Raw genomic sequence first — 461373 nt, forward strand, 5'->3', positions numbered from 1 at the left:
ATTGATCAAGTAATAATATCTGTTCAATACGACTTGGTAACTTTTGTAGTGCGTGCACTATCTTTTTTTCTATTATTTGATTCATACCACGGAGACGTGCGATATATGCTGTAAACATTAAAAGTAATGTTAATTGTGTAGTAAAAGTTTTTGTAGAAGCTACGCTAATTTCTGTACCTGCACTTGTTATGAGCACTAAATCAGACTCACGAACTAGTGTGGAGCAAGCTACATTACAAATTGTTAAAGATCCAAGATAACCCATTCTCTTTGTTAATCGCAACGCTGCTAGCGTATCAGCTGTTTCACCAGATTGGGAAAGAGTAATAAGTAAACTACCAGGTCGTACTATTGATTTACGATAACGAAACTCAGAAGCAATTTCTACATCACATGGTAATTTTGCTAAAGCTTCTAACCAATAACGAGATACCATAGCTGAGTGATAAGAAGTTCCACAGGCGATAATCTGAACGTGCTGTACTTGTCTTAAGAGCACATCAATACCTTCACCTAACTCAGTCATATTAATGACTCCAGAGCAAAGGCGGCCTTCTAGGGTATTTTTTATCGCTAGTGGTTGCTCATAAATTTCTTTTTGCATATAGTGACAATATGGACTTTTATCTGCGTCTACAGTATCAGATTTGATCTGATATATTATTTCCGCTCGTTCTACAACTTGTTCCATACTGTTCCATATACGTACAGTGAGGCAAGTGATTTCTGCTATATCTCCTTCTTCCAAAAAAATAAAGCGGCGTGTTACTGGTAACAAAGCACGCTGATCCGAAGCAATAAAATTTTCTCCTACTCCACGTCCAATAATTAAGGGACTACCAGAACGCGCCGCAACTAGTATGCTAGGCTCAAGATTATCCATAATAACTATCCCATAAGTTCCATGGAGTTGTGGAATGACTCTTTGCATAACTTGAGCTAAGAGACCACCTTGTTGGCACTGTTCCCAGTGTACTAAGTGAGCAATAATTTCAGTATCGGTATCACTTAGAAAAGAGTAACCACGTTTACTTAAAACTTTACGTAGTAACTGATGATTTTCAATAATACCATTGTGTACTATAATAATATTATTGGAGACATGAGGATGAGCATTACTTTCTTTTGGATCTCCATGAGTAGCCCAACGAGTATGGGCGATACCAATTCTACCTTTTAGGGAATATTGTTTAGCAGCCTCTGCTAAGGTATTCACTTTTCCGACCTTACGCAGTAGTTGTAAGTGATTTTCATTGTTGACAACTGCTAGTCCAGCAGAATCATATCCACGATATTCAAGTCGACGTAATCCTTCTAATAATATTTTTGCGATATCACGTTGTGCAACTGCACCTACTATTCCACACATCAGTATTATTCCTAAATTAATGGTTAAGTGAGCTGTTATTAAGTGAAAAATATTTTTATAGTTTGATATCAGCTTAACACTACATAGATAGCACTATATTTATTAAATATCTATTACTTCAGTTCCAGATTAGTATTTTATGTCTTAAAATTTTTTGACTGGTCTTTGCCAGTTAACAATAGGAAACTGACGTATTCGGCTAATAATCATTTCATTAGAAGCTACATCATGTGTAACAGTCGTTCCAGCACCAATAGTAGCTCCATTACCAATAGTCACAGGTGCTACTAATTGACTATCTGAGCCAATAAATACATTATCTTCAATGATAGTCTGATGTTTATTCGCACCATCATAGTTACAAGTTATAGTACCAGCTCCAATATTAACTTTTGTACCAATTTGGGCATCACCTAGGTAGCTTAGGTGTGCAACTTTAGATTCTTTACCAAGAGTTGATTTCTTAATTTCTACAAAATTACCAACATAAGCACCTTCTTGAAGTTGACTACCAGGGCGTAGATGTGCGAATGGACCAACAGTACTTTGTGCAGCTAAATATGCATCTTCGATAATAGTATAAGGTTTGATCACTACATTATTTCCAATAACAGTATTGCTAAGAACACAACCAGTACTAATTACTACTTGATTGCCAATCGTAACTTGACCTTGTATTATCACATTAGTATCAATATATACATCATATCCATGCTTAAGTTCTCCTCGTAGCTCAAATCTGTTAGGATCTGCGATCCTAACACCTGCTAACAATAAACGCTCAGCTTGTTCTTGTTGATAAATACGTTCAAGTTTAGCTAGTTGTAAGCAATTATTAATACCTTTAATTTCGCTGATTCTCTCAGGATGCACAACGTTAATTTTATGTCCTTCTTTCCAAGCTAGTGTAATAATATCTGTTAAATAAAACTCTTTCAAAGTATTAGCATTTGTTAATTTAACTATCCAACGCTTTAAGTCGTTGCCACGAGTGACTAAAATACCAGTATTAATTTCATTAATTAGTTGTTGTTGTTCATTTGCTTCTTGATGTTCCACAATACCTGTCACTTGTTCATTATCGTATATAATACGTCCATATCCATCTGGATTCTCTAGCTTTGCTGTTAATAAACTTATACCTTCCTCTGGATAGGCAGCTAAAAGACGTTCTAGTGTATACGGAGAAATTAGTGGAACATCACCATAGAGAATGAGAACCTTTGCATCATCGTGCAAAACTGGGATTACTTGTTTGACGGCATGTCCAGTACCGTATTGTTCTACCTGTTTTATCCAATTAAGAGAACTTTGCTTTTCTGTAAGCTGTTGTTGTAATAGTTCACCATTATGACCATATACTAAATAAATATTTGTTGCATTTAATTGCATAGCAGCATCTATTACATACTGTATGATTGGTTTGCCTGCTAAAAGATGTAATACTTTTGGTAGATGAGAATACATTCTTGTGCCTTTACCGGCTGCTAGAATGACTACACTTAATTTTCGATTTAACATAACTATTATATTTATTAGATAAACTAAAATAGTTTATTAGGGGAGGGAAACTATTATTTTTCTATATTTAAATAATGTTATTAAGTAATACTAATAATAGTTAATATTAAAAAAGTGCATTTATAATAATAAATTACATTACTTTTTTAGTGAGTTTAATCACCCGTAACTTAGCAATTGCTTTAGAAAGTTCGGCAGAGGCATGAGCATAATTAATATTATTAGATAAGTTCTTCATGTGATCTTTTGCTTTACGTTGTGATTCTATTGCTTTTGCTTCATCAAGATCTTGACCTCTAATTGCAGTATCCGCTAATACAGTAACATTATTGAACTGAACTTCAAGTATACCACCTGATAGGTAAATATATTCTTCTTGACCATATTCTTTTATGATGCGTATCATCCCAGGTTTAATTTGAGTTAACAGAGGTGTATGTCCAGGAAAAATACCTAGTTCACCTTCACTACCAGTAACTTGAATTTTTTCAACTAAACCTGAAAATATTTGTTGTTCAGCACTTACCACATCTAAATAATAAGTTTTTACTACCATAGAAATATTTTTCATCCTCAAAGTACTATAGTTGATTATTTTTAGCTATAGCTTCTTCAATCGAACCGACCATATAAAATGCTTGTTCAGGAAGATAATCATACTTACCTGCCATAATATCTTTAAAACCACAGATTGTTTCTTGTAAAGAAACATACTTACCAGGAAAGCCCGTAAATACTTCTGCTACAAAAAACGGCTGTGATAGAAAACGTTGAATTTTGCGGGCACGTGAGACAACCAGTCTATCATCTTCTGATAGTTCATCGATACCAAGTATCGCAATAATATCTTTCAGTTCTTGGTAACGTTGTAGAATAGATTGTACGCCTAAAGTTACATTGTAGTGCTCTTGACCAACTATTAGAGGATCTAACTGACGACTAGTAGATTCTAGTGGATCGATAGCGGGATAAATGCCTAAAGAAGCTATTTCACGGCTTAGTACTACAGTAGCATCAATATGAGCAAATGTCGTCGCTGGAGCAGGATCTGTTAAATCATCTGCAGGTACATAAACAGCCTGTATTGAAGTTATAGAACCTGTTTTAGTCGAAGTAATACGTTCTTGCAAAAGACCCATTTCTTCTGCTAGTGTCGGTTGATAGCCAACTGCGGATGGCATACGACCTAGTAACGCAGATACTTCTGCCCCAGCTAGAATATAACGATAAATATTATCGATGAACAATAGAACATCACGACCTTCATCACGAAACTTTTCTGCTATCGTTAAACCTGTAAGTGCCACTCGGAGACGATTACCAGGTGGTTCATTCATCTGTCCATACACTAGCGAAACTTTATCGATAACGTGAGAATCACTCATTTCATGATAAAAATCATTCCCTTCACGAGTACGTTCACCTACTCCAGTGAATACTGAATAACCTGCATGTTCAATAGCAATATTACGAATGAGTTCCATCATATTTACAGTCTTACCTACTCCGGCACCGCCGAATAGACCAACTTTGCCACCTTTGACAAAAGGACACATCAGATCAATAACTTTAATGCCTGTTTCTAAGATCTCTTGAGATAAAGCTAACTCTTCATAGCTAGGAGATAGTCGATGGATAGACCATCGTTCTTCTTCATTAAGATCTCCTTTCATATCAATAGGTTCACCAAGCACATTCATCATACGACCTAAAGTTGATTTTCCAACAGGTACTTCAATTGGATGTCCTAGGTCAGTAACTTGTAAACCTCTACGTAAACCATCAGAAATTCCCATAGCTATACAGCGTACAACACCGCTACCTAGTTGTTGTTCTACTTCTAGTACTAATTTTGTAGTACCGTTTTTGACTTCAAGTGCATTATATACTTTTGGTACGACATCTTGCGGAAACTCGACGTCAACTACGGCACCAATAACTTGGATAACTTTTCCCGTAGTCATCTGAAATCCTCTTAAATACTTTATACTGAAGTGAATTAGTTAAATAGCTGCTGCTCCTGCAACTATTTCAGTTATTTCTTGAGTGATACTACTTTGTCGAGCATTATTATAAATAATTTTTAGTTCTTTTATAATACTACTCCCATTATCAGTAGCCGTTTTCATAGCAATCATTCGTGCTGCTTGTTCGCTCGCAAGATTTTCAACAACACTCTGATAAATTTGTGATTCTATATAACGAGATAGTAACGTATCTAATAAGATTTTAGGATCTGGTTCATATAGATAATCCCAGTATTTCATTTTTAAATCGATTTGATCATCAAATGGAATCGGTAATATTTGTAATATTTGTGGTATTTGTGACAGTGTGCTAATAAATCTATTACTAACAACATATAGTTTATCTATACGATTTTCAGCATATGCTTGTAGCATTACTTTTACCGGGCCTATTAGTTCTGAAAGAATTGGATTCGCTCCCATACTAGTAATTTGTGAAACAATGTTACTACTAATTGAATTAAAAAAACATACTGCCTTATAACCGATTAGTGCTAGTTCTGTTTGAATACCTTTTTCACTTGACCGTTTCATATGAGTTAATAGTTTTTTAAATAAGTTAATGTTTAGACCACCTGCGAGACCACGATCGGTAGATACGACCAAATAACCTATAGTTTTAATTTCACGTTCATCAAAGTAAAAATGTTTATATTCTAAATTTCCTAAAGCAAGGTGCCCAATTACTTTACGTATTATTTCTGAATAAGGACGACTAGCTTTCATGCGTTCTTGAGTTTTACGCATTTTTGATGCAGCAACCATTTCCATGGCTTTAGTAATTTTTTGTGTATTTTTAATACTAGTGATTTTACTACGTATCTCTTTTGCGCCATTCATTTCTTTTATCCTCAAGTGTCGCTTACTGTGAGTTACGTTAGTAATAAGTACATTACTAATACTAGATTGTTTTGAATTTATTAAGAATCATTTTAAACTGATTTGTAATTGAATCGCAGTCATCACCATTATTGTTAATTTGTTCCATTAATTCACTTTCCTCACGATTAACATAAGAGATCAGTTCAAATTCAAAAGAGCTTATTTTTGTGAGCTCTATATCTTCTAAATATCCCTCTATTGCTGCAAATAGCATTAAAGCTTGTTGTGAAACTGACATGGGTGTATATTGTTTTTGTTTTAATAGTTCTGTTACTTTTTTACCATGATTTATCTGTTTACGAGTAGCCTCATCTAAATCAGAAGCAAATTGAGAGAATGCCGCTAATTCACGATACTGTGCTAATGCAGTACGAATACCACTAGATACTTTTTTCATAATCTTCGTTTGTGCTGCGCTCCCCACACGAGATACTGAAATACCTGGATTTACAGCGGGACGAAAACCTGCGTTAAATAGATTTGATTCTAAAAAAATTTGTCCATCAGTAATAGATATTACGTTAGTAGGAACGAAAGCTGATACGTCTCCAGCTTGAGTTTCAATAATTGGTAACGCAGTTAAAGAACCAGTTTTGCCTTTTACTTTACCTTTAGTATAGTTTTCAACATAATCAGCATTCACACGCGATGCACGTTCTAGCAGACGAGAATGTAGATAGAACACATCACCAGGATATGCTTCACGACCTGGTGGTCGACGTAGTAATAGGGAAATCTGACGATAAGCTATAGCTTGTTTAGATAAATCATCATAAACAATAAGTGCACTATCCCCACAATTTCTAAAATATTCACCCATAGTACAACCAGCATATGGCGCTAAATACTGCAGTGCTGCAGAGTCAGAAGCAGTCGCTACTACTACTATAGTATGAGCTAATGCATGGTGTTCCTCGAGTTTACGTACTACATTACGAATAGTAGAAGCTTTTTGACCAATAGCTACATAAATACATTTAATACCGCTGTAGCGCTGGTTTATAATAGTGTCTATAGCTAATGCTGATTTACCTGTTTGACGATCACCGATAATTAGTTCACGCTGACCACGTCCAATAGGTATCATTGCATCGATAGATTTATAGCCAGTTTGAATTGGTTCATTAATTGATTGACGTTCAATAACTCCTGGCGCAATAGCTTCAACTGCAGCAAAAAAACTATGTTCTAATGGACCCTTACCATCAATAGGTGTACCAAGAACATTTATTATACGACCTAGTAGACCATAACCCACTGGCACTTCTAAAATACGTCCGGTACATTTTACTTTCATACCTTCTGTTAAATCTGTATATGGTCCCATTACCACAGCACCAACACAATCTCTTTCTAAATTTAAAGCTATGGCAAAACGGTTATCAGGTAGTGCTATCATTTCGCCCTGCATTACTTCTGATAATCCATAAATACGAATGATACCATCACTAATAGAAAAAATAGTACCTTCATGATAAATTTCGCTTGCGATATTAAACTGAGCAATACGTTGTTTGATTAGTTGGCTAATTTCTGTGGAATGCAATTGCATGTTCCGTCTCACTTCTATTTATCATATGGATAGAGATCTGGTAAGGCGTTCTAGACGACCCCGTATACTGCCATCTATAACCATATCATTAATTCGAATTATGATTCCTGCCATTACTGATCGATCTATTTTACAATTCAGTGTAATTTTACGTGATATACGTTGTTCTAGAGCTGTAGTGATTTTCGTTATTTGTGCTTGATTTAATCTATGAATAGAAATCAATTCGACTTCTACTGCTAATTCATATTGAGTACGCAAATTAATAAAATTTTGAAATACATATGGTAATACTATTAGGCGTTTATTCTGAGCCATTATTTTAATTAAATTTTGACCATAAATATTCAATTGATCGCCGCAAACAGAGATAAAAATTTTTGCTAATTGTACGTCTAAAATTACTTTATTAGCTAATAGCTTCTTTATATCTTTATTATTGCTTACTTCAGCAGAAAATAATAACATTGATTGCCAAGATTCTATTTTTTTATGCTCAACAGCAAAATCAAACGCTGCTTTTGCGTAAGGATGAGCTATCGTTATAAATTCAGACATTGATTCTACTCAATTGAAATTTCTGTGATAATTTTATCAACAATTTTGCTATGTATTGTCTTATCTATTGAATGTTCAATTATTTTTTCTGCACTTATTAAAGCTAACATACAGATTTGTGTACGTAGCTCTTCATACATTTTTTTTCTTTCAGTATTTATTTGTATTTGTGTTTGTTCGAGTATATTTTGACATTGAATTTCAGCTTCAACTTTAGCTTGACTAATGAGTGCAATTTTATGTTGATTTGCTTCTTCAATAATTTCTTGTGCTTTAACTTTTACTTGTCTTAAATAATCTGTAGCTTGAACTTGAGCAATCTCTAAATCTTTTTTCGCATTTTCTACAAATATTAGACTTTCTGTAATATCATTTTGACGTTTTTCTACTGCAGAAATAAGCGGTGGCCATACATATTTCATACAAAATAAAACAAAGATAGTAAAAGCTATAGCCTGACCCAAAATAGTTGCATTTAAATTCATATCAAACGGTTTCTCATGCAAGTTAATGATTGTAAGTTAAATATTAAGTGATCGCAAATATTATATATAAACCTAAACCTACTGTAATCATCGGAATAGCATCAACTAAACCCATTACAATAAAAAACTGAGAGCGAAGAAGAGGAATTAAATCAGGTTGACGTGCAGCTCCTTCTAAAAATTTACCTCCTAATATACCAATACCAATCGCAGCACCAATAGCTGCTAGACCCATCATAATAGTTGCAGCCATATATAACATATTTGTATTATTCAAAGTATCCATAATAACAACCTTATTTCTTATTTAAGGAATTTTATATAATTTGCGTAATATTAAATATATTACGAAGATAATGTCTAAACTTTATGTGTTTCAGTAGCCATTGCTAGATACACAATTGTTAAAACCATAAAAATAAAAGCTTGTAGTGTTACTATAATAATATGAAAAATAGCCCAAGGAACATTTATTATCCACTGTAACCACCATGGTAATAGACCAGCAATTAAAATAAAAATTAACTCACCTGCATACATATTACCAAATAAACGAAGAGCTAAAGAAATTGGTTTAGATAATAAACTAACACTTTCAAGAATTAAATTAATGGGAATAAAAATTGGATGGTTAAAAGGTTGCATAGTAAGTTCTTTTATAAAACTTTTTATTCCTTTGATCATAATGCTATAATATAAAATCAGCATAAAGACACCCAGTGCCATTGCAAATGTAATGTTGATATCAGCAGAAGGTACAACTCGTAGTACAGGTAGATTCCATATATACTGAGCAAGATAAGGTAGTAAATCAATCGATAGTAAGTCCATAATATTCATTAAAAATATCCAGACAAAAATCGTTAATGCCAGAGGAGCTATTAACTTGCTTTGCATCTGAAAAATATCACGTACATTTTTATTCACAAAATCAATAATTAGTTCAATAGTAGTCTGTATTTTATTTGGAATACCACTAGTAGCTCTTTTAGCAACATAGTAAAAACTTACTAAAAAAATTAAACCCAATAGTAAAGAAAAGAACATGGAATCAATATTTAGTACCCAAAATGATGCTACAGTAGAAGCTTTAACTAGTTTGAAATTATGCAAATCAAGTTGCAAATGATTTAAGTGGTGACAAATATATGCTTTTAAAGTAGTTGTTTCTCCTAATTTTGATACAGACATGGTATTTTACCTAAGATTAGTAGTATATACAAAAACCAATAAATTAAACTAGTACAAAATATATAAATTATACGGATAAATACAATAATCTCAATAGATCAGTAACAAATATAGCTCAATATTATTTAATACTTTAAACAATTAATAAATTGCTAAATTAATATATAATATAATAAATAATTAATTTATGAAAATACATTGATATAGATTTTGATCTATTCCTAATATATTTATTATTTTTAATATTAAAGTTGTTAATTATTATTAACAAATAATAATCCCCGTTTTTTTAACCATATGAGTAAAATAGAAATAGCAGTTGGTGTAATACCAGAAATCCGTGATGCTTGCCCAATAGAACTAGGTTTATAATTATTTAATTTACATATTACTTCTTTAGATAAACTAGAAATTATATTATAATCAATATTATTAGGTAATAATGTTTTCTCATGACGTAACTGACGCAAGATATCTTCTTGTTGCCGAGTAATATAGCCTTCATATTTAATCTGTATTTCAATTTGTTCTGTTACTTGGTCATTATCTAATACTGGACCAAAAGTTGGTAAGTTGGTTAGTAACTTATAATTAATTTCTGGTCGCCGAAGTAATTCTTCACCGTTAATTTTATTTATTAAAGGTTTTTTTAATAATAAATTGAGCTTTTCTATGTCTTTTGTGTTAGGGTATATTGAAATATTACGTAATCTTTGGCGTTCTAATTCAATCTGTTCTCGTTTAACACAAAAATGTTTCCACCGTACGTCATTTACTAAACCAAGTTTACGTCCAATTTCAGTAAGACGGATATCTGCGTTATCTTCACGTAAAGAAAGTCGATATTCTGCACGAGAAGTAAACATACGATATGGTTCATTAGTCCCTAATAAACAAAGATCATCAATTAATACTCCAAGATATGCTTCGCTTCGAGATGGTGACCAACTTTCTTGCTCTTTAGCTTGTAGAGCAGCGTTAATTCCAGCAAGTAAACCTTGAGCAGCCGCTTCTTCATAACCTGTTGTGCCATTTATCTGTCCGGCAAAAAAGAGATTATTAATAATTTTACTTTCTAATGTAAGTTTCAAATCACGTGGATCAAAAAAATCATACTCGATTGCATAACCAGGATGCGTAATTTGGGCGTTTTCTAAGCCTTTGATTGATTGAATCATTTTGATTTGAATATCTAATGGTAAACTAGTAGAAATACCATTGGGATAAATTTCTTGACTTGTTAATCCTTCGGGTTCAAGAAAAATTTGATGTGCATTACGATCAGAAAAATTTATTACTTTATCTTCAATAGAAGGACAATAACGTGGCCCTATACTTCCTATTAGTCCAGTATATATTGGACTATAGTGTAAGTTTTTTCTAATAATTTCATGTGTATAATTATTAGTATATGTTATATAACAAGGTACTTGACGTGGATGTTGATTAATAGATCCTATAAAAGAAAATACTGGTAGAGGATGATCACTATGTTGTGTAGCTAATATATTAAAATTAATACTACATGCATTAATTCTAGGTGGTGTTCCAGTTTTGAGACGCTTTACTCTTAATGGTAATTCTCTTAGCTTATTGGAAAGTTTAATTGATGATGGATCTCCTGCACGACCAGCACTATAACAATTTAAACCAATATGAATTTGACCATTGAGAAAAGTACCAACAGTCAGTACTACTGCTCTTGCATAAAACTTTAATCCTAATTGTGTTATTACACCAATTATATGATTGTTTTTAATTATTAAATTTTCTACTGGTTGTTCAATTATTATTAAATTTTGCTGATTTTTTAAGAGGGTACGTATTGCTTTACGATAAAGTGTTCTATCTGCTTGTGCTCGTGTTGCTCTAACTGCTGGTCCTTTACTAGCATTGAGTCTTCTAAACTGAATACCAGCATGGTCAATAGCTTGAGCCATGATACCACCCATAGCATCAATTTCTTTCGTTAAATGTCCTTTTCCAATACCACCTATAGCAGGATTACAAGACATTTCTCCTAATTTTTTAATATTATGTGTTAATAGTAAGGTTTTACAACCTATTTGTGCTGATGCTACCGCTGCTTCTGTACCTGCATGGCCTCCACCAACAATAATAATATCAAAATTATCTCGATTTAACATGATAAAACCTTTGAATATATTAGCTTAATGTTATTAACATAATATATTTAAATAAAAATTTAAAATAATAGCAAATATTTTTTTATAATGTTTTATAAAATAATGGATAAATATTAAGTAAACTATTATTGTCTTCTCGTACTCTAAGTAAACTATCTATCTCTAAATCATTATTTAGTACTGCTTGTACCCATATTTTTTGATTGGCCATTTGACACGCTGCTAAAATGATACCAGTACAACGCCAATGGTTTCCAATTTTGATTTCTAAGGATTCACCAGTTACGGGAATATTACTAGCATTACCTATTAAAAAATAAAGTTTTTGTTTATTCATACCACGATATTTAGTACGCGCTATAACTTCTTGGCCAACGTAACATCCTTTATTAAAATCAATACCACCTAATAATTCTAAATTTACTGCTTGTGGTATTAATCGTGTACTTGTAACGTCATCAATAATAGGATAACCAGCTTCAATATCTAATGCTAACCACTGTTTACTATTATTTATCTGTGCTTTACCAGTAAGTACATGCAGTAAATAATTACGTACCACATGTGTCGTAATTAGTAAAAAACGATGTTTTGGCTGACTAAAATATATGATAGTAGTATCAGTGTAATGTATTACAGGACATAAAATATTTGGTAACCTAGCAAAAAACTGATTTAATGTTTCTTGAGCTTGAAAACCTGCGATTCCAAGTAGCACTACATTATCATTAGCTGTAATAGTTACTTTTGAAAACACTGCATATTTTTTGAGTATTTCTAACTGACGATCACGTACACTACTTCGGATTATCAGCGATAATTGATCTAAATGATAAAATATACGAATAGTGCTATACATTTTTCCTTGAGCGTTGCAATGAGCAGCAAAAATATATTGATTTGAATTCAGAGATACTATATTACAGGTTAATTGTCCCTGTAAGTACTTAATACTATCTATACCATTTATAGTAATTAACGTCCATTCTTCCAGAAAGATAATTGTTAACGGTAAATCATTAGATGATAATGGTATGGGAATATTAGAATTAGACATAAAATACATAATATTGTTTTTGACTAAAGAATATGATCTAATGATCATAGCAAATACAATTTGTAATAAAAACAATACTTTATTAAAATTGTGTAGAAAATATTCATATATATTAAAATTTAAATGTCATACGATAACATCGTGTTAATATCAACAAAAGCTTAATAATCTTACTAAAATAAGTTATAATAATAAATATATTTAATAAGGTTTAATATTAAATATATAATCATATCTAAAATAATTATACATAATCCAACTAAAGTCAATATTTCCAATAAAAGTAATATGTGTAATCAAATCATGAGATTATACTTAAATGTAATACAATTTTAAGTAATGATTAATCGATTCAAAATTCAATGTAATAATAATTATGACTCAATTACGTCGTAGAACACTGGGAAATCTTTCATTATTAGCTAAAACAAACATACCGCTATTATTAAAACGTCTATATATTCAACGCGGTATTAAACATCCAAGTGAATTAGTGTTAAGTACTTCTAATTTACTTACTTATTCTCAATTAACTGGAGTACATAAAGCGGTAACGCTTTTAGCAAAAGCGATATTTACTAATCTAAAAATTATTATAGTAGGAGATTTTGATACTGATGGTGCTACTAGCATTGCTTTAGTTATGATTGCGTTAAAAACTATGGGCGCAAAAAATATTAGTTTTTTAGTACCTAATCGTTTTGAAGAACATTATGGTCTTACTACTAAAATCGTAGAGCAAGCTTTAGCTTTTGGTGCTCAAATGATTTTAACAGTTGATAATGGTATTTCTGCTTATGATGGAATTAATCTAGCTTATTCTAAAAATATTCCAGTATTAGTTACTGATCATCATTTACCTAGTAATATTTTACCGCCAGCTGCAGCCATTGTGAATCCTCATTTAAAATCTTGTCATTTTCAATCAAAAAATTTAGCAGGTGTTGGAGTAGCTTTTTATCTAATGCTTGCACTACGTGCCAACTTATATCAAAAAGGCTGGTTTAGTAATCAGAAAATAGCTGTACCTAAATTAGCAAAATTATTAGATTTAGTTGCATTAGGAACGATAGCTGATATGGTTCCATTAGATTTTAATAATCGTATTTTAGTATATCAAGGAATTAGCAGAATTAGGTCTGGTTACTGTTGTATTGGTATTCGTGTTTTAGCTGAGATTGCTCATATTAATTTAGCTAACTTATGTGCAAGTGATTTAGGTTTTTATCTTGGGCCATATTTAAATGCGGCTGGACGGTTAAAGGATATGTCGTTAGGAGTAAATTTACTACTTAGCAATAATTTATTACAGGCTCGTATGCTTGCCAAAAAGTTAGATATTCTTAATAAAACTAGGCGTCAAATTGAATATAGAATGAAAATTCAAGCATTAGAATTATGTAAGAAAACCGTACAAAATCAAGGTAAGATGCCATTAGGCTTATCTATTTATCACCATCAATGGCATCAAGGTGTAATAGGTATTTTAGCTTCAAAACTTAAAGAACATTTTCATAGACCTGTAATTATTTTTGCTCCTACTAGTAATGGTTTATTAAAAGGTTCTTGTCGTTCAATTGTTGGTTTACATATATATGATGTACTACACAAATTAAATTCTTTATATCCTGGCATGATTTTAACATTTGGTGGTCATGCTATGGCTGCTGGTTTAACTTTAAAAGAAATTCAGTTCCATACTTTTAGCTATCGTTTTAATAATCTGATTCAACAACTTATCATACCATCAATGCTAGATAAGATCATTTGGTCAGACGGTGAATTATCAAGTAAAGAGTTATCTATTGTTACAGCTGAAATCTTACAAAATGGAGGACCATGGGGAGAAGCATTTCCATATCCATTATTTGATGGCAAGTTTACTATTATTAATCAAAGATTATTAAATAAAAAACATTTAAAATTAAAAATAAAACATATTTCTAACGGACCAATAATAGATGGAATTATGTTTAATACTAATACTTTAATATTTCCTAATAATAAACAAAACATCGTTCAATTAGCTTATAAGCTGAATATTAATAAATATTATGGTACTAGTCGTTTAGAATTATTAATTGAACATATATGGTCATGTAATAAATTTTAATTATTTGAATATATATTGCTATATTTTTAACAAATTAACAGTAACTTATTATTTTTATGGAATAAAACACATATATGATGGAAAAACATTATATTCAAAATCAAATACGAAATATTTTAGAAAGAATAAAAGTTCTTAGGGGGTATCTTTAATTATGATATTAAGAAAAAACGTATCGAAGAAATACAAGCAAAATTAGAAATTACAGAGACATGGAATAAACCTAGAGAAGCACAAATTTTAAAACAAGAACTATCTGCTATTAAATTAATTACTAATACTATTGATAATATATCTGAAGAAACAATAGATCTAGAATTATTACTAGAATTAGCTTTCACAGAAAAAGATGAACAAACTTTTCTTGAAACTAAGTCTGAGTTAGATAATATCGTTAAAAAATTAGAACAACTAGAGTTTTGTCGTATGTTTGCAGGTCAATATGACAGTGCTAATTGTTATATAGATATTCAAGCTGGTTCTGGTGGTACTGAAGCACAGGATTGGGCTAATATGCTATTACGTATGTATCTACGTTGGTCTGAATCTCATGGATTTAAAACAGTAATCATAGCAGAATCTTTAGGTGAAATAGCTGGAATAAAATCAGTGACGATCAATATCATTGGTCATTATGCTTATGGTTGGTTACGAACTGAAACTGGTATACATCGTTTAGTACGTAAAAGTCCGTTTGATTCTGGTGGTAGACGTCATACCTCATTTAGTTCTGCATTTGTTTATCCAGAAATTAATAATAATATTAATATTAATATAAATCAAAAAGATTTACGTATTGATGTTTTTCGTGCATCAGGTGCAGGTGGTCAACATGTTAATCGTACTGAATCTGCAGTTCGTATTACACATTTACCTACTAATATCGTCACACAATGCCAAAATGACCGTTCACAGCATAAAAATAAAGATCAAGCAATGAAACAACTTAAAGCTAAATTATATGAATTTGAGTTACATAAAAAAAATATAGAAAAAATTACACAAGAAAATACTAAATCAGATATTAATTGGGGTAATCAAATTCGTTCTTATGTATTAGATGATTCACGCATTAAAGATTTACGTACTGGTATAGAAATACGTAATATCCAGGCAGTACTAGATGGTAATTTAGATAAATTTATTAAAGCTAGTCTAAAAGCAGGATTATAAATTTATAAGGAATTAAATTCTATGTGTAACAAAAAATTATTACAATTACATAATAAATCTAACACATTAGATTTAAATAATGAGTTATATTTACGCAAAGTTAAATTAGCAGAATTACGTCAAGAAGATAATCCTTTTCCTAATGATTTCCGACGTAATATGATCTCTAATCAATTACATGCTCAATATGGTGATAAAAATCATAAACATTTAGAAAAATTAAAAGTAAACGTAAGTGTAGCTGGTCGCATGATAACTCGTCGTATTATGGGTAAAGCATCATTTATTACCTTACAAGATGGAGGTGGAAAAATACAACTTTATGTTTCTTGTAAAAATTTACCTAAAGAATTATATAATACTTTTTTAAAAAAATGGGATTTAGGAGATATATTAGGAATCTGTGGTAGTTTATTTAAAACACGTACTGGAGAGTTATCTATATACTGTAGTAAAATAAGGTTACTCACAAAATCTTTACGTCCACTACCTGATAAGTTTCATGGTTTAGTCGATAAGGAAACATGTTATCGTAAACGCTATTTAGATTTAATTACTAATGATACATCTCGTTCGATATTTAAAATACGATCGCGTATTATATCAGAAATACGTCAATTTATGACGACACATAATTTTATGGAAGTAGAAACACCAATAATGCAAACCATTCCTGGTGGTGCAGCAGCACGTCCATTTATAACACATCATCATACACTTGATATAGATATGTATCTTCGTATTGCGCCAGAACTATACTTAAAAAGATTAGTAGTTGGTGGTTTAGAACGTATTTTTGAAATAAACTATAATTTTCGTAATGAAGGATTATCTGCGTATCATAACCCAGAATTTACTATGATGGAACTTTATATGGCTTATGCAGATTATCGTGATTTAATATTTTTAATAAAAAAATTATTGTTAACTCTAACAACACGTATTATAGGTAGTAACACCATTACATATAATGGCCAATCTTTAGATTTTAGTAAAGAATTTATAGAAATGACAATGATCGAAGCAATTTGTTATTATAATTCAAAAATTATGCCAGCAGATTTATATAATTTTACAACAATTACCATTATTGCACAATCTTTAGGTATTAAGATAGATAAAGAATGGGGTTTAGGTAGATTACAAACAGAAATTTTTGAAGAGACCACAGAAAAAAATTTAATTCAACCAACATTTATTACTTGCTATCCAGTAGAAGTATCTCCATTAGCACGTCGTAATGATAATAATCCATTTTTTACAGATCGGTTTGAATTTTTTATTGGAGGTATTGAAATAGGTAACGGTTTCTCAGAACTAAACGATGCAGAAGAGCAAACAAAAAGATTTATTGAACAAGAGCAAAGAAAAAATTCTAATAATAATACTACTGCTTATGATAAAGATTATATTACAGCGCTAGAATATGGGTTACCACCTACTGCTGGATTAGGTATTGGTATTGATAGATTAATAATGTTATTTACTAATAGTAAAACTATTCGTGATGTAATATTGTTTCCAACTATGCGTCCACAACCACAACAATAATAAATTTTTATTAAAAATTGAATTTATCTATATTAGAAGTGTATATTACATATACAATAAATGGTTATTAATAAAATAATGTTACTAAAACAAAATAAAAAAATATATCCTAATATTTTAATATTAGACTCTGGTGTTGGTGGTTTATCAATTTTTTCTGAAGTAATAAAAATATTACCTAACGCCAATTATATATATGTATTTGATAATGAAGCTTTTCCATACGGTGAAAAATCACGAATCTTTATTATTGATAGAGTAGTTAATATAGTATATGCTATATATAAAATGTACACATTAAATATTATTATTATTGCTTGTAATACTGCTAGTATTTTAACACTTTCAATATTACGAAGATACTTTCTTTGCCCTATTATTGGAGTTGTGCCAGCTATTAAACTAGCTACTAAATTAACACGTAGTGGTATGATTGGTTTGTTAGCTACCACAGTTACATTACAAAGTAATTATATCCAAAATTTAATCTGTAAATTTGCAACTTGCTATAATATAATACCTATTAGTGCTCCCGAATTAGTAATTTTAGCTGAAGCTAAATTACATGGTGAAAAAATATCATTATTAATGATAGAACAAATATTGTTGTTATGGTTAAAAACAGTTAATATACTAAATATAGATACTATTATTTTAGGATGTACACACTTTCCATTACTTCGTGAAGAATTACAGATGATTTTACCAAATCATATTCAGCTAATAGATTCTCATAAAGCCATTGCTCAACAAGTATTATACTTAGTTAAACAATCTATAAATTATAGTAATTACTCTATCATACCAATACCAAATAAAACATATTATTTAGCAAAAAACGATAAAATATCTTCATTAATACCGCATTTAAATAAATGCGGTTTTTATCATATTCAACATTTATTATTATAATACATTACTTAACTTAACTAAAATTAAATAATTATATTTATATTATAAATAAACTCTTGACTGATCAGTAAGATCAGGTAACATATAAACAATGTCGATTAATAATTATCTTATTCGACAATGCTCTTTAATAATTGATTAGATAATTTGTGTGGACACACGCAAAAAATAGTTAAAAACTTAAAAAACTAATAACATTGTTTTTTATGAATAATTTTTTAAGTAAACAATTTTCAATTGAAGAGTTTGATCATGGCTCAGATTGAACGCTGGCGGTAAGCTTAACACATGCAAGTCGAGCGGCATCGGAAAGTAAATTAATTACTTTGCCGGCAAGCGGCGAACGGGTGAGTAATATCTGGGGATCTACCTTATGGAGAGGGATAACTATTGGAAACGATAGCTAACACCGCATAATGTCGTCAGACCAAAATGGGGGACCTAATTTAGGCCTCATGCCATAAGATGAACCCAGATGAGATTAGCTAGTAGGTGAGATAATAGCTCACCTAGGCAACGATCTCTAGTTGGTCTGAGAGGATGACCAGCCACACTGGAACTGAGACACGGTCCAGACTCCTACGGGAGGCAGCAGTGGGGAATCTTGCACAATGGGGGAAACCCTGATGCAGCTATACCGCGTGTGTGAAGAAGGCCTTCGGGTTGTAAAGCACTTTCAGCGGGGAAGAAAATGAAGTTACTAATAATAATTGTCAATTGACGTTACCCGCAAAAGAAGCACCGGCTAACTCCGTGCCAGCAGCCGCGGTAAGACGGAGGGTGCAAGCGTTAATCGGAATTACTGGGCGTAAAGCGTATGTAGGCGGTTTATTTAGTCAGGTGTGAAAGCCCTAGGCTTAACCTAGGAATTGCATTTGAAACTGGTAAGCTAGAGTCTCGTAGAGGGGGGGAGAATTCCAGGTGTAGCGGTGAAATGCGTAGAGATCTGGAAGAATACCAGTGGCGAAGGCGCCCCCCTGGACGAAAACTGACGCTCAAGTACGAAAGCGTGGGGAGCAAACAGGATTAGATACCCTGGTAGTCCACGCTGTAAACGATGTCGATTTGAAGGTTGTAGCCTTGAGCTATAGCTTTCGAAGCTAACGCATTAAATCGACCGCCTGGGGAGTACGACCGCAAGGTTAAAACTCAAATGAATTGACGGGGGCCCGCACAAGCGGTGGAGCATGTGGTTTAATTCGATACAACGCGAAAAACCTTACCTACTCTTGACATCCAGAGTATAAAGCAGAAAAGCTTTAGTGCCTTCGGGAACTCTGAGACAGGTGCTGCATGGCTGTCGTCAGCTCGTGTTGTGAAATGTTGGGTTAAGTCCCGCAACGAGCGCAACCCTTATCCTTTGTTGCCAACGATTAAGTCGGGAACTCAAAGGAGACTGCCGGTGATAAACCGGAGGAAGGTGAGGATAACGTCAAGTCATCATGGCCCTTACGAGTAGGGCTACACACGTGCTACAATGGTGCATACAAAGAGAAGCAATCTCGTAAGAGTTAGCAAACCTCATAAAGTGCATCGTAGTCCGGATTAGAGTCTGCAACTCGACTCTATGAAGTCGGAATCGCTAGTAATCGTGGATCAGAATGCCACGGTGAATACGTTCCCGGGCCTTGTACACACCGCCCGTCACACCATGGGAGTGTATTGCAAAAGAAGTTAGTAGCTTAACTCATAATACGAGAGGGCGCTTACCACTTTGTGATTCATAACTGGGGTGAAGTCGTAACAAGGTAACCGTAGGGGAACCTGCGGTTGGATCACCTCCTTACACTAAAAAGTTAAATAAAATTGTGATGTGTCCACACAAATTATCTAGTTATTATTAATAACTATTAATAAAGTATGTATATTTATTTAAATATAGTATTTACATATAATTTTTATTTATGTCCCCTTCGTCTAGTGGTCTAGGACGCTGCCCTTTCACGGCAGCAACAGGGGTTCAACTCCCCTAGGGGACGAATGCAACAATTATTAGATACAATTTGTATAAATGTAAATTTAGTATGTTTGTTCTTTAACAATTTAAAATTAAACTCAAAATAACAAAATATTTTAGGGTTGTGAGGTTAAGTAACTAAGCGTATACGGTGAATGCCTAGACAGTCAGAGGCGATGAAGGACGTGCTAATCTGCGAAAAGCATCGGTAAGCTGATAGGAAGCATTATCAACCGATGATATCCGAATGGGAAAACCCGATACAAATTTTTGTATCATTATTAAGTAAATTCATAGCTTAATAAAGCGAACCAGGAGAACTGAAACATCTAAGTATCCTGAGGAAAAGAAATCAACCGAGATTCCCTCAGTAGTGGCGAGCGAACAGGGAACAGCCTAAAGCCATCATCAGTTTATATGTTAGAAAAATGTGTTTGGAAAAAACAGCAATAATAGGTGATAGCCCTGTATTCAAAAATATATAAGCTGTGAGCTTAAAAAGTAAAGCGGGACACGTGGTATCCTGTTTGAAGATGGGGGGACCATCCTCTAAGGCTAAATACTCCTGACTGATCGATAGTGAACTAGTACCGTAAGGGAAAGGTGAAAAGAACCCCGGTAAGGGGAGTGAAATAGAACCTGAAACCGTATACGTACAAGCAGTAGAAGCATTTTTAAAATGTGACTGCGTACCTTTTGTATAATGGGTCAGCGACTTATATTCTGTAGCAAGGTTAACCATATAGGGGAGCCGTAGGGAAACCGAGTCTTAATTGGGCGTTTAGTTGCAGGATATAGACCCGAAACCCGGTGAGCTAGCCATGAGCAGATTGAAGGTTAAGTAACACTAACTGAAGGATCGAACCGACTAATGTTGAAAAATTAGCGGATGACTTGTGGCTAGGGGTGAAAGGCCAATCAAACCGGGAGATAGCTGGTTCTCCTCGAAAGCTATTTAGGTAGCGCCTCGTGAATTCATCTTTGGGGGTAGAGCACTGTTTTGGCTAGGGGTCCATTCTGGGTTACCAACCCAATGCAAACTACGAATACTAAAGAATGTTATCACGGGAGACACACGATGGGTGCTAACGTCCATCGTGAAAAGGGAAACAACCCAGACCGCCAGCTAAGGTCCCAAAGTCATAGTTAAGTGGGAAACGAAGTGGGAAGTCATAAACAACCAGGATGTTGGCTTAGAAGCAGCCATCATTTAAAGAAAGCGTAATAGCTCACTGGTCGAGTCGTCCTGCGCGGAAAATGTAACGGGGCTAAACTATGCACCGAAGCTGCGGCAGCAATATTTGCATATTGCTGGGTAGAGGAGCGTTCTGTAAGCCTGTGAAGGTATATTGTAAAATATACTGGAGGTATCAGAAGTGCGAATGCTGACATAAGTAACGATAAAGCGGGTAAAAAACCCGCTCGCCGAAAGACTAAGGTTTCCTGTTCAACGGTAATCGGAGCAGGGTAAGTCGACCCCTAAGGCGAGGCCGAAAGGCGTAGTCGATGGAAAACAGGTTAATATTCCTGTACTAGATGTAACTGCGAAGGGGGAACGAAGAAAGCTAAGTTCGCCGGGTAACGGTTGTCCCGGTTTAAACGTGTAGGTGGAAAAAGTAGGCAAATCCGCTTTTTCATAACACTAAGGCGTGATGACTAACCATTCCAATGGTAAAGGAATTGATGCTATGCTTCCAAGAAAAGCCTCTAAGCTTCAGGTTACATAAAATCGTACCTCAAACCAACACAGGTAGTCAGGTAGAGAATACTAAGGCGCTTGAGAGAACTCGGGTAAAGGAACTAGGCAAAATGGTGCCGTAACTTCGGAAGAAGGCACGCTGGCATGTAAGTTATAGGACTTGCTCCTAACGCTGAAGCCAGTCGCAGATACCAGCTGGCTGCAACTGTTTATTAAAAACACAGCACTGTGCAAACACGAAAGTGGACGTATACGGTGTGACGCCTGCCCGGTGCCGGAAGGTTAATTAATAGAGTCACTAAGCTCTTGATCGAAGCCCCGGTAAACGGCGGCCGTAACTATAACGGTCCTAAGGTAGCGAAATTCCTTGTCGGGTAAGTTCCGACCTGCACGAATGGCGTAATGATGGCCAGACTGTCTCTACCCGAGACTCAGTGAAATTGAATTCGCCGTGAAGATGCGGTGTACCCGTGGCAAGACGGAAAGACCCCGTGAACCTTTACTATAGCTTGATACTGAATATCAAACTTTGATGTGTAGGATAGGTGGGAGGCTTTGAAGTGTAGACGCCAGTCTACATGAAGCCAACCTTGAAATACCACCCTTTAATGTTTTATGTTCTAACTCTAGTCCGTAATCCGGATTGAAGACAGTGTCTGGTGGGTAGTTTGACTGGGGCGGTCTCCTCCTAAAAAGTAACGGAGGAGCACAAAGGTTAGCTAATCACGGTCGGACATCGTGAGGTTAGTGCAAAGGCATAAGCTAGCTTAACTGCGAGAGTGACAATTCAAGCAGATGCGAAAGCAGGTCTTAGTGATCCGATGGTTCTAAATGGAAGGGCCATCGCTCAACGAATAAAAGGTACTCCGGGGATAACAGGCTAATACCGCCCAAGAGTTCATATCGACGGCGGTGTTTGGCACCTCGATGTCGGCTCATCACATCCTGGGGCTGAAGTAGGTCCCAAGGGTATGGCTGTTCGCCATTTAAAGTGGTACGCGAGCTGGGTTTAGAACGTCGTGAGACAGTTCGGTCCCTATCTGCCATGGGCGTTGGAAGATTGAGAGGGGCTGCTCCTAGTACGAGAGGACCGGAGTGGACGCACCGCTGGTGTGCGGGTTGTCATGCCAATGGCATTGCCCGGTAGCTATGTGCGGAAAAGATAACCGCTGAAAGCATCTAAGCGGGAAACTTGCCTCAAGATGAGTCTTCCCTGAGGCTGAAGTTTAAGCCTCCTAAAGGGACGTTAAAGACTATAACGTTGATAGGTCTGATGTGTAAGCGCTGTGAGGCGTTGAGCTAACAGATACTAATGACCCGTGAGACTTAACCTTACAACACCTAAAATATTTAGTTTAATTTTAAATGTTTACAACAAAGTTAATTTAATTACTGAAAAAATTGCCTGGTGGCAATAGCGCGGTGGTCCCACCTGATACCATACCGAACTCAGAAGTGAAATACCGTAGCGCCAATGGTAGTGTGGGGTTTCCCCATGTGAGAGTAGGAAACTGCCAGGCAATACCTTTTTAAGGTGCGGTAGTTCAGTTGGTCAGAATACCGGCCTGTCACGCCGGGGGTCGCGGGTTCGAGTCCCGTCCGCACCGCCAACCCAACCTAACATATACATCCTAATACTAATAGGGGCGTAGTTCAACTTGGTAGAGCACCGGTCTCCAAAACCGGAAGTTGGGAGTTCAAATCTCTCCGCCCCTGTCTTCTTGTAATAGAGCTAAATCAGCTATCTGTAAGAATAATTGACGTAAATTATCAAGTAAGGTTAAGCGATTCATACGTACTTCTTCCTTTTCAGTCATAATCATGACTTTATCGAATAAAGTATCCACGAGTTTACGTAAACTCACTAATTTTACTAACGCATCATAATATCTATCTGTAGCAAAAAATGGTTGTAGTTCCTTACGCAATATTATTATATAATTCATGAGGTTAATTTCCTCTGGCTCCTGCAAGAGAAACATTTTAACATCACCCTTAATAATAGCGATAGCTTGAGATTTAGTAAGAATATTAAAAACGCGCTTATTTATGGCTGTGAGTGCCTGCGCATCAGGAAGTTTACGGAATTTACTCAAAGCACGTATACGAGCATCAAAGTCTATTAGTTTAGTCGGTCGAGGCGCTAGTACTGCATGAATAGTATCGCTACTGTAACCATGATTCTGATACAAGGCGCGTAAACGATTCAACATAAAGTTAATAACATCATTTACTACAGCTTTATTAGTCAGTTTATCTTGGTATAAAAGTACAGCTTTTTCTATTAATGCTTGTAAATCGAGAGGCAATTGTTTTTCTACGATAATACGTAGGACACCCAGCGCAGCACGGCGTAGGGCGAATGGATCTTTATCATGCTTAGGATGCTGATTAATGCCAAAAATTCCAACTAAGGTATCAATTTTATCTGCGATTGCAACTGCGCAGGAAACAAATGTTGTAGGTAAATTATCACCAGCAAACCTGGGTAGATACTGTTCTTTTTGTGCTAATGCAACATACTCAGGTTCGCCATCTAGTCGGGCATAATGCATACCTATAACGCCCTGAATTTCAGGATACTCAAACACCATATTAGTCATTAAGTCACATTTAGATAATAAACCTGCACGTGACGCCTGCTTAACGTTAGTAGCAATAATTTCGGCAATCCAACTGGCTAAAAGTTCAATACGAGTACTTTTCTCACGAAGAGTACCGAGTTGTATTTGGAACATAACAGTATCTAGAAGTGATAAGTTATCTTCTAGCCGTCGCTTACGGTCGGTATTAAAAAAAAACTCTGCATCTGCTAGACGGGAACGGACTACTTTTTCATTTCCAGCGATAACAGTTAATACATTTTTAGACTCTATATTAGCGACCAAAATAAAGTACGGTAACAATTTTTGTTCTGTATTATAGATAGGAAAATATTTTTGATCATTTATCATAGTATACACTAGTGCTTCAGTAGGTACTGCCAAGAACTTCTCTTCAAAACTGGCAATGAGCACTATCGGCCATTCAACCAACGATGTTACCTCTTCTAATAGGCTATCGTTTATATCTGCGATACCTCCTATTTTTTTAGCTGCAGCTGCTACATCATGACTGATAATTTTTTTGCGTAGCTCATAGTCTGCCATTACCCGTCCACGTTCTAGAAGCACCTGAGGATAGCAATCAGCGTGCAATAGGCTTATTTTTGTTTCACCCATGAAGCGATGGCCGCGAATTATACGATCTGAGTTAATGCCTAAGATGTTGCCTGGAATCACCTGATCGTCTAGCAATAAGGTTACTGTACGTACAGGACGAATAAATTTATAGTGTTGATCTCCCCAGCGCATTACTTTTGGAAATGATAATGATAATTTATCTAGTGCGTTACGAACTATATTGCATAATAGTGATTGCACGGGCTGAGCAATGACTAACATTTTGTAAATTAGCCACTCTCCTTTATCTGTAGAAAGACGTTCAGCTTGATTTACTGTTATGCCGCAGTAACGCGCCCAGCCTATCGCAGCTTTAGTTGGTTTACCTTCAGCATCAAAAGCTTGAGCAACAGCTGGTCCTCTTTTTTCAATATAACAGCTATCAGTATGAGCACTGCTGTTCATACTCATTACTTTAAGTGCTAGACGGCGCGGAGCTGCGAACCAGTTGATTTTTTCATAACTAATACGAGCACTATCAAGTTCAATGCTAACATTAGCTGCAAAAACTTGTGCCAACGAACGTAGCTTTTTAGCTGGCAACTCTTCTGTACCAATTTCTACAAGAAAAGTTTTTGTATGCATTTATATACCTATGTGTTATGGCTTAACTTACACATCGGAAACCCAAGCGCTTTACGCGAAGCATAGTAGATTTTTGCTACTGTCTTAGTCATATTTCGGAGACGAAAGATATAGCATTGTCGTTCTGTAACAGAAATAGCTTTACGGGCATCGAGCATATTAAAGTTATGCGCAGCTTTAAGGACACATTCATAAGCAGGTAACGGAAGTGGTTTTTCTAGAGTTAGAAGGTTAAGCGCTTCTTTTTCATATTGTTCAAAACAATTAAATAAGAAATCAGTATTAGCATATTCAAAATTATAAGTTGATTGCTCAACTTCATTTTGATGAAAAATTTCGCCATAAGTTGTACAGCCAAGCGCACCTTCGTTCCAGATAAGATCATAAACGCTTTCAACACTTTGTAAAAACATAGCGATTCGCTCGAGGCCATAAGTGATCTCACCTGTCACTGGTTGGCACTCAAAACCACCTACTTGTTGAAAATAAGTAAATTGAGTAACTTCCATACCGTTGAGCCATACTTCCCAGCCTAATCCCCAAGCGCCCAGCGTCTGATTTTCCCAATTATCTTCTACGAAGCGGATGTCATTAATGGTCGTATCTAGTCCAATGGTTTTCAGAGAATTGAGATATACTTCCTGAATATTTTTTGGTGAAGGTTTAAGCATTACTTGAAATTGATAATAGTGCTGTAAACGATTCGGGTTTGCACCATACCTACCATCAGTAGGACGACGCGACGGTTGAACATAGGCAACAGCAATTGGCTCTGGGCCCAGAGCTCGCAGGCAGGTCATAGGATGTGAGGTACCAGCACCGACCTCAACATCTAGTGGTTGTACAATAGTACAACCATAGCGCGCCCAGTAATCCTGAAGTGTCATAATCAGACTCTGAAAGGTAAAAGTATTACCATAATCATTTGGCATTTTACTTACAGTATTATGGGCTATTAAAAGACAGATTAACGATGAACTCAAAAACTTTACTTAAAAAGTATCTATATGATAATTTAATTGTGTGTTAAATAACAAGAGATTAGAACATCTTTTTAACACTACGGTAGCTTCCATCATAAATAGAAAAGTAAAATATAATGACGCCAGAAACTCTATTCATAGAAGATTATGAACGGCAACTGAAAGAAAAAGCAAGATACCTACAGCAAATTATGGCTCAGTTTCATGCTCCTTATGTAAAAATCTTTGATTCCCAACCTATCAATTACCGCATGCGCGCCGAATTTCGTGTTTGGCATGATTACGACAATATTTTTCATATTATGTTCGATCCGCAGACCAAAAAACACATTCCTATTGATCATTTTATGGCCGGCAGCCTGCTGATGAACGAACTTATGAGCGCTATGATTGCGGCGGTGCGGTCGTCACGAGTTTTACGCAATAAATTATTTCAGCTAGATTATCTTACTACTTTAAGCGGTGAAGCTGTAATAACGCTGATTTATCACCAATCTCCCGAAGAAAAAGAATGGCGTAAGCATGCAACTCAGCTACGTGAAGATTTACGCGCTAAAGGTTATCAGGTTAATCTCATTAGCCGCGCTGCCAAACAAAAAATTTGTATAGAATGTAATTATGCGGAAGAATTTCTACCTGTATCAGGACGTATACTCAATTACCGACAAATAGAAAATAGCTTCACTCAACCTAATGCCGGAATCAATATTAAGATGCTGGAGTGGGCTTTAGAGGCTACTCAAGAATCACGTGGAGATTTACTAGAACTATACTGTGGTAATGGTAACTTCTCATTAGCGCTAGCTTGTAATTTCGAACGTATATTGGCTACAGAAATAGCAAAACCGTCAGTAGAGGCGGCACAACATAATCTTATTGCTAATAAGATAGAGAATGTGCAGATCATCCGTATGTCGGCAACAGAGTTTACCCAGGCGATACAGGGAAAACGTGAGTTCACGCGTATGAGGAATATAGATCTACACAGTTACCAATGCGAAACTATTTTTGTTAATCCACCGCGAAGTGGCCTCGATGAGGTTACAACGAAGATGGTGCAAGCTTATCCACGTATTATTTATATATCTTGTAATCCTAAATCATTGTGCCACAATCTATCGATGCTTGCTGCATCGCATACAATAGAACTACTGGCGTTGTTCGATCAATTTCCCTATACCAACCATATAGAGTGCGGTCTATTGTTAGTACGTAAAGCTAAATATACAAAATATTAAAGTTTTCAACTCAACTAATAATATTATTGTTAACTAACAACTGGTTTATTTTTGATTTTAGGACGTACCCCTAGGGTATGACAGATCGTATATGTTAACTCATCCCGGTTGAGCGTATAGAAATGAAAATCCTTAACACCCTCGCGGCTTAGAATTTTAACTATATCTATGGCAATAGAAGCACCCACCATCTTGCTTGTTTCTATATCTTGATCAAGTCCATCAAACATGACACTCATCCAGTGTGGTACTTTTACGTTGGTCATAGCTGCAAAACGCTGTAACTGACGAAAATTAAATACCGGCATAATTCCAGGCACGATTTCAGTATCGATACCCGCTGCCAAGCAGCGATCACGGAACCGCAGGTAGCTCTCAACATTAAAAAAAAACTGAGTAATGGCGCGGCTGGCGCCAGCATCTACTTTTCTTTTAAGATTCATTAAGTCAGATTGAGCGCTTCGCGCTTCCGGATGAACTTCTGGATAGGCAGCCACAGAAATCTCGAAATCACCCACGGTTTTCAATAGTACTACCAAATCTAAGCCATACATCGTCATAGCCTGCCGGTTGCAACCAGGAGGTAGGTCACCGCGTAGCGCTACGATATGACGAATCCCGCTGCGCCAATACTCTTGTACTATTTCCTGTAGTGCAGGCTGCGAAGCATCGATACAGGTCAAATGCGGCACTGCCTCTAATCCAGTACGTTCTTTAATCTCTTTGATAATACTGTAGGTACGCTTACGTTCTCCTGAATTAGCGCCGTAAGTAACAGAGACAAAAATTGGTTGAAGTTGACTTAACCGGTCGAGAGAATTCCAGAAAGATAGTTCCATTTGACTAGTACGAGGAGGAAAAAACTCAAAAGAAACGTTTATATTACCCTGGAGTTCAGCTAAATTCTGATTTAGTACTTCTTGCTGATAAACGTGAAATAAACTCATGCCTTTACTTGACCTCATAAGATCAGGTTATAAATATGTGGACAGAAAATGAAGTAAATTAAGAGTAACGTCAATTAAATAATTGACTACTGAGAAAAATATTCAAAGATCTTGAATAAAGTTCAAATTGACTTATAGTTATAGTGATAAATATAAGCTAGCTAATATGCTGTCCAGCTTGTAAAGCTTGTGCGATATCTGCAATTAAATCTTCACTATCCCCGATACCGGCACGGGCCCGCGATTCAGGAGCCTTCCCTTCCCCTGCATGAGTTATAGTCGTTGCGTGGGATATTAGGCTCTCTACTCCACCCAGGGTAAACAGTTCTAGCGCTCCTAAAAAAACTGTATAGTGCGGTTTCATCTCCGTATCACTTTTATAGCTAGGATGCCCGGGTAATTCTGGATCATATAATTTTTTAACCTGGGGGTGTTGCTGTAAATAAGCGACGATTTCCTGAGCATTACTTGGCAATTACAGCGCCGACCATCACATCAGAGTGTCCGTTAAGATACTTGGTGCAGGAGTGCACCATGCCATGAGATCAGCTCCTAACGCTAGCGGTTATTGTAGAGCCGGACTGACTCATAAAGGTATTGTATTGTCTACAACTCGTAGCAAAGGATTGCGTAGCCGCCAGAGTTTATTCATTACCTTGGTCTATAAACTGTACTTTATAGGCGCCCCGCTGACTAGGCTTTCGAACAGAAGATAACGACCACCATAACAGTCATAGGGCGTAACTAGCAAATTACCTAGTTTCAGTAACATCGTGCACACGAGATGGATGGCAGACATACCGCTGCTGGTCATCACTACTCCTGCTCCGCCTTCCAACCTAGTCAGTGTACGCTGCATCCCTAGTTGGATTTCCACATCGTGAGTAATCATGGGTGCGTGGTTGGTTGAATTGAATAAAATTCAATGTGCTAGATCAGGTTATCGGTGGTACGAGACAGCCAAATTACTTATCATTATTTAATCCACTGCAAACGGCTATGGTGGCTTGTTTGCGTGTCATATTCTCGTATCCTGACTTATCAAAGTTAGGATAAAAGAGTAAAGCGCATAATTGTAGACGTCTACACATCTAGAAGTTTTTACTGCTTATTTTGTAAGTTAAGCAAGTAATAATAAAAGCTAAAATTATGCTAAATTAAATAATAAAAATTTAATCTTAGTATTATCGTGCATACTACCTAATAATAAGGATAGAGTAATGAAAAAATTTTTAGATAGCGTAGATTTATCTAGCACGAACATTAACATTAAGTAGTGTGTTTCTAGTGGATACGGCATAATTAGCTAATTGTCTTTGTCTACTAATTAATATTAGTGTAATGAAATCTTAAGGTACACCATGGCAGAATGGAAAGGTGAGTATATCAGCCCTTATGCTGAAAGTGGTAAAAAAAGTGAACAAGTAAAAAAAATTACAGTTTCCATTCCATTGAAAGTACTGAAAATTCTGACTGACGAAAGAACCCGGCGCCAGGTTAATAACCTGCGCCACGCCACGAATAGTGAGCTGCTGTGCGAAGCTTTTCTGCATGCTTTTACTGGCCAGCCTTTACCTAACGATCATGATTTACGCAAAGTACATAACGACGAAATCCCAGAAGTTGCAAAAAAAATGATGCGTGAAATCGGGATAGATCCCGATACTTGGGTTTATTGATACTGATATAGCACTATTCGAACCCTAATTTTTGCTAACTGGAATACGAAAACGCTTATGAAAACGTTCAACACGACCGCGAGTATTAACAATACGTTGCTTACCAGTATAAAACGGATGACAAGCACTACATACGTCTAAGTTCAAGTTATGGTATAAAGTGGAATGAGTTTTGATAATATTACCACAAGAACAGATAGCCGTAATTTCAAAGTATTTTGGATGTATATTTTTTTGCATGGGACACCTATTCGTCAGATTGTGTCGCTATCGACGATTTTAACTATAAGCCACACGAATTAAATGTTAAGTTTCATCACTTTGAAGTCGTCTGATATGTGATATGACATCAAAGGCGACGGATAATACAGAATGCAACCGATTTTGGCAAATTAATCTATATATCATACGCACATCTAGTTAGCTCTTTTTACTCCGGAATAAACTAATGCTCGTTATTAACGTTGCTCTACCTGTGCCACTGGCACGAACTTTCGATTATTTACTATCCGATAACGCAAACCAAGCAGTCGTAGGAGGGAGGGTACGGGTTCCGTTCGGTCATCGCCAGGTCATTGGTATCATTACAGCAATTCATGTACGTAGTAAGCTAGCACCAGATCAGCTAAAACTTGTTACTGAAGTCCTAGATAGCCAGTCGCTATTTTCTGATAGCTTATGGCGCATTTTGATTTGGTCGATTAGCTATTACCACTATCCAGCCGGCAAAGTTTTATTTCACTCCTTGCCAGTACTGATTCGCCGGGGTAAGCCAGCAGAAATAGCACCAATGTGGCAATGGTTCGCTACTCACAAAGGTAGTAGAACTTTACTCAATAGTTTAAAACGAGCTCCTAAGCAACAAAAGGCGCTAACAGCGCTACTGAGCGGGCCGTTTTATCGTCATCAAGTTAGCGATTTACAACTGGACGACGCAGCGTTACAGGCACTGCGTATAAAAGGATTATGCAACTTGCGTGCACTTCCGGTAGTAAAAGACGACTGGCGTACTATATTTAGGGTAAATAGCGAACATCAGCGACTTAGGCTGAATGCGGAGCAAACTACCGCTGTGGGTGCTATCCGCAGCAAGGATGAGCAATATGGTGTCTGGTTACTTGCTGGTGTTACGGGAGCGGGTAAAACAGAAGTCTATCTTACAGTACTAGAAAATATTCTCTCAAAAGGGAAACAAGCTTTGGTTCTCGTGCCAGAAATAGGCTTAACTCCGCAAACTATCGCCCGCTTTCGCGAGCGCTTCCATGCTCCGGTGGAAGTGCTACATTCCGGGCTGAATCACCAAGAAAGATTGACTGTTTGGCGGAAAGTGAGGCTTGGCGAAAGTGCCATCGTAATCGGTACACGCTCCGCGCTATTCACTCCCTTTGCTAGGCTAGGACTGATTGTCATCGACGAGGAACACGACTGCTCGTATAAGCAGCATGATGGTTGGCGCTATAACGCCCGTGACCTAGCGGTATTTCGCGCTCGCGAGGAGAATGTACCAATTATACTTGGTACTGCCACACCGGCTTTGGAGACTCTCTATAATGTACAACAGAACAAATACCATCAATTAACGCTAGGAAAGCGTATTGGTAATGCTCAACTCGCCAGTCAGCAATTGGTAGATTTAAAAGGCCAGCAGCTGACTAACGGGCTATCTACGGCACTAGTACAAAAAATGCGACGGCACTTAGAAGCCGGCAATCAAGTCATGCTTTTTCTCAACCGACGCGGTTTTGCGCCAGCGCTACTGTGTCATGAGTGCGGGTGGATAGCTGAGTGCCAGCGGTGCGATCACTACTATACTTTTCATCAGCAGCAACACCAGTTACGCTGCCATCACTGCTATAGTCAACGTCCGGTGTCGTCTCAGTGTTCACAATGCGGTTCAACTCAGCTTGTACCAGTAGGTTTGGGCACAGAGCAACTTGAGGAAGCGCTAGCGCGGCAATTTCCTACCGTGCCTGTGACGCGTATCGATCGTGACACCACTGCGCGTAAAGGAGCACTAGAGTGTTTTTTAGCCCAGGTTAAAAGTGGTGGTGAGCGTATTTTAATCGGGACACAAATGCTTGCCAAAGGACACCATTTTCCCGACGTAACTTTAGTATCTTTATTAGATGTAGACGGTGCGCTTTTTTCTAGCGATTTTCGCGCCGCTGAGCGTTTCGCCCAGCTTTATACTCAGGTATCCGGCCGTGCGGGCCGCGCTGGCAAGCAAGGAGAAGTGTTATTGCAAACCTATTATCCGGAGCATCCTCTGCTACAGACACTACTTAGCTACGGATATATGGACTTCGCCCTACAAATGCTGGAAGAACGTCGACAAGCTGGTTTGCCGCCTTTTACTAATCATATTCTTTTTCGTGCGGAAGATCATGATAACAACCAGGCAGAATTATTTCTAGACCAATTACGTCAATTATTAGATGATCATCCGGGGCACGATAAAGCACTTTTGTTAATGGGTCCTATACCAGCATTAGCGCCTAAGCGTTGCGGAAGGTTCCGTTGGCAACTATTATTGTCACATCCATCAAGGTTACAGTTACAGCGACTTGTAACAACTATTTTACCATTGGTGGGAACGCTTTCCCAAGCGCGTAAAGTAAAATGGTCATTAGATGTAGATCCTATTGACAGCTGATACTTGTACGATATCAGGTAATAGCAACATCATAACAAAGTATATAAAGTTAGTTAACTCTGGACAAAATTATAGTGGCACAAATAGACTATATAGATCGTGTTTCTAGTACACGGCATAAAAAAAACCATCGTAAAAAAAATTTTTTTACGATGATATTACTATTAGTATTAATAGCCTTTGTGAGCGGTATTAACTTTTTTAGAGTACATAACAAATCGGACAAGTCAGTGATGGTACCAATTATAAAAAAGCATACAGGCAATGGATTACCCCCTAAACCAAAGGAACGCTGGCGCTATATCAGTGAACTAGAGAACCGCTAGAGATAGGTATACGTCTTACTGCTAGTTTATAGGGAGCAAGCAGATTGATCAACATGGGGGTTGAAAACATTAAATCCTACCCCATTTAATGGTTAACTTATCTTATCCACGCATGTCATCGCGTGGTGATTACTATTTTCATTTATAAGGAGTTGCTCGTGACAACAATCGTCAGCGTACGTCGTAACAATCATGTTGTCATTGGTGGTGATGGCCAGGCTACTCTAGGTAATACTGTAATGAAGGGTAACGTACGCAAAGTTCGTAGACTATATTATAATGACAAAGTTATTGCTGGTTTTGCTGGTGGTACCGCCGATGCATTAACATTATTCGAATTATTTGAACGTAAACTAGAAATATATCAAGGACATTTAGTTAAAGCTGCCGTGGAGTTAGCTAAAGACTGGCGTACCGACCGTATGCTGCGCCGTCTAGAAGCGCTTCTAGCTGTAGCAGACGAAAATGCATCCCTAATAATTACCGGAAATGGCGATGTAGTACAGCCGGAAAACGACTTAATTGCTATTGGTTCCGGTGGACCATATGCGCAATCAGCGGCTCGCGCTTTATTGGAAAATACGAATATCAGCGCCCGTGAAATTGTGGAAAAATCATTGAAAATTGCTGGAGATATCTGTATCTACACCAATCAATTCCATACCATTGAAGAATTAACGTCCAAAGCTGAAGGATATTGAAAATATGTCTCAAATGACTCCACGCGAAATCGTCAACGAACTCGATGACTATATTGTAGGCCAGTACAATGCTAAACGAGCAGTAGCCATCGCGTTGCGTAATCGCTGGCGTCGTATGCAACTAGATGAAACACTACGTCATGAAGTTACCCCGAAAAATATTCTCATGATTGGCCCTACCGGCGTAGGTAAGACTGAAATAGCGCGGCGCCTAGCCAAACTAGCTAACTCTCCTTTTATTAAAGTAGAAGCTACTAAATTTACCGAAGTAGGTTACGTAGGCAAAGAAGTTGATTCCATTATTCGTGATTTAACCGATGCTGCAGTCAAAATGGTACGTCTGCAATCAATGGAAAAAAACCGTTTCCGTGCGGAAGAAAGAGCAGAAGAACGAGTACTAGATGTGTTAATCCCGCAACCAGCTCCAAATAATTGGGGTCAGATGGAAGAAAACAATGAGCCTTCAAGTACCCGCCAGCATTTCCGCAAAAAGTTACGGGAAGGTGAACTGAATGACAAAGAAATTGAGATCAATCTCGCCGCTGCACCGATAGGCGTCGAAATCATGGCCCCTCCTGGCATGGAAGAGATGACTAATCAACTCCAGTCTATGTTTAAAAATCTCGCTGGTCAGAAGCAAAAATCGCGCAAAATGAAAATTAAAGAAGCGATGAAGCTATTAATCGAAGAAGAAGCAGCTAAGCTTATTAACCAAGAAGAGATTAAAGAGAAAGCTATAGAGGCAGTTGAGCAACATGGTATCGTATTCATCGATGAAATAGACAAGATTTGTAAACGCGGTGAAGTTTCTGGGCCAGATGTATCCCGTGAAGGTGTACAGCGAGATCTACTACCTCTGGTGGAAGGTTGTACAGTATCTACTAAGCATGGCATGGTCAAAACGGACCATATTTTGTTCATAGCTTCTGGCGCTTTTCAGGTTGCCAGCCCGTCAGATCTAATACCTGAGCTACAAGGACGCCTGCCGATTCGCGTTGAGCTCGAAGCTCTCACTCCTAAAGATTTCCAACTGATTCTTACTGAACCTAGTGCTTCGCTTACCATGCAGTATATTGCACTCATGGCCACTGAAGGAGTGAGTATTTCTTTCACCGAAGACGGCATAAAGCGTATTGCCGAAACAGCTTGGCAGGTCAACGAGCGTACGGAGAACATCGGGGCTCGACGCCTGCACACTGTTCTGGAGCGTTTGATGGAGGAAATTTCCTACGACGCTAGCGAATGGCATGGTAAAACAATTTCTATTGACGCAGATTATGTTCGCAGTCATCTCGATGAGTTAGTATCTGATGAAGATTTGAGTAGATTTATTTTGTAACCTCTCATATAGTCAAAATACTAAATATACTAATAATATATTACTATATTATAGTAACTATACTTCATCCATCTTGCTCAATAAACGGCACAGACGTTCTTGTAAAACATCTTGTTCTTTTTTTCAGCTGCTCATTTTTGCTGACCAGCGACTCACTACTGTGTTGTGCCTGTTGTAATTCATGATTTAAGTGATTATTTTTTTCTTTTGAGCTCTTCTATTTCCATCTGCAGAAGAGTAATAGTGTCAATTGCTTGCTGAACTTTTGCTTCGAGCTTATCAAAAACTTCAAATCCCATTAATTTACCCTTACCATTACCTTGAAAATTTTCTAAACAGCTTTATACATACTTTTTGATACGAAGTTTTATTTTAAGTAGCTATTCTGCTTCTGTCTAGACACATTGTTTGTCTTCATGAATTCTGAACACTTTCAGCTTCAGCAAAAAGGTAAAAAGATTGCTTCATAACCGTAATTTTCTTAAGCTCGTTGTTTCCGTAACCGTAATAGAGAAAATAAAATGCGACATCCGTTAATTATTGGTAACTGGAAACTTAACGGCAACAAACATATGGTAAACCATTTAATCACTGCACTACGTAATAAATTAAGTAATATCATCGGTTGCGACGTTGCTATAGCTCCGCCGATGATATATCTTGATAAAGCTAAATATAATCTGGCTGATAGCCGCATTGCGCTGTGCGCGCAGAACGTTGATCTCCATGTTTCTGGCGCGTTTACAGGTGAAATTTCCGCCAATATGCTGAAAGATATTGGCGTAAAATATATTATCATTGGACATTTTGAACGCCGTTCCTACCATAAAGAAAGTAATCAAGATATCGCTGATAAATTTGCGATCATAAAAAATGAAGGACTAATTCCAGTTTTATGCATAGGAGAAAGCAAAGCTGAGAATGACGCTCACCAGACAGAAGCAGTTTGCGCTAGCCAACTTGACGCAGTACTGAACAGAATAGGAGCGAAAGCTTTTGAAAATTCAGTTATAGCCTATGAGCCTCTTTGGGCTATCTCTACCGGTAAATCCGCTAATCCGTTTCAGGCACAAACAGTACATAAATTTATTCGAGACTATCTTGTTCTTCATGATAACACTGTAGCAGAGCAGGTGATTATTCAGTACGGAGGTTCAGTAAACGCTGGCAATGCCGCGGCATTTTTCACCCAGCCGGATATCGATGGAGCGTTGGTCGGCGGTGCCTCACTGAATGCAGATGTCTTCGCTGCTATCGTAAAAGCAGCCGTGCAAGCAAAACAAAAGCTAGCTCTCGCTAGCTGCTGCTTATAAACTTGTTATGGTTATCTTATCGCTGATGGATCTGATCGAAGCTGCTACCATTGGAAAAATGCTCTTTCTTAGCTTTCTGCCAATTACCGAAGGTATCATCTAAGGTAAAGAGTTTGAGCTTTGGAAATTCATTAATGAATTCTTTCGTAATGCTGGCGTCGCGCGGCCGATAGTAGTTTTTCGCCGCGATGCGCTGGCCTTCAGGAGAGTAAAGATACTTCAAGTAAGCATTTGCAACCTCACGGGTACCTTTTTTATCAACAATTCGATCGACAACAGCTACTGTTGGCTCTGCCAATATTGACTCGCTTGGCGTCACAATTTCCAGCTGATTACTCTGACTATTTAGCTTATTGATTGCTAGTAATGCCTCATTTTCCCAAGCTATTAGTACATCACCCTGTCCGCGCTCCACAAATGTATTGGTAGCACTACGAGCACCTGAATCCAATACGCTCACATTTTTGTACAGAGCTTTAACAAACTGTTGTGCTTTCACAGGATCGTAATTATTGTGAGACAGAGCATAACCCCAGGCAGCTAGATAATTCCAGCGGGCGCCGCCAGAAGTTTTGGGATTAGGCGTTATAACAGAGACTCCGGGTTGGATCAAATCTTCCCAGTCATGAATATTGTGGGGATTTCCTTTACGCACCAGGAATACTATAGTCGACGTATAGGGTGCTGAGTTGTCTGGTAGGCGAGTAATCCAATTTTTATCAATAAGCGTATGCTCAGCAATCGCGTCGACATCTGAGGCTAATGCGAGGGTAACTATATCAGCTTCAATACCATTTATTACCGATGTTGCTTGTTTACTAGAACCTCCGTGAGACTGACGTACTGTTATATGATCACCAGTTTTATGGTGCCAATATTCGGTAAATGCTTTGTTATACTCTTGGAAAAACTCGCGGGTGGGATCGTAGGAAATATTCAGCAAACTTATTTCTTTGGCGAAGATATTTGCTGATAGCAATATCAATAGTAACCCAGACGGTAATTTTAACATTATCTACTCCCTCAAATACATGTAAAAAGGTATTATTCAATACAATCATAGAAAAGGCAGGCTGGTAAAGCAGATAAATTAGAATAGTTTACGCGCCATTTCCAGAACATCACTGCGGAAAGGACGTTTCATATTTTCAATAGCGTCTGTAATATCATGATGTACGAGTAGTTCATTTTGTATGCCAACACAACGGCCGCCATATCCCTGCAGCAGTAGTTCAATAGAGTATGCTCCCATCCTTGATGCAATAATACGATCATAAGCGACTGGGTTACCACCACGCTGAATATGGCCCAAAACCGTGGCGCGAGTTTCGCGCCCTGTCTCTTTTTCAATGTACAGCGCAAGTTCAGAGACATGACAAATATACTCTGTTATTGCAATAATCGCATGCTTTTTACCTTTCGCAATGCTAGCATTAATTTCTGATACTAAATCTTCAGGTTTAAATTCTACTTCAGGTAAAATAATAAATTCGCAACCACCTGCGATAGCTGCTGCCATGGTGAGATCACCACAATAACGCCCCATAACTTCTACGATGGAAATACGCTGATGAGATGTAGACGTATCACGCAAACGGTCAATGGCTTCTATCACGGTCTCCAAAGCAGTAAAGTAACCGATGGTGTAATCAGTTCCAGCTACATCATTATCAATAGTGCCAGGTAAGCCTATGCAGGGAAAACCCATTTCAGTTAGGCGTTTGGCGCCCATATAAGAACCATCCCCGCCGATGACTACTAGGGCATCCAAGCCATATTTATTCATATTATCAAGAGCGATAGCCCGTATTGCTGCTTTATGAAAATCAGGGAAACGCGCTGACCCCAGAAAAGTACCGCCACGGTTAATGATATCGGATACACTATAACGATCTAGTTTCTTGATGCGATCTTGACAAAGGCCCAAGTAGCCATCATAGATACCGTAGACCTCTAAGCCTTCCGAAAGCCCAGCCCTCACTACACCCCGGATAGCAGCATTCATCCCAGGGGAATCACCGCCGCTTGTCAGTACACCTATTTTATTAATCATAACAACCTCTTTCTTAATCATAACAACCTCTTAACTTAAAAAACTATTGTGCATCTGTTATAACAGCTATTATCAAATGTGATTCAAGAAAGAAATATGATTCAAAAAAGAAAAGAGATGACATTCTCAGTAGAGTAGTTTGTCCTATCCTAGTATTAAGTAAGGATCTATAAAATTATGATGCTATAGATGTTTCGTTTATCTATCAAGCTTTACAAGCTTTAGATACCATCACCGAATTGAAAACCAGGACTACTAAAAAACTGATCCATCTCTTCTGATGGGCGATCGCTATCTGGTTTACCCACGATTCTAGCCGGTACTCCGGCTGCTGTGGTATGAGGCGGTACAGAACGCAGAACCACCGAACCAGCGCCAATTTTAGCGCCCTTTCCTACTTCAATATTACCTAGTATGGTAGCACCCGCTCCAATCATAACCCCTTCACGAATTTTCGGATGACGATCACCACTTGTTTTACCAGTACCGCCTAATGTTACTGACTGTAGTATCGAAACATCATTTTCGACCACAGCAGTTTCACCAATAACGATGCTTGTGGCGTGGTCAAGCATGATGCCACAGCCAATACGTGCCGCTGGATGAATATCGACACCGAAGGACACCGAAATCTGATTCTGGAAATAAACTGCTAGTGCCTGACGATTTTGGTACCATAGCCAGTGACCGATACGATAGGCCTGCAGCGCATGAACTCCCTTGAGATATAGTAGGGGAGTTGAATATTTATCTACTGCTGGATCACGTAAGCGTACCGCATGGATATCACGTGCGGCAGCAAATATCATTCCTGGATCAGCCCTATAGGCCTCCTCTACAACTTCTCTGATAGCAATTGCTGGCATAATAGGATTAGACAGCTTATTTGCTAGCATATAGCTCAGCGCGCTACCTAAGTTCTCGTGTTTTAATAAGGTAGCATGAAAAAAACTAGCTAGCATGGGTTCACAATCTGCTAGCAATCGTGCCTCAGCTTTGATGCTATTCCATACTAGTTCTAACTGTTTAATAGACATATAGTTTACCTATTAATCGAAAATTAGTTGATATTATAAACTACCTATTTTCTCATCTGTTTGGTCGCGCCCAAGTAGCGTTAATGCAGCATCATGGGCATTTTTATTCTGATATAATACCTGGTATATCTGTTCGGTAATCGGCATCTCTACTCTGTAGCGGGCAGCGAGCTCCAGCACCTCTTTGGTATTACCATAACCCTCAACTACAAAACCAATACTCTTTTGTGCTGTATTAACCTCAGCGCCCTGCCCCAGTAACAAGCCAAAACGTCGGTTACGCGACTGATTATCGGTACAGGTTAATACTAAGTCTCCTAAACCAGCCATACCCATAAAAGTGCTTAGTGCTGCCCCCATAGCAGCACCAAGACGTGACATTTCCGCTAAACCACGGGTTATGAGCGCTGTGCGTGCATTAGCGCCAAAGCCGATACCATCAGAGATACCAGCTCCGATCGCAATAACATTTTTGACCGCGCCTCCTAACTGAACGCCAATTAAATCTAGATTGCTATAAACACGAAAATTTTTCCCGCAATGTAGTAGCTGTTGCAAATCTGTGCGGAAGGTCACATCGGTAGCAGCTAGTGCGATAGCAGTAGGCAATCCAGCAGCAACTTCACGGGCAAAGGTAGGTCCAGATATGACGGCTAGAGGGATATGTCCACCCAGTATATCCCGTGCCACATCTTGCAGTAGGCGTCCTGTTTTGATTTCTAATCCCTTAGTAGCCCAGACAATACGTGCATCGTGACGTAAATGCGGTTTCATTTGCTTTAGTACGCTACCAAATACATGGCTCGGCACCACAATAAGCACGTTACGGCTAGCGGCTAATGCTACTGGTAAAGATGTTTCTAAGTCTAATGTAGGTGGGAATAGTACATCCGGCAAAAAAATATGATTACACCGCGCTACTTTAAGCGCATGGATATGGTCTGGATCATGCCCCCATAATAATACCTTATGACCGTTGCGAGCCAGGGTAATCGCTAGAGCTGTGCCGTAAGAACCGGCACCAATCACAATTATAGAGGTAGCTGCTGACATAACTAGGAGCTTCGCGTCGATGAACTATTTTAGCATTATTCTTTTACTTTTAATCATTAATCTAATCCACCACATGCCTCAAGTGCGTACAAATCATCACAGCCACCGACGTACTTACCATCTATAAAAATTTGCGGTACGGTAGTATAGCCGCTACGCTGAATCATTTCTTCCCGCATATCAATGTTACCATCGATCGTTATCTCCTGGAAAGGTAAGTTCTTACAGGTTAATAATGCCTTAGCACGATGGCAATAGGGACAGGTTAATTTAGTATACATTTCAATTTTAACCATGTGCTTCCTCTTTTATGAGAATGAGTCATTTGCTCCGTATTAGCGGTAAATTATCGGCACACCAGCCGGTTATACCTTCTTTCAACACATAAACTCGTTCAAAGCCGGCTCGATACAGATTTTTAGCATAATTACGGGAAGTTATGCTGCTGTTACCGATTACGACTACTGGTCTATTCTTAGCTTTTTCAATAGATCCTAAGTTGCCGTTTTGGAGACCTGCTTCTGCTAAATTTAAGCTATTAGTAATATGCCCCTGACGATAATCATCCCTACTACGCAAATCAATAATCACAGCATCTTCTTTATTTATTAAGCTGATTACTTCGCCACTGGTAATTTCTCCAACTTTGGAAAACCAACTCTGAAAATAGGAAAATATGACGGCACTTAGTAATACCAACCATGCTAAACTTAGCATAGGATGATCACCTACAAATGGCATAATTTCTTGCATAGCGTGAAGAAACTCCTATTAAAAATAAACAAATCATTTCATTTTACTAACATTAATCATGTTACAACTAATATACGCCAATAGCTAATAACATAGTTCTTTTTCTAAGTTCACTAAATAATTATCTCCATGCGGGAAAAAATATTATTAATATATCGTATTTGCGCTAGTATATTCTGCGCTGGCGCAATTTTATCCCTTATGATTAGTTATGCTAACGACAATAAACAACAGCTTAAAAAGTTGCAACAAGATCTAGTTAAAAAAGAGAAAAGCGTCCAACAGCAGCAACAACAGCGGACTACACTGCTTAGTAAGTTAAAGCAGCAGGAACAATCTATTTGTTACTCCACCAGGGCCTGGCGTAATACTAGGAAGACCTTAAATCTACTTAACCGCGACATTGATCGTCTGAGTCGTTCTATCAGCAAGTTGCAAAGTGATCAGGCAGCACAGCATAAATTACTGGGGCAGCAGCTGGAGACGGTGTTCCGCCAGGGGCAATACGTTTGGTTGCAGTGGGTATTCAGCAATCATGTGGAACGTCAGCGAAGTGAGCGCATTCGGTCCTATTTTCTCTATCTTAATAAAGAGAGAGAAAAAAAAATACAAGATCTCCGCCAAACTAGCGCTAAGCTTACTATGCAAAAAATAGAGCAACAGCAAAAAAAGTATCAACAAAATGCGCTGTTACAACAAGAGGACAAATTACAACGGAAGTTACAGAGTACCCGCTATCATTACCAGAAAACTCTAATAAGTATCAACTCCTCAATAACTGATAATCAGGAAAGCGTAATTAAATGGCGTCAGAATGAGAAGCGACTACGCGATACCATCGCCCGTACGGAACGCAAGGTTAAGATAGAAAATGAAAAACAAGCGAAAAATATACTAGTAGCGCGTACCGACGGTCTAGGTCTACTAGCTAGGAGGCAGGCTATGTGGCCGGTGCGAGGGCACAAGCTACATAGCTTTGGTGAACCACAGCTGGGTGATTTACGCTATAAAGGATTGGTAATAGCGGCGCCGGAAGGTAGCACAGTGCAGGCTATTGCTCACGGCAGAGTTATGATGGCCGACTGGCTACAAGGCTATGGCCTAATGGTTGTTATAGAACATGGTAAAAATTACATGAGTCTTTATGGTTACAACCAGAGTACACTAGTACATGTAGGCGATCAGGTGAAAGCTGGACAAGCTATCGCTTTGGTCGGATCGAGTAATGGTGGTACACCATCGCTTTACTTTGAAATCCGCCGCCAAGGCCAAGCGGTCAACCCCATACCCTGGTTAGGAAGGTAGTTTGTTTAGGCACAGCACCGTACTTTTGTTATTGATCACCGGATACGTACAAGCCGGTCAATTGTCTATTGTTATAGATGATTTTGGTTACCGTCCTGCTACGGAAAAACAGGTGCTGGCAATGCCAGTTAATATATCCATAGCGGTACTACCAGACGCACCTTACGCCCGTAAAATGGCAACGCAAGCCCATCGACAAGGTCGAGAGGTATTAATTCACCTACCAATGGCGCCGCTGAGCAAGCAACCGCTGGAACGTAATACATTGATGCCCTCTATGAGCCGGGATGAGATCGCGCGTATTATTCGCGATGCTATGCATAAGGTACCCTACGCAGTAGGTTTAAATAATCATATGGGTAGCGCTATGACATCTAGCCTCAGTGGTATGCAAAATGTTATGCATGTGCTGAACTACTACTCCTTTTATTTTCTTGATAGTATGACTATTAACAATAGCCAGTCAGTAACAGCCGCAGGTAACAGAGTAAAAGTCATAAAACGTAATGTTTTCCTCGATAATACTAAGAATGAAACAAATATTCGCCTCCAATTCCAGCGCGCGATGGCGCTTGCTCGTCGTAACGGTTCCGCAATCGCTATTGGTCATCCGCATCCAACTACTGTATTAGTATTACAAAAAATGCTTTCTAATCTACCCAGCGATATTATTTTAGTACGCCCTAGCATGCTACTATACTAAAATAAAATAAGATACTATAGTCCCGGCTAGAGTAAAAGAGTTTATGGCCAGCGCGGGCCCGAGTGTTTATGCATAGATTATGCGCCGCACCGGCGAAATTAATTTGAGTAGCACACAGGTTGTCATAGGTGATATTATAGAAGAATTAATGTTGTTATATGGCATCGTAGATCTCACGTTGATTGATGACAGTCTAGTGTCATAGGGGCTGCACACTCTATTTCTGTCCTGTTCTGTTGTGCTACTAACATCGTTTTCTGGTAGGCAAACGAGGGATGCACTTCAGCGCCTGCTGTACTTGCAAGATATAAATTAGTATATGTGTGTCGGTAGTTATGATTATCATCACCCACAACGAGGGATAAGTATGAGTATGACTAAGAAAGCCATCTATCCCGGGACATTTGATCCATTAACGAATGGTCATTTAGATCTAGTTACGCGTGCAGCGCAGATATTCGATGAAGTAATACTAGCTATAGCCGCTAGTCCTAGCAAACAACCCCTATTTGATCTCCATGAACGGGTAGAGTTAGCTATTCAGGTAACCGTGCATTTGCCAAACGTAACGGTACGGGGATTCATCGGTTTGATGGCGCATTTTGCCCGCCAACAGCAGGCTCATATTCTAATCCGTGGGCTAAGAGCAGTAGCAGATTTTGAATATGAGATGCAAATTATGAAAATGAATCGACATTTGATGCCTGGTCTGGAGAGTGTTTTTATGATGCCAGCGGAAACTTGGGCCTATATTTCTTCTACCTTAGTGAAGGAGGTAGCGCTGCACGGCGGTAGCGTAGATCACTTTCTTCCTGCTTTAATTGCAAAAGAGGTTAAGGCACGGTTGTACCCTAATTGACAATGATGTGCTCAGTGTTGGCAATACGTACAAAAGAAGCTGCTACGATTGCCATGTTTAGCAATTTCTATTTGCCTCCCGCATAGTCTACAAGGTTTGCCGCTGCGACCATAGACGTGCAATTCTTGTATAAAAAAACCCGGCTTACCATTTGACTGCAAGAAGTTTCGCAATGTGGTGCCGCCTTGCTGAATAGAGCGCTGTAGTACAACTTTGATACTCTTAGCTAGTATCATCGCTTCCTGTTCATTCAAAGAAGATGAAGCCCGGCCTGGCAAAATACCGGCAACAAATAATGACTCATTGGCATAAATATTACCAATACCAACTACTAGCTTATTGTTCATCAGCAACCGCTTAATGATAGTACGTTTATTACGAGACTGGGTAAACAACCAGTTACCATTAAATTGATCGCTAAGCGGCTCCAGCCCCAAATTAGCCAGTAAACAACTGGTTTGCAAATTTTCGCTCCAAAGCCAGGCACCGAATCTCCGTGGATCAGTATAGCGAATAATACAGCTATTACTCATAATTAAATCAATATGGTCATGTTTTTCTGGCGGCAGCGGTTGGAATAATATTCGAAGCCTACCTGACATACCAAGATGGATCATGATCCAGCCGTTATTCAGCTTTAACAGTAAATACTTAGCCCTGCGTTGTAGACTTAATACCCTACGCTCTTGTATAGAGATAATTTCTTGATCTACTGGCCAGCGTAATTGCTTATTACGTACTTCTACCCGCTTAATAATATGGCCGACCACCCAAGGTTCAATGCCTCGGCGGCTAATTTCTACTTCTGGTAACTCTGGCATCTAAGAATTATCCCTATCACTAGGTTAATGTCTTCGTTTTATTTAATTTTAGCTTCTTTGTAAAGAACATGCTTACGTACGATGGGATCGAATTTTTTTAATTCTATCTTTTCAAGCTTGATACGCTTGTTCTTCGTAGTGGTATAGAAGTGATGGGTACCAGCAGAAGAAACAAGTTTTATCTTTTCGCGAACACCTCTAGCCATGATACAGTTCCTTACCTTAATAATGAATGATTATTACCGCGGACACGGATCGTGGCCAAAACGGTTTCTATGCCCTTTTTATCGATTATACGCATACCTTTAGCGGATATACGTAGCGTGATAAAGCGTTTGTCTTTCTCAATCCAGAAACGATGAGAGTGTAGGTTCGGTAGAAAACGGCGTTTAGTAGCATTCATTGCGTAGGAGCGGTTATTACCGCTTACTGGTCGCTTTCCAGTAACTTCGCAGACTCGGGACATATTGATTCTCCCTACTTTCTTTCTCTAATTGGTATGGAGTATAGCATAACTTTTTTAAGTGTTACTGCTCAAGTATGACATAGAGCTATAGATATCACTCAATGTTTTGAATCTGCTCACGCATCTGTTCAATCAAAACCTTAAGCTCAATTGCTGATGCTGTTACGCTAACGTTAATTGATTTTGATGCTAGAGTATTCGACTCGCGATAAAATTCTTGCATCATAAAGTCAAGACGACGGCCAACTGCATTTTGATTAGTCAGAATATGATATGTTTCTTGAATATGCGCTTCTAGACGCTCTAGTTCTTCCGCAACATCTACTCTTTGGGCTAAAATAACTAACTCTTGCTCTTGACGATGGTTGTCCAACCTAACCTGTGCTTCTTCCAGCTTACCTAATAATTTATTTTTTTGCCACGCTAAGATATCTGGCATTTGCTGACGAACTTTAGTCACCTCAGCGCTGATACCGGCTAAGCGCTGTTCAATAATCGTCTTTAAAGCTATGCCTTCGGTTTCACGAGTACGAATTAAATCATACAGCGTAGCATCAAGACAAGATAGTAATTCAGCGCTCATGGTATCTGTATCTATATCTTGCTCTGTAGCTGCTATTACACCTGGCCAGCCTAGAATCGCTAACGGATCAATCTCTCCTTCGTTACTTTGCATTTTCACCCACTGAGCAGCTTTAATCAGTTTTTTAGTCAATTTCTCGTTCAAGATAAGTACACTTTGCCGGTTAACATTGACACATAGGTTGCACGAAACTTTACCGCGGGTAAGAAAGGTACGGATACGATCACGAATCGTTGGCTCTAGTCTGCGAAATGGTTCTGGCAAGCTGATGTCAGTTTCTAGATAACGTTGATTCACGGAACGTAACTCCCAAGTGGCAGTACCCCAAGTTTTTTTCATGTCACGCCGTGCGAAGGCTGTCATACTACGGATCATAATAATATAATAGCACCAGTTTTTTAATACGCTGTTGCTATTATATATTATAGCACGGTAACCAGACCAGACAAAGCGCCGAAGAAAAAAGGAAAACATAGTCCGTGAAAGAGTATAAGCGTCAATTTATCAAATATGCGTTAAAGACAAAAGTATTAATCTTCGGCGAATTTATGCTTAAATCCGGCCGAATCAGCCCCTATTTTTTTAATGCAGGCCTCTTTAACACAGGTCGGGATCTAGCTTTTTTAGGTAAGGTTTATGCGGCTGCGCTTATGGATACCAGAGTCGATTTTAATCTATTATTCGGACCTGCTTATAAAGGTATCCCAATTGTGATCACAACGGCAGTTGCTTTAGCAGAGCATCATGATCGTAATGTTCGATATTGTTTTAATCGCAAAGAAAAAAAATCTTACGGTGAAGGTGGTATATTAGTAGGGAGCAAGTTGCAGGGAAAAGTCATGCTCGTGGATGATGTAATAACAGCCGGTACCACAATTCGTGAATCTATAGAAATGATCATTAATCATCAGGCGACCCCTACGGGAGTGTTGATTTCTCTCAATCGACAAGAGAAAGGCTATGGCGATATTTCCGCTATTCAAGGAGTAGAGCGGGATTACTCTTGTAGAGTTATTGCTATTATTACTTTAAAGGATTTGATCGATTATCTGGCTAAAAAACAAGATATGGTCGATTATTTTTCTGCTCTATTAAGCTATCAACAGCAATACGGCATTTAGCCTAATAGGCTAAGCTGCTGCTAAGTAAATAGCTAGAGCTTAGGGCTTGCATACCATAGCATAGTAGCATAAATAACATTACTGCCTTCCGGAGTGACCAAAGCCCCTTTGACCCCGCTCGCTGGTACTAGTATTAAAAACTTGGACCAAGTTGAAGTCTGCTTGTACTATCTGCACAAAAATCATCTGAGCCATACGCTCGCGTGGTTCAATAGTGAACGTTTTCTTTCCGCGGTTCCATACAGAAATCATTAGTGGCCCTTGATAGTCAGAATCAATGAGCCCCACTAAATTACCCAGCACGATACCATGCTGATGTCCTAGTCCTGAACGCGGCAAAATCACTCCAGCCAGACTAGCATCTGCAATATGTACAGCTAACCCGGTGGGAATAAGAGTAGTTTCTCCTGGCGCAAGTACCATAGGATTATCGATACACGCGCGCAAATCTAGACCAGCGGACCCAGAAGTCGCATACGTTGGCAACGGAAAGCTATCGCCAATACGGCGGTCTAAGATTTTAATATCTATTTTTTTCATCATAACGACTGATAATTTGGTCAAGTAGTTGTTGAGCAAGTAATGTTTTTTCGCTGAGTGCTAATAGTATTTCACCATCTTGCCAAAAAAGACGTAATGCATTGTTATCGCTGTTGAAGCCCTGGTTGCTACAGGAAACATCGTTAGCGCAAATTAAATCTAGTTTTTTATCGATACACTTTTGCCGTGCGTATTCTTCTATATCTTCTATATTCTGGGTTTCTGCCGCAAATCCGACAACGTAGGGTCGGTTTTCGGTTAGCGCGCCGACTCCTGCAATAATATCAGGATTTTGAGTTAAGGTGATCATCAGGTCATCGCCTTGTTTTTTTATCTTTTCAGTCGAAAATCTGCCAGCGCGGTAATCAGACACCGCTGCACACCCAATAAAAATATGCTGTTGTTGGACAGTGCGCATTACCGTATCCTGCATTTCTAACGCATTAGTTACATCAATACGTTGTACTCCTGGGGGGGTAGGTGTATTTACCGGACCTGCTACTAGGGTGACTTGCGCTCCTCTGGCAGCAGCCGCACTAGCTATGGCGAAGCCCATTTTCCCCGAACTATGATTGCTGATAAAACGCACAGGATCCAGCTCTTCGTGGGTCGGACCTGCAGTTATCATAATGCTTAGATGGTTCAGGGAACTTGCAGCTATAAAATAGCCGCGCGCCCGCTCAACTAGTACCAGCACATCTAACATCCGACCGAGGCCGATATCACCGCAGGCCTGACTACCACTATCTGGTCCCCAGAGTAGTACGCCCCTATTGTGTAAAGTAATTAGGTTGGCTTGCGTAGCAGCTGCCCGGTACATTTGCTCGTTCATTGCTGGCACGGCGGCGATGGTAGCTTGAGTTGCTAAACAAAGGGTACTAAGTAGATCATTGGCTAAGCCTGCGGCAAGACGTGCAAGTAGGTCGGCAGTTGCGGGAGCTAATAGTACTAAATCTGCCCATTGGGCTAGTTCAATATGACCCATAGCAGCTTGAGCTGACTGATCTAGCATATCATCGGCCACATAATTACCAGAGACCGCTTGCAAACTTAACGGTGTAATAAACTCTTTTGCCGCAGAAGTCATTACTACGCGTACTTCAGCTCCCCATTCACGTAAACGGCGCACTAGTTCAGGGGCCTTGTAAGCGGCGATGCTTCCTCCTACGCCTAGTATAATATGTTTACTGGTTAGTCCAGTCATATATCTTAATGCGAAATAAATTAATAATAGTTATAAACATTTTACTATTTACCATAATAAGAGGTCGTGAAAAGTTTTAGGTGTCGGCTGGAGTATGAGTTCGCTAGCAGGCGAACTAAAGAAAATACTGGTCGGCGAGAGAGGATTTGAACCTCCGACCTACTGGTCCCAAACCAGTTGCGCTACCAAGCTGCGCTACTCGCCGATGAAATACACAAAATAATCAATCAAATGCCAAATAATAGATGCTTATGGTTGGTGCGAAGAGAGGGACTTGAACCCTCACGTCTATGATAAGACACTAGCACCTGAAGCTAGCGCGTCTACCAATTCCGCCATCTTCGCATACCAATTATGGGGTGACTGATGGGACTCGAACCCACGACAACTGGAATCACAATCCAGGGCTCTACCAACTGAGCTACAATCACCAATGATAACTTTTACTATGAAGTGGTACGCCCGACAGGATTTGAACCTGAGACCTCTGCCTCCGGAGGGCAGCGCTCTATCCAAGCTGAGCTACGGGCGCGTAGCGCCTTTGCTGCCGGTGGGGTTGGGATAATACTAATTTATAAGCTCGCTGTCTAGTGCTTTTAAAAAAAGATTAGTTACCACATGCTAAAACTACTCTCTACCCTTAAACCCTTAAACTTAAATACGTCCGCTGATATGATAGCTAAGATAACGCAAAAGTTTAATATGACGTTGTAAACGTGAAGGCTGGATCAACAAACGATAGAGCCACTCTAGACCTAGGTTTTGCCACGCTGTAGGCGCCCGCTTTACATAACCAGTAAATACGTCGTAGGTACCGCCCACACCCATATACAGCGCACGAGGATAAAAATTTTGGCATTCCCGTATCCATATCTCCTGGCGCGGAGATCCCATGGCTACGGTGATAATAGCTGCTTCGCTAGCGCGGATATGTTCGAATAAAGCAGGCTGTGCATCAGTAGTAAAATATCCGTGTTGCCGGCCGACAATCAATACCTGCCAACGTGCACGTAATTGCGCTTCGGTCTTCATCAGAACTTCTGGCCGGGCACCTACCAGAAAAACTGGCATTTTTTCCCTACCTGCACGCGCCATAAGATCTTCCCATAAATCCACTCCTGCGATACGGTTGACTTCTGCGCGCAGATATTTGCTGCGGATGGAGCGAACGATACTTATGCCATCAGCATACTTATATTCCATATTGTCTAGTAAGCACTTCAGTGCCTTATCCCGCTCTATGCTCACTATTTTCTCAGCGTTGATCGCTACTAGCGATCCGGTTTTGAGCCTACCATCTGCAAATAAATAATCTATTAATTCCGCCCTATCACGAAAACCACAGAGAGTAATATCGCGAATTTTATAATATGATACTTGATTATTTTCCATTAAATTAATCCTTAATGTTGTAGCCAGCGGGTGCTAAGTCGGAGCATATTTGCTAGCTGGAACAACAGGAATAACAATTTTGCCATAAACAAACAGATTCCAAATATCAGGCAGAAAAAAACTAACCGCGAGAAAAAAGCGTCGAGCCCCTCGCGCGCCAGTACAATCATGTGAAACACAGTGCCAAAACAAAAGGTCTGTAGTAGTGATGCATGATAGCGATTACCGGCTAACTTCCCGTATTTATACACTATATCAAAACCCTTGACGATGAACCCTACGACAATGGCTCCCAAAGGAATAAAAGATACGCCACCCATTACTACTAGCGAGCCAATCAGCGTAGGAGAAATTGCCAGTCCCGAATAATTATTCAAAATTTGCCAGGTAAAGTAATTAGCTGTATTAAGTACTAAGGATGGTTTTTCCGGCCATAGCCATTTGGGAATAAAAACATAAAAATCACGTACGATGGGTGTAAATCCCTGGAAGTCTATATGCTGATAGTTCTGTAATAACAATGCTAGATTTTCCCACGGTGAAAAGGTATCGCGCGTCAGATAAAGAAAAGTATAGAAAGCCTCGGTGCCATTTATATTTAGGCTATAGCGTTTGAGCGCTAGCAAAAACATTGCGGTAACAGCAATGAGGCCTGCTAAGACCAGTATCCACCGATTAATCCAGCAACGCTGAAGACCAATCAACAGGAATAAGGTAAAGGCAACAATAATGTTAGCGCGAGTGCCTCCCATAACCATATAAGTGAAGATGCCGAAAACTATGGTACTAACGAGGAACCATAGCCAATTACGTCGTGTAGGATTAAGAAAATAAGTCAGTAGCTGTGCTAGGATAAAGAAATAAAAAAATCTCTTGAGTACCACATCAGAAACTTCGCTGGAAAAGATTTGACTATAGGCGTGCAGACGGAATAATAGAAAACCGTTATGGATAAAAAAAACAATTAAAGTCCCAAGAGAGATAAGTAAGAGTAATAAATACAGCAAACGAATTTCGGTGTGGTTAACACTAAGCCAAGATAGTCGTACAAACTTGGGTGATGGCGGCCTGAAAAAACTTATTTTATAACTAATATAATAGATTTCGTAAAATACAGTCGATGCCAGCAAAGCATCCAGCAAGTATTCCACAGGCATAACTTTTACACCGTAACAGAAAACAAGCACCCAAGTAAATGGGAAGCCCAGATAAAATATTATCAGGTATAACGTAGAAAAAACAATATTAAAATTGAAGCGTACCAGGTGGAATTCACGGTAAATAAACAGTAGGATAAACAGCAACGATAGTAGATAGAATCCAAGTAGACCACTAAACTGGTATAGAGTCATACTCTTGCCCCTAAGGCAATGGGCAGGGCCTGTCGCCAGCCTTTTAAAATATTCGGATAAAAAAATTCTAACTGCCCAGGATCTAGTGCCAGCAACAGATGCTGCGCGTTGCGTAGCACCTTCACAGACAGCAAATCACTGTCAAAAAGTACCGGGACCTGCTGTTCGACTAAATCTTGCCAGAAAGGATTTTCTTTACTCAGTACAAAGGGCAAGCCCAGCTGAATAAGTAGACACAGGGTACCAATGCCCTGCTGCCGCTGAAAAATAAAATAACCAGCGTCACAGTCACACAGCAAAGTAAGATAATCGTTAAATGCGAGCGGTTCGGGGAGTAAGTGCAGATTTGCATCTGGAAAATATCGCTTTCCCTCTACCCGTACCTTAGCAATATAATCCTCGTTACTAGACGGATAACCCATTGGTAGTACCACACGTATACTAGATCCGAACTGGCGGTGAATAGCGCGCAGCGCCTCAATATGACGGTTAGATGGATCGCCGGAGTTTCCTACAAGCAACGTAAAAGGACGACTTGTATCACAAGCTTGCCTCATTTGCTCAAGTCCATCACCCAGAAGAGTAGGAAAATATAGTAGTGACGCTGGTACCGACGGATGACGCTGACGATAAAAAGACAAATCGCCGCGTGTTGAAAATAGATGACCAATGCGCCCCTGGGCGCGTCTGCGTAAGATATAGAATAGCTGATGACGCAGCAGTGGTGAATCCTCATATAGATCTGCACCCCAAACATGCCAGCTGACGTGCGAGGGTTTCATTTTTCCCATTAGTAATGCAAGCCATAGCGCATAATTAAATTGACCGTGCAAGAAATAATATTCCTCTGGATTTGCTGCAGCCTGGCTAACCAGCGCCTTACTAAGAGAATATTTACTATGAAATTGCTCGATATCTAGCCTAGGGTAGGTGGCGAACCTAGTGCTATCGCTAGCTACGACCATAAATCGCCGGCTTTGAGCCGGAGGACAGATATCAGCCAGTATATCATTGAAGAATCTTAGCACCGTGAAATTATGATGTGGAATATCAGATCCAAGAATATGTATCAAATAACTCATTTTATCCTGATATAAAGTAGGAAAAGTGCTACACATAATATAAAATAGACCAGATAGGTAGCCAGATAAGCTTGAATCGCACCCAGTGTTCCATAACACGGGATCAACCATTGGGAGAAGCCCGTTAGTAGCGTAAACTGACTTAGTTCCGCCAAAATATAAAGGCGTAGCGATACACGAGCCACCACAAGATAGCCGAATACATAGGCACCGACCTTAAGTACATCACCCATTAATTGCCAGAATAAAAGGCTGTTTATAGCTAAAAATTGCGATGATAATAGCAGGTTAATTAATTCTTCACGTAGTAGCCAAACGGTTAAGCTTAACATGGTAGCTGTAGAGAGAACAAACGTCAGTGAACGGCTAATTTCCTGTGCTACCGCACGTTTATCGTTCAGCTGGGCAAGAGTTGGCAGCAAATAAATAGTAAATGAGGCCGTTATAAACTGCAAATATGCATCGGAGATACTGCTGACACCCTGCCAAATTCCTACGGCTTCCCAACCATAGTGGTAAGCAAGTAATTGACGCATCACTAAATAAGCTACAGGCATCGTAATTGCAGTCATTAGCGCCATAATAGTAAACTTACTTAGCTGTTTTGCATAGCCACTATGCCAGATCGGTTGCAGGAATGTAAGTGGTAGTCGGCGGCTTAGGATAACTAGTACCGGCAGCAGTGTCATCGTAGGCATCAGCGCTAGTCCTAATAGCGATCCTTGATAACCCCCTATTTGATAGCCAAGGAGAAAAGTAGTTACCCCCAAAATATTCCCGCAGCTAATAGCCAGTGCATTACCAGCTAGATCACGATAACCTTGCAGTACTGCTAGCCCCAAATTAGCATAGGCAATACCAAGCTGGATAAAAGCCAAAAAAATAATTAGATTACGAAAGCGATCGTGGCCAAAAAACGCAATGCTTAAGGGTCTTGCAGTTAACACACAAAACAACATCAAAAGTAAAGAGAACCCAAGTACTATTGATGATCCCGTACCCACAACTGCCCGAAGGCGTTGTTGCTGGCTATTTTCAGCAACTAATTTAGTAATACCATTAAATATTCCCGCACCAGAGAGCACACCCAGCATCGTTACTAATTGGCGGAAGCTACTAGCTTGTCCTAAACCAGATGGTCCGAAATTCAACGCTAAAACTTTAACCATCAGCAGGCCGGCCCCAATTTTTATTAGTGTCGATAAGGCAGTCCAGATTGATACTTTTAGTAACAGTAACATATTAGCTAGAATATTCGCTTATCACGTCGATAATACGCTGTTGATCGCTATCGCTTAGATTATAAAATAAAGGGAGACGTACTAGGCGCTGGCTTTCTCTGGTAGTATAGTGGTCTTTTCCGTGGAAACGGGCAAAGCGCTGCCCAGCAGAGCTATTGTGTAGTGGAATATAGTGGCACACTGTCCAAATATTAGCAGTTTTCATATGACGAATAAAACCGTCGCGATCATCGATATCGCGTAGCTTAACGTAAAAAATATGAGCATTATGCTTACACATCACCGGAACATATGGCAAGGTCATCCAGTTTTTTGCTGTAAGCGCCTGGTAATATTGGTTCCATAGAACTATACGTCGTTTATTAATGGCGGACGCAGCCTCCAACTGTGCCCACAAGTAGGCAGCCTGTAAATCGGCCATAAGATAACTGGAACCTATATCCTGCCAGGTATATTTATCTACTTGACCGCGAACAAACTGGTTACGGTTTGTGCCATGTTCACGAACGATCGCCGCACGCTCAATAAACGTAGGATGATTAATAAGTACAGCTCCGCCCTCACCGCCTGCGGTATAGTTTTTTGTTTGGTGAAAACTATAACACCCAATATGACCGATAGTACCAAGTGAACGGTTCTTATAAGTAGCCATCATTCCTTGTGCAGCATCTTCAACAACCCACAAACGATGCCGCGCTGCAATAGCCATAATGACATCCATATCGCAGGCTACGCCTGCATAATGAACCGGAACTATAGCCTTAGTTCGTGGAGTAATAGCGTTTTCTATAATCGTTTCATCTATATTCATAGTATCCGGGCGAATATCGACAAACACGATGGTAGCACCGCGTAGTAAAAATGCATTGGCAGTAGAGGTAAAAGTATAGCTCGGCATTATCACTTCATCACCAGGGTGAATATCCAGCAGAATTGCAGCCATCTCTAACGATGCAGTGCAAGATGGGGTCAACAGTGCTTTTTGGCAACGAAAGTTATGCTCCATCCACTGCTGACAACGCTGGGCAAAGTAGCCATCTCCGCACAGCTGACCGCTACTAATAACAGTCTGAATAAAGTCTAACTCGGTACCGATAATAAGTGGTATGTTAAATGGGATCATTGTTTTCTCTGTATAGCCAAAAGCTGGAGTAAGCAACGATAGCACCGTTTGACAAATAAAACTGCAAAGCTAGCAGATTGGCGCTTTGAGTTGCCATCCAGAGACTTCTGAGATTACGCTGGTAACACCAAGCTACTGCAGCCAAATATAGTTGCCGTCCGGTACCGCGTCCTCGTAGGGCTGGGGCAACTGCCAACAGACCTATACGCGCCTCATACTGTCCTATTTGTCGTAGAGTAACAAGGCCCTCGATGCCTCTATGGCCTTCAAATAACAGGCAAAGATCATCAAAAGTACCGCGCACAGCATTTTCCACCCACTGTGCATAAAATCTACGTCGCTCATTATTACTAAACCACGGAGGTCGGATACGGCTTAATACCAAAGCATCTGCAGCTAAAGCACGTAATACCGGAATATCTAATAAGGTCGCTGGACGTATTTCAGCAGTAGGTAACGCTATTCTATCTTCAGTTGACTTTAATGGCGGCAAGATGTAGCAACAATCGATTTCTCCTTCTACCGATTCGAAGCCAATAGCGCGGAGAGCTTTGATCTGTGCTTCGTCCTGTGTTGCTACTTTAGCCTGTACCAACGCAAAAACATTCAGCACAGACTGTGTTAAAGCATTAGCCGTTGCGTCAAAACGTAAACGTCCTAAGGGTCGGCCGAAAAAATAGCTATCCCAGCTTAGAACATTAATATGTGCTAGAGCGGGCATGCATCTAGTAAATCAAGTAAGTATTGGCCGTAGCCGTTGTTCGCCATTGCTAACGCTGCGCACCGTACTCCATCTTTATCCAGCCAGCCATTTCTCCAGCCAATTTCTTCCAAGCAAGCAATTTTAAAACCTTGGCGCTTCTCCACTGTTTGCACGAAAGTACTTGCTTCGATCAGACTCTCATGAGTACCAATATCTAGCCAGGCAAAGCCGCGGCCTAGTAATTCGACTACTAGTTTTCCTTGCTCCAAATACATCTGATTAATAGTAGTAATTTCTAGTTCGCCGCGCGCCGATGGTGTTACTTTTTTTGCGAACTCTACTACTTGCTTATCATAAAAATAAAGTCCGGTTACCGCCCAGCGAGAGCGAGGATCAGTAGGCTTTTCTTCCAGCGTCATAGCGCGGAAGTAGTTATCGAATTCCACTACGCCGAAACGCTCGGGATCTCTGACCTGATAGCTAAATAGTGTAGCGCCCTGCTCACGCTCAGCAACCATACGCAGTTTAGAACTAAATCCATGGCCGAAATAGATATTATCGCCTAGTATTAGACAACAACGATCGCCCGCAAGAAATTTCTCGCCAATTAGTAAAGCTTGCGCCAGACCTGCTGGTTTGGACTGAGCCGCATAGATAAGCCTAATTCCGAAAGTTTCGCCGCTACCCAGCAGACGCTGAAATAATGGCATATCCTCTGGAGTCGTTATGATCATAATATCTCTGATTAATGCAAGCATTAGAATAGACAAAGGATAATAAATCATCGGCTTATCATAAATAGGTAATAACTGCTTGGAAATACCAAGAGTTATCGGATGCAAGCGACTACCGCGGCCACCTGCTAAAACTATACCTTTCATTTTACGTATTCCGGTTTCTCAGATAGCCTCAGTCTATCTATCCTGGACTCACGCCACCATTCACGATGCGTTAAATACCAGTGCACCGTCTTAGACATACCGCTATTGAAGGTTTCCTGCGGCCGCCATCCAAGCTCTTGTTCAATTTTACTTCCATCGATCGCATAGCGTCTGTCGTGTCCTGGGCGGTCCGTTACATAAGTGATAAGCTGTGAGAATGCCGTGACTCCCGGTGGGTGCGGAGCACCTGCCTGCTCCAGTAGTGAGCACAGGGTTACCACAACATCGATATTACGCTGTTGATTATTGCCCCCTATATTATAGGTTTCGCCAACACACCCACCTCTTAATACTTGGTAGAGGGCTCGTGCGTGATCTTCTACATACAGCCAGTCACGCACTTGGCAACCATCCCCATAAATAGGTAACGGTTTACCTACTAAAGCGTTAAGTATCATCAAAGGAATGAATTTTTCTGGGAAATGGTAGGGACCATAGTTATTAGAACAGTGAGTGACTAGTACAGGTAGGCCGTAAGTACGCATCCAAGCGCGTACCAGATGATCACTTGCTGCTTTAGAAGCAGAGTAAGGACTACTAGGCGCGTAAGGCGTTTTTTCAGTGAATAAGTAACTAGTATCGGGTAGATCACCGTATACTTCATCGGTTGATATATGGTGGAAACGAAAGGCCATACGTTGCGCAGCCGGTAACCCCTGCCAGTAATGTAGGGTTGCTTCCAGCAGAACATAGGTACCAGTAATATTTGTTTTTATAAATATTGCTGGCTCTTTGATTGAGCGATCGACATGACTCTCAGCTGCTAAATGCATAATAGCGTCTGGATGAAAAGATCCTAACAGACGCGTCATCACCTGCTGATCGCCAATATCTGCGCAGACAAAGCGGTAACGGGGATCGCCGACTACCGACGCTAGCGAATTAATATTCCCAGCATAAGTGAGCTTGTCTACGACTAAAACCTGGTCTTCGGTGGTAGCAATAATATTGCGTACTACCGCTGAACCAATAAATCCAGCACCACCGGTGATTAATAGTCGCTTCATCGCCAGACACCCTTAGTATCAATAATCCAGCGCTGGGCAATAGATGAAGGCTTAAGGGCGAGAAACTGACGGTGATCTACCAACATAACCAGTACATCTGCAGTAGCTAGAGCTTGATCACTATCGGTAAGCGTAACTTGTCCTACAAGCGATTCCGGTAATATTCTAATGTTAGGCTCTACTACTAGGATAGGTCCACAGTGCCAAGTAGAAATCATTTGTGTAACCTGGACTGCAGGACTGTCTCGTAGATCATCTATATCCTGCTTGAATGCCAGTCCAAAACAAGCGATTGTGACCGTACTTATTTTCCGACCACTGTAGGTAAGAAAATCAGCCACTGCCGCTTTTACCTTATTTACTACCCAGCTAGGTTGATCGTCATTCACCTGACGGGCAGTCCGGATAAGTCGGGCATGCACAGAATTTTGGGCCACAATAAACCACGGATCAACGGCGATGCAATGGCCTCCTACGCCGGGGCCAGGCTGCAGTATCTTCACCCGTGGATGACGATTTGCTAAGGCAATGAGCTCCCAGATGTTAATCTGTTGTTGATCACAAATCAAGGATAGCTCGTTGGCGAAAGCAATATTAACATCACGAAAACTATTTTCTGTTAATTTACACATTTCTGCAGTGCGGACATCAGTAATAATACACTCGCCTTCCACAAAAATTCGGTATAAATCTGCAGCGCGTGCCGAGCAACGTGGTGTCATGCCACCAATTACCCGATCGTTTTTAATCAACTCAAGCATAGCCTTGCTAGGGAGTACCCGCTCAGGGCAATAGGCCATATTGATATCAGCTGCCTCACCTACCTGCTGTGGAAAAGTTAAGTCTGGTCGCGCCCATGCTAGCAAGCCCGCCATTTGCTCGGTTGTGCCCACCGGTGAAGTTGACTCTAATATCACTAAATCACCTGATTTGAGCACTGGTACCAGCGACAAAACAGCAGTTCGTACATAGCTTATATCAGGTTGATAACCTTCACTTAAAGGTGTCGGCACGGCGATTAGGAACGCATCTGCTGGCTGTGGTCGGCAGACGGCATGCAGGAGACCTTGCTGCACTGCTATTTTCACTACCTTAGACAAATCTGACTCAATTAGATTAATCGTACCACGATTAATGGTATCTACGGCATCCTGATTGATGTCCACACCTATAACCTGCTTCCGGGACAAGGTAAATGCTGCTGCGGTAGGCAAACCGATATAACCTAGTCCAATGACAGAAATAGTATTAAAATTCATGGATGTACCTGACTAATTTGTTTTAATACGGTAATTACTTTCTGACAGGCTTGACCATCTCCATAAGTATTATGAACCCGGCTCATCCTCTGACACGCTTGAGCATCATTTAGTAGTTGTGAAACGGCTTGGTAAATCGCCTGTACATCTGTCCCCACCAATTGCACCGTACCAGCAGCTACGGCTTCCGGTCTTTCAGTAGTATCACGCATTACCAGTACCGGTTTTCCTAGCGACGGCCCCTCCTCCTGAATACCGCCTGAATCTGTTAGAATCATGGTGGCACGGTTCATGAGATAGACAAAAGGTAAATATTCCTGCGGGTTTATTAATGTGATATTTGGGATACCGCTCAGCATACGGTTCACTGGTTGGCTAACGTTAGGATTGAGGTGCACCGAGTAGACTACCTGTACTTCAGGATAGTCTATGGCAATACGTACCAGAGCGTGGCAGATACGCTCGAAACCGCTACCAAAACTTTCTCTACGGTGACCAGTTACCAAAATCAGCTTCTTTGCGCTGTCAAGAAAATCGTAACACTGCTCCATATTAGAGTGCAGTACCGAATTACTTAGTACCCTATCGCGCACCCAAAACAAAGCATCTATCACCGTATTGCCGGTAACTGCAATACGATCTGCTGGCAATCCTTCTACTAGCAAATTTTGCCGTGCATGGTCGGTAGGAGCAAAATGCCAGCTTGCAAGATGGTCGGTAAGTTTGCGATTAGCCTCCTCCGGCCATGGTGATAACAAATCGCCAGTGCGTAATCCAGCTTCAATATGACCCACCGGGCAATGCTGATAAAAAGCGGCTAGACTTGCCGCTAAAGTACTAGTAGTATCGCCATGGACTAGTACTAAATCGGGACGAAAACTTTCAAGCACTGGTTTCATGCCAGTCAGTATACTACTGGTTATTTCGCTTAGCGCCTGAGCATAGCGCATGATATTTAGATCATAATCAGGCACGATTTCAAAAAGTCGCAAAACATGATCTAGCATTTCGCGATGCTGGGCAGTGACGCAGACGCGGGTTTCAAAAGTCGGATCATGGGCCAGAGCAAGAACTAGCGGTGCCATTTTTATTGCTTCCGGTCGTGTGCCAAAGGCAATCAACACTTTCACAACAATTCCTTTCATTAAGATTAATTAAGTAAACTATCGTATACTACCGTAGCAACGTATAGTAGGCAGACTTACTAAATAGGCAGGCACAGGCTTGATAAGCTTGTGGTATTATTAACTTCACTATTAACGTATCTCCACCCTCCAGATTAGGACAAACCTAGCGTAAACACGAGACTAGGGCGTATGACTAAGTCGCTTTTTATTACGCTTGACAAAACGTATTACATACCATGCACATTTTACTATATGGCCATATAGTAAAAATATACCCATCCATAGTAGCAGCATTACCGATTCCGACCAGCATAACCAGCGCTCGCCAATAACCCCGACAAACGCTAAAAATCCTGCTATGAGGGTGATAATAATAAATGCTTGGCTAGAGGTGAAACCAGCACGCATGATTAGATGGTGAATATGTTGTCTGTCTGGAGCAAAGGGACTCATTCCCTTACGTATACGCCGATACATAATGGCTACCATATCCATCAATGGTACGGCTATTACCCATAGTGCGGTTACTGGAGTAATCGGGTGTTCCAATCCTTGGGTACTTTGCAGGAGCAGCCAGGTAATAGTAAATCCGATCATGGTGCTGCCTGCATCTCCCATAAAAACTTTATAGCGCCTGCCACAAACACCAATATTCAGTAGAATATAGGGAAAAATTGCTGTAATCATAGCGAAACAACACAGCGCTAAGCTTTGGTTATTATCGATATATAGTAAAATACCCATCGCCCCAAGTGACACACAGGAGAGACCACCGAGTAGACCATCGATGCCATCCACCATATTAAAGGCATTAATCGCAGCCCAGAAGGAGAATAGGGTGACCAAATAACCAAATGGTCCCAGAACCATCTCCCATGGACCGAATATATAACCAAAACTTTTGATATAGCTACCGCTGAATATCATCATCGCCACAGCAACAAGCGCCTGAATTATGGCGCGCGTTATTACGTTGATCTCAAAACGGTCATCGATAACACCTGTTATGACTAATACAGCTGCACATATTAGGTAAAGCACCATGTGGGGAATACCATGGTTGTTATATATATATAAAAACGTAAAACATATACCAGCATAAATAGAAATACCACCTACTAGAGGTATTTGCCCTTGGTGGCATTTGCGAGAGTTTGGTTTATCAACGAGACCTACTTTTTTTGCTACTTTGCGTACGAAAAATAAAAACAGTAAAGAAAAAATAAAAATTTTTACAAAATCAGTACTTATCTTGAGTATATTCACAATAAAAAGCTCTATTAATCGGGCCGTTCACTGTGGTTTATGCCTCACTCAACTACCAACTACTGTCCCGATGCCTCAAGCGTCACTATACGGTATGGCAATAAAATAGGGATTTTGTTATCTCTTGATTTTCCACTGGAATCTCCGTTAAGCATGTAGATCTTAACATCAGCATTTAATCACAATCAGAAATTAAAAAAAGTTTACCTACTAAAGCGTTAAGTATCATCAAGTGAGTTGACTGACTAGTACAGGAATGAAAAACGCCACGTGATTACGTGGCGCAACCCTTAGTTTTGATTACTTAATAGCGTTTCATCATATCAAAGAATTCATCATTCGTTTTAGTCATCGCTAATTTATTCATCAAGAATTCCATTGCGTCGATTTCACCCATCGGATGGATTATTTTACGTAAAATCCACATCTTCTGTAGTTCTTCCTGAGTAGTAAGCAATTCTTCTTTACGGGTACCAGACCGGTTGTAATCGATAGCCGGGAAAACACGCTTCTCGGCAATTTTACGCGACAAGTGTAATTCCATGTTACCAGTACCTTTAAATTCTTCATAAATTACTTCGTCCATCTTTGAACCAGTATCAATCAGCGCAGTAGCAATAATGGTCAAACTGCCACCCTCTTCTATATTCCGTGCTGCACCAAAGAAACGTTTCGGACGATGCAGGGCATTAGCATCTACACCACCTGTCAAAACTTTGCCTGAAGCAGGGACTACAGTATTGTAGGCGCGCGCAAGACGTGTAATAGAATCTAACAAGATGATGACATCTTTTTTGTGCTCAACGAGGCGCTTTGCTTTCTCGATCACCATTTCGGCTACTTGCACATGGCGCGTAGCTGGCTCGTCAAATGTTGACGCTATCACTTCACCTTTAACTAACCGCTGCATTTCTGTTACTTCTTCTGGACGTTCGTCTATTAACAAGACCATTAGTACGCAGTCAGGATAGTTATAGGTAATACTTTGTGCAATATTTTGCATCAGCATTGTTTTACCTGCTTTCGGCGGTGCTACTATTAAACCACGTTGACCACGTCCAATAGGTGATGCCAAGTCTAGTACACGGGCCGTCAAATCTTCCGTCGAACCATTTCCACGCTCCATGCGTAGACGCGAGTTAGCGTGTAATGGCGTCAGATTTTCAAATAAAATCTTATTACGGGCATTTTCTGGCTTATCGTAGTTTACCTCGTTTACCTTCAACAGCGCAAAATAGCGCTCGCCTTCTTTTGGCGGACGAATCTTTCCAGAAATAGTATCGCCGGTACGCAGGTTAAAACGGCGAATCTGGCTGGGGGAAACATATATATCATCCGGACCGGCTAGGTAAGAACTGTCACCAGAGCGCAAAAAGCCAAATCCGTCTTGCAGTATTTCCAGTACGCCATCGCCGAAGATATCTTCTCCACTTTTTGCATGTTGCTTAAGTGTGGCGAAGATGATGTCTTGTTTACGCATGCGGGCTAGGTTTTCGAGCCCCATCTTCTCGCCGATTGTGACTAACTCCGAAACTGGCGTATTTTTTAATTCGGTAAGGTTCATAATGGTGGGTTCTTAAACTCGGGGTATATCTCGAACTAATATTGTGGATGGGATGGCAGTGTAAAGTAAATTACTTATTGCGATAATAATAGCCATTCATACAAAAATCATAATAATAAAAAGAAGACTGAGATAAAAAGTGCCTCACAATAAAGAATAAATCATGATGAGATTTCATCCAAAAATCATAATAATAAAAAGAAGACTGAGATAAAAAGTGCCTCATAATAAAGAATAAATCATGATGAGATTTTATCTCGTCTGCTTGGCTTGATGCCATCCCTGGTCATTTTGAGAGTAAAGCATAAATTTCACTAGATAGTGAAATTTTCAGATTAGCATGTTTCTCAATAGAAGTCGAGTAGTAAATATAAGTAACGCAAATAAATATGAGTACGCTACCCTGACACCGCTTAAATATTTGCGTTCAGGAACTCTTGAAGTTGTCCTTTAGATAAGGCGCCTACTTTGGTGGCGACTACTTCGCCGTTACGAAAGAGCAAAAGGGTAGGAATGCTGCGAATACCATACTTAGGCGCTATAGTAGGATTTTCATCAATGTTCAATTTTGCTACGAGAAGCTTTCCTTTGAATTCCTCAGCAATTTCTGCTAGAATAGGTGCTATATTCTTACAGGGACCACACCATTCTGCCCAAAAATCAACTAGGAATAATCCCTCGGTTTGTAGTACTTTTTTTTCGAAGCAATCTTGACTAAGATTTATTATCTGTTCTTTCATTTTGACTCCTCAAAATTCATTACTATTTAATCAATGACTGACAATAAATGCAATCAATAATTAGTATTATTCTACGATATTAAAAACTTTTGCTTCTTCAATGGGTTTATTCCATCTCATTGGTCTTACCTGTTCTAGTAACTAACATCTTGCAGAGAATCAAAGTTATTTGACCTAAAAGTATATTACATTACATAATAGTCTTTAGTATTTTTCTTAATCTTCGCTGTCGGTGTAGTCTTCGACGACATCCATCTGTGGCTTACCACCCGATAGGGTATGAAAACGTTTAGGACGACGGGTGTGTGCCATATATTTTAACCATACTTTTTCATGCTCATTAGATGGTACATGTTGACCATGGCATACTGCGACAAATTTACGTTCATCATCAGTAATAGGCTTACGTTTACCACTATCTAAATCATAATAAGCATTACCGCAACGTTCCAGTAATTGCGCTTCCCTAATAGTAAAATGACCATGACGTGAGAAGCCACGAGGATAATTTTGGTTATCGAAATAACGATTAGTCGTAAAAAAACTCTCTACCATATTACACGCTCCTATCTTTTTTTTATTTATGGCCCGGAGTATTAGTTAGGCTTGACGTTCTGTAAAACAAAACATTTTAATCATCACGATAAAATTTTTTGGAGAGCATCGTGAACATAGAATTACTTAAAACTTTTTTAGAAGTAAGCCGCACTAAACATTTCGGCCGGGCCGCTGAAGTACTTTGCTTAACTCCATCTGCGGTGAGCTTCCGCGTACATAAGCTAGAAACACAACTAGGGGTAAGTTTATTTACTCGTCATCGCCATAATATCTGCCTTACAGGTGCAGGAGAAAGGCTGCTACCTTATGCGCAAAACCTAATGTTTACCTGGCAAGTCGCTAAACAAGAAGTAACCCAATCGTTGCAGCAAGACTGGCTCTCCATAGGTGCAAGCGCCTCACTGTGGGAGGCTTGGTTGGGAGAGTGGTTACTAAATATCTATCATAAAAGGCCAGAACTACATCTAGAAGCGCGTGTAGCACTACTAGGACATCAAGGATTGATAAAAGAACAGCATAAGCGGCAATTAGATTTACTAATTACCACTGAAGCGCCAAAGATAGAGGAATTAACTAGCCAGCAGTTGGGTAGTTTTTCCTTAACGCTGTTTGCCGCCAGTACCACATTCGTCAGTAGTCAGCGTCCTTATATTCAGTTAGAATGGGGTAACGATTTTCATTATCATGAAAGCAGGTTACTGGTAAACCAACGAGCGCCGCTGATGATAACGAGTTCAGCGCAACTAACACGTCAATTGCTACCAGCTACCGGTGCTTGTGCTTTTTTACCAAGTCATTGGGCCCATAGCTGGCCAGATTTACAGCCAATTCGTGAAGTGCCATCAGTGGTTAGACCATTGTACGCTGTCTGGCTACAAAACAGCGACCAACGCCCGTTAATACGGCAACTGCTGAAAACCCCTATTATTTAAATTAAACTGCGATGACTACGTATTATTGGTCTATCTCTCTTCTTTTATTCCGCAACGTACTACTCCCTCCTAGATACCAAACTACCAATAGTAGTAATTTATTTCGAGGCATAGATTGAAAACATAACTTTTGCTGTTAAGGTATACGCTTATAATATACGTTCGCAATATATAAACATTAATCTTACAGCGATAAGGAAAGTAGTAGTCTTCAAAACCTTCGCGATAATGTCTCTCTTAGCGATGAAAAAGTGATGATTACACCAGAACAATTAAAAATTTTGTTTCCTTTCAGTAATGCAACAAAACGATCAGTTATCGAGTCACGTCAGATAATCTCTGATATCATTCACCACCGTGATCCTCGCTTGCTAGTGGTATGTGGTCCATGTTCTATCCACGATATCGATGCAGCTCTTGATTATGCCTATCGTTTGCAAATTTTATCCTCTGAATTAAGCCAGAGACTATATCTTGTAATGCGGGTCTATTTTGAAAAGCCTAGGACTACTTTTGGCTGGAAAGGTCTTATTAGCGATCCTTATATGGACGGATCTTGTGATGTAGAAGTTGGGCTTAAGATGGCTCGTGGTTTGTTGCTAGAACTAGTAAAAATAGGGCTCCCGCTAGCCACTGAAGCGCTGGACCCGAATGTTCCCCAGTATCTTGGTGACTTATTCAGTTGGTCGGCTATAGGCGCACGTACCACAGAATCCCAAACTCACCGCGAGATGGCCTCAGGCTTATTGATGCCGGTAGGTTTCAAAAATAGTACCGACGGTAGCCTGACTACTGCGATAAATGCGATTCGTGCAGCCGCGATAGCGCACCGCTTTATGGGAATTAATCAGGCTGGTCGGATCTGCTTATTACAGACTAATGGTAATCCAGACGGTCATATCATCTTACGTGGTGGTAACCAGCCTAATTACCACCCGCGAGATATCGCAGATTGTGAAAAGCAGATGGCTTCGGCTGGTGTGTCATCAGCGCTGATCATCGATTGTAGCCACGGTAATTCTAATAAAGATTATCGCCGTCAAATTGACGTAGTAAAGTCTGTACTCGCGCAGATTAAAGCGGGCAATAGTTCGGTTATAGGCTTAATTATAGAAAGTAATATTTACTCAGGAAATCAGTCTTCAGAATTACCACAGAACCAAATGCGTTACGGTGTGTCAGTAACTGATGCCTGCATAGATTGGCATACGACTGACCATATGCTACGTGAATTGCATCGTGAACTGTAGTTAGTTCTACGACCGTGTAAAACTAGATACATGTCTATGAGTATAAAATATAATGTATGTACTACATATATACTATCATGCAGCTATCGTGAGGATATGCTAAAGAGCATAAAGATTAAAAACTATCGATTCTATTAATCTATAGATTGCTGGAAAAAAAGTTACGAATAATATTCGCAACTTTTTCAGCCTGGCCGTTAAGTTGCAATTGTTGGTAAGCATTTTCCATATACGGTAGTGCTTGGTATGTAGAATTGGTATCAGGAAAATGACGTAACATTTGCTCAACTCTATTTACTACTGCGATATAAGCTCCTCTTTTATGATAGTATTTAACGACCGACAGCTCATACTTAGCTAGCCGATCTTTAAGATAAATAAAATGTTTCTTGGCATCTATAGCATACTGGCTATAGGGATAATAATAAATGAGTTGGTAAAAATCACGAAAAGCTGCATGAGCATATTCTGGATTCTGTTCAGAGTTATTAAAACCAACAAATAATAATTTAGGTAATGCACTTTCATCCAACACCATATTAATAAGACCACGTATGTAGAGCACATAGTCAATATTTGGATGGTTAGGATTCGTATGTAGAAAACGATTAATAATAATTTGCGACATTTTTAGTTCATATAATTTATAGTAAGTATATATTAAATCAAGTTGTATCTGCTGCGTGTAGGTACCTAACGTATAGTAGTTATCAAGTATTTCCAGTTCTTTGATGGCTTCCTTATAGTAGCCATCCTGTAGTTTTTGCCGCGCTGAGGTATAAACTTCTGATGGTATATGATTAAAAACTGCATTTGTGTTACTGGAACAATTAACTAAGATCATGCTTAGTGTTGCTACTGTAACTAAATATTTTATGTGCATCATTCAGTTTATAAGTTTTAACGTGTTCTTCAAAGTGTTATATTGTGTCATAGTAACTCTATGTATAACACAGCATGACTTTAATGAAGAGACTTCAATATGGCGCAAGATCGATATCTTACTGGAAATGTGAATCATGCACCATTCGCGCAACGTTTAGATCACGTTATGGTCAAATTATTCTATGATCATTCGCGATCTAGAATTAAAAATTGGATATTAAATGGTCAAGTTAAGGTAAACGGTAGGGTCACTGTAGTTCCAAAAAAGAAAATACTCGGCGGTGAAAAAATTGAAGTATCTATGGTGATGGAAAATGAGCAGCACTGGAAACCGCAGAATATTACGTTGAATATTGTGTATGAGGATGATGATATTATTGTCATAAACAAACCGCGAGATATGGTAGTACACTCAGGCGCTGGTAATACCGACGGTACTATACTTAATGCTTTGCTGTATTATTATCCACCGATCATAGATGTGCCGCGTGCAGGCATCGTCCACCGATTAGACAAAGATACCACAGGTTTGATGGTAGTAGCCAAAACTGTGCCGGCGCAGACTAGATTAGTGGATTTATTACAGGCACGGAATATTACCCGTGAATACGAAGCAATAACTATTGGCACCATAACTGCCGGCGGCACTGTAGAACAACCTATTGCCCGCCATGCAACCAAACGCACACATATGACAGTGCATCCGTTAGGTAAACCAGCGGTGACGCATTACCGCATCATGGAACATTTTCACGCCCATACTAGGTTGCGGCTAAGGTTAGAAACCGGCCGTACTCATCAGATTAGAGTACATATGGCCTATATCAACCACCCTTTGGTAGGAGATCAAAAATATAACTGCCGTAAGTACATACGTAAAGATACCATGGAAATGGAAGTATTGCGCCGATTCGATCGCCAAGCGCTACATGCGACTATGCTACGATTATACCATCCTATCACTGTTCTTCAGATGGAGTGGCATGCAGCGTTACCGCAAGATATGGTCGAGTTAGTGAATGCACTGAAAGCTGATACTGAAAAATTTAGGTTGACATGAACTAACTGTTATATGAAATCTCCATTGTGACTATTTTTACCAGTAGTAGGAGGCATTATGCGTCTGGATCGTTTAACTAATCAATTTCAACTAGCCCTAGTCGACGCTCAGTCATTAGCTATGAGGCGTGCTAATAAATTCATAGAACCTTTACACGTCATGGTGATTTTGCTCAAGCAGGAAGGTAGTACCTTATGCCAGTTACTGCAGTATGCAGGTGTTAATATCTCACAATTAATTATAGCAGTGGAACAAGCCTGCAAGCGATTACCGCAGGAAAAAAGTACTAGCGCCAACGTACAACCATCGCCAGATTTAGTACGTGTATTTAATTTATGTGAACAATTTGCGCAAAAACGTTTTGATAGTTTTATTTCATCTGAGCTTTTTGTACTAGCATCAATTGAGTCGCATGGTACCTTAGCAGAATTACTCAAATCGGCTGGTGCCACTACAATATCTATTACCCAAGCTATAGATCACATGCGTAATGGGCAGCAAGTAAATGCTCCAGATATAGAAAATCAGCTTCAAGCATTAAACCAATTTACTATTGATCTCACTGAACGCGCGGAACAGGGGAAACTAGATCCTGTTATAGGTCGTGACGAAGAAATCCGCCGTACCATTCAGGTTTTACTACGGCGTACTAAAAACAATCCCGTACTAATCGGCGAACCTGGGGTTGGTAAAACTGCAATCGTAGAAGGGCTTGCCCAACGCATCGTGAACGGTGAGGTTCCCGAAGGACTAAAAAATAATAGGGTACTATCGCTGGACATGGGAGCACTCGTAGCTGGTGCTAAATACCGTGGTGAATTCGAAGAACGGCTAAAAAACGTGCTCAGCGAGATCTCAAAAAAAGAAGGTCATGTTATTTTATTCATTGATGAATTACATACTATGGTAGGCGCCGGTAAGGCCGATGGCACTATGGATGCTGGTAACATGCTTAAGCCAGCTCTTTCCCGTGGCGAATTGCATTGCGTAGGTGCCACCACCATAAACGAATACCGTACATTTATTGAGAAGGATGCGGCGCTAGAAAGGCGTTTTCAGAAAGTATTCGTCGTTGAGCCGACCGTTGAGGATACCATCGCTATCCTACGTGGTCTAAAAGAGCGATATGAGCTACATCACCATGTACAGATTACGGATCCCGCTATAGTAGCTGCAGCGATGTTATCTCACCGCTATATCGCAGATCGGCAATTACCAGATAAGGCTATTGACCTGATCGATGAGGCAGCTTCCAGTATCCGTATACAGATTGACTCTAAGCCAGAAGAGTTGGATCGCTTAGAACGGCGAATGATTCAGTTGAAGCTAGAGCAACAAGCTTTAAAGAAAGAATCAGATGATTCTAGCCTTAAACGTCTTAATATGCTTAATGAAGAACTAGCTGAAAAAGAACGTGTTTACTCTGAGCTAGAAGAGGAATGGAAAGCGGAGAAAGCTTCCTTATCCGGAACCCAAAATATAAAAGCAGAGCTAGAAAAAAACAAAATATACATCGAGCAAGCGCGTCGTATCGGAGATCTAGCACGCATGTCGGAACTACAATATGGTAAAATTCCTGAGCTCGAGAAAAAATTAGCGGTAGTCTCGCAATCTGAAGGTAAAAGTATGCGTTTGTTGCGTAATCGTGTAACAGATATGGAAATTGCTGCAGTACTAGCACGTTGGACAGGTATTCCTGTATCGCGTATGCTAGAAAGCGAGCGAGCTAAACTTCTACGGATAGAGCAAGATCTACATAAAAGGATAGTAGGCCAGAACGAGGCAGTCGAAGCGGTTTCTAACGCCATCCGCCGTAGTAGAGCTGGTCTCGCAGACCCTAACAGGCCAATTGGTTCTTTTATGTTCCTGGGACCTACCGGAGTAGGAAAAACAGAGCTATGTAAAGCTCTAGCTGCTTTTCTTTTTGATAGCGATGCTGCGATAGTGCGTATAGATATGTCTGAGTTTATGGAAAAACATTCGGTATCGCGGATCGTAGGTGCTCCTCCGGGATATATTGGCTATGAAGAAGGTGGTTATCTTACCGAGGCCGTCCGCCATCGACCTTACTCAATTATCTTACTAGACGAAATAGAGAAAGCTCATCCGGACGTGTTTAATTTATTACTGCAAGTATTAGAAGAGGGACGATTAACTGATAGCCATGGTCGTACAGTTAATTTCCGCAATACCGTAGTAATTATGACATCCAATCTAGGATCCGATGTTATTCACGAACATTTTCGTCAACTAAATTACCAGGAAATGAAAGATTTAGTTTTTGATATAGTTCGCGATCATTTCCGGCCTGAGTTTATTAATCGTATCGATGAGATTGTTGTTTTTCATCCGCTCGGTCATGAACACATTATGAAAATTACCCAGATCCAGCTACAGCATCTTTATAAACGTTTAGAAGAACAGGGAAACACTATGACTATCAGCGACGAAGTGCTAGCTTTATTAGGTAAAGCAGGTTTTGATTTGATTTATGGGGCACGGCCGCTGAAACGCGCTATACAGCAGAAAATAGAAAATCCATTATCCCAACAGATACTATCTGGACACTTACAGCCAGGTAAACTAATCAAACTTGATGTGAAAGACAATAATATAGTAGTCAGCCAGTGAAAACTTTCTTAGCTGAGTTAGTTTATACGTTCTTTAATACGCGCAGCCTTACCGGTACGTTCACGCAAATAATATAGTTTAGCTTGACGAACGAAACCACAACGTTTAATAGTAATACTATCTACTATCGGGGAGTGCATTTGGAATACGCGCTCAACACCTTCACCGTTGGAAATTTTACGAACAGTAAATGCAGAATGTAAACCGCGGTTACGAATAGCAATAATTATCCCTTCGAATGCTTGCAGACGTTTTTTACTGCCTTCAACAACCCAGACCTTAACTTCTACTGAGTCACCTGGGCGGAAAGATGGTAGATTTTTCATCTGCTCTTGTTCTATATATTTAATAAGGTTACTCATAATTATACTAATATCTCTTATTGAAGAAGTGAATATTCACGTTTGAATTCTTTTAGCAATATCTCTTGCTCATCAGTAAGAGATAATTTTTCTAGAAGTTCAGGTCTTCTAAGCCAAGTACGGCCTAAAGACTGTTTCCGGCGCCAGCGCTGTATATCTGCATGATTCCCTGATAGCAGAACAGGTGGAACCTCTATACCACCCAAAACCTCAGGACGAGTATAATGCGGACAATCTAGCAATCCTTCAGCGAAGGAGTCTGCAGTAGCGGAAGTTTCGTGACTAAGTACTCCTGGAATCAATCGGGTAATCGAATCGATTAGTATCATTGCTGCTAACTCACCGCCACTGAGTACATAATCACCGATTGACCACTCTTCATCAATCTCCGTGGCAATTAAACGCTCATCAATACCTTTATAGCGACCACAGACTAGAATTAACTTAGGGTTTGCTGCTAGTTCATACACTCCTTGTTGATCAAGCTTACGTCCTTGAGGAGAGAGATATACCACTTTAACTAATTTGCCAGCTTGATTTTTGGCTTCATGGATCGCATCAAGCAATGGTTGCATCATCAATAGCATTCCTGGTCCACCGCCATAAGGACGATCATCTACGGTCTTATGGCGGTCGTGAGAAAATTCACGTGGACTCCAGCAATGTACATGTAGTAAACCATTTTTTACGGCGCGGCCAGTCACTCCATAATCAGTAACAGCACGGAACATTTCCGGAAATAGGCTGATAAAGCCAATCCACATGAGCTTTTTCCCGTCCTATAGGGTTAAAATCTCGGGTCCCAGTCAACTTGAATAACACGAGTCGTCAGATCTATGTTCTTAATCACCTTACCATAGAGAAATGGAATTAATAGCTCTTTTATGAAAAAATTATGTTTTTTATTAGTTTTGACGATGATAACATCATTTGAGCCAGTTTCCATTAAGTTAATTACTTGACCTAGCTGATAACCATTAACAGTTTCTACCTGGCAACCAATTAAGTCTTTCCAGTAGTACTCACCATCAGATAGATCTGGTAATTGCGAAGCATCAACGATAATTTTGCAGTTAGTTAATAGTTTTGCCCCTTCCCTATTTTGAATATTTTTGATCTTAATAATTATATTATTATGAGAAGATTTCCAGTCATCTAGTGCAATCTGCTGCCATGTATCCACCCGTTTAATAAACCAGGGTTGGTAATCAAAAATACTTTCAGCATATTCAGTAGATGAAACTATTTTTAGCCAACCGCGAATGCCATACGCTGAGCTAATGTTACCTAATACTACAGAATTCACAGGTGCTGCAATACTCATGTTATATTTTCTTACTTTTTATTAGTGCATATACGCGTTCCGATATTTTGGCACCATGATTAATCCAATATGAAATTCTATCCATATCTAAACGGAGATCTTGAGCTTGCCCAGTGGCAAGCGGATTAAAAAAACCAACACGTTCAATAAAGCGACCATCGCGTGCATTATGGTTATCAGTTACTACAATTTGATAAAATGGACGTTTTTTAGCTCCGCCACGTGCCAAACGAATTGTAACCATCACAGAACATCCTCATACTTAGTTTCTGAGTCAAAAACCATCAAGATTAATACAATAATTTAGTTAACGCGAGATGAATCCTGGCGGCATCATTTTCTTCAAACCGCGTATCATTCTCACCATTCCCTCTTTTTTCATTTTCTTCATAATACGCTGCATTTCTTCGAACTGTTTTAACAGACGGTTAACGTCCTGCACCTGCATACCAGAGCCTGCTGCAATACGACGCTTACGAGAACCTTTAATAATTTCTGGATTGACGCGTTCTTGAGCCGTCATTGAAGAAATAATCGCTTCCATACGTATTAACATTTGATCATCATGCATTTGTAACTTTACTTCATCTGGTAGTTTACTAATACCTGGCAATTTATTTATTATGGTAGCCATGCCACCCAAATTACGCATTTGCTTAATTTGGCTCATAAAGTCTGTCATATTAAAACTGTCGCCCTTATTTAAGGTTCTAGCAAGCTTCTGAGCTTGGGTGTTATCTACCTTACGTTCTATCTCTTCAATGAGCGATAAAACATCGCCCATACCAAGGATACGGTCGGCTAAACGATGAGGGTCGAACGGTTCTAAAGCATCTATTTTTTCTCCGATGCCAATAAATTTAATTGGAGTTCCGGTAATATAACGTATCGATAGTGCGGCACCACCGCGCGAGGTGCCGTCGACTTTAGTAAGGATCACCCCAGTTAGTGGTATCGCGCTATTGAAAGCTTTAGCTGCCTTAGCGGCATCCTGTCCAGTCATTGCGTCTACCACAAATAAAGTTTCTACTGGTTTAATCACAGTATAGATGTTAAGAATTTCATTCATCATCATGTCATTTATATGTAGACGACCAGCAGTATCTACTAGCAAAACATCATAGAATTTAAGTTGTGCGTATCTCAGCGCTTGATTAACAATATCAATGGGTTTTTGACAGTTTTGAGAAGGAAAAAAATCTACGCCGATGTTCTGAGTGAGGATTTCTAATTGTTTTATAGCTGACGGTCGGTAAATATCTACTGATACTACTAGCACTTTTTTACTATTTGTGTCCCGTAAATATTTTCCTAGTTTTACAACACTGGTTGTTTTTCCAACGCCCTGCTGACCTACGATTAGCACTACAGCCGGTGGCTGCGTCGCTAAGTTAAGAGAGGTATTTTGTTCTCCCATGGCATTTACCAGCTCAATGCGTACAATTTTTACAAACTCTTGCCCTGGGGTCAGACTCTTATTGACTTTCTGACTTAATGCACTCTCTTTAACCCTACTAATGAAGTCTTGTACTACCGGTAACGCTACGTCTGCTTCCAGTAGTGCCATACGAACGTCACGTAAAGTATCTTTAATATTAACTTCAGTCAGGCGTCCCTGGTCGCTGATATTACGTAAGGAACGTAATAATCGATGTGATAAATTTTCAAACATGCTGACTAATTTACTTTACCTGAAAAGATTGCTTGTTCATCTTATTACTAATTTTAGTTTAACACTAATTAGGTATATATAATACTACTCAACCCAAAAATGAATAAAGTGATAGTATCGCAGATATCAAAAGTAATAGTAATCATCTTATTTAGTGATTTTTAGGTCGATAAAAGCATAAATAAAAACTAGTCAGGACGTTTTCGTTAGCAATACACACTACAGGGGTATATCATATGGGTATGATATACTGAAAAGTAATGGTATTTGACTTTGATTGAGGAACAATTAGTAGCTGTGGTTGTTCCTGTTAGTCAAAAAATCATCAAAACTAAGCATATCTGTTGCTTCTAGTTCTAACTGATACTGCCACGAGCGTACCTGCTCTTCGTCGAAAGATAATTGATTTAATACTTCTAATGGTTCTTTACTCAGGATCTGAAAATATTGGTTTGCTAGATTCAACCCTAGACCAAGAATACCATGTTCTTTCATTTCTTTCAAGATGCGAGCAGATAGAGTCAACTCAGGTTGATCAACACTGGCCATCAATTTATCACATACTCGCTGATACTCGATATCCCCATTGTTACTATCGATAGTCTCAGCCACGCGCCGGAGAGCAATAAATAACCATTTGCTTAATGTTACTAAAGGTTGTTTGCTACGGCCGCAGTCAACAACTAGTGTTAGCCCAGGCTTACGTCCTTCTAGAATAACTTTATTCCAATTGATGCGGGTACAAAGTAACTCTTTAGCGCTCATTTTAGGCGCTTCAACTAGAGTGCACCAAATTAAAAATAGATCTAAAAAGCGCACCTGCTCCTCATCAATGCCTATTGGTGAGAAGGGATTAATATCTAGCGACCGCACTTCGATATACTCAATTCCCCCACGTAGTAGGGCATCAGAAGGCGATTCTTCGTTCTGGGCGACTCGCTTAGGCCGTATTGGTGCATATAGTTCATTTTCAAGTTGTAATATATTAGTATTCAGTTGTAGATAACGGCCATTTTTTTGTAACCCTATCCGTTGGTAATCAGTATATGGGGTACATGTTGCCTGCTTTAACCCAAATACATACTTCTTTAGGTTATTCAAGGTGATATCTAGCTGATTTTGTGATTGATTAGTATAACCGAAATCACTCATGCGCAGCGAAGTAGCATAAGGCAAATAAATAAAACCAGATGGTGCTTTTTTAAATTGCAAGTTAGTTTGTCGGCTGTTAATAAACGATTCACACATACCTGGGGATGCACCAAAGACATAAGGAATAATCCATCCGAAACGATAATAATTGCGAATTAGTCCGAGATAGCCGGCAGAGATAACCTCCTTGCCTCGCTCAATATCGCTAACGCCAGCATGTGCCTGCCAAAATGCTAGAGGGAAAGAGAAATTATAATGTACCCCAGATATAATCTGCATCAGAGCACTATAACGATTTTTAAGTCCTTTACGGTATAGAGTCTTCATAAGTCCAATATTAGAACTACCGTATTGTGCGAGCTGAATTGGTTGTGTGCTATCGATGAAGCAAGGCATACTCATTGGCCACATCCATTCATCGCAAAGATTACGGGCTACGTGGCGATGAATATCACGTAACAGCGTTAGCATGTGATGAATATCTTGAGTGACCGGCGTTATAAATTCTAGTAACGCTTCAGCAAAATCAGTGGTAATCCACTGATGGGTTAGTGCTGCGCCGAGCGTTTCAGGGTGAGAGGTCTGTGCTAGATTTCCTTTAGTATTAATACGTAGCGTTTCACGTTCTAAGCCACGACAAATGCCCTGTAAGGCCTGAGGATTAGCTTCCAACCAGAAAAGTGCCTCTGATGATACGTCCGGTATCAAATTGACCTCCTGTAGGTTATAAGATTTTTAATTAACATAAGGAATCAAGCTCATTAGATCACCTAAAGTTGCTAATTCTGTTAATGTTAGATATGTGTTTCTGCTTCGTCATAAGTGATAAGTAGTAGAAGTCGAGCAAGATACATACATCTACATTAAGGTCATAAACTAAGAATACCGCTAAGGTGAAAGAAGCTATAACAAACGAATGGTGCATCCGGAAGGATTCGAACCTCCGACCTCTCGGTTCGTAGCCGAGTACTCTATCCAGCTGAGCTACGGATGCATAATTAGTGGCGGTGAGGGAGGGATTCGAACCCTCGATACAGCTTATTACTATATACTCCCTTAGCAGGGGAGCGCCTTCAGCCTCTCGGCCACCTCACCTACGCACGCTATAATGGGCACTACGTGGCGCACATATTACTTTCTAAGCATGATAAGTCAAACCATTTTTTCTCTCCTGCTTAATCTCTTGCCGGAGAATCATGATCAATCCAAAGTAGTGGTTACGCCTCGCCTGCCTAGAGCAAGGCGCAGGAATCAAGTATCAGTAAATAGTCTGTTGCGATTTCTCAACTTGAATACGCTGGTATATTTCTTCACGGTGTACAGAAACTTCTTTAGGAGCATTCACACCGATACGGACCTGGTTGCCCTTTACGCCTAAAACAGTAACAGTTACCTCATCACCAATCATGAGGGTTTCACCAACTCTACGAGTCAGAATAAGCATTCTTTCTTTGCTCCTTGAAATATTCAAATAGTCTGGTCTCTCAGTTTTTCGCCATTATCTATAATATATCTTGAAAAAGTAAGCTGTGTAGTACACTAAACACAAAACACGTTTATCTATATCGTATCAGTTTAGTCGATATCATTTGCTTCGCGTCTACCTTTATTTATATGTTTATCACCACTATTTCAAAGTGTTTCTACCAACATTTGTTCTATACGGTATAGAGCTGCGGAAAGTCCTGCGGGATCGCTGTCGCTAGCATGTGCAATTTCTAGGCTGCCTCCCCCTTTACCGCCGATTTGCTGGGTTAATGTATTAATAATATCCCTAGCATTGATGCGATGGGTTAAATCACTAGTAACTCCGACTATTAGGCTTACTTGGTCCTTGCCCTCAGACACATTAGCTAAGATTATGACCGCTGAGCCCAGCTTATTCTTCATGTCCTCCACAATGGTACGTAGTATTTTTTTTTCTAAATGTTTCACGTCGCTGACAACTACTCGGGCACCATTGATATCACGGATTTTTCGGTTTAATACTGTTATCTCCTGTACCGCTAGCTTGCTATTTAGCTGCTGGAGCTTTTTTTCTAACTGTTTGGCTAGATCCTGTAAATCACGTACTTTATGCACTAATTTATTGCTATCTGTTTTCAAAATTTGCGATATTTGTTGCACTAAATAGCTTTGCTCATGTAAACGCGTGAGCGCTGCTTCACCCGTGACTGCTTCTAGACGGCGTATTCCTGCAGCAATACCTGATTCGGATGATATTGAAAACAAGCCAATATCACCGGTACGACTCGCATGGGTACCGCAACATAACTCAGTAGAGAAATCACCTATACTTAATACTCGTACTTGGGACTCATATTTATCTCTGAATACAGAGATTACACCTTTATTACGTGCGGCATCCAGCGCCATAATTTCTGTCTTGATTATCAAATTACGACGTATCTGTTGGTTTACTATCTCTTCGATTATGCGTATTTGCTCCAGTGGTATAGCTTGATGATGGGAGAAGTCAAAGCGTAGATACTTGTCATTTACAAGAGATCCTCTTTGCACCACATATTCGCCTAGTACTTGACGTAATGTTGAGTATAGCAAATGGGTCGCAGAGTGATTCAATTGAATACGGTTGCGGCGCGTTTGATCGACATGCGCTGTAACCTGGTCCCCAATCTTCAATTCTCCATAGCGGAGCGTACCTAAATGACCTAAAGACTGACCATATTGCTGAGTATCAACCACTTGAAAAATACCATTGGCTACCTTGAGTTCACCACTATCGCCTACCTGGCCGCCAGATTGTCCATAAAAAGGTGTTTGGTCTAGTATCACTATCGCATTTATACTATTATTGATCACGTTTATAGGCTTACCATCGGAGAATAATGCAGTAACTCGACCTGAGTACGTCATGTGCTGATAACCTAAGAAACAGGTACCCTGGTCGATACGCAGCATACTATTATAATCAGTGCCAAAACTGCTGGCTGCTCGTGCACGTTTACGTTGTGCCTCCATGGCGCGTTTAAAACCTTCTTCATCAACTTTAATCTGACGTTCACGACAAACATCAACGGTTAGATATAACGGGAAACCATAGGTATCGTAAAGACGAAATGCTGTTTCACCGTCCAGTGTATCGCAGGTAAGTTTAGCTAGCGCATTTTCTAACAAGGACAATCCGCGCTCTAAAGTTTGGTAAAATTGTTCCTCTTCAGTTCGCAGCACTCGTTCGACCATATTTTGCTGTAGTTTTAACTGATCTGCAGCGCTACCCATTACTTCAATCAAGGGCGCGACGAGCCGATAAAAAAACGTATCGCGAGCGCCTAAGATGTAACCATGACGAATGGCACGGCGGATAATATGGCGTAAAACATAGCCGCGCCCATCTTTAGATGGTATTACTCCATCACTGACCAAAAAGGCGCACGAACGGATATGATCAGCAATCACACGTAGGGATTTGCTGCATAGATGGGGAGCACCTGTAATTTCTGCGGCTACAGTAATTAGTTGACGAAAGAGATCAATATCGTAGTTAGAGTGAACGTGCTGTAGCACTGCTGCGATACGCTCTAGACCCATACCGGTATCCACCGAAGGTTTAGGTAGTCGTAGCATCGTGCCATCCGCCTGGCGATCAAATTGCACGAATACTAGGTTCCAAATCTCGATATAGCGATCGCCGTATTCTTCCTTACTACCAGGTGGTCCACCACAAAGGTGGTCGCCATGATCGTAGAAAATTTCGGAACAGGGGCCACAGGGGCCAATATCGCCCATTTGCCAGAAATTATCTGAAGCGTAAGTGCTTCCTTTGTTGTCGCTGATGCGGACAATGCGCTCACGTGGTATACCTATTTCATGGTACCATATGTTATAGGATTCGTAATCGGTAGCATATACTGTCACCCATAGTTTATTTTTAGGTAAATTAAACCATTGCACTCCTGTTAATAATTCCCATGCAAATCGGATAGCGTCGTATTTGAAATATTCACCGAAGCTGAAGTTACCCAGCATTTCGAAAAAGGTATGGTGACGTGTGGTATAACCAATGTGCTCAAGATCATTGTGCTTACCACCTGCTCGTACGCAGCGCTGCGCGGTAGTCGCACTCTGGTATGAACGTTTATCTAGCCCTAAGAAAAGATTTTTAAACTGGTTCATACCAGCATTGGTAAACAACAAAGTCTGATCGTTATCAGATACTAGCGAGCTACTTGCTACTATCTGATGTCCTTTGCTGTTAAAAAAATCTAGAAATTTCTGTCTGATTTCAGCGGTACTATTATTACTCATAGTTGTCTCATAATTATGCTAAAAGATTAAATCTTGAATAGAATAGCCCAGTAGTCAAATACTACATGAGTGTTTAAGATCGTTAAATTCCAAAATTGAGATATGTTTTCTTTAGTACGAAGTAAAATATCGGACACATTTTATAAATGTGTATGATTCGATTTGATTGAAAGTTGAATAAACTGTGGGAAATAGCTCATAACTGCTACGCAGAGAGCAGTTGGTGGCCATTTGATGGTCATCTCATAGCCCACTTAGGCAAACTCTTAATATAATTACGTGGTGTTCGCACGCTCACAACCTTAGCTTTGATCAAAAGCTCCTTCATCTGTGACTAGATTGTTACCATCGGTACTGTGTAACAACATATCGCGCAGTTTCTTATCTAGTTCTGCGGCAAGTTGCGGATGATATTTTAAGAAGTTACAGACGTTGGTCTTTCCCTGTCCTATTTTATCGCCATTATAACTATACCAAGAGCCTGCTTTCTCGATTAGATTATTTTTTACGCCGAGATCTAGCAATTCACCATGAATATTAATACCTTCACCGTATGTTATCTGAAATTCAGCCTGTTTAAATGGTGCTGCAACTTTATTTTTTACTACTTTCACGCGGGTTTCGCTACCCACCACTACGTCGCCCTCTTTCACCGAACCTATACGGCGAATATCTAACCTAACTGAAGAATAAAATTTAAGCGCATTACCGCCTGTCGTAGTTTCTGGGTTACCAAACATCACACCGATCTTCATCCTAATTTGGTTAATAAATATTAGTAGCGTATTAGCATTCTTTAGGTTACCCGTTAGTTTACGCATCGCTTGGCTCATCATCCGCGCAGCCAATCCCACGTGTGAGTCACCGATTTCACCTTCAATCTCAGCCTTAGGCGCTAGCGCCGCTACTGAATCAACGATAATTACGTCCACAGCTCCGGAGCGAGTTAAGACGTCACATATTTCCAGCGCCTGCTCGCCGGTATCCGGCTGTGAGCATAGTAAATTATCGATATCTACCCCTAACTTTTTAGCATAAATGGGGTCGAGGGCATGTTCAGCGTCGATAAAAGCACAGATTTTACCTTCTTTCTGTGCCGTAGCTATTACCTGCAGCGTTAGGGTCGTTTTACCTGAAGATTCTGGTCCATATATTTCAACTATACGGCCCATGGGTAAACCACCAGCACCTAGTGCAATGTCAAGGGATAGAGAACCAGTGGAAATCGTTTCGACATCCATTGAGCGATCTTCACCCAGACGCATAATGGAACCTTTACCGAATTGCTTTTCAATTTGGCTTAATGCTGCTGCTAGAGCTTTTTGTTTATTCTCATCAATAGCCATTTCAACTCCATTTTCAATGCGCTTAAAATTTGTACTCACAGGACTGAGTCTTCATTATCATTATACGGTATTTGTCTCAAGCAGAGTACTGAGGTGAAATATACATACCGCTTGGCGGTACACCACACAGATTCAGTACGTACGTAAGTAACTGCAACCTATTGCTCCATGGTCTAGGAAGATTAGTGAGTTGGCATGCTGAGCAGAGCAGATGCAGATAAACTTTATAAAGCAAGCGAGGTTTTAAGGCGCTGCCTACTATCAATTGACGCAAGAATCATTAGATGTAACTAGTATTTTTGAAATCTAGGCACTTTAGTTATAAAGGTATCTAGGTGGTATAACTAAAAGCGATCGCTAATAACATAAAATGCTTTAGTAGCATCGAGTCAAATAGTTTAGCATTACCGCCAACGCAAGCATTATACGCTTATCGTTACCATTTATTGACAGGAATCATCATGAAAAAAAGAACTATAGCATTACTATTCAGTTCTCTTGCTTTTCTCGTTGCAGAGACACAAGCAGTCGAGGAACTAGTTGCGATACAACCAGCTAACATAATTATCTTTGGCACCGAGGGTACTTACGCACCCTATACCTATCACGATAACAGCAATAAACTAGTAGGCTTCGATGTAGATCTGGGCTATGCTGTTGCAGCTAATCTCGGTATGAAAGCTAAATTTATAGAAGGACACTGGGACGGACTGATAGCAGGTCTGGACGGTAAACGTTATGATGCGGTCATTAATCAGGTGGATATTACACCAGAGCGTAAGGCGAAATACGATTTTTCCCAATCCTATATTGACTCTAAAGTGGTACTGGTGACACGTAATGATAATACGACCATAAAAAGTTTTGCGGATTTAAAAAATCAAAAATCAGCGCAGAGTCTTACCAGCCATTATTCCCAATTAGCTCGAAAATATGGCGCCGACATTGTCCCTACTGATAGTTTTAATCAGTCTCTAGAATTAGTTCTGACAGGTAGGGCGACAGCAACGCTGAATGATAACCTTTCATTCTTAGATTTTAAAAAACATAAACCAGACGCTCGAGTGAAGGTTGTAGCCTCCGAAGCAGCAAGCTCGACATCTGGTATTATACTGCGTAAGGGTCAGCCCGAACTAGTTGCAGCTCTCAATAAAGCACTAGACGACATCAAGGCTAACGGCACTTATAAGATCATCTCCATCCGTTATTTCGGCCAGGATGTCTCGGAATGATTTTTTCCTGGAGGAATTTTACTCATGCCACCATGGCTACAATTAATACATGATTCTTTTTGGCGTTTATTTACAGCAGGACTTTTTTTTACCCTACCTTTAGCATTGCTATCTTTTTTCGGCGGCTTGCTATTAGGGTTTCTAGTAACGTTAATCCGTTTATATGGTTCGGGATCTCTAAAATTAATCGCGAATGTTTATGTCTGGGTTATCCGGGGAACTCCATTGCTAGTACAGCTATTTTTAATCTTTTATGGCCTGCCAAGTGCTGGGATAACGTTAAATGCTTTCCCCGCTGCTCTGATAGGTTTTACCCTAAATGTAGGTGCTTATAGTTCAGAGATTATTCGTGGTGCAATTATCTCCGTGCCTAAAATGCAATGGGAAGCAGCTTGGGCTATTGGTATGAATAGTACCCAGGCGATGCGCAGAGTCATTTTACCACAGTCGATATTTGTTGCATTGCCACCATTAGCTAATTCTTTTATATCGCTAATTAAAGACACTTCACTAGCCGCAGTTATTACTGTACCTGAGATGTTTCTTGCTGCTCAACGTATCGTTTCTGTTACTTATGAGCCTCTGATTTTGTATATTGAGGCTGCAGCAATTTACCTACTTTATAGCACTATGCTAGGTAAATTGCAAAACCAGTTAGAGAGCTATTTTCGCCGCTACGAATAGAGGTTATTAGCAGAAAAAAATGGCAATTAAGCTTAGAAGAAGAATATGAGTGACTTTAAGATAAAAAAATCTCTAATCAACCATACTCCTATGATGCAGCAGTATTTAAAGCTGAAAGCTCAGCATCCTAATATTTTGCTTTTTTACCGCATGGGCGATTTTTATGAATTTTTTTATGATGATGCTAAGCGAGCATCAGAGTTAATGGATATATCTTTAACTAAACGCGGCTCCTCAGCTGGTGAACCGATCCCAATGGCTGGGATACCTTATCATGCGATAGAAAACTATTTGGCCAAGCTAGTAGCGCTTGGCGAATCGGTAGCAATCTGTGAACAAATTGGCGATCCTGCAACAACTCAGGGGCCGGTAGAACGCCGTGTTGTACGAATTATTACTCCAGGCACCCTGAGTGATGAAGAATTACTAAATGAACGCCAAGATAACTTACTAGCAGCTATGTGGCAGGAGTCCCAGAGCTTTGGTTATGCAACTTTGGATATTACCTCGGGCCGTTTTATCGTTTCTGAACCAACAGATTTAGAAGCGATGGCTGCCGAATTACAGCGTACGAATCCGGCTGAGCTACTTTATCCGGAGACGTTACATAATTCATCCCTGATCGAACACCGACGCGGTCTCCGACGCAGACCAATCTGGGAATTTGAATTAGAGACAGCTTGTCAGCAGCTTATGATACAGTTCGGCACCCGTAGTTTGAATGGCTTCGGCATTGAACGTGCACATCTAGCGCTACGGGCAGCCGGCTGCTTGCTGCAGTACGCTAAGGATACCCAGCGCACCTCTATGCCACATATCTGTACTGTAACCTTAGAACGGCAACAAGACTATGTAGTCATGGATACTGTTACCAGGCGTAACCTTGAGCTAATACAAAACATTAGTGGCGGCGCAGAAAATACACTAGTGAATATTCTCGATCATACTATAACTCCGATGGGCAGTCGGATGCTGAAACGCTGGCTACAGATGCCAACTAGACATATTCCTACTATCAAACACCGTCAACAAAGTATCGCATTTTTGCAAGATCAGTTTGCCGATTTACAACCAGTGCTACAGCAGATCGGAGATCTAGAGCGAATACTAGCACGTTTGGCGCTGCGCACCGCGCGCCCCCGTGATTTAGCACGTATGCGTCATGCTTTCCAGCAATTGCCCGAGATCCAGGCCAGGTTGGCAGATCAGCCTAGTGAGCATATTTCACAATTACTAAGTAAGGTCGGGTTGTTTGATGATCTGCACCAACTGTTAGAGCGTGCTATTGTTGAATTACCACCAGTGCTGGTACGTGACGGCGGCGTGATAGCTACTGGATACAGCACTGAGTTGGATCAGTTGCGTGCGTTGGCGGATAATGCAACGGACTATCTGAATCAGCTTGAGATCAAAGAACGTGAGCACACAGGTCTAGAGACACTGAAAGTTGGTTTTAATGCTATACACGGCTATTTTATTCAACTTAGCCGCGGACAGAGTCATTTGGCGCCCGTACGCTATGTCCGCCGGCAGACACTCAAAAATGCAGAGCGTTATATTATACCAGAGCTTAAAGAGTATGAAGACAAAGTAATTACCTCAAAAGGTAAAGCCTTATCGCTAGAAAAAGCATTATATAATGAGTTACTTGATCTACTGTTACCACATTTAGCTCAATTACAACAGAGTGCGGCAGCACTCGCGGAGCTAGATGTTTTGAATAATTTAGCAGAACGTGCTGAGACACTAAATTATATCTGTCCCGTGATCAGCGATCAACCTGGTATCCATATTATTGGCGGGCGACATCCAGTGGTAGAGCAGTTCCTAAGCGAGCCGTTTATCGCGAATCCTTTATCCTTGTCAGATCAAAATCATATGCTGATTATCACTGGACCAAACATGGGTGGTAAGAGTACTTATATGCGCCAAAACGCACTCATTGTATTGTTGGGCTATATTGGTAGCTTCGTACCTGCGTCGCAGGCGAGAATAGGACCGATTGATCGTATTTTCACCCGTATAGGCGCAGCAGATGATCTAGCTTCTGGCCGTTCTACCTTTATGGTTGAGATGACAGAAACAGCAAATATTTTACATAATGCTACTTGCCAGAGTTTAGTCTTGATGGATGAGATTGGACGCGGTACGTCCACCTATGATGGCTTATCGCTGGCTTGGGCATCTGCAGAAAGCCTTGCTGGCAGTATTAAAGCAATGACGTTATTCGCAACACATTATTTTGAGCTGACTGCTCTCTCTGAAAATATAAGAGGTGTGGTAAACGTACATTTTGATGCATTAGAGTATGATAATACTATTGCTTTTATGCATAGTATACAGAAAGGTGCTACTAGTAAAAGTTATGGCTTGTCAGTAGCGGGGCTAGCGGGTGTACCACCCGACGTTATAAAGCGCGCTTACAAAAAGCTACGTGAGCTTGAGATAATTTCTAATAGTACAGCAATATGTACTCAGTTTACCGTGTTACCGCAGCTGGAGCTAGATACATCGAAATCCAAAGTAATCCAGGCTTTAGAAGAAATAGAGCCAGACAGTTTATCTCCACGTCAAGCGCTTGATTTGCTATATCATTTAAAGAATATGATTTTAGGAAAATTAAACCTTATTTAATTAAGCCTACCGCTGCTAATTTTATTAGTGTTTTCTTGATTAAATATTCACAAAATAACTATTTAACAACCTGCTGATCATTGTCATACAACTCATTTTCAGACAAATAAAGTAATGGATTAACTGATTTACCATGGTAACGAATTTCAAAATGTAATCTAACTGAGCTAGCACCGGTACTACCCATAGTGGCAATTTTTTGCCCCGCTTTAACTTGTTGTGGTTCATGAACAAGCATGGTATTGTTATGAGCATATGCACTTAAGTAGTCATCGTTATGTTTGATAATAATAAGATTACCGTATCCTCGCAATGCATTACCTGCGTAAACAACTTTACCATTAGCGGTTGCTATAATTGGCTGTCCGCAGAAGCCAGAGATATCTACGCCTTTATTTCCACCTTCAGTAGCGGAGAAATATTCAATAATTTTACCAGTAGTAGGCCAGGACCAGCTGGCTGTTAAGTGATTGCTAGTTAAGACTGTAGTCGATGATGATAATGCAACTACATTACGTAACTTTTCAGAAGAACTATTTCCGTTACCTATACCTATCTGTAATATTGTCCCCACTTTTAAACGGTAAGGTTCCGGAATATGATTGATTTTAGCCAAATATTGAACGTCTTTACCAGTAATCCAGGCAATATAAAACAAAGTATCTCCGTTTTTAATCTGATAAGTTGAGTCAGAATAAGAACCTTTTTGAAGACGATTATAGCGACGATTAGATGTCTTATTAGTTCGTGGAGTACTAATACACATATTGAGATTACCGTAACTGCTAGATATTTTATTGTTGCCGCCTATATGACTAATAGGTGCTTTGAATTCATCACTAGCACATCCTACTAGCCATAAACTAGTCGTCATACTAGTAGAAACAATTATACGGCGCCAAGAGCATTTTTTACTTATCATGCTTACTTTTACTTATCTCTCCGCTATGGTACCTATGCGATCATAGCCTGGTCAGGCGCCTGTTAGTTATAGGAATGTTTGATGGTGAAAACAAAATCAACATGACATGAAATATAACGTAATAGGAACCGATATCGTGTTTTTAGTGAGCGTAATAACTGTATCCGTCCGTTGAATCATGCAAGATGTATTAACATAACAATGCCACTGCGAAGCAGGCTACACCCTCACCACGCCCCGTGAATCCCAACTGTTCGGTCGTGGTAGCTTTCACATTGATATCATCTATGTGACAATAGAGATCTGCTGCAAGATAGATACGCATCTGCTGAATATACGGAGAAAGTTTTGGCGCCTGGGCAATTATGGTGATATCTAGATTACCCAAACGATAGCTTTTTGCTACAATACATTGCCAGACTTCGCGTAGTAGCTTACGGCTATCAGCACCCTTGAAGACTGGATCAGTATCTGGAAAGAGTTGACCAATATCACCTAATGCTGCAGCGCCAAGTAAAGCGTCAGTTGCTGCATGTAACGCAACGTCACCATCAGAATGAGATAGTAAACCTTGCTGATAGGGAATATGCACACCCCCGATAATAAGCTTGCCTTCTCCGCCAAATTGATGAACATCAAAACCATGACCGATACGCATTTATACTCTCTTGTTGTGAGACGATTGAGATAAATAAAAACTAGCCAGTAATAAATCTTCTGGCCAAGTAACTTTGATATTATCCGCTCTACCTGGCACTAATAAAGGTTGGTATCCGCAATACTCTAATGCCGAAGACTCATCAGTTAAGGTTGCTCCTTCTTTTAGCGCTCGACTCAGACAACTTTTAAGTAATTCAAGCATAAATAACTGTGGCGTCAGCGCATGCCATAAATCAGTGCGATCAACAGTATAATCGATCGTTTCCGTGCTGTTGCAGGCACGTTTCATAGTGTCGCGCACAGGGGTTGCCAAAATACCTCCCACTGTCGAACGGGCTGTAACAGTTAGCAGGCACAGTAGATCATCTTGATGTAAGCATGGACGTGCTGCATCGTGAACTAGTACCCAGGATGCACGTTTCACATGGTGCAAGGCTACCATCACAGAATCTGCCCGTTTGTTACCGCCAGTCACTACCATTACTCGCTCTTCTGATGCTACTGGTAACTGATAGAACCAATAGTCGTCGGGACTGATAGCAACAATAACTTGACGGATACAAGGCTGACGTAACAGTGCGTATATTGCAAGTTCTAGCATAGTTTTTTCGCCAATAGTGAGATACTGCTTTGGAAATGGTTTTTGCATACGGCGACCTATTCCAGCAGCAGGTAAAATTGCTACTACATCAGGAAATGTTACTGCTAATAAGGTCATTATTTGTTTTCTCTTTGTACCTGTGCCATTGGTTGTTGTTGTCTAGGCACTAAACGATAGAAGGTCTCACCAGGCTTAATCATGTCTAGCTCATGACGTGAACGTTCTTCTATAGCATCTTGGCCATCATTTAAATCGTCAACTTCAGCAAATAGCTGAGTGTTGCGCATCTTAAGTTTGGCGTTATTGTAGTTTTGCGTAACGATATTATTATCTATGCGAACTAGATCTATGATACCGTTCTTACCTAGCCAAAGAGAATATTGTAGCCAGAAAAAAAGCACTAATAGTAGTAGCGCTAATTTATTCATTTTCCTGCCTCCCATTTAACTTATGGAAACCAGTAAAATTGATCTTGTCATCATTTGCCGCTAGACAGACTACATACGTGCGAGAAATGACAAATAGCGGCATCAAAACAAGATTTTGCCATATACTTTATACTTTTAGTGAGAATCTTTATTATTAAAACAATGAAATAATAGGTCTCATACGGGATTTGAAAAGCTTATAATCACGCGTTCTTTGAGTACTTCTAATAATTGAGTTGTTAACTGTGTGATTAATTGTGTGCCATTGAGATGTATCTCTGGTTGCTGCGGTGGCTGATAAATAGAATCGATACCGGTGAAATTATGTAATTGACCACTACGGACTTTATGATATAACCCCTTAGGATCACGCGCTTGGCAAATAGCTAACGGTGTATCTACGAAAACTTCGATAAATCTGCCTACTGGTAGCATGTCACGGACCATCTGCCGTTCCGCGTAGTGAGGTGAAATTAGAGCACTTAGTACTATTAGCCCGGCATCTAGCATCAGTTTAGCTACCTCGCCAACCCGGCGGATATTCTCGCGCCGTTCGTCATCGCGGAAGCCTAGATCACGACAGAGACCATGACGTACATTATCACCATCAAGCAGGTAAGTACTAACACCCTTACTATACAGCGCCTGTTCTAGCGCACTTGCTAGCGTGGACTTGCCTGCGCCAGACAGACCAGTGAACCACAATACAGCACTACGGTGCTTATGTAATCGTTCTCGGTCCTCACGCTGTACAGGATGTATGTGCCAAACAATATTTTCATCATTTGATCGTTGGTAACGGCCTGTCATGATTTCCCTCCCAGTAGATCACGTGTGCCCCAGTGCGGAAAGTGACGGCGCAGCAGCGCATTAAATTCTAGTTCAAATTTACTGTAGGTATTTGATTGCCGGTAGACATCTTGTAGCGGTTGGTAAACCATACCAGCACCTACCGTTACGTTAGTAAGCCGATCAATAAATATCATACCACCTGTTACTGGGCTATTGATATATTTCTCAAGCATCATTGGCTCACAGAATTCTAATTCTACCATTCCAATGCTATTTAGGGGTAGGTTATCCGCCGCACGTGGTTTTAAGGTATTTATATCGACCTGATATTGGACATGATCTACCCGTGCGCTGGTTTTCTTACCTGCAATCTTGATATCGTAGCTCTGACCAGCTACCAGGGGCTTATCGGTCATCCATACGACATTAACCTGAGCGTATTGTACTGCAGGCAGTACTGTATCATAGTCCACTAAGAAATCTCCGCGGCTGATATCTACGGCGTCTGTTAATACTAGTGTCACTGCTTCTCCCGTCCTGGCTTCTGTTTTATCACCGTCAAAGGTGACGATACGGCTAATAGTGGAGGTAAAATTAGACGGCAGCACTTTTATTGGTTGCCCTACCCGCAGTACTCCCGAAGCAACTGTTCCACTATAACCACGGAAATCTAGATTAGGGCGGTTAACATACTGCACCGGAAAACGTACTGGCTGCTGTTGATGAATATTAATTACTTCCACAGTTTCTAGTATATCTAGCAATGTTGGGCCGCTATACCAAGACATAGAGACTGTCGGGTTAACAACATTATCACCTCCAAGCGCTGATAACGGGACGAACTTTATGTCTAAATTACCTGGTAATTCCCTAGATAATTTTAGGTAATCTTGCTCAATTTGAGAGAAGATAGCCTGATCGTAGTTTACTAAATCCATTTTGTTTACCGCTACTACCAGATGACAGATGCCTAGCAAGGTGCTGATAAAGCTATGGCGCCGTGTTTGATCTAACATGCCTTTGCGTGCATCGATCAGTAAGATTGCGAGATCAGAAGTTGAAGCACCAGTAGCCATGTTACGGGTATATTGCTCATGTCCAGGAGTGTCAGCAATAATAAATTTACGCTTATCCGTAGAAAAATAACGGTAGGCTACATCAATTGTAATCCCTTGTTCACGTTCAGCCTGCAGACCGTCCACCAGTAGCGCAAAATCTAATTCTTCGCCTTGGGTACCGATACGTTTACTGTCTGTGTATAGCGTGGATAGTTGATCTTCGTAAATCTGCTGGGTATCATGTAGCAGGCGACCAATTAAGGTACTTTTGCCGTCGTCTACGCTGCCACACGTGAGAAAACGCAGCAAACTTTTCTTTTGCTGGAAGTGCAGGTATCTTTCTAGACTACCCTGCTCAGTAATATTTCGTGCTATATTTGAGGTTATAGTAGTATTTTTCATTTTGATAACTTCTTAAAAATAACCTTGACGCTTTTTCATTTCCATGGAACCAGATTGATCACTGTCGATCATTCTACCCTGACGTTCGCTGGTGGTCGATACTAGCATCTCTTTGATAATCTCAGGTAGAGATTGTGCCTTGGACTCCACTGCGCCGGTCAACGGCCAGCAACCTAGAGTACGAAACCGCACCATACGCTGGCCTATTATTTCACCAGGCTGCAGTTGTAGATCGATATGATCATCGTCTATCATCATCAGCATGCCATTACGTTTTAGTACCGGCCGCTCCTTAGCGAAGTATAGTGGTACTATTTCGATGTTTTCTAGTAAAATATATTGCCAAATATCCAATTCAGTCCAGTTAGAGAGCGGGAATACGCGGATGCTTTCACCCTTATTAATCTGTCCGTTATAGTTATGCCATAACTCTGGACGTTGATTCTTTGGGTCCCAACGATGAAAACGATCACGAAACGAGTAGATACGTTCTTTAGCACGAGATTTTTCCTCGTCGCGGCGGGCGCCACCGAACGCAGCATCAAAACTATATTTATTCATAGCCTGCTTAAGGCCTTCGGTTTTCATGATATCGGTATATTTAGCACTACCGTGCACAAAAGGATTAATCCCCATAGCTTTTCCTTCCGAGTTCTGATGTACAAGGAGCTCAAAACCATAGGCTTTAGCAGTATGATCGCGGAACTGGTACATTTCACGGAACTTCCAGCCAGTATCCACATGCAGTAATGGGAACGGTAACTTGCCAGGGTAGAAAGCCTTCCGTGCTAGATGTAGCATCACAGAAGAATCTTTACCGATGGAATACATCATCACAGGATTGCTAAATTCTGCGACTACTTCACGGAAAATATGAATGCTCTCCGCCTCTAGTTGCCACAAATATGTAAAACGTTGTTGCTCCATAATTGATATCCTTAAACTAGATTAACTACCACTAGTTTTTTTCTTTTACGCTATTAAATTCTCCTGACCAAACCAATTGATTTCATGAGAAAGGGCCACAACATCACCGATGACTAGTAGCGCAGGAGGCAGCGCCTGTAGAGCTAACATTTCTAACTGTTCTAGTGTGCCAATAAGAACTTTCTGATCTGTATAAGTACCACGGCTTATCACTGCTACCGGAGTCTGCGGCGCGCGGCCATGAGCCACGAGCTTACGATTTATTACCGCTGCTTTCATCACACCCATGTAAACTACTAGAGTTTGATTGCAGCGCGCCAACGACGGCCAGTCTATGAAATCGCCGTCATCGCGCGGATGACCTGTAATAAAAGTTACACTCTGAGCATACTCTCGGTGGGTCAACGGAATTCCGGCATAGGCCGTAGCGCCAGCGGCAGCGGTGATGCCGGGTACTACCTGGAACGAAATACCAGCGGCAGCGACTTCCTGCAGCTCTTCGCCACCGCGACCAAAGATAAATGGGTCGCCACCTTTGAGCCGCACGACATTTTTACCCTGCTGTGCCAGCTTAACTAGTAAACGATTAATCTCTGCCTGTGGCATAGAATGTTCACCTACTCGCTTACCGACGCAGACGCGATCAGCATCGCGGCGTACTAAATCTATAATTTCAGGGTTGACTAGATAGTCATATAGCACCACATCTGCCTGCTGCATGAGTTGCAGTCCGCGTAAAGTTAGCAACCCGCTATCACCAGGACCAGCACCTACCAAAGCTACGTTTCCGCTTTGGGACGGGCAGTTATATAGCTGATACTCTAGTTCCTGCTCCGCTTGTTCTAATTTACCTTGAGCTACCATATTCGCAAAACTACCATTAAATGCTTTTTCCCAGAAGCTCCGGCGCCCCGCCATATTACAGATATACTGTTTGATACGGCTGCGCCAGGTACCAGCTATGGTCGCCATCGTGCCGAGAAACATGGGTAGCATAGACTCAATTTGTTCACGTATAATACGCGCTAGCACTGGTGCTTTCCCGCTCGATGATATAGCTACTATTATCGGCGAGCGATCCACGATCGATGGAAAAATAAACGAGCAGTTTTGCTGTTCATCTACTACATTAACTAATGTATGGCGCTCATCTGCGCACTTATAGACTCGTGCGTTCAGTTCTGCGTCGTCAGTTGCCGCAATAACTAGAAAGACCTCATCGAGCATAGCTGGTTCGAATATTGGACCCAGCCAGTTAATATCGCGATTATTGATAATACCTGTTAGCTGAGGACATAACTCACGCGCTACTACCCTGATTTGCGCGCCCGTACGCATCAGTAACTCTATTTTGCGCGCAGCAACGTGGCCTCCGCCAACTACCAAAACCGTACGTCGCCTAAGATTGGCAAATAGTGGTAAATATTCCACAGCAAAATATTTTTTGTTAAGCAATATTATGATTATATGTCTTAAAATGTTGCTAAATGAAATTCTCAATTGGAATTTCATTTATCTTTATGGAATAAAAAAACAATTGACTTTTATTATAATTACGTTGGATTAATAACTGGGTAGCCGTAAGTCAGTTTTCTTCGTGTAAACCGCATTCACGCTTTAGGCCAAAAAAGCGTGTATATTCTTCATTCATACCAGGAATAAATTTTGTAGTAGTATGAGTATCTCCTACGGATAAATAACCTTCCTCCCACAGTGGGTGATAGCTAAGCTCATACTTTTTAAGATAATTATATACCTTACGGTTGTCCCAATCGATTATTGGTAACAGCTTAAACACTCCTCGCTGAACCGCTAGGACTGGTAATTGACTACGACTACTAGATTGGGCGCGCCGTAGACCAGCAAACCAAGTCAAAGAGCCGAGTGTCATCAACGCCCTATTCATAGGCTCAACCTTATTGATATTATTGTATAGCTTAATCCCTTTCAGACCCTGCTCCCATAGCTTACCATAGCGCGCCTCCTGCCAAGCAGGCGATGTGTTAGCACGAAATACTTGTAAGTTTAATTGTAACTTTTCCGTTAATGCATCGATAAACCGGTAGGTCTCCGGAAACAGATAACCAGTATCAGTAAGAATAACTGGAATATTAGGTTGCTGACTAGTCACTAAATGCAGACTAACCGCAGCCTGAATACCAAAGCTGGAAGAAAGTGCAGCCGGTTGTGGCAGATGCTCCAAGGCCCAGCTTACTCTCTGCTCAGCTGTTAGACTTTCTAGCTGTAGGTTGACTGTCGCTAGACCCTCTGTCTGCTGCGCTTTATCCATAGAATTAAATGTGCTGAGATCAAATCTTTTCATGTTAATTTGGTCTTGATTTCCGGTTAATCGTAAAAATCTCGCGCAGAGTCGACTACAGGGGAGATAATTCCAGCGCGCACTACATAATCACCATAAGATTCCTGGGGCTGACGTTCGCAGGCCCAGCGGCCGGTAGTCTCGTCAATAATGCTCAGTATTTCTTCTTCAGTAATATTTTCTCGGTACATTCTAGGAATACGTGTACCGATACTATCACCTCCTAAGTAGAGGTTGTAGCGACCGATAGTTTTTCCTACTAAACCAATTTCTGCTAACATCGCGCGACCACAGCCATTCGGACAGCCGGTTACCCGTAGTATAATTTGCTTATCGCCTAAACCATGATTGGACATAATCTTTTCTACCTTCGTTACAAACTGCGGTAGGAAACGTTCTGCTTCTGCCATTGCAAGCGGACAGGTAGGAAAAGCTACACATGCCATTGATGCCTTGCGTTGTAATGTAATATTATCGTTAATTAAACCATGCTGCCTGGCCAGCGACTCAATCATTGCTTTATTTTTCTTATCAACGCCCGCAATAATCAGATTTTGGTTAGCTGTTATACGGAAATCTCCTTGATGAATGCGAGCAATCTCCCTCATACCAGTTTTTAGCTTTCGATTCGTATAGTCTAGAATCCGGCCGTTTTCAATAAATAATGTTAGATGCCACTGGTTATCAATTCCTTGCACCCAGCCAAAACGATCGCCGCGTTCTGTAAAATCATACGGCCGGATAGGCGCGAATTTCACCCCTGCGCGAATCTCTACCTCTTTCTGGAACAAGCCAACGCCGACACGTTCCAGGGTATATTTTGTTTTGGCATTTTTACGATTAGAACGATTACCCAAATCACGTTGGGTTGTCACAACTGCTTCTGCTATTTTGAGCGTGTCTACTAGAGCGATATAACCTAACTCACTGGCTTTGCGTGGGTAAGTACTTTTATCGCCATGAGTCATTGCCAGGCCGCCGCCGACCAGGACATTAAAGCCTACTAGTTGACCTTTATTGCTTATGGCAACAAAGTTAAGATCGTTTGCGTGCAAATCGACATCGTTTAGCGGTGGAACTACAACTGTCGTCTTGAATTTACGCGGCAAGTAGGTAGCACCCAAAATATGCTCTTGATCAGTGGTTTCAGTCTTCTCTCCGTCCAACCATATTTCAGCATATGCACGAGTTTTTGGTAGAAAATGTTCTGATATTTTCTTAGCATACTCCCATGCCTGCTGATGTAGCACTGACTCAACCGGGTTTGAGGTACATAATACGTTACGGTTAACATCGCCGGCCGTAGCTATCGAGTCTAATCCCAGACGATGCAGTAGTTGATGCATGCTTTTGAGCTTGGGTTTTAATACACCGTGAAACTGAAAGGTTTGCCGGGTTGTAAGGCGAATACTACCATATAGCGTATGTTCGGTGGCGAAGGCGTCGATACCTAGCCACTGCTGCGTAGTAATGACACCACCAGGTAGCCTGCATCGTAGCATCATATTGATAAGTGGTTCAAGCTTCTGACAGGTGCGTTCTGCGCGTAGATCACGATCATCTTGCTGATACATACCATGGAAACGGATTAATTGAAAATTATCCCCTTTAAATCCTCCGGTAATATTATCTTCTAGATCTTGCGCAATAGTACCACGCAAAAAATTACTTGATTTTTTCAACCGCTCGTTGTCGGATAATATGGTTTTAGGTTTTTGTGTACTCATCAATAGGTATCCCGTTGATAACGGCGCGCCATGCGCAGCTCACTTAAAAATTCATCCGCTTGTTCGCTATCCATACGACCATGTTTAGCCACCAGCTTCACTAAAACTTGTTCTACGTCGCGTGCCATTCGGTTGGCATTACCGCATACATAAATATGCGCACCCTGCTGAATCCAGTGCCAAACTTCGGTTCCATTTTCCCATATTCGATCCTGTACATAGATCTTTTCTGTTTGATCTTGCGACCATGCAACATCTATCTGGTTCAGCAGGCCATTTTTTACATAGCGCTGCCATTCAACCTGATATAAAAAATCTTCAGTAAGATGTTGATTACCAAAGAATAACCAATTTTTGCCCTGGGCACATTCAGCCTCACGCTGTTGCATGAAAGCACGGAATGGTGCGATTCCTGTTCCTGACCCTATCATAATAATAGAAGTATTTAAATCACCTGGTAGCCTAAAATTATCGTTGTGTTCGATAAAAACACGAACTGGATCCGTTTCCTTTAGCCGATATGCTAGATAACCACTAGCGCCCCCAGTACGCATTCTGCCATCTATTTCATACCGTACCACACTGACGGTCAGATGAACTTCATCGCTTACTTCCGCTTGCGACGAAGCAATCGAGTACAAGCGTGGCATCAACGGACGTAGTAATTTTAATAACTCTTCCGGACGCAGCACTGTTGGAGCACCGCGTATCATATCAATGAACGGAGTTGACAACGCAAACTCCTTTAGTTGCTGTTTATCATCGACCAGTGCTAGTAAATCTTTATCCCGCGCAATATCAGCGTAACCTTTAATCATCTCCGGGGTGTTTTGCGTAATTTCGTAATATTTTTGTAAAGTTTCACTTAGACTGAGACGCAAGCTTTTACCTTTAACTTGGACTAACTCGTCGCCTTTCAGCCCTAAGAGTTCTAGGAGCTCGTTGATAAGCGCCGGATCGTTCTCGTACCATACGCCTAATGCGTCACCGGGCTGATAACGTAAACCTGATCCTACAAGGTCTATCTCTAGATGTCTGACATCTTTCTGAGAGCTACGGCTAGTAATCTTCTGGTTAACCACCAGAGACGCTGTAAATGGTGCCTCTTTAGTATAGAGGTGACTCTGAACCTCAATAGGATTGCCGATAATAGGCAAGTGCTGCTCAGGATTAGTTGCTCCCATCTGTGTCTGTAAACATCTAACTATTTCACTACGCCAAGCATCAGCATATTCTTGATACTCTACATCAGCATCGATCCTATCGTACAAACGCTGAGCGCCAAGTTCGGCTAACCGGCTGTCAAAGTCTTTACCTATCTTCGCAAAATGTGTGTACGAACTGTCGCCCAAGCCAAAAACTGCAAACTTAGTATCAGGTAACGCTGGAGCTTTGTTCGAAAAAAGGTACTTATATAACGCTACAGCCTCTTCTGGAGGATCTCCGTCCCCTTGAGTTGAAGTTACGATCAGCAACAATTTTTCCTGTGAAATTTGCTTAAATTTATAATCACCGGCATTAATCAGGACTACGCCTAACTTTGCGGCACGTAAATCTTCGTATAGCTGCTCTGCAAGCCGGCGAGCGTTACCTGTCTGGGAAGCAGATAGCACAGTAATAACTTGTGATACTACAGCATCCACCTGCGGATCATCGGACACCCGGCGCCAGAAATATCCTGAAACCCAGGCTAACTGAAGGGAAGATAAATCACTGCTTGCTGCTTGTAAGCGATCAAGTTGCTCTGCACTCAGCGGCGACAAAGATAGAGTTTTGGATGTGGTCTGTTTCTTCATGGTCGTCAGGAATTCCTTATACTTACACCCTACCTGGTTAGGTTCGGGCGATTAAGATCGTTATATCTTATTAAAGTTAACTACTAACTGAGTATAAATAAAGGACGAGATCGCAATAATAAATAACAAAACCGCCTAAGGGATCTAGGATAAACATCAACTATAGGTAACAGATTTAATAATTATATTAGCGTCGCAGAGCACTATTAGTTACTATTAGTTTAGTGATAATATAGTTAGTGTAATGAGAAACCGTAGTGACCACCACGTTGTTTAAAAATTTTACCTTTGAATCTGCCCACCGTTTACCCCATGTTCCTGTAGGTCATAAGTGTGGCCGCCTACATGGGCATTCCTTTCTAGTCCGTATCGAGATTACTGCCGAGATAGATTTACACACTGGATGGATCATGGATTTCTCAGATCTAAAAGCGGTATGTAAGCCTATTATTGATAAGTTAGATCACTATTATCTTAACGATATTCCCGGATTAGAAAACCCAACCAGCGAAGTACTGGCACAGTGGATTTGGCAACAACTACGGCCAAACCTCCAGCTACTGAGCTCAGTCACCATCAAAGAAACTTGCACCTCCGGCTGCGTCTATCGCGGCTAGGTAACGTCAGGAGATATTAATATATTTATGGAGTTGTATTGATAGACGCCAGTTGCGGGCAATACAGGTATTTATGCACAGCCTAGTAGCTGCCTTTTTTTGACTGATAGGTTGCAGTGCTATTACACGTTGTTTACCATCATTTAACGTTTGCAGTAACTTGTCTAGATTTTCAATATCACGTTGACGTGCCACTGGGTGTTTAATTTCATTACTACGACTTAATGCCTGGGCTAGCACTTGAAAACCACAGCGCATATTTATTTTAGGCGACACTGTCACCCATGTTTGAGGCGTACAGCGAATCTCCTGCGTACCGCTAGTCTCTATCTGGCAACGGAATTTCTGTTGCTCTAAGGTATATGTCAGCGGTAGTAGATCATGCATACAAGGTTCACCACCGGTAATGACTACATGGATAGCAGTCCAACCTCGCTGCGTAATAATTGCTATTATATCTTCGGTAGACAAACTAGCCCAGTCGCAGCTGTGAGCTTTTTTCAGCATCATTTCCTCTGCAGTTACCTGTTTCATAGTATTTTGATGCCAAGTATACTGAGTGTCACACCAGCTACAACCTACTGCACAGCCTTGTAAGCGGATAAAGATAGCAGGGACACCGGTAAAATAGCCTTCGCACTGCAGAGTCTGGCAAATTTCATTTAGGGGATACTGCATTTATGCTGCCTTTAAATCAAATTAGGTTAGACTTAATTAAGCCTGGCCTTTAACTTCTTTTAGACCCCAAAATCGTGCTTTATTACCCAATGCTTCTTCGATGCGAATTAGCTGATTATATTTCGCTAAACGATCGGAACGACTCATAGAACCAGTTTTTATTTGTCCTGCTGAGGTACCAACGGCTAAATCAGCTATGGAAGCATCTTCGGTTTCACCAGAACGATGCGAGATAATCGTAGTATAACCAGCATTCTTGGCCATGTTGATCACTGCGAGGGTTTCTGTCAACGAACCTACTTGGTTCAATTTAATAAGAATTGAGTTAGCAATACCTTTTTCGATACCTTTTTTTAAGATCTTAGTACTAGTAACAAACAAGTCGTCGCCTACTAACTGGATTTTATCGCCTAATACTTTAGTCTGGTATGCAAAACCATCCCAATCTGATTCATTTAGGCCGTCTTCGATAGAAATTATTGGGTATTCTTTTGTTAGCACTGTAAGGTAATCTGTGAATGCCTGGGAGCTGAATATTTTACCTTCGCTTTTTAGATGATAGTTACCGGTCGATTTGTCAAACAATTCCGAAGCAGCACAATCCATAGCTAAAGTAATATCTTGACCTAAAACATAACCAGCTTTTTCTACTGCATCTTTAATTGCGTCCAATGCAGCACCATTAGAGCAAAGATTAGGCGCGTAGCCGCCTTCGTCGCCTACTGCGGTATGCATGCCCTTAGCTTTGAGAACTGTTGCCAAATGATGAAACACTTCAGACCCAATTCTAATTGCTTCTTTTACTGTTTTGGCAGCTACTGGCTGGATCATAAATTCTTGTATATCAATGTTATTATCGGCATGCTTGCCTCCATTGAGGATGTTAATCATCGGCAATGGCATGGAAAATTTTCCTGGTGTACCATTTAGTTCAGCGATATGCTCATAAAGTGGCATACCCTTAGAAGCTGCGGCAGATTTAGCAGCAGCTAGTGACACAGCTAGGATAGCATTGGCACCAAATTTTGATTTATTTTCGGTACCGTCTAGTTCGATCATAACTTGGTCTATACATTCTTGATCTTTAGCGTTTTTACCTATTAAGGCTGCCGCAATAAAGCTATTAATAATGCTGACAGCTTTGGTGACACCTTTTCCCATAAAACGGGTTTTATCTCCGTCACGCAACTCCAGTGCTTCTAGTGATCCGGTAGACGCGCCAGATGGTGCGGCAGCTAGACCAACGAACCCACCCTCGAGATGAACTTCAGCTTCAACAGTAGGATTGCCACGTGAGTCTATGATTTCACGGCCAATGATTTTTACTATTTTGGACATTAGTATTTCCTTATGGTATTAGATTAAAAGTAACACATTTATAAAATTTAGTAACAATCTCAAAAATAAGCTTGCTATCTACTTATTTATTTTGGTGTTCTTTTTTGATACTCACCTGCTGCCTTTACAAAACCGATAAATAGAGGATGACCATCACGCGGAGTTGAAGTGAACTCTGGATGAAACTGGCTGGCCACAAACCATGGGTGATCTGGATATTCTATAATTTCCACCAGCTTGTTATCCTCCGATAACCCTGTTACGCGTAGTCCAGCTGCTTCTATTTGTTTCAATAACATGTTATTTACTTCGTAACGATGACGATGACGCTCCATGATGATGGCATGGCCATACATCTTGCGTGCTAAGCTACCATCCACCAATTGGCAAGGCTGGCTACCTAGACGCATAGTACCTCCCAAATGACTCTGTTTGCTACGCCGGTTCACATGACCATCTTCTTCGCACCATTCAGTTATTAGTGCTACCACAGGATACTTACAGTTTGAAACAAATTCGGTAGAATTAGCTTCTGGCATACCGGCTACATGGCGGGCGAACTCAACAATTGCTACCTGCATGCCCAGACAGATGCCCAGATAAGGAATTTTGTTCTCGCGCGCGTATCGCGCGGTCATGATCTTACCTTCCACGCCTCGGTATCCAAAGCCCCCGGGTATTAAGATCGCATCAAGGTTTTTTAGAATATCTACACTACGAGTTTCGACATCTTGAGAATGGATAAGGCGGATGTTTACTGTGAGGCGATTTTTTAACCCGGCGTGTTTTAGTGCTTCCATAACAGACTTGTAAGCATCTGGCAAGTCGATATATTTACCTACCATACCTATAGTAACTTCCCCTACAGGATTAGCCTGCTGGTAAATAACCTGCTCCCACTCAGAAAGATCAGCTTCGGGACATTTCAAGCTAAAGCGCTCACAAATATAATCATCTAAATCTTGTGACTTTAAGAGTCCTGGAATTTGGTAAATGGAATCCACGTCTTTAATTGAAATGACAGCTTTTTCTAACACATTGCAGAATAAAGCAATTTTAGCACGTTCGTTACTAGGTACAGCACGATAAGAGCGACAAATTAGCACGTCAGGCTGGATGCCAATAGATAGCAATTCTTTTACAGAATGCTGTGTTGGCTTTGTTTTCATCTCACCAGTAGCCTCTATGTAGGGCACTAAAGTAAGGTGCATATACAAAGCATGATCACGGCCTACTTCTACTGCCATTTGGCGGATCGCCTCCAGAAAAGGCAGAGATTCAATATCGCCTACCGTTCCACCTATTTCCACTAAGACTACATCGTGGCCTTCTCCACCCTCAATAATACGCTTTTTGATGGCATTTGTGATATGAGGAATCACCTGAATAGTAGCACCAAGATAATCACCACGACGTTCTTTATGCAATACATCAGAATATATACGACCGGTTGTAAAGTTGTTGCTACGGGACATTTTGGTACGTATGAAACGTTCATAATGTCCTAGATCTAGATCTGTTTCAGCCCCGTCTTCTGTTACGAATACTTCCCCGTGCTGAATTGGACTCATAGTTCCTGGATCAACATTAATATAGGGGTCTAATTTCATGATAGTAACGTTAAGACCCCTAGCTTCGAGAATAGCTGCCAAGGATGCTGCCGCAATGCCTTTACCCAAGGAGGAGACAACCCCTCCTGTTATAAAAATATAATTAGTTATCATGCTGAAGATGAAAAGAGCTGTAAAAAACAGAACAACTAAATTAGGAACACAATATACCTGAAGCTGGGATTACGCCACAAATTACGCCACAAATATTGTGAATAAGCGTTATATAACTTATTTGTATTTCCAGTGCGCCGCCAAGCCTAGTTCAGCATCTTCATGCATCTGGTTAGTGCGGATTTGAATTTCAATAGTTTTGCTACATGGCCCTAGTACTACGGTATGAAGAGATTGGTAACCGTTAGGTTTTGGCTTAGCTACATAATCATCAAACTTATCTGGCAGATGAGGAAAATAAGTGTGGAGAAGACCTAGCACAGCATAACAGTCTTGCAACCGCTCAACCACCAACCGCACGGCGCACAAATCAAATAGTTCTTCAAAAACTAGCACTTTTTTTTGCATCTTACGCCAGATACTGTAAATATGTTTCGGACGTCCGTAGATATCAGCCTTAATTCTAGCTTTTTGCATTGCCTGGCGTAGATAAGTTACCAAGTTTTGAATATACTGTTCTCGGTCGATGCGACGCTCATGCAAAAGTTTAGCAATGCGTTGATATTCATTGGGATATAAGTAGCGAAAACAAAAATCTTCTAGCTCCCATTTAAGCTGACCAATACCGAGGCGGTTAGCTAGCGGCGCGTAGATATGAGTACTCTCTTTGGCTGCTAGCACACGCTTATCTTCCGGCGCGTCCTGTAGTTCACGTAGATAGGCAATGCGCTCTGCAAGCTTTATCACTACACAGCGAAAATCATCAACTAGCAGTATACGGCATACATTATCCAAATGGGCTGCTTTAAGTTGGTGAATCGTATCTATTGCGCGTACACCAGAAATTAAATCTACTATTTTTTTACCAAAATCTGCTTCCAGAACTTCCTCTTCCACAATTCCGATATCAACCATAGGAAACAACAGTGCGGCACATAAGCTATCGTTATCCATGCTAAGCATGGATAAAATTTCCACCATTTCAATACCACGCCAGAGTAACAAGGAAACATCCGGATTATTTTTGCACTGTTGCTTGCAGTAGTGCCAGGTGCAGGCTAACCGTTTACTTGATTGCTGGTTGAAGAGCCTTAAGCTAGCCACCCAATCGTCAACGACAAATTTACCTGCTAGATTAAAATGTGCACTTCTTACCGCAACCATACTAACTCCCTATCTTGCAGAGATTTCGGAACGCTTAATAAATAACGTCATTTATGACGCGGAAAAATGTCTAGTACGGTATGGCTTGAGTCCGCTCCAAGTAGAATGTTACTATTCCGTGCAAGCGGTTGAGGAATTGCAGGCCGGATAACGATGATAAGAGATGTGCGCTGGCGGCGGCTGGCTACTAATAAAACTATCAGCTGCTGTTAGTCTCTGTACCCAATCTTGCTAGATTGAGCGAGTAGTATTTCATAAAATGAGCCAGCCGCTGTTTGTTTCCATGTTTTGATCCGATCCGTAGCGTAGATATGAAATAAATCAATCGTCACTGATAGACTGACCTTACTGAATCTGGCGTAATCTAGTCGATTTAATCTACTGCATCGTAATCATTCTATATCAAAATACTCTGCCTATGCTATTTCAAGATAATTACACATTACTGGTTAGAGGAAAGGATTTGATGATTATTGGTATTATAGGTGCTATGGAACAAGAAGTGGCGTTGCTCCGTAAGCAATTAACTCAACTTACTATTTGGCAACAGGCTGGATGTAACATTTATAACGGCTATCTGCACGGAATCCAAGTAGCTTTAGTTCAATCAGGGATTGGTAAGGTTTCAGCTGCATTATGCACGACACTACTACTAGATCATTTTAATCCTACATTAGTCATAAATACAGGTTCAGCTGGCGGTCTCTCTCCGTCGCTAGAAGTCGGGGATATCGTAGTATCGGACGAAGTCCGATATCACGATGTGGATGTCACAACCTTTGGCTATGATAGAGGGCAGATAGTACAGTGTCCAGCTTCATTTAAGGCGGCACCTTCACTGGTAGCTTTAGCTAAGAACATTACCAAAAGTATCGGCATGCATGCAGTGTGTGGTCTCATCATAAGCGGCGACACATTCATCAATGGTGGTCAAGCACTAGCTTATATCCGCCATACTTTTCCGCAAGCAATAGCGGTAGAGATGGAAGCCACGGCAATCGCTCACGTATGCTATAAATTTACTGTTCCCTTTGTGGTAATACGTGCTATCTCTGATATCGCCGACCAAGTTTCTTATGAAAGCTTTCAAGATGGTCTTATAATAGTTGTACATAATTTATCGCTACTGGTTTCAGAAATGGTGCAGGCGCTAGCTAATAAAATGCTAGTCTAGCTAGACTTTAACGGCTAGATTACTATCCTAGAATAATCTTTGTGCTTTATGGTCGATAAAAAATAGGTAGCAAGAGATTGATTAAAGACTGAATGAAGATCCACAGCCACAAGTAGTTTTTATGTTAGGGTTAATTACAATAAAGCGCGAACCTTTAAGTCCTTCGCGGTAATCAACTGATCCACCCAATAAATATTGTAGACTCATGGGATCTACTACTAGCACGACACCTTGTTTCTCTATGATGACATCTTCGTTATTGACCTTTTCATCAAAAGTGAAGCCGTACTGTAACCCACTACAGCCACCACCGGTAATGTAGACTCGTAACTTAAGATTTGGATTTGCTTCTTCCATAATCAGCTTTTTTACTCTACTTGCCGCTGAATCGGTTAATTGTAAAGGCAATATCGTAGTTTGATTCATAATGTTTCTTCCTCGCTGTAGAGCTTCATTGACTCAATGACGAAAAAGGTATTTTAGCCAACCAAAAACTCCGCTGCTATAACCGTTTTTCTCTAATTCTAATGTTTTTTTATGTCCCGGTTCCGGATTTATTAACGGACCTCGATCTGTTTCTCCTGGTTGAAGGATCGGTATTGTCTGACATAAAGACTCAGGATCATCAGTCCAAATAGGTAGTGTACGCAATGTACTATCGCCATTGCAGACTAAATTTCCTGCATAGTCAATAGACATTTTGCTAATTTCTTCGGGAGGTGTCAGATTTAGCGTCATCGGCGCCTGGTTATCCAAATAGCGGCGATATAAAGTCAGAGCACCGGTAGCGCCAGTAAACTTAGCTGGCCCATTATTATCGCGACCAATCCAAACAATAGAGACTTCTTTGCCATCTATACCGGCAAACCAGCTGTCGCGTAGTTCGTTACTAGTACCTGTTTTTGCAGCGAGATGGTAGGTGGGAAATTTAATAGCTAGCGAGTGTGAGGTTCCCCGCTCTACGACCTGTTGCATGGCATATAGCGTTAGGTAGGCAGCTTGGGCCGGAATCACCCGTTCTGCCTGCGGGAAGCTTTGATACAATACCTTGCCGTCTTCGCTCACAACTGAACGTACCGCCGATAAGCTGGCATAGTTGCCGCAGCTAGCGATGGTTTGGAATTTCTGCGCAACTTCTACTGGCGTCAGGCTAATAGCTCCTAGTAGCATCGAAGGCAAAGGCACCGGATTAAGTACAGTTGCTGGTATTCCCAATTTGATCAAAGTATTAATGATAGGATCTAATCCTACTGCTAGACCAAGATTGACAGTAGGTACATTGAGTGAATAAGTGAGCGCGTCCACTAGCATCACTTTACCGCGGAACTGTCGGTCATAGTTTTTAGGAAACCAGATACGACCGTTCGGCTGCTGAATAGCAAGTGGCTCATCAGCAATCCAAGTATTGAGCCGATATTGATTCGGTTGGCTAAGAGCGGTGAGATAAGTCGCTGGTTTTGCGAGCGATCCAACTGAACGCCGGGCTTGCATGGCGCGGTTAAAACCTGCAAACTGCGGCTCAGCACCACCTACCATAGCACGAATTTCTCCACTTAAACGATCTACAACGACCATAGCGGCTTCTAGATCTTGAATACCATGGTTAGCGCGTAGAGCAGGAATACCTACCTCTACTGCTTTTTCCGCTGCAGCTTGCGAAACGGGATCTAATGTCGTGAAAATTTTTACGCCGGATAGTATGTTTATTTTATCTTTCAACTTGCTCTGTAGCTCTTTGTGCACCATTTGCATAAAAGCAGGCTGCGGTGTAAGTACACCGCCACGTGGCTGCACATCAAGCGGACGTGTACTCAAGATGTTATAGAGATCTATGTCAATCACATGTTGTTCTTCTAGTAATTTTATAACTAGATTACGACGTTCTAGCGCTAGCTCTGGATTGCGCCAAGGGTTATACAACGAAGCACCTTTTACCATTCCTACTAGCATAGCTTGCTGTTCTAAACTCAGTTCATCTATCGGTAGACCAAAGTAGTAAAGACTAGCCAGCGGGAATCCGCGTATCTGCTCGTTACCACTTTGACCAAGGTAGACCTCATTTAGATAAAGTTCTAGAATGCGGTCTTTGCTATAGCGATAATCAAATAGTAAGGCCATATATGCCTCGTTAAGCTTACGCCATAAAGATCGTTTGTTGCTCAGAAATAAGTTTTTTACTAGTTGCTGGGTGAGTGTACTACCACCCTGTATCGCATGTCCTGCAGTAAAGTTAGCCAGGAAAGCCCGTAAAATAGAAGATATGTGAATACCATCATGCTGATAAAAATGCCTATCTTCGATAGCTATAAGCGTTTCTACTAGTAGATTTGGAAAATCTGCGCGGGGGACAAAAAGTCTTTGCTCGCCTTTTGGCGATTGTAGCATGGTAATCAATCGAGGATCTAGGCGAAAAAAACCAAGATTACGTTGGATCTCTTGATTTTTAATTTGCAGTAGTTTGTTTCTAGTAAAAGTTATGGTAGCTCTAATTTGTCCTTCCTTTCCATCAGGAAAATCAAAAGGTCGGCGTAACAGCTCAATACTATTATCATGCACGATAAACTCACCAGGACGGGTAATATGAGACACTGGGCGATATTGCAGATTTTCTAATAGTGTGACGATTTCATCGCGGCTATAGGACATACCGGGCTCTAAGTTTACCATGCGGCCATAAACCGCAGCCGGTAATTGCCACACCTTACCGTCTATGCGGCTACGTACCTGCGCATCGAGATAAAGGCCATATAACACCATTAAGATAACTAGTAATATCAAGATACGGATATACCAGCTGAGACGAAATATTTTTTGATGTGGTCGTCTTCTCGTCCGTCGCCTATATCGTGCATCGCTGCGTGTTTTCGCGAGTCTTCTATGACGTCCGATAGGTTCACGGTTATCCACAGACATCTTTGTAATTCTCCACATTGCTGATAGATAAAATTATGCTACGGCCTATCACTGAATAGTTTATGGCTCACAAGTACCTCACAATATTTTTGCCATGCTACATTATGGCGTCAACTTAAGATATTTCATCATCAAACTAAAAAGTATAAAATTCGCATGTTTTTTATGGTTTAGCTCAATACGCTTGTCAAGTTGGCATAAGGAATGAATCATTGCCAACCTTAAAGTCATCTGGTATTTATAGCGATCGATCTGTTTCTTTCACCACATTAGGGATCTCTAGTACGTGTTAGGTTAGTTAGAAAAGGAGAAGCAACATGCCAGAAGGAAAAAATCGTAAAACATCCTCCTTGAGTCTTCTCGCCATAGCTGGAGTAGAACCGTATCAGCCGAAGCCTGGCGAAGAATATATGAATGATGCCCAACTGCTATATTTTAGACGTATTCTAGAAGCCTGGCGAAATCAGCTAAGAGATGAAGTAGGACGCACCGTTTTACATATGCAAGATGAGGCTGCAAACTTTCCCGATCCAGTAGATCGTGCCGCTCAGGAAGAAGAATTTAGCCTTGAGCTGCGTAATCGTGACCGTGAACGTAAACTAATAAAAAAAATTGAAAAAACCCTCAAAAAAGTTGAAGAAAATGATTTTGGCTTTTGTGAATCTTGTGGAATTGAAATTGGTATTCGTCGCCTTGAGGCGCGTCCTACTGCTGATTTGTGTATAGACTGCAAAACCTTAGCTGAAATTCGTGAAAAGCAGATGGCAGGGTAAGATAATAAAAGAAACAGAATAGGGTGTAATTTCGCTGACCCCCAACTAACCCTTCTAACGATTATTATTTTGTATAAAAATTTAGCAAGATTGGCAATCTATTGTTTTTAATTATTTATTTTTGACTGAGGTGTACTATTTTTACCCAAACAGCCAACTTTTGCCGTCAGGTACTTAACCGTGAAAACGCGGATACGGTATTAGAGGATAGACACCCTTTAACAATGATTCCGCGCAATAAACACTCAATCTCACGTAAAGAGATTAGTGCAAATGCATTAAAGGTCCTTTATCGCCTTAGTAAGGCAGGATTCGAGGCCTATTTGGTCGGAGGTTGTGTTCGTGATATCTTGTTGGGTAAAAAACCAAAGGATTTCGATATCACGACTAATGCCACTCCAGAAGAAATGCGTAAATTATTTCGCAATTGCCGACTAGTAGGCCGCCGCTTTCGTCTTGCCCATGTGATATTCGGTACCGAAATAATTGAAGTGGCTACCTTACGAGGTCATCATAAGGTACTAGATTCTCAAACTGAACTGACCTGTAATAATGGTATGCTATTACGTGATAATATCTTCGGCTCAATTGAGGAAGATGCTCAGCGCCGAGACTTCTCTGTCAATAGTCTTTATTATAGTGTAACAGATTTTACTTTGCGCGACTATACGGGTGGCTTAAAAGATCTACGGGAAGGCACTATTCGTCTAATTGGAGATCCTGAGATTAGGTATCGGGAAGATCCAGTACGAATGTTGCGCGCGGTGCGCTTCGCCGTTAAATTAAATATGACCATCAGCGAAGAAACCGCTAAGCCTATTCTCAAACTAGCAACACTATTGGAGAATATTCCTCCGGCTAGGTTATTTGAAGAAGCACTAAAATTACTACAAGCAGGATACGGTGAGCCAACTTATCGCCTACTGTGTAAATACCAGCTTTTCAAACCACTGTTCCCGCTTATTAGCCGAAACTTTACCGAGCACGGTGATAGCTATATGGAAAATATGATTAGCCGAGTACTAACAAATACCGACCAGCGCCTTCATAAAGCAAGACGGGTTAATCCCGCTTTATTATTTGCCGCTCTGCTATGGTATCCTTTACTTGATTATGCACAAAAACTAACACAGGAAAACCACCTGGCCTACTTCGAAGCTTTTATACTATCTATGAATGAGATATTAGATAAACAGTGCAAAACATTAGCTCTTCCTAAAAAGATGACGACATTAATCCGTGATATGTGGCAATTACAGCTCAGGTTATCCCGCTCTCATGGTAAAAAAGCTAAAAAGCTAATAGAGCATCCTAAATTTCGCGCTGCCTATGATTTACTAGTGCTACGTGCTGAAGTAGAGCAAAATGTAGAATTGCAGCGGATTACCCACTGGTGGGATGAATTACAAACTGGAACACCATCACGTCAGAAGCAGATGCAGCCCCTGAGCATACTGAATCTGAATAACGAAAAATTATGATTATGATGGAGCGAGTATGGTTGGCGCTTGGCAGTAACCTCGCTGAACCACTGCAGCAGGTAGACACAGCGCTATTAGCGCTGGGAAGCTTGCCTAAAACTCATATGGTTATGTGTTCTTCCTACTATCGTAGCCGTCCACTGGGGCCCCAAAATCAGCCGGATTACCTTAATGCCGTAGTGGCGTTAGAAACAGCACTGACACCCGAAGAGCTTCTAGCTCATATACAATTTATTGAGCTCAAGCAGGGACGCGATCGTCAAATACACCGCTTTGGGCCGCGCACGTTAGATTTAGATATTTTACTGTTCGGAACTAAAATCATTGCTACCAGTAGGTTGACTGTACCCCATTATGATATGCATAACCGTGAATTCATGCTTTATCCTCTGGAAGAAATCGCTCCAAACCTACGTTTACCCAATGGCACCATACTAGTGAATCTACGGCGTAAGATTGCACGTAATGGTCTAATATTCTGGGATGATACCCACCGGATTCGATATTGGTAAAATCTTTTGCTAATTGTGGATACTCATACAGTACAGAGGTTGTATGAACATAACGACGATTTCTTATACAGAGGTTGTATGAACATAACGACTATTTCTTATTTACGGCATCAGAAACAACGACAGCAAAAATTTGCTTCTATTACTGCCTATGACGCTACCTTTGCCTCTCTCTTCGAACAGCATGGTATTAGTGTTATGCTTGTGGGAGATTCACTTGGAATGACTATTCAGGGACATGATTCTACCCTGCCAGTAACATTAGACGATATGATTTACCATACACGTTGCGTCCGGCGCGGCGCCACAAAATCCTTGCTACTAGCCGACCTACCATTTATGTGTTACGCTACATTATCTCAGGCTTACGAGAGCGCAGCCGCGCTTATGCGGGCCGGTGCTAACATAGTAAAACTAGAAGGTGGTTTCTGGATTACGAAAACCGTTCGTGGCTTAACAGAACGTGCCGTCCCAGTATGTTGCCATCTCGGTCTCACTCCTCAATCAGTTAATATTTTTGGTGGCTATAAAATTCAAGGTAGGGACAAAGATAGTGCTGATAAACTACTAGCTGATGCTATAGCACTAGAGCTGGCTGGTGCCCAAATGCTGGTACTAGAATGCGTGCCCGTTACGTTAGCCGAGCGTGTCACACGTGCATTATCGATACCAGTGATTGGAATCGGCGCTGGTGTTATGACCGATGGTCAGATTTTAGTGATGCACGATGTACTAGGCATAACGGGTAATCGTGCACCATCCTTTGCTAGAAACTTTCTGGTAGATTGTGAAGACATTCCTGCCGCAATCCGCCTTTATGTGCAAGAGGTGGAAGCGGGCGAATTCCCCGCTACACAACACAGTTTCTATTGATGTTAGAGGAGAGAGTAGCGTGCTGATTATCGACAATACCACTACCTTACGTCAAATCATTCAGCAGTGGCACCAATCACAACGGCGCATAGCCCTTATCCCTACTATGGGAAATCTACATGATGGGCATATGACCCTAATTGATGAAGGGCGGGCACAGGCGGATATTGTAGTGGTAAGCGTATTCGTAAACCCGATGCAGTTCGACCGGAGGGAGGATTTAGCAGTTTATCCACGTACTTTGCCGGAAGATTGTAGCAAACTAATCTTGAGTGGCGTAGATGCTCTTTTTACACCGTCGGTAAATGCTATTTATCCTAATAGAATTGATAACCATACCTTTGTCGATGTGCCACGTTTATCAGGCATCCTAGAAGGTATCAACCGACCAGGTCACTTTCGCGGTGTCGCCACAATTGTCAGTAAACTGTTTAATTTAATACAGCCTCATGTGGCCTGCTTCGGTGAAAAAGATTTTCAACAATTAGCGCTTATTCGGCAGATGGTGCAAGATATGAGCTATGATATTGAAATTATAGCTATACCAACTGTTCGTACAGCCGATGGTTTGGCACTGAGTTCACGTAATAGTTATCTTACGCTAGAACAACGTAAGTTAGCACCTCAACTTTATCAAGTGATGCAAAAGCTGGTCAAATCTTTATGCTCTGGTAATAGGTATACCGATGAGCTACTTGATAAAGCAGCAAAGCGATTACGTGAATTTGGATTCACTCCGGACATGCTAGAAATCCGCGATGCACTCACTTTACAACCATTAACGGTGGAGAGCAAACAGGCAGTAGTGTTATTTAGTGCTTGGCTAGGCAAAGCCAGGCTGATAGATAACGCCAAAGTTAATCTTCCTTGATTACGTACTTACTTGCTTGCGTTACTGATTCCTCAGCGTTTGATTTTTAGATCACCTACCTTTCTGATACTACCAGTATCACAGCTGTATACAAAGGCATAATGATTTGCTCGACTCGCGCCAGCGCAGCTATATTTTACTTAAGGACCACTTACTGCTATGCAAGAGCTTTATGACCCGAAAGAGATAGAAGCCCAAATTCAGAAATACTGGGATAAACATGAAACTTTCAAGGTAACCGAAGATACTAGTAAAGAAAAATATTATTGTCTTTCTATGCTACCCTATCCTTCTGGCAGTTTGCATATGGGACATGTACGTAATTACACCATCGGAGACGTACTTTCTCGTTATCAGCGGATGCAAGGTAAAAACGTACTACAACCAATCGGATGGGATGCCTTTGGGCTACCTGCTGAAAGAGCAGCAGTTCAAAACCAAATAGCGCCGGCATCATGGACCTATGCGAATATTGACGCTATGAAGAATCAATTAAAGCGACTAGGTTTTGGCTACGATTGGAGCCGTGAAATTACAACATGCAGGCCAGAATATTACCGTTGGGAACAGTGGTTCTTCATCCAGTTATATGAAAAAGGCTTAGTCTATAAGAAGACGTCATCTGTGAACTGGTGCTCAAACGATCAAACGGTACTGGCTAACGAACAGGTTATCGACGGTTGCTGTTGGCGATGTGGCACTCGCGTCAAGTGCAAAGATATCCCACAGTGGTTTGTTAAAATTACTGCTTATGCCGATGAGTTACTTGATGATTTAGATCAATTGGATGGCTGGCCAGAACAGATCAAAATCATGCAACGTAATTGGATCGGGCGTTCTGAAGGCATCAATATTACCTTTCAGGTTGCGGAAATAGAAGACCAACTTACCGTCTATACCGCCCGTCCTGACACTTTAATGGGCGTTACCTATTTTGCGATTACAACACACCATTATCTTGCACGGCAAGCTGCTAGCGATAATTCAGCATTAAAAAATTTTATGAATAATTGCGAACATACGAAAGTAACAGAAGCGGAAATGGTCACGAGGGTCAAAACTGGTGTCTTTACTGGTCTGCACGTAATCCACCCGTTGACCGGAGAGAAGCTACCAATATGGGTGACGAACTTTGTGCTGAAAGATTATGGCACTGGAGCAGTCATGGCAGTACCTGGACACAATCAGCTGGATTGGGAGTTCGCTTGCAAATACTCTCTACCCATAAAAACAGTAATCCGCAATGCGGACGGGAGCGAACCTAATATCAGCGCGCAGGCAATGATTCAAAAAGGTATTCTGTATAACTCTGGCAATTTCGATGGTCTGAATTATCAAGAGGCCTGCCAAGCTATTGCAACCGTCTTAGTAGCACGTGGTATAGGCGAGAGAAAAATTAACTATCGCCTACGGGACTGGGTAGTTTCCCGCCAACGTTACTGGGGCACGCCGATACCTATGATTACACTAGAAGACGGCACCATAGTACCAACGCCAGTAGATAAGCTGCCGGTGATATTACCAGAAGATATTTTCATGGACGGGATCTCTAATCCACTTAAAGACGATGACCGATGGTCGAAGACTACCTATGATAGTAATCCTGCGATGCGTGAAACTGATACCTTCGATACTTTTATGGAATCTTCATGGTACTACGCGCGCTATACTTGTCCACATTATGACCAAGGTATGTTAGATATTAACGCCACAAACTATTGGCTACCAGTGGATCAATATATCGGAGGTATTGAACACGCAATCATGCACTTGATGTACTTCCGCTTTTATCATAAATTATTACGCGATGCTGGGATGTTGAGGTCCGATGAGCCTACTAAACGTCTACTGTGTCAAGGTATGGTACTGGCTGATTCCTTTTACTACGTAAGTAGTACCGGTGAGCATATATGGGTCTCACCGATTAATGTCAGCGTCCAGCGTGATGAAAAAGGTTACCTTGTTAAAGCTCTAGATTCACAGGGTAATGAGCTGGTGTACGCAGGCATGAGTAAAATGTCAAAATCTAAAAACAACGGTATTGACCCGCAGATTATGGTCGAAAAATACGGCGCTGATACTGTGCGTCTGTTTATGATGTTCGCATCTCCAGCGGAAATGACATTGGAATGGCGAGAGTCTGGCGTAGAGGGAGCTAATAGATTTTTGAAACGCATCTGGAAGCTAATTTATGAACATACCCAGCGGGGCAAAGTAGTTGCGCTAGATTTCGCAGCTATGAGTGACGAACACAAAGTACTCCGGCGCTTACTACATCAAACAATAGCTAAGGTTACCGATGATATCGGCCGCCGCCAAACTTTTAATACTGCTATTGCCGCAATTATGGAGATCATAAATAAATTGGTACACGCATCGCAGGATAGTACACAAGACCGCGCTCTGTTGCAGGAAGCTCTACTTGCGGTAGTGCGTATGTTGTATCCATTTACTCCTCATGTTTGCTTCACGCTATGGCAGGCACTGAGCGGAGAAGGAAACATTGATAATGCCCCATGGCCCATAGTGGACAAATCAGCGCTGGTGGAGGACGCTCAATTAATAGTAATTCAGATAAATGGTAAACGGCGCAGTAGAATTACCGTGCCCGCTGATGCCGACGAAGTATTTGTACTGGAACGTGCCTCTAGAGAAAAATCGGTTGCTAAATATCTAGAAGATACTAAAGTACATAAAGTAATTTATATTCCTGGAAAACTGATAAACCTAGTAGTAGGTTAGGTTAATAGAAGAAGGCGGTATACGATACCTCACTTTTGCACCGATGCTAGGTTTAGCAGTGATTTTGACTACTAGCTGTTGCTATCATTTACGTAGAATACCAATTCACATAGTTGCATATAAATGATATTACTATCCACGACGATACTAATAGCCCAGCTATGCCATCACTGTACATTCTTAATTCATCGGAAAGTAAAGTGACCATCTCGGTATTCCAAGATGGTAAAACGGCAGGATACCAAATAAAGTTCTTCATGCCCAACAAGGATTATTATCCCATTAATATTAAGGTCTACCGTACTTTATTTGATAATCCGCTAATGGCACTAGCTAAAAACGAGGAAGAAGATATGATTCGCCAGGAGATGCACCAACAGGCTTCGCAGCAGCTGGTGCATCAACTTTTGTTAGTGCTGCAACATGTGTATACTACTGATGATGCTTTGGCCAAGATCTTGTTGCCACAGCTGATGGTGGTCTCGGCAACGCGATGATCCGGATTTATCCGGAACAGCTCAGGACGCAACTACAAAATCATTTGCGTCCTTGCTATTTACTCCTTGGGAATGATCTCTTATTACTACAAGAGAGCGAAGACAGTATTCAAGCTAAGGCGCAGCTTCTTAAGTTTAATGAACATTTCCGCGTCTCATTAGAAGATGTCACTGATTGGGATACCATCTTCAGCCTGAGTCAAGTACTAAGCCTATTTGCCCACCGCCAGACTTTATTGCTGAGACTACCGGAAAACGGTGTAACTGCAACTATCGAGAAAAAACTAGCCATACTGGTGTCGCTGTTACATCCAGATTTCCTATTAATTTTGCGTGGCCAAAAACTAACTCGTGCTCAAGAAAATAGTTTCTGGTTCAAAGCATTGAGTAGCAATAATGCGGTGCTGGTTGACTGCACGACGCCTGACCCAGCACAATTACCATGCTGGGTGAAGAACCGTGCTAAAAACATGCATTTGTCGCTAGATGATGCTGCTTGTAAGTTGTTGTGTTATTGCTATGAAGGTAATTTACCTGCTCTGGTCCAGGCACTTGAGCGCCTAAAGCTAATTCATCCTGATGGCATACTAACTCTACCGTTGGTAGAAGAGGCAGTAACCGATACCTCTTACTTTACTCCGTTTCATTGGATAAATGCGGTACTGTCTGGCAACAGTAAACGTACGAGTCATATCCTACAGCAATTGAGGCTAGAAGCTAGGGAACCAGTGATACTCCTGCGCTATATCCAGCGAGATATTTTTCTACTACTTACCCTCAAACGTCATATGGCCTACACGCCTGCGCGTATATTGTTCGACCAGCATAAAATTTGGCAAAATCGCAGACCGTTGCTCATGCAGGCGCTACAGCGTCTTAGCGTACAACAACTCTATCAGGCAATAGCACTCATGCTAAAGATAGAACTCACGGTTAAGCAGGATTATAGTGATTATGTCTGGGCTGATATCAATGCCTTAGGACAACTATTATGTAGTAATACGCTTTTTCCTACCGCGATGATAGATGTCTGAAAGATTCTTGACAGCCTTCTACGGCGGAACCTTCGACCCTATTCATCATGGCCATTTACAGCCGGTGATAGCGTTAGCACAGTTAGTAAATTTACAACGCGTTATCCTTTTACCGAATCATATTCCACTACACCGTCCACCACCACAAGCAACCCCTCAGCAACGACTAATGATGACACGACTAGCTATTGCCGACACACCTGGTGAGCTTTTTATTATTGATGAACGTGAATTGCGTCGCGCCACGCCATCTTGGACTGTGGAAACATTTCAAGCTATACGTAGGGAGTACGGTCCTATGGCACCACTAGGTTTAATTATTGGTCAAGATTCTCTATTAACACTGCCACAGTGGCACCGAAGTAAAGAATTATTAGAGCTGTGCCATATTCTAGTTTGCGCACGACCTGGTTACCAACATGGTTATAACTGGATGGAAAATCGTTTAACAGATGATCCTACTGCGCTACACCACCAACCTGCGGGGCTTGTATATTGCGCTGCAACACCAGAATTAGCAATTTCAGCTAGTGATATTCGCGGACGCCTACATGCCATTCTACCCTGCTATGATTTATTAACGCCTTCGGTACAAGGTTATATTGACGAGCAAGGTTTATACCGCTAGTGTGCGCACTACGCTATAAAGCATAATTTTTAGCAAGTATGAATAATACAATTAATTATTATTAGATAATGCGATAGTTATCGTCAATTTTACGAAATGAAAATAATACGTAACCCATTTCGCGACTATTCAGCTGAATTAGCGCTGTTTGTGCGCCGTGTACTAGTAGCGTTTACCGGTATTTTGCTGCTCAGCGGTGTGCTTATCTTGAATTTATATTCTCTGCAAGTCACTAACTTTGAAGATTACCGCACCCGCTCTAATGAAAACCGTATTAAGCTGGTACCTCTCACGCCGAGTAGAGGAATAATTTATGATCGCAACGGTACACCACTAGCGTTGAACCGCACTATTTATCAGCTAGAACTGGTAGTAGAAAAAGTAGATAATTTAAAACAAACTCTCGAAGATCTGAGTTCTATTGTAGATCTAACTAATAACGATATAGCCCATTTCGAAAAAGAGCGTAAACGTTCACGAAATTTTACTTCATTACTACTAAAGTCAAATCTCACTGATGTACAGCAGGCACGTTTTGCTGTGAACCAATTCCGTTTTCCTGGCGTTGAGATTAAAGAATACCAGCGTCGTTATTACCCTTACTGCTCAGCTTTAACCCATGTTATAGGATATGTTGCCAAAATTAACGACTACGATATAGCACAGCTAGAAAAAAGGGGCATAATAGCCAATTATGCAGCAACGCACGATATCGGAAAACTAGGTATTGAACGTTACTATGAAAGCACCCTACACGGAAAAACAGGCTATGAAGAGGTAGAAGTAAACAACCGCGGCCGCGTTATTCGCCAACTACATCAGCAGCCACCACAGGCTGGCAAAGACATCTATCTTACGTTAGATTTAAGCCTACAACAGTATATTCAAAAACTATTAGCTGGTAGCCGTGCTGCAGTAGTAGTTGTAGATCCGCGAGACAGTGGTATCCGAGCATTAGTATCGAACCCCAGTTTCGATCCTAATCTTTTTGTAGAAGGTATTTCCAGTCAAGATTATCATAATCTACTAAAGGATGAAAATTATCCACTAATAAACCGCGCGACCCAGGGAGTATATCCCCCTGCGTCCACTGTTAAACCTTATATTGTAGTGTCTGCATTAACCTTAGGAGTTCTCGAGAAACATTTCTCGCTATTTGATCCTGGTTGGTGGAAATTACCAGGCTCAGAAAAACGTTATCGAGATTGGAAACGTTGGGGGCACGGTAGGCTTAACGTAACCAAGGCTCTTGAGGAATCAGCAGATACTTTCTTTTATCAGGTTGCCTATGATATGGGAATTGATCGATTATCAGAGTGGATGATAAAATTTGGCTATGGTCAGAATACTGGAATTGATCTTTCTGAGGAGCGTGCTGGCGTGATGCCTACGCGTCATTGGAAAATGAATCGTTTCAATAAACCTTGGTATCAGGGGGATACTATTTCAGTTGGCATCGGCCAAGGATATTGGACTGCTACACCGGTACAAATGTCAAAAGCACTGATGACGCTCATTAATAACGGTGCCGTCGGTACACCACATTTACTATTTGGTACACGGGAAAATGGTCAGCTCGTACAATATCACCAACATAATAATAGCCAAATTGGAGATCCGAATTCGGAATTTTGGGAAATTGCTAAAGACGGCATGTACGGTGTTGCTAACCGCCCCAACGGCACAGCACGGCAAAGTTTTTCCGATGCACCTTATAAGACTGCTGCGAAATCAGGTACCGCTCAAGTCTATAGCCTAAAAGCGAATGAAACTTATAATGTTCATAAGATAGCCGAACGGCTACGCGATCATAAATTGATGACAGCATTCGCCCCATACGATCAACCAACGGTCTGTGTAGTTGTGTTGTTAGAAAATGGCGGAGTAGGTCCGGCGGTAGGCACCATTACTAGGAAAATTTTAGACTACATGCTGCTAGATGAGAAGACACATGATTAAATGACAATGACTAATCATTCCCCACAAAGTATACTATTAAATAAACTACATATCGATGTGATGTTGTTATTTTTCATCACACTGCTACTACTCTACAGCGCCTTTGTGATATGGAGCGCCAGCGGTCAGGATATAGGCATAATGGAAGGCAAGATGGTTCAGATTATCATAGGCCTGTTGGTGATGCTAGTTTTAGCGCAGGTACCACCGCGAGTTTATGAAGGATGGGCGCCATATTTGTACATGTTATGCCTATTGCTACTAGTACTAGTAGACGTCTTCGGGCAAATTCGTAAAGGTGCCCAACGCTGGTTAGATTTAAGCTTGGTACGTTTTCAGCCGTCGGAAATCGCGAAAGTAACTGTACCATTAATGGTAGCGCGTTTCATTAACCGAGATAGTTATCCACCATCTTTGAAGAATACTGCCATTGCTTTGATGCTGATTTTTATCCCTACTCTGCTAGTAGCGGCGCAACCTGACTTAGGCACCGCGATCTTAATCGGCGCATCAGGTCTATTTGTGCTATTTCTTTCTGGTATTAGTTGTAAATTAATCGCAGTTGCTGGATTGCTCGTCTTTGCTTTTATCCCGGTGCTTTGGTTTTTCCTCATGCACGATTATCAACGAAACAGGATAATAATGCTATTAGATCCTGAAACCGATCCTCTTGGGGCCGGCTATCATATTATTCAGTCGAAAATAGCAATTGGATCTGGTGGTCTAAACGGTAAAGGTTGGCTGCATGGTACACAATCACAGCTAGAGTTCTTACCGGAGCGTCACACCGACTTTATCTTTGCGGTATTAGGCGAAGAGTTGGGATTCCTAGGCGTTCTAGTACTGCTGATGCTCTATCTGAGCGTGATTATCCGCGGTATAGTAATTGCCGCTAGTGCGCAGAATACTTTTGGCCGAGTGATGGCGGGAGGTTTTATGCTTATTTTTTTCGTTTATGTTTTTGTTAATATTGGTATGGTAAGTGGTATCTTACCCGTTGTTGGTGTGCCGCTACCGCTCGTTAGCTATGGTGGATCGTCTCTGATTGTGTTAATGATAGGTTTTGGTATAGTAATGTCGATACATACTCATCGAAAAATGTTGTCAAAAAGTTTATAAAATCAAAATGAGTACAAATCTCAAAGAGAGACAGGATAGCCAATCCTGCGTCATCATAAATCCCGAGCCCGAGATAACGACACAGACTGATTACGTAATTATTCGACAACTTGGCCTACAACCCTATGAACTAGTTTCACTCGCTATGCATAGTTTTACTGAGCAGCGCCGAGCGAAAACTAGGGATGAAATATGGCTGGTGCAGCATCAACCTGTTTTTACTCAGGGGCAGGCTGGTAAATCAGAACACTTACTGATGCCCGGAGATATTCCAGTAGTTCAAAGCGATCGTGGTGGACAGGTAACCTATCATGGTCCAGGTCAACAATTAATGTATGTCATGCTCAATTTGCGCCGGCGTCAGCTCAACGTACGCAATCTAGTCACGCTACTAGAGGAAACGGTGATCGCTACCCTTTCCCGCTTCGCCATTACTGCTGATACTCGTACCAACGCACCCGGGGTATACGTAGGAGACGATAAAATTTGTTCTATCGGTTTGCGCATTATAAAAGGCTGTTCTTTGCACGGCCTAGCGCTAAACATAACTATGGATTTAGCACCGTTTTTATGTATTAATCCCTGTGGTGAAGCAAGCTTGCGTATGACTCAAGTTAGTGAGCTGTCACCAGTTACACCCGTAATAGAAGACATAGTTACGGTATTGTTAGAAGCGTTCCTGTCGCGACTTGGAGCAACAATAGGAGTTCCTAAAACCTGGAGTCCTATTGATTACCTAGCTTAAATTATAATCGATACAAGCTGTTTGGCCCTTTTTATTTTAAAAGGATATTTTTTTGTTCGGGACTTACATGTTGATGAATAACAAGAACAAAATTAAGATAGAATACGGTATAAAATATCTTGATACAGAGCAAATTACGTTAAAAGCTGTGAAAACTAAAACTATAAGAAGTGAAGCAATATTACGTAAACCTTCATGGATGAGGATTAAACTACCAGCAAATTACGACCGTATTCAGATAATCAAGACCGCAATGCACAAAAATAGCTTACACTCTATATGTGAAGCAGGATCTTGCCCCAATATTGCTGAATGTTTCAATAACGGTACTGCTACTTTTATGATTCTAGGTACTATCTGTACCCGCCGTTGCCCTTTTTGTAACGTAGCGCATGGTCGACCATTCACTCCAGACATCAATGAACCAGAAAAACTCGCGGAAACCATTACCCAGATGAGATTGCGCTATGTAGTAGTTACTTCGGTAAACCGCGATGATCTACAAGACGGTGGTGCGAAACATTTTGTAGATTGTATCCGTGCTATTCGCGCAAAGAACTCTACTACTCGCATTGAAATACTGGTACCAGACTTCCGTGGTCGCATGAAACAGGCACTTGAAATAATTAATACCGCGCCACCTGATGTGTTTAACCATAATATAGAAAACGTACCACGTCTTTACCAGCAGGTTCGACCGGGTGCGAACTATCAGCGGTCGTTAAAGTTGCTTGAACAATTCAAAGAAGATAATCCATCTTTACCAACTAAATCTGGTCTGATGGTAGGCTTGGGCGAAACTAAAGAAGAAATAATGGACGTCATCCGTGATTTACGCCTACACGGTGTTACTATGCTAACGCTTGGTCAATATTTGCAGCCTAGCAGTCATCATTTACCGGTCAAACGCTATGTAAGTCCGCAAGAATTTGATGAAATCAAAGCAGAATCACTGGCTATGGGTTTTACCTATGCTGCTTGCGGTCCTTTTGTGCGCTCTTCCTACCATGCTGATTTACAGGACAAAGGCATTGAAGTGAAATAACATATGAGACGAAATCAATATGGCGCTTTTTACTATGTTATAAAATGGCAATGCTGGGGAACTAAGTCTGTTGAAAATAACAATAGACATAACTTATACACTAATGTTATTATATTATTGATTTTACCATCACTCACTATTGTGCTATTCAAAATATCATCAATGACCGCACTATCGCTCAGCTCATATTAAGTTCAAAATATGGTGTCTTATCATCTTTCATTATAACCTATGGTGCAGCATGTCTTCGGTATCACAAGCTCGGAGCTTGGGTAAGTATTTTCTTTTCATGGATAATATGCTGGTAGTAATGGGCTTTTATATCGTCTTTCCGCTTATCTCTATTCGTTTCGTCGATCAACTGGGTTGGGCCGCGCTACTAGTCGGCATTGCTCTTGGACTGCGCCAATTTATTCAACAAGGTTTAGGAATTTTCGGCGGTGCTTTCGCTGATAAACTGGGAGCAAAACCAATGATTATAACCGGAATGCTGATGCGTGCTCTAGGTTTTGTGTTCATGGGTATCGCCGATGAACCGTGGCTGCTCTGGCTGTCCTGCACCCTATCCGCGTTAGGTGGTACGTTATTTGACCCTCCCCGTACGGCACTCGTTATTAAACTTACTCGACCATGGGAGCGTGGTCGTTTTTATTCACTATTAATGATACAGGACAGCACTTGTGCGATGGTTGGTGCACTGCTAGGGAGCTGGCTATTACAATATAATTTTGAACTAGTTTGTTTAGCTGGTGCTGTGCTGTTTGTGTTCGCAGCTATTTTTAACGCCTGGTTACTACCAGCTTACCGCATCTCTATGGTACAGACCTCTATGCTAGAAGGAATGCGACGGGTACTGTATGACCAGCGTTTTGTAACCTATGTTTTAACATTGACCGGTTATTATGTCTTATCAGTGCAGGTGATGTTGATGCTGCCTATACGGGTAAATGAGGTTGCTGGTCAGCCCGCTGCGGTAAGATGGACATATGCTCTCGAAGCTGCCTTATCGTTATCGCTATTGTACCCAATTGCTCGATGGAGCGAAAAACGCTTTCGTTTAGAAACAAGATTTATGGTAGGCCTCACGATAATGTTACTGAGTCTATTTCCTATCGGGATGATTCATAATTTACAAGTGTTATTTTTCCTAATCGGTATATTTTATACTGGTTCGATTATCGCCGAACCAGCACGCGAAACTTTAGGCGCATCACTAGCAGATCATCGCGCACGTGGTAGCTACATGGGCTTCAGCCGTATCGGCCTAGCTTTCGGGGGAGCAATTGGCTATAGCGGGGGCGGCTGGCTTTATGATATAGGCAACCAGCTAGATATACCGCAGTTACCTTGGTTTATGCTAGGACTCATAGGTCTAATTACCCTGCTGGGCTTCTATTGCCAATTTCAGCCCAGCAGCGCTCCATCTGATGTTTAATTTAATAGTAGGGGCAAGGACAGAATATAATGAATGGTCTAACAAAATCATTTTGTTGCAGCCTTGCAAAAATAGCGCTAGTAAGGCACTAGTAACGTCTCTTCTAGCCAGAGAGTTACCAAAGTACTATGCAATTAAATATACCGACTTATCTGACTTTGTTCCGTATTGTCATAATACCGTTCTTTGTCCTAACCTTCTATTTACCCTTTCAGTGGGGGCCGCTTGCAAGTGCGTTAATTTTCGTTCTTGCGGCGGTTACTGACTGGTTAGATGGTTTTTTAGCACGCTACTATAAACAAACTACCCGCTTTGGTGCATGTCTTGATCTAGTTGCAGATAAGGTTATGGTAGCTGTTGCGCTAGTACTAGTAGCAGAACATTTTCATACCTGGTGGATAACGTTACCAGCCGCTACTATAATTGCACGCGAAATTTTTATCTCTGCGTTACGAGAATGGATGGCAAAAGTAGGTAAATGTCGTAACGTTGTCGTTACTTGGATTAGCAAAGTCAAAACAACTACACAAATGCTAGCATTAGTAGCACTACTATGGCGCTCTCAAGAGCTAGTTACGTTGATAGGCATTGTTGCTTTGTATATCGCAACAATGTTGACCTTATGGTCAATGTTTCAGTATTTATACGTTGTATGGCGCGCTATGGTACGAAAAAAACGTCAATTATCTTGACTGCTATTTTAAACTTAGTATAATTAGGTTATTAGGTAGAAAGCCGCAATTTAGCTGCGGGAATAGCTCAGTGGTAGAGCACAACCTTGCCAAGGTTGGGGTCGCGAGTTCAAACCTCGTTTCCCGCTCCAAAGTAAAATTAATAAATTTCCTTATAAAAGTTATTTATGCGGAATATTATATTTTAGTAAAATCATTTATTCTCCCAATCGTTGTGAATTATTTCAGGTAACAGATCTCCTACCAGAAAAAAAATTATTTATATACGGCGCGTTGGCAGAGTGGTTATGCAGCGGATTGCAAATCCGCCAACCTCGGTTCGATTCCGGAACGCGCCTTAAGTTTTCCAATGCCCGGGTGGTGAAATTGGTAGACACAAGGGATTTAAAATTCCTCGGCTTTTAGCTATACGAGTTCGAGTCTCGTCCCGGGTACCAGATAATAATCATCAAAGATATTTGATAATCTCAATCTAGATTACTCCCATCTACTGATACTGATTTCTATTTCATATTATAAAACTGGTGCGAGATGAAGACAATTGTCTATGTTTCCTGTCCTGAAAGTAAACAAATTCATGTGTTACAGATGGATAACAGGGGTATACTAACGCGACTACAGGTGGTCAATACGCCGGGAATAGGGCAGCCAATGACCATCAATCCCGCTAAAACACATCTGTATCTTGGTGTACGTCCTGTTTGTAGCGTAGTTAGCTACCGCATTGATATTAATCATGGTTTACTCAGTGAAGTAGGCCGAGCGTCACTATCTAGCAGCCCAACCCATTTAACCACTGATTTATTAGGCCGTACCTTGTACTGTGCTTCTTATAACGGTAGCTGTTTAAGCGTCAGCCCAATCAATGAACAAGGTATTGTGGGCGCGCCGATGCAAATTATCGATCAGTTAATAAATTGTCATTCATCTAATGTGGATACTAATAATCTAGTCGTATGGGTTCCTTGTCTAAAAGAAGACCGTATCCGTCTATTCCATAGAGCTAAAGCAGGTACCTTAATACCCTATGAACCAAAAGCAGTGCAGTGTATGATCGGTGCTGGTCCGCGCCATATGGCATTTCATTATGCTGGTGGATATGCTTATACTATCAACGAACTGGATAGTACCGTTACGATATGCACAACCCATAATCCGTGTATAATACAAACTATAGATATTATGCCAGCTTATTTAGACGATTCTAGATGGGCAGCAGACATTCATATAACCCCTGATGGCCGATGGTTATATTGTAGTGATCGTAGTGCAAGTATCATCGTCTGTTGTAGTGTATCAGAGAATGGCAGGGTATTACATCTAATGAGACATCAGACCACTGAAATCCAGCCAAGAGGATTCAATATCGATACTACAGGGCGCTATTTAATTGTCAGCGGCCAGAAATCCAATTCTGTTACGGTGTATGGTATAGATAAACAAAACGGCGTCCTAAATCAATTGTCCCGTTACGCTGTCGGTCAAGGTCCCATCTGCGTAGTAATTATTAACTTGTAGTATAGAAGTCATCTTCATTAATGCTTCTGATATAATCTATTCTTTTACTGTTGAATAATTTCTTATGCTAAAAAATGAGTTTTATAATCTAGAGCACTAGCTATGGCGTAAATTAAATGCTGCATCGCTTCTACATTAATAATATATGGCGGCATGAGATAAATATACCTGCCAAATGGTCTAATCCAAACTCCTTGATCAACAAACCAGCTCTGTAGCGTAGACAACGCTATTGGCAATTTAGTTTCTACGACACCAATAGCCCCTAATACTCGCACATCTCGGACTTGCGGGTGACTTAATAAAGGTAGTAAACCAGCACGTAGTTGCGCAGTAATAGCCGCAACACGCGGGCGCCAGCTTTCGTCTTCTAGTAATGAAAGACTGGCATTGGCGGCAGCACAGGCAAGCGGGTTACCCATGAAAGTTGGACCATGCATAAAGCAGCCTGCATCACTATTACTAATAGTTTCTGCGACATGACGGCGCGTTAATGTGGCGGATAGTGTCATTACGCCACCGGTTAGCGCTTTACCTACGCAGAGAATATCCGGTGAGATACCGGCGTGATCACAGGCAAACCATTCACCGGTACGACCGAAGCCGGTAGCTATTTCATCAGCAATCAGTAGTAACCCATATTGATCGCATAACTCGCGTACGAGCCTCAAGTAGTACGGATGGTAAAAGTGCATGCCGCCTACGCCCTGCATAATAGGTTCCAGAATAACAGCAGTCAGAGACGTATGATGAGTAGCAAGAGTGGTACTAAGGTTCAGATCGTCGCCAGCGCGCCAGGTATCTCCAAAACGTCGTTGTGGTGAATCTACAAACAAGTGTGTCGGTAGATAGTTTTGATACAATCTATGCATAGAGTTGTCGGGATCGCATACAGACATCGCGCCAAAAGTATCACCGTGATAACCTTGGCGTAAAGCTAGAAACTTACCACGCGGCTTTCCGCTAGCCTGCCAATATTGTATAGCCATTTTCATAGCAACTTCTACCGCTACAGATCCGGAATCAGCTAAAAAAACACACTCTAGGCCAGAAGGTGCCAACGCTACAAGACGTTGGCATAACTCTACCGCTGGATAGTGGGTAATGCCGCCAAACATAACGTGTGACATACGGCTTATTTGATCGTTCATTGCTTGGTTAATGACCGGATGGTTATAACCATGAATGGCTGCCCACCAGGAAGACATTCCGTCTACCAACCTACGTCCATCGCTCAGGGTGAGTTCACAGCCGGCAGCTGATAGAACGGGATAGCTAGGTAATGGATGGGTCATTGAAGTATAGGGATGCCAGATATGACGGCGATCAAAAGCAAGGTAGTCTTGGTGCATCTGTGAATCCTATCAAATATGTATCTTTAATATTGTGTTGACAGTATAATGGCAAACTATAAACTAATACTATTAATTTCCATCATGATGTTGGAGCATAGATTATGCCAGAAACTCAACGTTGGACGCTAAAACAGGCCACCGCACTGTTTGATAAGCCTTTTTTTGATTTACTCTTCCACGCTCAACAAGTACACAGAAAAAATTTTCTCCCAGGACAAGTACAAATCAGCACACTTTTGTCGATTAAAACCGGATCCTGCGCCGAAGATTGTAAATATTGCCCACAGAGCTCCCATTACGACACCAAATTGGATAGTGAGCGTCTAGTGCAGTTACAGCAAGTTTTAGACGCAGCGGAACAAGCACGTAATGCAGGTTCAACACGTTTCTGCATGGGAGCTGCTTGGAAGAACCCACATGATCGTGATATGGAATTGCTTGAGAGCATGGTGCAAGGAGTTAAATCCATGGGATTGGAAACCTGCATGACCTTAGGCATGCTTAGTAGTAAGCAAGCACAACGTCTAGCAGAAGCAGGTCTAGATTTCTATAATCATAACTTAGATACCTCGCCGGAATTTTACGGTAGTGTCGTTACTACACGTAGTTATCAAGATAGGCTGGAGACACTTGAAAAAGTCCGTAAGGCAGGGATAAAAATATGCTCTGGCGGTATCCTAGGCTTAGGGGAAGCGATCATCGATCGCGCTGGGTTATTGGTACAACTAGCTAATTTACCGGAACCTCCGGAGAGTGTGCCGATCAACATGCTCGTTAAAATAAGTGGTACGCCGCTGGCCGAAAATGAAGATATAGATCCTTTCGATTTCATCCGTACCGTTGCTGTAGCACGCATTATGATGCCTACCTCTTATGTTCGCTTATCTGCAGGACGCGAACAGATGAACGAACAAACCCAGGCGATATGCTTTATGGCCGGCGCTAATTCCATTTTCTACGGTGGCAAGCTACTGACCACCCCTAACCCAGCAGAGGAACGTGATAAAGCACTATTTCGTAAGTTAAATATTAAGATAGAGACGTATACTCCCAATAGTACGAATAGGACGTTGTTAACTAAGCAATATTACAATGCAGCTAGCTAATGGCTGGTTCATGGATACAGCGTATCGAAAAAGCTTTAGTCCTGCGGCAGCATGAACAAGCTTATCGATATCGCAAGCAAGTAAGTTGCGGTAATAACCGTATATTGATCTACCAGGGCAAACGTTATCTAAATTTTTCCAGTAATGACTACCTTGGGCTGGCGCGTCACCCAGAGGTTATTGCTGCCTGGCAGGAGGCGGCAGTAGAGGAAGGAATTGGCTCGGGTGGTTCGGGCCATGTTATCGGTTATAGTCTGAGACATCAGCGGCTAGAAAGCCGGTTAGCTTACTGGCTTGGTTTTCCACGTGCATTATTATTTTGCTCTGGTTATGTCGCTAATCAAGCAGTCGTAAGCGCATTGACAGCAGCTGGCGATCATATTCTAGCGGATCGTTTGAGCCATTCCTCTTTAATTCAAGCGGCTATTCAATCTCCGGCGGAGCTAAGACGTTTTCGCCATAACGACGTTAGTGCGTTACAACGGTTACTGCAACGCTTTTGTGTTGGTAACCGCTTGGTAATCACAGAAGGTGTTTTCAGCATGGATGGCGATCAGGCGCCATTGCCTGCGATGATACAATGTACACATACTGTAGATGGCTGGTTGATGGTGGATGATGCCCATGGTTTCGGTGTATTAGGTGCAGAGGGACGCGGATGTTGCTGGGATAAAGACTCTCGTCCGGATGTGCTAATAGTGACGTTTGGTAAAGCGGTAGGGGTGAGTGGTGCCGCAGTTTTGTGCCAGGTACCCGTTGCAGAATATCTACTACAGTTTGCCACGCATCTGATTTATAGCACAGCCCTACCTCCAGCAACAGTAGCAGCGATAGACGCAGCTCTTACTGTTATCTGTAGCGGTCGGGGAGAAGTCTTACGTCAGCGGTTGCGATACTATATTGATAGCTTTCGCTATGGTGCACAGGCACTTGGTTATGCGTTAGCACCATCAGAAACAGCTATTCAGCCACTATTAATAGGCGATAATTTCAGTGCATTAATTTTGGCAAACAAGCTACGGGAACGTGGCCTATGGTTAACCGCTATTCGTCCACCCACAGTGCCATCTGGTACCGCTCGCCTACGTATAACCCTGACGGCCGCCCATAAGTACGGGGATATTCAACAACTACTGGAAGCATTGGCTAATGTTAAGCACACGTAATCTAGCCATCCGCCATAAAAAAGGTATAGCTCGTAGTTTTAGCCGTGCAGCGCCGCATTATGATCGCTACGCAGCTTTTCAACGTGATTGTGGCGAACGTTTAAGGTCATTGATGGGTCCCCGACACGGTAAGTTATTTCTAGACGCCGGTTGCGGTACCGGATGGTTCAGCCGTTGCTGGCAACGTGATGGTAATTCGGTGATTGCGTTAGATCTTTCTTTTGCCATGCTAGCGAGTGCCCAACAACAAAACTCAGCGGACGCCTATATTATCGGTGATATCGAGCAGCTACCGCTAGCGACGGCAGCTGTTGAATGTGTGTTTAGTAACCTAGCTGTCCAGTGGTGCGAAAATTTACCGCAGGTGCTAGCACAATTTCACCGTATACTACGTCCAGGTGGGGTCCTAGCCGTATCCACTTTAGCCCAGGGATCTCTTGATGAACTAGAACAAGCATGGAGGCAAGTCGACAATGGTATGCATATTAACCGTTTTCTTCCATATCTAGATATTGCAGCAGCTTTCAATCCCTATAACCACCAAATAGTCATAGAACAAAAAACCCTACATTATTCGCAATTGATAGATTTGTTGCGTGAAATTCAAGGGGTAGGCGCTAGCTATTTATACCAAGGTCGTCCATCAGGGCTGACTAGCCGTACTCGCTTCCGCGCACTGGAGGAAGCCTGGCCTAAGCATTCGCTAGGATTACCGCTAAGCTATCAACTAGTTTATGGAGTGCTCTATCGTGACTAAACGTTATTTCATCACTGGAACCGATACTGATATCGGTAAGACCATAGCTGCCTGCGCGTTACTACAGGCTGCAGCTCGCGCTGGCCATCGGGCTGCTGGCTATAAGCCAGTAGCTGCCGGTTGTCATCTCACCCTTGACGGACCTCGCAATAGCGATGCATTAGCACTGCTAGCTAATAGCAATATAACGTTGTGTTATTCGCAGGTGAACCCACTAGCTTTTATTGAGCCTACTTCCCCCCATATCGCTTGCCACGAAGAAGGAAGGAATATAGATTTCTCTGAGCTATCTAATGGGCTCAGAGTGATCGAAATGCAATCTAATTGGATTGTAGTAGAAGGTGCAGGTGGTTGGTTTACTCCTCTAGGAGACGAACTTCTCTATAGTGACTGGGTAAGCGCTGAGCGACTCCCTGTAATATTAGTTATTGGCATCAAGTTAGGCTGTATTAATCACGCTCTGCTGACGGCACTAGCAGTACGGCAGTTAGGTCTACAACTAGTTGGTTGGATTGCCAACTACCCACAACCAACGACACACCGCCCGCAAGACTATTTGGTAGCGTTGCGTAATAGGCTAGATATGCCATTGATAGGTGAAATTCCGTGGCTAAGCGACATTGATAGAGTATCATTAGCTAATTATATAGATTTAGCCAAAATTATTAGGTGAGATGTTTAGTCTAATAATGGTAAGATAACATCTAATGCCTGACGCAATAAAGTACGGTCGTGATAGTGTTCCTCGCCCGTAGCTACCAGTGGTAGCTGAATGACGATACGTTCGCTTATCGAACCTGATGTAACACCAGGCCCAATAATCATTCCATTAATGACTTTTTCGCGGCCTATAGCCTGTTCCATCATGATTACTTTTTGTATTAATGATAGATTAGCAGCAGCTATGCTGAGCTCACGACCTAAATTATCTAAATAAATCATAGGTGCACTAGTATGGCGTAACGCTTGAGTTAAGTCATCGAGTAATAATAATGGCATCAAGCTAGTCAGAAAACTACCTGGACCAATAATAATCAGATCAGCATCCGTAATAGCTTGCAGCGCCTCGCGCGTGGCTGGTACGACTGCCGAAAGTTTCATTTGCGCTGGTAACTCTCTTAACCGGTCTACTGCCACCTCTCCGTAAATAATTTCACCGCTAGCCGTGATTGCCAGCAGATCTATTGGGTGTTCAGACATCGGAATAAGGCTAGCATTTACTTTAAGCAGATGACGAATAAAATTTACGGCTTCTAGCGGTCGCACGCTAAGATTATCTAGCGCCTTAAGCATCAGATTGCCGAGGTGGTGACCGGCTAATTCTCCCTGACCGTCAAAGCGGTATTCAAACATCGCGGATGCAATACTAGGCTCAACAATCAGTTGATTAAGGCAGTTACGAGTATCGCCCCAGGCTATACCTCCTTCCGACTTACGGATACGACCAGACGAGCCGCCATTATCAGTTGTGGTTACAATGCCAGTCAATCGTGAGCCTAGTGAGGAAAGTGCTGACATCACCCTACCTAATCCATGTCCGCCACCTAATGCCACTACTTGATCTAAATCGGCTAAAGTTCGATTGTGCATACATCTCCTGGCAATCCTGGCAATTAAGAAAGACGGTGTCTAATGCCGAATGAGGCATAAAATAGCTAATTTAGCTCAAAAAGCGAAATAACTCAGAGCAAATGAAATTCCGCTTTTAGGATGAGCGTATGAATTAAAGATGTTTGATCAGATGGTATATCTATATGATGGTATATCTATATCTGGAAAATTATGATAATTGATTATTTGCGTATAGAATCACTGTATAACTTGACTTGTGTTATTCTATTAGTATCAGTAAGAGCTGAGGCTCGCTTGGCTTATATTTAATGCTATTACATAACAAAGCGCCCTCTCTCGCTAAGCTGTCAATGTACGAATATTTATCAGAGATATATATCAATAATTTCACTAATTCATGTCAATGTGACCTTTCACTACAACGGTACTTAGTACTAAATTTGGAGAAGTAATGATTGCTATTGCCGTTAAAGGCATTATGAAAAAGTTTAATGATCACACGGTGCTCAAAAATATTGATTTAACGGTACATGTCGGTGAAGTTTTAGCTATTGTAGGTCCCAGCGGCTCCGGTAAAACAACTTTACTACGGAGTATTAATCTCCTAGAAATACCGGACCGTGGTTCTATTAAGGTGGGCAATATCACCATTGATACTAGTATTCCGTTACATCGTCAAAAAAACCAGATTCGTAACCTACGTCAGCAGGTAGGGTTTGTTTTTCAAAATTTTAATCTTTTTCCGCATAGATCAGTACTAGACAATATTATCGAAGGTCTGATTGTGGTAAAAAAGGAACAGCGTGAAGAAGCAGTAGCCCGAGCAATCGAGCTACTCGATAAGGTTGGTCTGCGCGATAAACAGAACGTTTTTCCTAAAATGCTATCTGGTGGTCAGCAGCAAAGGGTTGCTATTGCACGCGCCTTAGCGATGCGCCCAGCTGTTATATTATTCGACGAACCAACTTCTGCGCTTGATCCAGAACTAGTAGGGGAGGTTCTTAGCACTATCCGTAACCTAGCAGATGAGCAGCGTACAATGGTTATTGTAACCCATGAGATAAGTTTTGCACGCGATGTAGCAGACCGTGCCATTTTTATGGCAGATGGTCATATCGTCGAGGAAGGTCTAGCGTTAGATCTGTTCACGCATCCTATGCATAAACGTACGAAATCCTTTCTCAATACCTTTCTTAGTGCACAAAATAGAACGACTAATTTAGTATAATATACTATATTTTGCTTGTAGATATATCTATAGAACTACCAGAACCAGCTAACTCTTGAGCGTCTAGTTAAGCTTATTTTTCTTATGTTTACTGGAATTGAGGATTTATACAATGACGATAAGGAAATTAGTGTTAATACGTCACGGCGAAAGCCTATGGAATTATGAAAACCGTTTTACAGGATGGACTGATATTGATCTCTCAGATGAAGGTAGCAACGAAGCAAAACAGGCTGGGCAGGTACTAAAAGAGGAAGGGTTTATCTTCGACTTTGCGTATACATCAGTACTTAAACGTGCTATTCACACCCTATGGTATGTACTGGATGAATTAGATCAAGCTTGGCTGCCCGTCGAAAAATCGTGGCGTCTTAATGAGCGCCATTATGGTGCCTTACAGGGTCTTAACAAAGCTGAAATGGCTGTAAAATATGGTGACGAACAGGTAAAACAGTGGCGACGCGGCTTTACCGTTACCCCACCTGCATTGACTAGCGATGATAAACGTTTTCCAGGCTATGACATACGCTACGCTCAGCTGAGCGCTAATGAGCTACCTACTACTGAAAGTTTAGTGATGACTATCAATCGTATTCTTCCTTATTGGAATAGTGCTATCCTACCGCGCATAAATAAAGGTGAGCGAGTATTCATCGCAGCACACGGTAATTCTCTCAGGGCAATTATAACATTCTTAGATAATCTCAGTGAAAAAGAAATTATGAAACTAAATATTCCAACTGGAGTACCACTGATATATGAATTTAATAATCATATGATACCTATTAAGCATTATTACTTAGGTAATGCTGATCCAGTTACAGCTCAAGTTGCTTTTATGGCGAAATAATACATTATTATTTATTAGAACTACAGATATGCACTCATACTCTGACTGTTTAATTTCTCTTTAACAGTAGTGAGTTAATATGAATCAAATTTTTAACTTTAGTTCAGGACCGGCGATCTTACCAGCAGAAGTACTACAACATGCTAAGCAAGAACTGTGCAATTGGCATGGATTAGGGACGTCTATTATGGAAATGAGCCATCGTAGTAAAGAATTTCTTCAAGTGGCGCAGGAATTAGAACAAGATCTACGCGAGCTACTAAACGTTCCTGAGAACTATAAGGTATTGTTTTGCCATGGTGGTGCTCGCGCACAGTTTGCAGCAATACCAATGAACCTACTGGGATCAGCTAAGACAGCGGACTATATTTACTGTGGCTACTGGGCGCATAGCGCCGCCAAAGAAGCGCAGAAATATTGCAGCCCTAGGATTATTAATGTGATTACTAATATCAATGATAGACTAGGTATTAAACCGATGAGAGAATGGTCTCTGTCTACCGATAGCGCTTATGTGCACTACTGCCCTAATGAAACTATTGACGGAATTGCTATTGATGAGCTACCGAATTTCGACGATAAAATTGTGGTAGCTGATTTTTCCTCCACTATTTTGTCACGTCCGCTGGACGTGAGCAGGTTCGGTGTTATTTACGCAAGTGGGCAAAAAAATATTGGTCCTGCTGGCCTCACACTAGTCATAGTGCGCGATGATCTACTAAAGCGGACCAGTAAAACATTACCGTCTATTCTAGATTATCAGGTCTTGGCTAACAACAAATCGATGTTTAATACTCCACCAACCTTTGCTTGGTATATCTCCGGTCTAGTGTTGAAATGGCTGAAGGTCCAAGGCGGACCATTTGAAATGGAGAAACGTAATCAAACTAAAGCAGATCTACTATATCGTACCATAGACGACAGCGATTTTTACTACAATAGTGTTCTACCTGCGAATCGTTCTTGCATGAATGTACCATTTAAACTTACAAATGATGCTTTAGAGGAATTGTTTCTTGAAGAATCTAAAGATGCAGGACTCCATGCGCTGCAAGGACACCGTGTGGTAGGTGGTATGCGAGCTTCATTATACAATGCAATGCCGTTAGAAGGCGTGCAGACTCTGGTTCAATTTATGCAAAGCTTCGCCAGCCGCCATGGCTAAACTCAGTAAGCAAATGAGCTAGTTATTAACATGCGAGAATTACTAACCCTACAACCTATCGTACGAGTTAATGGTACCATTAATCTACCTGGATCGAAGAGTATCTCTAATCGCGCATTATTATTAGCTGCTCAGGCTTTTGGTACAACTTGTTTGATTAATTTGCTTGACAGCGATGACGTACGCTACATGCTAGGAGCTTTGAGTAAACTCGGCATTAACTATCGCTTATCTGCAGATCGCAGGTGCTGTGAGATAGATGGCATCGGTAGCCCACTACGCGTAAATACCGCGCTATCGTTATTCCTTGGTAACGCTGGTACTGCCTTGCGGATACTTGCTGGAGCGCTGTGCTTGCAAGATCAGGAAATTATTCTGACCGGTGATCAGCGTATGAAAGAGCGACCGATCGGACATTTGGTAGATGCCTTACGTCAAGGTGGTGCGGAAATATATTATCTAGAGCAGGATAATTATCCACCGGTACTTTTACGAGGAGGTTTTTGTAGTGGCGACATAACAATAGACTGTAGTTTATCCAGCCAATTTCTCACCGCATTGCTAATGATGGTACCGCTGGCATCGCAGGATAGATATATTCGTATCAAGGGAACATTAGTCTCTAAACCCTATATAGATATTACCTTAGCTATGATGAAAAGTTTTGGTATTGTGGTACCACACAATAAATATCAGACTTTTTATATTCAGGGTGGTAACCAATACCGTTCTCCAGGTAACTATCTAGTGGAAGGGGATGCTTCTAGTGCATCCTATTTTCTAGCAGCTGCGGCAATTCGCGGCGGTACAGTAAGAGTGACCGGAATCGGTAGCCACAGCGTACAAGGAGACATCCGTTTCGCAGATGTGCTAGAAAAAATGGGAGCTACCATTAGTTGGGGAGATAATTACATCGAATGTACTCGTGGTACGCTTAATGCTATCGATATGGACATGAACGCGATTCCTGACGCTGCAATGACTATCGCTACCACGGCATTATTCACTCATACAGGTACTACAACAACTTTGCGTAATATCTATAACTGGCGTCTTAAGGAGACCAATAGGCTGGTGGCTATGGCTACCGAATTACGTAAAGTAGGAGCAACGGTGGTAGAGGGTAAGGATTACCTATCTATAAAACCTCCAGCTGTGCTTAAAACAGCAGATATTTCTACCTACAACGATCATAGGATTGCCATGTGTTTCGCGCTAGTAGCACTATCTAATACGCCCATTACTATAATTGATCCTAAATGCACCCATAAAACCTTCCCAGATTTTTTTGAACTCTTTAGAGCTATTAGTATTATAAAATTATAACTGTTACTCTACCCTCTACCGTTTGATAATTATAAATCATCAATATAATTAGCTATTTGAGACAGAAAAAAGAAAGAAGATAATGACAGTGATAGTACCAGTCATCACCGTAGATGGACCAAGCGGTTCCGGAAAAGGAAAAATATGCCAAGTTCTAGCCGAAAGATTACAGTGGAATATATTAGATTCCGGTGCTCTTTATCGTGTATTAGCGCTAGCTGCGCTACACCATCAGATATTGATCGATAACGAAGAAGCACTGGTATCGTTAGCTGTACATCTAAACGTACGTTTGATTATAAAAAATGGGCAATTTAGCGTGGTACTAGAAGGGAAAGAGATAAGCCAAGTCATTCGTAACGAGATCATTAGTAATACTGCCTCACAAATTGCGGCTTTTCCACGGGTCCGCGAGGCATTACTATATCGTCAGCGCGCGTTCCGTGTTGCTCCAGGATTAATAGCTGATGGGCGCGATATGGGTACAGGAATCTTTCCAGATGCGTTAGTGAAAATTTTTCTCGATGCATCTTTAGAAGAAAGAGCGCAACGCCGCATGCGGCAGTTGCAGGAAAAAGGCTTTAATGTTAACTTTGAGCACCTTTTATCTTCGATAAAAGAACGGGACGAACGTGATCGAAATCGTACTGTGGCTCCTCTAGAGCCAGCGTCAGATGCGTTTGTGCTTGACTCCACTAAGCTGACTATCGACGCAGTGATAGCCAGGGTTCTCGGGCATGTCAAGAAAATTTTTTGATTGTCATGACGACTAGACAGTGTCATTTTAATTACCCTGTTGCAGGATAAGTAACAGGGCGTGTATAGCAACCCCATCAAGTAGGATGGACGTTAATAAAAAATTTGAAGATTATCAAATATGACAAAATCTTTTGCTCAACTCTTTGAAGAATCTCTGAAAAACATCGCAACCAGTCCGGGTTCCATCGTTCGCGGTACTGTAGTTTCTATTGCCAAAGACGTGGTTTTAGTTGATGCTGGCCTCAAATCTGAATCCGCTATTCCTATAGCGCAATTTTGTAATGCCCAGGGAGAACTAGAAATAGAAGTTAATGATCAGGTTGATGTAGCGTTAGATGCAGTAGAAGATGGTTTCGGTGAGACTCTACTTTCTCGTGAAAAAGCCAAGCGTCACGAAGCCTGGTTGATACTAGAAAGAGCTTACGAAGAAGCTGCAACCGTTATCGGAATAATAAATAGTAAAGTTAAGGGTGGTTTTACCGTTGAATTGAACGGTATTCGTGCTTTCTTGCCTGGTTCTTTAGTTGACATGCGTCCTGTTCGTGACACACTACATCTCGAAGGCAAAGAACTAGAGTTTAAAGTCATCAAGCTAGATCAAAAACGTAATAATGTCGTTGTTTCGCGTCGTGCAGTGATTGAATCTGAAAATAGTTTTGAACGAGATCAGCTGCTGGAAAATATGCAGGAGGGCATAGAAGCTAAAGGTATTGTAAAGAATCTTACCGACTACGGCGCATTTGTTGATCTAGGTGGTGTAGACGGTCTACTACACATTACTGATATGGCCTGGAAGCGTGTTAAGCATCCAAGCGAGATCGTAAATGTAGGCGATGAAATTATTGTAAAAATTCTAAAATTTGATCGAGAGCGCACCCGTGTATCTCTTGGTTTAAAACAATTAGGGCAAGATCCATGGGTTGCTATTGCTAAACGTTACCCGGAAGGGTCTCGTCTGGCAGGACGAGTAACTAATCTTACCGACTATGGCTGCTTTGTTGAAATAGAAGCAGGTGTTGAAGGACTAGTACACGTATCAGAAATGGACTGGACGAATAAAAACATCCATCCGTCTAAAGTAGTTAACGTAAACGATATAGTAGAAGTTATGGTACTTGATGTCGACGAAGAACGTCGTCGTATTTCCCTAGGTTTGAAACAGTGCCAAGCTAATCCGTGGCAAAAGTTCGCTGCAAACCATGATAAAGGTGACCGCGTTGAAGGAAAAATTAAATCTATTACCGATTTTGGTATTTTTATCGGTCTCGAAGGAGGTATCGACGGTCTAGTTCATTTGTCCGACATTTTCTGGAATGTCTCCGGCGAAGAAGCAGCGCGTGAGTATAAAAAAGGTGATGAAATAGCTGCGGTAGTTTTACAGGTTGACGCTGAACGCGAGCGTATCTCTTTAGGCATTAAGCAGTTAGATGACGATCATTTTCATAACTACTTATCTTTAAATAAGAAAGGTACGCTTGTGACTGGTAAAGTAACCGCAGTGGATACTAAAGGTGCTACAGTTGAATTAGCAAGCGGCGTTGAAGGTTATTTGCGTACTTCTGAAGCTGATCGTAGAGAAGATACAACCCTATTATTGAATGTTGGCGACAACATTGAAGCGAAATTAACCGGGGTTGATCGAACAAATAGGATTGTCAACCTATCAGTTCGCGCTAAAGACGAAGTTGATGATAAAAATACGATAACTAATAAGCAGGAAGAAAATCACTTCTCCAACGCTATGGTTGAAGCTTTCAAAGCAGCTACCAAAAGCTAGTAATAACTAGAGAGTAGAGTGTAGTAGAAAAAAACTCATGTTTAGCAGTGTAACCTTGGATAATTCATGACCAAGTCAGAACTTATTGAGAGGCTTGCTAGCAAGCATCTACAAACCAAATTAGTTGAGGAGGCAGTGAAAGAGATGCTCGAACATATGGCAACAACACTAGCCAGCGGTGAGCGCATCGAAATACGTGGTTTCGGCAGTTTTTCTATTCGATACCGTGCCCCGCGTATCGGACGTAATCCAAAAACAGGAGAGAAAGTAGAATTGGAAGGTAAATACGTTCCCTACTTTAAACCGGGTAAAGAGTTACGCGACCGGGCTAACGTTTAAGTTTTTCAGTTAGGACAGGATGGGCTAACTACCCACTTTACTATACTTAGTTAAAGTGGGTAAAATAGTCCTATGCTTCTAATGCTTACTTCTAAAATGCATACGATACTAAATGATCACCAACTATCTACATTTTCAACGCAGCTATGGAGATGCCAGTATCTTTCTTTGACCTACAGTCTACTGGAATACTTTTTTCCCGTATCACGTATGATTCAGAGCAAGTAGCTTTCTCCTGCTCCGGCGCGCTCATTAACATAATCCCCGTGAAGGTGCTTCTCTAATGTGATAGCACCGCTAGTTTCAGTTGCTATACAGTTGGTATCAAAGCGTTGATGAGTAAGAACATACAAAAGACTATGGGGCAGGTGACTACTCGTGCTAAACAGATGCTACAATGTCACAAAGAGGTGTTAATCTTTGGTAGACAATAGATAGAAAATGAGCGCTTTAAGCACGTAAGCAATCGTATACGTCAACAAGGTATTAAGATGGTCGTTGCCTCATCGTTATCAGATCCACTCATTCAGTTTTTAGCCTCTCTTGCTTTGGCACTGATACTCTATGCTGCTGCTAGTTTTCCTTCTATCATAAATACGCTTACCGTTAGTACTATTACTGTAGTTTTCTCGTCGATGATTGCTATCATGCGTCCGCTTAAATCCTTAACGAATGTAAATGTACAGTTTCAGCGTGGTATTGCTGCCTGCCAGACGCTGTTTTCAATTTTGGATATGGAAACAGAAAAAGACGAAGGAACACGAGAAATTAAACGTGTAAAAGGAGACAGCGCTTTCAACTATGTAACATTTGCCTATCCCGGAAAAAATATACCATCGCTACATGACATTTACTTAACTATCCCTACTGGAAAAACTGTTGCGCTAGTTGGACGTTCTGGTTCTGGTAAATCGACAATGGCTAATTTACTGACCAGTTTTGACAATATTCAGAAAGGTAAAATATGGCTTATACAACAGACTTTATCGATCAAATTTGGTCTAGCGCATCATTAGTTTTACATTGTGTTGCTGCCACTGTCCTGGCTATATGGTCTAGTCAGCAATCTTATCCATTTCAGCTACCGTTATGGTAGGTGTCAAAAACACCGTTTATTTATACCAGTAGTTGTAGTTAGTAACCGGAATGCTGGTGGTAATAGGTTGGGCAATGGTAAAATATCGGTAGTACTGTAGCTAGTATAACAATTACAGTAGCGTGGCTAGCAGGTAGGTATTGTTTGTATCTCGTGGATATGGCGGTAAAGCTAACGAATATCCGTTGTTGATCGATGCTATTGTTGATTTGGTATTACCAACTTATCTTATGCGCGAACGTGCAACCAGGTAACAAACAGTACAAGCAGTTATCAATGTAGCTTCAACATGGTGCGGCGATTAATCTACTTAGTGGTGAGTGCCGTATTTTAACTTAGTTGAAAACCGTAGTCGCGATAGCCGGCATTGGACATCAGCGAAGTAAGTAGCATTCTCAGATAAGCCACGCTCTTAGCATTAACTTCTAGCCTAGCGAAGAAGTGCTGTGAATCGCTGAAAATAACTGAACTGAAAGGATGCAAGTTCTGCCTTCTGTTACTTCTGAAACAAGTAGAGCAGGCTATAGGACGCTACCGCGGCAACATACTTTAGACTTGACAACTTGACATAGTATTTATTATAGCTTACTTATTTTTGGAGGCATTATGGATCATTACTTATTAGAAATAATTGCTTGCCCGGTATGTAATGGAAAACTTTACTTCAACAAAGAACAGCAGGAGCTAATTTGTCAGTTAGATGCGCTGGCTTATCCAGTTCGTGCCAACATCCCAGTACTACTTAAAAGCGAAGCACGTACTATAACCATGAATGAGACTAATTCATCAGTTTTGTAATTCCTGCTCGCTTCATGTCTAGCCGTTTACCTGGTAAACTAACGGGAGGCCTATGGTTGTACTGGTGATACACGTTAGGGTAAGGTCGCAACAAATCATTTCGGAGTGTTCCAGGCTATTAAAAATGCTGGCGGAGAAGTTTGTTTGACATCGATATCAGTCTGGTACCGAACGAAACTAATGGAGGAATTCATCGTTAGTTAGAACTTTAGCAATGATTAAATTATGGTTAATATGTAATGCATGAGCCGCTGATACTACCTATGATCAGCAGCAACGAACTAGCTCAAGTTTACTTGTTACTAGTAGTAACTACTAACTAGACTACTGAGTTTGAGTTAGTAAAAACTTTACTACATCGCTAAACTGTTTCATATAGATGTCTATTGATGACATATCTAATCCATCATTTTTCACCATATATTTTCCGTTGATAAAAATGGCTGGTACTCCACGCAATTGGAAATTAAGAGCGGCATTTTCTTGCTGTCTTCGCAAGGACTTCACTACAAAGCTGTTCCATGCAGAATCGTACTCTTTCGCGTTTACCCCCGCTTTAATAAAAACAGTTCTAATATCGTCCGGTGTTTGTACCGACTGGGTTTTCTGCACTGCATAGAACATTAGCGGGCTGACTTTATCTTCTACGCCTAGCGCCATTGCTACTGCCCAGGCCTGGGTCAGCTGTTTACTAAGTGGTCCTAGGCAGTTGACATGGTATTTAGTAACTTTGGTATTAGCTGGCAGTGATTTTGTGACGCTACTAGAAATATGATATACCTGCTCAAATTGATAGCAGTGTGGGCAGTCAAAAGAAAAGAATTCCAGAACCTGTGGTTCACAGGTAGCAGGTTTATCGAGACAAATATATTCCTTACCTTCCGTAAATTGAACAGCTGAAGCATGACTTGCTAATGCAATACTTATTATTAGTATTAACACAATATTTTTCATCAGTATCAACATACTATACAGGTAAATTACTTAAGATAGTTTATCTCTTTATCTCTTTTAATTATTTGATAAGTATCAAAAAACACTGTTTTAAAACTTAATGTTAGTGTATTTAGGCTGATCGTAACTATTAAGTAAAGTATCATAACATGACATGATTCAGTAATTTTGTGTTAGGCAGAGACATTATTTATCTAACCTTCGGTGTTGACAAAAGGCTACGCTAAAGCGTAGCCTTATACATAAAGAGAATATTAACAAATCAAAATGGTTTTCTATCATGAACAATAAACCAGCAGCTTATAAGCTTGCTTTTGAATATCTCCGTAGAATGCCAGAAAAATTGAGTCCTGCTGATTATATCAAAAAATTTGAGCAGCTCGAATCAGAGTTTCGAACGCTTCTTGACTCTTCTAAGAGTCAAAGTAAATTTACTATTTGTCAATTATTATCCCGGCTTTGTGCAAAAAGATAAAATAGTCATAACAAATACATTACATTAACTTAAAAATAATTAGAACTGTTCACTTTGTCTGATATATACCACAATACGATAAGAACAAATTTTTGCCTATTAATTTATCTTATATGATATTTTTCGCACTTGCTCTTATTATGTATGCTATTTTAGTCTCTCAAGTGTAACTTAAGATAAATATCGTTCAAATGATAATAAAGCAAAGATTAAGTAACATGAACCTAGTTTTTTTTTGAAGCGTAATTACATTAGTCCTTGTGACCATCCTGTCAAATCAAAAACCCCTTAATGTGAGGGGTTTTTTTTTGCTTAGCACGTACGTATTGACTGGCACTGTCAGGTGGAAAAAAGATGATTAATCCCCTTTATAGAAAGCATATTATTTCTATCAATGATCTTAGCCGCAACGAACTGGAGCTGGTATTACACATAGCTACTGGTCTCAAATTGAGGCCACAGCCGGAATTACTGAAACATAAGATTATTGCCAGCTGTTTTTTCGAGGCTTCTACTCGAACTAGATTATCGTTTGAAACCGCTATTCACCGCCTTGGTGCATCAGTAGTTGGTTTCTCCGATGCTAGTAGCACCTCGCTTAGTCAAAAGGGTGAGACCCTAGCAGATACTGTTTCCGTTATTAGTACCTATGTGGATGCTATCATTATGCGCCATCCGCAGGAGGGTGCAGCACAATTGGCTACCGAGTTTTCCGGTCAGGTTCCTATCCTCAACGCAGGCGATGGCGGTAACCAGCATCCCACACAAACCTTACTTGACCTGTTCAATATTCATGAAACTCAGGGTAAGCTAGACCATCTTAGTATCGCGATGGTTGGTGACCTGAAATACGGTCGTACTGTACATTCACTAACTCAAGCGCTAACTAAATTCGACGGTAATCGTTTTTATTTTATCGCGCCTGACGCGCTAGGGATGCCCTCTTATATTTTACATACACTGATAGATAAAAACATTCAGTATAGTATGCATGTTAACCTAGCTGAAGTCATACCGGAGCTAGATATTCTATACATGACACGGGTACAAAAAGAGCGGTTAGATCCTGCAGAATACGTTAATATTAAAGCGCAGTTTGTACTACAGGCCAAGAATTTAACGCATGCTCGCGCTAATCTTAGGGTACTACATCCTTTACCACGGGTAGATGAAATAGCTTATGAGGTTGATAAAACACCCTACGCTTATTATTTTCAGCAAGCAGGTAATGGTGTTTTTACCCGCCAAGCTTTACTAGCGCTAGTTTTGAATCAACAACAGTTAGCATGATAATTGGATGGTATCAATGAATATAAGTCAGTATAATAAATTAAAGTTACAAGTAGAAGCGATTCACCGTGGCACAGTTATTGACCATATCCCAGCGCTGGTTGGTGTAAAACTGCTCAGTTTGTTTAAACTAGCTGCTACAGATGAACGTATAACTATTGGTTTAAATTTGCCGTCAAATAAGCAGGGGAAAAAAGATATAATCAAGATAGAAAATGTATTTTTGACTGAGAAGCAAGCTAACCAGTTAGCTATTTATGCGCCTTACGCTACAGTCAATCGTATTGATCATTATGATGTGGTATGCAAGCAAACTCTGATGTTACCGGAGCACATAGATCATGTATTTATTTGTCCGAATAGTCACTGTATTAGCCGTAGCGAGCTAGTGGCGTCAAGATTTAGTATTAAAACTAGAGGCCAGCAGATTCATTTAAAATGTAAATATTGCGAGAAAGTCTTTGAACACCGAGCGGTAGAATTAAGTCAGGTTGCCTAAATTAGAACTAAATCATGACTATTTTATGTATCAAAATAAATGGTATTATGTTCATAGTGATTAGAAGAGAATTTTTCTCTAGGAGAAGAAATGCATGAAGCGGATCATTCATACGAAAAATGCCCCAGCAGTCATCGGACCCTATGTACAAGGAATAGATATTGGTATTATGACTTTTATCTCTGGGCAAATACCAGTCTGTCCTTTTAGTGGACAAATAGCTAATAATATCATTGATCAGGTACGACAGTCATTAGAAAACATTAAAGCCATAGTAGAGGCAGCTAATTTAAAAGTAGCTAATATCATTAAAACAACAATTTTTCTAACTAATCTAAATGATTTTGCAATAGTTAATACTATTTATGAAAACTTTTTCACTGAGCATAACGCACCATTTCCTGCTCGTTCTTGTGTCGAAGTAACGCGACTACCGAAAGATGTTCAAATAGAGATTGAAGCTATTGCAGCGGTATGCTCTTAACTATTAGTTAACGATTAGTAAGACTCTGTCTGTTTATTTAAAATAATTGACTTAATTAGCATAGGTTGTAGAACTTTACTTGAAAAAGAATCATGGGTTAAAAAACCCGCACTCGGCGGGTTTAAGGATAAAAGCTACTCTATTAGAGAGCAGTAACGTCAGCAGCCGAGGGGCCTTTGGCGCCATTAGTAATTTCAAACTCTACGCGCTGACCTTCCGCTAATGTTTTAAAACCGTTACTCTGAATAGCGGAGAAGTGTACGAAAACATCCTTGCTGCCATCTTCAGGGGTAATAAAACCGAATCCTTTGGATTCATTAAACCATTTAACGTTACCTTTAATCTTAGACATCAAACTAACCCTTAAATAAATGATAGACACAAACTCTGTGTCGAATAGTAGTACAGCAACTGATAAGCTTTTTGTCCAGCGTTCGATGGTTAAACCGTGATAAATATTACTAAAATCACTTTAAATAGTGTTTATCGTTATTGCTGTCCTTAGATATCAGCAATGTGAATTGCTGCTACTGTCTTTTATATATTATACTAATAAGTCTGGCTTGGAAAACAAACAACCTTAACAGATGAAACAAACGGTGGTGGTTTTTAGTGGTGGACAGGATTCAACAACCTGCCTAATTCAAGCTTTGACCCAATATGATAAAGTGCATTGCCTTACCTTTGATTATGGACAGCGCCATCGTGCTGAAATTAATATAGCTCGTCGACTAGCAATTGCTTTAGGTGTTTATGTACATAAAGTAATCAATGCTAGTGTACTAAATATGCTAGCGGTGAGTAGCCTAACGCGGAATCATATGTTAGTACCAGTTTCGCCAGAAGATAAACATTTATCTAGTACTTTTGTACCGGGGCGTAATATTTTTTTCTTGACGTTAGCTGCAATTTACGCATATCAGATTGAAGCAGAAGTGATAATTACCGGAGTGTGCGAAACAGATTTCTCTGGCTATCCAGATTGCCGTAACAATTTCATTAGGGCACTGAATCAAGCCATTAATCTTGGTATGGCGCGCGATATACGTTTTATAACTCCACTCATGTGGCTAAATAAGGCTGAAACTTGGGCGCTAGCAGATTATTATAAAAAATTAGATTTAGTACGTAATGAAACGCTCACGTGTTATAACGGCTTAAAAGGTGAAGGTTGTAGACGTTGCTCTTCCTGTCATCTACGTTCCCGTGGCTTAGAAACTTATCAGCAGCAGCCGCAATTAATAATGTCATCGCTAAAAGCAAAAACGGGATTACGTTGAATAACCGCTGGTAAGTAGGACTAACCAGAATTGAGTGTTTCTTAACTTTCTTAAGTTAATGATTTGTATTCAGTCGCTCCATTCATGCTAAATGGCGCATTTTGCAATGCTAAGGTAAGTACTTCATCAATACGCTGTATAAATTGAATATTCAGATCATGAATAACAATAGTTGGCATATCTTCGAAATCACGTTTATTTTCATAAGGGATCAATACAGTTTTAATACCTCCCCTATGGGCAGCCAGTAGTTTTTCTTTTAACCCACCTATTGGCAAAACTTGACCGCGTAGTGTGATCTCTCCAGTCATTGCTACATTAGCTCTCACCGGATTGCCGGTAAGACATGATACCAGTGCGGTACACATAGCTATTCCAGCACTAGGACCATCTTTTGGCGTAGCCCCTTCTGGGACATGAACATGGATATCACGTTTTTCATAAAAATCGGGATGGATGCCAAGTTTATCTGCACGCGCGCGTACCACAGTCAGTGCAGCCTGAATTGACTCTTGCATCACTTCGCCCAGAGAACCTGTATAAGTTAGTTTTCCTTTACCAGGAACGCAGGCTGTTTCGATAGTGAGCAGCTCTCCGCCTACTTCAGTCCAGGCTAAACCTGTTACCTGTCCAATTCGGTTCTCTCCTTCCGCACGACCATAGTCAAAACGAGGCACGCCTAAAAAGTCTTTTAAGTTATTAGTATTAATAGTAATATATTTAATATTCTTATCTATAAGTAGTATTTTGACAGTTTTACGACATAGTTTCGAAATTTCACGTTCTAGATGACGAACGCCTGCTTCTCGGGTATAATAACGAATAATATCTACTAGCGCGCTGTCTTCTACAGTTAGTTCACCTGTTTTCAATCCATTACGTTCGAGCTGTTTAGCCAACAGATGCTGACGTGCGATATTTAGCTTTTCATCTTCGGTATATCCTGATAATCGAATGACTTCCATTCGATCTAGCAGCGGTGTTGGAATATTCATAGAGTTAGATGTAGCTACAAACATTACATCAGAAAGGTCGTAATCTACTTCTAAATAATGGTCGTTAAAGGTAATATTTTGTTCCGGATCTAAAACTTCTAGTAAAGCTGAAGCGGGATCACCACGCATATCTGATGACATCTTGTCAATTTCATCAAGTAAAAACAAGGGGTTTTTCACCCCGATTCTAGAAATTTTCTGGATAAGTTTACCTGGCATAGAACCAATATAAGTCCTACGATGACCACGTATCTCAGCTTCATCTCGTACTCCGCCCAACGCCATTCTAACGTATTGACGGCCGGTTGATTTTGCAATAGATTGACCAAGAGATGTTTTCCCGACCCCCGGTGGTCCTACTAAGCATAGTATTGGACCTTTAATTTTACTAACACGGCTCTGTACAGCAAGGTATTCTAAAATACGATCTTTTACCCGATTGAGACCATAGTGATCTTTATCAAGTATTTCCTGTGCTTTAACTAGATTTTTTTTGACTTTACTACGGGCATGCCATGGAACTGATAGCATCCAGTCGATATAACCGCGGACTACAGTAGCCTCAGCGGACATAGGCGACATCATCTTTAATTTTTGCAACTCGCTCTCAGTTTTTACACGCGCTTCCTGCGGCATTTTAGCGGCTTCTATCTTACGTCTTAGAGCTTCGTATTCGTCTGGTGCGTCATCCATCTCTCCTAACTCTTTCTGAATAGCTTTCATTTGTTCATTAAGATAATATTCTCGTTGGCTTTTCTCCATCTGTTTTTTGACACGATTGCGGATACGTTTTTCTACCTGTAATAAATCTATTTCTGACTCCATCATTGCCATCAAATATTCGAGACGCTCAGAAACGTCGGTCATTTCTAGCACTGACTGCTTATCAGCCAGTTTAAGCGGCATATGAGCTGCGATAGTATCAGCTAACCGTGCAGCATCTTCAATGCTATTTAGCGAAGTTAGAACTTCCGGCGGAATTTTTTTATTTAATTTGATATAACCTTCGAATTGATTAATAGCCGTACGAACTAGTACTGCCTGCTCACGCTCGTCTAGTTCTGGGATATCAAAATAGTCTGCCTCGGCAGTAAAATGATCGCCGCTATCGGCTAGTTTTATGATCCTAGCGCGCGTCAATCCTTCTACTAGGACTTTGACTGTGCCATCAGGCAATTTGAGCATCTGCAGAATAGATGATATGGTTCCGATTGAAAATAGATCGTTAGTGTTTGGTTCGTCAGTTAAAGCTTCTTTCTGTGCCACTAACATTATTTTTTTATCATTGTCCATAGCTGCCTCAAGACACCTAATAGATTTTTCTCGGCCGACAAACAGTGGGATGACCATATGCGGATAGACCACCACATCGCGCAGAGGCAATACGGGGATTTCCATGCGTTCGGAACGCTCAGTATTCGCATTCATAGAACTTTCTCTTCGTTTAGCTTCCGCCAGGTTTGTAGGACACGCAACACTCGGCTTATGCCAATTGTTATTTAATTATAATTGTATAGGTATTTGAATATATGGGGTCAGAATCGCTTACATTCAACTCATTCGCCAGAAGCCTGCTGAGCTTCGTGTTTACCATAAATTAGTAATGGCTCAGCCTGACCAGCGATGACGGTTTCATCAATCACGACTTTTTCAACACTTTCTTGAGATGGTAATTCATACATAGTTTCTAATAGTGCACCTTCTACGATAGAACGTAAGCCACGGGCACCTGTCTTTCGCGCCATAGCTTTTTTAGCTATGGCGGTTAGTGCTTCTTCACGAAATTCTAGTTCAACTCCTTCCAAGTTGAATAGTGCCTGGTACTGCTTCGTGAGCGCGTTCTTCGGTTCGCGTAATATCTGAATTAATGCTTCTTCGCTTAATTCATTCAACGTAGCAACAACAGGTAGACGACCGATAAACTCCGGTATTAGGCCAAATTTTACTAAATCTTCTGGTTCTACTTGAGCGAGTAGCTGGCCTTCAGTTAATGTTTCCGAGCTGACTTTAAGAGTAGCGCTGAAGCCGATACTTTGGTGAGTTTTAGTACGTCGTTCGATGACCTTATCCAGGCCGGCGAAAGCCCCACCGCAGATAAAAAGAATCTTTGATGTATCTACCTGTAAAAATTCTTGCTGAGGATGTTTTCTACCACCCTGTGGTGGAACCGCAGCAATAGTACCTTCAATTAGTTTTAGTAATGCCTGCTGTACACCCTCACCTGATACATCACGGGTTATAGAAGGATTATCCGATTTACGAGAAATTTTGTCTATTTCATCAATATATACTATGCCACGTTGCGCTTTTTGCACATCGTAATCACATTTTTGTAGCAGTTTTTGGAGAATATTTTCCACATCTTCACCAACATACCCTGCTTCGGTTAAAGTAGTTGCGTCAGCCATGGTGAATGGTACGTGTAGAAAGCGTGCCAGTGTATCGGCCAGTAGTGTTTTACCACTGCCTGTCGGTCCAATTAGTAGAATGTTACTTTTTCCAAGCTCAATGCCGTTATTATTATGAGTCTCGCTATTACGTAAGCGCTTGTAGTGATTATACACAGCAACTGCTAAAACTTTTTTTGCTTTCTCCTGACCAATAACATAATCATTTAGGTGGTTACGGATTTCATGGGGCGTAGGTAGTACGTTTAGTTCACGATGCGGAGCCACTTCCTTGATCTCTTCGCGGATAATATCATTGCATAAATCAACACATTCATCGCAGATATAAACCGATGGCCCGGCAATAAGTTTCCGTACTTCATGTTGGCTTTTACCGCAGAAAGAGCAATAAAGTAACTTTTTTGAACTATCTTTGCGCTTGTCTGTCATCAGTAAACCTCTTTCTTTTGTCTTTGTTTCGCACGTTAACTTTAAGTGAAGCAGAGCGAAACAGTGACGGCTGAATTAAAAATTAGTCGTAGGAGGAGATCTACCTTCCTTAGAACATATTATGTTTACTGTATTATTAGACTAGTGTTTTTACATACGCTTGCTCAAGACCGAATCAACAATTCCATAATCTACCCCTTCATTCGCTGATAGGAAACGATCGCGCTCTGTATCTTGTTCTATGACTTGGAGAGCCTGTCCTACATGTTTTGCCATCAACTCATTCATCCGTGCTTTTACCTTTAGAATCTCTTGAGCGTGGATCTCAATATCAGTAGCCTGACCCTGGAAACCACCCATTGGCTGATGAATCATTATCCGTGCATTAGGTAAGCAAAACCGCTTACCTTTAGCGCCAGCTGCAAGTAAGAAGGCACCCATAGAAGCTGCCTGACCCATACAAAAGGTGCTTACATCTGGTTTGATAAATTGCATTGTGTCGTAAATAGACATACCGGATGTAATAACTCCACCAGGGGAGTTAATGTATAAATAAATATCTTTTTCCGGATTTTCTGCTTCCAGAAAAATCATCTGTGCAACAATCAAATTAGCCATATAGTCTTCAACCCTACCGGTCATGAAGATAATTCGTTCTTTCAAAAGTCGCGAAAAGATGTCATATGAACGCTCTCCGCGTAAGGTCTGCTCAACTACCATAGGCACTAAGGCCATATTGAGTTTGTATGGAGTGTGTTCGTCACTATATGACATTATTTTGTCCTCAAAAAAACGCTCTATATTCTTTATTCTTGTTTTTATATAAGATATTAGATAATAGTGACACTAAAACCTAGTTATATTTTTCTATGTATTGATTGTGTGAAAAACGTACTTGTAAGCAGGAAGTTTGCGTACTATCTATTATCCTCTTTTCTTCTGAATAGGTTGTTCATGCTGCATTCTATACTATATTTAATATCCGTTAGCTGTAAATATATTGATATTAAGCTAGAGAAAAGACTTATATAAAAAAGCCTGTCATCCCGTGGTGACAGGCTATTCTGAATAGGACTATGTACGTCCCAAATCAAAACGACAGCTTTTAAGCAGCACTTAATTGATGCATAAAATCAGTGAAACATGTTTCTTTTTCTGTTACTTTAGCATTAGCAAGCAGTATTTCAAAAGCCTGTTCTTCTAGTGCCATATTATGTATGTTCCTAATCAGTGACTTATTTTTTTTGTATAAATTTATGATTACTTTCGGATTATCGTATGCAGATGCAATTTCTTCAATCAGTGCGTTAACGCGCGTAGTGTCAGCTTTAAGTTTCTTTTGTTTAATCACTTCACTTAGTAGTAGTGCAATAATGACGCGACGTTTAGCTTGTGTTTCAAAGAGATCGCGTGGTAACTCTTGCTCTTGTCCCTTAGTTTGATTTCCGCTAACACGTTGAGCTGTCTGACGCTTAAGTAGATCAATTTCTTCCTCGAGTAGCGCAGTTGGCACATCAATCAAATTGGCACTAAGCATGCAGTCGAACACCTGTGTTTTAACATAATGATGTACTGCATTCTTCAATGCACGCTCCATATCTTGCCGTACTTTAGCGCGTAGTGCTGCGATAGTACCATCTGCTACAGAGAAACATTTAATGAAAGTTTCGTCTAGTTTAGGTAGAGAACGTTGTTCTACTTTCTTGAGAACTATAGAAAATATCGCAGATTTATTTTGTAGATTTTTTGTATGGTAATTGTTTGGAAAATTAACGTTAATGTCGAAGCTTTCTCCAGCTTTATGGCCAATAATATTTTGATCTAAGCCAGGAAAGATCTGTTCTTGACCTATAGTCAGTATCAAGTCGTGGGCTTTACCGCCTTCTAATTCTTTGTTCTCTATTTTTCCGGTAAAGTCAATTGTGACCCTATCTTCAATATTAGCAGCATCAGAAGTTTCTTCCCAAGATGCCTTTTGTTTCATAAGCTTTTCTAGCATTATATCAACATCAGTATCTTTAACTTCTACCAAAGGTTTCTCAACTGTAATATTATCTAGACCTTTGAGTTCTACTTCCGGGTATACTTCGAACTCTACCCTATATATAAAATCTTTGCCAGCTTGGTATGCATCGTATAGATAGTTAGGTGTACCAATATAATTTATTTTTTGCTGAAGCATAGCTGTGATAAATTCATGATGCATTAGGTTGTTCAACACATCTTGACGGACGCAATCTAGGTAGCGTTGAGTCACGATATGCATGGGTGCTTTTCCTTTCCTAAATCCATCGATACAAACTGTTTGAGCAATATTGACTAGTTTAGTATGCACGGATTGTTCAATTTTATCGCAGGTAATAGTCATGGTGACACGGCGTTTTAGGCCTTCAGTGGTCTCAAAATCAATTTGCATTTTGTTACCTTTAAAAGTCACATGGATCGAACGAATATCATTTAGTTATATTCATTAGTTAACGAACAAAAAGACCACCTAGTCGCACACACTTAGTAAGTATGACACAAACTTAATCCGAGTAAATGCGTAGATGGAAGTCTAGTATAAGCTAACAGAAAAATAAAAGAAAAAAAATGCTGTGACTCGCTACCTCAGGTAATTAGCGACCGAATACAACGACATAATGGTGACCATAATACTTTATCTTGCTCCTCCAGCTGTGTCCACTCTTTTACTGTATATGTGTGCAGAGCAAGTGCATATACTGGTCCGGCTAACTCCTCTGCTAATACTCTATAGATAGCGCGGTGTCTGCTAATCATGCTCTCTCCGTTAAAGTATTCGCTTACTAATACTACCTTGAAATGAGTGTCAGATATTATTGGCGTATGGCAATTACTTTCGTCTAAGACATCAAGATATAGCGGATCAAACGTAACTTTAATTTTTGTTTCTATTTGCTTGCATATCATAATATTTTCAGCTAATTGTTAAAGGTAACTGCTATAATAGATAAATGTGCAGTTATTATAGCATTAGCTGCTCATATGAGCACATGAATCATGCCTAATTTATAATTTAGAGTAATCATTTTGACCCCACAAGATTATCTCTGATGAATTAATATCTTGAGAAAAATATATTTGATAGTTTTTATATCGATAATATATATCAATAAATTTTATTATTAGTGATATTAACACTCTTACTGAAAGAAGACGATAAGCTTGTTTACAGTACTGTAACCTTACCGTAAAATACCAACAAATTTCAATATGACATTCCGTATATTTTGTTAAGGTCTTTAGATGAGGCTCAGAAAAAACAATAATAGTCTAGAAATGATGTTTATTATTATAATAATGGGGTTACTCAGCGGTTGTAGTAATGTTGTGTTAATGAATCCTAAAGGACAGATTGGACTAGAGGAACGTTCACTGATCTTGACCGCACTAGGGCTAATGTTGATTATTGTTATACCAGTGATTGCAATGGCTATTATCTTTGCAATTAAATATCGTGCATCAAATATTAAAGCAACGTATAGTCCTAACTGGTATCATTCTACCAAAATAGAATTGGTTGTATGGTCGATACCCATTATGATCATTATATTCCTGGCTATTTTAACCTGGAAGTCTACTCATGTACTTGATCCATGTAAACCTATTCCATCCGCTGCAAAACCGATGATGATTCAGGTAATAGCGCTAGATTGGAAATGGTTGTTTATTTATCCAGAATACTGCATTGCGACAGTAAACGAAATAGCTTTTCCTACTAACGTACCGATTCATTTAAAGATTACCTCTAACTCCGTCATGAACTCTTTTTTCATTCCACAGTTAGGTGGACAAATTTACGCTATGGCTGGTATGAACTCTACTCTTAACCTTATTGCTAATGAGCAAGGTACCTATAAAGGTATCTCATCTAACTTTAGTGGACGTGGCTTCTCTGGAATGAAATTTACTGCGATTGCAACCCAAGATTATGAATCTTTTCATCAATGGGTGCAAAAAGTGAAAAATTCACAACATCAACTGAGTACTATGTCTGATTATGAGTATTTAGCCGCTCCTAGCGAAAACCATCCGGTTCAGTACTTTTCAAACGTCAAACGAGATTTATATCAAAACGTGATAGGAAAGTTTATGAGTATAAGTCAGGATGGAAGCATGCATGCTTCTCTCCAATAATAATCAGATAGATACTAATATGGTTAAAAATTTCTCACATAGGTCTTGAGGAATCAAAGATGTTCGGAAAGTTAACACTCAATTCTATTCCTTACCACGAACCTATCATTATGGTAACTGTGGCCTCTATTATTATGATTAGTATGATACTAATCTCTGCTATTACTTATTTTGGAAAATGGCAGTATCTTTGGAATAATTGGTTCACCTCAGTAGATCATAAAAAAATAGGTATCATGTATATTATAGTAGCGTTTGTTATGCTACTACGTGGCTTTGCTGATGCAATAATGATGCGCTCGCAACAAGTATTAGCATCTGCAGGTGATGTTGGATTCTTACCTCCGCACCATTACGATCAGGTTCTGACCGCCCATGGTGTTATTATGATCATATTTATGGCGACACCTTTCGTAGTAGGTCTCATAAACTTAATTGTACCGTTGCAAATAGGTGCGCGTGATGTTGCTTTCCCGTTTTTGAATTCTCTTAGCTTCTGGTTATTTATTGTAGGTGTGATCCTTATTAATATTTCTCTAGGAGTAGGTGAATTTGCCCAAACAGGTTGGGTCGCCTATCCACCATTAGCATCTAAGGAGTATAGTCCTGGTGTAGGAGTGGATTATTGGATCTGGAGTATCCAGATAGCTGGTATCGGTACCACATTGACCGGAATTAATTTCTTCACGACTATCTTATGTATGCGTGCTCCAGGCATGACAATGATGAAAATGCCAGTCTTTAGCTGGGCTGCACTATGTACTAACGTACTGATAATTACCGCATTTCCTATTTTAACTGTAACAATAGCATTGCTAACCCTAGACCGCTATCTTGGAACTCATTTCTTTACTAATGATATGGGTGGAAATGCAATGATGTATATTAATTTATTCTGGGCTTGGGGCCATCCAGAAGTCTATATTTTGGTACTCCCGGTGTTCGGTGTTTTTTCAGAAGTAGTATCAACTTTTTCGAAAAAACCTCTATTTGGTTATACGTCGCTAGTATGGGCTACCATAGTTATTACTATACTATCATTTTGTGTTTGGTTACATCATTTTTTTACTATGGGTTCTGGTGCCAACGTCAACGCTTTTTTTGGCATTATGACGATGATTATCGCTATACCGACCGGAGTTAAGATTTTTAACTGGCTTTTTACTATGTACCAGGGTCGTATTGTATTTCATTCCTCGATGTTATGGACTATTGGTTTTATTATTACCTTCTCTATTGGTGGTATGGCTGGAGTATTATTAGCAGTACCGGGCGCTGATTTTGTTTTGCATAATAGTCTGTTCCTGATTGCACATTTCCATAATGTCATCATTGGCGGTGTGGTATTTGGTTGCTTCGCAGGTATGAACTATTGGTTTCCCAAATTTTTCGGTTTTACGCTAAATGAAACGTGGGGTAAACGTGCATTCTGGTTCTGGATAATAGGTTTTTACGTAGCTTTCATGCCTCTTTATGCATTGGGCTTGATGGGTATGACTCGTCGTTTAAACCAACATATAGACCCGACATTCCATCCAATGTTAATCTGCGCAGCTAGTGGTACACTACTAATTGCATTAGGTATCTTTTGCCAAGTAATTCAAATTATAGTTAGCGTACGTGATCGCGATCATAATCGCGACCTAACTGGTAATCCATGGGGAGGAAAAACTCTAGAATGGATAACATCTTCTCCTCCACCATTCTATAATTTTGCGATATTACCGCAAGATCATAGTAATGTTGACTATCGAAAGAGAGCATATGAACCAATCCATATGCCTAAAAATACCAGTGCGGGCCTTGTTATCTCGGCTTTTAGTCTCATAATAGGATTCGCTCTTATTTGGTATATTTGGTGGTTAGCTCTAGTAAGTTTAATAGGCATGGTTATAACCTGGATCATTTATAGTTTCAACGAAGACATTGATTATTATGTGACATTAGAAGAAATTCAGCATATCGAAAACCAGCGAAAACCAGTATGTCAACAAAATTAGTGCAGCGTGCTTGAATCATGTCAACTCCGATCATCTCTAATAATAAAACTACTTATACTCAACCTGGACACCAAAATCTAGGAGCCAAAACTATTTTCGGTTTTTGGATATACTTGATGAGCGACTGCATTATTTTCGCAACTATGTTTGCGACTTATGCAGTCTTAAGTAAGAGTGTAGCAGGAGGACCATCTGGCAAAGATATTTTTGACTTACCGGTCGTACTAGTTGAAACTTTTTGCTTATTATTTAGTAGTCTGACTTATGGTATGGGCATTTTAGCTATGCACCGTACTCAAAAAAACCTAGTTAATATCTGGCTATTCTTAACCTTCATTTTGGGTCTATGCTTTATTAGCATGGAACTTATAGAGTTAAATAATCTAGTAGCTAAAGGATTTGGTCCTGATCGTAGCGCGTTTTTATCTAGCTTTTTTGGTATTGTTGCGACACATGGTATTCATGTAATATCAGGTTTAATCTGGATTATTGTTATGATAGTGCAGGTATCAAGTCGTGGTCTGACTTTACTAAACCAGACTCGTTTACAATGCCTGAGCCTGTTCTGGCATTTCTTGGACGTAATATGGATTTGTGTATTTACAGTGGTGTACTTAATGGGAGTACTTTAATGATTTCTACAAGCACAAAACATACGCGCTCCCATAGCAACGGCAGCTATAAAACTTATATCATAGTTTTTTTTCTGTCGATGATCCTGACGATTATTCCATTTACTATGATAATGAGTAATTACGTAGCTAAACATTATAATATTATTATATTAGTTACTTGTGCTATCGTTCAGATTTTGTTACATCTGATTTTCTTCCTTCACTTGAACATATCTACTGAGCAGCAGTGGAATCTAATAGCATTCTTTTTTACAATGTTGATTATGACAATCCTTATTGTAGGCTCTTTATGGATTATGTTGCATTTAAACTCAAACTTAATGAGCTAATTCTCCATAACAAAAAAATCATTCAGCAATACCTAGAAGTAATCAAACCAGGAATTGTTTTGAGTAATTTAATTTCTTTTATTGGTGGATTTTTACTAGCTTCAAAAGGAGAGATCAATTATCTCCTGTTGTGCACTACAATGATAGGTGTTTCATTGGTAGTAGCCTCAGGTTGTGTATTCAATAACGTCATTGATCGTGATATCGATCGTAAAATGAAAAGAACTCAAAATAGAACTCTAGTCACACAATTACTGTCGCTAAAAAATTGTCTTATATACGGAATCATTTTAGGTATGACTGGTGTGATATTACTATATAGGTCAGCTAACCTATTAGCCATGTGGTTAGCAATCATAGGATTTACCGTATATGTTGGCTTTTATAGCCTGTATATGAAACGAAGATCTATTTACGGAACTATGATAGGCAGTTTTGCTGGTGCGGTACCACCGGTAATTGGATATTGTGCTGTAAGTAACCAGTTTGATATCGGAGCACTAATTTTATTACTAATCTTTAGTATTTGGCAAATGCCACACTCTTACGCTATCGCGATTTTTCGTTTAAAAGATTATCAAGCTGCTTCAATTCCAGTCTTTCCTATTGAACTAGGAATTTCGGTAACCAAAAATCATATTACTTGGTATATCATTGGTTTTATGCTTACCACACTAATACTTTACTTTAGCGGTTATGTGACTAGCTATGAATATTTAATTATAATGACATTAGTTAATATCTGGTGGCTTTTTGTGGCTTTACAAGGATATAAATCGGCTAATAATGATCAAGTGTGGGCAAGGAAGCTGTTTATTTTATCGATTATAGCTATTACATCACTAAGTGTGATGATGTCAGTAGACAGAATTTTTCAACACTAATTTCATGAGTGGAAAAACTCAATAATAATAAGATCCCCACCCCGGTTAGGGTTAGATATGAAGAGGTCTTCATGAACGTCAATAAAATGACTAGTATAGAACTACGTGCCATCTGGGGGTTAGGCGCAGTTTTGACATTACGCATGTTAGGAATATTTATGGTTTTGCCAGTGCTAACTACCTATGGTATGAAGCTACAGGGTGCTAGCGAATCCATGATCGGTTTAGCAATAGGTATTTATGGTTTAGTACAATCAATATTTCAGATACCATCTGGTTTAGTATCTGACCGAGTAGGCTGTAAGCCGCTTATCATAAGCGGCTTATTAATCTTCATGCTAGGTAGTATCATTGCCGCATTAACTAACTCAATCTGGGGCGTAATTATAGGTCGTGCTTTGCAAGGCACCGGCACTATCACTGCTGCCGTTATGGCAATGCTGTCAGATTTAACTCGAGAACAAAATCGTACAAAAGCAATGGCTTTTATCGGTATAAGTTTTAGTATAGCTTTCGCGACTTCCATAGTTTTAGGACCTATTATTACTCAGGCCATTGGCCTAAGTGGTCTTTTTTGGGGTATTGCTACTTTAACGCTAGTTAGCGTCGTCATTGCAATCATTGTGGTACCAGTATCACACAATCATACGCTTAACCGAGAGTCAAGTATTATACATACTAGTTTTGGTACAATTTTAGCTCATACGCAGTTACTCAAACTAAATTTTAGTATTTTTTGCCTACATACCATACTGATGTTAAATTTTATTGTTTTACCACAAATTATGATCTGTGCGCACATTTTACCTGTCGATCAATGGAAAGTATATTTAGTAGCACTATTAGTTTCGTTCGTTATCGTAGTGCCTTGTATCATCTATGCTGAAATTAAGCGTCGCATAAAGCATGTTTTTATTAGCAGTGTTATTATACTATTATGTACAGAAATATTATTACTCAATGTAAGTCACCATCAATGGATGTTATTTACCGGAATTGAGTTATTTTTTTTAGTATTTAATGTGATGGAAGTCATTTTGCCTTCACTTATAAGCAAAGAGGCTCCGGCGGGCCTTAAAGGTACTGCTATGGGTTTTTACTCTACTAGCCAGTTTTTAGGTGTTGCCTTCGGAGGTATTATGGGCGGTTGGTTATTTCAGCTGCTAGGAGCTTCGCTAGTTATTCTAACCGGTGTTATAGTTGCATTGGTATGGTGGTTAGTGAGTATTACCTTACATGAACCACCTTATGTTACTAGTCTACGTATTACTTTGCCAAGCTTAAATACTTCGACAAAAGAACAGCTGATACAATTTCTATTGGCTGAGCCAGAAGTAACAGAAGTAGTAGTTATACCGGAAGAGAGGAGTGCTTACATTAAAGTAGATACAAAACAGATAAATAGTATAGTGCTGAATAAACTGAATCAAATCGTGACTAGTCACGGAATGAGAATAAATTAACTGTTAGTTAATTGTTCAGTCATACCTATAAAAAAAATTTAGCGGTAAAAATAAAGTGAAAGTTACTGTGCTTGGTTGTGGCGCGCTAGGGCAGCTATGGTTATCGGCATTTTTTCGCCACAAACATAGCGTCCAAGGATGGTTACGAGTACCAAAACCATTTTGTACTATTACAGTAATAAATCAGCATGGAGTAGAAAACAGTTTTCAATTACCAGCAAATAACAGACAACGACTCGCCGACAGCGAACTATTACTCGTGACACTAAAAGCTTGGCAAGTCTCGAAAGAAGTACAAGAGTTGCTCCCGCAATTACGATCCGATTGTGCTATCTTACTAATGCATAATGGTTTAGGTACTAAAGAAGAATTCCCTGAGTTAGTACAACCACTATTACTAGGAACGACTACTCATGCTGCTTACTCTGAAGAAGGAAAAATTTATCATATATCTGCCGGTATTACTAGTATAGGTCCCGGTAATGTACCAGCAAAATCCGTCGACCAACTTTCGGCAGTGCTACACCAGGTACTACCGAAAGTCACTTGGCATAACAATATCGTAGCGTCTAGCTGGATAAAACTAGCGGTTAACTGCGTTATTAACCCGTTAAGCGCCATCTATGAGTGTCGCAATGGCGAACTAGAGTATTATACGGATGAAATTGAGGCGATTTGTCGCGAGGTAGTAATAGTAATGCACTATGAAGGCTACTACATTAATTATCATCTATTACTTTTCTATATCTGTCAAGTCATAAGAAGTACCTCTGGTAATATATCTTCAATGCTACAAGATATACGAGCTAAGAGGCTCTCAGAAATAGATTATATTAACGGTTATGTACTACGCCGCGCAAACGCCCACGGTTTAAGATTACCGGTAAATCAGCGGTTATTTAATATAATTAAACACAAGGAGCAAAACTATAAGTACTAATCATATTGATGGACGATATACTTTAACATTAGAAAATCCTTTTTCACGTAGGTAAAGGGCTTGCAATCTACTCATAACACCGTAATCGCAATAAAGCAAATAAAATTTACTTTGATCTAACTGAGAAAACTGGCTACCTAGCTTATAGAATGGCAATTGTTGCATCACAACATTCTCGATGAGTAGTGGACTATTTTCCTGTTCATCAGGCGTACGGATATCGAGAACTACATCATTTTGGCTAAACTCTGCGATATTTTTTACTTCAGTAAGGTGATTACGATCCTGGGTCATATAATTCCATCCTGCTTTAAAAATAAAATTTATAGAAATGATTATACGTTTTATGGAAATAAAACTAAGTACTAAAACTAGTTTTCTGGTATAATGAATTTCAAGCTGTAAGTCTTCTTTAGGCTAATGTAGTAACTAAACATGGTAGAATTCATCCATGAGCTGCAAAAAAGCAGCCGGTGTGTAGATGCTGCCCTAGAACGGTATCTATACGCTCTTTCAAGTCAAAAAACTAAGCTAGTTCAGGCTATGCACTATAGCACCCTTCTCGGAGGAAAACGGCTGCGACCGTTTCTAGTTTACCAAACAGGTCAGTTGTTCGGCCTAAAGCAAGAAAGCCTCGATGCACCCGCTGCTGCTATTGAGTGTATTCATGCTTATTCGCTCATCCATGATGATCTTCCAGCAATGGATAACAATACACTACGACGTGGTGAGCCTACCTGTCATGTTCAATTTGGCGAAACAACTGCAATTTTAGCTGGAGATGCATTGCATACCTTGGCATTTACTATTCTAACTCATGCACCAATATCGGCTATTACTACAGAAGAGCGTTTGAAGATGATCGCAGTTCTAGCCGAAGCTAGTGGCGCTGAGGGTATGTGTTTCGGCCAAGCGCTTGATTTAGAGTCAGAAGGTAAACATGTCTCAGCTGAAGTCCTGGAAACTATCCATCGCTATAAAACTGGTGCCCTAATTCGTGCGGCGGTGCACATGGGAGCACTAGCCGCAGGAAAAAAAAGCAGAAAGATACTTAATTATCTTGATAGTTATGCTGTAGCTATAGGCCTAGCATTTCAAGTACAAGATGATATCTTAGATATGATAGGAGATAGCCAAAGTACTGGTAAACAGCGTGGTGCAGATAAGTTATTAGGTAAAAAAACTTATCCATTGCTACTTGGATTAGATATGGCACGAGCTAAAGCTAAAAATCTCTATAAGGAATCTCTAGCATCCTTAAAAAAGATTGATGCAATCGGATATAATACAAACATGTTAGTCAAACTAGCGCGCTATATCATTGAACGTAAAACATAAATGATGCTTTTTTTATACCGTAAGTATGAACATCTAATGAGCTTTCAATGAGCTTTGAGACCAAAAAGTATCCAACACTTGCCCTAGCAGATAATCCTGTTCAGTTACGTTTGTTGCCCAAAGAAAGTCTGTTAGTACTGTGTGACGAACTACGTCAGTTTCTGCTTGCTAGCGTTAGCCGCTCAAGCGGCCATTTTGCATCAGGGCTTGGCACTGTAGAACTGACGGTAGCTTTACATTATGTATATAATACTCCTTTTGACCATATCATTTGGGATGTTGGTCATCAAGCATACCCACATAAAATTATTACTGGGCGTCGAAATCGCATGACTACCATACGTCAGCGTAATGGGTTACATCCATTTCCATGGCGTGGAGAAAGTGAATACGACATACTATCGGTTGGCCACTCCTCGACCTCCATAAGTGCTGGTCTTGGTATGGCTGTAGCAGCTGCGTATGAAGGCCTAGGTAGAAGAACGGTTTGTATTATAGGTGATGGCGCGATTACCGCTGGCATGGCTTTTGAAGCGATGAATCACGCCGGTGACATTAAATATGATCTACTTGTGGTACTAAACGACAACGAAATGTCTATTTCTGAAAATGTAGGTGCGTTAAATAACCACCTTGCACGTCTTTTATCTGGTAAGTGTTATTTAACACTCCGCGAAGGAAGCAAAAAAGTGCTATATGGTATTCCACCTATAAAAGAGCTGGTAAAACGTACCGAAGAGCACATAAAAGGCATAATAGTACCGGGCGGTACGTTATTTGAAGAGCTTGGTTTTAATTACATTGGTCCGGTAGATGGTCATGATGTTCAGGGTATGGTACAAACTCTAAAGAATATGCGTAGTATGAAAGGCCCTCAATTACTACATATTATTACCAAGAAAGGATGTGGTTACGCTCCAGCTGAGAAAGATCCGATTACTTGGCACGCTGTACCTAAGTTTGATCCGGTAAGAGGTACGCTGCCGAAAAGCTATAGCAGGTATCCTACTTACTCGGTAATTTTTGGTGAGTGGTTGTGCACCACCGCGGCTAGTGATGATAAGTTGATAGCGATAACCCCTGCGATGCGTGAAGGCTCGGGTATGGTTGATTTTTCGCGCCAATTTCCGCAACAATATTTTGATGTAGCTATTGCCGAGCAGCATGCGGTAACCTTTGCAGCTGGTTTAGCTATTAGTGGCTACAATCCCATTGTAGCCATTTATTCTACTTTCCTGCAACGTGCCTATGATCAAGTGATCCACGACGTGGCAATCCAAAATCTACCAGTGCTGTTTGCTATTGATAGAGGCGGTGTCGTTGGCCCAGATGGTCAAACTCATCAGGGTGCTTTCGATCTTTCCTACCTACGCTGTATACCAAATATGGTGATCATGACTCCAAGCGATGAGAATGAATGCCGGCTGATGTTGCATACTGGGTATCATTATCACGGTGGTCCTAGCGCAGTACGTTACCCACGTGGTAACGGTACCGGTGTGACATTCAGCGTACTGAGAAAATTGCAGCTAGGTAAGGGTGTTGTGCGCCGCAAAGGCGTTAATATTGCCATTCTAAATTTTGGTACTTTGCTAGCGCAGGCAGAAGAAGTTGCCAATATCCTAGATGCTACTCTAGTAGATATGCGTTTCGTAAAACCCCTAGATACAGAATTAATAACTAAGCTAGCTGTTAGCCATAAAGCATTAGTGACGCTGGAAGAAAACGCAATAATAGGTGGTGCAGGAAGCGGAGTGAATGAATATATCATGCGCCAACGATTACTAGTACCAGTTTTAAATATTGGTTTACCAGATTATTTTATTTCGCAGGGTAGCCAGGAGGAGATACGTGCTGATCTTCAATTAAATAGTTACGGTATCCTTCAGCAAATTGAAAAATGGTTAGAATGATATTCTCTCATCAATATCATTATAACCATTTTACTTGGTACGGTTCATAGGGATAAAATACTAAAACTTTGCGCTCCTACCTACCCTACTATGCAATAAAACGTTAGGTATCTCTGTGAATATTCACGCATTTATTTCTGAAAAAGTTAATCAAGCCATGCTAGCAGTAGGTGCTCCGGCTAGCTACAAAGTACAGGTACGACAATCAGTTAAAACAAAGTTTGGTGATTATCAAGTAAATGGTATCATGACTATCGCTAAGCAACTAGGAGTACCCTCGTATCAGTTGGCAGAAAAAGTAATTAGTATGCTTAATTTAGATGGTATAGCGCGCAAAGTAGAGATTGCTGGTCCAGGTTTTATTAATATCTTTCTTGATTCACAGTGGCTTGCAACACAAATAGCCATTGCCCTAGCTTCACCGCGACTAGGTATCTTACAGTATTCTCCTCAAACAATTGTGGTAGACTACTCTTCTCCTAATGTTGCTAAAGAGATGCACGTTGGCCATCTTCGTTCTACTATTATCGGCGATGCATCAGCGCGTATCTTAGAATTTTTGGGCCATAAAGTTATTCGTGCTAATCATATTGGTGATTGGGGTACTCATTTTGGCATGCTTATAGCCTATCTTGAAAAAGTAGAGTATGATGGTGAATTAGAAATAGAACTATCCAGCCTAAACAACTTTTACCGTCATGCTAAAAAAAATTATGATATAGATCCTAATTTTGCAAAAAAAGCACGTAACTATGTAGTCAAATTACAGTGCGGTGATTCTTATTGCCTCCAGATGTGGCGCAAGCTAGTTAATGTAACTATAGTTCAGAATCAGAAGATTTATGATCGGCTTAATCTTACCCTCAGTCAAGATAATATCATGGGCGAAAGCATGTATAATAATATGTTACCAGATATTGTAACTGATTTGAAAGCTAAAGGTCTAGCAGTAGAAAGCGCAGGAACAACCTTAGTTTTCCTTAATGAATTTAGAAATAAAGACGGAAAACCTATGGGTGTGATTATTCAAAAAAAAGACGGAGCTTATCTCTATACTACTACAGATATTGCATGTGCCAAATACCGTTATGAAACGCTAAAAGCTGACAGAATAATATATTATATTGATTCTCGCCAGCATCAGCATTTACTACAAGTATGGACTATTGTCCGCAAAGCAGGCTATATTCCAGAAACGGTGGTGTTGGAACACCATATGTTTGGCATGATATTGGGTAAGGACGGAAAACCTTTAAAAACCAGGGCTGGAATAACAGTGAAGCTTAATGACCTACTAGATGAAGCTCTGGTACGGGCACGCTGCCTAATTGTTAGCAAACAAGTTAATGTAGATCTCATCGAGTTAGAACGCTTAGCGCAAGTCATCAGCATCGGTGCGATAAAATATGCGGAACTATCAAAAAATCGTATGACCGACTATATATTTAACTGGGACGATATGCTAAGTTTTGAAGGTAATACTGCACCCTACATACAATATGCATACACACGTATAGTGTCTATATTCAAGCGTAGTACTTTAAATCAACAACAGTTGACTGGCAATGTTTATCTCGAAAATGAACAAGAATATTTCCTTGCAGTGCGCCTCCTGCAATATGAGGAAACCATAACTACTGTTGCACGCTATGGTACACCGCATGTTTTATGCGCTTATTTATATAATCTAGCTGTACGATTTTCGTCATTCTATGAACATTGCCCTATACTAAATGCTGACAATGATATACAGTATAAAAGTCGTTTACAGTTAGCGCTTCTTACCTCACGGACGTTGCAACAGGGTCTGAACCTACTTGGTATCGAGACGGTAGAAAAGATGTAACTCAATGCAATTCACGTGCTCTTATTTGAATTTAAAGTGATGGAACGAAATCACGTAGCCGGAAACCAGCAAGCCTAAGTGCCGTCAAGTAAAATATCATCCCTACCACTATTACGGCTATTAAACGAAGTAAACGCCATGGCATACTACCTTGCGTCCAGTCTGGCATGACCATTAGTAATACTACTAATGCCACGGCCATCACGCTGACGGTAAATATTAACCGCAATAAAAATTTGATCCAGCCAGGTTGTGGCTGAAATATTTTTTGTCTACGTAACTGCCAGTACAGTAAGCTAGCGTTCAGACAAGCTCCTAGGCCAATGGAGAGTGATAGCCCAGCATGCTTGAGTGGACCGATAAAAGTTAGGTTCATTAATTGCGTGATAATAAGAGTGATAATTCCTAATTGTACCGGAGTTTTGATGTCTTGACGTGAATAAAAACCAGGTGCAAGAACTTTCACCAGCATTAAACCAATCAGTCCAACTGAATAAGCTAATAACGCACGCTGAGTCATCATCGTGTCAAAGGGGGAAAATTGATTATACTGAAATAAAGCTACTATAAGTGGTTTGGCAAGAATGGCCAGCGCCACAGAACTTGGCAACGCTAGCAGAAAACAGAGACGGAGTCCCCAATCTAGCAGTAAGGAGAATTCTACATGATTCCCTTTGAACACACTGCGCGATAGAGATGGTAGTAAAATCGTCCCTAACGCAACTGCTAATACACCTGCAGGAAACTCCATAAGCCGATCAGCATAATAGATCCATGATACCGAACCAGATACTAAGAAAGAGGCAAAAATTGTATTGATGATTAATGAAATTTGGCTGACTGATACCCCAATGATAGCAGGTCCCATGACCTGTAATACTCGCCACACACCAGCATCTCTAAATTGTAAGCGCGGCATAACTAACAAGCCTATTTTTTTGAGGTACGGCAATTGATAACACAATTGCAGTATTCCTCCGATTACAACCGCCCAGGCTAGCGCCATAATTGGCGGATTAAAACACTGTGCCGCCAGAAGAGCAAAGACTATCATACTCATATTCAGTAACGTTGGAACAAAAGCGGGCACCAAGAACCTATTCCAAGCATTGAGTATCGCTCCCACTAGCGATGTCATGGAAATAAGTAGAATATAAGGAAATATCACACGTGATAGCGATGACGTTAAAACAAACTGTTCTGGTGTATTGCTAAATCCTGGGGCAGTTATTTTTATTAACCATGGTGCACCTAGCATACCAGTTATAGTCACTAGCATTAGTGTGAGTATCAGCATACCAGCGATATAGGAAATAAAAGTACGTGTATCCTCTTCTGCATGATTACTTTTATATTCTGCCAAAATAGGCACGAATGCCTGGGAAAAAGCACCTTCAGCAAAAATACGCCGCAAAAGATTAGGTAATTTGAAAGCAACAAAAAAAGCATCTGTTGCCATCCCAGCACCAAATACTCGGGCAATAATTGCATCTCGTGCAAAACCCAGGACGCGCGAAAACATAGTTATGAAACTAACAGCAGCAAATTTTGTTAATAAACTCATAATATGATATTGTGCGGGACCTAATTATATAGGCATGGTTATTTGAGCTACATAACGTAATTAGTTATGACTAAGTTTAATTAATATATAATAATTTATTTATTTTCAAAAATAACGATTGCACAAGTATAATGACGTTCATCTGACAAGGTTACATGCATATTAGTGACACTACGCTGTACAGCAAGCTGAGCTGCTTGTTCATGTAGCCGTAATTTAGGTTTGCCTAACTGGTCATTGAATACCTCAAATTGTACAAATGCAAGACCATTGCCAAGACCGGTGCCTAAAGCCTTAGCAGCAGCCTCTTTAACAGCAAAGCGTTTAGCTAAAAAACGTATCCGTTGATTATGCTTACGATATTGTTTCCACTCAGCTGGATGTAAAATACGGTATGCAAAAAGTTCGCCACGGCGCACTAAAACTGCCTGAATACGTGCAATCTCCACAATATCAGTACCTATACCTAAAATAGCCATTAGCAGCGCGTATTGTACAATAAAAAATTCATATCAGTTATCGCATTAGCTAAACCGCAGATTACTGCACGACTAATAATAGAGTGACCAATATTAAGTTCGTATATGGATGGTAGCGCTGCAATATACTTAACATTATGATAATCAAGACCATGCCCAGCATTTACCTTTAGGCCGAGTTTAGCAGCATAATCAGCTATTTGTCTAATGCGTTCTAGCTCTGCGGCACGAGCGATAGCATTTGTGGCATCGGCATAAAAACCAGTATGTATTTCAATGTAAGGTGAACCAATCTCTGCGGCTGCCTCGACCTGATGTTTATCTGCATCGATGAAAAGTGACACTTGAATGTTTGCCTCACTCAAACGATAAATCGCTTGGCATAATTTTTCTTGCTGTCCTACAACGTCTAATCCACCTTCGGTGGTTAATTCTTGGCGTTTTTCTGGTACCAAGCAACAGGAATGAGGTTGTAAACGACAGGCTATAGTAACCATCTCGTCCGTAACAGCCATTTCTAGGTTCATACGAGTTTGGATCGTCTGTCGCAATATTTGGATATCACGATCAGTAATATGACGACGATCTTCGCGTAGATGCACTGTGATTCCATCAGCACCAGCCTGTTCAGCGATAAATGCAGCCTGCACGGGATCAGGCCAGGCAGTACCCCGTACATTACGTAATGTAGCGACATGATCGATATTAACGTTTAGTAATAACTTCGACATATCTTTCCCCTGTGCCATTTAGAATCATAAATATTAATTAGTGCGTTATTAACCTTACCATCAAAGTACTTTATAGATATTCCATATATCCCAAACTACGCAAGGTACATTCATCGTTAGTCCATCCGGATTTAACCTTAACCCATAGTTTTAGATGTACATCTGTTTTAAATAGAGTTTTCATCGTCTGCCTTGCTTCAATACCGATAGTTTTTATCTTTCTACCTTGATTACCAATGAGTATTTTTTTATGTCCGGTACTTTCAACAATAATTATCCCTTTGATGTCGTAACAGCCGTTATTTTTAGTGAGAAAGCATTCTGTTTCGACCATTATGGAATACGGCAGCTCATCACCCAAAAATCTAATTAATTTTTCACGAATAATTTCAGAAACAATGAATCGCGGTGAACGATCAGTAATATATTCTTTCGGAAAATAGTGAATAGCTGCTGGCAATACTTGACGTACAATACCTGCTAAAGTATTAATAGCCATGCCATTAATAGCGCAAGTAGGTAGAATAGCGTGAAAATTAATCTGTTTACTTAAGAAATTAATATGTGGTAATAGCTTTGCTTTGTCTATAACTTTATCTACTTTATTAATTACTAGTACCACCTGTTGATCGTATAGCTTATTTACTACCATTTCATCATCATGAGTCCATTTGGTACCCTCGACCACGAAGAGAACGAGTTCTACATTACCGATAGATTTGCTAGCCGTACGGTTCATCAAATGGTTGAGCATCTTTTTCTCATCAAGATGTAGCCCAGGGGTATCTATATAAATAACCTGATATGGTCCTTCTGTATTAATACCCAGAATACGGTGACGTGTAGTCTGTGGCTTACGCGAAGTAATTGATACTTTTTGCCCTAGAAGCTGATTAAAAAGTGTAGACTTACCAACGTTAGGACGCCCTACGATCGCAACAAAACCACAATAGGTTATATTTTCGCTCATTCAAATTCTCTTTTGAGCATTTGCAACGCATTCAGCGCTTGCTTCGCAGCAGCTTGTTCTGCTTGACGGCGGCTAGAACCATTGCCTACAATCGGATATGCGAGACCACTTACCTGGCAATGGATGATAAATTTAGGATCATGAGTCTCACCATGAATTTGCACAACTAGATAGAGAGGTAATGGCATATGGCGTCCCTGTAGATACTCCTGTAAGCGAGTTTTTGGATCTTTTTGTCTTTCTCCCGGACTTATTTCATTTAAGCGACTGCGATACCAGTTAAGGATTAATTTCTCTACAGTAAGGATATCGCTATCTAGAAAGATACTACCAATCAATGCTTCCACTGTATCGGCAAGAATAGATTCACGGCGTAATCCACCGCTCTTGAGCTCTCCAATGCCTAGACGTAAATACGCACTTAACTCTAACTCCCTAGCTATTTCTGCTAAAGTATTACCACGTACCAACGTAGCTCGCATACGGCTCATATCTCCTTCGTCAATACGCTGGAAACGTTGATATAACGCATGGGCTATCACATAACTCAGTATAGAGTCGCCTAAAAATTCCAGCCGTTCATTATGTTTATTGCTGGCACTACGATGTGTAAGTGCCTGTAATAACAGCTCGTGCTGTTTAAAAAGATAGCCAATTTTATTCTGGAGACGATTTAATCGAGGGTTCATGTATGACCAAACAATCTACTATGTGCAAAACAACACAACTATTACATACTCAATAAACATAGATAAAGTTTTTCCTTACTTAACTTATCTCTAATAGATTATATCTAAAGATCACCAAATCAAAATTCCATTAATGAATACTACCAATTAATGAATACTACCAATATGGCTTAAGCGGACACCAGTTGGCCACTTACCTTCTAGTTTGTCGAAACTCATCCAAATTACTATGGCTTTACCCACGATATTTTTTTCTGGCACGAAACCCCAGTAACGGCTATCGGCGCTATTATCGCGGTTATCACCCATCATAAAATATTCACCTTGCGGTACAATCCATTCTGTTAGCGCATAACCAGGTTGCTGATAGTAAAGACTGAGTAGATCTAGTTGGTTGGGTGTAATTAGGATATCATGTACCACTCCGTCTAATGATTCTTGATACTGTGATAAACGCGTACCACTGTATAAGATTTGATTAGTTTGTAGAAATTGCTCGCTTTTGCTGGTGTACTCATTGCTATTAGAATTTAAGTTATGAAGAATATCGCTCGATATTATGTTGCTATAAGTAATAGATAATGTACTAGTTCTAGTATGATCATGATTAGCCCAGCCTGGTTGTATTGTGATACGCTTGACGATAGGATCATAGCAGACTCTGTCACCTGGTAGACCGATAACACGCTTGATATAATCTAGGCTTGGATCTGGTGGATATTTAAATACGACGACATCTCCGCGTTTAGGATGTCCCATTTTAATCATAGTACTCTGGGTAATCGGATTTTTAATACCATAAGCAAATTTATTAACTAAAATAAAATCACCTACCCACAAGGTAGGCATCATTGAACCTGATGGAATTTGGAATGGCTCAAAAACAAAAGAGCGTATTACAAATACTAGCAATAATACCGGAAAAAGTGATGCGCCTATATTAATCCAACCATCCTGATATTTTTTACACTTAACTCCTATACCATTACTATTTTTGCGATACTCCAGCACTCGTTTTAAATGTTTAATAAACCAGGTAATCCCAGTGATAAGCGTTGCGATTGCTAGAATAAGGGCAAAAATATAAGCCATGCCAACTCCTAAAATTATTTATGATCTTTCTTTACTAACGTGTAAAATAGCTAGAAAAGCTTCTTGCGGAAGCTCCACATTCCCTACCTGCTTCATACGTTTTTTCCCTTTTTTCTGCTTTTGTAGCAGTTTTTTTTTGCGGCTTACATCGCCACCATAACATTTAGCGAGAACATTTTTACGTAATTGTTTCACAGTAGAACGGGCAATAATATTGTGCCCAATAGTAGCCTGGATAGCTATATCAAACTGTTGACGTGGGATTATTTCCTGTAGCTTATTAACTAACTCACGCCCACGGTATGGAGCATTTACTCTATGAGTCATTAGTGTTAGCGCATCGATGCACTCACCGTTAATTAGCACATCCACGCATACCATATCTGATGCTTGGAAACGCTTAAATTCATAATCTAGCGATGCATAACCACGTGAGGTACATTTTAAACTGTCGAAAAAGTCTAGTACTACCTCAGCCATAGGGATTTCATAGGTCAATGTAACCTGATGTCCGTGATAAACAATATTTTTTTGCACGCCACGCTTATCGATGCATAAGTTAATTACTTTACCTAGATATTTCTGTGGTAGCAGAATATTACATTCAACAATTGGTTCTCGTAGCTCTTCTATACGATTTAGTGGCGGCAATTTTGCCGGGCTATCTACATAGTAGGTACTTTTATCAGTAGTAATTACTTCATAAATAACTGTAGGTGCAGTAGTAATTAGATCGATATCATACTCACGTTCTAGCCGTTCTTGAATAATTTCCATATGTAATAAACCAAGAAAACCACACCTAAAACCAAAACCAAGCGCGGTAGATCTTTCAAGCTCATAGAATAATGAAGCATCGTTTAAACTGAGTTTTCCTAAGGCATCATGAAGGGATTTATAGTCATCGGAGCTAGCTGGAAAAAAACCAGCATAGACCTGAGGTTTCACTTTCTTAAAACCAGGTAGCGCTTTGTTTGCTTGTTTATGCGTTAAAGTAAAAGTATCTCCAACCGGTGCGCCGAAAATATCTTTTATAGCACAGGCTAGCCAGCCTACTTCACCACATTTGAGTACTTCGCGATCGACACGCTTCGGTGTAAAAAATCCTAAACGATCAGCATTGTAGCTCTGGCCGGTGCTCATCACTGTCACTTTATCGCCTTGGCGTAGAATGCCATTTTTGATACGTACTAAAGAAACTAAGCCCAGATAGTTATCAAACCAAGAGTCGATAATCAGCGCCTGAAGTGGTGCATTATGATCGCCTTTTGGCGGTGGTATATCCCGCACTAGACGTTCGAGAACATTTGATACTCCGAACCCAGTTTTAGCAGAGCAGCGTACCGCATCGGTAGCGTCAATGCCAATTATATCTTCAATTTCTTGCAAGACCCGATCTGGATCTGCGACGAGTAAATCAATTTTGTTTAGTACTGGCACTACTTTTAAATCCATTTCTATAGCGGTATAGCAATTCGCAAGAGTCTGTGCTTCAACTCCCTGACTAGCATCCACTACCAATAGCGCACCTTCGCAAGCTGCTAGTGAACGGGAAACTTCGTAGGAAAAATCTACATGGCCGGGGGTATCAATAAAATTTACTTGATATACTTGGCCATCTAGTGCATTGTAATTAAGTCTCACACTTTGTGCTTTGATAGTAATACCTCGTTCACGTTCAATATCCATAGAGTCAAGCACTTGAGTTACCATTTCACGTTCACTCAAGGCGCCACAGAACTGAATCAGGCGGTCAGAGAGTGTTGACTTACCGTGGTCAATATGGGCTATAATAGAAACATTACGTATGTTATTCATGTATTATTTATTATAATTAGGGATTTCAAGACTAAAATAAAGCTTTTTTAAAAATTTTATTCTATATTTCTCTTATTCTCATTCTTTACTCATTAAAAAAAATGCAATAATGCAATATAAGTATTATCTATAGTATCATCATGCCGATATAGCTCAGTTGGTAGAGCAGCGCATTCGTAATGCGAAGGTCATAGGTTTGACTCCTATTATCGGCACCACTTGAGTTTAAATATGCACGGAACGAACAGCTTATAATTTGATAATGAAATAAATGTAATCTAGTAGGCTATATAATTTATAGTTCTGCTATAAGCACTTTCTGTTCCATCAATTTTATTTTTGACTTCTGATATATTTCAAGCTTCTTATATTCTTTTGCTACGACAGTTTCTGGTGCATGGCCCAAAAAGTCTTTGTTCATTAGTTTACTTTGAATACGATCGATTTCACTTTCGATACGCACAATTTCTTTTGCGAGCCTATCTAGTTCATCAACCTTATTGATAAGGCCCACAAGCGGTATTAGTAATTCAGCACCTGGAACAAGCTTAGTGACAGAAATAGGACCTCTATCTTCTATTGGTAGTAGAGTGATGGTATCTAACTGCGCTAGTGTACGGATTATTATAAAATTATCATTTACCAAACGTTGTGCTTCAGTAGATGTATTGCGTAATAGTAACGCTAGGGGTTTGTTGAGTGCAATCTTCATTTCAGAACGGATAGTACGTACTGCGATAATAACTTGCTGAGTCCACTCTAAGTCAATTAAGGCTTGAGCATCGATTAAAGCTGCATCATAGATAGGAAACTGTTGCAGCATTATTGTGTCGCCGTGCCTACGAGTAATAACCTTAATTCGTTGCCAGATGGTTTCGGTAATAAAGGGAATAACTGGATGAGCTAAACGCAGTAACGCTTCTAGCACGCTAACTAAGGTATAGCGTGTACCACGTAGTTCTGCTATTTTACCTCTACTCATGATAGGTTTTGTTAGTTCTAGATACCAGTCGCAGAATTGGTACCAGGTAAAATCATATAGTCTCTCAACCGCTAGATCGAAACGGTAATTATCTAGCGCTTCACGGAATCGCTTCACTGTCTGGTGAAATTTAGCTAAAATCCAGCGGTCTGCTAGTGAGAACACTTTATCGCTGCTATTAAAACCACAATCTTGGTCCTCAGTATTCATCAATACAAAACGACTAGCGTTCCACAGCTTATTACAGAAGTTACGGTAACCTTCTAAACATTTCATATTCCAGTTAATATCGCGTCCAGTAGAAGCCTGCGCTGCTAGGGTAAAGCGTAATGCATCGGTGCCGTATGGTTTGATCCCATTAGGAAATTGTTTGATAGTAATATAGCTTATGTTTTTTACTAGCTGTGGCTGCAACAGATTTCCGGAACGTTTAGCTAATAATTTCTCTAGCGAGATGCCATCCACTATATCTAATGGATCGATAACGTTACCCTTGGTTTTTGACATCTTTTGTCCTTCTTCATCACGTATAAGACCAGTAATGTAGACGGTTTTAAAAGGAACTTGTGGCTTACCTGTGATATCTTTATTGAAGTGCATTGTTAACATTATCATACGTGCTATCCAAAAGAAGATAATATCAAAACCACTCACTACCACGCTAGTTGGATGGAAAGTACGCAGTGCTTCAGTATTATTAGGCCAGCCTAGGGTCGAGAAAGTCCAAATACCAGATGAGAACCAGGTATCTAATACATCGTCGTCCTGGCATAGGGTCACTCTATCCCCCAGTTGGTGTTTCTGACGTACTTCCGCTTCATTGCGGCCGACGTACACCTTACCTTGATCGTCGTACCAAGCCGGAATACGGTGGCCCCACCATAGCTGACGTGAAATACACCAGTCTTGGATATTACGCATCCAGCTAACATACATATTTTTATATTGCTTCGATACAAATTTAAGCTCACCCATTTCTACCGCTTCCATTGCTACTTTGGCAAGTGGTGTAGTACGTACATACCATTGATTAGTTAACATTGGTTCTATTACGACGCCACTGCGATCGCTATAAGGTAAAATTAGCTTGTGAGATTGTATTAAAGCTAGCAGACCAAGACGGTCAAATTCTGCTACTATAGCTTTACGTGCCGCAAAGCGTTCAAGACCGCGGAATACTTGTGGAATAGTGCTGGAGTATACGTTGCTAACTTTGCCATAGGTATCAAAAATTTCTGCTTCTTGGCGTATTTTACCTTCAAAAGTGAGAATATTAATAACAGGTAATTTGTGACGTTTACCGATTTCATAGTCATGAAAGTCATGTGCTGGAGTAACCTTCATACAACCGGTGCCCTTAGTTATATCAACATTTTCGTCAGCTATGATCTTGATGCGACGGTTAACCAAAGGTAGCAAGACAAATTTATTAATGATATTTTTATAGCGGAGATCATAAGGGTTGACTGCTATTCCAGTATCGCCGAGTACCGTTTCTGGACGTGTTGTGGCAACAACTAAATAGTTCAAGCCTTCTATAGTCTTAATGCCATCTGCGAGTGGATAGCGTAGATGCCACATCGAGCTTCTGGATTCGCGATTTTCTACTTCAAGATCTGATATAGCTGTATGCAATTTGGGGTCCCAGTTTACTAGACGTTTTCCACGATAGATTAAATTTTCTTGATACAGGCGGACAAATACTTCTTTTACAGCATTGGATAATCCTGCGTCCATAGTAAAGCGTTCTCGTCCCCAATCCACCGAACATCCTAAACGACGCATCTGATTGGTAATCGTGTCGCCTGATTGCGCTTTCCATTCCCAAATTTTATCGATAAAAGCTTTGCGCCCATAATCTTGGCGAGTTTTACCCTCTTCCGCAAATATTTGACGCTCTACCATAATTTGTGTGGCAATGCCTGCATGATCGGTTCCTACTTGCCAAAGAGTATTTTTACCTTGCATTCGCTGATAGCGGATGAGGATATCCATAAGAGTCTGCTGGAAAGCGTGTCCCATATGTAGGCTACCGGTAATATTAGGGGGAGGGATCATGATGCAGTAGCTCGGTTTGCCTGGATCACCATTAGGTTTGAAATAACCTTGTTTTTCCCAGTGCTCGTACAACGGTTGCTCGATTGTTGTCGGATTGTATGTTTTGTCCATAGTAGTCAATGCACTAATATACTAAGATAGCGGTTTAGCGGTAATTAATTGGAAGCCAACACTACGATAAGCTTTATACCGTTTACGTGCCAACTGTTTGAGATATTCTTCATCAGGTACGAAGTCAATTACTTCATGGAAAGACAAAGCAAAATCAATATACGCAGGTAGTAGGTTTACCATCAAATCACGTGGTACATGACGATGTTGATGCGGCCAATATATTTCTACCGGAGCGCCATCTTGCGGTCCTTCACCTACTAGATTATGCGGAATAAAAGCTGCTGGAGTTTGTGTCCATAGTGCATTATCTAGTTTTATTGCCTGTTTATAGTTTTCACAAGCTATAAGTACCCGTTTTCCTGCACGCCAATGGAGAACAGCTAGATTACAAGCGAGTTGTTCCATGGTGATTAATCCGTTTATTATGACATGCTGGTCGAGGAGATAGAAGGTTACTTGTTTCATGTAATGAGTCTGTCATTTATCTATTGACTCATCACAACTAAAAGCGGAACGATTGAGTAAGAACTGCGATAACATTGCCACCGGACGCCCGGTAGCGCCCTTAGTTTTTCCAGAATTCCAGGCGGTACCTGCAATATCCAAATGTGCCCAATGATATTTCTGTGCGAAGCGAGACAAAAAACAACCAGCGGTAATAGCTCCGCCAGGACGCCCACCAAGATTAGTCATATCGGCAAAGTGAGACTCAAGTTGTTCCTGAAACTCATCTACCAGCGGTAAAGGCCAGACACGATCTCCAGCCTGCTCAGCAGCGCTACGGAGTTCATTAGATAGTTGATTTTGGTTAGACATGAGCCCGGTTAGATGATGTCCCAATGCAATAATGCAAGCGCCTGTTAAAGTAGCGATATCAATTACAATTTCTGGATTAAAACGTTCCACGTAAGTAAGAGTATCGCATAGTACCAGACGACCCTCAGCATCAGTATTTAATACTTCCACAGTCTGTCCGGAAAGAGTAGTGAGTATATCTCCCGGCCGTAACGAATGACCATCAACCATATTCTCACAGCCTGCCAGGACTCCAATAATATTCAGAGGTAAGTTTAATGCTAGTGCCACGCACATAACGCCATAGACAGTGGCAGCACCACACATATCATATTTCATCTCATTCATATTGTCGGAGGGTTTAATAGAAATACCACCGGAATCAAAAGTAAGCCCCTTACCAACTAGTACTATCGGACGGGCTTCTCGATCTGGATTACCATGATATTCGATAACTGACATTAGTGATTCGTTGGTAGAACCTTGGCCTACAGCTAAATAAGCGTTCATTCCCAACTCTTTCATCTCTTTTTCGCCAAATACCATGATTGTTGTATTATTGCTGTAGCTATTCGCTAATAAGCGAGCATGAGATGCTAGATAGGCTGAGTTGCAGATGTTAGGTGGCATATTTGATAGATCTTTAGCAGCTTTGATGCCAGTAGCAATAGCTAGACCATGTTGTATAGCGCGTTCACCGCTAATTAACTCACTACGTGTCGATAGGTTAAATACTATTTTACGTAGTGGTCGCCGTAGCTCTTTTTTATTACTTTTGAATTGATTGAAAGTATAGAGTGAATCTTGAGCTGTTTCCACAGCCTGGCGTACTTTCCAATACGTATTTCTACCCTTGACATGTAGTTCCGTCAAGAAACAGATTGCTTCCATTGAACCGGTATTGTTTAAACTATTAATAGTTTCATGAATTATCTGTTTATACTTGCGTTCATCTAGCTCGCGTTCCTTGCCACAGCCGATAAGTAAAATTCGTTCAGACAATACATTAGGAACATGATGTAAAAACAAAGTCTGCCCTACTTTACCTTCTAATTCACCACGGCGGAGTAGAGCGCTGATATAGCCTTTACTAATTTTATCAAGCTGTTTAGCGATAGAGGAGAAACGGCGTGGTTCAAAAATTCCTACAACAATACAGGCACTGCGTTGCTTTTCCGGGCTACCGCTTTTGACACTAAAATGCATGTCTTCTCCTGAATGTGAATTCAAATCATATGTGTCCTGGAGAAATAGATTGTTTCTATACTATATATATTAATATAAAAAAAAACGACTATTTTTTTAATTATATCTGTACTTTTTCAGTATAGCACAATTTTACTATTAATGTTGTGATACTTAATTAATATTAAGTTATTAACAATTAGTAATAAACACTAATGACGGATAATAAATACATTTATCTCATTTCCGGCAAAAAAACAAGGTCAGGTTATATAGGTAAAATCAAAGTGATTATAACGAGATATCTGATTTAGGAGATATTAAAAAGCCAGCTTGCTATTTTTTATATTTGTTTGTCAAAAACTGATGCGAATTTTAAGCGTAGTAGTAGAAGGTCACATTTCGATACATCTAGTTTTATCTTTTTTAGGTTGAGGTGTGGCAGAAATAGCACAATTCATTATCCTACTAAGTTTTGTGATAGATTTATTAATAATCCTAAGTCATTTACACGCTAAAAGCGAGATTATCGCGATGCACGCCTGCGATATTGGTAAACATTTAATTATCCAGGCAGCATTTATGCTGAGCATGTTCACTGCATTGTTCCGAGCTATCAATGTCATATGGCTATCTCCATAGTTTTTGTGTTATGAGTATAAGATAATATCTGATCTCAAAGCGAATCCTAGTCTTGCAGCAATGATGGAGGAACAATTATGCTAGGAGGTAAATAGTAATTTCGTGCTTTTCCTTTCGTTGGTAAAATTGAGGGGCCAATCTTGAAAAATGTTTTTTTAGCACAAGTCAAGCAGCACGAAAAAATTTATCCATCGTTAGTTATAGCAGAGCGTGGTCAAATTAAAGAGAGTGAGGACGACTCGCAACTTATAATGTTAGACAATGATACTTGTTATGATGGTATACCATTACTAAATAATTTTAGTGTCACAAATGTTACTAATTTTTAAGCTCATATCGCTGATCGTACGGGAAAATGTCTCCATAACATGCTGAGTTTCATTGACGTTTCATGTTGGTTTTATCCGTGCTGATAAGGGTGGTGTACTTAATATGTTATCGGTGATGCTAATATATTTGATATTCTCTGCGTTTGCAGAGCTTACTGCGTTCTAACGGTACACAAGGTAAATGAGATTCAATACTATGGATGTGGATTACTAATATGATGTACTTAGCTATCGCACTAGTACTAAATTTGTGGGATAGCGTACTAGGGAGAAAATTTCGTAGGAGGTTAAACGATTTTTCATACATCAGGGGTAATAATTGATGTATGCGTGAAGTATTAAACGATTATATTAATAATACTATTTTGAATGCTATTATAAATACACTCTTCATATTAGTTTCTTTATCAGGGATGATAAAATATATTAACCAATTACGTAAAGTTAACCAAGGTAGCTATTCGGTGCTCAGCGCCGGAGAGTATGTACTGCTTAGTATTCCTAAAGATATCGTAATTTTCTTACCTAAAATCTCTTCAAAAGAGTGGGGAAGAGTATCACTCTTATCAATTAAATATGTGATGGCTCTATCTTTATCTTTTATTTTCGGACCTTTGCGTAGCGTGCAGATAGGGGTGCGGGTTGTCACTGGTATTAGCTTTGGCTTTATGTTTTATGTTCTAGATAATGTATTTAGACTTTTAAGTCTATTCTATCATATATCGCCTATGCTTGGGGCATTACTACTTCGTATGCTTTTTTTAACCATTAGTATTGTTCTGCTCTTCAAACTACGTTAAGAGCTGTTGTTTACCATGATAAAATCAATCAGTAACTGTTTAGTTTGGTAAAACTACTTGGAAAACATATTCGTTATATGTAGTCAATATCTAACTTTTAAAGAGATCATAATAATGGAAAAACAACAAGAAATTATAACAACACTGGGTGTCAAATCAAAAATAGAACCTGCTCAAGAAGTGCGAATAAGCGTTAATTTTATCAAAAATTATTTAACTAAACATTCTTTTCTACATACGCTGGTATTAGGCATTAGTGGCGGACAAGATTCTACTCTAACTGGTAAATTATGCCAACTTGCTATCAAAGAATTACGGTATGATACTGGAGAGGAAAGATATCAATTTATCGCTGTGCGGCTTCCCTATGGAGAACAGAAAGACGAGTCAGACTGTCATGATGTCATGACCTTCATCCAACCTGACCATATGATTAATATTAATATTCAAAGCTCCATTAAAGCTAGTGAAGCCACTTTGTACAATGCTGGTTTCACTTTAAGTGACTTTTTCAAGGGTAATGAGAAAGCCCGTGAACGTATGAAAGTACAATATAGCATTGCTGGCATGACCGCTGGGTTGGTTGTTGGTACAAATAATGCAGCAGAAGCAATGACTGGCTTCTTCACTAAATATGGTGATGGCGGTGCTGATATAAACCCTTTATTCCGGCTCAATAAACGCCAAGTCACAGCTTTGTTGCAGTACTTTGGGTGTCCAGAACATCTTTATCTTAAAGCGCCAACTGCTGATTTAGAAGAACAACGTCCAGCTTTACCAGATGAATTAGCGCTAGGGGTAACTTATACGCAAATAGATGATTATCTTGAAGGAAAAATTATTGATGTAAAAGCTGCACGAACAATTGAAGACTGGTATCAACGAACTAAACATAAACGTCATCTGCCGATCACAGTTTTCGATAATTTTTGGCAATAATTTATTGTACAGATATAGTGATCAATACTTGCTTTCATTACTTGTTTTTAGCGCAAGAAATATTCTAACGTACTTAGCGTAATCTAGTTCCAGAAATAGTTTGGCGATCCCTACGGCCATACCGGTACGCGCTAGTTCGCCAACTTGAGTGCGACACCACCTGAAATGTTATTCATCATAGTTAATAAAACCATTGTCCTAGACTAACACGCTCATTATTACCATAATCACGTATAGTAGTTATATGAACAAAACCAGCTTGGGTAAGTAATCTACGTACCTCTGCTCCTTGTTGCCAACCATGTTCTAATATTAACCAACCGCTGTACTGTAAATATCTACCGGCGGCATTACAGATTGCCGCTATATCTGCTATACCATGATTGTCAGCAACTAGCGCGCTTTTAGGTTCGAAATATACATCTCCATGATTTAAATGTGGGTCATTAGCATCAATATAGGGTGGATTACTCACAATCAAACTATAACGTGTTGCTTGCCATTGCAATGGTTGAAACCAGCTGCCACACAGGAAGTACACATTTTTTACGCCGATACGTACAGCATTATCGTAAGCTAAAGCAACTACACCTGGATGAATATCTACTCCGGTTAAACGCCAAATTGGTCGTTCTGATGCTAGCGCGAGCGTAATAGCACCAGTTCCAGTGCCTAGATCAAGCACTTCAGCCTTAGTTGGTAATAGTAGATCTAGCGCAAGTTCCACTAAACATTCGGTATCTGGCCGAGGAATGAGGGTCTCGGTAGAGACCCTCAGAGGTAATGACCAAAACTCCCACTCACCAGTTATATAAGCGATAGGCTCACCGCGTGCTCGACGCTCTAGTAAATCCTCTAGCTGCGTGCGGTGAGCCTCATCTAACAAAGTTTCTCCGAACGCTAACAGATGCGTCCGTCCTATGCCTACTACTTGCTCTAGTAATATTTCTGCATCACGTCTTGGACTTGGTGACGTAGTAAGCCGGGAACTGGCTTGGTCAAGCCATTGCCGCCAAGTGATCATGTAGTCTCAGATAATGCTGCGAGCTGATTAGCTTGATATTCCTGCATAATGGGCTGAAGTAATATCTCTAGCTTACCCTCTATAACCTCATCTAACTGATAAATAGTTAAACCTATCCTGTGATCTGTAATGCGTCCCTGCTGAAAATTATAAGTACGGATCCGATCCGAACGATAACCGCTACCAAGTAAATTACGGCGGATGCAAGACTCTTCTTGTTGTCGACACTGTGCTTCTACTGCGCGCAAGCGGGCGCCTAGTACCGCTAAAGCTTTAGCTTTGTTTTTATGCTGCGAACGTTCATCCTGGCACTCGACAACTAAACCAGTTGGCAAATGGGTAATACGAATAGCAGATTCTGTAGTATTCACGTGCTGTCCCCCAGCACCTGACGAACGAAAAGTGTCGATACGCAAGTCATCAACATTAATTTCCGGTAATTCAGCCTTTAGAATCTCAGGGATTACTGCGACGGTGCAGGAGGAAGTATGGATACGTCCCTGAGATTCTGTTTCCGGTACGCGTTGCACACGGTGACCACCAGATTCAAATTTAAGCTGACCATAGGCGTTCTCATGAGAAATTTTGACGATAATTTCTTTATAGCCCCCGTGCTGACCGTAACTTGCACTTACTATTTCTACTTTCCAACGATGTATTTCTGCGTAACGACTATACATACGAAATAAGTCTCCAGCAAATAATGCAGCTTCATCTCCTCCAGTACCGGCGCGTACTTCAAGAAAACACCCGCGTTCATCATTAGGATCTTTTTGTAATAGTAAAACTTGTAACTGTTGTTCTAGTGGAACGAGCAAGGTACGTAACTGATTGAGTTCTTCTTGTGCAATATCGCGCATTTCATAATCTTCAAGCATCTGCCAGGTTGTATGGATGTTATTTTGCACCTGTTGCCAACGTTGGAAACAGGTGGTCACCTCAGCAAGTTGCGCATACTCTTTGGATAATATGCGTAAACGTTCCCTATCGGTAACTATCTTAGGGTTACCTAGCAGTCTTTCTACTTCGTCATAACGCTCTTGCAACGCTTTCAACTTGGTAATTATAGAAGCTTTCATACCTAATTGTTTATCTTATTAATATTTAGTGCGTTAAGTTCAAAAGAAGGCACATATGGTGCGTTCTTAAGCCCATTACAATCCTATAATAAAGTTTGTTTTATCACCATTAGACTAATTTGTTGCTATAGTTATGATTATTAGCAACTAGAAGTGTGCACTATAAAAATATAGCTATTAATCTAGATCAAAATGTTTCGTATGCCTATACATCAAAAATACTTATTTTTACTCATCCTAATCATGAGCTTATTACTCACATCTTGTAGTATTCATACACCATTATTACCAGCACAAAGTAACCTTAATCTAAAATGGCACAATCACAAGCAGTTAGTTGCGAAAATTAATAGTTATAAACTTAGCGGTGCTTTTGCCTATATTTCAAATACCCAAAAAGTTTATGCTCGCTTTTATTGGGAACAAATTCACACTGATCATTATAGAATTTTGTTACTGAATCTAATTGGTCAAAAACAAATAGACTTATATGTACGACCAGGAGTAGTGCAAATTATTGATAATCATAACCAAATATATGTCAGCGACGATGCCTTGATAAAAAAACTTTTAGGCATCGATATTCCACTGAAGAATTTATGTCAGTGGATGCTGGGTCTTCCCGGTAACACAACTAATTTCACACTAGATCAACGAGGCTACCTACATAAAATTTATTCTAGTCATAATGGCCAGTATTGGACAGTGACTTATAAGTGTTATCATTATGACACAGTACCTGCTTTACCCGCCAACTTAGAAATACAGCAAGGCGAAAATAGCATCAAATTTAAAATAGACAATTGGAGTCTGTCATGATACGTCAGTGGCCAGCGCCGGCTAAACTTAATTTATTTTTATATATTACCGGTCGCCGTCCTGATGGTTACCATCTTTTACAAACACTTTTTCAATTTCTAGATTATGGTGATAGTATCACTATCACACCTACTAATAACTACAAGATTAGACTACTTAACCCTATTCCTGGCGTGGTAGAAGAGAATAATTTAATTCTTCGTGCTGCCCAACTATTACAAAGCCATTGTTTTAAAATGGGAAAAAGCATATTAGGTGCAGATATTAGTCTAAAAAAACGCCTACCGATAGGCAGTGGTCTCGGCGGTGGTTCGTCAGATGCTGCGACGGTATTGATAGCACTTAATGCTCAATGGCAATGCCGACTCGATATTCAGACGTTAGCTCACTTAGGGCTAATGCTAGGTGCCGATGTCCCGGTATTTGTTTACGGTCAAGCGGCCATAGCTGAAGGTATAGGTGATACTTTTACACCGGTGCTCCCAGCTGAAAAATGGTATTTAGTTGCTATTCCGCAAATCCAAATTGCTACTTCGATTATTTTTAATCATCCTAATTTACAAAGAAATACACCTAAACGTTCTATTAGGCAATTATTAGAAGCACCTTTTTATAATACTTGCGAGCCCATAATCAGAAACCACTTTCCAGTGGTTGAACAACATCTATTATGGCTGTTAAAATACGCGCCGTCACGATTAACTGGTACAGGCGCTTGTGTATTTGCAGAATTTGATACCGAATCTGCTGCGCGCCGGATATTTTTACTTGCACCAAAATGGATGCATGGTTTTGTCGCTCGAGGTATGAACATTTCGCCATTACACCACATGTTATTGCAGGAGTATCATGAGTAAATAAGCTTAAAATTAAGCCTAAAATATTGCTGAATTAATTTTACCGAACCCAAAATTGAGGTTATCCTGGTGCCTGATATGAAGCTTTTTGCTGGTAACGCTATCCCAGAACTAGCACAACGTATTGCTAATCGTTTGTATACTAGTCTTGGTGCAGCAGCAGTTAGTCGTTTTAGCGATGGAGAGGTTAGCGTGCAAATTAATGAAAACGTACGCGGTGGTGATTTATTTATCATTCAGTCAACCTGTGCTCCTACCAACGATAACCTAATGGAATTAGTCGTCATGGTTGATGCTCTACGTCGTGCTTCTGCGGGACGTATCACTGCAGTAATACCATACTTTGGTTATGCGAGACAAGATCGTCGTGTTCGCTCCGCACGCGTACCAATTACTGCAAAAGTTGTAGCTGATTTTCTTTCAAGTGTCGGTGTAGATCGAGTTCTAACAGTAGATCTACATGCCGAACAAATTCAAGGCTTCTTCGATGTTCCGGTAGATAATGTTTTTGGTAGTCCGATCCTACTAGAAGATATGCTACAACAAGATCTAAAAAATCCTATTGTGGTATCACCGGATATTGGCGGTGTTGTCCGCGCTCGTGCTATTGCTAAACGACTTAATGATACCGATATGGCAATTATCGATAAACGTCGTCCGCGCGCCAATATTTCACAAGTAATGCATATTATCGGTGAAGTAGCGGATCGTGATTGTGTACTAGTTGATGACATGATTGATACTAGCAGCACACTATGCAAAGCAGCAGAAGCGCTGAAAGAACATGGTGCCAAGCGTGTATTCGCCTATGCTACTCACCCGATTTTATCAGGCAACGCCTATGAAAATATTAAGAACTCGGTAATTGATGAAGTCATTATATGTGATACTATTCCATTAAATACTGCTATTAAAGCGCTGCCCAATGTACGTACTCTTACGTTGTCCGGTATGCTAGCAGAAGCTATTCGTAGAATTAGTAATGAAGAATCAATTTCTGCAATGTTTGAGCATTAATGTTCATACCCAGTAGTTGTAAAAATTACTAATAACTTTAAAACCCAAATAGCTGAATTAAAATAAAAAAGTGACCATCAAACTTATTGTAGGGCTTGCTAATCCAGGGGATAAATATATGACAACTCGCCATAATGTTGGCGCCTGGTATGTCAAGCAGCTAGCTAATGAAAATCGTCAGTATTTAAAAGAAAACCGCAATGTTTTTGGCTATACTGGTCACTTTAATCTTGGTGAAAAATATGTACGATTGCTAGTGCCGACCAAATTTATGAATGATAATGGTAAAGCAGTGGCTGCAATGGCTACATTTTATCACATCGCGCCGGAAGAAATTTTAATTGCACACGACGAGCTCAATATCTCACCTGGTTATGCTCGTCTGAAATATAAAGGTAGTCATGGTGGTCACAATGGATTAAAAGATATTATCCACAGTTTGGGTAATAATCCCAATTTTTACAGACTGCGGATTGGCATTGGTCACCCCGGTGATAAAAACAAAGTAGTAAGCTTTGTTTTAGATACACCATCGGTGACAGAACAGGAGCTAATTCAAAATGCTATCAATGAGTCGGTACGTTGTACTAGCATTCTTATTCAGGAAGATGCTGTCAAAGCGATGCACCAGCTACATACCCACCTATCTATATCGTGAATAAAGAAAATCAATCAAGTCAATTACCAAAATAATCTAAGGAATATTATGGGTTTAAAATGCGGCATTGTTGGATTGCCTAACGTAGGAAAATCAACGCTGTTTAATGCACTAACTAAAGCGCATATTGCAGCAGAAAATTTTTTATTCTGTACTATTGAACCTAATACTGGTGTTTTATCTGTACCAGATTCACGATTAGATCAGCTTGCTGCAATTGTGAAACCACAGCGCGTCATTCCTACAACAATAAAGTTTGTCGATACTGCAGGCTTGGTAAAAGGTGCATCCAAAGGTCAAGGTTTAGGTAATAAGTTTCTAACTAAGATTCGTGAAGTAGAAGTAATTAATCATGTCGTACGTTGTTTTGAACATGAAAACATCATTCATGTGGAGGGGAAAATAGATCCTGCATCAGATATTGATGTCATCAATACCGAATTAGCGTTGTCGGATCTGAACACTTGTGAACGTGCTATTAATAGAGTACAGAAAAACGTTAAAGATCGTGATCAAAATACTAAGCTCGAGTTATCCGCCCTAGAAAAATGCCTAATGCATCTAAGCCATGCAGGCATGTTACGTACATTAAATTTAAGTAATGAAGAGAAAAGTACTATTAGCTATCTAAGTTTACTAACGCTGAAACCAACGATATATATCGCTAATGTGAATGACTATTGTTTTAAGAATAATCATTATTTAGACATAGTCTACACTATTGCTTCTCAAGAAGAATCGATTGTCATTGCCGTATGCGCAACAGCTGAGTCTGATATTGCCGATTTGGAAAAAGAAGAATACGACGCTTTTATAACAGAATTAGATCTAAAAGAACACGGACTAAATCGTGTCATTAGAGCTAGTTATGAGCTACTCAAGTTACAAACGTACTTTACAGCTGGCATAAAAGAAGTACGTGCCTGGACTATCCCAGTAGGCGCTACAGCATTACAGGCTGCGGGTCAGATTCATACTGATTTTCAAAAAGGATTTATCCGTGCTCAAACTATTGCTTTTAATGATTTTGTTAAATTTAACGGTGAAAAAGGTGCCAAAAAAGCAGGTAAAATGCGTTTTGAAGGTAAAGAGTACGTTGTAAAAGATGGCGATGTGATGAATTTCCTGTTTAATATCTAAATTGACGTCTTAATTAAAGATTATATCTAATCGCAAAGTAAACCTCATTAGCCTTATGAGTTAATCACTAAAGTAGTAGCTACTATTACGGTACACATGTAGCGTCTGTAGTCGACATACCAGCAAAAAATCATATTCTACTCTTATGAGTAAATAGACTATAATAAGCAAAACAATCAATATCAGTGAATGGGGAGTGCGATGGGTTTTCTTACTGGTAAGCGTATTCTAGTCACAGGTATCGCTAGCCATCGTTCTATTGCCTACGGTATCACTCAGGCTCTATACCGTGAGGGAGCAGAGCTAGCTTTTACTTATCAACATAATAAGCTCAAATCGCGAGTGGAACATTTTGCAGCAGATTTTAATTCGAGCATCGTGCTACCATGTGATGTCGCGGAAGATGCTAGCATTAAAGCACTTTTTACCGGTTTGGTAAAGTTATGGCCTAACTTTGACGGCTTTATTCATGCCATTGCTTATGCTCCTAGTAATCAACTGAATGGTGACTATGTTAGTACGGTGACTCGCGAAGGCTTTGCTATATCGCATGATATCAGCGCTTATAGTTTTGTTGCTATCACAAAAGCATGCCGATCCATGCTGAATCCTAACTCTGCCCTTGTTACCCTTACCTATCTTGGAGCAGAACGTGCTATTCCTAACTATAATGTGATGGGTTTAGCAAAAGCATCTTTGGAGGCTAACACCCGCTATATGGCCAATGCTATGGGACCTCAGGGTGTACGCGTTAATGCTATTTCTGCTGGTCCCATTCGAACACTAGCGGCTTCCGGCATACGAAACTTTAAAAAAATGCTGAGCTATTATGAATCGGTTACGCCTATTCGTCGCTTAGTAACTATTAAAGATATTGGTAACACCGCGGCATTTTTGTGCTCTGATTTATCAGCTGGTATTACCGGTGAAGTTGTGCATGTAGATGGCGGTTTTCATATCGCTGTTATGAACGAACTAGAATAGTATTAATACACCAGACGAGAAGAGTTGATATATTTTATACGAGAAATCTTTCTAGGCTGCTTGCAGCAGCAAAACTAATAGCGTAAAACTATCAACTAAGCTAATTACAAGTATTAAAAGATTATGTTTCAAAATAACTCTCTACTGATACAGCTGAAACAACAACTGCACTCTAAAACACCACGCACGGAAGGTGTAGTAAAAAGTACTGATAAAGGGTTTGGCTTCCTCGAAGTTGACTCGCAAAATAGCTATTTCATTCCTCCCCCTTTTATGAAAAAAGTAATGCATGGTGATAAAATTAGTGCGGTATTACATACAGAAAAAGATCGTAAAATCGCTGAACCAGAGGCTTTAATTGAGCCTTTCTTATCTCGCTTTGTAGGTCAGATACAAATCAAAGACGATAGAGTAACTATTTTACCAGAGAATCGGCTGATTAAAGAATTGATACCGGCAGGTCCGCGACACAACGTGAGTAATAGACTCTCTACTGGAGATTGGGTAGTAGCGGAAATGTGCCGCCATCCTCTAGAAGGTCATCGCTACTTTTACGCTCAAATAATAGAACTAGTGACGACCAGCGGTAATTATTTTGCTCCATGGTGGGTAACCTTAGCTAAGCATAATTTAGAACGAGAAGCGCCAGCTATGCCTAAAGGTCTAATACCACAAGACGATGGTCTGATACGAGAAGATCTAACAGCGCTAAATTTTATCACAATTGATAATGCTAGTACTGAAGATATAGATGATGCATTACATGTAGCTTACGGACCAAATGAAACATTAGTCATTACGATTGCTATAGCAGATCCGACGGCATGGATTATTGCTGGAAGTAAGTTAGATACTATTGCTCGTCATAGAGCCTTCACCAACTATCTTCCTGGCTTTAACATTCCAATGTTACCGCGGATGTTATCAGATAATCTATGTTCTTTACGCGCTTATGAAAAGCGACCAGCTCTTGTCTGCCAAGTGACAATGCAATATGATGGTACTCTGGAAGAAGATATACGTTTTTTCACAGCCTGGGTCGAATCTAAAGCTAAGTTAAGCTATGATGATGTATCCGACTGGCTAGAAAACAGCGGTGTGTGGCAACCTGATAACAATACTATCGCTGAGCAGATACGCCTTTTACATAGAGTTTGCCAAGCTCGTAGCTCCTGGCGCGAGCAACATGCGTTAGTATTTAAGGATAAACCAGATTATCGTTTTATTCTGGATGAAAAAGGGAAAGTCAATAATATTATTGCCGAACCGCGCCGTATTGCGAAACGAATGATTGAAGAGGCAATGATAGCGGCTAATATCTGCGCGGCACGTGTATTACGTGATGGTCTGGGCTTTGGTCTATATAACACCCATAATGGCTTTGACGTAGCTATGGTAGATCAGGCAGTAGCTATTTTAAGAAACCATAATATTCCAGCCGATGCTAATAAATTGCTGACGATGAAAGGATTCTGCGCTTTACGTCGTCAGTTAAATGCCATGCCAACCTCATATCTGGATAGCCGCATTCGTCGTTTCCAGACGTTTGCAGAGTTAAAAACAGAGCCTGGTCCCCACTTTGGTCTCGGACTAGATGTTTATGCAACTTGGACTTCCCCTATTCGTAAATATAGCGATATGATGAACCATCGTTTACTAAAGGCGCTTATTGGTGCAAGGAAAGCAGAGCGACCTAAAAAAGAGATTACTTTGCGTATATCTGAACGTCGTAGGCAAAACCGTATTGCGGAACGAGACGTAGAGGATTGGCTATATGCTCGCTTTCTTCAAAAAACCGCAGGTACCGAGATTTGTTATAGTGCTGAAATTATCGATATTTGTCGTAGTGGTATGCGGGTACGATTAGTAGATAATGGTGCTATTGCTTTCATCCCTGCCCTCTTTATCCATAGTATACGTGATGAGTTAGTTTGTAACCAGGATACCGGCATAGTACAAGTAAAAGGTAAAGAATGTTACCGCCAGGGAGATACAATAGAGGTAACTATTGTAGAAGTACGTATGGAAAATCGTTCTATTATTGCTAAAATTATTTCAGCATAATCAAAATTATAATTATGTATTATTAGTGAATAACCTACTTCATAAACTAGTTTGACTGTTTAAGTGAACGTAGTATTTCCCATAATACTACATGAGGTTCCGCTGCTTGGGTTATGGGACGACCGATAACCATATAGTCGACGCCAGCTTGTTGTGCTTGTTGCGCAGTCATGACTCGACAGTGGTCATGATCAGCCATTTGATTAAATGCTAGACGAATTCCCGGTGTTACTATAGTAAAATTATGACCACATATTGCCTTAATATGTACTGCTTCCTGTGCTGAACAGACTACTCCATCTAGGCCACAATTTTTTGTTAAGATGGCTAGTCTAATAGCAAATTCTGTAGTTGTACCTTGAATACCAAGTATTTGTAAATCATTATCACTGATGCTAGTTAGTACTGTTACTCCAATAAGACGTGGGGCGCCTGGACCAAAGTTAGCCAGGGCATTACGTGCAGCAACCATCATTTTTTCACCCCCACTAGCATGTATATTAACCATCCATACCCCTAAATCTGCGACAGCAGATACTGTTCTGGCAACAGTATTAGGTATATCATGAAATTTTAGGTCAAGAAAAATATCAAAACCACGTTGCTGTAGCTCAATTATCAACGCTGGCCCAAAACGCGTGAACATCTCTTGTCCTATTTTCAACCTACAATGCTGTGGCGAAATTAAATCTGCAAATGCCAGTGCTTGACTTGCATGGGCATAATCTAACGCCACAATTAGTGGAGAGTATGTCGATAGTGGTAAAGCCTGACATGTCATTAATAATTCCTTTTTTTTCAGAGAATCATGTTGCGCTTCACTGGTAATCTACACTAAGAGGTTTAACCTACCTAAGCTTATAATTCATACGAGCTAGGAGTGCTAAGATTTTTCGGTTAATAGGTTAAAATGCATGGAGCATAGCATTAGGAATTACTAATTAAATACATCTAATATTTTTAATGAGCTTACTTAAATTAGTAATGATACTATTAGTTTTAATAGTGCTAAGATTTATATCTAACATCTCATTTTTTCTGTTGTTATCTCCCATATATAAAAACTTTTCATTCCTTAAATACCACGGGAATTGTTGGAGCGATTGTTAGACGTAACATTTACTGTCTGGGCGATCTGTTGTTGTGTAAGCCGTTTTACCTCCCTTTTGGCGTAAACTAACGCTAAACTAGTACGCAACCAGAATAGACCGCAAGTAATCCAACCTATGATAAAGCCAGCGAGAAAGATGAGTGATAATAGTGTCGATGCCCGAAATTCTCTTTTATTGAGCAAGTAGTTAAAAGATAGAATCTGATTATTGTGTGCTCCAAATAAAAGTAAGGTGATAAATATCACCAGCATAAGCAACATAATAAGAATGTATTTCACATTAGTTCCTGCAAGCAAGCAATGTTATGGTTATGAAAAGGTTAATTACTATGTACTACAGTTTTAATATTAAGAACATTTCCTAATGAGCACAGGCAAGCTTAACAGAAAGTATCAGTCTCATCGGCATAAATATATGCTGATTGACTAATTTGTAACCAGTTGACGATAACAATACCCAGTAATAAGATAAATTTATGGCACACTAACATCAGTGGTACCAGAAAGTATATTTGTTTTTTTGGAGAGTATCATGCAGCTTAAACGTGTGGCAGAAGCTAAACTGCCAACACCATGGGGTGATTTTCTAATGATAGGATTTGAGGAGATCGCCACAAAACATGATCATCTAGCGCTGGTCTATGGTGATGTTACTAGTCCAGTACCGGTTCTGGCACGAGTGCACTCCGAATGTTTGACCGGCGATGCTCTTTTCAGCCTGCGCTGTGATTGCGGTTTTCAGTTAGAGGCTGCGCTGAGTTATATTGCGGAAGAGAGACGTGGTCTTCTACTTTATCATCGTCAAGAAGGACGTAATATCGGGCTGCTGAATAAAATTCGTGCCTATGCGCTTCAAGATAAAGGAGCTGATACGGTTAAAGCAAATCATCAGCTAGGTTTTGCTGCTGATGAACGAGATTTCACTCTTTGCGCCGATATGTTCAAAGTGCTAGGAGTAGGTTCAGTTCGCTTGCTAACTAATAATCCTAAGAAAGTTGAGATACTTTCTGAGGCTGGTATAACGATTACTGAACGAGTTCCCCTAATTGTTGGTCGTAATCCGGAAAATGCACGTTATCTCGATACCAAAGCAGCTAAGATGGGGCATTTACTTAATGAGAAATAAAAATAACTGATATGTAATTATATTATAAGGCTAGCAGCTTAATAATCATAGACTATCACTTTACCGGCAAATTGATCTCCTGAAATATTACTTCAATTTCTTCATTAGATCGCCGTGCTACCGCCATATCTACTACTTCACGGGTTAAATGCGGTGCGAAACGTTGAAGAAAATCGTACATGTAGCTACGCAAAAATGTGCTACGACGGAATCCTATTTTAGTAGTACTCTGTGCAAATAAGACATCTGCGCTGATTTTTACTAAATCCTGGTCCGCTTCCGAGCTTACAGCCATATTAGCAATCACACCAATACCAAGACCCATACGCACGTAAGTTTTAATTACATCTGCATCAGTAGCCGTAAAAACAATACGTGGTTTCAGTCCCGCGTGGTTAAAAGCGATATCCAGCTCAGAGCGACCAGTAAAGCCAAAGGTATAAGTAACCAGTGGATAAGATGCTAGTTCTTCAATAGCTATCTTTTTTTTGCTGGCTAAAGGATGATGTGGTAACACCACAATAGCACGGTTCCAGTGATAACAAGGCAACATCACTAAATCATCATACAAATGCAGTGCTTCAGTAGCAATGGCAAAATCAGCTAACCCTTTAGATACAGCTTCTGCAATTTGTGCCGGAGAGCCTTGGTGCATATGTAGTGATACTAGTGGGTAACGCTTGATAAAGCTTTTGATAACTTCTGGTAAAGCATAACGTGCTTGAGTGTGGGTAGTTGCTACATACAATGATCCTTTATCAGGATAGGTATGTTCCCCAGCTACTGCTTTGATAGCATCAACTTTGGAGAGTACTTCGCGTGCAATACGAATAATTTCCTGACCTGCTGGTGTTACCCTAGTTAGATGTTTACCGCTACGGACGAATATTTGTACCCCTAGCTCATCTTCTAACATTCGCACCCGTTTACTAATACCGGGCTGAGAGGTATAAAGACCTTCAGCAGTAGAAGAAACATTGAGGTTATGGTTCACTACTTCTACGATATAACGAAGTTGCTGTAATTTCATCTTGGTATCCTGGCATGTACCTTGAACATGGAGCGCGAAAATCATCAGCCTAGCTGGTGACATAAGATAGCAAACCAGGTTCAGATTTTAGCAAAGCTAAAGGATTCAAAGAGTTTATTATAATTTATAGTATTAAATCATAAAAAAACAAGTAATATCACTCTATGAAAGATTCAATTAAAATAGCCAACCTGTAGAAAGTCAAGGAGAGCTACTAATTAATATAGGTAAGCTAGTTTATTTATTCCTAATAAACTGGAGATAATGATAGAGCTGATAGCTTGAGCTTGCTTTTAGGCTCCGCTCCTAGATATTGGTTTTATCTGCCAATGTCCGTCAATAAAAAAGGCAGTCCAACCGGTTGCCTTACCATCTTTTTCTGATGAAACATATTGTTGTTTGGTTTTACGGCTGAAGCGTACTAAAGTCTTATTGCCCTCTTCATCTTGTGCAGGCGCATCCGCTAAGTAACGCAGTACATTTGGTAGACGATCTTTAAATTTCACTAATTCTTCAACTAGCGGCGCGCGAGTTTCGCGTACTTTTGGGAAAGTATGAGCTGCTAGGAATACTCCGGTCGCACCATGACGTAATACAAAATAAGCATTAGCATGGTTACATATTAGCTCTGGTAATGCTACTGGATCAATCTTTGGTGGTGCTATATCCCCATTACTTAATATATTCCTAGTATTTTTGCATTGATCATTTATACAAGCTACATATTTACCGAAACGGCCTAATTTTAGGTGCATATTTGTACCGCACTTTTCGCACTTCGGACCGTGATAGCTTTTGATATAAAATTTACCTTGTTCGATGTGATAACTATCGCATAAAGGATTACTACCGCATACATGTAATTTACGATACTGATCGATTAGGTAGCTATCCATTATCTGATTACATTTGATGCAATGGGGCCGTACGCGAGAGACATTAGTATCTGTATTATCGCTTTCTAATATCTTCATTGATTCAGATTCAGATATCAGGTTCATTGTTTTTTTACAACGCTCTTTTAGCGGGAGTGCATAACCAGAACAACTAAGAAAAACTCCAGTACTAGCAGTACGAATGCCCATTTTCCTACTACAAATAGGACAAATTATGTTCGTTATGACCATATTATTAGGCTGCATACCACCTTCTGCTGGATCTTTCTCAGCTTTTTCTAGTTGTTTAATCAATTTAACGAAGAAAGTATCAAGTACATTTTTCCACTCTTGCTTATTATTAGCGATTTTATCAAGTGTATTTTCCATATTAGCTGTAAAGTCATAATTCATTAGTTCACAGAAATTTTCTTCTAAACTTTTAGTCACAATTTCTCCCATTTTTTCGGCGTAGAAACGACGATTTTCTATATTGACATAGCCACGATTTTGAATTGAAGATAGAATAGACATGTATGTAGATGGTCGGCCAATACGAAGTTTTTCTAGCTTTTTGACAAGCGAAGCTTCACTGTAGCGTGCAGGTGGTTTCGAAAAATTCTGGCTTGGAATCAATTGTTGTAGAGTTAATATCTGGCCCACTTCTACTAAAGGTAAGATTTTATCTTCATTCTCCTTCCGCAACACAGACACAGGCATAACTTTAGTCCAACCATCGACACGTAGTGTTCGCCCACGAGCACAGAGCTGAAAATCACCCGCTGTTACGGTCAATATTGTAGAGTCATACTGCGCTGGTATCATCTGGCAGGCAACAAATTGCTTCCAGATTAATTGATAAATATTTCGTGCTTGTTCATCCATATTTTTTAGTTGTTGAGCTTGGGTATAAATATCGGACGGACGAATTGCCTCATGTGCTTCCTGCGTCTGACCTTTGCTGACATACTGATTTGGTTTATTAGGGAGATATTCACTACCGAAAACATCTATGATATAACTACGGACCATATTAAGCGCATCCTCACTAACCTGAGTAGAATCAGTACGAATATAGGTAATATATCCAGCTTCATATAGCCGCTGAGCAAGCATCATTGTTCTTTTTACCCCATAGCCTAAATGAGTACTAGCTGCTTGTTGTAGGGTAGATGTTATAAAAGGCGCACCAGGCTTACTACTTGTTATTTTATTTTCTTGCTTACAGATGAGATATCTCGCAATCTCAAGTAAAGGAATAACAGTTTGGATTTGTGTGTAATTAATTGGTTTAAATAGTTTATGATGTTGGTGTGTAACCCGCATTGTCAGTGGTGCTCCATTATGAGTCTGCAAATTAGCATATAGCTCCCAATATTCTTCTGGTAAAAAAGTTTTAATTTCGCGTTCACGCTCTACTATAAGTCTTACAGCAACAGACTGTACCCGACCTGCGGATAAGCCACGAGCTATTCTTTTCCATAATAAAGGAGAAACCATATAGCCCACCATACGATCCATGAAGCGCCGTGCTTGTTGTGCATTAACACGATATAGATTAAGCTCTGTAGGTTTTTTAAACGCTTGGGTAATAGTATTATAAGTAATTTCGTTAAATACTACCCGACTAAATCTTGTTTGATCACCGCCTATAACTTCCCTAATATGCCAGGCGATGGCTTCACCTTCACGGTCAAGGTCTGTAGCAAGATAAATATGTTCAGCTTGTTCCGCGATAGCTTTTAACTCATTAACTATTTTTTCTTTACCTGGTAAAATTTCATAATGAGCTAACCAGTCATTATAGGGATCGATACCCATACGATTTACTAGTGCGCTCTGCTGGTTTTGTTTACCTTGTTTCGGTTTTATTGCGCTATTTTTACTAGTAGAATTATTGATCGGTAAATCGCGAATGTGACCGATACTAGATTTAACCACATAGTCATTACCTAAATATTTATTAATTGTTTTCGCTTTTGCTGGAGATTCAACAATAACAAGAGCTTTGACCATTTTATTTTACTCGTATTATTTATTATATTTTTGGCAGAATTGATTTCTTTATATTACTAGAGCACTCTATTTTTATCTGATTAATTTTTAGTAGAATTGAATTTACTAACCATATGCTAATAGTACTTTCTATTAAAGCGCTTATGCTTTATCTATTGTGACTTATTCAGTATCCGAACAATTACAAGTTTTCTGATTATAGCTACTAACTTAAAAGAATATATTTTTATAGATGAGATCTGGTAGTAGTTAGGTAATTTAAAAGGTATAATTTTTATTAAGCTTGATAAAAATCATCCCTCTTTTATATTCTAGGTTAAATATATAAAAAGTATGATTATATATTTATATATCGATAGATATTATCTTCTAATTTAAGAACAAAAACAGCAATAACCATAACGTATTAGTGAGATGAATTGTTCGTTTGATCTTTTAGGCATAGATGATTATTTGATTTATGGTGTACATACTCACCTATGATATGAAATAAATTTTCAGGTTAGTTGTGAAATTTACACCGCACATGTATGGAGAGTAGTTCTACGATACTTTACGTTCATAATATAAGTATCTAGTATAGATGGTATAACAAGGTATCATGTTATCTCTTATTTTAACTATTGTTCTGCCAAGGAACCCCCCCATGCCAATTATGGCGACTATCCTATATCGTGACATGTTGAACTTTTTCCGTAATAAGTTCGCAGACATTATTTTACTTGCGCTATTAACTGCACTCATTAGTGTATTGCTGGGCTGCTATGCATTAGCTCCAGCTCCTGTAAGTGAACAGATTCTCTCGCTTGGTAACAAAGCTGATATTGAAATGTTATCAGAGATTAGTTTCAAACAAATAATAGAACATATGTCGATAGACCAGCAGATCATTTTGCTTAAAACCTCTGCTGCTGGTACTTTAGCTGGACTCGTTGGTAATGCATTACTAACAGGAGGGCTACTTACTATGATACGTTTTATCTCAAATAAACGATCAATTAGCGTACTGGGGGCTATCGTGTTATCGGTGCGTTTACTACCCCGCCTGCTGCTATTAATTTTTATTACGACGTTACTTGTTCAATTAGGACTACTGCTAGTTGTAGTCCCAGGATTTTTGCTATCCATAGCTTTTAGCCTCTCGCCTGTCATTGCAACGATTGATAATCTCGGGGTTATTAGATCTATGCGCGCTAGTATTGAAATTGCTTTCGCTAATATTCGCTTGATTAGTCCGGCGGTACTATTATCGATGTTCGCGAAAACTATGGTATTACTGTTAGTCACACCATTTATTATATGTCATCCAATTTTTACAGCGATATTGTTAAATTTATTCAGTAATCTCATCTCATCTTTGTTGTTAATATATTTATATCGTCTGTACATGTTACTACGAGTGGTTTAAATTATTGTAAAGTAGTTGATATATGCCATTTAGCATTGTCTACTATGTCAAATATATAAAGATTTTACTAACCATACTTCTATACGTCTATTTTATTTAAAGAGATATAGATTATGTAGTTATACTGCAATAATCAGTATCTTCTCTACTTGTTCGTAACAGAGATGACCCAAAAAAATTGGTATTCGCATTATTAAGACAGATCTCTTGAGATCGATAGATGAGAGTTAATGAACTAAATACATTTCTTTTAATTGTGGGGTCATTTTTCCCGTGCTCTATGTAATTTATACAGAATGCGTTACCGAGTTGTTAGAACAAGGCCTATCTACCTGTTGTAACAAAATAGATATGGCACGCTTACAACTACTACAAAACCAAGGACGACTATTAACCGCCGGCCTGACGCCGGCGGTTGACAGTTGCGATCCTAGTATCGCAGGATTTCATGGTTATACGATAATCGCGGAATTTGATGATTTGGAAACAGCGCAGGCCTGGGTTGAGCATAATGTCGCTACCGGTTGTATCTACGCTACAGTTATAGTTAAACCATATAAAAAAATATTTTAAGATAATTTTAGATAAATAATAATAGCTAATATTTAATTATTCTGATCATTAGTAAATGAAGCTAGTTATTTGATACCACTAGGGTAGTTTAAGCTATTAGTAGAACTGATATTCTATGGGATAGTAAAAACATTTGCTATTGTCTCCCTTATACATGCGTTAACTCAAGCTTATGTTCTGCGAACAGGTTTTTTTCTCTATGATAACGCTTTATACGATTATAAACTGGTTACTAATTTTTAGTTATTGGTTATTAATTGCATGTGTCACTTTGCGAATATTAATGAAACGTCGTGCGGTGCCTTCTGCCATGGCTTGGCTGCTAGTGATTTATATTCTACCGTTGGTAGGAATCATAATTTATTTGCTACTCGGTGAGCTTAATATTGGCAAGCGCCGCTACGAACGCAATAAGGCTGTGTGCCCTTCCATCAATCAGTGGATTGATAATCTAAAATGTTGCCAGCAAATATTTTCGACTGCAAATAGCGAAGTAGCACGTTCACTGTTTCAATTATGTGCACACCGCCAGGGTATCAGTGGTCTGAGAGGTAATAAAATACAATTACTGACTAATACCTATGAGACTATGAAGTCACTTATCCGCGACATTAGTCTGGCACAGCGTAACATCGAAATTGTTTTTTATATCTGGCAGGCAGGAGGAGTAGTCGATAAAGTGGCAGAAGCACTGATGGCTGCTGCACGTAGAGGTGTTTTTTGTCGATTGATGCTCGATTCAGCCGGCTGTGTGCACTTTTTCTGCAGTCCCTACCCTGCCATGATGCGTAATGCAGGGGTTAAAGTTGTTGAAGTCTTGCATGTTAGTATTTTGTGTGTATTCCTGCGTCGGATGGATTTACGTCAGCATCGTAAGATGGTATTGATAGATAATTACATCTCCTATACTGGCAGTATGAATATGGTTGATCCGCGTTACTTCAAACAAAAAGCCGGCGTTGGTCAATGGATAGATATGATGACACGCATGGAAGGACCAATCACTATGGTAATGGGTATAATCTATTCTCGTGATTGGGAAATAGAAACAGGCCAACGCATCCAGCCACCAGCCGAAAATATCATACCATTCGAATACTCTAATTCAAATAATACTGTCCAGGTTATCGCCTCTGGTCCTGGTTTTCCAGAGGGAGTCATTCACCAGGCATTACTCACCGCAATTTATGCAGCACGTGAAGAATTAATTATCACTACACCTTATTTAGTACCTAGCGATGATTTACTACATGCTATTTGTACTGCCGCCCAACGTGGTGTAAAAGTGCAGATTATTATTCCACTTGATAATGATTCCCTGCTAGTTAGATGGGCGAGTAGGTCGTTTTTATCAGAGCTACTAGAAGCTGGCGTACTTATTCATCAGTTCGAAGGCGGGCTATTGCATACGAAAAGCGTGCTGGTAGACAGTCAATTAAGCTTAGTAGGAACAGTTAATCTAGATATGCGTAGCTTATGGTTAAATTTTGAAATTACCTTAGTTATCGATGCTAAAGATTTTGGCAGCGATCTAGCGCGAGTGCAAGAAGATTATATCGCACATTCGCGGCTTATTGACGTGATAGTCTGGTCAAAACGTCCTTACTGGCAACGCATTATCGAGCGACTTTGCTACTTTTTGAGTCCATTATTATGATTGTATCACTATTAAATATGATAATACTTTGCTCAAGTGTAGCGTAAAGTAAGTAGGACAGATAAAAAACAGCGTTAGAAATCTATTCTCATCAACAAATCATGCATTACTAGAAAATCGTTCTACTAAATAACTTAAATCAAATTAATATCAAGAAATTATATCAAAATAATTAAGAGTTCAATACTAGTAATCATTTCTTAAATTATGTGAGTTGAATTTAGCAATATAGCTATAGATATTTAATAGATAAATCTTAGATCTCAAATATCTTACCAGCCATCTATGTTAGTAACAACTATACTATTTGATGTCTGAAATTTCGCGCTATACAATGATATCAAGCATCTATGTTTCTAAATTCATGTGTTGATATAGTGATAACCACTCTTCACAATTTATATAAAATATCTTAGAGTATATATTAGTTGGAAACAAGCAGTATAATACTGTACTTTATTAGTGCTACACTAATAACCATTCCATTGTCTTATTTAAATATTTTTATGTAAAGAACTAATATTTATTATTATTCGTTTTCTGAGTAGTCTAAATAATATTTTTAATTAATGACAATTCGGGTATTGCAGAAAGGATACTAGCGCTTTATTATTCATAATACTGATACGCACTATTTGTAATATTAGAGATTAAGTTAATGAACGAAGCACTTAAGATTCTTAATAACATTCGTACTTTGCGCGCACAAGCCAGAGAATGCACTCTAGAAACTCTAGAAGAAATGCTGGAGAAACTTGAGGTCGTAGTCAATGAACGACGTGAGGAAGACAACCAAGTTCAGGCTGAAATAGAAGAACGCACTCGAAAACTACAACAATACCGTGAAATGTTGATTGCAGATGGCATTGATCCTAATGAATTATTACATACTATTAATATTTATAAAACCACCGGAAAAATTAGACGAGCTACCCGTCCGGCAAAATATCAATATATCGACGAACATGGTCAAATTAAAACTTGGACTGGACAGGGACGTACTCCCGCAGTGATCAAAAAAGCTATTGATCAAAAAGGAAAAGCGCTAGAAGATTTCTTGCTATAAAGCTTTACTAACTATCCTATCAGTTAAAAACTATCTTCATATTAAATATATTCATTTATTAGCAGTAAGTTTATATTTCAAATAAAGCTAGCATTCGTTATTACATCATAGCTAGCTTAATTATGACTTAATTTCTATAAGTACCACGACGAAGTGCTTCAATACGTTTATCCAGTGGTGGGTGAGACATAAAGAACTCACTAAAAGATTGATTACGTCCGTTAATACAAAAAGCTATTATACTACTTGATTCTTGTGGTTCATAACTAGTTTTTAATCGTTGCAGGGCGGCAATCATTTTATCGCATCCTACTAGTTTAGCTGAACCAGCATCTGCATGAAATTCACGGTAACGCGAAAACCATAAAACAATAATACTTGCTAGAACGCCGAATACTAATTCAAGTACCGTCGATATAGTTACATACACGAAATGATTCCCGTTACTATTTTCTTCTTTACTATCAGATCCCATTAAGCCCGCAACTAATTGCGCTATAAAACGAGAAATAAAAATGACAAAAGTATTAACTATTCCATTTATTAAGGTCATAGTAACCATATCTCCATTTGCGATATGGCTGATTTCATGAGCTATCACTGCTTCAGCTTCAGAGCGGTTCATATGCTGCAAAAGGCCGGTACTGACTGCTATTAGTGATGTATTACGACTAGCACCTGTAGCGAAAGCATTGATATCAGGTGCATGATAAATTGCTACCTGCGGTATTGCTATGCCGATATCCTGCGCCTGACAACGTATAATATTTATCAACCAAGTTTCTACTTCATTACGTGGCTGTTTTATGAGTTCACCGCCTACTGAACGTAGTGCCATAAATTTTGACATTAATAGTGAAATGAAGGCTCCACCAAAACCGAACATACTAGCTATAATAATCAACCCAGCGGTACTAGAAGTTTGGATACCGGTAAAGTTTAATACAATGCCAAAAACGACCATGACCGCTAAGTTCGTGAGTAAAAACAGAGCAATACGTATCATAAGAATATAATTTTTTCCTCAAAAAAGTGATGTTTACGAGATCAAGTTAATTTATGACATCTATTGTAACTTTAGTTATAGTATTAATTTAATGTAATTTTTACATAACATGATTTCCAAAATATTGAATAAGTCATGAAATTACTTAGTTTCATCTTAAGTCTTAAGTCTTAATTTCATTTATCAGATGTTCGGTACGTACTATCAAATAAATTCCAGAAGATAGTTGTATACGAACTCCTTCTTTAGTGATTTCTCTTACTGTTGCAATCATAAGAGATTGACCTACTTTGATTTGAATTTCTTGACCTATTGTAAGGGTAGTAATATTACGAATAGGTATCGGTAAAAATATCGCTACTTGATTTATTTTTTGAGCTGTCTGTGTGTACCGTGAATCTTGTGGCTGTGGCATAGAAACTTTTTCTTGCTCATGATTTTTAGCTTTTTGTACAGTACGATACTGTGAAATACGAGCTTTAGCTTCCTCTAATTGCTTGCGTGCATACTCAATATGTTGTGCTTCTAATTCACCACATGGATTACCATTGAGATCTACGCGTTGTACTCCATGCTTTATTCCATATAAGTAACGCCAACTTGACGTGTATAGTCGTAATGCAGAACGTAACTGGGTTTTACTTAGAGTCTTTTGGCTCTGTACCCATTCGACTAGATCTTTAAAGATACCGATCTTGAGTGGTCGCGCCTGACCTACTGAGGTAAAACACAACGGAAAGCGCTCTGAAAGAAAAGCAATTACTTTTTTATGATTGTTTAACTTATATGGATGTTCCATTAATGTTCCTGATAAACACAAAACTTACATTGTTCTTAAAAGTGTTTTATGAAAAAATAATCATCATATTAGTCAATAGTTAATCAAATAGATCAAAAGTAGTTTTTAGCTCAAAACAAGTAGTGCCGATAAGTTATTTACTATATAATAACTATTATTGATTTTTCATCATTTGGTCTATTAAAAATAGTCCATTATAATCAATAGCTATCATTTCAAACTTGTCTAATATAGATTTAAAAATCTTCTCTTCTTTATGCTGTTCAGCAACGTACCACTGTAGAAAGTAGAATGTTGAGTAATCTTGTAGTGTCATAGTAACGTGCACTAGCCGGTTAATTTGATTGGTAATATTTTTTTCATGTTCGTAGGCAAAATTAATTAATTCAGTTAGTGACGAGAAATGGATTGGAGGAGCTTGAATAGCACCTAACAGAGGCATAGTACCAGTATCATTTAAATAGTCAAAGATACGGTATATATGATTTGTTTCTTCTCGCGACTGCTTTTGAAAAAATTGGCTTATACCTTCAAAGCCTTTATTATGACACCAAGCACTCATTTGCAAATAAAGATTAGTAGAGTAACATTCTAAGTTTAGTTGTTCATTAAGCTTCGTTGTCACTTCTGGTTTTAACATTAGTTCAATCCTTATTGAATAAAGTACATTCTGTAGAAAAATGCGATTTTAGTTTCGTTGTGCCCTAATTAAAGTTGATAGTTTAATAATAAAAATTATAGTTTTAAAGTTTTACTTCAGAGAAATGTTCTTCTAACTCATGCCAAGAGCGACTGTCTCTAGTCATTAGCGCGACCGATGTTACTGGTCCCCAACTACCAGCTGGATATGATTTTAGTGCATCAGTATCTGATTTCCAAGCTTCGATAATTGAATCGACCCATTTCCAGGCTTCTTCTATTTCATCTCGGCGAACAAAAAGCGCTTGAATACCTCGCATAGTTTCTAGTAAGAGACGTTCATAAGCGTCGGAAAGATGTGCCTGGTTAAAAGTTTCAGTAAAACTCAGATCTAACTTCGTAATTTGTAAACGATGTTTATGATCTAGTCTAGGTACCTTATTTAAAATCTGAATGTCCATTCCTTCATCTGGCTGCAGACGGATAGTAAGTTTATTTGGCGGAAGTTTTTGATAGGAATCCCGAAACAAGTTAATAGGTGGATTTTTAAAATATACTACTACTTCTGAACATTTCATCGGTAGACGCTTACCAGTACGTAAATAAAACGGAACGCCAGCCCATCGCCAATTATCAATATCCACACGAAGCGAAACAAAAGTTTCAGTACAGCTACTTTGATTTGCCCCTTCTTCTTCTAGATAGCCGGGCACTTTTATACCATTGATAATACCAGATGTATATTGCCCACGTACTGTGGTATCACGCACATTACTATCATTAATAGGACGTAGTGAACGTAAAACTTTTACTTTCTCATCGCGGATACTATCAGTGGTTAAATCAGAAGGAGGTGACATAGCAATCATAGTTAATATTTGTAGCAAATGGCTTTGAATCATGTCACGCATTTGACCTGCTTTATCAAAATATCCCCAACGTCCTTCGATACCTACTTCTTCAGCTACCGTTATCTGTACATGATCAATGGTACGATTATCCCAGTTTGTGGTGAATAAAGAATTAGCAAAACGTAAAGCAAGTAAATTCAGCACTGTTTCCTTGCCAAGATAATGATCGATACGATAAACTTGAGTTTCGTTAAAATACTTTGATACTTGATCATTAATCATACGTGATGATGCTAGACTTGTACCTAATGGTTTTTCCATCACAACACGATTTGGATATTGATTCATGCCAAATTCGCCTAATCCTTGACAAATAGAGCCAAAAGTATGTGGTGGCATAGCTAAATAATTAACAGTAACTCTAGACTGAAGATCTAATTTGTTAGCTAACTCTCTAAAATTTTGAGTATCATTAACATCTAAATTACAAAAATTAAAACGTGCGCTTAAAGTTTTCCATAATTTTTCGTCAATAGGTTCTTTCATGAAATTTTCTAAAGCTTGACGTACAACATGTGTATAAGTCTTCACATCCCACTCTGCGCGACCAACACCAATGATGCGAGTTTCCGGATGAATATAACCTGATTTTTCTAGCTGATACAACGAGGGTAATAACTTACGACGAGCTAAATCTCCTTTGGCGCCAAAAATAACTAGATCACATGCTTGGGCTATGGATGTCACAGTCATTTTGTTTTCCCCGTATAAAAGAGCTTTATCAATTTATTTAATTATACCTCGACTATACTTTAAAAAAACAACAAATTTTATTATGCAAAGTTTTTTAAGAAAGACTCTTGCTAGAAAACAAGTATGTTACTAAATACTAGGTTATAAAATAAATGCAATTATTTATTATCATTCAATGGAGTTATCTATGTTAAGACGGTTAAGAAGAACAAAAATTGTAATTACTCTTGGTCCTTCTACTGATATTGACAATAATCTTGAAAAAATAATTTTAGCGGGTGCTAATGTTGTACGCTTAAATTTTTCACATAGTACTACCAAAGATCATATACGACGTGCGCAACAGGTACGTGAAATTGCAGCTAGTTTAGGATGTCATGTTGCAATTCTTGGTGATTTACAAGGGCCTAAGATTCGTATTTCAACCTTCTGTCATGATAAAATTTTTCTAAATATTGGAGATGAATTTATACTTGATGCTACCCTTGCATGTGGCGCAGGCAACCGTAAACGAGTTGGTATAGATTATAAAAACTTGCCAGATGACGTGTTTCCAGGCGATATATTGCTCTTAGATGATGGTCGGGTACAATTAAAAGTATTAACAGTTCAAGAATTACAAATTTATACTGAAGTAATTATTGGAGGCTTGCTATCAAATAATAAAGGTATTAATAAATTAGGCGGTGGTCTTTCCGCTGAGACTCTCACAAAAAAAGATCAAGCTGATATTATTACTGCTGCCAAGATCGGTGTTGACTACTTAGCGATATCTTTTCCGCGTACTGGTCAAGATATTATCTATGCACGTCAGCTTGCTCGTGATGCAGGTAGTCATGCAAAAATAATTTCCAAAGTAGAACGTGCCGAAGCTGTTGTTTCTGATGAAGCGATGGATGATATTATTTTAGCATCAGATGTTGTTATGGTAGCACGTGGAGATTTAGGTGTTGAGATTGGGGATACAGAACTAGTTGGTATTCAAAAAAAATTAATTAGACGGGCTCGTCAGTTGAACCGGGCTGTAATCACTGCAACCCAAATGATGGAATCAATGATTATCAATCCTTTACCTACTCGTGCAGAAGTTATGGATGTAGCCAACGCAGTACTAGACGGTACCGATGCTGTAATGCTGTCTGCCGAAACTGCGACTGGTCAGTATCCTATAGAAACTGTAACTACTATGGCAAAGATTTGTCTAGGAGCAGAAAAAATACCAAGTATAAATATTTCGAAACATCGAATTGATGTACAGTTTGATAATATCGAAGAAGCTATCGCTATGTCAGCCATGTATGCAGCCAATCATCTGAAAGGAATTACTGCCATTATATCAATGACGGAGTCCGGTCGTACTGCATTAATAATGTCTCGTATCAGCTCAGGTCTACCTATTTTTGCACTATCCCGCCATGAGCATACATTGAATCTGACAGCATTATATCGCGGTGTAACGCCAGTTTATTTTGATAATAATGGTGATAGGGTAGCAACAGCAATTAATGCAATTAGTTTGCTACGCGATCAAGGTTTTTTAGTAGTAGGAGATTTAGTTATTATTACCCAAGGCGATATTATGAATATGGTAGGTACCACGAATACTAGCAGAATTTTACTAGTTGAGTAAAATAGTTGACATGCTGAAAACTGTGGTATAAATCTTTGCTGTTAAATTCACCATTAACATAAGTATATTTAAAAATAAGACTGTTTCTTTTTTTTACTTTTATGATAGCTATTACTATATAACTATAAATAGTAATTGCTTCCTGTCTGTTTGTTAACGGTTTCTGCTAACTACAAACATCAAGGTCGTAGTCTATATTATATATTGCTATTTGAGTGTCGTGACTTTGTATATGTATACTTAGAGTATTAATTTTTTAGTAGTTCAGTAGAGTGACAACTATCACTTCAGTACTAATATCATATTTAAAAACAGAGTAGATAAATTTATCCGCATACTTCTGATTATCTATCTATGTTCGTTGCAGTACACAGATACAGTTGAAAACTAATATATAAAACACATCATATCTGTGACGTATTAGTCATATATATTTTTTAACAGTTATCATAATTGTTAGGAACAAAAGATGGAAACAGTTAAAAAAAATAGCTTAGAAGAAATTAATAGTACTATTCCAGTACCTACTGGTAAAGCAAGATTTATTAAAAAACTATTTGCTTTCTCCGGCCCAGGAGCATTAGTTGCGGTAGGTTATATGGATCCAGGTAACTGGATTACTTCTATCCAAGGTGGTGCCCAGTATGGTTATTTATTATTATCAGTAATTTTGATTTCTAGCTTGATAGCGATGCTATTACAAGTGATGTGTGCAAAACTAGGCATTGTCACTGGTATGGATTTAGCACAGGCAACAAAAGCATTAGTTGGACAACGTACCGCAATTATTCTATGGCTTACTACCGAATTAGCAATTATTGCTACAGAAATGGCAGAGATTATCGGAAGTGCCATCGCTCTAAACTTATTATTTAATATACCATTATTATTAGGTGTTGTTATTACTGTCGTAGATGTACTTCTGTTGCTTATTTTAATCAAATTTAGCATTAGAAAAATAGAAGCAGTAGTATTTTGTCTAATTATAACTATATTTATTATTTTCTCTTATGAAGTAGCCCTTACTCATCCAAATTTATCTTTGATCATACGTTCGTTTATTCCACAGACCGAAATTCTAACGGCTCATGTGTCTGGTGGAGATTCTGCTTTCTTCATCGCATTAGGAATTGTAGGTGCTACAGTTATGCCGCATAATCTTTATTTACATTCTTCTATTGTACAGTCACGGCAATATGCTAGGGAAGATCCTCAAGCACTAGAGGAAGCGATTCGTTACGCGACCATAGATTCAAATATGCAGTTAGGTTTTTCATTCATTATTAATTGTCTGTTATTAATTCTTGGCGCATCTTTGTTTTTTGGAAAGAACCCAGAGGATATTGGTAGATTCGCTCAACTTTATAATGCATTACAAGATCACAATATGGCTGGTGCTATAGCAAGCTCTACATTAGCGACGCTATTTGCAATAGCATTACTTGCTTCTGGACAAAATGCTACTATTACCGGAACCTTGACTAGTCAAATTGTAATGGAAGGTTTTATTAATTTTACCTTACCGCTCTGGCAACGACGGATAATTAATAGGTTAATAGCTATTCTTCCGATTATAACTGGTATTTATTTGTGGGGAGAAAAAGGAGATGTGATAGAAAAACTACTTGTTTATACTCAAATTTTTTTAAGCATAGCACTACCTATTTCGATGCTACCGCTATTATATCTAACATCATCTCGAAAAAGAATGGGCAGCTTTGTTAATTGTAAAACTTTTATAATTATAGGTTGGCTAGCGAATGCTGTTCTGATTGTACTTAATATTCAATTAATCATTAAGACGATGAATATGTTATTTAGTTAATAGATCATAATATGATTATATTTTTAGTACTGCTAATTATATTTAGCGTTTTTGAGTTGTTATTTCATTAACATGCGGAGATGATTAGCTATCATATGAGTCATAAATTCACTTAGTTTGTAACTCTATTTTTTATGATGATTGAAATCATCTGTGATTTTATCGTATGATAGTAAAATACTAAGTAAATTTTATTGGTGATTTTTTATCTAAAATTTCTTAAGACAGCTATATCTATAATTACCAATGAAGATACAATTAATTTAATTAATCTAAATAGTTTTCCTTTTTTAAACTAAAGTGACGATAGGCTTCAGCAGTAACGATACGTCCGCGTGGCGTACGTTGTATAAATCCTTGCTGAATTAAAAATGGCTCTAGCACATCTTCTATTGTCTCTCTTTCTTCACCAATAGCTGCTGCTAGATTATCTAGTCCTACTGGTCCACCAACAAACTTATTAATAATTGCTAATAATAATTTACGATCCATTATATCAAATCCAGCGGTATCAACATTAAGCATATTTAAAGCATTTATTGCGACATTATTAGTAATATTCCCAGCTGCATGTACTTCTGCAAAATCGCGCACTCGTCGCAGTAGCCGGTTAGCGATACGCGGAGTACCACGAGCGCGTCGAGCTATTTCATGTGAACCACCACTAGTAATATTTAATGATAAGCACGCGGCGCTACGATTGACTATATGTTGTAAGTCTTCAGTATGATAAAAGTCTAGACGTTGCACAATACCAAAACGATCGCGTAATGGTGAAGTTAACGATCCCGCCCTAGTCGTAGCTCCAACTAAAGTGAATTGCGGTAATTTTATTTTTATAGAACGTGCTGCCGGACCCTCCCCGATCATTATATCCAGCTGATAATCTTCCATGGCTGGATATAATATCTCTTCTACTATAGGTGATAAACGATGAATTTCGTCGATAAATAATACGTCATGTGATTCTAGGTTCGTGAGTATTGCTGCTAAATCGCCAGCTTTTTCCAAAACGGGACCAGATGTACTACGGAGGTTTCCCTCCATCTCATTGGCAATAATATTTGCTAACGTCGTTTTACCTAGTCCAGGTGGACCAAAAAGTAATACATGATCTAGTGCATCACCGCGCATTTTTGCAGCATTAATAAAAATATTCATCTGCTCACGTATATTAGCTTGACCAATATAATCAACTAATTTTTTCGGTCTATAGCTATAATCTATGACTTCCTCACTTACTGTAGCCATAGAGATTAAACGATCAGCTTCTATCATATTATCCTCATAGTGTGGTACGCAACGCATCTCGTATTAATGCTTCACAGTTAGCTTCTGCACTCGCTACTTTTTTTATCATCCGACTTGCGTCCTGATGTGTATAACCTAAGGAAATAAGCGCTGCTACTGCTTCGCTTTCAGGATCATGCCGTACTAGTAATTCTTCTCTAAATATTAAAGAAAACGATGTATTCTTAAACTTGTCTTTCATTTCGACAACAAGACGTTCTGCAATTTTTTTCCCAACGCCTGGTAATTTCATTAAGGTATTAATTTCTTTATGTTTAACAGCGTGGAACAATTGTTTTTCTGACAGATTAGCTAGAATAGTTAGCGCTAGTTTCGGCCCGATCCCATTGACTTTAATAAGCTCACGAAAGAGCACCATCTCTTGTTTAGTAAGAAAACCAAATAACAATTGGGTATCTTCGCGTACGATAAAATGGGTATATAGAACAGTTTCCTGACCAGTTTCCGGTAGCACATCAAAATAAGTTATTGGTATATAAATTTCATAACTGATTCCGTAGATTTCTAATAAAACTATCGGTGGTTCTTTTTCTATAAGAATTCCTTTGAGACGTCCAATCACCTTGAACTTCCTTTTTAACGTAATCTACCGCGGGTTAGTTTTAGGCTATGATCGCCCATACGAGTAGTATTTTGACTTATATAACAATGAGTCATAGCGATTGCTAATGCATCTGCCGCATCCACTTGCGGATTAGTAGATAAATTTAATAAGATACGGACCATATGCTGTACCTGTATTTTTTCCGCTGAACCAATCCCAACTAATGTTTGTTTTACTTGTCGTGCAGCATATTCAAATACAGGGATATTATTATTCATTGCTGCTACTATAGCGACACTACGTGCTTGACTAAGCTTCAGCGCAGAATCTGCGTTTTTCGCCATAAAAAGCTGTTCAATAGCTAAAACTATTGGCTTATATTGAGTAATGACTTCGTTTACACCGACATAAATCAGTTTTAATCTATTGGGTAAATCATTGACTTTTGTTCGAATACAGCCGCTAGCTAAATAACTGAGGAGTGTTCCTTGCTGACATACAACACCATAACCAGTAATACGAGAACCTGGATCAATACCGAGAATGATTGTCATAATTTAGCCATGATTTAATTTGTAACAATTGTTTAATTGATTGTGCTATAATTATGTCTTAAACAATAGTTTTACTATTACTGTATGTCAAATTTTGACATTGTGATAAACCTCTTGTACGTCCTCGGACTCTTCTAACATATCAATAAGACGCTGCAATTCCATTATCATCTCTTCGTTGATATGAATAATAATTGATGGAATAAATGCTATTTTTGTCGATATAGTTGTTAGACCTGCTTTTTTAAGGGTATTTGTTATTTTACCTAATAACTCTAATGTCGTATAAACATCAATCGTACCATAAGTATTAATTACTACATCATCAGCAGATGCTTCTAAAGCTAGATCTATAAAAATATTTTCGTTTAAACCTGGAGCAAACGATATCACTCCTTTTTTATTAAATAAATAAGCAACAGATCCTGCAGAGCCTAAGTGACCACCTACTTTTGTAAAAGCATGACGTACTGTAGACACAGTACGTCTACGATTACTACTAAGGCATTCTACGATTACAGCTGTTCCTCCTGGACCATATCCTTCATAACAGATAGTTTCCATTTCCTGACTATCAACATCACCAATACCGCGGGCTATAGCACGATTTAAAGTGTCACGTGTCATATTATTCGCGAGTGCTTTATCTACTGCAGCGCGTAACCGCGGATTAAAATCTATATTTTCGCCTCCTAACCTAGCAGCTGTTACTAATTCACGGATAATTTTTGTAAAAATTTTACCTCTTTTAGCATTTTGAGTAGCTTTGCGATGTTTAGTATTTGCCCACTTACTATGACCTGCCATATTTATCCTGAATAAAATTATTATATATAATATATAGTGTCAGTTTTTTCCCAGTAAGCCTATTTTATAGGGGAGAAAAATAAGAAATGTTATTACTGTTTTTAGATAGTTATGTCACATAATTATTAATAATATATACTAACTTTATCTAAATTATGATCTATGATAGATCATAATTGTTGTTTCCTTTTAATCTCAAGAGATAATTCTGCTAGTATAGTCGCTTTACTAAAGCTTGGTGCGTCTATCATCATGTCTGTAGCTGTTGTCGTTTTCGGAAAGGCTATAACGTCACGGATATTATTAGTACCAGTTAGTAGCATAACAAGGCGATCAAGACCGAAAGCAAAACCAGCATGGGGAGGTGTTCCATATTTCAGTGCATCAAGTAGAAAACCAAATTTTTCACGTTGCTCGTTGGGAGTCATACCTAAAATACTAAAAATAGTCTGTTGTATTTCATGATTGTGAATTCGTACCGAACCACTACCAACTTCATATCCATTAATTACCATATCATAGGCATTAGCGATCATAGTTAATGGAGAGTGAGCTAAAGTTTCCACATCAATATTTTTAGGAGCAGTAAATGGATGATGCACTGCGCATAACTTACCTTCCTTATCGGTCTCAAACATCGGAAAATCTATAATCCATAGTGGAGCCCAATTATTTTGATCATGAATTTTTATATCTTGTCCTAACTTTAGTCGTAAAGCACCCATGGCATTATTAATTACTTTAACACGGTCAGCAGCAAAGAATAAAATATCTCCATCACCAGCTCCGGTACGTACCAAAATAGCTGTAATTACTTCTAGAGTAAGAAATTTTCTGATAGGACTTTGTATTCCTTCTATACCAATTCCGTGCTGATGAACTTTAATCCATATTAAATTTGTTATACCATACGTTTTAACATATTTATCATATTCATCTATTTGCTTACGATTGAGCTTAGCACCTCCTGGTACCCGTAGTGCAGCTACACGGTTTTTGCTATCATTAGCAGCAGAAGCTATCATTTTAAATGATATAGATTTGACTAAATCAGCAATATCAACTATTTCCATAGTATTTCGTAAATCTGGTTTATCAGAACCAAAACGGCGCATAGCTTCAGCATAACTTATTTTCTGGAAAGTACCGAGCTCTACTCCTTCGATTTCGCGCCACAGAGAACAGATTAAACGTTCCATGATTTCACAAACTTGTGATGCTGTCATAAATGAAGTCTCTATATCTATTTGAGTAAATTCAGGTTGTCTATCAGCACGTAAATCTTCATCACGAAAGCATTTAACGATCTGGTAATAGCGATCGAAGCCAGATATCATTAATAATTGTTTAAATAATTGTGGTGATTGCGGTAATGCGTAAAATTTACCTTCATGAACTCGGCTTGGTACTAGATAGTCACGAGCTCCTTCTGGTGTTGCTTTTGTTAATATTGGTGTTTCGATGTCTAAGAAACCTTCATTTTCCATAAAGCAACGGACAAAACTAGTAATGTGTGCACGTATTTTTAGTCGCTGTGCCATTTCCGGACGTCGTAGGTCGAGATAACGAAACTTTAAGCGTTTTTCTTCAGTATTACTTTGGTAAGTATCTAGCGGTAGCGGTTTTGAACGATTGATTATCGTTAAACTAGTAGCTAAAACTTCTACTTCTCCGGTAGCCATATGATAATTAATTTGATTATCCGGACGTATCCGTACTATGCCAATAATTTGTAAACAAAACTCATGGCGTAGTTCTGTAGCTGAGGAAAAAATAATTGAACTAGTAGAATCAAAAACAACTTGCACCCGTCCTTCTCGGTCCCTCATTTCAATAAAAATTAAGCTACCAAGATTTCGATAGCTATAGACCCAACCGCACAATGTTACTTCTTGCCCAACATATAATTTATTAAGCTGTCCGCAATATATAGTACGCATAAATAATATCCTTCCTGAGTATTTAGCTATCAGAGCAAATAGTTAATTAACTTTTATTCAATTGTTAATCACTCTATATTAGAATTATGATTCTAATGTTTCGTTAGCAAAAGCTAACCTGTTATTAACTATTATTTGCACTGTCATAGCATACTAATTTATTATTTATATATTTTACCATTAGTTATCAAATCATGACTCTTAATTAGTATAATACTCTATTGTGTGGTACATGATCATAATGGTTTAACATTAATATTATTACCTCACATCACAGTGATTTGAATATTAATATATAGTAAGCAAGATGCGTATCAATATTACGATAAAACTGTTCACGAATTAATACTAAATAGCGCTATTATGATAAATAAAAACTAGTAGTTTTTCATATTACATCAGGTGAATGCAAAATTCATTTAAACATATTTGTTTTATTACAGCTTAAAATAATCATTAATTTCTGGAATGAGTACATTTTTTTTGTTCTGCAAAAACTGTAATACTCTTTTTGGAGAAGTATTTAATACTCGCTCATCTGGAAATGCTTCTTCTTGTAAAATTCTTTTACAATGATCAAAATTACCTAATGACCAGGAAATATGAGAATCAGATCCAAGAGATAACCAACCGTTAGCATCACGAGTAGCCGCTACTATCGCACGACAATAAGGTTCACTACCTAGTCGTGAATGCGTAAAAGAAGAATTATTTAACTCTAGTGCTACTTGATAATGAGCTGCTGCTGTAGCTACAGCAGGAATATTAATGGGATAATGTGGATTGCCAGGATGACTAATGATATGTACTTTACCTTGGGCCATTGTTGCAATCATAGCAGCTGTATGTGTTTTTTGGTCTTGTGGAGGAAAAACTGTCTCATGAAATCCTGCGATAATTAAGTCCATCGTCTCTAATACTATCTGAGTACAATCAATATCCCCAGCAAGATTTTTAATATTGGCTTCAATGCCACGTAATATACCAATACCTTCAATAATTCTTGGCCATACACGCATATTTATAAAATGATATTCATGTGGAGAATCAACCATCTCCGGACCATGATCTGTAATTGCAAGTAATTTAATATTCTTTTTTCGAGCCTCAGCAATATAGTCATGTAGTGTACTATAAGCATGGGTACTAGCAATAGTATGTATATGCAGATCTACGGGATACATGCATTTTCCTTTTGTTAGATAATAATTTAGTAACCATTTTGGTATGATTTATTTTTTGAGTACCAATTTACTAATCAAATTTGGATAGAATCATTACTCTTTGAATGTATTTTCACCAAATTATATTGGGTAATCACAATGAAAAAAAATTACTATACTAAAAGTATAGCATGTGATAAAAAGAACCAATATATTTAATTAAAAACTTTTTGATGAAATATCAAATCAATCAATTCAATAAATATTTATTTAACTACTCCAAATCATACTTGACTATACAAGAAAAATAATACATACTATACTATAATATGCTATAGTATATATGTATATGGTGAGATGTCCGAGAGGCTGAAGGAGCATGCTTGGAAAGCGTGTTTACACTAACGTGTATCGAGGGTTCAAATCCCTCTCTCACCGTTATTTATAATAATATTATTATATTTGATGAATTACATTTCACTTCAAGCTTAATTAACCAATATAAGCTAATCCTTTCATGTATGGTAAAAGTTTTACAGGTACTTCAATCCGTCCATCAGCCAGTTGGTAATTTTCTAGGACTGCAATAAGAGTACGACCCACAGCTAAACCAGAACCATTTAGTGTATGTATTAAATTTAATTTATTATCGTCCTTGCTGCGATAGCGTGCAAGTATACGGCGTGCTTGAAAATCACCCATATTAGAACAAGACGAAACCTCACGGTAATTATTCTGTGCTGGAAACCATACTTCTAGATCATATGTTTTGCAAGACGCGAAACTCATATCACCGGTACATAATAATATTTTACGATAGGGTAGATTTAACAATTGTAGTACTTTCTCAGCATGCCCAGTCATTTCCTCTAAAGCTTGCATTGATTGTTCTGGTTTGATTGCTTGTACCATCTCTACTTTATCAAATTGATGCATACGAATAAGTCCGCGGGTATCACGGCCATAAGAGCCAGCCTCAGAACGAAAACATGGGGTATGTGCTATCATTTTTAGTGGTAAAATATTTTCATCTAAAATTTCACCACGAAGTAGATTGATCAATGGAACTTCAGCGGTTGGTATTAAGGTATAAATACTATTTATTTTTTCTTCTATGAATGGTTGTATATGAAATAAATCTTCTGCATATTTAGGCAAATGACCAGAACCATATAATGAAGTTTGATTTACTAAATATGGCAAATAGTACTCCTGGTAGCCATGTTGTTCAGTATGTAAATCTAACATAAATTGCGATAGAGCACGATGTAAACGAGCAATTTGTCCACGCATGACAACAAAACGTGAACCTGTTAATTTGACTCCAGCCGTGAAATCTATTTCACCAATTCTTTGCCCTAAATCAACATGATCTTGTATTGAGAAATTATATTCACGTGGTTCACCCCAACGCCGTACTTCAAGGTTATCTGTATTATCGTAACCATAGGGTACATCATCGGCAGGAATATTAGGCAGAGAAAGTACATAATTTTGTATTTCACTTTGTAATAAATTAAGCTCTAATTTAATTCTTTTTAACTGTTGATTAAATTGATTTATTTCTTTACATAGCGGAGAAATATCTATTCCTTTAGCTTTAGCATCGCTAATTTTTTTAGATCTATAGTTACGTTCGGCTTGCAGCTTTTCTTTTTGGATCTGTAATTGTTTACGACGAACTTCCTGTTGACCTAATTTATCTACAGCTAAGAGAAATTTTCTGCGAGCAAGTTTTTGAGCGACTTCTTTTAAGTGATAACGTAATAAGTAAAAATCTAACATATTCTTTTATATATATTATTAATTAAGTTTTTATGTAATGTGTAATGATAGGTAATAATAGTATTAATGTACTAAATGGTATCTATCTTTAAGTTAATTTTTTGTCATAAATGTATAATAAATATAATTTAAGATTAGTTAAGGTTACTAACGTTGATCATCTAACATAACACCTGAAGGTAGTTTGAAGTTAAATATAGTAACATCCATAAGACTTTGTTGTTGTTGATAAAATTTATAAGTATGACATAGACCGCTTTGCTCAAGAATAGAAAACGATTGAATTGTTCCATCAATAGTTATTGTGATCGTAATCTTTTTATAATTACTATTATTTGATTTAGGCAAAAGTAAAAAATGATTATTTGTTTGCTTAATATTATACTGTCTCCAATCAGAAGTACGATTACCAGTTATGAGTAAAAATGGTGTGTTATTAGTTATATCTTTTAAAGAATTTGCAATAACTTGTTCAACCAATGGGTTATAAAACCATAATGTTTTTCCATCAGAAATTAAGATACTCTCATCTGGTGAAATTATATGAATTTTAAAACAATTAGGGTATTTTACCCATATTTGTCCTTCACTTTTTTGTACTATAACGTTATTAGCATTCGTAACTATTTGATGAAAGTTAGCAAAAAAACTATTATTTTTAGTTAAACGATTTTGTAGGGTATTAATACTATTAGGATTAGGAAATACTGATGGTATTATCATACTGAAACAAAAGAAGAGTATTGTTCTCATTCGATTAACTTGATACCAATTTTTTTGATAATAGTTAATATAAATATATTTATAATTGTTACTCTTCATTAAAAATAGTTAGATACTCTGTTTTTTTTTGTTGTTTTAAGTAATTTACTACCGCATGTACTTCTTCATCTTGTACGAAAGCGCCATGTACACGTATTGGCAATGAGGAATGAGAAGCTAGATACAGCATATCACCCATACCAAGTAGAGATTCAGCACCAGTTTTATCTAAAATAGTTCGAGAGTCTATTGTACTTGAGACAGTAAAAGCAATACGTGTTGGAATATTAGCTTTAATAAGACCAGTAATAACGTCTACAGACGGACGTTGTGTAGCAAGCACTAAGTGAATACCAGAAGCTCGTGCTTTTTGTGCTAAACGAACAATTAATTCTTCAATTTTTTTTCCAAGCATCATCATTAGGTCAGCTAATTCATCTACTACTATTACAATATATGGCAATGCATCTAATTCAGCAATATAATCATTCTGTTTTCTATCTGTTACTTGTTTAATACGTTTATTATAATTTGTTAAATTACGGACACCAAATGCTGACATTAATTTATAACGTCTTTCCATCTCATTAATACACCAAAGTAATACATGTTTAGCATCATTCATGTTGGTAACTACTTTAGTTAATAAATGAGGAATTCCTTCATAAACTGAAAGTTCTAACATTTTAGGATCAATCATTATAAAACGTACTTTTTGTGGTGTAGCTTTATATAAGATGCTTAAAATCATAGCATTTATTCCGACTGATTTTCCAGAACCTGTAGTACCAGCTATTAATACGTGAGGCATTTGCATAAGATCGACAATAACGGTCTGTCCCCTAATATCTTGCCCAAGTACTAAAGATAATGGTGATTTAACTTTACTAAACTCATCACAGTCGAAAACTTCACGTAGAGAAATGCTATGACGTTGCTTATTTGGAATATCTAAACCTATATAAGGCTTACCTGGAATAATTTCTACTATTTGTACCATATTTGTTGATAACGCACGTGCGATATCGCGTGATAAGCTAGATATCTGTGCTACTTTAACACCAGGTGCTAAATCTAACTCAAAACGGGTAATGACAGGCCCTGGAAATACTCCTACCACCTTAACTTGAATACGATAACCAGCTAAACAGGATTCTACTAACCTTGCTGTTTGCTTAAGATATAATATTTCTACTTTTTTTTCTTCTCGCTTATGAGCTCGTAATAGATCTATTATAGGTAATTCTATAGAAGATTGTGGTAATGGTAGTTCTTGTGAAATCATAATATTAGTATTATTCACACAAGTATTTTTGGATCTCAAATTGATGTCGCATATTTTTATTTGATTGTTATTACCTTTATAGTGATTATCTTTATGATCCAGATCTTTCTTCTCTTTAGAAAAAAAAGTATTTAAATAGTAGGATGCTGTCTTTCTTGCAAATGGTAACAAACGATCTTTGTTTTGCCTTCGTTGTAACGAAGTATGATCATTATTATTAATACCATACTGATTAACATGATGATGAGACGAAAAATAATATAAAATTATATTACTAATTTTTAGTATCAAGAGACCTATGGCATTAATAACAATGAGCCAATACCAGCCCGTTAATAGTGTTAAACTCGTAACCAAAAAACATAATAATAAAAGTGTTGCGCTGATATGATCTAACCAAAGTAATAAAGTATTACTTAATATATTACCAATAATACCACCACAATAAAAATAATCTAGTTCGTTCATTTGAAGAGCAGTAAGACCGCAAGAACTTACTAATAGTATAAAAATACTAATAATTTTAAACGTAATCGCAACCAAATCTATATAGTTACGTTGTATAAATGCTAAATAGCAAGCAAACAAAATAAGAAATGGTATGATATAAGCTAATATACCCCAAAAAAATAATAAAGTATCTGCAAGCCAGGCACCAGTTTTACCACCTATATTATTAATTGTAATATTAGAACTAATTTGCAACCAGCTCGGATCATAAGGATCAAAGCTTACTAATACTGCTATTAAATAATATGCAACTATACACACTATAGTTAAGATTACATCTAGTAATAATCTATATTTTTTATTAAATAAATTTTGTTGGATGCCGGCTTCAATAAATGTACTCTAGTTTTTTTACTAATTAATAGTGATATATTACTCAAACTTATATGACTAATTTTTAGTACGATTGCAATTTTTTAAATGTAACGATATATTGGTTTATGATTGACTTAAAGTCAAATATTTTTGTCTCTTGTATTTGATAAACAAATATTTTTTTTATCAACTCAAATACTTCATATTTGATATGTAGTTAAGATTTCATCTTATGCTTAGCATTTTTAATGCTTAATATTAAATGAAGTATAATATGTTTATAATTAATAATTGAATTGTTTTGTGATTTACCAAAATCAAGAAATATTTTTTTGCTTCTTTGACTTTTTTTTAGTAAAAAGATTATCTATCTTAAATTGTTTTTATGAGAATAAAAATATGTCTGTAGTCAAACATAATCATCTAATTATATTAGGCTCTGGACCTGCTGGTTACACTGCAGCTATATATGCTGCGCGTGCTAACTTACATCCCATCTTGATTACTGGGATAGAAAAAGGTGGTCAACTTGTTACTACTACTGAAATAGAAAATTGGCCGGGAGATCCAAATGAACTAACTGGTTTAATGCTAATGGAACGTATGTATGTTCATGCTATGAAATTTAACACAGAAATTATATCTGATAACATTATCGATGTTAACTTAGAACAACGTCCTTTTTATTTGATAGGCGATCGCCAGAAATATACTTGTGATGCTCTTATTATTGCTACAGGTGCTTCTGCACGTTATCTTGGTCTCTACTCAGAAGATAAATATAAAGGTAAAGGAGTTTCTGTTTGTGCAACCTGTGATGGTTTTTTTTATCGTAACCAAAAAGTTGCAGTGGTAGGTGGTGGTAATACTGCGATAGAAGAAGCACTCTATCTTTCTAAGATAGCAACAGAAGTACATCTTATACATCGTAATGAAACGTTTCGTTCGGAAAAGATTCTGCTCAATAGGCTCATGGAAAAGGTTAATCATGGGAATATAATTTTGCATACTAACCGAATAGTAAATGAAATATTAGGTAACGATATCATCGTTACTGGTGTCAGATTAAAAAATATTATGGATAATACACTAGAAGATTTAGTTGTTGCAGGAATCTTTATTGCTATAGGACATAGTCCAAATACTGCTATTTTTAGTGGTCAACTAGCTTTGCAATTAGGTTATATTCAGGTACAGTCAGGTAGAAACGGTAACGCTACAGCCACCTCTGTGCCAGGTGTATTTGCTGCTGGTGATGTTATAGACCAAAACTATCGTCAAGCAATTACTGCAGCTAGTAGTGGTTGTATGGCAGCTCTAGATGCTGAACGTTATCTTACAAGGCTCATACCATAGAAATAATAATTACAAATTATATTTTTATATTATTTTTTTAATATAATTTAAATAATTTTATTATTGTAATAATAAGGTAGCTTAATTGCTGCTAAGTTAGTTAATATTTTTGGAATTTTTTTCAGCTTGTTTTGATATTATTTTATTGATTTAATTAACAAGAACAAATCTTTTTCTATACTCGAGCACTCAATGACAAAAGAAGAAAATATTGAAATACAAGGTACAGTATTAGACACACTAGCTAACACCATGTTTCGTGTTGAATTAGAAAATGGACATATAGTTACAGCACATATCTCTGGTAAAATGCGTAAAAACTATATTCGTATATTAACAGGTGATAAAGTAACGGTTGAACTTACTCCGTACGATTTAAAAAAAGGACGTATTATATTTCGTAGTCGTTAAACTTTATTAAAATTTAAGTTATAATAATTATACATCAAAAGTATTTGTAATATAGTATAATTATACTATTTAATAATAACTAAAGTAATTTATATATTTTAACTAATTGCATTTAATTAGTTATTAATGCTATTATATATGTAATAATTGCTGTTTATTTTTTAGTTTTCCTATGAGTATTAAACTTAAAAAGATCAACTGTTTTTATGGAACGTATCAAGCGCTATTTGATATTAATATCACCTGCTTATCTGGTGATATAGTAGTGCTACTAGGACCTAGTGGAGCAGGTAAAAGTTCGTTATTACGAGTATTTAATTTATTAGAAATACCTAGTACTGGTCAATTATATATTGCTGGTAATTTTTTTGATTTCAGCCATAAAATTAATATTAATTCTATTCGCTTATTACGTCAAAATGTTGGTATGGTTTTTCAACAATATCACTTATGGCCTCATTTAACAGTGAGGCAAAATTTAACGGAAGCTCCCTGTAGAGTACAAGGCTTAATTCGTGCAACTGCTAATGCTCGTGCAGATAAATTACTTCACAGATTACAGTTAAAAAATTTTGCTAATCGATTTCCGTTACATCTTTCAGGCGGAGAACAACAAAGGGTAGCAATTGCTCGTGCATTAATGATGGAACCACAAGTTTTATTATTCGATGAACCAACTTCTGCTTTAGATCCCGAAATCACTGCACAAATAATTAGTATTATTCATGAATTATCAGAAACTGGTATTACTCAAGTCATTGTCACTCATGAAATTGATGTTGCTAGAAAAATCGCTAGTCATATCATTTATATGGAAAATGGTAAAGTGATAGAACAAGGAGACGCTAGTCATTTGGCTTTACCGCAAACTATAGGATTTACTCGTTATTTATCGCATTAATTAATAATGATAATTAAGATTAGATGATTATAAAATGAAAAAGTTAGTAATAGTATGGTTATTAGCTGCTATATCGAGCTTCTCTGCAATGACTAAAACACTACGTTTTGCAACTGATGCAAACTATGCACCATTTGAATATGTTGGTATAAACAATCAAATTCAAGGATTTGATATTGATCTTGCTAACGCATTATGTCAAAAAATGCAAATCAATTGCATTTTTATTAATCAAACTTTTGATAGTCTTATTCCAAGCTTAAGTTATCATCGCTGTGATGCCGTCATCTCGGGAATGGATATTACTGCAACACGTATGAAGCAAGTTTTATTTACAGATTCATATTATCCCAATTCAGCAATCTTCGTTACAACTCATCATAAAAAAAAGTCTATTATGCAAACTAATTTGATTAATCAACGAATCGGAACCCAAAATGGATCAACTCACCAAAAATATTTAATCGATAAACATCCAATGATTAATCTCATCTCGTATGATAGTTATCAGAATGCTATTTTAGATTTAAAAAATGGTCGTTTAGATGGTATCTTTGGTGATACTGCAGTAGTCAATCAATGGCTAAAACAAGATAATAATCTTCTAACTATTGGCCAGAAAGTAACGGATAAAGATTATTTTGGTACTGGTCTTGGTATTGCTATACGAGCAAATAACAATACTTTATTAACAAATTTGAATCAAGCATTAGTTAGTATTAAACAAGATGGTACTTATCAGATGATCTATGAAAAATGGTTTAAAAGTTCCTTTGAATGATAGAATTACACCTTCTCATAAAAGCTACGAGTACAACCTTAAAACTAGCATTATGTGCTTTAGTTATAGGTTTAATATTAGCAATAAGTTTTGCTGTACTAGAAGAGCTACGAATGTGGAAATGGTTAACATTTATTGGAAAAATATTTTTTTCATTATTTTGCGGATTACCAGAAATTTTAATTGTACTTTTTATCTACTTAGTTACATCACAGTCATTAATAATATTAGTTAATAATATTAATGACTATTGTCATACTTATTTAGATTTTTCTCTTCCTATTGATAATTTCAATCTTAATCCATTATTATGCGGTATAATTGCATTAGCGTTAATATATGCTTCTTATGCTTATTACATACTACGAGGAGCTATCAAAGCTATATCAAAAAAGCAATGGGAATCAGGTCAAGCTTTAGGCATGAATAATAGTGTTATTTTATTTCATTTAATATTACCACAAATATGGCGATTAGCATTACCTGGATTAGGTAATCAATGGTTAGTTTTATTAAAAGATACTACACTCGTTTCCCTGATTAGTGTGAATGATCTGATGCTACAAACCAAAAGCATTATTACGATAACTCATAAGCCTTTTACATGGTATGTATTATCTTCTTTAATATATTTAGTTATCACGCTATTTAGCCAAGTTATTTTATTTTTGTTAGAACGTTTCGCAAATCGTTTTGAGAAGGTGATAACCTGATGTTTAGTTATTTACCAACTTTATTATTAGGTTTACCAGTAAGCCTTATATTAATGATAGTTGCAGTTTTAATAGCATTATTATTATCAATACTGTTTACAATAATAATTATGCTTAATATGTATTTTATTTCACAGTTAGTCAAACTATATATAATACTTTTTACTGGTACGCCATTTTTAGTACAACTATTTTTAATTTACTATGGTCCAGGTGAGTTTGCTCTTTTATATACTAATCCTTGGTTATGGTCTTTACTATCACAACCTTGGTTATGTGCTATACTAGCATTAGCACTGAATAGTGCTGCTTATAGTACACAATTATTTGTCAGATCGACACGTACTATACCACCTGGGCTTTGGCAAGCTTGTACAGCACTTGGCATGAGTAAATTACAATCTTTACGTGTATTAATGCCATTTGCTATAAAAAAATCCTTAACTTCATATACGAACGAAATCATATTAGTTTTTAAGAGTACTTCACTAGTTTATACTATTACTATTATGGACATCATGGGTTATAGTCAACTAATTTATGGGAGAACTTATGATTTTCTCGTGTTTTGTACAGCTGGAATCATTTATTTAGCTATAAATAGTATGTTAAGATTTTTAATGTATCAGATTGAACGACGCGCATTACGTTTCGCGCTATGTAATGAAAATTAAAAATCGTTGTCATCACAATTAAGTAATAATTTAAATGTTACTATTATTACTAGTAGTTAGTATGACTACTTACTTAAAAAGAATAGTATTAAATAACATTATACTTATAACAATATAATACTAACTATTAATTAGTTAATAACGTTTTAATTTTTAATTGAATTAAACTAATTTAAATTTTTAAATAAAATACCTGTAAAATGATTTTTGTATAAACAAACTAGCAATATAATTAATTCAAGTGTAGCTATAATTTTTTATTAGAGTTACTTAACATATATATTATACAAATTAATTAGTATGCAATACTGTATTATCTTTTTAATACACACGACTACAAATGAGTCAAAATAAATAGTATTTAAAACTAGCAAAAATAAATAGTATTTATATACTAATTAGTATTCGTATAAGATTTATTTAATTGGAGCGCTGGGATAATGCCAAATCAAAGAATCCGTATTAAGTTAAAAGCGTTTGACCATCGTTTAATTGATCAATCAACTGCAGAAATTGTTGATACAGCAAAACGTACCGGTGCTCAAGTACATGGTCCAATTCCATTGCCAACACGTAAAGAGCACTTTACAATTTTAATTTCTCCACATGTCAATAAAGATGCTAGAGATCAATATGTAATTCGCACTCATAAACGTTTAGTTGATATTGTTGAACCAACTGAAAAAACAGTTGATGCCTTAATGCGTTTAGAACTTGCTGCCGGTGTTGATGTACAGATCAGTTTAGGTTAGTTAGGTCATTAAAATTACTTAAGGAGTCCAAATTAGTGAACGGTTTAATTGGACGCAAAGTAGGTATGACGCGTATTTTTACTCCAGATGGAATTTCTATTCCTATAACGGTTATAGAAATCACAATAAACAAAGTTACTCAAGTTAAATCTATGAACAAAGATGGATATAGTGCTATTCAAGTAACTACTGGAAACAAAAAAATGAATCGGGTTAATAAACCCGAAGCTGGACATTTTACTAAAGCAGGAGTTATAGCAGGTCGTGGTTTATGGGAGTTTCGTATTCTAAAAGATAATAATATAACTGTGGGACAATTAATCACAATAGAAGAGTTGACTCATATTAAAAAAGTTGATGTCACTGGCATTTCTAAAGGAAAAGGATTTGCAGGTACTGTTAAACGTTGGAACTTTCATACTCAAGATGCTAGTCATGGTAACTCATTATCTCACAGAGTGCCAGGTTCCATTGGTCAAAATCAATCTCCAGGAAAAGTATTTAAAGGAAAAAAAATGGCCGGACAAATGGGTAATCAACGAGTAACTGTACAAAATTTAGATGTGATTCGTATTGATTTAAAAAAGAACCTACTACTAGTCAAAGGTGCTATTCCAGGAGCAATTGGTAGTGATCTAATGATAAAACCAGCTATCAAGCTATCACATTAAGGAGATCAAAATGGAATTGGTATTACAAGACACGCAAAATGCGTTGTCTGTTTCCGAAACCATCTTTGGGTATGATTTTAATGAAGCTTTGATACATCAGGTTATTGTTGCATATGCAGCATGTGCACGGTTAGGAAGCCGTGCTCAAAAAAATCGGGCTGAAGTTGTAGGTTCTAATAAAAAACCTTGGCGTCAAAAAGGTACTGGACGTGCACGTTCTGGTACGGTTAAAAGTCCACTTTGGCGTTCTGGTGGTGTAACATTTGCAGCTAAACCACAAGATCATAGTCAAAAAATTAATAAAAAAATGTATCGTGGAGCTTTAAAGAGTATTTTGTCTGAATTAGTACGTCAGAAACGCTTAATTATTGTTGAGCAGTTTTCTATTCAAGCACCTAAAACTCAGTTATTAGCACATAAACTAAAAAATATGGAGTTAGAAAATGTGTTAATTATCACCGATCAATCAGATCAAAATTTATTTTTAGCAGCACGTAATCTCTATAAAGTAGAGATAAATAATGTGAATCATATTAATTTAATGAGTTTAATTGCCTTTGATAAAATCATTCTCACAATAAATTCAGTCAAGAAAATTGAGGAAAGGTTAGCATGATACCTGAAAACCGTGTGCTTCAAGTACTACATGCTCCGCATGTTTCTGAGAAAGCATCTCTCGTCATGGAAAAACATAATACTGTTGTTCTAAAAGTTGCTAAAAAGACGACGAAAGCTGAAATTAAACATGCTATATATAAATTATTTGAAGCAAAAGTCAAAAAAATACGTACTATAGTCGTAAAAGGAAAAATCAAACGTCATGGACGACGTATTGGTTTTCGTAGTAATTGGAAAAAAGCTTACATCACTCTAAAAGATAAACAAGATTTAGATCTAATGAGTAGCGTAAAGTAAGTAGGAAAGAGAAAGAACAATGACTATAATAAAATGTAAACCAACCTCTCCTGCTCGACGCCATGTTGTAAAAATAGTAAATACTGAGCTACATAATAAAAAGCCTTTTATTCCGTTACTAGAAGCGATTAGCAAATCTGGTGGACGTAATAATAATGGTCGTATCACAACACGTCATATTGGTGGTGGACATAAACAACGTTATCGTATAATAGACTTTAAACGTAATAAAGACAGTATTCCAGCAATCATAGAACGTATTGAGTACGATCCAAATCGTTCATCTAATATTGCATTAATTTTATATTCCGATGGTGAACGTCGTTACATTATAGCACCAAAAGGATTAAAAATAGGTGACCAGATTGCGTCTGGTAATAATGCCGCAATCAAAACCGGTAATACTCTACCAATGCGAAATATTCCGCTTGGTTCTACTGTACATAATGTAGAAATGAAAGCAGGAAAAGGTGGGCAGTTAGCTCGTTCTGCAGGTGCTTATATTCAAATTATAGCACGTGATGATAAATATGTTACATTACGTTTACGTTCTGGTGAAATACGTAAAATTAATTCTGAATGTCGTGCTACTTTAGGTGAAGTTGGAAATGCGGAACATATGCTACGTGTTCTAGGTAAAGCTGGTGCTAGTCGTTGGCGTGGTATTCGTCCAACAGTTCGTGGTACGGCTATGAATCCTGTTGATCATCCTCATGGTGGTGGAGAAGGTCGTAATTTCGGTAAACATCCAGTATCCCCATGGGGAATCAAAACTAAAGGTAAGAAAACCCGTCATAATCAGCGAACTAATAAATTTATTATACATCGTCGTAGCTCTTAGCTAATAATTATTAGAGGATTAATTAATGCCACGCTCTCTCAAGAAAGGTCCTTTTATCGATCTGCATTTGCTGCAGAAAGTAGAGAAAGCGGTGAAAACTGGTAACAAAAAACCTATTCGTACTTGGTCCCGTCGTTCAACAATCTTTCCCCAAATGATAGGTTTAACTATCTCGGTTCATAATGGACGACAACATATACCTATTTTTGTTGCTGATGAAATGGTTGGTCATAAACTTGGTGAATTTGCACCAACACGAACTTATCGTGGGCATACAGCCGATAAAAAAGCTAAAAAGCGTTAAGTAACGTAGAGTAGAAGGTATAAAAAAATGGAAACTGTTGCTAAACATTGTCACGCTCGTTCTTCTGCTCAAAAATTACGCTTAGTAGTCGAATTAATTCGTGATAAAAAAGTATCAGAAGCGCTAGAAATTTTAACTTATACTAATAAAAAAGCGGCTTATTTGGTAAAAAAGGTACTAGAATCTGCTATTGCTAACGCTGACCATAACGATGGTGCGGATATTGATCATCTCAAAATTAAAAATATTTTTGTTGATGTTGGACCGAGCATAAAACGTATTATGCCTCGTGCTAAAGGTCGAATAGATCACATTATAAAGCGTACTAGCCATATTACAGTTGTCGTATCTGATCGTTAAAATCTGGAGATTAGTAATGGGTCAGAAAGTGCATCCTTATGGTATGCGTTTGGGGATTATTAAACACTGGAACTCTACTTGGTATGCGAATACTAAAGAATTCGCTCAAAATCTAAATAGCGACTTTAAAGTTCGTCAACTGATTACAAGTAAATTATCAAAAGCTTCTATTTCAAAAATTATTATTGAACGTCCAGCTAAAAGTATTCGTATCACGATTCATACTGCACGTCCGGGTATTGTGATTGGAAAAAAAGGTGAAGACGTTGAGAAGTTACGTCAATCAGTAGCGAAATTAGCTGGAGTTCCAGCACAGATAAATATTTCTGAAATACGTAAACCGGAACTAAATGTAAAACTAGTAGCTGACAATATTGCGTCACAACTAGAACGTAGAGTGATATTTCGTCGTGCTATGAAACGTGCTGTACAAAATGCTATACGTTTGGGTGCTAAAGGAATTAAAGTTGAAGTTAGCGGTCGTTTAGGTGGTGCTGAAATAGCACGTACAGAATGGTACCGTGAAGGTCGTGTACCTTTACATACTTTACGTGCAGATATCGATTACAGTATCTCTGAAGCACATACTACTTATGGTGTTATAGGAGTTAAAGTTTGGATCTTTAAAGGTGAAATTTTAGATGGTATGATGGCAATTGAACAACAAGAATCATCGGTTCAACCAAAAACACCACAACGTAAAGGTCGCAAGTGAGGAACATCGCTAATGTTACAACCAAAGCGAACCAAATTCCGTAAGATGCAAAAAAGCCGTAACCGTGGTTTAGCATTAGGTACGAATGTTCACTTCGGCACTTTCGGTTTAAAAGCTATAGATCGTGGTCGTTTGACTGCTCGTCAAATCGAAGCTGCACGTCGTACCATAACACGTGCAGTTAAACGTCAAGGAAAAGTTTGGATTCGTATTTTTCCAGATAAACCTATTACTGAAAAACCACTAGAAGTACGTATGGGAAAAGGTAAAGGTAATGTTGAAAACTGGGTAGCATTAGTTCAACCAGGAAAAGTATTATACGAACTGGATGGCGTAACAGAAGAGTTAGCTCGCGAAGCATTTAAATTAGCAGCCGCTAAATTACCAATTAAGACTACTTTTGTATATAAGATGATAATATAATGATTACACAAGAGTTACGTGAAAAAAATATCAAAGAATTACATATAGAATTACTTAGTTTACTTCGTGAACAATTTAATCTACGTATGCAAGCAGCAAGTGGTCAGCTTCAACATACTCACTTGTTAAGAACAGTACGTAAAAATATTGCGCGTGTTAAAACATTATTAACTGAGAATACAGGTATGTAATGTGAGTAATAATATTCGTATAAAACAAGGTCGTGTAATCAGCGATAAAATGGATAAATCTAGAGTTGTCGCTATTGAACGTTTTATTAAACATCCGATATACGGTAAGTATATAAAAAGAACAACAAAAATTCATGTACATGATGAACATAATGGTAGTCAAATTGGTGATATTGTAGAAATTCGAGAATGCCGTCCCATTTCTAAAACAAAGTCCTGGATGCTTATCCGTATTATAGAAAAATCTATAATGTCTTAGTTTAACTAAGAGGTATGCTTCAACAAAAATTACAAACGGTTCATTATTTGAGCCGTTTATTTTTTTTGAATCATTATATATATTGATATAAATATAAGTAATTCATTCTATTGGAGTTTCAAAATGATTCAAGAGCAAACTATACTAACAGTAGCCGATAACTCTGGTGCACGTCGTGTAATGTGTATCAAAGTATTAGGTGGTTCTCGTCGTCGTTACGCAGGTATAGGTGATATTATTAAAATTGCTATTAAAGAAGCAATACCACGAGGTAAAGTAAAAAAAGGAGATGTTCTGAAAGCAGTCATAGTACGTACTAAAAAAGGTGTACGTCGTCCTGATGGTTCTGTTTTTCGTTTTGATGGAAATGCTTGTGTACTATTAAATAATACGAATGAACAACCTATTGGTACACGAGTATTTGGACCAATCACACGTGAGTTACGTACGGAAAAATTTATGAAGATTATATCTTTAGCACCAGAAGTACTTTAAGGAGTAAATTATGGCTGTTAAAATCCATAGAGATGATGAAGTAATTGTTTTAACTGGAAAAAATAAAGGACAGCGTGGGAAAGTAAAAAAAGTTTTGGTAACTGGTAAAGCTATTGTTTCAGGAGTCAATATGATCAAAAAACATCAAAAACCTGTATCAGCTATTAATAAGCCAGGATGTATTGTTGAGAAAGAAGCAGTCATTGATCTTTCTAATATTGCTATCTTTAATCATACTATTAATAAAGCAGATCGTGTTTGTTTCAGAACGATCAATGGCAAAAAAGTTCGTGTGTTTAAATCTAACGGCGAAATTATTAATTAGTTTGGGGTAAACAGATGGCTAAATTATATGATTTTTACAAAGAAATAGTTATTATGAATTTAATGAATCATTTTAGTTATAATTCCATTATGCAAGTTCCTAGAATAGAAAAAATTACCCTTAATATGGGTGTTGGTCAAGCAATTACAGATAAAAAAATACTAGAGAATGCGGTAACTAATTTAACGGCTATTTCAGGTCAAAAACCAATAATTACCAAAGCACGTAAGTCTATTGCTAGTTTTAAGATTCGTCAAGGTTATCCTATTGGTTGTAAAGTGACTTTACGTGGTAAACGTATGTGGGAATTTTTTGATAAACTAATTTCTATTGCTGTACCTCGTATTCGTGATTTTCGTGGTTTTTCAGTCAAATCATTTGATGGTCATGGTAACTATTCAATCGGAATATGTGAGCAAATTATATTTCCAGAAATAGATTATGATAACATTAATAATGTTCGTGGCATGGATATAACAATAACAACTACGGCCAAATCTAATAAGGAAGGACATGCTTTATTAGCAGCATTTAACTTTCCATTTCGTAACTAAGCTTATATTATAAAGGTATAGCTCACTGATGGCTAAACAATCTATAAAAGCACGCGAAATTAAACGTGTAATGTTAGCAACTAAATTTTTAGTCAAACGTCTTGAACTAAAAAAAATTATATCAAATGTGAATTCTTCAGCTGAAGAACGTTGGGATGCTATTCTCAAACTACAAAAACTGCCGCGTGATTCTAGCCCATCTCGTCAACGAAATCGCTGTGGACAAACTGGTCGTCCACATGCGTTCTTGCGTAAATTTGGATTAAGCCGTATAAAAGTACGCGAAGCAGCAATGCGTGGAGAAATTCCTGGTTTGAGAAAAGCTAGCTGGTAAGCAATATAAGCACCAACTTAATTATGGAACAAACAAATGAGTATGCAAGATCCCATAGCAGATATGTTAACTCGTATTCGCAATAGTCAAACAGCGCAAAAAACCATAGTACTTATGCCTTCTTCTAAAATTAAAGTAGCAATTGCTCATTTACTGCAAGAAGAAGGATTTATCAAGGATTATCAAGTTGAAAATAAGATTAAGCCAATATTAAAACTGGTACTTAAGTATTTTGAAGGAAAACCTGTGATAGAAAACATTCAGCGTATTAGTCGCCCTAGTTTACGTCTTTATAAAAGAAAAAAGGCTTTACCTAAAGTTATGGGAGGTATGGGTATTGCAATTATTTCTACTTCTAAGGGTCTTATGACTGATGGTGGTGCTCGCCAGGCTGGTCTTGGTGGTGAAATTTTATGCTATGTAGCTTAATTAGGAGACCAGTATGTCTCGTGTTGCTAAATTGCCTATAATAATTCCTACCAACGTAGAAGTAAAATTTAACGGACAGAAAATTGATATTAAAGGTACAAAAGGTGAATTAACTCGTACGATTCATAATGCTGTATCTATTCAACAAGTTGATAATATTCTCATTTTTTTGCCACGTAAAGGCTATAGCTATATAAATGGTTGGGCGCTTGCAGGTACTACCCGCGCTCTCATAAATGGTATGGTTATTGGTGTAACAAAAGGTTTTACTAAAAAACTACAGCTAATAGGTGTAGGTTATCGTGTAGTGATTCAAAATCATATTATTAGTTTATTTTTAGGTTTTTCTCACCATATAGAATATAAACTACCGATAAATATTACTGTAGAATGTCCGAGCCAAACAGAACTAATCTTACATAGTGCGGATAAACAAGCACTTGGTCAAGTAGCAAGTGATTTACATTCTTATCGTAATCCTGATGCTTATAAAGGTAAAGGTGTTCGTTACGCTGAAGAAGTAGTATGTACTAAAGAAGCTAAAAAAAAGTAAGGTCCCTTAATGGATAAAAATAAAAAAATTGCTCGTATTCGTCGTGCAATTAGTACTAGAAGTAAGTTACAACAGTTAAAAACCACTCGCTTAGTCGTACATCGTACGATACGTCATATTTACGCACAAGTTATTACACCACATACTTCAGAAGTTATTATAACTGCTTCGACAGTAGAAAAAAATATAGCACAGGAAGTCATAAATACCGGTAATAAAAATGCAGCAATAGCTGTAGGTCAAAAACTAGCAGAAAGAGCTTTAGAAAAAGGTATTAAGAATGTTTCTTTTGATCGTTCTGGATACCAATATCATGGTAGAGTACAAGCGTTAGCGGATGCTGCCCGCGAAGCGGGACTTAAGTTTTAGGACTATAATATGGTACATATGGAAAAACAAGTTGGTACACTACAAGAAAAACTCATTGCGGTAAACCGAGTATCTAAAACGGTTAAAGGTGGAAGAATTTTTAGTTTTACAGCACTTACAGTTGTTGGTGATTGTAATGGTCGTGTTGGTTTTGGCTATGGTAAGGCACGTGAGGTACCAGCTGCTATTCAAAAAGCTATGGAAAAAGCACGACGTAATATGATAAGTATTGCACTCAAGAGCGGAACACTGCAACATCCAATTCAAAGTGTACATACAGGTTCACGTGTATTCATGCAGCCGGCTTCTGAAGGAACTGGTATTATTGCCGGTGGTGCTATGCGCGCAGTTTTAGAAGTAGCAGGTGTTCGAAATGTATTAGCTAAAACCTATGGTTCGACGAATCCTATTAATGTCGTTCGAGCGACTATAGATGCTCTTCATAATATGAAGTCTCCTGAAATGATAGCTGCTAAACGTGGTAAATCCATTGAAGAGATTCTGAGGTAATACATGGTAAAAACAATTAGAATAACTCAAACTCGCAGTTCTATCGGTTGTTTGCCGAAACATAAGGCAACTCTAATTGGTTTAGGCTTGCGTCGTATTGGTCATACTGTTCAGCGTGAAGATGTACCTGCAATACGAGGCATGATTGCTTTAGTTTCCTATATGGTTAAGGTTGAAAAGTAATAAATGCGATTAAATACTATATCTCCATCTCAAGGTGCAAAACATCAATCTAAGCGTGTTGGTCGCGGTATTGGTTCAGGTTTAGGTAAAACAAGTGGCCGTGGTCATAAAGGTCAAAAATCTCGTTCTGGTTGTAGCATACGTCGCGGATTTGAAGGCGGTCAGATGCCTCTACATCGTCGTCTACCTAAATTTGGTTTTACGTCACGTAAAGCGATGGTAACGGCAGAAATTCGTATTTCAGATATAGCAAAAGTCAAAGGTAATGTTATTGATTTAGAGAGCATAAAAGCTGCTAAAATTATTAGAACTAATGTTAAGTTTGTAAAATTGATACGATCTGGTGAAATTACACGTGCAATTACAGTACATGGCTTACGTGTAAGTAAAGGAGCACGAGCGGCAATTGAAGCAGCTGGCGGTAAAATTAAGGAATGAAATAGCGGATGGTTAAACAACCAGGGTTAGACTTCCAAAGTGCTATAGGTGGACTTAGTGAATTAAGACGCAGAGTTTTTTTTGTTATTGGCGCATTAATAGTTTTTCGTATTGGTTCTTTTATTCCAATTCCAGGTATTGATGCTGCTGCACTTACAAACTTACTTGAACAACAACGAGGTACCCTTGTTGAAATGTTCAATATGTTCTCTGGTGGTGCATTGAATCGAGCGTCTATTTTTGCTTTAGGTATTATGCCGTATATTTCAGCATCAATTATTATTCAGTTACTAACAGTTATTTATCCTGTACTAGCAGATCTAAAAAAAGAAGGAAAGTCTGGTCAACGTAAAATTAGACAATACACTTGCTATGCTACATTATTATTAGGGATATTTCAGTCCATTGGTATTGCTACTAGTTTACCCAATATGTTTGGAATCCATAGCATTATAATCAATCCTAGCTTTTCATTTTATTTAACTGCAATTGTTAGTTTGCTATGTGGTACGATGTTTTTAATGTGGTTAGGTGATCAGATTACTAAAAAAGGTCTTGGTAATGGTATCTCAATTATTATATTTACTGGTATTATAGCAGGCCTACCATCAGCTATAGCACAAACTATAGAACAAGCTAGACAAGGTGATCTACCATTTTTTTTGGTGCTATTAATTGGAGTAATGGTTTTTATCGTGACATTTATCACTGTTTTTGTTGAACGTGGTCAACGTCGTATAGTTGTGAACTATGCTAAACGTCAACAAGGGCGTCGCGTTTATGCAGCTCAAAATACGCATTTACCTATAAAAATTAATATGGCTGGCGTAATACCAGCTATTTTTGCTGCTAGCATTATTCTATTTCCAGCTACAATTGCATCATGGTTTAGTAGTAAACCCGGTTGGGAATGGTTAAATATTTTTTTGATGTATTTACAGCCTAGTCAACCTCTTTATATTTTATTATACGCATTTGCAATTATATTTTTTTGTTTTTTTTATACATCATTAGTTTTTAATCCTCGCGAAACAGCCGATAACCTAAAAAAATCAGGTGCATTTGTTCCAGGTATTCGTCCAGGAGAACAAACAGCAAGATATCTTAATAAAGTTACGAGTCGTCTTACTTTAATTGGTGCTATTTATATGACTGTAGTTTGTTTAATTCCTGAATTTATGCGAGAGGCAATGAATGTTCCTTTTTATTTTGGAGGAACATCTTTATTAATTGTCGTTGTTGTTATCATGGAATTTATGATTCAAATACAAACTCTCATGATGTCAAGTCAATATGAGTCGACATTAAAAAAAGCAAATCTAAAATAAGTTTATTATTAATAATGATTGATTAATAATGTGAATTATAAAAGTTACGGAGAATGAAAATGAAAGTACGTGCTTCCGTTAAACAATTATGTCGTAACTGTAAAATTATTAAGCGTCATGGTGTCATTCGTGTAATTTGTAAAACTGACCCTAAGCATAAACAACGCCAAGGTTAATATCACGTCATATATTGATAAAAATTTTTTATTAACATGATTAGGAGTGCATAGTGGCACGTATAGCAGGCATTAATATTGCTGATAATAAACATACTGTTATTGCATTAACGTCGATCTATGGTATTGGCATCAAGCGATCCATGTCTATTTGCGAAACTACAGGTATTGCTAAAAATGTTAAGCTTAGTGAGTTATCTGAAACACAAATTGACACTCTACGTGATGCCGTTGCCAAATTTGTTGTTGAAGGAGACCTACGGCGTGAAGTCACTTTAAGTATTAAACGTTTAATAGATCTGAGTACTTATCGTGGTTTACGTCATCGTCGTGGTCTTCCTGTACGAGGTCAACGTACTAAAACTAATGCACGTACTCGTAAAGGTCCACGTAAGCCTATAAAAAAATAATATAGGTATAGAGGTAAAGATAGAATGGTTAAAATACTAACTTCTGCACGTAAACGTATTAAAAAACAAGTTTTAGACGGTGTAGCACACATTCATGCGTCTTTTAACAATACTATTGTTACGATCACTGATCGGCAAGGTAATACGTTAAGTTGGGCCACAGCTGGTCACTCTGGGTTTCGTGGTTCTCGTAAATCAACTCCATTTGCTGCACAAGTAGCAGCAGAGCGTTGTGCTGAAGCAGTTAAAGAGTATGGTGTTAAAAATTTGGAAGTAATGGTTAAAGGACCTGGTCCAGGTCGTGAATCTACTGTGCGAGCATTAAATGCAGCTGGTTTTCGTATAACAAATATTACTGATATAACACCGATACCACATAACGGTTGTCGTCCACCGAAAAAACGACGCGTATAATAAACTTACCTATTTGAGATAAATTGAGTAAAATAAATGGCAAGATATTTAGGCCCGAAACTCAAGATTAGTCGTCGTGAAAGCGTAGATCTTTTTCTGAAGTCTGGTGTTCGTCCAATAGATTCTAAATGTAAACATGAGCAACCTCCTGGGCAACATGGAGCACGTAAACTACGTCTATCTGATTATGGCTTACAATTACGTGAAAAACAAAAAGTACGCCGTATCTACGGCGTGCTCGAACGTCAATTCCGTAATTATTACAAAGAAGCAGCACGTATTAAAGGTAATACTGGTGAAAATTTGTTACTTTTGTTGGAAAGTCGTTTAGATAATGTGGTTTACCGCATGGGTTTTGGTGCTACGCGTGCTGAATCACGTCAATTAGTCAGCCATAAAGCCATTATGGTAAATGGGCGTGTTGTGAATATTGCCTCTTATCAAGTCACTCTAAATGATATTGTGAGTATACGTGATCAAGCTCAAAAACAATCCCGTATTCGTGCCTCATTAGAACTGGCTGAGTTACGTGAAAAGCCTATCTGGCTTGAAGTAGATGTTATAAAAATGGAAGGGGTGTTCAAAAGCATTCCAGAACGTACTAATCTGTCTGCGCATATTAATGAACATATGATCGTAGAGCTTTACTCTAAGTAAAGCGTAGTACTAAAGAGAGGACACCATGCAGGGTTCTGTTACAGAATTTTTAAAACCGCGTTTGGTTGATATCGAGCAAGTGAGTTTGACACACGCCAAGGTGACTCTAGAACCGCTAGAGCGTGGATTCGGTCATACTCTCGGTAACGCTCTACGTCGGATTTTACTTTCATCGATGCCAGGGTGTGCAGTTACCGAAGTTGAGATTGATGGTGTTTTACATGAATATAGTACAAAAGAAGGTGTACGAGAAGATATTCTCGAAATATTACTGAATCTAAAAGGACTTGCAGTAAAAGTTCAAAGTAAAGATGATGTTATCTTGACTTTGAGTAAATCTGGTATTGGTCCAGTGACAGCCGCTAGCATTATTCATGATAATGATGTTGAGATTATCAAACCACGGCATATATTATGCCACTTAACTGATGAACACGCATCTATCAATATGCGCATTAAAGTTCAACGTGGACGTGGTTATGTTCCAGCATCTGCTCGAATTCATTCATCACAAGATGAGCATCCAATTGGTCGTTTGCTCGTAGATGCATGCTATAGCCCTGTAGAAAATATTTCTTATAATGTAGAAGCTGCACGAGTTGAGCAACGTACTGACTTAGATAAACTCATTATAGAAATTGAGACTAATGGAACTATTGATCCTGAAGAAGCTATCCGTCGTGCTGCGACCATTCTGGCAGAACAACTAGAAGCTTTTGTTGACTTACGTGATATTAGTCAGCCAGAAATCAAAGAAGATAAACCACAATTTGATCCCGTTCTTTTACGACCAGTTGATGATTTAGAATTAACTGTGCGCTCTGCTAATTGCCTTAAAGCCGAAGCTATTCACTATATTGGTGATCTAGTACAGCGCACTGAAGTTGAGTTACTCAAAACGCCCAATCTTGGTAAAAAATCTCTTACTGAAATTAAGGATGTGTTAGCTTCTCGTGGTTTAGCTTTAGGTATGCGTCTTGATAACTGGCCTCCTACAGGTTTTATTGATGAATAAAAAACGTTGTGAGTTAATAAGTAAATGATATGAGGAGAAAGTAATGCGACATCGTAATAGTGGTCGTAAACTAAACCGTAATCATAGTCATCTTAAAGCTATGTTCCGTAATATGGCTGGATCTTTGATTATTAATGAAGTCATTAAAACTACTGTACCAAAAGCAAAAGAGCTACCGAGTATTATTGAACCACTCATTACACTAGCTAAAATTGATAGTATAGCAAATCGTCGTTTAGCATTTGCTCGCATTAGATCTCCCAAAATAGTAGCAAAACTTTTTAATGAGTTAGGTCCACGTTTTGCAACACGTGCGGGGGGTTATACTCGTATTCTGAAGTGTGGTTTTCGTACTGGTGATAATGCACCAATGGCATATATCGAATTGGTTGATCGGCTTTCAGCTACACTTGATAAGTAATTACATTACCTAGATTTTAGTTTTATAAATTATTATATATAAAAAATGTGGTGCTGATAGGCAGATTTGAACTGCCGACCTCACCCTTACCAAGGGTGTGCTCTACCAAAACTGAGCTATATCAGCCTAGTCTACATAAGCATATTGGGAGCGGGCAGTGGGAATTGAACCCACATCGTTAGCTTGGAAGGCTAAAGTAATAACCATTATACCATGCCCGCCTTTATATTTCTACCCAACTAGAATATCAAAAATTTTTTACTTTGGGTACGCTTTGATATCATTTTGATATCATTTCATATCATACGAAAGTTAAGTGCTGATAATGGTGGGGGAAGGATTCGAACCTTCGAAGTCAGTGACGGCAGATTTACAGTCTGCTCCCTTTGGCCGCTTGGGAACCCCACCTTATATTTGATTTGTGATTTTTTTGGTGCCGACAAAAGGAGTCGAACCTTCAATCTACTGATTACAAATCAGTTGCTCTACCATTTAAGCTATGCCGGCATCAAGTACTAGGCATTCTAGGTTAGAGCTAACTACTCATGCAACAAAAAAATTACTTTCAGTGTATTTTCGTTTATAAATTACTCAATTAATCACAAATCGATTCATTAAAATTAAAAACCAACTGATGTACTTTATGAGTATTAAATTAAAAATAGTAGCATATAGATTAGCACAAAGAGATCAAACTGATCTTATCTTATACTTTTTTGATTTTTTTTATGTTTAGCTTTTTTTCTGCGCACTCAATAGATCGTGCTACAGGTTGGCTAACATTATGATTAAAGCTACACAACAAACATCTAATCTCACTCCTTATTTGCAATTTAGTCGTCAAAAATGGGCAGCATTGCTAAATTCTATTCCGTTAACGTTGACTAAAGAAGAAATTATTAAACTACAAGATATTAATAAAGACCTATCATTAGAGGAAGTACTAGATATTTACTTTCCTTTATCACGTTTACTTAACTTCTATATTAGCTCTAATCTACGACATCAAGCAGTGCTAGAGCCAAGTTGTGGTACTGAAGGCTCGCGTATACCCTATATTATAGGTATAGCTGGTAGTGTTGCAGTAGGAAAAAGTACTACCGCACGTGTGCTGCAGGTATTGTTAAGCCGTTGGCCTGAGCATAGAACAGTAGATATTGTGACTACTGATAACTTTTTACATCCTAATAAAGTACTCAAAGAACGGAATCTGATGAATAAGAAAGGTTTTCCGCAGTCTTATGATCTACGCCGTTTGGTCAATTTTGTCTTAGAGGTCAAATCAGGCGTACAAAGTATCACTATTCCAGTTTATTCGCATTTTATTTATGATATTGTTCCCTATCAAAAGAACATGATTGCTCAACCTGATATTTTACTCCTAGAAGGATTAAACGTATTACAAAATTACAAGGATCATCTACAGGATATTTATCCTTTTTTTCTTTCTGACTTTATCGATTTTTCTATTTATGTTGATGCGCCTCAGGAAATAATACAAAACTGGTATATAAAACGTTTTATGACTTTTCGTAAAGGAGCCGTTTTAGATTCAAGCTCTTATTTTCATCATTACGCTCAGCTTTCTGAGCACGAAGCTATAGCTACTTCTCGGAAGTTATGGATGGAAATCAATGCTCCTAATTTAGAGGAGAATATTTTGCCTACCCGCACGAGGGCTAGTCTTATTCTCAGCAAGAGTATTAATCACGCAGTAAATCAAGTACTTTTACGTAAATTTTTTTTCTTAGAGGATCTCTCTAACATTTATGAATAATTATGGTAATTTGAGTGAATTTTTTATAATGAAAGTTACATATTTTGACTTGACTTTATTTTCTATCAAAGATTAATGCCAATTATAATTATGCGGCATGGTGATGCTATTATTAAAGCAGTTAATGACATAGAAAGATCAATAACTGATAGAGGTCGCGATCAGTCACGTCTAATTGCACGCTATCTAAGTGACAGGGTAATCAACATTGAACTGGTGCTCGTTAGCCCTTATTTGCGTGCTCGACAAACGCTAGATGTTTTACGTGAGCATCTAGTATTACCGTTAGCACAAGAAGAAGTCATGCAGGAGTTGATCCCAAGCGGTAATGCGCAACTAATATGTAGTTATCTTAAAGCACTACACAAAAAAGGGGTTAGTAACGTGCTTGTTATTTCTCATTTGCCGCTTGTGAGTTATTTAGTATCGTATTTATGTCCAACAGAATACCCGTTGATATTAGCAACGTCTGCAGTAGCCTGCATCGAACTTGATACGATCACTAACAGTGGTACCATGAGTTGGCAAATGCAACCAGCATCATAACATGAGATATTAATTCGATAATCACTCATCGTAAGTAAACAAAACTAGCTTTTATGAATATTAGGACATATACAAGAGAAATCTTGAACGAATTGTTAGCAAATGAAGCAGTAGCTGAAATGCATACGATACAAGATATGTGGCGTTGGACCGTCAGTAGATTTAATGCGGCCAAAATTTTTTATGGTCACGGTACTGATAATCCCTGGGACGAGGCTTTACGACTAATATTGCCGAGCTTATTACTACCATTAGATTTTCCTCTGGAGATGTATCGCACGCGCCTAACTTCTCGCGAACGTACTATGATAGCTAAACTAGTTATGCGACGCGTTAATGATCATATCCCGGTACCTTATCTAACGAATAAAGCCTGGTTCTGTGATTTAGAATTTTATGTCGATGAGCGTGTGCTGATTCCACGATCACCTATTAGTGAACTGATCACAGATAATTTTCGTAACTTACTTCCTCAGCCACCATCACATATTCTTGATATGTGTACAGGTAGCGGATGTATTGCCATAGCTAGTGCTTACCTTTATCCAGAGGCAAAAGTTGATGCGGTAGATATTTCTAACGATGTGCTTACTGTAACTAAATATAATATTCAGGAACATGGCTTGAAGCACCATGTTTCTCCTATCTGCTCCGATTTATTTCGTGAATTATCTCCGCTATGTTATGATTTAATCGTTACTAATCCTCCTTATGTAGATGAAGAAAGTATGAATAATCTACCATTGGAGTTTCATGCAGAACCTGTTCTAGGTCTTGCGGCAGGACACGACGGATTGAAACTAATACGTCGTATCCTGGCTTGTGCGCCTGATTATCTAAGCGCAGAAGGCATTCTTATCTGTGAAGTAGGTAATAGTATGATGTCTCTAATAAAGCAGTACCAGGAAATTCCTTTCCGTTGGCTAGAATTACTAAATGGAGGTCAAGGTATTTTCATGTTAAACCGTCAGCAACTCATTGAGTGTAGAGATATCTTCAAACTTTACCGTGATTAAGTGGTATGAATAATGGCCGGAAATAGTATTGGAAATTTATTTCGCGTCACTACTTTCGGTGAATCTCACGGTAGGGCGTTAGGCGGTATTATTGATGGCGTTCCTCCGGGAATGATATTAAGCGAAGATGATTTACAGCACGATCTAGACAGACGAAGGCCTGGTACATCGAGTTATGTCACGCCACGGCGTGAGCCAGATGAAGTACGTATACTATCTGGTGTATTCAAAGGCGTGACTACCGGTACCAGTATAGGCCTGTTAATTCAAAATCAAGATCAACGTTCAGAAGATTATGATGGTCTTAAGAATATTTACCGTCCTGGACATGCTGATTACAGCTACGAGCAAAAATATGGCCTACGAGATTATCGGGGAGGAGGCAGATCATCAGCACGTGAAACTGTGATACGTGTTGTAGCTGGAGCGATCGCTAAAAAATACTTAGGGTATCAGTACGGAGTTAAAGTCCGAGGATTTATAGCGCAAATAGGGCATATCAAATGTGAACTAAAAGATTGGCACCAAGTTGAGCAAAATCATTTTTTCTGTCCTGATATTGATTGTCTTGAAGCACTAGATGCACTAATGCAGAATTTAAAACAATGTGGTGACTCTATTGGTGCCAAAGTTACAATAGTAGCTGAAAATATTCCTGCTGGTTTGGGTGAACCAGTATTTGATCGTCTTGATGCCGATTTAGCCCATGCTTTAATGAGTATAAACGCAGTCAAAGGGGTAGAAATCGGAGATGGTTTTGCGGTCATCAATAAACGAGGGCACGAAAATCGTGATGAAATCACTTCTCAAGGGTTTCAGAGTAACCATGCTGGTGGAATTTTAGGTGGTATTAGTAGTGGTCAGCCAGTGATAGCTCATATTGCACTGAAACCAACTTCTAGCATTATGAAACCTTGTAGTACCATCACTCGCCACGGTGAAGTAGTAGAAATAGTTCTTGACGGCAGGCATGATATCTGTGTTGGCATACGTGCGGTACCTATCGCTGAAGCAATGACTGCAATTGTGCTAATGGATCACTTTTTACGTCAGCGTGCACAGTGCGGAGATTATCTACTAAAAAAATAACCACTGCTTCTATAATTCTATAAACTAAAGTACATGATAAAATCCTAAATATGTTACAAGAGGTATTACATGAAACGTGCTGTGATTACCGGTCTAGGGATATTATCAAGTATTGGTGATAATAAAAAAGAAGTCCTAGCATCTTTGCAACAAGGTCGTTCGGGAATTAGTTTTTCCCAAGAATTGAAAGATTCAGGTATGCGTAGCCATGTCTGGGGCCATGTTAAAACAGATATTACTGGGCTTATTGATCGCAAAATTGCACGCTTTATGAGTGATGCTTCTATTTATGCCTTTTTATCCATGGAGCAGGCCATTGCTGATTCTAAACTCACGCCAGATATGATTTCCAACGATCGTACTGGTCTTATCGTTGGCTCAGGTGGTGGCTCACCACGTAATCAGGTTACTGGTACTAATGCTATGCGTACTCGCGGGCTACGGGGTGTCGGTCCTTATATGGTGACTAAAGCTATGGCATCCGGAGTCTCAGCATGTCTAGCAACACCATTTAAAATTCGAGGTGTAAACTACTCTATTAGTTCTGCATGCTCTACTTCGGCACACTGTATTGGTAATGCATTAGAACTTATTCAGTTAGATAAACAAGATCTAGTGTTTGCTGGAGGGGGTGAAGAACTATGCTGGGAGATGGCTTGCGAGTTTGATGCCATGGGAGCGCTCTCTACCCGTTATAATGCTACGCCGGATAAAGCATCTCGTACCTATGATATTAATCGCGATGGTTTTGTAATTGCAGGGGGAGGAGGTATTGTTGTAGTAGAAGAATTAGAACATGCACTAATGCGAGATGCCCATATTTATGGTGAGCTCATTGGTTATGGTGCTACATCAGATGGTGTTGACATGGTAGTACCATCTGGTGAAGGTGCTATTCGTTGCATGCAAATGGCATTAAAAAATGTTGATACGTTTGTTGATTACCTCAATGTACATGGTACCTCAACCCCAGTAGGCGATGTAAAAGAACTGTGGGCTATTCGTGAAACCTTCGGTAACAAACATCCAGCATTGTCATCTACCAAAGCAATGACCGGACATTCCTTAGGTGCTGCAGGAGTACATGAAGTAATTTTTACTTTACTCATGATGGAACATAATTTTATTGCACCTAGCATTAATATAGATCAGATAGACCCTAAAGCTGAAGGTATGAATGTCATTACTGAAACCATTCAGCGTAAACTGACTACAGTTATGAGCAATAGTTTTGGTTTTGGCGGTACTAACGCTACATTAGTCATGCGTAGATATCAGTAAGTTGTGTTCCAACCAGCAAACGTTTAATGCTTCTATTCAAAATCCAGTCTAGTGTTCGGTTAAAATTCACAAGAGAAGAATCTGGTACCGGAGCATAATGTGAAAATATTGGTTGATGAAAATATACCTTACGCTCAAGCGCTATTCAGCCGCCTAGGCGAAGTACAAATAGTAAATGGACGAGAGATAACAGCATTAAATATTTTAGCGGCCGACGCACTGATAGTGCGTTCGGTTACTCGTGTTGATCAATCCTTATTAGACGGTAGCCTAGTACAATTCGTAGGTACCGCTACTGCTGGAATTGATCATGTTGATAAGGATTGGTTAGAGCAAGTAGGTATTAGATTCTCTTCTGCTCCTGGGTGCAATGCTATTGCAGTTGTAGAGTATGTATTCTCAGCTCTATTATGGTTAGCACAGCGTGATGGTTTCGACCTCCGGGATAAAACAGTCGGCATCATTGGTGTAGGTCATGTGGGTCGCCTATTGCACCAGCGTCTTTATACGTTGGGTGTACGAACATTATTATGTGATCCACCACAAGCTGATGCTGGAGTCATAGATGACTGGCAATCTATGGAAAAGCTAGTTGCTGAAGCAGACGTGCTGACCTTACATACCCCACTGACCTACCATGGACCGCATACTACCTGGCATCTCGTTAACGAAGATTTGCTATCAGCGTTACCTTCAGCTAAACGTATATTAATTAATACTTGCCGGGGTGCAGTAGTAGATAACCTGGCGCTCCTACGGGCTTTAGAAGGTGGTAAGTTACTTAGTATTGTACTCGATGTATGGGATCCAGAGCCAGACTTACTTTTACCACTATTAGCCCGCGTAGATATAGGCACTGCGCATATCGCAGGTTATAGCTTAGAAGGTAAAGTACGTGGTACTCTTCAAATTTTTAATGCCTACAGTACGTTTTTAGGTATTAGTGAACAGCTAAATCTCTCAACTATTTTACCGGCGCCGATAGTAGAACGAGTTCGTTGGCGCGGCGCGATTGATGAAGACGCACTGCGTAGATTAGCGCATTTAGTGTATGATTTGCGGCGTGACGACATGCTTTTACGTCGTACTATTCATTTACCTCGGGGATTTGACCAATTAAGAAAAAGTTATTTTGAACGTCGGGAGTGGTCATCGCTATACGTTGATACTGATAATAGCACTAGTGCAGATAAGCTGATTAAGCTTGGTTTTCATGCCCTTACTAATTAACAATACTACAGATTGTTTTAACCTAATAAATAAAGCAAACTAAAACCAAGGATATGTACTAAAGCTTCTTACTAGACTAGAGACTAAAAATCACGTGACTAATAACGGCAACATAAAGCTAGCATTAGGCATAGCATACGATGGTAGTGCTTATTATGGCTGGCAGCGACAGCCAAAAGTGCCTAGTGTACAGGCTTGCCTAGAACAAGCACTATCGCGAATTGCCAACGAGTCAGTTTCGGTATGCTGTGCCGGTCGTACTGATGCCGGTGTACATGCAACCGGACAAGTGGTTCATTTTGAAACCTATGCACGTCGAACTAACATTGCTTGGACGTTAGGAGTTAACACAAATTTACCGACTAGTATTGCAGTACGCTGGGTCATGCAGGTTCAAAAAGATTTTCATGCACGTTTTAGCGCAACCGCACGTTGTTATCGCTATATTATTTATAACCATCGGCTGCGCCCAGCAATACTTAGCAACGGACTAACTCATTACTGCCAACCACTAGATGCAGGTAAAATGGAGCGTGCAGGCCAATGCTTGCTAGGTGAAAATGATTTCACTTCTTTTCGTGCACTACAATGTCAGTATCGTACTCCTTGGCGTAATTTGCACAAGTTGAGAGTAATACGTAAAGGACCATATATTTTAGTAGATATCACAGCCAATGCGTTTCTTTATCATATGGTTCGTAATATTGTTGGTAGTTTAATAGAAGTAGGATGTGGCCACAAACCTGAAAGTTGGATTGCAGATCTTTTATTTTTGAAAGATCGTTCCTTAGCCGGTGTTACCGCTTGTGCCAAAGGACTTTACTTAGTTGATGTAGACTATCCGTCGCATTTTGCACTACCGTCGTTACCTATAGAACAGGTTTTTCTAACCGAGTAATCAATATATTTAGACCCTATTCTGAGAGAATGATCAATTCTATTAGAGTATAATCAAATCTATAATCGTAGGTTATGGATGACACAATATGACTATTATAATAAAAAAGTACTTACAAGCGGATAAAAACTAGGTTTTTTCAATGAGCTGGATTGAACGTATTATCAATAAAAGCACTATTACTCCTACACGAAAAGTCAATATTCCCGAAGGAATATGGACCAAATGTGATAACTGTAGCCAAGTGTTATATCGTGCGGAATTAGAACGTAATTTAGAGGTGTGTCTTAAGTGTGACCATCATATGCGTATAACAGCGCGGGTACGCCTACATGCTTTTTTAGATAAAAACAGCGAGTATGAACTAGGAAGTGAACTGGAGCCGAAAGATCTCTTGAAATTTAGAGATTCTAAGAAATATAAAGATCGCTTGATAGCAGCACAAAAAGCCACTAATGAAAAAGATGCACTCGTAGTTATGAAAGGGACATTATATAGTATGCCAATTATTGCAGCTTCTTTTGAATTTGCTTTTATTGGTGGCTCTATGTCTTCTGTAGTCGGGACACGTTTTGTACGTGCAGTAGAAGAGGCTTTATTAGATAAATGTCCGTTGGTGTGCTTCTCAGCTAGTGGTGGTGCTCGTATGCAAGAAGCTCTCATGTCGCTAATGCAAATGGCGAAAACTAGTGCTGCGCTAGCTAGGCTACGTGATCGGCGTTTACCTTATATATCGGTGCTCACCGATCCAACTATGGGTGGTGTTTCCGCGAGCTTAGCAATGCTCGGTGATTTAAATATCGCTGAGCCAAAAGCACTAATTGGTTTTGCTGGTCCGCGAGTCATTGAACAGACAGTACGTGAAAAATTACCTAATGGTTTTCAACGTAGTGAATTTTTACTAAAAAAAGGTGCTATTGATATGATTGTGCGTAGACTAGACATGCGCTGGCGTGTCGCTAGCTTGCTTGCTAAATTAACCCACTGTGAGCCACCACAATCAAAATAGAATTGAATTCTACTAGGCAGCAAATGAATAAGCATATAAAAAATATTACGATTCCTCAAGAACAATCGCCACTTGAGGTATGGCTTTATTATCTTGAAAATTTGCACGCAAAGCCTATAGATTTAGGCCTAGATCGGATACACCATGTAGCAAAAAACTTAGACCTATTGCAACCAGCACCGCTGGTAATAACAGTTGGAGGCACTAACGGTAAAGGTACAACCTGCCGGCTATTAGAAGTTATTCTATTATCTTATGGTCTACAAGTAGGTGTTTTTAGTTCACCCCATCTTTTACACTATACTGAACGAGTACGCATCAACGGAAATGAACTAGCAGAAACAACCCACAGTGAAGCCATGGCGGTCGTAGAAATGGGGCGCGATAATACCTCTTTGAGTTATTTTGAATTCAGTACGCTCTCTGCATTACAGCTCTTCCGCCAAGCGATGTTGGATGTCGTGATCCTTGAGGTTGGACTCGGTGGTCGATTAGATGCCACTAATATCGTTGACGCCGATATTGCTGTAATCACTAGTATTGCCCTAGATCATACAAACTGGCTAGGTTTAGATCGCGCCAGCATTGCACGCGAAAAAGCTGGAATCATGCGTTATGGTAAACCAGTAATTGTTGGCGAGTCCGAACGACCGATTACCCTAGATACCGCCGCTGCTAACTGCTGTGCTAAGTTATTTGCCCGTAATAGAGATTGGGGATTTCGGGTAGAAGAATCTTGCTGGCATTGGTGGGAACGAGACAGCGAGTTACAAAGACTGCCGTTACCTGCGATTCCACTAGATAATGCTGCTACAGCACTAGCAGCAGTACACCGTCTACCCTTTTTAGTACGTGAAGATTATATTCGTGAAGGTTTACGCGATGCAATGCTACCTGGACGCTTTCAGATTATCCGCCAGCAACCACTGGTGATTTTAGATGTAGCACATAATCCACATGCAGCAAATTATCTAGCGCGCCAACTAGATGCACTGCTGCATCTGCACCGACCACAGATTAGAAAAATTCGTGCGGTTGTCGGCATGCTAACTCATAAAGATATTCCCGGTACGCTAACTTGTCTACGCGATAAAGTAGCGGTATGGTATTGCGCAACACTAAAAGATCCGTATGCAGCTAGCGCAGAACAACTGGCGACATGGCTTGATAGTGATGCGCAAAAGTTTAAGGATGTCATTAGCGCTTGGCGACAGGTTATGTTAGATGCCGCTCCAGAAGACTGTGTGCTAGTTTTCGGTTCATTTTATACCGTAGCCTCAGTTATGAGAGATCATCAATATGGATAGTCAGTTTAATAAACGTCTAGCTGGGACCATTATCACTGTTGCCTTAGGAATAATTTTTCTACCTAGCCTGCTCAACGGTCATAAAAATAATATTCATGATGAATTTATTGCGATTCCACTTGCCCCCCAACTTAATAAGAATAAGCGAGATATTTCATTTCTAGCTAATCAGCAGTTACTTAATAATCCACAAGAAAAAACTATAGCCAGTTCACAACAAAGTAAATCAATTGCTCGACCTGAGCATAATCTATTTTCTCAGCCTCAAGCCTGGGTAGTACAGCTAGGAGCTTTTCAAAACGCTACTAAGGTGTCGGAAATTGTCGCTCAGCTACGACTGTCTGGATACACAGTATATACGTCACCTTCTACGCCGGTACAAGGAAAAATTACACGCATTTTGGTCGGTCCGGATGCTTCAAAAGAGAAGTTACAACGTTTTATAAAAGAGTTGAATCAGTTAAGTGGTCTTAATGGTCAGTTATATCCCTATATAACTAGGGTCTCTACTAAGCAGCAATAAAGTCGGTAGTCGTATAAATTAAAATGAAATGGATGCGCGCATGAGCTGGATAGATTATGTTATTTTAGGCATTGTAATGTTTTCTGCCATGGTAAGTCTTATTCGTGGTTTGATTCGAGAAGTATTGTCTTTAATTACTTTTGCTTGTGCTTTATTTATATCCTGGAACTATTATAAAACAATCGCTATTTACTTTACTAGATTTGAAGAACAGATTGTTCGGAATGGTATTGCTATTGTCCTACTTTTTATGGCTACTTTAATTATTGGGCAGATAGTCAATAGCATAGTTAGCTCACTGGTAGAGCGAACAGGCCTGTCCGGCACTGACCGTGTGTTAGGTATATGTTTTGGCTTGTTGCGAGGCATACTGATTGTTTCAGCAGTGCTGTTGTTTCTCGACACGTTCACCGATTTTCCTCATAGTCAAGATTGGCAACAGTCCCAGCTGATACCGCAATTCCGCGGTATTATTCAATTATTTTTACGCTCTCTGCAAAAAAATTATAGTTTTTTTTAATTTTGTAGAAGGAATAATTTTCCTATTAATGCTGATGAGGAAATAAAAATATGTGCGGTATTGTTGGGATAGCCGGTGTGATGCCGGTTAACCAGTCTATTTATGACGCATTAACGGTATTACAACACCGTGGACAAGATGCAGCAGGCATCGTCACTACAGATGCATTAAACTGTTTTCGTATGCGTAAAGCTAATGGATTAGTCAAAGATGTTTTTGATATCCGACACATGCAGCGCCTACAGGGTAACATGGGTATTGGTCATGTCCGTTATCCTACCGCAGGTAGTTCCAGCGCTTCCGAGGCACAACCATTTTACGTTAATTCTCCCTTCGGGATCACTCTAGCGCACAACGGTAATTTGACTAATGCTCATGAACTACGTAAAAAACTGTTTGAAAAAGGTAGGCGTCATATTAATACTACCTCAGATTCAGAAATATTGCTTAATCTTTTAGCTACTGAGCTAGATCGTTTTCCTAACTATCCATTAAAAGCAGATCATATCTTTGCCGCAATAACGGCAATACATCGGCAAATACGTGGAGCTTATGCCTGCGTAGGCATGATTATCGGACATGGCTTATTTGCTTTTCGGGATCCTAACGGAATCCGACCCCTAGTAATAGGTAAACGTACCCTATTAGATGGTCGCAATGAATATATCGTAGCCTCTGAAAGCGTAGCGCTAGATACCCTGGGTTTTGAATTACTCCGTGATATTACTTCCGGCGAAGCCGTGTATATTACAGATAAGGGCCAGTTTTTTACTCGACAGTGTGCCGATAATCCACAGCAACATCCGTGTCTATTTGAATATGTCTATTTTGCTCGGCCGGATTCTTTCATCGATAAAATTTCTGTCTATAGTGCTAGGGTTCGCATGGGTAAAATTTTAGGAGAAAAAATTGCCCGCGAGTGGGTTAAGCTAAAAATTGATGTGGTGATTCCTATTCCAGAAACTTCTTGTGATATAGCTCTGGAGATTGCTCGAATTCTTGATAAACCATATCGTCAAGGATTAGTTAAAAATCGCTATGTCGGCCGCACTTTTATTATGCCTGGTCAACAGAGACGTAGAAAATCTGTACGCCGGAAACTCAATGCTAACTGCGCTGAATTCCGCGATAAAAGTGTATTACTAGTAGACGACTCTATTGTGCGTGGTACCACTTCGGAACAAATTATAGAAATGGCGCGCGAAGCCGGCGCTCGTAATGTATATTTAGCATTAGCAGCTCCAGAAATACGCTTCCCTAATGTTTATGGTCTTGATATGCCTAACGTTAACGAATTAATTGCCCATGGACGCGAAATCGATGAAATTAGGCAATTAATTAATGCTGATGCTTTAATTTTCCAAGATTTGTCAGCTTTAGAGCAGGCTGTGCGGGAAGATAACCCACATGTCAAAGAATTTGAATCATCGGTGTTCAATGGTATCTATGTTACTTGTGACGTTGATGAGTCTTATCTCAACTCTCTAAAGTTATTACGTAATGATTCTTATCAAGCATTACACGCTCAAACAGAAGTAGAAAATCTAGAAATATATAATGAAGGTTGATTACCATGTTTTTATAATAAAACCAAAGAGTACCACGTACCGTACCTAGTTTTTTTATATTCTATTACGGTTGGATATTTTCTATGAAAAAACGTTTAATTGTTGGTATCAGTGGCGCTAGTGGCGTAATTTATGGCGTACGTTTATTACAGGTGCTTAGTACCTTACCGAATATTGAAATTCATCTAATTTTTAGTCTAGCAGCGTACCAGATACTAACATTAGAAACAGATCTTACTTTGTCCGAAGTACATGCACTAGCTGACGTAGTACATGACGCAAGTAATATTGCAGCGAGCATTAGTTCTGGTTCTTTTAAAACAGCCGGTATGGTGATTTTACCATGTTCAATCAAAACTCTTTCTGGTATCGTTCATAGTTATAATGACAATTTACTGATCCGTGCCGCAGATGTTGTACTTAAAGAGCGGCGTAAATTAGTACTATGCATACGGGAAACACCATTGCATATAGGTCATCTACGTCTGATGACTAATGCAGCGGAATTAGGAGCAGTGATTATGCCACCAGTACCAGCATTTTACCACCGTCCTAGTAAAATCAGCGATATAATCGATCAAACAGTTAATCGTACGCTAGATCAATTGGATCTAAAGTTATCTTATGATCTCTTTCAACCCTGGCAAGGAGACAGCTAACTAAAAATTACACATACATGATTCCTAACTTTATATCATAGTCCTGAATCTATCGGTTGTGCCCACTGAACAATATTAATTAATGGTTGTGGATAAAGCCCAAAGAACAGTACTAGTAATGAAGATGTCAGCACAATCATCCCACTGCCTGTTAACACCCAGTGAGAAGGAGTATTTCGGCGTATATTTTTAGGAATATCTAAATATAAGTTAACCATAATACGTAAATAGAAAAATAGGCCAATAGCACTGCTAACTATCACGCCGCTGGTTAACCACCATAGCTGGCTATTTACGGTTAAAGCAATCACATAGAACTTACCTATAAAGCCAAGTGTTATCGGAATACCAGCTAGCGATAGCATCATTACCGTCATTACAGCCGAAAGAACCGGCTGATGCCAAAATAAACCACGATAGGAAGATAGTAAATCTGTATCCTGACCGCGGTAAGGACTAGACATTATACTTACAACTCCAAATGCTCCTAAGTTCGCAAATAGATAACCTACTAAATAAACTCCTACGGTTTCCAGTACTAAGGTATGTGGCATAGCAAGAAAACTTACTAAGACATAACCAAGATGAGCGATTGAAGAGCAACCTAATACCCGTTTAATGTTACTTTGGCTTAGAGCCATTAAATTGCCGAAAAGCATAGAGCAAAAAGCTATTATAGCTAAGACTAATTGTATTTTATTGTTATTAATTAAAGGAGCGTAACATAATAAGCGCATCACGCTAGCAAAAATAGCAATTTTGCTAACTGTGGCCAAAAAAGTAGAAACCGGCGCTGGCGCACCCTGATAAACATCTGGCGTCCACAGATGAAATGGTACCAATGACAGCTTAAAACCAATTCCAACTATCATCATTCCTAATCCTGCTAGCAATATAGGATTATATAACATAGCATCATTTAGGCTCTGACCTATGCCAATAAACGATAGTTGCCCAGTTGCAGCATATACTAATGCTACGCCGAATAAAAGGAAAGAGGAGGTAACTGACGATAATAATGTGTATTTAATACTAGCTTCAAGTGATTGCTTTGTGCAGTAGGCATACCCTATCATACCGAATAAAGGTAGAGAAATTAGCTCAATACCAAGGAATAGTGCAGTGAGATGGTTAGCGCAAGCTAGTATAATGCCTCCTATTGTAGCGATAAGAACTAGCATATAGAACTCATCGCGTTTACCTTCATATCCTGTTAGCCAGGTATAAGCTAATATAGTAGTTGCTAAACTAGCTATTAGTATAATACCGATATAGAAGATCGAAAAACTATCAACACGTATGAGCTGCGTAAAATCAGTAACGTCGCTATTACGACTATGTGCAACCCAAAATAGCGACAATAACGCTAGATTTAAACCTATTACCGTTAAGGTTGCGCTAAGAAAATGGTTACGTCGCCAAGCAATACACAGCATTACAACAAAAACCGTTAATCCTACGATTAAAACTGGTAAGAGTGGAGTGATTATGATCATAATCATTACTCCTTTACTATTAAAAGAGCAGGATTAACATCAAACCAGTGCTGAATATTTTGCATTGCAGCAGCTGAAGTATTCATAATAGGCTGTGGTATCCAACCTAGGAGCACCAGTAGTACAACTAATAATATCATCATCAGCTGTTCTCGTAGCGTCATCTTTGCTAAGATATTGTTGGATTTTGTTGGTCCGTAGTAGGCACGCTGCATCATAATTAGAGAATAAACAGAAGCAAAAACCAAGCTAAAAGTAGAAATGATTGTAATCATAGGAACAATTGAGAAGCAGCCAAACAAGATTGCTATCTCACCAACAAAGTTTCCTGTACCCGGCATACCTAGCATCGCCATGGCAAAAAACAGAGCAAATGCTGGAATTAAGCTAAGTCGACTCCATAAACCACCCATCATACGCATATCACGGGTATGTAAACGTTCATATAACTGACCGCAGATTATAAATAAACCAGCAGCAGATAGGCTATGAGCTATCATTTGTACGACAGTTCCCTGAAAAGCAAGTTCGTTGCCGCTGTAGATCGCAATTAATACTAAGCCCATGTGGGAAATGTTCGTATAAGCGATAAATCGCTTAATATCTATTTGTGAAAAAGCAATCCAGGCTCCGTAGAAAATACCAACTACTCCAAACCACATTGCTATAGGAGCAAACTTATGGGATGCATGCGGGAATAACGGTAAGTTAAAACGTAGTAATCCATAGGCAGCAGTTTTAAGTAAAATGCCTGCTAAATCTACCGAACCGGCGGTAGGAGCCTGACTATGGACATCAGGTAGCCAGCCGTGTAGTGGCACTATTGGCATTTTTACAGCAAAAGCCAAGAAAAAGCCAAGCATTAACAAATATTCTACTTGATCCGACATCGGTGTTAACAAAAGATCATTGTAGTTAAAAGTCCAAACCCCTGTAGCATTATAGTGTACAAAAACTAGCCCTAAGATAGCGACCAGCATCACCAGACCACTAGCTTGAGTATAAATAAAAAATTTATTGGCGACGGTAATACGAATCTTACCGTCCGACGCCTTATGACCCCATAATGAAATTAAAAAATACATGGGTACTAACATGAGTTCCCAAAATATAAAAAAAAGAAATATATCAATTGCCATAAATACGCCGATAACACTGCCTGATATCCACAGCAAGTTAAGGTAGAAAAAACCCTGGTAACGCTTAATTTCAATCCAAGAACAAAGAATAGCTAGTATGCCTAAAAAGCTAGTCAGTACCACCATCAGCATCGATAGGCCATCCAATGTCAAATGAATGTTGATTCCAAACCTTGGAATCCAAGGTAATAGATATTCGGCCTGCCATTGCGGTAATCCATGTGCGATGGCTATCTGGAAGCTCCCCTCATGCCATAGTAACAAAGACAGCCCTAGAGTCAGCATCATCGCGATAAAAGCGATACAGCGTGGTATCCTGGGACCAAAATGTTCGCATTGCCAACATAATAAACCGCCTATAAAAGGGATCAAAATGAGCCAAGGTAGTAGCATGAAGTTTTGCTTTCCTTATTTGAACAAATTGATTAATGAATATCTCATGAGCTGAGTTAGCTCTTTAACACTACTCTATTTACTCTATGCTGACAGCATCATCTAAGTTTTTAACTAAAGATTAGTAAGACCATAACGATCACTGCACCAAAACTCATCGACGCTGCATACCAACGTAACTTCCCATTCTCGCTTATATTCAGGCATAGTCCTAACCATCTAATTAGTACCGCCGGAGTATTCATTAAAGTATTGAGCGGATCTGATGATAAAAGTTGGGCAATAGCCAAATAAGGCTTGACGAACACCTTGTCATATAGCCAGTCAAAACCCCAGGCATTAAACCAGCATCTAAAAATTAAACGTCCTAATCCATTAGTAGATAATAGGTTAACTAGTCGGCGCTGACCAAGCCATAATATGGCTGCCAGACATATACCGATTATAGTTACTGTACTAGAAGCTATCTCTAATACATACTTGTATTCGTAATTTAAGTCGCTTGCTGGTAGAACATTTACTAGTGGCTGTATGATCCAAGTACCAATATAGGTGGATAATATAAGTAGCACTATCAAAGGAAAATAATAACTTAGGTTTCTATGACGGAAAGAATAAGCTTTAATCTGCTCTTGGCCATGGAACAAGACGAATAACATGCGGAAGGTATACATTGAGGTCAAAAATTCTCCAAGTAATCCTACTAACATCAGAGTATTATGTCCGTTAGACAAAGCACTACATAATATCTCCTTCTTAGAATAAAAACCGGCCGTTAATAGCGGTAGCCCAGATAGTGCGGCACAACCTACAAGGAAACTAAGATAAACTAGAGGAAACGATTTACGTAGACCGCCAAGGTTAAAAATATTTTGCTCATGATGGCAGGCAAGGATTATGCTGCCAGAGCAGAGAAATAGAAGAGCTTTAAAAAAAGCATGAGTCATAAGATGGAAAATAGCGGAATCCCATGCATGCACGCCTAGAGCGATAAACATATAACTAATTTGGCTCATAGTAGAATATGCCAAAATTCTTTTAATATCTGTCTGTATCAGAGCAGAAAAAGATGCTATTACTAACGTAATAGCGCCAATTAAACCTACTAGATAAAGCACATCTGGTGCCAGTAAAAACAAACCATGGGTCCGTGCGATCAAGTAAACACCAGCGGTGACCATAGTAGCTGCGTGGATCAAAGCTGAAACCGGCGTTGGGCCAGCCATAGCATCTGCTAGCCAGGTTTGCAACGGTAGCTGTGCAGATTTTCCTACTGCGCCACCTAAAAGCAGTAGAGTAGCGCAGTTTATCACTGGTGAGCCCTTAGCAATTGTTTGTGACGCTCGGACAGTCATTTCGTAGTAATTTAATGTGCCCAGCTGGTAATAAAGGAAAAACATGGCTAAAACTAGCAGTACATCACCTATACGAGTAACTATAAAAGCCTTCATTGCCGCCTGACAATTTTTAGTATCAGTATAGTAAAAACCTATGAGTAGATAACTACATAGCCCAACTCCTTCCCAGCCAAAGAACATCATCAGTAAATTATCTGCCAGCACTAAAAGCACCATGCTGGTAATAAACAAGTTAGTGTACGCAAAAAAGCGCGAATATCCCTCGTCACCACGCATATACCAGGAAGCGTATAGATGAATTAAAAATCCAACACCTGTGATAATAGAAAGCATAGTAAGCGATAGTCGGTCAATAGTTAAAGCTAAGACAATACGAAAATTGTCTACTGATATCCATGTCCACAAGGGCTGGTGAAAAACTACCGTGCCAACATAGTCTCGATTACCACTAACTAGTAAAACCCCCGCTGTGATCAGTGCAGCTAAACCTATGCTCCCTACGCCGATAGTCGCAGTAACGTTATTTGACCAGCGTCCCTGAGAGAAAGCTAGTAGTAAAAATCCCAATAGGGGAGACAATATGATCAAATAGAGAATATTCATCCGTGTATCTCACTGAGAATATCAATATTTAATGTATTGCGGTTGCGGTGTAACTGTAGTAGTAGTGCTAGACCGATGCTAGCTTCCCCAGCTGCTAGCGTTATTGCTAGGATATACATTACTTGTCCGTCTACCTGACCCCAATAGCTACCCGCAATGACTAAAGCTAACGCTGCAGCATTAATCATTATTTCTAATCCTAGGAGTATAAAGAAAAAGTTACGTCTGATAATAATCCCAGCAAGACCTAAGACAAATAAAATAGCGGCTATACTTAAACCGTATGATAATGAGATCATCTTCTTTCCTCTTAGGAACTATTAGTATTTTGGCAATATATCTGGCTGTTATATCTTGCATGACTACCAAGATGAAATGCTACTACTAGACCTGCTAGTAGTAGTATTGATGCTAATTCGACCGCGAATACATAAGGACCAAAGAGCGATATTCCAATTCTTTTAGCCTCAATTAACTGGTAACTAATATTATGCTCACTAACATAATAGAAAACGTGCAATAAGATTGCTAGTAGTCCTATTGATAACAGCGAAGGTCCTAACCATATCTTAGGCTGAAGCAAGTCCTGCTCATACTGCTTGCTGCAATTGTTCATATTTAGCATCATGACTACAAACACAAATAGAACCATAATAGCGCCTGCGTATATTATAATTTCTAGAGCACCTGCAAAATAAGCGCCAATGGAAAAAAACATGCAGGCAACAGCCAGTAGTGAAATTATGAGATATAATAGCGCATAGATCGGTTGGTTATGGGTAATTACACGTAAAACAGCTAATATTGCTATCATGCCAGAAAAGTAAAATACCAATTCCATACTCAGCTCCTGAGTATTTAAAGTTATTTAGGGTAGTAGATTTTTAACGTCAATGGGTTTAGCTTCGTTTTCTGCGTCACCTTTATATTTACCATCAATAGCTATGCCAGCCATACGATAAAAATTATATTCTGGATATTTACCAGGCCCAGAAATAAGAAGATCTGCTTTCTCATATACAAGGTCCTGTCGTCTAAACTCACTCATTTCAAAATCAGGAGTTAGTTGAATTGCAGTAGTAGGACAAGCTTCTTCACATAAACCGCAGAAAATACAGCGTGAGAAGTTGATACGAAAAAACTCCGGATACCATCGACCGTCTTTAGTAGAAGCTTTCTGTAACGAAATACAATCGACTGGACAAGCTACTGCACACAAATTACAGGCTACACAACGCTCATTTCCATCAGGATCGCGAGTTAGTACAACACGACCACGAAAACGTGAGGTATTATGAATGGGTATATCTGGATACATGCGGGTTTCACGTTTATTGAATGCTTGTATACCAATCATCCAGATGCTGCGCAATATGGTACAACAACCTATTACTAGTTTTTTTAATGTCATGATTGATTATATCCAGACTGTATTGAGGAATGGTATAGAATCACTATTGCCGTTACCAACAAGTTAATTAACGTAAGCGGTAAGCCAAGTTTCCAACTTAACATCATCACTTGGTCGTAACGTGGACGTGGTAATGCTGCGCGGATTAAGATAAATAAAACGATAAATAAGCATGTTTTAAGAGCAAACCAAATAAAAGGTGGCAACCATGGCCCTTGCCAGCCACCGAAGAATAAGGTTACCGTTAGCGCAGAGATAGTAATAATACTAATATACTCACCGATGAAAAAGAGCCCGAATTTCATTCCAGAATATTCTATATGATAACCATCAGCTAGTTCTTGTTCTGATTCTGGTTGATCGAATGGATGGCGGTGACAAACAGCCATACCAGCCAAAAAAAATGTTATGAAGCCAAAAAACTGTGGTACCACATTCCATATATGTGCTTGATCTGCGATGATAGCACTGAGGTTAAATGAGCCAGCTTGTGCCACTACTCCCATAAGAGATAGACCGATAAATACCTCGTAACTAAGAGTTTGGGCTGCTGCACGCATTGCCCCTAATAAGGAATATTTGTTATTACTAGCCCAGCCGGCAAAAAGCACAGCGTATACCGATAGTCCAGCCATCATTAGGAAAAAAAGTACGCCAATATTGAGATCTATCACTACCCAAGTAGGACTAACGGGTACAATAGCAAAAGCAAGTAGTAGCGAGTTAAATGCGATTACCGGTGCTAAGGTAAAAATCATCCTATCGGCAAAAGGCGGGGTCCAATCTTCTTTGAAGATTATTTTCACCAAGTCAGCGAATAATTGTAGTGATCCACCCCATCCAACTCTATTGGGTCCATAGCGATTCTGAAATAAACCTAGCAAACGTCGTTCAACAAAACTCATATAAGCACCACTAGTCACTACTACTAGTAAGATTACTACAGCATTTACTACTGTTCGGGAGATTTCCGTGACATAAGGTGTTAACCAACTCATAAAGTCACCTCTCGTAGATTTTCGACATTTAATCCCGCTAGTATCACAGGAATACCGGGAAAACCGAGCGGTAATCCAACCTGGCCAGTACTTAGAATATTGCTAAATCGTACAGGTAAACACCACTCTTGACTCGCACAACTAAAAGCGAGCATTGAGCCGCTATCAATACCCAGTCTAATAGCATCCATTCGGCTAATTATCACATACGGCGTTGGCATATATTTCTTAATTATCGGGGAGCGTTGCGAAGTTTCATCGCTGCCTAATAGATGCCAGTAAGGTGCCACGCGCCAGGTACCATTATCCTGTGGAATAAAGGTATGTGGAATCATATGAAACCAATCTAAGATATCGTCGCTGGCCTCCAATAACCTGACGCCAGGATCTCCATAACGTAAATTACCGCCAACTTCGTCTTGGAATTTATTCCAAGACTGTGATGAGTTCCACCCTGGCGCCCAAGGAAATGCTATTTGCTGACGCGGCGCCATTGGATGATTGTTACCCTCCATGGAGAAAGTAAACATAGTGTCACTATCTTGTGAAACGCGAGGTTCATGCACGCTCATATGGGCGATGGTAGCGGTACGACCACTATAGCGATGCGGTTCTCGAGCTAGTTTTTGACCATGAATACGAAATGCTGCATTAGGAGAAGTATGCTTAATTCTAGCTAGATGAGGTAACGCCTGTACCATAGCATCAATAACATTATCGAACTGAGTCCAGTGTACTTGACGACGGAGATAAGTCATGTGCAGCAAGTGTAACCATCGCCAGCTTTCCAACATCATAACTTGTTGGTCATAGTAAGCCGGATTGTATACCTGAAAAAAGCGCTGCGCTCGACCTTCTTGGTTGATAAGAGTACCATTACTTTCTGCGAAGCAAGTAGCAGATAAAATTAAATGTGCTTTATCTTGTAAAGCTGTGCGTTGATGATCTATCACGATCAGATTCTTAATATCTGCCAACACCTGGTCAATGCGTGAAGCTAAGGCATGTCGATAGAGATCATTTTCTAGCACAATAACACTATCCACAGTACCATACTCAAGCTTACTAAGAGCCTCATCTAAGCTACCACCACCCATCATGGCTAGACCCATACTGTTAGCACTTGAGGCTACAAAACTAATGCCTACCTTACTACCACGACTTTTCAGGGCACGAGCTATGTTTGCAGCAGCAGCGATGATAGTGTTACTGCCAGCATTACTACCTGAAATAATCAATGGCTTACGCGCGTTGACCAGGGCCTCTACCACTAATTTGATCTTACTTTGTAATGTTTGATCTAAATCATTAACCGCAGGAGCCTGATTATTCAGTGCGTGAGCGATAGCAAAACCTAGCCTTGCCTGATCGTCTACGGGAGCATGATAACTCCACGCTGCTATATCGTCTAATTTAGTCTGATCAACATTAGTTACAAAGAGTGAGCTTTTTGTATTTTGCCCAAGATTCATCATGGCTGCTACTTGCCAGTTTGATATTTTGTTTGAGGCTGCCATGGCTCGCATTTTACCTTTAACGGCCTGACGAACGGCAAGAGCTATGCGGGCGCCGGTCTGTGTAATATCTTCGCCTAAAACTAGTACAGTATCGTAGTTTTCTATTTCCCGTAGTGAAGGGGTATGAATTCCGCTATTTCGCAAAATTTTAAGTATTAATAACAATCTCTCTTGCTCAGCTTGAGCAATCCCTATATAGAAGTTATTTTCACCTACTAATTCGCGTAAAGCGAAGTTACTTTCAAGACTGGCACGCGGTGAGCCGATACCAATAATCTTATTTGCTTGACGCAATATATCCGCGCCACCTTCTATGGCTTGTTCAATATTTAGAGAAATCCAATTATTGCCGCGTCGCTGCAATGGCTGACGGGGTCGATCTTTTAAGTTGACATAACCATAGCCAAAGCGACCACTATCGCACAAGAAGTAGTGGTTTACGCTACCATTGTAACGGTTCTCGATACGGCGTAATTCCCCATAGCGTTCGCCTGGGCTGATATTGCAGCCAATACTACACTGCTGGCAGATACTAGGTGCGAACTGCATGTCCCACTTACGATTATAGCGTTCAGAGTGAGTTTTATCGGTAAAAACTCCGGTAGGGCAAATTTCTACTAGATTACCGGAAAATTCGCTCTCTAGTACCCCTTCCTGTGAACGTCCAAAGTAAATGTTATCGTTTATACCGTAAACTCCGAGATCTTTTCCACCGGCATAATCTTTATAATAACGTACACAGCGGTAGCAAACTATACAGCGATTCATCTCATGCGATATAAATGGTCCTAGATATTGATTATAGTGAGTACGTTTAGTAAATCGGTAACGACGTAGATTTTGTCCGGTCATTACTGTCATATCCTGTAGATGACAGTTTCCGCCTTCCTCGCATACCGGACAGTCATGGGGATGGTTAATCATTAGCCATTCGACTATACTTTTACGAAACTGTCTCGCTTCATCATCATTAATAGAAATTCTAGTTCCTGCAGCGACAGGTGTCATACAGGACATTACTAATTGACCGAAGGTATCATCGGCATTTTTGTATTGCTTAATTGCACACTGGCGGCAAGCACCTACACTACCTAGTACTGGATGCCAGCAAAAATAAGGAAGATCTAAACCTAGGGAAAGACACGCTTCTAGTAGATTGTTTGACTCATTAACATCATACTTTTTACCGTCTATATAAATAGTCACCATAGTGAGCATACTCACGTTAATCAAAAAAAATTTAATTATAAATCAGTGCACTTTCTATAATTGTTTTGTATCCCGGCAATATTACGCGTATTACCAATATAGTCGGCGGAAATACCTGCTTCGAACTCTAATCTGAAATATTTTATTGCACTTTGTAGCGGTTCTACTGCGCCTGGTGCATGGGCACAGAACGTCTTACCTGGGCCAAGGAAATGGCATAGTTGATCCAGAATTTCAATATCCCCCGGTTGTCCTTTTCCACTCTCGAGTGCACGTAGGAGCTTTACGCTCCATGGCAAGCCATCGCGGCACGGTGTACACCAACCACATGATTCGCGAGCGAAAAATTCCTCTAGGTTGCGCGTTAACGATACCATATTGATATTATTATCTACCGCTATTGCTAGCGCTGTCCCTAAGCGGCTGCCTAATTGACGAACATGTTCAAAGTCCATCGGAACATCTAGGTGGTTTTGAGTTAAAAATCCCGTGCTGGCTCCTCCTGGCTGCCATGCTTTGAGAGTCATTCCATCCACGATGCCCCCAGCATAATCTTCTAAAATTTCACGGGCTGTGATACCAAATGGTAGCTCCCATACACCGGGTTTTTTCACACGACCTGAGAAACCCATAAGCTTAGTACCTGCATCATTGCTACTTTGTCCGGCGTTTATGCTTTTATACCATTCTACGCCGTACTCTAATATAGCTGGCACATTACACAACGTTTCTACGTTATTAACACAGGTTGGTTTGCCCCATAATCCGATAGTAGCCGGAAAGGGTGGTTTGGAGCGGGGATTAGCACGACGCCCCTCTAGTGAGTTTATAAGCGCGGTCTCTTCGCCACAGATATAACGTCCAGCCCCGGTATGTAAAAAAATTTCTAAGTCAAATCCACTGCCTAGAATATTTTTACCAAGTAATCCTACTTCAGTAGCTTCTGCGAGAGCCTGGCGTAGGTGAACAGCAGCATTTATATATTCACCACGTAAGAATATATAACTACGATAAGCTTTAAGAGCAAAAGCTGCAATCAGTATTCCCTCTACTAGTAAATGAGGTAGTTGCTCCATTAACAAACGGTCTTTATAAGTGCCAGGCTCCATTTCATCAGCGTTGCACAGTAGATAGCGAATATTACTTGATGTATTTTTAGGTATCAGGCTCCACTTGATACCTGTAGAAAAACCAGCGCCTCCACGGCCTTTTAAGCCGGAATCCTTGATCAAAGAAATAATTTCCTCCGGCTCCATATAGCTGAGCGCCTTACGTGCGCCCACATAACCGTTTTTATTCTGATACTCCTTTAGCCATACGGGCTCGTGGTCAGAGCGCAGACGCCAAGTTAAAGGATGAATGTCCGGCGAACGAATAATATTTTCGTTCATAAATACTGCTCCAGTAAAGGCAAGATCGATTCAGGCGTCAGATTAACATAAGTATCTTCATTAACCATCATAGTAGGTCCTTTATCGCAATTACCTAAACAGCAAGTTGGTAATAAAGTGAAGCGCCCATCTAACGTAGTCTGGCCTGGTTTGATATTCAGAAATTGCTCTAGTGTTGCTTGTATGTTTTGATAACCAGTAATATAACAAACTATGCTGTCGCAGTAACGGATAACGTGTCGACCTACTGGTTTACGGAATATCTGACTATAAAAAGTTGCTACCCCTTCTACATCGCTAACAGGTATATCTAAAATATGGGCGATAGCATTAATGGCACTGTCAGATACCCATCCATATTTTTTTTGTACCATTTTTAGCGCTTCTATCGAGATTGCACGCGTATCCTCGTAGTGATTTTTTTCTTGCTCAATTGCTTCATATACATCATGGCTTAGTTGAAAATGATCATGACCAATCATGTCGTATCGTTGATACATAATTATCGATCCACATCTGACATAACAAAATCAATACTGCCTAGGTATACAATCAGGTCCGATACTAGACTACCGCGAATCACGGACGGAATCTGTTGTAAATGAGGGAAACTAGGCGTACGTATGCGTGTACGGTAGCTCATGGTACTACCATCACTAGTAAGGTAGTAGCTATTAATCCCCTTAGTTGCTTCTATCATTTGAAAAGATTCATTAGCAGGCATTACAGGTCCCCAGGATACCTGCAAAAAATGGGAAATTAGTGTATCAATATGCTGAAGCGTACGCTCTTTTGGTGGCGGTGTAGTCAAAGGATGATCAGCCTTGAAAGGACCAGTCGGCATGTTGTTTAAGCACTGCTCTAGTATACGAATACTCTGGTGCATTTCTTCTACTTTTAGCATCACGCGGCTATAACAATCGCTAGTACCATTACCGATGGGGATATCGAAATCAAAGTTCTCGTAGCCGGAATAGGGCCTCGATTTTCGTACATCAAAGTTGATGCCGGTGGCACGTAGTGCTGAGCCGGTTACCCCCCACTCTAACGCTTCTTGAGCACAATAAGAGGCTACTCCTTCAGAACGAGCACGTAGTATACTATTTTTCAACGAAACTTTAACATAATTCTTCAACCTATTAGGCAACCAGTTAAGAAAATCACGTAGCAATTCGTTCCAACCACGCGGTAAATCTTGAGCTACACCGCCAATACGGAACCAGGCAGGGTGCATGCGAGCACCAGTAATAGCTTCCACTACATCATAAATTTTCTGCCGGTCAGTGAACGCGAGAAATATTGGAGTCATACCGCCGACATCTTGGATATAGGTGCTAATATATAATAGATGACTATTAATCCGAAAAAGTTCTGATAACATCACTCGGATAACCTTTACTCTGTCTGGTACCACGATACCAGCTAATTTTTCTACTGCAAGCACATAAGGCATTTCATTCACGCAGCCTCCAAGATATTCAACACGGTCGGTATATGGAATATAGCTATGCCAGGACTGGCGTTCGCTCATTTTTTCCGCTCCGCGGTGGTGGTAACCAATATCTGGTACACAGTCTACAATCTCTTCACCGTCTAGCTGTAAAATAATACGGAATGCCCCATGAGCTGATGGATGGTTTGGTCCTAAGTTAAGGAACATAAAATCTTCGTTGTTATTACTCCGTTTCATGCCCCACTCTTCAGGTTTGAAAGTCAAACTATCCATATCTAGTTTTTCTTTTTGCTTTGTTAGAACAAAGGGATTGAACTCAGTAGCACGCGCTGGATAATCCTTACGTAGTGGATGCCCTACCCAGTTCTGTGGCATTATGATACGGGTTAGGTGCGGATGTCCGTGGAAAATAATCCCGAACATATCCCATATTTCTCGTTCATACCAGTTAGCGTTAGAAAAAATATTAGTAGCCGTTGGCATAGAAATATTGGGTTCTGATAACGGTACTTTTATGATGATATCGCTGTTGCGATCGATAGATATTAAGTGATAGAAAACTGTGAAATCAGCCTTAGGTAAATCATGACGATTGTTTCGTAGACGCTCATCTATTCCATGTAAATCATAAAGCATAAGATAGGGATGAGGCATATTTTTTAATAATATAAGTAGATCTAAAATCTGCTCACGTTTAACCCACACTACCGGAATACCAGTAAGAGTTTGCTGAATAGTTAAAGCATCAGTACTAAAACGCTTAATTAACTCATCAATTACTAGATCTTCTTTATTATTTGTAGTGTGCCAGGTAGATATGCTAATACTTTGTGTCATTAATCACTCTTTTATAAAGACATGGACCTGACATACCGAATTATGTCAATATTCTACTCCGTACTGTGCTGTACAAGGATATATCTCAGCGTATTAAATCTCTTCAGGAGAACGTAGAGAGGTGACCGCTATGCGTTCACTATGTTTTCTTTTTTTTTCTGATGCTATATTAGCACGATATACACCTTGATCACCTACCATCCAAGACAACGGTCGCCGCTCTTTACCAATAGCTTCTTTTAAAAGTAAAAGTGCTTGGATATATGCTTCAGGCCGCGGCGGGCAGCCGGGAATATACACATCTACTGGTAAAAATTTGTCTACTCCCTGTACTACGGAATATATATCGTACATACCGCCTGAGTTAGCACAGGCACCCATAGAGATAACCCATTTAGGTTCTAGCATCTGATCATACAGACGCTGAATTACTGGGGCCATTTTTATGAAAGGGGTACCAGCAACAACCATAAAGTCAGCTTGGCGCGGTGAAGCACGGATAACCTCAGAGCCAAAACGTGCCACATCGTGTACGGCAGTAAAAGCAGTAGTCATTTCAACATAACAGCATGAAAGCCCAAAGTTATAGGGCCAGAGGGAGTTACCGCGTCCCCAGTTCACGATATTATGTAGAATATGCTTTAGCTTACCTAAATAAATACTACGGTTTACGTACTCTTCTAATGGATCTCCTACACTTGTCTCCTTTTGTAAAGGGTAATTATCTTTGTCTTCAGCGCGGGTGAGAGTATAATCCATTTTGATTTCTCATGATGATTTTTGACCAACTATATCGGGACGCTTTAAGGATCATAAACTATTCGGTGTCCAATTTAGTCCGCCGATACGTACTAGATAAACTAGACCTATGAGTAAGATAATAATAAAAATGGTGGCTTCGTAAAAGCCTAACCATCCTGCTTCACGAAGGGCAGTAGCCCAGGCGTAGAGATATAAAGTTTCCACGTCGAAAATTACGAAAAACATCGCTACTAAATAAAACTTAGCGGAAAGTCGTAATCTAGCTGTTCCTACAGAATTGATACCTGATTCGAAAGGAATATTTCTCGAATGTACTGTGATGGACTGACGCCCTCCGAGTATAAAGCTAATTATTAATAGAAAAGCACATAGTCCTATAGCTCCAATGATAAAGATGGCAAATGCCCAATAGTGAGCGATAACTTCAGTTGTCATCGATATTCTCTTTGCGAATAATCATTTTATTTATAGTATAGTAGTAATTGATAGTTTTATATATTACATTGATAGATGAAAGGAAAATAGTTAGTTACTTGATTTTAATATTAATATATAGCTTATTTGTCATCATCAGAAGCTATAATCTTATCATAAGATCAGCTAAATAAGCTGATAATTTTTAGTAAAAGTTTGATGCATTCTTGATGATGATATTGATCAAAATCACATGATTAATTACATTAGTCTAATATGCTCAGAGCAATAATAATACTTACTAAATAGGTACTTCTATGTCGAGTAAGTTAGTGCTGGTTCTTAACTGTGGTAGTTCATCCCTTAAATTCGCTATTATTGATGCTATCAATGGTGAAAAACATCTCTCTGGTCTTGCAGAATGCTTTCATTTGTCTAAAGCACAAATTAAATGGAATATCAACGGTATTAAACAATGTGCCGAGCTTAGTTTAGACAGCGCGCATAGTGAAGCTCTTAATTTTATTGTTAAAAATATTTTAACACAAAAACCAGAACTATCCGCGCAATTAACCGCGATTGGACATCGCATCGTTCATGGAAGAGATCATTTTACAGAGTCAGTAATTATTAATGATGAGGTGATAAAAGAAATTGAAAACTCTATTCCATTTGCGCCATTACATAACCCTGCACACCTTATTGGTATTCACAAAGCGCTGAAAGCTTTTCCAAAGCTTGCTACTAAAAATGTAGCAGTTTTCGATACCGCTTTTCATCAGACAATACCCGAAAAATCCTATCTTTATGCACTGCCCTACTATTTATATCAGGATCATGCGATTCGCCGTTACGGAGCACATGGTATTAGCCATTTTTATGTCACCCGCGAAGCGGCTAAAATACTAAATAAACCAGTAGAAACAGTGAACTTAATTACCTGTCATCTAGGTAGCGGTGGATCGGTATCTGCTATCTGCAATGGACAATCAGTTGATACTTCCATGGGCCTTACGCCACTAGAAGGTCTAGTTATGGGTACTCGTAGTGGTGACATCGATCCTGCTATCATATTTTATCTATATGATGTACTAGATATGTCAATTAAACAAATAAACGATCTGCTAACTAATGAATCTGGTCTGCTTGGTTTAACTGGTATTACCAGTGACTGCCGCTATATGGAAGAGAACTACATGGATCAAGAGGATGCTCGCCGTGCAATAGAGGTCTACTGCCATCGTCTGGCAAAATATATTGGTGCCTACAGCACCCTGATGGATGAAGGCTTAGACGCAGTAATTTTTACCGGTGGTATTGGTGAAAATGCAGCAATTATACGTCAGCTTTCGCTTAATAAATTAGCGTTGCTTGGTTTTAAGATAGATCATCAGCGTAATCTAGCAGCTCGATTTGGAAAAGGGGGGAAGATCACTACTGATGCGAGTCGTCTAGCAATTGTTATCCCTACTAACGAAGAGTTGGTTATTGCTCAAGATGCGGCACGTCTAACAGGATAATAACTAAAGCTTTTAACAAGTAACCGTTAATTGAGGTTTAACTATGTCTCGTACAATAATGTTAATACCTATTGGCACTAAAGTAGGTTTGACCAGCGTGATCCTGGGCATAATTCGTGCTATGGAGCAAAAATGTGTACGCTTGAGCGTATTTAAACCAATTGCTGAATCCGACTCTGGAGACGCTCTCACTCGCATTATCTGCACGAAATATCATATTCCGTACATGGAACCGCTGTGTATGAATTATGTTGAGTCATTATTAATTTCTAATAAACAAGATGTACTCATGGAGGAGATTATCGCACATTACCATGTGAATACAAAAGAAGCGGAAATAGTCTTAGTCGAAGGTCTTGTCCCCACGCGTAAGTGCCAATTAGCTAATGTTCTGAATTATGAAATCGCTAGAATGCTGAACGCAGAAATTGTTTTTGTACTAGCATTGGAAGATGAGCTACTAGATCAATTAAAAACACGTATAGAATTAGCACGTTCAAGATTTGGTGGTAATAAGAATATCATCGGGGTCATTATCAACAAACTTAACGCACCAATATCGGTATACGGTAATACTAGTATTAATCTAACAGAAATTATGAATGAAGCAGCAAATACAAGTATCAAACCCATTGATCCGAAACAACTGTATCAAAGTAGTCCTCTACCAGTACTAGGCTGCATCCCCTGGAATGTTGATTTAATGAAGATTCGCGCTATTTATATGGTTCGTCATCTGAATGCCATAATGATTAATCAAGGGGATATTCAAAATCGTTATATCAAATCTATTACGTTTTGTACATGCAGCCTACCGAATATGCTAAAAAACTTCCAGCCTGGGTCGCTACTCGTAACCTCAGTAGATCGCCTAGATGTCCTAATAGCGGTTTGTCTAGCAGCGATGAACGATGTTGAAATAGGAGCGGTACTACTCACAAATGGCTATCAAATAGATCCGTACATCTATAAGCTATGTGAAAGAGCTTTCCAAACTGGATTACCGGTATTTGCTGTAGAGACTAATACTTTGCAGACATCCTTAAGCTTGCAAAGTTTCAGCCTAGAAATACCATTAGATGACTATAGTAGGTTAGAAAAAATACAGAATTATATCGCAGACTATATTGATGATGCCTGGATAGAATCTCTTGCCAAACATTCCGAAGATTTCGAAAATTCACGTCTTTTATCGCCCCCGGCATTTCGTTATCAACTAACCGAGCGAGCACGTCAGGCTGATAAACGTATTGTGCTACCTGAAGGTGACGAACCACGTACTATTAAAGCTGCGTCTATTTGCGCTGATAGAGGTATCGCTCGCTGTGTACTGCTAGGTAATCCCCAAAAAATTAAGCGCGTCGCTACATTACAGGGCGTAGAATTAGGCAAAGGCATAGAAATCATTGATCCAGTGGTAGCACGTGATAAATATGTGTGGCGCTTGATGAAATTACGTAAGAATAAAGGCATGACTGAGGATATCGCCCGTAAACAACTCGAAGATAATGTCGTACTCGGTACCATGATGCTCGAGCAAGACGAAGTAGATGGTTTAGTATCAGGTGCAGTGCATACGACAGCTAATACAATTCGTCCGCCACTACAGCTGATAAAAACAGCTCCTGGCCATTCTTTAGTTTCCTCAGTATTTTTCATGTTATTACCAGAACAGGTATTAGTGTATGGAGACTGCGCTATTAACCCAGATCCAACTTATGAACAACTTGCAGAAATTGCCATTCAGTCCGCCGACTCCGCTGCTGCTTTCGGCATTGAACCTAGGGTAGCAATGATATCTTATTCAACTGGTAATTCTGGTGTAGGTAGTGACGTAGATAAAGTGCGTAAAGCAACTTGTTTAGCGCAAGCAAAACGTCCAGATTTAGTGATAGATGGCCCACTACAGTATGATGCAGCTATTATGGCTGAAGTTGCGTTGTCAAAAGCACCAAACTCACCTGTAGCTGGCAAAGCGACAGTTTTTATTTTTCCAGATCTGAACACTGGTAACACAACCTATAAAGCGGTACAGCGCTCAGCTGACCTCATTTCGATTGGGCCAGTACTACAAGGTTTACGTAAGCCAGTCAATGATTTATCACGTGGTGCATTAGTAGAAGATATTATCTACACCGTAGCTCTAACGGCTATTCAATCTCAACAGATGGCTCACTAATAGTTGGTAACATGGTATCTCAAATTATAACTCTAACTCAATATTTTCTATTGGTAAGCAGCAGCAAGGTAAAATATCACCCCGATGGATAAAAGCTAAAGGTTCCAGGTTATATTTAACCTTACCATCGAGCAAGCGTAGACGACATGCACCGCAATAACCAGAACGACACTGAAACTCAACGGGAACTAGATGCATTTCTAATGCATCTAATAGTGAACGATGGATACTTTCGCAAGGTACCTGGGTGTTATATTGCCGCAACCGGATCAGTGTAATAGTCATATTACAGCTGGAAATCACTAAAGTCGTCGCTATTAACCTCAGAATTAATCTGACCAACTAAATATGAACTAACTTCGACTTCCTGCGGAGCTACTTGAACGTTATCGGATACCAACCAGGAGTTAATCCAGGGAATAGGATTAGAACGTGTAGTGAAAGGTAAATCTAATAGTACTGCTTGCATACGTATGTTCGTAATATATTCAATATACTGACACAAAATATCTTTGTTAAGACCAATCATAGAACCATCGCGAAACAAATAACTAGCCCAATCCTTTTCCTGATTAGCGGCTAGTAGAAAAAGATTATAGCTATCTTGCTGGCATTCAAGTGCTATTTCAGCCATTTCAGGATCGTCTTTACCCAAACGCATCAAATTTAGCATCTGCTGTGTTCCGGTAAGATGCAGCGCTTCGTCGCGTGCGATCAGACGGATAATTTTGGCATTTCCCTCCATAAGTTTACGTTCTGCAAAAGCAAAGGAACAAGCAAAACTTACATAGAAGCGTATTGCTTCCAGCGCGTTGACACTCATCAAGCATAGGTACAGTGTTTTCTTTAGTTCATGCCTATTGACGACGACTAAATTACCATTAATATAATGATTTCCTTCGCCCAGAAGATGATAATAACTAGTCATGTGAATGAGATTATCGTAATAATTAGCAATATCCTTAGCACGTTTTAATATTTCTTTATTCACGACAATATCTTCAAAGACTAATGAAGGATTATTAACAATATTACGTATTATATGTGTATAAGAACGCGAGTGAATAGTTTCTGAAAACGCCCAAGTTTCAATCCAAGTTTCTAATTCAGGAATTGATATCAAAGGTAACAGAGCTACGTTAGGGCTGCGTCCTTGAATGGAATCAAGCAAAGTTTGATACTTAAGATTGCTAATGAAAATATGTTTTTCATGTTTCGGTAATGCTTGATAATGGATGCGATCGAGAGATATATCTACTTCTTCTGGCCGCCAAAAGAAGGATAGTTGTTTTTCAATGAGTTTTTCGAAAATATCGTATTTTTGTTGGTCAAAGCGTACTACGTTGACTGACTGACCTAAAAACATTGGTTCTAGTAATTGATTGTTTTTGTTCTGAGAAAAAATGGTATAAGCCATGGTTACTCCTATTAGATATACATGGATGCGATAATTTAAACTACATCTGATGATGTTTAAATCTTGCAAGCATCGCTTTCACAATCTTCTTGCTGTGCAGCCGGCATATCTTCCTGTGTTTCTTTTGTACCATCACGGGTATTTTGGTAATAGAGTGTCTTCACACCTAATTTATAGGCAGTGAGCAAATCTTTTAACAGCTGTTTCATTGGTACCTTACCGTATGGAAAACGGGACGGATCGTAGTTAGTATTAGCAGATATTGATTGATCGACAAACTTTTGCATGATCCCGACTAAGTGTAGATAACCATCATTACCCGGCATATCCCATAAAAACTCGTAGGCATTATATAAGCTAACTGATTCTGGGACAACCTGACGTAGGATACCGTCTTTTGATGCTTTAATGCTAACATGGCCTCGTGGTGGTTCAATACCATTAGTAGCATTAGAAATCTGCGAAGAAGTTTCAGATGGCATGAGTGCTGATAAAGTTGAGTTACGCAAACCTGATTGTTTAATATCTTCACGCAATCCTTCCCAATCATAATGCAGCGGTTCACTTACGATACTGTCTAAATATTTTTTATATGTATCTATTGGCAAAATTCCCTGAGCATAAGTGGTTTCATGAAACCACGGACAAGCGCCACGCTCTTTAGCTAGATTATTAGAAGCTTTTAGTAGGTAATACTGAATTGCTTCGAACGTACGGTGGGTTAAATTATTAGCACTACCGTCAGAGTAACGTACACCATGTTTAGCCAAATAATACGCATAGTTTATAACACCAACCCCTAGTGTACGACGACCTATAGCGCCGCGATGAGCGGACGGAATAGGATAATATTGATAATCTAGTAGCGCATCAAGGGCACGGACAGTAAGCATAGCAAGTTCTTCGAAATCATCCAGATTTTGAATAGTACCCAGATTTAAAGCTGATAGAGTGCATAAAGCAATTTCACTGCTTTTTTCATTGATATCGTCAATAGGTTTTGTAGGTAAAACAATCTCTAGACATAAATTAGACTGGCGAATTGGTGCTACTGTTTTATCAAATGGGCTGTGGGTATTACAGTGATCTACATGCTGGACATAAATTCTTCCAGTAGAAGCACGTTCTTGCATCATGAGTGAGAATAGTTCCACAGCCTTGATGCGATGTTTTCGAATGCTCGCATTTTTTTCATACGCACAGTATAGTTGTTCGAATTCATCTTGATCAGCGAAGAAGGCGTCATAGAGTCCTGGAACATCTGATGGGCTAAATAAAGTGATTTGATCATTATTAACTAGGCGTTGATACATTAATTTATTAATTTGAACGCCATAATCCATATAACGAACTCTATTAGCCTCTACACCGCGGTTATTTTTCAATACCAGCATACTTTCAACTTCTAGATGCCACATAGGATAAAATAGGGTAGCTGCACCACCTCGCACACCGCCCTGTGAACAAGATTTCACAGCAGTCTGGAAATGTTTATAAAAAGGAATGCAACCGGTATGAAATGCCTCACCACCACGAATCGGACTACCGATAGCACGAATTCGGCCGGCATTTATGCCAATCCCAGCTCGCTGGGATACATATTTTACAATAGCGCTGGATGTTGCATTAATTGAATCCAGGCTATCACCGCACTCAATTAATACGCACGAACTAAACTGACGGGTTGGTGTTCGCACCCCAGACATAATCGGTGTTGGCAATGATATTTTAAATGTCGATACCGCGTCGTAGAAACGTCGGACATAATCAAGACGGTTAGCGCGTGGGTAACTAGAAAACAAACAGGCAGCTACTAACATATATAGAAACTGGGCGCTTTCATAAATTTCTCCCGTAATCCGGTTTTGTACCAGATATTTTCCTTCTAGTTGTTTCACTGCTGCGTAGGAGAAATTCATATCGCGCCAATGATTAATAAAACTATCCATCTTAGCGAATTCTTCGAAGCTGTAGTCTTCTAGTAGATGTTTATCATATTTACCAATTTCTACCAAACGTAAAACATGATCATATAACTTTGGTGGCTCGAACTTACCATAAGCTTTTTTACGTAGGTGGAGTACTGCTAGTCGCGCCGCTAAATACTGATAATCCGGTGCTTCCCGTGATATTAAGTCTGCAGCTGCTTTAATGATTGTTTCATGGATATCAGAAGTTTTAATTCCATCGTAAAATTGAATATGGGAACGTAATTCTACTTGAGACACGGAAACATTATCGAGTCCCTCGGCAGCCCAGTTTATGACCCGGTGGATTTTCTCCAAATTGATGTTTTCTTTGCGTCCGTCGCGTTTAGTAACTAGCAGACTTTGGCTCATGCTACTTTTTACCTATTGACCTATTACCTGTCTGTGTGACCCTTACTTAGTAGCCTTGGCTGTAGTGCAAAAATAGTGCCTCGCCGACGAGAAAATGACTATATATTGGGTTTTTACATTATGTAAATAACAAGATAGTGATAAAGAGACTGTAATGCAAGTGAGTAATTTTGTGGTTTTTGTGGATAACCTAGGGGGATAATTGTTTATTAACATGGTAAGCTGCTATTATGTCAGCGCTTCCTGGTTATCATCAAGTTGTGATCAAATCCACAAAAAGATTTGTTTGTGGTTAATCTAAGGAATTACTACTCATGATATTAGTTTAGGCGTCGCGTATGTAGCATATAATTAATATGAACATTATTATCAAATTTAAATATTTTTAGTAGCGGATTATAATGTATACCGGTAATATGTTGCTCGCATAATGAAGTTTCGTCTATCCAGTTTAGTAACTCAGCGGGCTTAATGAAATGATTTACATCATGGGTACCGTACGGGATAATGCGTAATAAATATTCAGCGCTCAAGATCACCATTAGCCAAGCTTTAATATTTCGGTTAATAGTAGAAAAGAATACTTCGCCTCCCTGCGAGACAAGTCTAGCGCAACTATGCACAATAGAGGCTGGGTTTGGTACATGCTCTAACATCTCCATGCAGGTTACTATGTCGTACACGGCCAAGTTAGTCTGTGCATGCTTCTCAACCGTTTGCTCGATATATTCGATCTTAATACCACTATCCAACGCATGTAATCGTGCTACTTCTAGCAGCGTAGAGCTCATATCTAGACCAGTGACCGAAGCACCTTCGCGTGCCATACTTTCTGCTAGAATACCGCCCCCGCAACCGATATCTAAAATTTTTTTACCAAATAAGCCGCCGGCGCGGTTCAGTATATAGTTGAAACGTAGCGGATTCATACGGTGTAGTAGCTTTAACTTACCGTTTGGTTTCCACCAACTGGTGGCGACAGCATTAAATTTAGTAATTTCGTTTAAATTGACATTTTCCTGCTGCATAGAGTCATGGTTAGCTTTGTAATTCATATTAAAACACCTAAAATGATTATTAACATTAATCAATGCATAAAGTATATTTACTATATTACAATAGGCACAATAGGCACAATAGGCAGATTATTTTCTATATAATCATTAAAATATATCATATCAGTAGTATCACTGATATACAGGCAATCGTCTCCTTTCATGGTAAAAGATGGTATAATCTTTTGAAGAAAAGCTTTATTTTTTATGGAAGGATAGCTGCTCCATGAGCGACCTAGCTAAAGCTAGAGAAATAACACCTATTAGCATCGAAGAAGAACTAAAACGTTCTTATCTAGATTACGCGATGTCAGTGATTGTAGGACGTGCGTTACCAGATGTACGCGATGGACTTAAACCAGTACACCGTCGTGTATTATTCGCTATGAGCGTACTCGGTAATGATTGGAATAAACCTTATAAAAAATCTGCACGCGTAGTCGGTGACGTTATTGGTAAATATCATCCCCATGGGGATACTGCGGTCTACGATGCCATCGTGCGTATGGCACAGCCTTTCTCGTTACGTTATATGTTAGTTGACGGTCAGGGTAATTTTGGTTCCGTTGATGGCGACTCGGCTGCTGCGATGCGTTATACAGAAGTACGCATGTCAAAAATCGCCCACGAATTACTAGTAGATTTAGAGAAAGAGACTGTAGACCACGTTCCTAACTACGACGGCACAGAGCAGATTCCTGATGTCATGCCAACAAGGATGCCAAATATACTAGTCAATGGATCTTCCGGTATTGCAGTTGGGATGGCTACTAACATTCCTCCACATAACCTTTCTGAGGTAATAGAAGGCTGCTTAGCATATATTGCTGATAATCAGATTAGTATCGAAGAACTAATGAAATATATTCCTGGTCCGGATTTTCCTACCGCTGCTATTATTAATGGCAGACGTGGTATTGAAGATGCGTACCGGACCGGGCGCGGTAAAATATGTATTCGTGCACGCGCAGAAGTCGAAGCTGATGCGAAGACCGGGCGTGAAACTATTGTTGTGCGTGAAATTCCTTATCAAGTTAATAAAGCACGCCTAATAGAAAAAATCGCTGAACTAGTTAAAGATAAGCGTATAGAAGGTATTAGTGTCCTACGCGACGAGTCTGATAAAGACGGTATGCGTATTATCATTGGAATCAAACGCGATGCTGTAGCTGAGGTAGTACTGAATAACTTATACTCCATGACTCAATTACAGGTGTCGTTTGGTATCAATATGGTAGCGCTACATAAAGGACAACCTAAAATTTTTTCACTCAAAGAGATATTATCGGCTTTTGTTTGTCACCGCCAGGACGTAGTCACTCGCCGGACTCTTTTCGAATTAAGTAAAGCTCGCGATCGTATTCATATCTTGGAAGCACTAGCGGTAGCGCAGGCCAATATTGAGTCGATCATTGCGCTTACCCGTAAAGCAAATACACCAGCAGAAGCTAAAGCAGTATTAGTAGTTTACGCTTGGGAGTTAGGTACCTTTGCTACCTCTATGCTGGATCGTACAGTTAATGATAGGGTGCGTCCGGAATGGTTAGAAGCTAAATATGGTATCCGTAATGGCCAGTACTATCTAACAGAAAAGCAGGCGCAGGCTATTCTAGATTTACGCTTGCATAAATTGACTTGCTTAGAACACGAAAAGCTCATGGTAGAGTACCAAGAACTATTGAAGAATATTGTTGAGCTGCTTGGCATTTTACACGATCCAGAATGTCTCATGAAAGTAATCAGGAATGAATTAAGTAGTATTAAAAAACAGTATAACGATACTCGTCGTACTGAGATTACTGCGATTGCTTCAGATCTTCTGATAGAAGATTTGATCAACCAGGAAGATGTTGTCGTTACTCTGTCCTATCAAGGTTACGTGAAATATCAGCCATTAAATGACTATGAGGCACAGCGACGAGGTGGAAAAGGAAAATCTGCAGCACGCATGAAAGAAAAAGATTTTATTCATCGTCTACTTGTAGCTAACACCCACGATACTATTCTGCTCTTCTCTAGCCGTGGCAGAATGTATTGGATGAAAGTATATGAATTACCCGCAGCCAGCCGCGGCTCACGTGGGCGACCGATCGTTAACTTACTGCCGCTAGAGCAGAATGAGCGTATCACTACCATTCTACCCGTTCGTAAGTACGAAGAAGGACATAATGTGTTTATGGCTACTGCTAGTGGTACGGTTAAGAAAACATCACTAATAGAATTCAGCCGTCCACGCAGTGCCGGAATTATAGCCGTTAATCTACATGGAGGAGATGAGCTAATTGGAGTAGATTTAACTGACGGTAGCAACGAAGTCATGTTATTTTCAGCTTACGGTAAAGTAGTACGTTTCTCCGAAAATCAGGTCCGTAGTATGGGCCGTGCCGCAACAGGAGTACGAGGCATTAACCTAACTAAGGGTGATAGAGTAGTATCACTTATTATACCACGTGCAGATGGTCATATACTGACTGTTACTAGGCATGGTTATGGTAAGCGAACTGTTCAGGCAGAATATCCAACCAAATCCCGTTCGACTCAAGGAGTTATATCGATCAAAGTGAGCGAACGTAACGGCGAGGTTGTGGGCGCAGTTCAAGTAGATAATTCTGATCAGATTATGATGATAACAGATGCAGGTACACTAGTACGTACCTGGGTTTCTGAGGTTAGCATAATTGGTCGTAATACTCAAGGTATTACACTCATCCGTACTGCCGAAGATGAACATGTAGTAAGCTTACAGCGTGTAGCTGAACCAATGGATGATTAGGAACTTAATGCGTTTGGTATGATTTACATGTTTCAAACCTCATGTATTCGGATATAAAAATATATGGCCAAATTACGCGTCGGGCTGATTTTTGGTGGTCCATCAGCAGAACATGAAGTTTCACTGCAATCAGCTAAAAATATAGTTGAAACTATTGATCAAGAAAAATTCGATGTAGTACTGTTAAGTATAGATAAAGAAGGAAAGTGGCATATCAACGATAGTTCCGATTATTTAATCTACGGGGAAAATCCAAAATATATTTCTCTAAAAAGAAGTAATAAACATGTTGCCATCGTTCCTGGACGTAAACAGTCTCAATTAGTGCAGATAGAGACCTTAGAGACCTTATGCCAGCTAGATGTCATATTTCCTATTGTACATGGTACTTTGGGCGAGGATGGAAATCTGCAAGGGCTGTTACGCATGGCAAATCTACCTTTTGTTGGTTCTCCGGTACTTGGATCCGCTGTCAGTATGGATAAGGATATCGCTAAACGACTGTTGCGTACTGCTGATATTGCAGTAGTACCATCAATAACCCTAACTAACACTAACCGTGCACACGTTAGTTACGAACAAATTATCACTGATCTAGGTTCGTCATTGTTTATTAAACCTGCAAATCAAGGATCATCGGTTGGTGTATCCCAAGTCACAGATCGTATTAGTTTCGAGAATGCACTTACGCTAGCGTTTAATTTTGATCATAAGGTATTAGTTGAATCTACTATTAACGGCCGTGAATTAGAGTGTGCCGTTTTAGGGAATGATCATCCAGAAACTAGTCTCTGTGGTGAAATTGTGTTAAGTGATCACTTTTATTCTTATGAAAAAAAATATCTTAGTGAGCACGGAGCGTTAATCATGGTACCGGCGGCTATCAGCCAGGAAATTAGTAATGCTATCCGTCTGATAGCGGTGCGTGCCTTCCAGGCACTTAACTGCGCTGGAATGGCGCGGGTAGATGTTTTTCTAACTCATGATAATAAAGTACTAGTTAATGAAGTAAATACTTTACCAGGTTTTACTAATATCAGTATGTATCCTAAATTATGGCAGGCTACCGGAGTGAGTTACTCAGAACTTATTACTCGTTTAATAGAGCTAGCTATAGAGCGTGATCATCAAGAGCGATCAGCTAAGTTTGGTCGGCATGAGAGGATTTGAACCTCCGACCCCCGCCACCCCATGACGGTACGCTACCAGGCTGCGCTACATGCCGAAATTATGTTATGTGGTATACACTATTCTTCATTCGTCTAAAGCTAAGCAATGTAACAAAAGCTAGGAGCTAACTCGGAGAAAATCTATGTGGGTGAGTTTAGATTTAAACGGATGACGCTGTATTGCCCATACCTTTACTGTGATTCTTTGACCATTAATAATCAAAGTAAGAATATCGCTATAAAAGCTTTCTTGATTTTTGGTATGCATAATCATTTGTTGATCTAGTTCTATCGCGATAGGTTTAGTATTACCGCCATAAACAATCGCTGGAAACTTATTTACTAAACGTAAGCGGCGGCTTGCACTTGTACCCTGATCTTGGCGTGTTTCAGCATGAATTGTTAACATATATTTTATTATAACCTGTTTAAGCCTACCTCAGAAGTAGATAAGATATTATCTACTAGTAGTTTATTATCAAATATAGTTTCTATATACTATAGAGATCCTCTTTCTTATTCTCAATAAAAATTTGAAGATATCTTTCACAAAGCTTATGTACCATTTCTGAGTATCCTTCGTGCTTCACGATAACAAACTTTCCAGTACCAATCATTTATATTAGAGATCATCACACCACTGCTAGTTGCAGCATGTACGAATAAATCATTATCTAGGTAAATTCCTACGTGACTACCGATAGAGTGAGTATTAAATTTAAAAAATACTAGATCACCTGGTAGTAACTGAGTACTATGAATTGTTATGCCTAGTTTTTTCTGATGTATAGTCGAACGTGGCAGTTTAAGACCAAACTGTTCACTAAAAGTATGTTGTACAAAAGCAGAGCAATCTATACCTCTTTTGGAGATTCCACCTAGCCGATAACGTACACCTTTCCATTTTGCATATTGATTCAGTATCTTCGATTTCCTATCAAAATTATTAATAATGGCTTCGAATGTTAATTCGTTCTTAGAAGCTTGTTGAAAACAATGAGTTGAATTATAGACTGTATCCATAGTAAGTTTCGATTTATGATCATTACTACATGCTGAAAAAAAGACAGCTATCGCTACGGTAAAAATTACCTGTTGAATAGATCTCAAGATATACTGGTATTTTAGCATTATTGGTGTTATTCCTTGAATTTATTTACGGTAATAGCGTTATCATGAGAAAAGATCCGATATAAGCTAGATGTCAGTTATTTGTACTCAATAAAAAACAACTGTAATGCTGTTACTTCGTAGTCGTGGTATCTAAGCTGGCCGCCATAGTTTTTAGCCAAGCAATTTCCTGCGACCAAAGAGCAGGATTAATAGTTTCTAAAATAATGGGAATACCATCAAAACGTTTATCAGCCATAATCCAAGCAAATGCTGTATAGCCTATCTTGCCTTCACCTAAACTTTGGTGTCGATCAACTCTACTACCGCAAGATCTTTGAGCATCGTTTAAATGCAGACCACGCAGATATTTAAAGCCAATGGTGTCAGCAAAGTCATTGAAGGTTGCAACGCAACTCTGTTCGGTACGTAAATCATAGCCGGCTGCGAATGCGTGACAGGTATCAATACAGACACCGATGCGGTTTTTATCATCTATTTGCCGAATGATTTCTGCCAACTGTTCAAAGCTAAATCCCATATGACTACCTTGGCCAGCGGTATTTTCAATTACTGCAGTGATGCTTGTAGTTTTCTCTAGTGCAACATTGATAGACTCTGCAATGCGAGTTAGGCTCGTGTATTCATTGATTTGCTGCAAATGGCAACCAGGATGGAAGTTCAGTAGACTAAGGCCTAATTGTTCACAGCGGTGCATTTCGTCAATAAAAGCAGCAAGCGACTTTTCAAACTCATCTTTGATCGGATGGCTGAGGTTAATCAAGTAGCTATTGTGGGGTAAAATTTGCTCTTTAGTATAATGATACTCTGCGCAGGTGGCGCGGAAACTTTCGATCGTATTTTGAGTCAGTGCCGCTGCTTTCCATTGACGTGGATTTTTGGTAAACATAGCGAATGCAGTCGCCTGTAATGCATGTGCGCGTATGATAGCTTTATTCAGACCGCCTGTGGCACTAACATGTGCACCAATAAACTTTTTATCACTCATACTACCTCGATTCTAACTAACATTAAACCATGATAATTTATATCAATTATAATCTATTTTACCAATTGATGATTAGTGTTTTGTTATGTGAAGTATGAAAGAATAGCGTTATAAGGTAATTTTAGTTTTTATCATCATTTAACACTTATTATGAAGCATTCTGAAATTTTTTATTTTGCAGAGATTATTCCTACACTATGTTAGATAAAACTACTCAGCAGCAGAAAAGTAACGGTCTACATCGTGAACTCAAAACTCGTCATCTGACAATGATCGCTATCGGTGGTTCTATTGGCACAGGATTATTTGTTGCCTCAGGTGCCTCGATATCCCAGGCTGGTCCTGGCGGCGCGTTACTGTCGTACATGCTGATTGGTCTAATGGTTTATTTTGTAATGACTAGTTTAGGTGAGTTAGCTGCTTATATGCCTGTATCTGGTTCGTTTGCTACTTATGGCACGCTCTATGTAGAAGAAGGTTTTGGTTTTGCACTTGGCTGGAACTATTGGTACAACTGGGCGATAACTATTGCGGTTGATCTAGTGGCGGCACAAATAGTAATGAGTTACTGGTTTACTACCATACCAGGTTGGATCTGGAGTATCTTATTTTTAAGTATAATATTCATACTCAATGTTGTTTCAGTAAAATGTTTCGGTGAAGCCGAATACTGTTTCTCGTTGATCAAAGTAGCTACAGTTGTGATTTTTATCATAGTTGGTGTGCTAATGATAATCGGTATCCTTCGTGGAGGAGCGCCAGCTTGTTGGCATAACTGGCAGGTAGGTGAGGCACCGTTCGCAGGTGGTTTAGCTGCGATAATAGATGTAGCGATGATCGTTGGTTTCTCCTTTCAAGGCACAGAACTTATTGGTATTGCAGCTGGTGAGTCGGCTGACCCTAGAACTCACATTCCACGTGCAATGCAGCAAGTGTTCTGGCGTATTCTATTATTTTATGTACTATCAATATTAATTATTAGCCTTCTCATTCCATATACTAGTCCGGCTTTATTGCATCATAATATAAACAACATCACTGTTAGCCCATTCACTTTAGTATTCCGTAACGCTGGGCAACTTTCTGCGGCCGCTATAATGAATAGTGTAATTCTTGCTGCAGTTTTATCGGCTGGCAATTCAGGAATGTATGCCTCTACGCGTATGCTCTACACTCTCGCGCTAGAAGGTAAGGCTCCTAAAATGTTTGCGCATTTGTCTAAAGGGGGTGTACCGTGCAACGCGCTGTACATGACGACTATCGTGGCGGCTTTGTGTTTTCTGTCATCGATATATAGTCATCAAAAAGTATATTTGTGGCTGCTTAATACTTCTGGTACTACTGGTTTCATTGCTTGGTTGGGTATTGCTATTAGTCATTATCGTTTCCGCCGCGGTTTTCAAAAACAAGGATGTAGCTTAGAAAAATTACCCTATCGCGCTGGATGGTTTCCGCTAGGACCAGTGTTTGCTTTTATTTTATGCCTAGTTATTATCCTCGGCCAAGATTACAGAATGTTTCTAGCAGATAGTATTGATTGGAATGACGTAGTAGTGAGTTATATTGGTATTCCATTATTTCTTTTGATTTGGTTGAGTTATAAATGTTATCGCGGTAGCAGCTTCGTCCGCTATGAAGAGATGATGTTTCCAAAATAGCTAACTAGCTCATTACTCATTATAATTTATTATTAATGTATTTTATTACATAGCTATGAATAATAGTAACGAGATTATAGTTTCGTATAATTTTATTGCCTGCTGGAGAAAAATTACATGGTAACGCTGACAAAAGAAGCATCCATGGTACGTCAGGCTTTACTGACACATGGACTAGAACCACTTCTTCGGGGGGCTATGCTAAATAGAGAAGTACGTAAACGCCGTATTACTAAACACATTAAGAAAATCATGACGCTACTTAACCTCAATCTAGCCGATGACAGCCTAGCGAAAACACCACATCGTATCGCAAACATGTATATGGACGAAATATTTTCTGGCTTAGATTATTCTAATTTTCCCAAAATTACTGTTATATCTAATAAAATGAAAGTTGATGAAATGGTAACAGTACGTGATATAACTATAACGAGTACTTGTGAGCATCACTTTTTGATGATAGATGGTAAAGCTACCGTTTCTTATATTCCCAAAAATAGCGTCATAGGTTTATCTAAAATTAATCGTATCGTACGATTTTTTGCCCAGCGTCCGCAAGTTCAAGAGCGACTCACTCAGCAAATTTTATTAGCGTTACAAACTATACTAAACACTAATAATGTAGCAGTATCTATTTATGCAATCCATTATTGCGTAAAAGCGCGCGGTATTTGTGACTCTACTAGTGCTACTACTACTACTTCATTAGGAGGACTTTTCAAATCTAGCCAAAATACTCGTCAGGAATTTTTACGTACTATCACACATCATCGATAATCGATAAAGGTAGCCGCTGCTGATTTAATCTTGATCTATTCTACTAGCGACTGCTCCCTGTTGATCACAGTATTTAGCACTATAACGCCGGTTATAGGGACGTACTGCTGATCCACTCAGTAGTTCGAAACTGAGGGCAGCTATCTGCATACCCGGACGGAGAACCAGCGGTAATTTACCAGAATTGTAACACTCTAACACTATTTGTCCTTTCCAGCCAGGATCAATGCGGTGTGCTGTCACATGCACCATTAGTCCCAGTCGGGCCAAAGATGAACGACCATCTAGCCAGCCAACCAAGTTGGCTGGCAACGCGATTGACTCCATGGTTACCGCTAGCGCTAGCTCTCCAGGATGAAGAAAAAATGCCTCGTTTTTTGTTAACTTAATTTCATCACTCATGATTCTATTCAGTGCCGCGGTGATTTTATTTTTAGGTCCACTTAAGTCAATAAATGCTGCAGTATGACCGCAAAATACCCTAAATTTATTACCTAAAAGCACATCTACCGTTGCCCCGTTAATTCTATTTATCGGTGGACGTGGGAGAATCTCTAGTCTGCCTTCATCCAACCATTGTTCAATATCACGGTCACACAATCTCATAATTTATATTCTCCATGAATAAGAGCATTGATTACTCATTAAGATTAGTACCGCTATCTAGCTTCTATTGTTGTCTTAATTCACTTCACTAGATTACTAAAGTAATTTTTACGTTATTTGAACGCTTTGGAGAGAGTAAGATGTTGACTGGTTTACTTAGAGCATCGCTATCGGTTACCATTATATGTACGTTTTATGTGAAACAACAGACTATTTGACTATGAGAAAAATAGCGCAAAAAATATTGGTTACCTGTGCATTACCTTATGCTAATGGTTCTATTCATCTAGGCCATATGCTAGAACATATTCAAGCTGATATTTGGGTACGTTATCAGCGGATGCGTGGTAAGCAAGTTTATTTCATTTGTGCCGATGATACTCATGGAACGCCAATTATGCTTAAAGCAAAGCAGTTAAATGTTACGCCGGAAGCTATGATTAATGAAATCAACCAAGAGCATCAGATAGATTTAACTAACTTTGGAATTAGCTACGATAACTATCACTCAACCCATAGCGATGAGAATCGGGAATTATCTATTATTATCTATAACCGGCTGAAAGAAAACGGCTTTATTAAGAAGCGTACTATTGTCCAGTTATATGATCCAAAACAGGGTATGTTTTTACCTGACCGTTTCGTGAAAGGTAGTTGTCCCAAATGTCAGTCGCCAGATCAATATGGTGATAACTGCGAACTTTGTGGCGCCACTTATAATCCAACGGACCTTATTAATCCAAAGTCAACATTATCTGGCGTAACACCAGTTATGTCAGAGTCAGAGCATTTTTTCTTTGATTTGCCGTTTTTTAGCGAAATGTTACGCGCATGGACCCGTTCCGGTAGCCTGCAAGAACAGGTAGCTAACAAAATGCAGGAATGGTTTGATCTAGGTTTGCAGCAATGGGACATTTCCCGCGACGCACCCTATTTTGGTTTTGAAATCCCAGACGCACCAGGTAAATATTTCTATGTTTGGCTGGATGCGCCTATTGGCTATATGAGCGCATTTAAAAATATGAGCTATAAACGTAAGGATATTATTTTTGATGAGTTTTGGCACGTTGATTCCAAAGCTGACTTGTATCACTTTATCGGCAAAGACATTGCGTATTTTCACGGTATTTTCTGGCCAGCTATGCTAGAAGGTAGTCATTTTCGTAAACCTACTAATTTATTTGTGCATGGTTATGTGACGGTCAACGGTACTAAAATGTCGAAATCACGTGGTACGTTTATCAAAGCTAGTACTTATTTAGCTCATTTAGATGCTGGTTACCTACGTTATTATTATGCTGCAAAACTATCATCGCGGATTGATGATATCGATCTTAACCTGGACGATTTCATTAATAAAGTCAATGCTGACATTGTTAATAAAGTGATAAATCTGGCTTCACGAAATGCAGGCTTTATCACTCAGCTTTTTGATAGTAAGCTTTCCGCTATACTCGCAGATCCGCTTCTATATGATACTTTTGTGACCGCTTCAGTATCTATTGGAGAAGCATTTAATAACCGCGAAACTAGCCGTGCGATTCGTGAAATTATGGTATTAGCAGATCGCGCGAACTGCTATGTTAATGCACAAGAGCCCTGGGTAGTTGCCAGGGATAAATACCGTCAGCAAGATCTACATAATATTTGCTCTATGGGTATTAATTTATTCCGTTTACTGATGATTTATCTACAACCCGTTTTACCGGCTTTAGCCCAACGATCGGAGGAATTTTTGAATACGCAGCTTAATTGGGAATCAATTATTGTACCGCTGACTAATCATAGGATTCATCCATTTAAAACTTTACTCAGGCGTATAACAAAAAGTCAGGTCAAAGCAATGGTAGATGCTGCCCGTCAATCAGCTATACCACCCTATGATTAGTTTATCACTGGCTGAGCTTAGGATAAATTCGTTAGCTCAAAGCCATTCGGTATGAAAGATACCATCCTTATCGGTACGTTTATAAGTATGTGCGCCAAAGTAATCACGCTGTGCTTGAATTAGGTTTGCGGGTAACATGATAGAACGATAGCTATCATAGTAGGTGATAGCAGCAGATAAGGTCGGAACTGGAATACCATGCTTAATAGCATGTCCGACCACGCTACGTAGAGCCTGCTGATAGTCATTAGCGATAGCTTGAAAATAAGGTGACAACAAAAGATTAGTAATGAAGGGATCTTCACTGTAGACATCGGTGATATTCTGCAATAACTGGGCACGGATAATACATCCTGAGCGAAATATTTTCGCAATCTCACCATAATTCAGATTCCATTGGTATTTTTCTGACGCAGCTTTTAACTGCGAGAAACCCTGAGCATAAGATATTATCTTACCGAGATAGAGTGCACGCCGTATATTTTCAATAAACGCTACTTTATCACCGCTAAAGTTTGTTATATTAGGACCGGTAAGTATTTGACTAGCTGTAACCCGCTGTTGTTTTAACGACGATAAGTAGCGAGCGAAGACTGCTGCGGTAATGAGGTTTAGTGGTTCTCCTAGATCTAGCGCACTCTGGCTAGTCCATTTACCTGTTCCTTTGTTATCAGCTTCATCTAAAATAACATCGATGAGGTAGTTCCCTTCTGTGTCTTTCTTGGTTAAAACGTCTTTAGTTATACTAATAAGATAACTATTTAACTCACCTTGGTTCCACTCATCGAAAAGACTAGCTAGTTCATTATTATTCATACCAAGCACGCTTTTTAGTAACGCATAGGTTTCTGCTATTAGTTGCATATCACCATATTCAATACCATTATGTACCATTTTAACATAGTGACCAGCACCGTCAGGACCAATATAGGCAACGCATGCCTCGTTGTTGGCGCGTGCTGCAATTGTCTTTAGAATTGGTGCTATGAGATCATAAGCGTGTTTTTGACCTCCAGGCATAATGGAGGGTCCTTTAAGTGCGCCTTCTTCGCCTCCGGAAACACCAGTACCTATGAAGTAAAAACTATCTTTTGATAGTTCTTGATTACGACGTATAGTATCTTGATAAAAAGTGTTACCACCATCAATAAGAATATCTCCTTTCTCTAGAAAAGGTTTTAGCAAATTAATCATTTGATCTGTTGCTTCCCCTGCCTTTACCATCAACCAGATACGACGTGGTTTTTCTAGTGAATTAACAAAGTCTTCGACCGAGTAATAAGGTACTAACTTTCTCCTAGAGTATTCAGCGATAAACTGGTCTGTTTTTTCTCGTGATCGATTAAAAATCGATACACGATAACCGTGTGTTTCCATATTAAGCGCTAAATTGCGTCCCATTACCGCCATACCAACTATACCTATCTGTTCTGTGGGCATTCACAAACTCCTATTTAATTTATTAAAACGATTCCTACTAATTTAGACGATTAAACCTACAAATATTTATCTAGATTTTTATCAATCGAGTTATTTTGGTATAGATGTTTTATCATTAATTAATGAGTTGCCGAAAGGTGACGTTCCCGTAGTTTAGCGATTACTTTGCTAAAATTTAGAGTTTGATCTAGTAGCAGAACTAGGAGATGATAAACGAGATCAGCAGCTTCGTTAATTAGTTCTTCCTGATCTTCCACTGTTCCCGCTAGTGCTGTTTCTAGACCTTCTTCCCCTACTTTCTGGGCAATGCGCTTAGTGCCACTATGATATAATCTAGCAGTATAAGAGCTTTCAGGATCTGCAAACTGACGTTCTCTAAGTAGCATTTCCAAATGATAAAGGAAAACCCAATCACTAACCGCAGGATGAAAACAACTACGAGTGCCGTTATGGCAAGTTGGGCCTAGTGGACAAGCTAGTATCAGTAGCGTATCGTTATCGCAGTCTGGATATAAGTTAATCACCTGCAAAAAATTACCTGAACTTTCTCCTTTAGTCCATAGACGTTGTTTGCTGCGTGAGTAAAAGGTAACATGACTCGTTTGTTCTGTGACTTTCAAAGCATCGGCATTCATATATCCCATCATCAGTACTTCACCGGACACAGAATGTTGAACAATAGCTGGGATAATGCCGTTAGTTTTCTCCCAATTAAGTCCCTGTAGTTTTTTTTGAGTTAACATAATCGTATTTCGACTCCTTCACGTGCTAAAAATTGTTTTAAGTCATTAATCTTAATTATTTGTTTATGAAAGACAGATGCGGCTAACGCACCGTCTACTTCAGCATCAATCAATGCTTCGAGGAAGTGCTGCATTGTTCCTGCACCACCAGAAGCAATCAAAGGTACCCGGCAGTTTTTTCGTACCTGCTTTAATTGCCGTAAGTCATAACCTCTACATACACCGTCCTGATTCATCATATTTAGTACGATTTCACCGGCGCCACGTTTCTGAACTTCTTCTACCCAATCTAATGTCTGCCAAGTCGTAACTTGTATACGGCTTTCATCACCGGTATATTGATTAACTTGGTACTGATCAAGTTTAACGTCATACCAGGTATCAATGCTGGCCACTATACATTGAACGCCAAAGCGATCCGCCAGCTTACTTATGAGATATGGATCTGCTAGCGCAGGAGAATTAACAGATATTTTATCAGCACCAAAAGATATCACCTCAGCAGCCTGCTCCACGTTTTTAATACCACCAGCGACACAGAAGGGGATATCAATTACTTCAGCAACACGAGCTATCCAGCTTTTATCTACTACTCTGCCATCGGATGAGGCAGTAATATCATAAAATACTAGTTCGTCTGCCCCTTCTTCGGTATAGCGACGAGCCAGCGGTACGATATCACCTATTATTTGATGATGGCGAAACTGCATCCCTTTAATGACTTGCCCATTATGTACGTCTAGACAAGGGATTATCCGTTTTGCCAGCATGCGATAGCCTCCGCAACAGTAAATTTATCTTCCAAGAATGCACGCCCTATGATCACGCCCTTGACCCCACTATGGCGTAGCTTAGCAATATCATCCAAGCTACCTATTCCGCCTGAGGATTGAAATGCAATGCTGGGCCAGTGACTGCATAGAGACTGATATAGTTCAATATTCATACCGGACAATGTACCATCGCGAGAGATATCCGTACAAAGAATATTCTTTATTCCGACCCGATGATGGTATTGATTAATAACTTCTTCAAGCATAACGCCAGAATCTTCCATCCAACCGTTTATTGCTACCCATCGCTTACCATCGACATCTATGCGTACATCTAACGCAAGTACTAAGACATCGGGGCCAAAGTGTTTAAACCACTGCTGTACTTCCTGTGGTTGCTGTACTGCTATCGAGCCTATAACTACGCGATTCGCACCAGCTTTGAGCAAAGCTTCTACATCCGCTATACTACGAATACCGCCGCCTATTTGCACCTGTGCCGGTGTACAGTAAGAGAGTAGGCTCGTTATAAGTGGAATCTGGCGTGCTAATGGATTAGATGCACCGTTTAAATCTACTAAATGCAGTAATTCGGCGCCCTGAAGTAAGTAATCATGAAGGCGCCGCTGTGGATTGTTACCATAACTACGTTGCTGTTGATAGTCGCCCTGATGGAGTCGTACTATGGTGCCGTCAATAAAATCTAACGCTGGGATTATCACTAGTTACATCTCCAGAAAGTTTTTGAGTAGTTGTCGGCCAACAGTACCAGAGCGCTCGGGATGAAATTGCACACCAAAGAAGTTATCCTGTGCTACCGCAGCGGTGAAGGGTTCACCATAGTTAGTTTGAGCTATGGTTGCGTCGCATGGCAGCATAGCGTAACCATGTACGAAGTAAAAGTAGCTATTTTCCGGAATGTCACGAAAGAGGCAATGGTTCACTTTTTGTGTCACCTGATTCCAACCCATATGCGGCCAAGGCAGGTTAACATGATTAATTCTTTTAACAGGAGCTTTGATGATCCCGAGTGTTGTTACACCACCAGTTTCATCACTACTGCTACCCAGCAACTGCATACCTAGGCAAATACCTAGTATTGGCTGAGTAATCACCTGAACTAAATCGATCAGCTTACTATTGTACAACTGCTTCATAGCAGCCTGCGCTGTACCTACACCAGGTAAAAATAACTTATTAGCCTGTAAAACTATATTAGCGTCATGACTAACCTCAGGCTGATAACCTAAACGACGTATAGCAGCGGTGACTGATAACATATTAGCACAACAAGTATCAATAATTACTACCTTCATTACAGCACTCCTTTTGAGCTAGGTAGTGTATCGCCATCCACGTGTATGGCCTGACGTAGAGCACGCCCGAACACTTTGAACAGACTTTCTACTCGGTGATGGTCATTTTTACCTTTCGTGCGCAAATGTAGTGTACAGGCCATAGTGTAGGATAGTGAGCGGAAAAAATGCTCAACCATTTCGGTACTCATATCTCCTATCCTTTGATAAGTATATTCAGCCTTATATTCCAGGTGCGGCCTGCCAGAGATATCCAACGTACAGCGTGCTAAGCATTCGTCCATCGGTAGCATAAAACCAAAACGATTAATGCCATGTTTATTTCCTAGCCCTTTTTTAAGTGCTTCGCCAAGCGCAAGTGCAGTATCTTCAACAGTATGGTGATCATCAATGTGTAAGTCACCCCCTACTTTGATTTTCATACGTAATCCTCCGTGGGTCGCGATCTGGTCTAGCATGTGATCAAAAAAACCAATGCCGGTATTAATCTGACTATTACCTTCCCTATCTAGCCATACCTCGACATCTGTGGAGGTTTCCCGAGTAATGCGTTTCACATGAGCATGCCGATCACGGCGGGTTAATTGATCACATATTACTTGCCAGTTCAGAAGATCGCGTTGATAACGACAGCTCTTAATACCCATATTATATGCTAGGGTGATATCAGTTTCTCTATCACCGATAACATAGCTGTTAGCCTTATCTAACATGTCGCCTATCAACCAGGGCGCTACTAGTGCCATCCCTGGTTTTCGGCAATCACACTGATCAATAGGCATATGGGGGCAAATTAAAACTTGATCGAAATAGATCCCCTGAGAGTTAAAGATCTGCATCATAAAATTATGCGGACCATCGAAATCTTCTTTCGGAAAACGAGAAGTACCTAGACCATCCTGGTTAGTTATCATCACTAATTTGAAGTCAGCTTTTTGTAACATTAGTAGTGCAACTATGACGTATGGCTCTAGTGCTAGCTTTTCTATTCGATCGACTTGAAAATTATCAGGTGGTTCGCTTATAAGAGTCCCATCTCTATCTATAAATAAAACTTTCTGACTCACAGCTACTACTCCTTGCTAGGTGCTAGGGGATAATGTAAGTGCTTTGAGCGCTGCAACCAAACTTTGGCATTCTAAGCGAGTGCCAATAGTAATACGCAGACAATCGGATAATCCTATTTGTTTACTTTGATCGCGTAAAATCATACCTTGATCCCATAAGGTTTGAAATACATGATAGGCTGGATCGAAACGTACTAACAAATAGTTACTTACGCTAGGAAAAACTACCCGTACGCAAGGGCATTGAGCTAATTCCTCTACTAATAAATCTCTATTAGAGTTAATCTCCGTTATTCTCTGGCTAGTTTGGCGGATACCTTCGATACTTAGGGCTTGTTCGGCTATATCTACTACTGGTAGTGATAAAGGATAAGGTGCTATTACTTTCAGTAGTAGTTGGATCACATCAGCGTTCGCCAGAGTAAAACCACAGCGCAAACCAGCTAAGGCAAAAGCTTTGGATAGGGTACGTAGAATCACTAAATGCGGATAATCCATAAGCCAACTGGCCAGACTAGCTGCTGGACAAAAATCGATATAAGCTTCATCCGCTACGAGTAGCGTTCTACCATCCGTCATTTCTAGTAATTTACGTATATCAGATATATTAATAATGTTGCCAGTGGGATTATTAGGGCTACAAATATAAACTACTTTAACACCATCTAGCCTCGTGTAGATTTCAGGCAAATCTAGTTGCCAATTATCAAGCGCTGGAACGGTACGACACTCGACACCAAAAGTTTCAGCGCTAACACTGTACATACCGTAGGTAGGAGGACAGAATAAGATAGCATCTTGCCCTGGCTCACAGAAAGCGCGGATCATTAGCTCTATTCCTTCATCAGCGCCGCGGCAAGCTAGTACTTGGTTGGGCTGTACTCCTGCATAAACTGCATAGCGATTAATCATCTCTTGAGGTTGGCAATCAGGATAGCGGTTAAGATTGCAACCGCGTAGCATATAGAATGTGGGCTGCGGATATTCGTTAGCGTTTAGCCAAATACTACCTTTGGCACCGCCTCCTATCCTACGGGCAGATTGATAGGGCTCTAGTATTCGTACATTAGCCCTAGCTAACTTAAAGATATTCATTGTTGTTCCTTAAGCGCTGCGACACGCAGCGTGACTGCATTTTTATGAGCGTTAAGCTGTTCAGCCTGCGCTAGCGTTTCGATAGTAGGTGCTAACAATAATAACCCCTGAGGACTTAAATATTGCACTGTCATGCGTTTTTGAAAATCAGCTAATCCTAGGCCAGAATAAGTTGCGGTATAACCATAGGTCGGAAGTACATGATTCGTACCAGAGGCATAGTCACCGGCTGATTCTGGTGACCAATCACCTAGGAATATCGATCCCGCGTTAGTAATATGTGCCACCCATTGTTCAGCATCACGGGTCTGGATAATGAGATGCTCCGGACCATAACGGTTACTAATAGCCATGCACTCGGCTAAATTATCGACAATAATAAGTCTATTATTAGCTAAAGCTTGGCGAGCAATGGCGGCGCGCGGTAGTTTTTCTAACTGACTTGCAGTTTCTACCGCTACCTGCTGCGCAGTTTCTGCATTCGTAGTAAGCAGAATCACATGTGAGTCAGGACCATGTTCTGCTTGAGAAAGTAGGTCTGCTGCGATAAAGTTAGGGTAGGCGCCGCTGTCTGCGATAATAAGTACCTCAGAAGGACCAGCCGGCATATCTATGGCAACACCATTTAAGCGTTGGCTTATTTGGCGTTTAGCTTCAGTCACCCAAGCATTACCTGGGCCGAAAATTTTATCGACCTTAGTAATTAACTTAGTGCCAAATCCCATAGCAGCGATGGCTTGAGCGCCACCTACTTGGTAAATTTCCTGTACTCCACATAGTTGTGCTGCATATATAATTTCATTAGTAATAGGAGGTGGCGAGCAAAGGATTATCCTTTTGCATCCCGCGATTCGTGCCGGCGTAGCTAACATAAGTACCGTAGAAGATAATGGCGCTAACCCTCCAGGAATATAGAGCCCTATCGATGCAATAGGTCTAGTTAACTGACGACAGTGTACGCCAGGCTGAGTTTCTATATCGACATCTGGTAACTGTTGAGCGCGATGGAAACAGTCGATATTGATTATCGCTGCAGCCATTGCATCTTTCACCTCTGGTGCAATATGGCAAATGGCGATAGCGATCTCCTCTTCAGTAATACGTAATCGCGGGGTTTCTATGCCATCAAAACGTTGGTTAAAGGTACGGAGAGCGCTATCGCCTTTTTTGCAAACCTGACTGATAATGTCGCTAACAGTTGAGATAATATTCACTGATGCGGTTACTGCAGGACGGGTAAGCAGCATTGCCTGTTGTTCTGCGTTGCATTCACTCCAGCGTACAGGCAAGCATAAGGATAAGGCAGAAGTCATCATTGCTTTACTCCATCATCTTTTCAATTGGCAACACTAGAATAGAACGGGCACCTAAGGCTTTTAAGTTTTCCATTGTTTCCCAGAATAGGGTTTCGCGGCTGACCATATGCATAGCTACCAGATTCTGGTCGCTAGCTAATGGTAGTACGGTAGGACGCTCAGCTCCAGGTAGTAGACTGATAATATTATCGAGTCGTTCGGTTGGTGCGTGCATCATGATATATTTTGACTCACGTGCTTGAATGACCCCCTGAATACGGATCATTAACTTATCGACCAGTGCTTGTTTCGTAATTGACAGCTCTCCATCACGTTGAATCAAACAAGCTTTCGAGCGATAAATTACCTCAACTTCGCGCAAACCGTTTGCTTCAAGTGTAGCACCAGTTGAAACTAAATCGCATATAGCATCCGCTAAACCAGCGCGAGGGGCTACTTCTACCGAACCGTTTAACAAACAAGATTTGAAATTAATACCTAGTTTATCGAGGTATTGTTTGAGTAGATGGGGGTAAGAAGTAGCGATACGTTTACCTTGCAGACATATGGGCCCGTTCCACGCCTTATCCAAAGGTAAGGCAATCGATAGCCTGCATCCACCAAAATCTAATCTACGCAGAATCACATAGCGGGGATCTTCGCCTTGAGCCCGACGAGCAAGTAGCTCTTCTTCTAGGACATTATCACCTATAATTCCTAAATCTACTACGCTGTCCAATACTAGGCCCGGAATATCATCATCACGTACCCGCATAATATCTATAGGCATATTTTCAGCGAAAGCTAACAGCCGTTGCTGTTGTAAATTGATTTTAATCCCGCATTGCTCTAGTAATTGTTGAGATTCTTTGCTGAGTCTGCCAGATTTCTGCATTGCTATCCGTAATCGTGATTTGTCCAACATGATGTCCTCTGCCCTAAGTAAATAATTGACTACTACTGCAAAAAAAAACCTCGGAAGACTTCTTCCGAGGGCTTTTTCTTATGCTGTGGGCCACTGGAAGAGAGAAATGTCTTCCAGTACCTATCGCCTGAAAGACTAATCAGGTTTATGGTGATAATATATATTTATTATAATATTGTGCATTATTTCTTCCAAAAGTAGTTTTATTAAACTATCAGTAAACGTGTTATTTAACCTAACGATGTTTAGTGCAGAGTGCAACACTTTTTTGTACTAATTTATACTTATTAGGTGCAAGTAGAATGAGAAAAATATCAATTATTGGTTTAGGTTGGCTAGGTATGCCATTGGGGTTATCATTGCTTGCTCAGGGCTATCAAGTTGTTGGGAGCAAGACTAGCAAGGAGGGCGTAGAAGCAGTGCGCATAAGAGGCATAGAGTGCTATCAGCTTAATCTTACACCTTTACTAGAGGGAGATGCAGAGGATATTATATCTCTTTTTCAGACTGACACACTGGTAATTACATTACCAATTCGGCGTAACGGAACAGATAATTACCTCTTAGCTGTTCAGCATGCTGTGGAAAGAGCGCGAGCTACCGGGGTGCAACATTTTATTTTCACGAGTTCTATCTCTGTTTATGGTAATAGCCTGGGCTTTTACTGCGAGGATAGCCCTACCGTACCAGTTTCTTCATTTGGTCAGTGCTTAGTGAAGTTAGAAAACTGGTTATATAAGTTACCCTACACATCGGTGGATATCCTCAGACTAGCTGGATTAGTAGGTCCAGGCCGTCATCCAGGTCTTTTTATGTCCGGTAAGCAAGGATTATTAGGTGGAAGCGAAGTCGTTAATTTAGTACATCAAATAGATGTTATTAGTGCCATTAGTCTATTACTTAAACTACCGCACGGTAGTTACCGTTATAATCTTTGCGCGCCATATCATCCACTAAAGCGGTATTATTATCCAGTGATGGCGCGTATGTTAGGTATAAAACCACCTGTATATTTGACCGATCTGAACGAAGACCACCGAAAAATAATAGACGGTAGTCGTATCTGTAAAGAGCAAGGATTTAAGTATCAATACCCTAAATTAATAAATATTAAATCGATATATAATAACTAATATTAGTTTATCTGAACCACTGAATAAGATGATAAGTAAGTATGATGCAATATCACATCATGCCGGTGACGGCATTTAACCAAAATTGTTCACTAATCTGGTGCGACCAAGTAAAAGAAGCTGCATTGGTAGATCCAGGTGGTGATGCTCGAAGACTGTGTCTCGAGATCAATAAATTTCATGTTACGATAACACAAATATTATTAACCCACGGTCATTTAGATCATGTAGGAGCATCCCAGGCATTAGCACAACACTATAGTGTACCTATTATTGGCCCTCACTCAGCTGATAAACCTCTATTCGAAAACCTACCTGGCCAGTGTAAAATGTTTGGTGTACCAGTTATCGACTCATTTTTACCTCATCGCTGGTTGAACAACGGAGAAATTATTAAGGTAGGTATGGAAAGCTACCATGTCCTGCACTGTCCTGGCCACTCTCCGGGCCATGTAGTGTTGTGGAATAAAGTCAATAGATTTATTCTGATGGGTGATGTACTGTTCAGAAACGCTATCGGACGTACTGATTTACCAGGTGGGAATGCACAAATATTAATGCGCTCAATTCATAACCAATTGCTACCTCTTGCAGACGATATCGTATTTTTACCAGGACATGGTCCGATGTCTACCATTGGTCGTGAACGTTGTAGTAACTTGTTTTTACGGTAGCGTGCTAAATAGACTTAAGTGTAACTTAACTATAGTACTGCAATAATAGCCTCACACAGTTGATTTATATTATCTAGTGTGATACTAGCCACGTTGATACGACCAGAATCAACTAAATAAACGCCGAATTGGTAACGTAGCTTCAGTACTTGATTTTGGTTAAGACCGCTCAATGAGAACATACCATGTTGCTGATTAATAAAACTAAAGTCTTGCTGTGCGTTTTTTTCTTGTAATGTATTTACTAATAAAAGACGCATTCTTTGCATGCGTGCCCGCATATGTTTGAGCTCCTGCTCCCATATTGTGCGTAGCACATCGTCGTCAAGAATAGTTGCTACCACGGCTGCGCCATGTGCGGGCGGGTTGGAGTAATTAGCGCGAATAATTAATTTAAGCTGGCTGAATGCACGATCTACTATATTATTTTCTGTAGCTACAATGGTACAGGCACCGACACGTTCGTTATACAAACTAAACATTTTAGAGTAGGAGCTGCAGATAATCAATTCACGAGGCGCCCTACTAAAAATTTTTAGTCCTTTTGCATCCTCTTCTAACCCATAGGCAAACCCTTGATAAGAAAAGTCAAATAGCGGCAACCAACCATTCTGTATTGTTAAATAAGCTAGTTCACGCCATTGCTCTGAGCTGAAATCCATTCCGCTTGGATTGTGGCAGCATCCGTGGAACAGCACCACGTCACCAGTTTGAGCTTGGTTAAGACTAGCGAGCATTCCATTGAAATCAATGACATGATTCGTCGTATCATAGTAAGTGTACTCATACACATCTAGACCAGCAGCTTGAAATATATTTTTATGGTTTGGCCAACTTGGATTACTAATCCAAATACGCCGTACGGTAGTATTTTTAAATAAAAACTCAGCAGCAACTCGTAAAGCACTAGTGCCTCCTGGGGTTTGCGCGCAGCGCGTCAACTTATTGCTGACTACCGTGCTGTTTTCGCCGAATAGTAGCCGCTGGGTATAATTAGCAAAGGTCTCGATACCCTCAATACTCAGATAGTTTTTGCTAGTCTCTTCATCTAGCAGTAATGCTTCAGCTTTTTTAACACTGGCTAGCACAGGTGTATTACCAGTTTCATCTTTGTATACACCGATGCCGAGGTTTATTTTATACGGGCGATAATCAGCACGAAAAATCTCCAGCATACCGAGGATAGGTTCAATGGGAGCAGCCGGTATAGATTCAAACATAAATCGTTTTAGCCCCTAAATAAAAGTTATGATAGTAGGGATAGTTTTAAAAAGATATATGACGCGGGCTTCTTGGGAAAGGTATTACATCACGGATATTTGGTATTCCTGTAATATAAACGATTAATCTTTCTAAACCTAATCCAAAACCTGAATGAGGTACAGTTCCATAACGGCGTAAATCACGATACCACCAATAATCTTCTTTTTTGAGTCCCATATCAATCAAACGTTGGTCTAGTTTTACTAGACGTTCTTCACGTTGTGATCCACCGATAATTTCGCCAATTCCAGGCACTAGTACATCCATCGCAGCTACGGTTTTTCCATCATCATTCATTCGCATATAAAAGGCTTTGATGTCTTTTGGATAATTTGTAACTACGACAGGAGCTTTAAAATATTGATCGGTAAGATAGCGTTCATGCTCAGAACAAAGATCGATACCCCAAAAAACAGCATTAGTAAAATTTTGCTCACAAGCTTGTAAGATCTCTATCACCTCGGTGTAATTTACTTCAACAAAATTGGCGTTAATAAATTCTTCTAATCGGTTAATCGCATTGGTATTAATTCGTTCAGCAAAAAACTTCATGTCGTCAGCACGCTCTATCAAGACAGTTTTGAAAATATATTTCAGCATTCTTTCTGCTAGAGTGGTAATCTCAGTTAAATTAGCAAACGCAACCTCTGGTTCAACCATCCAGAACTCGGCTAAATGACGGCTAGTATTAGAGTTTTCCGCACGAAATGTGGGACCAAAAGTATATATTTTAGATAATGCGCAGGCATAGCTTTCCCCATTCAATTGACCAGATACGGTGAGAAAAGCTTCTTTACCAAAAAAATCTTTTTCATAGTTAACTTTTCCCTGAGGGGTATAATGCAAATTTTCTAAATCTAGTGTAGAAACACGGAACATTTCACCTGCACCTTCACTATTAAAAGCGGTAATTAAGGGAGTAGAAACCCATAAAAAACCTTGTTCATTCATAAAACTATGAATTGCCTGCGCTAAAGTATGTCGTATCCTAGTTACTGCACCAATAATATTAGTACGTGGACGTAAATGTGCGACCTCTCGTAGATATTCAATACTATGTTGTTTGGCGGTGATTGGATAAGTATCTGGGTCTTCAACCCATCCTAGCACTTGAACTATTTTTGCCTGTATCTCGAAACGCTGACCCACACCAATAGATGCCACTACCCTTCCAGTAATAGTTACGGAGCAACCGGTAGTAAGACGTAAAATATCATTGTTATAATTTTGTATAGTCTGATGAATAATCACTTGCAATGAATCGAAGCATGAACCATCATAAATAGAAAGAAAAGATATTCCTACTTTGGAATCTCTACGAGTACGTACCCAACCCTGTACAGTTACTTCACTATCAGCTAAAATAGATCCTTGCAGTATGTTTACTATCGGTATAGTGTTCATTAATTGGTATTGGTGATGAAGAAAAAATAATATCTGCTATTAAATTAATATATTTTACCTAACGACAACAATATAACAATGAAAAAAATGTATTTTTTGCATCTCATTTTTTATTTATAGTTATAGATTGTCTCATGTAAGATTATTTTTACAAAAACTTTGATCTACTACAAATAATTTGTTTTTCTATCTACTCCCATCACTGTATTTATTAAGCAGGTATACTTTCTATTGGGTATTTTGCTATCTGGTGTGTTAAAAGATGTACGAAAATATCGCTTCAATAAACACTATAAATCAGGAGATATCATGTTGTATCCTATTATCAGGCAGGCATTATTCCAACTAGAACCGGAAAAAGCGCATGAATTTACTTTGCAGCAGCTGAAACGTATTACGGGTACCCCGCTGGAATATTTAGTCAAACAATCTGTTCCCACCAAAGCCGTGACTTGCATGGGTATTGCTTTTAAAAATCCACTCGGTCTAGCTGCTGGACTAGATAAAAATGGTGAGTGCATCGATGTCCTCGGTGCGATGGGTTTTGGCTTTATTGAAGTGGGTACTGTGACGCCGCATGCTCAGCCTGGGAATGAAAAGCCGCGCTTATTTCGGTTAGTAAAAGCGGGTGGCTTGATAAACCGTATGGGATTTAATAATCACGGAGTAGATAACCTAGTTAATAACATCAAAAAATCCCATTTTGGCGGTGTTTTAGGTATTAATATTGGTAAAAATAAAGATACACCTATCGAACAAGGAAAAGATGACTATTTGATATGTATGGAAAAAGTCTATCCTTACGCTGATTATATCGCAGTAAATTTATCATCACCTAATACCCCTGAGCTAACGACTTTGCAGTTCGGAGAAATACTAGATGATTTATTACGGGCTATAAAAGATAAACAAGCCGCACTACAAGAATATCATCATAAATATGTACCAATAGCGTTGAAAATCACACCAGATATGACTGAGTCGGAACTTATCCAGATGGCGGATATTTTAGTTCAGCATAATATTGATGGAGTTATTGCAACAAATACAACTACAACCAGAGAATTAGTGCAGGGATTAGATCATGGTTCTCAGGCTGGTGGCTTAAGTGGACGTCCTCTACAATTAATTAGTACTGAAGTGATTCGTATTTTGTCGTCTGAGTTAAAAGGCAAATTACCTATTATCGGCGTTGGTGGGATTGATTCTTTGATGGCAGCACGAGAAAAAATGGTAGCTGGCGCGGCACTAATTCAAATTTATTCCGGCTTAATTTTTCACGGTCCACGTTTAATTAGGGATATCATTAGCGATATTTAATCTAGATCTAAGCAATCATCAACATTGATTTTGTGCTAATCTTATGGTGATATTATATTAAAACTAGTTTTGTGTTTGCTGTACGTATCTATACTCTAGCCTAGTTTAGTATTAGCATTAATTATATTGTTATATTGGTTGCAACAGTAACTTTGACTATATCATGACTATTATAGAGGTAATTTTCTCTATCTCTATTAAAATTAGAATGCAGTAATATCTTTAAATAGGCCAACTTTTAGATCCGTTGCAGTATAAATCATTTTACCATCACAGATTACTTCACCGTCGGCCATGCCCATCACTAGTTGACGGTGGATAATACGGCGAAAATGAATACGATAAGTGACTTTTTTAGCACTAGGTAAAATTTGACCTGTGAACTTTACTTCACCTACACCCAGTGCCCTACCTTTGCCTTCTCCGCCAAGCCAACCAAGATAAAAACCTACTAACTGCCACATCGCATCTAAACCTAAGCAACCTGGCATCACTGGATCACCAATAAAATGACAACTGAAGAACCACATGTCAGGCTTAATATCTAGTTCTGCTTCCATAAAACCTTTGTTATAATTTCCACCGTATTCGGTGATTTTTACTACTTCGTCCATCATTAACATATTATAGGCTGGAAGCTGAGGTCCTCCTTTACCAAATAGTTCACCGCGGCTGGATGCTATTAGATCTGTTTTTGAATAAAATTCACGTTTATCTATCATATTGCTCAACCTTAATTCATAGTAGCTTACTCTTTAGGACTTAGTGAGTTTTTTTTGCAAGCTTAGCTAGCCAGCGTAAGCACCAGGGCAACCCTTGTCGTTCGTGCCTATGAATTTTCACAATGCGCTCGCAGATACATGTGATAAGACTAGATAAAGGCATAGTAGTAAGTATTTTTAACGCATCATAAATAGTATTAATTGGCCACAGAGAAAAAGTATTCTGACGTACTGCGTTAATAACATCCTCATGTAGACACAAATGGCGAACATTAGTTATAGGAATAATAACGCCTTGAGTGCCAGTCAGTCCGCGCTTATGGCACAGCTTGAAAAAGCACTCAATTTTTTCATTAATGCTTCCAATCGACTGAACTTGACCAAATTGATCAACAGATCCTGTGATAGCGATTTGCTGATCTACAGGTTTATCTGCTAATGCGCTTATAAGCGCTACTAGTTCGGCTAGCGATGCACTGTCACCGTCTATTTCTCCATATGACTGCTCAAATACTAGCGAAGCTGAGAAGGGCAATTCCCGGTCTAACTGCAATGCTGACATTAGAAATGCTTGCATAATCATCATGCCTTTGGTATGAATATTGCCGCTTAGTTCAGCTTTGCTCTCTATATCATGAATTTCTCCATCACCAAAATGTACTACGCAACTGATACGCGATGGTTGACCAAATAGTAACGGATGACCGGAAAACGAAAGCACCGATAGGGCATTGACTTGCCCGATAATATTTCTTTCAGTATCTACCATAATCTGTCCTTCGGCTATCTCCTGTTGTAGGCGCTCACAAAGATAGCTTTCACGCCAGAGCCTAGTGCGATAGCTATCCGATAGCGCTGCTGCATTTATCGACTGTATTGCCTGCTGGTCACAGTATAAAGTAGCTTCCTTCAGTCGCAGCGTAAGCCAATGTGGACAAAGCGGAAACTGAAGCTGATCACCACTATAGCGGACCGATTGTTTAATCAACTCAGGCCATGCATCGGAATGCAGTGCTGGTAATCCTTGGCGGTACGCTAAAGTATTGACCCAAGAGCACCACTCTGCCATGTCTGTCGCATTGTTGATATACTTATCTAATTCAAATTCGCCATATAATGCTATCCGGAACAGATCAGGCTCCCTAGCGTTTAGGGCTGCTAATACTTCATTATTTCCTATCACGATCAGTCTTAAATTCAGCGGCATAGAAGGTATATAAACGGGGATTGATCTATTTTCGTTAGCTGGTAGCCAATCAAAACGCTGTTGTATCATCATTTGTTTCAAACGTCGCCACAACATTGGTTGGCTAACTAGCGTATGAGCACCTAGCAGTAAAACGCCACCGTTAACGTAGTGTACTAGACCTGGCTGTAGATTGATCACATCTTGGTAGCAGTATAGTGTACCAAAAAGTTGCTCGTACTCCACCCAAGCTTGCCAGGCACAAATATCTCGAGCGGCAAAATTATCTTCTACCGTGGATGCCGGCTGCAAGTTGACGCTAACGCCCGTTATCGTATATCTGCTGCCTATTGGTTGAGAGGTGGTAGGTATAATTGTTTTAATCGTATCAGCAATTAATTGGAAATATTCTTCCTCTTCTCGAGCGTTAAGTAACATCAAACGGCTGGAAGATAGTGAATGGCAGAGTTGCTGCAAACCGTTCATTAAGCGTATTTGAAGCTTTGTTAGAGGTGAGTCTAGATGCGGACAGAGTTGGTTAAATACCGTCTCAAATTTTGAGGTATCAGGAACTAAATCCTTCCATTCTAATTTGTTATTAGTCAAATTTAGAGAATAATATTTCTGTTGAGGGAAGCGTGATTATACAATGTATAGTAACAATAAATCATAAGATTTATTCCTCATTTTGTTGCGTGAGAAGATAATGCTCTTTTAGGTGAGTCTATTAAAAATAGACATCTAGATAAGCAAATATTTAATAAAGCTATTATCTTTAGTAGCAATAAACTATAGTGCTAATAGCTTATTGCACGTTTTACGACCGTAGTTTTATCCAGCTTTGCTACTTCACCGTAGAAATTAGTTTCTCAAACGTGGTGCTTGTAGTTGCAAACGAATAGATTCAGCTAGTTCATCCAGCGTCGGTTGTTCTGGATGCTCTGGAAAAGCTTCATAGCCTAGCTGAGCTTCTGCCAAATAAGTATGTACAGGTTTTCCTTCTTCATCCTCCATAACAACATGGTACCAAGGAGCTGTGCGAAGGGTATCATCCGCTGCAATTTTGTCTAGATAGGGCTTATCTAGCGAGTATTCTGGATCGACATCTATAATAACACCTAAATACCCAAGCAGTTTATGGCGAACTTGTTGCCCTATACCAAATTTGCTGGCAATCATAATACCTCCTATGACAATATGCCTTAAACTAAATATGGGGGAAACTACTCATAAATCAAGAGAGTCCATAGAAATTTAATCTCGTTCCTAACTTTACGGAATAAGCCAGAGGCATATCTACATAATTAGTTAAACAAACATAAATAGACTACAGGCATTTCACCGGCTTAGGTAGTCCCGCAATTCTGGTAGCCTGTTTAGCAGGTCCTTTAGGAAAAAGATGAAATAAATAAAAACTATTACCTTTTTCCTTGCCGTATTTATGTGCCATAACCTTGACTAACATGCGAATAGTTGGTGATATATTAAACTTGAGATAAAAAGCACGCACAAAGTGTATTACTTGCCAATGTGGTTCGCTTAGTTCAATTTGTTCCTCAAGTGCTATTTTTAACGCTAATGCATCACTCCAATCACTGGGACGTATTAAATATCCTTGAGCATCGGTTGCTATTTCTCTATTATTAAACTGCATTAAGTTGATTCCATTTTTTCTTACTGTATATCATAGCAAAGTTAACGACTATCAGAGAATATTCATTCTCTATACATAACCCTCTTTACAATAAGATTTACTATGTTTATAGTTATCTCTTTAGGGAGGAGTGGTCGAGTGGCTTAAGGCACCGGTCTTGAAAACCGGCGAAGGGAGACTTTCCGTGGGTTCGAATCCCACCTCCTCCGCAATCTAGTCTAGTATGATCGGTAAATCAATCTAAGATGACTCCTGGAACAAACCATTCACGGCGTGAATTCAGTAAATCTTTCACTGACATCGGTTTTGTCCCCGCTGGTTGCACTCGTATTAATATTAGCACACCATCGCTAGTAGCGATCTTAATTCCTGTTTGATCTGCTGATAATACAGTACCTGGTATGCTATTATGGCATATGTTATCTACGTTCGCATGCCATACTTTAATTATATGATTTTTCACTTGAAAGTAACTTACTGGCCAGGGATTAAAAGCTCTAATACAGCGCTCTAACTGAATTGCAGATAGTTGCCAGTCTAAACGTCCTTCTTCTTTACTAAGTTTATTAGCATAGGTAGCGAGCGCTGTGTCTTGTGGTTCTACTACTTGGCTACCAGCTACTATCTGTTTAAGCGTAGTGAGTAAAGCAGCAGAACCAAGTTGAGTCACTTTGTCATACAGGGTAGCACTGGTATCAAATGGTAAGATCGGACAAATTGCTTTATACAGTATAAAGCCGGTATCTAGTCCTGCATCCATCTGCATGATAGTTACACCAGTTTGGGTATCGCCTGCCCATAATGCACGCTGAATAGGTGCTGCTCCTCTCCAGCGAGGTAATAATGAACCATGTACATTGATAGAACCTAGCTTTAGAAAGCTTAGCATATCCTGCGGCAGAATTAAGCCGTAGGCAACTACAACCATAATATCTGCACCAAGATACTCAATGATACGCTTTCCTTGATGTTCGTGCAAAGAAATAGGTTGGAATACGGGCAAATCATATCGTTTAGCTAGTTGCTTAACCGCACTAGCAGATAAATGATTACCCCGTCCAGCTGGTCGGTCAGGCTGTGTTAAAACACCGACTACCTGGTAAGGTGAATGTATTAGCGCCGATAGATGACACGCTGCGAAACCAGGCGTACCAGCAAAAATAATACGTATAGATTCGGACATGACGATTACTATAATATTTAGGTTCTTTTTCCGCTCGAGCGATTGATGATATGCGCTAGTTTTTTTATTTTGTTATAGATGTATTGGCGCTTAAGTGGCGAAAGGTAATCAACAAATAGTTTACCAATTAGATGGTCCATCTCATGCTGAATACAGATTGCTTGTATATTATTTGTTTCTAACTGAAAGTTGTTACCATCGAGATCTAGCGCTTGTACTTTAACATATTGAGCACGGGGAACAAAATAGTATTGATCTGGTATTGATAGACAGCCTTCATCAATACCAGTTTGACCACTTTTGGCCAGCAGCTCAGGATTAATGAGGACTAGACGCTGTGCTTGGCTTTCCGATATATCAATCACGATAATACGTAGGTTAATATCTACCTGCGGTGCTGCTAGACCGATTCCTTTATTGACATACATCGTTTCAAACATATCATATACTATGCGGTGTATAGTATCATTAATTTCAGTAACGGGCTGAGATATTTTACGTAGCCGATCGTCAGGATAATGTAAAATTGGTAATACGGACATAGTAGTCTGCGTCCTTGCTTGATAATAAATTTTATGTATCATTGTAATTACCATTGACTTCAATGGTCGTCAAGATAACCTTAAATAGTTAATAGCATCAAAATGAAAAAAATTGGTTCATTTTTGCTAAATTAGCATGCTAATACATAATTATTTATCACATGAGTACTAACTTTGCTAAATATTACAAATATCGTAGCATTGCTACGTCAGCAACAGGTTATTGCTTATCCTACTGAGGCTATTTTTGGGTTAGGCTGTGATCCCGATAGCGAAAAAGCCGTACATAAGTTACTCGTACTCAAACGACGAGATTGGCAAAAAGGTTTAATATTAGTAGCAGCTACTTATGCGCAATTAACGAATTATATTGATGACAGTAGTCTGAATGTTAACCAGCGAGCACGTATTTTCGCTCTATGGCCAGGTCCTGTAACTTGGGTCATACCAGCTCACACCACGACTCCGCGCTGGTTAACAGGAAAATTTTCCTCATTGGCGGTACGCGTCAGTGCATTTGAACCAGTACAAAAGCTATGTCTAGCATTTGGTAAACCACTAGTTTCTACTAGTGCAAACATGAGTGGAGATGGAGAATCTACAGCACGTAATATTAGCGAAGTACATAAGCAATTTGGTGCAACGTTTCCGGTAATGGATGGTACGGTAGAAGGTAGACGTTATCCCTCAGAAATACGTGATGCTCTAAGCGGCGAATTAATTCGCCAAGGCTAATTATTAACGGAGTTAGTATCATCGATACTTTTGCTGTTTTTGGTAATCCTATTAAACATAGTCTATCACCACAAATTTATGCTTTTTTCGCTGCAGAAATTGGTATTCAGCCTTCTTACGGTCGTATTTTGACTGCACCAAAGCTTTTTGAGCCAACTATGCAGCAATTTTTTAGCACAAACGGTAGAGGTGCCAATATCACCTCACCATTTAAAGAGCGCGCTTTTGCTTTATGCGATTATGTTACCAAGCAGGCGTCGCTTGCTAGTGCTGTTAATACTATATTCAAATTACCAAATGGCGCGCTGTTCGGTGACAATACCGATGGTATAGGTTTGATGAGCGACTTACAGCGCCTTTGTCTATTACATAGAAATAGCAGGGTACTATTGGTTGGTGCAGGCGGTGCGGCGCGTGGGGTGATCGCGCCGCTGATTAATTATGGCTGCCGGATAGTATTGGTCAATAGGACTTTTAGTCGCGCAAAAGAGCTAGTCAGATGTTACCCTAATATAAACAATATTAGCACTTTGCCTATTGAGCAACTAGACGCAGCTAATTTTGATATCATAATTAATGCGACGACTACCAGTATGTTTAGGGAAATTCCTTTACTACCGACATCATTAATTACTTCGACCGTTTGTTGCTATGATATGTTTTATCAACATGGCGATACTGCTTTCATTATGTGGTGCCGACAACAAGGAGCGAAAAAATTAATTGATGGTTTGGGTATGTTAGTAAGTCAGGCTGCATACGCATTTATGTTATGGCATGGTATTTTACCATCTATTTTCCCGGTACTAGAAAAACTACGAGCACAACTCAGATGATAATCTCAATAATATTTTGACTTAAATTAATAGTTTGTCCCCGGTTTGCTAATTCGTAAGTTTTATTACTTGGCTGTTACTGGGTAACCTGCCATCCGCGCCAAAAATTCATATTTTTGCTTTAGTTCTTTTTCGATTGTAGTGGTCAATGCGCTCACCTTATTAGGTTCTATTTTTTGGCTATAGCTATTAAGCCGGCGAAAGCGCTGTTCATTAAATAACGTCGTGGACAAGTCTCCGGTTGGTAGACGAGAGTCTAATATCAACGGCAACTTGCCTTCATCGCTACGTCGTGGATCGAAACGATACAGAGGCCAGAAACCGGTAGCGGTCAGTTGTTGCATTTGAGTATGACTTAACGCAAGATCATAACCATGCGCCTCACAAGGGCTGTAGGCTATGATCAAAGAAGGTCCGGGATAGCTTTCGGCTTCTTGGATAGTTTTAAATGAGTGATTCAGCTGAGCACCAAGAGAAATTTGCGCCACGTAAATATGACCGTACATCATCATACTGATACCTAGATCTTTACGTGCTTTACGTTTGCCCTGTTCGCCAAACTTAGTTACTGCCCCTAGCGGTGTAGCCTTAGACTGATGGCCGCCAGTATTCGAGTAACACTGTGTATCTAGAACTAAAACATTTATGTTCTCGTTTAGACTTAAAACGTGATCTAGACCACCTAAGCCAATGTCATAGGCCCATCCATCACCGCCAATAAGCCATATAGATTTCTCTACTAAATAATCGGCGTCGTTAGATAATTGACGTGCTTGTTCATCAGATTTGTTAGCAAGTATGAGTCGGAGTTCAAGTATTTGGCGACGACGTTCCTCTACCGATACTTCTGTAGCGCGTAGGCCCTCTAGTAGCAATGGAGGTAGTATTGTAACCTGAGTTTTTAGTAAGCGTAATACCCTTTGGCGATGTTGATCGACTGTTAACCGGAAGCCTAGGCCGAATTCAGCGTTATCCTCAAATAAGGAGTTAGCCCAGGCTGGACCGCGGCCATCTGTATTTGTAGTGTAAGGTGTTGTGGGTAAGTTACCACCATAAATAGATGAGCAACCAGTAGCATTGGCGATAAGGAGTCGATCGCCGTAAAGTTGGGTTAACATTTTTATATAAGGCGTTTCACCGCAACCAGAACAAGCGCCTGAATATTCAAATAGAGGAGTGATAAGCTGTGACGTACGAATATCAATACGCTCTAGAGTAGTTGTGTTAATTTCTGGTAACTTTAGGAAAAAATCGTAATTAGCTTTCTCTTCTTGAAGATGCTCTAGGCGTGAAACCATGTTAATAGCTTTATTTTCTAAATTATTACGGTCCTTGGCTGGACATACTTCAATGCATAGACGACAACCAGTGCAATCCTCTGGTGCTACTTGTAGCACATATTGTTTTCCACGCATATTACGCATTTTCACATCTAAAGATTTCAGGCCCGCCGGAGCTCCATTTAGTGCTTCCGGTGCTACTACCTTAGCGCGAATAGCAGCGTGTGGACATGCCGCTACACAGTAATTACACTGTGTGCAAAGCTCAGATTTCCATAGTGGAATCTGTTCAGCAATATTACGTTTCTCCCAGCGAGAGGTGCCTACTGGCCAAGTGCCGTCTGGCGGAAAGGCTGAAACTGGCAAAGTATCGCCGAGACCGGCTAGCATGACAGCTGTTACTGTTTTGACGAAATGGGGTGCGGTATGAGAAACAATTGGTGGTAACATTGGACTCACTTCATTGATAGTGCCTAGAGGAACCTCAAAAAGTTCGTTACATGCTGTTTTAAGCGCTTGCAAATTATGCTCAACTAATTCTTGTCCTTTATGGCTATAGCTTGTCACTACAGCCTGTTGCAAAGCTTGTTGCGTCTGACTCAAAGGCAAAATATTGGTTAATTTAAAAAAAACCATTTGCATAATGGTATTAATTCGTCCACCTAGTTGAAATTGACGAGCAATTTGCTGTGCATCAATAACATAGAAACGTGCTTGGCGTTGAATAAGTAGTGCTTGTACTTCCTGCGGTAATCTAACCCATATCTCTTTTGCACTATAATGAGTATTAATTAAGAATATTCCTCCAGGACGTAGTCGCGTAACCATCTGATACTTATTAATAAAATCATATTGGTGGCAACTAATAAAATCTGCATCACTGACTAGATAAGCAGAATTGATTGGTTTTTCGCTGATTCGCAAATGAGAAACGGTCAAGCCGCCTGCTTTTTTAGAATCGTAGACAAAATAGCCCTGTGTATATAAAGATGTATTATTTCCAATAATTTTAATATTATTTTTTGCTGCAGATACTGAACCATCGCTACCTAGTCCGTAGAATAGTGCTTCTAATTTAGTCTGACGTGGCAAAGTATTCTCTAGCAATGATAGTGATAATTGGGTGACATCATCAAAAATTCCTACCGTAAAACGTGGACGCGGACGTAAAAGTATTAATTCTTTGAAAATCGCTAGCACGCAAGCAGGATCGAACTCTTTGGAAGCTAGGCCATAGCGTCCGCCGATGGTCCGCGGTAGAGTTTTGCGTTCGCCCAAACTATAGGCTTCTGCTAGCGCAGTCATAACGTCGAGATATAGCGGCTCAGCTAAAGCGCCTGGTTCTTTGGTTCGATCTAAAACGGCTACTGCCTGAATTGTCGGTGGGATAATAGATAGTAAATGCATAGCAGAAAAAGGACGGAATAGTCTCACTTTAACCATACCTACTTTTTCGCCACTAGTTAGCAGACTATCAATCACCTCTTTGCAGGTACCAATAGCTGATCCCATAACAACAATTAATCTTTCTGCCTCAGTATGACCGTAATATTCAAACGGCTGATATTCCCGCCCTGTGGCCGTAGTAAAATTTTTCATCGCTTGCTGAACATGAAAATAAGCTTTGTTATACCAAGGATTAGTAGCTTCCCTACTTTGAAAGTAAGTATCGGGGTTAGCTGATGTTCCGCGGAGTACCGGGCTATCCGGAGTTAATGCGCGACTACGGTGTGCATCAATAGCAGCCTGAGGAAGTATAGCCTTAAGTGTCTCATCCAAAAGCGGAGCTATTTTATTAATTTCATGCGAGGTGCGAAAACCGTCAAAAAAGTGGATAAATGGTAAGCGACTATTTAAGCTTGCGATTTGAGCAATCAAAGCAAAATCCTGTGCTTCTTGTACACTGCTGGCACATAACATGGCGCAACCTGTTTGCCGCACTGCCATTACATCCGAATGATCGCCAAAAATAGATAAAGCATGCGTAGCTACTGTACGGGCAGCAACATGTAGTACAAAAGGCATCAACTGTCCTGCTAGTTTGTATAGCGTAGGGATCATAAGTAATAATCCTTGGGATGAGGTAAAGGAGGTAGACAGAGCGCCTGTCTGCAAAGCACCATGTACCGTTGCGATCGCTCCTGCCTCCGATTGCATTTCTACAACCTTAGGAATATCGCCCCAAATATTCGGCCTATCTAACTCAAACCAGGCATTTGCCTGTTCTGCTATAGTAGAACTAGGAGTGATTGGATAAATAGCAATAACTTCATTTATACGATATGCCACTGAAGCTATCGCATTATTTCCGTCTGTAGTGATCATGCTTTACCTTTTCTTGTGGCAGAGAAAATTTTTAGATTATTGATAGCACTAGCGATATACAATATATGTATATGTTAGCTTATCATGCTGCTAATCATCTTTTCCGGTTGTACCCATTCATCGAACTGTTGCTCAGAAATATAGCCGAGTTTTAGTGCTGCTGTCTTCAATGTTAGTTTATCTTTATGCGCTTTTTGGGCAATTTCTGCTGCTTTGTCATAACCAATGTGCGTATTGAGCGCTGTAACTAGCATCAATGACTCGTTTAATAATTGTTTAATGCGATCATAGTTAGGTTCTATACCAACGGCACAATGATGATTAAAGCTATTAATACCATCAGCTAATAGGCGTACTGATTGTAAAAAGTTATAGATCACCATCGGACGGTAAACATTAAGTTCGAAGTTACCTGATGCGCCACCTATATTTATCGCCGCATCATTGCCCATCACCTGACAACACAGCATAGTTATAGCTTCACACTGCGTAGGGTTTACTTTACCAGGCATGATGGAACTACCTGGTTCATTTTCTGGTATACTCAGTTCGCCAATGCCACAGCGCGGTCCAGAAGATAGCCAGCGCACGTCATTTGCGATTTTCATCATAGATGCAGCCAAACCTTTTAATGCACCGTGCGCGTGTACTAAAGCGTCACAAGTAGCTAAAGATTCAAACTTATTGGGCGCTGTAACAAATGGATGACTGGTGAAATCAGCGAGCAATTTGGCTACGCGCACAGCGTACTCAGGATGAGTATTAAGACCAGTACCTACTGCTGTGCCACCGAGCGCTATTTCGCATAAATGTGGAATACTATGCTCTATATGTTCCAGGCTGTGCTCCAACATATTCACCCAACCAGACATTTCTTGACCAAGAGTTAAAGGTATAGCATCTTGCAGATGGGTACGGCCGATTTTTATGATATCGCTAAACGCGGCGGACTTATTGTTGAGAGTATTCTTGAGTTTCTTTATCTCAGGAATTAAATTCTCGCACACCGCTACTACCGCTGCAATATGCATCGCGGTAGGAAACACATCGTTAGAACTTTGGCTTTTATTAACATCTTCATGGGGATGAATCAGCCGTGCTGCACCGCGTTCACCGCCTAATAGCTCACTTGCTCGATTTGCTAGTACTTCGTTCATGTTCATATTGCTCTGAGTACCAGAGCCTGTCTGCCAAATCACTAGTGGGAATTCATGAATATGCTTGCCGGCTAGAACTTCGTCCGCTGCCTGAATAATAGCATTAGCACGCTGATTATCTAGTAATCCTAGTTGATTATTAATGACTGCTGTTGCACGTTTTATTTGCGCTAAAGCATTGATTATTTCTAGCGGCATTTTTTCGTGAGAGATACGAAAATATTCTAGTGAGCGCTGAGTTTGGGCTCCCCAAAGCTGTACTGCCGGTACCTCAATTAAACCCATAGAATCTTTTTCTATGCGTGTATCCGCCATACCTACCTCTTCTCTCTTGTTATCTCATATGAACCAGAGGTAGTATAATTATCATGAAATTTTCATTATTACATGATCTCGTTTGATTTATTTTAGAATCTGTTTAGCAAAAGAGTTCTAATGTATAGCATTATCATGCTATTATTAGCCTATAACTAACCACAAGAATATACATTCACTAAATATATCTATAGATAAAAAAATAATTGATGACTGAGTATCAAGACAGAAGAAATTTCTTCTAAGGTCAATCTAATCCTTGCTCAGCTATATCCATAGCGAAGTAACTAATGATAATATCAGCACCAGCACGTTTAATGGCACCTAATGTTTCACGCACAATCTGGTGTTCGTTAATTGCGCCAGCTGCCGCGGCAAATTTGATCATCGCGTACTCTCCACTAACCTGATAAGCAGCTAGCGGTAAATATGTGGCTTCACGAATATCACGGATAGTATCTAGGAATGCCCCTGCTGGTTTAACCATTAGTGCATCAGCACCTTCCTGTTGATCTAATAGCGATTCATAAATAGCTTCACGGCGATTCATAGGATTTATCTGATAAGTTTTTCGATTACCTTTAAGTGTGGTACCGCTGGCTTCTCGAAATGGACTATAGAAAGCAGAAGCAAACTTAGTTGAATATGCCATGATAGCTGTTTCTTGGTAACCGGCAGTATCCAGCGCAGCACGTATCGCTTGCACTTGACCATCCATTGCTGCTGATGGTGCAATAAAATCAGCGCCAGCGTGTGCAGCAACGACGGCTTGACGCCCGAGATTCACTAGAGTAGGATCGTTATCTATATTATTATTTTTAATAACTCCACAATGCCCATGGGTCGTATATTCACAAAAACAGGTATCAGATATCACTACTATCTCTCTCACTGTATCCTTACAAATACGTGCTATGCGCGCAACTAAACCATTTTCGTTCCAGGTGTCACTGCCAGTTTCATCCGTATTATGTGAAATACCGAACGTCATCACTGATTTAATACCTGCTTTGGCGAAACGCTCAATTTCGAATGCTAATCGCGACTCTGGGATACGTACAACGCCAGGCATAGTGGACAGCTGAACATAATCGCTAATGTTTTCCTCAACAAAAATAGGAAACACTAGATCGCTGACCTTAACATCAGTTTCTTGAAACATAATCCGCAAGGCATCAGAACGCCGCTTGCGGCGGAGACGAGTAAAGGGGAAAAAATGCGACATTTTTACTCCTAATATCTCAAGCGCTTAATGAGTCGTGGTCGCGAATTTGTTTTAGGTCATCAGTATTAAAAATATTTCAAACTATTTTGATACATTTAAGACATAGTATTACGTCTATACTAAACCATTAGTAGAATAACCCAATCTCTTATTACTTGCTAGCTTGAAATGTTTATCGTCGCTTAGATTCAGAGATTCAAAATATCATTTCTTCAAAATATTGATGCTAGTCTCTGACATAATTTAAAAATACTCAAACCTAGTTTTTAGTTATGCTGTGATTTTTTTTGACATTGATCGTAGTATACGCTATCATTATAAAAATATTTGAAGTAATTCCTCTGTAGTTCAGTAGGTAGAACGGCGGACTGTTAATCCGTATGTCACTGGTTCGAGTCCAGTCAGAGGAGCCAGATAATCTTTATCTAAATTTATTTAGGTCTGTTCTGTCTAACTAAATCACTTGTAGTGTAGTGATTAACTCAGTCGTAATAATTACTACTTGATCTAAAGTCAATATCACCTAATACGCAACTGAAGCTTTCTTTCACAAAGTCCCCCTATTCCTAACCACATCACGACAGTACTGGCATCACAAAGTATGATCATGATAAAATTCATGGTCTGTTGTGAGGTACTTATGTCAGATTATAGTAATAAAACAGTTATTGTAGGCATGTCAGGTGGTGTCGATTCTTCCGTATCTGCTTTTTTGTTACAGCAACAAGGTTATCAGGTAGAAGGACTATTTATGAAAAATTGGGAAGAAGACGACAACGATAAATATTGTACTGTAGCTAGGGATTTGACTGACGCTCAGACAGTCTGCGATCAGTTAGGTATTCTACTGCATACGGTTAACTTTGCAGCAGAATACTGGGATAACGTCTTTGAATTGTTTCTCACCGAATATCGCACCGGACGTACTCCTAATCCAGATATCCTATGTAATAAAGAGATTAAGTTTAAAGTTTTCTTAGATTTTGCTATACAACACCTTGGCGCTGACTATATAGCAACTGGGCACTATGTGAGTAGTACTCAAATTCAAGGTAAAAAGCAGTTATTACGTGGGAGAGATGAAAATAAAGATCAAAGCTATTTTCTTTATACCCTAGGAGACAAACAAATCGCACAATGCTTATTTCCGGTAGGAGAACTAAAGAAACTTCAAGTACGATACATAGCTGCAAAATTAGGACTCGCAACTGCTACTAAAAAAGATTCTACCGGTATCTGTTTCATTGGTAAACGTAAGTTACGAGATTTTCTCAGCCATTATATTTCTGCTCAACCAGGGGTTATCGTGACTGTTGAGGGTGAAGAAATAGGCTGTCATCAAGGCTTAATGTTTTACACTATAGGCCAACGTAAAAGCCTGGGTATCGGCGGTAGGAGCCAGGGTAGTCAAGATCCTTGGTACGTGGTAGATAAACATATGGACAAAAACCGACTTGTAGTTGCCCAAGGTCATAAACATCCATGGCTAATGTCTACTGGTCTTATAGCCTCTCAACTACACTGGGTTGATGGCCTACCTTTAACAAAACCGCTGCGTTGCACAGTTAAAACTCGCTATCGTCAGCAGGATATCGGTTGTCTAGTTGAACCGCTAGTTAAGGATAGGTTGCAAGTAAGCTTTGACTATCCAGTAGCCGCAGTAACACCAGGCCAGTCAGCGGTATTTTATCTCGCCGAACGTTGCCTAGGTGGAGGCATTATCGACACAAGAACGCCGCAGTTCTGCTTAGGATGATTTAATCGATATTGTAATATACTATATTATAGGAGTCATTTTGGCTAAAAACTATGTCGACATAACCCTCGCATTAGCTGGTGTATGCCAAAGTGCGCTGCTTGTACAGCAACTAGCGCACCATAGTAAATGCGACGAACACCCTTTTAGGATTTTATTACATAGCCTGCTTGATCTGAAGCCTACATCAGTACGAGCAGTTTACAGCGATGCGTTAGTTAACTTGAAGATAGGATTAGAAACGTTACAAAAAATACTTAACATTTCGGTAGGGGAAGAGCGCGGTGCTGAGTTAGCCCGTTATACTCTTGGTTTAATGGTGTTAGAACGAAAATTAAATCGTAATCGTAGCGCCCAGAATAAGCTCTGCCGATATATCGGCGCACTTGAACCACAACTACTTCATTGTGATATATTGTCAGAAACTATCGTTAGCGCTATAGCTCATATTTATGTAGATGTAATAAGTCCATTAGGGTTACGTATTCAAGTTACTGGGGTGCCAGCTATTTTACAAAATAGTCAAATTAAGGATAAAGTACGTGCGGTACTACTAGCAGGTATCCGTTCCGCTGTTTTGTGGCAACAAGTAGGTGGTGGCCGATTACAGCTAATGTTTAGCCGCCGTCGCCTGTGCGCGCAGACTAAACAGCTACTTTTACAATGTTAACTTTTAGGAATCGTAACAGATGGAATTATCTTCTCTAACAGCTATTTCTCCTATTGACGGCCGCTACAATGAAAAAGTAAGCGCTTTGCGCTCTATCTTTAGTGAATTTGGTTTACTCAGATTTCGTGTGCAGGTAGAAGTTCGTTGGTTACAAAAACTAGCATCTTGCACTGAGATCAAAGAAGTACCACCATTTGACGACAACACACAGAGTTATCTTGAAGCAATAGTAGCAAATTTTAGCGTAGAAGACGCTGAACGTATCAAAACTATTGAACGTACGACTAACCATGACGTAAAAGCTGTTGAATATTTTCTAAAAGAGAAAGCTGTAGCGTTACCTGCTTTGCAGGCAGCCAGGGAATTTTTCCATTTTGCCTGTACTTCAGAGGATATCAATAACCTTTCTTATGCACTGATGCTCGCAACCGTACGTCAAGAAGTTCTGTTGCCGGTCTGGTTTCATATGATTGATGCAGTAAAGAAGCTTGCAGCTAATTATAGAGATATCCCGCTACTGTCGCGTACTCATGGCCAGCCAGCTACACCATCCACTATGGGTAAAGAGATGGCTAACTTTGTCTACCGTATGGTACGACAGTATAATCAGCTGGAAAAAGTAGAAATACTTGGTAAAATTAATGGTTCTGTGGGTAACTATAACGCCCATATAGTAGCTTACCCTGAGGTCAATTGGCACCAGTTGAGTGAACAGTTTGTTACTGATCTGGGTATCAACTGGAATCCCTATACGACCCAGATTGAACCTTATGACTATATTGCAGAATTTTTAAATTGTGTAGCCCGTTTCAATACGATCCTAATAGATTTCAACCGCGATATTTGGGGCTATATTGCCCTTAACTATTTTAAACAAAAGACTATAGCCGGAGAGATAGGTTCCTCCACAATGCCACATAAAGTTAATCCTATTGATTTTGAGAACTCTGAAGGTAATTTAGGTCTTGCTAATGCAACTATGAACTATTTAGCTACTAAGCTACCAATATCGCGTTGGCAACGTGATTTAACTAACTCTACAGTTTTGCGCAATCTAGGCGTTAGCCTAAGCTATGGCCTCATTGCTTATAATGCAACCTTAAAAGGAGTGAGTAAGCTAGAGGTAAATAAGGACTACCTGTTAGATGAGCTGAACTTAAACTGGGAAGTACTAGCAGAGCCTATCCAGACTGTGATGCGTCGTTACGGTATTGAGCAACCTTACGAGAAGCTTCATGCTCTTACCTACGGTAAACATGTCACAGCGGCAGAAATACGATCTTTTATTGATAGTTTATCTTTACCTCATGAGGTAAAGTCTAGACTAAAAGCGATGAAACCGGAGAATTATACTGGTCGTGCTGCTACTTTAGTTGACGAGTTAACATACCATGCAACAGTGCCTAGTGCCACGAGGTCTTCTTGACAGTTATTTGATTTAGGTGATTGAAGCTAGTTCTGTCGTCGTAATCTATATCTATAGATATAGTTATACTTAATTATTTTTCACGGAGAATGATTACTGGATTAATACGGTTAGCTTGCTGTGCTGGATACCAACTGGCTATCAAACTAAGCAGCATAGCAGTACCTAGCACACTGATAACATCCTGCCAGTGTAACTCGGTCGGCAGAAAATTAATAAAGTAAATATCGCTCGATAATAGTGAATGGCCTAGTAATTGTTCTAGCTCTGTTACTAGTTTAGTTAAATGTACAGCTACTACTACACCGATTACCGCGCCTATTATGCAGCCTAAAAGACCAACTAATAAACCATACCAGAGAAAAATAGCATAAGCTAAACAGTCTTTGGCCCCTAGGGTACGTAAAATAGCAATATCGACGCGTTTATTCTTGACTGCCATGACTAAAGTAGAGACGATATTGAAGCAAGCTACACCTATCACCAACACCATAGCAAGATACATGATAAAACGTATCATTTGAATATCTCTGTACATGTAACCGTAACTGTCAATCCAGCTACGGATAAAAACATAGCGCTTCGTTACCTGGCCTGCGTCTTGCACCAACTGGTTAGCCTGAAAAATATCTTTTACTTTGATAGCGATACCATTGATATCCTGACCATTATTCAAATAATGCTGGGCATCTTTTAATGGCACCATAGCAAAGTGCTTATCTATCTGGCTATTTAATGTAAGTATTCCAATTACTTGCAAACGAATACGCTTAGACTGCAACCGTTTCATATGCCGATCTCCGTTTGAGATAATCATCGTCAGCCAGTCACCTTGTTTGATGTTTAAAGTATCAGCTACACCTTTTCCGATAATCATTTGCTGCTTGTTGGCGCAGAAATTCTGCCAAGCTTGAGTTGGCACAAAGCGAGGTAGTGCGCTTAATCGTATTTCCTGTACCGGATCTATGCCTTTGACTTGAATAACCTGTCGTTTTTCTTCGTATTCTACTAGGCTTGTAAAATTAATATAAGGTGTAGCGGCTACGATACCTGGCACCTTTTCTATGCGCTTTATTAATTTCTGCCAGTCGAAGAAAGGAGGATTCACGGGTTCAATTTCTCCGTGTGCTACCACTGCTAGTATACGCTGATTTAATTCACGCTCAAAACCATTCATTGCACTAAGAACAATGATTAGCGCCATTACACCTAGGGATATACCGATAGTAGAGATGATAGAAATCAGAGATACCATACCGCTCCGTTGCCGTCTGTAATGAAAACGCAGCGCAATCTGCAATGATAACGGTATTCTCATGAAATTAAACGGAGCTCAGTTGCAATAAGACTACCTTCGCGCATCTCAAGTTGGCGGTGCAGCCTCTGAGCGAGGCTTAAATCATGTGTTACTACGATAAAAGTAGTACCTTTTTGCATATTGATAAAGCTTAGGAGCTCAAAAATACTCTCCGCGTTGCTTTTATCTAGATTGCCAGTAGGTTCGTCAGCAAGAACAAGTGATGGATAATTTACTAGTGCACGGGCGATAGCCACCCGCTGGCGCTCACCGCCCGACAACTCCGAAGGTCGGTGATAGCTACATTTTTCCAATCCTACCATTACCAGCATTTCACGCGCTGCGGTTAGTGCTACCGTTGATTTGGCTCCTCCTATCATTCTCGGCATTGCAACATTCTCTAGAGCAGTAAAATCGGATAATAAGTGGTGAAATTGATAGATAAAACCCAACCGCTTATTGCGTAGTACCGCACAAGCGGTGGAGGAAAGTTTGTTCAGCAGCTTGCCTTCAAAAAGAACATCGCCAGATGTCGGTGCGTCTAGCCCTCCCAGTAGATGTAACAGCGTACTTTTACCAGAACCAGAGCGGCCCATAATCGCTATCATCTCCCCTTGTTGTATAGAAAAATTAACGTTCCGCAACACATCAATATATAGCTTACCTTCTTGATAACGCTTGCTTAGCTCGTAACATTGTAACAATGGTGCATTATTCATAACGTAACGTCTCAACTGAATTAATAGTAGCTGCATACCAGGAAGGGTAAAGAGTAGATAACCATGCAACTACTATTGTAAGTACAGCAATTATGGTAATTTGCAACGGCTCGATATTCACCGGCAGCACTGCACTATCAAATAACACTAACTTATTTAACAAGCTTACTAACAGTACGCCGATGAAAGTACCAAATAGTACTCCGATAATTCCAATAATAGTCCCTAAAGCCATAAAAACCAGCATTACTTGACTACTGTTCAGTCCCTGTGTTTTTAAAATAGCTACTTCACTCTGCTTTTCCATTACTAGGAGGCATAGGGAAGTAAGAATATTAAAGCCAGCCACCGCGACAATAAGGCTTAGTAGCAATACCATTATGTTTTTCTCCATACGCACCGCCTGGAATAGTTCGCTCTTACGCTCACGCCAATCTTTCCATACTAAACCATCGGGTAAATGTTGCTGACTTAGACGGTCCACGCTCAGAGGCTGCTGCAACCATAGACGCAAGCCTGTGACATAACCAGACGGATAATGCATAAGACGCGAAGCATCCTGCTGATTAACCAGTAGTTGATAGTCGTCTACCTCACTCTTGGTAGCATACGTACCAGCTACGGTGAACAAGCGCTGGCTAGGAATACGACCCATCGGCGTGAATTGATTAACCGAGGGAACGATTAAGCGTAGTTGATCACTCAATTTTACGCTCAGCTTATCTGCTAACTTTTCACCCAGAATTACCTGGTACTGACCGGGTGCTAACTGGTTTATGTGTGTATCAACTAAATAGTTGGCTAGAGGTTCAGGATCAGAAGAATTGACACCGAGCATGACGCCCATAGCTAAACCTTTAGCGCTTTGCAATACTACGTCTCCGATAGTTAAGGACGCAACGCGTGTTGTACCTTGAAGTATGTTTGGTTTTAAAACTGAAATGACTGTAGGGTCTAAAAACCCCTCGTGAGTCGTCAGCAACGCCTGAGGAATAAAACCAAGAATATTGCTTTCTAGTTCTATCTTGAAACCATTCATGACCGATAATACCGTTACTAAGGCCATTACACCGAGCGTAATACCGATAGTGGAAAGCCAGGAGATTAAACTACCGAAGTGGTTTGATACTAGCCCGCGCATATAGCGTAGGCTAATATATAATGCTATAGGCTGATACATTTTGTATTCATTATTAGATTAGATATCAGCCCGGTGTTTGATTCATTCGTGGGCCACACCATGACCAGACCATACAATCTCTCCGGTCTGTACTTGCATTAACTCCATATCTAGGTTTGGTTGTTTAATATCCCCACTAGCGATGCTGTACAGTACATATTGTGCGTTAAGATATCTAGCCATCCTATTGCCTTACTACGTGATTCTAAGCTGTCATTTTCAGAAAGTCCCAACTTCATGCGTGCACTTTTAAGTGTGTCTGCTCTTACTACACGAAAATTACTATGATTAGGAATCAAGCTACTCAGCGTGGCGGTAGCTTCATCAGACTGCAGGCTACCGTTGGTACTGTTTTTTATGGTATTAACCAGCAGCAGGCTGTCTTCGCAGATACCATTAGCTGATATCATATGATTAACGAGCGGAGAAAAGCTTCCTTTCCAGTCAAGATACTTAAATTTTGGTGGCATTAGTACTAGCTCGCGAGTTAAAAGCCCAGGTAGCAGTTCAGAAGATAATAGATCTTGCTTAGCTTCGGCTATACTATTGGTTAATAGCGGTGCTATAGTCAGTAGTATATTAAAAATATATTGATCCTCATCATAAGTCTGATGTTATAATTATAAGGTTAAATCTCAATTAAGTGATTAATGGACCTAGTTGTCTACCACCTAGTAAATGCATGTGGAGATGATATATTTCTTGTCTACCATGAGAGTTACAATTAATAATTAAGCGGTACCCATCATCACTGATGCTCTCCTGTTTAGCGATTTTGGCAGCCACGGAGAACATTCTTCCTAACGCTATTTCATCTGTAGTGTTCACGTCGTTAACTGTTGGAATTAACTTATTAGTAACGATAATAATGTGAATAGGAGCTTTCGGGTGAATGTCGCGAAAGGCAGTTACCAGATCATCCTGATACAAAATATTGGTTCGCATCTTCCTGCTAATAATTTTGCTAAAAATAGTTTCTTCGTCCATTGTATTGTGCCTGAAAGGGTAAAAATTTATTTATCATAAGCTATTAAGTTGCTCGTCTAAGTGGAATAATCGACAGAAATTCGCGGTAGTAGCCGCTGCTAGTTTCTCTAACTTAATGTTTTTCAGTGTTGCCATATATTCAGCTATATCGCGCACATACGCTGGTTGATTCTCCTTACCACGGTAAGGTACTGGCGCTAAATAGGGAGAATCAGTTTCAATTAGCAGACGATCAAGGGGAACAAATCGTGCAGTTTCACGTAATAACTCAGCATTACGAAAAGTAATAATACCAGAGAAAGAGATATAAAAACCTATATCTAGCAATACTTTAGCAGTATCACGGTCATCTGTAAAACAGTGTAATACCCCACTGCATTTCTCAGCTTTTCCTTCCCGTAAAATGGCAATGGTATCGTCGCGTGCGCTCCGGGTGTGCACAATCAGAGGTTTGTTCTGCTCGTTTCCAATACGGATATGTTCACGGAATATCTCTTGCTGCAGTGCTTTATTTTCCTGCTTATTAGAAGAATAATCTAGCCCAGTTTCGCCGAGCGCCACAACGTTCTCTCTTGTAGCTATACGGCCTAGTTCGAATAAGTCATAGGGTTGTTCATTAATGTTCAAGGGATGAATGCCACAAGAAAATAAAATATCATCACGGCGGCCAATGAAGGCTGTCATGTTATCAAAGTTAGGTAGAATGGTACACACCGCTAAAATGAGTCGTACATCGCGTATCTTAGCTTTGTTCATGACATCTGTTACATCCCGGTGTAAACTATGGTAATTGAGTTTGTCGATATGACAATGAGAATCAATTAAAAACATAACTTTCCCTTTTTGTTATAGAGTCCAGGGGTGAGTATACGGATTACTCATATCCCACTCCCAATTTAATAATCGGTACGTCAGCAACAATTTGCGATTAATGCCGCTAACCTCAGACCACTGGTGGTGGCAGTGTAGCCATTGCTGCACTTGACGATGCAGGGTAAGTGAAGTCCAGTGCATTGCTACCGCAGTTATCAAATTTAGCTGATCCGCGTTAACTAAAAAAGCCTGCGCTCCTTGCTGCAATTTGAGTGCATCAATCAAGAGAGTAAGCACCCAATGTAGCGGTACATCCTCATTTCCATTGAGGAAAGGTAGCAAAGTTAAAAAATCACGATGATGTAGTGCTTCTCTCATAGCTACACACAATGCTTGCCTCTTGTTCCAACATGCTGGTTGTAGTAAGGCTAGCGCCGCTAGAGGAGCACCTCCACATAAACGTAGCGCGGTGCGAGCAGCTAAAATAGGATAAGTCTCCTTCTGTTGCTGTAACCAACTTAACCCTAGCGCTTCATCCGGAGAAGGTAATTGCCAGCAAAGACAGCGGCTCAGTAAAGTGGGTAACAGGCATGACTTATCTCTGGAACCAAGTAGAAAATAAGTCTCCTCTGGCGGTTCTTCCAGCATTTTTAGCAGTGCATTTACTCCCTGCTTGGTCAATAACTTGATATGTGACAGCGATACTACCTTAGCGCCGCCCTGATGCGGGTGACTATATAAGCTTTCAATCAAGATGCGGATTGTCTCTACACCAATGCTCTGCTGTTCTTTTTCTAGCTCAATCTTATAATAATCTGGGTGATTGCCTGCATTCATCAATTGGCAGCTATGGCACTGACCACAATTGATGATGGTATTTGGTTTGAGGCACATTAACCAATTACTTAATGCTTGAAATAAGAATGCCTTCCCGTTACCTTTTTGACTATACAGTAAGAGTGCATGATGTCCCTTACCCTGCTGGTAACTAGTCAAAATATTAAGGTAATGAGATTCTAACCAGGGATATAATCTCATCGATGTATTTCCTGGGTACTAAGCCACTGCTCTATCTGATTGCGAATTGCGGCGCTAAATTTTTCTCGCGGCTGTCCAGCATCGATAGTTACGATACTAGAATCGTTAGCTACTAGTTCCTGGTAACGCGCGCGGGTACGGTGGAAGAAAGATAGTGATTCAGCTTCAATTCGATCTAGTGGTGTGCCACGAGCGCGGGCTCGCTCTAGACTCATTGCCGGAGGCAAATCCAGATATAGTGTGAAATCAGGATAAAAATTCCCTAATACCGCATTTCGTAGAGTTTGTAACACCTGTTTATCTATGCCGCGGCCTCCGCCTTGGTAAGCTTGAGAGGAAAGATCGTGTCGATCGCTAATCACCCAGGCACCGCGCGTTAGCGCAGGTTTGATAACACTTTCTACCAATTGTGCACGTGCGGCATATAACAACAAAAGCTCAGCACAGTCGGTAATCGGATCAGATCCTATGCCTTGCTTTATTAGAGTACGTAGTTGTTCTGCCAATGGAGTACCACCTGGCTCTCGAGTAGAGATTATATCGTTAATACCATAGCTATGTAAGATAGCTACTATCTGTTGAATTGCTGAGGTCTTGCCGGTACTCTCGAGGCCCTCGACAACAATAAATTTACTATTCATGGCCTATCCGGATTGACTATGGTGTTTCGTGATAGCTGTTTTTATTGCAAGAGATGTTAGCAAATGGATGCTTGTTAAAATTATTTAGTATTTCATTAGCATTGGCACTGTGGGCTGAGTAAATTAAATAAGGTACGTTCATAGTAACAGTATGAACCGATTGAGTTTACCGGTGCTATCGGCAGCAAAGCATTGGTAATAATTACCTCATCAGCTTGTTTCAGCGCATCGGGGCCAGTAGTGACTTCCTCACATAAATAACCAAGCTTTGGTAATAAGCCTAATACACGTCGGCGCATGATGCCGGCTACTCCAGCATAGCTCAGCACAGGAGTAAAAACTTGCCTCCCATAACGCCAGAATAAATTGGCGCTGCAGCACTCTACCAGATTTCCGTCCGTATCTAGTACTAGCGCTTCATCGCCACCTTCTTGTTCTAAATGAGCTTGTATCAACACCTGCTCAAGCCTATTAAGATGCTTAATACCTGCAAGTAAAGGATTCCGCGCCAGGCGTACCGGATTTAGGGTCAGACGTATACCATTGCTTCGCCAGGTAGCATAGTGGCTTGGTGTGTAGCCGTGTTCTATAATACGGACAGGAGCGCCACAGTTACTAAAACTATAGCCGCGGTTACCACTCCCTCTGCTGATGATCGCTTTAATAAATCCAGAGCCGCCGGTTGCAGCAGCGATGAGCATTTCCTGGCGTAGTGCTTCGATATCTAGCCTATCGAACAACAAACGTTCCGCAGCTTCAGTAATACGCTCGATATGCAATGTCAAAAAAGATATCTTGCCGTCTAAAAGACTAGCTGTGGTAAAAAAACCGTCACCAAACTGACAGGCGCGGTCAGTCAGCGGCAATTGTTGCTTAAGTTGGCCGTTTATCCAGAACATAAATCTACTTATTTATCTCCTTTCGCAGACATAGTGAAGAATAATAGTATCTACGTACTAATACTATACTATTAGAATAGAGCGGAAATTCGTGCTGAATTAAGAGAAACGGCCATGTAGGTAGATTAAGACGATATTTAACTAATCATCTCATATAATAATCTGTTTGTAATATAAGTCTAGCCTAAAAAAGTTTAGGCGATCGCTTGACCGCCTAAGCTAACTTATTGCCGACTTGCCTGAATAAAATCAATCGCTGCCTGAACAGTAGTGATTTTTTCAGCTTCTTCATCCGGAATTTCGGTATCAAACTCTTCTTCCAGCGCCATTACTAGCTCAACAGTGTCAAGAGAGTCAGCGCCTAGGTCGTCAACAAAAGAAGCACTATTGACTAGTTCTTCTTTCTTAACGCCCAGTTGTTCAGCGATGATTACCTTAATGCGTTCTTCGATAGTGCTCATACTTTTAAATTTCCTATCAAAAAAAAATCGCTTACGCGATGGTTTTCGTCGTGTATAAAATCTTGAAAAAGATACCACTAAAATTCCGGCCTAGTCGAACTACTATTTTCTGCTATTTTGCGGTATTTACTATAGACAACGCAAATGATTTTCATGCTTTTTACAGCATATACATACCTCCATTGACATGTATAGTTTCGCCGGTAATGTATGCAGCCTCATCGGAGGCAAAAAAAGCTACCGCACTGGCTATTTCTTTAGGATACCCAAGACGGTTAGCCGGAATCTTGGACAAAATGCCCACACGATGTTCATCTGTCAATACTTCTGTCATATCAGTGGTAATAAAACCTGGTGCTACCACGTTTACTGTGATGCCGCGCGATGCAACTTCACGAGCCAGCGATTTACTTAAGCCAATTAATCCTGCCTTAGCAGCGGTATAATTAGCCTGTCCTGCATTTCCTATCGCTCCTACAACAGAGCCTATGGTAATTATTCTACCATAATGCTTTTTGAGCATTGCTCGTATTACCGCTTTTGACATACGGAATACAGAAGTTAGATTAGTATTTAAAACAGAATGCCATTCATCTTCTGTCATACGTATCAGAAGATTATCACGTGTGATGCCTGCATTATTTACTAATATATCCACATCGCCAAATTCTGCACGCATTCTCTTTAAACAAGCATCGATAGAGACTAGGTCGGAAACATTCAGTTTAATACCTTTACCACTTTTACCTAGATACCGGCTAATATTATCCGCTCCATTTTCGCTAGTAGAGGTTCCTACTACTACTGCTTGCTGCGCTGCTAGCATTTCTGCAATCGCTCGACCAATACCACGGCTAGCGCCGGTAACTAACGCAATTTTATCTTTTAAACTCATTGCTTTTTCCTACTTTGATCTTGAATTACCGTAGCTAGCGAAATCTGGTCGTGTACCGCCATACAGGATAGTGTATCGATAATTCTTTTAGTGAATCCAGTAAGCACTTTACCAGGTCCTATTTCTAGCAAAGTCTCAACGCCCTGTGCATAGAAGTACTCGATAGTTTCGGTCCAGCGCACAGGGCTATATAGCTGACGCACTAGCGCCTGACGGATTAAAGCTGGATCTGTAACAGCACATACGTCAACGTTGTTAACAACAGGAACCTGTGGGATAGAAAAATGTACCGTTTCTAGCATTTGTGCTAATTTATTAGCAGCAGGCTTCATTAGTATACAGTGTGATGGTACACTGACCGACAGCATCTGCGTGTGTTTAGCACCAGCCGTTTTGCAGATGATACTAGCGCGTTCCACCGCGGCTTTATGACCAGCAATTACCACTTGTCCAGGTGAATTAAAATTTGCCGGCGATACTATTTGTCCCTGCGCAGCTTGTAAACAGACTGCTGAAATAGTTGCATTATCTAGACCGATAATGGCAGACATTGCGCCTGTACCAGTAGGCATGACTTTCTGCATTAACATACCACGTCGAGCTACTAATTGAATGGCAGAAGAGAAATCAAGTACTCCAGCGCATACTAGTGCTGAATATTCACCTAAGCTGTGGCCTGCCATAAACATCGGCATTGTACCACCAAGCCTTTGCCAGATTCGCCAGATCACTACCGACGCTGTCAATAATGCTGGCTGTGTTTGCCAGGTCTTATTTAGTTCTTCAGCAGGACCTTGTTCTACTAGCCGCAATAAATCATAATTAAGAATAGCCGAAGCTTTGGCGAAAGTTGCCTTAACATCATCAGGATAGCATGCTGCTATTTCCGCCAGCATGCCAACCTTTTGGGAGCCTTGTCCTGGGAAGACCATGGCAAATGCTGTCACTATTATTTGTCCTCTTAATTATTAAAAGCGCAGTAGCGCTGAACCCCAGGTAAAACCACCACCAAAAGCTGCTAGTAGCACTAATTCGCCTGTTTTAATCCTACCATCACGCACCGCCTCATCTAGCGCTAACGGGACTGAAGCTGCAGAAGTATTGCCGTGCCTATCGAGGGTCACTACTACTTTATTCATTTTGATAGCTAGCCGTTTTGCAGTAGCAGAAATAATACGCAGGTTAGCCTGATGAGGCACGAACCAGTCGATATCTTTGCGAGATCGATTGTTCATACTCAGGGTTTCATCAATAATATGGGCGAGCTTGGTGACAGCTACCTTGAAAACTTCATTACCCGACATCTTTAAATACACATCTGCTGCAGGATTAAGGCGATTGTGATAAGGAAGGGTCAAGAGATCCCCATAACTACCATCAGCATGTAAATGAGTGGAAATAATTCCCGGTTTTTTCGAACATCCTAAAAGTACTGCACCGGCACCGTCACCAAATAAAATTAACGTACCACGATCGTGAGGAGCTGGGGTATTACTCAATACATCAGAACCAATAACGAGTGCATATTCTATAGCACCGTTTTTAACATATTGATCGACTACGCTGAGGGCATAAGCAAATCCAGCACATGCTGCCGCTAAATCAAAAGCTACGCAGTCAGTAATACCTAGATCGCGCTGAATTTGACAGGCGGAACTAGGAAAAGCATGACTAGACGAGGTAGTAGCTACTATTATCATACCAACTTTTTCTGCGGGCATACCTGCCATACTAAGTGCTTGTTTAGCAGCGTAAGATCCCATGCTGAATACTGTTTCATTGGCACTAGCGATGCGACGTTCGCGGATACCAGTACGGGTAATAATCCATTCATCTGAGGTATCTACCATGTTTTCTAGGTCAGCATTAGACCTTATTTGCGCTGGGAGATAGCTCCCAGTGCCTAAGATTTTAGTATACATGTGCGCTAAATAACTCTTGGGTCATACCACATTCAGCGAGGCTAGCAGCTATTTTTTTCGGCACTTGTCGCTCTACGGCTTGTACTGCCTGTTCAATTGCTGTAGTAAATGCGCGCTGATTAGCTGCACCGTGACTCTTAATTACCGTGCCACATAAACCTACCAGGTAAGCGCCATTATATTGATCGGGATGAAGTTGGCTGAATTGACAAACCAGGCTTGTCTTGACGCTATACTCTGAAGATTTTAGCAATGATAGAAAAACTCGTATCATCCCTTCCATAGTTTTTAATGTCATATTACCAACAAAGCCTTCACATACCATTACATCTGTTTTTCCAGTCAATAATTCATTAGCTTCAAGATAACCAATATAGTTGATTGACGATATCTTCTGTAATATTGCGGCAGCTTGATTAATATTACCAAGGCCCTTCGTATCTTCAGCGCCAATATTCAATAGCGCTACACGCGGACGATCTACTCCAACAATTTGCTTCGCTATCACCGCGCCCATAACTGCGAACTGAACTAGCATCGTAGCGTCACACTTAACATTTGCTCCTAGGTCAAGTAACACTGTTTTTCCCTGATTTTGATGGGGCAAAATCACCATAAGTGCTGGCCGGGAAATTCCATCCAAAGGTTTGAGCACTAATTTTGCTAGTCCCATGAGTGCACCAGTATTACCTGCGCTGACGCAAGCCTGAGCACGTCCGATCTTGATTAGCTCAAGCGCAACACGCATTGAGGTTCCGCGACTAGCTAGTATCGCTTGTGATGGTTTTGCTTCACTGGCAATCACAGATTCAGCTGGAATGACGGTCACTCGCTCACGCAAGATAGAATCAGTTTGAACGAGAAAATAATTTATTACTACGGGATGGCCAACAAGTAATAGCTCAAGTTGTGGATAGGATATCAGTGCCTGTAGAGCAGCAGGCACTGTTACGTCGGGACCGAAGTCTCCGCCCATAGCATCTAACGCCAGGGTTAGACGTCTCAATGTATTTGCCTTTAGGAATAATTACTTGGTGATAACTTTACAACCGCGGTAGAAACCATCGGCAGTGATGTGATGACGCAAATGAGTTTCACCAGACACTTTATCTACTGATGTAGTAGAGGTAATTAGTGCGTCATGAGCGCGTCGCATACCCCGTTTGGAACGGGTAGGTTTATTTTGTTGTACAGCCATAGAACTAACTCCTTTAGTATTGATGTTTTCAACGAAATTATATGAAATAACGGTTTGGTTTTTTCATGTTCATGATTTATGAACAGAACATTAATCAAAATATTTATATTCCTACAGACAAATAATGCCAAAAGTATCCTGATAATAACTATGTTATTACATTGATTTATTAGTATGTTTAAACAACATAGGTAATTGAACTTTTGCATCAGATAAGGCGCGCATATTAACTTCGTAACAAACGTTAGTCAAAGAAAAAAGGGATTTTGATATTGCTTTCTATCATGACTCTACGGACCATATTCTAATTCTACTATAGTTAGGATTTTTCTTTATGGTAGGTACGGAGATAAAGTAGACAGTTACGTAATGACTCATCCAACGGAGCTTCAATACGCAATCTTTCACCGCTAGCGGGGTGTTTAAAGCTTAGCGCAACAGCATGCAAGAAGAGCCTATTTAGACCACAACTTTTGAGTTGATGATCGAATTTACGATCACCATAGCGATCATCAAACGCAATAGGATGGCCTGTATACTGGCTGTGCACGCGAATTTGATGGGTACGTCCGGTCACAGGGCTGGCTTTGACTAGTGTCGCGAATGTAAAACGTTCTTCTACTTGAAAGTAAGTCTTTGACAGTTTACCATCGTTGCTGACCCGCACAATACGTTCACCGCTAGCTAAAATATTCTTCATCAACGGCGCCTCTACTGCTTTCATATGAGATTGCCACTGGCCACGTACCAGTGCTAGGTAATCTTTTTTGATGCTTTTCATTCGCAATTGCTCATGCATTAAACGTAATGCTGAACGTTTTTTTGCGATAAGTAAAACACCAGAGGTGTCCCGGTCTAGTCGATGCACCAGTTCGAGAAATGTTGCATTAGGCCATAGTGCACGCAATCCCTCTATGATACCGAAGCTCAGTCTACAGCCACTGTGTACTGCCGTTCCTGATGGCTTATTTAATATTAAAAGATGGTCGTCTTCATACAGAAGAGCTTTAGTTAGGACTGCTACTTTTCCTAGTCTGGGAGAGACAAGCGGTTTATTATCTTTTTGACGTACCGGTGGAATACGTAGCTCATCGCCGCTTTGTAGTTTGTATTGAGGTTTGCTTTTTTTCTTGTTGACCTGTACTTGTCCTTTACGTACCAGACGATAAATAAGGCTCTTAGGTACTCCTTTGAGTTGAGTACGTAAGAAATTATCGAGCCTTTGACCAGCGTTATGTATGGAGATGGTGATAAAATGTATAGAATAATTATGTACTTGAGAAGTTAATTTCAAATCTGCTGTAACCATTATGCTACCTTTATTATGTTCTTAACCGTATGATGTTTAGAAAAGTCAACAATATTTTTATATCATCAATATTATCGTGAAGAACTCTATACACAAGACTGAAATAAAAATCGTATCTGATCGCTAATAGCTAAAGTCGTCTTGCTATGTATGTATCAGCAATGAAATAATGTTTTTATTTTCCACGTTTGCGCGTATGAGACGAGTAATCGAGGAATTGTTTAATTTGCTTAATGCTGAATGAACTTAATAAAAACGAAACGTAGCAATAACGTAAGACGTAATGGTTAATCTAGCAGTTAGAGCTGGAAGCAGATTGCTGCTTGGCTGGCAAAAGGAATTAGTAGTCATAATAAGACGCCATTCCCCCTCTGTAAATGCGATGTGTTTTCGTTCTCATAAAAAACAGGTTACCGAAATGATGCTCGACTTAGCAAGTTACAACTGTAAGGTTAATTGCTTTGTATCAAGTTACGAAGCCGTCGGTGATTACACGGCTATGCGGTTCTGTTTTGCACGTAGCTCTAATGCTCATGCATAAAAAATGAGTAAGTTATGATGAAAAGAATGTTAATTAATGCCACTCAACAGGAAGAGTTGCGCGTAGCCTTAGTAGATGGCCAGAGACTCTATGATTTAGATATTGAAAGCTTGGGGCATGAACAGAAAAAAGCAAATATATACAAGGGTATAATTACCCGCATTGAACAAAGTCTTGAAGCAGCATTTGTCGATCATGGTGCTGAGCGTCATGGGTTCCTACCTTTTAAAGAAATTTCTCGTGAATATTTTCCGATTAACTATTCTTCTAACAGTCGGATAAACATTAAGGATGTACTGCGTGAAGGGCAAGAAATCATTGTACAGGTAGATAAAGAAGAGAGAGGTAATAAAGGCGCAGCACTTACTACCTTCATTAGTCTAGCTGGGAGTTATCTTGTTTTGATGCCTAATAATCCTCGAGCCGGAGGAATTTCGCGTCGTATCGAAGGAGAAGATCGTACTGAGCTAAAAGAAGCTCTATCATTGTTAGAACTACCAGAAGGTATGGGACTGATAGTTCGTACGGCAGGCATCGGCAAGTCAGCTGAAGCACTACAATGGGATCTATCCTTCCGTATTAAACACTGGCAGGCTATTAAGAAAGCTGCTGAGAGTCGTCCAGCACCATTTTTAATCTATCAAGAAAGTAATGTCATTGTGCGTGCGTTTCGTGATTATCTTAGGCCTGACATCGGTGAAATTCTGATAGATAACCCAAAAATGTTAGATTTAGCTAAAGAACATATTACCTTATTAGGTCGTCCAGATTTTACCAGTAAAATTAAGCTCTATAGTGGCGAAATTCCGCTTTTTAGTCACTATCAGATCGAATCACAGATTGAGTCAGCCTTCCAACGTGAAGTACGTTTACCTTCTGGGGGTTCGATTGTCATCGATACGACTGAGGCGCTAACAGCAATCGATATTAACTCAGCGCGTTCCACCCGTTGCGGCGATATTGAAGAAACTGCCTTTAATACTAACCTAGAAGCCGCAGACGAAATTGCTCGTCAGTTACGCTTACGAGATCTTGGAGGTTTAATTGTTATAGATTTTATCGATATGATGCAGGTACGTCATCAACGCGAAGTAGAACATTGCCTGCGTGAAGCAGTGCATCAGGATCGTGCCCGTATTCAAATTGGACGGATATCTCGCTTTGGTCTGTTGGAGCTTTCTCGCCAGCGCCTGAGTTCATCATTAAGTGAGTCTAGTCATCACATATGTCCCCGCTGCTGTGGTACTGGTACTCTTCGTGATAACGAATCATTGTCACTTGCTATCCTACGTATCATCGAAGAGGAAACGCTAAAAGAGAATACTCATGAAGTACATGCTATCGTGCCGGTGCCTATAGCATCTTATTTGCTGAATGAAAAGCGCGCGGCAGTTAATGCTATAGAGAAGCGCCAAGGTGGAGTGCGGGCTATTATCGTGCCTAATGATCAAATGCAGACTCCGCATTATGTTGTTCTTAGGATCCGAAAAGGTGAAGAAGGAACAACACTTAGCTATTTGCTACCGCAACTATATGGTGCGGAAAAAATGCATCTAGCTGAGGAGTTCAATGCTGAACGAAAACGTCCAGAGCAACCTGCTATAGCGGCTTTCGTACGACAAGATTCGCGAATAATCAGAGAACAAACCACAGTGATCGACGCGCCCATTCGTAACCTTTTTGGTAGATTGATGTCTAGTTTAAAGTCTTTAGTCAGCGCACCACTACCGTCCACCTTAGAACAAAAGGTTACGGAAAAAGAAATGATGCACAATCAAGATATTAATAATAAAAGTAAACGTAGGCAAAATAGTAATTGTATCCACCACTATCAGCATAATAGCAATAATCATTTATATACTCATCAGGAAACGAGTTATGAAGAACAAAATCAGAAACATCTATTCATTCAGACAGAGTCGAAAATAACCCATGAAGAAGACCTTATAATGGCACAAAACGAGTTTACGTGCCGAAAAGAGCGGAGATCTCAGGAACTAAAGGCTACTGAAGCATCAGTTTTCGAAAGAGAAAAACTAGAAGTACCCCAAATAAACTTGGGTAATCGTAATACTGATAATCAACTAATACAGACAATATTACCACGTCGCCAACGCCGTGCATTACATAGAAAAATCTCTGTTCTTAATTGTCATGAAGCAGAAATCATTGTACCTAAGCAGACAGTAAATACTACCAATACGACTAATAGCTCTACCACATCTTTGACTAATACCGCTGAGAATACAGTGAATAGAGAGTATTATCGCAGTCGATCACGCAGGTCACTGCGTCATCTACGTGTCAGCGGGCAACGTCGTCGTCGTTATCGTAACGAACGTTATCCACTCTCTTCGCCGGTACCATTGAACCGTGCAGTATTTTCACCAGAAATGGCGTCGGGCAAAGTTTGGGTCAGCTATCCGGTGAATCCTATAGAGCGAAAAGAGCAGGAAGTAATTAGAGTACAATCCGCTCAGAATGTCTCAGATATTGAATTGCGCGTAAAACGTGCGATATCATGACACTGCCAGGTCAACACTAATATATCCCGTATAGAATGAAGTGATAATGGATCAGTAAAAGACGGCTTCACTCGGAAATTAATGACTAAGATGCCTGCTATTTTCATCTAACTAACCTAACTTGATACCTATCAAAGAAACGGAAAATAACTTCATGACGGTACAACCAGTAGAAATTAAAATTCGCCGGCCAGATGATTGGCATGTTCATTTGCGTGATCATGATATGTTGCGTACTGTACTACCTTATACTAGTAGGTATTTTGGTCGTGCAATTATTATGCCAAATATTATACCTCCAATTACAACTATTATCCAAGCTAGAGCTTATCGGAAACGTATTATTGCAGCGCTGCCGGCAGGACATAGATTTCAACCTTTGATGACCTGCTACCTTACTGGATCCCTGACAAAACAGGAACTTATTGAAGGTTTTCAACAAGATGTTTTTACTGCTGTTAAGCTTTATCCAGCTAGCACTACCATAAACTCAAAATATGGAGTGACTGATCTCACTACCTTTTATCCGATATTATCTACTATGCAAGATCTCGGTATACCCTTGTTAATTCACGGCGAAGTGACTACCGCCGAAATTGATATTTTTGATCGTGAAGCACGCTGTATTGAACAGGTTATAGAGCCTATACATCGCAAATTTCAGGCGTTGAAAATAGTCTTTGAGCATATAACTACTAAAGAGGCCGTTGATTATATTCTAGAAGGAGATCGCTATCTTGGAGCAACGGTTACTCCGCAGCATTTGATGTTTAACCGCAACCATATGCTAGTTGGTGGAATTCATCCCCACCTTTATTGTCTTCCTATCCTTAAACGTAGTAGTCACCAGCAGGCACTACGTGCTGCAGTGACTAGTGGTTGCGATCGTTTTTTCTTAGGCACCGATACCGCACCACATGTTCGTTATCGTAAAGAGTCTGATTGTGGGTGCGCCGGAGTTTTCAACGCACCTGTCGCGTTGCCTACTTATGCTACTGTTTTTGAAGAACTTGGTGCGTTGGAATACTTTGAGGCTTTTTGTTCCCTAAATGGACCACGTTTTTATGGATTGCCTTTGAATAAAGATTTCATTTCTCTTAAACGTGATGATTACTGTCAACCAGAGACGATATCTTTAGCTAATGGAGAAACAGTAGTATGTTTTCTAGCACAACAGCTATTACACTGGACTGTTATTGATTAATTATTTCCCTGAATCATAGGATTTAGTAGTCACTTATAGTTACTACTCTATAATGAGATAAAGTTAGATAAAAAAATTTTTTTGTTGTATTTTTAAATAAATTGCATGATAAAAGCATTATTTTTAACAATTCTAAAATAAATCGAGCATATAATATTATTTTGCGCTTTTTATGTTTTATGGATATATCATGATTACATTATGGAAAATAATAGCTAATCCTTTTAGATGGAGTTGGCGCTTACTTATTTTTATCCGTGAGTTTATTTTGAATATCTTTGTAGTACTTCTGATCGTGATTGTTGTAAGCATTTACCTGCAGATTACTCATACCACACCGTCCATGACGACAGGTGCTCTAGTTATGGATCTAACTGGCATCATTGTGGATAAGTCGGCAATGAAGAATAAATTTAGACTGCTTGGTCGTGAATTACTTGGAACTGCAAGTAATAGGATACAAGAAAATTCATTATTCGATGTCGTTGAGATACTTCGTCAGGCTAAAAACAATACTCATATAACTGGTTTAGTACTCTCATTAAAAAATTTTTATGGTGCAGATCAAGCTTCCCTACAGTACATCGGTAAAGCGCTGCGTGAATTCCGCGATAGTGGTAAACCTATTTATGCCATCGGTGAGAGTTACAGCCAGGCGCAGTATTTTCTTGCGAGCTATGCCAACAAAATTTACCTTATGCCACATGGTATGGTCGATTTACATGGTTTTGCTACTCATAACTTTTATTATAAGTCTTTATTAGATAAGCTCAAAGTTAATAGTTATATTTTCCGTGTAGGTAAATATAAATCCGCAGCAGAGCCGTTCTTACGCGATAATATGTCTAAAGCTGCGAGGGATGCAGACAGTCGTTGGGTTGGACAGCTGTGGCAACATTATCTTGATATAGTAGCTGGAAATCGCCAGGTGACACCACAACAGTTCTTTCCCCGTTTTCCCACCTTACTTGCTGGATTACGTGCTGTTAACGGCGATACGGCACAGTTTGCGCTTCAGAATAAATGGGTGGACGAAGTCGCTTCTCGTTCTACCATTGATAAAGCAATGACTCAAGCCTTCGGTTGGAATGAGCAGAGTCAATCATTTAATGCAACGAGTATCTATGATTATCAGCAAATTTATACTAGCCAGCAGAGCGCCGCACAAAGCGCACAAAGCGCACAAAGCGCACAAATTGCTGTGATCTTTGCAAATGGCGCAATAACCGATGGACCAGAAAAGCCTGGATCTATGAGTAGTGATACCACAGCTCTTCAAATACGCGATGCTCGTTTAAATCCAAACATCAAAGCAATTGTCTTTAGGGTTAATAGTCCAGGTGGTAGTGTCAGTGCCTCGGAAATCATTCGTAGCGAATTAGTCGCAGTGCGCGACGCTAACAAACCTATAGTTATCTCTATGGGTGGCATGGCTGCCTCTGGCGGTTACTGGATATCTACCCCAGGAAATATGATTATCGCTAGTCCCAGTACCATTACTGGCTCTATTGGTATCTTTGGTATAATCCATACGATAGAGAATTTGCTTGATCGTATTGGGGTACATACTGATGGCGTGACTACTTCGCCAATAGCGGGAATGTCGATAACCCAAAAATTACCAGTCGAGTTCTCACAAATTATGCAGCTTAACGTCGAAAATGGTTATAAAAAATTCATCACCCTAGTCGCGGAATCCCGTAACAAAACCATGGATGAAATAGAAAAAATTGCTCAGGGTCATGTATGGATAGGTAGCGATGCCATAAATAAAGGTTTGGTCGATAAATTAGGTGATTTTGATGATGCTGTTAATAAAGCTGCTGAGTTAGCTAACATTGAGCAGTATCAACTCAATTGGTATCTGAATGAGCCTAATTTTATGAACATGCTATTAACACAAATAAATGCTGCAGTGTTGGCTGTTCTGCCGAACACGATTAGCGAGATAGCACAGCTTATGAACAAAGATGCTGCCTTGGGTTTTGTCGATCCGCAAAACTGCTATGCATTATGCATTAATTGTGACAAAGATGGGAATAAAATACATAGCAACTGAAGACAAACATCTTTTTACTAGTGCTGACAGATTTATGCTAGCATAACCATAAAATTTTATTAATTTTTAATTACTGGTGAAATGATGACTATCAAAATAGGTATCAACGGTTTTGGTCGTATTGGCCGTATGATTTTCCGCGCGGCGCAGAAACGTGATGACATTGAAATAATTGCCATTAACGACTTATTGGATATTGACTATATGAGTTATATGTTGAAATATGACTCAACTCATGGTCTATTTAGTGGAACAGTCGTAGTAGGTAATAATCATCTTATTGTTAATGGTAAAACTATCCGTTGTACCTCCGAAAGAGATCCGATTTATCTAAAATGGAATGAGGTTGGCGTAGACATCGTTACTGAAGCAACGGGACTTTTCCTAACCGATGTAACTGCACGTAAGCATATCACTGCTGGAGCTAAGAAAGTGGTGCTGACTGGACCATCTCAAGATAACACGCCTATGTTTGTAATGGGTGTTAATCATAAGTCTTATGATGGGCAGGACATTGTGTCTAACGCTTCATGCACGACTAACTGTCTAGCTCCACTAGCTAAAGTAATCAATGACCAATTTGGTATCGTTGAAGCATTAATGACCACTGTACATGCTATAACAGCGACTCAAAAAACCGTTGATAGCCCTTCGCATAAAGACTGGCGCGGTGGTAGAGGAGCATTTCAAAACATTATTCCGTCCTTAACTGGAGCTGCAAAAGCAGTCGGTAAAGTAATTCCTCAGCTGAATGGTAAGCTAACAGGTATATCTTTCCGTGTTCCTACTCCCAATGTATCGGTAGTAGATTTGACGGCACGTCTGGAAAAATCTACTTCGTACGAAGAAATTTGCTCTGTTATCAAACAAAACTCAGAAGGTGAACTAAAAGGTATAATGGGTTATACCGATGAAAACGTCGTTTCAACTGATTTTAACGGCGAAACATTAACTTCGGTTTTCGATGCTAAAGCTGGTTTAGCTCTAAATAAAAACTTTGTCAAACTAGTTGCCTGGTATGATAATGAAACAGGATATTCCAATAAAGTTTTAGATCTGATCTCTTATATTGCTAATAGGTAATATGGTTACAAAAATGCTGTCAATCAATGATTGGTATTTTCTTAGTCGTGCATATCTATCTATAACTTAGGTTGACAGCTTAATCAATATTCTAGTATGTCTTGTTTTTTGATTAAAAATGGTAAATTTTTTACATCGCTGTTCTATCACTCGCAAAGCCTGGTTATTACTTGCACTTACTGCTTTTATTTTGGAATTGGTCGGGCTCTATTTTCAGTACTTTATGTTTATCAACCCTTGCGTTCTATGTATCTACCAACGTTTTGCACTTTATGGCATAATGATTGGAGGTCTTGTAGGAGCTATATCACCTTCGACACCATTACGTTTTATTGGACTTGGTTTTTGGCTTTACAGCGCCTGGAAAGGATTGCGATCAGCTATAATCCATACTGATATTCAGCTGTATCCTTCCCCTTTTTTCGTATGTGATTTTTTTGTTAGTTTCCCTAGTTGGTTGAAACTCGATCAATTGTTGCCAGCTATATTTAGTGCCACTGGTAATTGTACCGTACATCCGTTTCACTTTCTTTCACTCGCAATCACACAATGGATGATCATAATCTTCTCTATCTATCTATTCATTGGTTTAATTATATTATTAGTACAATTTGTTTTGGTGTATCAAAACAAAAACATCAAATACTAAACCTAGATAATATAAATCATAGATCTAATCTTGATGCTAGAACTTCTAGTTCGGCTTGATCATTATCATTTGATAGGTAACAACAAATATTTTTTCCTACGTTTATATTACTTAGTGTATTGTCTGGATATAACGGTACCTATAACATGCATGCGGTACGATAAAATCATGAAATATCGCATCTCGTAAATAAATGAGAAAAAATACATGTATAAATCTGAGTCAGAATAGATGACACAAAAGCCTATTGATCTCAAAGGCAGTAGTTTTACTTTATCAGTCATTCATCTTCATGATGCGCCGCCAGAAGAAATAAGCCGGGCAATACAGGAAAAAGTAAAACAAGCACCTCAATTACTACAAAATGCGCCGGTTATCATCAATGTTGCCAGTCTTAACAGAGAATGCAATTGGATGGAGTTGTCCAGGGCGGTATTAGCAACTGGGCTACATGTGGTTGCTATTAGCGGCTGTAATAATTCTACACTTAAAAATAAGATTATTTGTAGCGGGTTACCGTTACTGACCGAAGGCAAAGCACTTAAATCAGGAGAATCTACATTATCTATTGCAAAAACACTACTTATTAATACCCCTGTCCGTTCCGGACAACAGATTTATGCGCGTAACAGCGATTTAATCATAACAAATAGCGTAAGCGCTGGTGCAGAACTGATTGCTGATGGCCATATTCATATTTATGGCATGATGCGGGGGCGTGCACTAGCCGGTGCATCAGGAGATGGAGAGTGTCAAATTTTCTGTAGTAATTTATCTCCAGAACTAGTCTCTATTGCCGGTGAATATTGGCTAAGCGATCAAATACCGGCAGAGTTTTCAGGTAAAGCTGGGCGTATTTACCTACACTATGGTGTACTTTCTATTAAATCTTTAATCCCTTGACAAAGGAATCATTTTATGGCACGCATTATAGTTGTTACTTCAGGTAAAGGTGGCGTTGGTAAAACCACATCTAGCGCAGCTATTGCTACCGGTTTAGCCCGTAAAAGTAACAAAACAGTGGTTATTGATTTTGATATTGGTTTACGCAATCTAGATTTAATTATGGGTTGCGAACGTAGAGTAGTATATGACTTCGTCAATGTTATTCAGGGTGATGCGACTATCAATCAGGCGTTGATAAAAGATAAACGTACCGAAAATCTTTATATTCTACCTGCGTCTCAGACACGTGATAAAGACGTACTTACTCGTTCTGGGGTGGAAAAAGTACTCAATAATTTGAATGATATGGGTTTCGACTTCATGGTATGCGATTCCCCAGCTGGAATTGAAAATGGGGCATTGATGGCGCTTTACTTTGCTGATGAAGCGATTATTACCACTAATCCAGAAGTATCATCAGTCCGCGACTCAGATCGTATATTGGGTATTTTGTCCTCAAAATCTCGCCGCGCTGAAAACAATATGGCACCAATTAAGGAGTACTTGTTGCTAACTCGCTACAACCCTGGTCGCGTTAACCGTGGCGATATGCTAAGTATGGAAGACGTAATTGATATATTGAGAATTCCATTGGTAGGTGTAATACCTGAAGATCCATTAGTTTTACGTTCCTCAAATCAAGGTGAGCCGGTAATTCTTGATACCGAGTCTGATGCTGGCCAGGCATATTCTGATATGGTTGATCGCCTATTAGGAGAAGAATGTCCCTTACGTTTTATTGAAGAAGAGACTAAGGGATTTCTGAAACGCCTTTTTGGTGGATAAACTATGGAATTATTAAATTTTTTTCTCTCTCGTAAACAAACAACCGCAAAAATAGCTAAGGAAAGATTAAAAATTATCGTTGCGGAGCAACGAAGAAGCGGTCAAATACCTCATTACCTGCCTCAGTTGAAATGCGATCTGCTTAAAGTTATCTGTAAATATGTGTCAGGTTCTCCTGAGCTACTTTCGGTGCAACTGGAAATAAAGAATGGTGATATATCCATCTTAGAGGTTAATATTATGCTACCAGAAGCAGAAGAAAGTATAAGATGTCAACAAAAATAATAAATGCAGCAAACTTATAGTAATGTTGTAAAGGTTATTAACCTTATCTATTTGTTTGAAATGCTACTTTATTCCTTAAATAAACTGGCTCTACTTTATCTACTGACTGTGCACAGCCAGTACGCCATTGCTGTAGTGCAAGTGGTAATATATCTTGGGCCGAAGGTAGTATTACATTTTGGCCATCTTTTATAGTTCGTCGCCTAAAAGCTATCAATACCGGAGAGATCATCCATCCTGTTCCTGCACAGAACCACTCTCCAGTAAGTTCTGATGTTAGTCTAACTAGTTCTTCAGGTTTTCGCACGGCTTCGTCTGCTTCACCTAACCAGACGCCTTTATTATTACGGCGATATGGTGCACAGTAAATTTCCCCCATACGGGCATCAATTGCCGTCAGAACCTGGTGGGCGCCAGTTTGTCGCCAGGCGCCCTGAGCTAGCGTTACTAGCGTTGATATGCCTATAAGCGACAAATTTGCACCTAATGCTAGTCCTTGAGCAATACTAATACTAATACGTACTCCAGTGAAACTACCAGGACCACGGCTAAAAGCGATAGTATCTAGATCTGATAATGTAATGCTAGCCTCAGCCAACAAACTATCCACCATAAGTAGTATGTGTTGAGTATGCTCACGTGGTGTTACAGCGAAGCGTTCGCTGATGGTGTTATCTATCATGAGCGCAGCTGAGCACGCTTCAGTAGCTGTTTCAATAGCTAAAATACTAGTCGACATAGATGATAAAACCCGTCAGAGAATAATCTGTTTTATATATGCAAGTTTATTCTCTAATTCTTAAATACCTACCTGCTTATAATACGATTTTTGCTAGGTGCAATCATCAGTCACATTTATTCAATAGTATTACAGGTACGCTACCAAAGTATTTATTATCAGTTATAAACCTAGTAAACCAATCCAGTAACCAAAAATTCCAATGCCAAAAAAGCTCATGATAATATATAGTGCATTTATCTTATGCTGCAGTAGCCACATGCAAGCAAAAGTAAGTAGCAATGGCACTAGACCAGGCATGAGTTGATCAAGTATGGATTGCATAGTTGTTAATGTAGTGTAGCCTTCAATATTTGTTACTTCTGATACAATGAAAGGAATATTAACATGAGTCCACTTATTAATTAATGCTCCCATAACAAATAGACCAATAATTGATGCGCCTTCAGTTAGTTTCTGTAGTAAGCCACTACTAATATCCTTAACAATATTAACCCCTTTATGGTAACCATAAGTTACACCGTAGTAACGAGTGAAAATACGTACGAGGTTGAATAAAATAAAAAATAGTAGCGGTCCTAAGAGACTACCACTTATCGCAATACTAGCACCTAATGCAGCAAAGATTGGCCGTATAGTACCCCAGAAGATCGGATCACCCACACCTGCTAGGGGGCCCATTAAACCTACTTTTAGACTGTTGATAGCAGTATCATCAATCGGCGCGCCATTAGCGCGCTGTTCTTCCATGGCCATAGTCACACCAATTATTGGCGCAGCTACATATGGATGTGTATTGAAAAATTCTAGGTGCCGTTTAATTGCTTGCTTACGAGCGTCATTATTTTCTGGATATAACCGTCGAATTACTGGCACCATAGAGAAACAGAAACCTAGTGCTTGCATACGTTCGAAGTTCCATGATGCTTGAAGTAAATTAGAACGAAGAAACACCGCGCGAATATCACCAGGCGTTAGTTTGGTTTGGCTAGCACTAGTCGTTGTTGTATCTATTGTTTTGGTTTCGCTAGTACTAGTGGTTGTCGTATCTCTCATTACTCTCACCCAATTCAATTAATCTAATTCATTATCAAGATTATTATTGTTAGTATTTTGCGCCGATGTTATATGTCCGGTAACATTAGTACGTTGCGTACGAAGCTGGATATAAAGAATCGCCATCATGAGGCCTATTACACCTAACGCTATTATATTAAAGCTAGTAAATGCTGCTGTTACAAAACCTAAGTAGAAAAATGGCATTAAATAACTCGTACGCATCATATTAATAACCATCGCATAACCTACGATCATAATCATACCGCCGACGATATTCAGGCCATTAGTAACTACTTCTGGAATAGAAGTGAGTATAGAATGCATCATTTCGGTACTGACTGATATCGCCACAATAACTACTGGCATTGCAGTACGTATTGCTTGTAATAGTAGTGCTGAAATATGGATTCGACTTAGAGCGTTGAGGTTACCATGTTCTGCCGCATTGTCCGCTGCGTGCTGAAATGCGATAGTTAGAGTACGCACGATAATCGTCAGTACCTGTCCAGCTGCTGCAATAGGAATAGCTAGTGCAATACTAGCACTAATTTCTTGATTGCCTATAATCACTAGGATGGTAGCAATTATTGCTGCTAAGGCAGTATCAGGTGCTACCGCAGCACCAACATTCATCCAGCCTAGTGCGATCATTTCAAGCGTACCACCAACAAGAATACCTGTTTTCATATCTCCTAAAACAAGACCGATTAAGGTGCACGCTAATAGTGGTCGGTGAAACTGAAATTCGTCAAGAATCGATTCTATGCCTGCAATACAGCCCACGATAAATATTAGTATTATTTGAAGCGTGGTAATCTCCATTGCACTTTTCCTCTGACATGCGTAGGGGTTTTTATTTGCCTAGTTTTTTGTTAATTAAATCTATGATATTGAGTGGAGTATCTGAAGGTACTTGACGAACTTCTAGTTTAATACCGCACTCATTTAGTTTTTTAAATGCCGTGATATCTTTATCATCTACTGATACGGCATTATTGATTTGAGTTTTACCATGACAAAACGCCATACCACCGATGTTAATTGTGGGGAGAGATACTCCACCTTCTACCATGCGTAAGACATCGGTTGGATTAGTAAATAATAGCATTACGCGATCGTTAGCATATTTCGGATTGTTATACACACGAATAGCTTTAGCTACATCTACTACATGTGCTGTCACTCCTGGAGGAGCAACTTGGGTAAGAAGTATTTTTCGCATAGTATCTGCTGCTACTTGATCATTGACAACAATAATGCGTTTAACATTCGTCTCTTTAGTCCATCTTGTTACTATTTGTCCATGAATCAAACGATCATCAATTCTAGCTAAAATAATAGTCATATGACCACCAGACTTAGCTTTTACTGGTACTGTCTGATTCTGAGTATGAAGGTTGACTGTCTCAGTGAGTTTCTCCGCTGTTAGCGCTTTAACACCGAAACGACCGGTTTCAACAGCAATTTTAACTAATTCCTGGAATAATAAATTGTCGTCGCGTGCCATAAATATTTCAGTTAGCATAGGAATATTCACGCCAGACACGACTTCATAGTGATCCTGCTTACTATTCATAACTATCTTACTTGCAGCATTAAAGGGACTACCTCCCCAGGTATCAACTAAAAATAATACTCCAGTAGTAGTATCCATATTTTCTAGTCTAGCACTATATTTTTCAATCAAGGTGTCAGTATTTTCTCCAGGATAAAAATCTATCCAAGCGACATTTTTTTGTTCACCCAAAATCATTTCTGCAGTTTTCAGTAATTCCTCAGCCGCTGACCCGTGAGTGCCAATAATGATAGCAATACTCACAAATACCTCCTTCTGTTAACAATATGGATTGATTATATACGTTTTACGGTTAGTCAGTTATGAGTTAAAAGCTATAACTTTTGATTAGTCTCACTTATACTGCAAACAAATGATATGATTAGCTAAAGTTTATCACATAGATAAATTTACTAGATTTATCCAAAATAGTTATGAATTTATACTATTATAAAGTAAACTTAAATTAAGTTAAGTATGAAAATAACAAAAATTGTGACAACGATCAGTTATTTAATTACTAAGATCGTAGCAAACATATCAATTATAGTGTAGATAACAGAATAATTAGTAGTTAACACGAAAAAAGGTTCTTTATGCCACCTACTCTTTCCAATAAAGACAAACTTTGTTTTTTATAATAAACACATATTTTTACTATGAGCTATCAATAACTAATTGATCATTTCGATCAGCAAAAATTAAATGATATTATCTAACTAGCATCATGCGCTGGATATGTTGTGTCGTAATGTTCGATCCCACTTATCAAAATAATTTGCTTCTTAGCTACTTAGCTAGCGGATAGTTTCTGCTTGTTAGCAACAAATGCGGATTCACCTAACCTCCGGCAATAGTTTATTGCCTGGACTACCTTATGTTTATGGAATGGAGTCTTTCCCGTGATAGAATTGCTAATAGACCCCTCAATTTGGGTGGGATTACTGACCCTAGTAATGCTAGAAATAATTTTAGGTATCGATAATCTTGTTTTTGTAGCTGTTCTTGCAGATAAATTATCGCCTAAAAAACGAGATAGTGCCCGTATTATTGGGCTTGTTTTAGCACTAGTAATTCGTCTAGTGCTGCTTTCTTTTATATCATGGATTGTTACCCTTACGTGGCCTTTATTCCGTATAATGTCCTTATCTTTTTCCGGTCGCGATCTAATTTTGCTACTAGGTGGTTTTTTTTTATTATTTAAAGCTACTACGGAACTACACGAACGTTTAGAAAATAAAGAACAGCATAGCAATGCTAGCCGCGGTTATGCTAGTTTTTGTACTATTGTAGTACAGATTGTAGCTCTTGATGCTGTTTTTTCCCTAGATTCAGTTATGACAGCCGTAGGTATAGTTAATAATCTTACTGTGACTATTACTGCGGTAGTAATTGCTATGGCTATAATGATATTAGTTTCTAAATTTTTAACACATTTTGTTAATACTAATCATACTGTAGTCGTGCTTTGTTTAAGCTTTTTATTAATGATCAGTGTCAGCTTGATTGCAGAAGGATTAGGCGTTCATGTGAATAAAAAATACCTATACACTGCGATTGGTTTCTCAATTCTGATTGAGATTTTGAATCAGATAGCTTGGCGTAATTTGATGAAACATCAGTCTAGCAAACCTTTGCGTGATCGTACGTCAGAGGCTATTATGCTACTAATGGGTGGAAGAACTCAGTCTCAACCATCAGTTAATGAAGAGAATTTTGTTTCCTCACTCCAGTCAGCAAATTTTGCTGAAACCGAATATTGTATGATCACTAATGTTTTATCGTTGGCCTCAAGAAACCTACGTAGTATTATGACTCCACGGAATCAAATTTCCTGGTTAAATAGTAAGCTACCGATTGAGGAACTACAAATTAAGCTTATGAATACGCAGCATAATATGCTGCCTCTTTGTTATGGAAAATTAGATCATTTGATAGGCATAGTGCACACCAAAGATTGTATGAGCGCTATCGCAGATGGCGAACATATGAAGGCTTACGAGGTAGTAAATCCTGCTATTGTCGTACTAGATACTCTAGATGTTTTAAACTGTTTAACAGAGCTACGCCGTGCTAAAGGAAGCTTAGTAATAGTTTCAAATGAGTTAGGTGTGATTCAGGGTTTAATAACACCGCTAGATATACTAGAAGCAATTACTGGTAAATTGACTTCTGAAGATTTAGAAGATACATTAGATATTAAAATTAGTAATGAGGGATGGCTGGCGAAAGGTAGCACAAATATTTCTACTTTGCAGAATGTTTTAAACACCCAAAATCTTGTACGTCATCATAGTAAGATTACATCTTTAGCTGGACTATTAATGTCTCAATGTAATCATATGCCAGTGGAAGGTGAAGTACTTATTATTCATCAGTGGCGTTTTACCATTAGACAAATGATAGAATATCGTATTGAACAGGTATGGATTGAACGTATTTCACCAAATACTCAAAAATTAGCATGAAATTTAGTATTATTATTTAACTCAAGTAGTAAATGTTAATTTAAGATTATATCTAATATATGTTCGAAATATTTAAAGTACATAATACTTGCTAACATCTGATTATTATCTATTAAATCGTTCTAGTAATGGTAGCAATGTTGCTGCTTTTGCCAGGGTCTCTTTATATTCAGCTTCTTCGTTACTATCGGCGACAATACCACCGCCAACTGAACAGTAGATCTGATTTTGATCAATGATCAAGGTTCTAATAGCAATATTCATATCCATTGTTCCACAATAACTGAAATAACCGATACTGCCGCACCAGGCGTTGCGGCAATGTGGTTCTAGTTGCTCAATAATTTTCATCGCTCGTACTTTAGGTGCTCCTATAATCGATCCCCCAGGAAAGCACGCACGTAATAAATCACAGGCAGAGTGATGTGGGGATAATTTTGCCGTAATAGTGCTAACCATATGGTATACTGCTGGAAAAGTCTCGATTGCAAAAAGTGATGGTACCCGTACACTGCCTGGTAGAGCCACTCGACCTATATCATTACGTAATAAATCAACAATCATAAGATTTTCAGCACAATCCTTAGCTGACGTTGCTAAACGTATCCTCTCTAATTTATCCCTGCTGCAGGTAGGGCTAGATGAATTCATAATACGAGGTAGTGTACCTTTAATTGGACGAGATTCAATTACGTTACCGCGTAATCTCAAAAATAGCTCTGGAGATAAGCTTAGTACAGTCGCTTGCTCCGGAAGACGAATAAAAGCTGAAAAAGGTGCGCGGTTATATGTTACTAAATATCGGAAAGCAGACCATTCATCACCGCTACAAGTAGCGCTGAATCTTTGGGAAAGGCAAACTTGATAACAGTCTCCAGCTTGTAGATGTTGTTGTATCTGACGAAATTTTTTTCCATAATCGGCACGAGTCATATTAGATTCCCATTGTGTATGAAGACGAAACATAGCAGTAGGTTGTGGTGCTGTATCAACTAAATTAGCTAAAATTGTTTGAGGATCTTTATGACTAACAAGTGTTAATTTACGCCTATGATGATCTGCAATAATTGCCCAGTCGTAAAGACCGACTGCCATATCTGGTAGATGTAAATCACGTTCTGCTAAATTTGGTAGATTTTCAATATACCGTGCGAGATCATAGCCAAATAAACCTAGAGCTCCGCCCTGAAAAGGTAACTGCTTATTCGTTTTGGTAATGATATTCATTTGTTCTAATTGTTGCTTTACCAGAATAAAAGGATCTATATCACTAAATTTGCAGTCTGTGCCCCTACATATTTCAGTAATACCGTTTTTAGTCACCAACGTAACTACAGGCTTAGCAACGATAATATCAAAACAACTATCTGAATGGTTGCTGTCACTAGAGTGTAGTAACATAGACCAAGGTTGAGTAGAGAGTGGTGTAAAAATATCTAGCACTGCATGAGGCTGGTAAGGTAAATTCATTAGGTATGGTTGTATCATGAAATCATATTTCCTACGGTGCTAATAATAAAGATCTACGTGTAACTATTCCTAACAAACAATATGATAAAATCACTCATGTCAATAGTATCGGTGAAGTTATTTACTTTTTATTGCTAATCAAGAGATATAAGAGAAAAATTACTCATGGAAGTTTTACATAACAGAGTTTCTCGCAAAGTATTACGTACACGTATGCTGGCTGAAACAGAACCGCGTACTACGGTTTCTTTTTATAAATATTTTGTTATCTCAGATCCTCATAGTTTTCGTGATTCTCTTTATCGTAAACTAAATAATTTAGATATTTTTGGCCGCATTTATATCGCTGCTGAAGGCATTAATGGGCAAATTAGTGTACCCAAAAGTTATTTTGAGACTTTTCGTACAGTACTATATACTACTAACCCACAGTTAGATAAATTACGGCTTAATATATCACTAGATAACGACTGCCAATCTTTCTGGGTTCTACGCATGAAAGTACGGTCGCGGATTGTCGCAGACGGGATTCAAGATCCTAATTTTAATCATTTAAACGTTGGACATTATTTAAAAGCTGAAGAAGTAAACCTCATGGCAGAAAATCCTGAGGTGCTTTTTGTAGATATGCGTAATCACTATGAATATGAAGTTGGCCATTTTAAGCAGGCTCTTAAGATACCATCTCATACCTTCCGCGAGCAGCTATTAATGGTTGTCAATATGTTACAAGATAATAAAAATAAAAGTATTGTGATGTATTGTACTGGTGGTATACGCTGCGAAAAAGCTAGTGCCTGGATGTTACATAATGGTTTTAAGAATATTTACCATATAGAAGGTGGAATTATTGAGTATACTAATCGTGCTAGAAAGCTAGGATTACCTCTAAAATTTATTGGAAAAAATTTTGTTTTTGACGAACGTTTAGGTGAACGAATTACGTCTGAAGTAATTGCACATTGTAATCAATGTCAAGATTATTGTGATCGTCATACAAATTGTCGTAACCAGGACTGCCATATTCTCTTTATTCAATGTCCAAACTGTGCTAAAAAATATAGTGGTTGCTGTAATATTATATGTCAAAGTAAAGTTTAGAGATAAAATTTTATGGTGGAGCTAAGCGGAATTGAACCGCTGACCTCTTGCATGCCATGCAAGTACTCTTCCATCTGAGCTATAGCCCCTAACTTTAGGCTTTACCATAAGATTTTATCATATAATATATATTATACTACAATATGTCAATTACTAAAAGCTATTAGCTATATGGGATATTTCGCAATAAAATTTAGTGCCATATTAATACGTTTTAACGAACGTAATTTACCTATAGCTAAAATAGTCATGTCTATAGTAGGTGACTGACTAGTACCAGTTACTGCAACTCGTAATGGCATACTAACTTTTTCGATTTTCACTTGTAATTCATCAGCTGTTTGCTTAATAACGTCATGCACTGATTCTTTTGTCCAATTATTTAAAGATGAGAGCTTCTCTCGCACTATCTGTAGTGGCTTCGTTGCTTCTGGCAATAAATAAGTTTTTGCTGCTTTAGTTTCAAACTCTCTAAAATCTTGGTAAAAATAATAGCAATTACTCGCCATTTCTTTGAGAGTTTTACAACGTTCACGAAAAAGTTTCACTAAGTCAGTTAGTGGAGGACCGATAGACATATCGATACCCTGATGCTTCATATGCCAAAATAAATTTTTTGTTATATAGTCTATAGGTAAATTTTTTATATAAACATGATTATACCACAATAACTTTTTACTATCAAATGAGCTAGCTGATTTGCTGATCGCTTCGAGATTAAAGAGTTTCTTCATTTCATCTAAGGAAAAAATTTCTTGATTTCCATAAGACCAACCTAGGCGAACTAAATAATTCAGTAAGGCTTCAGGGAGAAAACCATCATCGCGGTACTGCATTACTCCTACTGCCCCATGCCGTTTAGAAAGATTTTTGCCATCATAACCCATAATCATTGATACATGAGCATACTTTGGTATCGGTGCACCTAAAGCTTTTAGGATATTAATTTGGCGTGGTGTATTATTAATATGATCTTCACCACGAATGACGTGAGTTATTTTCATGTCTAAATCATCGACTACAACGCAAAAATTATAGGTAGGCGTACCTTCGGTACGCCTAATAATAAGATCATCTAATTCTGTATTACTATATTGAATAGTCCCACGAATTAAATCGTTAAATATAACAGAACCTTCTTGCGGATTACGAAAACGTACTACGTAAGGATCATTAGACAAATGATTTTCATAACTATTACGACACCGTCCGTCGTAACGTGGTTTTTTACCATTAATCATTTGATTTTGGCGTAACTCTTCTAGTCTCTTTTCTGAGCAATAACATTTATATGCCGAACCGTTTTTTAGCATATGATTAATAATATAGTTATAGCGAGCAAAGTGTTTAGTTTGGAAGTAGGGGCCATGATCCCAGTCTATTTTTAGCCACTTCATGCTATCAATGATTGCGTTAATCGCCTGCGGTGTTGAACGCTCTAGGTCGGTATCTTCTATGCGTAAGATAAATTCACCACCATGATGACGTGCAAATAACCAAGAATAGAATGCAGTACGCGCACCACCAATATGAAGAAAACCTGTTGGACTAGGCGCAAAACGTGTTTTGATTTTCATCAATCACATAGCCTTATTTATATATTATTGATATATTGAATATTCGAATATTGAATAAAACAAACTTTTTGTTTACTATAATTTCATTAGATTATTTTAAGACAAATAAAATTATCCTGATAAAAATCGTTGACTCATCTTAGTCGTTTCTTATAATGTCAGTATACATTGCTAGTAGCTATGGGTGATTAGCTCAGTTGGGAGAGCACCTCCCTTACAAGGAGGGGGTCGGCGGTTCGAACCCGTCATCACCTACCACATTAATAAAAAAATGGGTCGTTAGCTCAGTTGGTAGAGCAGTTGACTTTTAATCAATTGGTCGCAGGTTCGAATCCTGCACGACCTACACTTCCAGTGTACTCAAATTTAAATTGACATTACAATTAGTTTGAAGTATTTCTTATTTGCCACTATCTATATAAATAAATGGTGGTTTCGCAAAAATAATAATTATAATAAGCAACAAAAATATCCATCCTAGTAGGGTAAAATATTCTATAGTAGAAAGCATGGCCGACTGTACTTCGATCATTTGTTCTAACTGTGCCATGATTATCTGTCTACTACCGTCTAGCTGCTCGATATAAAACTGTATTGTAGGATTGTCGGAAGTAATATTCTCGGTTAACTGTGCATGATGGAAAATATTTCGTTGCTGCCAAAACCAGTTAGTAAGGGAAGCAGCAAAGCTACTTCCTAGTACACGTAGAAAAGTTGCGAGACCAGAACCATCTGCGATATCTGTCTGTGGTAAACTAGATAATAAAATATTAGTTATAGGCATAAAAAATAGCGCAACTCCGATACCCATAAAACACTGGATCATAGCAATATGATAATAATCTACCTGAATATTAAAATTAGATCGCATAAAACAGGAAAGTCCGATTACTAAAAATGCACAACCGGCTAATAACCTGAGGTCTAATTTTTGTCCATAACGTCCAACTAGTGGTGATATAAAAACTGGAACAATACCAATAGGTGCTGTTGCTAATCCGGCCCAAAGAGGAGTATAATTCAGCTGATTTTGTAACCATTGTGGTAAAATTAAGTTAAGACTAAAAAATCCAGAATAGCCTAATATTAGCGTTAGTGTACCTACTAAAAAGTTATGATGTTTAAATAAACGAAAATTAATTATAGGATACTGGTGAGTCAGTTCCCATAGTACCAATGCGATTAACAATAAAACCGCAATTAAAACACCAAGAGTGACAAAAACTGATTCAAACCAATCAAGATTATTACCTTTATCTAGTACTACTTGTAATATTGTTACTCCCAATACTAATAATAACAAACCAACATAATCAATAGGTTGATATGAAGTATCTTCAGGTCTACTTTTGAGTTGTATAAAAACTACAATTATAGCAAAGATACCGGTTGGTACATTGATAAAGAAAATCCAAGACCAGGAGTAACTATCAGTGATCCACCCTCCTGCTAATGGCCCGATAATAGGTGCGACTACGGTTACCATAGCTAGTAGTGATAACGCCATTCCTCGCTTTACTGCGGGATAAAGAGATAATAATAGCGTCTGAGAAATAGGGTAAAGTGGTCCAGCAAAGAAGCCCTGCAAGGCACGGTAAATGACAAGCTGTGTCAGCTTTTGCGCGATACCACATAAAAAAGAAGTTATAATAAACAGCAGTAAAGAGGCTAAGAAAAGTCTAGTTTGTCCAAAACGCCGTGCCATCCAGCCGGTTAGTGGTAGCGCGATGGCATTAGAGACTGCAAACGAGGTAATAATCCAGGTACCTTGTTCTGAACATACACCTAGGTTTCCAGAAATTGTCGGTAATGCAACATTAGCAATAGTAGTATCTAGCACTTGCATAAAAGTAGTTAGAGAGAGCCCAATAGTTGTTAGTACTAGATTTGTGGGACGAAATATTTGTTGACTACTACTCATTGTTGTTGATCACGGTTTACCTTCGCTAATAGTATGTGCACAGTTCTCATAAATAATATGTGATATTAAGCGATCAGCTTCATCTAACTGATGATTATATATCTTTGTGATATAACGTATTTTTTCAATATCATGTGGTGCTAGCATCGGTCCTTGTTGATTATGTAGATCTACTTTAACATTCGTAGATAAGCCTATACGTAGCGGATAACGATCAAGATTATCTGGATCTAGACGAATACGAACTGGTAAACGCTGTATTACTTTGATCCAATTACCACTAGCATTTTGCGCAGGTAGTAGTGAGAAAACACTACCAGTACCGATTCCGATACTTTCTATTTTTCCATGGTAGGTTATATTATTTCTATAAAAATCTGTTTTTATCTCAACGGGCTGTCCGATGCGCATTGATAATAATTGTGTTTCTTTGAAGTTAGCTTCGATCCATAAATCATTGAGTGGCACTACAGCCATCAGCGCTGCACCTGGCTCTACATAGCTACCTATTTGTACTGAGCGTTTAGCAACATATCCACTAACCGGTGCAACTAATGTGCTGCGCTGATGGTTAAGATATGCGCGACGCAGATGAGCAGCAGCTTTTTTAATGTCTGGATGTGCAGACATAGTAGTATTTTCTACTAATACGATGATAGTATCTAACTGTTGCTGTGCTTCTGCAAGTAAGGTTTTAGCAGAAGTCAAAATATTCAGCGCATGAGATAAGTTTTCTTGATTAATTGTGCCTTTATGTGCCTGATGAGCGCTACGTTGATAATCTATACGAGCACGCTGCAGCTCTATTTTTCGCATAGCTACTCTCTTTTTATAACTATTTACGTTACCATAGATTCGGCATACCTGGCGTACTACTTTTGCTAAATTTGCTTCAGCGCTTTCTTGTGCAACGATCGTATCATTAGGATCTAACTTAATTAATAGTTGTCCTTCTTTCACAAAGTCCCCATCGTCCGCAGCAATAATAGTTACGGTTCCGACTAACTGCGGAGTAATTGGGACTAAATTTCCAGTAACATAAGCATCATTAGTACTCTCATAAAAACTAGCGTACCACCAGTAAAAAAAACTAAAAGTTATCACTAATAATATTGCAATAGTTATTAATGTTATTAGTGATAATTTAATAGCTATTTTTCTAGATGTTATTAGTTTGTTAGAGCTGGATACGTTGTCAGACTTTGATTCATCATCATCGTCTTGTAAAGATGAATACATATCAGCCATAGAATAGATTCTCAGTTTATATTTAGTTATCTTATACAATAACCTGTACTATTAAAAATAGTACTACTTTTTAGTATCGATAATAACCTAAACACATCACAGTATGAATATGATATTATCAATTAATATTAAATTAAAATTAATTTTATTTACTATTATTTTAGTACTTTTATTTCTTTATACTTAAATATTATTGTAAAGCTCTTGCTTGAGCACGTATAGCTAGCACCATAGCTTCTAACCCTTGTGAACGATAGGAAGTAAGATGCTGGATAAGAGATAATTCATGAAAAAATAGACTAATATCTAATTTGATAATCTCTGCTAATGTTAATCCATTATAGATAATAAATACGGTTGCAATGAGTCCTTTAATAATTGCAGCATCGCTATCACCATAGAATTGAACATCGCCATGATCATTAGTTTCTATGACAATCCATACCTGACTTTGACATCCGGTGATCAGATAGTCTGTGGTACGTGTACCTGACGGTAGTGGTGGCAAACGTTTACCTAATTCGATGATATACAAATATTTATCTTCCCAATTATGACAACGGGAAAAATTCCGTAGTAATTTGTCTTTATTAGGAATATTTGTCATGATTAATTTTCACTCGTTTTTTTATTAATTTTTGATGTTCTCTTAGCTTAGAAGATACTGCACGCGTATTAGAGTACTAACTAAGCGGTCAATCTCTTCCCTAATAGTATACATAGCAAGCGAAGCACGGCACATGCTAGGGACTTTAAAATAAGTCATTAGTGGCATCGCGCAATGATGACCAGTACGAATAGCTATACCGTACCTATCAAGAAAACTACCTACATCGTAAGCATGATTTTTACCTAAATTAAAAGCTATTACTCCAGTACGTTGATTAAGCCCATAAAGAATAAAATCAGGTACTTGCTGTAGTGCCGTTAGTGCATAACACATCAGATCTGTTTCCCAAGTCTCAATATTATGAAGTCCAATCTCTTGAACATAATCAATAGCGGCACCTAGACCAATAATACCAGCTGTATTAGGAGATCCAGCTTCAAAACGCCACGGTGCTTCAGTAAAAGTTGTATCTTCACTTAGACTAACTGTCTGTATCATAGAACCACCGCCTTCCCAGGGAGGCATAGCGTCTAAGATCATTTGTTTTCCGTATAAAATACCAATGCCGGAAGGTCCATAAATTTTATGACTGGAAAAAACATAAAAATCACAATCAAGTGCTTGAACATCAACGGGATGATGCATTATGCTCTGCGCACCATCGATTAAAACTAGTGCATCGCTTGTAGCACGTACTTGAGTAATAATAAATGATAGAGGATTAATAGTACCTAATACATTAGAAACATGAGTTAAAGCTACTAGCTTAGTATGTTCATCTATAAGTAAAGGCAGATAATCAAGATTTAATGTACCATCTGGTTGTAGTGGGATAAAACGTAAAGTTAGCTGTTTTTCTTGCGCCAGCATTTGCCAGGGCACGATATTAGCATGATGTTCCATCTCAGTAATGACGATATTATCGTTAGGTTGTAGCTGATGTCTTCCCCAGCTATTAGCTACTAGATTAATACCTTCAGTAGCACCTTTAACGAAAATGATCTCTTTTGCTGAAGTAGCATGAATAAAATTTGCTATCTTAGTCCGAACATTTTCCATACGTATGGTTGCTTTATTACTAAGCGTATGAATACCACGGTGCACTGCTGCGTATTCATAGCGATAATAATTCTCTTCACAATTAATTACAGAAGAAGGTTTTTGGGCACTTGCAGCGCTATCTAGATAGATTAATGAATGACCATTGATCTCTCGAGCCAATATAGGAAAATCTGACCTAATTTTCTCAATGGGATAGGTCATAAGGTAACCAGATTATTTTGTAATATTTCAGAAATACGTTTTAAAACAATATCAGATACTATCTGATGCTGATGACCAATAGTATCAACAATTTCTTTGGCAAAAGCAGATATTATAGTTTGCTGTGCATCTTTGTGCGTAAGCCCACGCGAACGTAAATAAAACATTTGCTCATCATTAATATAACCAACTGTTGCACCATGACTACATTTAACGTCATCAGTATATATTTCTAACTCTGGTTTACTAGATACTTTTGCTAATTTACCTAGTAATAAATTATTATTAATCATTTTTCCGTCAGTTTTGAAAGCATGCTTCGCTACTTTAATTAGTCCATTAAAAAAACCTTTACTACTATCAAAAGCAATTACCTTATGTAACTGACGACTTAAACAGTAACCTTTATTATGCTCAAGGTAAGTAAAAATATCGCTAATATCTTGGTTAGCAGGCAATCGTAGGCTTTTAAGTAAAACATCTGACCTTTCACCATTTAGTTGTAAACTAGTTTGGTGTCGTGTCATACCGGAGCTAAGTATAAAGGTATGATCGTGCACAATAGCATCATTACCTATGGTAATATCATTATGAGCAAAATGATAACAGGTACTTTTTTCACATGCTAGTTTGAGATGACTGAAATGTGCATGATCGCTTACGTTAATTGTCATACGTGCACCACTAAAATGTGAAAAATGAGGCTGAGCTAAACTAACAAAATGTTCAATAATCTGGCCCTTAGCATTATGCTCTATCTCAATATGATGGCGATAATGTAGTATGTTAAGCTTATTTTGAGCATCATTAGCCTGGCTAATATGCAGTAGGTATAGTGGTTTTTGTGCTATTTCACTAGCTGCAAGTCTAATACGAGTTGTCTCGCTACTTAAACTTTCTGTAAGATGTAGAAAGACTTCCGAATATATCGGTGCTGGTAGCGGCTGACGTTTTGTACTTTGCTCTACTTTAACTTGCCACTGACCGGTATTATAATCACTTAGTGCTGGTGCAAAACGACCATCAATAAATACTAATCGGTATGCGTCAAAAGTTATGCTTAGACTATCGCATTTAGCAACTGATACCGGACGGATGATGGCTTTGGTGAAATTATGGGCTAGTAGACTATTAAGTTGTGTTTTATTCCAGTTTGCATGTTTACACGTTGGTAAACCTAATTGTTCTACCTTCTGCCAGTGAGTATGAGTATGTATATCAGTGGGAATACTACTATCGAATAGTTCATGCCATTGGTTTAAGAAACCTTGATTATTTTTGATTAAGCCAGCCATAACCTTGCTCTTCAAGCTGTTTCGCTAAAGAAAAATCACCTGATTTTACAATATTACCATGAGACAGTACATGTACATGTTCTGGCTGCAGATAATCTAGAATACGCTGGTAATGAGTAATGACTATAAATGAACGACGAGGATTACGCAACATATTCACGCCGTTAGCTATAATTTTTAAAGCATCAATATCTAGTCCAGAATCAGTTTCATCGAGAATGCATAAATCAGGCTCTAATACTGCCATCTGCAAAATTTCGTTACGTTTTTTTTCTCCACCAGAAAAGCCTACATTGACTGATCGTTTTAATAAGTCTTTGGGCATCTTAAGTAAATCAATTTTAGTTTCTACGAAATCAATTAAATCCCAACTATCTAGCAGCTCTTGCTGACGATATTTACGTACCGCGTTGATAGCTGTATGTAAGAAAAACTGATTACTTACGCCAGGAATTTCAATTGGATATTGAAATGCTAGGAAGACTCCTGCTCCAGCTCGTTCTTCAGGATTTAGTTTAAGTAAATTACGCCCCTTAAAAAGTATTTCTCCTGCTGTGACATGGTAATCTTCATGACCTGCTAGAGTTCCAGATAGAGTACTTTTACCTGATCCATTAGGACCCATAATAGCATGAACTACGCCAGGTTTGATATGTAAGTTTAATTTGTGGATAATAGATTTTTTTTCTACTTCTACGTTTAAGTTTTTAATCGATAACATGTTTTATGTTCCTTTTACGGCATAGTTTAGTCCGTCCGTCCATTAAGGCTTACAAACATGCGATAATATTTTGTCCTCATTTTAACCAACACTATGTTCAAGATTGATTGCTAATAATCTTTGTGCTTCTACAGCAAACTCTAATGGTAGTTCTGAGAATACATCTTTACAGAAACCATTGACAATCATTGATATAGCGTTATCTTGGCTAATACCACGCTGACAGCAGTAAAAAAGCTGATCTTTACCGATACGAGAAGTTGTAGCCTCGTGCTCTAACTTAGCTGTATTATTGCATACTTCAACATACGGAAACGTATGAGCACCACATTTATTACCAATCAACATGGAATCACATTGGGTAAAGTTTCGTGCATTAGTAGCAGTAGGCATCATTTTTACTAAACCACGGTAAGTATTTTCACTATTACCGGCCGAAATACCTTTCGAAATAATGGTAGAACGAGTATTTTTTCCTATATGAATCATCTTCGTACCAGTGTCAGCTTGTTGATAACCATTAGTTAGTGCAACTGAAAAAAATTCTCCTACAGAATTATCTCCACGTAAAATAACGCTCGGATATTTCCAAGTAATAGCTGAACCAGTCTCAGATTGAGTCCATGACATTTTGGCATTATCGCCGAGACATAATGCTCGCTTGGTCACGAAGTTAAAAATGCCTCCTTCGCTATTATTACCAGAAAACCAGTTCTGTACTGTAGAATATTTAACTTTAGCGTCTTTCAAAATAATCACTTCTACAACCGCTGCATGTAACTGATAGTTTTTTCGTGCTGGTGCCGAACAACCTTCAATGTAGCTTAGATCACTACCTTGTTCTGCAATAATAATTGTGCGCTCGAATTGTCCAGTATTAGCAGCATTAATACGAAAATAGGTTGAGAGCTCCATAGGACAATGTACATTTTGTGGCACATAAACAAATGTACCGTCGGAGGCAACTGCTGAATTCAGAGCCGCAAAGAAGTTATCGTTGATTGGAACAACACTACCCAAATTTGCACGTACTAACTCCGGATACTTTTGAATCGCATTAGTTAAAGAACAAAAAATAATACCCTGTTCTGCTAACTTCTCGCTATATGTAGTCGATACAGATACTGAGTCAAAAATAGCGTCAACTGCTACTTCTTGACCTTCACGTACCGGGACTCCTAACTTATTAAATGCATCTTCTACTTCATTAGTTAAGTAATTTTTATGATTTATATTATCGCTGTTACTACACTTAGGTATTGAATAGTAACTATAATCATTATAATTAAGTTGTTTATAGTGTGCTTTTAGCCAATGAGGTTCTTCCATCTTCAGCCAAGCTTGATAGGCATTTAGACGAAATTTTAACATCCAATCTGGTTCGTTACGCTTAGCTGATATAGTACGGATTACTTCTTCACTAATACCATGCTTGAGTTCTTCTGTAGCTAATTTAGTAACAAATCCTTCTTTATATTTATTACTTTTTGCCCAATTACTATGCATCATGATCATGTACCACTCCAAAAGCAAAACTTTCACCGCATCCGCAGATATGTTGCGCTTTAGGATTGTAAAACTTAAATTCGTAGTTTAAACCTTCCTTTACATAGTCTAGTTGTGTTCCATCAATGAAGGGCATCGCTTGTAATGCGACAAATAGCTTTGCACCTTCATATTGATAAACTAGATCAGTTTCATTGTATACTGTAACCTTATCTATAACATAGCTTAATCCGGCACATCCAGAATTTTTTACACTCAGTCGCAAACCGAGCATACTATTATCTAATGTAACTAGATGTTTTATTTGTCTAGCAGCAGAATCAGTGATTGTTATACCGCACCATACATTATTATTAATATAACACGTTTCAAGTTTGTTATATACTTGCATTCAAATTACCTATATAAATGACGATATAATTATCGATAACGTTTTTTATTTTGTCAAAAAGTCATATTATGACTTTAATTTACCCCTTTGTTAAGATCAGTAGAAAGTACGTACATAGTGATAATATTATTAATCATAATGACACATATTTTATATAATTTAATTAAGTATTATATATATACTCAATAACCAACGTAATTAAGATCTATTTAAGGTTATGAATATTGAAATTCTCAAAGTATAGTTTCGTAGTAATTAAAATTATTATTTTTATTTTCTAAGTAATGTGTGTTTCACAAGGTTTTTTAATTTTTTTTCCAGGACTAAAAGTAACTACACGGCGAGCGGTAATAGGAATATTTTCTCCGGTTTTAGGATTACGTCCAGGACGCTGATTTTTATGACGTAAATCAAAATTACCAAAACCTGATAATTTAACTTTCTCACCATTTTCTAGAGCCTTACGTACCTCTTCGAAAAATAGTTCTACTATTTTTTTTGCATCTTGTTTGCTTAGCTGAAGTTGATCAAATAGGTATTCTGATATTTCTGCTTTAGTTAGCGCCATAAGTTCAATCTCTCAAGGAGGCTTGGAATCGTTGTTTTAATACCGCTATGCATTTTGAAATTATTGCAGCAATCTCTTTTTCTTTTAGTGTACTTCGATTATTCTGCAATACAAAACGAATAGCTAAACTTTTAAAATCTTTTGATATACCTATACCTTTATACACACTAAGTAGCTTTATTGAATATAAATTATTATTAATAATTAATTTACATTGATTAATAATATCTATAGCTCTAATATTTTCTGCAACAACTATATTAATATCACGGCAAGTTGTAGGAAATGGAGAAAGGGAAGTAGCTTTAGCAACTTTACGCTCGGTAATTTTTTCCCATAGTATTTCGAATACTAATGTACGTAAATTTAAATTGAGTTTTTCTTCTAAAGTAGGATGAATAACTCCAACCCATCCAATTATTTCACCATGAAGATAAATTGCTGCACTTTGACCCGGATGTAGTATAGTATTTGTTTGCGCTTGAAATTCAAAATTTACTAGTTTCCCAGTAAGTTGAAGTATTGCCTCAATATCACCTTTGACATCATAAAAATCAACGGGCTGAGGCACTAAATCCCAATGCTCATCGAAACGTAATCCTGTAATAGCACCAGCCAATAGTAAATCTTGACGAATGCCTTGATCAGCTGTTTTATCTGGAATAAAACATAAGCCACTTTCAAAAAAACGTATGTTTTCCTGCTGACGATTTTTATTATAGAGTATAGTACTTAAAATACCGGGTAAAAGTGACAGCCGCATAGCTGACATTTCTGGTGAAATAGGCTTTGGTAACAATAACATATTTTGTCCAGGAAATAGTAACTCTTGTATTTTAGGATTGATAAAACTATAGGTTATAATTTCGTGATATCCACGGTCTACTAATAGTGTTTTTACGCGCTCTAAAGGTAATACCGTTTCTTTATCATATGTCATAAAATCTGTAATTAATAAGTCAGATCGTATTGGAACATTAGGAATATTATGGTAGCCATATATTCGTACTACTTCTTTAATTAGATTTTCTTCAATCTCTAGATCAAAACGCCAGCTAGGTGTTAATATTTGCCAACCATAAGCTGTATCGTTAATTGTACAGCCTATTCGTACTAAAATATCATGAATTTCTTTATCGGGAATAATATGTCCTATTAAGCTAAAAAGCTTTGTACGTCGTAGGTTGACAGTAGTTGACTTAGGTAATGTTGCAAAATTAGTAACATTAATTATTGGGCCAGGCTGCCCACCACAAATTTCTAGTAATAACTCAGTAGCTCGTTCAATTACTCGATGAGGTAGCTCTGGATCAACACCACGTTCATAACGAAGTGAAGCTTCAGTATGTAAACTATAGCGACGTGCGCGCCCGATAATTGCTAAAGGAGTAAAAAAAGCACATTCTAAAAAAATATCACGGCTAGTAAGGCTAATACTAGAGTGCATACCTCCTAAAATACCAGCTATAGCTAATATTTTACTGTAATCAGAGATAATAAGTGTATCTGATGTTAAGGTTACTTCACGTCCATTCAGTAAAATGAGTTTTTCTCCTTGCTCTGCTAGTCTTACAATAATTCCACCATGAATAGAATTCATATCAAAAGCATGCATAGGTTGACCAAACTCTAGTAGAATGTAATTAGTAATATCAACTACAACATTTACCAAAGAGATACTGCTACGGCGTAATTTTTCTTTTATCCACAGAGGAGTGATAATGCTAGCATTGATGTTTTGTACTACTCTACCAAGATATCTAGGACAAGCAACAGTATCGTCTATATAGATTGGTAATCTATTAGTAATAACTGGCTTAACTGGTTTACTTAATACTTGTTGTAATGGTAATTTGTTTATAAGAGCCACCTCGCGAGCAATGCCTAGGATTCCTAAGCAATCAGCACGATTAGGTGTCACACTAATATCTATAATTTGATCGTTGAGTTGTAAATAATCGCATAGATTACATCCAATAGGCGCATCAATTGGTAACTCAATAATGCCAATATGTTGATGAATACCGGTAATACCTAATTCCGAATAAGAGCATAATTTTCCTTGTGAGTGTTTATCATGTAATACTGTGCTTACTATATCTACAGCAACTCGTAAATCATTACGACAGTTAGGAGCACTACAAACAATATTTAGTAGAGCAGGACCCTTGATATCGACTTTGGTAATCCATAATTTGTCATCATGAGGATGATGACAACATGTTACTATGCGACCAATAACTACGTTAGTAAACTCACGAGTAACTACTTCAATACTTTTTACTTCTAGACCAAACATTGTCATTTGTTCTACTAGAGCATTGCTATCGAGCGTTGGATTGACCCACTCACGTAGCCAAAGTTCACTTAGTTTCAATATTAGTACAACCCTTTACTTAAATTGTTTAAGAAAACGTAAATCATTTTCAAAGAAAATTCGTAAATCAGTAATACCATAACGTAGCATTGCCATTCTCTCTATACCAATACCAAAAGCAAAACCTGAATATAGATCTGGATTAATACCAACATTGTGTAGTATTTTAGGGTGCACTATACCGCAGCCGAGTACTTCCAGCCAGCAATCATTCTTACCCATGATATCTACTTCAGCTGCAGGTTCAGTAAACGGAAAATATGAAGGACGAAAACGTACTTTGAGATCTTCTTCAAAAAAATTACGTACAAATTCATACATAGTATTTTTTAGGTTAGTAAAATGAATATCTCTATCTATGATTAATCCTTCTATTTGATGAAACATAGGAGTATGAGTCTGGTCGTAATCATTACGGTAAACACGACCCGATGCGATAATACGCATCGGTGGTGGGTAGGCTTGCATAGTTCTAATCTGAATACCAGAAGTTTGAGTACGCAACAGACGGGTGCTATCAATCCAAAAAGTATCATGATCAGCACGAGATGGATGATGAATAGGAATATTTAACGCATCAAAGTTATAATAACTCTGTTCTATTTCTGGTCCTTTTACTACTGAAAAACCTAGTTTACTAAAAAAACGTTCAATCCTAAAAATTGTATGTGATATTGGATGTAATCCACCATTATCTATACGTCTACCTGGTAAAGATACATCGAGAGTTTCTGTTGTGATTTGAACCTTCATCTCTACTAATTTGAGAGTTTTTTTGCGTTCTATCAGTGCATATTGAACTGCTTGTTTAGCATGATTAATTATTGCACCTACTGTCGGTTGTTGTTCTGGAGTTAGATAACGTAATTTTACTATTTGTTGAGTTAATAGTCCTTTTTTACCTAAATATTTTATACGTATTAACTCTAGAGTATCTAGATTATTAGAATTTTCGATAGCTTTTTTGGCTTGTGCAACTAAGTCTGCAAGATTTGGCATGAGTTTTTCCTGCCGTTACTAACTCAACTTTATCAATCATTGTTATTATTATCTACAAAATAGTATTTTTTACTTTATCCACTAGAGTAGTAAAAGCTACATTATCAAAGATAGCTATTTCTGCTAATATCTTACGATCAATATTAATTGATGCTTTTTTCAGACCATTAATAAACTTACTATAATTCATATCGTACTGACGTACAGCAGCATTAATACGTGTTACCCATAGTTTCCGAAACTCACGTTTCTTACAACGACGATCACGATAAGAGTACTGACCTGCTTTAAGCACTGCTTGGAAAGCAACACGATAAACACGTGAACGAGCACCGTAGTAACCATTAGCTTGTTTTAATATTTTTTTGTGTCGCGCACGAGCAACTACACCACGTTTGATGCGTGCCATATACTTTTTCTCCTTAGAAGTGCAAATAGAACTAACGTATTACTTACGCATATGGCAGACAATGTACTACCAAACTATGATCACCTTTAGATACTACAGATTTTAAACGTAAATGACGTTTACGATTAGTCGATTTTTTAGTGAGAAGATGACGTAAGTGGGCTTGTTTATGTTTGAAACCACCCCCTGAGATTTTCTTAAAGCGTTTTGTAGCTCCCCGTACGCTTTTTAGTTTTGGCATTTTGTTATCTCTACATGCATGTACATAATTAATACAAGATTTACTTGTATTATATTGTATGTTAATTAGTTATGTTTGCTTATTTTTTTTGGGTGCCAGTATCATTATAATTTGACGTCCTTCTATTTTACTTGGTAATGATTCAACGAAAGTAATTTCGCTTAAGTCTTCACGAATACGATTAAGAATTTCAAGACCAATCTTTTGATGCGCCATTTCACGTCCACGGAATCGTAAAGTAATCTTAACTTTATCTCCCGCTTCTAAAAAGCGAATTAAATTACGGACTTTGATTTGATAGTCATTTTCATCAATACTAGGCCTAAATTTAATTTCCTTTACTTGAATGATTTTTTGTTTTTTCTTTTGTTCTTTCGTAGATTTGCTTTTTTCATAAATAAATTTGCCATAATTCATTATTCTGCAAACAGGAGGTTCGGCATTTGGACTAATTTCTACTAAATCAACCCCTGCTTCTTCAGCTTTTTGAAGAGCTTGATTTAGACTAACAATACCTATTGGCTCACCGTCTATACCTGTTAATCGTACTTTACCAGCGCAGATTTCTAAGTTAATTCTATTTATTGACCGCATTGGTTGAGCTCTTTTCTCGCCTTTAATACTATTATTCCTCTAGTTGATGAAGATGATGGTAGTTAATTTCGTGCTGTAGCTTTTGAATAAAATTATTGACATCAATACAACCTAGGTTTTTGCCATAGCGTGTACGTACAGTAACTTTGCCGATTTTCATTTCTTCATCTCCACAAATTAGCATATAAGGTACTCTACGCAAAGTATGCTCCCGGATTTTAAAGCCTATCTTTTCATTTCTCAAGTCTGTTTTAACTCTAATATCTGCTGTAGATAATTTTTGCATTAATTTTGTAACATATTCAGATTGATGATCACTAATATTCATTAAAACTACCTGTGTTGGTGCTAACCAAGTCGGAAAAGAACCGGCATACTCTTCTGTTAATATCCCGATAAAACGTTCAAGAGATCCTAAAATGGCACGGTGAATCATTACGGGAACTATTCGTTTATTTTGAGCATTAATATAATAGGTGTTTAAACGATGTGGTAAAGAAAAATCTAGCTGAATGGTACCACATTGCCAGGTACGATCTAAGCAATCAAGTAAAGTAAATTCTATTTTCGGGCCATAGAAAGCACCTGCTCCTAATACGTAGTTAAAATTAATATTATTATCGGTAAGCGTAGTTGCTAAATCACGTTCAGCTTTATCCCACATTTCATCATTACCAATACGGTTTTCTGGTCTAGTAGAAAGATTTACTAAGATAGTTTTGAAACCAAAGGTATGATAAATATCATATATTATTTTGATACTATTATTAATCTCATCACGTACTTGTTCTTCTGTACAAAAAATATGGGCATCATCTTGAGTAAATCCACGAACACGCATTAAACCATGTAAAGATCCTGAAGGTTCATTACGATAGCAACTACCAAATTCCGCTATGCGTACCGGTAAATCACGGTAAGATTTTATTTGTTGATTAAATATTTGAACATGACCTGGACAATTCATTGGCTTAATACAGTAATCTCGATTTTCTGAAGATGTTGTAAATATATGTTCTTTATAATTTAACCAATGTCCTGTTTGCTCCCAGAGTAAACGATCGATCATGACTGGACTTTTTACTTCTTGGTACTGATATATTTTGAGCTTATTACGTATAAATTGTTCTAGTTGACGAAAAATTATCCAACCATCAACATGCCAAAATACCATACCTGGTGCTTCTTCTTGCATATGATACAGATCTAATTTTTGACCTATTTTACGATGATCTCGTTTATTAATTTCTTTTAAAGATTGTAAATAAAGATTGAGTTGTTTCTCATTTCCCCAAGCAGTGCCATAAATACGTTGAAGTTTATTATTAGTACAGTTACCACGCCAATAAGCGCCAGAAGTTTTTTGTAATTTAAAGTGATGACAAAAACGCATATTAGGTACGTGGGGACCTCGACACATATCAACATACTCTTCATGGTAGTAAAGTGCTAGCTGAATATGATTACTAATTTGTTCGTCAAGAATTGCGACTTTATATATTTCACCACGACATTCAAATATATCACGTGCTTCCTGCCAACTAACATTTTTTTTAATAACATCATAATTTTTATTAGCTAATTCTTGCATATGCTTTTCTAGTAAGTTGATATCTTCTTGTTTTAACGTGTGTTTGAGATCAACATCATAATAAAATCCATTATTGATAACGGGCCCTATTGCCATTTTGGTTTCAGGCCACAGTTGCTTGATAGCATGTCCTAATAAATGAGCACAAGAATGACGAATAATTTCTAGACCTACTTGATCTTCAGCTGTGATTAGCTTAAGCTGAGCATTCTGAGTAATTAAATCAACAGCATCGACTAATTTATTATTAACATAGCCAGCAATACAAATCTTTGCTAAATTAGTACTAATATGGCTTGCAACATCTAGGGAAGAAACTGGATATTTAAATTTGTATTGAATACCATCTGGAAGAATGATAACAGGCATATAAATGTCCTTGTTTAGCCTTTCGCAGAAAAACCTTTTATAATTATTATTTTAATGAATAAAATATTTATTGAAATATACTAAAAAATATGTTTTGTTTCGAGATTAAATAATGTTTCTATTTATAATAGAAATATTATTTATATTGATATGAAAATTAGGTTCTCCATAAACATTGACGACTCTTAGTTTCTATTAAGTCTAATAACTTATTATGTGTTGTAACTTCATCATAAGTAGCATAAATTACTTTTAATACTGCAGTTTTTTGTAAATTATTATAAATATTTTGATCTTGGATTACTTTTGGTTTTTTATTTTTTGGCTCTATAGTTAAATCAATTGTTATTTGTCCACCGGTCATTAACAAGAAAACTTTAGCTAAAATCTTTGCGTCAAGTAATGCTCCATGCTTAGTTCGTGTACTACGATTAATACAATAGCGATTACATAAAGCATCTAAACTATTATGTTTGCCAGGAAATATTTTTCTTGCAAGTAATAAGCTATCCGTTACTTTACAAAAAGTATTAGTATTATTTATACCACAGTTAAGCATTCGAAACTCATAATCTATAAAACCAATATCAAATTTTGCATTATGAATAATTAATTCACTACCAGATATAAAAGCAATAAATTTTTTTACGATTTGTGCAAACGTAGGTTTATCTTTTAGAAACTCATTGCTAATACCATGAATATTAAAAGCTTCTTGATCAATGGGACGTTCTGGGTTTAGATAGACATGAAAATATTTACTCGTAATACGACGATTAATGATTTCTACGGCACCAATTTCAATAATTCTATGTCCTTCATAGTGAACTCCTAGTTTATTGATTCCGGTTGTTTCAGTATCTAAGATAATTTGTCGTTTAATGTTAGTATTTATCATACTTATTAGTGTGCTGTAAAAAATTAATTTATGATTTAATAAAAGTGTATTATAATATCATGCGCAAACAGATAGAAATCTTTGCCGATGGTTCATGTCTTGGTAATCCTGGTCCAGGTGGATATGGTATTATATTACGTTATAAACAATATGAAAAAGAATATAGCGCTGGTTTTAAACTCACTACTAATAATCGTATGGAATTAATGGCAACAATTATCGCACTAGAGTTTTTACAAGAACCTTGTGAAGTAATAATTCATATCGATAGTAAATATGTTTATCAAGGTATTGTTCAATGGATATCTAACTGGAAAAAGTATAACTGGAAGAATGCTAAAAAAAGTATAAAAAATATAGATTTATGGCAACGATTAGATATTATTAGTTACTCACATATACTAAATTGGCATTGGGTCAAAAGTCATACTGGTCATCCAGAAAATGAACGTTGTGATGCACTTGCTCGTGCCGCGGCTGGGCATCCAGTATTAGAAGACTTTGGGTATCAAACTAAGAAATAATATTAGTTTTTAGATACTATAATTAATTGTTATGAAATAAATAAGGTTTTAAAGTCACTTGAAATGGATGTTTTATCAATGTAAAGTTGAGTGGAATAGTACGTTTACGCGCTATAATGATGTTTAAGCAACCTATATTTGAATAATTAGTATGTAGTATGTTCTTATATTGTGAGAATAACGTTTTGAGTGACATATAATGTACTACCTCAAAATTTAACTCACTTAACCAATTTAGTAATCGCATTTTAGTAAACATTCTGCTTCTAAACTGATGATTACGTACTAAAAATGGGCATACATTAATCATTCCTAATATACTAATTAAATTAAAAGTGGTTAAAATTAACCATCCATCATTAATTAATACGCGATCTACCTCGCTTAATTGACGATGTGGATTGCTATGATAAGATAACGTATGTGCTAGTAAACAGGCGTCAGTTGATTTATTAGCGAAAGGTAGTGCATCAGGATTTGCTATTACTTGCAAATTTTTGCAATTGAATCCTACATTGACTTGGTGGGATATTGCACAAGTCTTAGTATCTAATTCTATACTCAGAGAACCTATTTTTAGCAAATAAAAACCAAATAACTTAGGCCACCAATATTGCAATCCTTGCTCTAACGTTTGCCGATAGTACATTCCGCAATTAATATCATTCCATGATGTTGGAGTAATTAATGAATTAATTTTTTTGTGTTTCATTTTTAATAGCTTAAGCATAGCTCTCAACTTAGATGAATGATGAATCTTATCAGTATTTCTGCACTAACAGATAATTACATTTGGATTTTATATAATGATCACCAAGAATGTTTAGTAATTGATCCTGGTGAAGCTATTCCTGTGCTACAAACACTATCAACAAATAAACTTAGACTAACTAGTATTTTATTAACTCATCATCATGATGATCATGTATGTGGAGTACCTATGTTATTACAGTACTTCCCAGTTTCAGTTTATGGTCCGCAGGAAACAATTAAACAAGGTGCTAATATTATTCTAAAAGAAGGCGATAATATTACGCTTTTAGATATAAATTTTGATATTTTATCGTTTCCTGGACATACTTTAGGGCATATTGGATATTACAGTGATCCATGGTTATTTTGTGGAGATACTATATTTTCTGCAGGTTGTGGTAAAATTTTTGAGGGTACTCCTAAGCAAATGTATGAATCTTGTCAGAAAATTAATAAACTTTCTCCAAACACATTAATATGTAGTGGACATGAATATACATTAGTAAATTTAGCATTTGCTGCTTCTTTATTGCCTGATAATAATGTGATTAATAGTTATCAATTAGATATGCAACAGTTAATCATTCAAAAAAAACAAATTCAGCCTAGTACGCTATATTTAGAACGTCTAATTAATCCTTTTTTTCTTTGTCATGATCTGAATTTACAAAAAGCCATAAATTTTTACCCAAAATTAGGTGAAACATGGAAGGTTTTTTCTATTGTACGTCAAAAAAGAGATCAATTTAAACTTAACTAAGTTGATTAACGAACTATACAAACTTTTTATTATTGTTTACTCACACAACTATTACAGATAGCATATATAAAACTAATAAGAGTATATTACTGTTATAAACATTGTATTACTATATTTAATATTAATTTAATTTTATAAAGAATTTAAACAAGATGTCTTGTTGTAAAAATATGCTTTATTGATATTAAATGTTACTAACAGTGGATTATGATCTGAAGCTTGGGTAACGATCACTGAAGCGTCAGCAACATTCATATCACGATAAAATATAAAATCTAAAGGTCTACCAAAAACTCTTTTACGTTGATCATTCATAAAATTCACTTCACCTAACATCATACGTTCAGTAAATCTATATAGTGCTAGTATTCTTTGTCTACTCCAAGTATTAAAATCACCAGCCATAATAACTGGTCCATTATGCTTAATAATATGATCACCAATGAGTCTGAATTGCTTACTATAAACATCAAGACCAAAACTAAAATTGATAGCATGAATATTAATAACCATTATTAACATCGTTTGATATACTGGATAAATAGTTATTAATGCTGATTTAGCTATTCGTAATAATGGTTCCCGTTCACGTAACGGGCAACAATAAACTGGATGGGCAGTAGATAAAGTCATTACACCTGAAGGATGTTGTGGAAGTATAAGTGCAGGTACTTGATCTGCTGCTAAATAATGTGATGTAGCAAAACTAATTAGTTCTGGAGTTGTTTGTGCTTCTTGTAGCAAAACTAATTGAGTTTTTTTTCCAAAACGTTCTAGTACAGATAACCAATTTGTACGTTGCTGTTTAAAAATATTCCATACCATTACCTCTAGAACATGAGAGCTTAGCAAAGGATTTCCTAACTGTACTGTATGGTTTACCTCTCCTAAATTCAGAGGTGGAAAAATACGTTTAACTGGTTGTCCGGCTATATATCTAACTGCATATGTTTTTTTTGCATGGTATGGTCTATTTTTTACATATTTTTGCATATGTGATAATGTTTTTGTTATGAACGTGTAGTTCATATCAATCTACTGATTGATGTTATCGATTGTAATTTTTTTGTAAATTATTTACTTTATATAAATAACGACGTGATTCAGCAGATGGATGACGTGTATAGAGCATTTGGTATACTTCATTTGGCTGTAGATGATTAATCATTTTCAATGCTTGGTTTGGATCATGGGAAAAAACTCTTAGTACACTACTCACACCACTATTATAAGCTATAATAACTGCATAGCGGCGTGATGTTAAATTAATAATACCACTTAAATAGTTATTTTGCAGCATTGCTAAATAAGCTGTACCAATGTCGATATTTTTTTCTGGATCAAATAAATAGTTACGACTTGGTTGACCTATTTTTTTTTTCATTTTAAAAACATCACGACCTGCGCTATTTTGTACTACTTGCATTAAACCTAATGCATTCGTATGACTCACAGCATAAGGATTAAAGCTTGATTCTGTTTGCATAATTGCTAAAATTAATGATTGATCTACATCGTACTGATGAGCTATTTTTTTTACTATTTCTAAATATTTATGTGCTCGTTTATCTATATGATTTGGAACGAGCTTAATAGTTATTGAATAAATTTTATTTCGTAACGAAGTACGAAATTGTAAACTAGTCTGTAGTAAATAATCAGCAAAATTACTTGCTCGCCACAACCAACGAATTGGTTGGTTATAATTATCTAGTACTTGACCATAAAGAAATGGCTCTTGACTAATAGAAATATTAGGGATCTGCTTAATATCAGAGTATAAGTTTATAATATGAGCATCGTTTTTCATCAATAGAGTATAGATAATCGCTTTGCGTAAATTATTTATATAACTATTACTAGTAATCGTTTCAAATGTAATAATCCCTGTATTAAAATTAATATGACTACGAGTTTGATAATGATCAGTATATTTTATATAATCTTTTGGACCGGTAAGAATGATTTCATTAATACCCCACATATCTTCAATATTATTTGCAAATTGTTCGATTAACATATCAAAACATTTTGTATCTTTTATACTAACTTCATTTTTTAAATTCATTAAGTGATGTTTATTATGATCACAAGAAATTAATAATGGTATGAAGAATAATAAAAAAATGTTTTTTGTCATTTTATAAAATAAATACTAATCATTCGTTAGATATGAAATATATAACTAAAATTTATTAGCTATTAGCTATATAATATATTTTAGTTTACAAGAAATTTTTTTCTGCAAATAAAAAAGCAATCATTTGTGTTTCTAAATATTGACGATCACTGATATTCATCATATTTAATTGATTTTCGTTTATTAGCATCGTTTGTTTAGTTTGCCATTTAGTCCATGCTTCTTTAGAAATATTATTAAAAATACGTTTCCCTAGTTCACCTGGATAAGATTGTAAGTCTTGTCCTTCTGCGTAACGGTTTAAAAAAGTACAGAATATTTTTCTACTCATCATTTATCTCTTTGGTTTATTTTGATAATGTTTTATTGCTATTAATTAATTTTTATTAAATTCGTTATCTATTATTACGTAAAACTTATAGGTAATTGGTTAATTTAGAGTAATTTTTACTATTATAGAAATAATTCTAGTAATAAATTTAGATATAATTTTCCTTGTGATGTGACTTGCCAATATTCATTACTTTCGCTGATATATCCAAGGGTTAATGCTTTATCTAAAGCTAAACGTACCGTACTTTCTGCAAGATTAGTAAATTTAGTAAACTCTTTACGCGGAACTGCCTCAAGCAAACGAAAACGATTCATAAAATATTCAAAAGGTAAATCTCGTAACGAAACTTGATACAATTTATCTAGATAATACCCTTGCATATAACGACGTGGATTACTAGTTTTGACGATACGTAGTACTTTACCATCCGGCTTAGTAATCTTACTATGAGCACCGCTTCCAATACCTAAATAATCTCCAAAACGCCAATAGTTTAGATTATGGAAACATTCATAACCAGTATGGGAATAAGCCGAAATCTCATACTGTTGATAACCAGATGCTATTAGTAACTGATGACCATTTTGGTAGATATCCCATAAAAGATCATCATCAGGTAATACTGGTGGATAATAACCAAAAATAGTCTTAGGTTCGATTTCTAACTGATACCATGAAATATGTGCTGGCATAAGAGATATTGCTTGCTGTAAATCTTCCAGTGCTTCATGTAGTGTTTGTTTTGGTAATCCATGCATTAAATCAAGATTAAAGTTGTGTAAGCCAATAGTAGATGCTAATAAAGCAGCATTGTTTGCGTCCTCTGGTCCATGAATACGACCAAGAGATGTTAACTTTTTTAAATTAAAACTTTGTACTCCAATAGAAAGACGATTTACTCCCGCTTGGAGGTAATTAATTAAATCTTTTTCTTCAATCGTACCAGGATTCACTTCTATAGTAGTTTCTATATTTGATGCTATTGGTAACCGTTGATAGATACCATCTAGTAATTGTTGTAGAGCACATAAATTTAATAAACTTGGAGTACCTCCCCCGATAAACAGTGTTTTTATGGTTCGACCATAACTTAAATAAATATTTTTTTCTAGATCTATTAGTAAATGACGAACATATTCTTGATAAGAGATATTTAGTTTTACTAAATAAGTATTAAAATCACAATAAAAACATTTTTTAATACACCAAGGAATATGTATATATAAACTTAATGGTGGTAAATTTTTATTCATATTTTGTTAGAACTGATGATAGTAAGATATAAAAAATAATTTTTATTAAATATAAAATATATTATGTTTATATCATTATATAAAAATTAATAATAGCTTTATACATTAATAATGTAGCAACCGTAATTAAAGATTCACCCATATTTCTGGAAAATAATAACTCAATAAAGAATTAATTAAATAAATGAACATTATTATAATAGTGGTAGATAAGTCTATTCCACTTATAACTGGAATAATCAAACGAATTCTAGAAAGTAATAATTCACTAAGCTGATAAAAGAAAATATTTATTGGAGAAAAAGATGGACTAATCCAAGTTAATAATGAATGTATTATCATCACCCAAAATACTAGATCGATAATTGCTTTCACTAATGTTAATATACCTACTAAAAGATATATTGAATCTAATGTAGGTATATCTGCTATCATTATTTTTAAAAGTGGAAATTTAATACAAGCTAAAATAAATCCTAAGAATAATAAAGTCTTATCTAATGGTGCTAATGGAGAAATAATGCGATAAGTTAAATTAACTAACAATTGAGTTAATTGTACTATAATCTTTGTTAGTTGATGATAAAAATCACAATGTGCCCATTGTATCCATACTCTTAGTAATATTGCTTTTATATAAAAATCAATGAATATTTTCACTAAAAATATTAGTGTTAATGTCAACATATAAATATTACATCCTTGAATCAAATTATCAAATTGATTAAAATTAATTATTATAATGTACTAGATGATAGTATCATCTAGTATATTTATAAAAAAATGAATTATAGACGAATGTGTCTAAACATTTGAGAAATATTAGAGGTGAATTTTAATATATAAAAGCTATTATTTTAACCAAAACACGTTTGAATTTATGATTCAATAGGAAATTGTTCAAACCAACTTTCCATAATGATTACCGCTGCTCTAGCATCTACCTGTTTTTTTTTTAAAGCACGATAACCACCATAAGCAAATAAATTAGCGCGGGCTTCTATAGTACTAAGACGTTCATCATGTAGTACCACCTGAACATCACAGTGGTAACGTAGTAGGTTAGCGAAATGCCGTGCTTTAATTGTAATTGGTTGATCACTAGCATCCATATTTAAAGGTAAACCAACTATTATAGTTTTTGGTTGCCAATCTTGTATAATTTGTTTAAGTTGTAGCCAATTAGGTATACCATTACGTACTTTAAAAGTAGTTAATGGTTGTGCAGTACAAGTTATACGTTGGCCAATTGCGATACCTATATTCTTTGTTCCAAAATCAAATGCCATAAAAATACTATTTATCATTAGGCATGCCCTACTTGATTGACGATATTATGTATATCGATGCCTAATATTTTCGCTGCTTCCCGCCAGCGGATTGATATAGGAGTATTAAATAAAATTTGGTGATCAGCAGGTGTTGTTAGCCAAGAATTTTCTCGTAACTCTTGTTCAAGCTGTCCCTCTTCCCAACCAGCATAACCAAGAGCTACTAATATATTATCTGGTTGCTTTATAGTTCCTAAAGTTTCTAATACATCTTTTGATGTCGTAATCATTGTTTGTGGAGAAATACTTATACTTGCACTAAAACCATCGCGTGGAGTATGTAGAATAAAACCGCGATCATCAGATAGAGGACCACCAGCAAAAACTGGTATATCTAATGGTATAATAGGATTATGATCGATAGGTATAATTTTTAATTTATGTAAAACACTAGCAACTGTAAATCTTTTGACAGGTTTATTAATAATAATTCCCATAGCTCCTTCGTGGTTATGTGTACAAATGTAGACTACTGATTGCTTAAATAATGGGTCTTGCAGAGTAGGCATAGCAATAAGAAAATGATGTTGTAAATTCATTGCGTTATCATTAGTTATTAGTAATAATAAACATAATTTAACTCAACTAGTTTAATTTAGGTAATTATCTATCGTTCAAAAAAACAATTTTAGTTAAATAGTCTTAATATGTTTTTCAATCGCATCCATGAGCATGCCTGTAATAGAAATTTTAAACATAGCTTCTATTTCTAATACACAAGTCGGACTAGTTATATTTATCTCTGTTAATTTATTACCAATAATATCTAGACCTACAAACATTAAACCTTTTTGTTTTAGTACTGGTCCTAAACTATGAGCAATTTCCCAGTCTATTTTTGATAGTGCACGAGCTTCTCCGTATCCACCAGCTACTAAGTTAGCGCGTGTTTCGCCTTTGTTAGGAATCCGTGCTAAACAATATGGTACTGGTTTTCCATCAATAACAAATACTCGTTTATCTCCATCTTCGATCGATGGAAGATAGATTTGTGCCATACAAAACTTTTTGTTATTATTAGTCAAAGTTTCAATTATAACTGATAGATTAGGATCAGTATTTTTAATACGAAAAACTGATTGACCTCCCATACTATTTAGTGGTTTTATGATAATATCATTATATTGTTGCAAAAATGCTCTAATATCTTCATTACGTTGACTAACTAGTGTCTCAGGAGTATAAACTTGAAACAATAAGGGAAATATTTTTTCATTACAATCACGTAAACTTTGTGGTTTATTTATAATTAGTGTACCGTGTTTTTCAGCATATTCAAGAATATAAGTACAATAAATAAATTCTGTATTTATTGGTGGATTTTTACGCATTAAGATAACATCGAGATCTCTTAAATCTATCTCTTCTTCTCCATAAAAAGAATACCAATTTTGACAATCATTTTTTACTGAAAGTAATCGACAATAAGCTCGTGCATCTCCACCACGTAAATAAAGATAATTAATTTCCATATAATATATTTTATAGCCACGTGTTTGAGCTTCAAGCAAAAGGGCAAAGCTAGTGTCTTTTTTTATATTAATTGATTGAATTGGATCCATAATGATCCCTAACTTAATCATCATTTTTGATTTAGCCCTTTAACTTAAATCATTTATGCATAATAAAATAAATACTTAAATTGCAGTATCTAATATTGTTTCAATATATATTATATATTAATAATATATACCATAAAAACTTTTTAAAATTATTTTGTTAAAAACATTTAGTTATCATTAAACTAAATCAAAACGAATAGCTACTTCGTCCCAATTAACTACATTCCAAAAAGATTCAATATAATCACAACGACGATTTTGATACTTGAGATAATAAGCATGTTCCCAAACATCCAGACCTAATATTGGAAAACCTGATGTATTAGTAAATACATTACCCATTAATGGATTGTCTTGATTAGCTGTAGAAACTATAGATAAGATCTTATCTTTTTTAACTAACCAGGTCCATCCTGAACCAAAACAAGTCATTGCAGTGCTTTCAAAAGTTTTTTTAAATTTATTTATATCACCAAAATCACGTTCAATTATTGTTTTTAATTTACCTTGAAGGGTTGTACCTTGTTTTAAACATTTCCAGAATAAACTATGATTTGCATGTCCACCAGCATTGTTTCGTAGTATCGTTTGTTTATCAAGTGGAACTTGATCTAATTTTTGAATGAGTTCATCAACTGATAAATGTGCTAATTGAGGTAATGTTTCTAATATATTATTAGCATTATTAATATAGGTTTGATGATGTTTAGTATAATGTATTTCCATTGTTTGTTTATCAATAAATGGTTCTAATGCATCAAATTTATATTGTAACGTTGGTAGAATAAATTTCATATTCAAGACTCCATTAATATTTAATATACATTAATATTAATTATGTTTATGTTAACAACTAGTTAATTTATTTAATTATAAATAAGTGAACATTTTAATTGTTTATCTAATGATTAGTCATCATTTCATCAATCAACATAAAAGATATTATGTTGATTATTTTAACAAAGTGAGTATTACTCTTCAATAGTTTAATAGTAAGAATGTTCTCCATGATTATGTTCAGTAATATCTTGTACACCTTGTAGTTGAGGAAACATTTCTAATAGTTTTTTTTCTATGTTTTCTTTTAATGTATGATGTACCATTGAACATCCATGACATCCACCAGAAAATTGCAAAAGAGCAAACATATCTGGAGTAATTTCTATTAGTGTAATATTTCCACCATGACTTGCAAGCTGAGGATTTATATCAACACATAGTACATGCTTCACACGCTCTACTAATGAAGCTTGACAATCTATTTCAGGAATTTTGATATTAGGTGTCTTTAAAGTTAATTGAATGCCTAGTTTATCATCAATTAAATCAATCTCAGCATCTTTGAGATAAGGTGCACTATACTCATCAATATAAGCTATAAATTCATCAAACTTTAATTGTAAATCATTTACTTCTATTTCTTCTGTTGGACAATAAGAAATACCACATTCCGCATTATAGCGACCTGGATTCATAACAAATATACGTATTTGAGTACCTGTTTTTTTTTTCTTAAGTAATTGAACAAAATATTTTTGAGCAGCATTGGTAATAAATATCATTATTGTTACGTAATTGTTGACTTAAGTGTGATTTTATCATACAGCTATAATGCTAAAAATGACAATATAATAAAAACTTATTAATAATAAGTACTTAATTTATCTAGCAAAATATAATAAACAAATTATTTAATGCATATTAGGTTATGAAAAATTTAGTTTTGTTACATGGATGGGGATTAAATGCAAAAGTATGGTCTTGTATTTCTTCGCAGTTAGCAGATCATTTTAATTTATATATTATTGATTTGCCAGGTTATGGTAAAAATGATTGTTATACATCTCTTACTTTAATACAAATAGCAGAAATAATAGTCAATCAAATACCTACTAAAACTTTATTACTTGGTTGGTCACTAGGTGGACTAGTAGCGACTCAGCTTGCTTACTTATGGCCAGAAAAAATACTAGGTCTGATTATTGTAGCTTCTTCACCATGTTTTTGTGCGACAGAAGAATGGCCTGGGATTAGTCATAAAACTTTAAGCAATTTTTATCATCAACTAAATACGAATTTTATTAAAGCGATCAATGACTTTATCAGCTTACAAACTATAAATACTCATTCAGCATATAGAGATGCTTGTTGGTTAAAACAAATCATATTTTCTCAGCAAAAACTATCTGTTAATATATTAAATATTGGCTTAAAATTATTATTTTCTAGTGATTTACGTCATATTTTAAGTAAATTAGATTTACCATTATTACGTATGTATGGTAAACTAGATATGTTAGTACCAGTACATACAGTACCTTTAATTGATAAAATTTGTCTTTCTAACTATCGTAGTATAATTTTTGAAAAAGCTGCTCATGTTCCATTTTTATCTCATACAGAATTGTTCTGTAATGAATTATTATTGTTTAATAAATTATTAAATTAAGCTTTATTTAACTTTTTAAGAGTATTTCAAACACAATAATTTACATGTTATGTTAATTAAGGTAATTTGAGCTACGGATAGAAATGAAAACTTGACGATTGAGTTAAAAAAAGTAAAATATAATATATATTATATAATAAGTACTCGTACCTTATTAAAGTACTTACATAAACTATCAATATATATATACTATAGCATAGGCTTGTAGCTCAGTTGGTTAGAGCGCACCCCTGATAAGGGTGAGGTCAGTGGTTCAAATCCACTCAGGCCTACCAACTATAGTTATAATATATAGCACTTATATATTGGGGCTATAGCTCAGCTGGGAGAGCGCCTGTTTTGCACACAGGAGGTCAGCGGTTCAAACCCGCTTAGCTCCACATTACGTTTAATTAATAAAAACATCTAATAAATTATTATATTAATTACTAATAAAATTATGAATGTAGTTATACAACGTAAATTACTTAGTCAAGCAGAAAAATTATGCGTACAACGTAATGTACGTATGACACCTCAACGACTAGAAGTATTACGCTTAATGATTAAACAAAATAATGCTATTAGTGCCTATGAATTACTTAATTTATTACGTCATTCAGAACCACAAGCTAAACCACCAACGATCTATCGTGCATTAGATTTTTTAATAGATCAAAAATTTATTCATAGAGTAGAATCAACAAATAGTTTTATGCTTTGTCATTATTTTACTGATCCTTTACATACTTCAGCTTTTTTTATTTGTGATAAATGTGGTCAAGTTACTGAAAAAGCCGCTGAGAAGATAAAACATCTTTTGCAAAGTATGGCTACTCAAGCTAGTTTTGCTATATCTCATAATATAGTAGAAGCACATGGTTTATGCACACAATGTGTGGTACATACTTTATAAATAAATATTAACACTTAGTTTTGATTCAAGCTTAACAAATTAATTATTGAGTAATACTATTAATACCATATTTCCTAAAAAATTAGATTATTGTCTACTCATTACTGGTCCTGCTTATGGTAACCAACGTGCTAGTAGTGCTTTACAGTTTGCAGAAGCACTATTAAATTGTGGTCATGGTATTAATACCATCTTTTTTTATCAAGATGGAGTATATAATGCTAACTATTTTATAGCTCCTGCTAATGATGAAATCAATTTAGTACAATCTTGGCTAAAATTTGCAGCAAAATATAAGGTATCATTAAATTTATGTGTCTCTGCTGGATTACGTCGTGGTATTACTGAGACTACACAGTCCTTACAGCTTGATAAATTTGGAGATAATCTACAGCCTGGTTTTAACTTAAGTGGTCTTAGTTCTTTAGCAGAAGCTATACTCAAATGTGATCGTTTAATTCAATTTTAGAATTTATGTAATAAATATGAAAAATATTGCTTGTATTTTTACTCATGGACCACACGGTAATACTACTGGACGTGAAGGATTAGATGCTTTGTTAGCTATATCAGCGTTTTGTGAGTTATTAGGAGTATTTTTTATTGGAGATGGAGTTTTATTATTATTGACAAATCAGCAACCAGAACAAATTTTGATGAAAAATTTTGTTCCTTTATTTAATATATTACCTTTATATGATATTAATCGTTTATATTTATATGCTGATTCAGCAATAGAGCGAGGTTTTGATATTAATGTAGATTTAATCTTAGACGTCGAATGGTTACCAGCAGATATTTGGAATAAGAATTTATATTCTTATGATCATATTATAACATTCTAATTGATACCTGATTACTTATCAGTTATTACTATTTCATAATGCTTTATACTCTAAGCTACTCTCCTTATGATTGCGATATAGCAACACTATTACGTACGATAAGATTAAAAGCTGATCTTTTGCTCTGGGCAGATGGTGTTATAGCAGGATTAAAGAATTCACCAATACTATACATGTTAAAAACTGCACCTTTAACACTATATGCATTGAAAAATGATATTTTAGCCCGAGGATTATATGATTATTTTTCATATGATATTTTAATTATTAATTATACTGAATTTGTAACTTTAACTGAAAAAAATCAACAACAAATAGCTTGGTAATATACATTTTTTATATATTATATTTTAGTTAAAACTTTACTTTATTTTTTACATAAGTATATACATACTATATAAGTATATGTCTAGGAATCACCTAAAATGACAACAATTAACCAATTAGTGCGACATCCGCGCACTATGAAAGTGGTAAAAAATAATGTTCCAGCATTAGAACGCTGTCCACAAAAACGTGGTGTATGTACTCGTGTATATACTACTACTCCAAAAAAACCAAATTCTGCTCTACGTAAAGTATGTCGTGTTCGTCTGACTAATGGTTTCGAAGTTACTTCCTACATAGGAGGAGAAGGTCATAATTTACAAGAGCATTCAGTTATATTAATTCGTGGTGGGCGTGTAAAAGATTTGCCAGGTGTTCGTTATCATACTCTTCGTGGTGCTCTTGATTGTTCCGGTGTGAAAGATCGCAAAAAAAGCCGCTCTAAATATGGTGTTAAAAAACAAAAAAATTAATGAAAATGGAGTGTTTTTATGCCACGTCGTCGTATTATTGGTCAACGTCAAATACTACCAGACCCAAAGTTAGGATCTAAACTTTTAGCTAAATTCATTAATATTTTAATGAGGCATGGTAAAAAATCTATTGCTGAAGCAATCGTTTATACCGCACTAGAAACTTTAGCTCAACGTTCTGGTAAAAGCTATCTAGAAGCTTTTGAAGTTGCGTTAGATAACGTGCGTCCTACTATTGAAGTAAAATCTCGTCGTGTTGGTGGTTCTACTTATCAAGTTCCTATAGAAGTTCGTCCAGTGCGTCGCGATACATTAGCAATGCGTTGGCTTGTAGAAGCTGCTCGTAAACGAGGTGATCAATCTATGTCTATACGTTTAGCAAATGAACTTTATGATGCCGTAGAAAATAAAGGTGCTGCTGTTAAAAAACGTGAAGATATTCACCGTATGGCAGATGCTAATAAAGCATTCGCTCATTATCGATGGTAATTTTCTTTATTAAATAAACAAGTAATATTTAAATTAGATAGATTTGATCTATCTAATTTAATAAAATAATAAAATTAGTTTAATACGAACGTGCCAGTAATTGAGGATTCAAATGGCTCGGATAACACCTATTGTACACTATCGTAACATTGGTATTAGTGCACATATTGATGCTGGGAAAACAACGACAACTGAACGTATTTTATACTACACTGGTGTAAATCATAAGATCGGTGAAGTTCATCATGGTGCAGCTACTATGGATTGGATGGCTCAGGAACAAGAACGTGGTATTACAATTACTTCCGCTGCTACTACTTGTTTTTGGTCAGGTATGGCGAAACAGTTTGATGCTCATCGCATTAACATTATTGATACTCCTGGACACGTTGATTTTACAATAGAAGTAGAACGTTCTATGCGTATACTAGATGGTGTAGTAATGATTTACTGTGCTGTTGGTGGAGTACAACCACAGTCAGAGACTGTATGGCGTCAAGCAAATAAATATAAAGTTCCGCGTATCGCATTCGTTAATAAAATGGATCGTATGGGTGCTAATTATTTACGCGTTGTTGAACAGCTTAAAACTCGTCTTTCTGCTCAACCAGTACCTATTCAACTTGCCATTGGAGCAGAAGATAAATTTACTGGGATTGTTGATTTAGTAAAAATGAAAGCTATAAATTGGAGTGAAGCTGATCAAGGTGTAAGTTTTACTTATGAAGATATTCCTGTTGCAATGCAAGATGAAGCTGAAAAATGGCATCAACATTTAGTTGAATCGGCAGTAGAAATATCCGAGGAGTTAATGGAAAAATACTTAAATGGTGAAAAAATTTCTGAAGAGGAGATTAAATCTAGTCTCCGTCAACGAGTTTTAAATAATCAGATTATACTGGTTACTTGTGGTTCTGCCTTTAAGAATAAAGGTGTACAAGCGATGTTAGATGCTGTAATAGAATATCTACCAGCTCCTACTGATATCGCTACTATTAATCGTGTTCTAAATGTTAATAACATGGCAGTAGAAATATACGATAAACGCCACTCTAGCGATCAAGAACCATTTTCAGCGCTTGCATTTAAAATTGCAACTGACCCGTTTGTTGGTAACCTTACTTTTTTCAGAGTATACTCAGGTATGGTTAGTTCTGGAGATATAGTACTGAACTCAGTTAAAGACAAACGTGAGCGTTTTGGCCGTATCGTACAAATGCATGCTAATAAACGTGAAGAGATAAAAGAAGTTCGGGCAGGCGATATTGCTGCAGCAATAGGTCTCAAAGATGTTACTACTGGAGATACCTTATGTGATCCATCTGTACCTATTATTCTTGAACGAATGGAGTTCCCTGAGCCTGTAATTTCAGTTGCTGTTGAACCTAAAACTAAAACTGATCAAGAAAAAATGGGTTTTGCTTTAGGGCGTCTTGCACAGGAAGATCCATCTTTCCACGTATGGACAGATGAAGAATCTGGAGAAACCATTATTGCTGGTATGGGTGAGCTACATCTTGAAATTCTAATCGATCGAATGCATCGTGAATTTAATGTAACAGCTAATGTTGGTAAACCACAAGTAGCTTATCGGGAAACTATCCGTATTACTGTTGAACAAGAAGGTAAATTTATTCGTCAATCAGGTGGTCGGGGTCAATTTGGTCATGTATGGTTACGTATAGAACCAATGGAACCAGGAGGTAAAGGGTACGAATTTATAAATAAAATTGTTGGTGGAGTAGTTCCTAAAGAATACTTAGCAGCAATCGATAAAGGTGTTCAAGAACAGCTCAATAGCGGCGTTTTAGCAGGTTATCCAATAGTAGATGTCCGTGTTACTGCTTTTGATGGGTCTTATCACGAAGTAGATTCATCGGAAATGGCATTTAAGCTTGCAAGTTCTATAGCTTTCAAGGAAGGATTTATGAAGGCTAAACCAGTTATTCTCGAACCAATAATGAAAGTGGAAGTCGAAACCCCTGAAGATTATATGGGAGATGTAATTGGTGACTTAAATCGTAGACGTGGTATAATTAGTGGTATGGATAATACTTTAACTGGTAAAACTATTCGTGCACAGGTACCATTATCAGAAATGTTTAGTTATGCTACAGATCTACGTTCACAAACTCAGGGTAGAGCTTCTTATTCTATGGAATTTATGAAGTATTATGAAGCACCAAATCATATTACACAGGCTATTATTGAAAAACGTCACACTAAATAAATTTTGAAGTGTTCATACTATAACATAAATGCTATGCGGTTAATGAGCATAAATAATAATAAAATATAAAAAGCATGATATAAAATAATAGCGTAAGGAATATAGGAATATAACAGTGTCTAAAGAAAAGTTTAAACGTACCAAACCACACATTAACGTAGGTACTATAGGCCATGTTGATCACGGTAAAACAACTTTAACAGCAGCTATAACTTCAGTTTTAGCTAAGACTTATGGTGGTAATGCGCTTGCTTTTGATCAAATAGATAATGCTCCAGAAGAAAAAGCACGTGGTATTACCATTAATACTTCTCATGTTGAGTATGATACTCAAACACGTCATTATGCACATGTAGATTGCCCAGGACATGCTGACTATATAAAAAATATGATTACTGGAGCTGCACAAATGGATGGAGCCATTTTGGTTGTAGCTGCAACTGATGGTCCAATGCCTCAGACACGAGAGCATATTCTTTTAGCTCGTCAGGTAGGTGTTCCCTACATTATAGTTTTTATTAATAAATGTGATATGGTTGATGATGAAGAATTACTAGAATTAGTTGAAATAGAAGTACGAGAATTGCTTTCGCAATATGATTTTCCAGGAGATGAAACTCCTATCATACGTGGTTCTGCATTACAAGCATTAGAACATAATGAGAATTGGACTTCAAAAATCATTGAATTATCTGAAGCACTAGATCGTTATATTCCTGAACCAGAACGTGCGATTGATAAATCATTTTTATTACCTATTGAAGATGTTTTCTCTATTTCAGGTCGTGGTACAGTAGTAACAGGTCGTGTAGAGCGTGGTATTCTTAAAGTTGGTGAAGAAGTAGAAATTATTGGTATTAAAGATACTACGAAAACTACCTGTACAGGTGTTGAAATGTTTCGTAAATTATTAGATGAAGGACGTGCTGGTGAGAATATTGGTGTTTTGCTCCGTGGAACAAAACGTGATGATGTAGAACGTGGTCAGGTATTAGCTAAACCAGGATCAATTAAACCACATACTAAATTCACATCAGAAGTTTATATTCTCAATAAAGAGGAAGGTGGACGTCATACTCCTTTTTTTAAAGGTTATCGCCCACAATTTTACTTCCGTACTACTGATGTAACAGGTACTATTGAATTACCAAAAGATGTTGAAATGGTTATGCCTGGTGATAACATTAAAATGATTGTTAATTTAATTGCTCCTATTGCTATGGATGAAGGATTACGATTTGCTATCCGTGAAGGTGGTCATACCGTTGGTGCCGGTGTTGTTACTAACATTATCGAGTAAATAGTTTTAATCTTATAAAAAATTAAATATATATATAATATATATAATCAATTAAATTGATGAGCTAAAATTAAGCTATGTTTATTAAAATTATGTTATAGGTATTAGTATTTATGATTTCTAATACCGAAGCTCTAGAAAAAGAAAAAAAACGTATCCAAGAAATAGTAAAATGGTTCATAGTAATTTTATTATTAATAATAGCTATTGTAGGTAATTATTTTTATCGAGATTTAAGCTTGATATTACGAATAGTAGCTATCTTTTTTATAATTACTATTACAGGTATTGTTGCTCTAATGACTGAGCAAGGTAAGTTAATGATTATGTTTGTACGTGAAGCACGTATTGAAGTACGTAAAGTTATTTGGCCAACTCGCCAAGAAACTTTCTATACCACTTTAATAGTAGCTATAGTTACTACATTAATGTCACTTATTCTTTGGGGGCTAGATAGTTTTCTAGTCAGTATGGTATCTTTTATTACCAGCCTGAGGTTCTAGATGTCCGAAGATTCTCAAAAACGCTGGTATGTAGTTCAAGCGTTTTCCGGTTTGGAGGGACGAGTAGCACAATCCCTTCGTGAATATATTAAATTACATGCTACAAAAAAATTTTTTGGGGAAGTTATGGTACCAACAGAAGAAGTTGTTGAAATTCGTTGTGGCCAACGTCGTAAAAGTGAAAGGAAATTCTTTCCTGGTTATGTGTTAGTACAAATGGTAATGAATGATAGTAGTTGGCATTTAGTACGGAGTGTACCGCGTGTCATGGGTTTTATCGGCGGTACATCAGATCGTCCTGCACCTATTAGCGATAAAGAGGTTCATGCGATCATGAATCGTCTACAACAAATAGGTGATAAGCCACGTCCTAAAACACTATTTGAGCCAGGAGAATTAATACGTGTTAATGATGGACCATTTGCTGACTTTAATGGAGTAGTAGAAGAAGTAGATTATGAGAAGAGTCGCTTAAAAGTATCAGTTTCTATTTTTGGTCGCGCTACTCCTGTAGAACTAGATTTTGGTCAAGTAGAAAAAGGTTAAGCTCAAGCTCTCTAATTGATTAAAGAGCTGAATTAAGTCGCTTAAATAGGAAATCAAAATGGCCAAGAAAATACAAGCGTATGTAAAACTTCAAATTGCTGCAGGTATGGCAAATCCTAGTCCACCAGTAGGTCCAGCCTTAGGTCAGCAAGGCGTTAATATTATGGAATTTTGTAAACATTTTAACGTTAAAACGGAGTCTTTTGAAAAAGGTTTGCCAATTCCTGTTGTTATTACTGTCTACTCTGATCGTTCGTTTACTTTTGTTACTAAGACTCCACCAGCTGCGATTTTATTAAAAAAAGCAGCTGGTATTAAGTCTGGTTCTAGTCAAGCAAAAATAGAGAAAGTTGGTAAAGTAACTCATTCTCAAGTTCGTGAAATTGCTGAAACCAAAGCTGCAGATATGAACAGTAGTAATGTCGAAGCTATGTATCGTTCCATTATAGGTACTGCTTTTTCTATGGGTCTGGTAGTAGAAGGTTAAAATATGGTTAAAATCACCAAGCGTATGCGTATAATTCGTGATCAAATTAACTCTACTAAAGAACATAATATATATAATGCTATTACCTTATTAAAAAATGTTGCTATAGTAAAGTTTATAGAGAGTATTGATGTAGCGGTAATACTTGGTATCGATGCACGTAAATCAGATCAAAATATCCGTGGTGCAACGGTACTACCGCATGGTACTGGTCGTAGTCTCCGTGTAGCAGTTTTTGCGCAGGGTATCAATGTTATAGCAGCTAAAACTGCAGGTGCTGATGTAGTTGGTATGGAAGATTTAGCTGCACAAATAAAAAAAGGCCAATTAGATTTTGATGTTGTTGTTGCATCTCCAGATACTATGTACATAGTGAGCCCATTAGGACAGATCTTAGGTCCACGCGGTATGATGCCTAATCCTAAAGTAGGTACTGTTACTAATAATATTTCTTTAGCGGTAAAAGAGATTAAAGCTGGTCAGGTACGTTACCATAATGATAAAAACGGTATTATTCATACGACCATCGGTAAAGTAGATTTTGAATCGAATAAATTAAAAGAAAACTTAGAAGCTTTGTTGATGGCACTTAAAAAAGACAAACCAATACAGACTAAAGGTGTTTATATAAAAAAGTTTGTTTATCAACAACCATGGGACCTGGCTTAACCATTGATAAATCTAGCTTATCGATAGTGAATCAAGTTAGTCCTTAATTTTTATATTTAACATTTGACCCATCTTCTAGGCTTAATCCAGGAGAAAAATCTCATGGCACTCAATCTGCAGGATAAACAAGCGATTGTTGCTAAAGTAAAAAAATTAGCTAAAGATGCACTATCTGCTGTTGTTGCTGATTACCGTGGTATTCCAGTAAATGAAATGACCAAACTACGTACAGCAGGTCGTACAATGGGCGTCAATATGCTTGTTGTTCGTAACACGATGATGTATCGCGTTGTTGAAAATACTCATTTTGCATCTTTAAAAGAAACTTTTTTTGGGCCCACTTTAATTGCATTTTCTACTCAACATCCGGGTGCAGCTGCCCGTCTTTTTAAAAGTTTTGCTAAAGATAATACAACATTTCATATTAAAGCAGCAGCTTTTGAAGGTAGAATTATTCCGGGGTCACAGATAGATCAATTAGCTACTCTGCCAACTTACGAAGAAGCAATTGCAAATATGATGTTTACTCTAAAAGAAGCATCTTTAGGAAAACTAGCTCGCATTTTGATGGCACTATCGCATCAGAAACAAAAAGCGGCGTAAAAAAACATTTACCTTATTTTAGGAAAAATTGCTATGTCACTCACTAAAGAACAAATTTTAGACGCCGTAGCCGAAATGTCTATTTTAGATGTTACTAAGCTAATTTCTATGATGGAAGAAAAATTTGGTGTTTCCTCTATTGCTAATGTAGCTGTGACTCCCAGTACTATTGAGGCTGTTGAAGAACAAACTGAGTTTGAAGTGGTACTTAGAGCTATTGGTAGTAACAAAGTTTCTGTTATCAAAACAGTACGAAGCGCTCTTGGTCTGGGCTTAAAAGAAGCAAAAGACTTAGTTGAATCTGCACCAATTACCCTAAAAGAAAGTGTAAGTAAAGATGACGCTGAAGTTTTAAGAAAAGCTTTGGAAGATGCTGGTGCTTCTGTTGAGATCAAATAAATTTATTTGTCTTATAGACAAAGTGATAGCTGGTGACTTTATAGTCACCAGCTTTTTTGTGTTATATCGTATTAGTGACATTTGACACTAAATAATTAATCTTCAAGATTTTTATCTTACTGTCTTATAGCTGAGGAACCCTATGGTTTACTCCTATACCGAAAAAAAACGTATTCGTAAAGATTTTGGAAAACGTCCACAAGTGTTAGACGTTCCTTATCTTCTTTCGATACAACTTGATTCTTTTCAGAAGTTCATTGAACGTGATCCGGAAGGTCAATATGGGCTAGAAGCTGCTTTTAGGTCCGTATTCCCGATACAGAGCTATAGCGGCAACGCTGAATTACAATATGTTAGTTATCGTTTAGGAGATCCTATCTTCGATGTTAAAGAGTGCCAAATTCGTGGTGTGACTTTTTCTGTACCATTACGCGTAATATTACGCTTAATTATCTATGAGCGTGAAGTACCAGAAACTTCAATGAAAGAACAAGAAGTATACATGGGTGAAATTCCCCTTATGACTGAGAATGGTACATTTATTATTAATGGAACTGAACGTGTTATCGTTTCACAATTACACCGTAGTCCTGGTGTTTTTTTTGATAGCGATAAGGGTAAGATCCACTCATCAGGTAAAGTTTTATTTAATGCACGTATTATTCCTTATCGAGGATCTTGGCTAGATTTTGAATTTGATCAAAAAGATCACTTATTTGTTCGTATAGATCGCCGTCGTAAATTACCAGCTACGATTATTCTACGTGCGTTGCACTTAAGTACTAACGAAATTCTAGAAACTTTCTTTGAAAAAGTAGTTTTCAATATTAATGAACATAAGTTAGAGATGGAACTAGTTCCTGAACGTTTACGTGGAGAAACAGCTTCATTTGATATTGAAGCAAATGGTACTATATATGTAGAAAAAGGCCGTCGTATTACCGTACATCATATTCGCAAGCTTAAAAAAGATTACATTAATAAAATCAAAGTACCCGTCGAATACATTATCGGTAAAGTGATAGCAAAAGATTATATTAGTAATAATACAAACGAAATAATTGCTACTGCTAATACTGAAGTTTCTATTGAATTATTACATAAACTAAGTGCAGCTGGATTTCACTGTATTGAAATCTTATTTACAAATGACTTAGATCATGGTGCCTATATTTCAGATACATTGCGCATTGATCCTACAAAAGATCGTCTTAGTGCATTAGTAGAAATCTATCGTATGATGCGTCCTGGTGAACCACCAACCCGCGAAGCGGCTGAAAATCTTTTCGAAAATCTATTTTTTTCAGAAGATCGTTATGATTTATCTGCTGTTGGTCGAATGAAATTTAATCGTGCATTGTTACGTCAAGAGATAGAAGGTTCTGGTCTTTTGAGTAAAGATGACATCATAGAAGTAATGAAGAAACTAATTGATATTCGTAACGGTAAAGGTGAAGTAGATGATATCGATCATCTTGGCAATCGTCGTATCCGTTCTGTTGGTGAAATGGCAGAAAATCAATTTAGAGTGGGTTTAGTTCGCGTAGAACGTGCTGTTAAAGAACGTTTATCTCTAAGTGATTTGGATACTCTGATGCCGCAAGATATTATTAACGCTAAACCAATTTCAGCAGCTGTGAAAGAATTTTTTGGTTCTAGCCAATTATCGCAATTTATGGACCAAAATAATCCATTATCTGAGATTACCCATAAACGCCGTATTTCTGCACTAGGACCAGGTGGCCTTACTCGTGAACGTGCTGGATTCGAAGTACGTGACGTACATCCAACTCATTATGGTCGTGTTTGTCCCATCGAAACCCCAGAAGGACCTAATATTGGTCTAATAAACTCTCTCTCTGTATATGCACAAACGAACGAGTATGGGTTTCTAGAAACACCATATCGTCGTGTACATAATGGTATTGTTACTGAAGAAATTCATTATCTTTCTGCGATTGAAGAGGGTAACTTCGTTATTGCACAGGCAAATACTAATCTAGATGAAAACGGTAATTTTATTGATGATCTAGTTACCTGTCGTAATAAGGGTGAATCTAGTTTATTTAGCCATGAACAAGTGAACTATATGGATGTTTCAACTCAACAGGTTGTTTCTGTTGGTGCTTCTCTTATTCCTTTTCTAGAGCACGATGATGCTAATCGCGCTTTAATGGGTGCCAATATGCAACGTCAAGCAGTACCGACTTTACGTACAGACAAGCCATTAGTAGGTACTGGTATGGAGCGTATAGTAGCAGTTGACTCTGGAGTCACTGCTGTTGCTAAACGTGGCGGGATAGTTCAATATGTGGACGCTTCGCGTATTGTGATTAATATTAATAGTAATGAAATGTATTCAGATGAAGCTGGAATTGATATTTATCACATGACGAAATATATTCGTTCTAATCAGAATACCTGTATTAGTCAGAAGCCTTGTGTATCTTTAGGTGAACGAGTTGAGCGCGGTGATGTATTAGCTGATGGTCCATCTACTGATCTAGGAGAACTAGCCTTAGGGCAAAATATGCGTATAGCATTCATGCCATGGAATGGTTATAACTTTGAAGATTCTATGTTAGTCTCCGAACGTGTCGTACAAGATGATCGTTTTACAACTATTCATATACAGGAATTAGCTTGTATATCACGCGATACAAAACTTGGTCCTGAAGAGATTACTGCTGATATACCAAATGTAGGTGAAGCAGCGCTCTGCAAACTAGATGAATCAGGAATAGTCTATATTGGTGCAGAAGTTACGAGTGGTGACATACTAGTAGGTAAGGTTACACCAAAAGGTGAAACTCAGCTGACTCCAGAAGAAAAACTATTACGCGCTATTTTTGGCGAAAAAGCTTCAGACGTGAAAGATTCTTCATTACGAGTACCCAATGGTTTCTCTGGTACAGTAATCGATGTACAGGTTTTTACTAGAGACGGAGTAGAAAAAGACAAGCGAGCACTAGAAATTGAAGAGATGCAGCTTAAACAGGCTAAAAAAGATCTAACAGAAGAATTAAGAATTTTCGAAGCGGGTTTATTCACTCGTATTCGTGATGTACTAATCTCTGATGGTATAGATATTAATATTGATAAAATATCGAAGTTAAGTAGCGAGCAATGGCTTAAATTTGGTTTACAAAATGTAGACAAATACCATCAACTAGAACAATTAACAGAACAGTACCATGAGTTGAAAAAAGTTTTTGATAAAAGATTGGAAGAAAAGCGTAGTAAGATTACTCAAGGAGATGATCTCTCCCCTGGTGTTCTCAAAATAGTAAAGGTATACCTAGCAGTAAAAAGACAAATTCAGCCTGGCGATAAAATGGCTGGTCGTCACGGTAACAAAGGTGTGATTTCTAAGATCAATCCAATTGAAGATATGCCTTACGATGAAAAGGGCGTACCAGTTGATATAGTACTAAATCCACTGGGTGTTCCATCACGTATGAATATTGGTCAGATTCTTGAAACACATTTAGGAATGGCTGCGAAAGGTATCGGTGATAAAATTAATACTATGCTTAAGCAGCACCAAGATATAATCAAAATACGTGAATTTATTCAGAAAGCTTATAATGTGGGCGATAATGTACGACAAAAAGTTGATCTTAATCTATTTTCCGACGAAGAAGTACTACGGCTAGCTACAAACTTAAAAAATGGTATGCCAATAGCAACACCAGTGTTTGATGGTGCTACAGAGAAAGAAATTAAAGAACTCCTACAGTTAGGAGAGTTGCCAACATCTGGTCAAATAACTCTCTTTGATGGTAGGACCGGTGAAAAATTTGAGCGTCAAGTAACAGTAGGCTATATGTATATGCTTAAACTTAATCATCTAGTTGATGATAAAATGCATGCGCGTTCAACTGGATCTTATAGCTTAGTGACTCAACAACCTCTGGGTGGTAAAGCACAGTTCGGTGGTCAACGTTTCGGTGAAATGGAAGTTTGGGCACTAGAAGCTTATGGTGCAGCATATACGTTACAAGAAATGTTGACCGTCAAGTCAGACGATGTTAATGGTCGTACCAAAATGTATAAAAATATTGTTGATGGTAATCACACTATGGAACCAGGAATGCCGGAATCTTTCAACGTCTTATTAAAAGAAATACGTTCTCTGGGTATTAATATTGAACTAGAAGAAGAATAATTTCTTCTAACAATTAACATAACATATAAATAAGCGTGCCTGCAATATCAAAATCAGGCATCTCACAGATCTTAGATCTAACTCTGACAAGAGCTAAAAGCCGTGAAAGATTTACTGAAATTTCTGAAAGCACAAGCTAAGACTGAAGAGTTTGATGCGATAAAAATCGCACTAGCTTCACCAGACATGATCCGTTCCTGGTCTTTCGGTGAAGTAAAAAAACCTGAGACTATTAATTACCGCACTTTTAAACCTGAGCGTGATGGTTTATTTTGTGCACGTATTTTCGGACCGGTTAAAGATTACGAGTGTTTATGCGGTAAATACAAACGTCTGAAGCATCGTGGTGTTATTTGCGAAAAATGTGGCGTTGAAGTGACCCAGACAAAAGTGCGTCGCGAGCGTATGGGACATATCGAGCTTGCTTCTCCTACGGCACATATTTGGTTTTTAAAATCTTTACCATCACGTATAGGTTTATTGCTAGATATGCCACTACGTGATATAGAGCGTGTACTCTACTTCGAGTCCTACGTAGTAGTTGAAAGTGGTATGACTAATTTAGAATGTAATCAAATCTTAACTGAAGAGCAGTATTTAGATGCCCTCGAAGAGTTTGGTGATGAGTTTGATGCTAAAATGGGCGCAGAAGCTATTCATGCTTTGTTAAAAAATATAGCTCTTGAGCAGGAATGTGAACAATTACGAGAAGAACTAGAAGAAACTACCTCAGAAACGAAACGTAAGAAACTTACTAAACGTATTAAGTTACTAGAAGCATTTGTACAATCAGGAAATAAGCCTGAATGGATGATCTTAAATGTACTACCAGTATTGCCGCCAGATCTACGTCCGTTAGTACCGCTAGACGGTGGACGTTTTGCTACATCAGATCTCAATGATTTATATCGCCGTGTTATTAATCGTAATAATCGTCTTAAACGATTACTTGATTTATCCGCACCAGATATTATTGTTCGCAATGAAAAACGTATGTTGCAAGAAGCAGTAGATGCATTACTAGACAACGGACGACGCGGACGTGCAATTACAGGCTCTAATAAGCGTCCGCTAAAGTCTTTAGCAGATATGATAAAAGGAAAGCAAGGTCGTTTTCGTCAGAATTTATTAGGTAAACGCGTCGATTACTCTGGCCGTTCAGTAATTACTGTCGGACCATACCTACGTCTACATCAATGTGGTCTACCAAAGAAGATGGCCCTTGAACTATTTAAGCCTTTTATCTATGGCAAGCTAGAACGCCGTGGTCTTGCAACGACTATTAAAGCTGCAAAGAAAATGGTTGAACGTGAAGAAGCAGTGGTTTGGGATATTTTGGATGAAGTAATTCGTGAACATCCGGTAATGTTGAATCGTGCGCCAACTTTGCATCGTCTGGGTATACAAGCATTTGAACCTGTACTAATTGAAGGTAAAGCTATTCAATTACATCCATTAGTTTGTGCTGCATATAACGCAGACTTTGACGGCGATCAAATGGCAGTACATATTCCATTAACACTTGAAGCACAATTAGAAGCTCGAGCTTTAATGATGTCTACTAATAATATTTTATCACCAGCAAACGGTGAACCTATTATAGTACCATCACAAGATGTCGTTTTAGGTTTATACTATATGACTCGTGACCGCGTTAATGGTAAAGGTGAAGGTATGGTTCTTACTGGACCTAAAGAAGCGGAACGTATTTATCGTCTTGGAATAGCAGAGTTACATGCTCGTATTAAAGTACGTATTACGGAATATGAGAAAAATGATCATGGTAACTGGATTGAAAACACACACATTATAGACACAACAATTGGACGAGCTATACTATGGATGATAGTTCCAAAGGGATTACCTTTTGTACTGGTTAACCAGGTGCTTGGTAAAAAATCTATCTCTAAGATGTTGAATACCTGTTATCGTATATTAGGTCTTAAACCTACGGTAATTTTTGCTGATCAAATTATGTATACTGGTTTTGCCTATGCTGCTCGTTCTGGTTCATCAGTTGGTATTGATGATATGATTATACCTTCCAAGAAAGCAGATATTATCAATGACGCTGAAGCAGAAGTAGCTGAGATTCAAGAGCAATTCCAATCCGGTTTAGTGACTGCTGGTGAACGCTACAACAAAGTAATTGATATATGGGCTGCTGCTAATGAACGCGTAGCTAAAGCTATGATGGATAATCTTTCTACTGAAACTGTTATTAATAGTAATGGTGTAGAAGAAAGGCAGGTATCATTTAATAATATTTTTATGATGTCAGACTCTGGTGCACGGGGATCTGCTGCACAGATTAGGCAGTTAGCAGGTATGCGTGGCTTAATGGCAAAACCTGATGGTTCAATTATAGAAACTCCGATTACAGCTAATTTCCGTGAGGGTTTAAACGTTTTACAATACTTTATTTCTACACATGGTGCACGTAAAGGTTTAGCAGATACAGCATTAAAAACAGCAAATTCTGGTTATCTGACTCGTCGTTTAGTAGATGTAGCACAAGATCTTGTAGTGACTCAAGATGATTGTGGTACTATTGCAGGTATTATTATGACCCCAGTGATAGAAGGTGGCGACGTAAAAGAACCATTGCGCGAACGTGTACTAGGTCGTGTCACAGCAGAAGATCTATTGAAACCTGGTAGTGCTGATGTTCTTGTGGAACGTAATACTCTACTCAATGAGCAATGGTGTGACGTACTAGAAGAAAACTCTGTTGATAATATTAAAGTTCGTTCAGTCGTTACCTGTGACACAGACTTTGGTGTCTGTGCCTATTGTTATGGTCGTGACTTAGCACGTGGTCATTTAGTTAATAATGGTGAAGCTATCGGTGTTATAGCTGCACAATCTATTGGTGAACCTGGTACTCAGCTAACTATGCGGACTTTTCATATCGGTGGAGCTGCCTTCCGTGCTGCGGCTGAATCGAGCATTCAAGTCAAAAATCAAGGTACTATTCGTCTCATCAACGCTAAATACGTAATTAATATTAGTAATAAAATAGTTATTACTTCTCGCAATACTGAACTAAAGTTAATCGATGAATTTGGCCGAACTAAAGAAAGCTATAAAGTACCATATGGTGCAGTGATGGCAAAAGGTGATGGATCAAAAATTATGGGTGGGGAAATAGTTGCGAACTGGGATCCACATACCATGCCTGTGATCACTGAAGTTGACGGTTTTATTCGTTTTACTGATATGATCGATGGGCAGACTATTACTCGCCAGACCGATGAACTTACTGGTTTATCATCTATCGTCGTATTAGATACAGCCGAAAGAAATAGTGGCGGTAAAGATTTAAGACCAGCGCTGAAGATTGTTGATCTAAATAATCATGATGTGCTTATCCCAAATACTGATATGCCTGCACAATATTTTCTACCTGGTAAGACCATTATACAGTTGGAAGATGGAACTAAAATTCATAGTGGTGATACCTTAGCACGTTTGCCGCAAGAAACTAGTGGTACTAAAGATATTACTGGTGGTCTACCGCGTGTAGCAGATTTATTCGAAGCTCGTAGACCTAAAGAGCCAGCTATTTTAGCTGAAGTGAGTGGGATTATTTCTTTTGGTAAAGATACTAAAGGAAAACGTCGTCTAGTAATATCACCGTTAAATAGCAGTGACACTTATGAAGAGATGATTCCTAAATGGCGTCAGCTTAACGTGTTTGAAGGTGAACACGTAGAACGCGGTGACGTGATCTCTGATGGACCAGAATCTCCGCATGATATTTTACGTTTACGTGGTGTACATGCTGTGACTCGCTATATTGTAAATGAAGTACAAGATGTTTATCGTTTACAAGGAGTCAAAATAAATGATAAGCATATTGAAGTAATTGTTCGTCAGATGCTGCGTAAAGCTACTATTATTAGTGCTGGTAATTCAGATTTTTTAGAAGGTGAACAAGTAGAATATTCACGTATTAAGATTAAAAATCTTCAGTTAAAACACGAAGGCAAAAGAGAAATAACTTATGTACGCGATCTGCTAGGTATAACTAAAGCATCGTTAGCTACGGAATCATTTATATCAGCTGCTTCTTTCCAAGAAACTACACGCGTGCTCACAGAAGCAGCTGTAGCGGGCAAAAGCGATGAATTACGCGGTCTAAAAGAAAATGTTATTGTCGGTCGGCTTATTCCGGCTGGTACAGGTTATGCATATCATCAAGAACGTGCCCGCAATCGTCACCATAGGGAAGAGTTTAATGTACAGCAGATTACTGCTGATGAAGCGTCAGCTAATCTCGCGGAACTATTAAACTTAGGATTAAGTAACCACGATCACTAATATGAGGTTAAAACCTTTCAATACATTTAGTCTGAATGTATATGCACACAGGGTAGCTACTGCGCATAACGAAGCTCAATTATTTATGTTATGGAAACAAGCATTACAAATGAATCGTCCTGTATTACTACTAGGTAGCGGTAGCAATGTTCTATTTCTAGAAAATTATACTGGCATTGTTTTACTTAATCGTATTAAGGGTATTGTAATTCAAGAAGATGCTGAAGCATGGTATGTACATGTCGGTGCTGGTGAATTATGGCATGATTTAGTAACTTATACTATTAATAGACAAATACCTGGGTTGGAGAATCTTGCCTTGATACCAGGCTATACAGGCTCAGCGCCGATACAAAATATCGGCGCCTATGGTGTAGAATTACAAGATTTCTGTAAATATGTCGATATTATTCAGTTAGATAACGGTAAAAAAATCCGTCTTAGTGCATTAGAATGTCAATTTGGCTACCGAGATAGTATTTTTAAGCATAATTATCGCGATAATTATGCTATTGTTGCTGTAGGACTACGGTTTAGTAAATTTTGGCGACCAGTTTTAAATTACGGTGAACTCAGACTACTAAATCCGCACCACATTACGCCGCGTCAAATATTTGATACAGTCTGCACTATGCGGCGTAATAAATTACCAAATCCAAAGATCGGTAATGCTGGTAGTTTTTTTAAAAATCCACTAATTGATACGAAAACGGCCACGCAATTATTAACGTGTTATCCCGATATACCATACTATCCACAAACTAATGGTGGAGTAAAAATAGCTGCAGGATGGCTAATTGATCGCTGTAAATTAAAAGGTTATCAATTTGGTAACGCAGCTGTTTATGAAAAACAGGCATTAATATTAATTAATGTTGGGCATGCTAATGGAAGTGAAATCGCTACACTCGCTAAGTATGTACGTGACTATGTAGCAGATAAATTTGCGATTTGGCTAGAACCCGAAGTACGTTTTATTGGCGCAGAAGGAGAAGTAGATGCCATTGGCGCCTTATCATGATAATATGACAGAAACTAGCATTCCGTTGAAACTAATTAACATATTATCCGACGGAAATGTTCATTCCTGTAAACAATTTGGTGAAAAACTATATATTAACTCTCTAAATATCAATAAACACATTCAGACTGTCTATGATTGGGGTATAGATTTATTAAAAATACCTGGTCAAGGTCAAAGTAACAATTATCGTTTACATACGCCATTGCAACTTCTCGATAAACAAGTCATTCAAATGCTACTTCCCACGGGAAGGATAGTAGTACTCTCAGTTATTAACTCAACAAATCAATATTTAATTGATCGTATTGCTTATTTACAGCCTGGAGATGCTTGTGTTGCCGAGTATCAACTACATGGCCGTGGGCGGCGTGGCCGAAAATGGATCTCTCAATTTGGTAATAATATTTATTTATCTATTTATTGGCGTTTAGAGCAGCAGGGGCCGGCTACATTAATTGGTCTTAGTTTAATGGTTGGTATCATAGTTGCTGAAATTTTGCAAAATATTGGTGCAAGTAACGTACAAGTCAAATGGCCAAATGATCTTTACCTTAATAATCGTAAATTAGCCGGTATTTTAGTTGAAACATCTGGTAGATCAGGTGATATAGGACATATCGTTATTGGCACTGGTATTAATTTAGCAATGCCTATCATGGAAAAAAGATGGATTAATTTAAAAGAAATCGGTATTGATATTGTTAGAAACAAGTTAGTCGCTGAACTAACTAATGCGTTACGTAATGCTTTACTACTATTTGAACGAGACGGTTTTGCGCCTTTTATTTTACGCTGGCAAGCACTAGATTACTTATATAATAAGCCAGTAAAATTATTAAGAGGTGATGGTAAATATAGTGAAATTATAGGAATTGCCCGTGGCATTAATACACAAGGAGCCTTACTGTTAGAACAACAAGGGCAAATCAATACCTATATTAATGGTGAAATCTCATTACGTTCTTACACATAACATGACAGGCCGGTATTCTGACTAACTGAACTACCGCACCTTAAAAAGGTATTGCCTGGCAGTTTCCTACTCTCACATGGGGAAACCCCACACTACCATTGGCGCTACGGTATTTCACTTCTGAGTTCGGTATGGTATCAGGTGGGACCACCGCGCTATTGCCACCAGGCAATTTTTTCAGTAATTAAATTAACTTTGTTGTAAACATTTAAAATTAAACTAAATATTTTAGGTGTTGTAAGGTTAAGTCTCACGGGTCATTAGTATCTGTTAGCTCAACGCCTCACAGCGCTTACACATCAGACCTATCAACGTTATAGTCTTTAACGTCCCTTTAGGAGGCTTAAACTTCAGCCTCAGGGAAGACTCATCTTGAGGCAAGTTTCCCGCTTAGATGCTTTCAGCGGTTATCTTTTCCGCACATAGCTACCGGGCAATGCCATTGGCATGACAACCCGCACACCAGCGGTGCGTCCACTCCGGTCCTCTCGTACTAGGAGCAGCCCCTCTCAATCTTCCAACGCCCATGGCAGATAGGGACCGAACTGTCTCACGACGTTCTAAACCCAGCTCGCGTACCACTTTAAATGGCGAACAGCCATACCCTTGGGACCTACTTCAGCCCCAGGATGTGATGAGCCGACATCGAGGTGCCAAACACCGCCGTCGATATGAACTCTTGGGCGGTATTAGCCTGTTATCCCCGGAGTACCTTTTATTCGTTGAGCGATGGCCCTTCCATTTAGAACCATCGGATCACTAAGACCTGCTTTCGCATCTGCTTGAATTGTCACTCTCGCAGTTAAGCTAGCTTATGCCTTTGCACTAACCTCACGATGTCCGACCGTGATTAGCTAACCTTTGTGCTCCTCCGTTACTTTTTAGGAGGAGACCGCCCCAGTCAAACTACCCACCAGACACTGTCTTCAATCCGGATTACGGACTAGAGTTAGAACATAAAACACTAAAGGGTGGTATTTCAAGGTTGGCTTCATGTAGACTGGCGTCTACACTTCAAAGCCTCCCACCTATCCTACACATCAAAGTTTGATATTCAGTATCAAGCTATAGTAAAGGTTCACGGGGTCTTTCCGTCTTGCCACGGGTACACCGCATCTTCACGGCGAATTCAATTTCACTGAGTCTCGGGTAGAGACAGTCTGGCCATCATTACGCCATTCGTGCAGGTCGGAACTTACCCGACAAGGAATTTCGCTACCTTAGGACCGTTATAGTTACGGCCGCCGTTTACCGGGGCTTCGATCAAGAGCTTAGTGACTCTATTAATTAACCTTCCGGCACCGGGCAGGCGTCACACCGTATACGTCCACTTTCGTGTTTGCACAGTGCTGTGTTTTTAATAAACAGTTGCAGCCAGCTGGTATCTGCGACTGGCTTCAGCGTTAGGAGCAAGTCCTATAACTTACATGCCAGCGTGCCTTCTTCCGAAGTTACGGCACCATTTTGCCTAGTTCCTTTACCCGAGTTCTCTCAAGCGCCTTAGTATTCTCTACCTGACTACCTGTGTTGGTTTGAGGTACGATTTTATGTAACCTGAAGCTTAGAGGCTTTTCTTGGAAGCATAGCATCAATTCCTTTACCATTGGAATGGTTAGTCATCACGCCTTAGTGTTATGAAAAAGCGGATTTGCCTACTTTTTCCACCTACACGTTTAAACCGGGACAACCGTTACCCGGCGAACTTAGCTTTCTTCGTTCCCCCTTCGCAGTTACATCTAGTACAGGAATATTAACCTGTTTTCCATCGACTACGCCTTTCGGCCTCGCCTTAGGGGTCGACTTACCCTGCTCCGATTACCGTTGAACAGGAAACCTTAGTCTTTCGGCGAGCGGGTTTTTTACCCGCTTTATCGTTACTTATGTCAGCATTCGCACTTCTGATACCTCCAGTATATTTTACAATATACCTTCACAGGCTTACAGAACGCTCCTCTACCCAGCAATATGCAAATATTGCTGCCGCAGCTTCGGTGCATAGTTTAGCCCCGTTACATTTTCCGCGCAGGACGACTCGACCAGTGAGCTATTACGCTTTCTTTAAATGATGGCTGCTTCTAAGCCAACATCCTGGTTGTTTATGACTTCCCACTTCGTTTCCCACTTAACTATGACTTTGGGACCTTAGCTGGCGGTCTGGGTTGTTTCCCTTTTCACGATGGACGTTAGCACCCATCGTGTGTCTCCCGTGATAACATTCTTTAGTATTCGTAGTTTGCATTGGGTTGGTAACCCAGAATGGACCCCTAGCCAAAACAGTGCTCTACCCCCAAAGATGAATTCACGAGGCGCTACCTAAATAGCTTTCGAGGAGAACCAGCTATCTCCCGGTTTGATTGGCCTTTCACCCCTAGCCACAAGTCATCCGCTAATTTTTCAACATTAGTCGGTTCGATCCTTCAGTTAGTGTTACTTAACCTTCAATCTGCTCATGGCTAGCTCACCGGGTTTCGGGTCTATATCCTGCAACTAAACGCCCAATTAAGACTCGGTTTCCCTACGGCTCCCCTATATGGTTAACCTTGCTACAGAATATAAGTCGCTGACCCATTATACAAAAGGTACGCAGTCACATTTTAAAAATGCTTCTACTGCTTGTACGTATACGGTTTCAGGTTCTATTTCACTCCCCTTACCGGGGTTCTTTTCACCTTTCCCTTACGGTACTAGTTCACTATCGATCAGTCAGGAGTATTTAGCCTTAGAGGATGGTCCCCCCATCTTCAAACAGGATACCACGTGTCCCGCTTTACTTCTTAAGCTCACAGCTTATATATTTTTGAATACAGGGCTATCACCTATTATTGCTGTTTTTTCCAAACACATTTTTCTAACATATAAACTGATGATGGCTTTAGGCTGTTCCCTGTTCGCTCGCCACTACTGAGGGAATCTCGGTTGATTTCTTTTCCTCAGGATACTTAGATGTTTCAGTTCTCCTGGTTCGCTTTATTAAGCTATGAATTTACTTAATAATGATACAAAAATTTGTATCGGGTTTTCCCATTCGGATATCATCGGTTGATAATGCTTCCTATCAGCTTACCGATGCTTTTCGCAGATTAGCACGTCCTTCATCGCCTCTGACTGTCTAGGCATTCACCGTATACGCTTAGTTACTTAACCTCACAACCCTAAAATATTTTGTTATTTTGAGTTTAATTTTAAATTGTTAAAGAACAAACATACTAAATTTACATTTATACAAATTGTATCTAATAATTGTTGCATTCGTCCCCTAGGGGAGTTGAACCCCTGTTGCTGCCGTGAAAGGGCAGCGTCCTAGACCACTAGACGAAGGGGACATAAATAAAAATTATATGTAAATACTATATTTAAATAAATATACATACTTTATTAATAGTTATTAATAATAACTAGATAATTTGTGTGGACACATCACAATTTTATTTAACTTTTTAGTGTAAGGAGGTGATCCAACCGCAGGTTCCCCTACGGTTACCTTGTTACGACTTCACCCCAGTTATGAATCACAAAGTGGTAAGCGCCCTCTCGTATTATGAGTTAAGCTACTAACTTCTTTTGCAATACACTCCCATGGTGTGACGGGCGGTGTGTACAAGGCCCGGGAACGTATTCACCGTGGCATTCTGATCCACGATTACTAGCGATTCCGACTTCATAGAGTCGAGTTGCAGACTCTAATCCGGACTACGATGCACTTTATGAGGTTTGCTAACTCTTACGAGATTGCTTCTCTTTGTATGCACCATTGTAGCACGTGTGTAGCCCTACTCGTAAGGGCCATGATGACTTGACGTTATCCTCACCTTCCTCCGGTTTATCACCGGCAGTCTCCTTTGAGTTCCCGACTTAATCGTTGGCAACAAAGGATAAGGGTTGCGCTCGTTGCGGGACTTAACCCAACATTTCACAACACGAGCTGACGACAGCCATGCAGCACCTGTCTCAGAGTTCCCGAAGGCACTAAAGCTTTTCTGCTTTATACTCTGGATGTCAAGAGTAGGTAAGGTTTTTCGCGTTGTATCGAATTAAACCACATGCTCCACCGCTTGTGCGGGCCCCCGTCAATTCATTTGAGTTTTAACCTTGCGGTCGTACTCCCCAGGCGGTCGATTTAATGCGTTAGCTTCGAAAGCTATAGCTCAAGGCTACAACCTTCAAATCGACATCGTTTACAGCGTGGACTACCAGGGTATCTAATCCTGTTTGCTCCCCACGCTTTCGTACTTGAGCGTCAGTTTTCGTCCAGGGGGGCGCCTTCGCCACTGGTATTCTTCCAGATCTCTACGCATTTCACCGCTACACCTGGAATTCTCCCCCCCTCTACGAGACTCTAGCTTACCAGTTTCAAATGCAATTCCTAGGTTAAGCCTAGGGCTTTCACACCTGACTAAATAAACCGCCTACATACGCTTTACGCCCAGTAATTCCGATTAACGCTTGCACCCTCCGTCTTACCGCGGCTGCTGGCACGGAGTTAGCCGGTGCTTCTTTTGCGGGTAACGTCAATTGACAATTATTATTAGTAACTTCATTTTCTTCCCCGCTGAAAGTGCTTTACAACCCGAAGGCCTTCTTCACACACGCGGTATAGCTGCATCAGGGTTTCCCCCATTGTGCAAGATTCCCCACTGCTGCCTCCCGTAGGAGTCTGGACCGTGTCTCAGTTCCAGTGTGGCTGGTCATCCTCTCAGACCAACTAGAGATCGTTGCCTAGGTGAGCTATTATCTCACCTACTAGCTAATCTCATCTGGGTTCATCTTATGGCATGAGGCCTAAATTAGGTCCCCCATTTTGGTCTGACGACATTATGCGGTGTTAGCTATCGTTTCCAATAGTTATCCCTCTCCATAAGGTAGATCCCCAGATATTACTCACCCGTTCGCCGCTTGCCGGCAAAGTAATTAATTTACTTTCCGATGCCGCTCGACTTGCATGTGTTAAGCTTACCGCCAGCGTTCAATCTGAGCCATGATCAAACTCTTCAATTGAAAATTGTTTACTTAAAAAATTATTCATAAAAAACAATGTTATTAGTTTTTTAAGTTTTTAACTATTTTTTGCGTGTGTCCACACAAATTATCTAATCAATTATTAAAGAGCATTGTCGAATAAGATAATTATTAATCGACATTGTTTATATGTTACCTGATCTTACTGATCAGTCAAGAGTTTATTTATAATATAAATATAATTATTTAATTTTAGTTAAGTTAAGTAATGTATTATAATAATAAATGTAACATAAAGTACTCATAAAGTGTTAAATCAGTAATTTAGCACTTAATTATAAAACTTATTATTAGCTTTTTTTCACTTTAGGTAAGTCAATAATAGTTCCTTCATAAATTTTAGCTGATAGACCAATAGATTCATATAGCGTAGGATGAGCATGAATAGTTAGTGCTATATCTTCTGCATCACAACCCATCTCAATTGCGAGACTAATTTCACCAAGTAATTCTCCTCCATTTGTTCCAACTATTGCTCCTCCAATAATTTTATGTGTATTTTTATTAATAATTAATTTAGTCATACCATCTTTACAATTTGAAGCAATAGCTCTACCTGAAGCTAACCAAGGGAAAATAGATACTTCATAGTTTATACTTTTTTCTTTAGCTTCTTTTTCAGTAAGCCCAACCCAGGCTAATTCAGGCTCAGTATAAACAATTGAAGGAATTACTTTTGGATCAAAGTAATGATTAAGATTAGCAATGACTTCTGCAGCTATATAACCTTCATGTATTCCTTTATGCGCTAACATTGGTTGACTTACTATATCACCGATGGCATAAATATGTGGTATATTAGTACGCATCTGTTTATCAACATGAATAAAACCTTTATTATCAACTGCAATACCGATCTTTTTAAGATTTAATAATTGACCGTTTGGATTTCTACCAATAGCTATTAAAACTACATCATAACGTTGAGTTATTACATGATTATTCTTAAAGTTCATGGTAACATAAATACCATCTACTTTTGTTTCTAAAGCTGTTACCTTAGTTTCTAATATAAGAGTAAATTTGTTACTAATATGTTTAGTAAAAACTGCGATGACATCTTTATCTACAGTAGGAATAACCTGATCTGCAATTTCTACTATATCTATTTCTGAACCTAACATATGATAAATAGTTGCTATTTCTAGCCCAATAATTCCACCTCCTATAACTAACATTTTTTTAGGTACAAAATTTAGTGCTAATGCATCAGTAGAATTCCAAATACGTTGGTCTGTAAAAGATATTAATGGTAATGGAATAGGACTAGAACCTGCAGCAATTATCGCATGATCAAAAGTAATATTAACAATATTATTATTACTTATTACTTTTATAGTGTTAGTACTGGTAAATTGACCATATCCATTTACTATTTGAATATTACGTTCTTTAGCCATATGGTGTAAACCACTGGTAAGTTGATTGATTACTTTTTCTTTCCAGAGACGCATTTTATGAATATCAGTATGTAATTCCCCACATAATATACTTTGTTGACTCAAAGCTTGAGCTTCTGTTATGACTTTAGTCACATGTAATAAAGCTTTTGACGGAATACATCCAACATTAAGACATACTCCACCTAGAGTAGGATAACGTTCTACTAACGTAGTATATAATCCTAAATCTGCACAACGAAAAGCAGCAGAATAACCTCCTGGACCAGCACCAAGGACCACTACTTGAGTTTTAATTTCAGTATTCATTATGACCTCTTAGGTATTTTCTGTTGCTATTAAATTTTATAAGTTTATTAGTTATTAACTTTATATAATTAATAATTACAAAATTAGATTACGTATGTTAGACATATGGTTGTTAATAACTTTAATAAAACGTGCTCCATCTGCTCCATTAATAACTCTATGATCATAAGATAATGATAAAGGTAACATCAGTAAAGATATAAAATTTTTACCAGTCCAAACTTGTTTTAAATATGATTTAGATACTCCGAGGATTGCTACCTCGGGTGCATTTACTATTGGTGTAAATTGCATACCACCAATACCGCCTAAACTCGAGATAGTAAAACATCCTCCTTCCATATCAGATGCCATAAGCTTACCCGCATGAGCTTTTTCAGATAAAGAAATAATTTCACGCGATAAATCAATAATACCTTTTTTATTGACTTCATGGCATACTGGTACTACTAAGCCATTTTGGGTATCTACTGCAATACCAATATTTACATATTTTTTTAGTATTACTTGTTGCCCATTCACTGATAGTGAACTATTAAAAATAGGTAATTCTTTTAGTGCTTGCGCAACAGATTTTATTATAAAGCTCAATAAGGTAATTTTAATATGAGGATAATTTTGTTTGATTTGAATATTTTGTTTTTGTCTAAACTCTTCCACATCAGTAATATTAGCTTCATCGAATTGAGTTACATGAGGAATCATAGTCCAGTTACGATATAAATTCGCACTAGAAATTTTTTGTATTTTTCCTAATTCTCTAATCTCTATTTCTCCAAATTTGCTGAAATCAATTTCTGGCAATATTGATGGAATCAAGTTATTATTATTTATATTATTATTATATTTAATAATATGTCGAATATAAGTTTGAACATCCTCACGTACAATACGACCTTTACGACCTGTACCTTTTATATTTGCTAAGTTTATACCGAATTCACGTGCTAAATTACGAATGACTGGAGTAGCATAAACGTACGCTTCGTTTTCAGTATCATTAATTTCTGTTTTCTCTATATTTTCTGTTTTCTCAGGTACAGCTATGAGATTTAAACATGATTCTGATACCATATCTTCTACATCAAATACCATAATAATAGTACCAGTGCTAATTTTATCACCTACATTAATATTAATTTCTTTTACAACACCTGGAAATGGTGCAGGAATTTCCATCGATGCTTTATTACCTTCTACAGTAATTAATGATTGTTCAATTTTGACTTGATCGCCTATATTTACTAAAATTTCAGTAACTTCTACTTCATCAAGACCAATGTCTGGTACTTTAATTTGTATCGTCATTATTAACTTATCTCGTTTATGCAAAACGTGGACTAATTTTGTCAGGATTAATACCGAATCTTTTAATTGCGTTGCTAACAATATCAGTTTTGAGTTTTTTACTTTTGGTTAGTACCCACAATGCTGCAACTACTATATAGCTTGCATCTATTTCAAAATAGTGACGCAAGTTATCACGACTATCAGATAGGCCAAAACCATCGGTACCTAAAACATGAAATGGTGTGGTAGGAATAAAATTGCTAATTTGTTCCGCAAATAGTTTCATATAGTCAGTAGATGCTATTACTGGTGCTGTATTTAAAATAGTAGCAACATATGGTATACGTGGAGTTTCAGTTGGATGTAGCATGTTCCAACGTTCACAATCTTGGCCATCTCGTGCTAACTCAGTAAATGATGTCACACTATAAACATCAGAACTAATATCATATTCTTGTGATAATATTTTAGCTGCTTTACGTACATGGCGTAAAATCGCCCCTGAACTTATTAGCTGTACTTTACCTTGTGTACCTGCTAAGGTTTCTAGCTTATAAATTCCTTTACGAATTCCTTCTTCTACTCCTACTGGCATAACTGGCATGAAATAATTTTCATTTAGTGTTGTGATATAATAGAAAATGTTTTCTTGTTGTTTTCCATACATACGATGCAAACCATCATGGATAATGACCGCTACTTCATAAGCATAGGATGGATCGTAAGAGATACAATTAGGAATTGTTAATGCTTGAATATGACTATGACCATCTTCATGTTGCAAACCTTCACCATTTAGGGTAGTACGACCAGAAGTTCCTCCAATTAAAAAACCACGCGCTTGTTGATCTCCTGCAGCCCAAAATAGATCACCAGTACGTTGAAAACCAAACATAGAATAATAGATATAAAATGGAATCATTGGAAAATCATTAGAACTGTAAGAAGTAGCAGCTGCTAACCAGGAAGATGCGGCACCTAACTCATTAATACCTTCCTGTAGAATTTGTCCTTTATCATCTTCACGATAGTAAGCTAGTTGTTCTCTATCTTGTGGGGTATACTGTTGACCATCCGAATTATAAATTCCAATTAATCTAAATAATCCTTCCATACCAAATGTACGTGCTTCATCTGCAATAATAGGTACTATTCTATTTTTTATAATCGGTTTTTTAAGCAAAATGCTTAATACACGTACAAAAGCAATTGTAGTAGAAATTTTTTTGTTTTGTTCTTTTAGTAATGAAATAAAATCATCTAAGCTTGGTAATTCAAGTGATTGAGTAAAGTTTTTCAGTCTACTTGGCAAATAACCATGTAGTGCGTTGCGTCGTTCATGCAAATATTTAAATTCTTCTGATTCTTTTTTAAAAGTAATGTATGGGAGTGACTCTATTTGATCATCAGTAATGACACTTAAATTAAAACGATCACGAAAGTAACGTATTTCTTCTATATTCATTTTTTTTACTTGATGGGCAATATTCATTCCTTCTCCTGTCACACCCATACCGTAACCTTTAATTGTATGCACTAAAATTACTGTCGGTTTACCAGTAGTAAGCTTAGCTCTTTGCATAGCAGCAAAAATTTTTTTGGGATCATGACCACCACGGTTTAGCGCCCAAATTTCTTCATCACTCATATTTTTTACTAGCTCTGCAGTTTCATGGTATTTACCAAAAAAATGTTTACGTACATAAGCACCATTCTTAGATTTTAAAGTTTGGTAATCACCATCTAAAGTTTCATTCATCAGCTGTACTAATTTTCCTTTAGTGTCTTGACGTAATAGTTCATCCCAGCGACTACCCCAGATAACTTTGATTACTTTCCAACCTGCACCAGCAAATACACTTTCTAACTCATTAATTATTTTTCCATTACCAATAACAGGACCATCTAGACGCTGTAAATTACAGTTAATAATAAATATGAGATTATCAAGTTTTTCACGAGTCGCTATAGTCAGTGCACCTTTAGATTCTGGTTCATCCATTTCACCATCCCCTAAAAAAGCATAAATTGTTTGATCACTTGTATCTTTCAATCCACGATTATGTAAATATTTAAGAAATTTAGCTTGATAAATTGCACAAATAGGTCCTAATCCCATAGAAACAGTAGGAAATTGCCAATATTCAGGCATAAGTTTCGGATGTGGATAAGAAGATAATCCTTGACCATCTACTTCCTGGCGAAAATTGTTCAGTTGTTCTGCTGTAATGCGTCCTTCTAGAAAAGATCTAGCATAAATACCAGGCGATATATGTCCTTGAAAATAAACTAAATCACCACCATCTTTATTATTTCTAGCTCGAAAAAAATGATTAAAGCAAACATCATAAATTGTTGCAGATGATTGAAAAGAAGCTATGTGACCACCTAAATCAAGATTCTTTTTAGAGGCATGTAATACCATCATTACAGTATTCCAGCGAATCGCAGAACGAATACGACGCTCTAGTTCTAAATTACCTGGATACTCAGGCTCATCTTCTACCGAAATGCTATTGATATAATTATTATTAGAGGATAGATCTGTAGAAATTTGAATCCCATTTTCACGTGCTTTTTCTAATATCTGATTAATTAAAAACTGTGCTCGTGCAATACCTTCTTCACGAATAACCGATTCGAGAGACTGTAACCAGTCGCATGTTTCGATCGGATCTACGTCATGATATAATCCTTCTGACATGGTCAGTTTTCCTTTTATTTGCTTAAGGTAAAATATAAAGTTTGTTATACATTATGTTTTATTTTCTAACTATGTATTACTAATTAAATTGAACTCATTTCAAATTTCAAAAGTTTACGTCTCAGTAGACGATCAGTAAGTCTCCATCAAAACAATAGCTAATAAAATATTTAATAATATATATAGTTATATTATATATATTACATATAATATATATAATATAACTTAAGCTATTGATCAATAGTAATTAATGAATATTTACTTAGATGTTACATGGTATGGACTATGTTGAGAAAAATTGATATTTTCATATCAAATTGAAAGTAACAAAATCTTAACCTTTTTGTCTACAACAGCTTATGTTTCATTACGTATAGTAATAGTAGTAACAATTAAAAGTTACTAATATACTTCATATATTTTATATAGTAAACATACTATACTTTGTATAGTAGTATTTAACAAAATTATATTAATACTTTTGAAAGTTATTCAACTTAAGTTTTTTTACTTATAAAATATAATCATATAATAGTTAAGTATTTTCAAAGATAATATATCTAGTAATTAACATGGAGCCATTATGTTTTCTTCTAGTTATAATACTAAGATTCGTAAAGCAGAATTATTTACACGCATTCAACAAGATCTTCCATATACTGTAAGTTTTGCACTTCAAGAAGATTTAGGTGGAATTACTAATGCACAGGCAGATATTACTGCGCAACTCATACCTCATCAAAGTAAATCTACTGCAGTTATTATAACCCGTGAAAATGGTGTCTTCTGTGGTAAAAACTGGTTTCAAGAAGTTTTCAAACAACTCGGTGGAAATATTAATATTCATTGGCAAGTTAACGATGGTGATATTATACAAGCTAATCAACTACTATGTAACATGATTGGTTCTACACAAATATTACTAACTGGTGAACGTACTGCTCTAAATTTTATTCAAACTATGAGTGGTGTTGCTAGCACAGTCAAACGTTACGCTGATGTATTAAAACATACCAAAACTAAACTATTAGACACTCGTAAAACACTACCGGGTTTACGTACGGCATTCAAATATGCGGTACTATGTGGAGGTGGTAGCAACCATCGACTAGGTTTAACAGATGGATTCTTAATAAAAGAAAATCATATTATTGCTGCTGGCTCTATCGCTAAGGCAGTAGCTAATGCTATAGAATTACGTACTCATATGTCTAGTAATATACCTATTGAAGTTGAAGTAGAGAATTTACAAGAGTTAATACAAGCTCTAGAAACAAAAGCTGATATCATTATGTTAGACAACTTTAGTTATCAAGATATTACTCGCGCAGTAACGATAACTAAACAGCGTATCTTACTAGAAGTTTCTGGAAATATAACATTAAAAAACCTACCAGAATATATCTTAATGGGTATTGATTATATCTCTATAGGTGCCTTTACTAAACATGTACATGCGTTAGATTTATCTATGCGTTTAAGTTAATATGCCTTATGTGGTTGCCCTAACCGGCGGTATTGGTAGTGGTAAAAGTACAGTGGCGAATATTTTCGAGGCACTCGGTACTCCTATCGTAGATGCTGATGTTATTAGTCGGCAGATAGTTCAACCACATAGCAAAGCTTTACACTTTATTATAAATCGTTTTGGTAGTATTATGCTATATAATAATGGAATGTTAAATCGTACAGCTCTAAGAGAACAAATATTTAGTAATCCAGAAGATAAAGTATGGCTTAATAATCTACTTCATCCTATTATTCAGCAATTAACAGAACAGCAAATACATATTAGCTATGCTGATGCACCTTATGTTTTATGGGTAGTACCACTATTATTAGAAAATAACTTACAGCAGCATGCTGATAGAATATTAGTAGTTGATGTGTCGATTGAAAAACAAATAACTCGAACACTAATTCGTGATAATATTAGTAATAAGCAGGTAGAAAATATTTTATCAGCACAAATATCACACCAACAACGTTTATATTATGCAGATGATATTATTGATAATAATAGATCTCTCGAAGAGACTAAAAAACATATTATTAAATTAAATAATCTTTATCTAAAACTTGCAGCATTTAAAAGAAAACAAAAACAAAATAAAGATACATACATATCTGACCTATAAATTAAAACTAAATGACTTAGATTAATTCATTATTTATCTTTTAATCGTAAATGGTATTTTTGGTAGTTGATTATGTACTTCTAATTTACTAAGTATACTTATCACTTCATATTTTAGTGAATCTAGCATAGTTGAAAACATAATAAAAGATTCACGCTTATACTCTTGTTTTGGATCTTTTTGTGCATAACCGCGTAGATGAATACCTTGACGTAAATAATCCATAGCTGCTAAATGTTCTTTCCACAAAGAGTCAAGTGTTTGTAACATGATACGTCTTTCTAAATAACGCATCATATCTATACCTATTATTTCTTCTTTATGTTGATACTCTTCTAGTATTTTGGGAAAAAATATTTTTTCTTGCCAGCCTGGTTCATCTGTTTGCCATTGTATATTAGCAATATTCAGATCAAAATCATTTTGCAAACGTTGTTGTAAACCATATATATCCCACATTTCTTCTAGCGATTGTGGTGGAATATAAATATTAATTATACTTGTTAGTACATCTTTACGAATACTATTAATAGTTTGACTAATATCTGTAACTTCTAGTAATTCGTTACGCTGAGCATAAATTACTCTACGTTGATCGTTAATAACATCATCATATTCTAATAGTTGTTTGCGAATCTCAAAGTTACGGTTTTCAACCTTACGTTGAGCATTTGCAATCGCTTTTGTAACCCACGGATGTTCTATAGCCTCACCTTGCTTCATTCCTAATTTACGCATCATGCTTGATACACGATCGGAAGCAAAGATACGCATTAAAGCATCTTCCATAGACAAATAAAAACGAGATGAACCAGCGTCACCTTGACGGCCAGAACGACCCCGTAACTGATTATCTATTCGGCGTGATTCATGGCGCTCAGTACCAATAATATGTAGACCACCTACCGCTAAAACAGCGTCATGTCGTTGCTGCCATGATGTTTTAATATTATGAATTTGCTGTTTCTTAAGATTGTTATTTTTTAGTACTGCTATGTCTGCGTGCCAGCTACCACCTAGCATAATATCAGTCCCGCGACCAGCCATATTAGTAGATATAGTTACTGCACCAGGCTGACCAGCTTGTGCTACTATTTCAGCTTCCATAGCATGAAATTTTGCGTTAAGAACTTTATGCCTAATACCTGCTTTTTCTAAAGCATTAGATACGACTTCAGATTTCTCAATAGAAATAGTACCTACTAGAACTGGTTGTCTACGCTTACAACAAGTTTTAATTTCTTCTATAATTGCATTAATTTTTTCTGTTTCTGTCATATAAACAAGATCAGGAAAATCTTGACGAATCATTGGTTGGTTAGTTGGTACGACAATAGTATCTAGTTGATAAATAGAACGAAACTCAAATGCTTCAGTATCTGCAGTACCAGTCATTCCTGATAATTTCTCGTATAAACGAAAATAATTCTGAAAAGTTATTGATGCTAATGTTTGATTTTCATTTTGGATGACGACATGTTCTTTTGCTTCTATTGCTTGATGTAAACCATCTGACCATCGTCGACCAGGCATAGTACGACCTGTATGTTCGTCTACAATGATTACTTCATTATCTTTCACAATATAATCAACATTACGCGAAAAGAGTACATAGGCACGTAAGGCTGCAGTTACGTGATGCATTAGAATAATATTAGTTGGAGAATAAAGGGATTCTCCTTTTTCTAAAAGACCAGCATGAACCATCAGCTCTTCAATTAATACAAGACCTCGTTCAGTTAAGTTTACTTGACGATATTGTTCGTCTACTGAAAAATGACCTTCACCTTGAAAACTATCAGAATCTTCTTTTTCCTGGCGAATAAAATATGGCATAAGTTTATCAACTTTACGATATATTTCAGAGCTATCTTCTGCAGGACCAGAGATAATCAGTGGTGTTCGCGCTTCATCAATAAGAATCGAATCCACCTCATCTATTAACGCGTAATATAGTTTTCGTTGTACGCGTTCTGTTGTGCTAAATGCCATATTATCACGTAAATAATCAAAACCATATTCATTATTAGTACCATAAGTAATATCAGCAGCATAAGCGGTACGTTTAGCTGCAGCAGATAATCCATGTAAGTTCATTCCAACGCTCAGACCAAGAAACTCAAATAATGCACGATTATTTTCAGCATCGCGCTGTGCTAAATAATCATTGACTGTAACAACATGTACTCCCTTACCACTCAGAGCATTTAAATAAGCAGGTAAAGTTGCAGTTAAGGTTTTACCTTCACCAGTACGCATCTCAGCTATGCAACGATTATTTAGCACAATACCACCCAATAGCTGGACATCAAAGTGACGCATACCAAATACACGCTTACTAGCTTCCCGCACTACGGCAAAAGCTTCTGGTAAAATATTATTTACAAGTTCCTTTTGATTAATACGCGAGCGAAATTCTAAAGTTTTCGCAGCTAGCTGTTTATCACTAAGGGTTGCCATCTCCTGTTCAAGATTGTTGATAATATCCACAATTTTATTCATACGACGTAGTGTACGGTCATTGCGGCTACCTAAAATTTTAGTCAGAAGTCGTGCTAGCATAATAAGTTAAATCTCGTTACAACGGTGGCAAAATCATGTGATATAACATATATTTAATATTTATACATATCATGCTTACTAAGCGTATAATGTACTATTCTACTAGATAAATATTACCAAATATGTCAAGAAAAATAATAAATTTTGACTAATTTGTGATCTCACTATTTGAGTATTAGGTAATGATGTATTTCCCTAGGAAAATATTAATGAATGATAGATAATAGATAATGGTACGAATAGCATTCTGTAGCCATAAAGAGATGTAGATCATTTACATAAGACAGTACAATATTTATTGTAAGCGCGCTAGTTTAGTCTGAATATTTAGACTAAAAACTTAAAATATTTTTTTATATCGGTAGTCTAAGAATAAAAAAATCATTAATCTAAAAAACATAACATTAATTAAAAAAATTTAGCATATAAATACTGAATTATTTAGATAATATCTTATATAGAAATTTTATGAGGAATTTTATTAATTATGCGTAATAGCTATCCAATATCTATAGATGTACTATTTAATAATATTAATAATTCTAATCCTACTTCTTTAGAGAAACTCCAGCTACGTGCAGTTGAGTTATTAATTCTTAACCGTAAGGTTATTGAACTACTACCAGTAACATTACGTCCATGGTGTCGTGTTGCTAATTTACGTAATAATATCATAGTATTAGAAACTGCTAATGCTAGTTGGATGATGCGATTACGATATGAACAAACTCAATTAGTATATACTATACGAGCAAAAATTTTACCTTCATTATCTTCGATAGATATCAAAATTAAACCATCACTAGCTATAATAGGAAAACTTCCTATAAAACATAACAATAGTAGTTTGCTACCTAGTAACAAAATACTAAAACAAAAACCACGTATTTTAAGTTTACAAAGCGCTAAATTGATTCGCCATGTTGCAGCACATAGCGAAGGTAAATTACAGTCTCTACTAGAGCGATTAGCAAAACTTGCTAGAGATAGTACTGACTTAACATATCATAGTAGTAACAATTGTTTTTAACTAATTATTGGAACTAACCAGAATCTAATTTATTTTATTCTAAAAGATGGTGCTTTAAATGACGGTGGTAGTTCCTCTTCATCTTTAAAAGTCACGAGTTCCCAAGTTTCTTGACCTGCTAATACTGTTTGTAACAATTGATGATTCATCGTATGGCCAGATTTAAAAGCTGTGAATGCACCAATAATATTATATCCACACATAAATAAATCACCTATAACATCTAATGTGTTATGGCGAACGAATTCATCTGCAAAAGGTAAACCATTCTCATTTAGTACTCGATTATCATCCACTACAATTGCGCAATCTAAACTCCCACCAAGAGCTAGTCTATGACAGGACTGTAGATATTCAATATCACGCATAAAACCAAAAGTACGCGCACGACTTATTTTACCTATAAAAGATTCAGAGGAAAAATCAAGAAAATAACTTTGATAGTTCATATCAAATGCTGGATGCTTAAAGTCTATAGTTAAATCAAGGGTAAAACCATTAAATGGTGTGATAACAGCCCATTTTTCGCCTTTTTCAATACGTACAGTTTTTTTTAGCCGTAACAATTTCTTAGCACTATTTAACTCTTTAATACCAGCGTTCATTAAAAGATAGATAAATGGGCTAGCACTACCATCCATAATAAAAATTTCAGGTGCATTCACTTCAATGATAATATTATCTATGCCTAAACCAGCTAATGCTGCATTTAAGTGCTCTACTGTATAAATACGTACATTATCTTTATTTGCTACACAAGTACAGAGCATAGTATCACGTACTGAATGAGCATTTACGGTAAAATCTACAGGAGGGTTTAAATCAGTACGACGATAGATGATTCCAGCATTTACTGGAGCAGTATATAATGTTAATGTGACTTTTTTACCCGTATGTAATCCTATACCAGTAGCTTGTACAATACATTTTAATGTCCGCTGTTTGATCATCTAGTTATCTCGTGATGTTTTCTTATATAGCTAACCTGATTGATCCATTCAGTAAATTTAATCCGCTTGTTTACGCAAAAAAGCTGGAATATCTAGGTAATCTGGTTCTTTATTATTCTGTAAGTTTTGTTCATTGACGACTTTGGCTGTAATTTTCTGTTCTTGATACATTGGAGATATGCTATGTGAATTATTACAATAACGATGATCAATCAATGTTTGGTTATTTTGTTTATTAGTCACTAAGGTTATTTCTTGACGCGTATCGATACCGATACCAGTTGCTACAACAGTAACACGTAATTCATCATTCATATTTGGATCTAGTGAAGTACCAATTACTACAGTAGCATTATCAGAAGAGAAGGCACGAATAGTATTACCAACTGTTTCAAATTCATCTAGACGTAAATCAAAACCTGCAGTTATATTTACTAGTACACCACGAGCACCAGATAAATCAATATCTTCTAATAGGGGACTTGAAATAGCTATTTCCGCTGCTTCTTCCGCACGAGCTTCTCCAGAAGCAACGCCAGATCCCATCATAGCATAGCCCATTTCTGACATAACGGTACGGACGTCAGCGAAATCTACATTCATTAATCCTGGGCGAGTAATGAGCTCCGCAATACCCTGTACTGCACCTTTAAGTACGCTATTAGCAGCACTAAAAGCATCTAATAATGAAATTCCACGTCCCAATACTTTCAGCAACTTGTCGTTAGGAATAGTGATAAGAGAATCTACATGCTTGGATAGTTCAGCGATACCTTGTTCAGCGAATGCCATACGTTTCTTACCTTCAAAATTAAAAGGTTTTGTTACGACAGCTACAGTAAGAATACCTATTTCTTTAGCTATTTCTGCGACAACAGGTGCTGCTCCAGTGCCAGTACCACCACCCATACCAGCAGCAAGAAATACCATATCTGCGCCTTCTAAAACATCACGCAATACTTCTCTATCTTCCTCCGCAGAGTTTCGGCCAACTTCAGGATTAGCACCAGCACCTAAACCCTTAGTAATACTACTACCGATTTGTATCGTCTGGCCGACAGCTGTTTTACGTAATGCTTGGGCATCAGTATTAACGGCAAAAAATTCTACACCTTCGATACGTTCACGCACCATATGCTCAACAGCATTACCACCACCACCACCAACGCCGATAACTTTTATCACCGCATCATTGGTTAATTCCATTGGTTCAAACATCATTTTTCTCCATTAGTCTAGTTTAGTCTGGTAAACAACTAAAATTCTTTCCTTAGCCAGCAGCTAAGACGCTTAAGCCAGGTACTAACTAAAGTTTGTTTTGTGGTTTCAAGCTCACTAGTCAGATGATACTCTTTACCATAATGTAGTAACCCAACAGCTGTCGCATAGTCAGGTTCCTGAGAATAGTCTATTAGGCCCGTGATATTCAGTGGCTGTCCGATACGTACCTGGGTGTGGAAAACTTGTTGTGCACAGGCGGCTAAACCATCAATTTTAGCGGCGCCACCAGTTAACACAATACCAGCTGCTAGATGGTACTTCACTCCTTGCTGGCTAAGTTGTTCTTGTAATTGTAAAATGTCGTCTTTAACTAAATTTAATAATTCAGTATAACGCGGTTCAATAACCTCAGCTAATGTCTGGCGCTGTAGGTTACATGGCGAACGTCCTCCAACGCTTGGTACTTCCAAGTTTTCATCTTTACTTACAACTGTACCTAACGCGCAACCGTAACGAATTTTAATATTTTCTGCGTCTATGGGAGGTGTACCTAAAGCGTAAGCAATATCACTTGTTACTACATTACCAGCATATGGAATAACTTTCGTATGACGTAAAGATCCAGCAGTATAAACGGCTATATCCATAGTTCCACCACCAATATCTACCATACAAACACCTAACTCACGTTCATCATCGGTTAGAACCGCATAACTGGATGCTAGTCCTGCAAAAATTAGTCGGTCTACTCTTAATCGACAGCGTTCAACAACTTTAATAATATTTTTAGCCATATCATTATGACACGTAATAAGATGAACCTTAGCTTGCATTCGTACTCCGGATAATCCTACTGGATTTTTGATTCCTTCTTGGTAATCAATATCATAGTCCTGTGGTATGACATGTAAAATTCTATGTTCATCACGTACCCGTACTGATTTAGCAGTATGTACTACATTTTCGACATCTTCTTGAGTTACTTCTTCCTCAGAAATAGGAACTATGCCTATTTCATTTTGGCAGCTAATATGTTTACCAGATAATGCCAGATAGACAGAAGAAATTTCGCAATCAGCCATTAGCTCAGCTTGATCAATAGCTCGTTGTACGCACTTGACTACTGATTCCAAATCATTAACACCACCTTTGTCCATCCCACGAGAGGGACAACTACCTACACCGATGATGTTGATAATACCATCAGGTAAAATATCCCCGATTAGTGCAGCTACTTTAGCAGTGCCGATATCTAATCCAACTACTAGTTTCCTGTCTATAGCCTTAATCATATTTATTTTGCCTATGCCTGATTCTGTTACTAATTCCTTGGTTTCGAATCTATAAAGATAGGTGCCCAGCCTACAGCAAAGCCTGATTGATATCGTAAATCAACATAGCTAATACGTTTATGATTTTTCCAAGCCTGTTGAAGTAGAATTGGATACATATCAATAAAGCGCTGTAAGCGCTGAATTCTATCCTTCCGGCCTAATGTTAGTTTGATATCGTCCTGTAAAATCAGTTGCCAAGAATAGCGTGCGCTCATACTTACTATTTTTATCTGACAATTAACTAATTTGAGTAATTGATTCATGTTGGTATAGCCCATTAGCACATCTATTTCACTCCCTTGTGGGCCGTAAAGCATAGGTATTGATCCAAGAGTTCTTTGGTCTGTAAGACAGCTAAATTTTTGTCCACTGTTATCTAACATATATAAATCATTCCAGCGTGCTACTGGAACATATTCCACTAAAGATATTTTTAGCTTATCTGGCCACTGTTTTCGTACACTAACTTGCTTAATCCATGGTAGCTTCTGGATCTGTTGGTGAATGACATTCACATTCTGTGTTACAATGGTACCAGGTACTCCTAGCGCCATAATCGACTGACATATATCATTATGAGTTGTATAACAAAGTTTACCTACAATTACTAACTTAGATAAAGGTAAACAATGATTTTTCATCCAAGCTACGAAGATCCAACAGCTCCATAATATGGTACTCAGTACCAAAATTAGGAACATTAAACTCATAAACTTGTGGTACTTTATATTACGCACAAAGGTATACTTACATTAATAGTACAGTTGTTAACTTCCACCTGACACATATGATTATCTTAATTTTAGTCATAAAGTTGATGAGAATTGTTAGGTTGCATTTGACTATCAGCTAGTTTGTCTGCTATTTGTCCTACTGTACCTGCTCCTTGCATTAACACTAAGTCATTATTTTGTAAACATTGTGCTAGAATTATAGGTAATTCATCTATATTATCGATCAAAATTGGGTTAATTTTGCCACAGGAGCGGATAGTAGAACAGAGTGATCTACTATCCGCTCCAACGATTGGATCTTCACCAGCTGGATAAACATCTAGCATTAGTAGAACATCTACGCTCGAGAGTACATGTGCAAAAGATTCATATAAATCCCTCGTACGAGTATAACGATGTGGTTGGAAAACCATTACTAGACGTTTATCAGGCCATCCTACCCGCGCAGCTTTGATAGTTGCGTCAACTTCCGTAGGGTGGTGGCCATAGTCTTCGACTAACATTACTGTTCCATATTTCCCGTTAATATTTTTTAACGCATAACAACCAAGTTCATCGAAGCGACGTTTGATTCCTTGGAATTGAAATAGTGCTTGTAAAATACAATGGTCTTCTATACCTTCTTCGATTGCAACCGCAATCGCAGCTACTGCATTCAAGGCATTATGCCGCCCCGGAGCATTTAGTTCTATCTGAATTGCCGGACTATCGTGCCGATAAAGTGTAAAGCTACTACGAGCACCTTTTTGACAGTAGTTAGTCATATGTAGGTCTGCATGATTGTTAAAACCATAAGTAATAATTTGCCTACTAAGACGTGGTAATAGCTCACGGATAACAGGATCATCTAGACACATGATAGCCCGGCCATAAAATGGTACATTTTGTACAAAATTAATAAATGTTTGCTTTAATTTATCAAAATTTCCCTCATAATTATCCATATGATCAGCTTCAATGTTAGTAACTATACTCATTATAGGATGTAAACATAATAAAGATGAGTCACTTTCATCGGCTTCAGTAATTAAATAACGTCCATAACCTAAACGTGCATGCCTACCTACTGATTTCACTAAACCACCATTAATCACTGTAGGGTCTAAACCAGCTTCGGTGTAAATACTAGCTACCATAGCAGTTGTGGTAGTTTTACCATGTGTTCCAGCAATAGCAATACCATGCCGAAAACGCATTAACTCAGCTAGCATCTCTGCGCGTGTAATAATTGGAATACGCGCTTTTTTAGCTGCTAATATTTCCGGATTATTTGTGCTAATAGCACTAGAGACAACTACAACACTAGCTTTATTAATATTTTCGGGACTATGATGGAATACAATTTTGGCACCTAATTCAATGAGTTGCTGCGTGATCATATTTGGTACTAAATCTGAACCGCTAATTTGATAGCCTTCATTTACTAAAATTTCTGCGATTCCACCCATACCAGCACCACCAATACCAATAAAGTGAATTTGCTTGACGTGTCGCATTTGTGGAACCAAAGTTCGCAGTTTAGCTAATTTTTTTATATTCACATGTTTCCTGAGAAGAATGAGATTATCGAAATATGTATTCAACTCAACCTCTATGTGCTGAGATTAGACTTGCGCTACCGCTATTACCTCATTTGCCACTCTTTCAGTTGAGTCTGTAATAGCGATAGTTCTAGCACGTTGTGCCATAACTAGTAGTGTGGCACGATCTAAATTAGTTATCACGTCTCTCACTATATCTACAGTAAAGTTCTGTTGTTCAATAATTTTAGCAGCACCAACTTGCTCTAGTAGCCGCGCATTCCAGTACTGTTGACGATCTTTATGCATAAAAGGAACAAAAAGTGCCGGTAGACCAACGGTAGCTACTTCACTAACAGTTAGTGCTCCAGAACGACATACTACAAGATCTGCCCAAGCATAAGCAGTAGCTATATCATCTATAAAATTTACTACTTTATATTGATGTTTTATTGCTCCTATTGAAGCATATGCTTTTTGCACCTCTACTAACGCACCTTGCTCAATACCTACTTGATGCCAAAAGGTAAAAATACTAGATAGTTGTGCTGCAACAGCTGGCAATATTTGGTTGAGTATTTTTGCACCTTGGCTACCACCAATTACTAAGATTCTAATAGGACCAGTACGATCACGCAGACGTAAAGATGGTTCCAGTACAGTGATTAATTCTTTACGTACGGGGTTTCCTACTATCTTGGCATAAGGAAACGCGCCAGAAAAAGCTTGTAGTACCTTATCAGCAATTTTCGCTAGCCAGCGGTTAGTAAGTCCTGCAACACTATTTTGTTCATGGACGACTATTGGAATACCACATATCCAGGCAGCTAAACCTCCAGGTCCAGAAACATATCCTCCCATACCTAGCACTACATCTGGTTGCCATACACACATAATGCGTTTTGCCTGCAGTACAGCACTCAACAAAGATACAAGAACTATTATTTTGTTTTTAATATCTTTGCCACGTAGTCCCTGAATACAGAGAGAATATCTTTCTATACCATTTTTAGATACTAAATCAGCGTCTATACCGTTAGTAGTACCTAACCAACAAATTTGCCAACCTTGTGCCATTAGATAATGAGCTACAGCTAAACCTGGAAATACATGTCCTCCGGTACCACCAGCCATAATTATCAAACGCTTTGCCATCATCGAGATGGCTTTATAAAAGCTTGATATTTAGCCATACGACTCTCGAAATCTATTCTAAGTAAGAGCATGATTGCTGTTGACATGATTAAAAAACTAGATCCACCATAACTAATAAGCGGTAATGTTAATCCTTTAATAGGTAGCATACCAGCAGCAGCTCCCAAATTAATTAGAGTCTGAAAACTAAACCAAATACCAATAGAACAGGCTAAAAAACCAGAAAAACGCTGATTGATTTCTAGTGCATAACGCCCAATCAAAATAGCGCGTAAAGCAATACTAAACACCATAGATAAAGTGAACAAAACACCAATAAAACCTAGTTCTTCACCAATAATGGCGAAGATAAAATCTGTATGTGCTTCAGGTAAGTACTCTAATTTTTGTACGGAATTGCCTAACCCTTGACCCCAGTATGCCCCTCGTCCAAACGCCATCAAAGATTGAGTTAGTTGATAACCGCTACCAAAAGGATCTTGCCACGGATTCCAAAAAGATATTACTCGCCGCATACGGTAAGGTTCAGTAATAATTAAAAGTACTACAGCGAAGATAACTGAGCAGATAATAGAAAAAAATTGCCAAATTTTAGCACCAGCAAGAAATAACATCGCTAGTGTGGTAACAAATAAAATGACCACGGTTCCTAAATCTGGCTGTGCTAACAAAAGAACTGCTAGTACAACCATCACCCCCATAGGTTTACAAAATCCCCATAAATTATTACGCACTTCATCTACTTTACGTACGAGATAACTAGATAAGTAACAAAATAGAACTAGCTTTGATAATTCTGACGGCTGGATACGCAATGGACCAAAACTAAGCCAACGCGATGCTCCATTGACTACGCTTCCGATAATTAATACTACTAACAGCATTACGATAGTCATAAGTAACATCACTGTACTGTAACGCTGCCAAAATTTTATTGGTACCCGTAACGTACATAGAGATAACGCAAAAGCAAGAATTAAATAACAAGCTTCACGTTTGAAAAAGTAAAATGGATCATGAAAAATACGCGCGCCAATAGGCATTGACGCTGAGGTTACCATTATAAATCCTATACAAGTTAGCCCGAGAGTAAGCCATAATAAAATACGATCATAAAGTACTACATTTATTTTTAATTTAGGCTCCTGTATACCGATGATCTGGTCCTTAAAAAATATAAGCCACTTTATACTGGTAAATAGTATTTGCATGAACTAACCTTAAGGACTAATTTTCTAAAAGCTTTACCGCGCGCTTTAAAGTTATCAAATTGATCTAAGCTAGAGCAAGCTGGTGATAATAGTACAACATCTCCTGCTCTTACTTTATTTCCGATAATATACATAGCTTGAGCTAGCGTTTGAGTAATAGTCGCTATATTTGGGCGTAAATCAGCGAGTTGCTTTCTATCTTGTCCAAAACAGTACAGTTGTATATGGCTACCTTGTACTAATGATCGTAAGGGTGAAAAGTTTGCTAACTTACCATCACCACCAAGTAGCAGATGTAAAGTTCCCTCTAACTTTAATGCATTGATTGCTGCTTTTGTACTACCTACATTAGTTGCTTTTGAATCATTAATCCAACGTATGCCATTACTTTCTAAAACAAGCTCAAAACGATGCGCAAGCCCAGAAAAATTACGTAATGCTATTAAACAGGCTTTACGGGGAATAGCAACTGTATCAGCTAGTGCTAGTGCTGCTAGCGCATTAATTTCATTATGATGGCCAACAATTCTCATGTCATCGCAATTGAGTAATAGTTCTTCTTGCTTCATCAACCACCTTTTACCATTGTTATAACCAAGGTGATAAGCGCCAGTCATAGCACCAAAGCTAATTAAAAATTTTTTTGCTATATTAGTATAGTTTATCGGTAAAGTTAGTGGATCTTCAGCATTAACCACATAAACGGTAGCCTGCTGATAAATTTTTAACTTAGCAGCACGGTATTGCTGTAATCCCAAAGGATAACGATTCATATGATCTTCGCTGATATTTAAAATAGTTGCGACCGCTACCTTTAAATTTTTGGTTATTTCCAACTGAAAGCTTGAGAGCTCGAGAATATATAGTTGATAATATTGTTGTAATAATAATAAAGCAGGCTTACCTATGTTACCACCGACTCCTACTTGCCAACCAGCACAAGTAGCCATTTGACTTACAAGTTGAGTAACAGTACTTTTACCATTAGATCCGGTTATAGCTATAACTGGTGAGGTAACCTCACGCAAGAATAATTCAATATCTCCAATGATTTCCACTCCATTTTTGGCCGCCGCTTCTAGTGCGGGATGCGATAAAGCTACACCGGGGCTAATAACAATTAGCGTAGCTTCCAACAGCCATTCTTCTTTAAAATCACCTAGCCAATATTCTACATCAGTAGGTAACTCATTGAGTTTAGGAGGACAAAAATTAGTATCGATTACTCGTGGCCTAGCGCCACGAGCGCAGAAAAAATCAACACAAGAGATGCCTGTGATTCCTAATCCTATAACAACAATATTTTGCTCCTGATAATTGATCATTTTGATTTACATTTACCGCACCTTTAGCGTAGCTAGTCCAATTAAGACCAACATGAGTGAAATAATCCAAAAACGTACAATTACACGTGGTTCAGGACACCCTTTGAGTTCATAATGATGATGGATTGGTGCCATACGAAAAAGTCGCTTTCGGCGTAATTTAAACAAACTCACTTGTAAAATAACTGATAGTGTTTCGACTACAAAGACACCACCCATAATCAGTAATAAAAACTCCTGTCGCAAAAGTACAGCAATAGTACCAAGTGCACCTCCTAAAGCTAGTGCACCAACATCTCCCATAAAAACTTGCGCTGGATAAGTGTTAAACCATAAAAAACCTAAACCAGCGCCAACAATAGCAGTACAAACTACAACTAACTCACCAGCAAAACTAATATAGGGAATATGTAGGTAAATAGAAAAATTAATATTGCCGGTTGCCCAAGCTACTAATGCGAGTCCAGCTGCAACTAATACCGCCGGCATAATCGCTAAGCCATCCAGGCCGTCGGTAAGATTTACTGCATTACTAGCACCAACAATAGCAAAGTAAGTTAATAGTACATACCATAATCCTAATTGCGGTATTATGTCCTTAAAAAAAGGTACTACAAGTTGGGTAGCTGTAGTATTGTTACCGAAAGTGAACATAGTGCAGGCTACTGCAAGAGCAATCACTGATTGCCAAAAATATTTCCAACGTGCCATTAAGCCTTTGCTATTATTATGTATTACCTTTCTATAATCATCTATTAAACCAATAATACCATAACCTATTAAGACAAAAAGGACACACCAGACATAAGGATTAGATAAAGAAGTCCAGATTAGCACCGAGATAATAATGGATAGTAATATCATTAACCCGCCCATAGTAGGTGTACCACATTTGATTGAGTGCGAATCAGGTCCATTATTACGTACTACCTGACGAATTTGCAGCTTCTCTAACCAAGCTATTAAAGATTTACCTATTAATAAAGAGATACATAAGGCAGTTAATAAACTAACGATAGCGCGGAACGTTAAATAAGAAAAAAGATTCAAGATTGAATAAAATCCAACAAAATAATTAGCAACAAACACTAACATTTTTTTTCTCCTGTAATACCTGTACCACATGCTCCATGGCAGCATTACGTGATCCTTTCACGAGAACGGTAATTACTTTATGCTCAGATAATAACTGAGTAATACGATTAGTTAGTGTTGATTTATCTTGAAAATGTTCTCCTTGTTTACTTACATCGCCGATTAGATGACTGAGGCGCCCAACGCTTAAAACTTTATCAATACCTGCTATAGCGATTATTTTGCCAACTTCTTTGTGGCATTGTATTTCTTGATCACCTAGTTCAGCCATATCCCCAACTGCCATAACACGATAGCCTGGCATTTCAGCCAAAACCTCCGTGGCAGCAATCATGGAACTAACATTAGCATTATAACTATCATCAAGTAATAGCATATTATTACCTAGCTTGATAGGAAATAATCGTCCTGGTATCGGATTAATCTGAGCTAAGCCTATAGCAACGGCTGAAAGTGTCGCACCAACTGATAGCGATAATGCACTAGCAGCCAAAGCATTAGCTATATTATGTCGTCCTAATAGCGGTAATCTCACCCGGCAATTACCTAGCGGACTATGTAAAGTAAAGTACATACATAGTTGATCACTGATTACTTCGCTGGCAAAAAAGTCAACATTATCAAATTTATCTAGTGCAAAACGCCATATCTGTTTATAACAGCTTAAGTCTAACCCTTGTTGCCAATGCGACCAGTCATTGCTATCAGCGTTAATAATCACTATGCCTTTATCTAACAGTCCAGTAAAAATTTCTCCTTTTGCCTGAGAAACACCAGCGATGGAACCAAAACCAGCTAAATGAGCTGCAGAAATATTATTTACTAACGCTGTTTCTGGACGTACTAAGCCGGTAGTCCAGGCAATTTCTCCGATATGATTAGCGCCTAGTTCAATTACTGCAAAATCATACTTAGGTGTTAGACGTAGCAAAGTCAGTGCAACACCGATATCATTATTAAAATTTCCCTGTGTAGCTAGAACCTTACCACATTGACGTAAGATAGAAGCTGTCATCTCTTTGACCGATGTCTTACCAGACGAACCAGTTAGCGCTACTATACGTGCTGGCACCTGCTGACGAACCCAAGCACCTAATTTCCCTAAAGCTAAGCGAGTATCCTTTACTATTAGTTGCGGAATTTGCAGTGGTAACTGATAACTTACTAATATTGCACAAGCACCGGCTAATACCGCATTTTGAGCAAGATGATGAGCATCAAATCGCTCGCCCTGAAGTGCAATAAACATACAATGCTCACCAACAGCACGAGAATCAGTAGTTACCTCTTGAATAGTCGTATTTAAGCCTACTATTTGAGCATTCAGTACTGGCGCGATGTCGTGTAATAGAAAAGAAATCATTCTAAAATATCAAGTCCTAGTATCTGTGCCACAGTAGTACGATCAGAATAATTAAACGACTTACCACTAATTATCTGGTAATTCTCATGCCCTTTGCCAGCTACTAGCACTAAATCGTTTAAATGAGCATGCATTATCGCGCTAGTTATAGCATCAAAGCGACATGGTATTGCTTGAGCATAGTTCACATTAAGCAATCCCCCCTGAATTGCTGCTATAATATCCTGTGAATCTTCATTACGAGGATTATCATTAGTGATAATAACGTAATCAGCGTATTGTTCAGCAATAGCGCCCATAAGTGGTCGCTTATCTTTATCACGATTACCACCGCAGCCAAAAACACACCATAGTTTCCCGTTGCAATGTAGCTTAGCTGCTAGTAGTGCTTTTTTGAGTGCCTCTGGAGTATGTGCATAATCAACTACTACTATCGGCCATTGATCTGATGAAAAGACTTCCATACGGCCGCATACAGACTGTAGTCTCCCTGCTGTTTCTAATAGAGATGGTAGGGAATACCCCAACGTAAGTAATGTAGCAAACGAAAGTAGTATATTACTCACATTAAATTCGCCTACTAGCTTACTGTGAATCATCCCATTGCCCCAGCAAGAATCGAACCCAATATCCACACCTAAATCATGATAACGCACAGTATGAGCACACAACCAATCACCTTTCCAGTTATGCGGAAGTGAACTAGTTATAGTAACTGCCACGGCTTGTGGTAATTGCGCTAACCAACGCTGACCTACACTATCATCAGCATTAATAATTTTATGACATACTTTTAACTCGCTAAATAATTGCCATTTAGCTCTTTCGTACTGCGTCATATGTTTGTGATAATCTAGGTGATCATGACTCAAGTTCGAAAAAACCGCTGCAGCGAAGTATAGATCTCGAACTCGGTATTGCACTAAACCATGGGAAGAGACTTCTATTGCGCTAAAAGTTGCTCCCTGTTCATAAAAAAGTCTTAATAAACGCTGAATCTCAACAGCTGAATCGGTAGTATTATTACTCAAACTAATTTTTTTAAATAAACCATTACCTATGGTACCTATAACCGCACTTGTCTCACCTAGCAGGTATACCCAATTTGCTAGGAGATGGCTAATAGTTGTTTTACCATTAGTACCTGTGATACCAACTAAACATAGAGCACGCGATGGTTGCTGATAAAAACGTCCTGCTAGTGCAGATAAAATTTGCTTGAGTTGGTATAAATAAACAATGGGTACACCATGTAGTTTATGTATATTACCATGCTTAGATTTCTCTTCTGCTTCCGCTACTACTGCAGCTACCCCTTGTGCAATAGCTAGAGGAATATAGCAACGTCCATCAGTTTGGTGTCCTTTAACAGCAATAAATAAATCACCAGCTTTCGCGGTAATGCTATGCATACTAATTCCACTCAATCGACGTTCAAATGGAAATGGAATAGTATGAACCCATGGCATAAGTAGCTCACGTAAATTCATGTTAACCACATGATGTATCTTTACAATTATTGAATTGATATATTTTATTATCGATAGGCTGCAAAGCATCTGGTTCGATATTCATCGTACGTAAAACTCCACCCATAATTGAACCAAAAACTGGTGCAGAAACTGCGCCGCCATAGTATTGACCACCTTGTGGATCGTTAACAACGACAACTAGTGCAAAACGAGGATTACTTGCAGGTGCAACTCCTGCAGTATAAGCTATATATTTATTAATATATTTTCTATCTGGTCCAACTTTTTTGGCAGTTCCAGTCTTAATAGCAATACGATAGCCTTTGATAGCTGCTTTGAAACCTCCACCACCAGGTAGTGCAACACTTTCCATCATATGTACCACTGTACGTACTAGCGATTCTGGAAATATTCTTTCGCCTATAACTGGCATATCGACCCTTATGATAGATAGTGGACGTAAGATTCCCATACTACCGATAGTAGCGTAAACCCTTGCTAATTGTAGTGGCGTAACCATCAATCCATAACCATAAGAAAATGCAGCTTTTTCAATTTCAGATAAAATTTTTTTATTAGGATATAAACCACTACTTTCTCCTACGAGTCCCACATGAGTTGCTTTACCTAAACCAAAAAGAGAATAAGTATCCACAATGGCGGCAGATGGCATAGCTAACGCGAGTTTAGAAATACCAATATTACTAGATTTCTGTAAGATTTCTGTAATGCTTAATTCATTGTAGTGGACTACGTCTTTGATTTGATGACCATGTATCATATAGGGTAGAGTTTTGAGCACACTATTTTCGGTTACTATTCCACGCTGTAGTGCTGTCATAACAACCATTGGTTTTACCGTTGAACCAGGTTCGAACAGATCAGTAATAGCACGATTACGCATTAGGTCCATTGTGGTAGTTGTCAGGTTATTTGGGTTATAAGATGGACTATTAGCAATCGCAAGAACTTCACCAGTATGAATATCTACTAATACTGCAGTGCCTGATATAGCTTTATTACAAATAACAGCACTGTTTAGTTCACGATATACCAATGCTTGTAATTTTTCGTCGATACTAAGTGCAAGGTTATGTGCAGCTTGGCTATCAATTGATGATATATCTTCTATGACCCTACCAAATCTATCTTGACGTACTATACGTTCTCCTGGTTGACCAGTAAGCCATCGGTCAAAGCTTTTCTCGATACCTTCTATCCCTTGGCTATCGATATTAGTAATACCAATTAAATGCGCAGTTACTTGTCCAGAAGGATAATAACGACGTGACTCTTGGCTGAGATAAATACCAGGTAGTTTTAACTGATTGATATAGTTACTAATAGTAGGATTAACTTGACGTGCTAAATAGACAAAACGAATTTTAGAATCAACATTTATACGTGAATTTAGCTGATTTAGTGGTATAGATAACACATCAGAAAGTGCCTTCCAACGGATTTCAGTAGTTATACCACCATGATTTTTAATTTCTTTTGGATCTGCCCAAATAGCGTTTACTGGTACACTGACTGCAAGAGGACGCCCGAGTCGATCACTTATCATCCCACGGACCGTAGGTACTTGTTGAATACGCAGTGATCGCATATCTCCTTCATGCACTAATTGTTCTTTATTAATAATTTGTAAAAAAATTAATCGTAATAGCACCCCTAGTATAGCTACTACCATCCCACTACACAGTAAGGTAAAACGCCAGCTTACAAAGCTAGTTTTTATCTCTTGACGATTTCGTATCATAATATATGTACTTAATTTATTAATTAAGATTTGACAACAATATTTTCGTGTAAAAAATCTACATGCTGCATATGTAATATTTCTCTAGCAATAGACTCTACACGACTATGGTCTCCTAATACGTTTTCCTCAAGAATTAAATTACGCCATTCGATATCTAGAGCATTTTTTTCTAATACTAGTTTTTCACGCTCAGCAGTTAATCTACGAGTATGATGTGTAATGGTAACTACCATAATCGCTGATACTAGCACTGCTATTAGCAAAATTACTGATAACTTTTCATTACGTAACAAATCACTACCAATAATGTGAATCAAATGGTATCGTTCATTACTAATCATGTCTATAACTTCTCGGCAAAGCGAAGTACAGCACTACGTGCGCGTGGATTTGCTCTGATTTCGAGCACCGATGGCTGTATTTTACCTAATGATTTTAACTTTAACTGGCAATAATTTTGATGCTGCTCTGCGATTTGTTTTTCCGTTAGTGAGATACCTGCTGGTATCTGTGGCGCTTGGCTATATTGGCGAATAAAATTTTTTACCAATCTATCCTCAAGAGAATGAAAGCTTATCACGACTAACTTTCCTCCTATTGCTAGTACGCAAAGCGCACCGTTTAATGCTAATTTAATCTCATTAAGTTCGTTATTAATATATATCCTAATCGCCTGGAAGCTACGAGTAGCTGGATGTTTATGCTTATGACCAAATGGATGAATTTTAGCTATTAGCTTCGCAAGTTCAATAGTACTAGTTATCTGTCGCTTATGATTTTGTTTGAATATAGCCTGAGCAATACGGTTTGCGAACCGTTCTTCACCAAATGTTGCCAACACCCAAGCAATATCTTGTACCGAGGCTTGGGCTAACCACTCGGTCGCAGATTGCCCGCAGGTAGTATCCATACGCATATCTAATGGTCCATCGCGCATAAATGAAAAACCGCGTTCTGGATCTTCTAATTGAGGTGAAGAAACACCAAGATCTAGCAATATTCCGTCTACACGCCCTAACAAACCTAGTTCTATCATATATTCGGTAATTGTAGAAAAATTTCTGTGTACAATCGTAAAACGTGAATCCTCAAGAGCTAAACCCGTAGCTATAGCTACGGGATCACGATCGAGAGCTAGCAGTCGTCCTTGTTTACCTAACTGAGATAAAATTAGATGTGAATGACCTCCTAGGCCGAAAGTACCGTCTATATATACTCCGTCCGCTTTAATGTTAAGAACGTTTACTACTTCGTTTAGTAATACAGGAATATGCTTATATTTCATACTAGATAACGCGTTGTACAATAATTATTGTCGTGCAAGGCGTCCATTTATTGGTAAAAAATGTGTATTACTACGCCAGGGATTTATATCTAATCCTCCCCTACGAGTATATCGTGCATATACTGATAATGTATCAGGTTGGCAAAATTGCATTATATCGGAGAATATTTGCTCTACACACTGTTCATGAAACATATTATGCTGACGAAAAGATATTAAGTATCGTATCAATGCTTCACGATTAATGCGTGTTCCATAATAGCTAATTTGCACTGAACCCCAATCAGGCTGATTGGTAATCAAACAATTTGATTTCAATAGATTACTAACAAGAGTTTCATTTACTTTTTGTCCTACTGCAGCATTAGTAAGCCAGTTATTATTAAAAGTACCGTGGTATTCAATATGTATCTGCTGATTATCGATACACTCACCCTCGAAGTTTAACACTGGCACCTGAGTCCATTCTCTAAGTGAGCATATTTTTACCAGAACATGACTATTTACGCATTTACTTAAATCGATCACTAACGTTTTTTGCAACTCATAGTGAGATAGAAAGCACGTTTGATTAAGGCTATTCAAATAAAGCTTAAGACTTTTAGATTCAATTAAATTATCGCTAGTTGCATCAAAAGCTATTTGACCAATGGCTACCTGTGGCAAACCATGGTTATTCAGCCATGAAAGTTCGTATAATGTCCAGAGATCTGCTCCATGAAACGGCAATGATACAGCAGCTGATAAACCTAGTAATTTACGATGAAGAGTACGCGGTATTACCTGAAGTAATGTGGGATCATAGTAGATACTATACGACGTTGGTTTTCCCAGTGTCAACGCTTGTAGTGATTTATATTGTTGATTATTAAGTATATCTTTACTCATATAAATTTTGTAATAGATTTTCAATAGACAAATAATATATCACTGTGGGTGATGAATTACCCGAGGTAATGAGTCGTCAGCACGTAACGTCATAATTTCACAACCATCTTTTATTACTACCACAGTATGCTCATATTGAGCAGAAAGACTATTATCTTGAGTTTTCACTGTCCAACCATCTTTCATGGTGCGGATACGGTAATTACCAGCATTAACCATTGGTTCTATCGTAAACGCCATACCTGACTGTAGTATGACTCCACAATCATCAGCGTCATAATGTAATACCTGTGGTTCTTCATGAAAGCCTTTGCCAATACCATGCCCGCAATACTCACGCACAACCGAGAAATGTTCAGCCTCTACGAACTGTTGAATAGCTTTGCCAATATTTCGTAAACGAATGCCAGGACGTACCATACGAATAGCTAAGTATAAGCTTTCTTTGGTAACTCTACATAAACGTTCACCAAGAATAGTAGGCTGACCTACAATAAACATTGCTGATGTGTCTCCATGAAAACCATCTTTAATGACTGTCACATCAATATTGATAATATCTCCATTTTTTAGTATTGTCTCATAGCTCGGAATACCATGGCAAACAACTTCATTAACGGAAATACATACTGATTTAGGAAAACCATGATAGCCAAGAGAGGCGGAAATAGCTTGTTGTTTCTCCGTAATGTACTTATAACATAAGATATCAAGTTCTCCGGTACTAATACCAGGTTTGATATATGGTTTGATTACTTCTAACACTTCAGCAGCTAGCTGACCTGCGATACGCATTTTGGTAATATCGTTAAATGTTTTAATAAAAATAGACATGAATAGATCAGTAGTTAGCGCAAAAAAAATTTCTAAGTATAATATACGTGATAGTACCAGCTAAACTTGGTACTGCCAAATCATCATTTACTTTCTCAGAGTCCAAACATTTAGTGGAGTCCGCACTTTATTTATGGTATAAAGCGCGCTTATTGAAGCAATAGGAGCAAAAAAATTTTTAACGGCTAGTTTACTGCTAACTTTGAAGTTAATTATCTTATTTTGAATAAGATAGTATCTTATTACAACAATAGGGTATTTTTATCCTAAAAGCTAGAGTTAGTCGTATGGGATACGTCAGAAGAAAGTATAGTATACCCAAAAACTAAATATATAGAGGTTTTATATGGCAACTGTTTTCATGCATGACATGTTCCAAGCCGGTGTCCACTTTGGTCATCAAACTCGCTACTGGAACCCGAAAATGAAACCGTTTATCTTCGGTGCTCGTAATAAGATTCACATCATAAACTTAGAACAAACTGTACCAATGTTTAATTCAGCTCTAGCTGAACTTAATAAAATTGCCTCACGTAAAGGTAAAATATTATTTGTCGGAACTAAGCGTGCCGCAAGCGAAGCAGTAAAAGAGTCAGCTAATAGCTGCGATCAGTTTTTTGTCAACCATCGTTGGTTAGGTGGCATGTTAACTAACTGGAAAACTGTTCGTCAGTCTATTAAGCGCTTAAAAGAACTAGAAACTCAGTCTGAAGACGGAACTTTAGAGAAGCTCACTAAGAAAGAAGCAATGATGCGTACTCGTAAATTAGAAAAGCTAGAAAAAAGCCTAGGTGGAATTAAGGATATGGGTGGTTTACCAGATGCATTGTTTGTTATTGATGCTCAACATGAACATATTGCTATCAAAGAAGCTAATAATCTAGGTATTCCAGTTTTCGCTGTAGTTGATACGAACGCAGATCCTAATGGTATAGACTTTCTTATTCCGGGTAATGACGACGCTATCCGTGCTATCAATCTATATTTAACTGCTGTAGCAACCTCTATACGCGAAGGTCGTTATCGAGATCCAATGTCAGGAGAAAGTGATCAAGCTTTTCTGCAGTAAGATTCTTTATTTCTCTTCCTAAACCCAAAAACAAAGAGATTAACATCATGGCTGATGTAACCACTGCTTTGGTAAAAGAACTACGTTATCGTACTCATGCTGGACTAATGAAGTGTAAAAAAGCTTTAGTTGAAGCTCATGGAGATATTGAGCTTGCGATCGATAACCTACGTAAATCAGGGCAGGCTACAGCCGCAAAAAAATCAGGTAGCGTAGCTGCTCAAGGCTTAATCGTAATCAAAATTGCTAACAATAGCAAATACGGGGTCATAATCGAACTAAACTGTGAAACTGACTTTGTTGCTCAGGATAAAGCTTTCACTAATTTTGGAAATGAAGTCGTAACAGCTACATTAGATCAAAAAATAATCAAATTAGATGTGTTAAAAGCAAAATTCGAAGAACAGCGCATTGCTCTAGTAAACCAAATGGGTGAAAACATCAACATCCGCCGTATAGGTTTTCTAGAAGGTGATGTATTAGTTTCATATCTACATTACGCTCGTATTGGTGTCATAGTATCTGCTACTAATGCAGAGCCAAATTTAATTAAACAGATTGCTATGCATATCGCAGCAATAAAACCTGAATATGTTAATGCAAATGATATTCCCAGCGATATTATTTCCCGTGAGTATCAAATACAGCTAAATATTGCTATGCAATCTCATAAGTCATATGAAGTTACACAAAAAATAATAGAAGGTCGTATGCGTCAGTTCACTAGAGATATATCTCTAACTGACCAAAATTTTATAATAGATCCCATAAAAACTGTTGGACAGCTGCTAGAAGAGCATAAAGCAAAAATTAACAATTTTATTCGCTTTGAAGTTGGCGAAGGCATCAAAAAAGCGAACATTAACTTCGCTAAGGAAGTATCTGCATTATGCAAATAATTCTACATTGATAAGTTTACCAATGAGTGACTTCGAGACTACTAAAGGAACCTATGATCCATGGATAACAAACCTATCTATCAACGTATCTTGCTAAAATTGAGCGGTGAAGCTTTGCAGGGCATAGAAAGTTTTGGGATCAACACTAGCGCTTTAGCTCGTATAGCTAAGGAAGTTAAAGAATTAGTAAACTTTAGAATTCAGGTTGGTATAGTTATAGGAGGCGGAAACCTATTTCGAGGTGCTGTGCTAACACAGGCAGGTATAAACCGCGTAGTATGCGATCATATGGGAATGTTAGCTACCATAATGAATGGTCTAGCAATACGTAACGCTCTACAACGTACTGACGTCAACACAAGTATTATGTCAGCAATTCCGCTTAATGGAATCTGCGAAAACTATAACCAGGAAAAAGCTATTAATCTACTAGATAATAATAGCGTAGTAATATTCGTAGCTGGAACGGGCAATCCTTTTTTTACTACTGATTCTGCTGCTTGCTTACGTGGCTTAGAAATTAATGCAAATATAGTACTAAAAGCGACTAAAGTAGATGGTGTTTTTTCTGCAGATCCTACAATTCATCCCAATGCTATCTTTTATGATCAATTAAGTTATCATGAAGTACTTAAGCAGGAGCTAAAAATTATGGATTTAGCTGCTTTTACATTAGCACGTGATCATAATATGCCCATTTGTGTTTTTAATATAAACAGGCCTGACGCGCTATTACGAGTTGTTATGGGTAAGAAAGAAGGCACGATGATTACTCATCAGTCGTCAACTGACTCTAGTCAGCCGAGATAATAAAATATAAAAGGTGCACAACGTGATTAATCAAATCCAACAAAATGCTGAGGTACGTATGGCGAAATGCGTTGAAGCATTCAAAAACCATATTAGCAAGTTCCGTACTGGCCGTGCTTCTCCAAGCCTACTAGATAGTATTCAAGTCGAGTATTATGGCTCCATCCAACCTTTGCGTCAGTTAGCTAATATTGTAGCGGAAGATTCGCGCACCCTAGCGATTACGTTGTTTGATTTATCAATGATTACGTCGGTAGAAAAAGCTATCATAGCCTCAGATTTAAATCTGAATCCTTACTTAGCTGGAACAGTTATCCGCGTTCCATTACCAATACTAACTGAAGAACGACGTAGGGATATAATTAAAATAGTTCGCTGTGAAGCCGAACAAGGCAAAGTTTCCGTACGTAATGTGCGACGTGATGCTAACGAGAAGGTCAAGATGCTACTCAAAAGTAAAGCCATAGGTCTAGATGAAGATCGTAGATATCAAGAAGAGATTCAAAAGCTAACCGAAGTTTGGATTAGGAAACTAGATCGCGTACTAGCAGAAAAAGAAAAAGAACTCATAGATTTTTAATTCGCAGACAGTATAAAAACGCCGTAGTGGCCCCTTTTAGTCGCTACGGCGTTTTTTTTATGGTGTATTGTCATAGATTACCATATCGTCGCACATATTTATTAAACATATTTTACGTAGTAGCTAAATAATTTTATGAGGCATTTGACGATTCTAGGCAGTACTGGTTCCATTGGTACCAGTACATTAGCCGTGGTAAAAAATAATCCTGATCAATTCACAGTACGTGCATTGGTAGCAAACGATAATTTGTCTTTAATGACCAAACAATGTTTAGCTTTCCGGCCATCATGGGTAGGTATGGCCGACGAGCGAGCCGCGAGGAAACTCAAAGCTAACTTAGCCCAAGTGCAAATCCCTATTCAGGTCATTTCTGGTACTTCTGCTGCTTGCAAATTAGCAGCACTAGAGGAGGTCGACACGGTTATGGCAGCAATTGTTGGTACCGCTGGTTTATTACCAACCTTATCGGCACTACGTGCTGGTAAACGAGTATTGCTAGCTAATAAGGAGGCATTAGTGACTTGTGGTCGGCTATTTATGAATGAAGTACGCAAGTACAATGCACAGCTGCTGCCAGTAGATAGCGAACATAACGCTATTTTTCAGAGTTTACCGGAACCACTTCAACGTAAGTTAGGATACGCTTCGCTGATTGAATATGGTGTGTCAAGAATTATTCTAACTGGTTCTGGGGGACCATTTCGTAACACTCCGTTATCAGCATTGGCTACCATGACATCAGATCAAGCTTGTGCACATCCAAATTGGTCAATGGGACGCAAAATATCAGTAGACTCAGCTACTATGATGAATAAAGGATTAGAGTATATTGAGGCACGTTGGTTATTTAATGCTTCTGCCGAACAAATTGAAGTACTACTACATCCACAGTCTATAGTGCACTCAATGGTGCGCTATGCTGATGGTAGCGTACTAGCACAGCTAGGATATCCTGATATGCGTATCCCTATAGCTCATGCTATGGCATATCCGACAAGGGTACCTACAGGAGTGATGCCTCTAGACTTTTTACGCCTTGGTACACTTAGTTTTGATAAACCTGATAGTGAACGTTACCCCTGTCTACAGCTTGCTATAGAGGCTAGTAAAAGCGGACAGGCTGCAACAACTGCGCTCAATGCTGCTAACGAAGTTGCGGTTGCTGCTTTTTTAAAAAAAGATATCAGTTTTACCGATATTACTGCTGTAAACCGTCGGGTGCTAGATCAATTAAATTTTACCGAACCAACTAGTGTAGAGGAGGTCTTATTTATTGATCGTCAAGCGCGTAAAAATGCCCGCCTAAGCGTCCGCTATTTCAAACGCTAAATAACTATTACGCTCAAAACTATCAAACCAACTGCTAATTTGTTCGATTATTGGTGAAATGATATAGTCTGCGCTACTAAGACCGTTAATAATCGCGAATTACATCATTAATAAGTCGTATGTAAACACTGATTCTTGACGATTTTGTAGGCCCTGTGTTTCAAAAAGACAATAGTCTCGTATTCTTAATTGAGGAAAGACGTAAACGTGATATTGGCGGAAAATCAATCAGAGACGGAAATGTTTCCGTTTCTATTATCACCCCAGCATGTAGCAATCATTATGGATGGTAATGGTCGCTGGGCGAAGAAGCAGGGCAAATTACGTATCTTCGGTCATCAGGCAGGTGTCAAGTCGGTTCGCCGTGCAGTTAGCTTTGCTGTTAACCATCATTTTAACGCGTTGACGCTGTATGCATTCAGCAGCGAAAATTGGAATCGTCCTACTAAAGAAGTTTCCGCACTCATGGAGCTTTTTATTTGTGCATTAGATAACGAAGTAAAAAGCCTACACAAACATAATATACGGCTAAAAGTTATTGGTGATATAAGTCGTTTCGGTATTAGCTTACAGGAGCGTATCTTTGATTCGGAAGAACTAACCCGGAATAATAACGGTTTAACTCTTAATATTGCAGCTAATTATGGTGGACGTTGGGATATTATTCAAGGCGTAAAACAATTAGCCATTCAAGTGCAAGAAGGTCTCCTACTTCCTGATCAAATAAATGAAGACATATTATGCCGTCATGTTTGTATGAATGAACTAGCACCAGTAGATTTAGTGATCCGTACTGGAGGTGAACACCGCATTAGTAATTTCCTGCTATGGCAGATAGCTTATGCTGAGCTCTTCTTTACCGATGTGTTATGGCCAGATTTTGATGACGTTGTCTTTGAAGGTGCACTAAATGCTTTTGCTCAAAGAGAGCGGCGTTTTGGTGGAACAACGCCTGATGATGTCAAAGCATTCGTAGGGGGGGGGGTTGCTGAAGTATCGCTTGATTACAGCTTTTATTCTCGTACCTACGGTAATTGCCATACTGTTTTTGCTACCGCCAATGTGGTTTAAACTCATTACCTTAGTAGTATGTATGTTCAGTGCCTGGGAATGGGGACAACTTGCTGGATTAACTCCTTGTAGCCAGCGTTTTTGGTTTGTAATTGTATGTGGTCTACTACTTACTATAATTACATTTAATGTGCCTATTTGCTTGCCATTATTTACCGTATGGCAGGTACAGTATATTTTGTGGGCAGCCTTAGTATGGTGGCTCACAGCACTGTTGCTAGTAGTATACTATCCTAGTTCAGCGGTTTTCTGGCGTCGCTCTAACTCACTGCGGTTAGTATTTGGCATATTTACTATACTACCTTTTTTTTATAGCATGATTACTATGCGTTATTATAATTATAATATTAATCCTTTTGCAGGATCTTGGTGGCTATTATATATCATGCTCCTAGTATGGAGCGCTGATTCTGGCGCTTATCTCTTCGGACGTGCTTTAGGCCGTCACAAGTTGGCGCCGAAAATCTCTCCTGGCAAAACTTGGGAAGGGCTAATCAGCGGTCTATTTACATCTGCAATTATTACCTGGGTATTTAAAAGTTATGCACCGCTTCATGCAGCTCCGCTTATATTACTAATCTGCTCTACAGTGGCAGTGCTAGCTTCTATAGTTGGAGATTTGACCGAAAGTATGTTTAAACGTGAAGCAGGTATTAAGGATAGCGGACATATTATTCCAGGGCATGGTGGAATTTTAGATCGTATAGATAGTCTAACTGCTGCCATTCCAGTTTTTGCCTGTCTGATGCTACAGGTTTTTCACGCTATATAAGTTAGAACTGGGAGAGCTTATGTTACATTTTTGTTTAGTGATTTTCGTTTTTATTGTTTCGCTAGGTACTTTAATCATCGTGCATGAATTAGGACATTTTTTGGTAGCCCGTAGTTATGGTGTTACCGTAGAGCGATTCTCTATCGGTTTAGGACCCGTACTTTGGTGCTGGCGTGATAAATATGGTACTCAGTTCGTGATCTCTGCTATTCTTCTAGGCGGTTATGTCAAAATGTTAGAAAAGCATGTGAATATAGTGCCATCTAAATATCTTGATAACAAATTTGATGAAACATTTAATCATAAAACTATCTCGCAACGTGCCATAATTATTACCGCAGGACCAGCTTTTAACTTCATTTTTACCATTATTGCCTATTGGATCGTATTAATGATCGGTATACCAAGTTGCCGGCCTATTATCAGCAGTATCACTCCTAATTCAATTGTTGCCCAGGCAGATATTTCTCCCATAATAGCAATAAAGTCGGTTGACAATATCGAAAAACCTGATTGGAATTCCGTACGTCTGCCACTTCTTGACAAGATAGGTAATAATGCAATTCGCATAGATGTAGCAAAATTAGGCTCTATGTTTTTTGATAGAAAAACGGTTGATTTACACGACTTGAACTTAAATGCCAAATATGAAGATAAAGATATTTTGTTAGCCTTAGGGATAATACCTTGTGATTTACGTATCAAACCTATTATTGCTCAGGTTCAAATAGGTACTGCTGCAGATAAAGCTGGTTTACAAGCTGGCGATAAGATTGTTCAAGTCGATGGTCAGTGGATAAGAGAGTGGGAATGGTTTGTCATGAAAGTACGGGATAATCCTGGACGGAAGTTAGCTGTTATTATCGAACGTCAAGGTAGTGCAATGGAAATTGCTTTGATTCCGGATAGCAAATTAGTAGATCAAAATCAAGTAAAAGGTTTTGCTGGTATCATACCTCAAGCTATAAATTTATCCCCTAAATATCAGACCATACTAAAATTAGGTCCCTTACCTGCATTCACTCAGGCTGTTAAAAACACCTGGCAGCTAATACGATTGACAGCCTCTATATTTAGTAAATTAATCAATGGAGAGATTAAGTTATATACTCTACGCGGTCCTATTGCTATTGCTCAGAATGCAAGTAAATCAGCTGAATATGGATTAATCTACTATATTATTTTTTTAGCATTACTCAGTGTGAATATTGGGATTATGAATTTATTTCCATTACCTATTTTAGATGGTGGGCATCTACTATTATTGGTAATTGAAAAACTAAAAGGTAGTCCAGTATCTCCAATAGTACAAGAATTTAGTTACCGTATTAGTACTATTTTGCTAGTATTATTAATGGGTATAGCCTTTTTTAATGATATATCCAGGCTATGAGAAGATGAAAAAGCGACTTATAGTGTTGCTATTTTTAAGTAGTACTACTATATACAGTGCCGATAGATTTTTAGTAAATAATATTAATTTTGAAGGATTACAACGCATTACTGTAGGTACAGCTTTACTTAGTATGCGGGTACATGTCGGAGACATGGCAACTAATGAAGATATCGGTAATGCTATCCATGCCTTATTTTCGACGGGATACTTTGAAGATGTTCGGGTGCTGCGTAATAGCTATTCATTGATCATACAAGTTAAAGAGCGTCCTATTATTGCTAATATAAGTTTTTCGGGAAATAAATTATTAAATAATGATATATTTAAACATAATTTAAAAGCTTATAATATTGAAGTAGGTGAAGTACTTAATGACACTACCATTTTTCATCTCGAAAAAGCACTGAAAGATTTTTACTATAACACTGGTCAATACAGTAGCAAGGTTCAAGCTATGGTTAAATCCTTGCCATATAATCGCGTAAACTTAAAGTTAGTCTGTAATGAAGGAATATCTACCGAGATTCAGCAGATCAACATAATTGGTAACAAATCTTTTACTACAGCGGAGCTAATCTCACACTTTCAGTTACGTGATAAAGTTTCTTGGTGGAACATAATTGGTAATCGTACATACCAAAAAATGAAATTAGATCAAGATATAGAAGCTTTACGTAGATTTTATCTAAATCGTGGTTACGCACGTTTTAACATTGATTCAACTCAGGTTAATTTGACCCCGGATAAGCATGATCTTTACATTACAATATATATCACAGAAGGTATGCAGTATCAACTATCCGGTACAGTAGTATATGGAAATATGGCCGGCCATGTTACCGAGATTGAACAACTCTCTAAAATGCTACTAGGTGAATATTATAGCATGACTAAAGTAACTCAGATGGAAAAATATATCAAGTTGCTACTAAGACGTTATGGTTATGCATATCCCAAAGTAGTAACTCAGATTGAAATAAATGACTTTGATAAAACGGTAAAATTGCATATCAGAGTAGACTCTGGCATACCATTTTACGTACGTTACATCATTTTTAAAGGCAATCGAATGACCAAAGATTCAGTATTACGCCGGGAAATGCGACAGCTAGAAGGAACTTGGCTTAGTAGAAACCTAGTAGATCAAGGCAAAGAACGTTTAAAAAGTTTAGGTTACTTTGAAAAAGTAGAAACCAAAATAGAACGTATACTCGATTCAAAAGATCTAGTTGATGTAGTTTACTACATCAAAGAACGTAATACTGGCAGTATTAGTGCTGGAGTAGGCTTTGGAACCGAGAGTGGTGTAAGCTTTAAATTTGGTATTCAACAAGATAATTGGCTTGGAACTGGTAACTTAGTAGGAGTCAGTGGTACAAATAACGACCACCATACTAACATCGTACTATCAATGAAAGATCCTTACTTAACTATTGATGGCGTTAGTTTAGCTGGAAAAATATTCTATAATAACTTGAACGCTAATAATGCAGATTTATCTAATTATGATAGAAAAAGTTACGGTATTAGCACCAAGCTTAACTTGCCTATCAAAGAAAATCACTCTTTTAGCTTAGGCATAGATTATGTACATAATAATCTGACTCAGATTAAACCTCAGGTTGCTATATTGCGTTACCTAAAAGGGAATAGTTGGAATAATAAAGTAATCACAAGAAATAAAAACTACACTCATTTGAACTTCTATACTGATGATTTATTTATTAATATAGGTTGGAATTATAATAACTTGAATCATTGCTATTTCCCTACTATTGGATCACGTCTAAGTTTATCTAGTAAAGTTGCAGTACCTAGTTCTGATAATAAATATTATCACATTACCTTTGATGTTAGTAATTACATTTCTTTAAGCAAGGATGATCATTGGGTACTATTAAAACGTGCCCATGCTGGTTATGCAAAAGGTTTATACGGCAAAGAAGTTCCTTTTTACGACAACTTCTATGCCGGTGGGTTTAACACCATGCGCGGCTTTCGATCTAATAGTATTGGTCCTAAAGCTGCTTATTATCACTATAATGCTAATAAACAAAGCGATAGTCATTATCAAGTAGAAAATTCGAACGACACTGTAGGGGGCAACGCCATGGCTATTGCTAGTGCCGAGTTAATTGTACCAACCCCGTTTATAAATAACTACAATATGTTACGTACATCTTTATTTTTAGACACTAGTACGGTGTGGGATACCTTTTGGAAAAAGACATATACTACCGATGTAGCTAGAATTTCTGACTACAGCGATCCTAGTAAGATCCGTATTTCTAGTGGTATATCTCTACAGTGGATGTCACCACTTGGTCCACTAGTATTCTCTTATGCTCAGCCCATTAAAAAACAGAACAGCGATAAGGCAGAGGAGTTCCAGTTTAATATAGGCAAAACGTGGTAATATTATCTGTTTGTAAGAGATATTAGAGTATTTAATTAGCATTGGGAAATTGAGTAAAAAAAAATTTTTGGACTAAGGAGTTTATGGTGAAAAAATGGTTATATGCCGTGGGCCTAATTTTTATACTGGTTACCTCTACTAATGCACAGGCAGCAGATAGAATTGCGGTAGTTAACATTTCCAGCATTTTCCAACAGTCTCCGCAGCGTGCCTTGGTCGCTAAACAGCTAGAACAAGAATTTAAGATACGCGTCACAGAATTACAGTATCTAGAACAAGATCTACAAACACAAATCGAACGTCTACAACGTAATAGCTCCGTTATGAACGCCAATGAGCGTAGTGCACTGGAAAGATCACTACTTGTGCAACGCGAGACGTTTTCCAATAAAGCACAAGCTTTCGAACAGGATAACCATCGTCGTCAAAACGAAGAACGTAATAAAATTATTCTTAGTATTCAAGATGTAGTTAAAAAGATTGCTAGCAAAAAAGGTTATGATGTAGTTATAGATGTAAACGCCGTTGCTTACGCCAGCAACACTAAAGATATTACAGCTGATGTGCTGAAACAGGTATTATAAATTATGTTTTCAATTTTACTAGCGGAGTTAGCACAGCAGTTACATGCACAATTATATGGTGACGGCAATATTGTCATTACCGGCATTGCTTCAATGAGCAGCGCACAAGCTGGTCATATTACTTTTTTAGCAGATAGTCGTTTACGTAAAACACTCTCGTACTGTGAGGCTTCGGCAGTTGTAATCTCCGAAGATGCTCTACCGTTTTGTACCAGCGCAGCGCTAGTCGTAAAAAATCCGTACCTCATCTATGCTCGCATAGCACAGCTTATGGATACTACTCCGCAACCAGCTCATGATATTGCTGCTAGTGCTGTGATTTCTCCTGATGCGATCCTAGGTGAACAAGTTTCGATTGGTGCTAATGTGGTAGTAGAAGCTGGAGTTTTACTAAGCCATGATGTCAAAATTGGACCAGGTTGTTTCGTTGGTAAAAATACCAAAATAGGTGCGGGCACGCGATTATGGGCCAATGTTACTCTATATCATGACATCGATATTGGCGAGAATTGTCTAATTCAGTCTGGTACAGTTATTGGTGCCGACGGTTTTGGCTATACTAATAATCATAACCATTGGGTAAAAATACCCCAGTTAGGTCGTGTCATTATCGGTAACAGCGTAGAGATTGGTGCCTGCACTACTATAGATAGAGGTGCGCTGGATGATACCCGCATCGGTAATGGCGTCATTATTGATAATCAGTGCCATATTGCGCACAACGTCGTAATTGGCGACAATACCGTAGTAGCTGGTGGTGTTATTATGGCTGGTAGTTTAACTATTGGTCGCGACTGTATGATTGGTGGCACTAGCGTTATCAATGGCCATATAACAATTTGCGATCAGGTGACGATTACTGGTATGGGCATGGTCATGCGATCAATCACTAAGTCCGGTGTTTACTCCTCTGGTATTCCATTACAACCGAATCAAACATGGCGTAAAACTACTACTTTAGTGATGAAGATCCGTGATATGCATCAGCGGATGAAAGCTCTTGAACGACAATTAGCACACAAATTCATTGCTAATGTTACATAAACATAATGTGCTTACTATCGTTTTGACTTACTAAGCTATTTTTTTATTCGCAACCAGCTTGTTTGTCTTGCCGGGATTGACGCAGGTAGTATTGTTGATACAACATTTTTCTTATGATAGGAAGAGTATTTTGATTACTGACTCTCATACTCTACATATTGAAGAGATATTAGAACTGTTACCCCACCGCTTTCCATTCCTATTGGTAGACCGCGTACTAGATTTTAAAGAATGGAAGTTTCTATATGCGGTAAAAAACGTCTCTTTCAATGAGCCTTTTTTTCAAGGTCATTTTCCTGGGAAACCAATTTTTCCTGGTGTGTTAATTTTAGAAGCAATGGCACAAGCTACTGGAATATTAGCATTCAAAAGCGCTGGTAAACTAGATCCGGGTGAGCTTTACTATTTTGCTGCCATTGATGAAGCTCGTTTTAAGCGTCCAGTACAACCAGGCGATCAAATGATATTAGAAGTTGAATTTATCAAAGAACGTCGCGGAGTCGCACGCTTTAAAGGTATTGCCAAAGTTGATGGAGAAGTTGCTTGCGAAGCATCAATGATGTGCGCCCGCCGACAGTAAAACTGATGACGTGATCAATAAATCAGCTTGTATACATCCTAGCTCTATTATGGAACATGGTGCTATTATTCATGCTAACGTACGTATTGGTCCTTTCTGCTTGATTGGATCAAAGGTTGAAATTGGCGCACGCACGATACTACAATCTCATGTAGTAGTTAAAAATATTACTACTATAGGTGAAAATAATATAATTTATCAATTTGCATCAATAGGAGAAATCAACCAAGATTTAAAGTATGCTAGCGAACCAACACGAGTAGAAATTGGTAATAGTAACCAGATTAGGGAAACCGTAACTATCCATCGTGGTACAGCACAAGGCGGAGAAGTAACTAGAGTCGGTAACTATAATTTACTTATGATTAATGTACATATCGCTCATGATTGCATCGTGGGCAATCACTGCATTATGGCCAACAATGTAACTCTCGGTGGTCATGTTGCCGTAGATGATTACGCTGTCATACCACCAATGACAGCGTAATCATCAGTTTTGTGTGATTGGTGCTCATGTTATGGTAGGTACTTGTTCAGGTGTCACCCAAGATGTACCACCATTTGTAATTGCTCAGGGTAACCATGCAATACTATTTAGTTTAAATACTAGAGCGTTAAAACGCCGCGGTTTTGATCACACAACATTGCATGCTATTCGCGCGGCATATAAGATTATTTATCGTAGCGGCAAGACACTAAAAGAAGCAAAAGAGGAACTAGAAAGTTCTTTAGTAGAACATAAAATCGTTAATCTTTTCATTAATTTTTTACGACGCTCACAGCGTGGCATTATCCGCTAAGCTAATATGACGTTGCGTCCTATCACTATTGGACTAGTAGCCGGTGAGACCTCCGGTGACATTATTGGTGCAGGTCTTATCCGTGCACTCCGCTGCCATATAACAAGGAATGGAAGCATGGTATGATATGGAAGAGCTAGCTGTCATGGGTTTTGTCGAAGTTATTGAGCGCCTACCAAGGTTGCTGAAAATACGCCGCGATTTGACACGCCGCTTCACTATGTTACAGCCTGATGTTTTTGTAGAGATCGATGCTCCAGATTTTACCATTACGTTAGAAGGCCGTCTTAAGAAGCGCGGTATTCGTACTATTCACTATGTGAGTCCTGCTGTGTGGGCCTGGCGTCAGAAAAGAGTATTTAAGATCGGCCGTGCGACCGATAATATCCTAGCTTTTCTACCGTTTGAAAAACATTTTCATGATAGGTTCAATGTTCCTTGCCAGTTTATAGGTCATACTCTAGCTGATGCAATACTTTAGATCCTGATAAGCAGGCTGTGCGGCGAGAACTAGGTATTCCGCTAGATGTACGCTGTCTAGCTTTGTTACCTGGTAGCCGTCATATGGAGGTCGAAATACTAAGTACTGATTTTCTACGCAGCGCTGAAATATTAAGCCAGCATTTCCCTGGTCTAGAGATTATTGTACCGTTAATAAATCAGGCACGACGCGAGCAGTTTTTACGGATACATAAAAAAGTAGCTCCAGCATTACGCTTACGTTGATTGGATAATCAGGCCATTCAGGCGATGATTGCTGTAGATGCTGCATTGCTAGCATCTAGTACCGCGACGCTAGAGTGCATGCTAGCAAAGTGCCCATTAGCGCGGCGATTAGTAAAATCTCCTTGGGTATCTTTACCAAACCTACTAGCTGGTTGTGAATTAGTAAAAGAACTATTGCAAGAAAATTGCTGTCCAGATAATCTAGCGGCGGTTTTAATGCCGCTATTGAGCAACGATTATCATCGCGCCAGATTACTTACTACCTTCCGCGAGTTGCATCAGCAAATACGCTGTAATGCTGACGAACAAGCTGCGCTCGCTGTTCTCGCGTTAATTAATGATTAAACGGTTAAACTCTATGTAGTCTACAAAAATTAAAACCAATGAGAGAACCACGTTTTATTCACTTACATGTACACAGCGACTATTCCATGATTGATGGATTGATCAAAGTTCATTCATTAGTCGACAAAGCAGTTGAGCTGCAGATGCCCGCGCTAGCTCTTACAGATTTCACTAATATTTGTGGGATCATTAAATTTTATAACATAGCCCACCATGCTGGTATTAAGCCTATTATCGGTGCTGATTTCTTAATGCAAAGTGAGATACTAGGCAATGAACTAACGAAATTGACTATTCTAACTACCAATAACTTTGGCTATCAGTGTTTAACTATGCTTATCTCTCAGGCCTATCAGCGAGGCTATGGTGCAGCTGGTCCTGTGATCGATCGTAACTGGCTTATCCAGCATAATGAAGGCTTAATTATTCTTTCTGGGGCACAGCAAGGTGATATTGGCCAATTATTAATGCGTGGCGAAATGCCACAAGTAAAAAAGTGTGTCGCTTTCTACCAGCGCTATTTTCCACAAAGATATTATCTAGAACTAGTTCGCACTGGTAGACCAAATGAAGAAAGCTATCTGAACGCGGCGATAGAGCTAGCGAAGCACTATGATTTACCAGTAGTTGCTACCAACGACGTACGTTTTCTCAGTCCAGATGATTTCGATGTCCACGAAATTAGAGTTGCGATCCATGATGGATATACTTTGGATAACGCTAAGCGCCCGCGTAACTACAGCTCGCAGCAGTATCTTCGTAGCGAACAAGATATGTGTCAGTTATTTTACGATCTGCCTGAAGCGTTAGCTAATAGCGTGGAAATTGCTCGTCGTTGTAATGTCACTATCCGCCTTGGTGAATATTTTTTACCGCAGTTTCCGACCGGTGATATGTCTACCGAAGACTATTTAATTAAATATTCACGTAAAGGATTAGAAGAGCGACTCACTTTTATTTTCCCAAATTCCAGGCAGCGGAGTGAGAAACGATTACCTTACGATGAAAGACTAGATACAGAACTGCAAGTTATTAATAATATGGGATTTCCAGGCTATTTCCTCATCGTAATGGAATTTATACAATGGTCGAAAGACAACAGTATACCCGTAGGGCCAGGACGTGGATCAGGCGCTGGTTCTCTAGTTGCCTATGCACTTAAAATAACCGATATCGACCCGCTGGCGTTTGATCTACTATTTGAGAGGTTTCTCAATCCTGAACGTGTGTCTATGCCAGACTTTGATGTTGATTTCTGTATGGAAAAAAGAGATCGCGTGATTGATCATGTGGCCGAAACTTATGGTCGTCACGCAGTATCACAGATCATAACTTTCGGTACTATGGCGGCTAAGGCGGTTATCCGCGATGTCGGTAGAGTATTAGGTTACCCTTACCACTTGATAAATAAAATCTCTAAACTCGTGCCATATGATCCAGGAATCATGCTAGAAAAAGCTTTAATGACTGAACCGCAGCTAAAAGCTCTCTATAACTGTGATGAAGATGTCAAGGTGTTAATAGATATGGCGCGGAAGTTAGAGGGGATTATCCGCCACGTGGGTAAACACGCAGGCGGAGTAGTTATTGCACCTACCAAAATTACCGACTTCGCACCACTATACTGTGACGCAGAGGGTAATTATCCAGTTACTCAATTTGATAAGAACGATATAGAGCACGCTGGTTTAATCAAGTTTGATTTTCTCGGCCTACGCACTCTAACCATCATAAACTGGGCTCTAGAAATGATTAACGCTAAGCGCGCACTTCAAGATCTGAATGATCTTAATATTGCTGCAATTCCGTTGGAAGACCAAAAAAGCTTCGAGATGCTGCAATGTGCCGATACTACTGCCGTATTTCAACTCGAATCACGTGGCATGAAAAATCTTATTAAGCGCCTACAGCCAGACTGTTTCGAAGATATAATAGCATTAGTAGCACTATTTCGTCCTGGTCCGCTTCAGTCTGGCATGGTAGATAATTTTATCGATCGTAAACATGGACGTGAAGCAATCTGCTATCCTGATCTGAAGTGGCAACACCAGTCTTTACAACAAGTTTTAGAACCTACCTACGGTATTATTCTTTATCAAGAACAGGTAATGCAGATAGCCCAGATACTTGCAGGATATACACTTAGCGAAGCAGATATGTTACGCCGCGCTATGGGTCAAAAAAAACCTCAAGAAATGGCGAAACAGCGCGCAGTTTTCAAAGCGGGTGCAGAACGAATTGGTATCGACGGTGAGCTCTCAATGAAGATTTTTAATTTGGTAGAAAACTTTGCTGGATATGGTTTTAATAAATCTCACTCTGCAGCTTATGCGCTTGTTTCCTACCAAACGTTATGGCTTAAAGCGCATTATCCGGCCGAATTCATGGCGGCAGCGATGACAGCAGATATAGATCATACAGATAAAGTCGTAGGACTTGTAGAAGAATGTTTACGCATGGGTATTACAGTACTGCCGCCAGATATCAATACAGGTCAGTATCATTTTCATGTAAATGAATATGGAGCGATCGTTTATGGTCTCGGCGCAATTAAAGGCGTAGGTGAGGGGCCGATAGGGGTGATTATAGAAGCCCGAAATCAAGGCGGAGATTTTAACGATTTATTTAATTTGTGTACACGTATACAAATCAAAAAAGTGAACCGACGCGTGCTAGAAAAGCTAATCATATCTGGTGCTTGCGATATACTAGGACCGCACCGCGCGGCACTTATTAACTTGTTAGATGTTGCGTTGAAGACCGCAGATCAGCATGCTAAATTAGAGACCATAGGTCAGATAGATATGTTCGGTGTTCGAGTAGATCAACCGACAATTGAACCTATAACGAAAATATCGGAGAACTATTCTCAGAGCCAAAATGTACTCCCCTGGTCGGAACAGGTTATTTTAAAGGGTGAACGGGAAACGTTGGGATTTTATTTAACAGGTCACCCTATTACACAATACTTATATGAGATAGAATATTATTCTGGAGGAGTACGCTTAAAAGATATACCTTTTATAGCACAAGGTAAAAGACTAACCATAGTTGGTTTAGTTTTATCAGTACGAGTAATAGTAACCAAGCAAGGTAATCGTATTGGTATGTGTACTCTAGATGATCGCACCGGACATTTAGACGTTATTATTTTTACAGATATGCTCGCAAAACACCAAGCTTTATTAGAAAAAGACCGTATTTTGCTTGTCGAGGGAGAAGTTAACTTTGATAAGTTTAACGAAAGTTTTAAGATAATTGCACGTAATATCATGGATATTAACACCGCACGTAAAAAATATGCATGTGCACTTGCTATATCGCTGACTGCTAAACAAATTAATGAACAGTTTTTAAACCATCTTTATTTATCTTTTAAATTACATGTTTTAGGAACTATTCCAGTACATCTTTATTATCATAGTGAAAATGCACGTGTACGGCTTAATTTAGGTGCCACTTGGCGGGTTATGCCAACTGACCATTTACTAAATGATTTACGTACTTTGGTAGGCAATGAACAGGTTCAACTAGAATTTGACTAATAGAGACATACTATGTATGAGTATCCATTTTCTTGATTTTGAACAGCCTATTGCCGATATAGAAGCAAAGATTGACTCGTTGACATCAGTTAGTAGTAAAAATGAAACATGTGATATTAATCTCAATGAAGAGATTCAGCGCTTACGTGAAAAAAGCATAGAACTGACTAGGAAAATTTTTTCGAATCTAAGTACATGGCAGATTGCTCAGTTGGCACGGCATCCCCGTCGACCATACATGCTAGATTATGTACGGTATATCTTTACCGATTTTGACGAACTAGCAGGTGATCGCGCTTATGCCGACGATAAAGCTATCGTCGGCGGATTAGCACGCATAGATTTGCGTCCAGTGATGATAATTGGGCACCAGAAAGGACGGGAAACTAAAGATAAGATCTATCGTAACTTTGGTATGCCAGCCCCAGAAGGTTATCGTAAAGCATTACGCTTAATGGATATGGCTGATCGATTTAGTATACCACTCTTAACATTTATCGATACCCCCGGTGCCTATCCAGGTATCGGTGCGGAGGAGCGTGGTCAGTCCGAAGCTATTGCTACAAATTTACGTGAGATGACTGGCTTACGAGTCCCGATTATTAGTACCGTGATAGGTGAGGGTGGATCTGGTGGAGCATTAGCTATTGGTATTGGGGATAAGGTGAATATGCTTAAATACAGCACTTACTCAGTAATATCGCCAGAAGGCTGTGCGTCTATATTGTGGAAAAACGTTGATAAAGCGCCGCTCGCAGCTGAAGCAATGGGAATCAGCGCTATGCGCCTCAAAGAGCTTGAACTTATTGATAGTATCATACCAGAACCTCTAGGTGGCGCTCATCGCGATGTACCTACGATTGCTGCTTCCTTAAAAAAACAGCTACTGTTTGATCTAGCAGAATTAGATGAAATGAACGAAGAAGAACTACTCAACCGTCGTTATCAACGTATAATGAAATACGGTTATTGTTAAGTTAAGGTATTAGTTTACTCTGTGGCTGAAAAATAATTGGAGTATTAACTTCATGAATCTCAGAAGTTTATGCAATACGTGTAAAGCCCTCGGATAAATCTTTGATCAAATCATCGCTATTTTCTAGCCCGATATGTAGCCGTACTAATGTACCAGTGAAGTCTATACCACCAGCAGGACGAATAGCGGAGAGCTCTTCTGGCTGGTGAGCTAGAATTAATGATTCAAAACCTCCCCAGGAGTAAGCGATACTAAAATATTTGAAATTATTTAGATAATTGGCAAGCTGAGTATCACTCAGCCTCTGTTTAAGAACAAAAGAAAATAGACCACTAGCACCGCTAAAATCGCGTATGAAAACTTCGTGTCCTTTACATCCCGGTAGTGCTGGATGGTTAACCATTGCTACCTCAGAGCGTTGAGTTAGCCAGTGTGCAATACATAGTCCATTTTCCTCATGCTGTTGTAACCGGATACCAAGCGTACGTAATCCCCTCGAAGCCATATAAGCCGTATCAGCATCAACCATTTGTCCCATTAGATATGATTGCTCACGCAACTGATCCCAGCAACGAGCATTAGCCACTGCTGTACCGATCATTCCATCAGAGTGACCAATAATATATTTCGTGCCTGCTTGAATAGAAATATCTACTCCTAAATCTAATGCCTTAAGTAATACTCCAGCTGACCAGGTATTATCAAGCATAATAACAATAGTAGGTTTTTTCACACGTACTGCCTGCACGATGGCAGGAATATCTTGCACCTCCATAGTTATGGAACCCGGTGATTCGAGCATAATAATCTGAGTATTATGCCTAATTAAATCACTGATGCCTGCGCCTATTAGTGGATCAAACCAAGTAGTCGTGATATTCATTTTTCCTAAAATATGCTTGCAGAAGTTTTGGGTTGGTTCATAAGCAGAACTAGTAACTAAAATATGACCACCTGCAGATACAAAAGAAAGAATAGCATGAGTTACCGCCGCTGCTCCGCAAGGATAAAGGGCGCAGCCCGCGCCACTTTCCAACTCTACCATCGCCTGCTGCAGCGCAAAATGGGTTAGAGTACCGCGGCGACCATAAAACAACTCGCCGGAGCTGCGTCCCGCAGCGGCTTGTTTTTGTTTTTGGACTGAATCGAACACTATTGAGGATGCACGTTGTATCACTGTATTAACTGCGCCATGGGTAAATTTTTGGTCTCTACCGACGCTTGTGAGCATTGTTGCTAATTTTTTAGCCATAATGATACGCATTTTGCCTTTATACTTAAATTAATATAGAAGTGTTAGCAACATGAACTTCATTTAACGGTACCATAGTATTGTACCGTATATGCTTTTGTACATAAGATTAGTACTAGAATAGTACTTAAAATAATATAAATTATAAGTATAACATGAAAAGATACTAAACTCATCATAGGAATGCTTCAATGAGCACACTTTTTAAGCTTTTTATTCCGATGAAACCTCCAGCTAATGAAAGAGAACTATTGCGCCGTGCTAAAGCGCTGGCTGGTTTTTCTCTTGGAGAACTAGCTGCGCATGCAACTATAGTTATACCAGACAGCCTTAAGCGATATAAAGGTTGGATCGGTGCATTACTGGAACAATATCTTGGTGCGAGCGCAGGTAATAAGCCTGAGCAAGACTTTGCAGCCATTGGTATTGAATTAAAAACTATTCCAGTAGATAGAAATGGCCGACCGCTAGAAACAACCTTTGTCTGCGTAGCCCCACTTACCGGTAATAGTGGTATGACATGGGAAGTAAGCTATGTCCGCTATAAGTTAGCGCGAGTTTTATGGATCCCAGTAGAGGGACAACGTGAAATACCTTTAGCTCAACGGCGCATCGGTACTCCGCTATTGTGGAGCCCAGATTCACAAGAAGTACTCCAGTTACAGTGCGATTGGGAGGCACTCATGGATCTGATTGTATTAGGTAAAATCAAGCATATTACTGCTAGCCATGGTGAAGTACTACAATTACGGCCAAAAGCTGCTAATAGTAGGTCTTTAACTACAGCTATTGGTGAGTTAGGGCAACCAATTCGAACTATACCGCTAGGTTTTTACCTCAAAAAGAACTTTACTGGTCAGTTACTAGCACGTAATTTTTTAGTATAGTACTGTATACAAATATTAGTTAATAATCATATTTTATACGATGAATTTACAAAAACTAATCTTCAAAAGCAATAGTTTACCGCAATGTGCTAGTATGAAACAATCAAAACATATTGTTATGTTTGTTATGTAATCGAGGCAGTTCGGTGATCGATGATGATGGCTACCGCCCGAATGTTGGTATTGTAATCTGCAATATAGATGGACAGGTATTATGGGCTAGGCGATATAAACAAAACTCTTGGCAATTTCCACAAGGTGGTATTAATACTGGTGAGACTGCTGAACAAGCTATGTACCGTGAATTGTTTGAAGAAGTAGGGTTAAGCCGCAAAGATGTTAGTCTCTTAACTTCAACACGTAATTGGTTACGTTATAAGCTTCCTAAGCGGCTCGTACGCTGGGACACCAAGCCGATATGTATCGGTCAGAAGCAAAAATGGTTTTTGTTACAACTAGTATGTCAGGATGTAGAAATCAATATGCAGCGCGGGGAGATACCAGAATTTGATGGCTGGCGATGGGTTAGCTTTTGGTATCCGGTTCGTCAGGTAGTTTCCTTTAAACGGGACGTGTACCGTAGAGTGATGAAGGAATTTTCTAACGTAGTAATACCGCTACAGTGGCATGATACTGCAACACAAGAGCCGGTTGTGACTTATAAAAGAAAAACAAGTGTTTAATATTATAAAAAAGATATCTCAAGACCAAAAAGTCTATTAATAAGTTATCATACTACTTTATCGAAAAGTAGTCCGTTAAAAAATATTATCTAAATTGTGGTGGTAGTAAATGATCACAAAATATCTATCTTTTCCTCAGATAGACCCGGTTTTGTTTTCTTTGGGTCCAGTTTCTTTGCATTGGTATGGTATGATGTATCTAGTAGGCTTTCTATTTGCCATGTGGATGGGAATGCGATACGTCAACAAGCCTTATAGTGATTGGACAACAAAAGAAGTAGAACATTTGTTGTATATATGTTTTCTTGGTCTCTTTATTGGCGGGCGTATTGGTTATATTATATTTTATAACTTACAGCTATTTTTAAATAATCCACTGTATTTATTTAAAGTATGGGATGGTGGAATGTCATTCCATGGCGGTCTGATTGGTGTTATTACGGTCATTTTTTGGTTCGCAGGCCGCACCAAAAGACATTTTTTCCAAGTATCTGATTTGATAGCACCAATGGTTCCGTTTGGCCTAGGAGTCGGACGATTAGGTAATTTTATTAATGGTGAGCTCTGGGGCAGAGTCACCACTGATACGAGTTGGGCAATGTTATTCCCAGGTTCTAGGAATGCTGATCAAGCACTACTACTTACGAATCCAGAATTAAGATTGCTATTTGAGCAATATGGTATGCTACCTCGTCACCCGTCTCAGTTATATGAAATGATACTTGAAGGTTTAGTGTTATTTATCATTATGAATCTTTTCATTTATAAGCAGCGTCCAATAGGTAGCGTATCTGGCTTGTTCCTCATTTGTTATGGAGTATTCCGCATTATAGTAGAATTTTTCCGCGAACCTGATATTCAATTAGGATTATTGAACGGTATCATGAGTATGGGACAGATTCTTTCTGTGCCAATGATTCTTGCCGGTACCATTATTATCTTCTGGGCTTATTGCCGCCTGACTTAACTGATCAATAACTTTATTAAGTTTTATGAAACAGTATTTAGAATTGATGCGTCTAGTACGCACACAGGGTATATTAAAAAAAGATCGTACTAATACTGGTACATTATCTATTTTCGGTCATCAAATGCGCTTCAATTTACGTCATGGTTTTCCTTTGATCACTACTAAAAAATGCCATCTGCGTTCAATTATCTATGAATTACTCTGGTTCCTTAATGGCGACACTAATGTGAGTTATCTAAGGAAACATAAAGTGACTATTTGGGACGAATGGATAAATGAAAAAGGCGATCTGGGTCCAATTTATGGTCGCCAGTGGCGTGCGTGGGGCACTGCAGACGGACATTACATTGACCAATTAAGCGATGTGATATTTCAATTAAAACATAATCCAGATTCGCGCCGTATTATTGTTTCTGCTTGGAACGTTGGCGAAATTAACCAAATGGCGCTAGCACCATGCCATATAATTTTCCAATTTTATGTTGCTAATAGCATTTTATCATGTCAGCTATATCAACGCTCGTGCGATCTTTTCTTAGGTCTACCGTTTAACATCGCTAGTTACGCGTTACTCATGCATATGATAGCACAACAGTGTCATCTCCAGCTTGGAGAGTTCATCTGGACAGGTGGAGATATCCACCTGTACCGTAACCACCTGGATCAAACAGATCTACAATTAAAACGTAATCCACGATCATTACCACAGCTTATTATTCATCGCCGGCCTAAGTCATTATTTAAATATCAGTTTGAAGATTTCTCTTTGAGCGGTTACGATCCCTATCCTGCCATCAAAGCACCGGTAGCCATCTAAAGAAAATTAGATCGTCTTTGTATAAAAAGAAAGATAGATTATGGCAACTAAGTTACCCATGTTGTTAAGAGTTTATGTTCACTATTTATCATTCTAACCAACTAGATTTGCTAAAAACTCTAACTGCTAGATTAATATCTCACTGTCAGCTACGTGATCCGCTACAACCAGAAGTAATATTGGTGCAGAGCTATGGTATGGCACAGTGGATGCAGATGGAGTTAGCGGTCTCATTTAGTATTGCAGCTAATATTAACTTTTCCTTACCTGCAAGTTTCATCTGGAAAATGTTTACCTGTGTACTACCAGATGTTCCCGCCGAAAGTATGTTCTCTAAGTCAGCAATGACTTGGAGATTAATGACAATCATGCAGCGTTTTTACAATCAACCTAATTTTGATGTGATTGGTGAGTATCTACGTGATGACGTAGATAAGCGCAAACAGTTTCATTTTGCAGCACGTGTTGCAGATCTCTTTGACCAATATCTTGTCTTTCGCCCCGACTGGTTAGAAAGATGGCAGCATGGTAAACTACTGGATAATTTAGGTGAGGATCAACGCTGGCAAGCTAAGCTGTGGCAAGCATTAATCGAAGATATTTCTAGTACAAATATTTTCTTATGGCATCGTGCTAATTTATATCAGTGCTTCATTAATACCCTAATGCAAAGTGCAAAACGTCCACCAGGATTGCCTGATAGGATATTTCTTTGCGGAATTTCTTCACTACCACCTACTTATTTGCAAGCACTACAGGCGCTGGGCAACCATATAGATATTCATTTCATGTTCATAAATCCCTGCCGTTACTACTGGGGAGACATACGTAATAATACGTGTCTCACCCTACCCCTACTACAAGGACACTATCAGACGCTGACACTTAACGACCAAAGAGATCAGCCAACAGGTAATCCTCTATTAGCATCTTGGGGTAAACTAGGCAGAGATACTTTATATATGTTATCTCAGCTAAATAACGTGCAGGAAGTAGAAGCTTTTGTCGAATCATCTGGGAAAGAATGCCTGCTTAGTTTATTACAGCAAGATATACTAGAGGACTATACGGTGTATAGAGTTCACTCTGATATGCCGAATTATACCAAGAGCAAAAGATTGCTACAACTTACAGATCGTTCTCTAAGTATACACCTTTGCCATAGTCCACAGCGAGAAATAGAAGTTTTACACGATAGTCTACTGAATATTATGGCGCTCGAAACATATATTTTACCGCGTGAAGTAATTGTCATGGTTGCTGATATTGATCTTTATACCCCGGCTATTCAGGCAGTATTCGGCAATGCTGTAGCAGATCGTTATCTGCCGTTTGCTATTTCTGATCGTCAAGTAAGACATATCCATCCGGTGTTACCGGTTTTTCTCAGTCTACTTGAACTACCACGTAGTAGATTTACCGCTGAACAAGTATTAGCTCTGCTAGAGATTCCAACGCTAGCAGCCCGTTTCTCGATTAGTAAAGAACATTTGAAGTTATTACGTCAATGGGTAGCAGAATCTGGGATTCGCTGGGGGCTCGATGATGATACCCAGCGTGATCTGATGTTGCCAGCAACTGGTCAACATACCTGGCAGTTTGGTTTAAACCGCATGTTGTTAGGCTATGCGATGGAGAGTAAAAGCGGAGCTTGGCAGGGAATTCTACCTTATGATGAATCAAGCGGACTAATAGCTGAATTGGTAGGCAAGTTGGCGGAACTACTTATGATATTACGCCGCTGGCGCAATAACTTAGCTAAGCCTCGTCAGCTAAAAGAATGGCTAACCTGCGCAAGCGATATAATAAAAGATTTTTTCATCCCGGAAGTTGAGTTCGAAGCGGAAACCGCGCTGGCGATCGTAGTAAATAACTGGCAGCAGATGCTGCAGCTTGGTATCGAAGCAAATTATGATCAACTCGTACCAATTACTATACTATATGATGAACTAATCATACGTCTTAAGAAAGAACGGACAAGCCAACGTTTTCTGGCAGGTCACATAAACTTTTGTACCATTATGCCAATGCGCTCGATTCCTTTTAAAGTAGTTTGTCTGCTCGGAATGAACGACGGTGTATACCCGCATTCTAAGTTACCGGTAGGTTTCGATTTAATTGCACAGCAGCCGCGTTGCGGCGATCGTAATAGGCGCGATGAAGATCGCTATCTTTTTCTTGAAGCATTATTATCTGCCCAACAACGACTATACATCAGTTTTATTGGTAGGGCAATCCAAGATAATACGCCACGCTATCCATCGGTATTGGTTCGTGAGCTAACTGATTATATTGCACAAAGTTTTTATCTCCCCGGTGATGAACAGCTTGACGAAGAAACGAGCGCGATGCATGTGCGGACTCAGTTATGGCAATGGCACAGTCGCATGCCTTTTGCGCCTGAAAATTTTATACCAGGTAGTGAAAATCATAGTTTTGCTAAGGAATGGCTTGGAGCCGCTAAAGTTAAAGCTAGTTGTGATGTTGAGGGCAAGCCACCAAATTTTATTAGGTTACTAAAGGGTAAATCAGAAGATGTGCTGTTGTTAGATAATTTGCATCGTTTTTATAACCATCCAGTACGTGCCTGGTTTCAGCAGAGACTAGCTATTTGGTTTTGCAAAGAACCACAAGATATCGCTGAAGCAGAACCATTTACTATAACTGGTATTAACCGTTATCAGATTAACGAAATACTATTAAAGACACTCATTGAAGAAAAAGACCTTGATGTATTATACCAAAAAGTGCGTGCAGCTGGTCTACTAACTTATGGTGCTTTTGGCAAATTATACTGGACCAAACAGTGCCATAAAATGACGATATTAGCAGATAATATACGTAGATTTCTTCTGCCGGAGCCGCGTAGCCAGGAAGTCATATTAACTATTGGTAACACAGAGCTGACTGGCTGGTTATCGCAAGTGCAAGATAATGGCTTATTACGCTGGCGTCCGAGTTATCTTGCTATGAAAGATGGTTTACAACTATGGATCGAACATCTTGCCTATTGCGCTATGGGCGGTAAGGGTGAAAGCCGTATGTTTGGTACCAATAGTCAGTGGCATTTCTTAGCAGTCTCAGCAGAGGAAGCTCAGAAGTATTTACAAATTATAGTTAATGGTTATTGGCAAGGAATGTCAGAGCCCTTATTTTTACTAAATCGTTCAGGTGGAGCATGGCTTCATTACTGCTTTAACCGTAAAACTAGGACTATAAATTGGGAAGAAAACTGTCAAAGAGAAGCGCGTGATAAAATGATGCAGGCTTGGCAAGGAGATAAATTTTTTCCTGGTGAAAATAGCGATCCCTATTTACAACGGCTAATACGTGAATTTAATGAAAAAGATATTATAGCAACAATTAAAGCGGCAGAGTCTTATTTTCTACCACTGTTAAAGCGTAATATTGCGGATATTATCAAATATGACTCAAAGGAAAATCAATAAGTTTAGCACAACACACAGTCTTATTAACCCAATTACTTTGCCGCTCCAACATAGTTGCTTGATAGAAGCTTCTGCTGGTACCGGAAAAACCTATACTTTAGTTGCACTTTATCTTAGATTGCTACTAGGTCTAGGCGGAGAATCCGCCTACTATCGGCCATTAAGCGTAAAAGAAATTTTATTAGTAACATTTACGGAGGCAATAACCCAAGAGCTACGTTGCCGTATCCGCGAGAATATTCACCGTTTACGTCTGTCCTGTTTTTGTGGCTACAGTAACGATCCACTACTAGCAGCCCTACTAGTACAACTAAAAAATTTGCCACTAGCTGCCCGCCAATTAC

The 461373-nt window shown here is 38.6% G+C and carries 408 protein-coding genes, 27 tRNA genes, 6 rRNA genes, 19 pseudogenes and 1 other annotated feature (2 of these 461 cut by a window edge); of the genes and pseudogenes, 222 read left to right on the forward strand and 238 right to left on the reverse strand.

The genetic code is table 11. From position 1 onward, the window contains the following. The 12 genes from glmS to ygfZ all read right to left on the reverse strand — a co-directional run. Nucleotides 1-1369, reverse strand: the 5' portion of a protein-coding gene (gene glmS / locus IM45_RS00770) for a glutamine--fructose-6-phosphate transaminase (isomerizing) (protein ID WP_038498027.1). Its footprint begins 470 nt before the window's first position; the window shows 1369 of its 1839 coding nt (coding positions 1-1369); the start codon lies at nucleotides 1367-1369; its stop codon lies off the left edge, out of view. Nucleotides 1370-1513: 144 nt separating this feature from the next. Next, nucleotides 1514-2890 carry a bifunctional UDP-N-acetylglucosamine diphosphorylase/glucosamine-1-phosphate N-acetyltransferase GlmU gene (glmU, locus tag IM45_RS00775; protein WP_038498030.1) on the reverse strand — a complete coding sequence of 459 codons (1377 nt, stop codon included), beginning with the start codon at nucleotides 2888-2890 and terminating at the stop codon, nucleotides 1514-1516. Between the two features lie 133 nt (nucleotides 2891-3023). Next, nucleotides 3024-3446, reverse strand: a complete 423-nt coding sequence (locus tag IM45_RS00780) for a F0F1 ATP synthase subunit epsilon (protein ID WP_038499481.1) — start codon at nucleotides 3444-3446, stop codon at nucleotides 3024-3026. 25 nt (nucleotides 3447-3471) lie between these two features. Beyond that, entirely contained in the window at nucleotides 3472-4854 is a 1383-nt protein-coding gene (atpD, locus tag IM45_RS00785; RefSeq protein ID WP_038498033.1) for a F0F1 ATP synthase subunit beta, read from the reverse strand. A gap of 39 nt (nucleotides 4855-4893) precedes the next feature. After that, entirely contained in the window at nucleotides 4894-5757 is an 864-nt protein-coding gene (gene atpG / locus IM45_RS00790; protein ID WP_038498036.1) for a F0F1 ATP synthase subunit gamma, read from the reverse strand. Between the two features lie 61 nt (nucleotides 5758-5818). Continuing rightward, the gene (gene atpA, locus IM45_RS00795) at nucleotides 5819-7351 is read right to left on the reverse strand and encodes a F0F1 ATP synthase subunit alpha (RefSeq protein ID WP_038498039.1); all 1533 of its coding nucleotides are present in this window, start codon (nucleotides 7349-7351) and stop codon (nucleotides 5819-5821) included. 21 nt (nucleotides 7352-7372) lie between these two features. Beyond that, entirely contained in the window at nucleotides 7373-7909 is a 537-nt protein-coding gene (gene atpH, locus IM45_RS00800; protein WP_038498042.1) for a F0F1 ATP synthase subunit delta, read from the reverse strand. 5 nt (nucleotides 7910-7914) lie between these two features. After that, nucleotides 7915-8394 (reverse strand): F0F1 ATP synthase subunit B, encoded by a 480-nt coding sequence (gene atpF, locus IM45_RS00805; protein WP_038498044.1) that lies wholly within the window; start codon nucleotides 8392-8394, stop codon nucleotides 7915-7917. 43 nt (nucleotides 8395-8437) lie between these two features. Further along, nucleotides 8438-8680, reverse strand: a complete 243-nt coding sequence (gene atpE, locus IM45_RS00810) for a F0F1 ATP synthase subunit C (protein ID WP_038498047.1) — start codon at nucleotides 8678-8680, stop codon at nucleotides 8438-8440. A gap of 74 nt (nucleotides 8681-8754) precedes the next feature. Beyond that, nucleotides 8755-9585 carry a F0F1 ATP synthase subunit A gene (gene atpB, locus IM45_RS00815; RefSeq protein WP_038498050.1) on the reverse strand — a complete coding sequence of 277 codons (831 nt, stop codon included), beginning with the start codon at nucleotides 9583-9585 and terminating at the stop codon, nucleotides 8755-8757. Between the two features lie 254 nt (nucleotides 9586-9839). Next, complete coding sequence (gene mnmG, locus IM45_RS00820) at nucleotides 9840-11732, reverse strand: tRNA uridine-5-carboxymethylaminomethyl(34) synthesis enzyme MnmG (protein WP_038498053.1); 1893 nt, start codon at nucleotides 11730-11732, stop codon at nucleotides 9840-9842. Nucleotides 11733-11814: 82 nt separating this feature from the next. Beyond that, entirely contained in the window at nucleotides 11815-12789 is a 975-nt protein-coding gene (gene ygfZ, locus IM45_RS00825; protein WP_038499484.1) for a tRNA-modifying protein YgfZ, read from the reverse strand. Between the two features lie 376 nt (nucleotides 12790-13165). On the opposite strand from ygfZ, the gene recJ reads away from it, so the two are divergent. From recJ to IM45_RS00875, 10 genes are all read left to right on the forward strand, one after another. Beyond that, nucleotides 13166-14902 (forward strand): single-stranded-DNA-specific exonuclease RecJ, encoded by a 1737-nt coding sequence (gene recJ, locus IM45_RS00830; RefSeq protein WP_144241936.1) that lies wholly within the window; start codon nucleotides 13166-13168, stop codon nucleotides 14900-14902. Nucleotides 14903-14976: 74 nt separating this feature from the next. Then, nucleotides 14977-16075 (forward strand): peptide chain release factor 2 gene (gene prfB, locus IM45_RS00835; RefSeq protein ID WP_144241937.1). Its coding sequence is split into 2 segments (ribosomal slippage): nucleotides 14977-15051 and nucleotides 15053-16075, totalling 1098 coding nucleotides; the frame shifts between segments, so codons are not numbered across the junction. 21 nt (nucleotides 16076-16096) lie between these two features. Next, the gene (gene lysS, locus IM45_RS00840) at nucleotides 16097-17626 is read left to right on the forward strand and encodes a lysine--tRNA ligase (protein WP_038498062.1); all 1530 of its coding nucleotides are present in this window, start codon (nucleotides 16097-16099) and stop codon (nucleotides 17624-17626) included. A gap of 60 nt (nucleotides 17627-17686) precedes the next feature. Next, on the forward strand, nucleotides 17687-18538 hold the full coding sequence (gene murI / locus IM45_RS00845; RefSeq protein ID WP_038498065.1) for a glutamate racemase: 852 nt from the start codon (nucleotides 17687-17689) through the stop codon (nucleotides 18536-18538). Between the two features lie 234 nt (nucleotides 18539-18772). Next, nucleotides 18773-20324, forward strand: a 16S ribosomal RNA gene (locus IM45_RS00850). Between the two features lie 120 nt (nucleotides 20325-20444). Beyond that, a tRNA-Glu gene (locus IM45_RS00855) sits at nucleotides 20445-20517 on the forward strand. A 106-nt stretch (nucleotides 20518-20623) separates the two neighbouring features. Continuing rightward, a 23S ribosomal RNA gene (locus tag IM45_RS00860) occupies nucleotides 20624-23528 on the forward strand. A 70-nt stretch (nucleotides 23529-23598) separates the two neighbouring features. Beyond that, a 5S ribosomal RNA gene (gene rrf, locus IM45_RS00865) occupies nucleotides 23599-23714 on the forward strand. Between the two features lie 13 nt (nucleotides 23715-23727). Beyond that, nucleotides 23728-23804 (forward strand) — tRNA-Asp (locus IM45_RS00870). 32 nt (nucleotides 23805-23836) lie between these two features. Next, nucleotides 23837-23910: transfer RNA gene (locus IM45_RS00875), tRNA-Trp, on the forward strand. On the opposite strand, the gene glyS is transcribed toward IM45_RS00875, so the two are convergent. Continuing rightward, on the reverse strand, nucleotides 23892-26000 hold the full coding sequence (gene glyS, locus IM45_RS03615) for a glycine--tRNA ligase subunit beta (protein WP_051984630.1): 2109 nt from the start codon (nucleotides 25998-26000) through the stop codon (nucleotides 23892-23894). The two genes, IM45_RS00875 and glyS, sit on opposite strands and share 19 nt — an antisense overlap. 8 nt (nucleotides 26001-26008) lie before the next feature. Then, nucleotides 26009-26932: a glycine--tRNA ligase subunit alpha gene (glyQ, locus tag IM45_RS00880; protein WP_038498068.1), complete on the reverse strand. Its 924-nt coding sequence runs from the start codon at nucleotides 26930-26932 to the stop codon at nucleotides 26009-26011. A gap of 167 nt (nucleotides 26933-27099) precedes the next feature. Here glyQ and trmA point away from each other — a divergent pair, with 167 nt between their 5' ends. Next, complete coding sequence (trmA, locus tag IM45_RS00885; protein ID WP_038498071.1) at nucleotides 27100-28221, forward strand: tRNA (uridine(54)-C5)-methyltransferase TrmA; 1122 nt, start codon at nucleotides 27100-27102, stop codon at nucleotides 28219-28221. Nucleotides 28222-28250: 29 nt separating this feature from the next. Here trmA and metF read toward each other — a convergent pair whose 3' ends face one another. Further along, a complete protein-coding gene (gene metF, locus IM45_RS00890; RefSeq protein WP_038498076.1) occupies nucleotides 28251-29168 on the reverse strand; it encodes a methylenetetrahydrofolate reductase in 918 nt (305 codons plus the stop codon). A 157-nt stretch (nucleotides 29169-29325) separates the two neighbouring features. Further along, a pseudogene (locus IM45_RS03765) lies at nucleotides 29326-30190 on the reverse strand (PLP-dependent transferase). Nucleotides 30191-30529: 339 nt separating this feature from the next. Here IM45_RS03765 and metJ point away from each other — a divergent pair. Continuing rightward, complete coding sequence (gene metJ, locus IM45_RS00900) at nucleotides 30530-30847, forward strand: met regulon transcriptional regulator MetJ (protein ID WP_038498079.1); 318 nt, start codon at nucleotides 30530-30532, stop codon at nucleotides 30845-30847. Between the two features lie 24 nt (nucleotides 30848-30871). Here the strand turns inward: metJ and rpmE are convergent, their stop codons facing one another. Continuing rightward, nucleotides 30872-31087, reverse strand: coding sequence for a 50S ribosomal protein L31 (gene rpmE, locus IM45_RS00905; RefSeq protein ID WP_038498082.1), 216 nt, complete (start codon nucleotides 31085-31087; stop codon nucleotides 30872-30874). Between the two features lie 208 nt (nucleotides 31088-31295). Between rpmE and priA the strand changes: the two genes are divergently transcribed. The 3 genes from priA to hslU all read left to right on the forward strand — a co-directional run bounded on the left by priA (nucleotide 31296) and on the right by hslU (nucleotide 35866). Continuing rightward, nucleotides 31296-33500 (forward strand): primosomal protein N', encoded by a 2205-nt coding sequence (priA, locus tag IM45_RS00910; protein WP_038498085.1) that lies wholly within the window; start codon nucleotides 31296-31298, stop codon nucleotides 33498-33500. A gap of 484 nt (nucleotides 33501-33984) precedes the next feature. Further along, entirely contained in the window at nucleotides 33985-34527 is a 543-nt protein-coding gene (gene hslV, locus IM45_RS00920; RefSeq protein WP_038498092.1) for an ATP-dependent protease subunit HslV, read from the forward strand. Nucleotides 34528-34531: 4 nt separating this feature from the next. Beyond that, nucleotides 34532-35866: an HslU--HslV peptidase ATPase subunit gene (hslU, locus tag IM45_RS00925; RefSeq protein WP_038498095.1), complete on the forward strand. Its 1335-nt coding sequence runs from the start codon at nucleotides 34532-34534 to the stop codon at nucleotides 35864-35866. 57 nt (nucleotides 35867-35923) lie between these two features. On the opposite strand, the pseudogene zapB reads toward hslU, so the two are convergent. Continuing rightward, nucleotides 35924-36165 (reverse strand): annotated as a pseudogene (gene zapB, locus IM45_RS00930) (cell division protein ZapB). A 222-nt stretch (nucleotides 36166-36387) separates the two neighbouring features. Here zapB and tpiA point away from each other — a divergent pair. Next, nucleotides 36388-37179 (forward strand): triose-phosphate isomerase, encoded by a 792-nt coding sequence (gene tpiA, locus IM45_RS00935; RefSeq protein ID WP_038498098.1) that lies wholly within the window; start codon nucleotides 36388-36390, stop codon nucleotides 37177-37179. A gap of 16 nt (nucleotides 37180-37195) precedes the next feature. Here tpiA and IM45_RS00940 read toward each other — a convergent pair whose 3' ends face one another. The 6 genes from IM45_RS00940 to IM45_RS00965 all read right to left on the reverse strand — a co-directional run bounded on the left by IM45_RS00940 (nucleotide 37196) and on the right by IM45_RS00965 (nucleotide 42075). After that, nucleotides 37196-38191, reverse strand: coding sequence for a sulfate ABC transporter substrate-binding protein (locus tag IM45_RS00940; protein ID WP_038498103.1), 996 nt, complete (start codon nucleotides 38189-38191; stop codon nucleotides 37196-37198). A 78-nt stretch (nucleotides 38192-38269) separates the two neighbouring features. Continuing rightward, nucleotides 38270-39232 (reverse strand): 6-phosphofructokinase, encoded by a 963-nt coding sequence (gene pfkA / locus IM45_RS00945; RefSeq protein ID WP_038499487.1) that lies wholly within the window; start codon nucleotides 39230-39232, stop codon nucleotides 38270-38272. Between the two features lie 221 nt (nucleotides 39233-39453). Then, on the reverse strand, nucleotides 39454-40269 hold the full coding sequence (cysE, locus tag IM45_RS00950) for a serine O-acetyltransferase (protein WP_038498107.1): 816 nt from the start codon (nucleotides 40267-40269) through the stop codon (nucleotides 39454-39456). Nucleotides 40270-40302: 33 nt separating this feature from the next. Then, on the reverse strand, nucleotides 40303-41322 hold the full coding sequence (gpsA, locus tag IM45_RS00955; protein ID WP_038498110.1) for an NAD(P)H-dependent glycerol-3-phosphate dehydrogenase: 1020 nt from the start codon (nucleotides 41320-41322) through the stop codon (nucleotides 40303-40305). 56 nt (nucleotides 41323-41378) lie between these two features. Further along, a complete protein-coding gene (gene grxC, locus IM45_RS00960) occupies nucleotides 41379-41618 on the reverse strand; it encodes a glutaredoxin 3 (protein WP_038498113.1) in 240 nt (79 codons plus the stop codon). 25 nt (nucleotides 41619-41643) lie between these two features. Beyond that, complete coding sequence (locus IM45_RS00965) at nucleotides 41644-42075, reverse strand: rhodanese-like domain-containing protein (protein ID WP_038498117.1); 432 nt, start codon at nucleotides 42073-42075, stop codon at nucleotides 41644-41646. A gap of 201 nt (nucleotides 42076-42276) precedes the next feature. On the opposite strand from IM45_RS00965, the gene IM45_RS00970 reads away from it, so the two are divergent. The 4 genes and pseudogenes from IM45_RS00970 (at nucleotide 42277) to coaD (ending at nucleotide 44942) form a co-directional block, all read left to right on the forward strand. Next, nucleotides 42277-43380 (forward strand): peptidoglycan DD-metalloendopeptidase family protein, encoded by a 1104-nt coding sequence (locus IM45_RS00970; protein WP_260086544.1) that lies wholly within the window; start codon nucleotides 42277-42279, stop codon nucleotides 43378-43380. A 1-nt stretch (nucleotide 43381) separates the two neighbouring features. Then, nucleotides 43382-44077: pseudogene (locus IM45_RS00975) on the forward strand (divergent polysaccharide deacetylase family protein); the annotation flags it as partial. 85 nt (nucleotides 44078-44162) lie between these two features. After that, nucleotides 44163-44282, forward strand: a pseudogene (locus IM45_RS03810) (hypothetical protein); the annotation flags it as partial. Between the two features lie 174 nt (nucleotides 44283-44456). After that, nucleotides 44457-44942, forward strand: a complete 486-nt coding sequence (gene coaD / locus IM45_RS00980; protein WP_038499494.1) for a pantetheine-phosphate adenylyltransferase — start codon at nucleotides 44457-44459, stop codon at nucleotides 44940-44942. A gap of 11 nt (nucleotides 44943-44953) precedes the next feature. On the opposite strand, the gene mutM is transcribed toward coaD, so the two are convergent. From mutM to IM45_RS01000, 4 genes are all read right to left on the reverse strand, one after another. Then, nucleotides 44954-45763, reverse strand: a complete 810-nt coding sequence (gene mutM, locus IM45_RS00985) for a bifunctional DNA-formamidopyrimidine glycosylase/DNA-(apurinic or apyrimidinic site) lyase (RefSeq protein WP_038498120.1) — start codon at nucleotides 45761-45763, stop codon at nucleotides 44954-44956. 38 nt (nucleotides 45764-45801) lie between these two features. Next, complete coding sequence (rpmG, locus tag IM45_RS00990) at nucleotides 45802-45969, reverse strand: 50S ribosomal protein L33 (RefSeq protein WP_038498123.1); 168 nt, start codon at nucleotides 45967-45969, stop codon at nucleotides 45802-45804. Between the two features lie 11 nt (nucleotides 45970-45980). Then, the gene (gene rpmB / locus IM45_RS00995) at nucleotides 45981-46229 is read right to left on the reverse strand and encodes a 50S ribosomal protein L28 (protein ID WP_038498126.1); all 249 of its coding nucleotides are present in this window, start codon (nucleotides 46227-46229) and stop codon (nucleotides 45981-45983) included. A gap of 94 nt (nucleotides 46230-46323) precedes the next feature. Further along, complete coding sequence (locus IM45_RS01000) at nucleotides 46324-47187, reverse strand: YicC/YloC family endoribonuclease (RefSeq protein WP_038499497.1); 864 nt, start codon at nucleotides 47185-47187, stop codon at nucleotides 46324-46326. Nucleotides 47188-47291: 104 nt separating this feature from the next. On the opposite strand from IM45_RS01000, the gene pyrE reads away from it, so the two are divergent. Beyond that, nucleotides 47292-47933: an orotate phosphoribosyltransferase gene (pyrE, locus tag IM45_RS01005; RefSeq protein ID WP_038498128.1), complete on the forward strand. Its 642-nt coding sequence runs from the start codon at nucleotides 47292-47294 to the stop codon at nucleotides 47931-47933. Nucleotides 47934-48011: 78 nt separating this feature from the next. On the opposite strand, the gene dut is transcribed toward pyrE, so the two are convergent. From dut to IM45_RS01105, 20 genes are all read right to left on the reverse strand, one after another. Beyond that, a complete protein-coding gene (gene dut / locus IM45_RS01010; RefSeq protein ID WP_038498131.1) occupies nucleotides 48012-48476 on the reverse strand; it encodes a dUTP diphosphatase in 465 nt (154 codons plus the stop codon). Then, on the reverse strand, nucleotides 48454-49677 hold the full coding sequence (gene coaBC, locus IM45_RS01015; protein ID WP_038498134.1) for a bifunctional phosphopantothenoylcysteine decarboxylase/phosphopantothenate--cysteine ligase CoaBC: 1224 nt from the start codon (nucleotides 49675-49677) through the stop codon (nucleotides 48454-48456). Before coaBC ends, dut begins: the two co-directional genes overlap by 23 nt. A 128-nt stretch (nucleotides 49678-49805) precedes the next feature. Beyond that, a tRNA-Pro gene (locus tag IM45_RS01020) sits at nucleotides 49806-49882 on the reverse strand. 51 nt (nucleotides 49883-49933) lie between these two features. Next, nucleotides 49934-50022, reverse strand: a tRNA-Leu gene (locus IM45_RS01025). Nucleotides 50023-50032: 10 nt separating this feature from the next. Next, a tRNA-His gene (locus IM45_RS01030) sits at nucleotides 50033-50108 on the reverse strand. Between the two features lie 23 nt (nucleotides 50109-50131). Further along, a tRNA-Arg gene (locus IM45_RS01035) sits at nucleotides 50132-50209 on the reverse strand. A 122-nt stretch (nucleotides 50210-50331) separates the two neighbouring features. Next, complete coding sequence (gene wecG, locus IM45_RS01040; RefSeq protein ID WP_038498137.1) at nucleotides 50332-51069, reverse strand: lipopolysaccharide N-acetylmannosaminouronosyltransferase; 738 nt, start codon at nucleotides 51067-51069, stop codon at nucleotides 50332-50334. Between the two features lie 11 nt (nucleotides 51070-51080). Next, the gene (gene wzyE / locus IM45_RS01045) at nucleotides 51081-52421 is read right to left on the reverse strand and encodes an ECA oligosaccharide polymerase (RefSeq protein ID WP_038498140.1); all 1341 of its coding nucleotides are present in this window, start codon (nucleotides 52419-52421) and stop codon (nucleotides 51081-51083) included. Further along, the gene (locus tag IM45_RS01050) at nucleotides 52418-53503 is read right to left on the reverse strand and encodes a TDP-N-acetylfucosamine:lipid II N-acetylfucosaminyltransferase (protein ID WP_038498143.1); all 1086 of its coding nucleotides are present in this window, start codon (nucleotides 53501-53503) and stop codon (nucleotides 52418-52420) included. The genes wzyE and IM45_RS01050 overlap by 4 nt, the downstream gene beginning before the upstream one ends. Continuing rightward, complete coding sequence (gene wzxE, locus IM45_RS01055) at nucleotides 53500-54744, reverse strand: lipid III flippase WzxE (RefSeq protein ID WP_038498146.1); 1245 nt, start codon at nucleotides 54742-54744, stop codon at nucleotides 53500-53502. Before wzxE ends, IM45_RS01050 begins: the two co-directional genes overlap by 4 nt. A 1-nt stretch (nucleotide 54745) precedes the next feature. Next, nucleotides 54746-55867: a dTDP-4-amino-4,6-dideoxygalactose transaminase gene (gene rffA, locus IM45_RS01060; RefSeq protein WP_038498149.1), complete on the reverse strand. Its 1122-nt coding sequence runs from the start codon at nucleotides 55865-55867 to the stop codon at nucleotides 54746-54748. Next, on the reverse strand, nucleotides 55854-56588 hold the full coding sequence (rffC, locus tag IM45_RS01065; RefSeq protein WP_038498152.1) for a dTDP-4-amino-4,6-dideoxy-D-galactose acyltransferase: 735 nt from the start codon (nucleotides 56586-56588) through the stop codon (nucleotides 55854-55856). Before rffC ends, rffA begins: the two co-directional genes overlap by 14 nt. Then, nucleotides 56576-57451: a glucose-1-phosphate thymidylyltransferase RfbA gene (rfbA, locus tag IM45_RS01070; RefSeq protein ID WP_038498155.1), complete on the reverse strand. Its 876-nt coding sequence runs from the start codon at nucleotides 57449-57451 to the stop codon at nucleotides 56576-56578. The genes rffC and rfbA overlap by 13 nt, the downstream gene beginning before the upstream one ends. Beyond that, a complete protein-coding gene (rfbB, locus tag IM45_RS01075) occupies nucleotides 57448-58518 on the reverse strand; it encodes a dTDP-glucose 4,6-dehydratase (RefSeq protein ID WP_038498157.1) in 1071 nt (356 codons plus the stop codon). The genes rfbA and rfbB overlap by 4 nt, the downstream gene beginning before the upstream one ends. Further along, a complete protein-coding gene (gene wecC, locus IM45_RS01080) occupies nucleotides 58515-59777 on the reverse strand; it encodes a UDP-N-acetyl-D-mannosamine dehydrogenase (RefSeq protein ID WP_038498160.1) in 1263 nt (420 codons plus the stop codon). The genes rfbB and wecC overlap by 4 nt, the downstream gene beginning before the upstream one ends. Then, a complete protein-coding gene (gene wecB, locus IM45_RS01085) occupies nucleotides 59774-60907 on the reverse strand; it encodes a non-hydrolyzing UDP-N-acetylglucosamine 2-epimerase (RefSeq protein ID WP_038498164.1) in 1134 nt (377 codons plus the stop codon). Before wecB ends, wecC begins: the two co-directional genes overlap by 4 nt. 177 nt (nucleotides 60908-61084) lie before the next feature. Beyond that, the gene (gene wecA / locus IM45_RS01090; RefSeq protein WP_038498167.1) at nucleotides 61085-62170 is read right to left on the reverse strand and encodes a UDP-N-acetylglucosamine--undecaprenyl-phosphate N-acetylglucosaminephosphotransferase; all 1086 of its coding nucleotides are present in this window, start codon (nucleotides 62168-62170) and stop codon (nucleotides 61085-61087) included. A gap of 304 nt (nucleotides 62171-62474) precedes the next feature. After that, the gene (rho, locus tag IM45_RS01095; protein ID WP_038498170.1) at nucleotides 62475-63734 is read right to left on the reverse strand and encodes a transcription termination factor Rho; all 1260 of its coding nucleotides are present in this window, start codon (nucleotides 63732-63734) and stop codon (nucleotides 62475-62477) included. A gap of 413 nt (nucleotides 63735-64147) precedes the next feature. Continuing rightward, nucleotides 64148-64474 (reverse strand): thioredoxin TrxA, encoded by a 327-nt coding sequence (gene trxA / locus IM45_RS01100; RefSeq protein WP_038498173.1) that lies wholly within the window; start codon nucleotides 64472-64474, stop codon nucleotides 64148-64150. A 216-nt stretch (nucleotides 64475-64690) separates the two neighbouring features. Beyond that, nucleotides 64691-65029, reverse strand: coding sequence for a MaoP family protein (locus IM45_RS01105; RefSeq protein ID WP_038498176.1), 339 nt, complete (start codon nucleotides 65027-65029; stop codon nucleotides 64691-64693). A 110-nt stretch (nucleotides 65030-65139) separates the two neighbouring features. On the opposite strand from IM45_RS01105, the gene hdfR reads away from it, so the two are divergent. After that, nucleotides 65140-65964: an HTH-type transcriptional regulator HdfR gene (hdfR, locus tag IM45_RS01110; protein ID WP_038498179.1), complete on the forward strand. Its 825-nt coding sequence runs from the start codon at nucleotides 65140-65142 to the stop codon at nucleotides 65962-65964. A gap of 224 nt (nucleotides 65965-66188) precedes the next feature. Next, a pseudogene (locus IM45_RS01115) lies at nucleotides 66189-67214 on the forward strand (3-deoxy-7-phosphoheptulonate synthase); the annotation flags it as partial. Between the two features lie 139 nt (nucleotides 67215-67353). Here the strand turns inward: IM45_RS01115 and bamD are convergent. After that, nucleotides 67354-68100, reverse strand: coding sequence for an outer membrane protein assembly factor BamD (bamD, locus tag IM45_RS01120; protein WP_038498182.1), 747 nt, complete (start codon nucleotides 68098-68100; stop codon nucleotides 67354-67356). Between the two features lie 96 nt (nucleotides 68101-68196). Here bamD and rluD point away from each other — a divergent pair, with 96 nt between their 5' ends. Further along, complete coding sequence (gene rluD / locus IM45_RS01125) at nucleotides 68197-69159, forward strand: 23S rRNA pseudouridine(1911/1915/1917) synthase RluD (RefSeq protein ID WP_038498185.1); 963 nt, start codon at nucleotides 68197-68199, stop codon at nucleotides 69157-69159. 57 nt (nucleotides 69160-69216) lie between these two features. Further along, nucleotides 69217-71790 carry an ATP-dependent chaperone ClpB gene (gene clpB / locus IM45_RS01130; RefSeq protein ID WP_038498188.1) on the forward strand — a complete coding sequence of 858 codons (2574 nt, stop codon included), beginning with the start codon at nucleotides 69217-69219 and terminating at the stop codon, nucleotides 71788-71790. A gap of 17 nt (nucleotides 71791-71807) precedes the next feature. Here clpB and rplS read toward each other — a convergent pair whose 3' ends face one another. The 11 genes from rplS to recA form a co-directional block, all read right to left on the reverse strand. Further along, nucleotides 71808-72152 carry a 50S ribosomal protein L19 gene (rplS, locus tag IM45_RS01135; RefSeq protein ID WP_038498191.1) on the reverse strand — a complete coding sequence of 115 codons (345 nt, stop codon included), beginning with the start codon at nucleotides 72150-72152 and terminating at the stop codon, nucleotides 71808-71810. A 17-nt stretch (nucleotides 72153-72169) separates the two neighbouring features. After that, nucleotides 72170-72916 carry a tRNA (guanosine(37)-N1)-methyltransferase TrmD gene (gene trmD / locus IM45_RS01140; protein WP_038498195.1) on the reverse strand — a complete coding sequence of 249 codons (747 nt, stop codon included), beginning with the start codon at nucleotides 72914-72916 and terminating at the stop codon, nucleotides 72170-72172. A gap of 23 nt (nucleotides 72917-72939) precedes the next feature. Then, complete coding sequence (gene rimM / locus IM45_RS01145; protein ID WP_038498199.1) at nucleotides 72940-73476, reverse strand: ribosome maturation factor RimM; 537 nt, start codon at nucleotides 73474-73476, stop codon at nucleotides 72940-72942. A 1-nt stretch (nucleotide 73477) separates the two neighbouring features. After that, nucleotides 73478-73720, reverse strand: coding sequence for a 30S ribosomal protein S16 (rpsP, locus tag IM45_RS01150; protein WP_038498202.1), 243 nt, complete (start codon nucleotides 73718-73720; stop codon nucleotides 73478-73480). Between the two features lie 63 nt (nucleotides 73721-73783). Further along, nucleotides 73784-75148 (reverse strand): signal recognition particle protein, encoded by a 1365-nt coding sequence (gene ffh / locus IM45_RS01155; protein ID WP_038498205.1) that lies wholly within the window; start codon nucleotides 75146-75148, stop codon nucleotides 73784-73786. 288 nt (nucleotides 75149-75436) lie between these two features. Beyond that, nucleotides 75437-77008, reverse strand: a complete 1572-nt coding sequence (gshA, locus tag IM45_RS01160; RefSeq protein ID WP_038498208.1) for a glutamate--cysteine ligase — start codon at nucleotides 77006-77008, stop codon at nucleotides 75437-75439. A 209-nt stretch (nucleotides 77009-77217) separates the two neighbouring features. Then, nucleotides 77218-77294 (reverse strand) — tRNA-Arg (locus IM45_RS01165). Between the two features lie 8 nt (nucleotides 77295-77302). Beyond that, nucleotides 77303-77395 (reverse strand) — tRNA-Ser (locus tag IM45_RS01170). Between the two features lie 163 nt (nucleotides 77396-77558). After that, a complete protein-coding gene (gene csrA / locus IM45_RS01175; RefSeq protein ID WP_038498211.1) occupies nucleotides 77559-77744 on the reverse strand; it encodes a carbon storage regulator CsrA in 186 nt (61 codons plus the stop codon). Between the two features lie 188 nt (nucleotides 77745-77932). Next, nucleotides 77933-80569: an alanine--tRNA ligase gene (alaS, locus tag IM45_RS01180; RefSeq protein ID WP_038498214.1), complete on the reverse strand. Its 2637-nt coding sequence runs from the start codon at nucleotides 80567-80569 to the stop codon at nucleotides 77933-77935. 302 nt (nucleotides 80570-80871) lie between these two features. Further along, nucleotides 80872-81915, reverse strand: coding sequence for a recombinase RecA (gene recA / locus IM45_RS01185; RefSeq protein ID WP_038498217.1), 1044 nt, complete (start codon nucleotides 81913-81915; stop codon nucleotides 80872-80874). Nucleotides 81916-82376: 461 nt separating this feature from the next. On the opposite strand from recA, the gene IM45_RS01190 reads away from it, so the two are divergent. Genes IM45_RS01190 through mutS form a run of 3 tightly spaced genes read left to right on the forward strand, consistent with a single transcriptional unit; the run spans nucleotide 82377 to nucleotide 86465 of the window. Further along, on the forward strand, nucleotides 82377-83147 hold the full coding sequence (locus IM45_RS01190; RefSeq protein ID WP_038498220.1) for an amino acid ABC transporter substrate-binding protein: 771 nt from the start codon (nucleotides 82377-82379) through the stop codon (nucleotides 83145-83147). A gap of 24 nt (nucleotides 83148-83171) precedes the next feature. Continuing rightward, entirely contained in the window at nucleotides 83172-83831 is a 660-nt protein-coding gene (locus tag IM45_RS01195) for an amino acid ABC transporter permease (protein ID WP_038498223.1), read from the forward strand. A 45-nt stretch (nucleotides 83832-83876) separates the two neighbouring features. Then, nucleotides 83877-86465, forward strand: a complete 2589-nt coding sequence (gene mutS, locus IM45_RS01200) for a DNA mismatch repair protein MutS (protein ID WP_038498226.1) — start codon at nucleotides 83877-83879, stop codon at nucleotides 86463-86465. Between the two features lie 58 nt (nucleotides 86466-86523). Here the strand turns inward: mutS and IM45_RS01205 are convergent, their stop codons facing one another. From IM45_RS01205 to cysJ, 11 genes are all read right to left on the reverse strand, one after another. Next, a complete protein-coding gene (locus IM45_RS01205) occupies nucleotides 86524-87387 on the reverse strand; it encodes a peptidoglycan DD-metalloendopeptidase family protein (RefSeq protein WP_081901716.1) in 864 nt (287 codons plus the stop codon). Nucleotides 87388-87577: 190 nt separating this feature from the next. Next, nucleotides 87578-88045 (reverse strand): 2-C-methyl-D-erythritol 2,4-cyclodiphosphate synthase, encoded by a 468-nt coding sequence (gene ispF / locus IM45_RS01210; protein ID WP_038498229.1) that lies wholly within the window; start codon nucleotides 88043-88045, stop codon nucleotides 87578-87580. Then, nucleotides 88046-88765 carry a 2-C-methyl-D-erythritol 4-phosphate cytidylyltransferase gene (gene ispD, locus IM45_RS01215; protein WP_038498232.1) on the reverse strand — a complete coding sequence of 240 codons (720 nt, stop codon included), beginning with the start codon at nucleotides 88763-88765 and terminating at the stop codon, nucleotides 88046-88048. Next, nucleotides 88765-89076, reverse strand: a complete 312-nt coding sequence (gene ftsB, locus IM45_RS01220) for a cell division protein FtsB (protein ID WP_038498235.1) — start codon at nucleotides 89074-89076, stop codon at nucleotides 88765-88767. The genes ispD and ftsB overlap by 1 nt, the downstream gene beginning before the upstream one ends. A 177-nt stretch (nucleotides 89077-89253) precedes the next feature. Next, entirely contained in the window at nucleotides 89254-89886 is a 633-nt protein-coding gene (gene cysC / locus IM45_RS01225; protein ID WP_038498238.1) for an adenylyl-sulfate kinase, read from the reverse strand. Beyond that, nucleotides 89883-91328, reverse strand: a complete 1446-nt coding sequence (gene cysN / locus IM45_RS01230; protein WP_038498241.1) for a sulfate adenylyltransferase subunit CysN — start codon at nucleotides 91326-91328, stop codon at nucleotides 89883-89885. Before cysN ends, cysC begins: the two co-directional genes overlap by 4 nt. A 12-nt stretch (nucleotides 91329-91340) precedes the next feature. After that, nucleotides 91341-92255, reverse strand: a complete 915-nt coding sequence (cysD, locus tag IM45_RS01235) for a sulfate adenylyltransferase subunit CysD (protein ID WP_038498245.1) — start codon at nucleotides 92253-92255, stop codon at nucleotides 91341-91343. Nucleotides 92256-92300: 45 nt separating this feature from the next. Then, a complete protein-coding gene (cysG, locus tag IM45_RS01240; RefSeq protein WP_038499506.1) occupies nucleotides 92301-93686 on the reverse strand; it encodes a siroheme synthase CysG in 1386 nt (461 codons plus the stop codon). 154 nt (nucleotides 93687-93840) lie between these two features. Then, entirely contained in the window at nucleotides 93841-94578 is a 738-nt protein-coding gene (locus IM45_RS01245) for a phosphoadenylyl-sulfate reductase (protein WP_038498248.1), read from the reverse strand. A 23-nt stretch (nucleotides 94579-94601) separates the two neighbouring features. After that, nucleotides 94602-96302: an assimilatory sulfite reductase (NADPH) hemoprotein subunit gene (gene cysI, locus IM45_RS01250; protein ID WP_038498251.1), complete on the reverse strand. Its 1701-nt coding sequence runs from the start codon at nucleotides 96300-96302 to the stop codon at nucleotides 94602-94604. Beyond that, nucleotides 96302-98098: an NADPH-dependent assimilatory sulfite reductase flavoprotein subunit gene (cysJ, locus tag IM45_RS01255; protein ID WP_038498255.1), complete on the reverse strand. Its 1797-nt coding sequence runs from the start codon at nucleotides 98096-98098 to the stop codon at nucleotides 96302-96304. The genes cysI and cysJ overlap by 1 nt, the downstream gene beginning before the upstream one ends. Before the next feature lie 257 nt (nucleotides 98099-98355). On the opposite strand from cysJ, the gene queD reads away from it, so the two are divergent. Then, nucleotides 98356-98715, forward strand: a complete 360-nt coding sequence (gene queD / locus IM45_RS01260; protein ID WP_038498258.1) for a 6-carboxytetrahydropterin synthase QueD — start codon at nucleotides 98356-98358, stop codon at nucleotides 98713-98715. 6 nt (nucleotides 98716-98721) lie between these two features. On the opposite strand, the gene queE is transcribed toward queD, so the two are convergent. From queE to IM45_RS01280, 4 genes and pseudogenes are all read right to left on the reverse strand, one after another. Next, on the reverse strand, nucleotides 98722-99393 hold the full coding sequence (gene queE / locus IM45_RS01265) for a 7-carboxy-7-deazaguanine synthase QueE (RefSeq protein WP_038498261.1): 672 nt from the start codon (nucleotides 99391-99393) through the stop codon (nucleotides 98722-98724). Between the two features lie 36 nt (nucleotides 99394-99429). Further along, nucleotides 99430-100731 (reverse strand): phosphopyruvate hydratase, encoded by a 1302-nt coding sequence (gene eno, locus IM45_RS01270; RefSeq protein ID WP_038498265.1) that lies wholly within the window; start codon nucleotides 100729-100731, stop codon nucleotides 99430-99432. 86 nt (nucleotides 100732-100817) lie between these two features. Continuing rightward, complete coding sequence (gene pyrG, locus IM45_RS01275) at nucleotides 100818-102455, reverse strand: glutamine hydrolyzing CTP synthase (RefSeq protein ID WP_038498268.1); 1638 nt, start codon at nucleotides 102453-102455, stop codon at nucleotides 100818-100820. 120 nt (nucleotides 102456-102575) lie between these two features. Next, nucleotides 102576-103619: pseudogene (locus IM45_RS01280) on the reverse strand (HD domain-containing protein); the annotation flags it as partial. Nucleotides 103620-104085: 466 nt separating this feature from the next. Between IM45_RS01280 and mtnN the strand changes: the two are divergent. Beyond that, nucleotides 104086-104793: a 5'-methylthioadenosine/S-adenosylhomocysteine nucleosidase gene (mtnN, locus tag IM45_RS01285; RefSeq protein WP_038498271.1), complete on the forward strand. Its 708-nt coding sequence runs from the start codon at nucleotides 104086-104088 to the stop codon at nucleotides 104791-104793. Nucleotides 104794-104874: 81 nt separating this feature from the next. Here the strand turns inward: mtnN and erpA are convergent, their stop codons facing one another. Both erpA and mrcB read right to left on the reverse strand, forming a co-directional pair. Then, nucleotides 104875-105219, reverse strand: a complete 345-nt coding sequence (gene erpA / locus IM45_RS01290; protein WP_038498274.1) for an iron-sulfur cluster insertion protein ErpA — start codon at nucleotides 105217-105219, stop codon at nucleotides 104875-104877. Nucleotides 105220-105252: 33 nt separating this feature from the next. Next, nucleotides 105253-107706 (reverse strand): bifunctional glycosyl transferase/transpeptidase, encoded by a 2454-nt coding sequence (gene mrcB, locus IM45_RS01295; protein WP_038498277.1) that lies wholly within the window; start codon nucleotides 107704-107706, stop codon nucleotides 105253-105255. A 317-nt stretch (nucleotides 107707-108023) separates the two neighbouring features. On the opposite strand from mrcB, the gene dksA reads away from it, so the two are divergent. From dksA to pgl, 19 genes are all read left to right on the forward strand, one after another. Further along, nucleotides 108024-108479, forward strand: coding sequence for an RNA polymerase-binding protein DksA (dksA, locus tag IM45_RS01300; protein ID WP_038498281.1), 456 nt, complete (start codon nucleotides 108024-108026; stop codon nucleotides 108477-108479). 137 nt (nucleotides 108480-108616) lie between these two features. Beyond that, complete coding sequence (gene pcnB, locus IM45_RS01305; protein ID WP_081901717.1) at nucleotides 108617-109960, forward strand: polynucleotide adenylyltransferase PcnB; 1344 nt, start codon at nucleotides 108617-108619, stop codon at nucleotides 109958-109960. Nucleotides 109961-109965: 5 nt separating this feature from the next. Further along, nucleotides 109966-110472: a 2-amino-4-hydroxy-6-hydroxymethyldihydropteridine diphosphokinase gene (folK, locus tag IM45_RS01310; protein ID WP_038499515.1), complete on the forward strand. Its 507-nt coding sequence runs from the start codon at nucleotides 109966-109968 to the stop codon at nucleotides 110470-110472. 78 nt (nucleotides 110473-110550) lie between these two features. After that, nucleotides 110551-111345, forward strand: a complete 795-nt coding sequence (panB, locus tag IM45_RS01315; RefSeq protein WP_038498284.1) for a 3-methyl-2-oxobutanoate hydroxymethyltransferase — start codon at nucleotides 110551-110553, stop codon at nucleotides 111343-111345. A gap of 19 nt (nucleotides 111346-111364) precedes the next feature. Further along, a complete protein-coding gene (gene panC / locus IM45_RS01320; protein ID WP_038498287.1) occupies nucleotides 111365-112216 on the forward strand; it encodes a pantoate--beta-alanine ligase in 852 nt (283 codons plus the stop codon). A gap of 159 nt (nucleotides 112217-112375) precedes the next feature. Continuing rightward, a complete protein-coding gene (leuS, locus tag IM45_RS01325; RefSeq protein WP_038498290.1) occupies nucleotides 112376-114958 on the forward strand; it encodes a leucine--tRNA ligase in 2583 nt (860 codons plus the stop codon). Nucleotides 114959-115071: 113 nt separating this feature from the next. Beyond that, the gene (gene lptE / locus IM45_RS03620) at nucleotides 115072-115455 is read left to right on the forward strand and encodes an LPS assembly lipoprotein LptE (RefSeq protein WP_144241938.1); all 384 of its coding nucleotides are present in this window, start codon (nucleotides 115072-115074) and stop codon (nucleotides 115453-115455) included. Further along, on the forward strand, nucleotides 115452-116489 hold the full coding sequence (gene holA / locus IM45_RS01335; RefSeq protein WP_038498293.1) for a DNA polymerase III subunit delta: 1038 nt from the start codon (nucleotides 115452-115454) through the stop codon (nucleotides 116487-116489). The genes lptE and holA overlap by 4 nt, the downstream gene beginning before the upstream one ends. Beyond that, the gene (gene nadD, locus IM45_RS01340) at nucleotides 116482-117117 is read left to right on the forward strand and encodes a nicotinate-nucleotide adenylyltransferase (protein WP_038498296.1); all 636 of its coding nucleotides are present in this window, start codon (nucleotides 116482-116484) and stop codon (nucleotides 117115-117117) included. Before holA ends, nadD begins: the two co-directional genes overlap by 8 nt. A gap of 96 nt (nucleotides 117118-117213) precedes the next feature. Continuing rightward, nucleotides 117214-119076 (forward strand): peptidoglycan DD-transpeptidase MrdA, encoded by a 1863-nt coding sequence (mrdA, locus tag IM45_RS01345; RefSeq protein ID WP_051984599.1) that lies wholly within the window; start codon nucleotides 117214-117216, stop codon nucleotides 119074-119076. 6 nt (nucleotides 119077-119082) lie between these two features. Continuing rightward, nucleotides 119083-120195 carry a peptidoglycan glycosyltransferase MrdB gene (mrdB, locus tag IM45_RS01350; protein WP_038499521.1) on the forward strand — a complete coding sequence of 371 codons (1113 nt, stop codon included), beginning with the start codon at nucleotides 119083-119085 and terminating at the stop codon, nucleotides 120193-120195. A 7-nt stretch (nucleotides 120196-120202) separates the two neighbouring features. Beyond that, a complete protein-coding gene (gene lipB, locus IM45_RS01355; RefSeq protein WP_081901718.1) occupies nucleotides 120203-120940 on the forward strand; it encodes a lipoyl(octanoyl) transferase LipB in 738 nt (245 codons plus the stop codon). 73 nt (nucleotides 120941-121013) lie between these two features. Continuing rightward, nucleotides 121014-121985 (forward strand): lipoyl synthase, encoded by a 972-nt coding sequence (lipA, locus tag IM45_RS01360; RefSeq protein ID WP_038498299.1) that lies wholly within the window; start codon nucleotides 121014-121016, stop codon nucleotides 121983-121985. A gap of 241 nt (nucleotides 121986-122226) precedes the next feature. Next, nucleotides 122227-123420, forward strand: coding sequence for a multidrug efflux MFS transporter MdtH (gene mdtH, locus IM45_RS01365; protein ID WP_038498302.1), 1194 nt, complete (start codon nucleotides 122227-122229; stop codon nucleotides 123418-123420). A gap of 128 nt (nucleotides 123421-123548) precedes the next feature. Beyond that, nucleotides 123549-124112 (forward strand): CDP-diacylglycerol--glycerol-3-phosphate 3-phosphatidyltransferase, encoded by a 564-nt coding sequence (gene pgsA, locus IM45_RS01370; protein WP_038498305.1) that lies wholly within the window; start codon nucleotides 123549-123551, stop codon nucleotides 124110-124112. A 56-nt stretch (nucleotides 124113-124168) separates the two neighbouring features. Beyond that, nucleotides 124169-124243 (forward strand) — tRNA-Gly (locus IM45_RS01375). Between the two features lie 136 nt (nucleotides 124244-124379). Next, nucleotides 124380-124450: transfer RNA gene (locus IM45_RS01380), tRNA-Cys, on the forward strand. Nucleotides 124451-124463: 13 nt separating this feature from the next. After that, nucleotides 124464-124549 (forward strand) — tRNA-Leu (locus tag IM45_RS01385). A 94-nt stretch (nucleotides 124550-124643) separates the two neighbouring features. Beyond that, on the forward strand, nucleotides 124644-125630 hold the full coding sequence (gene pgl / locus IM45_RS01390; RefSeq protein WP_038498308.1) for a 6-phosphogluconolactonase: 987 nt from the start codon (nucleotides 124644-124646) through the stop codon (nucleotides 125628-125630). 62 nt (nucleotides 125631-125692) lie between these two features. Here the strand turns inward: pgl and bioA are convergent, their stop codons facing one another. Next, on the reverse strand, nucleotides 125693-126982 hold the full coding sequence (bioA, locus tag IM45_RS01395; protein ID WP_038498311.1) for an adenosylmethionine--8-amino-7-oxononanoate transaminase: 1290 nt from the start codon (nucleotides 126980-126982) through the stop codon (nucleotides 125693-125695). A 104-nt stretch (nucleotides 126983-127086) separates the two neighbouring features. Here bioA and bioB point away from each other — a divergent pair. The 4 genes and pseudogenes from bioB to bioD all read left to right on the forward strand — a co-directional run. Next, nucleotides 127087-128014, forward strand: a pseudogene (gene bioB, locus IM45_RS01400) (biotin synthase BioB); the annotation flags it as partial. A gap of 76 nt (nucleotides 128015-128090) precedes the next feature. Next, a complete protein-coding gene (gene bioF, locus IM45_RS01405; protein ID WP_038498317.1) occupies nucleotides 128091-129257 on the forward strand; it encodes an 8-amino-7-oxononanoate synthase in 1167 nt (388 codons plus the stop codon). Continuing rightward, nucleotides 129241-130014 carry a malonyl-ACP O-methyltransferase BioC gene (gene bioC, locus IM45_RS01410; RefSeq protein WP_038498320.1) on the forward strand — a complete coding sequence of 258 codons (774 nt, stop codon included), beginning with the start codon at nucleotides 129241-129243 and terminating at the stop codon, nucleotides 130012-130014. The genes bioF and bioC overlap by 17 nt, the downstream gene beginning before the upstream one ends. Further along, on the forward strand, nucleotides 130007-130687 hold the full coding sequence (gene bioD, locus IM45_RS01415) for a dethiobiotin synthase (RefSeq protein WP_038499528.1): 681 nt from the start codon (nucleotides 130007-130009) through the stop codon (nucleotides 130685-130687). The genes bioC and bioD overlap by 8 nt, the downstream gene beginning before the upstream one ends. Before the next feature lie 5 nt (nucleotides 130688-130692). On the opposite strand, the gene yvcK is transcribed toward bioD, so the two are convergent. After that, a complete protein-coding gene (gene yvcK, locus IM45_RS01420; protein ID WP_038498323.1) occupies nucleotides 130693-131604 on the reverse strand; it encodes a uridine diphosphate-N-acetylglucosamine-binding protein YvcK in 912 nt (303 codons plus the stop codon). Between the two features lie 433 nt (nucleotides 131605-132037). Here yvcK and tcyN point away from each other — a divergent pair, with 433 nt between their 5' ends. The 10 genes and pseudogenes from tcyN to IM45_RS01465 all read left to right on the forward strand — a co-directional run bounded on the left by tcyN (nucleotide 132038) and on the right by IM45_RS01465 (nucleotide 140924). Beyond that, nucleotides 132038-132814: an L-cystine ABC transporter ATP-binding protein TcyN gene (tcyN, locus tag IM45_RS01425; protein WP_038498326.1), complete on the forward strand. Its 777-nt coding sequence runs from the start codon at nucleotides 132038-132040 to the stop codon at nucleotides 132812-132814. Nucleotides 132815-132926: 112 nt separating this feature from the next. Then, complete coding sequence (gene gpmA, locus IM45_RS01430; RefSeq protein ID WP_038498329.1) at nucleotides 132927-133664, forward strand: 2,3-diphosphoglycerate-dependent phosphoglycerate mutase; 738 nt, start codon at nucleotides 132927-132929, stop codon at nucleotides 133662-133664. Between the two features lie 79 nt (nucleotides 133665-133743). Next, complete coding sequence (gene serC, locus IM45_RS01435) at nucleotides 133744-134829, forward strand: 3-phosphoserine/phosphohydroxythreonine transaminase (RefSeq protein ID WP_038498332.1); 1086 nt, start codon at nucleotides 133744-133746, stop codon at nucleotides 134827-134829. Nucleotides 134830-134859: 30 nt separating this feature from the next. After that, on the forward strand, nucleotides 134860-136155 hold the full coding sequence (aroA, locus tag IM45_RS01440; protein WP_038498335.1) for a 3-phosphoshikimate 1-carboxyvinyltransferase: 1296 nt from the start codon (nucleotides 134860-134862) through the stop codon (nucleotides 136153-136155). An 82-nt stretch (nucleotides 136156-136237) separates the two neighbouring features. Beyond that, a complete protein-coding gene (gene cmk / locus IM45_RS01445) occupies nucleotides 136238-136912 on the forward strand; it encodes a (d)CMP kinase (protein WP_038498337.1) in 675 nt (224 codons plus the stop codon). Between the two features lie 120 nt (nucleotides 136913-137032). Continuing rightward, complete coding sequence (rpsA, locus tag IM45_RS01450; RefSeq protein ID WP_038498340.1) at nucleotides 137033-138691, forward strand: 30S ribosomal protein S1; 1659 nt, start codon at nucleotides 137033-137035, stop codon at nucleotides 138689-138691. A gap of 66 nt (nucleotides 138692-138757) precedes the next feature. After that, on the forward strand, nucleotides 138758-139030 hold the full coding sequence (gene ihfB, locus IM45_RS01455) for an integration host factor subunit beta (RefSeq protein ID WP_038498343.1): 273 nt from the start codon (nucleotides 138758-138760) through the stop codon (nucleotides 139028-139030). Between the two features lie 131 nt (nucleotides 139031-139161). After that, nucleotides 139162-140001, forward strand: a pseudogene (locus IM45_RS01460) (ABC transporter transmembrane domain-containing protein); the annotation flags it as partial. 54 nt (nucleotides 140002-140055) lie between these two features. Then, nucleotides 140056-140226 carry a tetraacyldisaccharide 4'-kinase gene (locus IM45_RS03775; protein WP_260086657.1) on the forward strand — a complete coding sequence of 57 codons (171 nt, stop codon included), beginning with the start codon at nucleotides 140056-140058 and terminating at the stop codon, nucleotides 140224-140226. 506 nt (nucleotides 140227-140732) lie between these two features. Next, nucleotides 140733-140924: a Trm112 family protein gene (locus tag IM45_RS01465; RefSeq protein WP_038498346.1), complete on the forward strand. Its 192-nt coding sequence runs from the start codon at nucleotides 140733-140735 to the stop codon at nucleotides 140922-140924. Between the two features lie 324 nt (nucleotides 140925-141248). Here the strand turns inward: IM45_RS01465 and dsbA are convergent, their stop codons facing one another. Beyond that, complete coding sequence (gene dsbA, locus IM45_RS01470; RefSeq protein ID WP_038499531.1) at nucleotides 141249-141878, reverse strand: thiol:disulfide interchange protein DsbA; 630 nt, start codon at nucleotides 141876-141878, stop codon at nucleotides 141249-141251. 280 nt (nucleotides 141879-142158) lie between these two features. Here dsbA and IM45_RS01475 point away from each other — a divergent pair, with 280 nt between their 5' ends. The 4 genes from IM45_RS01475 to IM45_RS01490 all read left to right on the forward strand — a co-directional run bounded on the left by IM45_RS01475 (nucleotide 142159) and on the right by IM45_RS01490 (nucleotide 144626). Then, nucleotides 142159-142353 carry a YdiH family protein gene (locus tag IM45_RS01475; protein ID WP_038498349.1) on the forward strand — a complete coding sequence of 65 codons (195 nt, stop codon included), beginning with the start codon at nucleotides 142159-142161 and terminating at the stop codon, nucleotides 142351-142353. A 354-nt stretch (nucleotides 142354-142707) separates the two neighbouring features. Next, on the forward strand, nucleotides 142708-143643 hold the full coding sequence (pyrB, locus tag IM45_RS01480) for an aspartate carbamoyltransferase (protein WP_038498352.1): 936 nt from the start codon (nucleotides 142708-142710) through the stop codon (nucleotides 143641-143643). Between the two features lie 16 nt (nucleotides 143644-143659). Continuing rightward, nucleotides 143660-144142: an aspartate carbamoyltransferase regulatory subunit gene (gene pyrI, locus IM45_RS01485; RefSeq protein ID WP_038499534.1), complete on the forward strand. Its 483-nt coding sequence runs from the start codon at nucleotides 143660-143662 to the stop codon at nucleotides 144140-144142. Nucleotides 144143-144236: 94 nt separating this feature from the next. Then, a complete protein-coding gene (locus IM45_RS01490) occupies nucleotides 144237-144626 on the forward strand; it encodes a Rid family detoxifying hydrolase (protein WP_038498354.1) in 390 nt (129 codons plus the stop codon). A 142-nt stretch (nucleotides 144627-144768) separates the two neighbouring features. On the opposite strand, the gene cspE is transcribed toward IM45_RS01490, so the two are convergent. After that, nucleotides 144769-144978 (reverse strand): transcription antiterminator/RNA stability regulator CspE, encoded by a 210-nt coding sequence (gene cspE, locus IM45_RS01495; RefSeq protein ID WP_038498357.1) that lies wholly within the window; start codon nucleotides 144976-144978, stop codon nucleotides 144769-144771. Between the two features lie 235 nt (nucleotides 144979-145213). On the opposite strand from cspE, the gene queC reads away from it, so the two are divergent. Then, nucleotides 145214-145906 (forward strand): 7-cyano-7-deazaguanine synthase QueC, encoded by a 693-nt coding sequence (gene queC, locus IM45_RS01500; RefSeq protein WP_038498360.1) that lies wholly within the window; start codon nucleotides 145214-145216, stop codon nucleotides 145904-145906. 50 nt (nucleotides 145907-145956) lie between these two features. On the opposite strand, the gene lon is transcribed toward queC, so the two are convergent. From lon to IM45_RS01525, 5 genes are all read right to left on the reverse strand, one after another. After that, complete coding sequence (gene lon / locus IM45_RS01505) at nucleotides 145957-148329, reverse strand: endopeptidase La (RefSeq protein ID WP_038498363.1); 2373 nt, start codon at nucleotides 148327-148329, stop codon at nucleotides 145957-145959. A 128-nt stretch (nucleotides 148330-148457) separates the two neighbouring features. After that, nucleotides 148458-149738, reverse strand: coding sequence for an ATP-dependent protease ATP-binding subunit ClpX (gene clpX, locus IM45_RS01510; RefSeq protein ID WP_038498366.1), 1281 nt, complete (start codon nucleotides 149736-149738; stop codon nucleotides 148458-148460). A 150-nt stretch (nucleotides 149739-149888) separates the two neighbouring features. After that, nucleotides 149889-150512, reverse strand: coding sequence for an ATP-dependent Clp endopeptidase proteolytic subunit ClpP (gene clpP, locus IM45_RS01515; protein WP_038498369.1), 624 nt, complete (start codon nucleotides 150510-150512; stop codon nucleotides 149889-149891). A gap of 331 nt (nucleotides 150513-150843) precedes the next feature. After that, the gene (tig, locus tag IM45_RS01520) at nucleotides 150844-152154 is read right to left on the reverse strand and encodes a trigger factor (protein WP_038498372.1); all 1311 of its coding nucleotides are present in this window, start codon (nucleotides 152152-152154) and stop codon (nucleotides 150844-150846) included. A 194-nt stretch (nucleotides 152155-152348) separates the two neighbouring features. After that, entirely contained in the window at nucleotides 152349-152669 is a 321-nt protein-coding gene (locus IM45_RS01525; RefSeq protein ID WP_038498375.1) for a BolA/IbaG family iron-sulfur metabolism protein, read from the reverse strand. 336 nt (nucleotides 152670-153005) lie between these two features. Here IM45_RS01525 and cyoA point away from each other — a divergent pair, with 336 nt between their 5' ends. The 7 genes from cyoA to panE all read left to right on the forward strand — a co-directional run bounded on the left by cyoA (nucleotide 153006) and on the right by panE (nucleotide 160147). Further along, nucleotides 153006-153896: a ubiquinol oxidase subunit II gene (gene cyoA / locus IM45_RS01530; RefSeq protein WP_038498378.1), complete on the forward strand. Its 891-nt coding sequence runs from the start codon at nucleotides 153006-153008 to the stop codon at nucleotides 153894-153896. Between the two features lie 59 nt (nucleotides 153897-153955). Next, nucleotides 153956-155896: a cytochrome o ubiquinol oxidase subunit I gene (gene cyoB / locus IM45_RS01535; protein ID WP_038498384.1), complete on the forward strand. Its 1941-nt coding sequence runs from the start codon at nucleotides 153956-153958 to the stop codon at nucleotides 155894-155896. 17 nt (nucleotides 155897-155913) lie between these two features. After that, entirely contained in the window at nucleotides 155914-156528 is a 615-nt protein-coding gene (gene cyoC, locus IM45_RS01540; RefSeq protein ID WP_038498387.1) for a cytochrome o ubiquinol oxidase subunit III, read from the forward strand. After that, nucleotides 156528-156860, forward strand: a complete 333-nt coding sequence (gene cyoD, locus IM45_RS03685) for a cytochrome o ubiquinol oxidase subunit IV (protein ID WP_081901721.1) — start codon at nucleotides 156528-156530, stop codon at nucleotides 156858-156860. The genes cyoC and cyoD overlap by 1 nt, the downstream gene beginning before the upstream one ends. 17 nt (nucleotides 156861-156877) lie before the next feature. Beyond that, nucleotides 156878-157744, forward strand: a complete 867-nt coding sequence (cyoE, locus tag IM45_RS01545) for a heme o synthase (RefSeq protein ID WP_038499537.1) — start codon at nucleotides 156878-156880, stop codon at nucleotides 157742-157744. Nucleotides 157745-157815: 71 nt separating this feature from the next. Next, entirely contained in the window at nucleotides 157816-159207 is a 1392-nt protein-coding gene (locus IM45_RS01550) for an MFS transporter (protein WP_038498390.1), read from the forward strand. 55 nt (nucleotides 159208-159262) lie between these two features. Continuing rightward, entirely contained in the window at nucleotides 159263-160147 is an 885-nt protein-coding gene (gene panE / locus IM45_RS01555) for a 2-dehydropantoate 2-reductase (protein WP_038498392.1), read from the forward strand. On the opposite strand, the pseudogene thiI reads toward panE, so the two are convergent. After that, nucleotides 160148-160435, reverse strand: a pseudogene (gene thiI, locus IM45_RS01560) (thiazole biosynthesis protein); the annotation flags it as partial. 147 nt (nucleotides 160436-160582) lie between these two features. Here thiI and ispA point away from each other — a divergent pair. From ispA to argS, 3 genes are all read left to right on the forward strand, one after another. Continuing rightward, a complete protein-coding gene (gene ispA, locus IM45_RS01565; RefSeq protein ID WP_038498410.1) occupies nucleotides 160583-161485 on the forward strand; it encodes a (2E,6E)-farnesyl diphosphate synthase in 903 nt (300 codons plus the stop codon). A 47-nt stretch (nucleotides 161486-161532) separates the two neighbouring features. Continuing rightward, nucleotides 161533-163398, forward strand: a complete 1866-nt coding sequence (gene dxs / locus IM45_RS01570) for a 1-deoxy-D-xylulose-5-phosphate synthase (RefSeq protein ID WP_038498413.1) — start codon at nucleotides 161533-161535, stop codon at nucleotides 163396-163398. A 115-nt stretch (nucleotides 163399-163513) separates the two neighbouring features. Beyond that, a complete protein-coding gene (argS, locus tag IM45_RS01575) occupies nucleotides 163514-165244 on the forward strand; it encodes an arginine--tRNA ligase (RefSeq protein ID WP_038498416.1) in 1731 nt (576 codons plus the stop codon). Nucleotides 165245-165275: 31 nt separating this feature from the next. Here argS and murJ read toward each other — a convergent pair whose 3' ends face one another. The 7 genes from murJ to lepA all read right to left on the reverse strand — a co-directional run bounded on the left by murJ (nucleotide 165276) and on the right by lepA (nucleotide 172587). Beyond that, nucleotides 165276-166808 carry a murein biosynthesis integral membrane protein MurJ gene (murJ, locus tag IM45_RS01580; protein WP_038498418.1) on the reverse strand — a complete coding sequence of 511 codons (1533 nt, stop codon included), beginning with the start codon at nucleotides 166806-166808 and terminating at the stop codon, nucleotides 165276-165278. A 95-nt stretch (nucleotides 166809-166903) separates the two neighbouring features. Beyond that, complete coding sequence (gene acpS, locus IM45_RS01585; RefSeq protein WP_038498421.1) at nucleotides 166904-167287, reverse strand: holo-ACP synthase; 384 nt, start codon at nucleotides 167285-167287, stop codon at nucleotides 166904-166906. After that, nucleotides 167287-168018 (reverse strand): pyridoxine 5'-phosphate synthase, encoded by a 732-nt coding sequence (gene pdxJ, locus IM45_RS01590; protein ID WP_038499540.1) that lies wholly within the window; start codon nucleotides 168016-168018, stop codon nucleotides 167287-167289. Before pdxJ ends, acpS begins: the two co-directional genes overlap by 1 nt. Nucleotides 168019-168088: 70 nt before the next feature. Beyond that, nucleotides 168089-168988: a GTPase Era gene (gene era, locus IM45_RS01595; RefSeq protein ID WP_038498424.1), complete on the reverse strand. Its 900-nt coding sequence runs from the start codon at nucleotides 168986-168988 to the stop codon at nucleotides 168089-168091. After that, nucleotides 168985-169677: a ribonuclease III gene (gene rnc / locus IM45_RS01600; protein ID WP_038498427.1), complete on the reverse strand. Its 693-nt coding sequence runs from the start codon at nucleotides 169675-169677 to the stop codon at nucleotides 168985-168987. Before rnc ends, era begins: the two co-directional genes overlap by 4 nt. Before the next feature lie 147 nt (nucleotides 169678-169824). Next, the gene (lepB, locus tag IM45_RS01605) at nucleotides 169825-170769 is read right to left on the reverse strand and encodes a signal peptidase I (RefSeq protein WP_038498430.1); all 945 of its coding nucleotides are present in this window, start codon (nucleotides 170767-170769) and stop codon (nucleotides 169825-169827) included. Nucleotides 170770-170787: 18 nt separating this feature from the next. Beyond that, a complete protein-coding gene (lepA, locus tag IM45_RS01610; protein ID WP_038498433.1) occupies nucleotides 170788-172587 on the reverse strand; it encodes a translation elongation factor 4 in 1800 nt (599 codons plus the stop codon). A gap of 142 nt (nucleotides 172588-172729) precedes the next feature. On the opposite strand from lepA, the gene IM45_RS01615 reads away from it, so the two are divergent. Continuing rightward, nucleotides 172730-172805 (forward strand) — tRNA-Thr (locus tag IM45_RS01615). Between the two features lie 77 nt (nucleotides 172806-172882). Here IM45_RS01615 and IM45_RS01620 read toward each other — a convergent pair. From IM45_RS01620 to pepA, 3 genes are read right to left on the reverse strand one after another with little or no spacing between them, the layout of a single operon-like run. Next, nucleotides 172883-175738, reverse strand: a complete 2856-nt coding sequence (locus tag IM45_RS01620; protein ID WP_038498436.1) for a valine--tRNA ligase — start codon at nucleotides 175736-175738, stop codon at nucleotides 172883-172885. Between the two features lie 21 nt (nucleotides 175739-175759). Further along, nucleotides 175760-176206 carry a DNA polymerase III subunit chi gene (locus tag IM45_RS01625; RefSeq protein WP_038498439.1) on the reverse strand — a complete coding sequence of 149 codons (447 nt, stop codon included), beginning with the start codon at nucleotides 176204-176206 and terminating at the stop codon, nucleotides 175760-175762. Between the two features lie 12 nt (nucleotides 176207-176218). Next, the gene (gene pepA, locus IM45_RS01630; protein ID WP_038498442.1) at nucleotides 176219-177742 is read right to left on the reverse strand and encodes a leucyl aminopeptidase; all 1524 of its coding nucleotides are present in this window, start codon (nucleotides 177740-177742) and stop codon (nucleotides 176219-176221) included. Nucleotides 177743-178159: 417 nt separating this feature from the next. Between pepA and IM45_RS03625 the strand changes: the two genes are divergently transcribed. The 4 genes from IM45_RS03625 to nadE all read left to right on the forward strand — a co-directional run bounded on the left by IM45_RS03625 (nucleotide 178160) and on the right by nadE (nucleotide 180431). Then, complete coding sequence (locus tag IM45_RS03625; protein ID WP_051984600.1) at nucleotides 178160-178363, forward strand: LptF/LptG family permease; 204 nt, start codon at nucleotides 178160-178162, stop codon at nucleotides 178361-178363. 140 nt (nucleotides 178364-178503) lie between these two features. After that, complete coding sequence (locus tag IM45_RS03630) at nucleotides 178504-178692, forward strand: hypothetical protein (RefSeq protein ID WP_051984601.1); 189 nt, start codon at nucleotides 178504-178506, stop codon at nucleotides 178690-178692. Nucleotides 178693-179018: 326 nt separating this feature from the next. Beyond that, nucleotides 179019-179492 (forward strand): LptF/LptG family permease, encoded by a 474-nt coding sequence (locus IM45_RS01640; RefSeq protein WP_038498445.1) that lies wholly within the window; start codon nucleotides 179019-179021, stop codon nucleotides 179490-179492. Between the two features lie 114 nt (nucleotides 179493-179606). Continuing rightward, a complete protein-coding gene (gene nadE, locus IM45_RS01645; RefSeq protein ID WP_038498448.1) occupies nucleotides 179607-180431 on the forward strand; it encodes an ammonia-dependent NAD(+) synthetase in 825 nt (274 codons plus the stop codon). Between the two features lie 181 nt (nucleotides 180432-180612). Here nadE and prmC read toward each other — a convergent pair whose 3' ends face one another. After that, nucleotides 180613-181452 (reverse strand): peptide chain release factor N(5)-glutamine methyltransferase, encoded by an 840-nt coding sequence (gene prmC / locus IM45_RS01650; protein WP_038499543.1) that lies wholly within the window; start codon nucleotides 181450-181452, stop codon nucleotides 180613-180615. After that, on the reverse strand, nucleotides 181452-182534 hold the full coding sequence (prfA, locus tag IM45_RS01655) for a peptide chain release factor 1 (RefSeq protein WP_038498451.1): 1083 nt from the start codon (nucleotides 182532-182534) through the stop codon (nucleotides 181452-181454). The genes prmC and prfA overlap by 1 nt, the downstream gene beginning before the upstream one ends. A gap of 243 nt (nucleotides 182535-182777) precedes the next feature. On the opposite strand from prfA, the gene lolB reads away from it, so the two are divergent. The 7 genes from lolB to IM45_RS01690 all read left to right on the forward strand — a co-directional run bounded on the left by lolB (nucleotide 182778) and on the right by IM45_RS01690 (nucleotide 190073). After that, nucleotides 182778-183353: a lipoprotein insertase outer membrane protein LolB gene (lolB, locus tag IM45_RS01660; protein ID WP_260086709.1), complete on the forward strand. Its 576-nt coding sequence runs from the start codon at nucleotides 182778-182780 to the stop codon at nucleotides 183351-183353. Next, nucleotides 183350-184210: a 4-(cytidine 5'-diphospho)-2-C-methyl-D-erythritol kinase gene (gene ispE, locus IM45_RS01665; protein ID WP_038498454.1), complete on the forward strand. Its 861-nt coding sequence runs from the start codon at nucleotides 183350-183352 to the stop codon at nucleotides 184208-184210. The genes lolB and ispE overlap by 4 nt, the downstream gene beginning before the upstream one ends. 69 nt (nucleotides 184211-184279) lie before the next feature. Next, nucleotides 184280-185227 (forward strand): ribose-phosphate pyrophosphokinase, encoded by a 948-nt coding sequence (locus IM45_RS01670; protein ID WP_144241940.1) that lies wholly within the window; start codon nucleotides 184280-184282, stop codon nucleotides 185225-185227. 70 nt (nucleotides 185228-185297) lie between these two features. Continuing rightward, nucleotides 185298-185885: an aminoacyl-tRNA hydrolase gene (gene pth, locus IM45_RS01675; RefSeq protein ID WP_038498457.1), complete on the forward strand. Its 588-nt coding sequence runs from the start codon at nucleotides 185298-185300 to the stop codon at nucleotides 185883-185885. Between the two features lie 48 nt (nucleotides 185886-185933). Then, the gene (ychF, locus tag IM45_RS01680) at nucleotides 185934-187025 is read left to right on the forward strand and encodes a redox-regulated ATPase YchF (RefSeq protein ID WP_038498460.1); all 1092 of its coding nucleotides are present in this window, start codon (nucleotides 185934-185936) and stop codon (nucleotides 187023-187025) included. Between the two features lie 201 nt (nucleotides 187026-187226). Beyond that, complete coding sequence (gene fabI / locus IM45_RS01685) at nucleotides 187227-188009, forward strand: enoyl-ACP reductase FabI (protein WP_038498465.1); 783 nt, start codon at nucleotides 187227-187229, stop codon at nucleotides 188007-188009. Between the two features lie 123 nt (nucleotides 188010-188132). Then, entirely contained in the window at nucleotides 188133-190073 is a 1941-nt protein-coding gene (locus tag IM45_RS01690; RefSeq protein WP_038498468.1) for an exoribonuclease II, read from the forward strand. 46 nt (nucleotides 190074-190119) lie between these two features. Here the strand turns inward: IM45_RS01690 and pyrF are convergent, their stop codons facing one another. Both pyrF and IM45_RS01700 read right to left on the reverse strand, forming a co-directional pair. Then, nucleotides 190120-190854, reverse strand: coding sequence for an orotidine-5'-phosphate decarboxylase (gene pyrF, locus IM45_RS01695; RefSeq protein WP_038498472.1), 735 nt, complete (start codon nucleotides 190852-190854; stop codon nucleotides 190120-190122). Between the two features lie 294 nt (nucleotides 190855-191148). Beyond that, complete coding sequence (locus tag IM45_RS01700) at nucleotides 191149-191463, reverse strand: LapA family protein (RefSeq protein ID WP_038498475.1); 315 nt, start codon at nucleotides 191461-191463, stop codon at nucleotides 191149-191151. 253 nt (nucleotides 191464-191716) lie between these two features. Between IM45_RS01700 and ribA the strand changes: the two genes are divergently transcribed. Beyond that, nucleotides 191717-192310, forward strand: a complete 594-nt coding sequence (ribA, locus tag IM45_RS01705; protein ID WP_038498478.1) for a GTP cyclohydrolase II — start codon at nucleotides 191717-191719, stop codon at nucleotides 192308-192310. Between the two features lie 55 nt (nucleotides 192311-192365). On the opposite strand, the gene cysB is transcribed toward ribA, so the two are convergent. Both cysB and topA read right to left on the reverse strand, forming a co-directional pair. After that, the gene (gene cysB / locus IM45_RS01710) at nucleotides 192366-193340 is read right to left on the reverse strand and encodes an HTH-type transcriptional regulator CysB (RefSeq protein ID WP_038498481.1); all 975 of its coding nucleotides are present in this window, start codon (nucleotides 193338-193340) and stop codon (nucleotides 192366-192368) included. Between the two features lie 293 nt (nucleotides 193341-193633). Continuing rightward, the gene (topA, locus tag IM45_RS01715) at nucleotides 193634-196231 is read right to left on the reverse strand and encodes a type I DNA topoisomerase (RefSeq protein ID WP_038498484.1); all 2598 of its coding nucleotides are present in this window, start codon (nucleotides 196229-196231) and stop codon (nucleotides 193634-193636) included. Nucleotides 196232-196877: 646 nt separating this feature from the next. Between topA and IM45_RS01720 the strand changes: the two genes are divergently transcribed. The 4 genes from IM45_RS01720 (at nucleotide 196878) to hns (ending at nucleotide 200935) form a co-directional block, all read left to right on the forward strand. Beyond that, complete coding sequence (locus IM45_RS01720) at nucleotides 196878-197639, forward strand: YciC family protein (RefSeq protein WP_038498487.1); 762 nt, start codon at nucleotides 196878-196880, stop codon at nucleotides 197637-197639. A gap of 273 nt (nucleotides 197640-197912) precedes the next feature. Continuing rightward, nucleotides 197913-198212: a YciI family protein gene (locus IM45_RS01725; protein WP_038498490.1), complete on the forward strand. Its 300-nt coding sequence runs from the start codon at nucleotides 197913-197915 to the stop codon at nucleotides 198210-198212. Nucleotides 198213-198411: 199 nt separating this feature from the next. Beyond that, on the forward strand, nucleotides 198412-199869 hold the full coding sequence (cls, locus tag IM45_RS01730) for a cardiolipin synthase (protein WP_038498494.1): 1458 nt from the start codon (nucleotides 198412-198414) through the stop codon (nucleotides 199867-199869). Between the two features lie 658 nt (nucleotides 199870-200527). Then, nucleotides 200528-200935, forward strand: a complete 408-nt coding sequence (gene hns, locus IM45_RS01735; protein WP_038498497.1) for a histone-like nucleoid-structuring protein H-NS — start codon at nucleotides 200528-200530, stop codon at nucleotides 200933-200935. 127 nt (nucleotides 200936-201062) lie between these two features. Here the strand turns inward: hns and htpX are convergent, their stop codons facing one another. From htpX to zwf, 4 genes are all read right to left on the reverse strand, one after another. Continuing rightward, nucleotides 201063-201941 carry a protease HtpX gene (gene htpX / locus IM45_RS01740; RefSeq protein ID WP_038498500.1) on the reverse strand — a complete coding sequence of 293 codons (879 nt, stop codon included), beginning with the start codon at nucleotides 201939-201941 and terminating at the stop codon, nucleotides 201063-201065. A gap of 163 nt (nucleotides 201942-202104) precedes the next feature. Next, entirely contained in the window at nucleotides 202105-202740 is a 636-nt protein-coding gene (gene proQ, locus IM45_RS01745) for an RNA chaperone ProQ (RefSeq protein WP_038498503.1), read from the reverse strand. Nucleotides 202741-202894: 154 nt separating this feature from the next. Beyond that, nucleotides 202895-203380: a non-heme ferritin gene (gene ftnA, locus IM45_RS01750; protein WP_038498506.1), complete on the reverse strand. Its 486-nt coding sequence runs from the start codon at nucleotides 203378-203380 to the stop codon at nucleotides 202895-202897. Between the two features lie 103 nt (nucleotides 203381-203483). After that, nucleotides 203484-204983 (reverse strand): glucose-6-phosphate dehydrogenase, encoded by a 1500-nt coding sequence (gene zwf, locus IM45_RS01755; protein ID WP_038498509.1) that lies wholly within the window; start codon nucleotides 204981-204983, stop codon nucleotides 203484-203486. Nucleotides 204984-205170: 187 nt separating this feature from the next. On the opposite strand from zwf, the gene pyk reads away from it, so the two are divergent. Then, the gene (gene pyk / locus IM45_RS01760) at nucleotides 205171-206613 is read left to right on the forward strand and encodes a pyruvate kinase (RefSeq protein ID WP_038499553.1); all 1443 of its coding nucleotides are present in this window, start codon (nucleotides 205171-205173) and stop codon (nucleotides 206611-206613) included. A 469-nt stretch (nucleotides 206614-207082) separates the two neighbouring features. After that, the gene (locus IM45_RS01765) at nucleotides 207083-208438 is read left to right on the forward strand and encodes an Nramp family divalent metal transporter (protein ID WP_038498511.1); all 1356 of its coding nucleotides are present in this window, start codon (nucleotides 207083-207085) and stop codon (nucleotides 208436-208438) included. A 267-nt stretch (nucleotides 208439-208705) separates the two neighbouring features. Here the strand turns inward: IM45_RS01765 and ruvB are convergent, their stop codons facing one another. The 6 genes from ruvB to IM45_RS01795 all read right to left on the reverse strand — a co-directional run bounded on the left by ruvB (nucleotide 208706) and on the right by IM45_RS01795 (nucleotide 214778). Next, on the reverse strand, nucleotides 208706-209716 hold the full coding sequence (gene ruvB, locus IM45_RS01770) for a Holliday junction branch migration DNA helicase RuvB (RefSeq protein ID WP_038498514.1): 1011 nt from the start codon (nucleotides 209714-209716) through the stop codon (nucleotides 208706-208708). A gap of 7 nt (nucleotides 209717-209723) precedes the next feature. Further along, nucleotides 209724-210311, reverse strand: coding sequence for a Holliday junction branch migration protein RuvA (gene ruvA, locus IM45_RS01775; RefSeq protein ID WP_038498517.1), 588 nt, complete (start codon nucleotides 210309-210311; stop codon nucleotides 209724-209726). A gap of 14 nt (nucleotides 210312-210325) precedes the next feature. Beyond that, a complete protein-coding gene (gene ruvC / locus IM45_RS01780; RefSeq protein ID WP_038498520.1) occupies nucleotides 210326-210847 on the reverse strand; it encodes a crossover junction endodeoxyribonuclease RuvC in 522 nt (173 codons plus the stop codon). Between the two features lie 87 nt (nucleotides 210848-210934). Continuing rightward, complete coding sequence (locus IM45_RS01785) at nucleotides 210935-211654, reverse strand: YebC/PmpR family DNA-binding transcriptional regulator (protein ID WP_038498523.1); 720 nt, start codon at nucleotides 211652-211654, stop codon at nucleotides 210935-210937. 170 nt (nucleotides 211655-211824) lie between these two features. Then, nucleotides 211825-213594, reverse strand: coding sequence for an aspartate--tRNA ligase (gene aspS, locus IM45_RS01790; RefSeq protein WP_038498525.1), 1770 nt, complete (start codon nucleotides 213592-213594; stop codon nucleotides 211825-211827). Nucleotides 213595-214031: 437 nt separating this feature from the next. Further along, nucleotides 214032-214778, reverse strand: coding sequence for a phosphatase (locus tag IM45_RS01795; RefSeq protein WP_038498528.1), 747 nt, complete (start codon nucleotides 214776-214778; stop codon nucleotides 214032-214034). A 330-nt stretch (nucleotides 214779-215108) separates the two neighbouring features. Here IM45_RS01795 and IM45_RS01800 point away from each other — a divergent pair. After that, nucleotides 215109-215195: transfer RNA gene (locus IM45_RS01800), tRNA-Ser, on the forward strand. 54 nt (nucleotides 215196-215249) lie between these two features. Here the strand turns inward: IM45_RS01800 and serS are convergent. The 4 genes and pseudogenes from serS to IM45_RS03785 form a co-directional block, all read right to left on the reverse strand. Next, nucleotides 215250-216542: a serine--tRNA ligase gene (gene serS / locus IM45_RS01805; RefSeq protein WP_038498531.1), complete on the reverse strand. Its 1293-nt coding sequence runs from the start codon at nucleotides 216540-216542 to the stop codon at nucleotides 215250-215252. Between the two features lie 147 nt (nucleotides 216543-216689). After that, nucleotides 216690-217295 (reverse strand): outer membrane lipoprotein periplasmic chaperone LolA, encoded by a 606-nt coding sequence (gene lolA / locus IM45_RS01810; protein WP_038499556.1) that lies wholly within the window; start codon nucleotides 217293-217295, stop codon nucleotides 216690-216692. Between the two features lie 79 nt (nucleotides 217296-217374). Then, nucleotides 217375-218589: pseudogene (locus tag IM45_RS03780) on the reverse strand (DNA translocase FtsK); the annotation flags it as partial. Between the two features lie 309 nt (nucleotides 218590-218898). Then, nucleotides 218899-219432, reverse strand: a pseudogene (locus IM45_RS03785) (DNA translocase FtsK 4TM domain-containing protein); the annotation flags it as partial. A 381-nt stretch (nucleotides 219433-219813) separates the two neighbouring features. Between IM45_RS03785 and trxB the strand changes: the two are divergent. From trxB to rplQ, 34 genes are all read left to right on the forward strand, one after another. Next, complete coding sequence (trxB, locus tag IM45_RS01820; RefSeq protein ID WP_038498534.1) at nucleotides 219814-220770, forward strand: thioredoxin-disulfide reductase; 957 nt, start codon at nucleotides 219814-219816, stop codon at nucleotides 220768-220770. 192 nt (nucleotides 220771-220962) lie between these two features. After that, nucleotides 220963-221181, forward strand: a complete 219-nt coding sequence (infA, locus tag IM45_RS01825; protein WP_038498537.1) for a translation initiation factor IF-1 — start codon at nucleotides 220963-220965, stop codon at nucleotides 221179-221181. Nucleotides 221182-221353: 172 nt separating this feature from the next. Next, nucleotides 221354-222082: an arginine ABC transporter ATP-binding protein ArtP gene (artP, locus tag IM45_RS01830; protein WP_038498540.1), complete on the forward strand. Its 729-nt coding sequence runs from the start codon at nucleotides 221354-221356 to the stop codon at nucleotides 222080-222082. Nucleotides 222083-222116: 34 nt separating this feature from the next. Next, nucleotides 222117-222863 (forward strand): transporter substrate-binding domain-containing protein, encoded by a 747-nt coding sequence (locus IM45_RS01835; RefSeq protein WP_038498543.1) that lies wholly within the window; start codon nucleotides 222117-222119, stop codon nucleotides 222861-222863. Further along, nucleotides 222860-223576 (forward strand): arginine ABC transporter permease ArtQ, encoded by a 717-nt coding sequence (gene artQ, locus IM45_RS01840; protein ID WP_038498546.1) that lies wholly within the window; start codon nucleotides 222860-222862, stop codon nucleotides 223574-223576. The genes IM45_RS01835 and artQ overlap by 4 nt, the downstream gene beginning before the upstream one ends. Beyond that, nucleotides 223576-224250, forward strand: a complete 675-nt coding sequence (artM, locus tag IM45_RS01845; protein ID WP_038498550.1) for an arginine ABC transporter permease ArtM — start codon at nucleotides 223576-223578, stop codon at nucleotides 224248-224250. The genes artQ and artM overlap by 1 nt, the downstream gene beginning before the upstream one ends. 440 nt (nucleotides 224251-224690) lie before the next feature. After that, nucleotides 224691-225002 (forward strand): 30S ribosomal protein S10, encoded by a 312-nt coding sequence (rpsJ, locus tag IM45_RS01850; RefSeq protein WP_038498553.1) that lies wholly within the window; start codon nucleotides 224691-224693, stop codon nucleotides 225000-225002. A 35-nt stretch (nucleotides 225003-225037) separates the two neighbouring features. Continuing rightward, a complete protein-coding gene (rplC, locus tag IM45_RS01855; RefSeq protein ID WP_038498556.1) occupies nucleotides 225038-225673 on the forward strand; it encodes a 50S ribosomal protein L3 in 636 nt (211 codons plus the stop codon). Nucleotides 225674-225683: 10 nt separating this feature from the next. Continuing rightward, nucleotides 225684-226289, forward strand: coding sequence for a 50S ribosomal protein L4 (rplD, locus tag IM45_RS01860; protein ID WP_038498559.1), 606 nt, complete (start codon nucleotides 225684-225686; stop codon nucleotides 226287-226289). Further along, entirely contained in the window at nucleotides 226286-226588 is a 303-nt protein-coding gene (rplW, locus tag IM45_RS01865) for a 50S ribosomal protein L23 (protein WP_038498562.1), read from the forward strand. The genes rplD and rplW overlap by 4 nt, the downstream gene beginning before the upstream one ends. Nucleotides 226589-226607: 19 nt before the next feature. Beyond that, nucleotides 226608-227429: a 50S ribosomal protein L2 gene (rplB, locus tag IM45_RS01870; RefSeq protein ID WP_038498565.1), complete on the forward strand. Its 822-nt coding sequence runs from the start codon at nucleotides 226608-226610 to the stop codon at nucleotides 227427-227429. Between the two features lie 25 nt (nucleotides 227430-227454). Then, nucleotides 227455-227733 (forward strand): 30S ribosomal protein S19, encoded by a 279-nt coding sequence (rpsS, locus tag IM45_RS01875; RefSeq protein WP_038498568.1) that lies wholly within the window; start codon nucleotides 227455-227457, stop codon nucleotides 227731-227733. Nucleotides 227734-227760: 27 nt separating this feature from the next. Further along, the gene (rplV, locus tag IM45_RS01880; protein ID WP_038498571.1) at nucleotides 227761-228093 is read left to right on the forward strand and encodes a 50S ribosomal protein L22; all 333 of its coding nucleotides are present in this window, start codon (nucleotides 227761-227763) and stop codon (nucleotides 228091-228093) included. Nucleotides 228094-228109: 16 nt separating this feature from the next. Further along, a complete protein-coding gene (gene rpsC / locus IM45_RS01885; RefSeq protein WP_038498574.1) occupies nucleotides 228110-228808 on the forward strand; it encodes a 30S ribosomal protein S3 in 699 nt (232 codons plus the stop codon). 12 nt (nucleotides 228809-228820) lie between these two features. Further along, on the forward strand, nucleotides 228821-229231 hold the full coding sequence (rplP, locus tag IM45_RS01890) for a 50S ribosomal protein L16 (RefSeq protein WP_038498577.1): 411 nt from the start codon (nucleotides 228821-228823) through the stop codon (nucleotides 229229-229231). Beyond that, complete coding sequence (gene rpmC / locus IM45_RS01895; protein WP_038498580.1) at nucleotides 229231-229422, forward strand: 50S ribosomal protein L29; 192 nt, start codon at nucleotides 229231-229233, stop codon at nucleotides 229420-229422. The genes rplP and rpmC overlap by 1 nt, the downstream gene beginning before the upstream one ends. Nucleotide 229423: 1 nt before the next feature. After that, the gene (rpsQ, locus tag IM45_RS01900) at nucleotides 229424-229681 is read left to right on the forward strand and encodes a 30S ribosomal protein S17 (protein WP_038498583.1); all 258 of its coding nucleotides are present in this window, start codon (nucleotides 229424-229426) and stop codon (nucleotides 229679-229681) included. Nucleotides 229682-229804: 123 nt separating this feature from the next. After that, nucleotides 229805-230176, forward strand: coding sequence for a 50S ribosomal protein L14 (gene rplN / locus IM45_RS01905; protein WP_038498586.1), 372 nt, complete (start codon nucleotides 229805-229807; stop codon nucleotides 230174-230176). A gap of 10 nt (nucleotides 230177-230186) precedes the next feature. After that, on the forward strand, nucleotides 230187-230501 hold the full coding sequence (gene rplX / locus IM45_RS01910; protein WP_038498589.1) for a 50S ribosomal protein L24: 315 nt from the start codon (nucleotides 230187-230189) through the stop codon (nucleotides 230499-230501). 14 nt (nucleotides 230502-230515) lie between these two features. Further along, nucleotides 230516-231055, forward strand: coding sequence for a 50S ribosomal protein L5 (rplE, locus tag IM45_RS01915; RefSeq protein WP_038498592.1), 540 nt, complete (start codon nucleotides 230516-230518; stop codon nucleotides 231053-231055). Nucleotides 231056-231083: 28 nt separating this feature from the next. Continuing rightward, entirely contained in the window at nucleotides 231084-231389 is a 306-nt protein-coding gene (gene rpsN / locus IM45_RS01920; protein ID WP_038498596.1) for a 30S ribosomal protein S14, read from the forward strand. Nucleotides 231390-231425: 36 nt separating this feature from the next. Next, nucleotides 231426-231818 carry a 30S ribosomal protein S8 gene (gene rpsH / locus IM45_RS01925; protein ID WP_038498599.1) on the forward strand — a complete coding sequence of 131 codons (393 nt, stop codon included), beginning with the start codon at nucleotides 231426-231428 and terminating at the stop codon, nucleotides 231816-231818. 13 nt (nucleotides 231819-231831) lie between these two features. Further along, nucleotides 231832-232371 carry a 50S ribosomal protein L6 gene (gene rplF / locus IM45_RS01930; protein WP_038498603.1) on the forward strand — a complete coding sequence of 180 codons (540 nt, stop codon included), beginning with the start codon at nucleotides 231832-231834 and terminating at the stop codon, nucleotides 232369-232371. A gap of 9 nt (nucleotides 232372-232380) precedes the next feature. Then, nucleotides 232381-232740, forward strand: a complete 360-nt coding sequence (rplR, locus tag IM45_RS01935) for a 50S ribosomal protein L18 (protein ID WP_038498605.1) — start codon at nucleotides 232381-232383, stop codon at nucleotides 232738-232740. A 9-nt stretch (nucleotides 232741-232749) separates the two neighbouring features. Beyond that, nucleotides 232750-233250 (forward strand): 30S ribosomal protein S5, encoded by a 501-nt coding sequence (gene rpsE, locus IM45_RS01940; RefSeq protein WP_038498609.1) that lies wholly within the window; start codon nucleotides 232750-232752, stop codon nucleotides 233248-233250. A 3-nt stretch (nucleotides 233251-233253) separates the two neighbouring features. Continuing rightward, nucleotides 233254-233433: a 50S ribosomal protein L30 gene (gene rpmD / locus IM45_RS01945; RefSeq protein ID WP_038498612.1), complete on the forward strand. Its 180-nt coding sequence runs from the start codon at nucleotides 233254-233256 to the stop codon at nucleotides 233431-233433. A gap of 3 nt (nucleotides 233434-233436) precedes the next feature. Continuing rightward, nucleotides 233437-233871 carry a 50S ribosomal protein L15 gene (gene rplO / locus IM45_RS01950; protein WP_038498615.1) on the forward strand — a complete coding sequence of 145 codons (435 nt, stop codon included), beginning with the start codon at nucleotides 233437-233439 and terminating at the stop codon, nucleotides 233869-233871. Between the two features lie 8 nt (nucleotides 233872-233879). After that, nucleotides 233880-235199 (forward strand): preprotein translocase subunit SecY, encoded by a 1320-nt coding sequence (gene secY / locus IM45_RS01955; protein WP_038498618.1) that lies wholly within the window; start codon nucleotides 233880-233882, stop codon nucleotides 235197-235199. 59 nt (nucleotides 235200-235258) lie between these two features. Then, the gene (rpmJ, locus tag IM45_RS01960; RefSeq protein ID WP_038498621.1) at nucleotides 235259-235375 is read left to right on the forward strand and encodes a 50S ribosomal protein L36; all 117 of its coding nucleotides are present in this window, start codon (nucleotides 235259-235261) and stop codon (nucleotides 235373-235375) included. 53 nt (nucleotides 235376-235428) lie between these two features. Further along, nucleotides 235429-235785 carry a 30S ribosomal protein S13 gene (gene rpsM / locus IM45_RS01965; protein WP_038498624.1) on the forward strand — a complete coding sequence of 119 codons (357 nt, stop codon included), beginning with the start codon at nucleotides 235429-235431 and terminating at the stop codon, nucleotides 235783-235785. Nucleotides 235786-235809: 24 nt separating this feature from the next. Then, nucleotides 235810-236199, forward strand: a complete 390-nt coding sequence (gene rpsK / locus IM45_RS01970) for a 30S ribosomal protein S11 (protein ID WP_038498627.1) — start codon at nucleotides 235810-235812, stop codon at nucleotides 236197-236199. 36 nt (nucleotides 236200-236235) lie between these two features. Next, on the forward strand, nucleotides 236236-236856 hold the full coding sequence (gene rpsD / locus IM45_RS01975; protein ID WP_038498630.1) for a 30S ribosomal protein S4: 621 nt from the start codon (nucleotides 236236-236238) through the stop codon (nucleotides 236854-236856). A gap of 25 nt (nucleotides 236857-236881) precedes the next feature. After that, nucleotides 236882-237871, forward strand: a complete 990-nt coding sequence (locus tag IM45_RS01980; RefSeq protein ID WP_038498633.1) for a DNA-directed RNA polymerase subunit alpha — start codon at nucleotides 236882-236884, stop codon at nucleotides 237869-237871. A gap of 43 nt (nucleotides 237872-237914) precedes the next feature. Then, nucleotides 237915-238292, forward strand: coding sequence for a 50S ribosomal protein L17 (gene rplQ, locus IM45_RS01985; RefSeq protein ID WP_038498636.1), 378 nt, complete (start codon nucleotides 237915-237917; stop codon nucleotides 238290-238292). A gap of 48 nt (nucleotides 238293-238340) precedes the next feature. Here the strand turns inward: rplQ and IM45_RS01990 are convergent. The 4 genes from IM45_RS01990 to IM45_RS02005 all read right to left on the reverse strand — a co-directional run bounded on the left by IM45_RS01990 (nucleotide 238341) and on the right by IM45_RS02005 (nucleotide 238799). After that, nucleotides 238341-238418: transfer RNA gene (locus IM45_RS01990), tRNA-Thr, on the reverse strand. A gap of 23 nt (nucleotides 238419-238441) precedes the next feature. Beyond that, nucleotides 238442-238513, reverse strand: a tRNA-Gly gene (locus IM45_RS01995). 105 nt (nucleotides 238514-238618) lie between these two features. Beyond that, nucleotides 238619-238700 (reverse strand) — tRNA-Tyr (locus tag IM45_RS02000). 23 nt (nucleotides 238701-238723) lie between these two features. Further along, nucleotides 238724-238799, reverse strand: a tRNA-Thr gene (locus IM45_RS02005). 277 nt (nucleotides 238800-239076) lie between these two features. Between IM45_RS02005 and coaA the strand changes: the two genes are divergently transcribed. From coaA to IM45_RS02070, 13 genes are all read left to right on the forward strand, one after another. Continuing rightward, nucleotides 239077-240069 carry a type I pantothenate kinase gene (gene coaA / locus IM45_RS02010; protein WP_051984603.1) on the forward strand — a complete coding sequence of 331 codons (993 nt, stop codon included), beginning with the start codon at nucleotides 239077-239079 and terminating at the stop codon, nucleotides 240067-240069. A 75-nt stretch (nucleotides 240070-240144) separates the two neighbouring features. Then, on the forward strand, nucleotides 240145-240615 hold the full coding sequence (sixA, locus tag IM45_RS02015) for a phosphohistidine phosphatase SixA (protein ID WP_038498639.1): 471 nt from the start codon (nucleotides 240145-240147) through the stop codon (nucleotides 240613-240615). Nucleotides 240616-240698: 83 nt separating this feature from the next. Continuing rightward, entirely contained in the window at nucleotides 240699-241631 is a 933-nt protein-coding gene (gene prmB, locus IM45_RS02020) for a 50S ribosomal protein L3 N(5)-glutamine methyltransferase (protein WP_038498641.1), read from the forward strand. 12 nt (nucleotides 241632-241643) lie between these two features. Then, nucleotides 241644-242720 carry a chorismate synthase gene (aroC, locus tag IM45_RS02025; RefSeq protein WP_038498645.1) on the forward strand — a complete coding sequence of 359 codons (1077 nt, stop codon included), beginning with the start codon at nucleotides 241644-241646 and terminating at the stop codon, nucleotides 242718-242720. Between the two features lie 69 nt (nucleotides 242721-242789). Then, the gene (gene fabB / locus IM45_RS02030; protein WP_038498648.1) at nucleotides 242790-244001 is read left to right on the forward strand and encodes a beta-ketoacyl-ACP synthase I; all 1212 of its coding nucleotides are present in this window, start codon (nucleotides 242790-242792) and stop codon (nucleotides 243999-244001) included. Between the two features lie 99 nt (nucleotides 244002-244100). Next, complete coding sequence (locus IM45_RS02035; RefSeq protein ID WP_038498651.1) at nucleotides 244101-245231, forward strand: 4-phosphoerythronate dehydrogenase; 1131 nt, start codon at nucleotides 244101-244103, stop codon at nucleotides 245229-245231. A gap of 94 nt (nucleotides 245232-245325) precedes the next feature. Then, the gene (truA, locus tag IM45_RS02040; protein ID WP_038498654.1) at nucleotides 245326-246129 is read left to right on the forward strand and encodes a tRNA pseudouridine(38-40) synthase TruA; all 804 of its coding nucleotides are present in this window, start codon (nucleotides 245326-245328) and stop codon (nucleotides 246127-246129) included. 142 nt (nucleotides 246130-246271) lie between these two features. Further along, nucleotides 246272-247138: an acetyl-CoA carboxylase, carboxyltransferase subunit beta gene (gene accD, locus IM45_RS02045; protein ID WP_038498656.1), complete on the forward strand. Its 867-nt coding sequence runs from the start codon at nucleotides 246272-246274 to the stop codon at nucleotides 247136-247138. Nucleotides 247139-247173: 35 nt separating this feature from the next. Beyond that, nucleotides 247174-248445, forward strand: coding sequence for a bifunctional tetrahydrofolate synthase/dihydrofolate synthase (gene folC / locus IM45_RS02050; RefSeq protein ID WP_162472446.1), 1272 nt, complete (start codon nucleotides 247174-247176; stop codon nucleotides 248443-248445). Beyond that, on the forward strand, nucleotides 248438-248968 hold the full coding sequence (locus IM45_RS02055) for an SPOR domain-containing protein (RefSeq protein WP_038498662.1): 531 nt from the start codon (nucleotides 248438-248440) through the stop codon (nucleotides 248966-248968). The genes folC and IM45_RS02055 overlap by 8 nt, the downstream gene beginning before the upstream one ends. Nucleotides 248969-249008: 40 nt before the next feature. Next, complete coding sequence (locus tag IM45_RS02060) at nucleotides 249009-249488, forward strand: CvpA family protein (protein ID WP_038499565.1); 480 nt, start codon at nucleotides 249009-249011, stop codon at nucleotides 249486-249488. 50 nt (nucleotides 249489-249538) lie between these two features. Further along, nucleotides 249539-251056, forward strand: a complete 1518-nt coding sequence (purF, locus tag IM45_RS02065; protein ID WP_038498665.1) for an amidophosphoribosyltransferase — start codon at nucleotides 249539-249541, stop codon at nucleotides 251054-251056. An 83-nt stretch (nucleotides 251057-251139) separates the two neighbouring features. After that, entirely contained in the window at nucleotides 251140-251715 is a 576-nt protein-coding gene (locus tag IM45_RS02070; RefSeq protein ID WP_038498668.1) for a UbiX family flavin prenyltransferase, read from the forward strand. Nucleotides 251716-251750: 35 nt separating this feature from the next. On the opposite strand, the gene nuoN is transcribed toward IM45_RS02070, so the two are convergent. The 13 genes from nuoN to ndhC form a co-directional block, all read right to left on the reverse strand. After that, nucleotides 251751-253211, reverse strand: a complete 1461-nt coding sequence (nuoN, locus tag IM45_RS02075; RefSeq protein ID WP_260086034.1) for an NADH-quinone oxidoreductase subunit NuoN — start codon at nucleotides 253209-253211, stop codon at nucleotides 251751-251753. A gap of 5 nt (nucleotides 253212-253216) precedes the next feature. Next, the gene (nuoM, locus tag IM45_RS02080; RefSeq protein WP_038498674.1) at nucleotides 253217-254743 is read right to left on the reverse strand and encodes an NADH-quinone oxidoreductase subunit M; all 1527 of its coding nucleotides are present in this window, start codon (nucleotides 254741-254743) and stop codon (nucleotides 253217-253219) included. Nucleotides 254744-254853: 110 nt separating this feature from the next. Beyond that, complete coding sequence (gene nuoL, locus IM45_RS02085; RefSeq protein ID WP_038498677.1) at nucleotides 254854-256704, reverse strand: NADH-quinone oxidoreductase subunit L; 1851 nt, start codon at nucleotides 256702-256704, stop codon at nucleotides 254854-254856. Further along, nucleotides 256701-257003 (reverse strand): NADH-quinone oxidoreductase subunit NuoK, encoded by a 303-nt coding sequence (gene nuoK, locus IM45_RS02090; RefSeq protein WP_038498680.1) that lies wholly within the window; start codon nucleotides 257001-257003, stop codon nucleotides 256701-256703. Before nuoK ends, nuoL begins: the two co-directional genes overlap by 4 nt. A gap of 11 nt (nucleotides 257004-257014) precedes the next feature. Further along, on the reverse strand, nucleotides 257015-257545 hold the full coding sequence (nuoJ, locus tag IM45_RS02095; protein ID WP_038498683.1) for an NADH-quinone oxidoreductase subunit J: 531 nt from the start codon (nucleotides 257543-257545) through the stop codon (nucleotides 257015-257017). Between the two features lie 27 nt (nucleotides 257546-257572). Continuing rightward, on the reverse strand, nucleotides 257573-258115 hold the full coding sequence (gene nuoI, locus IM45_RS02100; protein WP_038498686.1) for an NADH-quinone oxidoreductase subunit NuoI: 543 nt from the start codon (nucleotides 258113-258115) through the stop codon (nucleotides 257573-257575). After that, complete coding sequence (gene nuoH, locus IM45_RS02105; protein WP_038498689.1) at nucleotides 258112-259113, reverse strand: NADH-quinone oxidoreductase subunit NuoH; 1002 nt, start codon at nucleotides 259111-259113, stop codon at nucleotides 258112-258114. The genes nuoI and nuoH overlap by 4 nt, the downstream gene beginning before the upstream one ends. Then, nucleotides 259110-261839: an NADH-quinone oxidoreductase subunit NuoG gene (nuoG, locus tag IM45_RS02110; protein WP_038498692.1), complete on the reverse strand. Its 2730-nt coding sequence runs from the start codon at nucleotides 261837-261839 to the stop codon at nucleotides 259110-259112. The genes nuoH and nuoG overlap by 4 nt, the downstream gene beginning before the upstream one ends. A 35-nt stretch (nucleotides 261840-261874) precedes the next feature. Then, complete coding sequence (nuoF, locus tag IM45_RS02115; protein WP_038498695.1) at nucleotides 261875-263230, reverse strand: NADH-quinone oxidoreductase subunit NuoF; 1356 nt, start codon at nucleotides 263228-263230, stop codon at nucleotides 261875-261877. After that, nucleotides 263227-263712 carry an NADH-quinone oxidoreductase subunit NuoE gene (gene nuoE / locus IM45_RS02120; protein WP_260086783.1) on the reverse strand — a complete coding sequence of 162 codons (486 nt, stop codon included), beginning with the start codon at nucleotides 263710-263712 and terminating at the stop codon, nucleotides 263227-263229. Before nuoE ends, nuoF begins: the two co-directional genes overlap by 4 nt. Nucleotides 263713-263732: 20 nt before the next feature. Next, a complete protein-coding gene (gene nuoC / locus IM45_RS02125; protein WP_038498700.1) occupies nucleotides 263733-265520 on the reverse strand; it encodes an NADH-quinone oxidoreductase subunit C/D in 1788 nt (595 codons plus the stop codon). A gap of 93 nt (nucleotides 265521-265613) precedes the next feature. Continuing rightward, nucleotides 265614-266279 carry a NuoB/complex I 20 kDa subunit family protein gene (locus IM45_RS02130; protein ID WP_038498703.1) on the reverse strand — a complete coding sequence of 222 codons (666 nt, stop codon included), beginning with the start codon at nucleotides 266277-266279 and terminating at the stop codon, nucleotides 265614-265616. Nucleotides 266280-266330: 51 nt separating this feature from the next. Further along, nucleotides 266331-266723, reverse strand: a complete 393-nt coding sequence (gene ndhC / locus IM45_RS02135) for an NADH-quinone oxidoreductase subunit A (RefSeq protein WP_051984604.1) — start codon at nucleotides 266721-266723, stop codon at nucleotides 266331-266333. Nucleotides 266724-267013: 290 nt separating this feature from the next. Here ndhC and IM45_RS02140 point away from each other — a divergent pair, with 290 nt between their 5' ends. Together IM45_RS02140 and pta are read left to right on the forward strand one after the other, a co-directional pair. Beyond that, a complete protein-coding gene (locus IM45_RS02140) occupies nucleotides 267014-268216 on the forward strand; it encodes an acetate kinase (protein WP_038498706.1) in 1203 nt (400 codons plus the stop codon). A gap of 43 nt (nucleotides 268217-268259) precedes the next feature. Further along, complete coding sequence (gene pta, locus IM45_RS02145) at nucleotides 268260-270395, forward strand: phosphate acetyltransferase (protein ID WP_038498709.1); 2136 nt, start codon at nucleotides 268260-268262, stop codon at nucleotides 270393-270395. 24 nt (nucleotides 270396-270419) lie between these two features. Here pta and yfaE read toward each other — a convergent pair whose 3' ends face one another. From yfaE to ubiG, 4 genes are all read right to left on the reverse strand, one after another. Continuing rightward, nucleotides 270420-270680: a class I ribonucleotide reductase maintenance protein YfaE gene (yfaE, locus tag IM45_RS02150; protein ID WP_038498712.1), complete on the reverse strand. Its 261-nt coding sequence runs from the start codon at nucleotides 270678-270680 to the stop codon at nucleotides 270420-270422. A 1-nt stretch (nucleotide 270681) separates the two neighbouring features. After that, nucleotides 270682-271812 carry a class Ia ribonucleoside-diphosphate reductase subunit beta gene (nrdB, locus tag IM45_RS02155; protein WP_038498716.1) on the reverse strand — a complete coding sequence of 377 codons (1131 nt, stop codon included), beginning with the start codon at nucleotides 271810-271812 and terminating at the stop codon, nucleotides 270682-270684. 56 nt (nucleotides 271813-271868) lie between these two features. Continuing rightward, nucleotides 271869-274151, reverse strand: coding sequence for a class 1a ribonucleoside-diphosphate reductase subunit alpha (gene nrdA, locus IM45_RS02160; RefSeq protein ID WP_038498719.1), 2283 nt, complete (start codon nucleotides 274149-274151; stop codon nucleotides 271869-271871). A 320-nt stretch (nucleotides 274152-274471) separates the two neighbouring features. Then, nucleotides 274472-275206, reverse strand: coding sequence for a bifunctional 2-polyprenyl-6-hydroxyphenol methylase/3-demethylubiquinol 3-O-methyltransferase UbiG (gene ubiG, locus IM45_RS02165; RefSeq protein ID WP_038498722.1), 735 nt, complete (start codon nucleotides 275204-275206; stop codon nucleotides 274472-274474). 226 nt (nucleotides 275207-275432) lie between these two features. Between ubiG and gyrA the strand changes: the two genes are divergently transcribed. After that, complete coding sequence (gyrA, locus tag IM45_RS02170; RefSeq protein WP_038498726.1) at nucleotides 275433-277979, forward strand: DNA topoisomerase (ATP-hydrolyzing) subunit A; 2547 nt, start codon at nucleotides 275433-275435, stop codon at nucleotides 277977-277979. 63 nt (nucleotides 277980-278042) lie between these two features. Further along, nucleotides 278043-279149 carry a D-alanine--D-alanine ligase gene (gene ddlA, locus IM45_RS03690; RefSeq protein ID WP_081901723.1) on the forward strand — a complete coding sequence of 369 codons (1107 nt, stop codon included), beginning with the start codon at nucleotides 278043-278045 and terminating at the stop codon, nucleotides 279147-279149. On the opposite strand, the gene IM45_RS02175 is transcribed toward ddlA, so the two are convergent. From IM45_RS02175 to nfo, 4 genes are all read right to left on the reverse strand, one after another. Continuing rightward, nucleotides 279128-279204: transfer RNA gene (locus tag IM45_RS02175), tRNA-Pro, on the reverse strand. The two genes, ddlA and IM45_RS02175, sit on opposite strands and share 22 nt — an antisense overlap. Before the next feature lie 62 nt (nucleotides 279205-279266). Beyond that, entirely contained in the window at nucleotides 279267-279557 is a 291-nt protein-coding gene (rplY, locus tag IM45_RS02180) for a 50S ribosomal protein L25 (protein WP_038498729.1), read from the reverse strand. 146 nt (nucleotides 279558-279703) lie between these two features. After that, on the reverse strand, nucleotides 279704-280279 hold the full coding sequence (gene mepS, locus IM45_RS02185) for a bifunctional murein DD-endopeptidase/murein LD-carboxypeptidase (protein WP_038498732.1): 576 nt from the start codon (nucleotides 280277-280279) through the stop codon (nucleotides 279704-279706). 112 nt (nucleotides 280280-280391) lie between these two features. Beyond that, complete coding sequence (gene nfo / locus IM45_RS02190; protein ID WP_038498735.1) at nucleotides 280392-281267, reverse strand: deoxyribonuclease IV; 876 nt, start codon at nucleotides 281265-281267, stop codon at nucleotides 280392-280394. A gap of 197 nt (nucleotides 281268-281464) precedes the next feature. Here nfo and IM45_RS02195 point away from each other — a divergent pair, with 197 nt between their 5' ends. Further along, the gene (locus IM45_RS02195) at nucleotides 281465-282925 is read left to right on the forward strand and encodes an amino acid permease (RefSeq protein ID WP_038498738.1); all 1461 of its coding nucleotides are present in this window, start codon (nucleotides 281465-281467) and stop codon (nucleotides 282923-282925) included. Between the two features lie 117 nt (nucleotides 282926-283042). Then, complete coding sequence (gene folE, locus IM45_RS02200) at nucleotides 283043-283705, forward strand: GTP cyclohydrolase I FolE (protein ID WP_038498741.1); 663 nt, start codon at nucleotides 283043-283045, stop codon at nucleotides 283703-283705. Nucleotides 283706-283729: 24 nt separating this feature from the next. Here the strand turns inward: folE and dcd are convergent, their stop codons facing one another. Continuing rightward, nucleotides 283730-284311 carry a dCTP deaminase gene (dcd, locus tag IM45_RS02205; RefSeq protein WP_038498744.1) on the reverse strand — a complete coding sequence of 194 codons (582 nt, stop codon included), beginning with the start codon at nucleotides 284309-284311 and terminating at the stop codon, nucleotides 283730-283732. Between the two features lie 220 nt (nucleotides 284312-284531). Between dcd and metG the strand changes: the two are divergent. Further along, nucleotides 284532-286181 (forward strand): annotated as a pseudogene (gene metG / locus IM45_RS02210) (methionine--tRNA ligase); the annotation flags it as partial. Nucleotides 286182-286235: 54 nt separating this feature from the next. Here metG and gndA read toward each other — a convergent pair. The 9 genes from gndA to hisG all read right to left on the reverse strand — a co-directional run bounded on the left by gndA (nucleotide 286236) and on the right by hisG (nucleotide 294853). Further along, complete coding sequence (gene gndA, locus IM45_RS02215) at nucleotides 286236-287639, reverse strand: NADP-dependent phosphogluconate dehydrogenase (protein ID WP_038498747.1); 1404 nt, start codon at nucleotides 287637-287639, stop codon at nucleotides 286236-286238. A gap of 119 nt (nucleotides 287640-287758) precedes the next feature. Further along, nucleotides 287759-288382 (reverse strand): bifunctional phosphoribosyl-AMP cyclohydrolase/phosphoribosyl-ATP diphosphatase HisIE, encoded by a 624-nt coding sequence (gene hisIE / locus IM45_RS02220; protein WP_038498751.1) that lies wholly within the window; start codon nucleotides 288380-288382, stop codon nucleotides 287759-287761. Beyond that, nucleotides 288376-289152 carry an imidazole glycerol phosphate synthase subunit HisF gene (gene hisF, locus IM45_RS02225; RefSeq protein WP_038498754.1) on the reverse strand — a complete coding sequence of 259 codons (777 nt, stop codon included), beginning with the start codon at nucleotides 289150-289152 and terminating at the stop codon, nucleotides 288376-288378. The genes hisIE and hisF overlap by 7 nt, the downstream gene beginning before the upstream one ends. Continuing rightward, complete coding sequence (hisA, locus tag IM45_RS02230; protein WP_038498757.1) at nucleotides 289134-289877, reverse strand: 1-(5-phosphoribosyl)-5-[(5-phosphoribosylamino)methylideneamino]imidazole-4-carboxamide isomerase; 744 nt, start codon at nucleotides 289875-289877, stop codon at nucleotides 289134-289136. The genes hisF and hisA overlap by 19 nt, the downstream gene beginning before the upstream one ends. A gap of 3 nt (nucleotides 289878-289880) precedes the next feature. After that, nucleotides 289881-290471: an imidazole glycerol phosphate synthase subunit HisH gene (hisH, locus tag IM45_RS02235; protein ID WP_038498760.1), complete on the reverse strand. Its 591-nt coding sequence runs from the start codon at nucleotides 290469-290471 to the stop codon at nucleotides 289881-289883. Next, complete coding sequence (gene hisB / locus IM45_RS02240; protein WP_038498763.1) at nucleotides 290471-291538, reverse strand: bifunctional histidinol-phosphatase/imidazoleglycerol-phosphate dehydratase HisB; 1068 nt, start codon at nucleotides 291536-291538, stop codon at nucleotides 290471-290473. The genes hisH and hisB overlap by 1 nt, the downstream gene beginning before the upstream one ends. Before the next feature lie 15 nt (nucleotides 291539-291553). Next, nucleotides 291554-292633, reverse strand: a complete 1080-nt coding sequence (gene hisC, locus IM45_RS02245; RefSeq protein ID WP_038498766.1) for a histidinol-phosphate transaminase — start codon at nucleotides 292631-292633, stop codon at nucleotides 291554-291556. After that, the gene (gene hisD / locus IM45_RS02250; protein WP_038498769.1) at nucleotides 292630-293949 is read right to left on the reverse strand and encodes a histidinol dehydrogenase; all 1320 of its coding nucleotides are present in this window, start codon (nucleotides 293947-293949) and stop codon (nucleotides 292630-292632) included. Before hisD ends, hisC begins: the two co-directional genes overlap by 4 nt. Nucleotides 293950-293953: 4 nt before the next feature. Next, complete coding sequence (gene hisG, locus IM45_RS02255) at nucleotides 293954-294853, reverse strand: ATP phosphoribosyltransferase (RefSeq protein ID WP_038498772.1); 900 nt, start codon at nucleotides 294851-294853, stop codon at nucleotides 293954-293956. A gap of 38 nt (nucleotides 294854-294891) precedes the next feature. Further along, nucleotides 294892-295013, reverse strand: a sequence feature (His leader region). 142 nt (nucleotides 295014-295155) lie between these two features. On the opposite strand from hisG, the gene IM45_RS02260 reads away from it, so the two are divergent. Further along, a complete protein-coding gene (locus IM45_RS02260; RefSeq protein ID WP_038498775.1) occupies nucleotides 295156-295986 on the forward strand; it encodes an NAD-dependent epimerase/dehydratase family protein in 831 nt (276 codons plus the stop codon). A gap of 44 nt (nucleotides 295987-296030) precedes the next feature. Beyond that, nucleotides 296031-296660: an MBL fold metallo-hydrolase gene (locus IM45_RS02265; RefSeq protein ID WP_038498778.1), complete on the forward strand. Its 630-nt coding sequence runs from the start codon at nucleotides 296031-296033 to the stop codon at nucleotides 296658-296660. 29 nt (nucleotides 296661-296689) lie between these two features. Here IM45_RS02265 and IM45_RS02270 read toward each other — a convergent pair whose 3' ends face one another. Both IM45_RS02270 and asnS read right to left on the reverse strand, forming a co-directional pair. After that, nucleotides 296690-297880, reverse strand: a complete 1191-nt coding sequence (locus IM45_RS02270) for an amino acid aminotransferase (protein WP_038498781.1) — start codon at nucleotides 297878-297880, stop codon at nucleotides 296690-296692. A 46-nt stretch (nucleotides 297881-297926) separates the two neighbouring features. Next, the gene (asnS, locus tag IM45_RS02275) at nucleotides 297927-299327 is read right to left on the reverse strand and encodes an asparagine--tRNA ligase (RefSeq protein ID WP_038498784.1); all 1401 of its coding nucleotides are present in this window, start codon (nucleotides 299325-299327) and stop codon (nucleotides 297927-297929) included. Between the two features lie 309 nt (nucleotides 299328-299636). Between asnS and pyrD the strand changes: the two genes are divergently transcribed. Further along, nucleotides 299637-300647, forward strand: a complete 1011-nt coding sequence (pyrD, locus tag IM45_RS02280) for a quinone-dependent dihydroorotate dehydrogenase (protein ID WP_038499571.1) — start codon at nucleotides 299637-299639, stop codon at nucleotides 300645-300647. Between the two features lie 203 nt (nucleotides 300648-300850). Here the strand turns inward: pyrD and fabA are convergent, their stop codons facing one another. The 4 genes from fabA to IM45_RS02300 all read right to left on the reverse strand — a co-directional run bounded on the left by fabA (nucleotide 300851) and on the right by IM45_RS02300 (nucleotide 304209). After that, on the reverse strand, nucleotides 300851-301369 hold the full coding sequence (gene fabA / locus IM45_RS02285) for a bifunctional 3-hydroxydecanoyl-ACP dehydratase/trans-2-decenoyl-ACP isomerase (RefSeq protein WP_038498787.1): 519 nt from the start codon (nucleotides 301367-301369) through the stop codon (nucleotides 300851-300853). A 40-nt stretch (nucleotides 301370-301409) separates the two neighbouring features. Continuing rightward, the gene (locus tag IM45_RS02290; RefSeq protein WP_038498790.1) at nucleotides 301410-303161 is read right to left on the reverse strand and encodes an AAA family ATPase; all 1752 of its coding nucleotides are present in this window, start codon (nucleotides 303159-303161) and stop codon (nucleotides 301410-301412) included. 255 nt (nucleotides 303162-303416) lie between these two features. Next, a complete protein-coding gene (gene hspQ / locus IM45_RS02295; RefSeq protein WP_038498794.1) occupies nucleotides 303417-303734 on the reverse strand; it encodes a heat shock protein HspQ in 318 nt (105 codons plus the stop codon). Between the two features lie 148 nt (nucleotides 303735-303882). Further along, the gene (locus IM45_RS02300) at nucleotides 303883-304209 is read right to left on the reverse strand and encodes a TusE/DsrC/DsvC family sulfur relay protein (protein WP_038498797.1); all 327 of its coding nucleotides are present in this window, start codon (nucleotides 304207-304209) and stop codon (nucleotides 303883-303885) included. A gap of 124 nt (nucleotides 304210-304333) precedes the next feature. Here IM45_RS02300 and IM45_RS02305 point away from each other — a divergent pair. Next, nucleotides 304334-304418: transfer RNA gene (locus IM45_RS02305), tRNA-Ser, on the forward strand. Between the two features lie 26 nt (nucleotides 304419-304444). Here the strand turns inward: IM45_RS02305 and fmt are convergent. Both fmt and def read right to left on the reverse strand, forming a co-directional pair. Next, nucleotides 304445-305392, reverse strand: a complete 948-nt coding sequence (gene fmt / locus IM45_RS02310) for a methionyl-tRNA formyltransferase (protein WP_038498800.1) — start codon at nucleotides 305390-305392, stop codon at nucleotides 304445-304447. Between the two features lie 17 nt (nucleotides 305393-305409). Beyond that, entirely contained in the window at nucleotides 305410-305934 is a 525-nt protein-coding gene (def, locus tag IM45_RS02315; protein ID WP_038499574.1) for a peptide deformylase, read from the reverse strand. Nucleotides 305935-306108: 174 nt separating this feature from the next. Between def and tsaC the strand changes: the two genes are divergently transcribed. Together tsaC and aroE are read left to right on the forward strand one after the other, a co-directional pair. Then, complete coding sequence (tsaC, locus tag IM45_RS02320) at nucleotides 306109-306669, forward strand: L-threonylcarbamoyladenylate synthase type 1 TsaC (RefSeq protein ID WP_038498803.1); 561 nt, start codon at nucleotides 306109-306111, stop codon at nucleotides 306667-306669. A gap of 20 nt (nucleotides 306670-306689) precedes the next feature. Further along, nucleotides 306690-307505, forward strand: coding sequence for a shikimate dehydrogenase (aroE, locus tag IM45_RS02325; RefSeq protein WP_038498806.1), 816 nt, complete (start codon nucleotides 306690-306692; stop codon nucleotides 307503-307505). 65 nt (nucleotides 307506-307570) lie between these two features. Here aroE and nifJ read toward each other — a convergent pair whose 3' ends face one another. The 3 genes from nifJ to hemB form a co-directional block, all read right to left on the reverse strand. Then, a complete protein-coding gene (gene nifJ, locus IM45_RS02330; RefSeq protein WP_038498809.1) occupies nucleotides 307571-311110 on the reverse strand; it encodes a pyruvate:ferredoxin (flavodoxin) oxidoreductase in 3540 nt (1179 codons plus the stop codon). A gap of 74 nt (nucleotides 311111-311184) precedes the next feature. After that, the gene (gene fumC, locus IM45_RS02335; protein WP_038498812.1) at nucleotides 311185-312582 is read right to left on the reverse strand and encodes a class II fumarate hydratase; all 1398 of its coding nucleotides are present in this window, start codon (nucleotides 312580-312582) and stop codon (nucleotides 311185-311187) included. A 247-nt stretch (nucleotides 312583-312829) separates the two neighbouring features. Then, the gene (gene hemB / locus IM45_RS02340; protein ID WP_038498815.1) at nucleotides 312830-313807 is read right to left on the reverse strand and encodes a porphobilinogen synthase; all 978 of its coding nucleotides are present in this window, start codon (nucleotides 313805-313807) and stop codon (nucleotides 312830-312832) included. 337 nt (nucleotides 313808-314144) lie between these two features. On the opposite strand from hemB, the gene IM45_RS02345 reads away from it, so the two are divergent. From IM45_RS02345 to purB, 4 genes are all read left to right on the forward strand, one after another. Then, a tRNA-Asn gene (locus IM45_RS02345) sits at nucleotides 314145-314220 on the forward strand. 227 nt (nucleotides 314221-314447) lie between these two features. After that, nucleotides 314448-315563 carry a tRNA 2-thiouridine(34) synthase MnmA gene (mnmA, locus tag IM45_RS02350; RefSeq protein ID WP_038498818.1) on the forward strand — a complete coding sequence of 372 codons (1116 nt, stop codon included), beginning with the start codon at nucleotides 314448-314450 and terminating at the stop codon, nucleotides 315561-315563. A gap of 40 nt (nucleotides 315564-315603) precedes the next feature. Next, complete coding sequence (hflD, locus tag IM45_RS02355) at nucleotides 315604-316233, forward strand: high frequency lysogenization protein HflD (RefSeq protein ID WP_038498821.1); 630 nt, start codon at nucleotides 315604-315606, stop codon at nucleotides 316231-316233. Between the two features lie 19 nt (nucleotides 316234-316252). Continuing rightward, the gene (gene purB, locus IM45_RS02360; protein ID WP_051984605.1) at nucleotides 316253-317659 is read left to right on the forward strand and encodes an adenylosuccinate lyase; all 1407 of its coding nucleotides are present in this window, start codon (nucleotides 316253-316255) and stop codon (nucleotides 317657-317659) included. A 73-nt stretch (nucleotides 317660-317732) separates the two neighbouring features. Here purB and lolE read toward each other — a convergent pair whose 3' ends face one another. The 16 genes and pseudogenes from lolE to rluC form a co-directional block, all read right to left on the reverse strand. Further along, nucleotides 317733-318977: a lipoprotein-releasing ABC transporter permease subunit LolE gene (gene lolE / locus IM45_RS02365; protein WP_038498824.1), complete on the reverse strand. Its 1245-nt coding sequence runs from the start codon at nucleotides 318975-318977 to the stop codon at nucleotides 317733-317735. Next, nucleotides 318974-319675, reverse strand: a complete 702-nt coding sequence (gene lolD, locus IM45_RS02370) for a lipoprotein-releasing ABC transporter ATP-binding protein LolD (RefSeq protein WP_038498826.1) — start codon at nucleotides 319673-319675, stop codon at nucleotides 318974-318976. Before lolD ends, lolE begins: the two co-directional genes overlap by 4 nt. Continuing rightward, nucleotides 319668-320855 (reverse strand): lipoprotein-releasing ABC transporter permease subunit LolC, encoded by a 1188-nt coding sequence (lolC, locus tag IM45_RS02375; RefSeq protein ID WP_038498829.1) that lies wholly within the window; start codon nucleotides 320853-320855, stop codon nucleotides 319668-319670. The genes lolD and lolC overlap by 8 nt, the downstream gene beginning before the upstream one ends. A 42-nt stretch (nucleotides 320856-320897) precedes the next feature. After that, nucleotides 320898-321325, reverse strand: a pseudogene (gene lpoB / locus IM45_RS02380) (penicillin-binding protein activator LpoB). A gap of 169 nt (nucleotides 321326-321494) precedes the next feature. Next, nucleotides 321495-321842 (reverse strand): HIT domain-containing protein, encoded by a 348-nt coding sequence (locus IM45_RS03795; protein WP_038498832.1) that lies wholly within the window; start codon nucleotides 321840-321842, stop codon nucleotides 321495-321497. A 33-nt stretch (nucleotides 321843-321875) separates the two neighbouring features. Continuing rightward, a complete protein-coding gene (locus tag IM45_RS02390) occupies nucleotides 321876-322673 on the reverse strand; it encodes a metal-dependent hydrolase (RefSeq protein ID WP_038498835.1) in 798 nt (265 codons plus the stop codon). 15 nt (nucleotides 322674-322688) lie between these two features. Next, nucleotides 322689-323693 carry a DNA polymerase III subunit delta' gene (gene holB, locus IM45_RS02395; protein ID WP_038498838.1) on the reverse strand — a complete coding sequence of 335 codons (1005 nt, stop codon included), beginning with the start codon at nucleotides 323691-323693 and terminating at the stop codon, nucleotides 322689-322691. Next, nucleotides 323690-324334, reverse strand: a complete 645-nt coding sequence (gene tmk, locus IM45_RS02400) for a dTMP kinase (RefSeq protein WP_038498841.1) — start codon at nucleotides 324332-324334, stop codon at nucleotides 323690-323692. Before tmk ends, holB begins: the two co-directional genes overlap by 4 nt. 95 nt (nucleotides 324335-324429) lie before the next feature. Continuing rightward, complete coding sequence (gene pabC / locus IM45_RS02405; RefSeq protein ID WP_038498844.1) at nucleotides 324430-325233, reverse strand: aminodeoxychorismate lyase; 804 nt, start codon at nucleotides 325231-325233, stop codon at nucleotides 324430-324432. 224 nt (nucleotides 325234-325457) lie between these two features. Then, nucleotides 325458-325694, reverse strand: a complete 237-nt coding sequence (gene acpP, locus IM45_RS02410) for an acyl carrier protein (protein ID WP_038498847.1) — start codon at nucleotides 325692-325694, stop codon at nucleotides 325458-325460. A gap of 160 nt (nucleotides 325695-325854) precedes the next feature. After that, nucleotides 325855-326589, reverse strand: coding sequence for a 3-oxoacyl-ACP reductase FabG (fabG, locus tag IM45_RS02415; protein ID WP_038498850.1), 735 nt, complete (start codon nucleotides 326587-326589; stop codon nucleotides 325855-325857). Continuing rightward, the gene (gene fabD / locus IM45_RS02420; RefSeq protein WP_038498854.1) at nucleotides 326586-327536 is read right to left on the reverse strand and encodes an ACP S-malonyltransferase; all 951 of its coding nucleotides are present in this window, start codon (nucleotides 327534-327536) and stop codon (nucleotides 326586-326588) included. The genes fabG and fabD overlap by 4 nt, the downstream gene beginning before the upstream one ends. Nucleotides 327537-327557: 21 nt before the next feature. Then, entirely contained in the window at nucleotides 327558-328511 is a 954-nt protein-coding gene (locus IM45_RS02425) for a beta-ketoacyl-ACP synthase III (protein ID WP_038498857.1), read from the reverse strand. After that, nucleotides 328501-329517: a phosphate acyltransferase PlsX gene (plsX, locus tag IM45_RS02430; RefSeq protein ID WP_051984607.1), complete on the reverse strand. Its 1017-nt coding sequence runs from the start codon at nucleotides 329515-329517 to the stop codon at nucleotides 328501-328503. The genes IM45_RS02425 and plsX overlap by 11 nt, the downstream gene beginning before the upstream one ends. Nucleotides 329518-329538: 21 nt before the next feature. After that, nucleotides 329539-329709 (reverse strand): 50S ribosomal protein L32, encoded by a 171-nt coding sequence (gene rpmF / locus IM45_RS02435; RefSeq protein WP_038498860.1) that lies wholly within the window; start codon nucleotides 329707-329709, stop codon nucleotides 329539-329541. Between the two features lie 319 nt (nucleotides 329710-330028). Next, nucleotides 330029-331018: a 23S rRNA pseudouridine(955/2504/2580) synthase RluC gene (rluC, locus tag IM45_RS02440; RefSeq protein ID WP_051984608.1), complete on the reverse strand. Its 990-nt coding sequence runs from the start codon at nucleotides 331016-331018 to the stop codon at nucleotides 330029-330031. A 558-nt stretch (nucleotides 331019-331576) separates the two neighbouring features. Here rluC and rne point away from each other — a divergent pair. The 8 genes from rne to minE all read left to right on the forward strand — a co-directional run bounded on the left by rne (nucleotide 331577) and on the right by minE (nucleotide 341095). Continuing rightward, nucleotides 331577-334084 carry a ribonuclease E gene (rne, locus tag IM45_RS02445; RefSeq protein WP_051984609.1) on the forward strand — a complete coding sequence of 836 codons (2508 nt, stop codon included), beginning with the start codon at nucleotides 331577-331579 and terminating at the stop codon, nucleotides 334082-334084. Nucleotides 334085-334238: 154 nt separating this feature from the next. After that, nucleotides 334239-335288 (forward strand): dihydroorotase, encoded by a 1050-nt coding sequence (gene pyrC, locus IM45_RS02450; RefSeq protein WP_038498863.1) that lies wholly within the window; start codon nucleotides 334239-334241, stop codon nucleotides 335286-335288. Nucleotides 335289-335478: 190 nt separating this feature from the next. Further along, complete coding sequence (sppA, locus tag IM45_RS02455; protein WP_038499589.1) at nucleotides 335479-337347, forward strand: signal peptide peptidase SppA; 1869 nt, start codon at nucleotides 335479-335481, stop codon at nucleotides 337345-337347. An 84-nt stretch (nucleotides 337348-337431) separates the two neighbouring features. Further along, complete coding sequence (gene gap / locus IM45_RS02460; protein WP_038498865.1) at nucleotides 337432-338430, forward strand: type I glyceraldehyde-3-phosphate dehydrogenase; 999 nt, start codon at nucleotides 337432-337434, stop codon at nucleotides 338428-338430. 118 nt (nucleotides 338431-338548) lie between these two features. After that, nucleotides 338549-339079 carry a disulfide bond formation protein DsbB gene (gene dsbB, locus IM45_RS02465; RefSeq protein ID WP_038498868.1) on the forward strand — a complete coding sequence of 177 codons (531 nt, stop codon included), beginning with the start codon at nucleotides 338549-338551 and terminating at the stop codon, nucleotides 339077-339079. Between the two features lie 231 nt (nucleotides 339080-339310). After that, nucleotides 339311-339982 carry a septum site-determining protein MinC gene (minC, locus tag IM45_RS02470; RefSeq protein WP_038498871.1) on the forward strand — a complete coding sequence of 224 codons (672 nt, stop codon included), beginning with the start codon at nucleotides 339311-339313 and terminating at the stop codon, nucleotides 339980-339982. 15 nt (nucleotides 339983-339997) lie between these two features. Beyond that, entirely contained in the window at nucleotides 339998-340810 is an 813-nt protein-coding gene (gene minD, locus IM45_RS02475) for a septum site-determining protein MinD (protein WP_038498874.1), read from the forward strand. Nucleotides 340811-340813: 3 nt separating this feature from the next. Continuing rightward, nucleotides 340814-341095 carry a cell division topological specificity factor MinE gene (gene minE, locus IM45_RS02480; RefSeq protein WP_038498877.1) on the forward strand — a complete coding sequence of 94 codons (282 nt, stop codon included), beginning with the start codon at nucleotides 340814-340816 and terminating at the stop codon, nucleotides 341093-341095. A gap of 43 nt (nucleotides 341096-341138) precedes the next feature. Here minE and tsaB read toward each other — a convergent pair whose 3' ends face one another. The 4 genes from tsaB to manX all read right to left on the reverse strand — a co-directional run bounded on the left by tsaB (nucleotide 341139) and on the right by manX (nucleotide 344712). Further along, the gene (tsaB, locus tag IM45_RS02485) at nucleotides 341139-341834 is read right to left on the reverse strand and encodes a tRNA (adenosine(37)-N6)-threonylcarbamoyltransferase complex dimerization subunit type 1 TsaB (protein ID WP_038498880.1); all 696 of its coding nucleotides are present in this window, start codon (nucleotides 341832-341834) and stop codon (nucleotides 341139-341141) included. 162 nt (nucleotides 341835-341996) lie between these two features. Further along, complete coding sequence (locus IM45_RS02490) at nucleotides 341997-342890, reverse strand: PTS mannose transporter subunit IID (protein WP_038498883.1); 894 nt, start codon at nucleotides 342888-342890, stop codon at nucleotides 341997-341999. 18 nt (nucleotides 342891-342908) lie between these two features. Further along, entirely contained in the window at nucleotides 342909-343715 is an 807-nt protein-coding gene (locus IM45_RS02495; protein WP_038498886.1) for a PTS mannose/fructose/sorbose transporter subunit IIC, read from the reverse strand. 31 nt (nucleotides 343716-343746) lie between these two features. Continuing rightward, nucleotides 343747-344712 carry a PTS mannose transporter subunit IIAB gene (gene manX / locus IM45_RS02500; RefSeq protein ID WP_038498889.1) on the reverse strand — a complete coding sequence of 322 codons (966 nt, stop codon included), beginning with the start codon at nucleotides 344710-344712 and terminating at the stop codon, nucleotides 343747-343749. 641 nt (nucleotides 344713-345353) lie between these two features. Between manX and IM45_RS02505 the strand changes: the two genes are divergently transcribed. After that, a complete protein-coding gene (locus tag IM45_RS02505; RefSeq protein ID WP_038499592.1) occupies nucleotides 345354-346916 on the forward strand; it encodes a TerC family protein in 1563 nt (520 codons plus the stop codon). 105 nt (nucleotides 346917-347021) lie between these two features. Here the strand turns inward: IM45_RS02505 and pabB are convergent, their stop codons facing one another. Next, nucleotides 347022-348404 carry an aminodeoxychorismate synthase component I gene (pabB, locus tag IM45_RS02510; RefSeq protein ID WP_038498892.1) on the reverse strand — a complete coding sequence of 461 codons (1383 nt, stop codon included), beginning with the start codon at nucleotides 348402-348404 and terminating at the stop codon, nucleotides 347022-347024. Between the two features lie 147 nt (nucleotides 348405-348551). Between pabB and trhO the strand changes: the two genes are divergently transcribed. Next, the gene (gene trhO, locus IM45_RS02515; RefSeq protein ID WP_038499595.1) at nucleotides 348552-349487 is read left to right on the forward strand and encodes an oxygen-dependent tRNA uridine(34) hydroxylase TrhO; all 936 of its coding nucleotides are present in this window, start codon (nucleotides 348552-348554) and stop codon (nucleotides 349485-349487) included. A gap of 13 nt (nucleotides 349488-349500) precedes the next feature. Here trhO and IM45_RS02520 read toward each other — a convergent pair. Continuing rightward, nucleotides 349501-349576, reverse strand: a tRNA-Ala gene (locus IM45_RS02520). A gap of 78 nt (nucleotides 349577-349654) precedes the next feature. Continuing rightward, complete coding sequence (gltX, locus tag IM45_RS02525; RefSeq protein ID WP_038498895.1) at nucleotides 349655-351064, reverse strand: glutamate--tRNA ligase; 1410 nt, start codon at nucleotides 351062-351064, stop codon at nucleotides 349655-349657. A gap of 182 nt (nucleotides 351065-351246) precedes the next feature. Between gltX and IM45_RS02530 the strand changes: the two genes are divergently transcribed. Next, a tRNA-Val gene (locus IM45_RS02530) sits at nucleotides 351247-351322 on the forward strand. A 15-nt stretch (nucleotides 351323-351337) separates the two neighbouring features. After that, a tRNA-Lys gene (locus IM45_RS02535) sits at nucleotides 351338-351410 on the forward strand. A 54-nt stretch (nucleotides 351411-351464) separates the two neighbouring features. Here the strand turns inward: IM45_RS02535 and IM45_RS02540 are convergent. From IM45_RS02540 to dnaQ, 16 genes are all read right to left on the reverse strand, one after another. Beyond that, nucleotides 351465-352985, reverse strand: coding sequence for a DHA2 family efflux MFS transporter permease subunit (locus tag IM45_RS02540; RefSeq protein ID WP_038498898.1), 1521 nt, complete (start codon nucleotides 352983-352985; stop codon nucleotides 351465-351467). Between the two features lie 9 nt (nucleotides 352986-352994). Continuing rightward, entirely contained in the window at nucleotides 352995-354233 is a 1239-nt protein-coding gene (locus IM45_RS02545; RefSeq protein WP_260086051.1) for an HlyD/EmrA/EmrK family protein, read from the reverse strand. A gap of 190 nt (nucleotides 354234-354423) precedes the next feature. Continuing rightward, the gene (sufE, locus tag IM45_RS02550) at nucleotides 354424-354840 is read right to left on the reverse strand and encodes a cysteine desulfuration protein SufE (protein WP_038498901.1); all 417 of its coding nucleotides are present in this window, start codon (nucleotides 354838-354840) and stop codon (nucleotides 354424-354426) included. A 42-nt stretch (nucleotides 354841-354882) separates the two neighbouring features. Then, nucleotides 354883-356106, reverse strand: coding sequence for a cysteine desulfurase SufS (sufS, locus tag IM45_RS02555; protein ID WP_038498904.1), 1224 nt, complete (start codon nucleotides 356104-356106; stop codon nucleotides 354883-354885). After that, entirely contained in the window at nucleotides 356103-357401 is a 1299-nt protein-coding gene (gene sufD, locus IM45_RS02560; RefSeq protein ID WP_038498906.1) for a Fe-S cluster assembly protein SufD, read from the reverse strand. The genes sufS and sufD overlap by 4 nt, the downstream gene beginning before the upstream one ends. Beyond that, entirely contained in the window at nucleotides 357379-358122 is a 744-nt protein-coding gene (gene sufC, locus IM45_RS02565) for a Fe-S cluster assembly ATPase SufC (protein WP_038498909.1), read from the reverse strand. The genes sufD and sufC overlap by 23 nt, the downstream gene beginning before the upstream one ends. A gap of 81 nt (nucleotides 358123-358203) precedes the next feature. Then, complete coding sequence (gene sufB / locus IM45_RS02570) at nucleotides 358204-359637, reverse strand: Fe-S cluster assembly protein SufB (protein ID WP_051984610.1); 1434 nt, start codon at nucleotides 359635-359637, stop codon at nucleotides 358204-358206. Beyond that, the gene (gene sufA, locus IM45_RS02575; protein ID WP_038498914.1) at nucleotides 359621-360019 is read right to left on the reverse strand and encodes a Fe-S cluster assembly scaffold SufA; all 399 of its coding nucleotides are present in this window, start codon (nucleotides 360017-360019) and stop codon (nucleotides 359621-359623) included. The genes sufB and sufA overlap by 17 nt, the downstream gene beginning before the upstream one ends. Nucleotides 360020-360296: 277 nt before the next feature. Further along, a complete protein-coding gene (gene ihfA / locus IM45_RS02580; protein ID WP_038498917.1) occupies nucleotides 360297-360587 on the reverse strand; it encodes an integration host factor subunit alpha in 291 nt (96 codons plus the stop codon). Between the two features lie 4 nt (nucleotides 360588-360591). Further along, entirely contained in the window at nucleotides 360592-362964 is a 2373-nt protein-coding gene (gene pheT / locus IM45_RS02585) for a phenylalanine--tRNA ligase subunit beta (RefSeq protein ID WP_038498920.1), read from the reverse strand. Between the two features lie 15 nt (nucleotides 362965-362979). Then, nucleotides 362980-363963: a phenylalanine--tRNA ligase subunit alpha gene (gene pheS, locus IM45_RS02590; protein WP_038498923.1), complete on the reverse strand. Its 984-nt coding sequence runs from the start codon at nucleotides 363961-363963 to the stop codon at nucleotides 362980-362982. Nucleotides 363964-364015: 52 nt separating this feature from the next. Further along, on the reverse strand, nucleotides 364016-364372 hold the full coding sequence (gene rplT / locus IM45_RS02595; protein WP_038498926.1) for a 50S ribosomal protein L20: 357 nt from the start codon (nucleotides 364370-364372) through the stop codon (nucleotides 364016-364018). A 43-nt stretch (nucleotides 364373-364415) separates the two neighbouring features. After that, nucleotides 364416-364613, reverse strand: a complete 198-nt coding sequence (rpmI, locus tag IM45_RS02600; RefSeq protein ID WP_038498929.1) for a 50S ribosomal protein L35 — start codon at nucleotides 364611-364613, stop codon at nucleotides 364416-364418. Nucleotides 364614-364682: 69 nt separating this feature from the next. After that, complete coding sequence (gene infC, locus IM45_RS02605) at nucleotides 364683-365234, reverse strand: translation initiation factor IF-3 (protein ID WP_038498931.1); 552 nt, start codon at nucleotides 365232-365234, stop codon at nucleotides 364683-364685. 4 nt (nucleotides 365235-365238) lie between these two features. Further along, on the reverse strand, nucleotides 365239-367167 hold the full coding sequence (thrS, locus tag IM45_RS02610) for a threonine--tRNA ligase (RefSeq protein ID WP_038498934.1): 1929 nt from the start codon (nucleotides 367165-367167) through the stop codon (nucleotides 365239-365241). Between the two features lie 157 nt (nucleotides 367168-367324). Continuing rightward, nucleotides 367325-368062 (reverse strand): DNA polymerase III subunit epsilon, encoded by a 738-nt coding sequence (dnaQ, locus tag IM45_RS02615; protein WP_038499601.1) that lies wholly within the window; start codon nucleotides 368060-368062, stop codon nucleotides 367325-367327. Between the two features lie 62 nt (nucleotides 368063-368124). Between dnaQ and rnhA the strand changes: the two genes are divergently transcribed. Continuing rightward, on the forward strand, nucleotides 368125-368589 hold the full coding sequence (rnhA, locus tag IM45_RS02620; RefSeq protein ID WP_038499604.1) for a ribonuclease HI: 465 nt from the start codon (nucleotides 368125-368127) through the stop codon (nucleotides 368587-368589). Between the two features lie 22 nt (nucleotides 368590-368611). On the opposite strand, the gene IM45_RS02625 is transcribed toward rnhA, so the two are convergent. Next, nucleotides 368612-369301, reverse strand: coding sequence for a methyltransferase domain-containing protein (locus tag IM45_RS02625; protein WP_038498938.1), 690 nt, complete (start codon nucleotides 369299-369301; stop codon nucleotides 368612-368614). 39 nt (nucleotides 369302-369340) lie between these two features. On the opposite strand from IM45_RS02625, the gene gloB reads away from it, so the two are divergent. After that, nucleotides 369341-370102 carry a hydroxyacylglutathione hydrolase gene (gene gloB, locus IM45_RS02630; protein WP_038498942.1) on the forward strand — a complete coding sequence of 254 codons (762 nt, stop codon included), beginning with the start codon at nucleotides 369341-369343 and terminating at the stop codon, nucleotides 370100-370102. Between the two features lie 132 nt (nucleotides 370103-370234). Here gloB and IM45_RS02635 read toward each other — a convergent pair whose 3' ends face one another. The 10 genes from IM45_RS02635 to nfuA form a co-directional block, all read right to left on the reverse strand. Beyond that, nucleotides 370235-371095, reverse strand: coding sequence for an endonuclease/exonuclease/phosphatase family protein (locus tag IM45_RS02635; RefSeq protein WP_051984635.1), 861 nt, complete (start codon nucleotides 371093-371095; stop codon nucleotides 370235-370237). Nucleotides 371096-371150: 55 nt separating this feature from the next. Next, nucleotides 371151-372242, reverse strand: coding sequence for a membrane-bound lytic murein transglycosylase MltC (gene mltC, locus IM45_RS02640; RefSeq protein WP_038498945.1), 1092 nt, complete (start codon nucleotides 372240-372242; stop codon nucleotides 371151-371153). 85 nt (nucleotides 372243-372327) lie between these two features. Beyond that, complete coding sequence (locus IM45_RS02645; RefSeq protein ID WP_038498948.1) at nucleotides 372328-372573, reverse strand: oxidative damage protection protein; 246 nt, start codon at nucleotides 372571-372573, stop codon at nucleotides 372328-372330. 122 nt (nucleotides 372574-372695) lie between these two features. Next, entirely contained in the window at nucleotides 372696-373829 is a 1134-nt protein-coding gene (gene hemW / locus IM45_RS02650; RefSeq protein WP_038498951.1) for a radical SAM family heme chaperone HemW, read from the reverse strand. A gap of 126 nt (nucleotides 373830-373955) precedes the next feature. After that, a complete protein-coding gene (locus tag IM45_RS02655) occupies nucleotides 373956-374516 on the reverse strand; it encodes a YggT family protein (RefSeq protein ID WP_038498954.1) in 561 nt (186 codons plus the stop codon). A gap of 191 nt (nucleotides 374517-374707) precedes the next feature. Beyond that, a complete protein-coding gene (gene ruvX / locus IM45_RS02660) occupies nucleotides 374708-375136 on the reverse strand; it encodes a Holliday junction resolvase RuvX (protein ID WP_038498957.1) in 429 nt (142 codons plus the stop codon). Beyond that, complete coding sequence (locus IM45_RS02665) at nucleotides 375136-375699, reverse strand: YqgE/AlgH family protein (RefSeq protein WP_038498960.1); 564 nt, start codon at nucleotides 375697-375699, stop codon at nucleotides 375136-375138. The genes ruvX and IM45_RS02665 overlap by 1 nt, the downstream gene beginning before the upstream one ends. A gap of 93 nt (nucleotides 375700-375792) precedes the next feature. Further along, complete coding sequence (gene gshB, locus IM45_RS02670; RefSeq protein ID WP_038499610.1) at nucleotides 375793-376743, reverse strand: glutathione synthase; 951 nt, start codon at nucleotides 376741-376743, stop codon at nucleotides 375793-375795. A 156-nt stretch (nucleotides 376744-376899) separates the two neighbouring features. Beyond that, nucleotides 376900-377517: a Fe-Mn family superoxide dismutase gene (locus IM45_RS02675; RefSeq protein WP_038498963.1), complete on the reverse strand. Its 618-nt coding sequence runs from the start codon at nucleotides 377515-377517 to the stop codon at nucleotides 376900-376902. A gap of 191 nt (nucleotides 377518-377708) precedes the next feature. Beyond that, nucleotides 377709-378284, reverse strand: coding sequence for a Fe-S biogenesis protein NfuA (gene nfuA / locus IM45_RS02680; protein WP_038498966.1), 576 nt, complete (start codon nucleotides 378282-378284; stop codon nucleotides 377709-377711). 146 nt (nucleotides 378285-378430) lie between these two features. Here nfuA and bioH point away from each other — a divergent pair, with 146 nt between their 5' ends. From bioH to birA, 21 genes and pseudogenes are all read left to right on the forward strand, one after another. Continuing rightward, a complete protein-coding gene (bioH, locus tag IM45_RS02685) occupies nucleotides 378431-379171 on the forward strand; it encodes a pimeloyl-ACP methyl ester esterase BioH (RefSeq protein ID WP_051984611.1) in 741 nt (246 codons plus the stop codon). Nucleotides 379172-379369: 198 nt separating this feature from the next. Then, nucleotides 379370-379446 (forward strand) — tRNA-Ile (locus IM45_RS02690). 32 nt (nucleotides 379447-379478) lie between these two features. Next, nucleotides 379479-379551: transfer RNA gene (locus IM45_RS02695), tRNA-Ala, on the forward strand. A gap of 59 nt (nucleotides 379552-379610) precedes the next feature. Further along, the gene (gene zur, locus IM45_RS02700) at nucleotides 379611-380066 is read left to right on the forward strand and encodes a zinc uptake transcriptional repressor Zur (RefSeq protein WP_051984612.1); all 456 of its coding nucleotides are present in this window, start codon (nucleotides 379611-379613) and stop codon (nucleotides 380064-380066) included. A 46-nt stretch (nucleotides 380067-380112) separates the two neighbouring features. Next, nucleotides 380113-380535: a sulfurtransferase complex subunit TusD gene (tusD, locus tag IM45_RS02705; RefSeq protein WP_260086057.1), complete on the forward strand. Its 423-nt coding sequence runs from the start codon at nucleotides 380113-380115 to the stop codon at nucleotides 380533-380535. A gap of 16 nt (nucleotides 380536-380551) precedes the next feature. Then, nucleotides 380552-380911 (forward strand): sulfurtransferase complex subunit TusC, encoded by a 360-nt coding sequence (gene tusC, locus IM45_RS02710; protein WP_038498969.1) that lies wholly within the window; start codon nucleotides 380552-380554, stop codon nucleotides 380909-380911. Nucleotides 380912-380949: 38 nt separating this feature from the next. Beyond that, nucleotides 380950-381237, forward strand: coding sequence for a sulfurtransferase complex subunit TusB (gene tusB, locus IM45_RS02715; RefSeq protein ID WP_038498972.1), 288 nt, complete (start codon nucleotides 380950-380952; stop codon nucleotides 381235-381237). Nucleotides 381238-381336: 99 nt separating this feature from the next. Further along, nucleotides 381337-381711, forward strand: a complete 375-nt coding sequence (rpsL, locus tag IM45_RS02720; protein ID WP_038498975.1) for a 30S ribosomal protein S12 — start codon at nucleotides 381337-381339, stop codon at nucleotides 381709-381711. 18 nt (nucleotides 381712-381729) lie between these two features. Beyond that, nucleotides 381730-382200: a 30S ribosomal protein S7 gene (gene rpsG, locus IM45_RS02725; RefSeq protein WP_038498978.1), complete on the forward strand. Its 471-nt coding sequence runs from the start codon at nucleotides 381730-381732 to the stop codon at nucleotides 382198-382200. 112 nt (nucleotides 382201-382312) lie between these two features. Next, a complete protein-coding gene (fusA, locus tag IM45_RS02730; protein WP_038498981.1) occupies nucleotides 382313-384430 on the forward strand; it encodes an elongation factor G in 2118 nt (705 codons plus the stop codon). Between the two features lie 115 nt (nucleotides 384431-384545). Further along, nucleotides 384546-385730: an elongation factor Tu gene (gene tuf / locus IM45_RS02735; protein ID WP_038498984.1), complete on the forward strand. Its 1185-nt coding sequence runs from the start codon at nucleotides 384546-384548 to the stop codon at nucleotides 385728-385730. A gap of 113 nt (nucleotides 385731-385843) precedes the next feature. Beyond that, nucleotides 385844-386233 carry a preprotein translocase subunit SecE gene (gene secE, locus IM45_RS02740; RefSeq protein ID WP_038498988.1) on the forward strand — a complete coding sequence of 130 codons (390 nt, stop codon included), beginning with the start codon at nucleotides 385844-385846 and terminating at the stop codon, nucleotides 386231-386233. Continuing rightward, entirely contained in the window at nucleotides 386234-386779 is a 546-nt protein-coding gene (gene nusG / locus IM45_RS02745) for a transcription termination/antitermination protein NusG (RefSeq protein WP_038498991.1), read from the forward strand. It begins immediately after the preceding gene. Nucleotides 386780-386837: 58 nt separating this feature from the next. After that, nucleotides 386838-387266 carry a 50S ribosomal protein L11 gene (gene rplK, locus IM45_RS02750; RefSeq protein ID WP_038498994.1) on the forward strand — a complete coding sequence of 143 codons (429 nt, stop codon included), beginning with the start codon at nucleotides 386838-386840 and terminating at the stop codon, nucleotides 387264-387266. A 3-nt stretch (nucleotides 387267-387269) separates the two neighbouring features. Next, nucleotides 387270-387982, forward strand: a pseudogene (gene rplA, locus IM45_RS02755) (50S ribosomal protein L1). Nucleotides 387983-388037: 55 nt separating this feature from the next. Then, nucleotides 388038-388538, forward strand: a complete 501-nt coding sequence (gene rplJ, locus IM45_RS02760; RefSeq protein WP_038499000.1) for a 50S ribosomal protein L10 — start codon at nucleotides 388038-388040, stop codon at nucleotides 388536-388538. 33 nt (nucleotides 388539-388571) lie between these two features. Next, on the forward strand, nucleotides 388572-388937 hold the full coding sequence (rplL, locus tag IM45_RS02765) for a 50S ribosomal protein L7/L12 (protein ID WP_038499003.1): 366 nt from the start codon (nucleotides 388572-388574) through the stop codon (nucleotides 388935-388937). 142 nt (nucleotides 388938-389079) lie between these two features. Beyond that, nucleotides 389080-393105 (forward strand): DNA-directed RNA polymerase subunit beta, encoded by a 4026-nt coding sequence (rpoB, locus tag IM45_RS02770; RefSeq protein WP_038499006.1) that lies wholly within the window; start codon nucleotides 389080-389082, stop codon nucleotides 393103-393105. A 102-nt stretch (nucleotides 393106-393207) separates the two neighbouring features. Further along, nucleotides 393208-397428, forward strand: a complete 4221-nt coding sequence (gene rpoC, locus IM45_RS02775; RefSeq protein WP_038499009.1) for a DNA-directed RNA polymerase subunit beta' — start codon at nucleotides 393208-393210, stop codon at nucleotides 397426-397428. 1 nt (nucleotide 397429) lies between these two features. After that, a complete protein-coding gene (gene murB / locus IM45_RS02780; RefSeq protein ID WP_038499012.1) occupies nucleotides 397430-398449 on the forward strand; it encodes a UDP-N-acetylmuramate dehydrogenase in 1020 nt (339 codons plus the stop codon). Nucleotides 398450-398453: 4 nt separating this feature from the next. Further along, complete coding sequence (birA, locus tag IM45_RS02785) at nucleotides 398454-399425, forward strand: bifunctional biotin--[acetyl-CoA-carboxylase] ligase/biotin operon repressor BirA (protein ID WP_038499622.1); 972 nt, start codon at nucleotides 398454-398456, stop codon at nucleotides 399423-399425. A gap of 53 nt (nucleotides 399426-399478) precedes the next feature. Here birA and rrf (IM45_RS02790) read toward each other — a convergent pair. The 7 genes from rrf (IM45_RS02790) to aceE form a co-directional block, all read right to left on the reverse strand. Continuing rightward, nucleotides 399479-399594 (reverse strand): 5S ribosomal RNA (gene rrf / locus IM45_RS02790). Nucleotides 399595-399664: 70 nt separating this feature from the next. Then, a 23S ribosomal RNA gene (locus IM45_RS02795) occupies nucleotides 399665-402569 on the reverse strand. Between the two features lie 106 nt (nucleotides 402570-402675). Continuing rightward, nucleotides 402676-402748: transfer RNA gene (locus IM45_RS02800), tRNA-Glu, on the reverse strand. A gap of 120 nt (nucleotides 402749-402868) precedes the next feature. Further along, nucleotides 402869-404420 (reverse strand): 16S ribosomal RNA (locus IM45_RS02805). Nucleotides 404421-404731: 311 nt separating this feature from the next. Further along, the gene (gene lpdA, locus IM45_RS02810) at nucleotides 404732-406153 is read right to left on the reverse strand and encodes a dihydrolipoyl dehydrogenase (protein ID WP_260086811.1); all 1422 of its coding nucleotides are present in this window, start codon (nucleotides 406151-406153) and stop codon (nucleotides 404732-404734) included. A 72-nt stretch (nucleotides 406154-406225) separates the two neighbouring features. Beyond that, nucleotides 406226-407458 carry a 2-oxo acid dehydrogenase subunit E2 gene (locus tag IM45_RS02815; RefSeq protein ID WP_051984614.1) on the reverse strand — a complete coding sequence of 411 codons (1233 nt, stop codon included), beginning with the start codon at nucleotides 407456-407458 and terminating at the stop codon, nucleotides 406226-406228. Between the two features lie 16 nt (nucleotides 407459-407474). Further along, the gene (gene aceE / locus IM45_RS02820) at nucleotides 407475-410144 is read right to left on the reverse strand and encodes a pyruvate dehydrogenase (acetyl-transferring), homodimeric type (protein WP_038499018.1); all 2670 of its coding nucleotides are present in this window, start codon (nucleotides 410142-410144) and stop codon (nucleotides 407475-407477) included. Between the two features lie 583 nt (nucleotides 410145-410727). Here aceE and nadC point away from each other — a divergent pair. Both nadC and coaE read left to right on the forward strand, forming a co-directional pair. Next, a complete protein-coding gene (gene nadC, locus IM45_RS02825; RefSeq protein WP_038499021.1) occupies nucleotides 410728-411630 on the forward strand; it encodes a carboxylating nicotinate-nucleotide diphosphorylase in 903 nt (300 codons plus the stop codon). Between the two features lies 1 nt (nucleotide 411631). Then, on the forward strand, nucleotides 411632-412282 hold the full coding sequence (gene coaE, locus IM45_RS02830; RefSeq protein WP_038499024.1) for a dephospho-CoA kinase: 651 nt from the start codon (nucleotides 411632-411634) through the stop codon (nucleotides 412280-412282). Between the two features lie 75 nt (nucleotides 412283-412357). Here coaE and secA read toward each other — a convergent pair. Next, a pseudogene (gene secA, locus IM45_RS02835) lies at nucleotides 412358-414844 on the reverse strand (preprotein translocase subunit SecA); the annotation flags it as partial. A 487-nt stretch (nucleotides 414845-415331) separates the two neighbouring features. On the opposite strand from secA, the gene IM45_RS02840 reads away from it, so the two are divergent. After that, the gene (locus IM45_RS02840) at nucleotides 415332-415874 is read left to right on the forward strand and encodes a DUF721 domain-containing protein (RefSeq protein ID WP_038499027.1); all 543 of its coding nucleotides are present in this window, start codon (nucleotides 415332-415334) and stop codon (nucleotides 415872-415874) included. A 29-nt stretch (nucleotides 415875-415903) separates the two neighbouring features. Here the strand turns inward: IM45_RS02840 and lpxC are convergent, their stop codons facing one another. From lpxC to map, 16 genes and pseudogenes are all read right to left on the reverse strand, one after another. Next, entirely contained in the window at nucleotides 415904-416824 is a 921-nt protein-coding gene (gene lpxC, locus IM45_RS02845) for a UDP-3-O-acyl-N-acetylglucosamine deacetylase (RefSeq protein WP_038499031.1), read from the reverse strand. 57 nt (nucleotides 416825-416881) lie between these two features. Beyond that, nucleotides 416882-418042, reverse strand: a complete 1161-nt coding sequence (gene ftsZ, locus IM45_RS02850; protein WP_038499034.1) for a cell division protein FtsZ — start codon at nucleotides 418040-418042, stop codon at nucleotides 416882-416884. Nucleotides 418043-418080: 38 nt separating this feature from the next. Then, complete coding sequence (ftsA, locus tag IM45_RS02855) at nucleotides 418081-419337, reverse strand: cell division protein FtsA (RefSeq protein ID WP_038499037.1); 1257 nt, start codon at nucleotides 419335-419337, stop codon at nucleotides 418081-418083. 29 nt (nucleotides 419338-419366) lie between these two features. Beyond that, entirely contained in the window at nucleotides 419367-420089 is a 723-nt protein-coding gene (locus tag IM45_RS02860; RefSeq protein WP_038499040.1) for a cell division protein FtsQ/DivIB, read from the reverse strand. A 92-nt stretch (nucleotides 420090-420181) separates the two neighbouring features. Then, nucleotides 420182-421654, reverse strand: a complete 1473-nt coding sequence (murC, locus tag IM45_RS02865; RefSeq protein ID WP_038499043.1) for a UDP-N-acetylmuramate--L-alanine ligase — start codon at nucleotides 421652-421654, stop codon at nucleotides 420182-420184. A gap of 63 nt (nucleotides 421655-421717) precedes the next feature. After that, nucleotides 421718-422791: an undecaprenyldiphospho-muramoylpentapeptide beta-N-acetylglucosaminyltransferase gene (gene murG, locus IM45_RS02870; protein ID WP_038499046.1), complete on the reverse strand. Its 1074-nt coding sequence runs from the start codon at nucleotides 422789-422791 to the stop codon at nucleotides 421718-421720. Beyond that, nucleotides 422788-423912: pseudogene (gene ftsW / locus IM45_RS02875) on the reverse strand (cell division protein FtsW); the annotation flags it as partial. The gene murG and the pseudogene ftsW, both read right to left, overlap by 4 nt. Before the next feature lie 62 nt (nucleotides 423913-423974). Further along, nucleotides 423975-425324: a UDP-N-acetylmuramoyl-L-alanine--D-glutamate ligase gene (gene murD, locus IM45_RS02880; protein ID WP_038499052.1), complete on the reverse strand. Its 1350-nt coding sequence runs from the start codon at nucleotides 425322-425324 to the stop codon at nucleotides 423975-423977. 12 nt (nucleotides 425325-425336) lie between these two features. Further along, nucleotides 425337-426419, reverse strand: a complete 1083-nt coding sequence (mraY, locus tag IM45_RS02885) for a phospho-N-acetylmuramoyl-pentapeptide-transferase (RefSeq protein ID WP_038499055.1) — start codon at nucleotides 426417-426419, stop codon at nucleotides 425337-425339. Further along, complete coding sequence (gene murF, locus IM45_RS02890) at nucleotides 426400-427782, reverse strand: UDP-N-acetylmuramoyl-tripeptide--D-alanyl-D-alanine ligase (protein ID WP_038499058.1); 1383 nt, start codon at nucleotides 427780-427782, stop codon at nucleotides 426400-426402. Before murF ends, mraY begins: the two co-directional genes overlap by 20 nt. After that, a complete protein-coding gene (gene murE / locus IM45_RS02895) occupies nucleotides 427779-429281 on the reverse strand; it encodes a UDP-N-acetylmuramoyl-L-alanyl-D-glutamate--2,6-diaminopimelate ligase (protein WP_038499061.1) in 1503 nt (500 codons plus the stop codon). The genes murF and murE overlap by 4 nt, the downstream gene beginning before the upstream one ends. Then, the gene (gene ftsI, locus IM45_RS02900) at nucleotides 429274-431016 is read right to left on the reverse strand and encodes a peptidoglycan glycosyltransferase FtsI (protein WP_038499064.1); all 1743 of its coding nucleotides are present in this window, start codon (nucleotides 431014-431016) and stop codon (nucleotides 429274-429276) included. Before ftsI ends, murE begins: the two co-directional genes overlap by 8 nt. Before the next feature lie 23 nt (nucleotides 431017-431039). Continuing rightward, the gene (gene ftsL, locus IM45_RS02905) at nucleotides 431040-431360 is read right to left on the reverse strand and encodes a cell division protein FtsL (protein WP_038499067.1); all 321 of its coding nucleotides are present in this window, start codon (nucleotides 431358-431360) and stop codon (nucleotides 431040-431042) included. Between the two features lie 2 nt (nucleotides 431361-431362). Further along, on the reverse strand, nucleotides 431363-432304 hold the full coding sequence (gene rsmH, locus IM45_RS02910; protein WP_038499070.1) for a 16S rRNA (cytosine(1402)-N(4))-methyltransferase RsmH: 942 nt from the start codon (nucleotides 432302-432304) through the stop codon (nucleotides 431363-431365). A gap of 24 nt (nucleotides 432305-432328) precedes the next feature. Then, nucleotides 432329-433180 carry an NADPH-dependent 7-cyano-7-deazaguanine reductase QueF gene (gene queF, locus IM45_RS02915; protein WP_038499632.1) on the reverse strand — a complete coding sequence of 284 codons (852 nt, stop codon included), beginning with the start codon at nucleotides 433178-433180 and terminating at the stop codon, nucleotides 432329-432331. A gap of 51 nt (nucleotides 433181-433231) precedes the next feature. Next, entirely contained in the window at nucleotides 433232-434026 is a 795-nt protein-coding gene (gene map / locus IM45_RS02920; protein ID WP_038499073.1) for a type I methionyl aminopeptidase, read from the reverse strand. Nucleotides 434027-434372: 346 nt separating this feature from the next. Here map and rpsB point away from each other — a divergent pair, with 346 nt between their 5' ends. From rpsB to accA, 16 genes and pseudogenes are all read left to right on the forward strand, one after another. Further along, nucleotides 434373-435095 (forward strand): 30S ribosomal protein S2, encoded by a 723-nt coding sequence (gene rpsB, locus IM45_RS02925; protein ID WP_038499077.1) that lies wholly within the window; start codon nucleotides 434373-434375, stop codon nucleotides 435093-435095. A 47-nt stretch (nucleotides 435096-435142) separates the two neighbouring features. Next, nucleotides 435143-435994, forward strand: coding sequence for a translation elongation factor Ts (tsf, locus tag IM45_RS02930; RefSeq protein WP_038499080.1), 852 nt, complete (start codon nucleotides 435143-435145; stop codon nucleotides 435992-435994). A 60-nt stretch (nucleotides 435995-436054) separates the two neighbouring features. Continuing rightward, the gene (gene pyrH / locus IM45_RS02935) at nucleotides 436055-436804 is read left to right on the forward strand and encodes a UMP kinase (protein ID WP_038499083.1); all 750 of its coding nucleotides are present in this window, start codon (nucleotides 436055-436057) and stop codon (nucleotides 436802-436804) included. Between the two features lie 22 nt (nucleotides 436805-436826). After that, nucleotides 436827-437384 carry a ribosome recycling factor gene (frr, locus tag IM45_RS02940; RefSeq protein ID WP_038499086.1) on the forward strand — a complete coding sequence of 186 codons (558 nt, stop codon included), beginning with the start codon at nucleotides 436827-436829 and terminating at the stop codon, nucleotides 437382-437384. A gap of 135 nt (nucleotides 437385-437519) precedes the next feature. Then, nucleotides 437520-438716 (forward strand): 1-deoxy-D-xylulose-5-phosphate reductoisomerase, encoded by a 1197-nt coding sequence (gene ispC, locus IM45_RS02945; RefSeq protein WP_038499089.1) that lies wholly within the window; start codon nucleotides 437520-437522, stop codon nucleotides 438714-438716. 240 nt (nucleotides 438717-438956) lie between these two features. Beyond that, nucleotides 438957-439685, forward strand: a pseudogene (gene ispU, locus IM45_RS02950) ((2E,6E)-farnesyl-diphosphate-specific ditrans,polycis-undecaprenyl-diphosphate synthase); the annotation flags it as partial. Nucleotides 439686-439701: 16 nt separating this feature from the next. Then, nucleotides 439702-440559: a phosphatidate cytidylyltransferase gene (gene cdsA / locus IM45_RS02955; protein ID WP_038499092.1), complete on the forward strand. Its 858-nt coding sequence runs from the start codon at nucleotides 439702-439704 to the stop codon at nucleotides 440557-440559. Between the two features lie 19 nt (nucleotides 440560-440578). Then, nucleotides 440579-441952 carry a sigma E protease regulator RseP gene (gene rseP / locus IM45_RS02960; RefSeq protein WP_038499096.1) on the forward strand — a complete coding sequence of 458 codons (1374 nt, stop codon included), beginning with the start codon at nucleotides 440579-440581 and terminating at the stop codon, nucleotides 441950-441952. Continuing rightward, entirely contained in the window at nucleotides 441933-444371 is a 2439-nt protein-coding gene (gene bamA / locus IM45_RS02965) for an outer membrane protein assembly factor BamA (RefSeq protein ID WP_260086081.1), read from the forward strand. The genes rseP and bamA overlap by 20 nt, the downstream gene beginning before the upstream one ends. Before the next feature lie 86 nt (nucleotides 444372-444457). Next, nucleotides 444458-444955, forward strand: coding sequence for a molecular chaperone Skp (gene skp / locus IM45_RS02970; RefSeq protein ID WP_038499641.1), 498 nt, complete (start codon nucleotides 444458-444460; stop codon nucleotides 444953-444955). 3 nt (nucleotides 444956-444958) lie between these two features. After that, on the forward strand, nucleotides 444959-445999 hold the full coding sequence (gene lpxD / locus IM45_RS02975; RefSeq protein ID WP_038499099.1) for a UDP-3-O-(3-hydroxymyristoyl)glucosamine N-acyltransferase: 1041 nt from the start codon (nucleotides 444959-444961) through the stop codon (nucleotides 445997-445999). A 133-nt stretch (nucleotides 446000-446132) separates the two neighbouring features. Beyond that, on the forward strand, nucleotides 446133-446579 hold the full coding sequence (gene fabZ, locus IM45_RS02980) for a 3-hydroxyacyl-ACP dehydratase FabZ (protein WP_260086824.1): 447 nt from the start codon (nucleotides 446133-446135) through the stop codon (nucleotides 446577-446579). Nucleotides 446580-446589: 10 nt separating this feature from the next. After that, nucleotides 446590-447379 (forward strand): annotated as a pseudogene (gene lpxA / locus IM45_RS02985) (acyl-ACP--UDP-N-acetylglucosamine O-acyltransferase). Between the two features lie 6 nt (nucleotides 447380-447385). Then, nucleotides 447386-448450, forward strand: a pseudogene (gene lpxB / locus IM45_RS02990) (lipid-A-disaccharide synthase). Between the two features lie 38 nt (nucleotides 448451-448488). Further along, nucleotides 448489-451995: a DNA polymerase III subunit alpha gene (dnaE, locus tag IM45_RS02995; protein WP_038499105.1), complete on the forward strand. Its 3507-nt coding sequence runs from the start codon at nucleotides 448489-448491 to the stop codon at nucleotides 451993-451995. 16 nt (nucleotides 451996-452011) lie between these two features. Beyond that, nucleotides 452012-452971 (forward strand): acetyl-CoA carboxylase carboxyl transferase subunit alpha, encoded by a 960-nt coding sequence (accA, locus tag IM45_RS03000; RefSeq protein WP_038499108.1) that lies wholly within the window; start codon nucleotides 452012-452014, stop codon nucleotides 452969-452971. Between the two features lie 67 nt (nucleotides 452972-453038). On the opposite strand, the gene metC is transcribed toward accA, so the two are convergent. Continuing rightward, nucleotides 453039-454223, reverse strand: a complete 1185-nt coding sequence (gene metC / locus IM45_RS03005; protein WP_420021796.1) for a cystathionine beta-lyase — start codon at nucleotides 454221-454223, stop codon at nucleotides 453039-453041. Between the two features lie 191 nt (nucleotides 454224-454414). Between metC and mutH the strand changes: the two genes are divergently transcribed. The 6 genes from mutH to recB form a co-directional block, all read left to right on the forward strand. After that, the gene (gene mutH / locus IM45_RS03010; RefSeq protein WP_038499111.1) at nucleotides 454415-455110 is read left to right on the forward strand and encodes a DNA mismatch repair endonuclease MutH; all 696 of its coding nucleotides are present in this window, start codon (nucleotides 454415-454417) and stop codon (nucleotides 455108-455110) included. Nucleotides 455111-455256: 146 nt separating this feature from the next. Next, nucleotides 455257-455793, forward strand: a complete 537-nt coding sequence (gene rppH / locus IM45_RS03015; RefSeq protein WP_038499114.1) for an RNA pyrophosphohydrolase — start codon at nucleotides 455257-455259, stop codon at nucleotides 455791-455793. Nucleotides 455794-455902: 109 nt separating this feature from the next. After that, nucleotides 455903-456760, forward strand: coding sequence for a prolipoprotein diacylglyceryl transferase (lgt, locus tag IM45_RS03020; protein ID WP_038499116.1), 858 nt, complete (start codon nucleotides 455903-455905; stop codon nucleotides 456758-456760). Nucleotides 456761-456785: 25 nt separating this feature from the next. Next, nucleotides 456786-457580, forward strand: a complete 795-nt coding sequence (gene thyA, locus IM45_RS03025) for a thymidylate synthase (RefSeq protein ID WP_038499119.1) — start codon at nucleotides 456786-456788, stop codon at nucleotides 457578-457580. A gap of 74 nt (nucleotides 457581-457654) precedes the next feature. Continuing rightward, complete coding sequence (gene recC / locus IM45_RS03030) at nucleotides 457655-461029, forward strand: exodeoxyribonuclease V subunit gamma (RefSeq protein ID WP_038499122.1); 3375 nt, start codon at nucleotides 457655-457657, stop codon at nucleotides 461027-461029. Continuing rightward, nucleotides 461007-461373, forward strand: the 5' portion of a protein-coding gene (recB, locus tag IM45_RS03035; RefSeq protein WP_038499126.1) for an exodeoxyribonuclease V subunit beta. It continues 3212 nt past the right edge of the window; the window shows 367 of its 3579 coding nt (coding positions 1-367); it begins with the start codon at nucleotides 461007-461009; its stop codon lies beyond the right edge, outside the window. The genes recC and recB overlap by 23 nt, the downstream gene beginning before the upstream one ends.

Origin of the sequence: Candidatus Palibaumannia cicadellinicola (assembly GCF_000754265.1) — a bacterium.
Lineage (GTDB): Bacteria > Pseudomonadota > Gammaproteobacteria > Enterobacterales > Enterobacteriaceae > Baumannia > Baumannia cicadellinicola_B.

What these genes read in the sequence shown, in the direction of transcription:
- murD (WP_038499052.1), bottom strand. Translation starts at nt 425,324, where the DNA reads ATGATCAATTATCAGGAGCAAAATATTGTTGTTATAGGATTAGGAATC.
- IM45_RS01490 (WP_038498354.1), top strand. Translation starts at nt 144,237, where the DNA reads ATGAAGCGGATCATTCATACGAAAAATGCCCCAGCAGTCATCGGACCC.
- IM45_RS01205 (WP_081901716.1), bottom strand. Translation starts at nt 87,387, where the DNA reads ATGATAAGTAAAAAATGCTCTTGGCGCCGTATAATTGTTTCTACTAGT.
- atpD (WP_038498033.1), bottom strand. Translation starts at nt 4,854, where the DNA reads ATGACTACGGGAAAAGTTATCCAAGTTATTGGTGCCGTAGTTGACGTC.
- nuoG (WP_038498692.1), bottom strand. Translation starts at nt 261,839, where the DNA reads ATGGTGACTATTTATATAGACGGTAAAAAGTATGATGTTAATGAGTCA.
- IM45_RS02425 (WP_038498857.1), bottom strand. Translation starts at nt 328,511, where the DNA reads ATGTATACTAAAATCTTAGGCACTGGGAGCTATCTCCCAGCGCAAATA.
- bioF (WP_038498317.1), top strand. Translation starts at nt 128,091, where the DNA reads ATGGCTGGTTCATGGATACAGCGTATCGAAAAAGCTTTAGTCCTGCGG.
- fmt (WP_038498800.1), bottom strand. Translation starts at nt 305,392, where the DNA reads ATGTCCGAATCTATACGTATTATTTTTGCTGGTACGCCTGGTTTCGCA.
- coaBC (WP_038498134.1), bottom strand. Translation starts at nt 49,677, where the DNA reads ATGACTGGACTAACCAGTAAACATATTATACTAGGCGTAGGAGGAAGC.
- IM45_RS02260 (WP_038498775.1), top strand. Translation starts at nt 295,156, where the DNA reads ATGAGAAAAATATCAATTATTGGTTTAGGTTGGCTAGGTATGCCATTG.
- folK (WP_038499515.1), top strand. Translation starts at nt 109,966, where the DNA reads ATGGAGCGAGTATGGTTGGCGCTTGGCAGTAACCTCGCTGAACCACTG.
- nuoK (WP_038498680.1), bottom strand. Translation starts at nt 257,003, where the DNA reads ATGATCTCATTATCATACGGTTTAAGTATAGCCGCTATTTTATTTGTC.
- pgl (WP_038498308.1), top strand. Translation starts at nt 124,644, where the DNA reads ATGAAGACAATTGTCTATGTTTCCTGTCCTGAAAGTAAACAAATTCAT.
- rplV (WP_038498571.1), top strand. Translation starts at nt 227,761, where the DNA reads ATGGAAACTGTTGCTAAACATTGTCACGCTCGTTCTTCTGCTCAAAAA.
- wzxE (WP_038498146.1), bottom strand. Translation starts at nt 54,744, where the DNA reads ATGTTACTGTTACTAAAAGTATCAATCTGGACTGCCTTATCGACACTA.
- IM45_RS02265 (WP_038498778.1), top strand. Translation starts at nt 296,031, where the DNA reads ATGCAATATCACATCATGCCGGTGACGGCATTTAACCAAAATTGTTCA.
- sufE (WP_038498901.1), bottom strand. Translation starts at nt 354,840, where the DNA reads ATGACAAATATTCCTAATAAAGACAAATTACTACGGAATTTTTCCCGT.
- IM45_RS01465 (WP_038498346.1), top strand. Translation starts at nt 140,733, where the DNA reads ATGGATCATTACTTATTAGAAATAATTGCTTGCCCGGTATGTAATGGA.
- wecC (WP_038498160.1), bottom strand. Translation starts at nt 59,777, where the DNA reads ATGAATTTTAATACTATTTCTGTCATTGGACTAGGTTATATCGGTTTG.
- def (WP_038499574.1), bottom strand. Translation starts at nt 305,934, where the DNA reads ATGTCCGTATTACCAATTTTACATTATCCTGACGATCGGCTACGTAAA.
- proQ (WP_038498503.1), bottom strand. Translation starts at nt 202,740, where the DNA reads ATGGAACATCCATATAAGTTAAACAATCATAAAAAAGTAATTGCTTTT.
- lolE (WP_038498824.1), bottom strand. Translation starts at nt 318,977, where the DNA reads ATGAGAATACCGTTATCATTGCAGATTGCGCTGCGTTTTCATTACAGA.
- pyrD (WP_038499571.1), top strand. Translation starts at nt 299,637, where the DNA reads ATGTTGTATCCTATTATCAGGCAGGCATTATTCCAACTAGAACCGGAA.
- mepS (WP_038498732.1), bottom strand. Translation starts at nt 280,279, where the DNA reads ATGCTAAAATACCAGTATATCTTGAGATCTATTCAACAGGTAATTTTT.
- ribA (WP_038498478.1), top strand. Translation starts at nt 191,717, where the DNA reads ATGCAGCTTAAACGTGTGGCAGAAGCTAAACTGCCAACACCATGGGGT.
- IM45_RS02665 (WP_038498960.1), bottom strand. Translation starts at nt 375,699, where the DNA reads ATGAATTTACAACATCATTTTCTTATTGCTATGCCTACTCTGCAAGAC.
- topA (WP_038498484.1), bottom strand. Translation starts at nt 196,231, where the DNA reads ATGGTCAAAGCTCTTGTTATTGTTGAATCTCCAGCAAAAGCGAAAACA.
- rluC (WP_051984608.1), bottom strand. Translation starts at nt 331,018, where the DNA reads ATGGTTACAGCAGATTTGAAATTAACTTCTCAAGTACATAATTATTCT.
- pyrH (WP_038499083.1), top strand. Translation starts at nt 436,055, where the DNA reads ATGGATAACAAACCTATCTATCAACGTATCTTGCTAAAATTGAGCGGT.
- lpxC (WP_038499031.1), bottom strand. Translation starts at nt 416,824, where the DNA reads ATGATCAAACAGCGGACATTAAAATGTATTGTACAAGCTACTGGTATA.
- rplS (WP_038498191.1), bottom strand. Translation starts at nt 72,152, where the DNA reads ATGAGTAACCTTATTAAATATATAGAACAAGAGCAGATGAAAAATCTA.
- fabA (WP_038498787.1), bottom strand. Translation starts at nt 301,369, where the DNA reads ATGATAGATAAACGTGAATTTTATTCAAAAACAGATCTAATAGCATCC.
- tmk (WP_038498841.1), bottom strand. Translation starts at nt 324,334, where the DNA reads ATGAATAGTAAATTTATTGTTGTCGAGGGCCTCGAGAGTACCGGCAAG.
- mdtH (WP_038498302.1), top strand. Translation starts at nt 122,227, where the DNA reads ATGTCTTCGGTATCACAAGCTCGGAGCTTGGGTAAGTATTTTCTTTTC.
- rpmJ (WP_038498621.1), top strand. Translation starts at nt 235,259, where the DNA reads ATGAAAGTACGTGCTTCCGTTAAACAATTATGTCGTAACTGTAAAATT.
- IM45_RS01195 (WP_038498223.1), top strand. Translation starts at nt 83,172, where the DNA reads ATGCCACCATGGCTACAATTAATACATGATTCTTTTTGGCGTTTATTT.
- holB (WP_038498838.1), bottom strand. Translation starts at nt 323,693, where the DNA reads ATGAGATTATATCCCTGGTTAGAATCTCATTACCTTAATATTTTGACT.
- murB (WP_038499012.1), top strand. Translation starts at nt 397,430, where the DNA reads ATGAGGTTAAAACCTTTCAATACATTTAGTCTGAATGTATATGCACAC.
- rpsN (WP_038498596.1), top strand. Translation starts at nt 231,084, where the DNA reads ATGGCTAAACAATCTATAAAAGCACGCGAAATTAAACGTGTAATGTTA.
- gndA (WP_038498747.1), bottom strand. Translation starts at nt 287,639, where the DNA reads ATGCCCACAGAACAGATAGGTATAGTTGGTATGGCGGTAATGGGACGC.
- recJ (WP_144241936.1), top strand. Translation starts at nt 13,166, where the DNA reads ATGACTCAATTACGTCGTAGAACACTGGGAAATCTTTCATTATTAGCT.
- hspQ (WP_038498794.1), bottom strand. Translation starts at nt 303,734, where the DNA reads ATGATTGCCAGCAAATTTGGTATAGGGCAACAAGTTCGCCATAAACTG.
- yvcK (WP_038498323.1), bottom strand. Translation starts at nt 131,604, where the DNA reads ATGCACAATCGAACTTTAGCCGATTTAGATCAAGTAGTGGCATTAGGT.
- coaE (WP_038499024.1), top strand. Translation starts at nt 411,632, where the DNA reads ATGCCTTATGTGGTTGCCCTAACCGGCGGTATTGGTAGTGGTAAAAGT.
- aspS (WP_038498525.1), bottom strand. Translation starts at nt 213,594, where the DNA reads ATGCGTACTATATATTGCGGACAGCTTAATAAATTATATGTTGGGCAA.
- hisC (WP_038498766.1), bottom strand. Translation starts at nt 292,633, where the DNA reads ATGAATATCTTTAAGTTAGCTAGGGCTAATGTACGAATACTAGAGCCC.
- cysD (WP_038498245.1), bottom strand. Translation starts at nt 92,255, where the DNA reads ATGGAGCAACAACGTTTTACATATTTGTGGCAACTAGAGGCGGAGAGC.
- cysN (WP_038498241.1), bottom strand. Translation starts at nt 91,328, where the DNA reads ATGAAAAATACTACTATAACCTCAAATATAGCACGAAATATTACTGAG.
- nuoC (WP_038498700.1), bottom strand. Translation starts at nt 265,520, where the DNA reads ATGACACAAAGTATTAGCATATCTACCTGGCACACTACAAATAATAAA.
- wecG (WP_038498137.1), bottom strand. Translation starts at nt 51,069, where the DNA reads ATGGAAAATAATCAAGTATCATATTATAAAATTCGCGATATTACTCTC.
- IM45_RS02655 (WP_038498954.1), bottom strand. Translation starts at nt 374,516, where the DNA reads ATGTTGACATTAACACTAATATTTTTAGTGAAAATATTCATTGATTTT.
- metF (WP_038498076.1), bottom strand. Translation starts at nt 29,168, where the DNA reads ATGAGTTTATTTCACGTTTATCAGCAAGAAGTACTAAATCAGAATTTA.
- trxA (WP_038498173.1), bottom strand. Translation starts at nt 64,474, where the DNA reads ATGAAAGAACAGATAATAAATCTTAGTCAAGATTGCTTCGAAAAAAAA.
- rpsA (WP_038498340.1), top strand. Translation starts at nt 137,033, where the DNA reads ATGACAAAATCTTTTGCTCAACTCTTTGAAGAATCTCTGAAAAACATC.
- rho (WP_038498170.1), bottom strand. Translation starts at nt 63,734, where the DNA reads ATGAACCTTACCGAATTAAAAAATACGCCAGTTTCGGAGTTAGTCACA.
- rplE (WP_038498592.1), top strand. Translation starts at nt 230,516, where the DNA reads ATGGCTAAATTATATGATTTTTACAAAGAAATAGTTATTATGAATTTA.
- nuoJ (WP_038498683.1), bottom strand. Translation starts at nt 257,545, where the DNA reads ATGGAATTGGTATTTTACTTTTCTGGCATGATAGCAATATTAGCTGTT.
- secE (WP_038498988.1), top strand. Translation starts at nt 385,844, where the DNA reads ATGATTTCTAATACCGAAGCTCTAGAAAAAGAAAAAAAACGTATCCAA.
- ffh (WP_038498205.1), bottom strand. Translation starts at nt 75,148, where the DNA reads ATGTTTGAAAATTTATCACATCGATTATTACGTTCCTTACGTAATATC.
- gyrA (WP_038498726.1), top strand. Translation starts at nt 275,433, where the DNA reads ATGAGCGACCTAGCTAAAGCTAGAGAAATAACACCTATTAGCATCGAA.
- tig (WP_038498372.1), bottom strand. Translation starts at nt 152,154, where the DNA reads ATGCAAATTGATTTTGAGACCACTGAAGGCCTAAAACGCCGTGTCACC.
- cyoC (WP_038498387.1), top strand. Translation starts at nt 155,914, where the DNA reads ATGTCAACTCCGATCATCTCTAATAATAAAACTACTTATACTCAACCT.
- ftsL (WP_038499067.1), bottom strand. Translation starts at nt 431,360, where the DNA reads ATGATTAGTAATGAACGATACCATTTGATTCACATTATTGGTAGTGAT.
- mnmA (WP_038498818.1), top strand. Translation starts at nt 314,448, where the DNA reads ATGTCAGATTATAGTAATAAAACAGTTATTGTAGGCATGTCAGGTGGT.
- holA (WP_038498293.1), top strand. Translation starts at nt 115,452, where the DNA reads ATGATCCGGATTTATCCGGAACAGCTCAGGACGCAACTACAAAATCAT.
- cyoA (WP_038498378.1), top strand. Translation starts at nt 153,006, where the DNA reads ATGAGGCTCAGAAAAAACAATAATAGTCTAGAAATGATGTTTATTATT.
- mrcB (WP_038498277.1), bottom strand. Translation starts at nt 107,706, where the DNA reads ATGTCTGTGGATAACCGTGAACCTATCGGACGTCATAGAAGACTCGCG.
- rpsJ (WP_038498553.1), top strand. Translation starts at nt 224,691, where the DNA reads ATGCCAAATCAAAGAATCCGTATTAAGTTAAAAGCGTTTGACCATCGT.
- csrA (WP_038498211.1), bottom strand. Translation starts at nt 77,744, where the DNA reads ATGCTTATTCTGACTCGTAGAGTTGGTGAAACCCTCATGATTGGTGAT.
- IM45_RS01105 (WP_038498176.1), bottom strand. Translation starts at nt 65,029, where the DNA reads ATGGTAGAGAGTTTTTTTACGACTAATCGTTATTTCGATAACCAAAAT.
- mutS (WP_038498226.1), top strand. Translation starts at nt 83,877, where the DNA reads ATGAGTGACTTTAAGATAAAAAAATCTCTAATCAACCATACTCCTATG.
- rimM (WP_038498199.1), bottom strand. Translation starts at nt 73,476, where the DNA reads ATGAGTATTGCAGCACCTGTGAATTCTGTAGTATTAGGTAACATTAGC.
- artQ (WP_038498546.1), top strand. Translation starts at nt 222,860, where the DNA reads ATGATAGAATTACACCTTCTCATAAAAGCTACGAGTACAACCTTAAAA.
- IM45_RS02840 (WP_038499027.1), top strand. Translation starts at nt 415,332, where the DNA reads ATGCGTAATAGCTATCCAATATCTATAGATGTACTATTTAATAATATT.
- rplO (WP_038498615.1), top strand. Translation starts at nt 233,437, where the DNA reads ATGCGATTAAATACTATATCTCCATCTCAAGGTGCAAAACATCAATCT.
- IM45_RS01475 (WP_038498349.1), top strand. Translation starts at nt 142,159, where the DNA reads ATGAACAATAAACCAGCAGCTTATAAGCTTGCTTTTGAATATCTCCGT.
- recA (WP_038498217.1), bottom strand. Translation starts at nt 81,915, where the DNA reads ATGGCTATTGATGAGAATAAACAAAAAGCTCTAGCAGCAGCATTAAGC.
- era (WP_038498424.1), bottom strand. Translation starts at nt 168,988, where the DNA reads ATGAGCGAAAATATAACCTATTGTGGTTTTGTTGCGATCGTAGGGCGT.
- IM45_RS02270 (WP_038498781.1), bottom strand. Translation starts at nt 297,880, where the DNA reads ATGTTTGAATCTATACCGGCTGCTCCCATTGAACCTATCCTCGGTATG.
- infA (WP_038498537.1), top strand. Translation starts at nt 220,963, where the DNA reads ATGACAAAAGAAGAAAATATTGAAATACAAGGTACAGTATTAGACACA.
- fusA (WP_038498981.1), top strand. Translation starts at nt 382,313, where the DNA reads ATGGCTCGGATAACACCTATTGTACACTATCGTAACATTGGTATTAGT.
- nifJ (WP_038498809.1), bottom strand. Translation starts at nt 311,110, where the DNA reads ATGATCACTACAGACGGAAATAATGCGATAGCTTCAGTGGCATATCGT.
- ihfA (WP_038498917.1), bottom strand. Translation starts at nt 360,587, where the DNA reads ATGGCGCTAACTAAAGCAGAAATATCAGAATACCTATTTGATCAACTT.
- minE (WP_038498877.1), top strand. Translation starts at nt 340,814, where the DNA reads ATGGAATTATTAAATTTTTTTCTCTCTCGTAAACAAACAACCGCAAAA.
- nuoE (WP_260086783.1), bottom strand. Translation starts at nt 263,712, where the DNA reads ATGATTGGTCATGATCATTTTCAACTAAGCCATGATGTATATGAAGCA.
- hemB (WP_038498815.1), bottom strand. Translation starts at nt 313,807, where the DNA reads ATGTCGCATTTTTTCCCCTTTACTCGTCTCCGCCGCAAGCGGCGTTCT.
- IM45_RS02130 (WP_038498703.1), bottom strand. Translation starts at nt 266,279, where the DNA reads ATGGATTATACTCTCACCCGCGCTGAAGACAAAGATAATTACCCTTTA.
- IM45_RS02070 (WP_038498668.1), top strand. Translation starts at nt 251,140, where the DNA reads ATGAAAAAACGTTTAATTGTTGGTATCAGTGGCGCTAGTGGCGTAATT.
- rseP (WP_038499096.1), top strand. Translation starts at nt 440,579, where the DNA reads ATGTTACATTTTTGTTTAGTGATTTTCGTTTTTATTGTTTCGCTAGGT.
- IM45_RS02055 (WP_038498662.1), top strand. Translation starts at nt 248,438, where the DNA reads ATGGATAGTCAGTTTAATAAACGTCTAGCTGGGACCATTATCACTGTT.
- rplD (WP_038498559.1), top strand. Translation starts at nt 225,684, where the DNA reads ATGGAATTGGTATTACAAGACACGCAAAATGCGTTGTCTGTTTCCGAA.
- trxB (WP_038498534.1), top strand. Translation starts at nt 219,814, where the DNA reads ATGTCTGTAGTCAAACATAATCATCTAATTATATTAGGCTCTGGACCT.
- artP (WP_038498540.1), top strand. Translation starts at nt 221,354, where the DNA reads ATGAGTATTAAACTTAAAAAGATCAACTGTTTTTATGGAACGTATCAA.
- rpmE (WP_038498082.1), bottom strand. Translation starts at nt 31,087, where the DNA reads ATGCAAAAAAATATACATCCAAAATACTTTGAAATTACGGCTATCTGT.
- hslU (WP_038498095.1), top strand. Translation starts at nt 34,532, where the DNA reads ATGTCTCAAATGACTCCACGCGAAATCGTCAACGAACTCGATGACTAT.
- secY (WP_038498618.1), top strand. Translation starts at nt 233,880, where the DNA reads ATGGTTAAACAACCAGGGTTAGACTTCCAAAGTGCTATAGGTGGACTT.
- lepB (WP_038498430.1), bottom strand. Translation starts at nt 170,769, where the DNA reads ATGGCTTATATTTTTGCCCTTATTCTAGCAATCGCAACGCTTATCACT.
- cysI (WP_038498251.1), bottom strand. Translation starts at nt 96,302, where the DNA reads ATGAGTACACAAAAACCTAAAACCATATTATCCGACAACGAGCGGTTG.
- hisG (WP_038498772.1), bottom strand. Translation starts at nt 294,853, where the DNA reads ATGTTGGACAAATCACGATTACGGATAGCAATGCAGAAATCTGGCAGA.
- mrdB (WP_038499521.1), top strand. Translation starts at nt 119,083, where the DNA reads ATGACTAATCATTCCCCACAAAGTATACTATTAAATAAACTACATATC.
- bioC (WP_038498320.1), top strand. Translation starts at nt 129,241, where the DNA reads ATGTTAAGCACACGTAATCTAGCCATCCGCCATAAAAAAGGTATAGCT.
- IM45_RS01525 (WP_038498375.1), bottom strand. Translation starts at nt 152,669, where the DNA reads ATGATATGCAAGCAAATAGAAACAAAAATTAAAGTTACGTTTGATCCG.
- ruvB (WP_038498514.1), bottom strand. Translation starts at nt 209,716, where the DNA reads ATGATAGAAGCTGATCGTTTAATCTCTATGGCTACAGTAAGTGAGGAA.
- tsf (WP_038499080.1), top strand. Translation starts at nt 435,143, where the DNA reads ATGGCTGATGTAACCACTGCTTTGGTAAAAGAACTACGTTATCGTACT.
- mnmG (WP_038498053.1), bottom strand. Translation starts at nt 11,732, where the DNA reads ATGTTAAATCGAGATAATTTTGATATTATTATTGTTGGTGGAGGCCAT.
- coaA (WP_051984603.1), top strand. Translation starts at nt 239,077, where the DNA reads ATGATTAAAGCTACACAACAAACATCTAATCTCACTCCTTATTTGCAA.
- dksA (WP_038498281.1), top strand. Translation starts at nt 108,024, where the DNA reads ATGCCAGAAGGAAAAAATCGTAAAACATCCTCCTTGAGTCTTCTCGCC.
- lolD (WP_038498826.1), bottom strand. Translation starts at nt 319,675, where the DNA reads ATGAATAATGCACCATTGTTACAATGTTACGAGCTAAGCAAGCGTTAT.
- IM45_RS02860 (WP_038499040.1), bottom strand. Translation starts at nt 420,089, where the DNA reads ATGAGTTTAATGTTCCTAATTTTGGTACTGAGTACCATATTATGGAGC.
- trmD (WP_038498195.1), bottom strand. Translation starts at nt 72,916, where the DNA reads ATGTGGATTGGCTTTATCAGCCTATTTCCGGAAATGTTCCGTGCTGTT.
- yfaE (WP_038498712.1), bottom strand. Translation starts at nt 270,680, where the DNA reads ATGACTATTACACTGATCCGGTTGCGGCAATATAACACCCAGGTACCT.
- tcyN (WP_038498326.1), top strand. Translation starts at nt 132,038, where the DNA reads ATGATTGCTATTGCCGTTAAAGGCATTATGAAAAAGTTTAATGATCAC.
- IM45_RS01550 (WP_038498390.1), top strand. Translation starts at nt 157,816, where the DNA reads ATGAACGTCAATAAAATGACTAGTATAGAACTACGTGCCATCTGGGGG.
- murF (WP_038499058.1), bottom strand. Translation starts at nt 427,782, where the DNA reads ATGATTTCTTTTCTATTACACGACATCGCGCCAGTACTGAATGCTCAA.
- dsbA (WP_038499531.1), bottom strand. Translation starts at nt 141,878, where the DNA reads ATGAAAAATATTGTGTTAATACTAATAATAAGTATTGCATTAGCAAGT.
- ispA (WP_038498410.1), top strand. Translation starts at nt 160,583, where the DNA reads ATGGTAGAATTCATCCATGAGCTGCAAAAAAGCAGCCGGTGTGTAGAT.
- aroA (WP_038498335.1), top strand. Translation starts at nt 134,860, where the DNA reads ATGCGAGAATTACTAACCCTACAACCTATCGTACGAGTTAATGGTACC.
- nrdA (WP_038498719.1), bottom strand. Translation starts at nt 274,151, where the DNA reads ATGAGCCAAAGTCTGCTAGTTACTAAACGCGACGGACGCAAAGAAAAC.
- mutH (WP_038499111.1), top strand. Translation starts at nt 454,415, where the DNA reads ATGAGCACACTTTTTAAGCTTTTTATTCCGATGAAACCTCCAGCTAAT.
- ftsA (WP_038499037.1), bottom strand. Translation starts at nt 419,337, where the DNA reads ATGATTAAGGCTATAGACAGGAAACTAGTAGTTGGATTAGATATCGGC.
- lpxD (WP_038499099.1), top strand. Translation starts at nt 444,959, where the DNA reads ATGTTTTCAATTTTACTAGCGGAGTTAGCACAGCAGTTACATGCACAA.
- rpsC (WP_038498574.1), top strand. Translation starts at nt 228,110, where the DNA reads ATGGGTCAGAAAGTGCATCCTTATGGTATGCGTTTGGGGATTATTAAA.
- nuoN (WP_260086034.1), bottom strand. Translation starts at nt 253,211, where the DNA reads ATGATCATAATCACTCCACTCTTACCAGTTTTAATCGTAGGATTAACG.
- hisIE (WP_038498751.1), bottom strand. Translation starts at nt 288,382, where the DNA reads ATGTTAACTCAAAAAAAACTACAGGGACTTAATTGGGAGAAAACTAAC.
- mraY (WP_038499055.1), bottom strand. Translation starts at nt 426,419, where the DNA reads ATGTTAGTGTTTGTTGCTAATTATTTTGTTGGATTTTATTCAATCTTG.
- glyQ (WP_038498068.1), bottom strand. Translation starts at nt 26,932, where the DNA reads ATGCCAAATGATTATGGTAATACTTTTACCTTTCAGAGTCTGATTATG.
- pyrG (WP_038498268.1), bottom strand. Translation starts at nt 102,455, where the DNA reads ATGATAACTAATTATATTTTTATAACAGGAGGGGTTGTCTCCTCCTTG.
- wzyE (WP_038498140.1), bottom strand. Translation starts at nt 52,421, where the DNA reads ATGACTCTATACCAGTTTAGTGGTCTACTTGGATTCTATCTACTATCG.
- IM45_RS00780 (WP_038499481.1), bottom strand. Translation starts at nt 3,446, where the DNA reads ATGGTAGTAAAAACTTATTATTTAGATGTGGTAAGTGCTGAACAACAA.
- ihfB (WP_038498343.1), top strand. Translation starts at nt 138,758, where the DNA reads ATGACCAAGTCAGAACTTATTGAGAGGCTTGCTAGCAAGCATCTACAA.
- serC (WP_038498332.1), top strand. Translation starts at nt 133,744, where the DNA reads ATGAATCAAATTTTTAACTTTAGTTCAGGACCGGCGATCTTACCAGCA.
- rpmI (WP_038498929.1), bottom strand. Translation starts at nt 364,613, where the DNA reads ATGCCAAAACTAAAAAGCGTACGGGGAGCTACAAAACGCTTTAAGAAA.
- coaD (WP_038499494.1), top strand. Translation starts at nt 44,457, where the DNA reads ATGACTAAGAAAGCCATCTATCCCGGGACATTTGATCCATTAACGAAT.
- IM45_RS02300 (WP_038498797.1), bottom strand. Translation starts at nt 304,209, where the DNA reads ATGCAGTTTAATAATAGAGAAATAGCAACCGATGCTCAAGGATATTTA.
- gloB (WP_038498942.1), top strand. Translation starts at nt 369,341, where the DNA reads ATGAATCTTATCAGTATTTCTGCACTAACAGATAATTACATTTGGATT.
- sufC (WP_038498909.1), bottom strand. Translation starts at nt 358,122, where the DNA reads ATGTTATCGATTAAAAACTTAAACGTAGAAGTAGAAAAAAAATCTATT.
- gshB (WP_038499610.1), bottom strand. Translation starts at nt 376,743, where the DNA reads ATGATTAAGTTAGGGATCATTATGGATCCAATTCAATCAATTAATATA.
- atpF (WP_038498044.1), bottom strand. Translation starts at nt 8,394, where the DNA reads ATGAATTTAAATGCAACTATTTTGGGTCAGGCTATAGCTTTTACTATC.
- murJ (WP_038498418.1), bottom strand. Translation starts at nt 166,808, where the DNA reads ATGAGTTTATTAACAAAATTTGCTGCTGTTAGTTTCATAACTATGTTT.
- IM45_RS02540 (WP_038498898.1), bottom strand. Translation starts at nt 352,985, where the DNA reads ATGAGTAGTAGTCAACAAATATTTCGTCCCACAAATCTAGTACTAACA.
- dnaE (WP_038499105.1), top strand. Translation starts at nt 448,489, where the DNA reads ATGAGAGAACCACGTTTTATTCACTTACATGTACACAGCGACTATTCC.
- accD (WP_038498656.1), top strand. Translation starts at nt 246,272, where the DNA reads ATGAGCTGGATTGAACGTATTATCAATAAAAGCACTATTACTCCTACA.
- rplP (WP_038498577.1), top strand. Translation starts at nt 228,821, where the DNA reads ATGTTACAACCAAAGCGAACCAAATTCCGTAAGATGCAAAAAAGCCGT.
- pyrI (WP_038499534.1), top strand. Translation starts at nt 143,660, where the DNA reads ATGAATATAAGTCAGTATAATAAATTAAAGTTACAAGTAGAAGCGATT.
- tusC (WP_038498969.1), top strand. Translation starts at nt 380,552, where the DNA reads ATGAAAAATATTGCTTGTATTTTTACTCATGGACCACACGGTAATACT.
- IM45_RS01620 (WP_038498436.1), bottom strand. Translation starts at nt 175,738, where the DNA reads ATGGACAAAACATACAATCCGACAACAATCGAGCAACCGTTGTACGAG.
- tpiA (WP_038498098.1), top strand. Translation starts at nt 36,388, where the DNA reads ATGCGACATCCGTTAATTATTGGTAACTGGAAACTTAACGGCAACAAA.
- IM45_RS02815 (WP_051984614.1), bottom strand. Translation starts at nt 407,458, where the DNA reads ATGACGATACAAATTAAAGTACCAGACATTGGTCTTGATGAAGTAGAA.
- ftsZ (WP_038499034.1), bottom strand. Translation starts at nt 418,042, where the DNA reads ATGTTTGAACCAATGGAATTAACCAATGATGCGGTGATAAAAGTTATC.
- rpsL (WP_038498975.1), top strand. Translation starts at nt 381,337, where the DNA reads ATGACAACAATTAACCAATTAGTGCGACATCCGCGCACTATGAAAGTG.
- IM45_RS02195 (WP_038498738.1), top strand. Translation starts at nt 281,465, where the DNA reads ATGTTAGATAAAACTACTCAGCAGCAGAAAAGTAACGGTCTACATCGT.
- rfbB (WP_038498157.1), bottom strand. Translation starts at nt 58,518, where the DNA reads ATGAAGCGACTATTAATCACCGGTGGTGCTGGATTTATTGGTTCAGCG.
- rpoB (WP_038499006.1), top strand. Translation starts at nt 389,080, where the DNA reads ATGGTTTACTCCTATACCGAAAAAAAACGTATTCGTAAAGATTTTGGA.
- thyA (WP_038499119.1), top strand. Translation starts at nt 456,786, where the DNA reads ATGAAACAGTATTTAGAATTGATGCGTCTAGTACGCACACAGGGTATA.
- clpB (WP_038498188.1), top strand. Translation starts at nt 69,217, where the DNA reads ATGCGTCTGGATCGTTTAACTAATCAATTTCAACTAGCCCTAGTCGAC.
- rplB (WP_038498565.1), top strand. Translation starts at nt 226,608, where the DNA reads ATGACTATAATAAAATGTAAACCAACCTCTCCTGCTCGACGCCATGTT.
- lolC (WP_038498829.1), bottom strand. Translation starts at nt 320,855, where the DNA reads ATGTATCAGCCTATAGCATTATATATTAGCCTACGCTATATGCGCGGG.
- queC (WP_038498360.1), top strand. Translation starts at nt 145,214, where the DNA reads ATGAAACAAACGGTGGTGGTTTTTAGTGGTGGACAGGATTCAACAACC.
- rnc (WP_038498427.1), bottom strand. Translation starts at nt 169,677, where the DNA reads ATGAACCCTCGATTAAATCGTCTCCAGAATAAAATTGGCTATCTTTTT.
- rpmD (WP_038498612.1), top strand. Translation starts at nt 233,254, where the DNA reads ATGGTAAAAACAATTAGAATAACTCAAACTCGCAGTTCTATCGGTTGT.
- IM45_RS02060 (WP_038499565.1), top strand. Translation starts at nt 249,009, where the DNA reads ATGAGCTGGATAGATTATGTTATTTTAGGCATTGTAATGTTTTCTGCC.
- IM45_RS00940 (WP_038498103.1), bottom strand. Translation starts at nt 38,191, where the DNA reads ATGTTAAAATTACCGTCTGGGTTACTATTGATATTGCTATCAGCAAAT.
- IM45_RS01050 (WP_038498143.1), bottom strand. Translation starts at nt 53,503, where the DNA reads ATGAGTTATTTGATACATATTCTTGGATCTGATATTCCACATCATAAT.
- lysS (WP_038498062.1), top strand. Translation starts at nt 16,097, where the DNA reads ATGTGTAACAAAAAATTATTACAATTACATAATAAATCTAACACATTA.
- IM45_RS00965 (WP_038498117.1), bottom strand. Translation starts at nt 42,075, where the DNA reads ATGCAAGAAATTATGCCATTTGTAGGTGATCATCCTATGCTAAGTTTA.
- gpsA (WP_038498110.1), bottom strand. Translation starts at nt 41,322, where the DNA reads ATGTCAGCAGCTACCTCTATAATTGTGATTGGTGCCGGTTCTTACGGC.
- lipB (WP_081901718.1), top strand. Translation starts at nt 120,203, where the DNA reads ATGAGTACAAATCTCAAAGAGAGACAGGATAGCCAATCCTGCGTCATC.
- IM45_RS01785 (WP_038498523.1), bottom strand. Translation starts at nt 211,654, where the DNA reads ATGGCAGGTCATAGTAAGTGGGCAAATACTAAACATCGCAAAGCTACT.
- asnS (WP_038498784.1), bottom strand. Translation starts at nt 299,327, where the DNA reads ATGAACACTATACCGATAGTAAACATACTGCAAGGATCTATTTTAGCT.
- nuoL (WP_038498677.1), bottom strand. Translation starts at nt 256,704, where the DNA reads ATGAATATTCTCTATTTGATCATATTGTCTCCCCTATTGGGATTTTTA.
- nuoM (WP_038498674.1), bottom strand. Translation starts at nt 254,743, where the DNA reads ATGCTACTACCTTGGCTCATTTTGATCCCTTTTATAGGCGGTTTATTA.
- pyk (WP_038499553.1), top strand. Translation starts at nt 205,171, where the DNA reads ATGTTAAGACGGTTAAGAAGAACAAAAATTGTAATTACTCTTGGTCCT.
- folE (WP_038498741.1), top strand. Translation starts at nt 283,043, where the DNA reads ATGGTAACGCTGACAAAAGAAGCATCCATGGTACGTCAGGCTTTACTG.
- metC (WP_420021796.1), bottom strand. Translation starts at nt 454,223, where the DNA reads ATGGCTAAAAAATTAGCAACAATGCTCACAAGCGTCGGTAGAGACCAA.
- cyoD (WP_081901721.1), top strand. Translation starts at nt 156,528, where the DNA reads ATGATTTCTACAAGCACAAAACATACGCGCTCCCATAGCAACGGCAGC.
- zur (WP_051984612.1), top strand. Translation starts at nt 379,611, where the DNA reads ATGAATGTAGTTATACAACGTAAATTACTTAGTCAAGCAGAAAAATTA.
- glmU (WP_038498030.1), bottom strand. Translation starts at nt 2,890, where the DNA reads ATGTTAAATCGAAAATTAAGTGTAGTCATTCTAGCAGCCGGTAAAGGC.
- acpS (WP_038498421.1), bottom strand. Translation starts at nt 167,287, where the DNA reads ATGGCTATTTTAGGTATAGGTACTGATATTGTGGAGATTGCACGTATT.
- nadE (WP_038498448.1), top strand. Translation starts at nt 179,607, where the DNA reads ATGGAAAAACAACAAGAAATTATAACAACACTGGGTGTCAAATCAAAA.
- rplX (WP_038498589.1), top strand. Translation starts at nt 230,187, where the DNA reads ATGGCTGTTAAAATCCATAGAGATGATGAAGTAATTGTTTTAACTGGA.
- lipA (WP_038498299.1), top strand. Translation starts at nt 121,014, where the DNA reads ATGAATAACAAGAACAAAATTAAGATAGAATACGGTATAAAATATCTT.
- ruvX (WP_038498957.1), bottom strand. Translation starts at nt 375,136, where the DNA reads ATGATAAATAGTATTTTTATGGCATTTGATTTTGGAACAAAGAATATA.
- minD (WP_038498874.1), top strand. Translation starts at nt 339,998, where the DNA reads ATGGCACGCATTATAGTTGTTACTTCAGGTAAAGGTGGCGTTGGTAAA.
- IM45_RS02390 (WP_038498835.1), bottom strand. Translation starts at nt 322,673, where the DNA reads ATGTTTTTAATTGATTCTCATTGTCATATCGACAAACTCAATTACCAT.
- grxC (WP_038498113.1), bottom strand. Translation starts at nt 41,618, where the DNA reads ATGGTTAAAATTGAAATGTATACTAAATTAACCTGTCCCTATTGCCAT.
- rplT (WP_038498926.1), bottom strand. Translation starts at nt 364,372, where the DNA reads ATGGCACGCATCAAACGTGGTGTAGTTGCTCGTGCGCGACACAAAAAA.
- IM45_RS02625 (WP_038498938.1), bottom strand. Translation starts at nt 369,301, where the DNA reads ATGAAACACAAAAAAATTAATTCATTAATTACTCCAACATCATGGAAT.
- pdxJ (WP_038499540.1), bottom strand. Translation starts at nt 168,018, where the DNA reads ATGTCGAAGTTATTACTAAACGTTAATATCGATCATGTCGCTACATTA.
- bioH (WP_051984611.1), top strand. Translation starts at nt 378,431, where the DNA reads ATGAAAAATTTAGTTTTGTTACATGGATGGGGATTAAATGCAAAAGTA.
- cls (WP_038498494.1), top strand. Translation starts at nt 198,412, where the DNA reads ATGATAACGCTTTATACGATTATAAACTGGTTACTAATTTTTAGTTAT.
- cysJ (WP_038498255.1), bottom strand. Translation starts at nt 98,098, where the DNA reads ATGAAGAAACAGACCACATCCAAAACTCTATCTTTGTCGCCGCTGAGT.
- IM45_RS01625 (WP_038498439.1), bottom strand. Translation starts at nt 176,206, where the DNA reads ATGAAACAAGTAACCTTCTATCTCCTCGACCAGCATGTCATAATAAAC.
- ispF (WP_038498229.1), bottom strand. Translation starts at nt 88,045, where the DNA reads ATGCGTATCGGTCATGGTTTTGATGTTCATCAATTTGGCGGAGAAGGC.
- lolB (WP_260086709.1), top strand. Translation starts at nt 182,778, where the DNA reads ATGAGCTTATTACTCACATCTTGTAGTATTCATACACCATTATTACCA.
- atpA (WP_038498039.1), bottom strand. Translation starts at nt 7,351, where the DNA reads ATGCAATTGCATTCCACAGAAATTAGCCAACTAATCAAACAACGTATT.
- gltX (WP_038498895.1), bottom strand. Translation starts at nt 351,064, where the DNA reads ATGAAAATCAAAACACGTTTTGCGCCTAGTCCAACAGGTTTTCTTCAT.
- rpmG (WP_038498123.1), bottom strand. Translation starts at nt 45,969, where the DNA reads ATGGCTAGAGGTGTTCGCGAAAAGATAAAACTTGTTTCTTCTGCTGGT.
- rnhA (WP_038499604.1), top strand. Translation starts at nt 368,125, where the DNA reads ATGCGCAAACAGATAGAAATCTTTGCCGATGGTTCATGTCTTGGTAAT.
- nfuA (WP_038498966.1), bottom strand. Translation starts at nt 378,284, where the DNA reads ATGATATTTATTACCAATGCTGCTCAAAAATATTTTGTTCAATTACTT.
- aroC (WP_038498645.1), top strand. Translation starts at nt 241,644, where the DNA reads ATGGCCGGAAATAGTATTGGAAATTTATTTCGCGTCACTACTTTCGGT.
- rpmF (WP_038498860.1), bottom strand. Translation starts at nt 329,709, where the DNA reads ATGGCTGTACAACAAAATAAACCTACCCGTTCCAAACGGGGTATGCGA.
- IM45_RS01835 (WP_038498543.1), top strand. Translation starts at nt 222,117, where the DNA reads ATGAAAAAGTTAGTAATAGTATGGTTATTAGCTGCTATATCGAGCTTC.
- rpmC (WP_038498580.1), top strand. Translation starts at nt 229,231, where the DNA reads ATGATTACACAAGAGTTACGTGAAAAAAATATCAAAGAATTACATATA.
- hisD (WP_038498769.1), bottom strand. Translation starts at nt 293,949, where the DNA reads ATGATGACTTCTGCCTTATCCTTATGCTTGCCTGTACGCTGGAGTGAA.
- IM45_RS01690 (WP_038498468.1), top strand. Translation starts at nt 188,133, where the DNA reads ATGTTTCAAAATAACTCTCTACTGATACAGCTGAAACAACAACTGCAC.
- rpsP (WP_038498202.1), bottom strand. Translation starts at nt 73,720, where the DNA reads ATGGTTACAATTCGTTTGGCACGTGGCGGAGCTAAAAAACGTCCATTT.
- mrdA (WP_051984599.1), top strand. Translation starts at nt 117,214, where the DNA reads ATGAAAATAATACGTAACCCATTTCGCGACTATTCAGCTGAATTAGCG.
- nfo (WP_038498735.1), bottom strand. Translation starts at nt 281,267, where the DNA reads ATGAGTGATAAAAAGTTTATTGGTGCACATGTTAGTGCCACAGGCGGT.
- rluD (WP_038498185.1), top strand. Translation starts at nt 68,197, where the DNA reads ATGGCGCAAGATCGATATCTTACTGGAAATGTGAATCATGCACCATTC.
- bamD (WP_038498182.1), bottom strand. Translation starts at nt 68,100, where the DNA reads ATGATGCACATAAAATATTTAGTTACAGTAGCAACACTAAGCATGATC.
- purB (WP_051984605.1), top strand. Translation starts at nt 316,253, where the DNA reads ATGGAATTATCTTCTCTAACAGCTATTTCTCCTATTGACGGCCGCTAC.
- rplW (WP_038498562.1), top strand. Translation starts at nt 226,286, where the DNA reads ATGATACCTGAAAACCGTGTGCTTCAAGTACTACATGCTCCGCATGTT.
- rplL (WP_038499003.1), top strand. Translation starts at nt 388,572, where the DNA reads ATGTCACTCACTAAAGAACAAATTTTAGACGCCGTAGCCGAAATGTCT.
- accA (WP_038499108.1), top strand. Translation starts at nt 452,012, where the DNA reads ATGAGTATCCATTTTCTTGATTTTGAACAGCCTATTGCCGATATAGAA.
- recC (WP_038499122.1), top strand. Translation starts at nt 457,655, where the DNA reads ATGTTCACTATTTATCATTCTAACCAACTAGATTTGCTAAAAACTCTA.
- priA (WP_038498085.1), top strand. Translation starts at nt 31,296, where the DNA reads ATGCTCGTTATTAACGTTGCTCTACCTGTGCCACTGGCACGAACTTTC.
- ispE (WP_038498454.1), top strand. Translation starts at nt 183,350, where the DNA reads ATGATACGTCAGTGGCCAGCGCCGGCTAAACTTAATTTATTTTTATAT.
- atpH (WP_038498042.1), bottom strand. Translation starts at nt 7,909, where the DNA reads ATGTCTGAATTTATAACGATAGCTCATCCTTACGCAAAAGCAGCGTTT.
- IM45_RS02495 (WP_038498886.1), bottom strand. Translation starts at nt 343,715, where the DNA reads ATGGAGATTACCACGCTTCAAATAATACTAATATTTATCGTGGGCTGT.
- rplK (WP_038498994.1), top strand. Translation starts at nt 386,838, where the DNA reads ATGGCCAAGAAAATACAAGCGTATGTAAAACTTCAAATTGCTGCAGGT.
- zwf (WP_038498509.1), bottom strand. Translation starts at nt 204,983, where the DNA reads ATGACTGTGACATCCATAGCCCAAGCATGTGATCTAGTTATTTTTGGC.
- pfkA (WP_038499487.1), bottom strand. Translation starts at nt 39,232, where the DNA reads ATGATTAATAAAATAGGTGTACTGACAAGCGGCGGTGATTCCCCTGGG.
- lepA (WP_038498433.1), bottom strand. Translation starts at nt 172,587, where the DNA reads ATGAATAACATACGTAATGTTTCTATTATAGCCCATATTGACCACGGT.
- rne (WP_051984609.1), top strand. Translation starts at nt 331,577, where the DNA reads ATGAAAAGAATGTTAATTAATGCCACTCAACAGGAAGAGTTGCGCGTA.
- dut (WP_038498131.1), bottom strand. Translation starts at nt 48,476, where the DNA reads ATGATGAAAAAAATAGATATTAAAATCTTAGACCGCCGTATTGGCGAT.
- atpB (WP_038498050.1), bottom strand. Translation starts at nt 9,585, where the DNA reads ATGTCTGTATCAAAATTAGGAGAAACAACTACTTTAAAAGCATATATT.
- rpsB (WP_038499077.1), top strand. Translation starts at nt 434,373, where the DNA reads ATGGCAACTGTTTTCATGCATGACATGTTCCAAGCCGGTGTCCACTTT.
- IM45_RS01765 (WP_038498511.1), top strand. Translation starts at nt 207,083, where the DNA reads ATGGAAACAGTTAAAAAAAATAGCTTAGAAGAAATTAATAGTACTATT.
- pabB (WP_038498892.1), bottom strand. Translation starts at nt 348,404, where the DNA reads ATGATACAACCATACCTAATGAATTTACCTTACCAGCCTCATGCAGTG.
- atpG (WP_038498036.1), bottom strand. Translation starts at nt 5,757, where the DNA reads ATGAATGGCGCAAAAGAGATACGTAGTAAAATCACTAGTATTAAAAAT.
- fabG (WP_038498850.1), bottom strand. Translation starts at nt 326,589, where the DNA reads ATGAGTTTAAAAGATAAAATTGCGTTAGTTACCGGCGCTAGCCGTGGT.
- pepA (WP_038498442.1), bottom strand. Translation starts at nt 177,742, where the DNA reads ATGCATTTTAGTGTCAAAAGCGGTAGCCCGGAAAAGCAACGCAGTGCC.
- rplN (WP_038498586.1), top strand. Translation starts at nt 229,805, where the DNA reads ATGATTCAAGAGCAAACTATACTAACAGTAGCCGATAACTCTGGTGCA.
- ddlA (WP_081901723.1), top strand. Translation starts at nt 278,043, where the DNA reads ATGGCCAAATTACGCGTCGGGCTGATTTTTGGTGGTCCATCAGCAGAA.
- IM45_RS00970 (WP_260086544.1), top strand. Translation starts at nt 42,277, where the DNA reads ATGATTAGTTATGCTAACGACAATAAACAACAGCTTAAAAAGTTGCAA.
- trmA (WP_038498071.1), top strand. Translation starts at nt 27,100, where the DNA reads ATGACGCCAGAAACTCTATTCATAGAAGATTATGAACGGCAACTGAAA.
- leuS (WP_038498290.1), top strand. Translation starts at nt 112,376, where the DNA reads ATGCAAGAGCTTTATGACCCGAAAGAGATAGAAGCCCAAATTCAGAAA.
- cysE (WP_038498107.1), bottom strand. Translation starts at nt 40,269, where the DNA reads ATGTCTATTAAACAGTTAGAACTAGTATGGAATAGCATCAAAGCTGAG.
- IM45_RS01980 (WP_038498633.1), top strand. Translation starts at nt 236,882, where the DNA reads ATGCAGGGTTCTGTTACAGAATTTTTAAAACCGCGTTTGGTTGATATC.
- artM (WP_038498550.1), top strand. Translation starts at nt 223,576, where the DNA reads ATGTTTAGTTATTTACCAACTTTATTATTAGGTTTACCAGTAAGCCTT.
- alaS (WP_038498214.1), bottom strand. Translation starts at nt 80,569, where the DNA reads ATGAGTAATAATAGTACCGCTGAAATCAGACAGAAATTTCTAGATTTT.
- cysC (WP_038498238.1), bottom strand. Translation starts at nt 89,886, where the DNA reads ATGACAGGCCGTTACCAACGATCAAATGATGAAAATATTGTTTGGCAC.
- clpX (WP_038498366.1), bottom strand. Translation starts at nt 149,738, where the DNA reads ATGACAGACAAGCGCAAAGATAGTTCAAAAAAGTTACTTTATTGCTCT.
- prfA (WP_038498451.1), bottom strand. Translation starts at nt 182,534, where the DNA reads ATGAAAGCTTCTATAATTACCAAGTTGAAAGCGTTGCAAGAGCGTTAT.
- gpmA (WP_038498329.1), top strand. Translation starts at nt 132,927, where the DNA reads ATGACGATAAGGAAATTAGTGTTAATACGTCACGGCGAAAGCCTATGG.
- rplQ (WP_038498636.1), top strand. Translation starts at nt 237,915, where the DNA reads ATGCGACATCGTAATAGTGGTCGTAAACTAAACCGTAATCATAGTCAT.
- rpsE (WP_038498609.1), top strand. Translation starts at nt 232,750, where the DNA reads ATGGTACATATGGAAAAACAAGTTGGTACACTACAAGAAAAACTCATT.
- IM45_RS01245 (WP_038498248.1), bottom strand. Translation starts at nt 94,578, where the DNA reads ATGAAAAGATTTGATCTCAGCACATTTAATTCTATGGATAAAGCGCAG.
- metJ (WP_038498079.1), top strand. Translation starts at nt 30,530, where the DNA reads ATGGCAGAATGGAAAGGTGAGTATATCAGCCCTTATGCTGAAAGTGGT.
- sufA (WP_038498914.1), bottom strand. Translation starts at nt 360,019, where the DNA reads ATGCAAGTATATAACAAACTTGAAACGTGTTATATTAATAATAATGTA.
- sufD (WP_038498906.1), bottom strand. Translation starts at nt 357,401, where the DNA reads ATGGCTGGCTTAATCAAAAATAATCAAGGTTTCTTAAACCAATGGCAT.
- dxs (WP_038498413.1), top strand. Translation starts at nt 161,533, where the DNA reads ATGAGCTTTGAGACCAAAAAGTATCCAACACTTGCCCTAGCAGATAAT.
- erpA (WP_038498274.1), bottom strand. Translation starts at nt 105,219, where the DNA reads ATGAATCAAACTACGATATTGCCTTTACAATTAACCGATTCAGCGGCA.
- ychF (WP_038498460.1), top strand. Translation starts at nt 185,934, where the DNA reads ATGGGTTTAAAATGCGGCATTGTTGGATTGCCTAACGTAGGAAAATCA.
- ftnA (WP_038498506.1), bottom strand. Translation starts at nt 203,380, where the DNA reads ATGTTAAAACCAGAAGTGACAACGAAGCTTAATGAACAACTAAACTTA.
- nadC (WP_038499021.1), top strand. Translation starts at nt 410,728, where the DNA reads ATGTTTTCTTCTAGTTATAATACTAAGATTCGTAAAGCAGAATTATTT.
- clpP (WP_038498369.1), bottom strand. Translation starts at nt 150,512, where the DNA reads ATGTCATATAGTGACGAACACACTCCATACAAACTCAATATGGCCTTA.
- cmk (WP_038498337.1), top strand. Translation starts at nt 136,238, where the DNA reads ATGACAGTGATAGTACCAGTCATCACCGTAGATGGACCAAGCGGTTCC.
- dsbB (WP_038498868.1), top strand. Translation starts at nt 338,549, where the DNA reads ATGGTAAATTTTTTACATCGCTGTTCTATCACTCGCAAAGCCTGGTTA.
- rffA (WP_038498149.1), bottom strand. Translation starts at nt 55,867, where the DNA reads ATGATCCCATTTAACATACCACTTATTATCGGTACCGAGTTAGACTTT.
- lon (WP_038498363.1), bottom strand. Translation starts at nt 148,329, where the DNA reads ATGAATGCGAATACTGAGCGTTCCGAACGCATGGAAATCCCCGTATTG.
- purF (WP_038498665.1), top strand. Translation starts at nt 249,539, where the DNA reads ATGTGCGGTATTGTTGGGATAGCCGGTGTGATGCCGGTTAACCAGTCT.
- hemW (WP_038498951.1), bottom strand. Translation starts at nt 373,829, where the DNA reads ATGAATAAAAATTTACCACCATTAAGTTTATATATACATATTCCTTGG.
- hns (WP_038498497.1), top strand. Translation starts at nt 200,528, where the DNA reads ATGAACGAAGCACTTAAGATTCTTAATAACATTCGTACTTTGCGCGCA.
- IM45_RS01000 (WP_038499497.1), bottom strand. Translation starts at nt 47,187, where the DNA reads ATGATCCGTAGTATGACAGCCTTCGCACGGCGTGACATGAAAAAAACT.
- map (WP_038499073.1), bottom strand. Translation starts at nt 434,026, where the DNA reads ATGTCTATTTTTATTAAAACATTTAACGATATTACCAAAATGCGTATC.
- rpsG (WP_038498978.1), top strand. Translation starts at nt 381,730, where the DNA reads ATGCCACGTCGTCGTATTATTGGTCAACGTCAAATACTACCAGACCCA.
- sufB (WP_051984610.1), bottom strand. Translation starts at nt 359,637, where the DNA reads ATGATCATGATGCATAGTAATTGGGCAAAAAGTAATAAATATAAAGAA.
- ftsB (WP_038498235.1), bottom strand. Translation starts at nt 89,076, where the DNA reads ATGAATAAATTAGCGCTACTACTATTAGTGCTTTTTTTCTGGCTACAA.
- tusB (WP_038498972.1), top strand. Translation starts at nt 380,950, where the DNA reads ATGCTTTATACTCTAAGCTACTCTCCTTATGATTGCGATATAGCAACA.
- rpsS (WP_038498568.1), top strand. Translation starts at nt 227,455, where the DNA reads ATGCCACGCTCTCTCAAGAAAGGTCCTTTTATCGATCTGCATTTGCTG.
- murG (WP_038499046.1), bottom strand. Translation starts at nt 422,791, where the DNA reads ATGATGGCAAAGCGTTTGATAATTATGGCTGGTGGTACCGGAGGACAT.
- bamA (WP_260086081.1), top strand. Translation starts at nt 441,933, where the DNA reads ATGATATATCCAGGCTATGAGAAGATGAAAAAGCGACTTATAGTGTTG.
- fabI (WP_038498465.1), top strand. Translation starts at nt 187,227, where the DNA reads ATGGGTTTTCTTACTGGTAAGCGTATTCTAGTCACAGGTATCGCTAGC.
- rplR (WP_038498605.1), top strand. Translation starts at nt 232,381, where the DNA reads ATGGATAAAAATAAAAAAATTGCTCGTATTCGTCGTGCAATTAGTACT.
- queE (WP_038498261.1), bottom strand. Translation starts at nt 99,393, where the DNA reads ATGCAGTATCCCCTAAATGAAATTTGCCAGACTCTGCAGTGCGAAGGC.
- IM45_RS01640 (WP_038498445.1), top strand. Translation starts at nt 179,019, where the DNA reads ATGCGTGAAGTATTAAACGATTATATTAATAATACTATTTTGAATGCT.
- aceE (WP_038499018.1), bottom strand. Translation starts at nt 410,144, where the DNA reads ATGTCAGAAGGATTATATCATGACGTAGATCCGATCGAAACATGCGAC.
- pabC (WP_038498844.1), bottom strand. Translation starts at nt 325,233, where the DNA reads ATGTTCTGGATAAACGGCCAACTTAAGCAACAATTGCCGCTGACTGAC.
- fumC (WP_038498812.1), bottom strand. Translation starts at nt 312,582, where the DNA reads ATGGCGGATACACGCATAGAAAAAGATTCTATGGGTTTAATTGAGGTA.
- pheS (WP_038498923.1), bottom strand. Translation starts at nt 363,963, where the DNA reads ATGCCAAATCTTGCAGACTTAGTTGCACAAGCCAAAAAAGCTATCGAA.
- minC (WP_038498871.1), top strand. Translation starts at nt 339,311, where the DNA reads ATGACACAAAAGCCTATTGATCTCAAAGGCAGTAGTTTTACTTTATCA.
- IM45_RS02140 (WP_038498706.1), top strand. Translation starts at nt 267,014, where the DNA reads ATGTCGAGTAAGTTAGTGCTGGTTCTTAACTGTGGTAGTTCATCCCTT.
- ygfZ (WP_038499484.1), bottom strand. Translation starts at nt 12,789, where the DNA reads ATGTCTAATTCTAATATTCCCATACCATTATCATCTAATGATTTACCG.
- dcd (WP_038498744.1), bottom strand. Translation starts at nt 284,311, where the DNA reads ATGAGATTGTGTGACCGTGATATTGAACAATGGTTGGATGAAGGCAGA.
- sufS (WP_038498904.1), bottom strand. Translation starts at nt 356,106, where the DNA reads ATGACCTATCCCATTGAGAAAATTAGGTCAGATTTTCCTATATTGGCT.
- mltC (WP_038498945.1), bottom strand. Translation starts at nt 372,242, where the DNA reads ATGACAAAAAACATTTTTTTATTATTCTTCATACCATTATTAATTTCT.
- hisH (WP_038498760.1), bottom strand. Translation starts at nt 290,471, where the DNA reads ATGAAGGTAGTAATTATTGATACTTGTTGTGCTAATATGTTATCAGTC.
- acpP (WP_038498847.1), bottom strand. Translation starts at nt 325,694, where the DNA reads ATGAGCACTATCGAAGAACGCATTAAGGTAATCATCGCTGAACAACTG.
- lgt (WP_038499116.1), top strand. Translation starts at nt 455,903, where the DNA reads ATGATCACAAAATATCTATCTTTTCCTCAGATAGACCCGGTTTTGTTT.
- gap (WP_038498865.1), top strand. Translation starts at nt 337,432, where the DNA reads ATGACTATCAAAATAGGTATCAACGGTTTTGGTCGTATTGGCCGTATG.
- pyrB (WP_038498352.1), top strand. Translation starts at nt 142,708, where the DNA reads ATGATTAATCCCCTTTATAGAAAGCATATTATTTCTATCAATGATCTT.
- rfbA (WP_038498155.1), bottom strand. Translation starts at nt 57,451, where the DNA reads ATGAAAGGTATAGTTTTAGCAGGTGGCCGCGGTAGTCGCTTGCATCCG.
- pgsA (WP_038498305.1), top strand. Translation starts at nt 123,549, where the DNA reads ATGCAATTAAATATACCGACTTATCTGACTTTGTTCCGTATTGTCATA.
- hisF (WP_038498754.1), bottom strand. Translation starts at nt 289,152, where the DNA reads ATGCTGGCAAAACGGATAATCCCTTGTCTAGACGTACATAATGGGCAA.
- nadD (WP_038498296.1), top strand. Translation starts at nt 116,482, where the DNA reads ATGTCTGAAAGATTCTTGACAGCCTTCTACGGCGGAACCTTCGACCCT.
- ispC (WP_038499089.1), top strand. Translation starts at nt 437,520, where the DNA reads ATGAGGCATTTGACGATTCTAGGCAGTACTGGTTCCATTGGTACCAGT.
- nuoF (WP_038498695.1), bottom strand. Translation starts at nt 263,230, where the DNA reads ATGAACGAAAATATTATTCGTTCGCCGGACATTCATCCTTTAACTTGG.
- IM45_RS01720 (WP_038498487.1), top strand. Translation starts at nt 196,878, where the DNA reads ATGCCAATTATGGCGACTATCCTATATCGTGACATGTTGAACTTTTTC.
- rpmB (WP_038498126.1), bottom strand. Translation starts at nt 46,229, where the DNA reads ATGTCCCGAGTCTGCGAAGTTACTGGAAAGCGACCAGTAAGCGGTAAT.
- tsaB (WP_038498880.1), bottom strand. Translation starts at nt 341,834, where the DNA reads ATGTCGACTAGTATTTTAGCTATTGAAACAGCTACTGAAGCGTGCTCA.
- birA (WP_038499622.1), top strand. Translation starts at nt 398,454, where the DNA reads ATGACAGAAACTAGCATTCCGTTGAAACTAATTAACATATTATCCGAC.
- bioA (WP_038498311.1), bottom strand. Translation starts at nt 126,982, where the DNA reads ATGCACCAAGACTACCTTGCTTTTGATCGCCGTCATATCTGGCATCCC.
- IM45_RS02545 (WP_260086051.1), bottom strand. Translation starts at nt 354,233, where the DNA reads ATGGCTGATATGTATTCATCTTTACAAGACGATGATGATGAATCAAAG.
- cyoB (WP_038498384.1), top strand. Translation starts at nt 153,956, where the DNA reads ATGTTCGGAAAGTTAACACTCAATTCTATTCCTTACCACGAACCTATC.
- trhO (WP_038499595.1), top strand. Translation starts at nt 348,552, where the DNA reads ATGGAAGTTTTACATAACAGAGTTTCTCGCAAAGTATTACGTACACGT.
- rpsK (WP_038498627.1), top strand. Translation starts at nt 235,810, where the DNA reads ATGGTTAAAATACTAACTTCTGCACGTAAACGTATTAAAAAACAAGTT.
- IM45_RS01190 (WP_038498220.1), top strand. Translation starts at nt 82,377, where the DNA reads ATGAAAAAAAGAACTATAGCATTACTATTCAGTTCTCTTGCTTTTCTC.
- mtnN (WP_038498271.1), top strand. Translation starts at nt 104,086, where the DNA reads ATGATTATTGGTATTATAGGTGCTATGGAACAAGAAGTGGCGTTGCTC.
- rplY (WP_038498729.1), bottom strand. Translation starts at nt 279,557, where the DNA reads ATGTTAACAATTCATGCTGAAACACGCCAAGATCAGGGTACAAGTGCA.
- panB (WP_038498284.1), top strand. Translation starts at nt 110,551, where the DNA reads ATGAACATAACGACTATTTCTTATTTACGGCATCAGAAACAACGACAG.
- serS (WP_038498531.1), bottom strand. Translation starts at nt 216,542, where the DNA reads ATGTTAGATTTTTACTTATTACGTTATCACTTAAAAGAAGTCGCTCAA.
- ftsI (WP_038499064.1), bottom strand. Translation starts at nt 431,016, where the DNA reads ATGATACGAAATCGTCAAGAGATAAAAACTAGCTTTGTAAGCTGGCGT.
- IM45_RS02490 (WP_038498883.1), bottom strand. Translation starts at nt 342,890, where the DNA reads ATGAGAGATACGACAACCACTAGTACTAGCGAAACCAAAACAATAGAT.
- glyS (WP_051984630.1), bottom strand. Translation starts at nt 26,000, where the DNA reads ATGCATACAAAAACTTTTCTTGTAGAAATTGGTACAGAAGAGTTGCCA.
- htpX (WP_038498500.1), bottom strand. Translation starts at nt 201,941, where the DNA reads ATGATACGTATTGCTCTGTTTTTACTCACGAACTTAGCGGTCATGGTC.
- ruvC (WP_038498520.1), bottom strand. Translation starts at nt 210,847, where the DNA reads ATGACAATCATTCTCGGTATTGATCCAGGTTCTCGTATTACTGGTTAT.
- nuoI (WP_038498686.1), bottom strand. Translation starts at nt 258,115, where the DNA reads ATGACATTAAAAAAACTAGTAATAGGTTGTTGTACCATATTGCGCAGC.
- sixA (WP_038498639.1), top strand. Translation starts at nt 240,145, where the DNA reads ATGCCAATTATAATTATGCGGCATGGTGATGCTATTATTAAAGCAGTT.
- thrS (WP_038498934.1), bottom strand. Translation starts at nt 367,167, where the DNA reads ATGCCTGTTATCATTCTTCCAGATGGTATTCAATACAAATTTAAATAT.
- ubiG (WP_038498722.1), bottom strand. Translation starts at nt 275,206, where the DNA reads ATGAATTACAAAGCTAACCATGACTCTATGCAGCAGGAAAATGTCAAT.
- rplF (WP_038498603.1), top strand. Translation starts at nt 231,832, where the DNA reads ATGTCTCGTGTTGCTAAATTGCCTATAATAATTCCTACCAACGTAGAA.
- fabB (WP_038498648.1), top strand. Translation starts at nt 242,790, where the DNA reads ATGAAACGTGCTGTGATTACCGGTCTAGGGATATTATCAAGTATTGGT.
- pyrC (WP_038498863.1), top strand. Translation starts at nt 334,239, where the DNA reads ATGACGGTACAACCAGTAGAAATTAAAATTCGCCGGCCAGATGATTGG.
- murI (WP_038498065.1), top strand. Translation starts at nt 17,687, where the DNA reads ATGGTTATTAATAAAATAATGTTACTAAAACAAAATAAAAAAATATAT.
- sppA (WP_038499589.1), top strand. Translation starts at nt 335,479, where the DNA reads ATGATTACATTATGGAAAATAATAGCTAATCCTTTTAGATGGAGTTGG.
- rffC (WP_038498152.1), bottom strand. Translation starts at nt 56,588, where the DNA reads ATGCCCGCTCTAGCACATATTAATGTTCTAAGCTGGGATAGCTATTTT.
- lolA (WP_038499556.1), bottom strand. Translation starts at nt 217,295, where the DNA reads ATGAGAACAATACTCTTCTTTTGTTTCAGTATGATAATACCATCAGTA.
- IM45_RS02645 (WP_038498948.1), bottom strand. Translation starts at nt 372,573, where the DNA reads ATGAGTAGAAAAATATTCTGTACTTTTTTAAACCGTTACGCAGAAGGA.
- ispD (WP_038498232.1), bottom strand. Translation starts at nt 88,765, where the DNA reads ATGACCTTATTAGCAGTAACATTTCCTGATGTAGTAGCAATTTTACCT.
- rsmH (WP_038499070.1), bottom strand. Translation starts at nt 432,304, where the DNA reads ATGAAATATAAGCATATTCCTGTATTACTAAACGAAGTAGTAAACGTT.
- nusG (WP_038498991.1), top strand. Translation starts at nt 386,234, where the DNA reads ATGTCCGAAGATTCTCAAAAACGCTGGTATGTAGTTCAAGCGTTTTCC.
- cysB (WP_038498481.1), bottom strand. Translation starts at nt 193,340, where the DNA reads ATGAAATTACAGCAACTTCGTTATATCGTAGAAGTAGTGAACCATAAC.
- IM45_RS02635 (WP_051984635.1), bottom strand. Translation starts at nt 371,095, where the DNA reads ATGCAAAAATATGTAAAAAATAGACCATACCATGCAAAAAAAACATAT.
- mutM (WP_038498120.1), bottom strand. Translation starts at nt 45,763, where the DNA reads ATGCCAGAGTTACCAGAAGTAGAAATTAGCCGCCGAGGCATTGAACCT.
- IM45_RS02675 (WP_038498963.1), bottom strand. Translation starts at nt 377,517, where the DNA reads ATGAAATTTATTCTACCAACGTTACAATATAAATTTGATGCATTAGAA.
- pyrF (WP_038498472.1), bottom strand. Translation starts at nt 190,854, where the DNA reads ATGACATGTCAGGCTTTACCACTATCGACATACTCTCCACTAATTGTG.
- pta (WP_038498709.1), top strand. Translation starts at nt 268,260, where the DNA reads ATGTCTCGTACAATAATGTTAATACCTATTGGCACTAAAGTAGGTTTG.
- nrdB (WP_038498716.1), bottom strand. Translation starts at nt 271,812, where the DNA reads ATGGCTTATACCATTTTTTCTCAGAACAAAAACAATCAATTACTAGAA.
- rplJ (WP_038499000.1), top strand. Translation starts at nt 388,038, where the DNA reads ATGGCACTCAATCTGCAGGATAAACAAGCGATTGTTGCTAAAGTAAAA.
- rpsH (WP_038498599.1), top strand. Translation starts at nt 231,426, where the DNA reads ATGAGTATGCAAGATCCCATAGCAGATATGTTAACTCGTATTCGCAAT.
- eno (WP_038498265.1), bottom strand. Translation starts at nt 100,731, where the DNA reads ATGTCCAAAATAGTAAAAATCATTGGCCGTGAAATCATAGACTCACGT.
- atpE (WP_038498047.1), bottom strand. Translation starts at nt 8,680, where the DNA reads ATGGATACTTTGAATAATACAAATATGTTATATATGGCTGCAACTATT.
- IM45_RS01795 (WP_038498528.1), bottom strand. Translation starts at nt 214,778, where the DNA reads ATGTATCCCGTAGATCTGCATATACATACTATTGCTAGTACCCATGCT.
- rpsD (WP_038498630.1), top strand. Translation starts at nt 236,236, where the DNA reads ATGGCAAGATATTTAGGCCCGAAACTCAAGATTAGTCGTCGTGAAAGC.
- IM45_RS03795 (WP_038498832.1), bottom strand. Translation starts at nt 321,842, where the DNA reads ATGGACGAAGAAACTATTTTTAGCAAAATTATTAGCAGGAAGATGCGA.
- cspE (WP_038498357.1), bottom strand. Translation starts at nt 144,978, where the DNA reads ATGTCTAAGATTAAAGGTAACGTTAAATGGTTTAATGAATCCAAAGGA.
- nuoH (WP_038498689.1), bottom strand. Translation starts at nt 259,113, where the DNA reads ATGAGTTGGTTAACACCTTATGTCACGGAAATCTCCCGAACAGTAGTA.